This window comes from Haloarcula sebkhae (assembly GCF_014647415.1).
In the GTDB taxonomy this organism is placed as follows: Archaea; Halobacteriota; Halobacteria; order Halobacteriales; family Haloarculaceae; genus Haloarcula; species Haloarcula sebkhae.
In genome coordinates this window covers 778,037-1,122,188 of the sequence record NZ_BMPD01000001.1, presented here as the reverse complement: position 1 = coordinate 1,122,188, position 344,152 = coordinate 778,037, and the positions used below count along the sequence as shown (strand labels likewise).

Annotated in this window: 365 protein-coding genes, 3 tRNA genes, 1 rRNA gene and 2 pseudogenes (2 of these 371 cut by a window edge); 192 read left to right on the top strand and 179 right to left on the bottom strand. The window is 63.9% G+C overall.

Translation table 11 applies throughout. The annotated features are described in order from the left end of the window. Nucleotides 1-371, bottom strand: a 16S ribosomal RNA gene (locus IEY38_RS05885); it reaches 1,097 nt to the left of the window's first position. 746 nt (nt 372-1,117) lie between these two features. Continuing rightward, nucleotides 1,118-1,426: a non-histone chromosomal MC1 family protein gene (locus IEY38_RS05880; protein WP_004516406.1), complete on the bottom strand. Its 309-nt coding sequence runs from the start codon at nt 1,424-1,426 to the stop codon at nt 1,118-1,120. A 248-nt stretch (nt 1,427-1,674) separates the two neighbouring features. Between IEY38_RS05880 and IEY38_RS05875 the strand changes: the two genes are divergently transcribed. The 3 genes and pseudogenes from IEY38_RS05875 to IEY38_RS05865 all read left to right on the top strand — a co-directional run bounded on the left by IEY38_RS05875 (nt 1,675) and on the right by IEY38_RS05865 (nt 3,548). Further along, the gene (locus IEY38_RS05875; protein ID WP_004516407.1) at nt 1,675-1,872 is read left to right on the top strand and encodes a hypothetical protein; all 198 of its coding nucleotides are present in this window, start codon (nt 1,675-1,677) and stop codon (nt 1,870-1,872) included. 104 nt (nt 1,873-1,976) lie between these two features. Beyond that, nucleotides 1,977-3,029, top strand: coding sequence for a quinone-dependent dihydroorotate dehydrogenase (locus tag IEY38_RS05870; RefSeq protein ID WP_188976087.1), 1,053 nt, complete (start codon nt 1,977-1,979; stop codon nt 3,027-3,029). A 39-nt stretch (nt 3,030-3,068) separates the two neighbouring features. Then, a pseudogene (locus IEY38_RS05865) lies at nt 3,069-3,548 on the top strand (RDD family protein). Nucleotides 3,549-3,581: 33 nt separating this feature from the next. On the opposite strand, the gene pheT reads toward IEY38_RS05865, so the two are convergent. The 5 genes from pheT to IEY38_RS05840 all read right to left on the bottom strand — a co-directional run bounded on the left by pheT (nt 3,582) and on the right by IEY38_RS05840 (nt 10,713). Continuing rightward, nucleotides 3,582-5,324, bottom strand: coding sequence for a phenylalanine--tRNA ligase subunit beta (gene pheT, locus IEY38_RS05860; protein ID WP_188976084.1), 1,743 nt, complete (start codon nt 5,322-5,324; stop codon nt 3,582-3,584). Further along, nucleotides 5,324-6,835, bottom strand: coding sequence for a phenylalanine--tRNA ligase subunit alpha (pheS, locus tag IEY38_RS05855; protein WP_188976082.1), 1,512 nt, complete (start codon nt 6,833-6,835; stop codon nt 5,324-5,326). The genes pheT and pheS overlap by 1 nt, the downstream gene beginning before the upstream one ends. 276 nt (nt 6,836-7,111) lie before the next feature. Then, nucleotides 7,112-8,761, bottom strand: coding sequence for a tryptophan--tRNA ligase (locus tag IEY38_RS05850; protein ID WP_188976080.1), 1,650 nt, complete (start codon nt 8,759-8,761; stop codon nt 7,112-7,114). Between the two features lie 131 nt (nt 8,762-8,892). Then, on the bottom strand, nt 8,893-9,903 hold the full coding sequence (gene endA, locus IEY38_RS05845; RefSeq protein WP_188976078.1) for a tRNA-intron lyase: 1,011 nt from the start codon (nt 9,901-9,903) through the stop codon (nt 8,893-8,895). Nucleotides 9,904-9,990: 87 nt separating this feature from the next. Beyond that, entirely contained in the window at nt 9,991-10,713 is a 723-nt protein-coding gene (locus tag IEY38_RS05840; protein WP_188976076.1) for a PDDEXK family nuclease, read from the bottom strand. Nucleotides 10,714-10,827: 114 nt separating this feature from the next. Between IEY38_RS05840 and IEY38_RS05835 the strand changes: the two genes are divergently transcribed. Continuing rightward, entirely contained in the window at nt 10,828-11,484 is a 657-nt protein-coding gene (locus IEY38_RS05835) for an HAD family hydrolase (RefSeq protein ID WP_188976074.1), read from the top strand. 207 nt (nt 11,485-11,691) lie between these two features. Here the strand turns inward: IEY38_RS05835 and IEY38_RS05830 are convergent, their stop codons facing one another. Both IEY38_RS05830 and IEY38_RS05825 read right to left on the bottom strand, forming a co-directional pair. Beyond that, a complete protein-coding gene (locus IEY38_RS05830; RefSeq protein ID WP_229775227.1) occupies nt 11,692-11,931 on the bottom strand; it encodes a hypothetical protein in 240 nt (79 codons plus the stop codon). Between the two features lie 205 nt (nt 11,932-12,136). After that, nucleotides 12,137-14,536 carry a DEAD/DEAH box helicase gene (locus IEY38_RS05825; protein WP_188976072.1) on the bottom strand — a complete coding sequence of 800 codons (2,400 nt, stop codon included), beginning with the start codon at nt 14,534-14,536 and terminating at the stop codon, nt 12,137-12,139. 158 nt (nt 14,537-14,694) lie between these two features. Here IEY38_RS05825 and IEY38_RS05820 point away from each other — a divergent pair, with 158 nt between their 5' ends. The 12 genes from IEY38_RS05820 to IEY38_RS05765 all read left to right on the top strand — a co-directional run bounded on the left by IEY38_RS05820 (nt 14,695) and on the right by IEY38_RS05765 (nt 25,987). Continuing rightward, nucleotides 14,695-15,528 carry a class I SAM-dependent methyltransferase gene (locus tag IEY38_RS05820; RefSeq protein WP_188976070.1) on the top strand — a complete coding sequence of 278 codons (834 nt, stop codon included), beginning with the start codon at nt 14,695-14,697 and terminating at the stop codon, nt 15,526-15,528. A 155-nt stretch (nt 15,529-15,683) separates the two neighbouring features. Continuing rightward, nucleotides 15,684-16,613: a lipoyl synthase gene (gene lipA, locus IEY38_RS05815; protein ID WP_188976068.1), complete on the top strand. Its 930-nt coding sequence runs from the start codon at nt 15,684-15,686 to the stop codon at nt 16,611-16,613. A gap of 172 nt (nt 16,614-16,785) precedes the next feature. Next, complete coding sequence (pdhA, locus tag IEY38_RS05810; RefSeq protein WP_188976066.1) at nt 16,786-17,892, top strand: pyruvate dehydrogenase (acetyl-transferring) E1 component subunit alpha; 1,107 nt, start codon at nt 16,786-16,788, stop codon at nt 17,890-17,892. Next, entirely contained in the window at nt 17,889-18,887 is a 999-nt protein-coding gene (locus tag IEY38_RS05805) for an alpha-ketoacid dehydrogenase subunit beta (protein ID WP_188976064.1), read from the top strand. Before pdhA ends, IEY38_RS05805 begins: the two co-directional genes overlap by 4 nt. Before the next feature lie 3 nt (nt 18,888-18,890). After that, nucleotides 18,891-20,534 carry a dihydrolipoamide acetyltransferase family protein gene (locus tag IEY38_RS05800; protein ID WP_188976062.1) on the top strand — a complete coding sequence of 548 codons (1,644 nt, stop codon included), beginning with the start codon at nt 18,891-18,893 and terminating at the stop codon, nt 20,532-20,534. 145 nt (nt 20,535-20,679) lie between these two features. After that, nucleotides 20,680-20,988 carry a hypothetical protein gene (locus IEY38_RS05795; protein WP_005536512.1) on the top strand — a complete coding sequence of 103 codons (309 nt, stop codon included), beginning with the start codon at nt 20,680-20,682 and terminating at the stop codon, nt 20,986-20,988. Nucleotides 20,989-21,027: 39 nt separating this feature from the next. Then, nucleotides 21,028-22,446, top strand: coding sequence for a dihydrolipoyl dehydrogenase (gene lpdA / locus IEY38_RS05790; protein WP_188976060.1), 1,419 nt, complete (start codon nt 21,028-21,030; stop codon nt 22,444-22,446). A gap of 141 nt (nt 22,447-22,587) precedes the next feature. Next, nucleotides 22,588-23,217, top strand: a complete 630-nt coding sequence (locus IEY38_RS05785; RefSeq protein WP_188976058.1) for a hypothetical protein — start codon at nt 22,588-22,590, stop codon at nt 23,215-23,217. 85 nt (nt 23,218-23,302) lie between these two features. Next, nucleotides 23,303-24,142, top strand: a complete 840-nt coding sequence (locus IEY38_RS05780) for an aldo/keto reductase (protein ID WP_188976056.1) — start codon at nt 23,303-23,305, stop codon at nt 24,140-24,142. 104 nt (nt 24,143-24,246) lie between these two features. Next, nucleotides 24,247-25,062 (top strand): prephenate dehydratase, encoded by an 816-nt coding sequence (gene pheA, locus IEY38_RS05775; protein WP_188976054.1) that lies wholly within the window; start codon nt 24,247-24,249, stop codon nt 25,060-25,062. Nucleotides 25,063-25,124: 62 nt separating this feature from the next. After that, on the top strand, nt 25,125-25,532 hold the full coding sequence (locus IEY38_RS05770; protein ID WP_188976052.1) for an Hsp20/alpha crystallin family protein: 408 nt from the start codon (nt 25,125-25,127) through the stop codon (nt 25,530-25,532). Nucleotides 25,533-25,534: 2 nt separating this feature from the next. Continuing rightward, nucleotides 25,535-25,987 carry a peroxiredoxin gene (locus tag IEY38_RS05765; RefSeq protein ID WP_188976050.1) on the top strand — a complete coding sequence of 151 codons (453 nt, stop codon included), beginning with the start codon at nt 25,535-25,537 and terminating at the stop codon, nt 25,985-25,987. A 32-nt stretch (nt 25,988-26,019) separates the two neighbouring features. On the opposite strand, the gene leuS (IEY38_RS05760) is transcribed toward IEY38_RS05765, so the two are convergent. Both leuS (IEY38_RS05760) and IEY38_RS05755 read right to left on the bottom strand, forming a co-directional pair. Further along, nucleotides 26,020-28,695, bottom strand: a complete 2,676-nt coding sequence (leuS, locus tag IEY38_RS05760) for a leucine--tRNA ligase (protein ID WP_188976048.1) — start codon at nt 28,693-28,695, stop codon at nt 26,020-26,022. A 153-nt stretch (nt 28,696-28,848) separates the two neighbouring features. Next, nucleotides 28,849-30,240 carry a sensor histidine kinase gene (locus IEY38_RS05755; protein ID WP_188976046.1) on the bottom strand — a complete coding sequence of 464 codons (1,392 nt, stop codon included), beginning with the start codon at nt 30,238-30,240 and terminating at the stop codon, nt 28,849-28,851. A 145-nt stretch (nt 30,241-30,385) separates the two neighbouring features. Here IEY38_RS05755 and IEY38_RS05750 point away from each other — a divergent pair, with 145 nt between their 5' ends. Genes IEY38_RS05750 through IEY38_RS05740 form a run of 3 tightly spaced genes read left to right on the top strand, consistent with a single transcriptional unit; the run spans nt 30,386 to nt 31,003 of the window. Next, nucleotides 30,386-30,571, top strand: coding sequence for a hypothetical protein (locus IEY38_RS05750; protein WP_005536530.1), 186 nt, complete (start codon nt 30,386-30,388; stop codon nt 30,569-30,571). Beyond that, nucleotides 30,571-30,738, top strand: coding sequence for a hypothetical protein (locus tag IEY38_RS05745; RefSeq protein WP_005536532.1), 168 nt, complete (start codon nt 30,571-30,573; stop codon nt 30,736-30,738). The genes IEY38_RS05750 and IEY38_RS05745 overlap by 1 nt, the downstream gene beginning before the upstream one ends. 43 nt (nt 30,739-30,781) lie before the next feature. Then, nucleotides 30,782-31,003, top strand: coding sequence for a DUF7535 family protein (locus tag IEY38_RS05740; protein ID WP_188976044.1), 222 nt, complete (start codon nt 30,782-30,784; stop codon nt 31,001-31,003). Here IEY38_RS05740 and IEY38_RS05735 read toward each other — a convergent pair whose 3' ends face one another. Beyond that, on the bottom strand, nt 31,004-31,999 hold the full coding sequence (locus tag IEY38_RS05735) for an ornithine cyclodeaminase family protein (RefSeq protein WP_188976042.1): 996 nt from the start codon (nt 31,997-31,999) through the stop codon (nt 31,004-31,006). Between the two features lie 76 nt (nt 32,000-32,075). Between IEY38_RS05735 and IEY38_RS05730 the strand changes: the two genes are divergently transcribed. Next, nucleotides 32,076-32,939, top strand: a complete 864-nt coding sequence (locus IEY38_RS05730; protein WP_188976040.1) for a hypothetical protein — start codon at nt 32,076-32,078, stop codon at nt 32,937-32,939. 353 nt (nt 32,940-33,292) lie between these two features. On the opposite strand, the gene thsB is transcribed toward IEY38_RS05730, so the two are convergent. Both thsB and IEY38_RS05720 read right to left on the bottom strand, forming a co-directional pair. Continuing rightward, nucleotides 33,293-34,972, bottom strand: a complete 1,680-nt coding sequence (gene thsB / locus IEY38_RS05725; RefSeq protein WP_188976038.1) for a thermosome subunit beta — start codon at nt 34,970-34,972, stop codon at nt 33,293-33,295. Between the two features lie 174 nt (nt 34,973-35,146). Further along, entirely contained in the window at nt 35,147-35,536 is a 390-nt protein-coding gene (locus IEY38_RS05720; protein ID WP_188852210.1) for a DUF7383 domain-containing protein, read from the bottom strand. 117 nt (nt 35,537-35,653) lie between these two features. Between IEY38_RS05720 and mutS the strand changes: the two genes are divergently transcribed. Beyond that, on the top strand, nt 35,654-38,464 hold the full coding sequence (gene mutS / locus IEY38_RS05715; protein ID WP_188976036.1) for a DNA mismatch repair protein MutS: 2,811 nt from the start codon (nt 35,654-35,656) through the stop codon (nt 38,462-38,464). A gap of 9 nt (nt 38,465-38,473) precedes the next feature. On the opposite strand, the gene IEY38_RS05710 is transcribed toward mutS, so the two are convergent. Then, nucleotides 38,474-39,190, bottom strand: a complete 717-nt coding sequence (locus IEY38_RS05710) for a helix-turn-helix domain-containing protein (protein WP_188976034.1) — start codon at nt 39,188-39,190, stop codon at nt 38,474-38,476. A gap of 120 nt (nt 39,191-39,310) precedes the next feature. Here IEY38_RS05710 and IEY38_RS05705 point away from each other — a divergent pair, with 120 nt between their 5' ends. Continuing rightward, nucleotides 39,311-39,559, top strand: a complete 249-nt coding sequence (locus tag IEY38_RS05705; RefSeq protein ID WP_049944030.1) for a HalOD1 output domain-containing protein — start codon at nt 39,311-39,313, stop codon at nt 39,557-39,559. Between the two features lie 78 nt (nt 39,560-39,637). On the opposite strand, the gene nucS is transcribed toward IEY38_RS05705, so the two are convergent. Together nucS and IEY38_RS05695 are read right to left on the bottom strand one after the other, a co-directional pair. Further along, nucleotides 39,638-40,357: an endonuclease NucS gene (gene nucS / locus IEY38_RS05700; RefSeq protein ID WP_188976032.1), complete on the bottom strand. Its 720-nt coding sequence runs from the start codon at nt 40,355-40,357 to the stop codon at nt 39,638-39,640. Nucleotides 40,358-40,366: 9 nt separating this feature from the next. After that, nucleotides 40,367-40,804, bottom strand: a complete 438-nt coding sequence (locus tag IEY38_RS05695) for a DUF6735 family protein (RefSeq protein ID WP_188976029.1) — start codon at nt 40,802-40,804, stop codon at nt 40,367-40,369. 186 nt (nt 40,805-40,990) lie between these two features. Here IEY38_RS05695 and IEY38_RS05690 point away from each other — a divergent pair, with 186 nt between their 5' ends. The 7 genes from IEY38_RS05690 (at nt 40,991) to IEY38_RS05660 (ending at nt 45,900) form a co-directional block, all read left to right on the top strand. Then, complete coding sequence (locus IEY38_RS05690; protein WP_188976027.1) at nt 40,991-41,278, top strand: DUF7577 domain-containing protein; 288 nt, start codon at nt 40,991-40,993, stop codon at nt 41,276-41,278. A gap of 109 nt (nt 41,279-41,387) precedes the next feature. Beyond that, nucleotides 41,388-42,683 (top strand): hypothetical protein, encoded by a 1,296-nt coding sequence (locus IEY38_RS05685; RefSeq protein ID WP_188976026.1) that lies wholly within the window; start codon nt 41,388-41,390, stop codon nt 42,681-42,683. Between the two features lie 30 nt (nt 42,684-42,713). Next, a complete protein-coding gene (locus IEY38_RS05680) occupies nt 42,714-43,697 on the top strand; it encodes a Gfo/Idh/MocA family protein (protein WP_188976024.1) in 984 nt (327 codons plus the stop codon). 117 nt (nt 43,698-43,814) lie between these two features. After that, on the top strand, nt 43,815-44,609 hold the full coding sequence (locus IEY38_RS05675; RefSeq protein WP_188976151.1) for an aldo/keto reductase: 795 nt from the start codon (nt 43,815-43,817) through the stop codon (nt 44,607-44,609). A gap of 6 nt (nt 44,610-44,615) precedes the next feature. After that, nucleotides 44,616-44,801 (top strand): hypothetical protein, encoded by a 186-nt coding sequence (locus IEY38_RS05670; RefSeq protein WP_188976022.1) that lies wholly within the window; start codon nt 44,616-44,618, stop codon nt 44,799-44,801. Between the two features lie 74 nt (nt 44,802-44,875). Next, a complete protein-coding gene (locus IEY38_RS05665; RefSeq protein ID WP_004516449.1) occupies nt 44,876-45,013 on the top strand; it encodes a hypothetical protein in 138 nt (45 codons plus the stop codon). Between the two features lie 170 nt (nt 45,014-45,183). Next, on the top strand, nt 45,184-45,900 hold the full coding sequence (locus tag IEY38_RS05660; RefSeq protein WP_188976020.1) for a type 1 glutamine amidotransferase: 717 nt from the start codon (nt 45,184-45,186) through the stop codon (nt 45,898-45,900). A 23-nt stretch (nt 45,901-45,923) separates the two neighbouring features. Here IEY38_RS05660 and IEY38_RS05655 read toward each other — a convergent pair whose 3' ends face one another. From IEY38_RS05655 to IEY38_RS05645, 3 genes are all read right to left on the bottom strand, one after another. After that, a complete protein-coding gene (locus tag IEY38_RS05655) occupies nt 45,924-46,391 on the bottom strand; it encodes a cupin domain-containing protein (protein WP_170096432.1) in 468 nt (155 codons plus the stop codon). Nucleotides 46,392-46,492: 101 nt separating this feature from the next. Next, nucleotides 46,493-46,657: a DUF6757 family protein gene (locus tag IEY38_RS05650; RefSeq protein WP_004516452.1), complete on the bottom strand. Its 165-nt coding sequence runs from the start codon at nt 46,655-46,657 to the stop codon at nt 46,493-46,495. Between the two features lie 54 nt (nt 46,658-46,711). Continuing rightward, nucleotides 46,712-47,488, bottom strand: coding sequence for a PHP domain-containing protein (locus IEY38_RS05645; RefSeq protein WP_188976018.1), 777 nt, complete (start codon nt 47,486-47,488; stop codon nt 46,712-46,714). Nucleotides 47,489-47,634: 146 nt separating this feature from the next. Between IEY38_RS05645 and IEY38_RS05640 the strand changes: the two genes are divergently transcribed. Further along, complete coding sequence (locus IEY38_RS05640) at nt 47,635-47,922, top strand: DUF5789 family protein (RefSeq protein WP_004516454.1); 288 nt, start codon at nt 47,635-47,637, stop codon at nt 47,920-47,922. 114 nt (nt 47,923-48,036) lie between these two features. Here the strand turns inward: IEY38_RS05640 and IEY38_RS05635 are convergent, their stop codons facing one another. From IEY38_RS05635 to IEY38_RS05620, 4 genes are all read right to left on the bottom strand, one after another. Next, nucleotides 48,037-48,447 (bottom strand): hypothetical protein, encoded by a 411-nt coding sequence (locus tag IEY38_RS05635; RefSeq protein ID WP_188976017.1) that lies wholly within the window; start codon nt 48,445-48,447, stop codon nt 48,037-48,039. Further along, entirely contained in the window at nt 48,444-49,130 is a 687-nt protein-coding gene (locus IEY38_RS05630; RefSeq protein WP_170096435.1) for an RAD55 family ATPase, read from the bottom strand. Before IEY38_RS05630 ends, IEY38_RS05635 begins: the two co-directional genes overlap by 4 nt. Before the next feature lie 73 nt (nt 49,131-49,203). Continuing rightward, entirely contained in the window at nt 49,204-49,911 is a 708-nt protein-coding gene (locus tag IEY38_RS05625; RefSeq protein WP_188976015.1) for an Nmad3 family putative nucleotide modification protein, read from the bottom strand. Between the two features lie 50 nt (nt 49,912-49,961). Then, on the bottom strand, nt 49,962-50,867 hold the full coding sequence (locus IEY38_RS05620) for an acyltransferase (RefSeq protein WP_188976013.1): 906 nt from the start codon (nt 50,865-50,867) through the stop codon (nt 49,962-49,964). A gap of 138 nt (nt 50,868-51,005) precedes the next feature. On the opposite strand from IEY38_RS05620, the gene IEY38_RS05615 reads away from it, so the two are divergent. Both IEY38_RS05615 and IEY38_RS05610 read left to right on the top strand, forming a co-directional pair. After that, complete coding sequence (locus tag IEY38_RS05615) at nt 51,006-52,019, top strand: CPBP family intramembrane glutamic endopeptidase (RefSeq protein ID WP_188976011.1); 1,014 nt, start codon at nt 51,006-51,008, stop codon at nt 52,017-52,019. A gap of 24 nt (nt 52,020-52,043) precedes the next feature. After that, on the top strand, nt 52,044-53,096 hold the full coding sequence (locus IEY38_RS05610) for an aldo/keto reductase (RefSeq protein WP_188976009.1): 1,053 nt from the start codon (nt 52,044-52,046) through the stop codon (nt 53,094-53,096). A 423-nt stretch (nt 53,097-53,519) separates the two neighbouring features. Here the strand turns inward: IEY38_RS05610 and radA are convergent, their stop codons facing one another. From radA to htpX, 4 genes are all read right to left on the bottom strand, one after another. Continuing rightward, nucleotides 53,520-54,569: a DNA repair and recombination protein RadA gene (gene radA, locus IEY38_RS05605; RefSeq protein WP_170096441.1), complete on the bottom strand. Its 1,050-nt coding sequence runs from the start codon at nt 54,567-54,569 to the stop codon at nt 53,520-53,522. Between the two features lie 141 nt (nt 54,570-54,710). Continuing rightward, nucleotides 54,711-55,169: a hypothetical protein gene (locus tag IEY38_RS05600; RefSeq protein WP_188976007.1), complete on the bottom strand. Its 459-nt coding sequence runs from the start codon at nt 55,167-55,169 to the stop codon at nt 54,711-54,713. Between the two features lies 1 nt (nt 55,170). Beyond that, entirely contained in the window at nt 55,171-55,788 is a 618-nt protein-coding gene (pspAB, locus tag IEY38_RS05595) for a PspA-associated protein PspAB (protein ID WP_188976005.1), read from the bottom strand. Between the two features lie 316 nt (nt 55,789-56,104). Next, on the bottom strand, nt 56,105-56,983 hold the full coding sequence (htpX, locus tag IEY38_RS05590) for a zinc metalloprotease HtpX (protein WP_170096444.1): 879 nt from the start codon (nt 56,981-56,983) through the stop codon (nt 56,105-56,107). A gap of 128 nt (nt 56,984-57,111) precedes the next feature. Here htpX and IEY38_RS05585 point away from each other — a divergent pair, with 128 nt between their 5' ends. The 3 genes from IEY38_RS05585 (at nt 57,112) to IEY38_RS05575 (ending at nt 60,267) form a co-directional block, all read left to right on the top strand. Next, nucleotides 57,112-58,005, top strand: coding sequence for an NAD-dependent epimerase/dehydratase family protein (locus IEY38_RS05585; RefSeq protein ID WP_188976003.1), 894 nt, complete (start codon nt 57,112-57,114; stop codon nt 58,003-58,005). Between the two features lie 83 nt (nt 58,006-58,088). Beyond that, nucleotides 58,089-59,234, top strand: a complete 1,146-nt coding sequence (locus IEY38_RS05580) for a 60S ribosomal export protein NMD3 (RefSeq protein ID WP_188976001.1) — start codon at nt 58,089-58,091, stop codon at nt 59,232-59,234. Beyond that, entirely contained in the window at nt 59,227-60,267 is a 1,041-nt protein-coding gene (locus tag IEY38_RS05575; protein ID WP_188975999.1) for a class I SAM-dependent methyltransferase, read from the top strand. The genes IEY38_RS05580 and IEY38_RS05575 overlap by 8 nt, the downstream gene beginning before the upstream one ends. 182 nt (nt 60,268-60,449) lie before the next feature. On the opposite strand, the gene IEY38_RS05570 is transcribed toward IEY38_RS05575, so the two are convergent. Next, nucleotides 60,450-62,177, bottom strand: coding sequence for an ATP-dependent DNA helicase (locus IEY38_RS05570; RefSeq protein WP_188975997.1), 1,728 nt, complete (start codon nt 62,175-62,177; stop codon nt 60,450-60,452). Nucleotides 62,178-62,337: 160 nt separating this feature from the next. On the opposite strand from IEY38_RS05570, the gene IEY38_RS05565 reads away from it, so the two are divergent. Then, nucleotides 62,338-62,532, top strand: a complete 195-nt coding sequence (locus IEY38_RS05565) for a cold-shock protein (protein ID WP_004516469.1) — start codon at nt 62,338-62,340, stop codon at nt 62,530-62,532. A gap of 57 nt (nt 62,533-62,589) precedes the next feature. Here IEY38_RS05565 and IEY38_RS05560 read toward each other — a convergent pair whose 3' ends face one another. Genes IEY38_RS05560 through IEY38_RS05550 form a run of 3 tightly spaced genes read right to left on the bottom strand, consistent with a single transcriptional unit; the run spans nt 62,590 to nt 63,555 of the window. After that, nucleotides 62,590-62,883, bottom strand: a complete 294-nt coding sequence (locus IEY38_RS05560) for a DUF7521 family protein (RefSeq protein WP_188975995.1) — start codon at nt 62,881-62,883, stop codon at nt 62,590-62,592. Beyond that, nucleotides 62,880-63,209: a hypothetical protein gene (locus IEY38_RS05555; protein WP_188975993.1), complete on the bottom strand. Its 330-nt coding sequence runs from the start codon at nt 63,207-63,209 to the stop codon at nt 62,880-62,882. The genes IEY38_RS05560 and IEY38_RS05555 overlap by 4 nt, the downstream gene beginning before the upstream one ends. Before the next feature lies 1 nt (nt 63,210). After that, nucleotides 63,211-63,555 carry a winged helix-turn-helix domain-containing protein gene (locus IEY38_RS05550; protein WP_188975992.1) on the bottom strand — a complete coding sequence of 115 codons (345 nt, stop codon included), beginning with the start codon at nt 63,553-63,555 and terminating at the stop codon, nt 63,211-63,213. Nucleotides 63,556-63,654: 99 nt separating this feature from the next. On the opposite strand from IEY38_RS05550, the gene IEY38_RS05545 reads away from it, so the two are divergent. Next, nucleotides 63,655-64,638 carry a CPBP family intramembrane glutamic endopeptidase gene (locus tag IEY38_RS05545; protein WP_188975990.1) on the top strand — a complete coding sequence of 328 codons (984 nt, stop codon included), beginning with the start codon at nt 63,655-63,657 and terminating at the stop codon, nt 64,636-64,638. 5 nt (nt 64,639-64,643) lie between these two features. Here IEY38_RS05545 and IEY38_RS05540 read toward each other — a convergent pair whose 3' ends face one another. Further along, nucleotides 64,644-64,859, bottom strand: coding sequence for a DUF7561 family protein (locus tag IEY38_RS05540; RefSeq protein ID WP_188975988.1), 216 nt, complete (start codon nt 64,857-64,859; stop codon nt 64,644-64,646). 110 nt (nt 64,860-64,969) lie between these two features. On the opposite strand from IEY38_RS05540, the gene IEY38_RS05535 reads away from it, so the two are divergent. From IEY38_RS05535 to IEY38_RS05525, 3 genes are read left to right on the top strand one after another with little or no spacing between them, the layout of a single operon-like run. Beyond that, a complete protein-coding gene (locus IEY38_RS05535; RefSeq protein ID WP_188975986.1) occupies nt 64,970-65,956 on the top strand; it encodes an NAD-dependent epimerase/dehydratase family protein in 987 nt (328 codons plus the stop codon). Nucleotides 65,957-66,010: 54 nt separating this feature from the next. Next, nucleotides 66,011-66,949: an NAD(P)H-binding protein gene (locus IEY38_RS05530; protein WP_188975984.1), complete on the top strand. Its 939-nt coding sequence runs from the start codon at nt 66,011-66,013 to the stop codon at nt 66,947-66,949. Beyond that, nucleotides 66,946-67,680: a DUF7530 family protein gene (locus IEY38_RS05525; protein ID WP_170096453.1), complete on the top strand. Its 735-nt coding sequence runs from the start codon at nt 66,946-66,948 to the stop codon at nt 67,678-67,680. Before IEY38_RS05530 ends, IEY38_RS05525 begins: the two co-directional genes overlap by 4 nt. On the opposite strand, the gene IEY38_RS05520 is transcribed toward IEY38_RS05525, so the two are convergent. Further along, nucleotides 67,667-67,840 (bottom strand): DUF5786 family protein, encoded by a 174-nt coding sequence (locus IEY38_RS05520; protein ID WP_004960301.1) that lies wholly within the window; start codon nt 67,838-67,840, stop codon nt 67,667-67,669. The two genes, IEY38_RS05525 and IEY38_RS05520, sit on opposite strands and share 14 nt — an antisense overlap. Nucleotides 67,841-67,994: 154 nt before the next feature. Between IEY38_RS05520 and IEY38_RS05515 the strand changes: the two genes are divergently transcribed. The 4 genes from IEY38_RS05515 to IEY38_RS05500 all read left to right on the top strand — a co-directional run bounded on the left by IEY38_RS05515 (nt 67,995) and on the right by IEY38_RS05500 (nt 72,516). After that, nucleotides 67,995-68,969, top strand: a complete 975-nt coding sequence (locus tag IEY38_RS05515) for a DUF5784 family protein (protein ID WP_188975982.1) — start codon at nt 67,995-67,997, stop codon at nt 68,967-68,969. Between the two features lie 141 nt (nt 68,970-69,110). Further along, nucleotides 69,111-70,106 (top strand): AAA family ATPase, encoded by a 996-nt coding sequence (locus IEY38_RS05510; RefSeq protein WP_170097392.1) that lies wholly within the window; start codon nt 69,111-69,113, stop codon nt 70,104-70,106. Between the two features lie 146 nt (nt 70,107-70,252). Continuing rightward, a complete protein-coding gene (thsA, locus tag IEY38_RS05505; protein ID WP_188976149.1) occupies nt 70,253-71,923 on the top strand; it encodes a thermosome subunit alpha in 1,671 nt (556 codons plus the stop codon). A 368-nt stretch (nt 71,924-72,291) separates the two neighbouring features. Beyond that, nucleotides 72,292-72,516 (top strand): hypothetical protein, encoded by a 225-nt coding sequence (locus IEY38_RS05500; protein WP_188975980.1) that lies wholly within the window; start codon nt 72,292-72,294, stop codon nt 72,514-72,516. Between the two features lie 8 nt (nt 72,517-72,524). Here IEY38_RS05500 and IEY38_RS05495 read toward each other — a convergent pair whose 3' ends face one another. Genes IEY38_RS05495 through IEY38_RS05475 form a run of 5 tightly spaced genes read right to left on the bottom strand, consistent with a single transcriptional unit; the run spans nt 72,525 to nt 75,914 of the window. Continuing rightward, nucleotides 72,525-72,986, bottom strand: coding sequence for a TIGR00725 family protein (locus tag IEY38_RS05495; RefSeq protein ID WP_188975978.1), 462 nt, complete (start codon nt 72,984-72,986; stop codon nt 72,525-72,527). Nucleotides 72,987-73,025: 39 nt separating this feature from the next. Further along, nucleotides 73,026-74,459: a poly(3-hydroxyalkanoate) polymerase subunit PhaC gene (phaC, locus tag IEY38_RS05490; RefSeq protein ID WP_188975977.1), complete on the bottom strand. Its 1,434-nt coding sequence runs from the start codon at nt 74,457-74,459 to the stop codon at nt 73,026-73,028. A gap of 2 nt (nt 74,460-74,461) precedes the next feature. Next, entirely contained in the window at nt 74,462-75,007 is a 546-nt protein-coding gene (locus IEY38_RS05485; RefSeq protein ID WP_005536593.1) for a poly(R)-hydroxyalkanoic acid synthase subunit PhaE, read from the bottom strand. A 45-nt stretch (nt 75,008-75,052) separates the two neighbouring features. Next, on the bottom strand, nt 75,053-75,610 hold the full coding sequence (locus IEY38_RS05480) for a hypothetical protein (protein WP_188975975.1): 558 nt from the start codon (nt 75,608-75,610) through the stop codon (nt 75,053-75,055). Nucleotides 75,611-75,617: 7 nt separating this feature from the next. Next, complete coding sequence (locus IEY38_RS05475) at nt 75,618-75,914, bottom strand: AbrB/MazE/SpoVT family DNA-binding domain-containing protein (protein ID WP_188975973.1); 297 nt, start codon at nt 75,912-75,914, stop codon at nt 75,618-75,620. 300 nt (nt 75,915-76,214) lie between these two features. On the opposite strand from IEY38_RS05475, the gene IEY38_RS05470 reads away from it, so the two are divergent. Further along, complete coding sequence (locus tag IEY38_RS05470) at nt 76,215-76,760, top strand: MaoC family dehydratase (RefSeq protein ID WP_170097393.1); 546 nt, start codon at nt 76,215-76,217, stop codon at nt 76,758-76,760. Between the two features lies 1 nt (nt 76,761). On the opposite strand, the gene IEY38_RS05465 is transcribed toward IEY38_RS05470, so the two are convergent. The 5 genes from IEY38_RS05465 to IEY38_RS05445 form a co-directional block, all read right to left on the bottom strand. Then, complete coding sequence (locus IEY38_RS05465; protein ID WP_188975971.1) at nt 76,762-77,604, bottom strand: alpha/beta fold hydrolase; 843 nt, start codon at nt 77,602-77,604, stop codon at nt 76,762-76,764. A gap of 76 nt (nt 77,605-77,680) precedes the next feature. Then, nucleotides 77,681-78,985 carry an oxidoreductase gene (locus tag IEY38_RS05460; protein ID WP_188975969.1) on the bottom strand — a complete coding sequence of 435 codons (1,305 nt, stop codon included), beginning with the start codon at nt 78,983-78,985 and terminating at the stop codon, nt 77,681-77,683. Beyond that, nucleotides 78,982-79,269 (bottom strand): hypothetical protein, encoded by a 288-nt coding sequence (locus IEY38_RS05455; protein WP_188975967.1) that lies wholly within the window; start codon nt 79,267-79,269, stop codon nt 78,982-78,984. The genes IEY38_RS05460 and IEY38_RS05455 overlap by 4 nt, the downstream gene beginning before the upstream one ends. A 38-nt stretch (nt 79,270-79,307) precedes the next feature. Further along, nucleotides 79,308-79,835, bottom strand: coding sequence for a KEOPS complex subunit Cgi121 (gene cgi121, locus IEY38_RS05450; protein ID WP_188975965.1), 528 nt, complete (start codon nt 79,833-79,835; stop codon nt 79,308-79,310). Then, nucleotides 79,835-82,237, bottom strand: coding sequence for an ATP-dependent DNA helicase (locus IEY38_RS05445; protein ID WP_188975963.1), 2,403 nt, complete (start codon nt 82,235-82,237; stop codon nt 79,835-79,837). The genes cgi121 and IEY38_RS05445 overlap by 1 nt, the downstream gene beginning before the upstream one ends. 115 nt (nt 82,238-82,352) lie before the next feature. On the opposite strand from IEY38_RS05445, the gene IEY38_RS05440 reads away from it, so the two are divergent. Next, entirely contained in the window at nt 82,353-82,598 is a 246-nt protein-coding gene (locus IEY38_RS05440; RefSeq protein ID WP_005536607.1) for a ferredoxin, read from the top strand. On the opposite strand, the gene IEY38_RS05435 is transcribed toward IEY38_RS05440, so the two are convergent. Beyond that, the gene (locus tag IEY38_RS05435; RefSeq protein ID WP_188975962.1) at nt 82,588-83,034 is read right to left on the bottom strand and encodes a MaoC/PaaZ C-terminal domain-containing protein; all 447 of its coding nucleotides are present in this window, start codon (nt 83,032-83,034) and stop codon (nt 82,588-82,590) included. The genes IEY38_RS05440 and IEY38_RS05435 overlap by 11 nt on opposite strands. Nucleotides 83,035-83,118: 84 nt before the next feature. On the opposite strand from IEY38_RS05435, the gene IEY38_RS05430 reads away from it, so the two are divergent. Further along, nucleotides 83,119-84,588: an MATE family efflux transporter gene (locus IEY38_RS05430; RefSeq protein ID WP_188975960.1), complete on the top strand. Its 1,470-nt coding sequence runs from the start codon at nt 83,119-83,121 to the stop codon at nt 84,586-84,588. A gap of 41 nt (nt 84,589-84,629) precedes the next feature. Here IEY38_RS05430 and IEY38_RS05425 read toward each other — a convergent pair whose 3' ends face one another. After that, nucleotides 84,630-85,016 carry a RidA family protein gene (locus IEY38_RS05425; protein WP_188975958.1) on the bottom strand — a complete coding sequence of 129 codons (387 nt, stop codon included), beginning with the start codon at nt 85,014-85,016 and terminating at the stop codon, nt 84,630-84,632. A gap of 71 nt (nt 85,017-85,087) precedes the next feature. On the opposite strand from IEY38_RS05425, the gene IEY38_RS21925 reads away from it, so the two are divergent. Together IEY38_RS21925 and IEY38_RS05420 are read left to right on the top strand one after the other, a co-directional pair. After that, entirely contained in the window at nt 85,088-85,183 is a 96-nt protein-coding gene (locus IEY38_RS21925; RefSeq protein WP_004960365.1) for a hypothetical protein, read from the top strand. Further along, on the top strand, nt 85,184-85,969 hold the full coding sequence (locus IEY38_RS05420; protein WP_188975956.1) for a DUF7089 family protein: 786 nt from the start codon (nt 85,184-85,186) through the stop codon (nt 85,967-85,969). 47 nt (nt 85,970-86,016) lie between these two features. Here IEY38_RS05420 and IEY38_RS05415 read toward each other — a convergent pair whose 3' ends face one another. Both IEY38_RS05415 and IEY38_RS05410 read right to left on the bottom strand, forming a co-directional pair. Next, complete coding sequence (locus tag IEY38_RS05415; protein WP_188975954.1) at nt 86,017-87,144, bottom strand: ORC1-type DNA replication protein; 1,128 nt, start codon at nt 87,142-87,144, stop codon at nt 86,017-86,019. Between the two features lie 83 nt (nt 87,145-87,227). Beyond that, nucleotides 87,228-89,306 carry a helix-hairpin-helix domain-containing protein gene (locus tag IEY38_RS05410; RefSeq protein WP_188975951.1) on the bottom strand — a complete coding sequence of 693 codons (2,079 nt, stop codon included), beginning with the start codon at nt 89,304-89,306 and terminating at the stop codon, nt 87,228-87,230. 140 nt (nt 89,307-89,446) lie between these two features. On the opposite strand from IEY38_RS05410, the gene larE reads away from it, so the two are divergent. After that, nucleotides 89,447-90,328: an ATP-dependent sacrificial sulfur transferase LarE gene (gene larE / locus IEY38_RS05405; protein ID WP_188975950.1), complete on the top strand. Its 882-nt coding sequence runs from the start codon at nt 89,447-89,449 to the stop codon at nt 90,326-90,328. Nucleotides 90,329-90,376: 48 nt separating this feature from the next. Here larE and IEY38_RS05400 read toward each other — a convergent pair whose 3' ends face one another. Beyond that, the gene (locus IEY38_RS05400; protein ID WP_188975948.1) at nt 90,377-91,006 is read right to left on the bottom strand and encodes a histidine phosphatase family protein; all 630 of its coding nucleotides are present in this window, start codon (nt 91,004-91,006) and stop codon (nt 90,377-90,379) included. Between the two features lies 1 nt (nt 91,007). Continuing rightward, entirely contained in the window at nt 91,008-92,627 is a 1,620-nt protein-coding gene (gene tatC / locus IEY38_RS05395; RefSeq protein ID WP_188975946.1) for a twin-arginine translocase subunit TatC, read from the bottom strand. Between the two features lie 104 nt (nt 92,628-92,731). Between tatC and IEY38_RS05390 the strand changes: the two genes are divergently transcribed. The 3 genes from IEY38_RS05390 (at nt 92,732) to IEY38_RS05380 (ending at nt 96,069) form a co-directional block, all read left to right on the top strand. Continuing rightward, nucleotides 92,732-94,930 carry a twin-arginine translocase subunit TatC gene (locus IEY38_RS05390; RefSeq protein WP_188975944.1) on the top strand — a complete coding sequence of 733 codons (2,199 nt, stop codon included), beginning with the start codon at nt 92,732-92,734 and terminating at the stop codon, nt 94,928-94,930. Between the two features lie 271 nt (nt 94,931-95,201). After that, nucleotides 95,202-95,378 (top strand): ribbon-helix-helix domain-containing protein, encoded by a 177-nt coding sequence (locus tag IEY38_RS05385; RefSeq protein ID WP_004516031.1) that lies wholly within the window; start codon nt 95,202-95,204, stop codon nt 95,376-95,378. Beyond that, a complete protein-coding gene (locus tag IEY38_RS05380) occupies nt 95,368-96,069 on the top strand; it encodes a queuosine precursor transporter (protein ID WP_188975943.1) in 702 nt (233 codons plus the stop codon). Before IEY38_RS05385 ends, IEY38_RS05380 begins: the two co-directional genes overlap by 11 nt. Before the next feature lie 17 nt (nt 96,070-96,086). On the opposite strand, the gene IEY38_RS05375 is transcribed toward IEY38_RS05380, so the two are convergent. Further along, on the bottom strand, nt 96,087-96,878 hold the full coding sequence (locus IEY38_RS05375; RefSeq protein WP_170096485.1) for a 23S rRNA (uridine(2552)-2'-O)-methyltransferase: 792 nt from the start codon (nt 96,876-96,878) through the stop codon (nt 96,087-96,089). A 298-nt stretch (nt 96,879-97,176) separates the two neighbouring features. Here IEY38_RS05375 and nirK point away from each other — a divergent pair, with 298 nt between their 5' ends. From nirK to IEY38_RS05355, 4 genes are all read left to right on the top strand, one after another. Continuing rightward, a complete protein-coding gene (nirK, locus tag IEY38_RS05370; RefSeq protein WP_188975941.1) occupies nt 97,177-98,262 on the top strand; it encodes a copper-containing nitrite reductase in 1,086 nt (361 codons plus the stop codon). 156 nt (nt 98,263-98,418) lie between these two features. Next, nucleotides 98,419-99,162 carry a DNA polymerase sliding clamp gene (locus IEY38_RS05365; RefSeq protein WP_004516027.1) on the top strand — a complete coding sequence of 248 codons (744 nt, stop codon included), beginning with the start codon at nt 98,419-98,421 and terminating at the stop codon, nt 99,160-99,162. Between the two features lie 6 nt (nt 99,163-99,168). Continuing rightward, nucleotides 99,169-100,065 (top strand): alpha/beta fold hydrolase, encoded by an 897-nt coding sequence (locus IEY38_RS05360; RefSeq protein ID WP_188975939.1) that lies wholly within the window; start codon nt 99,169-99,171, stop codon nt 100,063-100,065. Between the two features lie 36 nt (nt 100,066-100,101). After that, nucleotides 100,102-100,713: a DUF7139 domain-containing protein gene (locus tag IEY38_RS05355; protein ID WP_188975937.1), complete on the top strand. Its 612-nt coding sequence runs from the start codon at nt 100,102-100,104 to the stop codon at nt 100,711-100,713. A gap of 3 nt (nt 100,714-100,716) precedes the next feature. On the opposite strand, the gene IEY38_RS05350 is transcribed toward IEY38_RS05355, so the two are convergent. Continuing rightward, nucleotides 100,717-101,670 (bottom strand): DUF4382 domain-containing protein, encoded by a 954-nt coding sequence (locus IEY38_RS05350; protein WP_188975935.1) that lies wholly within the window; start codon nt 101,668-101,670, stop codon nt 100,717-100,719. Nucleotides 101,671-101,862: 192 nt separating this feature from the next. Here IEY38_RS05350 and hjc point away from each other — a divergent pair, with 192 nt between their 5' ends. Beyond that, the gene (gene hjc / locus IEY38_RS05345; RefSeq protein WP_188975934.1) at nt 101,863-102,381 is read left to right on the top strand and encodes a Holliday junction resolvase Hjc; all 519 of its coding nucleotides are present in this window, start codon (nt 101,863-101,865) and stop codon (nt 102,379-102,381) included. Between the two features lie 17 nt (nt 102,382-102,398). Here hjc and IEY38_RS05340 read toward each other — a convergent pair whose 3' ends face one another. Beyond that, nucleotides 102,399-103,046 (bottom strand): SWIM zinc finger family protein, encoded by a 648-nt coding sequence (locus tag IEY38_RS05340; protein WP_188975932.1) that lies wholly within the window; start codon nt 103,044-103,046, stop codon nt 102,399-102,401. Nucleotides 103,047-103,175: 129 nt separating this feature from the next. On the opposite strand from IEY38_RS05340, the gene IEY38_RS05335 reads away from it, so the two are divergent. Further along, nucleotides 103,176-103,385, top strand: coding sequence for a DUF7472 family protein (locus tag IEY38_RS05335; protein WP_004590143.1), 210 nt, complete (start codon nt 103,176-103,178; stop codon nt 103,383-103,385). On the opposite strand, the gene priL is transcribed toward IEY38_RS05335, so the two are convergent. After that, complete coding sequence (gene priL / locus IEY38_RS05330) at nt 103,382-104,458, bottom strand: DNA primase regulatory subunit PriL (RefSeq protein WP_188975930.1); 1,077 nt, start codon at nt 104,456-104,458, stop codon at nt 103,382-103,384. The two genes, IEY38_RS05335 and priL, sit on opposite strands and share 4 nt — an antisense overlap. 281 nt (nt 104,459-104,739) lie before the next feature. Between priL and IEY38_RS05325 the strand changes: the two genes are divergently transcribed. Beyond that, nucleotides 104,740-104,892 (top strand): hypothetical protein, encoded by a 153-nt coding sequence (locus IEY38_RS05325; RefSeq protein ID WP_167321080.1) that lies wholly within the window; start codon nt 104,740-104,742, stop codon nt 104,890-104,892. A gap of 134 nt (nt 104,893-105,026) precedes the next feature. Here the strand turns inward: IEY38_RS05325 and IEY38_RS05320 are convergent, their stop codons facing one another. The 4 genes from IEY38_RS05320 to IEY38_RS05305 form a co-directional block, all read right to left on the bottom strand. Further along, a complete protein-coding gene (locus IEY38_RS05320) occupies nt 105,027-105,482 on the bottom strand; it encodes an acyltransferase (RefSeq protein ID WP_188975928.1) in 456 nt (151 codons plus the stop codon). A 347-nt stretch (nt 105,483-105,829) separates the two neighbouring features. Beyond that, complete coding sequence (locus IEY38_RS05315; protein WP_188975926.1) at nt 105,830-107,107, bottom strand: adenosylhomocysteinase; 1,278 nt, start codon at nt 107,105-107,107, stop codon at nt 105,830-105,832. Nucleotides 107,108-107,151: 44 nt separating this feature from the next. Further along, on the bottom strand, nt 107,152-108,159 hold the full coding sequence (locus tag IEY38_RS05310; protein ID WP_188975924.1) for an ICP22 family protein: 1,008 nt from the start codon (nt 108,157-108,159) through the stop codon (nt 107,152-107,154). 138 nt (nt 108,160-108,297) lie between these two features. After that, nucleotides 108,298-109,596: an amidohydrolase gene (locus IEY38_RS05305; protein ID WP_188975922.1), complete on the bottom strand. Its 1,299-nt coding sequence runs from the start codon at nt 109,594-109,596 to the stop codon at nt 108,298-108,300. Between the two features lie 213 nt (nt 109,597-109,809). Between IEY38_RS05305 and IEY38_RS05300 the strand changes: the two genes are divergently transcribed. Next, on the top strand, nt 109,810-110,952 hold the full coding sequence (locus IEY38_RS05300; protein WP_188975920.1) for an MFS transporter: 1,143 nt from the start codon (nt 109,810-109,812) through the stop codon (nt 110,950-110,952). Nucleotides 110,953-111,020: 68 nt separating this feature from the next. Beyond that, entirely contained in the window at nt 111,021-111,869 is an 849-nt protein-coding gene (hisG, locus tag IEY38_RS05295; protein ID WP_188975918.1) for an ATP phosphoribosyltransferase, read from the top strand. A 111-nt stretch (nt 111,870-111,980) separates the two neighbouring features. On the opposite strand, the gene IEY38_RS05290 is transcribed toward hisG, so the two are convergent. Both IEY38_RS05290 and IEY38_RS05285 read right to left on the bottom strand, forming a co-directional pair. Further along, nucleotides 111,981-112,682 carry a CPBP family intramembrane glutamic endopeptidase gene (locus IEY38_RS05290; protein ID WP_188975916.1) on the bottom strand — a complete coding sequence of 234 codons (702 nt, stop codon included), beginning with the start codon at nt 112,680-112,682 and terminating at the stop codon, nt 111,981-111,983. A gap of 199 nt (nt 112,683-112,881) precedes the next feature. Beyond that, nucleotides 112,882-113,271 (bottom strand): DUF7473 family protein, encoded by a 390-nt coding sequence (locus IEY38_RS05285; protein ID WP_188975914.1) that lies wholly within the window; start codon nt 113,269-113,271, stop codon nt 112,882-112,884. A gap of 87 nt (nt 113,272-113,358) precedes the next feature. Here IEY38_RS05285 and IEY38_RS05280 point away from each other — a divergent pair, with 87 nt between their 5' ends. Beyond that, a complete protein-coding gene (locus IEY38_RS05280; RefSeq protein WP_188975912.1) occupies nt 113,359-114,390 on the top strand; it encodes a TIGR01177 family methyltransferase in 1,032 nt (343 codons plus the stop codon). Nucleotides 114,391-114,479: 89 nt separating this feature from the next. Next, nucleotides 114,480-114,635, top strand: coding sequence for a rubrerythrin-like domain-containing protein (locus tag IEY38_RS05275; RefSeq protein WP_121512028.1), 156 nt, complete (start codon nt 114,480-114,482; stop codon nt 114,633-114,635). 21 nt (nt 114,636-114,656) lie between these two features. Here IEY38_RS05275 and IEY38_RS05270 read toward each other — a convergent pair whose 3' ends face one another. Genes IEY38_RS05270 through IEY38_RS05250 form a run of 5 tightly spaced genes read right to left on the bottom strand, consistent with a single transcriptional unit; the run spans nt 114,657 to nt 117,583 of the window. Next, nucleotides 114,657-115,196 (bottom strand): GTP-dependent dephospho-CoA kinase family protein, encoded by a 540-nt coding sequence (locus IEY38_RS05270; protein ID WP_188975910.1) that lies wholly within the window; start codon nt 115,194-115,196, stop codon nt 114,657-114,659. A 1-nt stretch (nt 115,197) separates the two neighbouring features. Continuing rightward, on the bottom strand, nt 115,198-115,395 hold the full coding sequence (gene spt4 / locus IEY38_RS05265) for a transcription elongation factor subunit Spt4 (protein WP_004516008.1): 198 nt from the start codon (nt 115,393-115,395) through the stop codon (nt 115,198-115,200). Next, nucleotides 115,395-115,973: a DNA-directed RNA polymerase gene (locus tag IEY38_RS05260; RefSeq protein WP_004516007.1), complete on the bottom strand. Its 579-nt coding sequence runs from the start codon at nt 115,971-115,973 to the stop codon at nt 115,395-115,397. Before IEY38_RS05260 ends, spt4 begins: the two co-directional genes overlap by 1 nt. Before the next feature lie 3 nt (nt 115,974-115,976). Beyond that, nucleotides 115,977-116,354, bottom strand: a complete 378-nt coding sequence (locus tag IEY38_RS05255; RefSeq protein ID WP_188975908.1) for a DUF188 domain-containing protein — start codon at nt 116,352-116,354, stop codon at nt 115,977-115,979. After that, entirely contained in the window at nt 116,354-117,583 is a 1,230-nt protein-coding gene (locus IEY38_RS05250; RefSeq protein ID WP_005536660.1) for a translation initiation factor IF-2 subunit gamma, read from the bottom strand. The genes IEY38_RS05255 and IEY38_RS05250 overlap by 1 nt, the downstream gene beginning before the upstream one ends. A gap of 387 nt (nt 117,584-117,970) precedes the next feature. On the opposite strand from IEY38_RS05250, the gene IEY38_RS05245 reads away from it, so the two are divergent. The 3 genes from IEY38_RS05245 (at nt 117,971) to IEY38_RS05235 (ending at nt 120,160) form a co-directional block, all read left to right on the top strand. Further along, nucleotides 117,971-118,858, top strand: a complete 888-nt coding sequence (locus IEY38_RS05245) for a DUF7351 domain-containing protein (RefSeq protein ID WP_188975906.1) — start codon at nt 117,971-117,973, stop codon at nt 118,856-118,858. A 138-nt stretch (nt 118,859-118,996) separates the two neighbouring features. Then, nucleotides 118,997-119,167: a hypothetical protein gene (locus IEY38_RS05240; protein ID WP_188975904.1), complete on the top strand. Its 171-nt coding sequence runs from the start codon at nt 118,997-118,999 to the stop codon at nt 119,165-119,167. Nucleotides 119,168-119,209: 42 nt separating this feature from the next. Continuing rightward, complete coding sequence (locus IEY38_RS05235) at nt 119,210-120,160, top strand: DUF5787 family protein (RefSeq protein WP_188975902.1); 951 nt, start codon at nt 119,210-119,212, stop codon at nt 120,158-120,160. A gap of 19 nt (nt 120,161-120,179) precedes the next feature. Here IEY38_RS05235 and IEY38_RS05230 read toward each other — a convergent pair whose 3' ends face one another. The 4 genes from IEY38_RS05230 to IEY38_RS05215 form a co-directional block, all read right to left on the bottom strand. After that, on the bottom strand, nt 120,180-120,476 hold the full coding sequence (locus IEY38_RS05230) for a hypothetical protein (protein WP_170096508.1): 297 nt from the start codon (nt 120,474-120,476) through the stop codon (nt 120,180-120,182). A 61-nt stretch (nt 120,477-120,537) separates the two neighbouring features. After that, nucleotides 120,538-121,413 carry an MBL fold metallo-hydrolase gene (locus IEY38_RS05225; RefSeq protein WP_188975900.1) on the bottom strand — a complete coding sequence of 292 codons (876 nt, stop codon included), beginning with the start codon at nt 121,411-121,413 and terminating at the stop codon, nt 120,538-120,540. A 44-nt stretch (nt 121,414-121,457) separates the two neighbouring features. Further along, a complete protein-coding gene (locus IEY38_RS05220) occupies nt 121,458-121,733 on the bottom strand; it encodes a hypothetical protein (protein ID WP_188975898.1) in 276 nt (91 codons plus the stop codon). Nucleotides 121,734-121,815: 82 nt separating this feature from the next. Next, a complete protein-coding gene (locus IEY38_RS05215) occupies nt 121,816-123,165 on the bottom strand; it encodes an ATP-binding protein (RefSeq protein WP_188975896.1) in 1,350 nt (449 codons plus the stop codon). 118 nt (nt 123,166-123,283) lie between these two features. Here IEY38_RS05215 and IEY38_RS05210 point away from each other — a divergent pair, with 118 nt between their 5' ends. From IEY38_RS05210 to IEY38_RS05200, 3 genes are all read left to right on the top strand, one after another. Beyond that, entirely contained in the window at nt 123,284-124,885 is a 1,602-nt protein-coding gene (locus tag IEY38_RS05210; protein WP_188976147.1) for an HVO_2922 family protein, read from the top strand. An 86-nt stretch (nt 124,886-124,971) separates the two neighbouring features. Then, complete coding sequence (locus IEY38_RS05205; RefSeq protein ID WP_188975894.1) at nt 124,972-125,442, top strand: pyridoxamine 5'-phosphate oxidase family protein; 471 nt, start codon at nt 124,972-124,974, stop codon at nt 125,440-125,442. A gap of 100 nt (nt 125,443-125,542) precedes the next feature. Next, nucleotides 125,543-126,676: a thiolase family protein gene (locus IEY38_RS05200; protein WP_188975892.1), complete on the top strand. Its 1,134-nt coding sequence runs from the start codon at nt 125,543-125,545 to the stop codon at nt 126,674-126,676. Between the two features lie 140 nt (nt 126,677-126,816). Here the strand turns inward: IEY38_RS05200 and IEY38_RS05195 are convergent, their stop codons facing one another. Next, nucleotides 126,817-127,284, bottom strand: coding sequence for an NUDIX hydrolase (locus tag IEY38_RS05195; protein WP_170096513.1), 468 nt, complete (start codon nt 127,282-127,284; stop codon nt 126,817-126,819). A 262-nt stretch (nt 127,285-127,546) separates the two neighbouring features. Between IEY38_RS05195 and IEY38_RS05190 the strand changes: the two genes are divergently transcribed. Together IEY38_RS05190 and IEY38_RS05185 are read left to right on the top strand one after the other, a co-directional pair. Then, nucleotides 127,547-127,693, top strand: coding sequence for a hypothetical protein (locus IEY38_RS05190; protein ID WP_005536678.1), 147 nt, complete (start codon nt 127,547-127,549; stop codon nt 127,691-127,693). Between the two features lie 88 nt (nt 127,694-127,781). Further along, nucleotides 127,782-128,234: a PaaI family thioesterase gene (locus tag IEY38_RS05185; RefSeq protein ID WP_188975891.1), complete on the top strand. Its 453-nt coding sequence runs from the start codon at nt 127,782-127,784 to the stop codon at nt 128,232-128,234. On the opposite strand, the gene IEY38_RS05180 is transcribed toward IEY38_RS05185, so the two are convergent. From IEY38_RS05180 to IEY38_RS05170, 3 genes are all read right to left on the bottom strand, one after another. After that, nucleotides 128,231-130,135 (bottom strand): cation:proton antiporter domain-containing protein, encoded by a 1,905-nt coding sequence (locus IEY38_RS05180; RefSeq protein ID WP_188975889.1) that lies wholly within the window; start codon nt 130,133-130,135, stop codon nt 128,231-128,233. The two genes, IEY38_RS05185 and IEY38_RS05180, sit on opposite strands and share 4 nt — an antisense overlap. Before the next feature lie 113 nt (nt 130,136-130,248). Continuing rightward, complete coding sequence (locus IEY38_RS05175; protein WP_188975887.1) at nt 130,249-131,196, bottom strand: mechanosensitive ion channel family protein; 948 nt, start codon at nt 131,194-131,196, stop codon at nt 130,249-130,251. Nucleotides 131,197-131,231: 35 nt separating this feature from the next. Further along, complete coding sequence (locus tag IEY38_RS05170; RefSeq protein WP_188975885.1) at nt 131,232-132,140, bottom strand: MBL fold metallo-hydrolase; 909 nt, start codon at nt 132,138-132,140, stop codon at nt 131,232-131,234. A gap of 107 nt (nt 132,141-132,247) precedes the next feature. Between IEY38_RS05170 and IEY38_RS05165 the strand changes: the two genes are divergently transcribed. The 3 genes from IEY38_RS05165 (at nt 132,248) to IEY38_RS05155 (ending at nt 134,975) form a co-directional block, all read left to right on the top strand. Next, nucleotides 132,248-132,691 (top strand): universal stress protein, encoded by a 444-nt coding sequence (locus IEY38_RS05165; RefSeq protein ID WP_188975884.1) that lies wholly within the window; start codon nt 132,248-132,250, stop codon nt 132,689-132,691. A gap of 79 nt (nt 132,692-132,770) precedes the next feature. Further along, nucleotides 132,771-134,153 carry a serine--tRNA ligase gene (serS, locus tag IEY38_RS05160; protein ID WP_188975882.1) on the top strand — a complete coding sequence of 461 codons (1,383 nt, stop codon included), beginning with the start codon at nt 132,771-132,773 and terminating at the stop codon, nt 134,151-134,153. Nucleotides 134,154-134,264: 111 nt separating this feature from the next. Continuing rightward, the gene (locus IEY38_RS05155) at nt 134,265-134,975 is read left to right on the top strand and encodes a class I SAM-dependent DNA methyltransferase (protein WP_188975880.1); all 711 of its coding nucleotides are present in this window, start codon (nt 134,265-134,267) and stop codon (nt 134,973-134,975) included. Between the two features lie 27 nt (nt 134,976-135,002). Here the strand turns inward: IEY38_RS05155 and IEY38_RS05150 are convergent, their stop codons facing one another. Both IEY38_RS05150 and IEY38_RS05145 read right to left on the bottom strand, forming a co-directional pair. Further along, entirely contained in the window at nt 135,003-135,383 is a 381-nt protein-coding gene (locus IEY38_RS05150; protein WP_188975878.1) for a nuclear transport factor 2 family protein, read from the bottom strand. Continuing rightward, the gene (locus IEY38_RS05145; RefSeq protein WP_188975876.1) at nt 135,380-137,056 is read right to left on the bottom strand and encodes a redoxin domain-containing protein; all 1,677 of its coding nucleotides are present in this window, start codon (nt 137,054-137,056) and stop codon (nt 135,380-135,382) included. Before IEY38_RS05145 ends, IEY38_RS05150 begins: the two co-directional genes overlap by 4 nt. 87 nt (nt 137,057-137,143) lie before the next feature. Here IEY38_RS05145 and IEY38_RS05140 point away from each other — a divergent pair, with 87 nt between their 5' ends. Next, nucleotides 137,144-137,659 (top strand): DUF367 family protein, encoded by a 516-nt coding sequence (locus tag IEY38_RS05140; RefSeq protein WP_188975874.1) that lies wholly within the window; start codon nt 137,144-137,146, stop codon nt 137,657-137,659. Between the two features lie 169 nt (nt 137,660-137,828). On the opposite strand, the gene IEY38_RS05135 is transcribed toward IEY38_RS05140, so the two are convergent. Then, nucleotides 137,829-138,902 (bottom strand): enolase-like domain-containing protein, encoded by a 1,074-nt coding sequence (locus tag IEY38_RS05135; RefSeq protein WP_188975872.1) that lies wholly within the window; start codon nt 138,900-138,902, stop codon nt 137,829-137,831. A 304-nt stretch (nt 138,903-139,206) separates the two neighbouring features. On the opposite strand from IEY38_RS05135, the gene IEY38_RS05130 reads away from it, so the two are divergent. After that, entirely contained in the window at nt 139,207-139,356 is a 150-nt protein-coding gene (locus IEY38_RS05130) for a 50S ribosomal protein L40e (RefSeq protein ID WP_004515982.1), read from the top strand. Nucleotides 139,357-139,406: 50 nt separating this feature from the next. Here the strand turns inward: IEY38_RS05130 and IEY38_RS05125 are convergent, their stop codons facing one another. Then, on the bottom strand, nt 139,407-140,312 hold the full coding sequence (locus IEY38_RS05125) for a hypothetical protein (RefSeq protein WP_188975869.1): 906 nt from the start codon (nt 140,310-140,312) through the stop codon (nt 139,407-139,409). A 50-nt stretch (nt 140,313-140,362) separates the two neighbouring features. Beyond that, on the bottom strand, nt 140,363-140,974 hold the full coding sequence (locus IEY38_RS05120) for an MBL fold metallo-hydrolase (RefSeq protein ID WP_188975867.1): 612 nt from the start codon (nt 140,972-140,974) through the stop codon (nt 140,363-140,365). A 164-nt stretch (nt 140,975-141,138) separates the two neighbouring features. Between IEY38_RS05120 and IEY38_RS05115 the strand changes: the two genes are divergently transcribed. The 4 genes from IEY38_RS05115 to IEY38_RS05100 all read left to right on the top strand — a co-directional run bounded on the left by IEY38_RS05115 (nt 141,139) and on the right by IEY38_RS05100 (nt 143,239). After that, nucleotides 141,139-141,324, top strand: a complete 186-nt coding sequence (locus IEY38_RS05115) for a DUF5786 family protein (RefSeq protein ID WP_004515979.1) — start codon at nt 141,139-141,141, stop codon at nt 141,322-141,324. Continuing rightward, nucleotides 141,321-141,872 (top strand): endonuclease dU, encoded by a 552-nt coding sequence (locus IEY38_RS05110; RefSeq protein WP_188975865.1) that lies wholly within the window; start codon nt 141,321-141,323, stop codon nt 141,870-141,872. The genes IEY38_RS05115 and IEY38_RS05110 overlap by 4 nt, the downstream gene beginning before the upstream one ends. A gap of 223 nt (nt 141,873-142,095) precedes the next feature. Next, nucleotides 142,096-142,539, top strand: coding sequence for a RidA family protein (locus IEY38_RS05105; protein ID WP_188975863.1), 444 nt, complete (start codon nt 142,096-142,098; stop codon nt 142,537-142,539). Between the two features lie 112 nt (nt 142,540-142,651). Continuing rightward, nucleotides 142,652-143,239: a uracil-DNA glycosylase gene (locus IEY38_RS05100; RefSeq protein ID WP_188975861.1), complete on the top strand. Its 588-nt coding sequence runs from the start codon at nt 142,652-142,654 to the stop codon at nt 143,237-143,239. A 27-nt stretch (nt 143,240-143,266) separates the two neighbouring features. Here the strand turns inward: IEY38_RS05100 and IEY38_RS05095 are convergent, their stop codons facing one another. Continuing rightward, the gene (locus tag IEY38_RS05095) at nt 143,267-143,632 is read right to left on the bottom strand and encodes a hypothetical protein (protein WP_188975859.1); all 366 of its coding nucleotides are present in this window, start codon (nt 143,630-143,632) and stop codon (nt 143,267-143,269) included. A 170-nt stretch (nt 143,633-143,802) separates the two neighbouring features. Between IEY38_RS05095 and hisH the strand changes: the two genes are divergently transcribed. The 3 genes from hisH to IEY38_RS05080 are packed head-to-tail and all read left to right on the top strand — an operon-like array spanning nt 143,803 to nt 146,054. Further along, on the top strand, nt 143,803-144,450 hold the full coding sequence (hisH, locus tag IEY38_RS05090) for an imidazole glycerol phosphate synthase subunit HisH (RefSeq protein ID WP_005536701.1): 648 nt from the start codon (nt 143,803-143,805) through the stop codon (nt 144,448-144,450). Between the two features lie 24 nt (nt 144,451-144,474). Then, nucleotides 144,475-145,323, top strand: a complete 849-nt coding sequence (locus tag IEY38_RS05085) for an SDR family oxidoreductase (protein WP_188975857.1) — start codon at nt 144,475-144,477, stop codon at nt 145,321-145,323. Continuing rightward, nucleotides 145,311-146,054 (top strand): acetoacetate decarboxylase family protein, encoded by a 744-nt coding sequence (locus IEY38_RS05080; RefSeq protein ID WP_390182260.1) that lies wholly within the window; start codon nt 145,311-145,313, stop codon nt 146,052-146,054. Before IEY38_RS05085 ends, IEY38_RS05080 begins: the two co-directional genes overlap by 13 nt. 223 nt (nt 146,055-146,277) lie before the next feature. On the opposite strand, the gene IEY38_RS05075 is transcribed toward IEY38_RS05080, so the two are convergent. Then, complete coding sequence (locus tag IEY38_RS05075) at nt 146,278-146,625, bottom strand: hypothetical protein (protein WP_188975853.1); 348 nt, start codon at nt 146,623-146,625, stop codon at nt 146,278-146,280. 138 nt (nt 146,626-146,763) lie between these two features. Here IEY38_RS05075 and IEY38_RS05070 point away from each other — a divergent pair, with 138 nt between their 5' ends. Further along, the gene (locus IEY38_RS05070; RefSeq protein ID WP_188975852.1) at nt 146,764-148,446 is read left to right on the top strand and encodes a histidine kinase N-terminal 7TM domain-containing protein; all 1,683 of its coding nucleotides are present in this window, start codon (nt 146,764-146,766) and stop codon (nt 148,444-148,446) included. A 342-nt stretch (nt 148,447-148,788) separates the two neighbouring features. On the opposite strand, the gene IEY38_RS05065 is transcribed toward IEY38_RS05070, so the two are convergent. After that, a complete protein-coding gene (locus IEY38_RS05065; protein ID WP_188975850.1) occupies nt 148,789-149,268 on the bottom strand; it encodes a hypothetical protein in 480 nt (159 codons plus the stop codon). A 201-nt stretch (nt 149,269-149,469) separates the two neighbouring features. Here IEY38_RS05065 and IEY38_RS05060 point away from each other — a divergent pair, with 201 nt between their 5' ends. Next, nucleotides 149,470-150,573, top strand: coding sequence for a tRNA (guanine(26)-N(2))-dimethyltransferase (locus IEY38_RS05060; protein WP_188975848.1), 1,104 nt, complete (start codon nt 149,470-149,472; stop codon nt 150,571-150,573). Between the two features lie 56 nt (nt 150,574-150,629). On the opposite strand, the gene IEY38_RS05055 is transcribed toward IEY38_RS05060, so the two are convergent. Then, entirely contained in the window at nt 150,630-151,046 is a 417-nt protein-coding gene (locus IEY38_RS05055; RefSeq protein WP_188975846.1) for a hypothetical protein, read from the bottom strand. A gap of 94 nt (nt 151,047-151,140) precedes the next feature. Between IEY38_RS05055 and IEY38_RS05050 the strand changes: the two genes are divergently transcribed. From IEY38_RS05050 to IEY38_RS05040, 3 genes are all read left to right on the top strand, one after another. Further along, a complete protein-coding gene (locus IEY38_RS05050) occupies nt 151,141-152,577 on the top strand; it encodes an MATE family efflux transporter (protein ID WP_188975844.1) in 1,437 nt (478 codons plus the stop codon). Nucleotides 152,578-152,647: 70 nt separating this feature from the next. After that, on the top strand, nt 152,648-153,874 hold the full coding sequence (locus IEY38_RS05045; protein ID WP_188975842.1) for a YihY/virulence factor BrkB family protein: 1,227 nt from the start codon (nt 152,648-152,650) through the stop codon (nt 153,872-153,874). Next, complete coding sequence (locus tag IEY38_RS05040) at nt 153,871-154,764, top strand: phosphatase PAP2 family protein (protein WP_188975840.1); 894 nt, start codon at nt 153,871-153,873, stop codon at nt 154,762-154,764. The genes IEY38_RS05045 and IEY38_RS05040 overlap by 4 nt, the downstream gene beginning before the upstream one ends. A 10-nt stretch (nt 154,765-154,774) precedes the next feature. On the opposite strand, the gene glnA is transcribed toward IEY38_RS05040, so the two are convergent. Then, nucleotides 154,775-156,130, bottom strand: coding sequence for a type I glutamate--ammonia ligase (gene glnA / locus IEY38_RS05035; protein ID WP_188975838.1), 1,356 nt, complete (start codon nt 156,128-156,130; stop codon nt 154,775-154,777). A gap of 126 nt (nt 156,131-156,256) precedes the next feature. Between glnA and lrp (IEY38_RS05030) the strand changes: the two genes are divergently transcribed. From lrp (IEY38_RS05030) to IEY38_RS05020, 3 genes are all read left to right on the top strand, one after another. Next, the gene (lrp, locus tag IEY38_RS05030; protein ID WP_005536716.1) at nt 156,257-156,715 is read left to right on the top strand and encodes an HTH-type transcriptional regulator Lrp; all 459 of its coding nucleotides are present in this window, start codon (nt 156,257-156,259) and stop codon (nt 156,713-156,715) included. Between the two features lie 139 nt (nt 156,716-156,854). Beyond that, nucleotides 156,855-157,451, top strand: coding sequence for a TetR/AcrR family transcriptional regulator (locus IEY38_RS05025; RefSeq protein ID WP_188975836.1), 597 nt, complete (start codon nt 156,855-156,857; stop codon nt 157,449-157,451). Further along, the gene (locus tag IEY38_RS05020; protein WP_188975834.1) at nt 157,448-158,935 is read left to right on the top strand and encodes an MATE family efflux transporter; all 1,488 of its coding nucleotides are present in this window, start codon (nt 157,448-157,450) and stop codon (nt 158,933-158,935) included. The genes IEY38_RS05025 and IEY38_RS05020 overlap by 4 nt, the downstream gene beginning before the upstream one ends. A gap of 38 nt (nt 158,936-158,973) precedes the next feature. Here IEY38_RS05020 and IEY38_RS05015 read toward each other — a convergent pair whose 3' ends face one another. After that, nucleotides 158,974-159,516 carry a Rieske (2Fe-2S) protein gene (locus IEY38_RS05015; RefSeq protein WP_188975832.1) on the bottom strand — a complete coding sequence of 181 codons (543 nt, stop codon included), beginning with the start codon at nt 159,514-159,516 and terminating at the stop codon, nt 158,974-158,976. A gap of 97 nt (nt 159,517-159,613) precedes the next feature. Between IEY38_RS05015 and IEY38_RS05010 the strand changes: the two genes are divergently transcribed. Together IEY38_RS05010 and IEY38_RS05005 are read left to right on the top strand one after the other, a co-directional pair. Then, entirely contained in the window at nt 159,614-159,907 is a 294-nt protein-coding gene (locus IEY38_RS05010) for a hypothetical protein (protein ID WP_188975830.1), read from the top strand. Between the two features lie 270 nt (nt 159,908-160,177). After that, on the top strand, nt 160,178-160,762 hold the full coding sequence (locus IEY38_RS05005; RefSeq protein ID WP_188975827.1) for an NADPH-dependent FMN reductase: 585 nt from the start codon (nt 160,178-160,180) through the stop codon (nt 160,760-160,762). Nucleotides 160,763-160,764: 2 nt separating this feature from the next. Here the strand turns inward: IEY38_RS05005 and IEY38_RS05000 are convergent, their stop codons facing one another. Together IEY38_RS05000 and IEY38_RS04995 are read right to left on the bottom strand one after the other, a co-directional pair. Next, the gene (locus IEY38_RS05000) at nt 160,765-162,285 is read right to left on the bottom strand and encodes a hypothetical protein (RefSeq protein ID WP_188975825.1); all 1,521 of its coding nucleotides are present in this window, start codon (nt 162,283-162,285) and stop codon (nt 160,765-160,767) included. A gap of 131 nt (nt 162,286-162,416) precedes the next feature. Next, nucleotides 162,417-162,911 (bottom strand): DUF7858 family protein, encoded by a 495-nt coding sequence (locus IEY38_RS04995; protein ID WP_188975823.1) that lies wholly within the window; start codon nt 162,909-162,911, stop codon nt 162,417-162,419. 170 nt (nt 162,912-163,081) lie between these two features. On the opposite strand from IEY38_RS04995, the gene IEY38_RS04990 reads away from it, so the two are divergent. Then, nucleotides 163,082-163,942 carry a transcription initiation factor IIB gene (locus IEY38_RS04990; protein WP_188975821.1) on the top strand — a complete coding sequence of 287 codons (861 nt, stop codon included), beginning with the start codon at nt 163,082-163,084 and terminating at the stop codon, nt 163,940-163,942. Here IEY38_RS04990 and IEY38_RS04985 read toward each other — a convergent pair. The 6 genes from IEY38_RS04985 to IEY38_RS04960 all read right to left on the bottom strand — a co-directional run bounded on the left by IEY38_RS04985 (nt 163,921) and on the right by IEY38_RS04960 (nt 169,109). Continuing rightward, nucleotides 163,921-164,631 (bottom strand): MinD/ParA family ATP-binding protein, encoded by a 711-nt coding sequence (locus IEY38_RS04985; RefSeq protein ID WP_188975819.1) that lies wholly within the window; start codon nt 164,629-164,631, stop codon nt 163,921-163,923. The two genes, IEY38_RS04990 and IEY38_RS04985, sit on opposite strands and share 22 nt — an antisense overlap. Continuing rightward, on the bottom strand, nt 164,628-165,395 hold the full coding sequence (locus IEY38_RS04980) for a DUF7857 domain-containing protein (protein WP_188975817.1): 768 nt from the start codon (nt 165,393-165,395) through the stop codon (nt 164,628-164,630). The genes IEY38_RS04985 and IEY38_RS04980 overlap by 4 nt, the downstream gene beginning before the upstream one ends. A gap of 32 nt (nt 165,396-165,427) precedes the next feature. Beyond that, entirely contained in the window at nt 165,428-166,237 is an 810-nt protein-coding gene (locus tag IEY38_RS04975; protein WP_188975815.1) for a DUF7856 family protein, read from the bottom strand. Continuing rightward, complete coding sequence (locus tag IEY38_RS04970; RefSeq protein ID WP_188975813.1) at nt 166,234-166,569, bottom strand: DUF7855 family protein; 336 nt, start codon at nt 166,567-166,569, stop codon at nt 166,234-166,236. The genes IEY38_RS04975 and IEY38_RS04970 overlap by 4 nt, the downstream gene beginning before the upstream one ends. 169 nt (nt 166,570-166,738) lie before the next feature. After that, the gene (locus IEY38_RS04965; RefSeq protein ID WP_188975811.1) at nt 166,739-167,011 is read right to left on the bottom strand and encodes a DUF7854 family protein; all 273 of its coding nucleotides are present in this window, start codon (nt 167,009-167,011) and stop codon (nt 166,739-166,741) included. Between the two features lies 1 nt (nt 167,012). Continuing rightward, nucleotides 167,013-169,109: a minichromosome maintenance protein MCM gene (locus IEY38_RS04960; RefSeq protein WP_005536734.1), complete on the bottom strand. Its 2,097-nt coding sequence runs from the start codon at nt 169,107-169,109 to the stop codon at nt 167,013-167,015. Between the two features lie 154 nt (nt 169,110-169,263). On the opposite strand from IEY38_RS04960, the gene IEY38_RS04955 reads away from it, so the two are divergent. Both IEY38_RS04955 and IEY38_RS04950 read left to right on the top strand, forming a co-directional pair. Continuing rightward, nucleotides 169,264-170,415, top strand: coding sequence for a BMP family lipoprotein (locus tag IEY38_RS04955; RefSeq protein ID WP_188975809.1), 1,152 nt, complete (start codon nt 169,264-169,266; stop codon nt 170,413-170,415). Then, the gene (locus IEY38_RS04950) at nt 170,415-172,745 is read left to right on the top strand and encodes a methyl-accepting chemotaxis protein (RefSeq protein WP_188975807.1); all 2,331 of its coding nucleotides are present in this window, start codon (nt 170,415-170,417) and stop codon (nt 172,743-172,745) included. Before IEY38_RS04955 ends, IEY38_RS04950 begins: the two co-directional genes overlap by 1 nt. Nucleotides 172,746-172,967: 222 nt before the next feature. Here IEY38_RS04950 and IEY38_RS04945 read toward each other — a convergent pair. Together IEY38_RS04945 and IEY38_RS04940 are read right to left on the bottom strand one after the other, a co-directional pair. Further along, a tRNA-Pro gene (locus IEY38_RS04945) sits at nt 172,968-173,040 on the bottom strand. 55 nt (nt 173,041-173,095) lie between these two features. Beyond that, nucleotides 173,096-174,970, bottom strand: a complete 1,875-nt coding sequence (locus IEY38_RS04940; protein WP_188976145.1) for an SLC13 family permease — start codon at nt 174,968-174,970, stop codon at nt 173,096-173,098. Between the two features lie 142 nt (nt 174,971-175,112). Here IEY38_RS04940 and IEY38_RS04935 point away from each other — a divergent pair, with 142 nt between their 5' ends. Next, on the top strand, nt 175,113-175,286 hold the full coding sequence (locus tag IEY38_RS04935; RefSeq protein ID WP_005536738.1) for a glycyl radical enzyme family protein: 174 nt from the start codon (nt 175,113-175,115) through the stop codon (nt 175,284-175,286). A 33-nt stretch (nt 175,287-175,319) separates the two neighbouring features. Here the strand turns inward: IEY38_RS04935 and IEY38_RS04930 are convergent, their stop codons facing one another. Both IEY38_RS04930 and IEY38_RS04925 read right to left on the bottom strand, forming a co-directional pair. Then, a complete protein-coding gene (locus IEY38_RS04930; protein ID WP_188975805.1) occupies nt 175,320-177,512 on the bottom strand; it encodes a midas domain-containing protein in 2,193 nt (730 codons plus the stop codon). A 79-nt stretch (nt 177,513-177,591) separates the two neighbouring features. Further along, on the bottom strand, nt 177,592-179,637 hold the full coding sequence (locus tag IEY38_RS04925; protein ID WP_188975803.1) for a DEAD/DEAH box helicase: 2,046 nt from the start codon (nt 179,635-179,637) through the stop codon (nt 177,592-177,594). Between the two features lie 286 nt (nt 179,638-179,923). Here IEY38_RS04925 and IEY38_RS04920 point away from each other — a divergent pair, with 286 nt between their 5' ends. Then, entirely contained in the window at nt 179,924-180,346 is a 423-nt protein-coding gene (locus tag IEY38_RS04920) for a hypothetical protein (RefSeq protein WP_170096557.1), read from the top strand. A gap of 129 nt (nt 180,347-180,475) precedes the next feature. Here the strand turns inward: IEY38_RS04920 and IEY38_RS04915 are convergent, their stop codons facing one another. After that, on the bottom strand, nt 180,476-180,841 hold the full coding sequence (locus tag IEY38_RS04915) for a cupin domain-containing protein (protein WP_188975801.1): 366 nt from the start codon (nt 180,839-180,841) through the stop codon (nt 180,476-180,478). A 100-nt stretch (nt 180,842-180,941) separates the two neighbouring features. Here IEY38_RS04915 and IEY38_RS04910 point away from each other — a divergent pair, with 100 nt between their 5' ends. Then, complete coding sequence (locus IEY38_RS04910) at nt 180,942-182,147, top strand: CBS domain-containing protein (protein ID WP_188975799.1); 1,206 nt, start codon at nt 180,942-180,944, stop codon at nt 182,145-182,147. A 1-nt stretch (nt 182,148) separates the two neighbouring features. Here IEY38_RS04910 and IEY38_RS04905 read toward each other — a convergent pair whose 3' ends face one another. The 4 genes from IEY38_RS04905 to IEY38_RS04890 form a co-directional block, all read right to left on the bottom strand. Further along, nucleotides 182,149-182,796, bottom strand: a complete 648-nt coding sequence (locus tag IEY38_RS04905; RefSeq protein ID WP_188975797.1) for a phosphoribosyltransferase — start codon at nt 182,794-182,796, stop codon at nt 182,149-182,151. Nucleotides 182,797-182,885: 89 nt separating this feature from the next. Next, on the bottom strand, nt 182,886-183,164 hold the full coding sequence (locus IEY38_RS04900) for a hypothetical protein (RefSeq protein WP_005536747.1): 279 nt from the start codon (nt 183,162-183,164) through the stop codon (nt 182,886-182,888). Nucleotides 183,165-183,207: 43 nt separating this feature from the next. After that, nucleotides 183,208-184,056 (bottom strand): HNH endonuclease, encoded by an 849-nt coding sequence (locus tag IEY38_RS04895; RefSeq protein WP_188975795.1) that lies wholly within the window; start codon nt 184,054-184,056, stop codon nt 183,208-183,210. Nucleotides 184,057-184,160: 104 nt separating this feature from the next. Continuing rightward, nucleotides 184,161-184,231, bottom strand: a tRNA-His gene (locus IEY38_RS04890). A 169-nt stretch (nt 184,232-184,400) separates the two neighbouring features. Here IEY38_RS04890 and IEY38_RS04885 point away from each other — a divergent pair. Beyond that, nucleotides 184,401-184,853, top strand: coding sequence for a DUF5814 domain-containing protein (locus IEY38_RS04885; RefSeq protein ID WP_005536751.1), 453 nt, complete (start codon nt 184,401-184,403; stop codon nt 184,851-184,853). Here the strand turns inward: IEY38_RS04885 and IEY38_RS04880 are convergent. Then, nucleotides 184,845-185,279 carry a CopG family transcriptional regulator gene (locus IEY38_RS04880; protein WP_004515935.1) on the bottom strand — a complete coding sequence of 145 codons (435 nt, stop codon included), beginning with the start codon at nt 185,277-185,279 and terminating at the stop codon, nt 184,845-184,847. The genes IEY38_RS04885 and IEY38_RS04880 overlap by 9 nt on opposite strands. Nucleotides 185,280-185,412: 133 nt before the next feature. Between IEY38_RS04880 and IEY38_RS04875 the strand changes: the two genes are divergently transcribed. After that, on the top strand, nt 185,413-185,841 hold the full coding sequence (locus tag IEY38_RS04875; RefSeq protein WP_188975793.1) for a VOC family protein: 429 nt from the start codon (nt 185,413-185,415) through the stop codon (nt 185,839-185,841). Between the two features lie 46 nt (nt 185,842-185,887). Here IEY38_RS04875 and IEY38_RS04870 read toward each other — a convergent pair whose 3' ends face one another. Both IEY38_RS04870 and IEY38_RS04865 read right to left on the bottom strand, forming a co-directional pair. Next, a complete protein-coding gene (locus IEY38_RS04870; protein ID WP_004590293.1) occupies nt 185,888-186,502 on the bottom strand; it encodes an RPA family protein in 615 nt (204 codons plus the stop codon). Beyond that, nucleotides 186,503-187,447: a replication factor A gene (locus tag IEY38_RS04865; protein WP_188975791.1), complete on the bottom strand. Its 945-nt coding sequence runs from the start codon at nt 187,445-187,447 to the stop codon at nt 186,503-186,505. Between the two features lie 178 nt (nt 187,448-187,625). Here IEY38_RS04865 and IEY38_RS04860 point away from each other — a divergent pair, with 178 nt between their 5' ends. Continuing rightward, nucleotides 187,626-187,910, top strand: a complete 285-nt coding sequence (locus IEY38_RS04860) for a DUF7091 family protein (RefSeq protein ID WP_188975789.1) — start codon at nt 187,626-187,628, stop codon at nt 187,908-187,910. An 82-nt stretch (nt 187,911-187,992) separates the two neighbouring features. Continuing rightward, on the top strand, nt 187,993-188,988 hold the full coding sequence (locus IEY38_RS04855; RefSeq protein WP_188975787.1) for a mannose-1-phosphate guanylyltransferase: 996 nt from the start codon (nt 187,993-187,995) through the stop codon (nt 188,986-188,988). Nucleotides 188,989-189,009: 21 nt separating this feature from the next. Here the strand turns inward: IEY38_RS04855 and IEY38_RS04850 are convergent, their stop codons facing one another. Beyond that, the gene (locus IEY38_RS04850; RefSeq protein WP_188975785.1) at nt 189,010-189,792 is read right to left on the bottom strand and encodes an SDR family oxidoreductase; all 783 of its coding nucleotides are present in this window, start codon (nt 189,790-189,792) and stop codon (nt 189,010-189,012) included. Nucleotides 189,793-189,860: 68 nt separating this feature from the next. Next, entirely contained in the window at nt 189,861-190,313 is a 453-nt protein-coding gene (locus IEY38_RS04845; RefSeq protein ID WP_005536760.1) for a TRAM domain-containing protein, read from the bottom strand. Nucleotides 190,314-190,458: 145 nt separating this feature from the next. Between IEY38_RS04845 and IEY38_RS04840 the strand changes: the two genes are divergently transcribed. Together IEY38_RS04840 and IEY38_RS04835 are read left to right on the top strand one after the other, a co-directional pair. Continuing rightward, a complete protein-coding gene (locus IEY38_RS04840) occupies nt 190,459-191,913 on the top strand; it encodes a M61 metallopeptidase family protein (protein WP_188975783.1) in 1,455 nt (484 codons plus the stop codon). A gap of 132 nt (nt 191,914-192,045) precedes the next feature. Then, nucleotides 192,046-192,408, top strand: a complete 363-nt coding sequence (locus IEY38_RS04835) for a group I truncated hemoglobin (protein ID WP_005536762.1) — start codon at nt 192,046-192,048, stop codon at nt 192,406-192,408. Between the two features lie 419 nt (nt 192,409-192,827). Here the strand turns inward: IEY38_RS04835 and IEY38_RS04830 are convergent, their stop codons facing one another. The 5 genes from IEY38_RS04830 to IEY38_RS04810 all read right to left on the bottom strand — a co-directional run bounded on the left by IEY38_RS04830 (nt 192,828) and on the right by IEY38_RS04810 (nt 195,742). Then, nucleotides 192,828-193,307, bottom strand: coding sequence for a type IV pilin (locus IEY38_RS04830; protein WP_188975781.1), 480 nt, complete (start codon nt 193,305-193,307; stop codon nt 192,828-192,830). A 337-nt stretch (nt 193,308-193,644) separates the two neighbouring features. Continuing rightward, nucleotides 193,645-193,749, bottom strand: a tRNA-Arg gene (locus IEY38_RS04825). A 54-nt stretch (nt 193,750-193,803) separates the two neighbouring features. Beyond that, nucleotides 193,804-194,100, bottom strand: coding sequence for a hypothetical protein (locus IEY38_RS04820; RefSeq protein ID WP_188975779.1), 297 nt, complete (start codon nt 194,098-194,100; stop codon nt 193,804-193,806). Next, nucleotides 194,100-195,197 carry a DUF373 family protein gene (locus tag IEY38_RS04815; protein ID WP_188975777.1) on the bottom strand — a complete coding sequence of 366 codons (1,098 nt, stop codon included), beginning with the start codon at nt 195,195-195,197 and terminating at the stop codon, nt 194,100-194,102. Before IEY38_RS04815 ends, IEY38_RS04820 begins: the two co-directional genes overlap by 1 nt. A gap of 44 nt (nt 195,198-195,241) precedes the next feature. After that, on the bottom strand, nt 195,242-195,742 hold the full coding sequence (locus tag IEY38_RS04810; RefSeq protein WP_151102706.1) for a phosphate-starvation-inducible PsiE family protein: 501 nt from the start codon (nt 195,740-195,742) through the stop codon (nt 195,242-195,244). 126 nt (nt 195,743-195,868) lie between these two features. On the opposite strand from IEY38_RS04810, the gene IEY38_RS04805 reads away from it, so the two are divergent. Further along, nucleotides 195,869-196,897 (top strand): radical SAM protein, encoded by a 1,029-nt coding sequence (locus IEY38_RS04805; protein ID WP_005536768.1) that lies wholly within the window; start codon nt 195,869-195,871, stop codon nt 196,895-196,897. A 101-nt stretch (nt 196,898-196,998) separates the two neighbouring features. Next, the gene (locus IEY38_RS04800; protein WP_188975775.1) at nt 196,999-197,835 is read left to right on the top strand and encodes a DUF1109 domain-containing protein; all 837 of its coding nucleotides are present in this window, start codon (nt 196,999-197,001) and stop codon (nt 197,833-197,835) included. On the opposite strand, the gene IEY38_RS04795 is transcribed toward IEY38_RS04800, so the two are convergent. Beyond that, the gene (locus tag IEY38_RS04795) at nt 197,827-198,156 is read right to left on the bottom strand and encodes a DUF7577 domain-containing protein (protein ID WP_188975772.1); all 330 of its coding nucleotides are present in this window, start codon (nt 198,154-198,156) and stop codon (nt 197,827-197,829) included. The genes IEY38_RS04800 and IEY38_RS04795 overlap by 9 nt on opposite strands. 107 nt (nt 198,157-198,263) lie before the next feature. Here IEY38_RS04795 and IEY38_RS04790 point away from each other — a divergent pair, with 107 nt between their 5' ends. Continuing rightward, nucleotides 198,264-198,779, top strand: coding sequence for a CNNM domain-containing protein (locus tag IEY38_RS04790; protein ID WP_188975771.1), 516 nt, complete (start codon nt 198,264-198,266; stop codon nt 198,777-198,779). Between the two features lie 3 nt (nt 198,780-198,782). Here the strand turns inward: IEY38_RS04790 and IEY38_RS04785 are convergent, their stop codons facing one another. The 3 genes from IEY38_RS04785 to IEY38_RS21620 all read right to left on the bottom strand — a co-directional run bounded on the left by IEY38_RS04785 (nt 198,783) and on the right by IEY38_RS21620 (nt 200,577). Next, entirely contained in the window at nt 198,783-199,157 is a 375-nt protein-coding gene (locus IEY38_RS04785; RefSeq protein ID WP_188975769.1) for a YccF domain-containing protein, read from the bottom strand. 159 nt (nt 199,158-199,316) lie between these two features. Next, entirely contained in the window at nt 199,317-200,408 is a 1,092-nt protein-coding gene (locus tag IEY38_RS04780) for an aminopeptidase (protein ID WP_188975767.1), read from the bottom strand. 43 nt (nt 200,409-200,451) lie between these two features. Then, nucleotides 200,452-200,577 (bottom strand): DUF7859 family protein, encoded by a 126-nt coding sequence (locus IEY38_RS21620; RefSeq protein ID WP_004590316.1) that lies wholly within the window; start codon nt 200,575-200,577, stop codon nt 200,452-200,454. A gap of 159 nt (nt 200,578-200,736) precedes the next feature. Between IEY38_RS21620 and IEY38_RS04775 the strand changes: the two genes are divergently transcribed. Continuing rightward, nucleotides 200,737-201,420: an ArsR/SmtB family transcription factor gene (locus tag IEY38_RS04775; protein WP_188975765.1), complete on the top strand. Its 684-nt coding sequence runs from the start codon at nt 200,737-200,739 to the stop codon at nt 201,418-201,420. Nucleotides 201,421-201,473: 53 nt separating this feature from the next. On the opposite strand, the gene IEY38_RS04770 is transcribed toward IEY38_RS04775, so the two are convergent. Next, nucleotides 201,474-201,983, bottom strand: a complete 510-nt coding sequence (locus tag IEY38_RS04770) for a metallophosphoesterase (protein WP_188975763.1) — start codon at nt 201,981-201,983, stop codon at nt 201,474-201,476. A 66-nt stretch (nt 201,984-202,049) separates the two neighbouring features. On the opposite strand from IEY38_RS04770, the gene IEY38_RS04765 reads away from it, so the two are divergent. Further along, nucleotides 202,050-203,021: a cation diffusion facilitator family transporter gene (locus tag IEY38_RS04765; RefSeq protein ID WP_188975761.1), complete on the top strand. Its 972-nt coding sequence runs from the start codon at nt 202,050-202,052 to the stop codon at nt 203,019-203,021. Here the strand turns inward: IEY38_RS04765 and IEY38_RS04760 are convergent. Then, complete coding sequence (locus IEY38_RS04760) at nt 203,000-203,752, bottom strand: hypothetical protein (protein WP_188975759.1); 753 nt, start codon at nt 203,750-203,752, stop codon at nt 203,000-203,002. The two genes, IEY38_RS04765 and IEY38_RS04760, sit on opposite strands and share 22 nt — an antisense overlap. Nucleotides 203,753-203,828: 76 nt before the next feature. Between IEY38_RS04760 and IEY38_RS04755 the strand changes: the two genes are divergently transcribed. The 3 genes from IEY38_RS04755 (at nt 203,829) to IEY38_RS04745 (ending at nt 207,168) form a co-directional block, all read left to right on the top strand. Continuing rightward, a complete protein-coding gene (locus tag IEY38_RS04755; protein ID WP_188975756.1) occupies nt 203,829-206,006 on the top strand; it encodes an ATP-dependent DNA helicase in 2,178 nt (725 codons plus the stop codon). 152 nt (nt 206,007-206,158) lie between these two features. Beyond that, the gene (locus IEY38_RS04750; RefSeq protein ID WP_188975754.1) at nt 206,159-206,782 is read left to right on the top strand and encodes a hypothetical protein; all 624 of its coding nucleotides are present in this window, start codon (nt 206,159-206,161) and stop codon (nt 206,780-206,782) included. A gap of 236 nt (nt 206,783-207,018) precedes the next feature. Further along, on the top strand, nt 207,019-207,168 hold the full coding sequence (locus tag IEY38_RS04745; RefSeq protein ID WP_188975752.1) for a hypothetical protein: 150 nt from the start codon (nt 207,019-207,021) through the stop codon (nt 207,166-207,168). On the opposite strand, the gene IEY38_RS04740 is transcribed toward IEY38_RS04745, so the two are convergent. Continuing rightward, a complete protein-coding gene (locus IEY38_RS04740; RefSeq protein ID WP_188975751.1) occupies nt 207,165-207,644 on the bottom strand; it encodes a cupin domain-containing protein in 480 nt (159 codons plus the stop codon). The two genes, IEY38_RS04745 and IEY38_RS04740, sit on opposite strands and share 4 nt — an antisense overlap. Nucleotides 207,645-207,709: 65 nt before the next feature. Here IEY38_RS04740 and serB point away from each other — a divergent pair, with 65 nt between their 5' ends. Then, nucleotides 207,710-208,372 carry a phosphoserine phosphatase SerB gene (gene serB / locus IEY38_RS04735; protein WP_268238741.1) on the top strand — a complete coding sequence of 221 codons (663 nt, stop codon included), beginning with the start codon at nt 207,710-207,712 and terminating at the stop codon, nt 208,370-208,372. 272 nt (nt 208,373-208,644) lie between these two features. Here the strand turns inward: serB and IEY38_RS04730 are convergent, their stop codons facing one another. Together IEY38_RS04730 and IEY38_RS04725 are read right to left on the bottom strand one after the other, a co-directional pair. Next, nucleotides 208,645-209,943 carry an O-acetylhomoserine aminocarboxypropyltransferase/cysteine synthase family protein gene (locus IEY38_RS04730; protein ID WP_188975747.1) on the bottom strand — a complete coding sequence of 433 codons (1,299 nt, stop codon included), beginning with the start codon at nt 209,941-209,943 and terminating at the stop codon, nt 208,645-208,647. Between the two features lie 376 nt (nt 209,944-210,319). Continuing rightward, complete coding sequence (locus IEY38_RS04725; RefSeq protein ID WP_188975745.1) at nt 210,320-211,888, bottom strand: DNA-directed DNA polymerase II small subunit; 1,569 nt, start codon at nt 211,886-211,888, stop codon at nt 210,320-210,322. Between the two features lie 88 nt (nt 211,889-211,976). Here IEY38_RS04725 and IEY38_RS04720 point away from each other — a divergent pair, with 88 nt between their 5' ends. Together IEY38_RS04720 and IEY38_RS04715 are read left to right on the top strand one after the other, a co-directional pair. Further along, a complete protein-coding gene (locus IEY38_RS04720; RefSeq protein ID WP_188975743.1) occupies nt 211,977-212,687 on the top strand; it encodes a S24/S26 family peptidase in 711 nt (236 codons plus the stop codon). 128 nt (nt 212,688-212,815) lie between these two features. After that, the gene (locus IEY38_RS04715) at nt 212,816-213,469 is read left to right on the top strand and encodes a S24/S26 family peptidase (RefSeq protein ID WP_188976143.1); all 654 of its coding nucleotides are present in this window, start codon (nt 212,816-212,818) and stop codon (nt 213,467-213,469) included. Nucleotides 213,470-213,540: 71 nt separating this feature from the next. Here the strand turns inward: IEY38_RS04715 and IEY38_RS04710 are convergent, their stop codons facing one another. Next, on the bottom strand, nt 213,541-215,115 hold the full coding sequence (locus IEY38_RS04710; protein WP_188975741.1) for a Cdc6/Cdc18 family protein: 1,575 nt from the start codon (nt 215,113-215,115) through the stop codon (nt 213,541-213,543). A gap of 929 nt (nt 215,116-216,044) precedes the next feature. On the opposite strand from IEY38_RS04710, the gene IEY38_RS04705 reads away from it, so the two are divergent. From IEY38_RS04705 to IEY38_RS21615, 4 genes are all read left to right on the top strand, one after another. Further along, complete coding sequence (locus IEY38_RS04705; protein ID WP_004590329.1) at nt 216,045-216,686, top strand: Era-like GTP-binding protein; 642 nt, start codon at nt 216,045-216,047, stop codon at nt 216,684-216,686. A gap of 4 nt (nt 216,687-216,690) precedes the next feature. After that, complete coding sequence (locus IEY38_RS04700; protein WP_004517591.1) at nt 216,691-217,074, top strand: DUF2073 domain-containing protein; 384 nt, start codon at nt 216,691-216,693, stop codon at nt 217,072-217,074. After that, nucleotides 217,074-217,760, top strand: a complete 687-nt coding sequence (locus IEY38_RS04695) for an OapC/ArvC family zinc-ribbon domain-containing protein (protein ID WP_188975739.1) — start codon at nt 217,074-217,076, stop codon at nt 217,758-217,760. The genes IEY38_RS04700 and IEY38_RS04695 overlap by 1 nt, the downstream gene beginning before the upstream one ends. Nucleotides 217,761-217,894: 134 nt before the next feature. Then, nucleotides 217,895-218,020 (top strand): hypothetical protein, encoded by a 126-nt coding sequence (locus IEY38_RS21615; RefSeq protein ID WP_268238740.1) that lies wholly within the window; start codon nt 217,895-217,897, stop codon nt 218,018-218,020. Between the two features lie 122 nt (nt 218,021-218,142). Here the strand turns inward: IEY38_RS21615 and mdh are convergent, their stop codons facing one another. Continuing rightward, nucleotides 218,143-219,057, bottom strand: a complete 915-nt coding sequence (gene mdh, locus IEY38_RS04690) for a malate dehydrogenase (protein ID WP_005536799.1) — start codon at nt 219,055-219,057, stop codon at nt 218,143-218,145. Between the two features lie 127 nt (nt 219,058-219,184). Here mdh and IEY38_RS04685 point away from each other — a divergent pair, with 127 nt between their 5' ends. Next, on the top strand, nt 219,185-219,997 hold the full coding sequence (locus IEY38_RS04685) for an Sjogren's syndrome/scleroderma autoantigen 1 family protein (protein WP_188975737.1): 813 nt from the start codon (nt 219,185-219,187) through the stop codon (nt 219,995-219,997). Here the strand turns inward: IEY38_RS04685 and IEY38_RS04680 are convergent. The 4 genes from IEY38_RS04680 to IEY38_RS04665 all read right to left on the bottom strand — a co-directional run bounded on the left by IEY38_RS04680 (nt 219,994) and on the right by IEY38_RS04665 (nt 225,737). Next, nucleotides 219,994-222,492 (bottom strand): DEAD/DEAH box helicase, encoded by a 2,499-nt coding sequence (locus IEY38_RS04680; RefSeq protein ID WP_188975735.1) that lies wholly within the window; start codon nt 222,490-222,492, stop codon nt 219,994-219,996. The two genes, IEY38_RS04685 and IEY38_RS04680, sit on opposite strands and share 4 nt — an antisense overlap. 66 nt (nt 222,493-222,558) lie before the next feature. After that, nucleotides 222,559-223,158, bottom strand: a complete 600-nt coding sequence (locus IEY38_RS04675) for a diacylglycerol/polyprenol kinase family protein (protein ID WP_188975732.1) — start codon at nt 223,156-223,158, stop codon at nt 222,559-222,561. Then, nucleotides 223,159-224,895 (bottom strand): glycine--tRNA ligase, encoded by a 1,737-nt coding sequence (gene glyS, locus IEY38_RS04670; RefSeq protein WP_188975730.1) that lies wholly within the window; start codon nt 224,893-224,895, stop codon nt 223,159-223,161. Beyond that, nucleotides 224,892-225,737 (bottom strand): CBS domain-containing protein, encoded by an 846-nt coding sequence (locus tag IEY38_RS04665; protein ID WP_005536806.1) that lies wholly within the window; start codon nt 225,735-225,737, stop codon nt 224,892-224,894. Before IEY38_RS04665 ends, glyS begins: the two co-directional genes overlap by 4 nt. Before the next feature lie 373 nt (nt 225,738-226,110). Here IEY38_RS04665 and IEY38_RS04660 point away from each other — a divergent pair, with 373 nt between their 5' ends. Beyond that, on the top strand, nt 226,111-226,278 hold the full coding sequence (locus IEY38_RS04660; RefSeq protein WP_188975728.1) for a DUF7556 family protein: 168 nt from the start codon (nt 226,111-226,113) through the stop codon (nt 226,276-226,278). 148 nt (nt 226,279-226,426) lie between these two features. Next, entirely contained in the window at nt 226,427-228,013 is a 1,587-nt protein-coding gene (serA, locus tag IEY38_RS04655; RefSeq protein ID WP_188975727.1) for a phosphoglycerate dehydrogenase, read from the top strand. A gap of 32 nt (nt 228,014-228,045) precedes the next feature. On the opposite strand, the gene IEY38_RS04650 is transcribed toward serA, so the two are convergent. The 5 genes from IEY38_RS04650 to IEY38_RS04630 all read right to left on the bottom strand — a co-directional run bounded on the left by IEY38_RS04650 (nt 228,046) and on the right by IEY38_RS04630 (nt 233,892). Further along, nucleotides 228,046-228,261 (bottom strand): hypothetical protein, encoded by a 216-nt coding sequence (locus IEY38_RS04650; protein ID WP_005536811.1) that lies wholly within the window; start codon nt 228,259-228,261, stop codon nt 228,046-228,048. Between the two features lie 92 nt (nt 228,262-228,353). Then, nucleotides 228,354-232,541 carry a DNA-directed DNA polymerase II large subunit gene (locus IEY38_RS04645; protein ID WP_188975725.1) on the bottom strand — a complete coding sequence of 1,396 codons (4,188 nt, stop codon included), beginning with the start codon at nt 232,539-232,541 and terminating at the stop codon, nt 228,354-228,356. Between the two features lies 1 nt (nt 232,542). After that, nucleotides 232,543-232,965, bottom strand: coding sequence for a PPC domain-containing DNA-binding protein (locus IEY38_RS04640; RefSeq protein WP_188975723.1), 423 nt, complete (start codon nt 232,963-232,965; stop codon nt 232,543-232,545). Between the two features lie 188 nt (nt 232,966-233,153). Next, complete coding sequence (locus tag IEY38_RS04635) at nt 233,154-233,663, bottom strand: 2'-5' RNA ligase family protein (RefSeq protein ID WP_229775223.1); 510 nt, start codon at nt 233,661-233,663, stop codon at nt 233,154-233,156. Between the two features lie 40 nt (nt 233,664-233,703). Continuing rightward, nucleotides 233,704-233,892, bottom strand: coding sequence for a DUF7554 family protein (locus IEY38_RS04630; protein WP_005536815.1), 189 nt, complete (start codon nt 233,890-233,892; stop codon nt 233,704-233,706). A 158-nt stretch (nt 233,893-234,050) separates the two neighbouring features. Between IEY38_RS04630 and IEY38_RS04625 the strand changes: the two genes are divergently transcribed. The 11 genes from IEY38_RS04625 to argF all read left to right on the top strand — a co-directional run bounded on the left by IEY38_RS04625 (nt 234,051) and on the right by argF (nt 245,536). After that, nucleotides 234,051-235,145, top strand: a complete 1,095-nt coding sequence (locus tag IEY38_RS04625; RefSeq protein ID WP_188975719.1) for a helix-turn-helix transcriptional regulator — start codon at nt 234,051-234,053, stop codon at nt 235,143-235,145. Nucleotides 235,146-235,282: 137 nt separating this feature from the next. Beyond that, nucleotides 235,283-236,068 carry a hypothetical protein gene (locus tag IEY38_RS04620; RefSeq protein WP_188976141.1) on the top strand — a complete coding sequence of 262 codons (786 nt, stop codon included), beginning with the start codon at nt 235,283-235,285 and terminating at the stop codon, nt 236,066-236,068. A 397-nt stretch (nt 236,069-236,465) separates the two neighbouring features. Beyond that, nucleotides 236,466-237,728, top strand: a complete 1,263-nt coding sequence (locus tag IEY38_RS04615) for an argininosuccinate synthase (RefSeq protein WP_188975717.1) — start codon at nt 236,466-236,468, stop codon at nt 237,726-237,728. A 4-nt stretch (nt 237,729-237,732) separates the two neighbouring features. Continuing rightward, a complete protein-coding gene (gene argH / locus IEY38_RS04610; protein WP_188975715.1) occupies nt 237,733-239,232 on the top strand; it encodes an argininosuccinate lyase in 1,500 nt (499 codons plus the stop codon). A 165-nt stretch (nt 239,233-239,397) separates the two neighbouring features. Then, on the top strand, nt 239,398-239,562 hold the full coding sequence (lysW, locus tag IEY38_RS04605) for a lysine biosynthesis protein LysW (protein WP_004590364.1): 165 nt from the start codon (nt 239,398-239,400) through the stop codon (nt 239,560-239,562). Nucleotides 239,563-239,646: 84 nt separating this feature from the next. Next, entirely contained in the window at nt 239,647-240,543 is an 897-nt protein-coding gene (gene lysX, locus IEY38_RS04600) for a lysine biosynthesis protein LysX (protein ID WP_188975713.1), read from the top strand. Continuing rightward, nucleotides 240,540-241,577 (top strand): N-acetyl-gamma-glutamyl-phosphate reductase, encoded by a 1,038-nt coding sequence (gene argC / locus IEY38_RS04595; RefSeq protein WP_188975711.1) that lies wholly within the window; start codon nt 240,540-240,542, stop codon nt 241,575-241,577. The genes lysX and argC overlap by 4 nt, the downstream gene beginning before the upstream one ends. 18 nt (nt 241,578-241,595) lie before the next feature. Beyond that, the gene (locus IEY38_RS04590) at nt 241,596-242,456 is read left to right on the top strand and encodes an acetylglutamate/acetylaminoadipate kinase (RefSeq protein WP_188975708.1); all 861 of its coding nucleotides are present in this window, start codon (nt 241,596-241,598) and stop codon (nt 242,454-242,456) included. Further along, entirely contained in the window at nt 242,453-243,580 is a 1,128-nt protein-coding gene (locus tag IEY38_RS04585) for an aspartate aminotransferase family protein (protein WP_188975707.1), read from the top strand. The genes IEY38_RS04590 and IEY38_RS04585 overlap by 4 nt, the downstream gene beginning before the upstream one ends. Continuing rightward, on the top strand, nt 243,577-244,638 hold the full coding sequence (locus IEY38_RS04580; RefSeq protein WP_188975705.1) for a [LysW]-lysine hydrolase: 1,062 nt from the start codon (nt 243,577-243,579) through the stop codon (nt 244,636-244,638). The genes IEY38_RS04585 and IEY38_RS04580 overlap by 4 nt, the downstream gene beginning before the upstream one ends. Nucleotide 244,639: 1 nt before the next feature. Further along, the gene (argF, locus tag IEY38_RS04575) at nt 244,640-245,536 is read left to right on the top strand and encodes an ornithine carbamoyltransferase (protein WP_188975703.1); all 897 of its coding nucleotides are present in this window, start codon (nt 244,640-244,642) and stop codon (nt 245,534-245,536) included. A 197-nt stretch (nt 245,537-245,733) separates the two neighbouring features. Here argF and IEY38_RS04570 read toward each other — a convergent pair whose 3' ends face one another. Both IEY38_RS04570 and IEY38_RS04565 read right to left on the bottom strand, forming a co-directional pair. After that, a complete protein-coding gene (locus IEY38_RS04570) occupies nt 245,734-246,477 on the bottom strand; it encodes an SDR family oxidoreductase (protein ID WP_188975700.1) in 744 nt (247 codons plus the stop codon). A gap of 77 nt (nt 246,478-246,554) precedes the next feature. Continuing rightward, a complete protein-coding gene (locus IEY38_RS04565; protein ID WP_188975698.1) occupies nt 246,555-247,532 on the bottom strand; it encodes an orotate phosphoribosyltransferase in 978 nt (325 codons plus the stop codon). Nucleotides 247,533-247,972: 440 nt separating this feature from the next. Between IEY38_RS04565 and IEY38_RS04560 the strand changes: the two genes are divergently transcribed. The 4 genes from IEY38_RS04560 (at nt 247,973) to IEY38_RS04545 (ending at nt 251,683) form a co-directional block, all read left to right on the top strand. Further along, nucleotides 247,973-248,362, top strand: a complete 390-nt coding sequence (locus IEY38_RS04560) for a helix-turn-helix domain-containing protein (protein WP_188975696.1) — start codon at nt 247,973-247,975, stop codon at nt 248,360-248,362. 65 nt (nt 248,363-248,427) lie between these two features. Further along, nucleotides 248,428-249,819: a threonine synthase gene (gene thrC / locus IEY38_RS04555; RefSeq protein WP_188975694.1), complete on the top strand. Its 1,392-nt coding sequence runs from the start codon at nt 248,428-248,430 to the stop codon at nt 249,817-249,819. 218 nt (nt 249,820-250,037) lie between these two features. Continuing rightward, nucleotides 250,038-250,712, top strand: coding sequence for a DUF4166 domain-containing protein (locus IEY38_RS04550; RefSeq protein WP_188975692.1), 675 nt, complete (start codon nt 250,038-250,040; stop codon nt 250,710-250,712). Further along, nucleotides 250,709-251,683 (top strand): YndJ family protein, encoded by a 975-nt coding sequence (locus IEY38_RS04545; RefSeq protein ID WP_188975690.1) that lies wholly within the window; start codon nt 250,709-250,711, stop codon nt 251,681-251,683. The genes IEY38_RS04550 and IEY38_RS04545 overlap by 4 nt, the downstream gene beginning before the upstream one ends. 6 nt (nt 251,684-251,689) lie before the next feature. On the opposite strand, the gene IEY38_RS04540 is transcribed toward IEY38_RS04545, so the two are convergent. Beyond that, nucleotides 251,690-252,088: a GNAT family N-acetyltransferase gene (locus tag IEY38_RS04540; protein WP_188975688.1), complete on the bottom strand. Its 399-nt coding sequence runs from the start codon at nt 252,086-252,088 to the stop codon at nt 251,690-251,692. 201 nt (nt 252,089-252,289) lie between these two features. Between IEY38_RS04540 and IEY38_RS04535 the strand changes: the two genes are divergently transcribed. Then, nucleotides 252,290-253,465: an aspartate kinase gene (locus IEY38_RS04535; RefSeq protein ID WP_188975686.1), complete on the top strand. Its 1,176-nt coding sequence runs from the start codon at nt 252,290-252,292 to the stop codon at nt 253,463-253,465. A gap of 14 nt (nt 253,466-253,479) precedes the next feature. On the opposite strand, the gene fer is transcribed toward IEY38_RS04535, so the two are convergent. The 3 genes from fer to IEY38_RS04520 form a co-directional block, all read right to left on the bottom strand. Beyond that, on the bottom strand, nt 253,480-254,148 hold the full coding sequence (fer, locus tag IEY38_RS04530) for a ferredoxin Fer (protein ID WP_188975684.1): 669 nt from the start codon (nt 254,146-254,148) through the stop codon (nt 253,480-253,482). 90 nt (nt 254,149-254,238) lie between these two features. Continuing rightward, the gene (locus tag IEY38_RS04525) at nt 254,239-254,937 is read right to left on the bottom strand and encodes a metallophosphoesterase family protein (RefSeq protein ID WP_188975682.1); all 699 of its coding nucleotides are present in this window, start codon (nt 254,935-254,937) and stop codon (nt 254,239-254,241) included. Nucleotides 254,938-255,019: 82 nt separating this feature from the next. After that, nucleotides 255,020-255,628, bottom strand: a complete 609-nt coding sequence (locus tag IEY38_RS04520) for an IMP cyclohydrolase (protein ID WP_188975680.1) — start codon at nt 255,626-255,628, stop codon at nt 255,020-255,022. A 423-nt stretch (nt 255,629-256,051) separates the two neighbouring features. Here IEY38_RS04520 and IEY38_RS04515 point away from each other — a divergent pair, with 423 nt between their 5' ends. Beyond that, the gene (locus tag IEY38_RS04515) at nt 256,052-256,483 is read left to right on the top strand and encodes a universal stress protein (protein ID WP_188975678.1); all 432 of its coding nucleotides are present in this window, start codon (nt 256,052-256,054) and stop codon (nt 256,481-256,483) included. Nucleotides 256,484-256,509: 26 nt separating this feature from the next. Here the strand turns inward: IEY38_RS04515 and IEY38_RS04510 are convergent, their stop codons facing one another. Next, a complete protein-coding gene (locus IEY38_RS04510; RefSeq protein ID WP_188975677.1) occupies nt 256,510-257,703 on the bottom strand; it encodes an inorganic phosphate transporter in 1,194 nt (397 codons plus the stop codon). A 157-nt stretch (nt 257,704-257,860) separates the two neighbouring features. Here IEY38_RS04510 and IEY38_RS04505 point away from each other — a divergent pair, with 157 nt between their 5' ends. The 4 genes from IEY38_RS04505 (at nt 257,861) to IEY38_RS04490 (ending at nt 263,086) form a co-directional block, all read left to right on the top strand. Next, entirely contained in the window at nt 257,861-259,024 is a 1,164-nt protein-coding gene (locus IEY38_RS04505; protein WP_188975674.1) for a BMP family lipoprotein, read from the top strand. Between the two features lie 171 nt (nt 259,025-259,195). Continuing rightward, nucleotides 259,196-260,752, top strand: coding sequence for an ABC transporter ATP-binding protein (locus IEY38_RS04500; protein WP_188975672.1), 1,557 nt, complete (start codon nt 259,196-259,198; stop codon nt 260,750-260,752). Continuing rightward, nucleotides 260,749-262,029, top strand: a complete 1,281-nt coding sequence (locus tag IEY38_RS04495) for an ABC transporter permease (RefSeq protein WP_188975670.1) — start codon at nt 260,749-260,751, stop codon at nt 262,027-262,029. Before IEY38_RS04500 ends, IEY38_RS04495 begins: the two co-directional genes overlap by 4 nt. 10 nt (nt 262,030-262,039) lie before the next feature. Next, complete coding sequence (locus IEY38_RS04490; protein ID WP_188976139.1) at nt 262,040-263,086, top strand: ABC transporter permease; 1,047 nt, start codon at nt 262,040-262,042, stop codon at nt 263,084-263,086. Between the two features lie 33 nt (nt 263,087-263,119). Here IEY38_RS04490 and IEY38_RS21225 read toward each other — a convergent pair whose 3' ends face one another. After that, the gene (locus IEY38_RS21225; RefSeq protein WP_229775221.1) at nt 263,120-263,527 is read right to left on the bottom strand and encodes an immunoglobulin-like domain-containing protein; all 408 of its coding nucleotides are present in this window, start codon (nt 263,525-263,527) and stop codon (nt 263,120-263,122) included. A gap of 362 nt (nt 263,528-263,889) precedes the next feature. Between IEY38_RS21225 and leuS (IEY38_RS04480) the strand changes: the two genes are divergently transcribed. Continuing rightward, nucleotides 263,890-266,568, top strand: coding sequence for a leucine--tRNA ligase (leuS, locus tag IEY38_RS04480; protein ID WP_188975666.1), 2,679 nt, complete (start codon nt 263,890-263,892; stop codon nt 266,566-266,568). Here leuS (IEY38_RS04480) and IEY38_RS04475 read toward each other — a convergent pair whose 3' ends face one another. Then, nucleotides 266,569-267,018: a GIY-YIG nuclease family protein gene (locus IEY38_RS04475; RefSeq protein ID WP_188975664.1), complete on the bottom strand. Its 450-nt coding sequence runs from the start codon at nt 267,016-267,018 to the stop codon at nt 266,569-266,571. Between the two features lie 8 nt (nt 267,019-267,026). Next, complete coding sequence (locus IEY38_RS04470; protein WP_188975662.1) at nt 267,027-267,317, bottom strand: hypothetical protein; 291 nt, start codon at nt 267,315-267,317, stop codon at nt 267,027-267,029. A gap of 92 nt (nt 267,318-267,409) precedes the next feature. On the opposite strand from IEY38_RS04470, the gene IEY38_RS04465 reads away from it, so the two are divergent. The 5 genes from IEY38_RS04465 to IEY38_RS04450 all read left to right on the top strand — a co-directional run bounded on the left by IEY38_RS04465 (nt 267,410) and on the right by IEY38_RS04450 (nt 270,553). Then, nucleotides 267,410-268,042, top strand: coding sequence for a rhomboid family intramembrane serine protease (locus IEY38_RS04465; protein ID WP_188975660.1), 633 nt, complete (start codon nt 267,410-267,412; stop codon nt 268,040-268,042). Nucleotides 268,043-268,140: 98 nt separating this feature from the next. Next, a complete protein-coding gene (locus IEY38_RS04460) occupies nt 268,141-269,589 on the top strand; it encodes a lamin tail domain-containing protein (protein ID WP_188975658.1) in 1,449 nt (482 codons plus the stop codon). Beyond that, the gene (locus IEY38_RS04455; protein WP_188975656.1) at nt 269,589-269,870 is read left to right on the top strand and encodes a DUF3006 domain-containing protein; all 282 of its coding nucleotides are present in this window, start codon (nt 269,589-269,591) and stop codon (nt 269,868-269,870) included. Before IEY38_RS04460 ends, IEY38_RS04455 begins: the two co-directional genes overlap by 1 nt. A 60-nt stretch (nt 269,871-269,930) precedes the next feature. Continuing rightward, nucleotides 269,931-270,098 carry a DUF7837 family putative zinc-binding protein gene (locus IEY38_RS21220; protein WP_229775220.1) on the top strand — a complete coding sequence of 56 codons (168 nt, stop codon included), beginning with the start codon at nt 269,931-269,933 and terminating at the stop codon, nt 270,096-270,098. A 149-nt stretch (nt 270,099-270,247) separates the two neighbouring features. After that, on the top strand, nt 270,248-270,553 hold the full coding sequence (locus IEY38_RS04450; RefSeq protein WP_229775219.1) for a hypothetical protein: 306 nt from the start codon (nt 270,248-270,250) through the stop codon (nt 270,551-270,553). Nucleotides 270,554-270,653: 100 nt separating this feature from the next. Here the strand turns inward: IEY38_RS04450 and IEY38_RS04445 are convergent, their stop codons facing one another. Then, the gene (locus IEY38_RS04445) at nt 270,654-271,391 is read right to left on the bottom strand and encodes a ribonuclease H-like domain-containing protein (RefSeq protein WP_188975652.1); all 738 of its coding nucleotides are present in this window, start codon (nt 271,389-271,391) and stop codon (nt 270,654-270,656) included. A gap of 386 nt (nt 271,392-271,777) precedes the next feature. Here IEY38_RS04445 and IEY38_RS04440 point away from each other — a divergent pair, with 386 nt between their 5' ends. Next, nucleotides 271,778-272,152 (top strand): universal stress protein, encoded by a 375-nt coding sequence (locus tag IEY38_RS04440; protein WP_188975650.1) that lies wholly within the window; start codon nt 271,778-271,780, stop codon nt 272,150-272,152. Here IEY38_RS04440 and IEY38_RS04435 read toward each other — a convergent pair. The 3 genes from IEY38_RS04435 to IEY38_RS04425 are packed head-to-tail and all read right to left on the bottom strand — an operon-like array spanning nt 272,149 to nt 274,006. Continuing rightward, nucleotides 272,149-272,877, bottom strand: a complete 729-nt coding sequence (locus IEY38_RS04435; protein WP_188975647.1) for a ParA family protein — start codon at nt 272,875-272,877, stop codon at nt 272,149-272,151. The two genes, IEY38_RS04440 and IEY38_RS04435, sit on opposite strands and share 4 nt — an antisense overlap. A gap of 42 nt (nt 272,878-272,919) precedes the next feature. Beyond that, a complete protein-coding gene (locus IEY38_RS04430; RefSeq protein WP_188975645.1) occupies nt 272,920-273,348 on the bottom strand; it encodes an HIT family protein in 429 nt (142 codons plus the stop codon). A 34-nt stretch (nt 273,349-273,382) separates the two neighbouring features. Next, entirely contained in the window at nt 273,383-274,006 is a 624-nt protein-coding gene (locus IEY38_RS04425; protein WP_188975643.1) for a uracil-DNA glycosylase, read from the bottom strand. A gap of 102 nt (nt 274,007-274,108) precedes the next feature. Between IEY38_RS04425 and IEY38_RS04420 the strand changes: the two genes are divergently transcribed. From IEY38_RS04420 to IEY38_RS04405, 4 genes are all read left to right on the top strand, one after another. Beyond that, on the top strand, nt 274,109-274,300 hold the full coding sequence (locus IEY38_RS04420; protein WP_049944667.1) for a hypothetical protein: 192 nt from the start codon (nt 274,109-274,111) through the stop codon (nt 274,298-274,300). Nucleotides 274,301-274,352: 52 nt separating this feature from the next. Next, nucleotides 274,353-277,556, top strand: coding sequence for an isoleucine--tRNA ligase (gene ileS / locus IEY38_RS04415; RefSeq protein ID WP_188975641.1), 3,204 nt, complete (start codon nt 274,353-274,355; stop codon nt 277,554-277,556). An 86-nt stretch (nt 277,557-277,642) separates the two neighbouring features. Further along, nucleotides 277,643-277,894 carry a DUF5915 domain-containing protein gene (locus IEY38_RS04410; protein WP_188975639.1) on the top strand — a complete coding sequence of 84 codons (252 nt, stop codon included), beginning with the start codon at nt 277,643-277,645 and terminating at the stop codon, nt 277,892-277,894. 230 nt (nt 277,895-278,124) lie between these two features. Beyond that, nucleotides 278,125-279,528, top strand: coding sequence for a methyl-accepting chemotaxis protein (locus IEY38_RS04405; RefSeq protein ID WP_268238739.1), 1,404 nt, complete (start codon nt 278,125-278,127; stop codon nt 279,526-279,528). A gap of 122 nt (nt 279,529-279,650) precedes the next feature. On the opposite strand, the gene IEY38_RS04400 is transcribed toward IEY38_RS04405, so the two are convergent. From IEY38_RS04400 to IEY38_RS04390, 3 genes and pseudogenes are all read right to left on the bottom strand, one after another. After that, nucleotides 279,651-281,060, bottom strand: coding sequence for an SLC13 family permease (locus tag IEY38_RS04400; protein ID WP_188975635.1), 1,410 nt, complete (start codon nt 281,058-281,060; stop codon nt 279,651-279,653). Nucleotides 281,061-281,194: 134 nt separating this feature from the next. Next, nucleotides 281,195-282,694: pseudogene (locus tag IEY38_RS04395) on the bottom strand (aldehyde dehydrogenase family protein). Nucleotides 282,695-282,853: 159 nt separating this feature from the next. After that, the gene (locus IEY38_RS04390) at nt 282,854-283,708 is read right to left on the bottom strand and encodes a ribose-phosphate diphosphokinase (RefSeq protein WP_188975633.1); all 855 of its coding nucleotides are present in this window, start codon (nt 283,706-283,708) and stop codon (nt 282,854-282,856) included. Nucleotides 283,709-283,940: 232 nt separating this feature from the next. Between IEY38_RS04390 and IEY38_RS04385 the strand changes: the two genes are divergently transcribed. Continuing rightward, nucleotides 283,941-285,050, top strand: a complete 1,110-nt coding sequence (locus IEY38_RS04385; protein ID WP_188975631.1) for a PAS domain-containing response regulator — start codon at nt 283,941-283,943, stop codon at nt 285,048-285,050. Between the two features lie 47 nt (nt 285,051-285,097). Here the strand turns inward: IEY38_RS04385 and IEY38_RS04380 are convergent, their stop codons facing one another. Beyond that, nucleotides 285,098-285,901 (bottom strand): HVO_0234 family beta-propeller protein, encoded by an 804-nt coding sequence (locus tag IEY38_RS04380; RefSeq protein WP_188975630.1) that lies wholly within the window; start codon nt 285,899-285,901, stop codon nt 285,098-285,100. Between the two features lies 1 nt (nt 285,902). After that, entirely contained in the window at nt 285,903-287,240 is a 1,338-nt protein-coding gene (gene hemL, locus IEY38_RS04375; RefSeq protein WP_188975628.1) for a glutamate-1-semialdehyde 2,1-aminomutase, read from the bottom strand. A gap of 276 nt (nt 287,241-287,516) precedes the next feature. Between hemL and nasA the strand changes: the two genes are divergently transcribed. From nasA to IEY38_RS04360, 3 genes are all read left to right on the top strand, one after another. Beyond that, nucleotides 287,517-289,523, top strand: a complete 2,007-nt coding sequence (nasA, locus tag IEY38_RS04370; protein ID WP_390182259.1) for an assimilatory nitrate reductase NasA — start codon at nt 287,517-287,519, stop codon at nt 289,521-289,523. A gap of 320 nt (nt 289,524-289,843) precedes the next feature. After that, nucleotides 289,844-291,166: an MFS transporter gene (locus IEY38_RS04365; protein ID WP_188975624.1), complete on the top strand. Its 1,323-nt coding sequence runs from the start codon at nt 289,844-289,846 to the stop codon at nt 291,164-291,166. Between the two features lie 510 nt (nt 291,167-291,676). Further along, complete coding sequence (locus tag IEY38_RS04360; protein ID WP_188975622.1) at nt 291,677-293,443, top strand: nitrite/sulfite reductase; 1,767 nt, start codon at nt 291,677-291,679, stop codon at nt 293,441-293,443. A gap of 265 nt (nt 293,444-293,708) precedes the next feature. Here the strand turns inward: IEY38_RS04360 and IEY38_RS04355 are convergent, their stop codons facing one another. From IEY38_RS04355 to IEY38_RS04330, 6 genes are all read right to left on the bottom strand, one after another. Further along, nucleotides 293,709-295,064, bottom strand: coding sequence for a substrate-binding protein (locus tag IEY38_RS04355; protein WP_188975620.1), 1,356 nt, complete (start codon nt 295,062-295,064; stop codon nt 293,709-293,711). Nucleotides 295,065-295,234: 170 nt separating this feature from the next. Continuing rightward, nucleotides 295,235-295,879, bottom strand: a complete 645-nt coding sequence (locus IEY38_RS04350; RefSeq protein ID WP_005536887.1) for a chemotaxis protein CheC — start codon at nt 295,877-295,879, stop codon at nt 295,235-295,237. 40 nt (nt 295,880-295,919) lie between these two features. Continuing rightward, nucleotides 295,920-297,278 carry a substrate-binding protein gene (locus IEY38_RS04345; RefSeq protein ID WP_188975618.1) on the bottom strand — a complete coding sequence of 453 codons (1,359 nt, stop codon included), beginning with the start codon at nt 297,276-297,278 and terminating at the stop codon, nt 295,920-295,922. A 120-nt stretch (nt 297,279-297,398) separates the two neighbouring features. Next, complete coding sequence (gene lrp / locus IEY38_RS04340) at nt 297,399-297,857, bottom strand: HTH-type transcriptional regulator Lrp (protein ID WP_188975616.1); 459 nt, start codon at nt 297,855-297,857, stop codon at nt 297,399-297,401. Nucleotides 297,858-297,866: 9 nt separating this feature from the next. Beyond that, a complete protein-coding gene (locus tag IEY38_RS04335) occupies nt 297,867-298,232 on the bottom strand; it encodes a P-II family nitrogen regulator (RefSeq protein ID WP_170096649.1) in 366 nt (121 codons plus the stop codon). After that, on the bottom strand, nt 298,225-299,553 hold the full coding sequence (locus IEY38_RS04330; protein ID WP_188975613.1) for an ammonium transporter: 1,329 nt from the start codon (nt 299,551-299,553) through the stop codon (nt 298,225-298,227). Before IEY38_RS04330 ends, IEY38_RS04335 begins: the two co-directional genes overlap by 8 nt. A gap of 465 nt (nt 299,554-300,018) precedes the next feature. On the opposite strand from IEY38_RS04330, the gene IEY38_RS04325 reads away from it, so the two are divergent. Both IEY38_RS04325 and IEY38_RS04320 read left to right on the top strand, forming a co-directional pair. Next, the gene (locus IEY38_RS04325) at nt 300,019-301,629 is read left to right on the top strand and encodes a methyl-accepting chemotaxis protein (RefSeq protein WP_188975611.1); all 1,611 of its coding nucleotides are present in this window, start codon (nt 300,019-300,021) and stop codon (nt 301,627-301,629) included. Then, nucleotides 301,629-302,978, top strand: a complete 1,350-nt coding sequence (locus IEY38_RS04320) for an ATP-binding protein (RefSeq protein ID WP_188975609.1) — start codon at nt 301,629-301,631, stop codon at nt 302,976-302,978. The genes IEY38_RS04325 and IEY38_RS04320 overlap by 1 nt, the downstream gene beginning before the upstream one ends. A gap of 71 nt (nt 302,979-303,049) precedes the next feature. Here the strand turns inward: IEY38_RS04320 and IEY38_RS04315 are convergent, their stop codons facing one another. From IEY38_RS04315 to IEY38_RS04290, 6 genes are all read right to left on the bottom strand, one after another. Next, a complete protein-coding gene (locus IEY38_RS04315) occupies nt 303,050-303,532 on the bottom strand; it encodes a DUF7519 family protein (RefSeq protein ID WP_188975607.1) in 483 nt (160 codons plus the stop codon). Then, nucleotides 303,529-304,785: a DUF58 domain-containing protein gene (locus IEY38_RS04310; RefSeq protein WP_188975605.1), complete on the bottom strand. Its 1,257-nt coding sequence runs from the start codon at nt 304,783-304,785 to the stop codon at nt 303,529-303,531. The genes IEY38_RS04315 and IEY38_RS04310 overlap by 4 nt, the downstream gene beginning before the upstream one ends. Then, nucleotides 304,782-305,309 (bottom strand): DUF7269 family protein, encoded by a 528-nt coding sequence (locus tag IEY38_RS04305; protein ID WP_188975603.1) that lies wholly within the window; start codon nt 305,307-305,309, stop codon nt 304,782-304,784. Before IEY38_RS04305 ends, IEY38_RS04310 begins: the two co-directional genes overlap by 4 nt. Further along, nucleotides 305,306-306,001 (bottom strand): DUF4129 domain-containing protein, encoded by a 696-nt coding sequence (locus tag IEY38_RS04300; RefSeq protein WP_188975601.1) that lies wholly within the window; start codon nt 305,999-306,001, stop codon nt 305,306-305,308. The genes IEY38_RS04305 and IEY38_RS04300 overlap by 4 nt, the downstream gene beginning before the upstream one ends. A gap of 103 nt (nt 306,002-306,104) precedes the next feature. Next, nucleotides 306,105-307,085 (bottom strand): porphobilinogen synthase, encoded by a 981-nt coding sequence (gene hemB / locus IEY38_RS04295; RefSeq protein ID WP_188975599.1) that lies wholly within the window; start codon nt 307,083-307,085, stop codon nt 306,105-306,107. Nucleotides 307,086-307,131: 46 nt separating this feature from the next. Beyond that, nucleotides 307,132-307,860, bottom strand: coding sequence for a competence/damage-inducible protein A (locus IEY38_RS04290; RefSeq protein ID WP_170096658.1), 729 nt, complete (start codon nt 307,858-307,860; stop codon nt 307,132-307,134). A 178-nt stretch (nt 307,861-308,038) separates the two neighbouring features. Between IEY38_RS04290 and IEY38_RS04285 the strand changes: the two genes are divergently transcribed. Then, nucleotides 308,039-308,176, top strand: coding sequence for a hypothetical protein (locus IEY38_RS04285; protein ID WP_188975597.1), 138 nt, complete (start codon nt 308,039-308,041; stop codon nt 308,174-308,176). 72 nt (nt 308,177-308,248) lie between these two features. After that, nucleotides 308,249-308,998 carry a potassium channel family protein gene (locus IEY38_RS04280; RefSeq protein WP_188975595.1) on the top strand — a complete coding sequence of 250 codons (750 nt, stop codon included), beginning with the start codon at nt 308,249-308,251 and terminating at the stop codon, nt 308,996-308,998. Between the two features lie 110 nt (nt 308,999-309,108). On the opposite strand, the gene IEY38_RS04275 is transcribed toward IEY38_RS04280, so the two are convergent. Together IEY38_RS04275 and IEY38_RS04270 are read right to left on the bottom strand one after the other, a co-directional pair. Continuing rightward, entirely contained in the window at nt 309,109-309,312 is a 204-nt protein-coding gene (locus IEY38_RS04275) for a hypothetical protein (protein WP_188975593.1), read from the bottom strand. 46 nt (nt 309,313-309,358) lie between these two features. After that, on the bottom strand, nt 309,359-311,446 hold the full coding sequence (locus tag IEY38_RS04270) for a (Fe-S)-binding protein (RefSeq protein WP_188975591.1): 2,088 nt from the start codon (nt 311,444-311,446) through the stop codon (nt 309,359-309,361). A 143-nt stretch (nt 311,447-311,589) separates the two neighbouring features. Here IEY38_RS04270 and IEY38_RS04265 point away from each other — a divergent pair, with 143 nt between their 5' ends. Then, nucleotides 311,590-312,210, top strand: a complete 621-nt coding sequence (locus IEY38_RS04265; RefSeq protein ID WP_170096663.1) for a conditioned medium-induced protein 4 — start codon at nt 311,590-311,592, stop codon at nt 312,208-312,210. Nucleotides 312,211-312,328: 118 nt separating this feature from the next. After that, a complete protein-coding gene (locus IEY38_RS04260; protein WP_188975589.1) occupies nt 312,329-312,991 on the top strand; it encodes a CRISPR-associated protein Cas4 in 663 nt (220 codons plus the stop codon). A gap of 30 nt (nt 312,992-313,021) precedes the next feature. Here IEY38_RS04260 and IEY38_RS04255 read toward each other — a convergent pair whose 3' ends face one another. From IEY38_RS04255 to IEY38_RS04245, 3 genes are read right to left on the bottom strand one after another with little or no spacing between them, the layout of a single operon-like run. Next, entirely contained in the window at nt 313,022-313,606 is a 585-nt protein-coding gene (locus tag IEY38_RS04255) for an L-threonylcarbamoyladenylate synthase (RefSeq protein WP_188975587.1), read from the bottom strand. 2 nt (nt 313,607-313,608) lie between these two features. Beyond that, on the bottom strand, nt 313,609-314,118 hold the full coding sequence (locus IEY38_RS04250) for a redoxin domain-containing protein (RefSeq protein ID WP_188975585.1): 510 nt from the start codon (nt 314,116-314,118) through the stop codon (nt 313,609-313,611). Next, entirely contained in the window at nt 314,118-314,396 is a 279-nt protein-coding gene (locus tag IEY38_RS04245; protein ID WP_129755778.1) for a glutathione S-transferase N-terminal domain-containing protein, read from the bottom strand. Before IEY38_RS04245 ends, IEY38_RS04250 begins: the two co-directional genes overlap by 1 nt. Nucleotides 314,397-314,494: 98 nt before the next feature. Here IEY38_RS04245 and IEY38_RS04240 point away from each other — a divergent pair, with 98 nt between their 5' ends. Further along, nucleotides 314,495-315,883, top strand: coding sequence for a hemolysin family protein (locus tag IEY38_RS04240; RefSeq protein ID WP_188975583.1), 1,389 nt, complete (start codon nt 314,495-314,497; stop codon nt 315,881-315,883). 50 nt (nt 315,884-315,933) lie between these two features. Further along, nucleotides 315,934-316,305, top strand: a complete 372-nt coding sequence (locus IEY38_RS04235; RefSeq protein ID WP_188975582.1) for a cupin domain-containing protein — start codon at nt 315,934-315,936, stop codon at nt 316,303-316,305. 54 nt (nt 316,306-316,359) lie between these two features. Here the strand turns inward: IEY38_RS04235 and IEY38_RS04230 are convergent, their stop codons facing one another. Then, the gene (locus IEY38_RS04230; protein WP_050037233.1) at nt 316,360-316,572 is read right to left on the bottom strand and encodes a hypothetical protein; all 213 of its coding nucleotides are present in this window, start codon (nt 316,570-316,572) and stop codon (nt 316,360-316,362) included. A 123-nt stretch (nt 316,573-316,695) separates the two neighbouring features. Between IEY38_RS04230 and IEY38_RS04225 the strand changes: the two genes are divergently transcribed. The 3 genes from IEY38_RS04225 to IEY38_RS04215 all read left to right on the top strand — a co-directional run bounded on the left by IEY38_RS04225 (nt 316,696) and on the right by IEY38_RS04215 (nt 317,761). Continuing rightward, nucleotides 316,696-317,010 carry a hypothetical protein gene (locus IEY38_RS04225; RefSeq protein ID WP_188975580.1) on the top strand — a complete coding sequence of 105 codons (315 nt, stop codon included), beginning with the start codon at nt 316,696-316,698 and terminating at the stop codon, nt 317,008-317,010. A 30-nt stretch (nt 317,011-317,040) separates the two neighbouring features. Then, the gene (locus IEY38_RS04220; protein ID WP_188975577.1) at nt 317,041-317,454 is read left to right on the top strand and encodes an SRPBCC family protein; all 414 of its coding nucleotides are present in this window, start codon (nt 317,041-317,043) and stop codon (nt 317,452-317,454) included. Nucleotides 317,455-317,554: 100 nt separating this feature from the next. Further along, nucleotides 317,555-317,761: a hypothetical protein gene (locus IEY38_RS04215; protein ID WP_170096672.1), complete on the top strand. Its 207-nt coding sequence runs from the start codon at nt 317,555-317,557 to the stop codon at nt 317,759-317,761. Here the strand turns inward: IEY38_RS04215 and IEY38_RS04210 are convergent. After that, a complete protein-coding gene (locus IEY38_RS04210; RefSeq protein WP_188975576.1) occupies nt 317,758-319,014 on the bottom strand; it encodes a CobW family GTP-binding protein in 1,257 nt (418 codons plus the stop codon). The two genes, IEY38_RS04215 and IEY38_RS04210, sit on opposite strands and share 4 nt — an antisense overlap. Nucleotides 319,015-319,159: 145 nt before the next feature. Here IEY38_RS04210 and IEY38_RS04205 point away from each other — a divergent pair, with 145 nt between their 5' ends. The 3 genes from IEY38_RS04205 (at nt 319,160) to IEY38_RS04195 (ending at nt 322,500) form a co-directional block, all read left to right on the top strand. Next, nucleotides 319,160-319,456: a hypothetical protein gene (locus tag IEY38_RS04205; RefSeq protein ID WP_004959670.1), complete on the top strand. Its 297-nt coding sequence runs from the start codon at nt 319,160-319,162 to the stop codon at nt 319,454-319,456. Beyond that, nucleotides 319,456-320,430, top strand: coding sequence for an ArsA family ATPase (locus tag IEY38_RS04200; RefSeq protein ID WP_188975574.1), 975 nt, complete (start codon nt 319,456-319,458; stop codon nt 320,428-320,430). Before IEY38_RS04205 ends, IEY38_RS04200 begins: the two co-directional genes overlap by 1 nt. A gap of 174 nt (nt 320,431-320,604) precedes the next feature. Beyond that, nucleotides 320,605-322,500, top strand: a complete 1,896-nt coding sequence (locus IEY38_RS04195; RefSeq protein WP_188975572.1) for a carbon starvation CstA family protein — start codon at nt 320,605-320,607, stop codon at nt 322,498-322,500. A 40-nt stretch (nt 322,501-322,540) separates the two neighbouring features. On the opposite strand, the gene IEY38_RS04190 is transcribed toward IEY38_RS04195, so the two are convergent. Together IEY38_RS04190 and IEY38_RS04185 are read right to left on the bottom strand one after the other, a co-directional pair. Further along, entirely contained in the window at nt 322,541-323,140 is a 600-nt protein-coding gene (locus IEY38_RS04190) for a hypothetical protein (RefSeq protein WP_188975570.1), read from the bottom strand. After that, on the bottom strand, nt 323,137-323,820 hold the full coding sequence (locus IEY38_RS04185; RefSeq protein WP_188975568.1) for a hypothetical protein: 684 nt from the start codon (nt 323,818-323,820) through the stop codon (nt 323,137-323,139). The genes IEY38_RS04190 and IEY38_RS04185 overlap by 4 nt, the downstream gene beginning before the upstream one ends. Nucleotides 323,821-323,996: 176 nt before the next feature. Here IEY38_RS04185 and IEY38_RS04180 point away from each other — a divergent pair, with 176 nt between their 5' ends. Beyond that, the gene (locus IEY38_RS04180) at nt 323,997-324,212 is read left to right on the top strand and encodes a hypothetical protein (protein ID WP_188975566.1); all 216 of its coding nucleotides are present in this window, start codon (nt 323,997-323,999) and stop codon (nt 324,210-324,212) included. A gap of 4 nt (nt 324,213-324,216) precedes the next feature. Here the strand turns inward: IEY38_RS04180 and IEY38_RS04175 are convergent, their stop codons facing one another. Beyond that, complete coding sequence (locus tag IEY38_RS04175; protein ID WP_188975564.1) at nt 324,217-325,416, bottom strand: inorganic phosphate transporter; 1,200 nt, start codon at nt 325,414-325,416, stop codon at nt 324,217-324,219. Nucleotides 325,417-325,541: 125 nt separating this feature from the next. On the opposite strand from IEY38_RS04175, the gene IEY38_RS04170 reads away from it, so the two are divergent. Next, nucleotides 325,542-325,823 (top strand): hypothetical protein, encoded by a 282-nt coding sequence (locus IEY38_RS04170; RefSeq protein ID WP_188975562.1) that lies wholly within the window; start codon nt 325,542-325,544, stop codon nt 325,821-325,823. Nucleotides 325,824-326,017: 194 nt separating this feature from the next. On the opposite strand, the gene IEY38_RS04165 is transcribed toward IEY38_RS04170, so the two are convergent. Continuing rightward, complete coding sequence (locus tag IEY38_RS04165; RefSeq protein WP_188975560.1) at nt 326,018-326,716, bottom strand: DUF5828 family protein; 699 nt, start codon at nt 326,714-326,716, stop codon at nt 326,018-326,020. Nucleotides 326,717-326,974: 258 nt separating this feature from the next. On the opposite strand from IEY38_RS04165, the gene IEY38_RS04160 reads away from it, so the two are divergent. The 8 genes from IEY38_RS04160 to IEY38_RS21920 all read left to right on the top strand — a co-directional run bounded on the left by IEY38_RS04160 (nt 326,975) and on the right by IEY38_RS21920 (nt 334,663). Then, on the top strand, nt 326,975-327,667 hold the full coding sequence (locus IEY38_RS04160) for a type 1 glutamine amidotransferase domain-containing protein (protein ID WP_188975559.1): 693 nt from the start codon (nt 326,975-326,977) through the stop codon (nt 327,665-327,667). A 199-nt stretch (nt 327,668-327,866) separates the two neighbouring features. After that, nucleotides 327,867-328,901 carry a TAXI family TRAP transporter solute-binding subunit gene (locus IEY38_RS04155; RefSeq protein ID WP_188975557.1) on the top strand — a complete coding sequence of 345 codons (1,035 nt, stop codon included), beginning with the start codon at nt 327,867-327,869 and terminating at the stop codon, nt 328,899-328,901. A gap of 61 nt (nt 328,902-328,962) precedes the next feature. Beyond that, nucleotides 328,963-329,451 (top strand): DUF1850 domain-containing protein, encoded by a 489-nt coding sequence (locus IEY38_RS04150; protein ID WP_188975555.1) that lies wholly within the window; start codon nt 328,963-328,965, stop codon nt 329,449-329,451. Next, complete coding sequence (locus IEY38_RS04145) at nt 329,448-332,249, top strand: TRAP transporter permease (protein WP_188975553.1); 2,802 nt, start codon at nt 329,448-329,450, stop codon at nt 332,247-332,249. Before IEY38_RS04150 ends, IEY38_RS04145 begins: the two co-directional genes overlap by 4 nt. Nucleotides 332,250-332,289: 40 nt before the next feature. Beyond that, nucleotides 332,290-332,967, top strand: a complete 678-nt coding sequence (upp, locus tag IEY38_RS04140) for a uracil phosphoribosyltransferase (protein ID WP_188975551.1) — start codon at nt 332,290-332,292, stop codon at nt 332,965-332,967. Between the two features lie 262 nt (nt 332,968-333,229). Beyond that, nucleotides 333,230-333,667, top strand: a complete 438-nt coding sequence (locus tag IEY38_RS04135) for a DUF2391 family protein (protein ID WP_188975549.1) — start codon at nt 333,230-333,232, stop codon at nt 333,665-333,667. A gap of 46 nt (nt 333,668-333,713) precedes the next feature. After that, nucleotides 333,714-334,298, top strand: a complete 585-nt coding sequence (locus IEY38_RS04130; RefSeq protein WP_188975548.1) for a DUF7090 family protein — start codon at nt 333,714-333,716, stop codon at nt 334,296-334,298. A 206-nt stretch (nt 334,299-334,504) separates the two neighbouring features. Continuing rightward, nucleotides 334,505-334,663: a DUF7563 family protein gene (locus tag IEY38_RS21920; RefSeq protein WP_044952319.1), complete on the top strand. Its 159-nt coding sequence runs from the start codon at nt 334,505-334,507 to the stop codon at nt 334,661-334,663. Between the two features lie 104 nt (nt 334,664-334,767). Here the strand turns inward: IEY38_RS21920 and glmM are convergent, their stop codons facing one another. Further along, complete coding sequence (gene glmM, locus IEY38_RS04125; RefSeq protein ID WP_188975546.1) at nt 334,768-336,084, bottom strand: phosphoglucosamine mutase; 1,317 nt, start codon at nt 336,082-336,084, stop codon at nt 334,768-334,770. An 82-nt stretch (nt 336,085-336,166) separates the two neighbouring features. Further along, nucleotides 336,167-336,343, bottom strand: coding sequence for a hypothetical protein (locus IEY38_RS04120; RefSeq protein ID WP_229727287.1), 177 nt, complete (start codon nt 336,341-336,343; stop codon nt 336,167-336,169). A gap of 58 nt (nt 336,344-336,401) precedes the next feature. Here IEY38_RS04120 and rpiA point away from each other — a divergent pair, with 58 nt between their 5' ends. Further along, nucleotides 336,402-337,088 (top strand): ribose-5-phosphate isomerase RpiA, encoded by a 687-nt coding sequence (rpiA, locus tag IEY38_RS04115; RefSeq protein WP_188975544.1) that lies wholly within the window; start codon nt 336,402-336,404, stop codon nt 337,086-337,088. 48 nt (nt 337,089-337,136) lie between these two features. Here rpiA and IEY38_RS04110 read toward each other — a convergent pair whose 3' ends face one another. Beyond that, nucleotides 337,137-337,304 (bottom strand): hypothetical protein, encoded by a 168-nt coding sequence (locus IEY38_RS04110; protein WP_004517708.1) that lies wholly within the window; start codon nt 337,302-337,304, stop codon nt 337,137-337,139. Nucleotides 337,305-337,593: 289 nt separating this feature from the next. On the opposite strand from IEY38_RS04110, the gene larB reads away from it, so the two are divergent. The 4 genes from larB to IEY38_RS04095 all read left to right on the top strand — a co-directional run bounded on the left by larB (nt 337,594) and on the right by IEY38_RS04095 (nt 340,411). Then, nucleotides 337,594-338,358, top strand: a complete 765-nt coding sequence (larB, locus tag IEY38_RS04105) for a nickel pincer cofactor biosynthesis protein LarB (RefSeq protein ID WP_188975542.1) — start codon at nt 337,594-337,596, stop codon at nt 338,356-338,358. Between the two features lie 102 nt (nt 338,359-338,460). Beyond that, nucleotides 338,461-338,610 (top strand): DUF7563 family protein, encoded by a 150-nt coding sequence (locus IEY38_RS21915; protein ID WP_420182198.1) that lies wholly within the window; start codon nt 338,461-338,463, stop codon nt 338,608-338,610. A 27-nt stretch (nt 338,611-338,637) separates the two neighbouring features. Beyond that, nucleotides 338,638-338,922 carry a GIY-YIG nuclease family protein gene (locus IEY38_RS04100; RefSeq protein WP_188975540.1) on the top strand — a complete coding sequence of 95 codons (285 nt, stop codon included), beginning with the start codon at nt 338,638-338,640 and terminating at the stop codon, nt 338,920-338,922. A gap of 91 nt (nt 338,923-339,013) precedes the next feature. Continuing rightward, nucleotides 339,014-340,411, top strand: coding sequence for a phosphohexomutase domain-containing protein (locus IEY38_RS04095; RefSeq protein WP_188975538.1), 1,398 nt, complete (start codon nt 339,014-339,016; stop codon nt 340,409-340,411). Nucleotides 340,412-340,413: 2 nt separating this feature from the next. Here the strand turns inward: IEY38_RS04095 and IEY38_RS04090 are convergent, their stop codons facing one another. The 3 genes from IEY38_RS04090 to samp2 form a co-directional block, all read right to left on the bottom strand. Then, a complete protein-coding gene (locus tag IEY38_RS04090; protein WP_188975536.1) occupies nt 340,414-340,989 on the bottom strand; it encodes an RDD family protein in 576 nt (191 codons plus the stop codon). A gap of 84 nt (nt 340,990-341,073) precedes the next feature. Next, nucleotides 341,074-341,454 (bottom strand): GNAT family N-acetyltransferase, encoded by a 381-nt coding sequence (locus IEY38_RS04085; protein ID WP_188975534.1) that lies wholly within the window; start codon nt 341,452-341,454, stop codon nt 341,074-341,076. 29 nt (nt 341,455-341,483) lie between these two features. After that, nucleotides 341,484-341,684 carry a ubiquitin-like small modifier protein SAMP2 gene (samp2, locus tag IEY38_RS04080; RefSeq protein ID WP_188975532.1) on the bottom strand — a complete coding sequence of 67 codons (201 nt, stop codon included), beginning with the start codon at nt 341,682-341,684 and terminating at the stop codon, nt 341,484-341,486. Between the two features lie 79 nt (nt 341,685-341,763). Between samp2 and IEY38_RS04075 the strand changes: the two genes are divergently transcribed. The 3 genes from IEY38_RS04075 to alaS form a co-directional block, all read left to right on the top strand. Next, nucleotides 341,764-342,741 carry a replication factor C small subunit gene (locus IEY38_RS04075; protein WP_005536969.1) on the top strand — a complete coding sequence of 326 codons (978 nt, stop codon included), beginning with the start codon at nt 341,764-341,766 and terminating at the stop codon, nt 342,739-342,741. Between the two features lie 92 nt (nt 342,742-342,833). Beyond that, nucleotides 342,834-343,466: an archaellin/type IV pilin N-terminal domain-containing protein gene (locus IEY38_RS04070; protein WP_188975530.1), complete on the top strand. Its 633-nt coding sequence runs from the start codon at nt 342,834-342,836 to the stop codon at nt 343,464-343,466. A gap of 64 nt (nt 343,467-343,530) precedes the next feature. Then, nucleotides 343,531-344,152, top strand: the 5' portion of a protein-coding gene (gene alaS, locus IEY38_RS04065) for an alanine--tRNA ligase (protein WP_188975528.1). Its footprint extends 2,162 nt past the window's final position; only the first 622 of its 2,784 coding nucleotides appear in the window; the start codon lies at nt 343,531-343,533; its stop codon lies beyond the right edge, outside the window.

The window sequence follows — 344,152 nt, the reverse complement described above, 5'->3', positions numbered from 1 at the left end:
CTATCGCACTGTCGTGCAGTGTAAAGGTTTCGCGCCTGCTGCGCCCCGTAGGGCCCGGTATCTTGTCTCAGATACCGTCTCCGGGTTCTTGCTCTCACAACCCGTACCGATTATCGGCATGGTGGGCCATTACCCCACCATCTACCTAATCGGCCGCAGCCACATCCTACAGCGCCGGAACGTTTCTAACTCTCGGCACTCCAGCCTGAGAGTTATATCCGCTATTGGCCTCAGTTTCCCGAGGTTATTGCGGTCTGTAGGGTAGTTTGGCCACGTGTTACTGAGCTATATGCCACGGGTCTAAGCCCGTGCGACTAGCATGGCTAAATCGGACTCCGATAGCAATGGCCTCCGGCAGGATCAACCGGAATGTATCCCGGCACAAGGCCGGGGGTTAGGCGGGATCACACCCATATAATGGGTGTGGTCGCTATCGAAGGGTGTTCGAGGACACCCGTCGACCGAGTGTCACCGAACTATCAGGGCTAACATCAGATCCCATCTTGACGGCGGACCGCAGGGGTGGAATCCTCATTTCTTCGGACCTGATTGTTGTCTCGAAGCCACCATAAAGGCTTCGAGTTTCGTTGGCGAGCCAATCCCGCCTGGTCCGTGTCGGCAGGGATTCGATGTCCCAGACCGAACGTCGTTCGCGTTCATTCCGAACGCCCTGTTACACTTAAGGGCGTCGGATCGGGCTCGCGTCGAACCGCACGACGCGAGCGACCTTCGCGTTCATTCCGAACACCCTGTTACACTTAAGGGCGTCGGATCGGGCTCGCGTCGAACCGCACGACGCGAGCGACCTTCGCGTTCATTCCGAACGCCCTGTTACACTTAAGGGCAGCGGAACGAGTGCGTTCGTTCGGGGGCGTCGGCCCCTGACCACGTTCGCATTTCATTTCGATGGGTGAGCCACACTTAACCCCGTCGAAGGAGATCGTCTGCGGGCCGCGATTACACGGGTGTGAGTGTCCCACACGTGTATGAACAGGGAGTATGGATTAAGGAACAGATAGCTGTGACAGATGCTCCCCCTACAGTCTCCTCGCGCACACGTGGACGCGTAGGTCAAGGCGTCAACTTCGAAGGCCAGCAAAAATGTCGGGAATTCGACCTAGATTTCGTCTAGGTGTTCGACGCCCTGCTTCGAGACGTTTCCTTTCGTGATATCTCCGGGCATCCAGTCGGGTTTGTCGTCGGGTGCCTCCTCGACCCATGCCCACGCTTCGTAGATGTGAACTTTGTGGGTTCCCTTCTCCCGTAGTCGTATCTCCTCAGGATCGGCCTGATCTTCACCATCGGCCGGTTCGAGTCGACGTGCTGCCTTCAGTGCAGCTTGTCGAGGTGTTCCGCCCGAGAAGACGCTCGATTCGTCACCGTCTTCGCGCAGTGCGAAGTTGCGCTTGTCACTGTCGGGTGCCATGGATTTCACCGCTCCATGCCAATTCAGCACATGGCAGAACATAAATATACTCCCCAATCCGCCCTCCGTCGGGGGATGCTTTTATACAGTGGTGCCGCTGCGTACCAGTTCGAACCTGCAAACCGGCTGGCTCAAGCCAGATATTCGGGCCGAAATCGTCACGCGCGTCCACAAAACCGCCAGCCAGCGACCGGCGGCACGGTAGACTTAAGTGTATCCTGCGGTGAAGTGCGGAGTAGGATAGCGCGATGGTGCGAAAGAAGAAGCTCAGCCCGAGTGGCGCCAAAGATGAGGACGGCGAGTACCACAACGTACATATCAACATTCACGAAGACGAGCTAGCCGTCGCCGGGATGGAAATCGGTGACGAAGTGTTCGTCCGCGTCCGCGACAACAAAATTATTATCCAGAAAGCCGACCCGGAAGAGGTCGAACACGACTTTTGAGGCACCATCGACGGTGACACAGTGCCACTGGGCGGGGCTGTTGGGCCGACGCCCGAAATCGGTCGGTCACCACCGTTCTTCGAGCTAACCCGAACACCCACACAATGAGACCCTACGATATCGCGAAACCACTCCTGTTTTCGCTGCCAGCAGAAACCGCTAACCGGAGCGTCCATCGACTGTTAGAGGCAGTTGATGGAACCCGAATCGCCGACGCGATGGCCGACCGCTACACCGTCACTGACGACCGGCTCGCAGTGGAGGCGTTCGGTTACACGTTCGACAACCCCGTCGGAGTCGCTGCCGGTTTCGACAAGAACGCCACCATCCCTAGTGCGCTGGCGTCACTGGGCTTCGGCTTCGCCGAAGTCGGCGGTGTCACGGCTGAGCCACAGACCGGGAACGCCCGCCCGCGGATGTTCCGGCTCAGAGAGGACGAGGCGATAATCAACCGGATGGGACTGAACAACGACGGGGCCATCGTCATCGGCGAGCGACTGAAGAACGTCGACGCCCCGTTCCCGGTCGGCGTCAACATCGCCAAGACGGAACACGTCGGGACAGATGAGGCCCCAGAAGACTACCGAACCACGTATGAACACGTCGCCGAAGGTGGGGACTTCTTCGTCATCAACGTCTCCTGTCCCAACTCAGAGGGGTTCGAGGAACTCCAGAACCGCGACGCGATGGAGGCGATCCTCGGCGAGCTACGGGACGCGGGCGCGGCCCCGCTACTCGTGAAGCTCTCACCGGACCTTCCCGAACCGGCAGTCGAGGACGCGCTGGATATAGTGACCGAGCTAGATCTAGATGGCGTCGTCGCAACGAATACCACGACGGACCGGCCCGCCAGCCTGCGCTCGCCGAACGCGGTCGAGACAGGCGGCCTCTCAGGGAAACCAATAGAGAACGAGGCGACCGAGATGGTTCGGTTCGTTGCCGAGCGTGTCGACGTGCCCGTTGTCGGCGTCGGTGGCATCTCGACGACAGAGGGCGCATACCGGAAGATCCGCGCCGGGGCCTCGCTCGTCCAGTTGTACACCGGCCTGGTCTACCGCGGTCCGTCCACCGCACGCGAAATCAATTCTGGACTCCTCGACTTGCTCGCGGAGGACGGCTTCGACTCGGTCGAGGACGCCGTCGGCGCGGACCTGTAGCTGGCAAATCTTGAAGTACAGTTGCAGCGAACCGGCGACATGGCCGACACCCGCCGCACGCTGCATATCGCATCCTGAGACGACCGCTTTTTCGCGTGGCTTCTCGACATCCTGCTCGTCGGTGTCGTCCTCTCCGCACTGGGCGAGGTCGCAGGCGTGTTCGCTCTCCTGACCGGCGGCCTCTCGGATCCCACTCCGTTCACCGGCCTGAACGGGCTCGGCCTCTTCGTGTACTGGACGGTCTTGGAAGGCCGGCAGGGGCAGTCGGTCGGGAAAATAGTGATGAACATCGCCGTCACGGACGAACGCGGCGAGGCCATCGACTACGTGACAGCGGCCATCGAGAGCTTCGGCAAGGCGTTCCTGCTGCCCCTCGATATCCTCGTCGGCTGGCTGGCATACGAGAAGGAGGGGCTGCGGCTGTTCAACAAGCTCTCTTCGACCATCGTCATCGAAACCGACGAAGAGGAAACCGGGAAGCCGAGGGAGGTAGAGTACGTGTATCCGAGCGACAGATAGAGCCGAGGGAGCGCTGCGCCGGCTCAGCCAGACTTACTCCAGTGCATCCAGACGGAACTCGAATGCGGCAACCGGCAGTTCCAGATCGTGCTCGACGAGCACCTTCGGATGAATCTCACCGATGACACCGACCGACTCGCCGTCGAGGACGACCTCGGCGGCGCGGCCGCCGATGAACGACGGATGCGTGGTTGGTGGCGTTTCGAGGTTCTTGTCGAAGGCGTCGGCGAGCGCCTGCAGACGAGCCTTCGCGTCCTCGTACGAGGCGTCCGTGCGCGCGAGCGCGGCGGCGACGGTACGGTGTTCGGCGACGCCGGTATTCTCCGAGTCGTCGAGACCGGCGGCCAGCCCAATTTCGGCGAGGTCCTGCGGGTAGCTCCGGTGTGTGTTGTTCTCCAACACCATCATGATAGAGGGGAGCGCCCACGTTCGGAGGATGGTGTAGTCCTCGCTGTAGGGCTCTTGGATGGTGACGGGGTCGGTCTGACCGACGACATCCCCGCCCGTGGTGTCGGGGCCCAACCCCATCCGCTCGAAGTTCTCGACCTCGTTTGTCATATGGAAGTTCAGCAGGTCCTCGAAGCCCAGTCCGACGAGCGCGTCGCGGGCGGCGTCCTCCAGCCTGGACCGCTCGTGGCGGCCGCCGACCGTCGACACGTCGGGGTAGGTCGGTTCGAGGCTGTTGAACCCGAGCGCCCGGCCGATGTCGTCAATGATGTCCAGCGGGTGGATGACATCGACGCGGTACGGCGGAACCTCGACTTCGTAGGCCATGCCGTCATCGGATTCGGTTTCGGTGGCGTCGAGGCCGGCCCGCTCGGCGTAGTCGATGACCTCGCGGCTATCGAGTGAGACGCCGAGGATGGACTCGATGCGGTCGTGGGTAACCGTCTTCGTCCGCACCGAGAAGTCCGGCCGTTCCAGCGTCTTGCCAGCATACTCCCCAGGCGCGTCATCAGCGTAGGACACGTCGACCTTCTCGACCTGTCCGCCGCGGGCAGCGAGCGCGTAGCAGACGATGTTGCACATGTGGTCGATGGTCCACTGGTCGGTCCCGGTCATCTCGATGAACAGATCCCGGGAGTCGACACTGACCTCGGTCCGGCGTCCGTTGATGACCGGCGGGAACGAGAACAGCCCGATGGCGTCGTAGATAGCCGGCACACGGTCGAAATCGGCCACGAGATCGCCGTAGGTCTGGCCGGTCTCGTGGGACGCCATGACCTCACTGGGGGTCATCTCCGCGTCGGCGTCCAGCGGAACGAACGTCGCCTCGTCGGGGTCGGCGCTGGTGTAGGTGATGGACTTGCCCGTCTCGTCCGTGACCGAGTTGCCTTTCAGCATCGTGAGGTCGTGGACGCCGATAGCACCTTTTGCCCGCTTGCGCCCCATCGTCGCGTGGAGCTTCTCCTGAAGCTGGATGAGCGATTCCAGTGCAGCCTCGTCCATATCCAGGCCGCGGACGATAGCGCCGGTGACGTACGGGCGCTCGTCAGGCTGGTCCTCGACCTCAATCGTCCAGTCGGCGCTGTTCGTGTTGGGGATATCCACGCCGCGGTCGTCGCCGTAGTGGTAGCGAAGCGACCGCGCGACCCCCTCGACGGAGAGGCGGTCCAGTCGGTCCGGCGCGAACTCCAGCTGGAACTCGTCGTCCTCGGTCCAGCCCTCGAATTCGAGGCCGAGGTTGAACAGGTCAGATTTGAGTTCGTCGTCGTCTTTCTCGTCGTGCCCGGTCAGATACCGCAGTTCATCAGGGTCGACATCGACGACCGGCATCAGCGGATCACCTCCGTCTCCCGCAGCAGTTCAAGATCACACAGCGTCCCGTGCACGTCGCGGATGTCCTCGAAGCCGTACATGAGCATGAGTAGTCGTTCAAGCGAGAGGCCCCACGCCATCACGTCACAATCGACACCAAGCGGCGTGAGCACCTCGTCGCGGAAGATTCCGGAGTTGCCGACCTCGACCACCTCACCGGTCTCGGGGTGGGTGCCGAACAGTTCGAAGCTCGGCTCGGTGTAAGGGTTGTAGTGGGGCTTGAACTCCAGATCGGTGATGCCGAACTGCTCGTAGAACTCCGTGAACGTCCCCATCAGGTCCCGCACGGAAAGGTCCTCGGCCATCACCCAGCCCTCGATCTGGAAGAACTCCAGCAGATGCGTCGGGTCGAGCGTGTCGTTTCGGTACACCTTCTCGACGCTGAAGTAGCGCTCGGGCGGGTCGAGTTCGCCGACCTGATGGCCCGAGAGGTAGCGCATCGACAGCGAGGTGGTGTGGCCGCGCAGGTCCATCCCGCGGGCGATGTCCTCGGTCCACGGCGAGTGGTACCCCTCGCTGTCGGGGCCGACGCCCTCCTTGTGGGCCGAGCGGACCCGTTCGACGAGGTCCGGAGGGAGGTGACCGATCTCTTCGGGCTCCTCTAGGGCGAACTGATCCCAGTGGGTCCGGGCCGGGTGGTCCTGTGGCATGAACAGGCAGTCGTTGATCCAGAACTGAGCGTCGGCATGAGGGCCTTCCATCTCGGAGAAGCCCATGCCGACGAGCGTGTCCTTCACGCGGTTTGCCGTCTGGCGGAGGATGTGCTCCTTGCCGTGGCTCACGTCCTCGGCGTCGGCCTCGACGTTGTACTCGGTGAAGGCCACGTCCTCCCACTCGCCGCTGGTGAGCATCTCTGGAGTAAGCTGGTCGACCGTCTCGGCGGCTTCGACACCTTCCATCAGCGCGGTGACACCGTCGTCAGTGAGCTGGACCGAGCGGACGGTTTCCTCACGCACATCGAGGTGTCCACGCCGTTCCAGCTGGTCGAGCGCGTCCGTGTCAGCGTCCTCGACGCGCCTGTCTGCGACAGCCTCCAGCGCCAGCATCTCGGGGTCGGACCCGGGATCGGCGTCTTGGTTGGCCGTGATCTCGCCGCTGTCGATGCTGCCGTAGGCCTTGCGGGCGTAGTTCGAGAGCGCGATGTCGACCGCGCCGCCTTCGAGGCCGGACGCGCCGATGACTTGCCCCATCTGGACCGGGCCATCGGCCGCGCCGGCGTCGATAGCGGCCTCGTAGAGGTCCTGTTCTGGCAGACTCTCCCGGACGTACCGGTCGCCTTCGTCGGTGAGTTCGTAGTGTTCGAGCGTCTCCTCGGAGACGGACACCAGCCCGTCAGCTTCGAGTTCGAACGCCGCTCTGGTGGCCGCTTCCGGCTTGAGGTCAGCCTCTGCAGCCACGTCGTCGATACGCCTGTCTTTCTGTGCGTCGGCGGCCTGCAGGACGGCCACCTGTGCCTGTGGTCGTTTCATACGGGTGTCTCGGTCTTGTGGGGATAACCGCGGGTCGCTCAGTTAACGGTTCTCACTTCCTGCTCGCGGTTTCGTCCGACCACGCCTCTCGACGCCGTCAGAGTCCGCACGCGGTCAGGCAGCAAAAAAGAAGCCGAACCCCGGACTGTCAGATAGCTGGCAAGCGACGCCGGCACGGTGGGATTCGGGTGCCATGTCTGAGCGGTTGTGACTTGCAGATATAAACGTTGTGCGTATGCTCGTCTCGACACGAAACGAGCGGTGGGGGGCCGGTTCTCAGTCCGCGCTTGTCGGCGCGCGGTCGGAGTCGAGGTCGATGTCGAGTTCCTCGAGCCTGTCTTCCCACTCAGCGCGTTTCTCCTGATGCTCTTCGAGGAACTGTTCCATCAGTTCAGCGGCCTGCTCCTTGCAGCCGCCACAGAGGCGTTCGCCGCCGACGCACTCGTCATACACTTCTTTCGCGAACTCGTCGTCATCGCCCGAGAGCAAGTAGGCGTACAGCTCGTACACCGGGCATTCGTCGGCTTTGCCGCCTTTCTCACGCTGTTCCTCGGCTGTTGAGCGACCGCCGGTAGTCGCCGATTTCACCTTGTCGTAGCCGTCCTCCGGGTCGTCCAGCAGCGAGATGTGCGAGGCTGGAATCGACGAGGACATCTTGCCGCCGGTGAGGCCGGTCATGAACCGGTGGTAGATCGAGGACGGCGGCTGGAAGCCGTAGCCGCCGTTGTCGAGTTCGACCTGCCGGGCCAGTTCCTCGGCCTCGGCGTGGTCCAAGTCGAACGTATCGATGTGCTCGTCGTACACCCGCTTCTCGCCGTCGATAGCCTCGATGAGCGCCTCGAAAGCCTCGTCTGTGGCGTTGCGGTCGAGGAATCGGATCCGCGGTCGGAGCGGTTCCTTCCCGGCCTCGTCGAGTTTCGCGACGACGGACTCACGGGCGTCGGCGGGCGCTGGCTGGTGCTCGCGCAGCCAGTCGGCGGCCTCGCCACACCGAGGTCGGTCGGCGTCCTCGGCGTAGTCCTCGCGGGCGTCGTAAGCCTGCCGGAGCAGTGTCCGCTCGACCCCGTCGGCCTCGAAACTAGCGAAGGCTTCCGTCACGCCGAAGTACCGCATCCGTGCGGCGAGGTCCCGTGCCAGTCGCATGTGCGGGTCCTGATCCGGGCCGACAGGGATGACCGTCGGCTTTGGCTCATCCAGTTGCGGATAGAGGATATCGGCCATCTGCGTGACGACCGATTGCATGTGCGAGACATCCGTCTCGCCGTCGAAGTCGTAGATGGCCTGCAGCTCCGAGAAGTTCGCCTCCGCGCCGAGTTCAAAGGCGAGGTCCTGCACCTCACGGTTGTCGGACTGGCGGTACAGCGTGCCCTCGTCGGGGTCGAACCCGAGCGCGAGCAGCGACAACAGGTAGTTCGTCGCGTGCTCGTCGATTTCGTCCCACGACAGCCCGCGGGCGCTGTGGGCTTCGAGGTCCGCGATAAGTGCGTAGGCGTCCCCGCCCTGCTGTTGATGCCAGATGATCTCGTCGAAGACGAGCTTATGACCGATGTGGGGGTCGCCGGTCGGCATGAACCCCGACAGCGCGGCGAAGGGGTCGTCGTTGCGCATCGCCTCGGCGACCGGTCGGTAGTCCCGGTGGCCGAAGATGACGCCCCGCCGCATCAAGTAGTGAGGGTTGGGGACTTCGGGGAGCACCTCGTCGAACTCCTCGATGCCGAACTGCTCGAACAGCTTACGGTAGTCGGCGATGGTCGAGGAGCCCCATGGGTCAAGCGTTGCCTCGTCAGCCCCTTCGGCCTCAGTGCCGCCGTCCGGTAGCACCGGGTCGCCGCCGGAGCGGGTGTCAGGCTCCCGCCACGCTCCGCCCGACTGGCGGCGGTCCTCGTCGGGCGATGCGTCGTCGTGGTGGGAGTCGTCCGTTGTCATGGGTGTGGTCGGCTCGCGGTGAGCCACGTTACAGGTGCTTTGGTTCCGGTCGGCGCAAAAAGGGTTCGTTTCGGTGCGCCGACCGGACCGGCGGACAGACACCAACCGGCCGACCACGGCGCTTGGTCAACTCAGGGGGTCAATCGCTCGACGGCGATCCACTCGATGTCGCCGCCACCGTCGTCCGTCGTGAGCGCGAACACCATCGTCTTCCGGACGCCGTGGGCGAGCCGCACGTCCAGCGCGAGGTCCCGCGGCTCGAAGCGGTGGTCGGCCGGCAGCACCCGCACCAGTAGCTCCGAGTGCCCGAGGTTCTCGGCACTCTCGACGTCGGCGTAGGTCCGGAAGTCCGCGCCGAACTTGAAGCCGGTCTTCGGCGCGACACCGCTCGCTCGCAGCGCCGCGTAGACGGCCAGCCGGCGGTCGAAGCGGTCGCCCTCGACCTCGCGGCCCCGCTCGACGACGGCGTCGGCCCCGCCGTCGACGGTGAGCAGGCCCTCCTGTGCGAGATACGCGGCCTCGACAAGCGAGAGCTGGACCGCGCCGTCGTCGCCGAGTCGCTGGCCGTAGAACGCCTGGTCGTACAGTTCTGCCGGCGGTTCCCAGCACACCACCCGCTCGGCGAGCAGTTCCCCTTCCGTCGCCGGGACGGCAGCGTCACTGGTTCCCTCGACATCTCGCCGGTCGGTATCGAGATAGGTGACTTCGCTCTCCTCATCGACGACCGCTAGCACGCAGTCGCCCAGCGCCGCGGCGTTGACGGTGTCGCGCTCGCCGATAACCCGGATGCGGTAGGCCACCTCGTTGTCCCATGGCCCCTTCCCGCGCGGGTAGACCACGAAGTCTGTGCCTGCGGCGTCATCGACCCACCCCTCGCGGGCCGGCGTGAGGTAAAAACCGCGATCACGGAGGTCTTTGTAGACGGCAAAGTCGACCTCAGAGACGGCCGCCGACCCGAGGAACGCCCGGAAATCCATGCCGTCGATGCTCTCGATATCCCCGCGGTAGAGGAGGTGTGCGGCTTCCACCGGGGCCAGATCGATGTCGCCGTTGCGGACCTTCCCGTACCCGCGCGAGTCGTAGAACCGCTCGCGCGCCTCGTAGCCGGCCCGCACGACATCGCCCTCAAGCGTCAGTTCCATGCTCTGACGTGACCCCCGCGGCGACAAAGCCCCTACGGGTCCGAGCCGTCAGCGAAACTGGATGGTACAGGTGTGGAGGCCCAGCCTTCACCCCCGTTCTTCGCAGGAACTGTCCAAACAGCGCGTGCCGCCAGCGGTTTCGAACAGCGGCAGGCCGCAGTCACAGTCGCCGACGACCACGCCGGACGGCATCGAGAAGCCGGTGTCACAGTCGGGATAGTGCTCACAGCCGGCGAGCAGACCGCCACGGCGGAGAATCAGCAGGTCGCGATCACAGTTGGGACAGTCCCACTCGCGGTCGAAGGCCGCGGTGACGGCGTCGTCCAGTGAGTCACACTCCCGGTCGAGGCACAGTTCGAAGGCTCGGCCGCGTTCCACCCGAAGCGTCGGGAGTCCGCAGTCGTCACAGCGGCCGCCAGTGACCGCGGCATCGCTCGGAATCCCGTAGGCGGCGTCACAGCCGGTACAGGTGACCTCGCTTCGGGCACGGACCAGCGTCCCGGCACAGTCGGGGCAGTCACGTACCGGAACGCCGGCGTTCGAGGCCGGGTAGCGGGCGCTACCGTGTTCCTCGTGAGTAACCACCCGGAGGAGTTCGTCGCCGTCGCGGGCAGTCACCGCTCCGTTGTCGATGGTGACGCTTTCGGCGCGCGTGAGCCACGCAACCGGCTGATACCCTTCGGCATCGTGAACGAGAACAGTGTTGTCCGGTTTGACGACGACGAGCACGTCGCCGCGCTGCTCCCGCTCGCGCGGTCCCTCGAAGACGGTCGTACACTCGCCAGCTATCACACGGGTTCCGTCGTGCATGGACCGTCCTGCCCGGGTTCCGGTACTTAAACCCTCAGTCGGTGGGGCTTCGTAGAGTGGGCGTCACTGCCGGAGTCGCAACAGCCAAAGCCGTCGCCGGGCGACAGGGAGGCAATGAGCGAACCACCGGCCGCGGTCTGTTTCGATATGGACGGCGTGCTCGTCCAGTCCGAAGATCACTGGGTCCGCGCCCAGCACGAGGATATCCTCCCGACGGCCGCACCGAACGACGATATTCCTCTGTCCGCGATTACCGGTCGAAACTACCGAGAAGTGTATCCGGACCTCGACGCCGAGTACGACCTCGAAATCAGCCGGGAGGCATTCGAGAGACTGTTCGAGGAGCACGGCGAGCGGATTTACAGCGAAGAAGCAACCTTCCTCGACGGGGCACACGAACTGCTCGACGACCTGCGGGACGCCGGCGTGGCGCTAGCGCTGACGACCTCCGCACCGTGGGCCTGGATCGACGTGACCGACGGGCGCTTCGACCTCCTCTCGAAGTTCGACGTCGCCATCAGCGCCGGCGACATCGACGGCCCCGGCAAGCCGGAGCCGGATATCTACGAGCGCGGTGCGGCGGAACTGGGCGTCACGCCTGAGGACTGCTGGGCCGTCGAAGATTCCACCGCGGGCGCACGTGCCGCCGTCGCCGCTGGGATGACGACTGTCGGGTTCCGCGGCGACGGTGACGAGACTGACCTGTCGATGGTCCACGAGATCGCGGACGACACCGCGTCGCTGCGACAGGTGCTGTTAGGCGGTGTGTAACAGCCGAGTAGAGTGTCTTTGAGGCAGTGTTTGAGAAATGCCAGAAGCCAGATGCGGTGGGAAATAGCGAACCGATACAGAACTGAACCAGAGACCGAGGGACAATACCGGGCAGGTGTTAGTACGGTGGGCAGAGATTCAAGGGCACGAAACCAGAAAGCTGCGTGCCGGAAATGCCAGCATGGAGGGGAGGAAGTCCCGGCCAGGTCAGGCGGGATCACCGTATCCTCGGCCCGCCAGCAGGCCGAAGACGTTGAGGGCAACGACACCCACGAAGATGAGGAAGCTCTGACTGTCCAGTCCGCCCAGCAGCAGCGGCGGGTACGCCAGTGGCGTGACGATCGCCAGCCAGAACGCGATGAATTGCAGGGGACGAGTGAGTGATCGGAGGGCGGCGCTACTGGGGGCGGCTTCCATCGGGGAACGGAAGGGCGATGCACTGGACATGGTGGGCTTCCTCAGTTCTTCGTAAGAACCCATACCCCCATATAAACGCCAGACCCTTGGGGAGAATTCGAACTCTTTTCGGAATATTAACTGGATTTCAACACCTTTCAGCGATCTTTCACCGGGAAGAATAACGCTTCGAAAAGTGTTTATAAATTTTATTCGGGGTTCTGAGCGCGTTTCAGAGCAACGGTCAAAACGGCGGTTATCGGACGAGCACTGATCGGGTTTCGGTAATCGTCGGGAGCGGCAGCGCGGGGAACGCGACTTCAACGGTGAAAGTCAGTTCGTCGGCATCAGCGCCGAAGACAGCAACCGGAAGCGTGGCTTCACCGAGATACGACGGCTTGGCAGTCATCTCGCGCCCGTTAACTGTGACCCGCAGGCCCGCGCGGGCACTCCCACCAGTATTTTCGACCGTCACCTCCCGCATGTCGTTGTCGCCGGGGGAGATCGTCTCGGGGAAATCGCCCCAGTCGATGGAGACAACGGGGAGGTCTCGGGCGTTAGCAAGCACTTGCTCGGCGACGCCTTCCGAGAGGCCGGCACGGACGAGGCCGTCTTCACCGGCTTCGACCACATCAGCGGGCGACGTGAGGCCCGCCGCAGCGAGTTTACCCGCGCGGCCGCTGGCGACACCGTCGATGGCTGTCAGCCCCACCGCGTCGGCGCTGATGCCGTGTTCGACGCGAGCTTCGACCCGACACGCGAGGTTGGCGTAGCGGGCCGGGCCGAGCGTGTCGACGAACTCCCGCATCGCTGCGAGCAGGCGCAGGGCGTTCTGGCGGATGACCCACGCGTCGCTTTTCAGTTCCGTCGGCGTCGTCCCGGTCATGCCCGAGCGGAGGATGGCCAGCACCTTGCGCTGGCCGGCGTCGAGGCTGTCGTCGACGCTGTCTCCCAGCACTGCGTGGACGGCGTCTTCCTCGTCGGAGCGGGCGCTGACACTGTCGAACTCGGTTGCGCCGGCCACCGCGGTCAGCAGGTCGTCCGCGTCGACGGAGACAGCAGAATCCGGGTCGGCGGCGTCCTGACACCGTTCGGCGACATCCGCGAACCGACGGGCGGTCGACAGCCGGAGGTAGAACTTCGATGCTAGCTGGCCGAGCCGGGTCGGTTCGACGTTGAGGCCGTCCTGCTCGACGAAGCCCTCGTCGACGAGCGCTGAGAGCGTGTCGCTGACCCGCTGTCGGAGATCGCTGCCGGCGTCGTACTCGTCGGGGGCCGACTGCGAGCGGGCGTAGTAAAACGTGGTCGCGAGCCAGTCCATCACGTCGTCCACGTCGTCGATGGTCCCGAGTGCGATTTCGGCGTTCAGGTGGGCATCGAGTTCGGCCGCCAACCGTGACTCGATCTCCTTGCCGTCCCGGAGGAGGCGGCGGTACTTGTCGGCGTCCGAGCGGTCACAGACGACCCAGGCGTAGCCCATGTCGTCGTAGCCGGGCCGGCCCGCGCGGCCGAGCATCTGGAGCACGTCAAGCGGGCTCATGTCGACCTCGCCTTCGAGCGGATCGTGCAGTTTGGTGTCGCGGATGACGACACAGCGGGCGGGGAGGTTCACGCCCCAGGCCAGCGTCGATGTCGAGAAGAGGAGCTGAATCTTGCCCTCCTTGAACCACTGCTCGACTCTGTTCTTGTCCTCACGCGCGAGGCCGGCGTGGTGAAAGCCCACGCCGTCCAGTACGGACTGGCGGAGCGTGTCGTTCGAGAGATCGGCGGCGTCGTTGTGGAAGTCGTAGTCCCCGCGTGCGCCCATGGGGATGTCGCGTTCGGTAATCTCGTCGCGGGCCTTCTTTGCGGCCTGCACCGTGTCCTGGCGCGAGGAGACGAACACAAGCGCCTGCCCCTCCTCACGGATGTGTGGCTCGGCGAGGTCGAGTGCCCGGTAGAGCCGCCGGTACTTGTCGGCGAAGGCGTTCTCACCGTGGGAGTAGGTCTTCACGTCGGCGTTGAGTGGGACCGGACGGTACTTCTCGCCGAAGGCGAACGTGGTTTCATCGGGCGCGTCGAGCCAGTCGGCCACGTCGTCGATGTTCGGCATCGTCGCCGACAACGCCACGACGCGCGGGTCACAGAGCCGGCGGAGCCGCGAGACGGTGACTTCGAGCACTGCGCCCCGACGGTCCGAGTCCAACAGGTGGACCTCGTCGATGACACAGCAGTCCACGTCAGTAATAAAGGAGTAGCGGCTGGTCTCGTGTTTCCGGGTGGCCGAGTCGGCTTTCTCCGGCGTCATCACGAGAATGTCGGCCCGCTCGGCGCGGCGGGGGTTCAGATCCCGCTCGCCGGTGACGACGTAGACGGAGTAGCCCAAGTCTTCGAACCGCTCCCACTCGCTTTCTTTCTCGTTCGTGAGCGCACGAAGCGGCGCGAGAAAGAGCGCGGTCCCGTCCTCGGCGAGCGTCTTGGAGATAGCCAGTTCCGCCAGCGCGGTCTTCCCGCTGGCCGTCGGCGCGCTGACGACGACGTTGTCGTCGCGGTTCAGCAGGGCCGCCAGGGCCGCCGACTGCATCCGGTTGAACTCCTCGAACGGGAAGGCGTCGGCAAACTCGGGGAGCACCTCCGCGACCGCTACAGTCGGCTCGCTGTCGGTTCTGGATGACACGTCACAGTCGCAGTTCCGCGACGGCAAAGGCGTTTCTATGGGGGAGCGAACGTGTGCGAAGAGCGGGCACATTCGCTGGTTTCGAAACATGGCCCCTCGATGCGAGCATCCCACACGGCTGCCCAAAAATTAACTCAGCCGGCTGATAGTGCGCAGGTATGCCTATCAGCGACCCCGAGAGCTATTACGACGAGAACGACGAGAGCGAGTGGGACCGCCTGACAGCCACGCTACACGGGCAGTTGGAGTGGTCGGGGACCGTTGCACAGCTCGAAGCAAACCTCCCCGACACGGGACACATTCTCGACGTGGGCGGCGGTGCTGGTCGGTACGCCGTCTGGCTGGCCGAACAGGGGTACGACGTCACGCTCGTCGACCCCAGCAAAGGCCAGCGAGCTATTGCACAGGAGAAAATCGCCGAGCATGGGTACGAAGAGCGGGTGGCCGTCGAGGCGGGCGACGTGCGCGACCTCGGGTTTGACCAGGACGTATTCGACGCAACGCTGTGTCTGGGTGGGCCGCTGTCACATGTACTCGACGCCGACGAACGGGTGGCCGCCGTGCGGGAGCTTCACCGGGTGACAAAAGCCGGGAGTCCGGTGTTCGCCTCCGTCATGGGGCGGCTCAACTGGCTTATGCTCTCGCTGGTCGGCAGGTCGGAACACCTCGTCCACGCGGACGAACTCGCCGAAACGGGTGATTACGACCGTTCATTCGTGGCGCAACTCGATCACGATGCGGCGTTCACCGAGACCCATTTTTTCCGCGCCGACGAGTTCAAGGCGCTGTTAGAGGCGGGCGGAGTAACCGTCGAGACGCTGGTCGGACTGGAGGGGTTGGCGTCAGTACTCGCCGCTCCATCGCTCCGAGAGACCGCTGACGAACTGTCAGCACACGAGTTGGCCGGTGTTCAGGCGCTCGTAGACGAACTCCGGACGGACCGGACTGTCGTGGATATGTCCGCACATATGCTTGCGGTCTGCCGTGCCTGAGGTGGGCACGCGGGCAGTAGCGTTGATGTCCCTGAGTACGCAGGTGGCAGTCGGTTCGGCTGAGCCGCCTGACCGCCCGACTGGTCTTCAACAAGGGGTGTGACAGAGGACAGGACCCCCGCACGTTTTTGACCGACCCAACCTAACTGCTGGTAATGAGTCGTTCGCGCAAGCCTGACTGGCTGAAGATGCGGCCACCGTCGGGCGAGCGGTTCACCGATATCAAGCAGACGCTCCGGGATCGAAACCTCAACACGGTCTGTGAGGAAGCCAACTGCCCCAACCTCGGGGAGTGCTGGAGCGGACGCGACGGACCGGGGACAGCGACGTTCATGCTGATGGGCGACCGCTGTTCGCGGGGCTGTAACTTCTGTGACGTGGAGACGGGCGGGATGGACTCGCTGGACTCCGACGAGCCACAGCAGGTGGCCGACGCCGTCGCGGAGATCGGACTGGACTACGTGGTGCTGACCAGCGTCGACCGCGACGACCTGCCCGACCAGGGCGCGGGCCACTTCGCCGAGACGATCCGGGCCATCAAAGAGCGTGACCCGTCGATTCTGGTCGAGTGTCTCATCCCCGATTTTCAGGGCGAGCCGGAACTGGTTCGGAAGATCATCGACGCCGACCCGGACGTCATCGCCCACAACATCGAGACGGTCGACCGCCTCCAGTGGCCGGTCCGGGACCGCCGGGCGGGCTACGAGCAGTCCCTCTCGGTGCTTCGGCAGGTCAACCGCGAAAGCGACTGTTACAGCAAGACCAGCCTGATGCTGGGTGTCGGCGAGTACGCCCACGAGGTGTACCAGACGCTGACGGATCTCCGGCAGGCCGGCGTCGACGTGGTGACGTTCGGCCAGTACCTCCAGCCCTCCCGCTCGCATCTGGAGGTCTCGGAGTACGTCCATCCGGACGCCTTCGACACCTGGCAGCGGGTCGCCGAGGAGGAGTTCGACTTCCTGTACTGTGCCTCGGGTCCGATGGTCCGGTCGTCCTACCGTGCCGGCGAACTGTTCGTGGAGAGCGTCATGCGCGAGGGACGAACTGTCGACGAGGCCCGGGCAGAAGTCCGTGCCGACAACTGATACACCGGAGTTATCAGTGATAAATTGGGCAGAATTAAAACCGGCGTAGCGCCGCTAAAACATCTATATGATCAGTAATACCCACGTCGGATATATTTTTCAGCGCCGCGAAAGCTCTAAAGGTAGTGCGAGTGAACAGTCGTCGTATGCCACTTCGAGGGAGGCGGTTTCTATGAGTGTCCTCCAGCGCGACCCAGCGGACAAGGTACAGATTCTCGATGAAGACGGGACAGTGGTCGACGGCGCAACGATACCGGACCTCTCGGACGACGAACTGGTGGAGATGTACCGGTATCTCAAACTCGGCCGGCACTTCGACCAGCGGGCGGTGAGTTTGCAACGACAGGGCCGGATGGGGACCTACCCCCCGATGTCGGGACAGGAGGCCTCGCAGGTCGGCAGCGCCTACGCGCTGCGAGACGGCGACTGGGCGTTCCCGAGCTACCGGGAACATCTCGCGATGTACGTCAAGGGATGGCCCCTGTCGGACGACCTGTTGTACTGGATGGGGTCGGAGTCGGGTAATTCGCCGCCGGAGGACGTCCAGGCGTTCTCGTTTGCGGTCCCAATCGCGACACAGATTCCGCACGCGACCGGGGCCGCGTGGGCATCGAAACTCAAGGGCGATGACACCGCTGCCCTCGTGTACTTCGGTGACGGCGCGACCTCCGAAGGCGACTTTCACGAAGGCCTGAACTTCGCGGGTGTGTTCGACGTGCCAGCGGTGTTTTTCTGTAACAACAATCAGTGGGCGATCTCGGTACCACGGGAGCGCCAGACGGCCAGCGAAACGCTTGCCCAGAAGGCTAACGCCTACGGCTTCGACGGCGTCCAGGTCGACGGGATGGACCCGCTGGCAGTGTATCAGGTGACCCGCGAGGCCGTCGACAAGGCACACGACCCACCAGAGGGTGAACTCCGCCCGACGATGATCGAAGCGGTGCAGTACCGCTTTGGCGCACATACGACTGCTGACGACCCATCGGTGTACCGCGACGACAGCGAAGTCGAGCGCTGGAAGCAAAAAGACCCAATCCCGCGGATGGAGGCGTTCCTCCGGGACCAGGGCCTGCTCGACGACGAGCGGGTCGACGCCATCGACGAATCGGTTCAGGACGAGGTAGCCACGGCCATCGACGAGGCTGAGGCGACCGAGCGGCCGAAACCGGAGGAGATGTTCGCGGACGTGTACGCGGAGATGCCACAGCGACTCGAACAGCAACTGGACTACCTCGAAGACCTACGCGAGCGACACGGCGACGAGGTGCTACTGGAATGAGTACACAGGACGCAGACACACAAAATTTGACGCTCGTACAGGCCGTCCGTGACGGGCTCTACGGCGAGATGGAGCGGAACGAAGATGTGGTCGTGATGGGTGAAGACGTCGGGAAAAACGGCGGCGTCTTCCGGGCGACACAGGGGCTCCACGAGGAGTTTGGTGACGACCGGGTCATCGACACGCCGCTCGCTGAGGCCGGCATCGTCGGGACAGCCATCGGCATGGCCGCCTACGGGCTCCGGCCGGTGCCGGAGATGCAGTTCTCCGGGTTCATGTACCCCGCATTCGACCAGATTGTCAGTCACGCCGCTCGGCTTCGGAACAGGAGCCGCGGCCGATACAACTGCCCGCTGACTGTTCGCGCACCATACGGCGGCGGCATCCGTGCGCCGGAACACCACTCCGAGTCCAAGGAGGCGTTTTACGTCCACGAGGCGGGATTGAAGGTTGTCGTCCCGTCGACGCCAAAGGAGACGAAGGGGCTGTTGACGGCGGCTATCCGCGACCCGGACCCCGTTATCTTCCTCGAACCGAAGCTCATCTATCGATCGTTCCGCGAGGAGGTCCCCGACGACCCGTACACGGTCGAGTTGGGTGAAGCGAAGACCCGCCGTGAAGGAAGCGACGTGTCCGTGTTCACCTGGGGTGCGATGACCCGGCCGACGGTCGAAGCCGCCGAGGAACTGGCCGAGGAGGGCATCGACGCCGAAGTGATCGACCTGCGAACGCTGTCGCCAATGGACACCGACGCCATCGTCGAGTCGTTCAAAAAGACCGGGCGAGCGACCGTCGTCCACGAAGCGCCCAAAACCGGCGGGCTGGCCGGCGAAATCATCGCCACCATTCAGGAGGAGGTCCTGCTGTACCAGGAGGCCCCCGTTACCCGAGTGACGGGCTTCGATGTGCCGTACCCGCTGTACGCGTTAGAGGACTACTACCTCCCAGAACCCGCCCGCATCAAAGACGGTATCAGAGAGGCAGTGGAGTTCTGACGCATGTTCGAGTTCAATCTCCCAGACCTCGGTGAAGGGGTCGCAGAGGGTGAGGTGCTCACCTGGCGCGTCTCGCCGGGCGACGCCGTCACCGAGGATCAGGTCCTCGCGGAGGTGGAAACCGACAAGGCCGCCGTCGACGTCCCGTCGCCGGTCAACGGCATCGTACGGGAACTACATGCCGAAGTCGGTGAGATGGTACAGACCGGCGAGGTACTCATCACCATTGAGGAAGAGGGCGATGCCGAAGCGGCTGATGCGGCGACTGATAGTACAGACGAAGCCGAATCGGCAGGAGCCGACACAGAGGAGGCAGACAGCGCTGCGAGCGAAGCCGCAGCGGCTGACACATCGGAACAGTCGGAGGCAAGCACAAGCACGGCCGACGGCCGTGTGTTCGCCTCGCCGAGCGTACGCCGACTCGCCCGTGAGAAGGGGGTCGATATCGCGGCCGTCGACGGGAGCGGACCGGGCGGCCGCGTCACCGAAGGGGATGTCGAGGCGGCCACAGCGTCAGCCGGCGAGACGGCTGACAGTGACGACGGCCCCACATCTGTCGTTTCGAAGGCGTCCGACGACGGGGACGGCCCGACCACAGCAGTTTCGCAGGCCGACGATGCGGACACAGACGACGGAACCGCTGTCAAGGCAGCCGTCAGAAGTGTCTCCGGCGACGGACAGGAAGCCGCCAGTCGCGACCAGACGCTGGCGACGCCGGCCACCAGAAAGGCCGCCCGTGAACTCGACGTGAACATCGACGCCGTTCCGACCGACCAGACGCGGAACGGCCAGCCCTACGTCGACGAGTCGGCCGTGCGGACGTACGCGGAGGCCCAGCAGGCCGCGCAGGCGGCTGATGCCGAAGCCGTCAGCGCCGGAGGTGGCGCAGCGGGAACGACAGCCGAAGCGGGCGGCGCTGGGACCGAAGCGACGGCCGTCGAGACAGGCGACGGCGAGCGCCGCGAACCGTACCGTGGCGTCCGTCGGTCAATCGGTGAGCAGATGGCCCGTTCCCGGCGAGAGGTGCCCCACGCGACCCACCACGACCAGGTAGTCGTGTCCGGCCTCGTCGAGGCCCGTGAGCGACTCGAACCACTCGCCGAGGAGCGCGATGTCACGCTGACGTACACACCGTTTGTGGTGAAATGCGTCGCCGCGGCGCTGGACCAGCACCCGGTTCTCAACACGGCTCTGGATACTGAAAACGAGGAAATCGTCTACAGAGACGTCCACAACATCGGCGTGGCGGCAGCGACCGACCATGGCCTTGTCGTGCCGGTCGTCAACGACGTCGACGGGAAAGGGCTAGTCGAGCTCGCCGACGAGATCAACGACCTCGTCGGGCGGGCCCGAGAGCGGGACATCGAGCGATCGGAGATGCAAGGCGGGACGTTCACCGTCACGAACTTCGGCGCTATCGGTGGCGAGTACGCCAGTCCGATCATCAACGTCCCCGAGACGGCGATTCTCGGGATCGGGGCGCTGAAAGAGCGGCCGGTGGCCGAAGACGGCGAAGTCGTCGCAAAACCCACGCTCCCGGTCTCGCTGGCAATCGACCACCGCGTCATCGACGGGGCCGACGCCGCGCGCTTCGTCAACACGCTCAAGGAATATCTGGCGGACCCGACGCGACTCCTGCTGGAGTAACTGTTCGGGTTCACAATCGAAACCGAAACAGGTCACTGGAACGACAGGGTTGGTGATGCCCTCCACGAGAGACACATGGATCTGGTACGGATTAGCCGCGCTGTTCGTCCTGCCGCCGGGGTGTATGGCTCTCTCCCGGCTGTCAATGGAACTGTTCGTGTCGTCAGCATCGGCCGGAGAGGGGAGTCTCGGAACGTTCCTCGGCGCGTTTGCCCTGACTGTCCTCGCCAGTTGGGCGGGTATGCTGTTCAGCCTGCTTCTCACGGTCGGGCTCTTTCTCGACAGTCGACAGCTCAGGCGGACCGACGGGGACTGGACCCCGACACCGCTGTATGCGCTTGGCGGCATCGTCCACGGGGTGGGGACGACGCTGCTTGCAGCGTTTGCGGTGTCGGTGCCAGTCATCGGGTACTACCTGTATCGGCGGCGCACGCGAGACACGACAGCGAAGTGAAGGGCGATAGCTTTTCACGGACCCGGACGAGGCACCGCTATGGTCGTCGGAGATGTCACTACGGGAACGGAACTGCTTGTTATCGGCGGCGGTCCGGGCGGCTACGTCGCCGCGATCCGGGGCGCGCAATTAGGGCTGGATACGACGCTCGTCGAGCGGGACGCCTACGGCGGGACCTGTCTGAACCACGGCTGTATCCCCTCGAAAGCACTCATCTCGGCCTCGGACGTGGCCCACGACGCCCGGCAGGCCGAGTCGATGGGCGTATTCGCGGACCCGGCCGTCGACATGGCCGGGATGACAGAGTGGAAAGACGGCGTCGTCACACGGCTGACACGGGGCGTCGAATCGCTGTGTAAGAACGCCGGCGTCAATCTGGTGGAAGGGACAGCCGAGTTCGTCGATGACGGGACGGTCCGGGTCGCCCACGGCGGCGAGGGACAGGGCTCGGAATCGCTGTCGTTCGAACACGCCATCGTCGCCACGGGGAGCCGACCGATGACGGTCCCGGACTTCGAATTCGACGGCGAACACATCCTCCCTTCGAAGGACGCGCTCGCGCTCGAATCGGTCCCCGAGAAGCTGCTCGTCGTCGGTGCGGGCTACATCGGCATGGAGCTCTCGACGGTGTTCGCGAAACTTGGCGCGGAGGTCACCGTCGTCGAGATGCTCGATGACGTGTTGCCCGGCTACGAGGACGACATCGCAGCGGTCGTCCGCGACCGCGCCGAGGAGCTGGGGATCGATTTCAACTTCGGGGAGGCGGCCGACGACTGGAACGAGACGGACGAGGGCATTCGCGTCCAGACCGTTGATGAGGACGATACGGTCACCGAGTACAACGCCGAGAAGTGTCTCGTCGCGGTCGGGCGCGAACCGGTCACGGAGACGCTCGCGCTGGAGAACATCGACCTCCAGACGGACGAGAACGGCGTCATTCCGACCGATGACCAGTGCCGAACGGCCTTCGAGTCGGTGTTCGCAGTCGGCGACGTGGCCGGCGAACCGATGCTGGCCCACAAGGCGATGGCCGAGGGCGAGGTCGCTGCGAGAGCCGCCGCCGGCGAACCGGCCGCGTTCGACCATCAGGCGATTCCCGCCGCGGTGTTCACCGACCCCGAAATCGCGACCGTCGGAATGACTGAGAGCGAGGCCGAGGCGGCGGGCTTCGACCCGGTCATCGGACAGATGCCGATACGGGCCAACGGCCGTGCACTCACTGTCAACGAGAAAGAGGGATTCGTCCGCGTCGTCGCCGACGCCGACGAGGAGTTCCTGCTCGGGGCACAGATCGTCGGCCCGGAAGCGTCGGAGCTTATCGCCGAACTCGGGCTGGGTATCGAGATGGGCGCGCGGCTTGAGGACATCGCTGGGACGATCCACACGCACCCGACGCTTTCCGAGGCAGTCCACGAGGCGGCCGCGGCGGCACGCGGCGAAGCGGTTCACACGCGCTGAGAACGCGCCAGGCCGGTTCGCAAAGGCCCAGTTAAAAACAACTCTGTGGGCGTTTACTGTCAGAGCGGCAGAGTTTTGCGCCGTGCAAAAGGGTTATATGATGGATTGAGTAAACTGTCGGTGAATAGGAACCGGTAAGATATGTCTACTGATTCACAGCCCGACGATACCATCGCCCAGGCGATCATTTCGGGGTCGACGTACGAGCGACTCCGCTACGAACGCCACTCGTATCTCAGACAGACCGTCCCGCGGACGCTCGCGCTCCAGAGCGCCCTGCTTGGTGCGCTGGCGCTGTTACTACCTATCTACGGTCTGTATCCGGACAGCACCGCGGCGTTTTTGCCGTCGATCGACCCTGCCATCGCCTCGCCGAAAGTGCTGTTACTCGGACTGTTCGGCGGGGCCTTGCAGTTGTTCGGTGCGACGTTGCTCGTCGGGTCAGTCCTCTACCGGGTCCGGCTCGCCCCGCTGACCGAGCGACAGGCGCACGCGGCGCTCAACGCCGAGGACTTCGCCCGCTACGTCGGTCTCGGAACCGGCGGCCTGGCAATCGTGCTCTCGCTTTGCCTGTTCGCCGTGGGTCTGGGCGGTGGTGACGCAGTGTCCGCATACGTCGCGTTCACGGGTCGGAACCCGTTCGTCGACTCCGGGTTCGGCCTGTCGGTCGGGGCCGTGTCGCTGTTCGCCTTCGTCGCCAGCGTGACGGTTTTTTACGCCTCGCGATATCTCCTCGTTCACCTCGCGCTGTTCCACCGCAACAGCGAGTGAGCGGTCACCGTGGGGTATCGAACCGGTTGCGGTGACGACCTGAGTCGGCGGGGCTGTTTTCAGGCGTGCGGTCAACCGTGTTTATATGGTCACAAACGAGAGTGAGACGTTCGATATCGGTGGGGAACTCACAGTCCACCGGCTCGGCTTCGGTGCAATGCGGCTCACCGGCGAGGATATCATCGGCGAACCGGACGACGAGGCACACGCTCACAGCGTGCTGGAGCGAGCGGTCGAACTCGGCGTGGATTTCATCGATACGGCGGACTCGTACGGCCCGGGTGTCTCGGAGCGACTCATCGGCGAGGCGCTCGATACTGAACGTGAAGACCTCGTCATCGCGACGAAAGGCGGTCTGCTCCGCAACACCGACGCCGACTGGCTGGCCCATGGCGACCCGGATTATCTGCGCAACGCCCAGTTGTGCTCGCGGGACCGCCTGCGGATGGACCCCATCGACTTGTACCAGCACCACCGGCCAGACCCCGACACGCCGTTCGAGGACTCGATTCACGCGCTCGCCGAGATGAAAGACGAGGGGCTGATCCGCCACGTCGGCGTCTCGAACGTCTCCGTCGACCAACTGGACCGGGCCCGCGACATCGTCGACATCGCGACGGTCCAGAACCAGTACAACGTCGCCCACCGCGACGACGAGGACGTGTTAGAGGCGTGCGAGAACTACGGTATCGGGTTCATTCCGTGGTTCCCGCTCGGCGCTGGCGACCTCGGCGACATCGACGGCATCGGGGAGATAGCGCAGCGCCACGACGCCACACCCTACCAGATCGCACTGGCGTGGCTGCTGGGGCATTCGGACGTGACACTCCCGATTCCCGGCACAAGCAGCCTCGACCATCTTGAACAGAACGTCGCCGCGAGCGCCATCGACCTCACTGCCGAGGAACTCGCCCAGTTGTCCTGAAAGCGGCAGACGCCACCGGCATGGCGTCCGACGACCGCGACTGCGGCGGGACAGCGCTTGTCGATGACCACGGTTCTTTTGGTTCCTACCGCTGTACCCCGGGTATGACCACTGTTACCCTGGGTCCTGAGGGGACCTACTCCCACCGCGCCGCACAGGCAGTCACCGACGACGAGATCTCCTTCTCCGAGTCAGTGACCGCCATCGTCGAGGCCGTCGCCGACGGCGAGGCCGAACGTGGCGTGGTCCCCGTCGAGAACAGCATCGAAGGCTCCGTCACGGAATCGCTCGACGCCTTCGCGGAGTACGACGTTGCCGTCGTCGAGGAGATCATCACGCCGATCCGCCACGCCCTGCTCGCACAGGACGACTCATTCTCGCTGGTGGCCAGCCACGCCCAGGCGCTGGCTCAGTGTCGCGGCTGGCTCGACGAGCACTACCCCGGCGTCAATGTCGAGGCGGTCGCATCGACGGCCCGCGGCGTCGAGCGCGCCCGCGGTGACGCTGATATCGCCGCTATCGGCCACCCAGAGAACGCGACCAACGGCACCGAACTGAAAGTGCTCGCAGAGGACATTCAGGACCGGTCCTCGAACGCCACCCGCTTCGTCGTCGTCGCCCCCAAAAGCGAGCGCAGCGAGGCCGGCGGCAAGAGTTCCTTCATCGTCTACCCCGATGTCGATTACCCCGGTCTGTTGCTCGAACTGCTGCAGCCGTTCGCCGACCGCGATATCAACCTCACCCGCGTCGAGTCCCGGCCAAGCGGGGAGCGGTTGGGCGACTACGTCTTCCACATCGACATCTCGGCCGGCCTCTACGAGCAGCGAACGCAGGACGCCCTCGCCGACATCGAGGACATCGCCGAGAAGGGCTGGGTCCGCCGGCTGGGATCGTACGACTCCAGGACGGTCGTCAACTGAACCGGCGAGACACCGCCGGCCCTGCTTCAAGCGTTAAGTCCCGGGCCCGTGTACCCTCGTGTATGTCAGACCGCGATCCGTTCAGCGAGATCGAGCGCGCGTTCGATATGCTGGGAGAGCAGTTCGGCGTCGACATGGGCGCTATCCCGGTCGACGTCGTCGACGAGGGCGACACCTTCGTCGTCCACGCGGACCTCCCCGGCTACGACAGCGATGACATCGACGTTCAACTCGTCGAGGATCGGAAGCTCACAATCAGCGCCACGTCGAGCCAAGAGCGGGAATCGACCGACGGCCAGTACATCCAGCGCGAGCGTCGGCAGCAGTCGCTGAGCCGGTCGGTCCGCCTCCCCGAGGCCGTCGACGAAGCGGAGACCACCGCGAGCTACGACAACGGCGTCCTCACGGTACGGCTGTCGAAGGTCGTCCACAGCGAGGACGACGACGGGACGAATATCCCCGTCAACTGACGATGGTACTTGAACCCGGTACCGACGTGCCAACGATCAGAGCGACGAACCAGCACGGCGACGCGGTCCAGCCCGCCTTCGAGCAGCCGACGGTGCTGTACTTCTATCCGGCGGACGACACACCCGGCTGTACGACAGAGGCAGAACAGTTCGAGGAGTACACACAGCAGTTCCAAGACGCCGGCGTCTCGGTGTACGGCGTCTCGACAGACGGCGTGGAGAGCCACCGCGACTTCGCCGAAGCGAACAGCCTCAGCTTCGACCTGTTGGCCGACCCCGAGGGACGGCTATGCGAGGCGTTCGACGTGCCGCTCGTCGACGGCCGGGGCCAGCGGACGACGTACGTCATCGCGAAGGAACGCGTCGTCGCCGTCTACGAGCGGGTCGGCCCCGACGGCCACGCGGCGAGCGTCTTCGAGGACCTCGTCGATACTGGGCTGGTCAGCGCCGAGTAGGCCGAGACAGGCGAAAATCGGACGACTGCGAGCTATTCTTCGATGTCGATGGCCGGGCGGCCGGGACCGGCTTTGCCGACGAGGTCGGGGTCTGCTTCCTCGGGACTCTGAACAATCACGTCAGCGCCGAACTCGCGTTCGACGAGCCACGCGGCCCGTTCGAGCGCCGCCTGCTCGCGCTCGGGCGGCAGTTGCTCGTCCAGCGATTGCGCGCGGCCGGCCAGTTCCTTGGCGAAGTCCGCGGCCGCCTCGCCCTGCTCGCGCAGTTCCTCGTCCTGCATGACGGTGCCGACAACGTTGCCGTCAGCGTTCCGGGCGAGGTCGAGGACGCGGTGCTTCCACTCCGGTGCGACCGCGAGTGTGATGGTCTGTGGGTTCTCGATGCCGACCGTGTCGACGATGTCGCGGATGTCCTCGCGGGTGTTCTCGACCAGCCGGCGCTCCATCCCGTAGTCGGCGGGCGCCTCGGCGGCCGGCCACTCGGCCTCCGCGATAAGGTCGTCGTGGCCCAGTTCGGCCCACATCTCCTCGGCAGCGTGGGGGGCGACCGGAGCGAGCAGTTTCGCCGCCGTCGCCAGCCCGCGCTCGAAGGTGTCGGCGTCGGGAGTGGTCGCCTCCTGATACCGGCGCAGCAACGACACCAGTTCCCGCACGGCCTGGAGCGCGTGGTTGAACCGGAAGTCCTCGAACTCCGCCGTCGCGTTGGCGGCGGTGGCGTCGATTTCGCGGTCGACGTAGGCCGCGATGTCGTCGGCGTCACCGGTGTCAACCTCACCCTCAGCATACTCCGAAACCAGCGTGTAGACGTTCTGGAGGAAGCTGTGGGCGGACTGCACACCTTCGGGACTCCAGGCGAACTCCTTCTCAGGCTGGGCGGCCTCCATGATGAACAGTCGGGCCGTATCGGCCCCGTATTCCTCGATGATGGTCTGAGGTGAGACGCCGTTTCCAAGGCTCTTGGACATCTTGTTGCCGTCCTCGCCCAGCACCATTCCCTGGTTCGTGAGGTTCGTGAAGGGCTCGCGGACGCCATCGACGATGTCGAGGTCGTCCAGCACTTTCGTGAAGAAGCGGGCGTACAGCAGGTGCATCACGGCGTGTTCGATGCCGCCGACGTACTGGTCGACCGGCATCCAGTCGCTGGCCCGCTCGGCGTCGAAGGGGGCCTCCTCCATCTCCGGCGAGGTGTACCGCATGAAGTACCACGAGGAGTCGACGAAGGTGTCCATCGTGTCCGTCTCCCGCACCGCGTCGGCCCCGCAGTCGGGGCAGGTCGTCTGCTTCCACTCCTCGGCGGCGTCGAGTGGATTCCCGGTAGTGTGGACGAACTCCGGCAGTTCGACCGGGAGGTCCTCGTCGGGGACCTCGACGTAGCCACAGTCGTCGCAGTGGATCATCGGAATCGGCGTGCCCCAGTAGCGCTGGCGGGAAATGCCCCAGTCCCGGAGGTTGTACTCCGTGCGGTGCTCGCCGTCGAACTCCTCGACGAAGCGGTCGCGGGCCTCGGCGCTCGCCAGCCCGTCGAACTCGCCGCTGTTGACCAGCAGGCCGTCTTCGGGATAGGCCGCTTCTTGCACGTCGATGTCCTCGGGGTCGGCGTCCGCATCGTCGGTCGGTTCGACGACCTGCACGATATCGATGTCGTGGGCCTCCGCAAACTCATGATCGCGCTCGTCGTGGGCCGGCACGGCGTACAGCGCGCCGGTCCCCACGTCGGTCAGCACGTAGTCGGCGACGTAGACAGGGATCTCTTCGCCGGTGGCGGGATTGGTCGCGTACTCGCCGGTGAACACGCCGGAGGTCACGTCCAGTTCGTCCTCGTCGGCTTCCTCGGCCATCTCGATGTACTCGGCGACTTCGTCGTTATCCTCGGCGATCTCCTGCGCGACGGGATGGCCGGGGGCCAGCGAGAAGAACGTAGCCCCGTGGATGGTGTCCAGACGGGTCGTGAAGATGTCGACCGCGCCGTGGTCGCCGACCTCGAAGGCGACGCTCGCGCCCGCTTGCTTGCCGATCCAGTTGCGCTGCATCTCCCGGACGTTGTTCGGCCAGCCGTCGAGGTCGTCAAGCGATTCCAGCAGTTCCTCGGCGTAGTCGGTGATGGTGAAGAACCACTGGTCCATCTCGCGGGCCTCGATGGGCGTGTCACACCGCCAGCAGAGCTCTTCTTCCCCTTCGACCTGCTCGTCCGCGAGGACGGTCTCACAGGAGGGACACCAGTTCAGCTCGGCGGCCTGGCGCTCGACCAGCCCTTCCTCGCGGAACTGCTTGAACAGCCACTGGTTCCACTGGTAGTACTCCGGCTCACAGGTCGCGAGTTCGCGGTCCCAGTCGTAGCCAAAGCCCATCTCCGTGAGCTGGTCGCGCATCGAGTCGATGCACTGCATCGTCCAGTCCCGCGGGTTGGTGTCCCGTTCCTCGGCGGCGTTCTCGGCGGGCAGACCGAAGGAGTCCCAGCCCATCGGGTGGAGGACGCTCTCGCCGCGCATCCGCTCGAAGCGGGCGTAGGCGTCCGTGATAGTGTAGTTCCGGACATGGCCCATGTGGAGGCTTCCGGACGTGTAGGGGAACATCGCCAGAACGTACTCCGGGTCGGTCTCGTCGTCGTCGATCCGGAACACGTCGGCCTCGTCCCACGTGCGCTGCCACCGGGGCTCGATCTCCGTGTGATCGAACCCCCGCTCGCGTTCCTCACCGGTCGTGGTCATGATATCGGAACATCCGGCAGCGACCGTGCTATACCTTTCCCTTCGGGAGGCTATCAGGGTCCGCCACACGAGCGCACAGGCCGAGCGGGTGTGAATCCGGGGAACTGGCTTACCACAGAGCGGTACCGTCGCCGCAGGTCGACCAGCCGCCCGCTATCCGGGACAGTCGACGTTTCTGATGTCGAATCGAGCGCCGCCCGACTCGCTCTCCGACATCGAGATCGTCCAGCCCTGATCCGAGGCGACCCGGCGAGCGACGTAGAGTCCGAATCCGGTGTTCTCCGGGACGGCGGTGTGGCCCGCGTCGAACACACGCTCCAGCGGTTCGACATCGATGCCCGGACCGTCATCGGCGACGAAGAAGCCGTCGGCCGTCGTGCCGACGGTGACGGTGACCGACGGTCCAGCGTGTTCGAGCGCGTTCTGGAACAGGATCTGGAGCAACAGCCCGGCGGACTCCTGATCGGCGACGATACGGGTGTCCCCGTCGAATGCCAGGCACGCCTCGCTGTCGGCGAGCGTGTCCCACACCTCCCGACTGAGACGGGAGAGCCAGACGTGTTTTCGCTTCGGAATCTGTTCGATCTCGTCGTGCTGGATAGACCCACTCGGGTCGCTCGTGGAGAGTTCGACCACGGTATCGATAATCGCAGAGATCTGTGAGAGCGACTCCTCGATGTCGGCGGTCGGCCCGTCGCAGTCGGCCAGCTCTTCGAGTCGCCCGTAGGCGATCTGGAGTTCGTTTCGGAGCTCGTGAGACGCCACAAGTGCGACTTTCACCATCCGTTCGTTCTGGCGGCGAAACGCGTGCTCGCGGAGCTTTCGTTCGGTGATATCCTGCGTGTGTCCGACGATTCCCCGAACGTCCCCGTCGGAATCGTACCACGGCATCTTGCGGGTGCGGACGTACGACGCGTCGAGATCGAGGAATTCCTCTACTTCGATCTGGTCCGTTTCTTCCTCGATGACGTCCATTTCATCACGCAGGGCCGCTTTCGCGTGCTCATCAGCCAGTTCCGGAACTTCGACGTCGGTGAGGCCGAGTCGGTCGGTCGGCTCGTTGAACCCCCGGCCCAGCAGGACGTGCCGGGCCTGCTCGTCTTTCGCGTACAGGTGATCCGGGATCTCGTTGAACAGGGAGAGCAACAGCGTCTCCATCGGGGACGGTGGCCGTCCGGCGACAGTCGGCGGCTCGGCGTCGAGGCTGTCCCGAACAGCCTCGGCGACGGCGTCTTCGAGATGTGCCGACGGCTCAACGACCGTCACGTCGAGGGCAGCCGGGACCGCCGCCGGGTCTTCGCCTACGACGATCACCGGTAGGTCGGGAAACAGCTTCCTGACGCCGTACGCGATATCGGTTCCCGACTGGTCGTCGACTGTTTCGGGGAGAACAAGCGCATGGAACGCCGAATGGGTGAGCGTGTCAAAGAGGGCCGTGAGATCCGACAGTTGTGTGATCGACGCCGGCGTCTCGGCGAGGGCGGATTCGAGAGCCGCTGTATCCAGCCCGTCGGTCGTGACGACTAAAACAGGTTTGCTACCCATGGTGCGTTCCCGGTAAGCGTACTGTTGCGTGTGGCGGATTGTCACTGTTTCGGGCGTGTCGAACCGGCAGCGTCGCCGGGACGCCGTCCGAGAGAGCGGCACCCCACACAAGATTTTTGCCGGACTCGCCAAGTGTCAGGGATGTATGGTACACTGCCCTGATTGTGAGACCTCGCTCGAAACGGCCGACGATATCGATTTCGTCGAAGTGGACGCCGTCACCGGCTTCATCAAAGCCTCCAAGCGCTTTTACACCGCCAACTGCGCAGCCTGCGGTGTGACTATCGGCAGCGGTGTCGCCGGCGCGAAGTCCAACGGAGGTGCGGCCTGATGGTTCACTGTCCCGAATGCGATGCGGAGATGAACGCCCAGGAGGACGTGGAGTTCCTCGATATGGAGTCGACGACGGGCTTCTTTACGGCCTCGAAACGGTTCTACCTCGTTGCCTGTGACAACTGCGGGGCTGCCATCGGCAGCGGCGTCGCCGGTGCCATGTAGCCGCCGGGCCTAGGCTTATACACGCCTCAATGCAAGAGAAGGTATGGCAAAATCACCTGACGACGACACGAAGGACAGCGGACGACTGCCGGCACCACTCCAGTCGGTCACGCCGGGGACCGGTAGCCGTCGCAACGAGGAGATGGACGTGTTCGGCTGGGGGATGCTCCTCGGCCTGCTCGTCCTATTGATGCCGCTCCTGCCGTTTATCGTCATCGTCTGGGGCATCTCGAAAGTGACCGATATGCTCACGCCCTCATCGTAATCAGGTCGTATCGGTATCGACGAGCGAGAACGCCGTCCCGTCACCGTCGGCACTCGCGTTCTCGTAAACGACGTGTGCAGTCGCCACGTCTTGAATCGCCAGTCCCGTCGAGTCAAAGAGCGTGATGCCGTCGTCGTCGGTCCGTCCCGAGAGCGTGCCCGCGACGATGTCGCCGAGTTCCCCGTGAAGGTCGGCATCGGTCAGGACTCCCTCGCCCCACGGGACGTTGATCTCGCCGGAGTGAGTACACTGCTCGTAGTTGTCGATGACGAGTTTCGCGTCGAGCAGCGTGCGTTCGTCGTGTTCCTGCTTGCCGGCAGCGTCGGCCCCGATGGCGTTGATGTGTGTGCGTTCGCCAAGCCACTCCCGGTCCACGATGGGGGACTCGACGGGCGTAATCGTCGACAGTACGTCACAGCCGGCGGCGTCCTCGATGGTACCCGCCCGCACGTCAAATCGGTCAGTGAACGTGTCGACGAACGCCTGCTGTTTCTCCGTGTCCCGGTCGGCGACGACCACCGTCTCGATATCCCGGACCGACGAGATGGCCGCCAGTTGCGTGTACGCCTGCGTGCCGGCCCCGACCAGACCAAGTGAGTCTGCATCGGCGACGGCGAGGTGGTCGGTGGCGACGGCGGCCGCCGCCCCGGTCCGCAGGCGCGTCAGGACGGTGCCGTCCATCACGGCCAGCGGGAACGCCGTCTCGGGGTCCGAGTAGATGAGCGTCCCGAGGACGGTCGGCAGGTCGTGATCCCGGGGGTTGTCCAGATGGACGTTGACCCACTTGATCGCGGCGGCGTCCCACGTCTCAGCGTTGACGTAGGCCGGCATCGACCTGAAGTCGCCATTGTACTGCGGCAGGTCGATGTAGGACTTGGCCGGCATGATGGTGTTCCCCCTAGCATCGGCGGCGAAGGCCGCGGCGACCGCGTCGATAACTGCCGGCATCGTCGCGTGGTCCTCGACCGCGTCCGCGCCGAGAAGCAGCGTCTGCATATGGTATGTTGACACTCGACGATATTTAGCCCTCCGCCGTCACAGGGGTTATGTCGCCACACAGCCAGTCACGAGTATGCGTCGCCGGGCGGCGATTGCCGTGCTCTGTCTCTGTCTGCTGAGCGCCGGGTGTGCCGGGCTGTTCGGAGACGACACGGCCGCCAGGGAGACGGTGACACCAGCACCGGTCCCGACTGCAGATGCACCGACATCTCCAGCACAGCGTGCCCCGGGCGTCGTCGGCGACCGCGTCGTCAACGCCACCACGCTCGGCCGCGCCCACGTCAGCCACCTCTCGAACACCGCCTATCGAGTCCACCACACCAGAACCGTCATGAACGGCAGCGGCCTGCGCAAGCGAGTCCGAACCCGTGCCAGTATCGGCGCGGGTTACGAGTCGTACACGGCCACCCGAACGGTCACCGGCCAGGGCGTGACACCGCGTGAGATTCACAGCACCTGGCGGGACGGCCGTGCGCTCAGACGGACGACAGTCAACGGGTCGACATCGACAGAGGTGGTCGCGGACAGCCGTGGTATCGGTGGCCCGCCGCGCTCACCTCGGGCCGCACTGTTCTTCGAACCCACGTTCAATGGGCGTCTCATAGCCTTGTTTTCCGCCACCAACATCACGTCTATCCGCCCCGGCGACGAAGTCATCAAGCAGCTGTACGGGGTTTCGCTGTATCGCATCAAGGGAACCGGGTCGACCGACGACAGCGCGATTGCCACCCGCCCCGTCGACCGTGTGACCAACGTCTCCTTCTCGGCAACCGTGACGCCGAGCGGCATCGTCCGGAGCTACGCGCTCCAGTACACGATCAACAACGGAACAGATACCCGCCGAGTAACCGAGATCCTCCGCTACAGTGACCTCGGGACGACAGACGTGGTGTTCGACGACCGACGCCGTCAAAACCGAACAACACAGCCCGACTGATGCGAGCGACGGCTGGACGCTGTCGAAGTGTCCAAAACGGAGAGCAGCCCCCACCCGCTGTCACCAGCCCGTCCCACCAAACGGACCGGGACAGTCGATACTTCGCAGTAAGATACCTAACTGTGTCTCCAGTTTCACGTCTCGATATCGGCGATGTCACAGCGTCGCCGTAGTTGGAAGCTGACTGTAATCGATGAAACGATCGTTTGCAGGTCGGTTCGAAAGCGACGCACGCCCAGCGGAGCTGCGTGGGCGTTCGTTCAGAAAGTCTGCGTCCGATCAGCTACGTTGCTCGCGGGTCACTGCGTTCGCCGCTCACTATTCGAGGGCCCTCACTTCGTTCGGCCCCTCGCTTACATCATGCCGCCCATACCGCCGCCCATGCCGCCCATACCGCCAGGAGCGCCACCGGGGCCGCCGGGGCCGCCTTCGTCGCCGCCGGAGGTCGAGAGCTCGCCGGCAGCGATGATGTCGTCGATCTTGAGGACTAGGTTCGCGGCCTCTGCAGCCGAGGAAATCGCCTGTCGCTTGGCGTGGGCTGGCTCGACGACGCCGGTGTCGAGCGTGTTCTCGACGTCACCGGAGAAAACGTTCAGGCCGGCGCTGACATCGCCGTCCTCGTGGGCGGCGCGCAGGTCGACCAGCGTGTCGATGCTGTCGAGACCGGCGTTCTCGGCGAGCGTGCGCGGGATAATCTCCAGCGCGTCGGCGAAGGACTCGATAGCGAGCTGTTCGCGGCCTTCGACGCTGTCGGCGTAGTCGCGGAGCCGGCGGGCGACTTCGACTTCGGGTGCGCCGCCGCCGCCGAGGACGCTGCCGTTGGCGACGGTGGACGCGACGACGTCCAGCGCGTCCGTGACACCGCGTTCGAGTTCGTCGACGACATGGTCGGTCGAGCCACGGAGCAGGAGCGTGACGCCGTGGGCACCGTCGCTGCTGCCTTCGACGTAGAACAGACCTTCGGCGTCGTCACGGGTGACGGAGCCGTGACCCAGGTCTTCCGCGGTCGCGGAGTCGAGGTCGGAGACGATGCGGGCACCCAGAACCTCTTTGAGGAACTCGATGTCGGACTTCTTTGCGCGACGGACGGCCAGAATACCCTTCTCGGCGAGGTAGTGCTGGGCCATGTCGTCGATGCCCTTCTGGCAGAAGACGACATCAGCGCCGGTGTCCGCGATCTGGTCGACCATCTGCTTGAGCTGCTCTTCTTCCTTGTCGAGGAAGTTCTGGAGCTGGCTCGGGTCGTCGACGGAAAGCTGGGCGTCGACTTCGGTCTCGTCGAGTTCGATGGCCGTGTCGACGAGGAGGACGTCGGCGTCGTCGACTTCGGTCGGCATCTCCTCGTGGACCGGGTCCTTGTCGATGACTGCGCCTTCCAGCAGCTCGGAGTTGCCGGCGGAGCTGCCAGTCTGGGTCTCGATGTTGAGGTATTCGAGGTCGGCGACGACGGAGCCGTCGTCGGCCTCGACGGTCACGGCGTTGACCGCGTCGACGATGATCTGGGCGAGCAGCTCCTTGTTGAGCTCCGCACCCTTGCCCGTCATCGAGGTCTCGGCGACCTTCTTCAGGAGTTCCTCGTCGTCAGGATCGACTTCGGTGGCGATGTCGTCGAGTTCGTCCTTTGCCTGCGTGGCGGCCATGTTGAACCCTTTGATGATCGCCGTCGGGTGGATGTCCTGTTCGAGGAGGTCCTCGGCGTTCTTGAGGAGTTCGCCTGCGATGGCGACGGCGGAGGTGGTGCCGTCACCGGCCTCGTCTTCCTGTGTTTCGGCAACCTCGACAATCATCGAGGCTGTCGGGTTGTCGATGTCCATCTCCGAGAGGATGGTGACGCCGTCGTTCGTGACGGTGACATCACCCATCGAGGAGACGAGCATCTTGTCCATCCCCTTCGGGCCGAGCGTCGAGCGTACTGACTCGGCGACCGCGCGAGCGGCCGAGATGTTGTGTTCCTGCGCAGACTTGTCCTTCATCCGCTGGGAGTCCTCTCCCAGGATGATCATCGGCTGGCCCTGCATCTGGCGTTGGCTCATAATCAAGCGAAGATTGCATGTGGTTCTATATAAAAGTAAGGGTTATAGGGCGCTCGACGGCCACCTGTTGACGCGGCCAGAACAGGTGAAATCACCCGACAGAGGTGGTACTGGCTGCTAGTAGTGGTAGCTGTTGGCACGCCACATCAGAACGACGGCGACCTGTTTATATATTCACTCGATTGGTTCCGTCCAGTGGACCGTGACCGACCCAACGACGAATGCGTCCTTCGAGTCGGTGTCCCGCCGGAACTGAATCGTGTTCTCTCCGAGGTGCAGTTGCTCGGGCGCGATCGTGTCCATCCAGAGCTGCCACCCCTCACCCGGCGCGATGTCGAACCCCGATAGCGGTTCACCGTTGACGACGATTTCGTGGTCGAAATCCTCGACATCGTAGACCTGCATCTCGACGTACGGGTCCGCCGCCGACGAGGTGGGGATATCGAAGGAAACCGGATCGGTCGAATCACCGGTGTATTCCGCCCACGGAACGTCGAGCGAGTCCGCCGACGGACCGAGGTGCTGCTGGAACTGACAGAGCGCGTAGTTGGCGCGACGTGACATACAAGCTACGTCTCCCGGGCAGCATAAAAATCAGTGGCCGGTCGCGCTCTACTCCGCGCAATCGCGGCACGGGCAGGAGAGCGGAGCGCCTATGAGTGGCCGGCTGTTGCCTCCGGTATGGACGCTGCGCTTGGCCCGCCCGAGAAGATGGCCGAGCTCGAGGAGGACCTGACGCCGATGATGGCACAGTACTACGAGCTGTGCCGGCAGTACGACGACGCCCTGGTCCTCTTTCAGGTCGGGGACTTCTACGAGGCCTTCTGTGCGGCCGCGAAACGGGTCGCCCGGCTGTGTGAGATCGCGCTGACCCAGCGCGAGGACTCGACCGGGAAGTATCCGATGGCCGGCATCCCTATCGACAACGCCGAGTCGTACGTCGAGACGCTGCTGGACGCGGGCTACCGGGTCGCCATCGCCGATCAGGTCGAAGACCCCGACGAGGTCAGCGGCGTGGTCGAACGGGCAGTAACGCGAATCGTCACCCCCGGCACGCTCACGGAGAGCGAACTGCTGGGCGGGGCAGACAACAACTACGTCGCCGCCCTGACCGCCGGTGAGCGGTACGGGCTGGCGCTACTGGATATCTCGACCGGCGACTGCTACGCGACCAGTGTCGGCTCCGAAAGCGCCGTCGCCGACGAACTCAGCCGGTTCGGTCCCGCCGAAGCCATCGTTGGGCCGGACATCGACGTGGATCGGGACGCCGTCTTCGGGCCGGCCTGTCTGGTGACGCGCTACGACGCGGACGCCTTCGCCCGGGACCGCGCCGAGGACCGCGTGGGGCAGTACTTCGGCCCGCCGGAGCGCCTGCTCGCCGGCGACGCGGAGATCCGTGCCTGTGGCGGTCTGCTGGCCTACGCGGAGTACACCCGCGGCAGCAGCGGCGCAGTCGGCCCGGACGGCGAGCCGGTCGACCCGGACGTGGACCCCGCCGGCACGCTCGACTACCTCAATCACCTCACGCGGTACGACCCGCGAGAGTACATGCTGCTCGACGCCGTGGCCGTCGAGAGCCTCGAACTGTTCGAGCGGCGCTCGGTCCGAGGCCACGAGAACCGCACGCTCGTGGACACGGTCGACGAGACGGCGTGTGCGCTGGGGCGGCGGAAACTGACCGACTGGCTCCGCCGGCCGTTGCTCGACGCGGACCGCATCGAGGCCCGCCACGGCGCGGTCGCGGAACTCCAGCGCGACCCCGCCACCAGAGAGGCGCTCTCGGACCTGCTCGCGGAGGTGTACGACCTCGAACGACTCATTTCACGTGTCTCGCGTGGCCGGGCGAACGCCCGTGACCTCCGGTCGCTGGCGGCAACGTTGTCCGTCGTCCCCGAAATTCGCGACCAGCTCGCCGACGCCGACGCCCGCCTGCTTGCGGACCTGCACGCGACGCTCGATCCGCTGACCGAGACCCGCGAGGAAATTGAGGCGGCGATTCGCCCGGACCCGCCACAGCAAGTGACCGAAGGGGGCGTCGTCCGGGAGGGCTACGACGAGGAACTGGACCGGCTCCGCTCGACCGAGCAGTCCGGCAAGGCGTGGATCGACGAACTGGAAGCGAGCGAGCGCGAGCGGACCGGCATCGACTCGCTGAAGGTCGGTCACAACTCCGTTCACGGCTACTACATCGAGGTGACGAACGCCAACCTCGATGCCGTCCCCGAGGACTACCAGCGCCGCCAGACGCTGAAAAACAGCGAGCGCTACTACACGCCGGAGCTCAAGGAGCGCGAAGAGGAGATCCTACGCGCCGAGAGCGCGGCCGACGATCTGGAGTACGACCTGTTCTGTGCCGTCCGGGACGAGGTGGCCGACGAGGCCGAGCGCGTACAGGCGCTTGCCGACCGTCTTGCCCGCCTCGACGTGCTGGTCTCGTTCGCCGAGGTCGCGGCGCAATACGACTACTGCCGGCCGACTGTCGGCGGCGACGGTATCGACATCACCGCCGGCCGCCACCCGGTCGTCGAGCGGACCGAGGACGCCTTCGTCCCCAACGACACGCATCTGGGGAGCGGTCCGCTTCGGGAAAGCGGCGACTCGGAGCCGGACGAGGGTGACACGGCAACCGACGAACAGGGCGAGGGTGAAGCCCCTGACATCCAAGACCCGTTCCTCGCCGTCGTTACGGGACCGAACATGAGCGGGAAATCGACGTATATGCGGCAGGTCGCACTCATTTGCTTGCTCGCACAGGCGGGCGGCTTCGTTCCCGCGAAGGCGGCCGACCTCCCGATTCTCGACCGCGTGTTTACCCGCGTTGGAGCCAGCGATGACATCGCCGGTGGCCGCTCGACGTTCATGATCGAGATGACCGAACTGGCGACGATTCTCGACGCGGCGACCGCCGACTCGCTGGTGCTGCTGGACGAAGTCGGCCGCGGCACGTCGACGGCCGACGGGCTGGCTATCGCCCGCGCCGTCACGGAACATCTCCACGAGGAAGTCGGCGCGTACACGCTGTTTGCGACCCACCACCACGACCTAACTGCCGTCGCCGCGGCGCTGCCCGGCGCGACCAACCGCCACTTCGAGACCAGCCGCGAGGACGACGACGTTCGCTTCGACCACGAACTCGCGCCCGGTCCCGCGGCGGCCTCCTACGGCGTCGAGGTGGCGAGCATGGCCGGCGTGCCCGAATCCGTCGTCGAACGGTCGCGGGACCTTCTGGTGGATGCCGAGGCGGCTGACTCCGACGCGGATTCCGCCGCCACGGAGACGACTGGCCCGACAGGGAACGGAACAGCGTCGGCCTCGACCAGAGAGGGTGGAGCGGACGGCCACACGCAGGAGACGCTTCGGACGAACGGGGCCGCCGTCGAGGAGGACTTCCCGGAATCAGTGGTACAGCAGTTGGCCTCGCTCGATGTCGCGACGATGACGCCGATAGAAGCGATGAACGCGCTCGCCGAGCTACAGGACCGACTCGAATAACAGCAGCAGTCAGCTATCTCCGTCAGCGACCCGTTCCTCGTGCGGGCAGGCGAACATGGTCGCGACGAGTTTCTGTTCGGCAGCCCGCAGATGCTTGTGGAGCGTTGGCTCCGAGATGTCAAGGATTTCAGCCAGGTCCGCGGCCGTCGCCTCGCGGGGCCAGCTGTAGTACCCCGCTTCGTGGGCCGTCGAGAGAACCTCCTGCTGGCGGTCAGTCAGTGACTCGATGTGGGACGCGTAGTTCTGGAACCCGAACAGCGGGACGATAGACTCACGCTGTTTCTTCGCCGCGAGTTCGGCCTCCGGATGGGCCGTCAGGAACGAATCGATAACCGACCCCGTCTCGATTTGACCCGGGACATCAGCTACGACAGTCCCTTCACCATCGACACTCCGGACGGTCTGTGGTACCGCCCCGACATCCGCAAGCGAGACAACGGGACAGTTATTTCGCACGTCGATTTCGACGAGCCCACCGTCGCTAGTGCGTTCAAGCACCCGCGCCTCACCGCCATTGGCGTCTTCGATGCGCTCGACAAGCCGGCTGGGGCGAGCACCCTCGACTGAAAAAAACTCCGCGTACATGTCGTCCGTCTGCGGAAGGCATTTTTCAAGAATCACTGCACACGATTCGGTTTTAGACACCGACACAAAGGGATACGACCCATCAGAGAGGGCAAACTCCACACGGGTTACCGCCCGGCTGTCGCCAAGCTGTCGGGACATACACAGGTGTAGCCGGCATCGCGTGAAGAATGTTGGCATACATCGTGGTTCGGCGTTTACTATGCTAGCCACACTGAACTTTACATCTGCAGAATAAATTCGACATGAGGTCAGCGAACCGTGTCTGGAAGATCACCAACTGTTATAGAAGTCCACGGCACCGATCAGTCTATCATCACCGCAGTCGTTCGTGCCGTGGCAACCGCGGAGAGACAGCCGGTCGAAACGCTCCCGCCACTGGCTGACACTATCAATCCGGATGCACTGACGGCGTGCATCACCGATTCGAACACCAGCGGGCACGTGGCGTTCGACTACAGTGGCTACCGCGTGGTCGTCGATACCGATGGAACAGTCACTGTAGAGTAGTCCGCCATCCGACTGTGTGGCGACTGCGGCAGTCAGTACAGTTGCAGGACGGACGCGCGGGCCAAAATCGAATGTCAGTTACGGTGGCTCCAGCGAGACGAACTCCAGTCCTTTCTCGGCGAGCAGCTGACGCGCCCGGTCAGTCACCGACGGAGCCACGAGGATACCCCGGACTTCAGTGTCGGCGTGCAGGTCGCGTTCTAACGCATCGACGTACCGGCCCAGCTGGCCGACGGCGTCGGGACCCACACGCCGGCGCTTGAGTTCGAGTATTGTCGTCCGGCCGTCGGCGTCCTCGCCATAGATGTCGACCGCACCGGCGGGTGTCTCGCGTTCGGTCGCAAGCGGCGTAAAGCCCGACTCGACCAGCGCCGGTTCGTCGAGGATACGGTCTTTGAGGTCGGCTTCCGTCCCCGTGAGCGCGAGGTCTTTGGAGTCGGTTACGTCGAAGGCGGCAGCGTGGGCGACTGTCTCGAAGGTCACTTCGAGCAACTCCTCGGGGGACGACCGCGTGGAGCGGACGACCAGCGAACCGTCGTCGACGCTGATACTGTGCTCACAGCCCGGCGGCTGCCAGTTCACCGGCTGTTGGCCCTCGTCGGTGTGGACCAGCGCGGCCCCGTCGGGCTTGAGCATCACGTGGCGGTCGCCAGGTCCCAGCGAACTGGCCGCTCGTCCTTCGTATTCGACCGTACAGGTACCGACGAGCGTCACCAGCGCGCCGCGGTCGGCGTTGCGCGACGCGAGGTCTAGCGCGTCGGCGGGGTCGGGGTAGGTCAGCGTCTCGACGGCAGTCACGGATGGCGATTAGCGGTCCCCGTGTAAAAAGGACGCGTCGTCGGGGCAGTGCACGGACGAAGCGCGGTCTCGGAGCGACGCGAGTAGGGCACGCCGGACGGCTGCCGGGTCACAGCCGTCGCTGTCGAGGGCGCGACAGGCCTCGTCCTTGCGGTCGACCCACCACCGCCGGAACGTATCGGGGTCGGCAGTACGGGCGAGGACGATGTCGTCGAGGTCCGATAGCGTCGGATCGAGCCAGCAGACGGTGTAGGTCCGAACCGACCCGTCGAGCACGACCAACTGCTCGTAGGTAGCATCGATGGCAGCGAGGACGGCAGCGGGCGTCCAATCGTTCCCGAGCGGTCGAGACTGTGCAATGGGGTCGGCGTCGACCCCCCAGTGTGCACTTCGGCAGTCGTAACGGCCGTCGGGACGGGCGACAGCCACGAGTGTGCGATGGCCCATCAGGGACCACCGAGCGTGTGAACGGGCATGAGTTCCCGTGGCTGCGTGGTCGTATTTGAACGCTAGCCCACAGCGTACCCGTCTACTCGCCAAGTAGTCACAGGGGATGATTCCGAACTCGCCGAAATTGCCGTCCATTGGTAACTCGGCACAACCCTCAAGTAGTACGTTCACGTATCGTTACATATGATGGTGAGCGAGTGGCTCTACGGCGCAATCGCGCTTCTCGTGGGGCTCCACGTCCTGACTATGCTGTACGCGTACCGGCACCGGGGTGACCCAGCCGGTGCGACCGGTCAGGGCGATACTGAACCGCGCCGTGGCAGCGCCACCGACGACAGCACTGAATCCATCGACTGTCCCCACTGCGGGGCGAAGAACGAGCAGGACTACCAGTTCTGCCGGCAGTGCACCGCGGACCTGACGAGCGGGAGCCCGCAGCGTCAGCCGACGGACCGAAGCCAGCCGTACTGACACCGTCGCAAGGCTGGGGTCGAACCAGCCGGCTTGAGCGCTGTTGTCGGCCAAAGAATTTATTTCTCCGACGAGATATTTGAATATACTGTCACGAACGGGGTCAACTGTGGAAACTGTTATCGACGTACGTTCCTCGGGTCGACCGGAGAGATTCGACCGGGCGAACGCCGACGGGCTGTTCGGGCGCAAGCGCCGTCTTCAGCAGCCGCTGGGGCAGTACTTAGAGGGGACAGAGACACCGCAGTATCTCGCGTACAACGATCGGTCCGGCGTCGTCGCTGCCCAGGGGAACAACGAATCGCTCACGCCGACTGACGACTACCGCGCGTATCTGCTCGCAACCAACGTCCGTGTCATGTTCGTCGTCGGCGACGACGACGGTGACCGGACCGTCTCGCTCCCCTACGAAGACATCGTGGCCGTACGCTGTACGTCGGAACTCCGCACATCGACGCTCGAAATCGTCACCGTCGACGAAGACCACTGGGCGTTCGAGTGCAAGGGCGACCTGACGCCGGTTCGGGAGTTCGTCGACGAAGCCACACAGGTCTGGACACGCACGCTAACCGAGCTTGATCGGGCAGAGTCCCAGGTCGAGGCTGCTGTGACAGCACTGGATGCGACAGACTTCGATACAGCAGCCACGCATATCACGACCGCACAGGAAGCGCTCGACAACGGGCGAGAGCGAGTCGAAGCACTAGGGGAGGGGGCGGCAGCGAGTATCGAAGAACGTTGCCAGTCAACGCAGGCACAGATCGATACGTGCCAGCGGCGACGCCACGTCAGCGCGGGCGACGAGTACCGTGACACGGCCCGGCGCGCATGGGAGAACCGGGCGTACGAGCGAGCCGCGGATGCGTACGCACGGGCCAAGGCCGAGTACGAACGAGCGCTGGCCGTACCGGCATCGGAACCGCCCACAGAAGTCATTACGGACGCTCGGAACGCGGTCGAAGCGGAGTACACTGAACTCCTGTCGGCCCCGGTCGACGCGGCACAGGTGGCTGCGAGCGCGGCCAGAGCCGCAACAGAGCCGGCAACGCAGGCCACACACTGGGAAGACGCCCTCGACCGCTACCGGACGGCGTACGAACTGGACTGGGGTCGTGACCGCCGCTTCGACGGTGACCGGGCGTCGCTCCGACAGGCGCTCGCGGACATCGCCGTCAAACTGGTCGATGCACACCGTGAAGCGGGGCGACAGGCGCTACGGGAGGTCGACGACGAGTCAAAGCAAGACGGTTCCGGGCCCGCGTGTGATAGTGCAGCAGCCCACTTCGAGCGCGCACGCGAGGTTGCCACCGAACTCGTGCCCGGCAGACGCGAGCCGGCGGCGGACAAACTGGCCGCCGCGTCCGAACAGGGAGTCAGCGTTGAGACAGAGCCGAAAGGTCGGTAATTGTTTATCAGCGGGGCGTCGGGTATCGGTATGCGCTTTGGGATTATTTCAACGGCAAAAATAGCACGCGAGGACGTGATTCCGGGCATTCAGAAATCGGACCACACAGTCGCGGCAATCAGCTCCAGAACGCGGGACCGTGCCAGTGCGGTAGCCGACGACCTCGGTATCGACAGTGCCTTCGGCGACTACGAGACGATGTTCGCCGAGGCGGACATCGACGCGGTGTACAACCCGCTTCCGAACGCGCTCCACGCCGAATGGAGTCAGCGGGCCGCCGACCACGGGCTCGACGTCCTCTGTGAGAAGCCACTGGCCGTCGACACCGCCGAGGCAGTGGACCTCTTCGACTACTGTGCCGAACAGGGCGTCACGCTGATGGAAGCGTTCATGTATCAGTTCCACCCGCGGACCCAGCGGGCCAGGGAGATCGTCGAAAACGAACTGGGCGAGGTACACACCGTCGACGCGTCGTTCAAGTTCTCGCTCTCGGACCCCGAGGACATCCGGCTGGACCCGGAGCTGGCTGGTGGGAGCCTGATGGACGTGGGCTGTTACGCCGTCAGCGCGGCCCGGGGCTTCCTCGGCGAGCCGGACCGGGCGTTTGCGCATGCCCGGGACTCCCGGGACAGCGGCGTTGACACGAACCTCAGCGGTGTCCTCTCGTACGACGACGGACGGGCCGCCTCGATTTCCTGTGGGTTCGACGGGCCGAGACGGGAGCACTACCGGGTCGAAGCTGACGACGGCTGGCTCGAAGCGCCGAACTGCTTCGGCCCGGACCACGACCAGTCCGTCTCGCTGACGTACAGCGTCGACGGCCGCGAGGTCACAGAGACGTTCGAGCCGGTCGACCACTACCAGTTGCAGGTCGAGGCGTTCGCGGACGCCATCGAGAACGGCGAAACGCCGCCCATCAACCAAGCTGAGACACTGGGGAACATGCGCGCCATGGACGCGCTGGCCCGGAGTGCAGACACCGGCGAACCAGTTGAGGTCGCCAGTCCCGAGTGAGAGACGACCGGATGTGTGCCGTCCCGCGACGAGCGCGAAACGGTTTTGACTGCCGCGAGTGAGACACGTACTGTGACACCCCCAACAGCGACACTCCCGAGTGGCGACGAACTGCCGATGGTCGGCGTCGGGACGTGGGACATCGACGGCGATACCGTTCAGGAGTCCGTTCGGGCCGGACTCGACGCGGGCTACGCCCACGTCGACACCGCCGAGGGCTACAAGAACGAGGGCGAAATCGGCGAGGCCCTCGCCGACTACGACCGCGAGGACGTGTTCCTCACCTCCAAGGTACTGCCGAAACACCTCGACTACGAGTCGGTCATCGAGGCCTGTGAGGCGTCGCTCGACCGTCTCGGGACCGACTATCTCGACCTGTATCTCGTTCACTGGCCTAACCCCGCGACCTCCATCCGTGAGACGATGAACGCGATGGCGACGCTCCACGATCAAGGAAAGATCCGCAACGTCGGCGTCTCGAACTTCAGCGCGTACCAGCTCGGGGCCGCCCAGCACGTCGCCGATGTGCCCATCGCCGTCAACCAGATCGAGTACCACCCATGGAACACACAGGACCAGGTCGTCGAGTTCTGCCGCGACACCGACACTGTCGTCGAGGCGGCCGCGCCGCTGGGTCGGACCGAGGTGTTCGCCGACGACGTCATTCAGGACCTGGCAGCGAAATACGACAAGTCACCGGCCCAAATTATCCTGAAGTGGGCAGTCGAGAACGACGTGGTGGTGCTACCGAAGTCGTCCTCGCCCGAACACGTCCGGCAGAATTTTGACCTGTTCGACTGGGACCTCGACACCGCCGACCGCGAGCGTATCGACGCCATTGAGCGCGAGCAGGCGGTCTACGACACCGGCATCAACGACTGGGACAACGACACCTACGGCATCTCGCAGTAACCCCTGATGGTCGAACCGCCCGCACTGGACCGCTGGGACGCCGCCGCGGCGGCAAGCATCGCCGCTTTGCTTGTCGTGGCGTACGTTCTGGTTCCGGACCCGACGGTCCAGTACGGGACGTGGCTGGTCGTCTTTTGCATCTGGATGGTCTGGTTCGTCTCTTTCGGTGCCAAATGGTTATACGGCCCCTAGAGAGGTGCATTGAAGCTTTTACTCGATTCCGTGTCAGCGGAGATTTATTTACTCCCGCTCTCTATACACACTCGATGCCCCGTATCGAAGTCTCGGAAAACCTGTACCGGCAGATCGAGAGCGAAGCCAACAACGACGACTTCAACGACACGCTGTGGAAGATGGTGGGCTCCTATCGGCGGACGAACAACCCGGAAGCGGACCAGACGTAACACGTATCCCAGTCGTCGACGACCCGTAGCGAGACAGTTCTGAATGGCCAGTCCTTTCCGATAGCCGCCGTTCCAGCGATCGCATCGTCGCCGGCGTCCCCGTCACTGCGAGCGGCAATCACTGCCGTCGGTACGTACGTTTTTACGATTCGAACCGCTCCGTACTGGTAATGAGGCCACGAATCGCCCTGCTGAACGCGGCCCACGACGGCGACGACAATCGTCGGAACTTCCGGCGGGAACTCGACGCCGACCTCGTGGAATACGACGTGACCGAGCGCGAACTGCCCGACACATTCGCGTTCGACGGCTGTCTGGTCACGGGCAGTCGCGCGTCCGTCTACTGGGACGAACCCTGGATCCGGGACCTCGAATCCTGGGTCACGAACGCAGTCGACCGCGACATCGCGTTCCTGGGCGTCTGTTTCGGCCACCAGCTGCTCGCACACGCACTCGGCGGCACCGTCGAACCGATGGACGAGTATGAGATCGGCTATCGGACGGTCGAACACGACGGCGAGAACGAGTTGCTCGCCGGCGTCGACGAGTCCTTCACCGTCTTCACCACGCATTCGGACCGCGTCGCCGAGGTGCCGCCGGGCGCGAACACGTTCGCCGAGAACGACTACGGCGTCCACGGGTTCCGGAAAGAGAACGTCTTCTCGGTGCAGTTCCACCCCGAGTACGATCCCGAGACGGCGGAGACGGTGACGAAAGGCAAAGACGAGCAACTCACCGACGAGCGTATCGAAGCGGTGCTGGACGGCGTCACCGAAGAGAACTACCGCGCCGCCTGTGAGGCCAAGCAACTGTTCGACAACTTCACTGAGTTCGCTGCGCGTCACACGGATGACGGGACCGGTGCTGCCGCCGCTGCCGACGACTAGCTCATCGACGTAGCTGTCGACGGTCAGGTGAACCGGCCGGTCTCGGCGTCACATTCTGCACAGCGTGTCACGAGCGCGTCGCGGTCGTCCGTCATCTCGACGTAGTTGTGCGTGCGACCGCCACAGTCGTCACAGTGCCGGAGCATATCTGTGTCGCCCATTTCCTGTGGTGCGCCGAGCGCGAGCGCGACGACACGCTCGTCGCCCTCGTTGCGACCGCGTTGCCACTCACCGGGCGCAAAGCGGATGGCCTCACCGGCTCCGACGTGCACGTCGCCGTCCTCCGTCTCGAACGTCGCTGTACCCGACTGGACGAGAAACACCTCCTCCTGATTCGGGTGGCGGTGGTAGCCGAAGCCGAAGGACTCGCCCGGTGCCAGTTCGTAGTAGTTCAGCGCGATGTCGTCGGTGCCGAGCGGTCCAGCGAGCGCTCGCTTGACCGACGCCGGCCCCATCCGCGATTCGACGGCGTCAAGACTGACTTTCTCCATAGTTGCCATGTACGGCGGACAGTCCTTAACGGTTAGTCAGGCCGGGTCACAGCGGTGACACGGAGGACACCCACAGTAGGAGTAGAGAAACGGAGCGTCGGTCACTCACGTCGGTCTATATCGAGTTCCTCGTCGAGATCTTCAAGCCAGTCGGCGTCTTCCAGTTCCGCCATCTGTTCACGGAAGTGTGTCTTGCAGACACCGACCTTGACACCGTCGTTCTCGACGGCGATGTCAGCTTCACGGTCGCAGTAGTGACACTGCATACCTGAATTATATACCCGGACGACATTGAACCCTCGGGTTCCGTCTGCCGGTTGTCAGACGTTGAGCGCCGTTTCGACTCGGTCCCAGGCGGCGGCGTCCAGACCGGAGTCACCCAGCGTCTCGCCGTGAGCATCGCTGCCGCCCGTCGGGACGAGGTCGTACCGCTCGATAGCGTCGTCCACGAGGCTGTCGTCGACCGCCCGGCCGTACGGGTACCACCGTTCGACGGCATCGAGCGACGCACACTTGGACAGCGCGGCCCCCGTATCGGGATATCTGAATGGGTGCGCGAGGCCGACCAGCCCGCACGCGTCTGAGAGGACAGCACAGCCACGCTCGAAGGACGGGACCTCCCGTGGGACGTAACAGGGGCAGTCGTCGCCGATGAGTTCGTCAAACGCGGACTGAAAGGTGTAGTCCGACACCTCGGCGATCCCGCGGGCGATGTGGGGCCGACCGAGGCCGTCGCGCGGCTCGACGGGTAGCGAGACGCCTAGGCGGTCCTCGACGCACTCGATGATGCGCGCCCCGCGCTCGCGACGGTTCCGCTGGATGCGTGCACACTCGGCCCGGAGTTCCTCGGTCGGGTCGACGCCGTAGCCCAGCAGATCCAGTCGCTGGGTCCCGGTCTCAACGCGGAGTTCGATACCGTGGAGAAGCGTCACACCGTCGCGCTCGGTGACAGGGCCATCGATTTCAGGCTGGAGATGGTCGTGGTCCGTGACGGCGACGACCTCGACGCCCGCTTGTCTCGCGGCGGCCGGGACCGCATCGAGCGTGAGCGTCCCGTCGGAGCGGGTCGTGTGTACATGCAAGTCAGCGACGACCATACCACTTCCACATCTCCCAGCAGAAAGCCGCTTCTGGTCAGGTCATGAGTCGTGGACACACGGAACGTGGGTTCCTTATACGCATTAAGGGATATTATGATTATCTATAGTGAAGGTTTATTAGGAACCATGAACTTTCGATAGACATGCGAATGCTAAGCAACGCAACGGACGCCTTCCAATCGTACGACTACCCGGTTTCCGCCGAAGAAATCATCGAGGGCGACGGGGACATGGAACTCGAACTGCCAAACGGCACCGAGCGGCTGGGCGATGCACTCAGTCGGTCGGCCCCGGAAACGTTCGAAAGCGCGGAAGACGCCGAGTTCGCAGCGTTCTCAGGTGTGTCGAGCAAGGCCATCGGCCGGAAGGGCTACTCCGACCGCGACCCGATCTGCATGGGCGAAGACGGGCCGGACCAAGTTTCCTTCTAACGGCCCAATACGGCCTGCAGTCACCCCAGCTCTGGACGGGTTTCCCGTCTCCATCGTTTTTTACACAGGCGAGCAACAGCGCTATCGCTGTCGGTGAGTGCACACTTAGAGTGACTACCTGTCGAGGAAGTCCGGCCTGTCGACAGCGTCGGTGCTGTCGACTGACTGCCTGTCCAACAGCTCCGAGGAATCGAGCGCCGAGGGCAGGCCGTCACGGCCCCCAGTCGGCACGTCGTCTTCGTCGATGTACGTCTTCTCGCCGTTGATCAGGTCTGCCCAGAGGGCGTCCTGGTCAGCGCTGGTTGTCTCCGCCGCTTCCTTCGCTTCGTTGCGCCCTTCGTCGTACGCGAGTTCGACCATGCTCTTGTGGTACGCCGAGTTCATCTCGGCGTAGATGGCTTCGAGTTCCTCGCGGTTGAACTCCCCGAGGCGCTTGGCGACACCGATGGCGTAGGCCCGGTCGGTGGCCTCGTCCTTGTCGAGAGTGTCCCAGTCGGTGCCGAACTCACGCTCGTAGCGGCTCATGTCTCCACTTTCCGGTCAGTATGGACCTGCAGTCCGGCGTCAGAGAAAGAGATCTCACGGATGTCACAGTCAATGGCGGTGCCCCGCATCTTGATAACCTGAACGCCGCGGGTCATGCTGCCGTTTTCGAGGAAGTTGTGGAAGAAGACGACGCCGTGGGCAAGGTAGTGTTCGTCGCTGTAGGAGGACGGGTCGGTCATCTCAGAGATGAGCAGCGTCGTCGCGTCCGTCTGTTTCAGCGCGGAGAGAAAGCCCGTGATTTCGTCTTCGACGTCGTTCATGAAGTGCTGCAACAGCATCGTCGAGTCGATGACGACCCGCTGGATGTCGTTCTGTCTGATGTAGGCGACGAGCCGGTTCGTCAGGCCGCCCTCGCTGCCGAACTGCGTGATAGTTCGCTTCCCGCTCTCGGTGACAAGGTTGAGGAACTGGATGGCATCAGACTGCATAGCCCGGTCGAACCCGAACTCGTAGCCGGCCATGTCCTGCATCAACTCCGTCTTGGTCTCGTGCATCGTCACGTACAGGCACGTCTCGCCCTCTTTGACGCCCTGTGTAATGAACTGTGAGCAGAACGTAGTCTTCCCGCTACCCGGCGGGCCGCTGACCACATAAAGGCGATTCGGGAGTAACCCCCCCTCGATGAGTTCGTCGAAGCCGGGGACCCCACTAGAGAGACGCATATCAGCTACCTGAGTCCGTCTGGACATATGCTTTCACATTCTATTTTCACCGGTGATAACTTATTCGGCTGCGTCAGTGTTCGATAGCGCTGGGGTGGCTATCGGCCAATTCAAGCAGTCGCTCCGTACCGGCCTCGTCGAACCGCATCGGCCGTCGCCACCACGGCCCCTTCCCCGAGTCGGACGACAGGTCGGTTACCAGTTCGTTCGCATCGGTGCCGCCGCTCGGTGTCGACAGCGGGACGACTGTGTCGTACAGTCGTGACTCCTCAGCGTTGCCGCGAATGAGAACGCGAGCGTCGAAGGGGTCGCGTTTCACGTGGGCGTTCGAGGCGAACTGGGCCTGCTCCTTGGACGGGAGTTCCCGGTACTCGTCACCGGTCACCGCGTCGCGGGCGAGTCGGAAGTGGCCGATGACGTGCGCCCCCCACTCCGGCGAGGCCCAGGCCGGGCACTCGCCAGCCACCGATAGCGTCGCGTAGAAAAACAGGTAGTCACCGGCCGACAGATCCGACAGCGGGCCCGCTTTCACGCCGTGTTCGTCGCCATACGTGTAGCGTTCGCCGCCGGCCTCCGGGAACTCCGGGTCGAAGTGGACCGGCTGGTCGGCCACCGCGGAAACGTCGGTCCCCAAGTCGAGGTCACCGTAGGTCGGTACGGGCTCGCTGGTTGGTTTCGATTCGGGGATCGGGATGTACTCGAACGAGCCGTCGGGAAACAGCGGGCCGCGGAAGCCGGGCTCGTTCGTGTTTGCTCCGATGTTGATGGCGACACTTCGCATATGTGACCGTCGGCGGGTGCAACAAAAGGGGTGACGACGCGCGCCGACGACTACTCGCGGTCCGGCGGCGAGAGGTCGCGCTGGAACTCGTCGAACTGATCGAGGTCGTCAGGGAGGTCGTACGACAGCTGCCGCTCGGCGCGGCGGTCGACGTTCGCCCCCTCAATCGGCTCTGCGACGGACTCCCAGCCGTCCTTGACGGTCAGAGACTTCGCCGGCGTGCCGGCGGCGATGTGGTGGGCGGGGATGTCCTTGCCGGCGATGGACTTCGCCGCGAGAATGGCGTTTTCCCCGACCTTCACGCCCGCTCGAACCATCGAATCGTAGGTTAGGCGAACGTCGTCTTCGATGATAGTGTGGTAGAGATCTACGTGAGTCTGGTCGACGGCGTCGTGGTCGTGACTGTAGACGTGAGTGTCGTCGGAGATGGAGACGCGGTCGCCGATCGTCAACTTCCCGCGGTCGTCGAGGTGGACATCGTCGTGAACGACGACGTTGTCACCGATCTCGATGTTGTGGCCGTACGTAAACGAGATGCCCTTGAAGAAGCGACAGCCCTCGCCACAGGACTCGAAGAGGTGGTCGGCGAGCATCCGTCGGAACCGGAGCGCGAACTCGACGTTGTCCGCCATCGGCGTCGCGTCGAACTGCCGCCAGAGCCACTGGAGATGCTTCGAGCGTTTGAACCGCTCCTCGTCTTTCTCGGCGTAGTACTCGCTTTCGAGGGTCGTGTTACAGGGGTCATAGCCCTGAAGCCGGACCCGCTCGGCCGGGGAGATATCCGCGCCGTCCTGCCAGCGCTCGTAGGCGTCCCGGTCGCCGTGGAGATCGACCAGCACGTCAGTGACAACATCGCAGGTGTCCTCGTCGCCGGAGAGGCGTTCGTCGACCTCGTCGATGAACGCCCTGAGCCCCTCCTCGGCGAGCGGTGGCAGCGACACGTGACGCTTCGTCATGTCGAGTACGTGGCTTCGCGGGCAGATAGGGGTTTCCGTTACCCGAGCCCTACCCAGTAACACCTGTGTCATGACACCAAACAGCACATACTTCGGCGAGCAAGTCACAGTTAAGACGCCGCCGTTCCAGACGACGACATGGTCAGGTCGGACTTCATCATGGAGATACGGCGCTACATTGTCAATCCCGGGGAGCGCCGGCTGCGGGCGCCGTGGCGGGTCACGCTCTGGGTATTTCTTGCCGGGTTCGGCCTCGTCCTCCTCTCGGGGGTGATCGCAGTGGCATCGTCGGTAGTGCGCATGACGCCGACGGTCGCTGTCGTGCGCCAGATCGCGATTTTTGCTTCCGGAACCGTCGTCGCCGTCGGGATCGGCTATCTGCTCGATCGGCGGACGCTCCCGGATTACGGACTGGGATTCGACCGCCAGTGGTGGCGCGATGCGGCCTTCGGTCTCGTGCTCGGGGTGGGGCTTCCCACGCTCGTCCTGCTTGTCGAGGTGGCAATCGGGTTCGTCAAGGTCAGCGTCGCCCTCGTAACCATCGATAGCGGGCCGCTCCCGCTGACCGCGTTCGGACCGCCGGTCGCCGTCCTCCTTCTGGGAGCGTTCTTCCTCGTCCAGGCAACTACCGAGGAGGTACTCGTCCGTGGGTATCTCCTGACGAACACGGCTGAGGGGCTCGCCGGGTGGGTCGGCAAGCGGGGCGCGGTCATCACTGCAACGGGACTGACAGGCGCACTGTTCGGTGTCCTCCACTGGACGAATCCCAGCGCATCCCTGCTCAGTGTGGCCAACATCACCCTTTATGGGCTCCTGCTCGGTGCGTGTTACGTCCTGACCGGGCGACTCGGGGTCGCCAGCGGTTTCCACGTCGCCTGGAACTACACGCTGGCACTGCTTGGCTTCCCCGTCAGCGGCCTCCGGATGGGTGTCGCCTTGCTCTCTACTGATGCGACTGGTCCCACGGTGGTGACCGGCGGCGAGTTCGGCCCTGAAGGAGGGCTCGTCGCCCTTCCGCTGCTCGCCGTCGGCGGAGCCGCGCTGTACTGGTGGGTCCGCCGCGAGTACGGCGCAGTGGCACTGCTGGAGGACATCGCCATCCCCGACCTCCGCGTCCGGACGCGGTCCGACACCACAAACCAAGACGGCTAAGTGGACAGCGCCGCTAAATCGGGTATGGAATACGCGACACTCGGAAACTCCGGCGTCGAGGTCTCGGAAGTCGGATTCGGTGCCTGGGTCGTCGGCACGGACTGGTGGGGCGACCGTACTCACGACGATGCTATCGACATGGTCCAGCACGCGCTCGACCAGGACGTGACGTTCTTCGACACCGGCGACGTGTATGGCCACGGCGACAGCGAGGAGATCATCGGCGAGGCGCTAGCGGAACACCGCGACGAAGTTACCGTCTCGACGAAAATCGGCTACGACTTCTACAACAACCCACAGGCCGGCCACGGCGAACTCCCGAAGAAGGTCACGCCCGAGTGGGTCCACACCGCCTTCGACCGCTCACTCGACCGTCTCGGCATGGACCACGTCGAACTCCTGATGCTCCACAACGCCAACGTCGACGAGGTCGATGAGGACGTGTTGGAAGCGCTTGATGAACTCCGCGAAGAGGGGAAAGTCGACGCCATCGGCTGGGCGCTCGGCCCGTCGATCGGCTGGCTCGCTGAGGGCGACGCCGCGGTCGCAAACGAGTTCGACGCACTCCAGACCGTCTTCAACCTCTTCGAACAGACTCCCGGCCAGCACTTCATCGACACCATCCGCGAGCAAAACGCCGACACGTCGGTGCTCGCTCGCGTCCCACATTCCTCGGGCCTGCTGAACGAGCAGGTGACGCCGGAGACGGAACTCGGTAAAGGCGACCACCGCTCGCACCGACCGACCGAGTGGTACGAGACCGGCTGGGAGAAGGTCGAAGAAATCCGGTTCTTAGAGCGTGACGGAGCACGAACGATGGGCCAGGCCGCCATCCAGTGGCTCCTCTACAACGACGAGGTGGCGTCGGTCACTCCGACGTTCCGGACGAACGCCGATATCGACGAGTGGGCCGGCGCACCCGACACGCCGCCGCTCAGCGACGAGGAGTACGACCGCGTGCAGGAACTGTACCGGGACAACTTCGGTATCGACCGCGACGACGGAATGGACGCCCTGCGCTCGTCGGTCGGCGGTGCGGACCTCGAAGACACCGGGATGAAATCTGCTGGGGACTGACAGCGAGGCGTTGGAGCGCCGACGCACAGACCAAGCAGGCGACTGATTCTACCGCCGCTCACTTGATTTTCGCACCGTCCAAACAACGACGGTTTGGCACTGAAATCTCCAGTCGACAGTTTACCCCCGAAGGACATCGACAACCAGACAGCCGTCTGTCGGTTCTCGGCTGCCACCCCCTTGTTTCAACAGGAGATGTCCCGCCGTCTTGCGATTGGGGTGGCGGAGTTTCACATTCACCACGGTGCGTCTGACGGGCGCAAGACGCCAGACGGGAGTCGGTTCGAGATGAAACGAAGGGGTTCGAGGCGCGGGAGCAGCCCACATACCAGTCCGGATGACAGCCGTAGCAAGTGTCAGAGACTGCCCGAAAAATAGTCTGCAGTCGTGGGTCGACGATAAGCGCTACTGCTAACGTCCGGGCTACTCGTTCAGCAGGCCGTCCTCTTCGACACGCATGACACCCTCGCCGTCCGGAAGGTTTGGCGCGTCAACGAGCTTGACGATGCGCTTGTTCCCCTTAGACTTGCGGAGGTACATCCGGAACGTGGAGGTGTGACCGAGGATGTTGCCACCGATGGGCTGGGTCGGGTCGCCGAAGAAGGAGTCCGGGTTCGATGCGACCTGGTTCGTAACGACGACGGCGGTGTTGTTGAGGTCGCCGACCCGCATCAGGTCATGAAGGTGCTTGTTGAGCTTCTGCTGGCGGTCGGCGAGTTCGCCACGGCCGACGTACTCGGCGCGGAAGTGAGCGGTCAGCGAGTCGACGGCGAGCAGGCGAACGGGGAACTCCTCTTCCTGACTCTCGCTGGCGATCTCCTGTGCCTTCTCGGCTAGCAGGATCTGGTGATTGGAGTTGAACGCCTTCGCGACGTGGATCTTCTCCAGCACGGAGGCGACGAGGTCATCGAGCAGGTCCTCGTCGGTGGGGTCCGCGTCGGCCTCTTCCTCGACGATGCCGTGGAGGACCATCGTATCCGACAGTACCTCGTCGTCGAGGCCCTTGACCATCTGTTCGATACGCTCGGGTCGGAACGTATCCTCCGAGTCGACGAAGATAGCGCTGCCTTCCAGCCCGCCGTGTTCGGCCGGAAGCTGGACGTTGACCGCGAGCTGGTGCGTTACCTGGGACTTCCCGGCTCCGAACTCGCCGTACACCTCGGTGATGGACTGGGTTTCGACGCCGCCGCCGAGCAGGTCGTCGACCTCGTCGACGCCCCAGGAGAGCTTCCCGATCTGCTCACGGCGTTCGAGCACCGTCGATCCGGTTTCGAACCCACCGATATCGGCCGCTTCGCGGGCGGCCTGAATAATGTCGGCTGCCGACGACTCGCCGATGTCGGCCGTGTTCGACAGTTCACCGGGCGAGGCGACCGCAATCCCTTGGTAGGAGTCGTAGCCGTTGTCTTCGAGTTTCTCTGCTGTCGCCGGACCGACACCCGGCAGCTCTTCGAGGTCCTCACTTGCGGACATGGACGTGCCTTGTGCGTCCGGGGGTATAAAGCCTCGTTAACACCAGAGTGAAAGTGAAAGTGTGGGACGGAAGCGGGACGGTTCGGAACGGAATCGGGAGTTTTAGATGGGGAGGCGAGTCCCAGTGCGGTCGTAACGGACTCAGGCCGGACCCGCCCGACCGAGGGAGAAGAGCAGCAGCGCCCCCAGCAAAAAGAACCCAGTCAGCACCGTCTCTGACACTGGCAGAATCCATTCGCCGAACGCGCCGACAAGGAGGAGGGTAATGGCAGCTGTGCCGGGAAGCGGTCTAGTGCGGATCGAGCGCCAGAGCAGCCACAGCGACCACCGGAGACCGTCAAGCTGTGAGATAGCGTGTGTGACCAGTGAGCGGTTCGCGTCCGGGTTCTTGGCGGACTCGAACGCAGCGAGGGCTTCGAGAGCGACGGTCACCACCTCGCCGGTGTGGACCCGATGGCCGGCCGCGTCCCCGACTAACAACAGCGTCACGGAATCATCGTCCGCACCGACGACGCGGTAGATACCGTCGGGAACCCGGCTTTCGCGGCCGACCTCGGCCGGCCGGACGTGGTCACCGACAGCGACGCCGCCATCGACCATCTCACTCCCAAGGGTGGTACCCGGGGCGGTCCGGCCACAGCGGATACCAGTACTCCTTGTCGTCCTCGACGGTGATTTCGTCGCTGAGGTTACTGTCCAGTTTGAACTCCGCGGAGGTGTTGCGCTCGTGGCTGTCGTGGGGGTCCGGCGCGAACGGGTAGTACGCGCCACGGCGGAAGGAGTACACCCAGTAGACGGTCTGGTCGCTGCGCACGTCCTCAAACGAGAACAGCGCCGCGAGCAAGCGCGACCCGTAGCGCCGTTCGACGAGCGTGTCCGCCGCGAAGTGAATCGACGTGAGCAGGTCCTCGAAGTCGTTGTCGTGGAGCACGACCCACTGATAGCCGTGGTCGTCGGTCTCGAAGGTCGCCCGCGTGCCCGTCTCGACCATCCCGGCGTCGAGAATGGATTCGACCTCGTCGATAGCGTCCTGAAAATCCGTACTGTCGACATCGGCGAAACACAGCGCCGCCTCGCCGGTCGGTTCGTACCCCAGATCGGCCTCCATCGTGATGTAGGCGGTACTCATCCCGAACAGATCGTCGGGGTCGGCGTCCCGCGTCGCGTCGGCCTCGGCTTTCACCCCGAGAACGCTCTTGAGTCCGTCGAGCAATCCCATATGTGAACCCCTACGGGCCGGAGACCAAGGTGGTTTGCGTCTCGGCTAGTTGATGTGGTTGTGTCCGAAGACAAGGACAACTATTCTAACAGCCGGAAAGCCCCACCCAGCCTGGATTGACCAACCGCTTACGGGCGGGACTGAAAGGGGCGAGACACTGGGCGTTCGAGGCGAAGCAAGCACTGGAGCGAGTGAAATGAGCGAAGGGCGCAGCGAGTCGCAGGAGCCCAGCGTCTCGGGGCTTTCTGGCTCTATACAGTAGCTACTGCGAGACGGCACACTCCCTCATACCTGTAAGTCAAAAAGCCAACTATTGCTAGCGGCTTTCGAGTTCGCGTTCGAGGTCCTGCAGGCGGTCAATGCGCTTCTCTGTCGTGGGGTGGGTGCTGAACAGTCGGCCGATCCAGCCGACGTTAATCGGGATGATGAAGAAGGCGTTCATCTCAGCCTGGTCGCGCATATCCTCCTTGGGGACCTTGTCCATCCGGCCGTCGATTTTCATCAGTGCGTTCGCGAGGGCGGCGGGCTTGCCGGTAATCATCGCGCCGCCGCGGTCGGCGGCGTACTCGCGGTAGCGGCTGAGCGTCCGGATCAGGAGGAACGAGATGACCCAGACGACCAGCGAGATGAGGATGGCGACGATGACGGGCACCTGCTGGCCACCGCGCTCGCGGCCGCCGCTGAACAGCCAACCCCACCGGACGATGAGGAAGGCAATCGTCGAGAGGAACGACGCAATAGTCATCACCATCACGTCGCGGTTCTTGATGTGAGCCAGTTCATGGGCGATGACGCCCTCCAGTTCGTCCTGCTCCAGCGTGTCCATGATGCCAGTCGTCACGCAGACAGCCGAGCTATCTTTCGACCGGCCGGTGGCGAAGGCGTTGGGCACTCGAGAGTCAGCGACGGCGACCTTCGGCTTCGGGAGGTCGGCCTGCTGGGCCAGGCGGTCGACGGTCCGGTGGAGTTCCGGATACTCCTCCGGTTCGACCGTCCGGGCCCCCATCGAGTACAGGGCGAGCTTGTCGCTGAAGAAGAACTGCGCACCGAGGAACAGTCCCATGACGACCACGATAAGGGCGAGATTACTGAAATACAGCGTGAGCGCTCCAAGAAAGACGATGTACAGCGCGAACAGCAGGAACATCGTCAGGGCCATCCGGCCACGGAGCCCCCAGTCTGTTTGCCACTCCATACGCAGTGATAGGCGGTCGACACTCTAAAACCTCGCTATCGTGGGAAAGCACCACACGGCAGAGCCAGAGGAGCCGTCAACAGGACAGCTGTCCACACGCATTTACTCTCCGGACAACAATCGGGTACATGACCGACACAGTCGTCGTCACTGGCGGGCGCGGACGCTCCGGGCGCTGGATCTGTGACCACCTCGCCGGCGAGTACCACGTTGTCTGCGTGGACCTAGACCACCCCGGCTGGGAGATTCCGACGCGGGAGCACATTGAATTCAAGGCTGTCGATGTGACCGAGGGGGTCGAGGTCCGGGACCTGTTCAGCGAGGTCGACCCGGACGCCGTCGTCCACTGGGCCGCGTTGCCAGCGCCGGAGCGGCACGCGGGCACGCGAGTGTTCGGTACTAACATTTCGGCGACGTACAACGTCATCGACGCTGCAGGTCGCGCCGGCGCGGACGTCGTCTGGGCGTCCTCTGAGAGCGCCTACGGACTGGCCTTCGCCGAGGAGACGCCGCTCCCGGCGTATCTCCCGATGGACGAATCCCATCCGACCGCGCCGGAGGACCCGTACGGCACGTCGAAGGTCGCCGGCGAAGAGGTGGCGAAGATGGTCGTCCGGCGTGATGGCATCGACGTGGCCTCGATACGGCCGTCATGGATTCAGTACCCCGGTGAGTACAACTGTCGGGATGTGGCCACGGGCGACCTCGCCGGCGGCACCGGTAACTGCTGGTCCTACGTCGACGTGCGCGACGTGGCGACGGCCGTCGCGGCGGCGCTCGATGCCGACCTCGGCGGGCACGAAGCGTTCAACGTCGCCGCCGCCGAGAACTACGTCGGCCGGCCGACGGCTGAACTCGTCGAAGAACAGTGGAATGAGCGTCCCACGGAGTGTAAGCTGGACGGCGACCAGTCAGCGCTCTCGACGGCGAAAGCACAGGGGCTGTTGGACTGGGAGCCCGAACACAGTTGGCGCGAGGCCGCCGACGCCGACATTGCAGCACCGACACTCACGGGTGAGTAATCGGAGGTCGTACTGGCCCATTTGCGGAGTAGTCGCGGTGGCGGAACACACGGCTTAAACGGTTCAGTACAGTAGGACCGGTAATGAGCCGGTCGGGAGAGTTCTGTCCACGCTGCGGTGACGAGATACCGGAGGGCACTGACGAGCGCCCGGAGCTTGCGGGTGCTGGCGGCCAGCGCAACTCCGAGCACGTCCTCTGTGACGCCTGTTACTTCGAGGAGTTCGATCTTGTGGACGCCCCCGACACTATTCAGGTACGGGTCTGTTCGCGGTGTGGCGCGGTCCACAAGGGGAACCGCTGGGTCGACATCGGCGCGGAGGACTACACCGACATCGCCGTCGAGCAGGTCAGCGAAGCACTGGGTATCCACGTCGACGCCCAGTCAGTCGCCTGGCAGGTCGCTCCCGAGCAACTCGACAAGAACAACATCCGGATGCACGCGGAGTTCTCCGGGGTCATCCGCGGGACGCCGGTCACCGAGGAGGTCACCGTCCCCGTCCGCATCTCCCGGCAGACGTGCAAGCGCTGCGGGAAGATCGCCGGCGGTTCCTTCGCCAGCATCGTGCAGGTGCGAGCCGACGGCCGCGATCCGACCGACGACGAGCGCGAGCGCGCCGAGGAGATCGCGGAGGAGTACATCGCCGCTCGTGAGGAAACGGGCGACCGCAACGCATTCATTACCGAGACCAAGTCCGTCGACGACGGGCTGGACATGAAAATCTCGACGAACCAGATGGGGCAGGGAATCGCCAAGCGCATCACCGCCCAACTCGGGGGCTCCTACTCCGACTCACGGCGTCTCATCTCCGAGGACGAAGACGGGCAAGAGCTGTACCGGATGACCTACGCGGTCCGCCTGCCCCGCTACCGCCAGGGCGAGGTCATCGACCCGGAGGACGGCGACGGGCCGGTACTGGTCCGCTCGGTCCAGGGGAACCTTAAGGGCGTCCGCCTGGCGACCGGCGAGGACTACGAAGCCAGTTTCGAGGACGGCGAGACCCCCGACGCCCGGCGGCTGGGGTTCCGCGAGGACGCCCAGACGACCACGCTCGTCGCCGTCGAGGACGACAACGCCGTTCAGGTGCTTGATCCCGAGACCTTCGAGAGCAAGACCGTCCCGCGACCGGACTACCTCGACACCGACGCCGACGAGGTGCCGGTGCTGAAGAGCCACGCCGGGTTGCACATCCTCCCAACCAAGGGAGACGACACAGAGACCGATGAGTGATGGTTCAGGGGCGCAAGACGACCAGCAGCTAGCCGTCGTCGTCGCCAAACCCCGCTCGCAGGTCGCTATCGAATCCCTGCAGGCCGAGGGCGTCTACGACGATACCAGAAGCGTCACCGAGTGGACCGCGGACAGCGTCGCCGTCCCGGTGACTGCCCCGCCACAGGAGACGCAGTTCCGAGAGGTCGTCCGGCAAGTCGGCGAGCGCCGCCTCCGAACGCTCGACGACCACCTCCGGGAACGCGGCTGGACCGAGGCTGAAATCGATGCCGCCCCCAGTTCCTGGGCCGTCCTTGGCTCCGTCGTACTCATCGACATCGGCGACAGCCCCCGACCCGCGGAAGTCGGCGAGGCGCTGCTGGCGCTCCACGGCGAGGCCGGAACGGTGCTGGCCCGCCACGGTATCTCCGGCGAGCACCGCGAACCCAGCGTCGAGGTCATCGCCGGCGACGGCGACACCGAGACGGTCCACACCGAACACGGCACGCGCTACGCGATGGACCTCGCGGAGGTGATGTTCTCCCCCGGCAACAAAGCCGAGCGGGCGCAGATGGGTGACACTGTTGACCCTGATGAGCGCGTCCTGGACATGTTCGCCGGCATCGGCTACTTTACCCTCCCGATGGCCCGCGCCGGCGCGCACGTCACCGCCGTTGAACGCAACCCAGCGTCGTTTCGCTTCCTGGTCGAGAACGTCATGCTGAACGACGTGGACGAGCGCGTACACCCGTACCGGGCCGATTGTCGGGAAGTCGTACCGGGCTTTGCCAGCGAGGGTCGCGCCGACCGAGTAGTGATGGGCTACTACGAGGCACACGAGTACCTCGACAGCGCGCTTGACGCACTCGCGCCCGGCGGCGTCCTCCACATGCACGAAGCGACACCGGACGCGCTCGTGTTTGACCGCCCAATCGAGCGACTGGAGGCGGCCGCTGCCGAAGCCGACCGGGGTGTAGAAGTGCTAGACACTCGGCGCGTCAAGGAGTACAGCGAGGGTGTCGCCCACGTCGTCGTGGACGCTCGGGTGCAGTAGGGCGTCTTTAGCCAAGCAGTCCAGGATAGAGAGGAAGTAACACACGACGAACAAACGGTCGTAACGCCTAATTAGCCGAGTGGCCAAGAGGACGCCATGGATAGACAGCAGATAGTCGCCGTCATTCTCGTCGGCCTGATGGTCGGGTCCTCAGTGGTCTACGGGTTAGCCTTCGCCTTCTTCTAGTCCCACACGTCCGAAAGCGGGTGATTTCCGTTCCCGGACCGCGACCGCGAGCGGTCGTGCCGGCGTTTCGTACCCGAACTGAGCGCCGAAAGCGCCTGATCCGGCGCGAACCGGGGCAAGTCGGGCTGGGAGAGGCGGTCGACCTGAGCACGGAACCAGTCGGGCATATCGTGTTCGGCGCGGTCAAACAGATCAAGCAGCGACGAGTCCGCAAGGTAGGTCGCGCCGTAGTCATCGGGCGCGCGGACGACGCGGCCACAGGCCTGGATGACCGTCCGCAGTGCAGTCCGGTAGTACCATCCCCACTGGTCGTCTTCGAGCCGTCGGGCGACGCGGGAGTCGCGAGTGTTGGGGTAGGGAGCCTTGCACAGCACCTGCCAGCGACAGAGGTCGCCTTCGAGGTCGAGAGCCTCCTCCATCTTCACCGAAAGGAACACGTCGGGGTTGTCGCTGCGCTTCCAGGCGGACAGCGCACCGTCTCGACCTTCTTTGTCGTGGGTACGGACGCGAGCGCCGACGCCGAAGTCGTCAAGCAACTCCTTCAGTTGCTCCTGAATGGCATACGAGTGGCAGTGAATCAGTCCCTTCTCGTCCGTGTGCCGGGCCATGATACGCACGATAGTGCGAGCGATGTCCGGTAGCGTGTCGTCGCGGTGCTCGTAGGTCATTTTCCCCTGAGCGACGTCGTACAGCGGCCGGTTCTCGACGGGGAACGTGTGGCCGACTTCCACGAGTGCGACGTTGCTGGGGTCGAGGCCGACGTTAGCACAGAACGCTTCCTTGTTGAGGATAGTCGCCGAGAGCAAGGCAAAGCGGTTGCCACGATCCCAGACGGTGTGTTTGAGATAGCGCTCCGGATTCATCGGCTTGATCGTCACCGGTGCGTGCTCGCTGTCGGCCTGGTCGACGACCCAGGTGGTCGCGCTCTCGGTGTCGGTGTAGTCCTCGCGGAACCAGCCGAGGTCCTGCCGGAGTGTGTTCAGGGAGTCCCGCTCGGCCACCTCCTCGCCGGTTAGTTCCGCCTTCTGTCGTAGTTCCTTCACCCGGCGCTCGGCGAGGTGTTCGACGCGCTCGGTGAAGGCGACGGCCTCGTCCAAGCCGTCGATGTCCGGTACGTCGATATCGTTCCACATCGGTATCGACTGCGGCGAGAGGTCGATAGTGGCGTACATCTCCGCCCACTCGCCCAGGCCGTGGGCCTCGTCGATGACGACCACGTCGCGCTTGCCGAACACGTCGCTGCCGGCGGTCTGCATGAAATACGCCAGCGTCATCGCGGCGATGCGCCGGTTCGAGGCGATGGCACGGTCCGAGAAGTACGGACAGCGGTGTTTGACCTGACAGTCGAATTTCCGTTCGCGCACGCACGGGGCCTGGTTCACCGGCGTGTCAGTCTCGCCGGGAAGGATGCAGTCGTAGTTGTTCTTCCCGCGGATAACACAGAGGTCCTCGAGTAGAGCGTCTTCGGCCACGTCGTCCAGTTGCGAGACCTGTGGCGTTGTGTAGTAGGCATCGATGACCTGCTCTGCGGCGGCCTCGCCGGCAGTTCGGGCACACCCGGCGATTGACCGAGCGAGCAGCGACTTGCCGCTGCCGGTCGGCGCGCGGACGAGGACCACGTCCTTACCACGCTCGAAGGCCGCACGGATGTCAGCCAGAGCCTGCTTCTGGTTGCCCCGGTAGGATGGGGCCGGAAACTCGTCGGTAATCCGTGCGGGGTACACGCGAGAAGGCAACGGACGAGGCGGCCTAAACCTTTCCTGTCGTCGGATGTGCGTCAGTAGTCAGCCGAGATGTCGGAATGGGTCGTGTTCACATGCACGCGGTCGTGGTACTTGTACCCTCGGAATGCTTATACATATACCCCCTGTACGTATATTTGCAATGGCAAACGGTAAGGTTGATTTCTTCAACGACACAGGCGGTTACGGTTTCATCTCGACTGAGGACGCGGACGATGACGTTTTCTTCCACATGGAAGACGTTGGCGGCCCTGACCTCGAAGAAGGCGAGGAAATCGAATTCGACATCGAACAGGCCGACAAGGGCCCCCGCGCGACGAACGTCGTCCGCAACTAAGGCAGATTTCCGGTCGCCTCCGGGCGACCACATCTGACACTTGTTCTTATCCGACGCTCACTCGACGAGCAACGCGTATAGCACGGCACAGAGCCCTACGACGGTCACGAGACCCCTGACGAGTAACACGCCCCCATCTCCGGCACCCGCCCAGTCAACGACAGTGACGGCGGCGTAGACGCCGGCAGTCAGCGACGCGATACCGACGGCGAGCCACCGCATTTTCGGCGCGTCGTTGCGCCGGTAGCCGCGGTAGGCCAGCGACGCGACGAACAGTCCGACGGCGGCCGTTAGGGCTCGCGAGAGTTCCGCGACGAGATCCGGCGCGAGTAAGTCGAGGACCACCGTCACGACGACTCACCGCCGTAGACCGTCCAGAGAATCGTTCCCAGTCCGAACAGTTCGCAGGCGCTCACGAGAACTGAGCGCCCGACGGCACCGACAGCAGTGGCCGTGGGGAGCACGATACGGAGGATTTCCGGGACAGTCGTGAGTAGGAGAAGCCCGACAGCGAGGGTCAGCATGCCGGTCCGGCCGGGGCCGCGACGGTAGCCACGAATCAAGACGATGGCGATGGCGGCCGAGAGTGCAACTGTGACGAGCGAGAGCGCGATAACGGCCAGGGCAATCCCCGGGTCGGTCCAGCCCGTGCGTATCTGCAGTAGTGTCGCGAGCATCTCAGGACAGCCCCTCAAACAGGTCGGTGAATCGGTCCGCCGGGTCCTGCGAGGATCGCGTGACGGCGATGTCGTATGTCCCGTCGACGAACGTGACTGTCACGTCCTCGACGGTCGCGACGTAGCGCTTGTAGTGGTGGCCGTCTGGGTCGACGGCCTGCCGTTCGGCGACAAGGTCGGCAGCCACCAGTCGGTCGAGGCGGCGGTACGCCGTCGGATCAGACATCTCGCAGGCCGTACAGAGTTCAGAGACAGACATCGGTCCAGTAGTGAGTTCAGCGATGATGGCCCGCGCGTACTCGTCTTCGAGTAGCGCGAGCAGTTCGTCGTCGCCGACCGCGTCCATAGTCGCTCCAGCGAGCGGAGTATAATAAAAAGTCTCACCGGCTTCCACCCCGGAAGCGGTGCCCGCGGTGATACGTCGGCTCCGGCCGGCCGTCCATGTGTGTCACCGAACCCACCGGAGCAAAGGGACAGACAGACGACCACGAGCGTGGTCGAGCGGGCTGCCTCGGGACTCCGCTGGCCGGTCTGGAACAGTGCAGACAGGAGGGTCAGAGCGCCGCTGCGCGCGGTGCTTCCAGCGGTGTTGTCGTTTCTGGTCCTCGCGGCGCTACAGTCTGTCGTTCGATCACGGTTCACACATCCGGTCCGAGAACCGATCGAAGCGGCCGGGATCGGGGCAATTCTCGTCGCCACTGTGTTCGTCAGTGCTCGTCTCCTCGACCGCCGCTCCGTCGGCGAGTACGGGCTGTCGCTCGACCGCCGCTGGTGGCGATCGTTCGCCGTCGGCGGCGCGATAGCGACCGTCATCAACGCCGGCGCGCTCGCCGTCGCTGTCGGTGCGGGCTGGGCCACGGTTGTCGGGGTCGCGGAGGGGGCCGGCGACCTCCCGTTCCTCCCGGCGATGGTCGTCGTCTTCGCCTACATCGCCCTCGCAGCGGCTTGGGAAGAGGTCGTCTTCCGCGGCGCGATGCTGAAGAACCTCGCCGAGGGGGCGGATGGACTGATTCCGCAGTGGGCGGCGGTTGGGCTCGCGGTGCTCCTGAGTGCGCTCGTCTTCGCCTTCCTGCACGGCGGGAAGATCGATCACCTGAGCCAGTACGGCTACTACCTACTCGCCGGACTCGTCTTGAGCGGTGCGTACGTACTCACCGGTGACCTCGCGCTCCCGATCGGCTTTCACGTCTGGTACAACTTTACCCAAAGCGCGGTGTTCGGTCTCGGTCACTCACAGCAGACCCCCGAACTGCTCGCCGTCGAAATCGTCGGCCCACCTCGATGGGTCGGCGAGGAAGGGGTCGTCTTCACTGTCTTTGCTGTCATCGGGGGGCTTCTGATATTGGCATACGTTCGCTGGCGCGACGGGCGGTTAGGACTCGACAAGCGCGTGAGCCGGTGGACGCCGGTATCCGAGCGGGATACCTGAGAATATCAGGACGGATCGCCGAGCGCGGCCACGTCGGCCGCCGTCACTTCCTGATCGTCGGGTAGCCGGTCGATACAGTCATAACAGAGAAAGTGCTCCGTGTCGTCGCCGAGTTCGAGGACGATGCCCTCAGTCGGTCTGGACTCCTGCGACCAGATGTTAGCGATGCCGCCGGCTATCGAAACGTTCGTATCGCACCCGTCGCAGGCTCTGGAGGCCATTACCCGATATTTATACGCTGTATACACTTCAAGGTAGCTGGCCCCTTCGAACAGGTCGGCGTGATTAACTCTCGACATACTTTTGTCGTCCGGTGGGCACCATCCAGATAATGCAAATACTGGTCACAGGGGGTGCCGGGTTCATCGGCGGTCACCTGGCACAGCGATTCGCCGCCGACAGCCACGATGTCGTCGTGCTCGACAACCGCGACCCGTTCTACGATCTGGATATCAAGCATCATAACGTCGAAGCGGGACGGGAGGCCGCCCGGAACAGCGGCGGAAGCTACGAGTTCGTCGAGGGCGACGTGCGTGACGCAGAGCTGGTGACGGACCTCGTCGCCGACGCCGACTACGTCTATCATCAGGCCGCCCAGGCTGGCGTCCGACCGAGCGTCAAGAACCCGCGCAAGTATGACGAGGTCAATGTCGACGGCACGCTGAACCTCCTCGACGCCTGCCGCGACGAAGGTATCGAGCGGTTTGTGATGGCATCCTCTTCCTCTGTCTACGGGAAGCCACAGTACCTGCCCTACGACGAGCAACATCCAACGACGCCCGTTTCGCCCTACGGCGCGTCGAAGCTCGCCGCCGAGCGGTACGCCTGCGCTTACAGCGAGGTGTACGACCTCTCTACCGTAGCTCTTCGCTATTTCACCGTCTACGGCCCCCGGATGCGCCCGAACATGGCCATCTCGAACTTCGTCTCCCGGTGTCACAACGGCGAGCCGCCGGTCATCTACGGCGACGGGACGCAGACACGCGATTTCACCTACATCGAGGACGTCATCGACGCGAACATGACGCTGCTGCACGAGGACGCCGCCGACGGGCAGGCGATCAACACCGGGTCGACAGACAACATCGAGATCAAGACGCTCGCGACGGAGATCCGCGACCAGATCAACCCGGACCTCGATCTAGTCTACGAGGAACGCCACGACGCCGACGCCGAACACACCCACGCCGCGACCGACCGGGCCGAGGAACTGCTCGGCTACGACCCGGACCACACTATCCGGGAGGGTGTCTCGAAGTTCATCGACTGGTACCGCGACAACCGCGACTGGTACGAGCCGCTCGTTCGACAGTCCTGAGAGGCGACACGAACAGACCACGGTTTTAACCTCGTCCCGTCCTGCAAGAAGGGTATGCACGTGCTCGTGACCGGTGCGACGGGGTTTGTCGGGAGCCATCTCGTCCCGGCGCTCCTCGCGGCCGGTCACAGCGTTCGCGCCCTTGTTCGCGACCCGAGCGGGTACGACTCACCCGACGGCGTCGACGTGGTGACAGGTGACCTGCTCGATGCAGGCAGTTTCGACGCCGGTCTCGACGGCGTCGACGCCGCGTACTATCTGGTCCATTCGATGCGTGCCGGAAGCGACTACGCCGAGCGGGACCGGCGGGCGGTGCGGAACTTCCGTCGAGCCGCTGACGAGGCCGGCGTCGACCGGGTCGTCTACCTCGGCGGCCTCGGCGAGGACGACGAGACGCTGTCGGAACACCTCCGGTCGCGCCGTGAGGTCGAATTCATTCTCCGGGACGGCGAATACGACCTGACGACGTTCCGGGCGGCTATCATCATCGGCGCGGGCTCGGCGAGCTTCCGGATGATACGCGAGCTAACGACGCGACTGCCCGTGATGCTGACGCCGCGCTGGGTGCGAACAGACTGTCATCCGATCGCTATCGACGACGTCATTTCGTATCTGGTCGATGTGATCGATAAGCCGGAAACGGCCGGCGAAACCTATGAGATCGGCGGGCCAGAGGTACTGACATACGCTGAGATCCTGAAACGGACGGGCCGGCTCATGGGGACCGGTGAGCCGACAATCGTGCCGATACCGGTGTTGACACCGAAGCTGTCGGCGTACTGGGTCGCCCTCATGACCGACGTGCCATCGAGCGTCGCCCGCCCGCTCATCCACGGCCTGAAGACGCCGGTGGTCGCAGACACCGAAGCGGCTCAGACAGAGTTCACCGTTGACCCGACATCGTTCGCAGATGCGGTCAGGCTGGCCCTCAGCGAACCGCGGAGTCGAGATGCGGCACAGGCGGCCGCGGCCACGGGTGGTGCCGGCAGATGAGCGGTGATAGCGCTCGACCCGAGTACGGCGAGACGTGGGTGTACGAAAGCATCATCGGCGCATTGCCGGGGATTCGGCTCCCGACGTGGGCCGCGATGGCGATTCAACTGCTCGTCTTCGAGGTTGCCATCGTCGCCCTGTCGTGGTACTACGAGGTCTGGAGCGCCGCAATCGCCGGAACGGTCGTCGTGTTCGTCGCGACCATCGGAAGCGCGGAGATGCTCCGTATCAGCACGCTCATCCGCCGTATCGACGTGCCACCGACTTACCGTGCGCTGCTGTTCGCCTCGAACGTGGAAGTCGTGTTGTCCGTCCTCGCGTACATCGCCCTGCTCACACATCTGTTCGTGTTCGACCCGCAGGTCAGCTCGATGCCACTGCTCAACCGACTGTTCGGGTCGGAGCCGCCGGTACTGGTCGTATACCTGACGCTACTCATACTCTGGGACGTGAGTTACCGCATCGGGACGGGGTGGTGGGCCAGCGTCACGGGCCTGTGGCGGTCGGCTCGCTACCGGTTCGATCCCGAGACAGCGCGGGTGTTCATGCGGGCCGATCTAGAGATATGGGGCTTTGGCGTCCTCCAGCTCGTGCTCGTGCCGTTCGTGCTCGACCAGCCGGTGCTGCTCGCGGCGCTAGTCGGCCATGTGTTAGCCGTCACAGCGGTGACGGCCGTCTCTGTCGGACTATTGCGCTACCGGTCGAGAACGGCCGCAGTCAGTCAGAGTTGATCTGCTTGAACTGATCGAGCAACTCTTCTGTCGACTCGTCACCGTCGTAGTCGACGCTCCCGTGGTATGTACTCCGGTCGTCGTCTTCCGACAGTTCGACCTCGCTGTTCTTGCGTTCACGGCGTTCGTGTTCGTCGTCGTCGTACGCTCCCATCGACATAGGTTACCACGGTGAAACTTGGCTGGTAGTGACTATCAATGTAACGGTGGTCACAGAAACCGTACCACACGGGCAACAGAGCAGTCGAACGGTCCAAAAGGGGATGTTTCGACAGGGCGGAACGCCCAAGACCACTGACCATCTACACGACCCTGTGGCTGGTCCCTTACGTCTGCGACAGTCGAACGAGCGATGGAGTGAAAAGCGAGTCCGAACGGACCTGCTGACACCGTTACAGAACACCTTCGGTGCGACGATGAACGGACCGTGGTTCGCCCCGCCGGAGGGCTGGGCCGCCCGCCGACTGGAGATGGACAACGGCGATCTGGCGCTGTTTTGCTGGAACGGCCAGCGGGCGTACTGGGTCGGAAATACGGAGACACCGGAGACGCTGTGGCGGACGGAGAAGTACACGTTCGACGAGGTGCCCGACGAGATTAGCGAGTGGGTCCAGCGCGAACTATTCGCCCAGCTAGAGGTGGAAGACCCGTGGCTCACCGAGTACGAGACGCTGGCGCACTTTTTCCTACCCGTGTTTCTCTCGAAGGACGGCCGGGAGTCGACACGGACGTTCTTCCGGGACCACGCCGGCGGCTTCCCGGACGCCGACCGAGCGGACGGACTGGCGTTCTACGACGACTTCCTGGCGACCGGCGCACTGGACGACTATCGCTACACGATGGCGAGCAAACTCGGGACCAGCGAGGGCTTTGACCTCTCGCGGATGCGGGCGACGATGGGCGAGTTCAACGTCGCCAAACTGCTCGTCGACGCGGGCAACGACATCACCCCCGAAGTCGAACTGGACTCGGGCCACTCCGTCGACTTCCGGGTCGAAGACACACTCGTCGAGGTCACGCGTCCCCGGCCGCCGTCCCGACGGCAGGTCGACACTGCCGTCGGCGCGGTGAAGGCGTCCGGCGACGCGAAGACACGCGACCAGCTAGCAGCCCACCCCGGTGCGGTCCTCGTGGTCGACTGCAGTTCGTTCCCAGACGACGACTGGCGGCGAGTCTACGGCGAACAGCCGGATGTGGGGTACTCACCGACTATCGTGTTCCGTGCTCGCCCGGACGGCAGCATGGAAGGGTACGCCTACGGCTCGGTTCCGTTCCCGCTGCCGTTCTAATACAGCAGAGCACGTTATCTTCCTCGAAATCCGGGGCGTAACATATAACGCGCCGGACCGGCAAGGCTGAGAGAGATAGCTGTGGTGGACGACACAGAACAACCGAAGACCAGCGGTACGGGGCAGTCGGTCTCGGAGGTGATGGACCGGCTCGAATCGCTCCGGTCCGAAGAGGAAGACCGTGCCGAGAGCGCCACCGCCGGCGTCCTGCTGGACCAGTTGGAGGAGGTCGAACAGCGGCTGCTGGCCTTCGGCGAGGCGCTGGGCGGCACCGCCGACACCGTGACAGACCTCCCGTTTACCGAGGAAGCCGGGCTGGACCACATGCCCGAGCCGCTATACGTCCGCCACGACACCGAGATGCTGAATCAGGTCACATCGTGGCTCCTCCAGGACCAGCACATCGGACTGGTGAGCCCCTACGGCACCGGAAAGACGGCCTTCCGTGAAATCGTGCTGCGGGACCTCTCGAAACACGAGGGTTTTGTCATCACGCATCTGGACAACCCACGCGAGACGACGCCCCGAAAACTGTACCAGACGGTGCTGACAGCCGCCTACGCCGCGGGCTACTCCATCGACCAGCGCAACTACTCGCAGGTCCGCGACGGGATTCCGTGGGCGACCGCTGAAGCGAAAGACGCCGTCCACGAGATCGTCCGTCGCGTGCGCGAGGACGAGAAAACGCTCCTGCTGGTCGTCGACGAGATCGAGGTTCTTGAGGCGGACCTGCTGTCGCCGCTGCAGGTGGCTGGCGACGCCGGCGTTCGGCTGTTCCTCACCGGGACACCGGAGGGGAAACGGCGCGTCGCCGAGATCCGCGGAACGCTCGACTCCCGGCTGCGATACTACGAGGGTATCGACCCGTTCTCGCCGGACGACGTAGCCGAGTACGCCGCCCGCTCGCTGGCGTACTTCCGAGACGAACCGTACGAGGGGCAGGCCCCGGATCTGTTCACCCGGGCCGCAATCGAAGATATCCACGAGCGGACCGATGGCAATCCCCGGGAAGTCCGCATCGAGTGTCGCGAACTGTTCACAAGGGCGGCGTTCGTCTGGTACCGGACCGGACAGGACATCTCCCGCATCCAGATTACGCCGGAGTTGCGCCACCGGCGGTTCGGAATGGGCCGCTGAGCGTTCCTGAGTGGGTATATAAACCACCCACGTTAGGTAGTATCACACCGTCGAGTGTGGCATGCAGTAAGGCGATATGGCGGCTGTGACCACAGCATTTATATAGAATCACATTCAATCATCGTTTGACTATGGCTCAACAGCAGATGGGCAACCAGCCCATGATTGTACTTTCCGAGGAGTCCCAGCGGACATCCGGAAAGGACGCGCAGTCGATGAACATCACGGCCGGGACGGCCGTCGCCGAGGCCGTTCGGACGACACTGGGTCCGAAGGGCATGGACAAGATGCTCGTCGACAACTCGGGCTCGGTCGTCGTCACGAACGACGGCGTCACCATCCTCGACGAGATGGACATCGAGCACCCCGCCGCTAACATGATCGTCGAGGTCGCCCAGACCCAGGAAGACGAAGTGGGCGACGGCACGACCACGGCGGTCGTCATGGCCGGCGAACTCCTCTCGAAGGCCGAGGAACTCCTCGACCAGGACATCCACGCTAGCATCCTGGCTCAGGGGTACCGCCAGGCCGCCGAGAAGGCCAAGGAAATCCTCGAAAACAACGCCATCGACGTCGACGCCGACGACACGGAGACCCTCGAAAAGGTCGCCGCGACCGCGATGACCGGCAAGGGCGCGGAGTCCTCCAAGGACGTCCTCGCCGAGCTCGTCGTCCGCGCCGCACAGTCCGTCGTCGACGATGACGGCAGCGTCGACACCGACAACATCCAGATCGAAACCGTCGTCGGCGGCGCAACCGACGAGTCCGAACTCGTCGAAGGCGTCATCGTCGACAAGGAACGCGTCCACGACAACATGCCGTTCGCCGTCGAGGACGCCGACGTTGCCCTGCTCGACACGGCCATCGAAGTTCCGGAAACGGAGCTCGACACCGAAGTCAACGTCACCGACCCCGACCAGCTCCAGCAGTTCCTCGACCAGGAAGAGGAACAGCTCAAGGAGATGGTCGACAAGCTCAAAGAAGCCGGTGCTGACGTCGTCTTCTGCCAGAAGGGCATCGACGACATGGCTCAGCACTACCTCGCCCAGGGAGGTATTCTCGCTGTTCGCCGCGCCAAGAAGTCCGACATCGAGGCCCTTTCGCGCTCGACCGGCGCGCGCATCATCTCGAACATCGACGACATCGAAGCCGACGACCTCGGCTTCGCCGGCTCCGTTGCCCAGAAGGACATCGCTGGCGACGAGCGCATCTTCGTCGAGGACGTCGAGGACGCCCGCGCTGTCACGATGATCCTCCGCGGCGGCACCGAACACGTCGTCGACGAAGTCGAGCGCGCCATCGAGGACTCGCTCGGCGTCGTCGCCGCCACGCTGGAGGACGGGAAGGTCCTGCCCGGCGGCGGTGCCCCCGAGACGCAGCTCGCACTCGGCCTGCGCGACCACGCCGACTCCGTTGGTGGGCGCGAACAGCTCGCCGTCGAAGCCTTCGCCGACGCCATCGACGTCATCCCGCGCACCCTTGCGGAGAACGCCGGTCTCGACCCGATCGACTCGCTGGTCGACCTCCGCAGCAAGCACGACGGTGGCGCAGTCACCTCCGGGCTTGACGCCTACACCGGTGAGGTCGTCGACATGGAAGAGGACGGCGTCGTTGAGCCCCTCCGTGTCAAGACCCAGGCCGTCGAAAGCGCAACCGAAGCAGCCGTCATGATCCTCCGCATCGATGACGTCATCGCCGCTGGCGACCTCAAGGGTGGCCAGGGCGACGACGACGAGGACGAAGGCGGACCTGGCGGCCCAGGCGGCGCGCCCGGCGGAATGGGCGGCGGCATGGGCGGTATGGGCGGCATGATGTAAGCGAGGTTTCGAAGAAACCTCGGTAAGCCGAGCGGGGAACAGAGCGGGACCGAAGGTCCCGCAGGCAGTCGGGCGGCACTGCCGCCCGACGACGAAGTGACCCGCGAGGCAAACCACACATGCGAAACCTGCAGCCCCCTGTCGCGCCGCTTCGCGGCGCGGTAGTCACTCGCTGCGATTGAACCGGCGCGCTTCGCGCGCCGGATGCTTGCCCTACTCGTCGATTCGAGCGACAACCACTGCGGTTCTATATTTTCTATCCTCAGACCGGGTAGTGATGACGCTGCGTCGTTTTTCAAACGGTATCGCAAAATTCACCTTTCGGAAGCAGTCGCCACGGTCAAACCGACGTACACCTTTGAATCGGTATGGACCTAACACGGACCGAACGGCGGCTGCTATGGACTGGAACGGCGTTGGCTGGCGTGCTTCATCTGCTTGTTCCGGGGCTGTTACTGTCGCTGGCGCGGCTGGGCTATCGCTGGGCACTGTCGGTGGAGTTCACGCCGCAGGACGGGGCCCGTCGCCGGGTCAGGCTGCTTGGCGTTGGGAACCTCGTTGTTGCGGCGGTGCTGAGACGGCTACTCGACTGAAACGGCGGCTACTGCACGGCTGACTCGACGTGTTCGACGGCCTCAGCAGGGGTGTCGACGTGTTCGATGGCGTCGCCGCCGGCCACGCTGTCGAGGCGGTGTGTTCCGAGCCCGGCGACCGGTCGGTCTATGTCGAGGGCGTGGCCGAGTTCCGAGAGCGTCCCGGTGCCGCCGTCGATAGCGATGACGGCCGCGCCGTTCATCACGACGAGGACGTTGCGAGCGTTTCCGAGTCCCGTCGCAATGGCGGTCTGGACGTAGTCGTTTGCAGCGGCCCGGCGCTCACCAGGGAGGATACCGACAGTGTGACCGCCGGCCTCGCTCGCACCCCGACAGGCCGCCTCCATCACGCCAGTGAGGCCGCCACAGACGACATCGTGGCCATGCTCACCGAGTCGCCGCCCGACCTCCCGTGCCTGCTGGTACTGTTCGTCGGTAACTGTCGAGCCGCCGATGACGGAAACGCGCATAGCTACTCGTGCAGCGGGAAACAGAAAAACAGCGCCGGATTACAGCTGGTCGAGCCAGTCCTGCGCGCGGGATTCGGTGGTCTCGGCGATGTCAGCCAGTTCAGCCGCGTCGTAGTCAGCCAGGTCCGCAACGCTGTGGATGCCGGCGTCGTGCAGACGGTCGGCGTAGGTCGGGCCGATACCGGAGACGCTATCGACATCGGCAGGTCCGTCGGTCGCGTCGTCTTCGTTCTCAGTAGCGTCGGCATCGACATCGTCAGTCGCGTCGACGTCGATCTCAGTGGGTTCCGACTGGTCTACCGCGTCGTCTGCAGCCGCTTCGGGGGATTCGACCTCGATGTCGACTTCCTCGCCCCCTTTGCTGCGCTCCGAGTACCACTCGGCGACTTCGGGCCAGAGGTCGGCGTGCGTCGACGACGAGACGGAGAGCCCGATGTGGCCCGTCGAGAACTCGATGGTACGCGTGTCGTCGCTGGCGATGACGTCGTTGAACGGCTTGGAGGCCTCCGGCGGAATGAGGTGGTCGTATTCACCCATGAGCTGGAGGACGGGCATGTCGATGTTGTCCAGGTCGACGTGCTTGCCGTCGAGTTCCAGTTCGTTCCGATAGAGCTTGTTGTCCTGGTACACGTCTTCGAGGAACTGAACGTAAGCCTCGCCGGCTACGTCGATACCATCGCCGAGCCACTTCTCCATCCGGCCGAAGTTCTCGACGAAGCCTTCGTTCTCCATGTTCTCCGAGAACCGGATGTACTTCGTGACGTAGTTCTCGACGGGATCCATCAGCGCGAAGCCGATGTCAAGCATATCGGAGGGGACGTTACCGAACGTGTCGACGACGTCCTGCGGGGAGTAGTACTCCTCGGAGCCCCACTCTTCGAGGACGCCGCCGGTGTGGTCGAAGCACAGCCCAGCGGCCATCAGGCCCAGAGTATTGACCTTCTCTTTGTGGAGCGCGGTGTACATTACCGACATCGTCCCGCCCATACAGTAGCCGAGGATGTTGATCGCGTCCTGCCCGGAGCGCTCGCGGACCACGTCGACGCAGTTGTCCATATAGCGGTTGACGTAGTCGTCGAGGGTGAGGTGCTGGTCGAGCCGCGAGGGCTCGTTCCAGTCGATGAGGTACACGTCGTGGCCCGCCTCAAGCAGGCGTCGGACGACCGACCGCTCCTCTTGCAGGTCAAGGATGTACGGCCGGTTGATGAGGGCGTAGACGATGAGGATCGGCACGTCCTCCCTCTCCTCTTCGGGTACCTCGATGCCGGCAGCCTCGGCGTCGTAATGGAGGAGTTCGAGCTTGTTCTCCTCGTACACGACGTTACTCGGCGTCTGGCCGACTTCGACGGACTCCAGCAGTTCCAGTCGCTCGTCGGCGATCTGACTGGTCTCGGCAGCGTCAGTCATGTTCTCCAGTGTCTTGCGCTGCCAGTTGAGGGCGGCTTCGAACGGATTGAAAGGGTTGCTTGACATGATTACTCTTCTAAGTGTTCGAGCACGCGGTCGAGTTTCTGTTCGACCGCATGCTGGCGGCGCTCAAGCTCGATGAGTCGCTCGCCGATCTCGTCGACATCGTCTCGCGTCGGGAAGCCGAGCTGTTCCAGCGTGTCCTGGCTCAGGTCGTCTGCTTCCTGTTGCATCTCCATCATCGACTCGACGAGCTGACCGTTCGCGGCCGCGAAGGCCGAGGTGCCCATAACGTGTTTGAACGCCTCGTTGGCGGACTGCAGCCAGATGTCACGGAATTCGGCGGGGTCGACGTCTTCGCCCCGAGCGGCGTCGGTCGAGCGTTCGACCATCTGCTCGGCGGCGTCCATCCACTCCTCGTAGGCGCGGTTGTACCCGTCCATCCCGTCAGCAAGGTCCTCCTGCTCCGGGATCGTATCTTCGACGGCATCGGCCCACGACTCCACGAAGGCTGCCTGAGCCTTCATGTTCTGCTCCATCGAGTCAGCGACCGCGTTGTTCATCTCCTCAACCATCTCCGTCCATTCCTCCTGAATGTCGTTTGTGTTACTCATAATAGTACCTCGGCGGCGGGCGCACAAAAAAACCGACTGTCGTTCTTACGCTTCGACGTCGACAGCGTCGGCAGCTTCGGCCTGCACTTCCTCGACCTGCTCCTGAATCTCCTCGACCTGCTCCTGCACTTCTTCGAGTTGCTCGCCGAACTGCTCGGCGGCCTCGACGGACTGCGCTTCGAGTTCCTCGTGGGCCTCGACGAGCATGTCGACCTGGTCGTTGACGGCGGCGACGTACTCGTCAGTCATCTCGTCGTAGGTGTCGACGCCCTCTTCGAGCTCCGTTTCCATGTTGTCGAACAGTTCGGCGTGGTTCTCGAGCAGGAAGTCGAACTGCTCGTCGACGGTCTCGCGGATCTGCTCGACAGTTTCGGTCATGCCGGGCATCGTCGACGCCATCGCGTCGAGGTAGCTGTGGAACGCGGTCTGCTGGAGCTCGACACCGCGGCGCTGTGCCGACTCCTGTGTGTCGAGGCTGTCAATAACCGCGTTGTTGACGTTCTGCTGGAGGGAAACGCTCTGTTCGAGCGCCTTCTGGCTCTGCTCGATCGTCGCACGCTGCATCTCGAACGCTGTCGTGACGGGGGTTGTGTAGTCTACCATTGTTGGATTACTCGCTGTTGTTAGTGACCGGGAGGACGACGGCTTGAACGATATCGCCTTCGTCGATGCCCAGCGCCTCTCGCTCCGCATCGGGGATGCTGATCCGACCCCCGCTTTGTACGCGGGTCTTGAACGTCGCCATCTGGCTCATGGCACCGAGTTGATTCATATCGAAACTCGGCATGCCACCGTTGGCGAACATCTGTTTCATCAGCTGCTGTTGCTGTTCCATCGCGTTCTCGCTCGCCTGTTGCATCCCCTTGAACATCGGAGGCCACATCAGGCCATCATCCTCGTCGGCCATCGGTCAACTACATGTACTCTCCTCAACAGTATAAAGCTTCCGCCAAAAACCATTGAGTACCATTGAATGGTAGAGGATGGTATTAGCGGTTCAGGAGCGTCGAGGAACGTGCTACGCCCTGCAGCATCGGTAACCGGAACCCCAAATGCGCGTCTGACGCCCGTTAGACGGCGTTTACCGACAGCTGAGGCGAAACCAACACCAAGGTTTAATACTCCGACCAATAAACTACCAGAACAGATGAGTTCTGAATCGCCACGGAACCCGCTGTTAGACACATGGACTGAAACATCGTCACATATGTTCAACAGCGTCGTCGCAGCTAACCGGGCAGCGTTCGCCGCGTTCGGCGTCCAGCAGGAGGACGAAGACGGCGTAACGCCCGCAGACCGTATCGAACCGGACGAAGACCTCCCCGAATGGCACGTCTCGATCTCCGAAGACCACCCGGGCCGCCTCGGCGTCGGCGACCACGTCGATTTCACGAAGACGATCTCGGAAAACGACGTGCGACAGTTCGCTGCCGCGAGCGGCGACACGAACCCGCTTCACTTGGACGACGAGTTCGCAGAGCAGACACGCTTCCGCGGCCGTATCGCCCACGGGACGCTCGTGGGGAGTCTCATCAGCGCGGCGCTGGCACGGCTGCCGGGACTGACTATCTATCTCTCGCAAGATCTGGAGTTCCACAACCCGGTCCGTATCGGCGACCGGCTCACTGCCGAATGTGAAATCGTCGAGGACCTCGGGGACGAACAGTACCGGCTGACCACACGCGTCCTCGTTGACGACGAAGTCGTCATCGACGGCGAAGCGGTCGTCCTCATCGACGAACTGCCGGAATAACTCAGCAGAACGCTCGCACCGCTCGGTTGAAACGGTCGGGGTGTTCCCGCGGCGGACAGTGCCCGCAGTTCTCGAAGATTTTCAGCGTGCTATCGGTAACCGTTCCAGCCGCCTGCTCGGACCACCGACGGGGGAGCAGTGGATCGACGGCCCCGTGAATCAGCATCGTCGGCACGTCTATCTCAGCTAACCGGTCGGAGTAATCAGTTCGGAAGCCACACCACCGGAACTCGCTGCGCTGCCAGCGCCGCATCGCCCGGACGGTCTGTCGGTCGACGGCGCTGTCGACATCCTCGACCAGTTGCTGGGGCGGCTCTCCGGGACCCATGCTTCGGAGACTGCTTCTGATCGCCGACTGGGATGATCCGACGCCCTGCCAGAGCATATTGCCGAGTATCGGCGTCTGCAAGACGCTGCTGGCTGCCGTGCGCCAGTAGGCGTCGGCTCCCAGGCCGTAACTGTCGACCAATACCAGCCGCTCGACGGGGCCACCATCGAGCGCGTGGCCGAGTGCGATTGCACCGCCCATCGAGAGGCCGGCCAGCGCGGGCTCCTCGATGCCGAGCGCATCGATGAACGCGGACAGCGTCTCGAGATAGTAGTCGGTCGTGTACGCGCGGTCGGGCTTATCGCTGTCGCCGTGGCCCGGTAAATCGAGCGCATACACCGTTCGTTCTGGCGCGAGTGCGGGTAGTGCGTGTCGCCACGAGACGGTCGCGGCGTCAAGCCCGATACCGTGGAGAAACACCATCGGCGGCCCCTCGCCGCCGGTCCGGTAGTGAATATCGATGTCCTCGCCGTCGACGGACAGCTCGACGCGTTCGGACGAAATCCCTGTAGTCATCGGCGTTCGTTCGGGACCGAGCGCGTATGAGCCTTTGTATCTGCCCAATTACCACGGTGGCAGTATCCGAGTGCAGTCACTCGGTTCGCTCATAGGCACCGTCCCGCCGGAGCCGGGCCTGCTTGCGGACAATAGCCGGCGTCCGGCAGCGGCCCGGTTCGCCGGTGACTTGCGGCACGGTACAGTTGTTACAGCTCTCACACAGCGCGTCCGCACCATCGAGCAGGCGCGCACCGAGCCGCGGCTCCGCGTAGAAGGGGCGGGCCATCCCGACCGCATCGGCGGCGGGCACGGCCCCGGTCGCGCCGAGATACCGGTCGCAATCGGCACGCGTTCGCAGCCCGCCCTCCAGCAGGACCGGCACATCCACGCGCTCGCGGACTGCCCGACAGAAGTCAGCGTTCCAGCCCGGGTCGCGGCTGAACCGACGGGCTTGCAGTCGATTGAGCAACCGGACAGCACGCGCTCGTAGTCGGCTACCGAAGACCGTCGCGTAGTCGTCCTGCAGGTCGCTCGCGTCCCAGGCTCGTTCCGGGAACGCGCCGCGGACGATGCTCATGTCCCAGAACGGGGACACCTCGACCGGAACGAGGCCGTCGTAGCCGATGGCCGCCGCACGCTCAGCGATGGCCAGACCGTCCGCCCAGGAAAGGTACCTTCGAACGAAACTCGGCGCAGCGGTCTCGGCTGGGACCTTCGTGACTAGTGGCACGTTGCCAGCGTGTGCTCGGACGGCGTCGTGGATCGCTTCGAGGAACCGGACGCCGTCGCCGAACTCGTCGTTCCGACGGTTGTAGAACGGCGAGAGGAACTGCTGGATCAGGCTCATGTTCGCCGCCGAGAGGTGGATGCCGTCGTAGCCCGCGTCGACGGCGTAGCCGGCACAGCGCCCGAACTGCTCGGCCAATTCCCACACCTCGCTCGTCGAGAGCACGTCGGGCTGGAGCGAAATCAGCCCGGCCCGGTCCAGCGCCCGGAGCTGCCACGGCGGACGGCTGACGGCAAGCTGGCGCTGGTCCGGGTGGGCTTCGCGGTATCCGGCGTGCCACGTCGCCATGCTCCGGAGGCCGCCGTGGGCCAGTTGGAGAAAGACCCGGCCGCCGTGGTCGTGAATCGCCCCAGTGAGCCGTTCGAGTCGCTCGACGAAGGCCGGGTCGTGGACCCGCGTCATGTTCGGCGCGGCACAGCCGCCACGGTCGGTGACGATGCTCGCGCCCTGAAACATGAGGCCGACACCTGAGGCTGCTGTCGGTTCAAGTTCGTCGATGAGTGTGTCGACAGCGGCCTCGCCGTTGCCCGCACACTCCAGTACCGGTGCGCGATACAGCCGGTTGGGGACCTCGACACCGCCGATCTGCAGCGGCGTCTCCAGCGCGGTCACGACTGCTCGCGCTCGTCGACCATTGCCTCAGTACGGGCGCTGTCCTGCGGTGTCACCTGCTGGATGGCCGCCCGGACCTCCGTCGGCGAGTCGAACGCCCCGTCGGTGCTGCGCTCGATTGCGGCGGAGAGGTCCTCGGCGGGCGGGTCGGCGCTGCCGTACTCGTCTGCTAGTTCCTCCACGCGGACCGGGTACGCGGCCCCACCGGTGGTGCGGTCGACCGTCGCCTCAACCCGGCGGGCACGCTCGCTGGCCCGCTGCCGTGCCGTCCGCTGTGGATCCATGTGTGAAGATAACATACTCGTCGTCAAAAATTCTATCGCTACTTCTCAACCGGGAGCAACGCGACACGCTCCCGAACGGCGTCGGGAAGGTTGCCGGCTGTCGCAGCGAGTTCGGTGTCCGTCACGTCGAAAAACGACCGGACTCGGTCGGCGTCGTACTCGCCCAGGGTGGGTGCAGCCGTAAGCTGCTCGCGAACGTCGTCTTTAGCTGCCTCAATACCGTTCTGTTCGCTTTTTCCTACGTGAGCATCCGTCCGGTCGTGGTCGACGATGACCGCGACGACGGGACAGAACCCCTCGCTGACACCCATCGTCAGCGCGCGGTTGATCTGCCGGCGGCCGGCCGCGTACAGCAGGATTTCGACGCCGAAGTCCTCGGCGATGGCGTCGCCCCGGTCGTGAGCCCGTGTTGCGAGGTCGACGGCCAATGCGAGATGGGCGCGGTCCACGACGTAGCGGGCGTCGAACGCCTGCACCGTGACGCCGTGGCGGTCACCGATTGCACTGAGCGTTTCCACGAACGTCCTCACGTCGTCGATTTCGGCGGTGCCTTCGACGACCTCCATTAGAAATCACCCAGACTTGACTGGTCGTCGTTAGCGGTCGATCCAGCGTTTGTGTCCCCGTCTGTACCGTCGTCGAGGTCGACGGATACGTCTGGTGCGGGCTCGACGCCCTCCATCGACGGGTCCCGGTGCCCGGCGTTCTCCAGCACGTTCTCGGCCGTCTTCCGGCGGCCCCGCAACGCTGCCAGCACGACGGCTTTGTCCGCGTCCCGGAGCTGTGCACGGTCGGTAATGCCGGCCTGAAACAGCCGCCGAGCGCGCTTGCGACCGACGCCGCGGACGCCGGCCAGATCGACTAGCTCCTCGCGGACGCCATGTTCGACGCGGATGCGGGCCTCGCTGATGGCCCGGGCGGCATCCAGATCGACCTCGCTGGCCAGCGATTCGGCGGCCCCAAGCAGCCACTGGGCCGTCTCGACCTTCCCGCGGATGTCGCCCGGGCCGACGCCGTACCGCTCCGTGATGGTCGCCTCGTCGACCTCCGTGGCCCAGTCTTCGAGCAGACGGGCAGTCTTCAGCGCCGAGAGCCAGTCCTCGAAGCGGCCCTCCTCGAACTCCGAGGGCGTGGGGCCAAGCAGTTCGTCTTCGCGCTCGAACAATTCCATCTCGTACTCCTCGCGGTCGCCCGAGCGGAGATACAGCTGGTACATATCCGGCGTCCGCGAGACGAGGTGGTACAGGCCCAGCGCGGAGATGTCGTCCGGGTCCGCGTCGGCGTCGTCGGTCTCGTCAACATCCTCAGCCAGTTCGTTAGCGGTCGTAAAGCCGCTGTCAGCCGGCGGTTCCGCGGGCGTCTCAGCCGGCGACCCGCTTGCCGATGTGCTGTCGCTGGCTCCTCGCTCCCAGTCGCGCAAGCCGTCGACGATTTCCGCGGCGCTCATCGGGTCCAGATAGAGCCGCGAGACGGTGTGGCCCAGCGATGTGGCATCCAGCTCGCCGTCCTCTATTTCAAGGAAGTCGTTGCGCTGGAGGTACGTGAGCACGTCGTCGACGACGCGTTCGAGCTGCCCGCCCTCGTCGGTCTGGCTGGCGTACAGCGTCTGTTCGAGGAACTCAAGCAGTCCCTCTCGCGAGCGGGCGAAGCCAGAGGCGACGGTCGCGAGGATATGGGTCCGCAGGGCCGGTTCGGCCGCGAGTTTCGACCTGACCGGTTCCGGGTCGGCCCAGACGTAGCGCTCGAACAGTTCGTCCACTTCATCGTGGCTGGAGGCGATGAGAACCGCCTCGCCGTAGGGGTCGAGTCCCGGGCGGCCGGCCCGCCCCATCATCTGGTGGACTTCGAGCACCGAGAGCGGGGCCATCCCGCCGGCCGAGCCGTCGTAGCGCCGCCAGTCGCGGACGACGACGCGTCGCGAGGGCGTGTTGACGCCGGCGGCGAGCGTCGGCGTCGCACAGACGACCTTCACCAGCCGGTCCCGGAAGGCGTCCTCGACGAGTTCGCGGTGGCCCCGGGAGAGACCGGCGTGGTGGAACGCCGCCCCATCCGCGACGGCGTCCGCGAGGTCGTCGCTCGTCTCCGTGTCGCTCACGTCGCGGATCTCCTCGGCGATGTCGGCCAGCTGCTCTTGCTCCTCAGCTGTGAGGTGAGGCCGGACGGTGTTGGCCAGCCGGCCTGCCGCCGCCTCGGCGTTGCGCCGGGAGTTGACGAACACCAGCGTCGAGCCGTCGTCCTCCAGCGTGTCGCGGACGATAGCCGCCGTCTGCTTCTCGTTGTTCTGTACCGAGAGGCGTTGCTGGCTCCCGTCTTCAAGATGCAGCGCCTGCCCGTAGTGGACCCCCTTCTGGAGGTCGATGGGTCGCCAATCAGAGTCGACGAGCCCCGCATCGAGCCACGTCGCCAGCGCCTCCGCGTTGCCGATGGTCGCCGACAGTGCGACGGTCTGCAAATCGGGATTGAGCCGGCGGAGTTTCGCCAGCGTCACTTCCAGTGTCGGCCCCCGCTCGCCGTCGTCGACGAGGTGGACCTCGTCGGTGACGACACAGGTGAGGTCCTCGATCCAGGGCGCGTCGTTCCGGACCAGCGAGTCCACTTTCTCGCTGGTCGCGACGACGATGTCCTTGTCCGCGAGCCACCCGCCCTCAGACTCGTAGTTCCCCGTCGAGACGCCGATATCGAGGCCGTACTGCTCGAATTCCTCGAAGTCGGCCTGCTTCTCGCTGGCCAGCGCTCGCAGTGGAACGATGTACAGCGCTTTGCCGCCGCGGGCGACCGAGGAGAGCATCGCTAGCTCGGCGATGAGGGTCTTTCCGCTTGCTGTCGGAATCGATGCGACCAGATTCTCCCCCTCGGTGACGCCGGCCTCAACGGCTTCGGCCTGTGGCGGGTACAGCTCTTCGATGCCGTCATCGCGCAGGTGGTCCGGGAGCCACTCGGGCACGCCCGGCAGGTCCGCAACGTCCATTACACCCCGCTTGGGTCCTGCCCCGATTTAAACTGTCGCACTGCAACCGCGTTGACCCGCTGACGCATCGAGCACCGAGGGGAACGCCTTTGGACACGAGTAGCCAACACGAGGTATGCGAGTCGAGTACGACTACGACACCTGTATCGGGATGTTCCAGTGTGTCGCGGAGTGGGACGCCTTCGAGCGCGACGAGGACGCCGGCAAAGCAGTGCTGGCGGACAGCGAGGAACAAGAAGAAGACGTGTTTGTCCGGGAGGTTCCCGACGACGCCGAACTGGACGCGAAGTTCGCTGCCCGGTCCTGTCCGGTTGACGCTATCACACTTTACGACGACGACGGCGAACAGCTCATTCCCTGATTAGTCCCTCGACGGTCGCTTCAAGCACGACGGTTCCGGCGGTGTGGCCGTCAGCCTGCTTCGCCGCGGCTGTGTCGGCCTGACCGGGGTCATCGCCGCAATTGACGCGCCGGACAGCCACATCGCCGATAAGAGCGACGCCATCGTCGGCATCCGAGTCAGCGTCCACGATTGTCAGTTCACAGACTAGCGTCTCGCCGGTGTACACCGGGCGCTGGAACTGCAGGTCCATCCGCGAGGCAAGCACTTCCAGATCACCGCCGATGCTGGTCAGCAGTGACGCGGTGAGCAACCCCTGGACCATCCGCCGGCCGTCTCCATCAGGCACCGTGTGGCGGGGCTGGTCGTCTCCGGAAAGGGCGGCGAACTGGTCGACGTCTTCGGGCTGAAACGTCCGGGTTTCGGTGAATGTCTCACCGACTTCGACGGGAGGCATATGCTGGGTTGTCGGCACTTTGGGGCAAAAAGCCCCGGCCTCGTCCCGAAACCCACAGGGGGCTGGGCTCCTCAAATAAGGGCGATGTCGAATGGTGGTCCCCTCCGCCGCTTGCTGACTGCGTTCCCCGCATTGCTGGCCAGTGCAGGCCTCGTCGACCGCGAGAAGGCGACGGCCGCGACCGACCTCGCCGCGCCGGTGATGGTGACGGGCGGCCTCCGTATCCTCCTGCGCCTCGCCGATTTTCTGATGGTCGGTCTGGCGCTCGGTGACGCGGCCATCGCCGGCCTCGAACTCGGCTTCCAGTACTACTTCGTCGGGTTCGGGCTCTCGCTCGCGGTCTCCTCCGGGACGATCAGCGTCGTCTCGCGGTTGCAGGGGGCCGATCAGCCTGAACGGGCGAACCTCGCAGTCAAGCAGTCGCTATGGCTCGCGTTGCTCGTCTCCCTGCCGCTGTCGGCGCTGTGTTGGCGCTATCCGGAGCTACTGGTAGGGATTCTCACCGACGACGCGGCGACGATCCGGTTCGGCGCGACGTATCTCGCCATCGTGATGCTGTCGCTGGCCCCGCGGTTCTGGAGCATGGTCGCCGCCCGGGCGCTGGCGGGCAGCGCCGATACCCGAACGCCGATGTACGTCCGCCTGCTTACGCTGCCGACGAACGTCGCACTCAACGCCGTCCTCATCTTCGGCGTCGGCCCGTTCCCCGAACTCGGCATCGCCGGTGCGGCGTGGGGGACAGTCATCGCGAACACGCTCGCGGCAGTGATTTTCCTCGGACTGTTGCTGTCCGGGCGCTACGTCGTCACGCTCCGACCCGGCGGGACGCAGTTCAGCGTCGGCCTGATGCGCGAAATCGTCCGCGTTGCCCTACCATTGTCCGGAATGCGGCTACTGCAGACGTTCGCCCGCTTCCCGTTCCTGTTCATCCTAGGCGTGCTGGGGACGCCAACGCTCGCGGCCTACGCAATCGGCCGCCGAGTCATGCTACTCGCGCTGATGCCGGCGTGGGGGTACGCCACCGCCGCGTCAACCCTGGTCGGGCAGTCACTGGGGGCCGGTGACGAAGGGGAGGCGACCGCCTACGGCTGGCAGACGCTTCGCGTAGCGCTCGCCGTCCAGCTCGTCGCGGCGGTCCTGCTCGTGGTGTTTGCCCGCCCCATCGTCGCCCTGTTCGGGACCGCCTACCCCGACCTGGCGGCGGCGTTCGTCCGGGTGTTCGGCCTGCTCGTCGCCGGCTTCTCCGTCTCCCGAACGATGCGGGGGAGCCTGCGGGGCGCTGGCGACACCCGCTGGCCGCTGTACGGGACGGTTCTGGGCGGCTATTGCTACCGGCTCCCGGTAGCTGCCCTCGCCCTGCCGCCGTCGTTCGTCGTAACCGTTCCGGTCCTCGGCATCGCTGTCTCGCCGGGCCTTGGGCTCGGGCTGCCGGCGATATTCGCTGCACTCGTCGGCGATTTTTACCTGAAGGCCGCGGTCAACGCGGGCCGGTTCTGGTCCGGCAGGTGGCGCGCCGTGGCCAAGCGGTCGGGCGTCGGTGCGACCGACGACTGACGTCGGAGGCTATCAGCCACACCGGCCCGCTGTCGACCGCTTCACTCGACCTGCGCGACGGCTTCGACCTCAACGACGGCCTCGGGTGTTGCCAGCCCATTCACTTCGACCATCGTCGCAACGGGGCGAACGTCGTCGAAGAACTCGCTGTGGGCCTCGCCGACCTGTTCCTGATCGTCGATGTCGGTGACGTACATCCTGGTCTGTACGACGTCCTCAATGGCGGCGTCGAGGGCTGTCAGTGCGTCCGAGACGATACCGAAGGCGTGTTTCGTCTGTTCGTAGGGGTCGCCCGGCGCGACAACTTCGCCATCGTCGTCCGTGGCGATGGTGCCGGCGACACGGACGGTATCGCCAGTGCGTATCGCTCGCGAGTAGCCAACCTGCTGTTCCCAGGCAGTCCCCGTCGAAGTGCGTTCGCGACGCATACTCGATACTCGCTTCGGACCCCGAAAATCGTTTCTCAAGTTTTAATGTCCGGCCCGAGATACTCATTGGCATGAGCAAGGCCACAAAAATTGTCCTCGGAACAATCGGCGTGTCGGCACTACTGTCGGTCGGCATCATCATCAACCTCGTCCTGTTCTCGGCGTAGATGTTCACCGAGCGCTCACTGGCCGGCGAGCTGCCGGCCGTACGTGACGCCTACGCCCCAAAGGCGCTCGTATTGAACTGCGACCGTGACTTCGAGACGCTGGACCCCGCAGTCGCCGAGGAACTCCTGCTGGTGACCGACAGCCTCGATCAGATTTCTTACGACGGTGCGTGGCTCCCGACCACAGCGCCAGAAGTGCTACAGGAGTACATCGGGAACAGCCTCACCATCGGGATGCCCGGCGACGGCGGCGTCGCCTGGACACGACAGACGGTCCCACCCTGCGTGTTCGTCAAGCCGCGACTGGAAACGTCGCCAGACGACTTCGTCTCGTTTCTCGTCGCCGAGGCGCTCGTCGAGGTCAGCCTCGACGAACCCGAGCATTTTCTGGGTTTCTTCGGCGAGCGCTATCCGGATTTCGTGGCCGCCACCGAGGACCACCTCGATTCGAACGCCCGGTACCAACTCGCAGCGGCGGTGTACACGGCGTATCTGGGCCTGCAGACCCGCGCGGAGTTCACCGACTGGGCCGACGACTATCCGGATCTGTACGCGGCGTGGGACGACGCCGGCGAACGCCTGCAACCCCGCCTCGACGACCTCCCCAGCGAGATTGCACAGGGCCAGACGGAGTTCGCCGCGGCCGCCGAACTCGCCTGTAGCGGCATCAAGCACGGACTCGACCTGCCCGCACCGTTTGCCGCGCTCGACACGGACGCCTATCTGGAATACGGCGCTGACTACGCCGTCCAGTGGGCCGAGACGACGTTCGAGAAGATGGAGTAACGGAGTGCCGTGTCGGTGCTCCAGTAAATACAGTTTAATACGACGTATTACAGCCGTTCCAGCACCGCGTCGGCGTCGTAGTTGAGCGTCAGTTCCCGCGAGCGGCCCCGGCCCTCGACATTTGTGTAGTCGGCGTCGATGATGTCGAGCTGGTCGAGCTTGTTGATTATTTCCGAGTAGCGCGTGTACCCCAGGTCCGTCTGCTCGGAGAAGGCGTCGTAGATGTCGCCGGCCTGCTGGCCGTCGTGGGCGGCGATGACCTCCACGAGCGCGGTCTCCGAGTCCGATAGCTCCCGCAACCGGCGAGAGAGGTGGACGTATTTGGACTTGTCGTAGGCCGCCTCGACATCCTCGGTTTCGACGGAGCGGGAGGCGCGCCGCTCGGCGTTCATCCCGGCCCGACGCAGGAGGTCGATGCCGACCCGGAGGTCGCCGCCCTGCTCCTCAGTCAGTTCGGCGACGCGGTCAAGCACTGTGGGCCCGACGACACCTTCGTTGAACCCCCGGTCGGCGCGCTCGCCCAGAATATCTGCGATTTCGGCCTGTCCGTACGGGTTGAAATACACCTCCTCCGGGCGAAATACGGACTGGACGCGTGTATCGAGGGCGTCGATGACATCGAGTTCAAGATCCGAGGAGACGCAGATGACACCGATTTTCGCGCCGGAGTGGGCCTCGTGGGCGCGCAGCAGAGAGTACAGCGTGTCGCTGGCCTCGCTCTCGTAGAACAGATAGTTCACGTCGTCGAGAGCGACGACGAGTACCTCGTCCTCCTCGACTAGTTTATCGGTAATCTGGGAAAACAGCTTCTTGAAAGAGATGCCCGAGGAGGGCGGTTCGTAGTCGAATATCTCGGCGAATAGCCGCGAAAAGACGGCATAGCGCGTCGAGTCCATCTGGCAGTTCACCCGGACGGTTTTGACATCCGTCTGTGCGGTGAGTTCGTCGAACAGGATCTGGGCGGCAGTCGTCTTCCCTGTACCGGGCGGCCCGCGGGCGATGACGTTGAGCGGGCGCGACCCCCGGACGGCCGGCCGGAGCGCGTACTTCAGCGTCTCCATCTGGGTGTCCCGGTGTTTGAACGTCTCCGGGAGCCAGTCGATTTCAAAGACGTGTTCGTCCCGAAAGACGGACTCGTCCCAGCCGAGCATCCGGTCCTCGGGGTCGTCGCTCATCACTTTCACCGAGCTTCGCGGCCCACTTAACCATTTGCCACAGCTTCACCCACAGTGACAGGTCGGTGCGTCTCAGGCGGTCACTACTCGAACTTTCCGAGCAAATCACTGTAGAATCCATCGGCATCGTCGGTCCCGTCGTCGGCGAGCTTCTCGACGATGAGTTCCGGCGTCGAGCGGGCGAGCTTTCCCTTGACCGGCGAGCGCTCGACGCGCAGTTCGCCGTTTTCCAGCCCCTTGGCCTCGATACCGTCGATGCTGATGTCGGTCTCGGCGGCCTCGCTGATGTCGCGTGCGAGGTGGGAGACAAAAATCGCCGTGGCCTGGCGCTCGCCCAGCGCTTCGAGGATGCCGGCCATGATCTTCGCGCTGGCCCCCGGCTCGGTTATCGATTCGAGTTCGTCGACGAGCACCATCACTGGGCGGTCGTCGGTCCCACCCGCCGGCCCGTCGCCGTCCGCGGTTGCATCGTCGCCAGCCGCTGTCCCGTCCCCATCCGCTGCCGTCGGCGACCGGTGGTCCACGTCCGCGACGAGATCTCCGAACTCCCGGAGCGTGGCCTCGAACGCGCCGGCGTCCAGCGTCCCCTGGGTTTTGGCGTGGTAGTGGAGTTCGGAGATCCGCCCGATGCGGGCCGACTCGGCCGGAACGGGCAGGCCCATATGTGCCAGCGTCGTCACCAGCGCCACGAGGTCCAGCGTCGAGGTCTTGCCACCGCTGTTGACCCCCGAGAGGACCGTCACGCCCTCGACGGCGTAGTCGACGGGCTCGACCTCGTCGAAGAGAACATCGAGCAGCGGGGAGCGCCCGCCCTCAATGGCGACCCCCTCAGACTCGGTAACGTCCGGCATCGTACAGTCGAAATCATCGGCGAAGCGGGCGATCGCCAGTTCCACGTCGAGTTCCAGCGCCGCATCGACCAGCGCCGCGGCGTCGTCGCGCATCTCGGCGAGGTCGTCGGCGAGTTCCCGCTTTCGGCGGGTGGCACGCTGGTCGCGCGCCGCGGTGAGTTCCTCGCGGAGCCGGGCGACGACGTCTTCGCTGTGTTCGACGGGATAGGCGGGCTCGTCGGGAAACGCCCGGCGCGCCGTCGCTTCCATGTCCCGGAGCGCCAGCGCGTCGACGAGGTGGTCGCGGGCCTTCTCGACAGCCGCGGCGTACTCGTCGGCCAGTTCCCGCTGGAGCAACGAGTCGACGCCCGCGCCGCGTTCGACCAGCGACAGCAGGTCCGTCCCTTCGATGGTCACGTCCTGCTCCTCGATGGCCTCACGGAGGTGGTCGTTGGCGACGCTTTCTGCGGTTGAGACCGCCGCGTCGAGATCGTCGACAGCGGTGGCGAGCCGGTCGAGTTCCTCGTCGCCGCTGACGCCCCCGTCCTCGTCGAGCTGATCGAGCGCCGACAGGAGCGTCTCCAGATCACACGGCGCGTCAAGGTCGGCGACGCGGTGAACCTCAGCGGCGGCCCGTATCCGGTCGCGGTTGCGGGCGAAGAAGGTGAGTACGCGTTCCGGAACGACCGATTCGGGTTCTTCGAGCGCGTTCGGTTCTACCCGTACGTCGCCCTCGATGTCGACGCCGGCGAAGGCTTCGTCCAGCGCGACGACCGTCGAGTACGAGCGAGCGAGTTCGGCCAGCTGACGGGCGTCGTCGACGACTTCGACGCTGACCTCCGGGATCGCAGCCTGCGCGTCGGCGTAGCGCTCGGCGTCGCGGGTCGCCAGACAGCGGTCACGGACCCGCACGTCGCCGGGTTCGGCCAGGGGTTCGACGGCCGAGAGGGCATCGAGTACTGCCGGGTCAGGCTCGCGGGTCATCGCCGACTCGGCGAACGAGCGGACCTCCTCGATGCGGCTACGGACGCCACTGGGGTAGATCGTTTCCAATCGCTTCGCGGCGTAGTCGGTTACCGTCCGGTCGGTCAGCAGCGCCAGTGCGTCCTCGTGGATCTCGCGGGCGCGTTTCGTCGCGGTGAACCCACCGGGGTCGTCGTGTTCGGCCCGGATCGCGCCGCGAGCGATGCGGGCGGCCCGACCCTCGCTGATACCCGGTGCGCGTGCGAGCGACGCCACGTCGCCGTCCCGGAGTGCCGCCTCCGGGTCGTCTAGTTCCCGGAGCGCCGCGGCTGTCTTCGCCCCGACGCCCGGAACCGATTCGAGCTCCATCTGCCCGCCCATTCGACGCCAGCGAGAAAAAACCCGTTGCCAGCGGTTCCGGCGCAGCGGAGCGGTCAATACCGCTCCGGCTCGGTCAGTCAAACACCGAACGCGAAGGCGTTTTTGCGCTCCACCGAGAAAGACGTTCCATGTCTGCTGTTTCGGAGAAGCTAGCGGCCGCCCGCGAAGACCTCAAGTCGCGAGACGGCGTGCTGATCGCCTTCTCCGGTGGGGTCGATTCGAGTGTTGTCGCCGCACTGGCGTACGACGCCCTCGGCGACGACGCCATCGCCTGTACTGCCAAGTCTGAGACGCTCCCCGCCGCCGAGCTTACGGACGCCACCCGCGTCGCTGAGGAGATCGGCATCCGCCACGAGATCGTGGAGTTCTCCGAACTCGACAGCGAGGAGTTCATCCAGAACGACGACATGCGGTGTTACCACTGCCGGTCGATGCGACTGGGCGCGATGTACGACCGCGCCCGTGAACTCGACATCGACGTGGTGTGTGACGGGACGAACGCCTCCGACGTGGGCGAGGGCCACCGCCCTGGCCTTCGCGCCGTCGAGGAACTGGACGCCTACTCGCCGTTGCTGGAACACGGCATCGAGAAATCCGAGGTCCGTGAAATCGCTCACGAGTACGACCTTTCGGTCGCCGACAAGCCCTCGATGGCGTGTCTCTCCTCGCGGATTCCGACCGGCCTCGAAGTGACCGAAGAACGACTCTCCCGCGTTGAGAAGGCCGAGCGCCTCCTCCGGACGTGGGGCTTCGAGCAGTTCCGCGTGCGCGACCACGACGGCCTCGCCCGGATTGAGGTCGGTGAGGAAGAACTCGAAACCGCGCTCGATCCCGACTTCGTTCGCACCGCCCGCGACCACATTGAGGACTGCGGCTTCGACCACGTCACGCTCGACCTCCACGGGTACGAAACCGGCAGTGTGAGCCCAGAAACGGAGGAACCAGCCGAAGAAGAGGCAGAGGACGTGGTCAGCAACGTTTTCGACGCCGACTATCCGTCCGTCGACTAAGAAGTTCACGCTCGTCCGGCAGGGCTATTTCTCAGCGGCGACTATCGTTCAGTCCAGCAGCGTCCGCCAGCCGGTCATCTCCTCGCTGACCAGTGCAGGACCGTCCTCGTCCAGTCGGATTTCGTTGACCGCGCAGTTCGGCTGTGAACTCTTCGCCAGCGCCGCGTCCGGGTCGTTGTCAGTGAGTTTCGCCAGCAGGACCTTGATGACGCCGCCGTGGGTGACCACGAGCGTCGTTTCGCCGGCGTCGGTGGTCGCAATCGCCCGGTCCCACCCGGATTCGACCCGCCCGCGGAAGGCCGGGATGCCCTCGCCGCCCTCCGGGGCCGCATCGAACGAGATGACACTCGCGTCTTGGTCGTGGTCGGGAAACTCATCGAGCAGTTCCTCGGCGTACAGGCCCTGCACGATGCCGAACCCGCGCTCGCGCCAGTCGGTGTCGAACTCGGGGTCGGGTAACCCACCGTAGCCGTCGTTGGCTGCGGCGGCCGTTTCGCGGGTCCGCCGGAGGTCCGACGCGAAGACCCGGTCGACGCCGTAGCGCTCGTCGAGCCACGTTCCGAGCGCTGTGGCCTGCTTCTGTCCCTGTTCGGTCAGCCGACTCGGGGCCCATCCCTGGATGCGCCCGTCGCGGTTCCACGTCGTCTCGCCGTGTCGGGCGACAAGTAGGGTTCCCATCTTATTCACCCCGGTTTCGCCAGCGTGCGACGGCGATGGTCCCCTCATAGAGGAGGACGAGGCCGGCAGCGACGGCGATTGCGGCATTTCTCGGGAGGCTGAACTGGTTGATGAGGCGGAACAGCGTTGGGTCGGGGCTGCCGAGGTAGCCGACGACGATGGCGACGGCCCACACCGGCAGGCGGGCAGCCCGGAACCCGCGCCAGAGTTTGACCGAGCCGTAGTAGTTCTTGTTCACGTACGCCAGCGCCTCGAACAGGACGATCATCCCACCGCCGACGAGCATCGGCGTGGCGTTCCCGAGGCCGACGGCCGCCAGCGTCTCAGTGACTGTGGCTGGCAATTGCTCGTAATAGCCTGTCGGGACTGGTGCGGGGCTGAGGACGTAGCCGGCAATACCGGCGGTCAGCCACGCGACCGGACGGCGCGCGGCGAGGTCGTCCGCCGTCGGGACCGGCGACGTGCTGCCGGTCCAGCGAAGGAGCAGCAGGGTACCCTCGAACAGCCCGATCATCGTCACAGCGACCATGAGCGGGGCCATCCCAGTCGGGTCCGGGCTGAACAGGAACGCCACGGCGGCGAAGCCACCCCAGAAGTACAGCCGCCGGTCCTGCAGCCACTGGCGCGTCGTCACGCCCATCATCACCGCAAGCATCACGAACAGCGGGATCTGGAAGATGAGCGCGAACAGCCCGAGCATCAGAATGATGAGGTTGAACGTCTCGCTCAGGCCGAACGCGAGGTCGGCTGCGCGGTCGGAGTAGGTAATGAAGTAATCGAACATCGCCCGAAGCACGGCGAAGTACGCGAAGCCGACGCCGACAGCTGCGAGCACGAGGCTCGTCGGAACCGCGGCCAGGTAGTAGCGTCGCTCGCGGGGGTACAGCCCCGGTCGCATGAACAGGTACGTCTCGTAGACGAACACCGGCAAGGCAACGATAAAGCCGACTAGCGAAGATACCTTGAGACGCGCCAGAATGAGCGCGAGCGGGTTGTACACGTTCGGACAGTCAGCGCCCTCGACGACACTGCCGTCGATGTTCGTGGCGACCTGCCCACAGGCCTCGGCCGGCCCGTCGAGGAACGAGTACCACAGGAAATTGATGAGTTCGTCGGAGTACGGGAGGGCGATGACGGCAACGACGGCCATCACGCCGACGACGACGAACAGCCGCATCGCCATCTCCTCGACGTGGTCGGCCAGAGGCATCTCCTCGTCGTCGGGTGCGCCCTCGTCGACGATGTCGTCGTCGGGGTCGTAGCTCGGCGCATTGCCGCCGCCAGTCGTCGGCGCAGCACCACCGGCACCAGCCGGTGACGGTGTCGACTTGCCCCAGTCGGTCGGAACGTCAGCCGGCACAGCGGCGGCAATGTCGGACGCCTCGCGGTCGAACAGTCCGTCGCTGGATTCGGCTTCAGTCGGCGCGGCGTGTGAGCCAACAGTATTCTCATCGCCGCCGGCCGGTGCGGGTCCGGGACCCGTCACGTCATCTGTCTCCCGATTGGCATCGGCCGCAGCCACGGGGTCGGTAGGGAGTGACGAATCGTCGGACTCGTCGTCGGACGGTAGTGACGGCTCATCGGGCCCGCGCCGCTCGTCGTCTGCGTCACCGTCCTCCATCTGTCCCCGGCTTAGACGGTGGGTGTTGTAAACTTTCTTTTCGAGCAGTGGCCGTCACCGGGATGAATAAATTGATAACGCCCACTGGGCTAGGCACAGAGAAGATGGCGAGTGCTATCGACGAGGACACCGTCCAGACGGTCCAGAGTGGGCGCGCCACGCTCGGCGCGATGCTCCGCTCAGCGCAGGTGCACCTCCAGAAGGTGTTCATCGTCTTCGTCATCGGGATGATCGGCACGATCATGGGACTGCAGTACGGCGTCTGGGACACGCTGCGTGCCGATCTCCTGTACTCGCAGATGGACCTCACCACACAGGAGGCCACGAGCATTGTCGCGGTCACGCCGTTCGACGTTATCCTCCTGCAGGTGAAAATCGGAGCGGTCATCGGAATTCTCATGTCGCTGCCGCTGTTGATCTACTTCGGCCGCGACGGGCTCCGCCAGCGCGGCTGGTGGCCAGCCGAACACATCCCGACCTGGAAGGGCGCGCTGTTCGTCAGCATAAGCCTGGGCCTGTTTTTCGGCGGTGTCGCCTACGCCTACGAACTGTTCTTCCCGCTGATGTTCAACTTCCTCGCCGGGGACGCGTTCAAGGCCGGCTTCACGCCGCAGTACTCCATCGTCAAGTGGTTCCAGTTCGTCTTCCTGCTGGCCGTCTCCTTCGGACTCGCCGCCCAGTTGCCGCTGGTGATGACGGTGCTTTCCTACACCGAAATCGTTCCCTACGAGACGTTCCGTGACAAGTGGCGCTACGCGGTGATGGGGATTTTCGCCTTCGGTGCGCTGTTCTCGCCGCCGGACCCCTTTACGCAGATCATGTGGGCCGCTCCGCTGTGTGGCCTCTACGGGATCAGCCTCGCACTGGCGAAGCTTGCGATGCTGGTCAGGCGCTCCGGTGACCTCGTCAGTACCAGTACCGTCGCCCGTGAGCACTGGAACACGATTCTCGGCGGTGCAGTGCTGAGCGGCGGTGTGGTGTACTACGTCCTGGCGACACCGGCGTTCCAGTACATCCAGCAGTTCGCCGAGATATTCCCGTCCGACCGGCTCACTGGCGACATTCAGCCGCCGGCGCTGTTCGGGCTCCCCGTCGAAAGTACGGCACTGCTCATTGCTGCCGGCTTCGGTGTCATCGGTGCTGTCGTCGTCCTGTACTACCACGTTCTGACCGCACTGTCAGAGAAAGCCGGTCCCGGTCAGGTCGGTGACCCGACGGCCATCGACATTGGCGAACTCAACGCCTCGGCCGTCGAGGTCGCGCCCCCCGAGGTGTTCGAGGAGATGACCGAGGACGAGGCACTTGCCCACGCCGACCGCGCTCTTGCGGACGACAACAAGGAGAAAGCACAGGCCGTCCTCGACCGCTGGGACATGGCCCACGAGGACGACCCGGAGGACGAGGGTGACGCCGCAGAGGGAGTGGACGGGACCGCCGAAGCGGACGAGGAAGACGCAGGCGTGTTCACCTCGACGACCGCCGGCATGGTCGACGCCTTCACCGAGGACGAGACCACTGAAGACGAGATCGGCGGCTACTACTACGACATCCAGTTCATCCTCAGCGCGCTGGCCTCCCGGGCGTTCGTGATTCTTGGCATCTTCGGTGCGGTGCTCTCCGCCGCGTTCCTGTTCCTCTATCAGGGCGGTATCGGGTCGATACAGCGGACGTTCGTCAGCCGGCTCCCGCCGGAGATGGCCGCCGACGTGAGCATCGTCACACTCCACCCCGTGGAGCACCTCGTGTTCATCGTCAAGTTCTCGACGATACTCGGAGCCGTCTCCATCATCCCCGTGGTGCTGTACTTCGCATGGCCGGCGATGCGCGAGCGCGGCCTCGTCATCGGGAACCGCAATATCCTCGGCGTCTGGGGCGGGACGCTGTTCGCCGCACTCATCGGCGGAAGCCTGCTCGGGTTCCTCTACGTGGCCCCGATGACCATCTCCTGGATCGCCTACGACCAGCTGAACTCGAACATGGTCATCGCCTACCGAGTAAGCAAGTTCGGCTGGCTCGTGTTCTTCCTTACCGTCGGGATCGGCCTGCTGGCGGAAATCCCGGTGACGATGTTCCTGTTCCACAAGGGCGGAATCATCCCGTTCCGCCTGATGTACGAGCGCTGGCGGGAGGTCGTCATCGCTATCGTCGCCCTCTCGGCGATTCTCTCGCCCAGCGGCATCTTCACGATGTTCATCGTCGGCATCCCGACGGCACTGGCGTACATGCTCGGCCTCGGCATCCTCTGGGTGTACACGCTCGGCGGCCGGCGGACGACGAACCGGCGCAGCGAACCGGCTGACTGATAGCTGTTCGCGGAGACGAGTCGGGGAGTGTTATTCGACGATGATCGCGCCACCGTCCCGGTCGTGGAACGCGCAGTGATACTCATAACAACCTGAAACCCCGATAGCAGTCCCGCGAGACGCTCCTCTACTGGCCGAAATCTGGGATTTTCCTCCATCCGGCCTGTCGTGAGTGCAGTAGCTCTTGTGATGCCCGGAGACCGCCTGCGAGCCGATACGTCCGGTCGGCAAACCGCAGTGGCTAAGCATATGCTCGACATATTCCCCAGATATGCCCAAGATAAGCGTCGAAGTCCCGGCCGAACTACTGAACGACATCGACAAGCACGTCGGCGAGGACGGGAAGTTCGTCAACCGAAGCGAGGCCATCCGCGCCTCAGTACGAAAGACGCTTGACATGCTCGACGACATCGATGAACGGCAGGGACGACTCGACGATGAGCAGTGAGCGGTCGGAGGCGGTACGCGTCGGCCTTGTCGCGCTGTTCGTAACGGCACTGGTCACCTCGCAAGTGACCGCTTCGAAGCTGCTCGCGTTCTCGCTGCCGTTTTCGCTCCCGCTTGCCGGGTCGACACTCGTCCTGCCCGGGGCCGCGCTGGCCTACGCGCTGACGTTCTTCGCCTCCGACTGCTACGCAGAGCTGTACGGCCGTCGGGCCGCAACGGTCGTCGTCAACGTTGGCTTCGTCATGAACTTCATTCTGCTGGCGCTGATCTGGAGCACGATTCTCGCCCCCGGACTCCCGCAGGCGAATCAGCCGGTCGACCTTGCGGCTTTCCAGAACGTGCTCGGGGCCAGCACGGCCATCGTCGTCGCCAGCCTGTCGGCCTACGTCGTGAGTCAGAACTGGGACGTGTTCGTCTTCCACTGGCTCAGGGACCGAACGGACGGTGAGAAGCTCTGGCTCCGCAATATCGGCTCGACAGCCACCAGCCAGCTCATCGATACGATCATCTTCGTCGGCGTCGGCTTCGTCCTGTTTCAGGGCGTCCCGCCGGCCGAGGCGCTGGTGCTCATCGTGGGCCAGTACCTGCTGAAACTCGCTATCGCCGTCGTGGATACGCCCTTTGTTTACGCCGTCGTCGGCTTCGCCCGACGAAACGACATCGGCGGCCCGACCCCAGCGCGAGCCGACTGAGAAGGGGCCTCAGCGATTTACTCGACCGGTTCGGCGAACGCGTACCGGGGTTTCACGTCGTCGATTCGGACCTCGACGGTCTGGCCGTCTTCGACGCCGCTGACGAACACGGTGAAGTTCTCGACCTTTGCGATACCGTCGCCCTCCTCGCCGATGTCGTCGATAGTGACTTCGACGATGTCACCCTCGCGAACCGGCCCAGTCAGGCGGTGTTTCGCCACCAGATACAGCTCCGAGGAAGAGTCCCGCGAGGCGTCGGGACGGACCTCGCGGACGTACTCGAACTCCGGTTCGATGTCGGCGATGAGGTCGTCGAGGTCCTGTCCGTCGAACACCTTCGCACAGAAGTCCCCGCCGGCGTCGAGCAGGTCCGTCGCCACGTCGAAGGCCTGTCGGACCAGATGAACCGACCGGGCGTGATCGAGATCGTACTGGCCGGTCATGTTCGGGGCCATGTCGGAGATCACAACGTCGACCGGACCCCCGCTGCCGTCGCTCTCACCGACGATTTCGCGGATCTCGTCTTTCGTGCTGTCTTCGGTCATGTCGCCACGGACGTACTCGACGGTCGGCTCGGGATCTTCTAGGTCATCGATTGTCTGGCGGTCGACACCGACGAGCGTGCCGCGTTCGCCGATGCGCTCGGCCGCGACCTGCATCCAGCCGCCGGGTGCCGCGCCGAGGTCGACGACGGTCCGTCCCTCGCCGAGGAGGCCAGCCGTGTCATCCAGCTGCTGGAGCTTGTAGGCCGACCGCGCGCGATACCCCTCCTGCTTCGCTCTGTTGTAGTAGTCGTCTTTGCCCGACATAGTTACCACACACCGCGTACGTCTCGACCGCCGAAATATGGCGAAATCGTAGTCATAGTGAGAGGAAGGCGGTCAGCGCTGAAATGGATGCCGACTCGGAGTTTCCGGTCACCACTGCATGACGGCCGCTGTCAGTTGTTCCGATGGATATCGACAGTTTCCGGGACTACATTACCACCGGCCCGAACACGTTCAGTGCCGTTCTTACCGCGCAAGAACGCGTCTCAGCGGCTGAGATTTGCCGGCCCCCTATATACAGGTCACGCGCTGAGTCCCATCTGTAGGAAGTGACCTCCCAATGTCAACCATTCCGACGGCGACGCGGAGGCGGGTGTTAGAAGCCCTGGGCGTCGGCACGGCCGCACTTGCGGGCTGTGCCAGCGCACCGGGCGCAAAAGAGCAAGCGACCGAAGCGGAGACGACCCCACAGGAGCCAGCTATGAACGGCGCACAACAGACTGACGTCGACCGTATCGCCGCGGACCCGACCGCGATCCCGGACCCCATCGACCGGTCGGAACCAAAGACCGTGTCGGTCGAGATGACCACCAAAGAGCAGGTCGCCGAGGTCGAGCCGGGCGTCACCTACACGTACATGACCTTTGGCGGCCAGATTCCCGGCCCGATGATCCGGGTTCGCCGGGGCGACACAGTCGAACTCACCATCACGAACGAGAAGGGGAACTCGATGCCCCACAACATCGATCTCCACGCCGTCCGCGGCCCCGGGGGCGGTGCCGAGGCGTCGATGGTCACGCCGGGCCAGACCAAGACGTTCCGCTTCAAGGCCACCTACCCCGGCGCGTTCATCTACCACTGTGCCGTCCCGAACCTCGATATGCACATCTCCTCGGGGATGTTCGGGATGATACTCGTCGAGCCGAAGGAGGGGCTCCCCGAAGTGGATCACGAGTTCTACTTCGGGCAGCACGAGCTGTACACCACCGGCGAGGCGGGCGAGAAGGGCCACCACGACTTCGACATGGAGGCGATGGCAGCCGAGGACCCGACCTACGTCCTGATGAACGGCGAGAAGTACGCCATCACGCCGGACCGATACGGCTCGCCGAGGATCTCGGTCGGCGATACCGCCCGCGTGTTCTTCGTGACCGGGGGACCGAACCTCGACTCCAGTTTCCACCCCATCGGGTCCGTCTGGGACGAGGTCTGGCAGCAGGGTGCTATCGCCGGACCGCCGAACAAGTACGTCCAGACCACGCCGGTCAAGCCGGGGTCCTGTGCCATCACGACGCTCCACGCCGAAGTGCCCGGCCCGATCAAACTAGTCGACCACGCGCTCTCCCGGGTCGCCCGCAAGGGCATGATGGCGATCATCAACCGCGAAGGATCGGCAAACCCCGACGTGTTCGAGCCGGAGGCCTGACCGCTTCGCCGGAGTAACGCTGTGCACTGCCGCTTCGTGTTCTGATCGGTCACTCGATAGAGTCCGCTCACGAGCGCCGTCCCACCCGCGGTCGCTCGCGCGCACGCGGTTTCAATGAGGGACTTTTTAATGGATGGGGGCATAGTCCGGTCCAAGATGTTCAACGCCATCGTGAGCGCAGACACGCTCCAGGCGACTCTCGACTCTGTGAGCGTGCTGGTGGACGAGTGCAAGATCCACCTCGAAGAAGACGGGCTGGAAATCCGGGCAGTCGACCCGGCAAACGTTGGAATGGTCGACCTGCGGCTCGACGCGGCGGCGTTCGAGTCCTACGAGACTGACGGTGGGCTCATCGGCGTCAATCTCTCCCGCCTCGAAGACATCGCCGGCATGGCCGACGCCGGCCAGCTCGTCCACCTCGATCTCGACGAGGAGACGCGGAAACTCCACATCTCTATCGACGGCCTCGAATACACCCTCGCGCTGATCGACCCCGACTCCATCCGTCAGGAGCCCGACCTCCCGGATCTGGACCTCTCGGCGAATATCGTCATCGAGGGGAAAGACATCGACCGGTCGGTCACCGCGGCGGACATGGTCAGCGACCACATCGCACTGGGCGTCGACGCCACCGAGGAGTTGTTCTACGTCGACGCCGAGGGCGACACAGACGATGTCCACCTCGAACTCACCCGCGACGACCTCATCGACCTCACCCCCGGGGACGCCCACTCGCTGTTCTCGCTGGATTACCTGAAGAACATGAACAAGGCCATCCCGAAAGACGCCGAAGTCGAGATGGAACTCGGCGAGGAGTTCCCGGTCAAGATGCACTTCAGCTTCGCCGAGGGGCAGGGCAGAGTCACGTACATGCTCGCGCCGCGCATCCAGAGCGAATAACGACAGATGCCGTCCGCGCCGCCGGTTCCGGCCACCGACTGGCTGCCAGACGACTCCGAGACGGAGACGCTCTCGCTCCCAGACGGTCGGCGGCTGGCGTACGCCACCTACGGCGACGCCGACGGCTATCCAGTTCTTTTCTGTCACGGTACCCCCGGATCACACGTCATCGCACGACTGCTCGCCGCACCGGCTCGCAACCGCGGCATCAACCTCATCGCCCCGGACCGGCCGGGCATCGGAAACTCGGAAGACGCTTCCGTCACGCTCGAAGACTGGCCGGACGACGCCGCGCAGCTTCTGTCCCATCTTGATATCAACGCAGCCGGTGCCGTCGGCTTCTCCGGCGGCGGCCCGTTCGCGCTGGCCTGTCACCGACTGCCGGAGATAGAGCGAATCGCGCTGTTGGGTAGCAGCGGCCCGCCGTCAGTCGGCACGACGGGGCGCGTCCAGCAGTTCGTCGGGGCACTCTCCCGACACGCTCCGTGGGCGCTCGGGCGACTCTTCCGACTGCAGCGATGGTTTGCTGTCCGCAGGGACCCGTCCTACGCTGTCGGGTTCGTTGCCGAGGAGACACCGGAGACAGACACCCTGGCAGCCGGCGAGGTGGCGCGAATCGTCCGCGCCGATATGCTCACGTCGATGGCACGCGGCCCGAGCGGGATCATCCGCGAGCAGCGACTTCTCTCACAACCATGGCCGTTTGCCCTCGAAGACATTTCAGTGCCGGTTAGCGTGTTTCAGGGGCAAAACGACGCTAACGTTGCCCCGTCCACGGGGCGCGCTCTCGCACAGCGGCTTCCGGACGCTTCATTTGAAGCCGTCGACAGCGACCATCTCGGTACGCTGACAGCTGCTGGCAGCGATGCGCTGGCCGCCGTACAGCGTCGCACGCGCGTCTGACGTAGCGTTTTGTGGGTCGGGTGCCAACGGGCCGGTATGGAGAACCTCGGGGACGCGTACAGCGACCGGCGGTGGGAGGGCCGTGACCCTCGCCGCGTCGTTGCCGGCGCGACCCTGGGTGGTGTCGGCGCGCTGACGGTGGTCGTCGCGATACTGCTGGTGACGACGCCGCTGTCGGCAGTCGTCGGCGCAACTGAACCCCACGCCGCCGAGAAACTCGGCGGGACGCTGGGCGGCCTTGGTATTCCCGCGATGTTCCTGAGCGTCGTCGCTGTCCTCCCTTCAAGCCGCCGCGAGCAGGGCGGTGTCGGCGTCGGCGCGTTCCTCTGTCTGGTCGGTGTGGGGCTGTTTCAAACGGCGTATCCCTACAACTGGACCGTCGGTGCGCAGACGCTGGCGTTCGAGACAACGATGGCGTACTTCATCGGGACGTGTGTGGCGTTCTGGTTCGTCTTCACTGCCATGGCGAGCTTCCGACGACGGAACAACCCCCATGGCACGGTGAAAATCGAGATTTCACACAAAGGAGAAACCAAGACCGTCGAAGTGTCTCCGAAGGAATACAGGCGCTACACGCAGGCGGTTCGCGGCGACGGCGGCACGACCGACGAGGTCATTCAGGAACTGGAGTCACGAATCGAAGACTGAGCGCTACTCGGCAGCCGTTGTTTCGTTGCCGCGCTGGTCCGACTCCGTCAGCGAGTCGCGCTCGGTTGTCTCGGTTTTCGTCGTCCCGGTTTCGGTCTCCTCGTCGTCGCTCTCGTTGCTGTCCTCCTCCGCATCGTCAGTCTCGTCTTCCCCACCGTCGCTGCCGACCTCCTCCACAGCAACGTCCTTGCCAGCGACCCCGCTTTCCGAAATGACCGGCAGGAGGTTGTAGCCGCCGTTGCCCTTCTTGACGACGTTGATGTCGAAGACGAAGTCGACCGATTCGCCAGCGACGACTTCGAACGGCTTGGTGAGCTGGAGCTTCTCGCTCGGGATCTTCACGTCGACCGATTCGCCGTTGACGACCCCGTCAACGGATTCGGCGTACAGTTCGATCTTACTGTAGCGGCCCGCTTCGAGTTCGCCATCGAGGACGCCGATGGGCTTGTCACCGAGGACTTTGGTGAGGTCGACGGTTGCGCCGTCGAGGTCACGAACCTCGAAGCCGCTGTCGCCTCCGTCGGCTTTCTCATTCTCTTCCTCGTCCTCGTCTTCCTCCTCATCCGCAGTGTCGTCATCGTCCGCTGTCGCGGTCGGCTCGGCTGTGTCCGTCTCAGTTGCGTCGGCCGTGACCGTTTCCGTCGATCCGGTTTCGGTCGCGTCGTCGCTTTCGTCCGTCTCCCCGCTGTCTTTCGCGTGGAAGATGCGAGCCTTCGAGAACGATACGTCGAGCGAGTCGAAGTCACCGATAGCCGCGGGCTGGTCGCTGATCAGTAGCCGGAACGTCCCGACGGTTCTGCCGTCGTTCGTCATCGTGTCCGCATCGGTGGAGCCGCCGTCACTGGTTTCGCCGCCGCTGGTTCCGTCAGATTCGCCAGAATCGCTCGATCCGGCGCAGCCGGCGAGGAGACCGACGCTGACGCCAGCGCCTGTCGCGATGAACCGTCGCCGTCTCATTGGCCCCACCCCGCGCCGTGGGTCGCCATCGCTACTGTCGCTGCTGGTGTGTACGTAGTCATTCCATGACGTGGGATGGTGTTCGCCCGTATATGCCCCGCGATAGGTCAAATCGATGTACGCCTGTTTGAACGGAATGAACGGTCTGGCTGTATCTGAACGGTTTTACCCCCGTCGCTCCACGTCCTGATAATGGCAAACTCGAACGCGAAGGGCGACCGCCGCGAGCGCGAACTGGTCAACGCACTCGACGAGGCGGGCTTTGCAGTGATGCGCGCGCCGGCAAGCGGCAGCGCGACCGAGCGGGAACTGCCGGACGTGCTCTCGGGCGACGGCGAGACCTTCTACGCTATCGAGGCGAAGTCCAGCGCCGGTGACCCCATCTATCTCACCGGTGAGGAGGTCGAGGCGCTGCTGTTTTTCGCCCGGAACTTCGGCGCGAAACCGCGTATCGGCGTCCGGTTCGACCGCGAGGACTGGTACTTCTTTCACCCGGCGGACCTCCACACGACCGACGGCGGCAACTACCGCGTCAAAAAGGAGAAGGCACTCTCCGATGGGACTGACTTCGATGAGTTCGTGGGTAACTCCGAGAAGGTCACGCTGGACGAGGTGGGCGACGACGGCCCCGACCAGAGCGTGCTGGACGTCCTGTCGGCCTTCGAGCGCGGTGACCTCGGCAAGGAGGAAGCTGCGGCAATGCTAGAGTAGGGGTTCGCAGGCGCCGATTACTGACTCTTACCGTCGACGAGTTCGGCGTCCTCGACGCGACGGAGTCGCGACAGGGGAAAGGCGTATTCTCGCGGCTCGGTCACGCTGACGGCATCCGAGAGATACGTCGCCAGCACCACGAGGTCATTCGCCGGGTAACCGTCGTTGGTGTCATAGTCGGCGACTGTCTCGCCCGTCGCCTCAATGGTCCAGTCGTCGGCCGACGTGTCTGTGACAGCCGTAACGACGAGTCTGTCGCCCGTCTCGCGGTCCCGCACGATGTCGCCGGTTTCCAGTCGGCAGTGCCCACAGAGGTGTGGCGTCCGTGCGTCCGCGGCAACGAAGGTGACGGTCCCACAGGCGTCACAGGTCGCCCGATCCTTGCCCGGTGGTGCGATCCGCTTGGCAGTGATTTCGATGGCGACACGCCGGAGGTGTTTGCAGTGCTCGCCGCGGATGCGGTTGTCGGGACAGGAGCAGGCGTGCTGTGCGATGTCGACGAGGTACGTGCTCTCGCTCTCCGTTGTCACGGCGTACGTGCTGCCCGCTCGCGGGCGAACGGCCATGCGCTCGGTCCAAGCGCGGGCGGCCCGGGCCGGGAGGGAACGGAGGTCCGGTGCAAGTGCGGTACTCTGCCGGTCGGCTGTTGGCTCGATGAGCGTCATAGGTGCGGACGCGGCTGTATTTTCCAATGCGTCCAGTTGAAACGTAGGTGCTACACGGTCCTAAATGGCTCGGCCAGCGGGCTCCAGCGCTTCGATACCCTTTTTGCCGGCCCTGTGAAATCGCAGAGCATGGATATCGAGCGGGAGACGCTCCTGCAAATCGTCATCTCGGCGGTCGCCGTCGTGCTGTTCGTCGGCGCAACTGTTACGGCCTCACAGATGTATCTGAGTGGGTCAACCGTAGAGGCAACGGGCGGCTATGCACTCATCGGCGCAATCGGGCTGTTCGTCGTCTTCATGACCGCTGCCGGCCTCTGGCTCGAACGCCAGCAGTTCTAGGCGTCGGCCTCTTCGTCGCCCTCGTCCTCGCGCCAGTCGACCAGTTCCTCCTCGTCGGTGTCGTCTAACTTCTGCTCGTAGTAGCCCATTGGGTGAGAAATCGTCTCACAGAGGTCGTCCATGTTGACACAGTCGCCGTAGGACTGCATGGTCGAACACGCCGGCGTCGAGTACTCCGTCGGGCTGGTATCCCCGCGGATGTGGTCGACCTGATACCGGGTGGCTTCCTCGCCGAAGCCGGGGTTGACCTGGAACAGGTCGACGATCTCGTCCGTCGTCATCCCGATACCGACGAGGAAGGTCGCGATGGCAAACCGGGAGTGGTGTTCGAGGTGTTCGCCTTTCTGCACCTGGTCAAGAAGCGACTTCATGCAGGGCGGGAACAGTTCCGGAACGACAGTGTCGATCTCGCGGGTGAGTTCCAATTCCGAGAGCACTTCCTCCAAGCGGTCGACCTCCTCCGTCAGTTCGTCGGCGATAGCGTCGGGGACAGTGAACGGCAGGCCGTCAGTGACCCGATGGCGAATCGCCTGTTTCAACAGAACGTTCAGTTCCTCGGCGGTGACCCTGACCTCGCCGTCGGCCAGTGGCCGATTGACCAGCCGCCAAGAATCGCCCCGCTGATCGGCCGCCAGATCGAGATACGCGCCGACCTCGACGCGGTATCCGTCGCCGGCGTCGCTAACAGCACTCGCGAGGTCGAATTCCGCAAGCAGTTCCGTGCGATCCAGCGTCTCGCGCTGGGTCGATTTCAGCTCCGTCGTCGTTTCGAACTCCTCGGTGAACCGGTCGTATGCTGCCTCGGCCTCCGCCTGCGCGTACTTCCGGGTGCAGATGTGCACGTCGACGAGCGACACCAGCACGCGGGCGACCGGGTACGAAAGCAGTTCGACGCGAGTCCGTCGGTGTGGCTCCCCGACAGTCCCGTCCGTGATTGCCGATTCGACCCGCTCCAGCGCGCGCGCCGTGACCGTCTCGTCCGTGGCGACGATTTCGCCCAAGTCCACCGCCGCGGCTTCGACGGCCTCCCGCGACCGCGCCAGAAAGGGGTAGCGTGCGTGGAGCGGTTCCATTGCCACCACCTTTCGGATGGGAGCGAATAAAATTGCCGTCACCGGGACGATCGGTGTCGGATTCCCGACAACGAGAGCGGCCAGACTGTGGGGCTATACATATAGAGGTGGCCCGGCGACGGGTGAATACAGCTAGTAGACAGACGGATGCCCGCCACTCGCTATTGGTGAAGTGTGGTAAGGACGCGCGGGTCGGCGACGGCACCCGGTCCGGTCGGGCAACTGGACCAGTGCAGTCATTCGCGACGAGGGAACTGCCAAACGACACACGGAACACACCGATGACGCACGAGCACGACACCGATTCACAAGAGGGCATCAGAGCGACGTTCGAAGAGTACGATGTTGGCGTGGATACGGTCGCCCACATCGGCGACCCGGAGAACCCGTCTGCGTGGATTCAGTCGACAGTTTTCGTCGACGTAAACGAGTAGGACTAATCGACGGTCGGCGACACCAACGAAGCACGCGGTTCTGTGTCTGTGTGAAACGAGTACCCCCGCCCGGCCGATCGGTCGCGGTGGGCAACCCGTTCACCGGGAAATGGAGACCAGTGTTTTGTCCCGGCTCATAGGGAGCGCTGTACCGTTTCCGTGGCGCTCCGGACCACAGTCTCGGACGGGACATCTTCGGTTACAGTAGTTCCAGCCCCGACAACGGCGTTTTCGCCGACCGTGACGCCCGGGAGGACTACCGCGCCAGCGCCGACGAAAGCCCCGTTCTCGATGACTGTCTCGTCGAACGTGTCGTTCTGGAACTCCATGCCGGCGTCGGTGAGGTCGTGGGTCACGCCGACGATGGAGGCGTTGGGGCCGATCTGGACGGACTCGCCGACCGTTGCGTTCTCGACGTAGGCGTTTGCGTTGATATCGGTCGGGCCGTGGATGGTTGCCTTCTTGATCGAGGCCCCCTCGTAAATCTGGACGCCGTCATCTATCTCGGCGTCGTGGATTGTCACGAATTCTCGAATCTCGACGGCTCCCAGCGTCGCATTCTCGATCTGCGCGGTCTCGTGGACAGCCATACGCAGACATCAGCGCCGATGGTAATTATCGTGGTGTCGCAAACCGATGTTGACACCCCGACTCACGACAGGAGCCCGCTCGGTTATTCCGTGTCAATTCCGTCGGTCGCCGCCCGCAGTTTGGCGACCTCTCGCTACGCTCGGGGGCCACCCTACGTCTCACGGCTTCGCCGTTCGACCTGTTAGTGGTTCTCGCTCCGTTCGACCCACTCTATGTCCGCCACGGGTCGCTTCGCTCCCCGTTCCGGTTCGATATCCTCGCTCCGCTCGGATATCGCTACTGCTCGCGGTTCCCTTCGGTCACCGCTGCGCGTCTGGCGGGCCACTTCCTGCGGTCGCGCCCCGCCCTACGTCCCGTGCTGCCAGGAATCCATGTACTCGGCCTGCGTATCGGTCAGCGAATCGAATTCGACGCCCTCGGCGTCGAGTTTGATCTCCGCGACCTCCTTGTCGAGTCGGTCAGGAACAGCGTGGACACCGGCCTCGTAGTCGTCACCGTTCTCGACCAGTTCACGGACGCAGACGGCCTGCACGCCGAAGCTCTGGTCCATCACCTCGACGGGGTGGCCCAGTGCGATTGGCGTCGCAAGGTTGACCAGACGGCCCTCGGCCAGCACGTTCAGGCGGCGGCCGTCGGCCATCTCGTAGGTCTGGACGCCGTCGCGGGCCTCGTAGGTGTCGACGGCGAGGTCCGACAGTGCGTCGAGGTCGACCTCCACGTCGAAGTGGCCGGCGTTGGCGAGCAGGACGCCGTCCTGCATCGCCTCGAAGTGCTCCTCGACGATGACATCGCGGTTGCCGGTCGTCGTGATGAACACGTCGCCTTCGGCGGCGGCTTCGGCCATCGGCTTGACCTCGTAGCCTTCCATGTGCGCTTCGAGCGCGCGACGGGGCTCGACTTCGGTGACTATCACGTCGGCGTTCTGGCCGCTGGCTTTCTTCGCGACACCTTTGCCGCAGTCACCGTACCCGGAGACGACGACGGTCTTGCCGGCCCACGAGAGGTTCGTCGTCATCGCAATCGAGGCCAGTGAGGATTCGCCGGTGCCGTGGACGTTATCGAACAGGCGTTTCATCGGCGTGTCGTTGACCGCGAAGACGGGGTAGTCGAGTTCGCCGTCATCGTCCATCGCGCGCAGTCGGTGGACACCGGTCGTCGTCTCCTCCGCCCCGCCGATGATGGTGTCGATGAGTTCCGGATAGTCCTCGTGGATGGCCGCGACGAGGTCCATCCCGTCGTCGACGGTGATGGTCGGCTTGTGGCCGATGACAGCCTCGATAGCCTCGTAGTACTCCTCGTCGTCGACGCCGCGCTCGGCGTAGGAGGTGATACCATCGACGGCGTCGAGTGCAGCACTCACATCGTCGTGGGTCGAGAGCGGATTACAGCCGGTGATGGCGACTTCCGCACCACCGACCGCGAGGATTTCCGCGAGGACGGCGGTCTTGGCTTCGACGTGCATCGCCATGCCAATGCGTTCGCCAGCGAAGGGCTGCTCGGTCTCGAACTCCTCGCGGAGCGCGCCGCAGATGGGCATGTGCTGGATGGCCCAGTCCATCTTCCGGCGGCCGGAGTCGCGAGCCTCGTCGAGGTCGTCAAGTCGCTCGGAAATAGGCGTCGTCATGCCACGATAGAGGAAGAGAGTTCCTAAAACGCTACCGAAGCCGCTCAGTTACCGCGGTCGTCCGGCGGACCAGCGTCGTCCGGTCGGCCACGGTCACCGTCGTCATCGTCGTCGCTGTCGTTGCCGTCGTCAGCATCGTCGTCCTCATCTTGCTCTTCGGTCTCGTCTTCTACCGCGTCTTCCGTCTCGTCTTCCGGTTCCTCGGTTTCGTTCTCGTCGTCTTCAGTCTCGTTCTCCACGTCGTCGTCATCGCGGTCCTCGGGCGGCCCAGCGTCTTCGGGCGGACCACGACGGTCGTCGTCCGTCTCGTTTTTGTCATCAGTTTCGTTCTCCGCGTCATCGCTGTCCGGACCGCGGTTTTCGGGCGGTCCGGCGTCCTCTGGCGGGCCGCGGCGGTCGTCTGTCTCGTTTTCAGTCTCGTTCTCGTCGTCACCGAAGATGTCCGCCGGCGGACCCTGTCGTTCGCTGGGGTGGGTCTCGTTGTCCTCGGACTCGTTCTCACCAGTGACGTGTGCGGGCGGGCCGGCGTGGTCCGGCGCGTTGCCGGGGTTGTTCGCCGTCACGAAGCTGGCGACGGCCGGGCCGATACCGCCAGTCCGGTTCTCGTCGCTCAACAGGTCGTTCACGTAGGCCGATACTTCGAGTCCGAAGGTGTCGAACTCGGTCACGTTGGTGACGTTCGTCGGCGCGACGGTCAGGTCCGCCGTCGTCGTTGCGGTGTGATTGTCGGCCGTCGCCGTCACGTCGACCGTCACGTTCTGCTCGGGGGCGGGCAGTCCAACCGTCCCATTGCTGTCGGTGGTGTAGTTGCCGGTTCCGGCGTAGGAGGTATTGTCAGCCGTCGCCACGGCAACTGAGGCGTTCTCAACGCCCGTCTCGTTCTGTGTGACTGATACCGTCGCGCTGCCGTCGTCAGCCTGTGCGACACCGACCGCGAGGGTGTTCCCCGCGCCAGTGTTGCCGGCCGAGTCCGCAGCGGCCGCCAGTCCCGGACCGACGGCCAGCAAGGTCAGTCCGACAGCGGCGTACAGTGCAAAGAGTTTGGTGCGCATCGTAGCCAATTGGTTCGCCGAGAGAGCGATAAACACCCCCTCCCGTTCATCCCGTTCAGGCCGTTTGCGCGTTCAAAAATACCGGCTGAGACGAATTTATACCGTTTAAAACTCCCTATCAGCGTTTATTCCGTCTGTTCAGTCGCCGGCTCGTTCGACCAGTGCGGCCGCGTGCTCGCTCGCCCGTTCGCGGACGGCTCCCTCGTCGAACACCTCGACAGTGCGGTCCCGCATGAGGACCTCGCCGTCACAGACCGTGTGGCACACGTCGCTCCCGTGGACGGCGTAGGCAAGGTGCGAGACGAGGTCGTGGGCCGGCGTCAGGTGCGGGGCGTCGAGGTCGATGACCGCTAGGTCGGCGTTCGCGCCGGCTTCGATGCGGCCGCTGTCGAAGCCAAGCAGGGCCGCGCCGTTCGCCGTCGCCATCTCGACGACGGTGCCAGCGTCGACCGCGCTGGCGTCGTCGGCCGCGAGCTTGCCGATCATCGCCGCGTCGCGCATCTCGTCGAACATGTCGAGGTCGTTGTTCGAGGCCGCGCCGTCGGTTCCGATACCCACGGTGACGCCAGCGTCCAGCAGGTCCTGCACCGGGGCCATCCCGCTGGCGAGTTTCATGTTCGAGGCCGGACAGTGAGCAACGCCGGTGCCAGTCTCGGCCAGCAGGTCGATTTCGCTGTCGTCGACGTAGACGCCGTGGGCCACGTACGTGTCGCCGTCGAGCAGGCCGATATCGTCGGCGTAGGCGAGCGGGCGCTGTCCGTGTTCGTCGACGATAGGCGTCACCTCGTCGCGCGTCTCGTTGGCGTGCAAGTGGATCGATAGGTCGTCGTCGAGGGCCTGCGGGACGAACTCACTGAGGTACTCCTCGCCGACGGTCGTGAGCGAGTGCGGCTGGAACGTCGTCCGAACCCGTCCATCAGCCGCACCCTCAAGTTTCCGCGCCACGTCGAGGCTCTCTTGGAGGTCAGACCGCGCGGCCTCGTCGTCCTTGCCGACGGTGACTGCGGTGAAACCCAGCACTGCTCGCATCCCAGCTTGGTCGACTGCGTCTGCGATCTCCTCGACCTCGAAGTACATGTCCGACAGTGCTGTCGTCCCCGACCGGATCATTTCGACCAGCCCGAGTTCCGCCCCGGCGCGGATGTCGTCGGCAGTCAGTTCCGCTTCGACGGGCCAGACATCCTCCTGTAGCCAGGTGTTGAGGGGCTTGTCGTCCGCAAGACCGCGAAGCAGTGTCATCGCGACGTGGGTGTGGGCGTTGACCAGACCGGGGATGACTAAGCCGTCGTTGGCGTCGAGTTCGTCGTCGCCGTCCAGTGCCCCCGGCTCGTCAACCGCCACAATATCGCCGCTGTCCTGTGAAACCAGTACGTCCGCGCGCTCGACGGTCATGTCCGGCCGAAGGACCTGCCCGCCGGTAACGAGAAGTTCGCTCATGCCGGTTGCTTCGCAACCGCGGGCCTTAGTTCGCCGGGTCCACAGCGCTGCTGTGTGGCGTGTTGGCACGTCTTTCTGCGGTGTCGCAGTGACAGCAGTGCCTGTTCCGCAGGGGTCTTTCGGCTCCGGCGCGTTCAGGTCGGCTAGAGAATGGCGGCGGCAGAGCAACTCCGACAACGGGTCAACGCTATGCGGCACGGAAGCCCAGGCCGAATGCTGCTTGCCGTCGCTGCCGGCTGGTTCCTCGTCCTCGGGATGCGGTTTGTGGTTCCTGCGGTGCTGCCGACGATACGCGAGGAGTTCGTCATCTCGAACGCACAGGCAGGGCTCGCGGTCACGGTGCTCTGGCTCACGTACGCGGCAGTGCAGTTCCCGGCCGGGGTGTTGATCGACCGGATCGGCGAGCGGACGCTGCTGGTGGCGGCAGCGTTGCTGTCGGGCGTCGGGCTGCTGGGCTACTTCTTCGCGCCGGTGTTCTCGCTGTTCCTCATTGCAACGGGTGCGTTCGGGTTCGGGACGGGGCTATACGGCCCGACCCGCGGGACCGCTCTCTCACGGACATTCGACGCCCGCGAGGGGACCGCCTTCGGTGTCGTAATGGCTGCCGGCTCCCTCGGGGCGGCCGCACTGCCCGCCGTCGCCGCGTTCGTCACGACCCGGTACGGCTGGCGGCTGGCGCTTGCCAGCGCCGCTCCCCTGTTCATGCTCGTCGCCGGCGCGCTCTGGCTCTCGGTCTCGGACCGTCCGACCGGCGAGTCCGAGCGGAGCCTCCGGCGGGACCTCCGAACAGCCCTCACCGGCTTTCGGAACCGCCGGCTCGTGCTGTCGGTTTCGGGCAAAACACTGATGCTGTTCGCCTTCCAGGCCGTGACAGCGTTTCTCACTACGTATCTGGTCACGGTTCGGGGCCTCTCACAGGGGACCGCCGGGGCACTTCTCTCGGTGCTGTTCGTCGGTGGCGCGCTCTCACAGACGATCACCGGCCGGCTCGCCGACCGATACGGAACGCCCAGGGTTCTGACCGCTGTCGCCCTCGTCAGTACCGTTCCACTCGCGCTCATTCCGTCCGTCCGCGGCCTAGTGCCGCTGGCCATCGTCTCCGCCGTCATCGGGGTTCGGATGAGCGTCGGTCCGCTGGCCAACGCCTACATTGTCGACACGCTGCCTGATGCCGCCGAAGGAACCGGCTGGGGCCTGCTCCGGACCGGCTTCTTCGCGATCAGTTCGCTGGGCTCGACAGCCGTCGGCCTGCTCGCCGACCGCGGCCTGTTTGCCGTCGCGTTCTACGGTCTCGCTGGCCTGACGCTGCTGGCTGCGGCTACATTCGTTGTCCTCCCCCGCCGGGACCGCCTGTGACAGTTCCGCCCACAGGCCCGGCCAGCCTGAGGGGAAAGACAGTTGCCCCGCGGCCTGCCAGTAGGCGTATGCGAATCGCCGTCCCCAACAAGGGCCGCCTGCACGAACCAAGCGAGGAACTGCTCGAACGGGCCGGCCTCCATCTGGTCGACGGGGCCGACCGCCAGCTGCACGCCGACACAGTCGACCCGGACGTGACCGTCCTGTACGCCCGCGCCGCCGACATCCCCGAGTACGTCGCGGACGGCGCTGCCGACGTGGGTATCACCGGCCTCGACCAGGTTCGAGAGTCCGACGCCGACGACCTCGTTGAACTCCGTGACCTCGATTTCGGCCGCTGTCGCCTCGTCCTCGCCGCACCGGAAGAGAGCGATATCGAGACTGTCTACGACTTCGAGGACGGCCGCATCGCTACGGAGTTCCCCAAGATCACCCGCCGGTACTTCGACCGGGTCGACGTCGACGTTGACGTGACCGAGGTGTCCGGCGCAACGGAACTGACCCCCCACGTCGACATCGCCGACGGTATCGTCGACATCACCTCGACGGGGACCACGCTCCGGATGAACCGGCTGGCCGTCGTCGACGAGGTGCTCGAAAGCTCCGTCCGCCTGTTCGCTCGCGAGGACACCGCTGCCGACGAGAAGGTCCAGCAGGTCGACACCGCGCTTGGCTCCGTCCTTGCCGCCGAAGACAAACGCTATCTGATGATGAACGCCCCCGAGGACGCCCTCGATGATGTGGAAGACGTGCTTCCGGGCATGGGTGGTCCGACTGTGATGGACATCGCCGGCTCCGACCAGCTCGCCGTCCACGCCGTCGTCGAAGAGCGCGCCGTCTTCGAGACGATTAGCTCGCTCAAGGACGTGGGCGCGAGCGATATCCTCGTGACGGAGATAGAGCGGCTGGTGGAATAGTACCAGTTTGCTGTGAATTGGTCGCGGAGCAGGAGTCCAATTCAGTAGACGATATGCAACGGAATGGCTTTTTTCATGGTTTTATTGATAGTGTGGACTACAATCTGGGATTCAAACGTAGTAGAGAACTGCAGGTGATATCCAGTATAGAGCGTGTCCAAGGCTCAGTATAACCAAGTTATTGGTCCGATGGTATACCGTACCAAATACTCCCCCCATGGCAAAGGTGACAAGTCCTGTAGAGAGAGGGGTTCCACCATTGTGCGTTATTGCAAATAAAAAGTGCATGAGTCCGAATAATCCAGCGGCGACCAGAATTCCCACGGGGGCTCGAAACTGTTCGGTCAGTTGTGTCTGAATAATTCCCCGAAACAGGAGTTCCTCTACAGGGGCAGCTACCAGAAACCAGACGACGAAAACCACAGCCCATAGTAGCGGCGTGGTTTGGAGGGACTCGGTCAACCACCAGTCACCCTTTGCTGCACTCGTTACCGGAATCAACGCGAGAAGGCCAAGCAGCCAGCCCACGTCGCCAACTGATGGGACACGAATCTGTACGAATCGAGACGACGCTGGTCTGATGGCAAGATAACCCAAAGCAACGACAAGGAATCCGGCTTGCGCTTGTTTGTTCAGAAATACCTGAAGTAATGCCGATGCGCTGATATGCAACTCCACCACGACAATTCGAACTATGCTCTCGATAGCAAGCGCTGCGAGTACGCTAGCGACAGTCAACCCAAGAGAAATCCCTGCTATCTGCCATTTTGAGTTATCTGGGAAGTCATTCCGCATCACCTCTGCATTCTCCACCTAACCTTCATATAACTTTCTTTTGATATTTTATCCGCCGATAATGGGATGCATTGGACAGTTAGGAACTAACACAAAGTTCACTTCGGTACCGAGCAACACTAGCTAACTCTATTTCCTCGGCGATAGCGCCCTCGTTGACTCGTCGCGACGACACATCGACTGTCCGAACTGGCCGGCCACCCATGCCAGGTGCCGCTTACACCAGCCCGAAGATGTTGCTGATAGCGAACCCGAGCACCGCCGCAAACGCCAGATGCAGCGCCACGAGCGGGGCCGTCGAGCGGGTCGACAGCCGATAGGAGAGGCTGATGGCGATGCCGTCGGCGACGAGGGTGAGCAACAGGACGACTGCGACGCCGAGGTCAGCCGAGACGACGCCGGACTCGACGCCCCAGCGCTGGAGGATGAGCGAGACGATTGCCGGCGCGAGGGCGGCTTTGGCGGCGAGTTGGCTCGGCACGTCGCCGATAAAAAACGTCGCAGCCAGGTGGAGCGTCAGAGCGTAGAAGAGCCAGGTGACGAGGACGGTCACGAGGACCGCGAGGATACCACCGCCGGTGAGGCTGGAGAACCCGGACTGGAGCATACTCGGGATTCGGCGGCCGCTCGCTTGTGCGTTTTGTTCCCGAGCGCGACCGGCACGCTCATAGCCGCTCGCCCACACCGCTCGGGCGTGTACGTCCTCGAACTCGGCGGGCAGGACGACGCGTTCGCGCAGCGGGAAGCCGCAAGCGCCGCGAGCGCCGTCGACGCCCTCGCCCCTGGACTGGCGACAGCACGTGGTATCAGCGACCGCGTTCGCCACCTCGCGTTCACCCACCGGGCCTGTGACCTACTCGGAACCTCGGACCCGGACATCGAAAGCGCCGCCGCGTTGCTGTCGGCCGCGACCATCGACCGCGAGGGAAGTGTCGCCGTGCGTGCGGTCGACATGCGAGCGAGCACCGGCATCGACACCCAACAGGCCGAACGGACGCTTGGCGGCGTGCTCACCGACCGCGGCTTCGCCGTCGACCTCGACGATCCGGACCAGGTCCTCTACGCCTACTTTTCGGACCCGGCTGGCGACGAGGAGGGCGGGACCGGCGATGCCTGCTGCGTGCTGGGCTGGCTCGCTGTCGAAAGCGTCCGTGATTTCGGCCAACGGCAGCCGACGGACCGACCGTTCTTCCAGCCCGGCAGCATGGACCCGCTCGAAGCCCGGGCGCTGGTCAACATCGCCGGAGCCGGCCCGGACGCAACGATACTGGACCCGATGTGTGGCACCGGCGGCCTTCTGCTGGAAGCGGGCCTGATCGGGGCCGACGTGGTCGGCGGCGACGCACAGGAAAAGATGGTCTCGGGGACGCGCAAGAACCTCCGATACGCGCTCGACGACGACGGCCATCCCAGCAGGGACGCCTATCCCGAACCGGGCGAGTGGGGGGTGTTCCGGTCTGACGCGTCCGCGCTTCCGGTGGCCGACGATGCCATCGACGCCGCCGTCTTCGACGCCCCCTACGGCCGGCAGTCCCGCATCGAGGGCGAACTGGCACCCCTCGTTTCCGATGCGCTCAGCGAAGCCGCCCGCGTCGCAGGGCGGTGCGTCCTCGTCGCCGACCGCGACTGGCGCGAGGCCGCGACCGGCGCGGGCTGGGCCGTCACTGATTACTTCAAGCGGCGCGTTCACCGCTCGCTGGTCAGGCACGTCCACGTTCTTGAGTGACCATACGTCCACTTTCTCTGGACGAGTGTTGTCTTTTATTTCGGTATGAGCAAAGTTTATCCCGTGACAAATGCTAATTAGTCACAAGTATGCCAACGTGGTCAGACCCCGCCCCATGCGACGACGACGAACAGCTGTTTGAATGCCCAGACTGCGGGAAGCGCCTCTGTAGCGACCGCTCGACGGTCAGCTGTGACCGGTGTGAGACAGAAATGCAGAACCTCAGCGTCCCACGGCCAGAATAAAACCGTCCGCGTTTTTGCCAGCTAGTTCGACACGAGTGCAATCGCTCGCTCGGGGTCGCCGTCCATCCGCTTCAGCAGCGATCGGACCCGGTCCCGGGCTGTGTCGTCGCAATCGGCCAGCACCATCCCCTCGTCCGGTTGGCCGTAGACAACACTGGCTCCGGCGGGCGCGGCGAGTACTGCAGGGAGCGTAGCGAGGTCCTCCTCGCCGTCGACATCGAGAAGTGTCGTCCCGTCACTATCGAGACCATCACGAAGCGCAGCAAGCAGTTCAGCGGTGAGCGTTGCGGCTGGGTTGTCGACCGAGAGCGTCCGGTCGAAGCCATCGATCGCCGCTGCCACGTCCGCGTCGACGGCCGAGCGTTTGGTCCGTTCGTCGACCAGCGCGAGATCGGGCGTCCGCCCGGCCTCGATGAGGTGGTACGTGACCATGTCGCCGACGGCGATGATTGGGTCACCGGCGTCGGCCAGCAGCGCCGCTGTATCAGTATAAATCCGTCCGAGCGGCTCTTTCAGCTCGTGCCGCAAGTCACTCGGGAGTTCGAGAACGACGTCGGACACGTTAGCGGACTTTCAGCGCGTACTTGCCCGGCTCGGTCACTTCCATCTCTTCGGCGATGTCGGAGCGCTCCGGATGCGCGATGACGACGTAGCCGGCCCAGTCCTCGGTCAGTGCGGTGCCGCCGCAGGCCTCACACTGGCTTTCGATCTCCGCGCCCTGGACGCGGTGACAGTCGCGACAGACGAGTCGGTCCGCCATCAGCTATCACCGGCTTCCGCCGTGCCTTCGCGGCGCTCGCGCTCCTCCTGGAGCCAGCCGTGCTTGCCCAAGCCAACCTGTTTCGCCGTCAGGCCGATCTTGGAGTCACGCGGGTTTCGCTCGTCGATGCTCTTGGTGACGATACGCGCCCGGACGGCGTCACCGACGGTGAGCGTCCGGTTGGACTCCCGTGAGGCGAGTTGCTGGTTCTCCTCGTCGTAGGCCAGATACTCGTCGGATATCTGGGAGACGTGGAGCAGGCCGTCGACCGGCCCGATGCCGATGAAGGCCCCGAAGTTGACGACCTCAACGACCTCTCCGTCGACCACTTCCTGCATCTGTGGGTCGAACGTGAGAGCGTCGAACTCCGCCTCGTAGTAGACGCCGGGCTTGTTCGGCAGCACGGCACCGGTACCGATGTCGTGGACCTCGATGACGGAGACGACGCTGCCGACGTCCTCGTCCATTCGTCCTTCGAGCTTCTCTTGCAGGAGCCGTTTGACCAGCCCCGGACTGACCTCCGCCAGAAAGCGTGGCGGGACTTCGACCGTATCGCGTAGGCGTACCCGTTTATACATGTGTTATGGTTGAGTGATACCCAGTTTGTTCCGGCCCCTTAAACTAATTACTGGAACGCCCGCGTCCAGCAGGCGTCGTTTGAGGGGGTTGTCGTTCGTGACCGCGTGTGTCGCATCATCTGCCTGTGCCAGTTCGAGGACGGCATCGTCCGCGTAGTCCGCCGTCGTCTCCCGAACCGTACACCGGTCGAGCAGGTCCTGCCCGACGGATGCGGCGGTCGCTTCCGCGCCGGCACCGTCGGCCAGTTTCGCCAGTTCGTCGCGGACGGCAGCGGGCGCGACGTAGTCCGTCGCATCCGGCAACAGTCTGTCGAGTTCCTCGAACAGGCGTACGTTGCATTCGACCGGCATCATCAGCGCGTTCGTATCCAGCACGATCATCACCGCAGCGTGCCGACACCGATGAGCCGCCACCGAGCGCCGACACGGCGGTTGATGGCGATCTTCGAGCCCGACGCCGCACAGACCGGGCGCTTGAGCGCGACTTCACATTCGTCGTCTCGCGCGCTCGTGACTGAACCGACCGTGGTGGCGGTGCCGATAGTCAGCATGAGCGGTTCGCCGGTCGAGATCTCGTCGACCTCGCCGCCGTCGTCACCGACGATGCGTTCCAGCAGGTCCACGTCCATCGTGAACGTCTCGTGGACCGGCGGGAGGCTCCCGGGCGGCCCGGCGACCTGACCGGCGAGCGCGTCGCCTTTCGTGATCGCGGGGTCAAGTCCGGTCCCGACGCCGAGCAGGCCGCCCGGCGTGACCGTGTCCACGAAGTCGCCGCCGGACTGGAGCGAGCGGACCGTCGTCGTCACGGGCTGCCACTCCGTCTTGCCGCCTTCCTCGACCTCGCGGCCGGGGCGGAGTTCGATCTCGTCGTCGACGTCCAGTTGGCCGCCAACGAGCGAGCCACCGAGCACGCCGCCCATCAGGTCGTCCCAAGTCGTACCGGGGCGGTTGATGTCGAACGAGCGTGCGACCATCATACGGGCATCCTCGTCGGGGTCCCGTTCCGGCGTCGGAATCTCGGACTGGACGGCCTCAATGAGCAGGTCGATGTTGGCCTCCTGGCCCGCGCTGATTGGGACAACCGGTGCGCCTTCGGCGACGGTTCCCTCGACGAACTCCTGAATCTGCTCGTAGTTCTGCATCGCCCGCTCCTCGTCGACGAGGTCGACCTTGTTCTGGGCGATGACGATGTTGTCGATGCCGATGATGTCGAGCGCGCTCAGGTGCTCTTCGGTCTGGGCCTGCGGGACGGGCTCAGTCGCCGAGATGACGAGGACGGCCCCGTCCATGATGGCCGCGCCGGAGAGCATGGTGGCCATCAGCGTCTCGTGGCCGGGCGCGTCCACGAACGACACCGTCCGGAGGTGGTCGGTGTCGACGTCGTGGTCGTCGCAGTGCTCGTCGACGGTAAAGGCCTCCGGCTCCTCGGCCTCCGGGCAGCGACGGAACGTCGCGTCGGCGTAGCCGAGTCGGATAGAGATACCGCGCTTCATCTCCTCGGAGTGCTGGTCGGTCCATTCGCCGGACAGCGCCTGTACGAGCGTCGTCTTTCCGTGGTCGACGTGCCCGACGAGTCCGATGTTCACCTCCGGTTGTTTGTTCGATGTCATTTCGAGAGTAATCTTGGTGGAGTTTCGCCGCGTGCAACTGATAAACCTACTGTTTGCGCCCCGCCGACCCCGGTTCAATCGCCGATTTGATCCCTGCTGACGGCGGCAAAGTCACCGAATTACCCGATATTGGCCCCGATATAGCGACGCGACCTCCGTCACCGAGCGCGAGTAGCGGACTGTGCGACTTAAATGCCACACCGGATCGCCGTTGAGAGATTGGAGTCATCAATCAGTCATTCCACCATCCGTGACGAACCGGTCGAACCCTACTCGGTGGTGGGACAGGAATCCTGAAGCGTAGATCGTGGCCAGTTCTTGTCGGTACTGTTACGTAACTGTGTTTCTGTGAACGCTTTTGTTTATGCGGGAACAGATTCATGTACGATGCGAGTCGAGGAGTCCCCCGAAACGGATGCCGACATCGATCCGGCGACAGCGTTCTCGGTCATCGCGAGCGAGACGCGCCTGGACATTCTGGAGGCACTGTGGCGCGCAGATGACCGACCGGTTCGCTTCTCGGAGTTGTTCGACGCCGTAGAACTGGCCGACAGCGGGCAGTTCAACTATCACCTACAGGAACTCACCGGCCAGTTCGTCAGCCAAGGGCCGGACGGGTACGACCTCCGGTACGCCGGATCGCAGGTCATCCGCGCGGTGCGGGCAGGAACGTTCACGCGGACGCCCGATATCGACCCGTTCCCGGTGACCGGGGCCTGCACACGGTGTGGCGGCGGTTTACTGGCAGAGTACGCCGATGAGCAGTTCGCCATCGACTGCGAGGACTGTGGGAAGGCCCACGGCGAGTACCCGTTCCCGCCGGGCGGCCTGGTCGATCGGACGCCAGCGGAAGTCGCGACGGCCTTCGCCGAGCGGGTGCGACACCTCCACTGTCTGGCTGCTGACGGCGTCTGCCCCGACTGTGCCGGCCGGATGGGAACAGAGATCTCTCGTGATGGCGACTGCTGTCTCGACGTGTCGGTCCGCGCCGAGTTCGTCTGCAAACAGTGTCGCCACGAACTCTGTTCGCCTGTCGGGCTGACGCTACTTGACAACTCCCGCGTCGCGGCGTTTTACGACGACCACGGCGTCGACCTGTCGAGTCGACCCTACTGGACGCTGCCCTGGTGTGTCGACGACCAGTACACCAGCGTCGAAGACACGGACCCGTGGCGGCTTGCGGTCCGGATTCCGCTGGCCGAGGCGGAACTGACCGCCTATCTGGACGGCGACCTCCAGCCGGTCGAGTTTGAGCGACAGGACTGCGGGCGCTGAGCCGGGCTATCGGTACTGCGGCGGCGAACTGTTTTCCCACTGACCGAAATCGTCTTCAGGAGAGTCTCAGTCCGCGTCTGTTACATAAATATCATTCAGATTATACTTATCGGCGTTCGGGACCATCGTTTCACTGTAATGTACCAACCCGCACCCTACGCCGAACTGTACAGGCCGACGTATCCACCGCTGACCGTTCGGTCCCTCCTCGGCGTTCTGACGGTCTACCTCGGCTTGCTGACGATACTCTCGCAGAGTCCGGTTCTCGCACTGGCGACACTGACCTGTTTCTTTGTCGCTACCCGGTAACCGGGCGCGGGGCTTTTGCCCGTCCCAGCCCTGCCTCCGGTCGTGCGGGAGTTCGACTTCGAACTGGCGCTGTGTGCCCATCTTGAGCGCGAGGGGCGCCTGGTGAGCCGTCAGCTCGGCGGCGCTGTCCACGGCCGGCGCGTCCTCGATACCGTCGTTGTCGAACCGGGGCCCGAGTTCGACGAGCGAGCGGCCATCACTCCCGAACGGCTGCCGACGGCGGCCATCGAAAGCAGTGTCGGGCCGGGCCGCGCCCGGTACTGGAAGGACGCCTTCGACTGCCATCCTGACCGTGCCGAGCGCGCCGTCGAGCTGGCCGTCGAGCGGGGCTTCTTCGAGCGCGAGCGCCGCGGCGGCCGGACATACGTCCGGCAGACGACGCGGTACCCAGACTGGGTCGGCGACATCGTCGCCATCGAGAACAAGCCAGATCTGGACCGCCCCGGCGACCTAGAATCACAGTTGCGGACCGACGTGTCGCTCGGGCTCGCCGACCGCGTCGTGCTGGCGACGGCCTCCTACGTTACCGGGGCGCACCTCAACCGGATTCCGGATGAAGTCGGCGTCTGGCGGTTCGACGCCGACAGAGAAACGATAGACGTCCGTCGGGAGGCGACACCGCTGCCGACAGACGATGCCGGCGTCGAACTCATCGAGGAGCGACCGGTCCGGACAGACATGCGGATAGTCAGCGCTTCGGAGAAGGCCCGCGCGCGCCGGCGACTGGCCGAGCGGGCCTACGGCAAGGGGTGGCGGAGTTTCGACTACCCGGCGTGTGATCGCTGTTCACCCGACAGTGACGGGATTCCGTACTGTCAGTGGAAGGACCGCGCTGTCCGCGAGAGCGACGACTGCGGTCCGGACTGCGGCGGGTACGAGGCAGCCGACCCACCGGCCGTCGACGGCGACTCGCTCCGGGCCGAGCGGACACCGTGGCGGGCAGACCCCGACGGGCGCAAGCGTCGCCAGTCGGGACTAGATCGGTTCGGATAGCCGCGAGAAGCCGTCACCGCTACCGGTCATCGTCACCTGAACGCGCGTCATCAGGCGGGACACCGCCGTCACCGGCGGTCGGGCGGCCGTGCTGTTCGTAGTTGTCTTCGGTCACCGCCGGTGCTTCAGTGGCGACCTGCGCCGCGTGTTTCGTTCTAGCCTGGTAGTTCGCTGCCGCCGCTATCCCGACACAGGCCACCAGTCCCACCACCAGCACCCAGTCGATACCGCCCACGATGACCTGCTGGACGGCGATTGCGAGGACGCCGCCAGCCAGCGACAGCCCACCGACCTCCGCGATGCCGCGCCTGTCCATACAACGACATTAGCTGCCATGGCCTATAATCTACGGTCCGTTTCACCCAGCCGAATCCGGGTCAGAGCGTGAACCGCTCGCCGTCGAGTCCGATGTCGTCGGCGAAGGCCCTGTCCGCGGGGACGTAGTGCCCAGTGTGGACGATACGGTAGTCGTCGGCCGCAATGTCTTTGGCGAAGTCCCGCGCGCCGAGAAGGGTCATGTGTTTCGTGCCGAAGGTCCGCGGCACGCCGTCCTTGTCGTGGTGCGTGCCGCCTTTCGGGTGGTATTCGCAGGCCTCCGGGTGAACGATGCCCTCGACGAGTGCGAGGTCGGCCCCGGTCAGCACGGATTTCGAGCGGTCGGGCACGTCGTAACAGGTGTCCCCGGAAATCGACAGCACTGCGCCAGTCTGTGGTTCCTCGATTCGCAGGCCGTAGCACAGCAGCGGCGGGTGGGTGACCGGGACGAGCGTCACCTCGAAGCCGGCGACGGTGAACGGCTCGAACGGCGTCTGTGCATGGACCGAGACCGTATCGAGATAGTCGTAGCGGCTCCGGACGCCCTGTGCAACACTTTCACCGGTCACCGGATCGGTCTCGTCGGCGGCGTGGACCGGCAGCTCGTCGAACAGACGGTAGGCGTTGCCGAGGCCATCGAGGTGGTCGAAGTGAACGTGTGTGATGATCGCCGCGTCCGGCAGCGGGACCGACTCGCGGAGGAACTGGTGACGGAAGTCCGGACTCAGGTCGATCAGCAGGAACTCCCCAGTGTCGTCGTTCGACACGGCAACGGAGAAGCGCGACCGCTCGACGCCCCCGGTCGGGTCGATGCCGCGCTCACGGACGCGGGCCCGGAGTTCCTCGTCGGGGTCGCGCGCCCGTTCGCACGTGTCACAGTCGCACTGGACAGTCGGTGTCCCCGTCGTGTCGCCGGTCCCAAGCAGCGTGACCTCCATTACTGTCCCTTCAGGAGGCGACTCGCCTAAGCCCCTCGCTTTCGTTACTGGGTGTCGGCCAGATCCGCCAGGTCGACCCCCTGTCGCTCCATCGTCGCCGCCAGCAGGGACTGGGCGCGCTCGTCGGAGAGGTCGTCAAACAGGCAGTCGAGAAACCCGTCGAGCAGCGCCGGTCGGATGCGCAGGTCGACGTACTCGACTTGCTTCTCGGCGATGACCACGTCTACGTCCCACTCGCCTTCATCGGGATCAGTCATCCGAACGTCAACCCACGACTCAGCCGGCTCGTCTGTCTCGGTGAACACGTCGTTGTCAGCCATGGCTACCGAATGGTTCCTGCATTGATAAGTAAATCGCTCATACCGACAGCCAGAACGGGTCCCTGAGCGGGTAAGCCGTCGCTCAGTGGTCGTGATCGTGGTCGTGGTCGCTGCCGCCGTCGCCGGAGAAGCCGCCGCTCCCGGCAACTAGGGCGTCGGCGTCGCCGTCCATCATGTCCATGTTCTTGAGGTTGTCCCGCTCCTCGAAGTCGATGATAGCGTCTTCAAGGTCCTGCTGGGTGAGCGTTGTCCGCTCCTCGGTCAGGGCATTGAGGACTGCTTCACGAAGGACAAGCCGGAGGTCGCTCCCGGTCAGCCCCTCGGTCAGCTCCGCCAGTGTCTCCGGGTCGAAGTCGTCGATTTCCATCTGCTGGGTGACGATACGAAGGATGTCTGCGCGCATGCCGCTATCCGGCTTCGGGAAGTTGACGATCTCGTCGAAGCGCCGCCAGGCGGCGGCGTCGAGCTGGTCGGGGTGGTTCGTCGCGCCGATGAGCAACACCTCGTCCTGAATCAGGGATATCTCGTCGATGCTCTTGAGCAAGGTGTTGACAGCACGCTTGATGGCGGCGTGTTCGTCGGAGGAGCGCGTCTTGGCGACGAAGTCGAACTCGTCCATGAAGAGGATACACGGCGAGAGCCGCTTTGCGACCTCGAACACCTTCTCGACGTTCTTGGCCGTCTCGCCGAGGTACTGGCTGGTGATCATCGACAGTTTCACCTCGACAAAGGGGAGGTCGAGGTCGTGAGCGAGCGCGCGGGCGACGCTGGTCTTGCCGGTCCCCGGCGGACCAACAAAGAGGAGTTTCCCGATCTCCCGCAGGCCGATGCGGGCGAGGTAGTCGCGGTGTTCGATGGCCTTGACGATCTTCTGTATCTCGTCTTCCTGATCGGTGGTCAACACCAGGTCGGCCAGTGTCATCTCGACCTCCTCGGGGGCGCGCACGTCGACGAGGTCAAGCATCTCCTCGTCGTCCTCGTCGTCAGTGTCGAACGCCTCCTCCAGTTTGGCATCGATAAACGCACGGTCGGCCCGTGACGGCCGGTTCTGTTCGCGGGCACGCTCGTAATCAGCGCCCTCGACCTTATCCTCGAAGGCCTTCGCAAGAACCGGGTTATCTTCGAGATCCACGGCGTCAACCCGCTCGAGGAACCACTCCTCGGCGAGGTCGCGGTCCGTCATGGAGATGCTCCCCGAGAAATCATCGCGGTCAGTGAACATCAGACCGGAGATGGCTGCCCACGGCCGCTCGATGCCGGTGGCCTCGCTCGCAGTCGTGTTGGTGATCGACAGGGGCCGTTCGATCTCGCCGTCGCTCCAGAAGACCGACCGATACGAAGCCGGCAGGTCGTCCGGTTCGAGGTCCCGCCGCTCGCTGTAGATAGTGGCCGTCAGCAGAAACTCAACGACATCCAGTTCCGGATTGCTCATTCCCACTGATGTTACCACGCGACCGGTATAAGTCACTCGAAGCCCCGGTGACCGACACCAACGTAATATATCACCTCCGTGTACTCTCAGTGTGACAACTGATAACGCATTAGTTTCGGTGTATCGGAACCGCATCGGCGACCCGACGACCGACGACGAGGTCTACGGGTACTGGCTGTTCGTCATCGGCATCGTGCTCGGTATCGTCGGCCTCCTCCTGTTTTATTTGACAGCGTCGCGGAGCACGCCCCGGCAGTTCGGCTATCTCCTCGGTGCGATCGGCCTCATCTCGCTGTTTGCGGGACCGACAATCAGACTGCCGCTGACACGGCGTGGCCTGATACTCACGTACCTCGGGGCCGTGGTCGGGCTGGTCGCGATGGTGTGGTTCACCACGTTCTACCCCTCGAACTGGACCGGGCCCGAGGGGAACCCGGCGGTGACGCTGTACATCGCCGGCCTCGGCCTGATGGCGGTCGGTGCCGTCGTCTCCCCGCTGCTGACCGGCCGGAAGGAAGCGTACGACGAGGCCGTGCGGACGGCGCAGGAAGCGACGGAGTCCGCCAAACGGTCCTCAAATGAGGCAGAGCGAGCGTCCCAAGAGGCCGAACAGGCCACTCAGACGGCTAGCCAGCAGACACAGGTCGCCGAGCGGGCGACCCGCGAGCGCAACAGGTTGGCCGAGAAGTTGGCGACCAGCGAGGCCGCGCGCGAGGAGATGGCGACGGTCACAGAGGCTACCAAGGCGGAACTCGCCGCGGCCCACGCCACCATCGCGGCTGCGATGGACAGCAAGGCGACGTTTGAACTGTACGAAGACTCGGCGGGCAAGTACCGCTGGCGGCTCCGCCACCGGAATTCGAACATCATCGCCGACAGCGCACAGGGTTATTCGTCGCGCCAGAAGGCGATGCAGGGGCTCCGCAGTGTGCAGTCCAACGCCGCCGGTGGGGCCGTCGTCTTCTTCGAGGACGCGACCGAGGACAACACCGCCGAGGACGTGCCGGTCGTACCGGCCCCCGAAAGCGACGCCGCGTTCGAACTGTTCGAGGACTCGGCCGGGGAGTTCCGCTGGCGCTTGCGCCACGACAACGGCAACATCCTCGCCGACAGCGGCGAGGGGTACGCCTCGAAGTCGAATGTCCGACGGGCGCTACAGAGCGTCCGTGCGTACGTCCCCGGTGCGGCGTATCTCAAGATCGATCCCGTGGCATACGAGGTGTACGCCGACGCCGCCGGTCAGTTCCGCTGGCGCTTGCTCCACCGCAACGGCAACATCCTCGCCGATAGCGGTGAGGGGTACAGCTCCCGGTCGAACGCTCGGCGAGCGGCCCGTCGGGTCAGCGAACTCGCACCCGACTCCGCGGTCGATGACCGTTTCGAGGTGTACGAGGACAAGGGCGAGGAGTGGCGCTGGCGGCTGCGGGCCGACAACGGCGAACTCGTCGCCGACTCCGGCGAGGGGTACGCAAATCGGTCGAAAGCCATGGATGCCGTCGAGCGGGTCCAGTCATACTCGGCCGACGCCGACCTGCTGGCGATCGGGAGCGCGGCGTTCGAAGTGTACGAGGACAGGGGCGAGGAGTGGCGCTGGCGGCTCCGACACCGCAACGGCGAGATCATCGCCGACTCCGGCGAGGGGTACGCCGAGCGCAACAAAGCCGTGGCTGCCATCGAGCGGATCAAGCGCCACGCCCCCGGTGCAACACAGGAGGAGTAGCGGCGACCGAACGCCCTGGCGGGCAATTCTCCGTCGCGAGGAATAGCCGAATTAATTAAACAGGTTTCCGTCGAAGTTACACCCATATGACAATAGATACCCTCGAAGCGGCCGGACTCACGCGCATGGACGACAGCAACATCGCGGCGTTTCTGTCGAACCAGCGGGTCGGCGTGCTGGGCCTGCCAACTGAGAACGGACCGTACATGATTCCCCTGTCGTTCGGGTACGATGGTGACCGCTCGCTGTATTTCACCTTTATCGGTGGATCGGCAAGTCGCAAACAACAGTTGACCGAGGCGGCGGAGAATGCAGCCGTACTCGTATACAAAGTCGAGTCGATGTTCCACTGGGAGAGCGTCCTGTTACAGGGCGGTATCGAGGCCGTTCCCGAGTCCGAGTGGGACGACCCCGCGGACGTGCTCGAGACGGCGTGGCGGCCGGAACTGTTCGAGGACGCTATCGAGGACGGCGACATCGCAGTCTATCGGTTCCGTATCGACGAGAAGGAAGGGCTCAGACACGCCGGTCTGCCGCCCGGGTTCGAACAGGAGTGACCCCCCTGCCCGACTGTTGCGGGGAGCGGTCGGAGACAACGGTTCCCCCACTGTGTAGAGTTTGTCAGGTTTTAACATAGGCCGAGACGTTCCGTTGTCCATGCCCACACCTGTCATCGTGGACGCAGTCAGAACGCCACAGGGAAAGGAGGACGGCGCACTCGCCGGCGTCCGGAGCGAAGACCTCTCGGTGCCGCTTATCAACCAGTTGCTCGCGTCGACCGGCGTCGAGTCCGACGAGGTCGACGACTTGCTGTGGGGGTGTGCCCAGCAGCGCGGGGAACAGGGCAACAACATGGCCCGAGTCATCGCGCTGTTGTCGGACCTCGGCGAGAGCGTCCCCGCATCGACGATCAACCGCTGGTGTGCGTCCTCCGCCGAAGCGCTGATGCGGGCGGCCGATGCCATCGCGGCTGGCCAGCGCGACGTACTCATCGCCGGTGGCGTGGAGTCGATGTCCCGCGTGCAGATGGACGAAAACACCCACAACGTCCACCCGCGGCTGGCCGAACACTACAACATCGGCGAACTCCAGATGGGAATGACCGCCGAGAAGGTCGCCAGCGAGATGGAGGTCGCCCGGCAGGAACAGGACGAGTACGCGCTCCGGAGTCACCAGCGCGCCGCCGACGCGACGGAATCCGGTCGCTTCGACGACGAGATCGTCCCGATCGATACCGATGACGGTCAGCTCGACGCGGACGAGGGTATCCGCCCCGACACCACGCTGGAAAAGCTGTCTCAGCTACCGACAGTGTTCAAGTCGGACGGGTCAGTCACACCCGGCAACGCCTCGCAGGTTTCCGACGGCGCGGCGGGGCTGATGGTCACCTCCCGCGAGTTCGCTGAGGACCGCGGACTCGACATCCTGGCGGAGATTGGCTCCCACGAAGTCGCCGGCGTCGACCCGACTGTGATGGGTATCGGCCCAGTGCCCGCCGTCCGCAAACTCACTGAACGGACGGACCGTGAGACGGACGACTACGACCTCGTGGAACTCAACGAAGCCTTCGCCTCCCAGTGTCTGTACTGCCAGCGCGAACTCGGCTTCGACGACGACATCTACAACGTCAACGGCGGCGCAATCGCCATCGGCCATCCGCTCGGGGCCTCCGGCGCGCGCCTTCCGGTGACGCTCGTCCACGAGATGAACCGACGCGATGCGGAACTGGGCCTGGCGACGGAGTGTGTCGGCTTCGGTCAGGGCGCGGCTATCGAGTTCCGACTGCCCTGAGCAGCCGCTGTCAGCGCGGTTTCAGTATTCTGCTCCAGCACGTCGTTTGCGAATCCGTCGGTTTCGAGTCTGTTGCTTATGAATCCGTCATTTGCGACCGCTGTGGCGCTTGCACGAGCGATATTTGAGAGAAGAAGTCGTTAATCGGCAGCCACATCGCCGGCTGTCGTCGCCTCAGCGGGACTCGTCAGGGAATGGAGATAGTCGTCGAGATCGAGTGCGAAGGTGGCGTCGGTCGGGAGGTCGACCCACGAGAACTCGAACTCCGCGCCGCGTTCCTCGCCCGTGCCAGTGACGGTGTGGACCCAGTGATCCCGGGACTCGTGGACGGGGAGGTGGTAGAACGACCGCACGTACCGCTTCGGGGGTGACTGGCGGCGCGTCCAGACGTCGGTTGCGATGTGTTGCAGGCGCTCGAAGGAGGCAAGACCACTCTCCTCGACAGCCTCTCGCTGTACGGCGACCCGCGGTTTTTCTCCGGCCTCTACGGTTCCCTTCGGTATCTGTAGCCCGTCATGACCCGGCCCGTCGAACACCAGAAGCTCCGACCCGTTTCTGGTGATGTAGGCACAGGCTTTCTTTACGTACGTTGCCCGCTGTGGTTGCATAGGATCTGGTAGCGACGGCCAACATATAGTAGTACCCACATATCTGCCTAAAATCATATTAGGTCAACAGGGGGCAAAGAAGGGTGGCGAGTGGACGCAGGACGCTAGAAGCCAGACCGACACAGTACACCGGTTGTCTCAGTCTCGGTGGCAAATGAGTACGGCGATAGTAGCAGCCCAGGATAGTAGATACTTAGGCACTATGAATTAATTTTGTGTTTTATTACAAGGATTAAAATGCTGTCAATCGCACATACTGTGTATGGACGGTCACATCACACCCGAGGAGTGGGAGCGAATCGAAGCATTCGCACAGAAACCAAGCTACCTGCGTCGCCCGGAGCATCTGCTCCCGGAAGAAGCCACGGAGGGCGACGAGGCTGCAGACGGAGCAGTAGCAGGCGACTGACGAGAGTCGTGTCCTGAAGAACGACCACACCTGACCCGTTGTTATCTGTTCTCGGAGGCTTATCAGACTCGATTCCGTGGAGATAGACATGAGTGTTAAGTCGATGTTCAACGACATCCCGTTTGTCAAGCAGTTAGGGATGGAGATCACGGCCGTCGATGACGGCTATGCGGCAGGCGAGCTCCCGCTAGAGGACGGCCACTCCTCGAACCCGGAATCGATAATCGCACACGGTGGCGTCACGTACTCGCTCGTCGACACCGTCGGCGGGGCGGCCGTCATCTCGCAATCCGGCACCGTCTCGCCAACAGTGGATATGCGGATCGATTACCTCGCGCCGGCAACCGCTGATTTACGGACTGAGGCGGAGGTGATCCGGAGCGGCGGAAGCGTCTCAGTCGTCGACGCGGAGGTGTACGACACTGATGGCCATCACATCGCGAGCGCTCGCGGGACGTACAAAACTGATGGCGACCGTGGTGAGTCGCCGTGGACAGAAGGTGTCGACGAGTCAGACGTCACACAGCTTACCGACGACTAGTCGCCACTGACCATCTTCATCCCGTCGCGCACGGACTCCCGACGGCCAAGCAGCGTCACCATATCGCCCTCTTCGAGGATGTAGTCTGCTGTGGGTACTTCGGCGTTCTCGTGGAGTTCGCCGCTGACGAGCGCGACCAGACAGGCGTCGGGCAGCATCGGCCCGACATCGCGGATCGACTTCCCGATGAGTTCCGGATTGGTGACCTCGACTTCCTGAACATCCCCACTGCGACCGACATCGGTCATCCAGTGGGCGATAGCCGGGCGCTCGATCTGGTTGTCGATGGCCCAGGCCGTCGCCATCGCCGAGGAAATGGTTCGAACGCCGAGGTCCTCGAAGGCCTCGACGTTGTCCGGGTTGTTCGCGCGGGCGATGACCCGGTCGACGCCGAACTTCGAACTCGCCAGCTGTGACACCAGCAGGTTCGCGTCGTCGTCACCGGTCGCCGCGACGACGGTCTTGGCGTTTTCAGCCCCGGCCGACCGCAACACGTCGGTATCGGTTCCGTCGCCGATTTCGACGGCGTAGCCGTCGTTGCGGGCTCGTTCGACGATCTCTTCCTCCTCCTCGATGATGACGACGTTTTCGCCCCGGTCTTCGAGGCGTGCGGCGAGCGCTCGGCCCACCTGTCCGCCGCCAACGATGATGACTCGCATTGGTATCACATCCAGTTTTTCCGCGATATATCGCGCCAGTCCGCCCTCGAACAGGGCGGTCGCAAAGATAACGAGAAAGACAGTGCCAAGCAGGATATCCGCCTGCGTCCCCAGCAGTTCAGCCTGCGCCCCGGTGACCTCCTCGGCCGCGGCGTTCAGTTCGACGGCAAACAGCGTCGCGACGGACGCCGGAATAATACCGCGCGGCCCGACGAAGCTGACAAATAGCTTCTCGTTGGTGGTAAATCGGTCACCAACGGCCGAGACGAACACCAGCAGCGGTCGGATAATCAGGGCGACCGCGAGGACGACGATGATCCCCGCTAGCCCGACGTCGATGAGCGAGGCGAGTTCCAGTTGCGCCGCCAGTGCGATGAACACGAACGAAAGCACCAACAGCGTGATGTCGCCTTTGAACTCCTCGATGTCTTCCTCGTACGGGTGGTCGACGTTCCCGAGCGCCATCCCCGCTGTGGCAGCGGCGGCGACGCCGGCCTCGGTCGCTATCGTGTTCGCGCCAGCGTAGGCGATGAGCGCCCCGGCGAGCACGAGCAGCCGGGAGTTTCGCGGTGCGTCACCGGGCGAGAGGTCGACATACTGGAGAAGGTAGTACACCACGCCGGCGACGATGAGGCCGACGAGTAGCCCCGTCCCCAGTCGAAGCGCAAATCCTCGTAGCAGGCTCTCACTGGCAACGGCTGGGTTGACTGTCTCGAAGATGACGACAGCGATGATAGCCGCGGTCACATCGTTGACAATCCCTTCCGTCTCCAGCGCGGCGGCGACGCGGTCTCGAACGGGGACGACATCGAGGATCGGCGTGATAACCGTCGGGCCGGTCGCGACCAGCAGTGCACCGATCAGGAACGCGAGGTTCCAGGAAACGGCCGCGGAGCTGAACGCGAACTTGACGGCGATAGCGGTGCCCACGAGCGCGATAGCCGCACCGACGGTAACGAGCCGGAACGTCGCGGCCGGAGCCTCGCGTAGACGGTCGAATCGGAGGTGATAGGCCCCCTCGAAAACGATGATTGCGACCGCTAAGCCGACGATTGCCGACAGCGCCCCGCCGAAGGTACCGTCACCGATGATGCCCAGTCCGGGCTGGCCGATGATGACACCCACCAGCAGGTAGAAGATGATGCTGGGCACGCGCAGGCGTGCAGCGAGGACTTGTGCAAGAACGCCGAGTCCGATGATGCCGGCGACGAGCGGAATCAGTAGCCCCGAACTACCAGCCACAGTTGGCCTCCATCTGTCCAGCCTATCGTATCGCCACCGTATAAGGGCATTCACTCACCGGCACACGAAGGGTCGATCAGAAGCCACTCGACCGATGTGAACCACGCCTGAGTTCACCGGTTCCGGCTCACCGGGAACTTCACGCGGTCGGGATGCTTGTTGAACCGCTCCAGAATATCCTCGTACAGCGCGTTCCGCATCCGGGTGCCGCGGCGCGGGTGGACGAGATACCGGAGTCGAAGCTCCACCCACGACTCGCCCTGTGTGACGTTGACCGTCGGCTGTTCGTTCACGTCGAGTTCGACCGGCGTCTCGGCGAGGCGATCGCGATACTCACGGACCTGTTCAGCCATCTCGTCGCCGAGGTGGTCGGTCGCCACGTCGGTCATTAGCTCGGAGGCGAACTGCAGGTCGGTCTCGTAGGCGACCTGTATCGAGAGTTCGTTCCAGACGTACTGGACACCCTCGCCGTAGAAGTTGACGACGCGCGAGGACAGTACCGTGCTGTTAGGCACGGTGACGATGCGACCTGACGGCTGGTTCGAGGAGACGAGGTCGCCGTCGATCTCCCACACCTCCGTCACGAAGAAATCGACCGCGACGACGTCGCCGCGCATCTCCTCGATAGCGATGCGGTCGCCCACCTGATAGGGCCGTTTGATCACGATGTACAGCCAGCCGATGAGCGAGAACAGCGGTTGCTGGAGCGCGAACGTGACCGCGAACCCGAGGACGCCGAGGGAGAACAGCACGCTCACCCACTCCCGAGTGACGACGCCGAACATCGCAATCATCCCGAGAATGCCGAAGGTCAGCCGGAGGACGTTCCGCACGTCGTGTCGGCGGCGTTTGTTCTGCGTGTGGGCGAGGAGGTACGACTGGCAGATAGTGTAGCTCCCGTAGAACGCGAGGAAAAGCGATGCCAACGTCAGGCCCAGCAGCGTGAGCGGTTCGAGCTCCACCCCGAACAGTCGCTCGTCGAAGCCGAACCGGCGGACGAACCGCGATCCGGCGTACAGAACAACCGCACAGAGCAGCGACACGGAGCCAGTTCGACGCATACCACGACACTGTGGCCCGTCCGTGAGAAAGCCTCCTATTCTTCCCGGTTATCGAGGGCTACGAGGACGCCGCGGACGTTCAGACGCATCTCGGCGCGGCCCTTGCGCTCGCCCCAGGTGTCGGTGTCGGCCCGCTCGACGAAGTAGTCGATGACTGCCTCGTCGTCGTCCAGTTCCTCGCGTTTGCGTTCGACTTCGGCGACCCATTCAGGTAGTATCTCGGTGTATACCTCCAGTTTGTCGCCGGTTTCGGCGGCACCGAAGTGGCCGAACATGAGGATCTCGGGATCGAGGTCCTGTAACATCGCCACGTCGTCGAGCGCCTGATCGAGGGTGAAGTTGACCGGCGGGGTCGTGACGTGCATCTCGTCGGTCGACGGCGAGTAGATACCGGCGGCGTCGGCGGTAAACACACCGTCGACGACGGGGTCATAGAAGACGACCTGATGTGGGGCATGGCCCGGTGCGTGCAGGACTTCGAGGGAGTGGTCGCCCAGGTCGATCACATCGCCGTCGGTTAGCGTCTCGATACGGTCTTCGGCGACCGGGATCGGCTTCCCGTAGAACTCGATCTGGTCGCCAACGGCGTTTTTCGTCCCCTCCCAGAGCCGCTCGGGGTCGACGAGGTGGCGCTTGCCGAACTCGTGGACGTACACCGTCGCGTTCGGGCAGTCCTCGGCGAGGTAGCCGGCCCCGCCGGCGTGGTCCAGATGGACGTGAGTCGCCGCGATAACTTCCAGATCCTCGGGCGCGATCCCGACCGACTCCATCGCCGAGAGGATGGTTTCGTGTCGCGCGCCGGTACCGGTGTCGACCAGCGCCGGTCGCTCGGCGTCGATGATGTAGACGGGCCCGTACTCGGCCACACCGTACATCCCGACGTCGACGTAGTGGACATCTGTGCAGTCCCCGACCGTCACCTCGTAAACGTCACCGATTCCCATACACTCTCTCGTGACCGGCGGGGGCAAAACCGTTGTGCCATGGCTATCGTGACAACCAGTCGTGAGGAAGGGCAAAGCCATTTACCCGCACTCAGAAACACCACTGTATGTACGACGCCGTACTCGTTCCGACCGACGGCTCAGAGGGGTCCGCAACCGCGGCCGAGCACGCTATCGACCTCGCACAGCGCCACGACGCGAGTCTGCATGCGCTACACGTCCTCGAAACCGAGCAGGTCGTCGATCAGATTCCCGATTTCGAGGACAGCAGCATCTTCGATCGCCTCGCCGACGCTGGCCAGCAGGCTGTCGACGACCTGCAGGCGCAGGCCGAAGACGCCGATGTCGACACGGTGACCACGGCAGTTGAGCAGGGCGTCCCCCACGAAGAAGTCGTGGAGTACGTTGAGCGCCACGACATCGATGTCATCGTGATGGCGACAGAGGGACGGACCGGCCCCTCCCGGGAACTCATCGGCAGCGTCACCGAGTCGGTAATTCGGGCCTCGCCAGTCCCGGTACTTGCGGTCAAGGTTGGCGGCGAAGCATAGCAGGACGACAGGTCGACTGCCGGGGTAGCCCTGCCGCAGGACCGACACGACTAATTTCTGCCGTCGAGAACCGTCGGCCATGTTATCGAGACAGTTCGTCCGGGAGCACCCCGAGACGGTCCGTGACGCTATCGAGCGGAAGGGCGTCACGGGCGTCGACCTCGACGAAATCCTCGAAATCGACGAGGAGTGGCGGGAACTGAAGGCCGAAGGCGACGGCCTCCGGCAGGAGCGAAACGAAGTGTCGAGCAAGATCGGCCAGCTCAAACAGGAGGGCAAAGAGGAGGAGGCACAGGAGGCCATCGACCGCTCGCAGGAACTCAAAGACGAGCTGCAGGACGTCGAGGAGCGCGCCGACGAACTGGAATCCCAGCTGGAAGACGCCCTGCTCGAACTACCGAACATCCCCCACGATTCGGTCCCGACCGGCGAGGGCGAGGCCGACAACGTCGAACGCTACCGCGAGGGATTCGACGACCTGCGGGACCTGCCCGACGAGGTCGTCCCGCATTACGACCTCGGCGAGGATCTGGACCTGCTCGATTTCGAGCGCGGCGCGAAGGTGTCCGGCGGCGGCTACCAGTTCGTCAAGGGCGAGGGGGCGCGCCTAGAGCACGCCCTCATCCAGTTCATGCTCGATGTCCACCGCGAACAGGAGTACGTCGACGTGCTCCCGCCGATCCCCGTCAACTCCGATTCGATGGAAGGGACCGGCCAGCTCCCGAAGTTCGACGAGGACGCCTACCGCGTTGGAGCCAGACAGGACGACGACTACGACAGCGACGACCTGTGGCTGCTCCCGACGGCGGAGGTGCCGGTCACCAACATGTACCGCGGCGAGATTCTGCTTGACGACGACCTGCCGGTCAAACATCAGGCGTTCTCGCCGAACTTCCGCCGCGAGGCCGGCGAGCACGGGACCGAAACGCGGGGGTACGTCCGCGTCCACCAGTTCCACAAGGTCGAACTCGTCAACTTCGTCCGGCCCGAGAACAGCTACGACCGGCTTGAGAGCCTGCTGGACGAGGCCGCCGAGGTGCTCGACCGCCTCGAACTGCCCTACCGCGTACTCGACATGTGTACCGGCGACATGGGCTTTACCCAGGCCAAGAAGTACGACATCGAGGTGTGGGCTCCCGGCGACGACATGGAGGACGGCCCGGACCGCGGCGGCCGCTGGCTCGAAGTCTCCTCTGTGTCGAACTTCGAGGACTTTCAGGCCCGGCGGGCTGGCCTGCGCTACCGGCCCGAACGGCACGAATCCGCCGACTACCTCCACACGCTGAACGGCTCCGGACTCGCCGTCCCGCGCGTCCTCGTGGCGGTTATGGAGTACTACCAGAACGACGACGGGACCATCACCGTGCCCGAACCGCTCCGTCCGTACATGGGCGGCCAGGAAGTCATCGAAGGCTCCGAGAAAATCGGCGAGAGCGCCGTCGGCGCGGGCGAGAAAGAGTAGGCCGCTGCGGTCCGCTGTGTTCGGCCAGCGTTCCGACTTCCTGTATGCGGTGTGTTACTCGAAATCATATTTCACTACACTATTACATTCATTCGTCAGCACCGTCGAGATATGGCTGACGACGCCTTCGGCCGGATGGTACTGGACTTTCACCGCGACGACCTCGTCGAGCAGCCCCGCTACCGCCGCGACGACGACGATTTGACCGAGGCGCATCTGGCGGGCTACTTCGAGCCGCCATCGGCGTGGCATGCCATCGAGCAGGACCTGTTCCCGGCGGTGACGGGCCGTGTCCTCGATGCCGGCTGTGGCGTCGGCCGGCACACGCTTCCACTGCAAGAGCGCGGCCATAGCGTGCTGGCCGTCGACCGGAGTCCGGGAGCCATCACGGTCGCCCGCGAGCGCGGCGTCGCACGTCCCGTGGTCGGTGACCTCCGACGACCACCGGGCGACGGGTTCGAGACGATCGTTGCTCTTGGCAAGCAGCTCGGCCTCGGCAGTTCGCTGGCCGACCTCCGGACGACGCTCACCGAACTGGCGGCAGTGACGCGGCCGGGTGGCCGACTCGTCGCCGACATGGACACGCTCGACCGGGCAGACCCGGAGACTGACGCGGCCCACCGCACCCAGCCCGGTGTCGCTTACCGGACCTTCCGCGTCGAGTACGACGGGCTCGCCGGCCCGTGGACCGACCTGTTGCTGGTCACGCCGTCACGGTTCCGTGACGCGGTCAGCGGGACGCCGTGGACCGTGGGTGCGCTCGTCGGGACCGAAGCCGACGGGTCGATGTACGGCGTTCGGCTGTCGCTGCCAGAACAGTAACACAGCAACTCCGCAAGCGGGCAGGATTCAGCGCGTGTACGTCTCTATGCGCTCGATATCGTCCCCGGCGAACGTGAACACATCAACGAAGCCAACGATGCACTCGCCGTCGGCATCGAGCAGGCGGCCGCGGGCGATGACTTCCGCCGTCGCCGTGTCGTCACCGTTTGTTGACTTCCCCGCACTGTCTTTCTGGCGACAGTAGAGGCCGTCGAGCGGATGCGTGGTGTCTGTCTGGGGCCGTTCCTCGCGCATGAACTGTACGAACCGGTCCCGGCCGTCGATGGTCCTGTCGGGACGGTCGTGGACGAACGACGGGGCGAGCAGCGATGCCAACTGGTCGTAGTCGTCGCCGTCGATGGCGTCATAGTAGGCCCGAGTCCGTTGGCGGAGCGCAGGTCGCGTCACGGGTCTGATTCGGGTTCGTCAGACGTGTCTCTGTCGCTCTCCCCGTCAGATGGCTCGTCAGCGGCGTCCGGGTTCGAATCGGCAGCTCGCTCGGGTTCGGCTGATTCTCCCGCATCCCCATCGTCGGCGGCCGTCGGGTCGGCCAGATCCAGTTCGACTTCGTCGTCGGTCTCCGTCTCGGAGGCCCCGTCCGATGTCGCGTCGGCGGTCGACTGCTCGCCGTCCGGTGCGTCCTGTGCGGAAGCGTCGTCGTCGGCGCTGCCGACCGTGTCGGGCGGCGCTTCGACCATCGCGGTCGGAGTCTCTTCCAACGGGTCCGTCGGCTCGTTCTCGGCTTCGCTAGCGGCCAGTTCGGCCTGAATTTCCTCGATATCGGTGTCGTCGACATCCGAAAGCTCACCGTCGCCGTCAGGTGTCGGTGCTGACTCTGGTGGGGCGTCGTCAGCCGACGAGGCATCGGGTTCCGCCGCTGTCGACTGGGCCGCGTGAGCAGTCGCGTCGTTGGTTTCGGTCGGCGCATTCGTCGACTGGTCAGCTGTCCCCGCCGTCGTCTCCCCGTCTGAGTCTGCTGTCGGCTCGTCGGCTGTGTTTCGCATTTCGTCAGCCGCATCGGCGGCGTCAGGCGACGGTGTCGAATCCAGCGTTGACTCGGTAGCCGACGACGCCGTCTCCGACAGTTCGCCGGCCGTCCGTTCGACTTCTTCGTCGATGTCTACGTCAAGCGATGTATCCACCGCTGTCTCGTCCTGTGTGAGGAACGCCGGTCGGTCGTCGTCCGTGTCCTTTTCCAGCGTCTCCATATCCGGTGGCCACGGACCGTCGGGGTCGGGGGGTTCCTCGTACCCACGGGCGGTTTCAAGCGGCCGCTCTGCGTCGTCGCGGAGTTGCTGGCCCTCGGCACCGTTCCCGCTAGAGTAGGCGCGGGCGGCCTGCGTGAGCCAGTCGCTGGCCTGCCACAGCGAGTTCGCCTTCGTCTTTGCGTCCTCGTAGATCGGTTTCAGGGACTCGTCGTCGACGAACCGGACAGCCGTGTCGAAGTGGTCTTCGGCGTCGGCGAACTCGTCGCGTGCCTGCTGGAAGTCGCCCTGTGCGACCATCCACTCCGACTCGCCGAGGGCGCTCATCGCCGACGTGAACGCGCGCCGCCCCTCCGTGTAGTGGGCGTGGCCAACGCGGTAGCGGGCGAACGCGGTGTCGTCGCCACCGGTGTCGGCGATAGCGTCCTTGATCTCTCCGACACGAGGAAGTGCCTGAAGGTCGTCGGTACTCCAAGCGTACTGTACGTCGCCGTCGTGGTCGATGACGACGACAGCACGCTCGATGAGCTGCTGGCCGATATCGTCGATAAAGTCGAGTCCGTACTCGCGGGCCACATCGTGGTCGGTGTCGGACAGCAGCGGGATTTTCAGGCCGTAGCGGTCGGCGAAGGCCCGGTGGCTGTACACCGAATCCGGGCTGATGCCCAGAATCGTCACGTCCTTCTGCATGGTAAAGAGGTCGAGTTCGTCCAGGTCACAGGACGTCTCGTCACAGGCCGGGTTGAAATCCGCCGGATAGAATGCGAGAATGACGACATCCTCGCCGAGATAGTCGGATAGTTCGACTCGCTGGCAGTCGCCATCGACGAGCGCCGGCAGTTCGAACAGTGGTGCCGCCGTCCCCTCTGAAAGCACACGTTATACAACCGAGTCCGGCTATAACAGTGTTTGCACAGTGTCACCGAACGAGTCGCTTTTATTCGCCAGCGTAGTAGCGCTAGTGTGGAACTGCACGTCCGGTACGAGGGCGACGACGACCCCGACAAATGTAGCGCGCGGAGGCTGGCCCGGATGGACGAGGCCGAACTCCACCGCGCGACGCGGTCGACGCCGCCCGGCATCGTGCTCAATCCCTTTGCAGAGCAGGCGCTGTCTCCGGCGGACCGTCCGACCCCCGGCGACGGCGCTCGCCACAGCCGGCTGGTCGCGCTCGATTGCTCCTGGGAAACTGCCGAACGGGAAGCGTTCGACCTCGAAGGGGTGCACCGCTCGCTCCCCTTTCTCGTCGCCGGCAATCCGGTCAACTACGGAACGGCCTTTCAGCTCAATACCGTCGAAGCCTTCGCTGGCGCGCTCGCCATTCTCGGGGAGCGCGACCACGCCGAGCGGCTCCTCTCGACGTTCTCCTGGGGCCACACCTTCTTGGAACTGAACGAGGAACCGCTGGAACGGTACGCGAACTGCGAGGATTCGAGCGACATCATCGACGTACAGGACGACTACCTCGCCGAGGAGTAGTCACTGGGGCGTTGCTGGCTTTTCGAGGAGCGGCGCATCACAGTGTGGACAGGCCTGGCGCGCGTGTGCCTCCAGTACGTCGTCGATGCGTTCTCCACAGGCTTGACACCACATGACAATAGTTAGTACCCGGACAATAATGTAGCTTCGGCTTCATTTCTAAGGCCGCTTACCAGAAGCCGGTCCCGATTCCGGTCGGCGCGTCAGGTGGGCTGAGCGGGCTCGTCGGCAGGTCCGCGTCCGGGTCGGGGTCGTTGTACCCGCCGGGCGCGACGTCATTCGGCCCAGCAGGATAGCACAGCGACGCCAGCGCCTGAATGTGGTCTCGGCCGACGCCGAGTTCGAACTGGCCGCCGCCGTACAGGTCGATGCCCCGTTCCTCGCAGTAGTCGATGGTCGCAAGTACGGACTCGACGGTCCCACACCGCGAGGGCTTCATATTGAGCCACGACGGCTCGAACGGCAGCGCCTCGATGCTCTCGACGCCAGTGATGGGTACGTCCCAGGTGACGCGTGCTTCTCGGCCGTCGAAAACCGGCCGAGTTGCGTCGGTCAAGTCGGGGTCCTCGACCAGCGCGTCCGGGAGGCCGTCGACGACACGGCGGTAGAACTCGGGGTCGGCCTCGACATCGACGTCCGTCCCCTCGTACAACCCTTTCAGATCCAACACTCGAACGTCGTAGTCCGTCAGCTCGTCGACGAGGGTATCGCTCCAGGTCGGTGTGGGGTCGAGTTTGAACGACAGGTCGCCGTAGCGCTCACGCAGCATCGCCAGTCTGTCAGCCGTCGGCGGCGTGTCGTCGTCAGCGTTCGAGAGCCGCGTCGAGACGACGAAATTCACTGGGTCGTACTGCCGGTTGAGGGCGGTTCCGAGGTCCGTGTCGGCCTGTTTCAGCGCGAGGTCAAGCGCCGCGCTCTCGAATCCCCAGCGCCGGTAGTGACGGAACCGCTCCTCGTCCGGTGGTTCGGGCCACAGGTCAGCCGCGTCCAGCGCCGCCGAAAACGAATCGACAGTGTACTCGCCGGCAAGCGGGGAATCTTCGCCCGGCAACGCATCGCTGTCCTGCAGCGCGTCGTGGGCCTCGGCCGTGTACGTCACGTCCTCGCCGCTGCCGGCCTCACCCGCACCGGAAAGGTGGATGACCGTCGTCACCCGGTCGAATCCGCTGGAGGTCGCCCGTTCTCGACGCTCGAACGCACAGCTCTCGACAGTGACCGGGAGGTCTGCGACCTGATCGTACATACTCCGGCTTCGCCGCTCGGGCATCTAAAGCCGGCGACGGCTGGCGGTGTATTCCTATTTTAAAACCAGAAAGCCCCGTCGCCGTTTAGCCAGCCGACACGGGTGGGACTGAAACGGGCCGACGCGCTACGGGAACCCCGGCGAAGCAAGCACCACAGGGAGCGGAACGACCGAGGAACACAGCGAGCCGCGGGACCGTAGCGCGTCGGGGGCTTTCTGGCTACTGCTAGTCAGAGGTGGTTCGCGAGACACAGACCCAGGCCGAAACTCAAAGCTTAAACGCGCGCATCGGGAATGACCGCGCATGGCTAGCTTCGAGACAGCGTCCGACCGACTCCTCAACAAGCAGATCTGCATGCGGTGTAACGCTCGGAACCCAGAGCGCGCCCAACAGTGCCGGAAGTGCGGCTACGGCAACCTGCGTCCGAAGGCGAAAGAAACCCGCAGCGCCTGATTTTCGGGTCAGTTGCCGCCGGCATCCGGTGGCAGTTCGTCACTAATCCACTACTGCCCAGTGGGTTCTTTGTCCGCTGACTGGCGGTCGAGCGTCGCCATCCGAACCGACGCGTGTGAGACGATGAGTTCCAGCAGCTTCTGATCTTCTTCCCCGACAGTCGTCTCGTCCGTCGTGACCGAGATGACGACTGTCGTCGTGGCCTCGTCGTCCAGAACCACCGCCGACACGCAATCGGTGACTGACTCGGGGATGTCGACGGGGAACGGTCGGTCGTGAACGGTGACCGCTCCCTGTTCCTGTGTCCGGACTTCCTGTGCGAGCGAGCCGACGACGTCGGCCGGCACGGTTCGAATGGTGTTCGCCAGCGCCACCGCATCGCCGTCCCTGAGTCGGATGACGGCCGTCTCCTCCATACCGGTCATCGTGCCGAAGGCCTCGACGACGAAGGCAGCGACGCCGTCGACGCTGGGGGCGCTGGCGATGGCGCGTCCGTAGTTGTTCACGTCGGCCGCCTTCCCGGCGAAAGCCTCGACGCGGTCGCGTTCGGCCGCCAGTTCGCGGAGCCGACTGCGGCTCCGGGCATCGTACAGGCCGACCAGAACGCCCGCCAGCGCGCCGACAGTAACGAGATCCACCGTCAGGTACGACGCTCTGGCGAGGGAGCCAGAAGTCACACGCTGGCTGAACAACAGGAGCGCCGCCACGGCAGCGAACGTCACTGTTCCGCCGGCGGCCCACGCGGCCACTCGGGATGTGGCCCCCTCGAATGCCGTGTCACGGGCGAGCCAGACGCCCGCGTACGCTATCGCCAGCCCCATCGCCGCAAAGGGGAGCACGTCGACCGCGACCGCAACGGGTATCTGCGTCTGCTGGATTCCGTGGAGTCCCTGGATAGCGGCCAGTACGATGCCGGAGAGCGCCAGAGCCGTCCCCGTCAGAAGTCGCTGGTTCATAGCGTCGAATGTCAGCCCTGTCACTAGAGCGTTGCGCCGGTTTCGAGTGGTCAGTCGTCGGGATACTTCGGCTCGCGGCGCTCGGCCCGTTCGAGGGCGCGCTCGACGACCTCACGAACGTCACCGTGGAAGGCGTCGCCGTGACCCGAGTACATGTGTTCGACGCCTGCCGGCATCCGGTCGAGAATGCGCCCGATGCTCTCGATGAGGCGCTCACGGGACTGGCCGGGGCGGTCCGTGCGGCCGAAGGAGCCGTCGTCGAACGCGCCGTCGTCGTGGACGACCACATCGCCGGAGAACAGGGCCGATTCGGAGACGAGCGAGACGTGGTCGTCGGCGTGGCCCGGCGTGTACACGACCTCACACTCCTCGTCGCCGACGGTGAGCGTGTCGCCGTCGGCGAGTGCGTGGTCCCGGCGCGGGTGGGACCCGTAGGCGTACAGCGGCGCGTCGAAGGCGTCGAGGACGGCATCGAGTCGCTGGACGTGGTCGCCGTGCTGGTGGGTCAACACGACGGCGTCGAGCGTGTCAGTATGCTCGCGGATGACATCGACGACGCCACGCATCGCGCCGGCGTCGACCAGCGTCGTCTGCTCGCCGGTTGCGAGATAGGCGTTACAAGTGAACGTCTCGGCTTCGGCGGTGACGTTGTGAACGTCCATGCACGAAGCCTGTGGCGCGGCCCGCTTGAGTGTACTGTCCGAACCAGACTGCCAGTCGTCTCAACGCTTCCGGAAGTGAGATCGACAAAAGTCGTATTGTTGAGATGTCATTTTTGCGCCGGCGAGTGATTTTTTACTGTGAACGTCATAGTTGTACACGTACCATGGGGTTCGGGAGCTACGACGAATCGGAACAAGACAATCAGGAGTACGACACAGACTTCGAGGACGAGGACGGCCTCGATGCTGAAGAAAACGCCCACGAGGGCGACATCGAATACGAGTTCACCGCGTCGAACGACGAACTACTCGACAGACTGGAAGACATCAAAGACAACCAGAACACGTGAAAGCAGGGGCACGGGCCCTCGGCGTGGCGGAGTCGTACCGAGCGGAAACCAGTCAGTTCGCTGGCGCTGTCGTCCGCGCCAGTAGAGTCGCCGACGGCTTTGTTTTCAGTACTGCCACGGTCGGCGGGAGCGACGCAACCGGGACAGTGTGTGCGATGGTCGACCGACTGGACCGCGAGGACATCCGCTACCTGCTGGTGGCGGGTATCGCACCGGCGTGGTTCAACGTCCTCGACCTCCAGCGGATTCACGACCACACCGACCTGCCGGTCCTCTCGGTCACCTTCGAGTCCTCGCCAGGGCTCGAAGGGGCCATCCGCGAGGCGTTCGACGACCCCGATACCGTACAGGACCGACTGGCGACCTACCGTGCTCAGCCGGAGCGCCGACCGGTGTCGGTGAACGACGAGACAGTGTACGTTCGGAGTGTCGGTATCGACGACAGCGCCGCCGCAGATGTCGTCCGGGCGTTCACGCCGGAGGGTGGCCGTCCGGAACCCCTCCGGGTGGCCCGACTGGCGGCGCGGGGACTAGTCGAAATGGAGTGAGGCGGACGGCGGTAGCGGCCGACCGGCGACATATGACACAGTCCACGAAGAGAGTTGAGCAGACCAGAGTCGATTCTGTCTGGTGCCACAGCGAAAGTTATCTATTGCTAAGCTAGATCTGTGGCCGAAAACATCTCGCTAGCTATTACTGCCTCATCATTGCCTACAGTTAGTAATAGCTAAACATACCCTGATTAGCTGGCACTGTGTTTGTATGCATACAATGGCAGAGAGCAAGGCGCAGGCGAGGAATGCTGTAGAGCCCGCAGAAACGAACGAACAGACGAACATCGACAGTAATGTGACCCGGTACGAAGGCGACCAACCGACAGAGCACAGCGTGTACGGCAAGCGCCAGCAGGACAGCCAGCTCCTGTTCTTCGACGGACAGGTTCCGGACGCGGACACGGCTCGCAACGGCGATGTGCAGGAACAGACGCTGGCCGCACTCGACCAGATTCGTGCGATAGCTGCCGACTCCGGTCTCGAACCGCATGATCTGCTGCGGACGACGGTGTACCTCACGGAGATGGACCAGCTACCAGCGGTCAAGCAGGCGTACGCGGCTTTTTTCGACGGACAGCGACCGTCACGAAGCGTCGTCGGCGTTGCAAGCCTGCCGAACGACGCGGCGGTGCAGATCGAAGCAACCGGTGTAAAGCGGTAATCGGTGACGAATCTGGGCGCTGTTGTCGCTGAACCCAGCGGAACCAGAGTTCGGGCCAGCAGCCCGACCGCGGACCGCTGCGTTTGAGAGCCCCGGGCGCAAACGACGGTGCATGGAGCAGATGGACGGCCTCGACGTCGTCGGCTGTGAGCGCTGTGACGACCTCTGTGGCTCGCGCTCGCGCATCGTCAACGGCGTCGGTCCCGCGGACGCGGACCTGCTGTTCGTCGGGGAAGCCCCCGGCGCGAACGAGGACGAACAGGGCGAACCGTTCGTCGGGCGGAGCGGCGACGTGCTCGACGAGGCGTTGCGCGAGGCCGGTCTCGACCGCGGCGACGTGCGCATCACCAACTGCGTGCGCTGTCGCCCGCCGGACAACCGCGATCCGCGAAAGGGAGAGCTCACGAACTGCCGCAACTATCTGGAGACAGAAATCGACCGCGTCGACCCGGAAGTGGTCGTCACGCTCGGAAAAGTCCCGGCCGAGCACCTGCTGGAGCGTGACGTCGCCGTCACCGGCGAAGCGGGCGACGTGTTCGACGTGGCTATCGCCGGCCAGCCACGCCGGGTGCTCGTCTCCGTCCACCCGGCAGCGACGCTGTACGACCCCAGCCAGGGGGAGACGTTCGAGGCCGCACTGACGACTGCCGCGGAGTTTACCGACGCCCAGAGCGGTCAGTCGCGGCTCGGCGAGTTTTAAAACAGTCAGATAGTGCGCTCGAAAGCGCTAGTTCGCTGCGATGTCCATCGCCTCTGCCTTCGTGTCGACCAGCGAAATGTCGACACCCGAGATTTCGCCGACCCGGCTCTTGAGCGCCATCTTCTTGATCCCCTCGGAGACGATGACCCAGTTCGTGATACCGAACTCCTTGCCTGCCTCAGCGGCCTCCTGTGCTCGCGTGAATACGTCGTCGTTCAGTGACGCCTCCATCTGGAGATTTGAGATGTGCGTGTCGACCACCGGCTGTGAGGCGAGTTCCTCAAACCGTTCATTGACTTTTGCGAATGTCTCGTCTGTCATCTCCATTTCTTCGGGGAATTCAGCGATGAGAACGTTACCGTCGACGTACAGGACTTCTGTAAGATCAATCATCAGCGGCTGTATGCGGTAGGTGAATAAAACTGGCCCGACTTATTCTCATTGTTGATACTCGTTCAGGACCGGGCGTGTGGACAGGGTCGGGACCGCCCGCCTGATAGTGGCTGTGCCGAAGGCTTGTTCGAACAGGAAGTCACTTAGCCCCTGTTCGCCTACAACCTCGCATGAGTGTCAGACAGACGACCGCGGACGTGGTCGTCGTCGATTACGGACTGGGGAACCTCCGGAGCGTCACGCGCGGGCTCGAACGCGCCGGCGCGGACGTTTCGCTCTCGGAGGACCCGGCGGAGTTCGACGCGGCCGACGGCATCGTCCTGCCCGGCGTCGGGGCGTTCTCCGAAGGGATGGACAACGCCGGGCCGTTCCGCGAGGCGCTGGTCGAACAGGCCGAAGCCGGCAAGCCCCTGTTCGGGATCTGTCTCGGGATGCAGATGCTCCTGACGACGAGCGAGGAGGCCGACCACGAAGGTCAAGGCGATGCCGAGGGGCTGGACCTCATTCCGGGCAAGAACGTCCGGTTCAGCCGCGACCAGACCGTGCCACATATGGGCTGGAACGAGCTTGACGTGACGCGGGACCACCCGCTTGTCGAGGGCGTCGATGGCGAACACGCCTACTTTGTCCACTCCTACTACGCCGTTCCCGACGACGAGAGCGCGACGGTGGCGACGACGGACTACGGGGCGGACTTCGCCTCGATTGTCGCCAACGACGCCGGCAACGTCTTCGGCACGCAGTTCCACCCGGAGAAGTCTGGTGAGACCGGGCTGCGCATCCTCCGGAACTACGTCGACTACTGCCTCGACCACTGAGTTCTGGGCTCGGGATTGGTTCGTATGTCTACAGGGGATTCTGTCGTCCTGCTCACCGGGGCAGCATCGGGTATCGGGGCGGCGACGGCGCGGGCGTTCGCTGATAACGGCTGGACCGTCTACGCGACGGACATCGAAAGCGAGTTTCCCGACGATATCGGCGAGCGCTGTCGGTGTCTCGAACTCGACGTGACCGACGAGGCACAGATAGCGGCTGTCGTTGATCAAATCATCACAGAGACCGGCCGCCTCGACTGTCTGGTGAACAACGCCGGGTACGGGGTCGCTGGCCCAGTCGAGGACGTGTCGCCCGACGCCGCCCGCAAGCAGTTCGACGTGCTGGTCCAGGGCCCACACCGACTCGCACAGGCAGTGCTCCCCGAGATGCGCGCCCACGGCGGGCGCATCGTCACCGTCTCCAGCGTGCTGGGCCACACCGCCTCGCCCGGACTCGGCGCGTATTCGGCCGGCAAAGCCGCCGTCGAGTCGCTGACCGACGCACTACGGATAGAGGTGGCCGGCGCGGACGACGTCCACGTCTCGCTCGTCGAGCCAGCGTGGGTCGAGACCGGGTTCGCCGACGGCGCGCTGGGGAGCCTGCCCGACGAGGATCGGACGCCGACCTACGACGGGACGTACGACGCGCTGGAGGACGGCTGGGTTCTCACCGGCGGGCCACTGACGACGACGCCGGAGGCCGTCGCCGCGACGGTGCTCGCCGCAGCGACCGACACCCAGCCGAAAGCCCGCTATCCGGTCGGAGCCTTCGCTACGTTTGTCCGGTGGACCCACTGGCTCCCGGCGCGGTTGCAGGACCCGATTCACCGCGGGTTCGGTCGTGCGAGCGCGTTTCTGGGACGGTGGCTGCGGTGACAAAACTGGCTGACTGCGACCGGGTTCGGCTGTCGACCGGCCACGAAGTGACGCTTCCGCTGGTCACCGAGGCGACGGTCGCGGGCGCAGTACTCCCAGCGCGATACGGCGTTGCCGAGTCACTGCTGCCCGACGGGCTGATGCCGGTCCGGGCGACAGCGCGGCGGGCTGTGGTCGTCCTTCTCTGTGTCGAGTACCACCGTATCGGCGACGACGTAATGCCCCCCTACGACGAGTTCGCGGTGATAGTCGCGGCGACACCGGACGGGCAGCGGCCACCGCTGCTTCCACTGCTGACCCGCGATATCGGTGGCTACATCTGGTCGCTCCCGGTGACGACCGAGCCCGCTCGCGCCCTCGGCGATGAGATCTGGGGCTATCCGAAGACAGTCGCCGACATCAGCCACCACGACAACGCGACCCGCCGCGAGACAACAGTCGTCGAGGACGGCGACCGCGTGGCGACGGTCAGCATCGACTGGCCCCGGACCTGGGAGGGTCGGGAGCGGATAGAGAGTTACGCAGTTCGAGAGGGACGACTCGAACGGACACCGGTCGAATTCCAAGGGAAACTGGGGGCCGCACCGCTGAGCGGGCGCGTCGACGTTGACCTAGGCGACCACGACCGGGCCGACACGCTCCGGTCGCTCGACCTCGGCTCCCGGTCAGTCCTTCGGTTCTCACTGGAAGGATGGATCACGTATGGGGCCGGGCGGTCGGTAGAGCGGTAGCGGGGCGATGCAGTAAGAGGAGAAGCGGAGGCGATGACAGTGTCACGGGATGACAATAGCTGAGCGATACGGATACTGCGAGGCAAGCATACCGCTCGCCAGCAGCGAGCGGTTTCCCCGGACGCGAACGAAGTGAGCGTCCGGCCTTTTTCGCCCACGTTTTTGCGCGGGGGTTGAGCGCTTGCCGTTGGCGAGCGCGATGCCCCCGTCGAAAAAGGTGGGTCTACAGAAACTCCCGAACCTCCGAGTACCACATATCGTGCTCGTCAACGGCGTCGATAGCCTCGGCGATGCGAACGGCAATAGCGTGCCAGCAGAGCTGGTCAGGGTCGTCAGCGTCGAGGTTGTACTCGCTGTCGGCGCAGGTACAGCCGCCGTCCTCGACGATGTACTCGTCGTCGTGGCCGACGACGACCGTGAAATCACGGTACTGCTTGACGCGGCTCTCGCCGACAGCTTCGATGGCCTGGTGGCCGCGGTCACCGTGAGCGTCGACGATAGCCGACACTGCGTCGGGGGTCAGTTCCCCGGCGGCTTCGAGGTCGGCCACCCACTCCTCGACTCCGGTCACAGCTATGCTACGGAAAGGGGTGACAAAACGGCGTCGGCTTCAGGAGCCGAGTCCCGGCTGCCTGGCAGGCGACGGGGGAGTTATCAATGCTTGTACTGTGCCCAGAAGCATAAACACGGAGTACAGATTTGTTCCGGCATGAACCTCGGCCTCCCGTGGCTGGCGCTGGGCTCGTTTGCCTCGGGGATCGGGTCGCTGTATCTGCTGGCACACCTCCGGACACACTGGGACAAGCCCGGTGCGCGGTGGTTCGTCGCGACCATCGTCACGCAGACGGTCTGGTGTTTCAGCTACGGCGTGGCGCTGCTGGTGTTCGACCCGACACTGCACCTCGCCCTGGAGATGGTGTCCTGGCTGGGCATCATCTGGATCGGCTTCTGTTTCCTCTCGTTCGCGCTGGGATACACGGGCCGGACGAACGTTCTCGAAAGCGGCTGGTACCGTGGCGTGGCGGTACTGCCGCTGGTCGAAACGGCGCTCGTCGTCACGAACCCGCTCCACACTGTGGTCTGGCAGGGCTTCCGGGTCGTACCGGCTGCCGGCGGCGCAGGAGCCGAGTACGCCGTCTTGCCGGTGGGACTGCTCACGATCATCGTCGCAATGCTGTTCGTCAGCTTCGGGACCCTACTGGTGTTCGATACGGTCGTCAGCTACGGCCCGCTGTACCGGCGCGAGGCGCTGGCGGTCGGCCTGAGTCCGATACCGCCCGGAGCCGCGGTGTTGCTGTGGGCCGGCGGGGTCGGGCCGATTCCGGCAGTGAACCTGACGACGCTCCTGTTCCTTCCCCACGTCGCGCTGGATCTGTACGCGTTCGTTCGCAGCGATATGTTCGAGTTCCACCCGGCGACACGGCGAGCCGGTGAGCGGGCAGCCATCCACGACATCGCCACGCCCGTCGCCATCGTCGACGAGCAGGGCCGGGTCGTGAACCTCAATCCCGCCGCCGAGGGGATGCTGGCCGTCGACAAGCACGAGGCACTGACGCAGGCGCTGAACGATTTTCTGGGCGACGACGATATCGCGACAGACGGCGGGAGTTCGCGGGTGTCCATCGAGGCCGGTGGTCGACACCGGGAGTACAAGATCCGACAGACGGCGCTCCGCGATGAGGCGGGCACGCAACTGGGGTACACAGTCGTCTTTCAGGACATCACCGACGAGATCCGCCGCGAGCGCCGCCTCGAAGTGCTCAATCGTTTTCTCAGACACAACGTCCGCAACGAGAGCGTCGTCATCCAGGCCCGGGCGGAGCTGCTGGCGGGAGAACTCGACGGCGACCACGCCGACTACGCGGCGACTATCGAGCAGTCGGTCGGTCGGCTGGTCGACTCCGGCCAGAAGGCCCGGACCCTCGCCGAATCGGGGGCCGGGGACGCGGCCCTCGAATCCGTCGCGCTGGCCGACCTCGCCGCCGAAGTCGTTGACGACGCCCGCGACGAGTACGATGGTTCGGTCACGGTCGAGATACCCGAGACGCTCCAACTGACGACCCAACCCGCCCTGCTAGAAATCCTGCTCACCAATCTCGTCGAGAACGCCCTTCAGCACGTGCCGGACGCCACCGTCACTGTCAGCGCCACAGCCGAGGGCGACGATGTCGTGCTGACCGTCAGCGACAACGGACCCGGGGTCCCCGAACACGAACTCGGCGTGCTAGAGCGGGGCCGCGAGACGGACCTGAACCACGGCAGCGGCATCGGCCTCTGGCTCGTCCGCTGGACCGCGACGACGCTTGAGGGCGAGCTCGACTTCGACACGAGCGACGGGACGATGGTGACCGTTCGACTGCCCACGGAGCGGACGGCGGCAGAAGCAGGGTGAGTGTGGCATCGGGGTAGACAGCCGAAACAACCGACCGAGCCGCCTGCGATTACACGGCCGACCAGACGCAGTGCCATTGCACAGCCGATATCGGGTGGGACTGAAAGGTGCCGGGCGCTCGACATGCGAGACGACGCAAGCACTGGAGCGAGCGACGCGAGTGAAGGGCGCAGCGAGTCGCAGCAGTCGAGCGCCCGGGGGCTTTCTGGCCGTTCGCAGTAAGTCAGGTACCGCCAGAGAGGGAGTCATACAACGGCTCACATGGCCGTTCTTCGCTACCCGATTCGCTCAATGCAAGGGATCTACTTATCGCGCGCCAAATACGCCCAGATATCAGGCTCCCTACTCCTGACTGGATGAGTTGTCTTCAGACGGCAGTTTGAGTAGAGAGTGTATGCGTTGGCGGACCCGGTTTCGGATCTTTCTTCCGTAGTTCGTGAATACGAGGGTCGCTGCCAGGGCAATCGACGTGGTATGGAGGCCGACTTCCATCCAGGGCGTCAACTTGCGGCTGAACACGAGGTTGAAGGCGAGGAGTAGGAGGATATTGAGGGCTGTTTCAGCGACGAAGTAGCCAGCACTGGCTGGAAGTGACGGGTGCCAGCCGGCAGACCAGAGCAGGACAATGACAATTGTACCAAACAACAGCCCAGCACCCATTCGTGAGAGGGGGATGGCAGCCGGAACTGCATCGACCAAGGCGAATCCGAGGGTCCGGAACGACGACCCGACAAGAAACCAGACCAGTAGTAGGTGGCCAAACGAGGGCTTCTCTTCGGAGGTGGGGCTGGCTTCCCGTAGCTCCTCAATGGACTGTCCCATTACGCCACCGTCAACACGACTTTGAAAGAGTATTTGGCTTATCGGGTACACTCCCCGCTCAATACGGACGCTCGATTGTGCGGTCAATTCAGGCTACATTACCTGAAATCAATACCTTGTGAAGAGCTGTATGACATCCTGACAGCCAGATCCAACAGGCAGGTTCGAACGACTTAACGGCGACCGCACGGACCGGAGAGTATGCGCGTCAGTGAGGGCCGGGTGACGGTCACGGTGCCGGAACAGCCGGAGGCGGGAAAGGGTGCGGACGTGTTCTTCAACCCCGTGCAGGAGCTGAACCGCGACATCACCGTGGCGGCGCTGCGGGCCTACCGAGAGCGAACCCCCCGCGTGTCGACGTATCTGGACGCCACCGCCGCCAGTGGCATCCGCGGCGTCCGTGCGGCGGCCAACGACTGGGAGACGACGCTGTGTGATATCGACGACGACGCGACGGCGCTGTGTGAGCAGAACCTCGAACGCAACGACCTCGCGGCCTCGGTCCGGCGGTCAGACGCGAACGTGCTCATGCACTCCGAGGCCTTCGACGTGGTTGACGTGGACCCCTTCGGCACGCCGATTCCGTTCGCCGACGCAGCGGTGCAGGGGACCAAGCACCTCCTCTGTGTGACGGCCACCGACACCGCGCCGCTATGTGGGGCCCACTTCGAGAGCGGCGTCCGCTCGTACGGCGCAGTCCCACGGAACACTGAGTTCCACGCCGAGATGGGGATGCGCGTCCTCCTGTCGGCGATGGTCCGGACGGCGGCCCGCTACGACATCGCCGCCCGGCCGATTCTCAGCCACGCGACCAAGCATTACGCCCGGACCTATCTGGAGTTCGACCACGGCGCAAAGGTCGCCAACGACTGCATCGACGAACTCGGCTACGTCCACCACTGCCAGCACTGCCTCTGGCGCGACCACGACTACGGCCTCATCGCCGACGCGCCCGAGGACTGTCCGGTCTGTGACGAACACCTGCAGACAGCCGGTCCCATCTGGCTCGGTCGGACCTGTGACCCCGAGTTCGTCAGCGGCGTTTCAGAGCAGGTGACCGAAGAGATGGGCACCGCCGACGAAGCCAAAGAACTGCTGGCGACGCTCAGAGACGAAATCGACACGCCGACACACTACGACCAGCACCGCCTCTGCAAGCGCTGGGGGCGCGGCGCAGAGGCCATGGACGAGTTCATCGAGAAGCTCCGCGACGCTGGCTACGCGGCCTCCCGAACGCACTACGGCGGCACGACGTTCAAGACGGACGCCGACGTGGTGGAGATCCGCGAAGCGACGGCGGAATAACGGACTACGGGAGTCCAGACAGGGCCGAGGATTGCGAACAGAGTGCGAGCTGATTCTTACCGACCGTTCGCCCGGCCGACGCTCTCTCGAACCGCGGAGACGAGGTCGTAGCACAGCAGGTACACCGGGCGCAGGAAGTAGTTCGCCATCCCCGCGAGACCGAGCAGCCCGCCGATAGCCTGCATCTCACCGGGCGTGGCCGACAGGCGGACGAGCAGCGGCAGCGCCGTGATGAGCGGCGCGAGCCACAGCGACTGGACAATGCCGTCCATATCGACACCAGCGACGGGACCGAATCGGTCCTCGTCCGGACGGGCAACGAATAGAACAGCCGCCAGTACCAGCAGGCCAACGACAATTGGCAGGGACGCGCCGACCCCGGCGACACCGAAGCCGATAGCTAGTGCGGCCGCGACGAGCAACAGGACGGTCACCTGCATTGTCCCGTGCCGGATGGCCGCTTCCGTATCCATATCCGGTCGTTGCAGCGGCGCTGTATAAACCCTGTGAGGGCGGCTCCCCTTTCTTAACACCTTTCGGGTTCGACCGCAAAGCAGTGGCGAACACGTGCCCTCCACGTACAATCCGGTCCGTGGCGTCCTGCTGCTCGTCGGCAGCCTGCTTGCGCGGTTCGGCCTCGTCAAGCGCGAGCGGGTCCGCCGAGCGACGGACCTGTCCTGGCCCCGCATCGTCACCGGACTCGCGCGGATGTCGAAGTCGACGGTCGACGTGGCGATGGTCGGGCTAGCGCTCGGACCGACCGCCATCGCCGGCGTGGGCTTCGCCGCGCCGTTCTGGGAACTGGTGTTCGCGCTGGGCGGCGGCGTCGCCGGCGGGACTATCGGCATGGTGTCCCAGCGCTACGGGGCCGATGCCGACGAGGAACTGGCGGTCACCGTCACGACTAGTGCCGCTGTCGTACTCGGGCTGACACTTCCGCTAGCGGCGGCGTACTGGGTCGTCCCCGGACTGCTCGTCGACCTTGTCGGAACGGGGTCCGAAGCCGTCGGATACGGGGTCCAGTACCTGCGCGTCGCCGCCCTCGGTGTCCCCTTCGCCGCACTGAATCTCATCGCCAGTCGGACGCTCGTGGGAGCCGACGACGCTTGGACGCCGATGCTGTTGCGGGCCGGCGGCGCGGTCGTCAACATCGCGTTGAACGCCGTCTTCATCTTCGGGTTCGGCCTCGGCGTCGTTGGTGCGGCCCTGGGCACGGTCATTGCGAACGTGCTGGTCACGGCTGGGTTCGCCGTCGGACTGCCTCGCGGTGGCCTTCCGATAATCGGCGCGTTCCCGGTCCGGGTTCCGGTGTCGCGACCGTTACTCGACCGGAGACTGGGGCGAGACCTCGCAGAAACCGGGACACCGCTGGTGGGGGCCAACCTCGCGCGGACCGGGGCGCAGTTCCCCCGGCTGTTCATCGTCGGCCTGTTCGGACCCGGCGTCGTCTCGGCGTACGTCGTGGCGCTCCGTGTCCGGGCGCTGCTCGACACGCCGAACTGGGGGCTGAGCCTCGCTTCAAGCAGCCTCGTCGGACAGGCCCTAGGCGACGATGACGAGGCCGAGGCAACCGTCTGGGCGCAGACGGTACTCCGGCTGAGTATCGGCGTGTACATCGTCGTCGCAGCGACACTGCTCCCGTTCTCGCGGGGCATCGCCCGCCTGTTCGTCTCGGACCCCACAGTCCTCCCGCTGGTGACAGTGTTCGTCGCCGTCGCGTGTGGCAGTGTCGTGTTCCGAGGTGTCGACGGCGGCTCGACCGGGCCGCTCCGGGCCAGCGGCGACACGCGCTGGCCGTTTTACTCCCAGCTGGCCGGGATGTACCTGTTCGCCCTCCCACTGGCGTATCTCGGCTACGCCACGCCGCTCGGCGAACTCGCGCTGTACGCCTCACTCGTCGTCGAGACGGCGGTTCCCGCGGCGGTGACCTACTATCGGTTCCGGTCGGGGACGTGGCGGGTCGTGAGCCGATCGTACCGGCCCGACGCGGCGCTAGACGACTGAGATGGCGTCGATGGCCGACTGACATCAGCCAGTCGACAGTATATTTGTGGCTCCACTCTGACGTGCTCGCGTGGACCGCACACGCGCTGTCTCTGTCGGTCGGGCTGTCATCCGTACCGTTCAGGAGGAGGAGGTCTCCTTTCTCGCGGCCGGCATCGCCTACTACATGTTCGTCTCCCTGCTGCCGCTGTTGTTGCTGACGCTGGTCGTCGGCACGCTTGCGGGCGGGGAGGCCTTCGCCGAGCGAGTCGTCAGCGCCGCCGGTGACGTACTCACACCGGCGGCGTCGACACTGCTCGAAGACGCGCTGACCAGCGGAGCCGGTCGCGGGGGCGCAACCGTGCTCGGTGTCGGCGTGACGCTGTGGAGCGCGCTCAAGGTGTTCCGCGGACTGGATACGGCCTTCAGTCGCGTCTACGGGACGGACGGCCCCGACTCAATCGTCGGCGAAGTCATCGACGGGCTGGCCGCGCTGGGCGGCATCGGTATCGCACTGGTCGGGCTCGGTATCATCGGCGCGTTCGGGACAGTGCTGGGCGTGCAGGTCGCGCTCGGCGGGCTCGCGCTCGTGCCCGTGCTGGCAGTCGCCTTCCTCCCGCTGTACTACCTGTTTCCCGACCAAGAGATCACACTGCGGGAGGCCGTTCCCGGCGCGGTGTTTGCCGGTGTCGGGTGGACGCTGCTCGGGACGGGATTCAACGTCTACGCGGCACAGGCCGACTCCTATCAGGTGTACGGCGTCATCGGCGGGGTCCTGTTGCTCGTGACGTGGTTTTACTTCGCCGGACAGGTGCTCCTCGTGGGGGCAGCAGTCAACGCGGCGCTCGCGGACCGGCAACTACAACAGGTATCGCGCCGACGGTCCGGCAAAGCGATGAGTGAGGACGCTGACGAGACCGACACGCCCCCGCCAGCCGGAACCGGACGAGACGCCGACGAGTTGACAGATGAGGAACTACAGGAACTCCGCGAGGAGTTCGAGTCGTTCCGCGAGGACATCGAGGGCCGGACGCTCCACCGTGACGAGGTGCGGTCGGACCTCAAGCAGTACGTCCGCCGTCGGATGCGCCGCGGCCACGCCCGCCAGTGGGGCCCCTACATCGTCTTGCTGTACGGCACGATCATGACGCTCGGCGCGTTCTACTACCTGCGAGGACTCTGGGCCGTCCTGGCGATGCTGGTCATCTGGTTGTCGACGCTCGGCCTCTACGCCGTGATGATTGCAGTCGGTGTGACGCTTACTGCCACCGGACTCCCCGGACGGCTCGTCGACCGCGTGCGTGACTGGCGACAGTGATGCGGGGTGTCGGGGTCACCGAGGTGCTGTCAGCGCTGCCCGGTGCAGTCGTCGTGCTGTTCGCCCTAATCACCCAGCTGGGGGATTTCTGGTTTACCTTCCTAGCCTGTGGCCTGCTGTACTGGCTCGGCCCGTGGACGCCGAAACTCGGTCGTGGCCTCACTCGCGACCGGACGGCGATGCTGGTGGCGCTGCTCGCCGTCGCCGTCGCGCTCGTCATCTCGCTGAAAGGTGTGTTCGCGCTACCGCGGCCGCCCGGCGCGGGCACAGCCACCCACGCCGAACTGCTTCCAGTGGCGCTTCGGGGCGTCTACGAGTCGATGGCGACCGGAGAAGGGTTCGGCTTCCCTAGCGGTCATGCCACCATCTCCCTGCTCGTCTGGGGCGGCATCGCGTGGGCGCTCCGGGTCGGCACGCGTCGACAGCGCACCGCTGTCGCCGCGACAATCATTGCACTCATCGGACTCTCCCGGCTGGTACTCGGCGTCCACTACCTCGCCGACATCGTCGCGGGCTTTGCCATCGCCGGGACAGCCCTCGCACTCGCCCTCGGCGCGCTCAAAACGCCCGAGCGGGTATTCGGGCTCGCGGCCGTCATCGCTGTGGCGGGGCTGCTCGTCACCGGTGTCTCCCGTGATTCGGCCGGGGCGGTGGGCGTCGCCGTCGCGGGGACCGTGGTCTGGTCGCTACTGGGAGATGCGATCCCGGAGCCGACCCGGCACGGTGTCGGTATCACGGCGCTACTGGGCGTTGTCGTTGTCGGGACGTTTCTCGGCGTGACCTTCGGGTTAAATCCGACGCCGGGCGTCGTCACGCTGCTTGCGGGGCTTGGGACTGGAGCGCTGCTAACGCTACCGCTGGCCGGTGAGCGCCTCGCGAAAAAAGTGTAAATAGCAGCCGTTAGAACTTCTCGAGGTAGCGGTCGAGTTCCCAGTCGGAGACGTCGACCAGGTACTCCTTGTGTTCCTGGCGCTTCGCCTCGACGAAGTTCTCGAAGACGTGCTCGCCGAGTGCGTCGCTGATGACCTCGTCGTTTTCGAGTTCGTCGACGGCTTCGCCGAGGTTCTCCGGCAGCGTGGTGATGCCGTACTCCTCGCGCTTGGCTTCGTCGAAGTCGTAGATGTTCTCGCGGACCGGGTCCTCACACTCGAGCTCGCGCTCGACACCGTCGAGCCCGGCGTGGATGAGCGCCGCGAAGGCGAGGTACGGGTTACACGACGGGTCGGGGAAGCGAGCCTCGATACGGCTGGCGGCCGGGGTGCGGGCAGCCGGCTTGCGGATGAGCGCCGAGCGGTTGCGGTCGGACCAGGCGACGTAGACGGGGGCCTCGTAGCCCGGAACCAGACGCTTGTAGGAGTTCACGGTCGGGTTGGTGACCGCGGTGATGGCCGGTGCGTGTTCGAGGATCCCGGCGGTGAAGCTCTTGGCCGTGTCGGAGAGGTTGAACTCGTCGTCCTCGTCGTGGAACGCGTTCTCGCCGTCCTCGGTGAACAGCGAGATGTGCGTGTGCATCCCGGAGCCGTTGATCTTCGGGATGGGCTTCGGCATGAACGTCGCGTGCAGGTCGTGTTCGGCCGCGATGGCGCGAACGACGGACCGGAAGGTCGCGACGTTGTCAGCCGTGGTCAGAGCGTCGTCGTAGGTGAAGTTGATCTCGTGCTGACCCTGTGCGACCTCGTGGTGGGAGGCTTCGATGTCGAAGCCCATGTCTTCGAGGCCGTAGATGATGTCACGGCGCACGTCGGAGGCGAGGTCCTTCGGCGCGAGGTCGAAGTAGCCGCCGGCGTCGTTGGTGTTGGTCGTCGCACGACCCTCTTCGTCTTCTTCGAACAGGAAGAACTCGGGCTCGGGGGCGGCATTGACCGTATAGCCCATGTCCTCGGCGCGCTCGATAGCACGCTTCAGGACGCCACGCGGGTCGCCGGAGAACGGCTTGCCGGTCGAGGTGTCGATGACATCACAGATGAGACGGGCACTGGAACCGCCTTCGACGTTCTCTCTCCACGGGAGCACGGAGAACGTCGATGGGTCCGGGTCCAGACGCATGTCGGACTCCTGAATCCGGACGAAGCCGTTGATGGAGGAACCGTCGAAGTAGATCCCCTCTGTGAACGCTTTCTCTGCCTGATCGGCTGTGATCGAGACGTTCTTGATCGTGCCGAGGATATCGGTGAACTGGAGTCGAAGGAAGTCGACGTTCTTCTCTTCGATCTCGTCGAGTACCTCCTCTGCCGCCTCTGAAAGTTCGCTTGTCATCTTTGGACACCCGATAGGAGCAGTGCTACTACTAAAACCCTGCTGATTTGCGCAAAGGTTTCGATGGTTTCGCTTACATTTGGACGTTCGTAAAATTCTAATCCCTGGGGGGCGTCCCCCAATGTAATGACGTACGAAAATCTCGACCGTGAGCTAGTGAATGCCCTTCTCGGGGATGGCCGTGCCAGCCTTCGGAGCCTCGGAGAAGACCTCGACGTGTCGGTAACGACCGTCTCGAACCACCTCTCCGATCTCGAGGACGAGGGAATCATCAACGGGTACACGCCCAAAGTCGACTACGACAAGCTCGGTTACGACGTGACGGCCATCATCCAACTCAAGGTGGAAGGGTCGTCGCTCCCGGCAGTCACCGAGGATCTCGAAGAGCACAAGCAGATGATCTCGGTGTACGAGGTCACCGGCGATTACGACGTCATCGCGGTCGGGAAGTTCACCGACACCGACGGCATGAACGCCCAGATAAAGGAACTCCTCACCGACCCAGACATCAGAGAATCGAACACCTCCGTCGTGCTCAACGCTGCAAGCGAACACGAGCAGTTCGACCTCGACCTGAAGGAGTAGCGATCGTCCTTCTACCGTCGTTCCGAACGCTCGCAGAGCGATAGCTCCGGGAGTCTGATCACCGGGTGACATGGCACGCGAACCCGCCCACGAATAGTACCGACGCATACTTGACTGACCAGTCAGTTAGTTACGCGTAATGAACGACGGCGACACGGCCGACGATATTATGGACGCGACCTACCGTGCGCTGTGTACGCACGGCTATGCGGATCTGACGATGCAGGACATCGCCGACGAGTCGGACAAGAGCAAAGCTGCCCTCCACTACCACTACGACAGCAAGCACGACCTCCTCTGTGCGTTCCTCGAATACCTCTATGACGGGTTCGTCGACCGGATCGAAGACCCCGACGGCGAGACCCCACACGAGCGCCTGCTGACACTCATCGATTCCGTGCTGGACAAGCCGGACGACGGGAGCGAGGAGTTCGGGACGGCGATTCTCGAAATCCGTGCCCACGCACCCTACGAACCCGGCTTTCGCGAGCGACTCACCGAATTCGACGACTACCTCGTCGACGAACTCGAAGTGATTCTCGAAGACGGCATCACTGATGGAACGTTCAAATCGGACCTCGACGCCGAGGAGACCGCCCGGTTCATCGTCACCGTCCTGACCGGGGCTGCGACCGAGCGTGTCACGACCGGTCGCCCGGTCGAGTGTACCCGACGGATGCTTGCCGAGTACGTCGAGACGCATCTCCTGGACGGACAGCAGGAGGTCACAGCGTGAGCGTCCGGCAGAAACTGGGTCGTCTGGGTGCGCGGCTCGGGAATCTATTCAAGGGCCAGGAGGAACTGGACCTGACCAGCGGCGACATCGGCAAGCCGCTGCTGTTCCTCTCGTTCCCCATCGTCATCACGAACCTGCTACAGGTGGCGTACAACCTCGCAGACACGTTCTGGCTGGGGCAGTACTCCACGACAGCGCTTGCGGCAATCAGCTTCGCGTTCCCGATGATCTTCCTGCTCATCTCGCTCGGGATGGGGCTGTCAGTGGCCGGGAGCGTACTGGTCGCCCAGCACACCGGGGCCGAGGAGCACCGCGAGGCCGAGTACGCTGCCTCCCAGACTGTGACGTTCGCGCTGCTGGCCTCCGTGCTGCTCGGCGCGACTGGCTACTTCTTCGTCGAGGACTTCCTGTCGCTGCTGGGCGCATCCAGCGAGGTACTCCCGGGCGCGACAGGCTACCTGCAGGTCGTCTCGCTCGGACTGACGGCGATGTTCGGCTTCTTCGTGTTCATTTCGCTGATGCGCGGGGCCGGCGACACCATCACGCCGATGCTAGTGATGTTCGGGACTGTCGTGCTGAACATCGTCATCGACCCGTTCCTCATCTTCGGCTGGTGGATGTTCCCCGAGATGGGCGTCGTCGGCGCGGCCGTCGCGACGATCTTCTCGCGTGCCGTAGCGCTGGTCGTCGGCATCGGTATCCTGCTGTCGGGTCGGCGCGGTGTGCGGATCCACCTCAGCGATATGGCTCCCGATCTGGAGTACCTCCGGAAACTGCTCAGGCTGGGCATCCCGGCCTCCGTTGAGGGGACTGGGCGCGCCGTGTCAGTCAACGCCATGTTGTTCATCGTCGGGACGTTCTCCGTAACTGTCGTGGCAGCCTTCGGCGTCGGCATCCGCGTGTTCTCGCTGGTGTTCATGCCGGCCATCGCGATGGACCGCGGCGTCGAGACGATGACCGGCCAGAACCTCGGTGCTGATCGGCCGGACCGCGCGGCGACGGCCAACCACTTCGCCGCAAAGGTGTCGTTCGCTATCCTCACCGTCCTCGGCGCGGTCACCATCTTCGCCGCGCCGACCGTCGTCAGCGTGTTCAGCGACGACCCCGAGGTCGTTCGCATCGGGGCCGAGTTCCTCCAGTGGGTCGCCCCGACCTTCGGGTTCATCGGCATCGTCCGGGCCTATTCCGGGGGTTTCCGGGGAGCTGGCAAGACACTCACCGCAGCGGCGCTGGCGGTTACCATGCTGGGGATCATCCGCCTGCCTGTCGCCTGGGTCGCCTCCCGCCCGGTCGCGGTCCCGGCGTGGCTCGGCCCGCAGGTCGTCGACCTCTTCGCGTACTCGCTGGCCGAACAGGGTATCTGGCTGGCCTTCGCCGTCTCGAACGTACTCGCGGCCGGCCTCGCAGCGGCCTGGTTCCTCCGGGGAACGTGGCGCGAGGCCGACCCCCGGAACAACAGCGAACCGGCCGTCGCCGACGACTGACGGTGTTGGTCGCTGAGAAAACGTTCTGAAAGCGCGTGTCAGCGCCGTTTGGCCCGTTCGAAGCGCTCGTCGGTGAGGTACACGTCGCCGTCCCGAACCGAGACCTCGATACTGTCGAGGGCGTCGCCAGCGCAGGGCCCATGCGTGCAGACGCCGCCCTCAGGTTCGAACTGTGCGCCGTGTTTGTGACACACGAGTTGGTCACCCCGCACAATCGCGCCCCGGCCCGGGTCAAGCGGGACTTCGGGCTGGTGGGGACAGGAGTTGCGCCAGGCGACGACGGCGTCGCCCGAACGGTGCAGGATGCAATTGATGCCCCGTCGACCGTCGCGCGCTTCGAACACGAGCGTACTGTCGGTGGGCACCGAATCGAGTTCGGCGATGCGGCACGGGTCCTCACCGTCGTCGTTGCCGTCGGGTGACTGCTCGTCATCGGCATCAGACTGGTCGCTGTCGCCAGTGTCGGAAAAACTGAATCGGACCGTCGCGTCGCCGGCTTCAACCTCGCCGCCGTCGTCGTGGATACGGACCGACTCCGACTCGTCGTCGGTATCGACGGTCACGTCGACGGGGTCGCTCATACCAACTTGTCTGTGACTGACGCACATAGCGATGTCGAAGTCGGTCGCGGCGTGCCGGTTGCAAAACGATGTTATGTCAGCCCCTCGGAAGGTCGGTATGGATCGAGACGACGTTTCCGTCGAAGTGGAGGTCGAGGTAGCGGTAGACACAGCGGAACTGGAAGCCGAAGTCGAAGACATGGCGGAGTTCGAGGCGGAACTGGAGAGCAAGGGAATAGAGATCGAACTGGAAGCCGAAGTCGAGTTCGCCGAGCACGAGGAGATGGGCGAACACGAGGAAACGGACGAGCGGGAAGATGAGGCGGACGGCTCCGAAGTCGATACTGAGACAGAAACCTCCGAAGCCGGCGAGATGGATGAGGCTGCGGACAGCAACGAAGAACAGGAGTAGTCGCGGGCAGCAACAGAGACGGTTCGCAGGACACTCCTGGTGATTGCGGGGGAACTGCTGTCACAATCACAGGTGCGCATCGGTCTCAGCGAGTAGTCTCGCCGGCGCTGTGGCCGAGTGGACCCGAGCAATGTTCATCGACGGCAGCCGTAGCGCCTGATTCCCGATGCCGCTACGGCCCGCTGGCCGCACAACCTTCTGTCAAAATTCGTACTGAAATAAATTTCTCAGAATTCTTACTGATAAGCCCCGGATACGAACAGGCATACGATGCACGACCCGCCACACGTTATCGGTATCAGCGGCAGTCTCCGCGACGACAGCGGAACCAGAGTCGCCGTTCAGCACACCCTCGACGCGGCGGCCGGTGCCGGTGCGACCACTGAACACATCGACCTGCGGGAGTGGGATCTTCCACTGTTTGACCCCGACACGGGTGCGGCTGGCTCCGGTGACGGGCCGGAACTCGCTGCCCGTGTCCGCGAGGCCGACGCGATGGTCCTCGGAACGCCCGTGTACCACGGCACGATCGCCTCACCGCTGAAGACGGCGCTCGACTACTGTGGTATCGACGATGTCGATGGGACGACTGTCGGCATCCTCGCAGTGGCTGGCGGTGGGTTTCCGACACCGACGCTCCAGCACCTTCGCGCCGCTGTTCTTGAGCTGAAAGGTTGGCCGCTCCCGCAGGATGTCGCCATCCCCGACTCGTGGGCCGCCTTCGAGGACGACAGTATCGCCGATGGAGAGATCGCAGAGCGCGTCGAGGACCTGGGCGCAACTGTCGTCGCGTACGCAGGTGTTGCGGACCGACACGGAGAAACGGAACAGTCAGAACTGGCGACCGGGGACTGAAATTACTCGAACCAGTCGACGAAGCTCCCTTCCAGCAGACTCTCCTCCTGATGGCGGATGTAGGTGGCCTGCATCCCCCAGATCGCTTCGGCCAGCGGGACGTTCTCCTCGACACGGCGGCGGACGTAGTCGTGTTTCCAGCGCGCGGGCGTGAGCCGGCGGTCGACGCGCTCGCGTAGCGGCCGGATGTAGCTGTGGGCCTCCTCGGCCGAGAGACCGCGCTGTTCGAGGCCAGCGCGGGCGTGCTCGAACAGTTCGCCGTATATCTCCTCGGTGCTGGTCGTCGTCGCCCCGTCGGCGGTTATCCACTCGATTTTCGCCCGGAGGCCGCTCCGTGCGGCGGCATAGAAGTTCTGCTTCGCGGTGTCCCAGTCCAGCGACCGGATGGGGTGTTCGAGCTGTGGCAGGCTCTCCATCAGGCCGGCGAAGACCGCCGTGAATCCGATTGCGTCGTCGACGGTCGGCTGTGCGGCCAGCGGGCGGAACTCGATGCGGGCGTTGGCCGCCGACCGGGTCGGCCCCTCGAACACCGGCCTGACCCACCGCCAGTACGTGCCGTGCTTGTGCCGGAAGTGGACGAAGTCGTCGTCGAAGCGGGTCCCCGACTGCAGGTCGACCGGGACGATGGTGTCGTCCTCGACGATGTCGTCGATGGCCTCCTCGACTGAGTCAAAATCCGGCGGGAAGCAGACCTTCGGCGGCGTCGGGTCGTCATCGGGTGGATTGAGCACCGACTCGAAGACACCGATACGGTTCTCCATGTTCGCTCCGGCGACGATCTCCGGGTCGGGCGCGTCGTCGTACAGGTCCGGCGGGAAAAACGGCGAGTTGACGCCAAGCGCCAGCAGCGGCGCGGCGATACGGAGTGCGTAGCTGAAATACTCCGGCAGATCCGGAGCGTGAGGAATCTGGTAGTGGGGTTGAATCGAGGTGATGAGCGATTCCGGCATCACCGTCTCGGCCTGTAGCGAGGCGTGTGGCGCGTCGATTTCGAACGCCGAGGGGTAATCCGTGTTGGCCATCGTGTGATAGCGGACGGAGTCCGACATGTTCGTCCCGATGCGGACGCCGCTCTGTTCGACGCAGTCACAGAGGTACTCCCGGGCCGTCTCGCCGGCGGGTGGAACGGTCCACATGCCGTCGGAGACCAGGCGGATGCCCTCGTTGCGCACCCGTTGCTGGGCCGGCATCAGCGACGCCTTCAGTTCGTTTCGCTGGGCCGCCAGCCCGTGGGTGTTCAGCGGCTGCGGGCTCGTCTGCATCTCGGCGTTGTGCAGGCCGAGTTCCTTTTCGAACCCGATGAGTTCGAGCAACTGACGGGGAACCCGCTGGAGCGCGTCGGTCTGCTCATCGACGGCATACAGCTCCAGTTCCATGCCGACGATCGCTTCCGTGTTGTCGAACGTTCCGTCGCGAACGGCGGATTTGAGCGCTTCGGCTTCCTTGCGGGCCCGTTCGTTGAACGACTCGCTGTCCGCTGCAAGCACCTCGGCCACCCGGTCTGCCAGTTCCGAAGCCGACATATCTCCGGGTTTGCAGCCATGGGTGTTAAGCATGCCCCAGAGAGCGGGCAAGTAGCGAGCGCGTGGATTCCACACGCACGAGGCGACCGCTGCTCACTCCCGACCTCGCCGAGAAAGCAGATCACACATCCTCACAGCAGCTCGTCGACGTCGCTCATCGTCTCTCCTAACGGATCCCGTTCCTCAGTCGTCAGCGCTCCTTCAACCGCATCGCGGGCCGCTGGCAGCGGCTCGTGCGTCTCGATGTACACAGCCAGGGCAAACTCCTGTTCAGTCACATCGGCGAGTGCGATAGCGTCGCTGCGGGAGAGGTCCCCGGCAAGCCAATCGGCGATCATCTCACGTCCCTGTGGGCCGACCGGTGACACTTGCTCGCCGACGAGATGGAGCGTCTTGGCGGCCATCACAGGCGCAACACCAGCGGCACGGCCCGCATCGCCGACGCTCTTGCCGGCTGCGTAGGCCTCGACGACGGTCGCCGCTGTCGCCGCCGAGCACGGGAGGTCGTCGGCCACCGGGGCAAGTCGCTCCGGGAGGGACGCGCCTGTCTCGTCAACGGCAGCGATGCCGCGGTCACGCTGCTGGGTCGTGACCTCGACACCGGCGGCGATATCCGACAGCGTCATTAAAATTTTCTACAACACGTCGAAATTTAATACTGTCGGTATCCCGATAGGCGCTGCTGTCAATCCCAGTGTCAACCTACCGGTAACCGGTAGGCAGTTTCGCCGAAAAGCGCCCGGAAACCCGCCTTTGCATCGGTTTTTTAACCCACCATCCGGCCGTAGGTGGAAACATGAGCACGACGGTAACGCAATGTCCGGAGTGTAACGGGTCAGTCAAACAGCAGGGCGTCGAATCGGTCTGTGGCAGTTGCGGGCTGGTCGTCGGCGAAGACGCTATCGATCCCGGACCGGAGTGGCGGTCGTTCAACGATGACGACACTGACCGGGCACGCACGGGTGCGCCGCTGACGCGGTCGCGCCACGACCGCGGGCTCTCGACGAAGATCGGGCGGTCGACGCGACTGAAAGGGCGCAAGCGCCGTCAGTTCGCTCGCCTCCGCCGCGAACACAACCGCGCCCAGATAAGCTCGAAACGGGAGCGAAACAAGGTGTACGCCTTCACCGAGATCCGCCGTATCGTCGGCTCGATGGCGCTCTCGGACGCGATCCGTGACCGGGCATGCGTGCTGTTCGAGTCCGCACAGAACGAGGCCCTGCTGCAGGGACGAACGCTAGAAGGGTTCGCGGCCGCAGCTATCTACGCCACCTGCCGGACCGAAGGCGTCGCCCGGACTGTCGACGAACTCTGTACTGTCGCCAAGGCGACCCGGGCGGAGCTCCGCGCGGCGTACGACGCCTTGAATAGGGAACTCGGATTGCCGACTGGTCCGATTGATCCCCGTGAGTACGTCCCCCGATTCGCGACGGCGCTGGACCTGCCGACGGCGGTCCGCCAGCGAGCGGAACGGCTCGTCGACGAGGCACAGGACCGTGGCCTAGTCAGCGGGCGGAACCCGGCCGGCGTCGCGGCGGCGTGTCTCTACACCGCAGCCCAAGAGCAGGACGTGGCGCTCACGCAGGCCGAGGCGGCAGAAACGGCGGACGTAACGCCGGTCACGCTCCGTGGCACCTACACCGAGCTACAGGAGTAGACGGCGTCAGCGAGTGATTCGAGCGAGTTCTCGGCCGGCGTGTCTGGCGCTGTGTTTCGGAGCGGCTGTCCATGCGCTTGTGCCGTCGCTAGCGTCTCACTCTCCGGGATAGCGACGGCTGGCGCACCGAACCGGTCCGCGACGGCCCCGGTCACAGGGTTCGAACCGGCACGGTTGAGGACGACCCGACAGAGTCCGGCGTCGAGTTCGCGAGCCAGCGCCCGGACCCGGAGCGCGTCAGCGAGCGCCGCGCCTTCCGGCGTCGTGACGAGTACCGCAGCGTCGGCGGCTGCGAGTGGGAGCCCCACGTCGGCGTGCATCCCCGCCGGCGAGTCGACGATGACCCAGCGATAGGTCCGCTCCAGCGCGGCGAACACGTCTGTGAGGCCCTGCAAGTCGGCACTTCGAGCGCCGGCCAGCGTTCGTCCGCATGGGACCAGAGTCACGGGGCCGTCCTCTCGGACAGCCTCGTGCGGGTCGGCGCGGTCGGCAAGAACGTCGTGTAGGTCAGGGCCGTGACTGGACGGAAGGTCCGCCATCCCGAGGTCGCCGTCGACGACGATGCTGCCCGCGTTTGCGAACGAGTCCCCGCTGTCAGTCCGCTCGAGCGCATTGAGTTCCGCCGCGAGATTGTACGCAATAGTAGACTTGCCGACGCCGCCCTTACCGCCGGTGACTGCCACGATCATGCCAAGCTGGACAGGGTCTCGGTCGGCACCGTAGCAGCCGCTCGTCGGTCGGCGAGCCGCTCAGCCCGCCGAGCCAGCGACCGGAGCATTTGCTCGTCAGTGTCGCCGCGGGCCGCAACTGTCCGGACGCCGGACAGCCCGTCCGCCGCACGAACTGCGGCTGTCGCTGCCGACAGCGAGTCCGCCTCGGCCAGCCGCTCGGCACGGTCGACCCGTCGAGCAACGGTTTCGAGCCACTGCGAGACAGCGTCTGGAAGGTGCTGATCCGGTCGCTGGCCGATCGAAGTCCTCGACTCGGCTGACGGTTGGCGTCCCTCTGGCTGCGGTTCGATGTCCCGCTCGGATGCAGGGCTGGCCGGCCCAGCGCTCGCGGTCTCGGCCGCTCGTACCGACTCGGCTGTTGGGACAGCGTCAGCAGGTGGTGACGGATCGCCCAGTTCCCTGAGGACGGCATCTGCGGAGTCGAGTCGCTCGTCCGCTGAGGTCGTATCGGATGCCGGATCGGCGCGCACCAGCTCCGCCGGCTGGTCAGACGGTGGAGCCGGCGTCGCGTACCCAAGCGCGTGTGTCCCCGGCCTGACGACCCCTTCAAACCCGCCCTCCGACCAGCCGGCCTCGGGAACGCCCTGCGTTCTCGGCGGCCAGAGCGGGCCATCAAGACGGTTCCGGACAGTAATTCGAGTCAGTTCGGGGATATCGCCGACAGTGGCCGTGACGAGCGTCACGCCGTCGACTCGCTCGGCGCGACAGTCGAAGGTAACCATAGAGGCGGTGGCCTGACCTTCTGATTTAAAACTCAGCAACGGACGACAGGGGCGTCGAGACAGTCAGATGCAGCCGTCGGCGATCTGAACCGATCCGTTTCGAGGACGACCGGTGCGGGCGTTCTGGCGACTCGGAGTACACCCAGCGCGGCCGGTACTGGATCAGCGTCGAGCGGGCTGTCCGGAACTGGCCCCGGAACGGCTTCGATGGCCTGAGCGAACGTCTCGGTGCATCGGTCGACGAGGGTCGCCCGTGCGCGCCGCCGGAGGTTGGCCAGTTCGTCGGCAAGTCGGCGTTGTTTCTCAAGCGTGTCCCGGTAGGCGCGTGCCCGCTCCCGGCGGAGTTCGCGAGTCTCTCTGGCGGCAGTCCGTCGAGTCTCCCGTTCGCTCAATTCCGTCGCCGCGTCCCGGAGAGCGGCCCGTGCCGCTTCGTCGTCCGCACCGACCGCCTGCCGAGCGGTGAGACGACCGCGGTGGGTCGCGACCGCTTCCTGCAGGCCGTCGATGGTCGACTCCGGGACGGGGTCGACAGGGTCCGGTAGCTCCGGCGGCGGGGGTTCAAGCTCGGCCAGTTGAGCGCGGCGGTCCGCGATAGCGTCGTCCTGCGGGGTTTCGTATCCCCGTGACCGGGCGGCAGCCGCGAGTGCAGTCCGCGTTCGGAGTCCCATCGACGGGTGGACGTGTCCGACGTACGCGTACACGGCCGGTGGCTCCGGGCAGGACACGACCGGAAAACGCCGCTGTCCACGGATGCTTGCGGCGATGGTTCGACCGCCGACGTTTCGGGTTCGGAGGTCGACGACAGCGCCCGTGTACGTGGTTCCAGCGACGCGGAGCTTCACAGATCGACGCCTCGGAGTTGGTCCGGTTCCGGGAGGTCACGTCCCGACGCGAACCGCTCGTAGGGCGTTGCCGGTTCCTCGCGTGCCTCGTACCGCTTGGCCGCCTCGCGGACGTGCTTCGGGACATCTGTCGGTTCGAACGGCTCGACGTGCTCGATCTGAACGTCGAGCCTGTGTTTCTCATGCAGCCGGAGCGCCTGAAAGGCCCCGAACTCGGTTCCGGAGAACAACGCTGCTCTCCCGAACTGCCGAACGACACAGTCTTCGTGGGCACGACAGACGTTCCGCAGGTCTCTACGTGCTGCCCGAGAGTACGTGACGACGAGTAGCACTGGGTAGACATTGTTATAATTACTATAAAATTTTACTGAATTGAATGTGTTTTAGCCTGAATACATATGGGAATCGGAAAGAAAGATAGGGGAGACAATCGCGTTCGAGAGTCAGCACTGGCACGAGATATGTGCTACACCGACAGCGGCTACGGTGCTGGAAAATTCCTTACTCGACGACTGTAACGGTAAATTCGCCGGCATCCGCGACGAGGTCACGAACCCGCTCGCGAGCCGCTGTCTCGGATGGCGCAAGGACGACGAGTCCGTCCACGGCGGCCCCGCCGCTTGCTCGGTAGGCCTGCAGGTCGCCCTCGAACTCAGTCGCGTAGGTCCGGAGCGTCCCGCGAACGTCCCGTTCGAGGTCACTGAGCGACCGCGACCCGGCCTCGAACTCGGCCAGCGCCTCCTCGATATTGCGGAGTGCGGAGATACGGTCCATATCAGGTCGTCCGAAGGTGATCCGTCCGGGGCTCGTACACCTCGCCTTTCTGTTTCAGCTTGTCAATTTCGTGTTCGGCCTTCGACTCGTCGATACCGACCTCTTCGGCGCGTTCGATGACTACGTCGGCGGGTGCGCCCTCATCGTACTCGTCCTCGATGTCGGAGATGATGCCTTTGATGTTCTGGATGCGGTCGCGCTGGGTCTTCGACTGGCCGGTCTCGACCACGTCGGCGTCGAACTCGCCGGTCTCGGGATCGACACCGATCTCCTTCAGGCAGTAGTGGGCGATGTCGACTGCCCGGTCGGCGTCGGCTTCGTCGACGGTGTCAGAGAGACGTATGCGTGCAGAGGCTTCAGCAAGCCGGACCAGCGCCTCCAGCTTCCGGGCAGTAACGGGTACCGGTGCGTCCTCGTCCTGCCCCTTCATCCGCAGATCGACGTAGAAATCTTCGATACGGCTCTTTGCCTCCTCGGTCATCGTCGGGAAGCAGTTTCGCTTGGCGTAGGCGACGTACTTCCGGAGGAGGTCCGGTTCGATTGTCGGTGCGACCTCCTCAGTGACGGTGCCGACCTCCTCCTCGCTGAAGTTCGAGGTCGGGTTCTCCGTCCGATGGGTGTGAAGTTCGCCGGCGTAGTTGGTCTGGATGATGTGCTCGGCGAGGTTGCGGTCCTTCTCCTCGTCGGGCTTGTCCGTCACGGTGAAGATGAGGTCGAACCGCGAGATGAGCGCCGGTTCGAGGTCTATCTGCTCACCGATGGGTTCGTACTGGTCGAAGCGGCCGTACTTGGGGTTGGCCGCGCCCAGCAGCGAACAGCGGGATTTGAGTGTCGCGTTAATACCGGCCTTGGAGACGCTGATACGCTGCTGTTCCAGCGCCTCGTGCATTGCCGAACGATCTTCGGGAGACATCTTATCGAGTTCGTCGATAGCGGCGATACCCTGATCAGCGAGCACGAGCGCGCCCGCTTCCAGCGTCCACTGCTGGCCGTCGCCGAAGTCGTCGCGAACGGCGGCCGCGGTAAGCCCCGCGCTCGATGACCCTTTGCCGGAGGTGTAGACAGAGCGGGGCGCAATATTCTCGATATATGATAGCATCTGGCTCTTCCCTGTTCCCGGGTCTCCTATCAGCAACATATGGAGGTCCCCACGTATTCGAGAGCCGTCAGGTAGCTCCTTCGTCACGCCGGAGAAGAGCTGGAGCATCATCGCGAGCTTCTCTTTCTCGTAGCCGTAGATAGAGGGGGCAATGGCCCCGACCATCTTGTCGTAGATATCGGATTCGTTGGAGAGTTCGACGATCTCCTTCTTGTCGGCATCGGTGATCTCCATGTCCTCGAACTGCTCGTCCTCGATTTCGACGCTGACGCCCTCCATGTAGATGTCGAACATCGGGGACTTCTCGTTGTCGTTGCCCCGCTGGTCGAGTTTGAGGATGCCGGTCACGCGGACGTGGTCACCGGCGGTGACGTGGCCCGTGATGTCGTCCTCGATGTTGATGTCGATTGACTGGGGCGTCTCCCCGCCACGCAGTCCCTCAGGAGATTCCTGCACTCGGAGCTTCTGCGCGTCGATGAACTGGGACTGGTCGGTGTTGAGCCGGAACGGCCCTTGCCGTTCACAGCCCTGGCAGTCGTGCGGTTCCTGAAAGTCGCCGGCGGTCTGTGGAATACGCGTGAGCGTCCCACAGCGCTGGCACTCGAAGGCTGCCTCGATGACTTTCGGACGCACATCGGTCGCTTTCCGGATGATCCCACGGACGGCGACGAGGTTCCCGTGGTGTTCGTGGCGCAGGTCGCGGATGTCCTCGGATTCGGGGAGGTTCCGGACGCGGACGTGGGCCTGTCCAAGCGAGACATCGACCGGAAGATCGTACAGTCGAAGCGCCTCCTCGGCGTACTCCTGAATCTGCTCGGGCTTGGTTCGGTAGTCGTCGGCCAGATCCGGGTCGAAGCGATAGAGATCGTCCCAGTCGATATACAGCGATTTCTGGTCGTTGGGGTATTTCTGGGCGAGCTCACCGATCTCGTTGCGGTAGTAGTTGCGGTAGAACTCCTCGAAGCGGTCGATGAGTTCGGTGTTCTCGGCGGTCGCCATTTGAGTGGACAGTGGTTATGCCCACTGGCCTAAGAAGGTTCGCAAACCGGGGTGGAACTGAAATGAGGAGGGACGGAGGGATATCAGTATCAGTGTCGAGAATTGGGTCCAGTGATTTTTGCTGGTATGTTGGTTTACTCGGAATAGAATACCCGTGCGCGAGCAAAATATCACAAGACGTCGGCTTCTCGCCAGCGGCGGCGCGGCCGCGACCGCGGCACTCGCCGGTTGTGCAGGCCGCTTCGAGAATTTCGTTGGGAGCGGAGAAGGAGATGAGGGTCCGAGCGATAGCCAGCAAGCGACCGCTAGCGGCATCGACGAGAGCGATGCCGCGGCGACTGTCGGGATGGTGTATGCGCTGGGCGGGCTCGATGACCGCTCATTCAACGATGCAGCGAATCGTGGCATTCAGCGCGCACGCCTCGATGACGGGGTCGAGTACACGAACCATGAGCCAAAGAGTGTCCCCGGATTCGCCGAGGTACAGGCCGAACTAGCGAGTTCGACGAATCCGTCGTACGACCTAGTCTGTTGTATCGGATTCCTGCAGGCGGAGGGGCTGTCTGAGGTCGCATCGGAGTACACGGACCAGCAGTTCATGATCGTCGATTCCGTCGTGGACGACGACAACGTGGCGAGTTACGTGTTCCGCGAGCACGAAGGGTCGTTTCAGGCCGGGAACCTCGCCGGGCTGCTCACGACCAGAGACGTCAACCTCGGTGCGGGTGCGACGAACCCGAAAGAGACGACTGTCGGGTTCGTCGGTGGTGTCGACCAGCCGCTCATCCACAAATTCGAGGCCGGCTTCAAGACCGGTGTCGCACACGCGAACGCGGACGTCGATGTCCTCACGGAGTACCTCGGGAACTTCGACGACGTGCAAGGTGCCCGCGACATCGCAGCCGGGATGTACGACGACGGAGCAGACATCGTCTACCACGCGGCGGGTGGCGCAGGTGTTGGCATCTTCCAGGCCGCACAGGCCCACGGGCGATACGCTATTGGGGTAGACTCGGACCAGTCCCGGAGTAACCCCCGGTACGCGGACGTCGTGCTCGCGAGCATGGTCAAGCGAGTAAACGTCGCAGTCTACGACGCGGCAACAGCGACGGTCGCGGACAGCCTTCCCACTGGTGAGGTGGTCTCTCTCGGGCTGGACAGTGACGGCGTCGGCATCGTCTATGGCACCTCTCTCGAGCCGGCGATTCCCGACGACGTCAGGGAGGCGCTGTCGACGTCACGGGAGCAGATCGCCGCCGGCGACATCGTCGTTCCCACTGAGCGCTCCAGCACGGGTGGTGCCTGATGGCGGGCGGTCCACTCGACGGACTGGCGAGTGCACTTGATCGGGTCGCCCCCGAGTTCGTCCGGCAGCGGTTCGCTGCGAAGTTCGCTGTTGCGTTCCTCGCCGTGTCGCTCGTCATCGCGGGCGCTGGCGCGTTCACGTTTCAGGCGACATCCACGGCAGTCGAACAACAGACGACCGAACAGCTCGCCGAGACCAGTCAGCTGGAGGGGGACTCTATCGGCTCGTGGGTTGAACAGCAACGCACGCACACACGATCCATTTCGCAAGGTGAACCGCTCCGGAGCGACCGGCGCGCTGCGGCGTATATCCTGCTGCAGGACCAGCTACTGCCTGACGATGTTGTCAGTATGCATCTCGTAAACGACACGCGTGGCGAGGTGGTCGCCAGCACGGAACTCCCACTTGAGGGGCGGTCGCTGTCCGAACTTGACGCCCCGTGGACGAACGCGGAAGTGCCGGAGGGACCCGGGAACAACACACAGGTCTGGTCGAGTAGTCGGTCGTACCGCTCACCGGTCCTCAACGACGAACCCGTGATGGCGTTCGCTAGCTCGGTCCCGAAGCGCGACGGCTCGCACCTCGTCGTCGTCACACGCATCCAGAGTCAGGTCGACCGGCTCAGCGATACAAATTCGACGAAGGAAACCACGATTCTGAACACCAACGACGAGACGGTACTGAACATCGACCGCGAGTTCGATGCTGACACCCACAGCGGGAGCCTCGCGGCGATCCGCGATGCGAACGGTACTGCAGCGCCGGTGACAGCGGTGTCCGATGGTCGCGTGTACGCGTTCGCGCCCGTCCCGACCACCAACTGGGTCACGGTGACGAGCCTGGACACGGCACAGGCGTTCAGTGTCCGTGACACGGTCGGACAGACGGTCGGACTGCTTGTCCTGCTGGCGCTCGTTTCGTTGTCGGCTGTCGGCCTCGTACTCGGGAAACGCACGGTCGATCCGCTGAAGCAGTTGCGGGACCGTGCTGAACGCATCGAGGCCGGCGACTTCGATGTCGACCTCTCGACGAACCGCGCCGACGAAATCGGCCGCCTCTACGGGACGTTCGACGATATGCGGATCTCTCTCCAGAACCGCATTCAGGAAGCGGAGGAGGCAGTCGAGGAAGCGAAGGCGGCGCGGTCGGAAGCCGAAGAACTGCGTACGGAAGCGGAGGACGCACGAGCAGAGGCAGAGGAAGCCAGCCAGCGCCTGCAGGAGCGCGCCGCCGAGTACAGTGCGGTGATGCAAGAGATCGCTGACGGTGACCTCACGAAGCGACTCGATGAGGACGCGGAGGAGACGGCGATGCGAGAAGTCGCAGTCGAGTTCAACGCGATGCTCGACGGGCTCGAAGCCACCGTCAGCGAAGTCGCGGCGTTCGCCGATGAAGTCGCGAATGCCACGATCGAGGTCGCGACTGGGGCCGAAGAAATCGAGACGACGAGCCAGACCGTCAGCGACCGCATACAGGAGATCGCGGACGGCGCTATCAGACAGCACGACGATCTCGAGGAGGCCGCCGCCGAGATGGACGAGCTATCGGCGAGCATCGAGGAGGTCGCAGCGTCGTCGACGACAGTCGCAGAGACGGCCAGAGAAGCTGTCGACCGTGGCGAAACGGGCCGGGAGGCCGCCGAGTCGGCCATTGACGACATGGCGGAAATCGAGTCCCGGTCGGCAGACGCGGTCGACCAGATTCTCGCGCTGCAGGAGCGCATGGACGACATCGGCGAGATCGTCGACTTCATCTCGGATATCGCCGAGCAGACGAACATGCTCGCCCTGAACGCCAACATCGAGGCCGCCCGCGCAGACAAGGACGGCGAGGGCTTCGCTGTTGTCGCCGACGAGGTCAAGAGCCTCGCAGAGGAGACGAAACAGGCGGCAGCAGAGATAGAAGCCGAAATCGCCGCCGTACAGACGGAGACCGACGAGACTGTCACGGACATCCGCGCGACCAGCGACCACATCGACACCGGTGTCGAGACTGTCCGCGAGGCTGCCGACGCGATCGAGGATACCGTCGACGCGATCGAGAACGCCAACGACGGTATTCAGGAGATTGCGGACGCGACCGAGGACCAAGCCGACGCGACGCAGAGCGTTGTCCACCGCGTTGACGGAGTGTCCGAGATCAGTCAGAACGTGACGGAGGACGCCGAGCAGGTATCGGCAGCCGCCGAGGAGCAGTCCGCGTCCGTCGCTGAAATCGCTCAGAGCGCGGACGAACTCCGTGATCGTGCCGACTCGCTGGCCGAGACTGTCGATCAGTTCGACACCAGCGGCAGCGCAGACGACCACAGCGATACCGACAGCCAGCGATAAACACACCGCGCGTTCGCCCCTGATCGGACTGGCGACTAGCGCGATGCGATTTCGTGATGGATTCTTTTCGCAGTGTCGCCCGGGGATTCGCTACGGAGATGGTGGCGAGGCCTGGCCGTGGCTACGAGTATGAGCAGCGATGGCAGTAAGGGACTGCCAGAACAGGGCGCTGGAAAGTTAGCGGTAAAGGCGACAAAAAGGTCGCTTTCGGTATCGCAGGTATGGGATCGCCCAGATTTGAACTAGGGGCGCGGGCACCCAAGGCCCGAAGGTTACCAAGCTACCCCACGATCCCGTACTACCTTCTCGACTCGACAGCGTGTAAAGCGTTTCGTTGCAAGGCGGCCGTGTCATGCGGGAGCGAGGCCCCAGAAATACGCGATGCCGAGCGTCGTCGCGACAGCAAATACGGCCTGTAGCGGCGCACCGACCTTCAGATAGTCGGTGAATCGGTACCCACCGGGGCCGTAGACGAGGAGGTTCGTCTGGTAGCCGACCGGCGTCATGAACGCCGTCGATGCGGCGAACGTAACGGCGAGGACGAAGGCGAAGGCGTTGGCGTTCAGTTGCTGGGCAGTTTCGATAGCCACCGGGATCATCAGGACGACGGAAGCGTTGTTCGAGATGATGTTCGTCAGCAGCGCCGTGACGAGATACATCAGACCGAGGACGACGGCGAGGCCGCCCCCGGCGGTGAGGATGCTGCCGGCACCCATGACGAACAGCTCCGCGAGCAGATCAGCGCCGCCGGTCTCCTGCAAGGCGACACCCAGCGGGATGACGCCGGCGAGCAGGAAGACGACGTCCCACTGGACAGCGTCGTACAGCTCTGGCGGGCGGAGACAGCCGGTGAGGACCATCGCCAGCGCACCCCCGAGCGCCGAAATGACGATGTGAATCGGGGTCAGCGCCGCGACACCGACGACGGCGGCGACGATGCCGATTGCGACAGGGATCTTCGACTGGCGGAAGTCCGGTCGTTCGACCTCCTGAGCGACGATGAAGTCGTTGTTGCGGTTGAGGCGGTCGATGCTGTCGGGGGTGGCCTGCACCAGAAGCGTATCGCCGATGCGGAGTTTGACGTGGTCCATCCGCTGGCGGTACAGTTCCTGCCCGTGGCGAAGTGCCAGCACGGTCGCGTCGTAGCGCTGGCGGAAGTTGGTGGAGACGAGCGTCTCGCCGATGAGCGAGGAGCCGGGAGCGACGACGACCTCGACGAGGTTCTTTCGCTCGGTTGCGGTTTCCAGTTCCGCGTCGTCGACCTCGACCTCGGGAATCACGTCCAGCCCTTCGACATCGAGGAGATCGACGAGCGTGTCCCGGCCCGTCCGAACGGCGAAGACGTCACCGGCTCGGATCGCTTTCTGGCCGAACGGTTCGAGGAACGTGCGTTTCTCGCGGACCAGCTGGACGATGTCCACGTCGAACTCCGAGACTCTGAGCGCCTCCTCGACAGTCTGGCCGATCAGCGGAGAGTCTTCGCGGACGACAACTTCGGTCAGGTACTCACCCATCTCGAACTCCTCAGTGAGATCCTCCTCAGCCGGGATACGCGACGGGATCAGATAGCGCCCGACGGTAAGGAGATAAACCGTTCCGATGACGGTCACAATGATGCCGAGCTGGGTGAACTCGAACATGCTGAACGGGTGGCCGATCAGTTCCGCCGAGAGTTGCGAGGCGAGGATGTTTGTCGAGGTGCCGATGAGCGTCAACATCCCGCCGAACATCGAGGCATAGGACAGCGGCAGCAGTAGTTTCGATGGTGAGAGTTTCCCCTTGTGCGCGATATCGGTGACCATCGGCAGGAGGATAGCGACGGCAGCGGTGTTGTTGATGAACCCGGAGATAGGCGCGACCAGCCCGACGGTCGCACCGAGCTGTTTCGTTTCGCTATCCCCGGTCAGGGAGGCGATTTTCGCGCCGAGGATCTGGACGATGCCGGTCCGCTGGACGCCGTCGGAGAGAATGAACATCGCCAGCACGGTTATCGTCGCTGTCGAGGCAAAGCCCGAGAGCCCGCGATCCAGCGGCGAAATCCCATCGCCGGCCTGATGTAACACGTACACCGGTTCGGCGAGCAGCCCGGCATCGGCCGCAAATACCGTCACCGGCTCGGCCAGCATCAGCGCGACCATGACGGCGATAGCGGTCACGTCGACTGGCAGCGCCTCCGTCGCAAACAGCACCAACGCGGCGACGATGACCGCGAACACGAACAACATCCCCGGCGTGACAGGTGGCAGCGACACGTCTGTCCCCTGCGGAGCCAGTGACAAAAGGATGGGTCGTTTGCGAGCGTGGGCGTCCGCTCACACCCTGCTCCGGCGGCCGACGTTTATCCCTGTCCGGGCCGAATTGGTCACAATGAGCCTTTTCAACGATCTCGGTCGAAAAGTCGAGGAGCTGAAACAGGAGGTCGGAAACGCGACCGACGACGAAGCCACCCACCGGTGTATCGAGTGTGATACGCTCCTCTACACAGACCACGACGAGTGTCCCGAATGTGGGAGCACGTCGGTCATACCCCTGTCTGACTAGCAACAGCGAGGAACCCGGCCGGAGTCGCGTCGCTCACCGCGTCGGGCCGTCACGACCCAGGTCTTCGAGCAGGGCGTCGTAGCTCCGTCCGAACACCGCCTGTTTTCTGAGCGAGGTTATCGCGACCTGGAAAACGGGGACGGCGAACTGCCCGGCCGGTCCGCCGACGACGACGGCCGCTTCGTGGTCCGTTTCATCGCTCCATTCGCCGTCGAGTTGCCGAACGAGTACCTCGCCGAAGTAGCCGCCGAGTTCCCGCACGACACTGGTGAACGCGCGGTCGTCGAACGACGCGTCGCTCCCGAACGTCGTTTCGGCGAAGCGCTCGTCGTCCCACTCCGCGTCGACCAAGTCGTCGAGGCGTGACAGCGAGGTCGGCGAGAAATCGAGGTCGTGTTCGCCCCAGAAGTCGGCGAACTCGACAGCGGTATCGGCGTGCTCCGCGCGGACCGTGCCGGGGTCCCACGAGCGGGCCGTCGAGCCAGCGGTCGGGTCGCTGTCAGTGGAAGCGGACAGTTCACTCTCGTTGGTGGCCGCTGTCGCAGCCGTCTCGTCAGTGGTCACGTCCTGTGACGGTGCATTACCAGTGGCACCAGACGCCTCGACATCCTCGGCAGGGGCCGATGTGTCACTGTCATCAAACAGTTCCCTAGCGTCGGATTCTGCACCGGCTGCCGGCTCGTCATCGACCGTCTCGGCATCAGCTGCGTCTGCAAGTGGCTCGTCGACCGCGGTTTCGGAACCCGCCGCGTCTGAATCGTCGTCTGCCGACGCATCCGGCGAGCTATCGGGATTCGATTCACTGTCCGTCGATTCATCGAGATCCTCGGCGTCGGCCGTGTCCGTCGCTGCTTCGTCGGCGGATGTGTCAGTTGCTGCCCCCGTGGGCGTGTTGTCGCCGGTTCCGTCTTCGTCGCGGGAGTCGGCAGCCGAGTCTTCGGCCGGAGTCTCGGCCGCTGGCGCATCGTTCGAAGGGTCCGCTGTGGCACTGTCGACCGTTGGCTCCGCCTCGTCGATGTAAGCGGCCGCTTCGTCGGCCGTAATCGTATCATCGCCCGTCATCTCTTCATCAGCCGTGACCGCATCATCGCCCGTCGTCTCGCCAGCAGCAGTCGTGTCGGCAGTCGATCCATCCGCAGAGGCGTCGAGCGGTGGCTCCGTCACCGGTGTTTCAGCCGTTGTTTGATCAGCAGCGATGTCATCCGCCGGCTGCTCGACGGCGGTGTCGGTGGTCGACCCCGCGTCGGTTGCGCCGATAGTCGATTCGTCGCCGGCGGTTTCAGCGGCCGGCGGCTCGCTGTCGGCATCATCTGTCGCTGAATCGGTCGTATCGGGAACTGCGTTCCCGCCGATATCGGCAGTCGAGCCGTCAGCTTCGTTGTCCGATGGAGCCTCGTGCTCTGGCTCGTCAGTACCCCCACTGACGACAGGCGTGGGGTCAGTGTCGTCCGACCGGTCGCCCGTTTCCGACTCGGATTCGATCCGCCGGACGATTCGGGTCGGCTCCGTCTCGATAGCCTGGGACGAATCGGAGCCAGCGGTATCGGCGGCAGTTGTCTCACCCCGCTCGTCTGTCGCCGCCGGTTCGGGAGACGCGCCGCGCTCGTCAGTCTGTCCGTCGTCGACGCGGCTAACGACCCGCGTCGGTTCGGAGACGGCGCTGTCGGTGTCGGTTTCGTCCGCCCCCAGGTCTGCCGGTCCGTCGCCTTCGGGACTCCGGATGCCACCCAGTGCCAGTTCGGATTCCAGCCGCGTCACGACAGCCGCAAACACCGGCTCGTCGCCGAACGAGCGGGCGGCCACGTCGAACACCGCGACCGCCACCTCGTCGTCCGGCCCGGTAACGGCGACGCCCCACCGACCGTCGGACTGGACCCACTCGCCGTCGTAGGCTCGCACGAGGAGTTCACCGAGATAGCTCCCGAACCGAACCGTGTTCTCAGTGTAGGTCGTCACACTCGCGTCATCGCCCGCGGTTCTGCCGTCGTAGCTCTCCTCAATGGCCGTATCGAGGCGCGCGAGCGCGTCGGGGTCGAACGTCAGCGGGTCCGCGCCGCCGACGACGTGCTCGGCGTACTCCCGGAACGTCGTCGGGTCGAGCGTCGCCGTATCCAAGAGTCCCGGCCCATCATCGGACGGCGGGTCGCCCCCGGCCGCCTGCTCGTCCCCGTCGGTCGACGAGTCATCGCCACCGACGGCGCGACGGATCGTATCGAACAGGCCCATGGACACCGGAAGTGCGTGCCGCTACAAGAATGTACGCCGAAAGGATACTCGGCCGACAGGTCTGCGGGGCAAAAGCGACTCAGTGCTCGTCGCGCAGTTCCATGTCGGCGACGATCTCGTAGGGGTGCTGGCCCTTACGGATGCCGTCGAGCAACTGGAACGCCTCGTTGGGTGCGAGGAAGTGCCGCGTCACAGCCCGGCCGAGCGGCGTCGGCGAGAGGCCGTCGATGAACTCGTATTCGAGCAGTTTCCCCAGCGCGTGCTTCGTCGGCACCTCGCCGACCATCCGGTCGTTGAGCCGCTTGGCTTGCTTGCCGGCGACAGTGACGTTCGCCAGCGTCTCCTCGACGGCCGCGCCCTCGTCGTAGCGGGTGATGACCGGCTCCATCTCGCCTTTCAGGAGCTTGAACGCCACCTCGTCCTCGGTCATCTCCATGCTGTTGTGGTACGAACAGTCAGGCTCGACCAGCATGTAGACGGTCCCCTTGTCGTGGTAGTCCGGGCGGCCGGCACGGCCGAGCATCTGGCTGAACTCCTGCACGGTGAGCCACTCGATCCCCATCGCCAGCGAGTCGAAGATGACCTGCGAGGCGGGGAAGTCGACCCCAGCAGCCAGCGCCGCCGTCGTCACGACCGCCGCGAGGTCCTGATCGGCGAACTGCCGCTCGACCCGCTGGCGCTTCCGGTTGTCCAGCCCGGCGTGATACGGCGCAGAACTGTACTCCAGTTTCCGTGAGATCTGGTGACAGCGCCGTCGGGAGTTGGTGAAGATGATGGTCTGGCCGCGATACCCCTTGCTGGATTTGTTGTCGAACGCTCGCTTGACGAGCTTCTTTTCGGTCTCGATCTTCTCGCGGCCGTCGGCGAACGTGACGTGGCGCTCGATTGGAACCGGCCGCTCCTCAAACTCGATGAGCGTCGCTCGAAGCTGGTCGGCCAGCTGGCCGGGGTTGCCGACCGTCGCCGAGAGATAGATCCACTGCGTGTCGCCGCTGTCGGGCGCGCCACCGGACTCGCAGTAGTATTTGAGTCTGGAAATCAGTCCGTCGAGCCGGTGGCCCCGCTCGTCCTCGCCGAGCGTGTGGACCTCGTCGATGACGACTGTGCCGACAGTGCCGAGATCCTTGCCGGTCCGGAGCGCGTGGTCGATCCCCTCATAGGTCCCAACGATGACATCAGCTTCGGGGTCGAAGCGCCCGCCTTCGTCAGCAATGCGGCTCGCGCCAACGCGCAGCGACACGTCGACCATGTCGCCGTAGCGGTCCTGAAACTGCTCGTATTTCTGGTTCGCGAGCGCGACCAGCGGGACGAGAAACAGCATCGTCCCCTTGTTGTTCAGGACGCGGTCGATGCCGGCCATCTCACCGATGAGCGTCTTCCCCGTCGCCGTTGCGCTCACGACCAACTGGTCGCGGCCCTCTGTGGCCCCGTGCTCGACGGCGAGGCTCTGGACCGGCAGCAGTGTATCGAACCGCGATTCGAGGTGCTGTTGCATCCCGGGATGGAGGTCAAGCGAGTCGACGCGAACGGGGTCGACCTCGTCGACGGTCGCCGAGATCTCGTCGAACTTCGTCAGGTCCGGGTCCAGCTGGCCCGACAGAAGGTTCGTCACCCGATCGAGGTCCTGCACTTCCAGCAGCAGTTCTTCGAGGCGGTCACGGGCGTCGCCGCTGATACTTCCTTTGAATGCGAGTTCCCTATCAAGCTGCTGGCGAGCACACTCGGGACAGATGGTCTCGTCGTCGGTCTCGATGGCTGTCTCACTGGTAATCGGCGAGTAGCGCCCGTCGGAGGCACACAACCGACAGGTCCGGACAACCTTAGCCTCGATCTGGTACGCGTCGAGCATCTCGCGGATGCGCTCGCGCGCAAGCGGGGCGGTCTGCTCTGAAATTCGAATGCGGGCCGCACGGCGGGCGAGGTCAACGAACTGGTCGGGCGAGCGAAGCTCCTCGCTGGTCCCGTCCTTGACGCGGAGGCGACGCGGGCGGGGACCAGCGTCGGTCTCCTTGAGTTCGAGGATGCCGTGGAAGAGCCGCTCGCCGTCCCGGTGGGCGGCGACGCGGAACTCCTCGCCGTGTTCGTGGAGGAACAGCGTCTCTACCTGTGCGGCCTGCTGTGACACAGTCGTCTAGAGGCGACTGCGCTACTTGAGCGGTTCGGACTTGTTTCGAGGGAGCGTACCAGTGATTTCAGAATGTTGGCGACTATTGCATCAGTCCGCCGCAGTTGTGCCGGACTCTGCTCGCACACACTGTGTACGGTTCGTCGCTACCGAGTATCCTTTTGAGCGGCGCGCTATCGAATTACTAATAGAATTAATTCTCTCAAATTTTATCTTTCAAATTATAAAATGAGTTGGTTTTTCATTTCCGTAAGTCTAAGTAACTGTATTCTTCAATCGTGTATAGATGGAAAAATACGACAATGAAAGCATGAGTCCGCATGAACAACGTGGTCGGAAGAAGCCGGCGTATCGGTGGCATATGTATCACACACTGATTGTGTGGGTCGTAGCGCCAGTAGCCGGACTTATCGTAAAGCTGGGTGGACTGAAACTGCCCGTCCTCAGAGAAGCTACAATTATTTTCTTGCTGACTGTCTCGTTTGCGGCGCTCCTGACCGCCATCGGTTCAATAAAGGCGTTCTACGACGATGCTCAGTCGCTGAAAGGAGCCAACGCATACTATCAGCCGCTATGGCCGCTATGGGTCATCGGGTCGGTTATTATTAGCACTGTGTTCACCGCGCCGCTGTACTTGATTCTGCGCCGCGTCCGAATGGGGCCAGCCGATTATTCTCAGACATATCTGACCAAGGTCTTTGAAGAGTAATTGATCGAATTCGGTTATTTTGTTACAAGGCGTTCACCGGGACGTATGCTTGTGGAGCAAGTGCCCCATTAGCAATGTATCTGACCTCAGGTGCCTTACGGCGCTAAGATGCGACGCCACTACTACAAATTAGCCTTGTAGCGTAATTTCGTCGTCGCCGGTGGGAACCGCACAGAGGAACGCGCCCGGTTCGTCACCGTCGTTACGGTACCAGTGGACAGCACCGGCGGGGATGTGGAGGCTGTCGCCCGCCTCGACGTCGTACTCCTCGCCCTCGATGCCGACGGTGTACCGTCCGGAAAGGACATACTGCTCGTGTTCGATGCCGTTGGTGTGTTTCGGCACGCTACCGCCGGGGGCGAGGGTGAAACGACGGATGGCAAGATTGCCGCCGCCGTTCTCCTCGCCGATGAGAACGCCCTTTTCCAGTCCGTCAGCGGCGTCGACGGGCTCGTACTCGATGTCCTCGGTCCGCCGAATCAGTGGGTCGCTCATGTGCGGTCCATCGCGGGCGCACCGCAAAGGCGTACCGACGGCGGTGACTGCGACAGTCCCGCCAAGGGGGCTTAAGACCGTCCCGCGTCAACTCCTCGATATGCGACGGTTTCGTATCGGAAGCGCATTCGGAATCCCCATCCAGTTGGATCTGACGTTTCTCCTCGTGTTGCCGCTGTTCGCCTGGATTATCGGGACACAGATCGAACAGACGACCGAGCTGTTGAATGGGACACTGAACGCCGGGCTGGATGCAGCCGTCCTCACAGACGGCGCGCTCGTCTGGGTCCTCGGCATCGGTGCGGCCGTCGGCCTGTTCACCGGCGTCGTCCTCCACGAACTCGGCCACTCCCTCGTGGCCATCCGCTATGGCTTCCCCATTGACTCCATCACGCTCTGGCTGTTCGGCGGCATCGCCCAGCTCAGCGAGATGCCCGAAGACTGGAAACAGGAGCTGGTCATCGCCATCGCCGGCCCCATCGTCAGTATCGCCGTCGGCGGTGTCTGTTTTGTCGTGTTCCAGATTCTCCCGAGCGGCGCGGCGACGTCGATCGAATCGGTCCGGTTCATCCTCGGCTATCTCGCGTTGATGAATATCGCGCTGGCGGCGTTCAACATGCTCCCCGGGTTCCCGATGGACGGCGGTCGCGTTCTGCGTGCACTGCTCGCCCGCCGGCGATCCTACGCCCGAGCGACGACACTCGCCGCCGAGGTCGGGAAGATATTCGCCGTCTTCCTCGGCCTGTTTGGAATCTTCGTCCTCGGAAATATCTTCCTCGCCGGCCTGGCCTTCTTCATCTACATCGGCGCAGCGGGCGAGTCCCGCCAGACCTCGATGCGGGCCGCGTTCGAGGGCGTCACCGTCGCGGACGTGATGACGCCGGCAGACCACGTGACGTCGGTCCCCGAAGACATGTCTGTCCGTGAGCTCATCCAGACGATGTTCAAGGAGCGCCACACCGGTTACCCGGTCGAACGTGGCGGCGAGGTCGTCGGCCTCGTGACGCTCGAAGACGCCCGCGCCGTTCAGGAGGTCGAGCGCGATGCCTACACCGTCGGCGACGTGATGACGACGGAGATCATCACGATCAGCCCGGACACCGACGTGATGGACGCGCTGACTTCACTTCAGCAGAACTCCGTCGGTCGCTTGCTCGTCACTGACGAGGACGACTCCTTCGAGGGGCTGCTCACCCGGACAGATATCATGACGGCGCTCTCGATTATCAAGTCCAGTGGCGACTTTACCCCCATCGGCGAGACGGAAACCGAAACCGTCCGACCCGAATCCAGAATAGAGCGCTGAATCACTCCTCGGCCAGATACGACATCGCAGCCTCGTCGGAGACCTGCTCGAACTGCTCGTAGTACTGGCCGACGGCGCGGAACTCCGACGGAACCTCCAGACAGATCACCTCGTCGACCAGCGCTTCGAGGTCCGACATCGCCCGCGGCGAGGCGACCGGTACCGCGAGCACCAGTCGTTCGGGGTCGGCCTGTCGGCTCTGCTCGATGCAGGCCCGCGCCGTCGCACCCGTCGCCACGCCATCGTCGACGAGGCACACCCGCTTGCCCGTAAGCGACGGCGATGCCTCCGGGTCACGGTAGCGCTGGGCTTTCTGCTTGGCGGCGTCGGCCATCTCCGCTCGCGTGTTCGCAACGTAGTCACGAGGAATCTCTCGTCGATCAATGACATCGGTATTGAGCCACACGGTCCCATCGGCGGCGACAGCGCCGATGGCGTACTCAGGGTTGTTCGGTGCGCCAATCTTCTTTGCGACCGCGATGTCCAGCGGGACACCGAGCGCGTCGGCAACGGGACGACCCACCGGCAGTCCACCACGTGGAATTGCGAGAACGATGTCGACTTCGATATCCCGCTCGCACAACGCCTCTCCCAGCCGTTTCCCAGCCGCCTGCCTGTTCTCGAACGTCGGGGAGCGGTTGCGTCTCATACTAGTTAGTTCGCTGTCGAGACGCAAATATTTCCGCATGCTGCCAGCTTCGGGGTAGTCAAACGAGCCAGTACCAGCGAAGCCCTGCGTTACTTCTCAGCCAGCGCCGCGGCAACCGCTTCGAGTTCCCCCTTCCGGAAGGGCTGCTCCGCGTCCGCCGGGTCGTCGTCCTCCCGTTCTCCAATTTTCCAGAGGATCCCCGCCCGCATCTGCGGTTTTGACGGCAGCCGATCCGTGTCGATGTCGTATCCGACGGCCTCGCAGATCGCCGCCAGCGCTTCCTTGGTAAAAGCAGTCGAGACCGGGCGTTCGTACCGGCCGACAGCCTCGCGAATCTCGTTCCGCAGTTCGTCGACAGTCGGTGACATACGCATACTGGCGGCGGGACTTGTTGTGTAAATTCCGGTCCGACTACACCGTCACACCACCGACAGCAGATGTGTCCCGCCGCCGGATGCCAGCCCGCCAGCGCAATTCTGCCCGCGAGACGTGACCGAACTCTGCCTGACGGTGACAGCCCGGACACAGCGAGACGACGTTGTCCAGCGTATGCGCATCCCGGACAGCAAGGGCTGGCATCGCGGCGAACAGTCGGACCGGCACGATGTGGTGTACGTCCGGGTTCCGCCCCAGTTCGTCTGCATCAGTGCCACAGAGTACACAGGCGTGGTCGTCCCGCTCCAGCGCCTGCTTGCGGACTGCCCGCCATCCCGGTCCGTAGTCGCCGACGCCACCGCCGCGCCAGTTCGGATGGCCGTCGCCGGTGAACGCCGCCGAGAGCCACTCGGCGTGGCAGTTGCGGCTACAAAGGACGACTTCGCCCCGAATCTGGCTCGGATACCGCTCGATACGGGCGTCGCAAACGTCACAAGAGACCGATAGTTTGCCACCGGACCAGGAGTGATGCGCAACCCCGGTTCTCTGTGGTGGATCGCGCCACGCCGCAGTCTCGACGCAATCGAGGCAATACACGCCGTCTTTTTGTGAGGGATAGTACTCGAATGTCGCATTGCAGATATCGCAGTTCGTCTGTTCTTTCGCATCCGAAAAGTTCGGGTTCGCTTCTCCCTCGTACGATACGGCGGCGTCGTGGCATGCTTCCGAACAGTAGGCACGGGCAGATTCGGCGTAGAATTCAGTTCCGCAGCGGTCACACTCTCTGTTTGGGAGTCGCTCATCGTGGACGCGACTGTGATGTACCCCGAGACCGCGGCGACTGTCAAACGCCCGGCCACACGTAGGGCAGTCATATTCTGTCACATTATAGACAGGCTCGTGGGAGGTAATAAATCCGAGCCGAGTAGGGTGAAAGTGAATCTAAATGTACTGAATTTCGCCGGCGAATATGTGAGAAAATTTATACAGTCCGGGTGCGGGAATTGAACCCACGTCTCAGCCACCACAAGGCTGAAGGATACCACTACCCCAACCCGGACACGCTTGCTGAAGCATCCATAGATATTCCGCTGGAACAGAAATACGTTACGAATCTGGAAACCAATGGGTCGTGAGAGCGCGTGACAGCGGTGGTATATCGGATGCTGTCCAGTCCATCGGCCGCTTCGGGATGTTTTTACACTGCCGACGCATACAGATAAGCACGCGTGGCCATCACGGACAAGATCTACGTCAAGAACCACCAGCAACTCGCCTCCCAGCTAGAGACGAGTTTCCCGAAGGGAGCGTTCAAGGGCGCGACGCTGGATATCCTCTTTCAGGGCGAGGGGCTGGCAAAACTCGACGAAGCCTCCAGAGAGCGAGTCCTCGATTTCGCTGAGGACTTTCTGGACTGTGACTGTGAGGCCAACCCCCACTGTGGCTGTGCCGAACGGAAGTTCATCTCGTACCTGCTGGAACTGCGCGAGCAAGGGATGGGGCCCGACGCCGTCGTGGACGTGATGAGCGACGACTACATGCTGTATGCGTATCCGGGCGACGTCCTGTCCTTCCTCGATAACTCCGTCAGAACATTAGAAGCCGTCGAAACCCTGGCCGACGTCGATGGGCGCGACGACGTGGCCGAAGACGTACAGCAGAAACGCCAGCGATTACTCTAGGTCGTCGAAACTGCCGATGCGGTAGGAGGCGTCTTCCTCTTCGCCCTGGTCGAGATCTTCGAGATGAATGACCTCGTCCTGATCCATCTCGTCGAGTTGCTGGCGGAGCTTGGTGACGTAGCGCTTGTGTTCTTCCAGTTGTTCGCGGAGGTGCTCAGCTTCGAGTTCGAGCCGTTCGTGTTCGCGGACGAAGCTCTTCGGGACTTCGACCTTCGGCGGGAAGCTCTCGGTGCTGGTCTCGGTCGCGTCGTCCTCGAACTCGTGTTCCGGCGCGACCTTCACCTGACCGTCGTGGGAAACGAGCGTGTCGACGTAGTCACGAAAGACTGCGGACAGCGAGATATCGCGCTCCTCGGCGATTTCGCGGAGGGTTTCGAATTTGTCCTCGCTGACGCGAAAGGAGATAGTCTTGTTTTTGTTGCCCATAGTTACATACTGTTTTAGCAGCAACGTATTTAATCGTTTGTCAGACGCTACCGGACCTGTTCCTCGATGGCCGTCGCTGGCAGCAGTCGAACCGCTGTGATTTAACAGTCGGACGACCTCGGTTCCGGCAGAGATGGCGACAGACATCGACGCAACTGGCCACCACTTCGGCATCATCGTCAGCGACCTGGACCGCGCCGTCAAGTTCTACCGCGACGTGCTGGGGCTTGACGTATTGACCCGGTTTTCCGTCGGTGACGAGGCGTTCGGAACCGCTGTCGACATCGAGGGGGCCAGCGCCGAACTGGTCCACCTCGACGCCGGCAACGTGCGTCTGGAACTGGCGACATACGAGCCGGAGGGCGAGGCAATGCCCGATCCCAATCTCAATCGGCCGGGGGCGACCCATCCCGGGCTGGAAGTCGACGACCTCAACGCCGTCGCCGAACGACTGCCCGACGATGTCGAGACGCTCAGCGGGCCCCAGACGACCGAGAGCGGGACGACTATCATGTTCGTTGTCGATCCTGAGGGGAACCGCATCGAGCTACTGGAGCCGTAGCGACGGAAACGTCACCACCAGCAAAAAGTCGGGGACAGCGCCGGAGTCAGTCGGCGCTGGCTTCGGCCTGCTCGTCCTGCAGGCTCTCCAGCGCACCGACGACCGACTGCCGGTAGTTCTCGATGGATAGCTGTTCGTATTCCTCGTCGGCCATCGCGATGTACTCGTCGGTGGCCGGGTCCTCCAGGTCGGCTTCCTTGTACCGCTTGACCCGGTCGAGCGTTCGCTCGGCCGTCTCGACGACCCAGCGGTCCCGGGTCGCCTCGTCGACCTCCGAGATGGACTCGGGGCGGATCGAGACGTTCACCTCGCCCTCGTCGGTCTCGTAGGTGCGTGGCTTGCCGACGACGGCGACGTAGGCCGGCGGTTCCAGTTCGCGCAGCATCGACGCCGCGTCGGGCTGGTACTGCCCGGCGTACATGAAGAACGTGTCGCCGTTGGGGTCGACGACCCGGCCCTGCCAGTACTCGCTGTCCTCACCGACGTCCTCGGTCTCGGTGAGGGTGCCGACTAGGAACACGCGGTTAGCGCGCTGGCCGGTCGGCAAGAGGACGTACACCGGCGCGCGGTCGTCGTCGGATTCCTTGAACGTGTAGCTCGCGTCGTTGAACTCGCGTGCGAAGACGCGCCGTGCGACCTCGCGGGTGGGTGTACTCGCCATTTAGATCGACCTCGCTTTGATGAGAATCTCGTCTGCATCCACGGCCCCGGTCAGTCGCTCCTGCTCGTCGGCGAGCAAGTAACGACCGAACGTCGGACCCTGGACGCGGTAGTACCGGCCGAGGATTTTCTGTCGCATCTCGTCGGCGACGACGGTGGTATCGAGCGCATCCATCGCCATCTCCTTCGCTTCTTCGAGGGTGATACCGGTCAGTTCCTCGGTCGCGTCCTCGTCGAAGATGACCTCGGTGACCTCCTTGCCGTCGTCGAGGACGCCCTTGATTCGGAGGTCGAACTCGCCTTCGACCTCGCCGTGTTCGTTGCAGCGGCCGTTCTGGAGGACGCGCGTGCAATCGTCCTCCGGACAGCGTTTGATGAGCCCGGAACCGGACTGGATGTCGACCAGTGCGCCCTCGGCTTCGACACTGTCATCGCCGACCTCGATTTCCTCGTCGAGTTCCTCGATGGTGGTCGTTCGGTTGAGCTTCACGGAGAAGCGACCCTGATACTCGTCGGTGACGACGTTGCGCAGGGCGTAGGACTTGCCTTCTTCGAGCGACGGAAGGTCGGATTTCGACCACTTCGTGAACTTGATCGTGCCCGTCTCGTCGCCCAGCAAGCCGACCTGGGCCACGGCGTCGGCGCGCGGGTCCCAAAGTTCGACGACCGTCGCGCGGACGTCGACCCACTCCTCGGGGGCGTCGACGTCGGCGACGTTTACCTGCTCGTTGCCGCCGCCGTCGCCGCCACCTAGCTGGTCGCGGTCCATACCGGCCTCGTCAAGGTACGTGTTGACGACGCTCCGCCGGGCCTCGCTGATGGGGACCTGATAATCGTTCACCAGCGTATCGAGACGTTCGACGACGTCGTCGACGTCTATCTCTAGCTGGTCGGAAAACTGCTCGTGTATCTCTGTCGCGTGGGTACGCAAATCTGACTCAGTCATTGGCTTTCACTGTCTCCGCCTGGTTTTCGTTGGGAGACAATCGACAGTTGGTCCCCTTCGGATATAAATACTCGCCCAGCGGAGTGGAAGTGAAACTGGCTCTGGGTTTCGGACTCCCAAAGTCGGGGTGTGAGAGTCACGCGAGAAGATTGATTTGTGGCCGGGTACAACAGTCAGTATGGCCGATGACGACCGACTCGCACGGTTCATTCGGGATACCCTGCGGTCGGCCGAGCAGCAACTCTCCGACGCGAAGAAGGCCTACAAGAACGGCAAGCGGTCGGCAGAAGCGGGCCTGCCCAGAGACGAGGAAGGGCGGGCCCGAATCGTCTGTCGCCGCCACGCCGAGTACCGCGCAGTGGCGATGGACGAGCAGCGGCGGCCAGTCTGTTACGACGCGGAGAACCCGGACTGTCAGGGCTGCGTCGAGGACATCAGAGGCGGTACGATAGAGACGTGGTAAGTGGCTGACGGCAGTTGGTCCGACTGACCCATACCTCGGTCGCCAGTACAACACTTTAGCACTGGCTGGGCAAAGCCCGAGTATGGATCGACCAATCGTCGCGCTCGTTCTGGCCGGAGGCACTGGCACGCGTCTGTATCCGGCGAGTCGGAGCGACCGCCCCAAACAGTTTCTCCCCTTCGGAGAAGACGAGTCACTACTCGCCGAGACTGTCAGCCGGGTGGGGTTCGCCGACGAGACCTACGTGCTGACCCGGGACTCGTTCGCCGACGGGGTCAGGGAGCGCGTCCCGAATGCAGCAGTGTTGACCGAACCGGAACCGAATGACACTGGGCCGGCGCTGGCGTACGCGGCCCACCGCATTCGCGAGCAGGTCGGCGACTGTGTGTTGCTGTGTCTACCGAGCGACCACCGGATTTCCGGGCCGTTCGAGACGGTCGCACGGACGGCCGCGCGAGTCGCAGTGGAAACGGAGGGGCTCGTCACTGTCGGCATCGAACCGGACCGGCCGGCAACCGGCTACGGCTACATCAAGCCCGGGCCGTCCGAGAACGGCTTTGCGCCGGTCGAGACGTTCCACGAGAAACCCGACCAGGAGACCGCGACGGAGTACGTCCGGGACGGGTTCTACTGGAACGCCGGCCTGTTCGCGTGGACGCCGACTGCTCTCCTGTCTGCCGCGGCGTCGTCACCGCTTGCACCCATGGTCGAGCGTCTCGACGACGGAGACCACGACGCCGCCTTTGCCGCTGTTGACCCGGTGAGCATCGATTACGCTGTGCTCGAAGACGCCGAAAACGCCTTCGTCGTTCCGGCGGCGCTAGACTGGGACGACCTGGGGTCGTGGGATGCCTTCGAGCGCGTCCTCGACAGCCAGGACGGAAACGCGGTGCTGGGCGACGCGGTTACCATCGACGCTGACGGGAACGTGCTGGCGAGCGACGGCCACGTGAGCGCCGTCGGCGTCGAAGACCTCGTCGTGGCATCGTTCGACGACCGGACGCTAGTCGTCTCAAAAGACGAGGCCCAGCGGGTCCGAGAAGTGGTCGCAGAGTTGCGGGACGACGGGCAGTTCTGAACGAACCGCTGGCCGGGGCCGTTAGCTCCGCATCGCCCCGCCGTCGACGGGCAGGGCCGTCCCGGTGACGTAGGAGGAGCGGGCCGAGGAGAGGAACGCCACCACGTCGCCGAGTTCCTCCGGCTGGCCGACACGCTGTAGCGGGGCGTCGGCCCAGGATTCGATACCGTCCTCGTAGGAGTCGTACTCACCACGCTCGACGGCCGCTTCGACGAGTTCCTCGATGCGTGGCGTCTCGTGTGCGCCGGGGAGGACGGCGTTGACGCGGACTTCCGGCGCGAACTCGCTAGCCTGTGTCTTCATCAGGCCGATGACGGCGCGGCGGACGGCGTTTGAGAGCACCAGGTCGTCGATGACCTCCCGGACGGAGCGGGAAGTAATGTTGACGATCGTACCGGCCTCGGAATCCCGGAGGAAGGGGTAGGCGGTCCGAGTGGTCCAGACGACGCTCATCACGAGCAGGTCGTAGGCGCTGTACCACTCTCGCTCGGTCGTCTCCATGAACGGTCCGGGAGCCGGACCGCCGGCGCTGGTGACGACGTGGTCGAGGCCGCCGAAGCTATCGACGGTCTCCTCGACGAGCGCCTCTATTTGATCCGGGTCGGTGATGTCGGCCTCGACAGCCAGTACGTCGCCGTCGCCGATCGATTCGAGCCGGTCCCGTGCCTCGTCGACGTGTTCCGGCGTCCGGCCACAGACCGCTACGTTGGCACCGTCCGCAGCGAGGGCTTCGGCGCTTGCAAGTCCGAGTCCGCTCGTCGCGGCGGTACACAGCGCTGCGTTCCCATCGAGTTCGAGGTCCATATCCACAGGAAGGACCGACTGGCTCAAAGAAGTCCCGCTCGCAAACTGTCCAACCGTTATAGGCTGTTCTAGCTGCCCCAGAAGTTGTCCCGACTCCCGAGCCGCCGGTCGTCATCGTCAGCATCGTCGTCCGTCTCGTCGGTGTCGCCGTCGTTCGCTTCGCTCTCGGACTCAGAGAGATCCTCGTCCATCTCCAGTCGCTCGACCTCCTCAGCCCGGGCGTGGTTCGAGTGGACGTTCGTCACCTTGACCAGCGAGCGGGCCGGTGGGAGGACGCCGTCGACCATGATGATGAAGCCGTCCTCGGTCCGACCGACACCGGCACCGCTCTCGTGGATGTCCTCGACGTCGACAGTGACTTCCTCGCCCATTTTGACCGGCTGGCTCTTGAGTTCCGAGATCGGCTGGTTGTAGTGATTGCACCACTCGGCGCCGCCACGGTTGCCGTAGTGGGTACAGCCCATCCCCTGAATTCGTTCGGTGAATTCGGGACAGTCGTCTGCGAGCGGACAATCGGCCATATCAGGGGATAACGTGGCCGCTGGCAAAACGCTTGCGACCCCGTTTCCGAGGCATACAGCCTGTTATTACGTTTGAGATTTTCACCGGCACACACTTTACCGCCACTCGCTGGTTGTTGCGTAGCATTCGGCAGCACCCAGAGCTATGAGAACGCAGATGTCGGCAGGACTGGTTTGCCTCCTTCTGGTTTGTACGTCTCCGGTCGCCCTCGGTGTCGAATCGGGGCCACCAGCACAGGGCAGTGTCGACCACGACAGGTCGATTGCTGTTCAGTACACACTCGACAGAGAGCAGAACCAGACCGGGCACGTCCGGGTAACCGCGACGATCGAGCGACCACGGCACGTCACCGGATTGTCGGTACGGACGCCGGCGGGGACGACAGTCCACCGAGCCGACGGCCTCCAGTCCGATGGCGATCGCTGGCGTCTCAGCGGTGATGCCAGGACAGCACAGTTGACCTACACTGTGCCGGTCGGGCTCTCGACGACGTTCGGCCAGCGGACCGCTGACACACACAACTGGACGCTGCTTGCCCGACAGGAAGTGTCACTGCGTGCTCGCTGGCGCTGGCACGTCGGGCCGCGGCCCACGTGGAACGAGTCGCTCGCACTCGCGCCCGGGCAAAGCGGTGTCGCCGGTCGTACGGCCGCCTACATCGGTCCCCACGAGACAGAAACCAGAACGGTCAATGGCGACCGAATCACGCTCATCGTCCCAACAGCTTCGGACCTGCGACCCAACCGAACTGCCGTCTTGGACTCTATCAGCCACGCGAAGCGTGCCTCGACCGCCGGCACAGAGCACGACCACATCCGCGTGTTTGTCGCGCCGAACGAACTCGCGTCGGGCGGGTACACCCCGTCGAACGGCGCGTCGGATGTCATCGTCAACGCCGGCGAGCCCGTCCGGTCCCCGGTCAACGTCTGGGTCCACGAGTACCGCCACACCCGGCAGACGTTCGAGACGACACCGGCGATGGACTGGCTCAGTGAGGGGAGCGCGGACTATCACACCGCAGCGCTCACGTACAGTGCAGGCGGCATCGGTGAAGACCAGTTCCGTGACAGGATTACGACCGAGTACCACGAAACCGCGGATCTGACACAGCCCGATAGCTGGGACGGGCCAGGCGCGCAATACCACAAGGGAACGCGTGTCGTCGCAGCCATCGACGCCCGTGTCCGGCAGGCGACCGACGGTAACCAAACGTTCGAAGCGATCCTCGACAGGCTGACCCGGCGAGGCGAACGAATTACACTCAGGCTGTTCGCCGAGACGGTGTCGGCTGTCGCCGGGGACGACGTTGACGTGTTCGTTCGACAGGCTGTCACTGGCACCGCGCCGTCAGTCCAGACTGACACACTCAGTGACCGCGACCTGCGGCGAAGCGGCACAGCGGATACGGCCGACCGGCGCGCAAACGCCGCACTGTCGGTCGATAACAGCCCGGCCACAGCGACTAGCGCCGACGACGAGGGCAGGCACGGTACCGCACGGCCCGTCACCGACCGCCACGGGGAGTGGACCATACTCGGGACGCTCGGCATACTGTCGGTGGTACTGGTCGATCGGCAGCGACGGCGCAAACGGCTGTAGCGTTTCGATAATCGCTTCGCCTGCTTTGAGAGTGCCGCTGACCGAGCATCGTGTCCGAGTGCCAGCGCGGCGTTCTGTGCCGAATATGTTTTTCCACAACTGTCATGCCGGCCGCTTACCTGTCACGCAACAATGGCATCACAGTCCATCTTCGAGCGGATCGGCGGTCGCGACGCGGTCGACGCGGTGGTCTCGGACTTCTACGACCGAGTACTCGACGACCCAGTGCTCGAACCGTACTTCGAAGCGACCGACATGGACCAGCTCCGCAGCCACCAGGCGCAGTTCATCAGTGCCGTCGCCGGCGGGCCGGTCGACTACGACGGCGATGACATGCAGACCGCCCACGAGGGCATGGGAATCACCGAAGACGCGTTCGCCAACGTCGCGACCCATCTCGAAGCCGCGCTCCGGGAAAACGGCGTCCCCGACGACGACGTCGAAGCGATTCTCACTGAGGTCGCTGCCATGGAAGACGACATCGTAGAGGCGTAGCCGGCCACCGTGAGTCAGACAACCACCCACCGCAATACCGGAGCCGGGGCTGAAACTGATTATGCAGCGAAACGGTGTCGCTATCGCCCCGCCCCAGCAAATCTAAACCATGAAATTTCAGGCAATTCACCCAGATGTTCAAAACAGCAGCTAGGTGTGAAAATGTCGCGATTACATGCGTGTTGCCGGTGAACCCATGCGTGTGAAGGGGACGAGACAGGTACCATCCCCCCAAGTCGGGTTGCCGTGCCTCTGACAGGTCATGCAAGCCGACGCGGTACTGGTAGTAGTGTTCCCTTCACTGTAATACTGCAAGGGTGGTCTCGGAGGCAATGGAATAGACCAGTCCGGTGGGTGGGTTGAGATATATCTACTGGAGGGGTATATCATTTCTTCATAAAAAAGGCCGAAGCGCTCAGTTACGCTTGAGGCGCGTCGTAGCTGGACAGCGTTGCGGTGTTGTCGCCACCCTCATTCGTATAGATGAGGCTGAGTTCGTCGTCGTTTTCTATTACTGCGGTTGTCGTCGTCCCTGCCGTAATCTCAGAGTCAGAATCGTACGGATTGCCATCAAATTGCAGGGTATCTTCCCCGTCAGTCAGTGATAGCCGGCCTGCTTCGATTGTATCACCGCCATCATGCGTAATTGTTACCTGTCCATCATTACTATCTTGCGCGAGTTCCTTACCCCAGTCACCACCGTCAGTCGTACCTGCATCGTAGTCCCACGAGAAGCTAGCCTGCGGCGTTGCCTGCTGTGCCTGGTCACCGAGACCGAGCACGAAAGATGCGATTACTGCTGCGAGGATAACCGTGATTGCGACCATCAGAATGACGCCGATCACCGGCGATACAGCGTCATCGTCGGTAAGCAATTCCTTCAGGTTTGTTAGATCCATACGAATCACTCCATGAAAGACAATGGTATAAACCACTCAGACCGTTCAATCCAAATCCAACGTTACAAGCTTTCACTGTAGGTTTTCAAGGCAGTATTGTAGCCTGCAAGCTCGGCTTGAACAGCAATTATCAGCAAAACGCATGGATATCAGGGGGCTATCCAAGCCCGGAACACCAATGCGAAGGCGGTGTTCCTGTCTCCCGTTTTCAGCGAGACAAATCACTGTCTCGCAGTTACTTCTCTAGACTTGCAGGGTACAAAATTACGGATGCACTTACAAATTGAATCTCCCGCGCGCTGCAGTTCAGCATACCTCGCGTTGCCTGAGGATGTCACGGGCACGGTGGGATTTGAACCCACGACCGTCGGATGTCTTCCCCCGATGGCAGCGCCAGCGGAGATAGAAGTCCGACGCTCTATCCGGGCTGAGCTACGTGCCCTCGCTATCGTATATTTCCGGTGGTGACAAAAGAAGTGCGGAACACGGTCGCCGCTCAACCATCGCGGTCGAGGTCTTCCTCGACATCGTCAGCCGTCGTGATGGCGTTCACGTTGCCGGTCTGAATCGCCGTCAGCCCGTCCAGTTCACAGAGGGCGTCGATTTCGTCCTGTGTGGTCGAGACCAGCAGATCGTCGAACTGGAGGTGGCGCTCGACGGTCGCGCCGGCGGCCTCCGCGGCCGCGGCGACACGCTCGGGGGCAGCATCGTCGGCCGTTTCGAGAACCAGGTCGACGGGCTCACCTTCGATAGGGTCCGCGCGAAGACTCTCGACGGCACGGGAGACGTACATCACTCGGAGGAGGGACCGCCGGGGCCTTGATTGTGCTGTTCGGGGTGGTCGAAGCGGGCCTCCGCGACGGCGAAGGCCAGCGTACTGACCAGACCGAGCAGGGTCCCGCCGGTGAGCATCACCGCTAGGTACTCCAACTCGTGGATACCGATGAAGAACGCGCTGACAGCGTGCAGGACAGCGGCGATCGAGAGGACGTAAAACGGGGCGTTGAGATACCGCCAGCGGAAGCTCCCGTCGAGATACTCGTCGGTCACGCGGCCGAGGCTGGAGGTAATGCCCGCGGCGGCAAACCACTGAATCGCACCGTAGACCAGCGACGCGATGACTTTCAGCGCGTCCGGGTCCGTTCGGCGTTCGAGTTCCTGGACACCGCTAACGCCGCCGATAACGAGCAGTGCGGCCGCGACGACGTAGGTGATGATCGTCACGCGGCCGGCGTACAGCCCTGAGGTCGTCCGCTCGACCGCTTCGTCCAGTATCTTCTCAGCGCCGAGGCCCCGGGCGAGGATATAGAGGCCGAGCAGGCCGGAGATGACACCCAGCGCGGAGCCGGGGTAGCCCAGTGCTTCGATGGCGATCGTCAGCGGGTAAATCAGCAGGAGGATACCCAGCGGAACTAGTATCGTCCCGCGGGTCTCCGGGTCGTCGAGCACCTGCTTGATCGTGTAGTACATCGATTCGAGGTTCTGGGCCTGCCGGACGACGACGCGGCGGACGCCGTCGATGCGGACCCGAGAGCGGATGACGGGGACCACCGACTCGTCCTGTGCGCCGTCGGTGACGATGAGCGCCCGTACGTCCTCGCTGGCCGCCAGCGATGCGAGAACGGTATCGACCTCCTCGCCGACCGCTCGGTTGGCAGCGACATCGCTCCCGTCAACGCCGGTGACGGCGGCGACTTCGACCGGTTCGTCGGTGATGTCGTCGTAGATGTGGACGCCCTCGAACAGGACGTTCACGTCGGAGTCCTCCGGGTCGTTGGAAGCCAGCGCCACCGCTGCGTCTACGACGGCATCGCGCCCGATGACGGGGGTGTCGATGCCGGTCTTGCGGCCGAGGTCGTCGTCGAGGTCGATACACAGCACCAGCAGCATCTACCGGCGCTACGCCGTCTGTGTTTAACTTCTTTCGGGACCGTTTACCCCGATTCCGGCAGCGTCCCGCGGGTCCGGCGCTCGACGAGCAGCAGCGCCGCGAGCCCGAGAATGATGAGCGTGTAGGCTGCGGCAGCGGTGAGCGCGGCCTGTTCGGAGCTGTACTCGCCGGTGCGGAAGATGATGGCCTTCCGGACCATCGCGATGACGCCCGTGTAGATGACCAGGCGGACGATGCGACGCGTCTCGCTTTCCTGCGTGTACGCGACCACGGTCTGGTACACCTCGACGATGATGAAGAGGAGGAGGGCCGTGTCGATGAAGCCGACAACGACCAGCGGGTCGGTGATATCGCCACGAAGCGCGCTCTGGAATATCTGGAGGGTCAGATCGAAGACACCGATAGCAAAGAGGAGAACCAGTACGAGCGCCGCGATGACCTCGACGTACCGGATGAGCGACTCGCTGACCCCCAGCACTCTATCGTCGAACGACTCCGCTTCCGGCAGTGGCCCGCCGACGGGGTCGGCGTCCTCGTCATCCATACGCATAGAACGGACGCCAGCCCATTCAAAGCGGTCCCTATCTGGCGTGGCCCATCCCATGCCGTCCTATCCCACGCCGGGTCAGATGCGCACGCTTTTTCCCGCTGGGAGCGGTGGCTAGAGACAATGATTTCCGAGGGCTGCGAACAGTGCGCCAAAGGCGGCAAGATGGTGCTGTTCGTCTACGGCTACTGCGATCAGCGAGACTGCTTCTACTGTCCCCTCGGGGAAAACCGCAAGAACGTCACCCAGATGTACGCCAACGAGCGTCCCATCGAGGACGACTCGGACGTTATCGAGGAAGCCAAGCGCATGAGCGCGCTGGGCACCTCAATCACGGGTGGCGAACCCCAGGAAGTCCTCGACCGGACCTGTCACTATTTGGAACTGCTGAAAGACGAGTTCGGCGAGGATCACCACACGCACCTATACACCGGAATCCCCGGCGGCCGCGAGAACATGCGCCGACTCTCGGAAGCCGGCCTCGACGAGATCCGCTTCCACCCGCCGCTGGAGCAGTGGGGCGACCTCCACGGCACCGAGTGGGAGGACATCCTCTACATCGCCCGCGAAGAAGGACTGACGCCGGCCTTCGAGATCCCCGGCATCCGCGCCGAGGAGGAGTTCCTCGAATTCCTCGACGAGGGCGCAGCCGACTTCTGTAACATCAACGAGTTCGAGATGTCCGACGGGAACTACCGCCGGATGCAGGAGGAGGGCTTCGAGCTGAAAGAGGACCACATGAGCGCAGTCGAGGGCTCCCACGACATCCTGGAGACGATGGGCGACCACGAGAAGGTGTACTTCTGTACGAGCGTGTTCAAGGACGCCGCCCAGCACCGCTCGCGGCTCAAGCGGATGGCTCGTAACATCCGCCGCCCGTTCGACGACGTGACCGACGACGGGACGCTCGTCTACGGGAAGGCGTGGACCTCCGAGGCCCGACTCGAAACCCTCGGCGTTCCCGAAGAGTACTACACCGTCAAATCCGACCACGTCGAACTCGCCTGGTGGCTGCTCGAAGAGATGGTCGAGGAGGGCGACGTGGAGAAGGGCGAAATCGTCGAGCAGTACCCGACCTACGACGGGACAGTCGTTGAACGGACACCGCTGTCGAACGGTGCTGACGCCGGCCGAGCGACGGCCGACGACTAGCGCCCCAGTTCGGTTTGTCTTCTCGATTGCCACAATTCGCGGGCCTGTACTGTCCGGCCGTGGCTTTATGTCTCACCTCAGAGAAATGTCGGTGACCCTCCATGCGCCTTGCCATCGACAGCGGCAAACTCCTGTATGCACTTGGTGTCCTGTTCGCTGCGGCGGCGCTCCTGTATTTCGTCCGTGATGTCGTGTTCGACCTCTCGATAACGGTGAAAGCGGCGCTGCTGTTGCTTGGCTTTGTTGTGCTGTTCGTTGCAGGTGTGGCCCTCGAACGGGACGTGCTCGACGTCGTCGCCTTCGCTCTCAGCGGCGTGACCTACGTCGTGTTCGTCGGCTACGTCGTCGTTCGGTATTCGCCCGGCGAGACGGGCACGTTCCTGTTGCTCGCCATATCTGCGGGGCTGTTCGTCGGGCTCGGCTACGCGCTCCGGGCAGGGATTCCGACACCGTCGCGGCGAACGGCGGCAGCCGCCCTCGGCGGTCTCCTCATCGTGAGCGCCGTTCTCGTGGGAGCCGACGCGCTCAGCGGGGGAGTGACATACGACGTGCAGACAAACGAGTCGGTCACCGTGTCGGTCCCGGAGCCGGAGAACCCGGACAGGTACCCGTACATCGAGGCAGAGATCGGGGCCGTTACCGCGTCGAACCCGTCGCCGTTCCTGCGAGCGCTAGACCTCCCCTCGCTTTCAGGCTGTCTGGTCGGACCGACAGACCACCCGGAGGACAGCGTGTACGTCGACACCGATATCGAGTGGGACGAGGACACCATCGGCGCTTCGACGACGAAGTCCTACGCCGTCACCGCTGAGTTACCGATCGACCCGAACCGGACGGAGCCGAAAACGTACGCCGTCGAGCGAGACATCGACTGCAGCGCGGAGCGCTCCGAGCCGACGATAGCGATCCAGGTCGACGGGAGCGACACGTTAGACTGACTGCTCCAGTTCTGTGAGACATTCCTGACAGTAGGTGGCGTCTTGCATGTTCGGCGTGCCGCAGGTGCCACAGGTCACGACCGACATATTGGTTTCAGACAGCAGTGACACCCTGTCGTCGGTGAGGGCGTCGGCCGGCCAGTCGGGGCCGGTCGGCGACTGCTCCCGCATCTCGGTGCGCTGGTGGGCCTGCTGGATGAGTTCGTCGTCACGCATCGCTTCGAGGCCGCGCCACAGCCCCAGAAACAGCAGCGTCGGTGCGACGATGACGAACAGGCCGGCGATGACGCGTAACGCCAGTTCCACCTGGCCAAGTGGCATACGATAACAATGGGCTGGAGCGTCGAGTATCCTTCGCCGCATCCGTTGGCTCGCAAGCAGACAGGCCGCGTCGCCGCCTTCTTCCTTCGTCTCGCTGAAGGCAGGGTATGAGTGGCCCTATCGTAGCAGTCGGTGGCAGACTCGCGGTGGTCGTGCTTCTCGGATTGAGTGCGTTCTTTTCCAGTTCGGAGATAGCGGTGTTTTCGCTACAGAAAGACTGGATCGCACAGCAGGCGGCGACGGGGGAGCGACGGGCGCAGGTGCTGCAGGAACTGTACGACAATCCACACCGCCTGCTGGTGACGCTGCTGGTCGGCAACAACATCGTCAACATCGCGATTTCGAGCATCATCACCGTCCTCGTCGCGAGCTATCTCTCTCCGGGGCCGGCGGTCGTTGCAACCACGGTCGTGACGAGCTTCCTCATCCTGATTTTCGGCGAGATCGTGCCGAAGGCGTTCGGCCTCGGCAATGCACAAGCGTGGGCACTGACCGTCGCATCGCCGGTCCGAATCATCGAGCGCGTCCTCTCTCCGCTTATCACGTTGTTCGACGGGATCACCAGTCGCATAAACGCCCTCATTCCCGTCGAAACCGACATCGAGAAGCCGTATCTGGACTGATCGTCAGTACTGGTACAGCGAAACGACGAAGGGGAGTCTATTGTACATCCAGATCGCCAGCGGCAGGCCGACGATTGTTAGAGAAAGCGCGTACGCGACGCCGGTCCAGACGCCACTGGCCCACCAGCCGACGAAGACGAACCAGACCGCGCGGACGAGCAGTGAGTGCTGCGAGCCGCCGTCACTCTCCGTGACGAGCCGGTCACGTCGCTTGAGCGTCAGCACCAGCGGGACCCTGTTTATCATCTTGATGCCGAACGGGAGGCCGATGATTGTGACGTTCAGGAACCACGCGACCGAGAGCCAGATACCGGTCACCCACCAGCCGACGAGCAGGAACCACACCGCCCGAATGAGGAGGGACCGCTGTTCACTCATACCTGAACCTACCCCGGCCGGCATGATAAGCTTCCTGTCCGGGGTGTGAGGACAGAAATCGAGCCAGCCACACAGTGTGGGTCCGGCGTTACGCTTCGAACCCGTCCTCGAAAAACGTCGGCGAAAAGGCCGACCACTCACTCCGTTCGCAGTCGGTACTCAGTCCTCGAACCCGTCTTCGAAGACGAACGTCCCGTTCCGCTGGACGACTTCGCCGTCGACTTCGATGAACGAGTCCTCGCTCATGTCGACGATCATGTCGACGTGGACGGCCGACTCGTTTTGCTCGTTGTCCTCGCCGACAGTCTCGTCGTAGGCTCGCCCTACTGCCATATGAACGGTGTCGCCCATCTTTTCATCGAACAGCATATTGTAGGAGAACTGGTCGATATCGCGGTTCATCCCGATACCCAGTTCGCCGAGTCGGCTCGCACCGTCATCAGTCGACAGGACTTCCGTCAGGAGGTCCTCGTTCTTGGCGGCGCTGTGCTCGACGACTTCGCCGTCCTCGAAGCGGAGGAAGACATCAGTCACTTCCCGGCCTTGGTGGTACAGCGGCTTGTCGAACAGCACCTCGCCCTCGACGCTGTCGGGGACTGGCGCAGTGAACACCTCGCCACCGGGGAGGTTCTTTTTGCCGTAGTCGTTGAGCGTCTCGTTACCAGCGACAGACATCGTCACGTCCGTCGTCTCCCCGGAGACGATGCGGACCTCCTCCGCGGGGTCCAGAATCTCAACCATCTGCGACTGGTGCTCGCGGACGGCGTCCCAGTCTTTGAGGACGGCGTCCCAGACGAAGTTCTCGTACCCCTCCGTGGAGATTTGGGCGAGCTGGGCGTTCGCGGGCGCAGGGTACTGTGTGAGACACCAGGTCTTCGAGAGTCGTTCGTTCAGGAGCGGCTGCTGGGACTGCTGATAGGCGGCCGTCGTTTCGGGGTCGACGTCGCTGGTCTCGGTGACGTTGTCGCTGCCCTTGATGGCGATGTACGCGTCCATCTCCTCGTACAGTGCCTCGATGTGGCTGGGCGTCTCGAACTCGTCCCGGTTGCGGAGGTAGGCGCGGCGGAACCGCTCGCCGAGGCGATCCTGCACGACAAGCGGATTTGCGCCGCGGTCGGCAGCGAACTCATGTAGCGCGGTCACGAGATCCGCAGCCTGCGGGTGGGCGTCGATAACGAGGTTGTCGCCTTCGCTCAGGTCGATAGAATGATCAACAATGACTTCCGCGTGTTCCCGGATACGTGGGTCCATACAGATAGGCACCACCGACGGCCCCTAATCGTTACCCTCCCGGCTACTTCTTCTTGCTCTGCTGGAGCCCTTCTTTGAATCCTTGGAAGGTCCGCCGGAGCATCAGATACATGAAAAAGAAAAACAGGAGCACAGCAGCGAGGAGCGCGTACGTGAGCAGGTCAGCCATACCGGCGGTTGTCGAGCCGCCATCAAAGTCCTTTCGGGAGTCGCGCCTTCGGGCGTCTACTGGACGATATTGGAGGGTAAAATACGGGTTTGACCGATAGCTACAACGACCACTGTGCTTTGGCAAAGACTCATAATCCCATAGAACATACAGATAGTCATGTCGTTGCTGCCCTCTTGGGACCCGGCGACCCCGGACGCCGAACCCCGAGTTATTGGTGTCGACAGTGATGACGCGGACGACGTGCTGTCGGCACTCTCGGCAGAGACAGCGCGTAACTTACTGTCAGAGCTAAACAAGGAGCCAGCACCGCCGTCAGAGCTAGCCGACCGGGTGGATACGTCGCTACAAAACGCCCAGTACCACCTGAAGAAACTCAAGAACGCCGGTGCGGTCGAGGTCGTCGACACGGCGTACTCCGAGAAGGGCCGTGAGATGGACGTGTTCGCGCCGGCCAACCAGCCACTCGTTATCTGTGCCGGTGACGAACAGGAGACGTCGGGACTGCGGGCAGCGCTGGCGAACATAATCGGCGGTCTCGCGATCATCGGCTTTGCCAGCCTGCTGGTCCAGCAGATATTCGGGAGCGGGCTTGGGTCGCTGTTCGGCGGCCCGGCAGTGTCGACCGGGAGTGCGGACACTGGAGCCCGGGACCCGAGTTTCTACGCCGAGAACGCGACTGTGACCGACGGCGGCTTCGAGGCTACTGCGGGCGCACTCGATACTGCCGCACAGGGCGGTGCCGAAGCCGCCGCCGCTGTGATTCCGCCGGGGTTAGCGTTCTTCGCTGGCGGTGCATTTGTCATCGCTGGCATGGCGGCGCTGTGGTATATGCGCCAGTAGCCGCGGCGATTCACTGTGACGTGGTTTTTGACGGAAATTACTGTGTTACTGTCTTACCGCTCGACGATAGCCGTCGAAATCGGTGTCCCGTCCGGGGAGCGGAGACGGACGCGAACGTCACCAGCCATCACGTCCAGTTCCGCGTGGGCCGGCTGGTAGCGCCGCGGGTCGGCGTAGCTCCCCGGGTTGACCAGCGTCCAGCCGCCGAAGTCGGTCAACGTGGGGTTGTGTGAGTGGCCGACGACCACGATATCGGCCTCTTCCTGTCGAGCCAGCATCCCAAGGGCGGTTTCGGTGTGCTCATGCCCGTGAACGATGACGATGGTGAGTCCTTCCCAGGAGACGGTCGCAACGTCCGGGAGTCGGTCACGAACTGCCGGTCTGTCGTTGTTCCCAATAACGCCCGTCAGTTCGTTGCATTCAGCTCCGATGGCATCGAGGACTCGCTCGGTCGTGAAATCACCCGCGTGAAGAACGTGGTCGGCTTCCCGCACGGCATCGAGCGTCCGACCTGTTAGCCGATGGTCGTCGGTCCCGTGCGTGTCCGAGATAGCAGTGAGCATACCGGCAGTAGTGGAGCCAGATATAAATCCAGAAGCATTTTGCGTCACGGTCGTGACGGAAAAATAATGGCAGGGAGCAAATCAGTCGTCATCGCCGCACTGATAGCCAACGGCGCGATTGCGATCCTGAAGTTCTTCGGCTTCCTCCTGACAGGGAGTGCTGCGATGCTGTCGGAGACGTACCACAGCATCTCAGACACCGGAAATCAGGTGTTTCTGCTTATCGGGATTCGGTTCAGCGAGCGGGAGCGGGACCGTCAACATCCCTTCGGGTACGGGAAGGCACAGTTCTTCTACAGTTTTCTTGTCTCCGTATTCCTGTTCGGGATTGCCGGGTGGGAGAGCGCGAAACACGGCTGGAACGAGCTCATGGCCGGTGGCCACGGCGGCGGTGGACACGCCGGTGAGGCGGTCGAGTTCCTGTTTTTTTCCTTCCAGCCCCCGGCCTGGCTTGACCCGCTGTGGGTCAACTACACCGTCCTTCTCGGCGCGTTCGCCTTCGAGACGTACGCGTTCGTCAAGGCCCGTGCGGAGATAAAAAAACAGATCGACCGAAACGACTGGTCGGGCTACCGCGAGGCGTTCCGCAAGACCAGCGACGTGACCACGCTAACTGCGCTGACAGAGGACACCATCGCGCTCACAGGGATCGTCATCGCACTGGTTGGGCTGTTCCTCGAGCAACAAACCGGCAACCCCTTCTTCGACCGGATCTCCGCCCTGCTCATCGGGATTATGCTGATGGGCTTCGCCCTGGCGCTTGCCTGGGAGAACAAGCGCCTCCTGCTGGGGGAGAGTCTCCCGGCGGACGAGGAACAGCGCCTCTGTGATGTCGTCATGCAGAACGAACACGTAGACGAGATCATCGGCTTCCGGACGGTCTACTTCGGCCCGAACGAGGTCGTCGTCTTCGCGGACCTGCAGTTCGACCCGGCGCTGGACACGGAGTCGATAGACGACGAGATAACGGCGCTGGAATCGGCGATGCATGACGCCAACGGCAACATCAGGAAGATCTACGTCGAGCCGGAACTGTAGGGGTCGTTATCTTCGAGCCACCACGGAATCGGGACGCGGTCGATGTCAGTTGTTACCGTCATCGTCGTGTCGATATCCGGCCGCTCCGGGCGCTGTTCAGTGTGTTCGACGTGTCTAATTATCCCCTGTCGGTCGACGTACAGCCGTGACCGCCCGACTCTGGATTCGTTCTCGGCCGTCGGCGTCTCGACCGTATCTGTGGCGGCTAGAACAGCGACAGGCCGGCCGCGCCACCTGGCCGAGTCTACCTTTCGATACGCAGTATTCGACAGGAGTTGGCGAAGCAGGTCAACTCCGGCCGGCGAGGCGACCAGCGACGTGTTCTCCGTTGCCGGCGTGGTAGCGTATGGCGTATCAGGGTCGTCGCGGACGTTCGTGTACACCGTCCCGTCAGCGAAGACCACATCGTCCGATATCGGACCGAACCGTCGCTGGACACGCTGGACGCCGCGCTGACGGTCGATCCAGACATCGAGCGTGTTCTGTGGCCCGGCCTGTTCGACATGGCGGTGGAAGCTGCGGGTCGCCAACGCCTGCTCATGACGCTCAAGCAGTCGGTCCACGTCGACCCTGCCGTCGCTGGTCGGAACCGGTACCGTCTCGTCCGGCGAGTCAGTGGGGACGGGCGCTGGCGTCACCGGGTCGCTGCCGTCCGTCGTCGAGCCGGCCGGAAAGACGCCGGAACAGCCCGCGAGAAGCGCGATACCGACGGCGAGCGTGACGCGCCACATATAGTTCTGGAAGGGCGCTCGTGGCAAGTAGCTGTGGGGGCGAACCCTTTTGCCGGTGAACGGCCAATCGGGGCACGTGGCAACGACGGACGACGGCTATATGCGGTTTTTCCCCTTCGAGGAGCCGTACGACCATCAGCAGGAGGCGATGGGAACGATATACGACGCCCTCGACGAGGGCCGCGACGTGCTGTTCGAAGGGGCTTGCGGGACCGGAAAGACGCTCGCGTCGCTGGTCCCCGCGCTGGAACACGCCCGCGAGACGGGCAAGACCGTCGTCATCACGACGAACGTCCACCAGCAGATGCGGCAGTTCGTCGAGGACGCCAGAGCGATTACCGATCAGGAACGCCTGCGAGCGGTCGTCTTCCGGGGCAAGGGGTCGATGTGTCACATCGACGTGGACTACGAGGAGTGTCAGGCACTGCGGGACACGACCCGTGATCTGGTCGAAGTCGAGAGCGATATTGCCGAACTCGAGCAGCGCGAGGGAGAACTCCTTTCTGACGGCCAGGCTGGCAGCAGCGAGGCGATGGAGGCGCGCAACGCCGTCGTCGAGGAACTCCGGGACCTGCAGGACGAGCGCGAGGAAATCGAAACCGAACGGTCGACCTGTGACCACTACTACCGGAACCTCACTGTCGACACCAGCGAGTTCTATTCCTGGCTGTTCGACGACGTTCGGACGCCCGACGACGTGTACGAGTACGCTCACCAGCAGGGGCTGTGTGGCTACGAACTGCTGAAAGAGGGGATGGACGGCGTCGACCTCGTGGTGTGTAACTACCACCACCTGCTCGACCCGACGATCCGCGAGCAGTTCTTCCACTGGATCGGCCGCGACCCCGAAGACATTATCGCCGTCTTCGACGAGGCCCACAACGTCGAGTCGGCCGCCCGCGACCACGCCCGGCGGACGCTGACCGAGAACACGCTCGACCAGGCACTCGACGAACTTGACGGCGAGGACGACGCCCGGACCGACGCCGCGGCCAACGTCATCGAGACGTTCCGGGACGCCCTCGTCGAAGCATACGAGGGTTCCTTCGAGTTCGGGGCTCGGGCGGCCGTCGACGAGCACTGGGACGACGTCACCATCGCCAACGACGACCGGAAGGACGACCTGACGCTTGCCTTCCTGCAGGGGTACACCGGCCCCGGCTTCCACGAGGAACTGGACCACGCACTGGACCTCGGGCGGGACCTCGACGCCCGCTATCAAGAGGCGTTCAAAGAAGGGGACCTAGACACCAGAAAGGAGTGTCAGACGCTGCAGGCCGCCGGCTTCATCTCCGACTGGCTCGACGAGACGGACGAGACTGGCCAGTACCCCGTCGTCAGCGTCCGCCGGGACGAATCGACCGACGACGTGTACGGCCGCGCGGAGTTGTACACCTGCATCCCCGAACAGGTGACCCGCGATCTGTTCGAGGACCTGCACGCGGCGGTGCTGATGAGCGCCACGCTCCGCCCCTTCGACGTGACCGAGAACGTCGTCGGCGTCGAGGACCCCGTGACGATGGCCTACGGCGCGCAGTTCCCCGAGGACCGACGCCGGACCTACGCCGTCGACGGCCCGGCGCTGTTTTCCAGCGAGCGGGATGACCCACAGACCCAGCAGCGCATCGCGCGCACACTCGAAGACATTGTCCGCTTCACGCCCGGGAACACGCTCGTGTTCTGCCCGTCCTACAGCGAGGCCGAGCGCTACCACGACATGACCGCTGTGAGCGCGACCCGGTATCTGGACAAGCCGGGCACGCAGGCACGTGACCTCCGGGAGGCCTTTACCGACGGCGACGACGGCGTTCTCTACACCTCGCTGTGGGGGACACTGGGGGAGGGCGTGAGCTACGACGGCGACGACGCCCGGACCGTCGTGGTCGTGGGCGTCCCCTACCCGCACCTCGACGACCGCATGGACGCCGTGCAGGACGCCTACGACGTGGCCTTCGGCGATAGTGAGGGCGACGCGGGCTGGCGCTACGCCGTCGAAATTCCGACAGTACGGAAAACGAGACAGGCCCTCGGCCGCGTGGTCCGCTCGCCGGACGACTTCGGCGCACGCATCCTACTCGACAAGCGCTACACGGAGGCCGCCGAGATGGAGATGCATGACTACGCCGTCCGCGGGACCTTCCCCCCGGAGGAACGCCGCGAGATGGTCGACATCGGCCCCGAGAAGCTCAAGTTCGCGATGCTGAACTTCTATCAGGACATGGACGCTTACGACGGGCCGCCGCCCAAGCCCTGATCTTCAGACCGCCCAGAGGTAGCTTGTCCCAGAGGTACAGGATAATCTGCTATGGTGTCAGCGTAACTGCAAAGTCATCTGTCTATCGGTAGTCGATATTGGAATAGATTTTAATACAAGTCCTATATTTGATAAAATATAGGAGAGTATAAATGGTATTTGGGCTTATCGGACTGCTGTTCAACATCGTCACGTTTCCAGGCATACTCGTGAACGGTATCATCCAAGACGTATTCAACCAGGAGTACAGGGTCCCATCAGCAAGGTTAGCGGTCGACGAGAACGTAAATCTAGACGAGATCGAAAAGACTGAGGAGGCAATGGCGCGAGTATCACGGGTCCTCGCTAACGGGGAGGAGCCCGGTGAAGGCGAACGATTAGAAGAGTTCAGCAACTATCATGCGGTCACGGAATACCGGACACTGTTCGGTGTCATCCTTGGCCCGTTTGTTGCCACATCGATCCTGGCGCTAGTCTTGTTCACCGGTGCAGTCGGGCTGGAGATGATGGGTGCTGTCAGTGATGACAGTGGATTGCTCTGGTTCGCATCCGTATACCCCGGGTTCGTGGTAGCCGCCCACGCTTTCCCGAACCAAGATCCGACAAACGCACTATGGGATCGGTCTCGCGAAACCGGCAGCCTGCTACGACTCGTCGGCTACCCACTGGCGTTGGTATCAATGCTGTTTAGCCTGCTTGAATTCCTGTGGATCGACGCACTGTACGCGCTCTTGCTGTACTGGGTCGTCGGGATGCCACTCGGTGTTGTTGGCTGATCAGCCGAAACCAGATAGTCTGAAATCCGGCACACTAAATTCGGAGGAATAGTAGTTGTTTTCACTTTTCGCGGCTCCCGTTCCACTTCGGAGATGACAGTCCTGCTGGGGCCCTATGTACACGGCTGATAACATATCTGACAGCACCGAGTGTGCGGTGAACAACGAAAGTACGCTGGGATGAAGGTGTACCTCTACGTCGTCTGTGGTACTTTCGGCTGGAGGAACGCCGCGAGATGGTCGACATCGGCCCTGAGAAGCTCAATTTCGCGATGCTGAACTTCTATCAGGATGTGGATGCCTACGACGGCCCGCCACCGAACCCTTGTGTCCGGGTGGCACCGACTGTTGCAGTTCGGTCCTGTCGCCCGGGTACGACCGTCTAGAGGTCCGGTTCGAGTTCGGTACCACAGTCAGGACAGACCAGCAGGAAGCCGTCGTCGGCCGGTTCCAGCGCGAGGACATCGCTGTCACAGTCAGGGCAAGGCTGTGCAACGCGGCTCTCGGTCGAATTCCTAGGCGCACCGAGTGCCAGCGCGACCACCCGGTCGCCGCTTTCGTTCCGGCCCTGCTGGTACTCTCCGGGCGCGAACCGGACGACTTCGTGTGGACCGACGGTGACCGTCTCGCTCTCGCCGGCAGGGTCGGTCCGGTGTTCGAAAGTGGCTGTGCCCTCGACGACGTAGAACACCTCTTCTTGATCGAGGTGTGCATGTAATCCGCCCGAGAAGGCCTCGCCAGGGTCCAGCACATATCGGTTGATTGCGACATCGGTCGTGCCCAGCGGGTCCGCAAGCCCGCGCCGGTCAACGTCGCCACCCATCGCCTGTGGTTCGATTTCGTCGACGGAGACGTGCTCCATAAAGGGACAGTAGCAGGGGAGACACAAAAATAGAGAGCCGATCGTTCGACTGGAAACCGGATGTTTTGAAACCCTCCACACGAAACTCGCGGGCAATGCTAGTCGCCTTCGACTTCGACGGGACGCTCTCCGATTCGGAGATGACGGTCCTGCTGGGAAGCCAGAACGGGACGGCCGAGGACATGGCCGACATCACCGAGCGGGCAATGAACGACGAGATCGAGTACGCTGAGAGTCTCCGGCAGCGGTGTGCGCTGCTGGAAGACCTCCCCGACGAGAAGGCCCAGGCGGCCTTCGACGAGGTCACCCTTCGTCCGGGTGCGGCTGAGGTCATCAAGGCGCTGCGGGACGCCGGCGTCTACGTCGCCATCCTCACTGGCGGGTTCGAGCGCGGCGTCGAGGCTGCACTCGAAACGGAGGGGGTCGAGGTCGACGCCATCGTCGCCAACCGACTGCCCGTGGAAGATGGAACGCTGACCGGCGAGGTCCGCGGGCCGCTCATCTCCGGGACGAAAGACGACGCGATGGAGGTCGTGACCGCCGTTACTGGGGAAGACCGGGACACGACCGTCGCCGTCGGCGACGGGGCCAACGATCTGCCGATGCTCGAAGTCGCGAATCTGGCTATCGGCTTCGACCCGAAACCGGCCGTTGCCCCATCGTGTGACACGTCGGTCGAGACGATGGACGAACTGCACGAACTGCTGGAAGCCGAGGAAATCCTGTAGCGACGTCTTCGTTTTTGTCGTTCACTGGTCCGGTCTGTACGCTGCACTGTAGACGGAGAACAAACGGGGAGTGGCACGCTCCCCACGGATGCGAGCAATCGTTGTCGGACCAATGACAGAGTATGGTTGAGCGTGAACCGACGCGTGCTCGCAATCAGCGACGGTTCGTTTAACACATAAACTCCTACCGTAATAACTTTGGCGAACGGGTGAATTATTACACCCTTCCAGCGCGTGTGTCCACAGAAACCCGATAGAATACTACGTATCAGTTAGTGAGTGGCCTGCCCGATTGCCTGGTCAAGGTCGGCCTTGATGTCCTCGACGGACTCGGTGCCGACAGAGAGGCGAACCATGTCGTCGGTGACGCCGGCAGCGGCCTTTTCCTCGTCCGTGAGTTGCTGGTGAGTGGTCGAAGCCGGGTGGATGATGAGCGTCTTCGCGTCGCCGACGTTTGCCAGTAGCGAAGCGATTTCCGTCGATTCGACGGTTGTCCGGGCGGCGTCGTAGCCCGCGTCGAGTCCGAACGTTATCATGCCGCCGTAGCCACCGTCGAGGTACTTGCTGGCGGTGTCGTGCGTTTCGTGATCTTCGAGGCCGGGATAGGTGACCCACGAGACTTCGGGGTGGTCGTCGAGGAACTCGGCGACGCCCATCGCGTTGTCGCAGTGACGGTCCATCCGCGCGGGGAGCGTCTCCAGCCCCTGCATCGTCTGCCAAGCGTCGAAGGGAGACTGCTGGCAGCCCAGATCACGGAGGCCGCGGGCGATGGCGGCGTAGGTGAAGGCCGCGTCCTCGAATCGCTCTCGGAAGTTGACGCCGTGGTACGCGGGATTGTCGCCGGCGATTTCGGGGTACTTGTCGGCGTGTTCCTCCCACGGGAAGGAGCCGCCGTCGACGAGAATGCCGCCAACGGTGGTGCCGTGGCCGTGGATCCACTTCGTCGTGGAGTTCCAGACGAGGTCGGCCCCATGTTCGATTGGGTTGCAGAGGTACGGTGTTGCGAACGTGTTGTCGACGAAGAAGGGGACGCCATGGTCGTGGGCGATCTCGGCGAGGCGCTCGAAGTCGGGCGTGACGAGCGACGGATTCCCGATGGTCTCACAGTGGACGTAGGCCGTGTTTTCGTCGATGGCCTCGGCGTAGGCGTCGTAGTCGAGCGTGTCGACGAACCGCGTCTCGACGCCGTTGCGCGGCGCAGTGTGGGTGTAGTAGGTGTAGGTGCCGCCGTACAGCGACGACGCTGTGACGACGTTGTCACCGACGTCCGCGAGCAGGAACGTCGCGAGGTTCAGGGACGCCATCCCGGAGGCGGTGGCGACCGCGCCGACGCCGCCCTCCAGCGCAGCCAGCCGCTCCTGGAGCATCCCGACGGTAGGGTTCATCAGCCGCGAGTAGATGTGTCCCGGCTTCTCCAGCGCAAACTGCTTTGCGGCGTCCTCGGCGTCCTCGAAGACGTACGAAGTGGTCTGGTACAGCGGCGGCGCACGCGAGCGAGCCTCAGCGTCCGGCTCTTCCTGCCCGACGTGCAGCGCGTCGGTTTCGAATCCGTGATCTTGGTCGTCACTCATACTCTCTCCTTTTACCGGATGGGTCTTAATTGCGCCTCAATCGGTGAGGCCCGCCACTGCTACGAGATACCGGTGATTCTTCGCGCTGTTCTCGGGCAGATTCGGGGTAGAAGGCCAAGTAGCGCAGTTATTTTGCTTCTGGAAGAACAGGTAGACAAGTCTTCCGGCCGGGAGCGAGTGGTGCGACGACCGTCGCGCCCGAGCGACCCGGGGAAGGGCAGGCCTGCGTCAGTGGCAGCTAGGCGCAACTGACTAGCATACCGCTCGCCTGTGGCGAGCGGTTTCACGCGAATCGCCCGCGGGCGATTCGCGCCTTTTTCACCCACGTTTTTGCGCCGAGTGGTGCGCTCTGCGCACCCGAGGCGGAAAAAGGTGGTTAGCTGAACTTCCGGACCGTCATATCCAGCGTATCGAGGTCCAGAATCGGCGCGAAGCCGGCATCCGGGTCGATGTTGACGCTCTTCTGGAACGCGGTCTGTTCCTGCCAGCAGCCGGAGTTCAGCGCAACGACATTGTGGTACTCGCCCCAGCCGAGCTTGTGGACGTGGCCGGTGTGGAACACGTCGGGGACCTCCTCCATCACCAGATAGTCGCGGTCCTCAGGGGCCAGTCGGGTGTGGCCACCGTACTGCGGCGCGACGTGGCGCTTCTTCAGGAGCTGGTACATCGCCTTGTGTGGCTCCTCGTAGCTGGCTTCCTCGTCCGGGAGTTCGGCGATGACTTCGTCGAGCGAGACGCCGTGGTACATCAACACCGTGACGCCCTCAACAGTGACCAGCGAGGGATTGGAGTGGACCTGCGCGTCGTGGGCGCTCATGATGTCTCGGAGCTCCTCGTCGAAGCCGGGCTGGGGCTCGGCCAGCCGGACGGCGTCGTGGTTGCCCGGGATCATCCGGATCTCCATGTCAGCCGGCACTTCCTTGAGATACTCCGAGAACGCGCGGTACTGGTCGTAGATGTCGATGATGTCCAGCTCCTCGTCCTGCTCGGGATAGATGCCGACGCCCTCGACCATATCGCCGGCGATAAGCAGGTATTCGACGGTCTCGGCTTCGGCGGTGTGGAGCCAGTCGGTAAAGCGATGCCAGGCGTCTTCCATGAACTCCTGGCTCCCGACGTGGACATCCGAGATGAGTGCCGCTTGAACGTGACGGTCAGCGGTCGAGGGGCTGTGCGTTCGGGGCACGTCCGGGAAGTACAGCGAGTCCACGAACAGGATGCCGGCGTCGTCGGCCAGCGTCCCCTCGACAGCGATGACCTCGTCCATGAGCAACTGCTGGACGAGATCGGCGATGGGGCGGTCTTTCATTACCAGACAGGGGAAGGTCCCGTTCGTGTCTTCCAGTTCGACGAGCCAGTGCCCGCTGGCAGTCGAGCGGATGTCCGAGACCATCCCGATTAGCGCCGCGTCGCTGCCGCCGCCCATGTTCTCGATTGCGTCGGTCGGCCGGTGGTTCACTCTGCCGCGGAGTTTGGTCGCCAGTTTCTCGTAGCGGTCCCGGAACACCGAGACGAAGTCTGAGTACTCCCCAGTCCCAGTTGACTGGCCGGTCATGTCGTTCGCGACCTCGATTGCCCGGAGGGATGTGTCCACGTCCCGTGACCCCCCCGTTTCAGGTGGAGCGGACGTACCCGGTTCGGTCGGCGTGGGTGCGTCTGTTCCAGTTGAAACGGAGGGGTGTGGCTGTGTCGGAGCGCCGGAGGTTTCGTTTTTCGGATCTGGGTCAGTATTCGACTCGCTCTCGGTACTTTCTGTCGCTTCAACGACAGACTCCACGTGGTCGGTCGTCAGCTTCAGTGCTTCGTCGGGGAGTGTTTCGAGTGCGCGTTCCAGCGTCACCGAAGGATCTCGGGTGTCGGCGATGCGAGTCACCGCCTCGCGCTCCGCGTTGTAGCCGCGGCTCGCGAGTTCGCTGACGATGCGTGCCGGCGTCTCCAGAGGCACGTTCCACACTCAGTGTCTGCGGGCAAAAGGATAGCGGACCGACGGTCGTCACAAGATTGATACGCCACTATGGGCAATCCGAGATAGAATGGGCCGGGACGAATCGTCGCGTAGCACGCCACCAGACGAGACAGAGGAGTCTGTGGACGCCAGCCCGACGTTTCGCCTCGGCCTGTACGTCCGTGACATCGGTACGAGCGTCGGGGCGGTCATGCTCGTCGGGGCGCTCCTGTTTGCCGTCAGCGGGGTGTGGCCGCCGCTTGTCGCCATCGAAAGCGGGAGCATGGAGCCACACATCGACACCGGGGATATGGTGTTTGTCATGGACGCAGAGCGCTTTTCCGGACAGGAGGCCCGTCACGGCGTTGTAACGGCAGCGGAGGGGTCAAAGACCGGGTATCGGACCTTTCAGCAGCCCGGGGATGTCATCATCTTCGAACCCGACGGTAACGAGCAGCGGACGCCGATCATCCACCGGTCGATGCTATGGGTCGATGCCGGCGAGAACTGGTACGACCGGGCAAACCAGACGTACATCGGGAACGCAGACAGTTGCGACGAACTTCGGAACTGTCCAGCCCCCCACGCCGGGTTTATTACGAAAGGTGACAATAAGGTGACCAACACCAGATACGATCAGGTCACCGGAGCGAGTACCGTTGTCCGGCCGGAGTGGGTCATCGGAACCGGGACCTTCCGAATCCCACGTCTCGGGTACGTTCGGGTCCAGCCATCCCAGCTATGGCACACCTCAGTGTCGATGCCGGTGGGAGAAGCTTCAGTACCGGCGGCGAGCTGAGCAAACCGGACGGGAGCGTTCGGTCCAACAACAGAAAGTTGATTGGCCGCCTCCGAGTATTCGTGGTACGAATGGCCGGGTTAGACCGTCGGTCGTCGGACGGAGACGAAACCGAGGGACCGGGAGGGATGATGTACGTGGCCGATATCGTCAGTAGCGCCGGCTCAGTCCTGCTTGTCGGGGTGTTGCTGTTCGCCGTCAGCGGTGTGTGGCCCCCGCTCGTCGCTATCGAAAGTCCGAGCATGGACCCCCATATCAAGGAAGGCGACCTCGTGTTCGTGATGGAAGAGGAGCGGTTCTCCGGCCCGGACGATCACGGGGGCGTCGTCACCGCAGCGAACGACGACAGCTATCGGACATTCCAGCAACCGGGCGACGTTATCGTGTACGAGCCTGACGGCAACAGTCGACAGACCCCGATCATCCATCGAGCGATGCTGTGGGTCGAGGAGGGCGAGAACTGGTACGACCGGGCGAACAAGGACTACATCGGCAGTGCGGACAGCTGTGACGAGCTCAGCTCCTGTCCGGCCGACCACGCCGGCTTCGTCACCAAAGGCGATAATAACGGCCGGTATGACCAGGTCGGCTCCAACCCCATCAGCGAACCGGTCAAACCCGGCTGGGTCGTCGGGACCGCAGAGATGCGGGTCCCGTTGCTGGGACAGGTCCGACTCCAGTGGAACAAGGCCGGAGCAACTGATGTGGTAACGGACGAGGCGGGGCCGACGGTGACGAACGGGACAGGACCCACAGCGGCGAACGGAACCGCAGCCGGATAGCTCGTCTCTCTCGAAGGGGATCGTTTCACCTGGAACGACGGAGGCTGTCGAGCGCGAATACAGTTCGCAGGTCAGTTGTCGAACCGGGCCTGAACGAACGGCTGGACGTCGTCGATATCGCCGAGTCGTGAATCAGACAGAAGCACCGCCTCCGTCTCTTCGGTTGGAACGGACAGGGAGATCTCTTTCGTCCGCCCGTACCGGCCCTTCGAGACGACGACGGCGTTGACGATACCGAGCATATCTAGTTCCGAGATGAGATCAGTGACGCGGCGCTGGGTCAGGATATCGGCGTCGATCTCCTCACAGAGGTTCTTGTAGATGTTGAACACCTCGCCGGTGTTGATGTTGTGGACGCCGTTCTTTTCCAAGAGAATGATCGCAAAGAGGACAATTTTCGACTGCGTGGGCAGTGTCCGAACGACTTCCACAACACGATCGAGTTCGATCTTCTCCTGAGCCTGCCGAACGTGGTCTTCGAGGACGTTGTCCGTCTGGTCACGCTCGGCGAGTTCGCCAGCAGTCCGGAGGAGGTCGAGCGCCCGACGTGCGTCCCCATGTTCCTGTGCGGCGAAGGCCGCACACAGCGGGATGACGTCCTCGGTGAGCGCGTCGCCTTTGAACGCCACGTCCGAGCGTGCCTGCAGGATGTCCCGGAGCTGATTCGCGTCGTAGGGCGGGAAGACGATCTCCTCCTCGCCGAGGCTGGATTTGACCCGAGGGTCGAGGAAATCAGTGAACTTCAGATCGTTCGAGATACCCATAATCGAGACTCGGGAGTTCTCCAGTTCGGAGTTCATCCGGGAGAGGTTGTACAGGGTATCGTCGCCGCTTTTCTCGACGAGCTTGTCGATCTCGTCGAGCATGATGACGACCACGCGCTCGTGGTAGTCGACAGCATCGAAAAAAGAACTGTAGACTCGATCTGTTGGCCACCCCGTCATCGGTACCTCCTCGAACTCCGCCTTATCGGCTTCCAGCGAACTGATTTCGGTTTCGATGTCGTCGAGGGAATCGAACGCCGTCTCTTCGAGTGCAGCCGCATTGTCGCGCGCACGTGACCGGAGGTCTTCAAGTTCGGCGATGCGGTCGTCGATGAGCTGGGCGTTCTTGTCGATGAACTTGTTCGCGAGCTGGGCTAGCACGCGGTACTGGGTGTCGGTCACCTCGCAGTTGATATACTCGACCTCACAGGGGACCTCGTACTTCTGTGAAGTCGTTTCGAGTTCCTCGCTAACGAACTTCGCGGACGCGGTTTTCCCCGTTCCCGTCTTGCCATAGATGAGGATGTTCGACGGCGTATCACCGCGTAAGGCGGTGACGAGAATCGTCGCCATGTTGTTGATCTGCTCCTCGCGGTGGGGGAGTTTGTGCGGCGTGTACGAGGGGCGGAGGACCTCCTTGTTCTCGAAAATGGGTTCCCCTTCGAGAAGGTCGTCAAACAGGCCACGAGACGCCTCATCAGAGGGATCGTCCGACCCGGCATCAAGGTTGTCGAGGATAACGTCGTCGAGATCGGACGGCCCGGTCGATGTTCCGGAGTCCGTTTCGACGTCGAGTTGCCCATCGGACCCGTCGGCGTCGTTCGACGTCTCTGCCGTCGACGGGTCGGATGCCGGGGCCGAGTTGTCGCTTTCGTCAGTCATAGTCGAGAGGGTCCCCTTCGTTTCGTGTGGAGAGAGTGGGAGACACCGGAACAGAGGGAGCGAGGAGTGCGTTAGTACCGTTGTTAGTGAGCATCAGCGCTCTCCGGTGCGTCCAGTTGAACCACATGAACCGTACCGTGATTCGATATTAAATATTTCGGTACACTACCCATGAAACATATATGTTTACAATTTTATAATTATACCGCATGAGGACTGTTGTCCTAAAGAGGACTATAGCTTCAGTCTCACTGGGGCCGGACGGACATGGAACGGCAGGACAGTGAGTGGGGGCGAAAGGGAGTCATGGGGTGGTTCCGAGTGCTGGTATGCTATGTGAACATGAGTGATACTACGGAGGAACGGACTTGCAAGACAAAGTGCCGGTAACGGGCCAACCCCCCCACCCCTTCGTTTCCAGTGGAACGGGAAACAGGCCCGGGGGGAGGGGGTGAGGGGACCGAGAATATCCTCTAGCGAAGGGAAAAGATTTAATATACTACCTCAAAAACCAAACCCGCACTAGGTTAAACAAATTTCTAAGAGGGGTTAGTATACAGTTTTCTACTGTCTAGACCGTTCTAACTAGTAGTATCACGAGTCGCGCCGATCTGAATAGTTGGTCCGCTCCCGATTTGACCGGTAATTCTCCAACCCCTCCCCAGGGGTGTACGTCGTTCCACTTGAAACGAAGGGGTGGGGGGCAGGGATGGTACACCCCGATCCGAATCGTTTGGTTTCGGATGACCGGACTCCACCCGAACAGCCCCCTTCTTGATCACATCCGCGGAAGCGCCCACACGCTGATCTATGCTATGCTTCACCATGTCAGAAAAAAGACTAATGTCTGACGTAGGCTTAAGTGAATTCGCCTATCTTTTACGGGCAGAGCCGCCATACCGGACGACTCCGGGCGGCGGGAGGATAGGATGGGATTGTTAACAAACCTCAAAGATAGTATCTCACGCGCGGCATCGACGCTGTTCTCCGAAGAGGATCCAAAGCGAATCGGCATCTACGGCCCGCCGAACGCCGGCAAGACGACGCTGGCAAATCGCATCGCACGGGACTGGACTGGCGACGCTGTCGGTCCGGAGAGTCACGTTCCACACGAGACTCGTCGTGCGCGCCGAAAGGAGAACGTCGAAATCGAACGCGACGGGAAGAAAGTGACAATCGACATCGTCGACACCCCGGGCGTGACGACGAAGGTCGACTACACCGAATTCCTTGAACATGACATGGAGAAAGACGACGCCGTCCGTCGCTCCCGCGAAGCGACCGAGGGTGTCGCCGAAGCGATGCACTGGCTCCGCGAGGACGTCGACGGCGTTATCTACGTCCTTGACTCCGCGACTGATCCGTTCACGCAGGTCAACACCATGCTCATCGGCATCATCGAGAGTCAGGACCTTCCTGTGTTGATCCTCGCGAACAAGATCGATCTGGAGGAATCCTCTGTCCAGCGCATCCGAAACGCCTACCCTCAGCACGAGACGATTCCGCTGTCGGCGCTTGAGGGAGACAACATGGACGAAGTCTACGACAAAATCGCGGAGTACTTCGGGTGATATAATGGCAGAAGTCAAAGACCCAGACGACGGCGTCCAGATCGACCTCATCAGCGGCGAACGCATGGCCGGACTGGCCTCAATGGAGAAGATACGGATGATCCTCGACGGGGTTCGTGACGGCAACATCGTCATCCTCGAAGAGGGGCTCTCACCCGACGAGGAATCCCGCCTGATCGAAGTGACGATGACGGAGATTAGCCCCGACGAGTTCAACGGCATCGAAATCGAGACCTACCCCAAGTCCGAGGCTGCCGACGCTAGCATCCTCGACCGGCTGATGGGCAAACAGTCAACCCAGAAGCTGACAGTCATCGGGCCGGCGAACCAGATAGAGACGCTCCACAAGGACGAAACGCTCATCAGCGCCCTCGTCTCCCGGAAATAATGCCCCACCAGTGTACGGAGTGTGGCCGTGGCTTCGACGACGGGTCGAAGGAGATGCTCTCGGGCTGTCCCAACTGCGGCGGGAACAAGTTCCAGTATCAGCCCGAGGGGGCCGACATCTCCGAGACACCGGACGCAGAGCCACCGGAACCACCGGGACCTGACAGCACTGTCGCTCGTACCGTCGGCAAGACCGCCGCTTCGGTACGTGACTTCGTCAGTGGCTCCGCTGCGGACGGCGACCGTCCCGCGGAGCAGTCCCACCTTGACGCCGACCGGGCCGCTGACTCACAGCCGAGTGACCCATCCCACACGTCCGGCTCGCCGTCGACCGAACCCGACCGCACGTCGCCGACTGAGGATTCGGCCCAGGCCAGTGCCCGCGGCGATATTGTCGAGCCGGACGAACTCCCATCCGACGTGCCGTCCGCGTCCGAATCTGAACACCAGTTCCGCCCTGTCGGTGCAGACCCCGACCCACCAGCGGAACCAGACCGGGAGGACCGTCCCGATCTGGAGGAACTGCGCGCTGAACTCAACGACCAGTTCGAGTCGATCAAGGTACTGGAACCCGGTCAGTACGAACTGAATCTGATGGAACTGTACGACCGCGAAGAGTACATCATCGCGCTGCAGGAAGACGGCCACTACTCGATTCAGGTCCCGGAAACCATCCGCTCTGAGTGAATCAGTGCGGACTCCTCGCCGCTGTTATTGATTCGCCAGTCCCGAATTACACCGTAGAACCGCTGCATACACCATTGCGTATCAACGTGGGCACAACCATTATATAATATGCCGTGGATGCTTCCGGTAACGCCATGGGCCACCGAGAACTCTCGACATCGGAGTCACACCTCGAAGAGTGGGCGTCACTCCTCGGTGCTGATATCGACGACGACGGGCGCGACAGCGATTTGCTTGACGACCAGGACGAACCCGCGTAACGTCGTGGTTCGTCGGGGAGTGCGACTCGCAGTTACAGCTACGTCTCTCACGCCGATAGTGGAGCGAAAAGACAGTTCGGGACGGATGCCGTCCCGAAACTTCGCAGTACCGATCGACCGGGTTACGAGATCTTGTCGTACTGGTCGGAGAGCTTCTCGGCGGCGTCGGCCATCAGATCCTGTTCGTAGTCGTCGAGGTCCCACTCGACGATTTCCTCGACGCCGTTGCTCCCGAGACGGACTGGGACACCGAAGGCAGTATCCTCGTGCCCGAACTCGCCCTCTAGCTTGACCGAGGCCGGCAGCACTTCGCCGGTATCGTGGAGGATGGCTTCGACCATGTGTGCGACGCCGCGGGCCGGGCCCCACTCGGTCGCGCCCTTGCGCTCGATGACGTCCATCGCCGATTCCTGCAGGTCGCCGAGCAGCTGCTCTTTCTCGTCGTCGCTGAATTCGGGGTCGGTGCCGTCGACGCGGACCTTCGAGAACACGGGGACCTGTGCGTCGCCGTGTTCCCCGAGGATCGTTCCTTCGACGTTCTGAACCGGCGCGTCGAACTCCTCGCTCAGGACGTAGCGGAACCGCGCGGAGTCCAGCCGGCCGCCGAAGCCGATGACCTGCTCGCGCGAGCGGTCGCCGGCCTCGTAGAGGTGGCGGTTGAGCAGGTCGACGGGGTTCGAGGTGGTCAGCGAAATGTAGTCGTCGTTGTGTTCGTCCAGCGAGGACTGGATGTCCTCCATGATAGGTGCGTTGTCGCCGGCGAGGTCGATACGTGTCTGGCCCGGCTGGCGGGGAATCCCGGCCGTGATGACGACCACGTCCGAGCCGGCGGTGTCCTCGTAGCCGCCCTGACGGACGCGTGTGTTCGAATCGTAGGCGATGCCGTGGTTCGTGTCAGCGGCCTGCCCGACTGTGTCGTCTTCCTTGTCCGGGATGTCAACGAAGACAACCTCGTCAGCGATGTCACGGAGCGCGATGTTGTACCCTGCGGCTGCGCCGACCGTTCCGGCTGCGCCGACTACGCTTACCTTTGTCATACCATTCGAAAAGGCTCGGGCGCGAACGTTAAACGTGTCGAAACCCCGATTCCGACGCTCATCGTTCAGATAGCACCGACGTCTCGCACCCGTAAACTGTTTTCAGCCCCGTGGCGTTGTGACACGTATGAGCGACTTCGACAAGGAAGCCGAACGCGAGAAACTCCGCGAGAAGTTCGAGAAAGAGGAGGACAACCGGGCGGCGACCGAGCAGATGAGCGAACTCCTGTTGAAGGGCGCGACGATGACGAACGCCCACTGCAGCGACTGTGGCGACCCCATCTTCCGCTACGACGGCCAGGAGTTCTGCCCGACCTGCCAGAAGCCGGTCGCTCGCGACACGCAGGAAAACGGCGCTGATTCGTCGGCTACCGACGAACAAGGGGGCCAGGCCGAAGACGGTGACCAGATCGAGGTTGCCGACCCCAGCGACGAGGCCCGCGTTCAGTTCGGCGATGCTGAGGAGGAGACAGCCGAGAGTGCGGCGGACGCGACGAACGAACCCGCCCAGCAAGAGACTGCACACTCCCAGGCCGACACCGCTTCACAGTCTCCCTCCGAAGCGGCGGCGTCGACACCCGACTCGGCCGTTCCACCTGAAGCGGGGGGTGACCAGTCTACCCAGCCGTCCGATCACTCGGAACCAGCGCCACAGACTGCTCGAACAGGTGCTTCATCGGAATCTAGCGGCCGAACTGCAGACGACCAGCCGTGTGGGACACCGACACAGAACCCCCCTGTTTCCGCTCGACAGACTCAGTCGACCGATAGTCACACGGACGATATCTCGGCGAACATGGATGCGGCATCGGCGTCACTGGCCGAAACCGCTCGCCGCTTTGCCGAACGCGCTGCGGCGACCGAGAACCCACGCGAGGCTCGCGAACATCTGCAGGCAGCACGAGAAGCGGCGGAAGCGCTCGATGCGGCGCGGTTCTAAGGCTCGTAGTCGCTGGCGATGACTTCTCGAATCCGGTCGGCGGTCACGTCGCCGATGCCGGACACCTCAAGCAGGTCGTCTTTCTCGGCGGTCATCACTGCCTCGACGCTGCCGAAGGCTTCCAGCAGCGTGCGGGCGGTTACCGGTCCGACTTCGGCAATGGAGGCGACGACGTACTCCTGTTGCTCGGGGAGTGTCTTCGACTGTTTCTCGCCGTGGACACTCACTTCGCGGTCGGCCACCTCCTGTTCCCGTCCGGCGATGACTTCCAGCAGATCGGCGGTCTCGTCCTCGTCGCTGGTCCGGAGGACGCTCGCGCCGAAATCGACCGCCAGCGACGCGAGCGCCCCTTGAATCGCCTTGTGATGGACGTTTCGTGCGCCGAAGAGGTCATCGCCCTCGATGATGACGACAGGCCGGCCGTAGTTGCGCGTGGCATCACCGACCTGCTCGAACATCGACCGGTCGCCGCCAGTCAGTGTATCCATGAAATCAGCGACGGTCTTGCGCTCGACGACGACACGGTCCGAGAGGACGTAATCGCCGACGGCCAGCGTTTCGAGTCGGGTCTCGATTCCGTCCCGCGTCGAGAGGTCTCGGGCGATGTTCGAGTCGAGTTCCCGCTGGTCGGCGACGATTTCGACGGGGTCATCTTCACTGTCGCGGCCGGCGCTGGCGACCGTTCCTTCGTCGTTGGTCGCCTCGTCCTGCCCCTCGCCGTCAGCCCCTTCGTCGTCCGACGCAGACGACTCCGCCGCGAAGGCGTCCAGCCCGGCCTGGCCGTCTCTGTTGTCGCTCCCATCGGCAGACTTGTTATCTGTGCTACCCCTCCCGTTTCCAGTGGAGTCCGACTGCCGTGTGGCGGTTTCCGCTTCGTCGGTTCCACTCGAAGCGGTCCCCTCGGCGTCCTCGTACTCGTCGAGACCGGTCTGGTCGAGGCGGGCCTCCAGTTCGCCAGCGACGCTTTTGAGTTCGTTCAGCTCGCGTTTCATCCGCTTCTGGTCGTTGCGGGCCTTCCAGAAATACGCCTCGTCGCGGGTGTCCTCGGCCAGAAGGACAACGACGCGGCCCTCGGCCTGTCGTCCGGTCCGCCCCTTCCGCTGGATGGCTCGAATCGCGGTCGGGACCGGTTCGTAGAACAGTACGAGGTCGACCTCGGGCACGTCTAGCCCTTCCTCGGCAACGGATGTCGAGACGAGCACCTCGAACTCGCCGTTGCGGAACCGGTCCAGCGTTTCCTGTTGCTGGGTCTGTGTCATCCCCTCGCTGCCATCGGTGTCGCTCTGGCCGACGAACTTCTGTGTCGTGAAGTGGTCCGAGAGGAAGTCGACAAGCGTTTCGGCGGTGTCTCGCGATTCGGTGAACACGATGACACGCTCGCCGTTCTCGATACCGAGCGTCTCCGCGAGCAACATCCGTGTCTGGCGGAACTTCGGGTGCAGGTCGTCGTAGGACTCAGCTTTCCGCATCGCCTCGCGGACCTTCGGCTCGCTGACGAGGCGCTGGTCGGCCTTCGACGCTCCGGAGGAGCGAGCGGCCTCCTTCAGGCGCTCGAAGTACCGCCGCAGAGACTCGACGCTCTGGGTCTCGACGTACGTGACGGCGGTACGGAGCTTCCGGACCTCTGCGAGGAGGCTCATCCCCTGGTATCCCTCGCTCTGGTCGTTGTTCATCAGGTCCTGGAGCTGGCCCTGAACCTGCTGGATCTCGCGCTCGGAGATGTCCGCCGAGGACTTGTTCGTGACGCCGAGTTCCCGTAGCTGGTCCAGTCGGTCCTCTATGACTTCGTTGATGGCATCGCGGATCTCGACGACGACTTCCGGGAGTTCGATGCGGTTCCAGTCGACGCTGGTGTCGTGGGTGTACTCGGCCACGTCCGCGTCGTTTTCGGTCATCACCGCAACCTCCGCAAGGCCGAGGTTTTCACACACTTCGAGGATGGCTTCCTCGTCGTCACCGGGGGACGCGCTCATTCCCGTCACCAGCGGGTTCTCGGCGTCGGCGTGGTAGCGGTCGGCGATGTAGTTGTAGGCGTAGTCGCCGGTCGCCCGGTGGCACTCGTCGAAGGTGCAGTGGGTTACGTCGGCGAGGGAGATGCGGTTGCCCACGAGGTCGTTCTCGACGACCTGCGGCGTTGCGATGACGATGCGAGCGTCCTCCCAGAGTGCAGCCCGGTCGTCGGGCCGGACCTCGCCGGTGAACACGACGACGTCCTCGTCGTCCAGTTCGAGTGCTTCACGGTAGAACTCTGCGTGTTGCTGCACCAGCGGCTTCGTCGGGGCCAGCATGAGCGATTTCCCGCCGACGGCGTTCAGCCGCTCAGCGGTCACCAGCAGCGAGACGGTCGTCTTGCCCAGTCCGGTCGGGAGACAGACGAGCGTGTGGCCGGCGCTCGCCGTCTCCGCCAGTTCGGTCTGGTAGCGGCGGTTCTCCAGAAACTCCGGCGTCACCAGCGGGCGTTCGACGTGCTCGCCACCGGCGTCGGTGGTCGCCATTACCCACGCGTTTGTCCTGCCGGTGGTTAAGCGTTCAGATACCGCGGTGAAAGTGAACAGCGGGAGTTACAGGCCGATCCCGGGCAGGTACTGGACGCCGACCCACATCGCCAGTGCGCCAAGCACCGGAATCGAGAAGTTGTCGTCGACGACGTAGCCGGCGATACGTGGCTTGACGCCGTCGGCGAACGTCGCCGCGATACCGCCGAGGACGGCGGCGCCAGGGGGCACGAACGGCGCGGCGAGCAGCGTGCAGACGCCGAACATCACCAGCAGGACCCAGGCCTGTTTGACGTTGCTGGCGTCACTGGATCCCAGCAGGCCGCTGATAGGGTCGCCGATGGCGAGCATCAACATTGCCGGGACGGCGACCGTCACGCTCATACTCGGGAGTTCGACGGCGAAGGCGACGATGGCTATCCCGACGATGTACAGCGCGTAACCGGCGGGGTTGTCCTGCTCGTACTCGCGGGTGAGCCGGTCGTACACGACCCAGTCCAGTCCGGTCGTCAGCCGCACCGCTTCGAGCACACACACGACGACCAGCGCCACGGCCAGGAATCCCTGGACGACGCGCCACGTAATCAGCTCCGGCCGGAGCAGGTGCGCGAGCGGGACCGCCGCCCCGGTGACGTGGACGAGCCGCCGGGATACCTCGTCGGCCATCTACAGGTCGTCGAAGGTTAGTTCGCCGCTTGCGAGCTGTCCGAGTCGGTCGGCGAGGCCGTCGATGGGGAGGCGTTTCTGCTCGGTCGTGTCCCGTTCGCGCACTGTGACCTCGCCGTCCTCTAGGCTTTCGTAATCCACAGTCACGCAGTAGGGAGTGCCGACCTCGTCCTGTCGGCGGTAACGGCGGCCGATAGCCCCGGAATCGTCGTAGGTGACTGAGAGGCCGGCGGCCCGGAGGTCGTCGGCGATGTCCGTCGCGAGGTCGGCCATTCCGTCCTTGTCCATCAGCGGGAAGACGCCGACCGTCGTCGGGGCCTGCTCCGGCGGGAGGTCGAGGTAGGTCCGCTCCTCGCCGTCGACCTCGTCGGTCTCGTAGGAATGTGCAAGGACGGTGTAGATAATCCGGCTCACGCCGAACGACGGCTCGACGACGTGTGGGCGGATGTGTTCGCCGTTCTCGGTGACTTCGTCGACGCTGAAGTTCGTTTTCTCGACGGGGACGGTGTGGGACTCGCCGTCGACCTCGACGGTGACTTCGTCGTCGTCGAAGGCGTCCGGGTTCCGCTCGGCCAGCGCTTCGAGTGCGTCGGCGACCGCGCCGGCCGAGCCGCCGAACTCCGGCCCGAGATAGCTCATGTCGGGGTCGACAGTCGCACGCTCGACGGTAATCGGCTCGTCGTACTGCTTGAAGACGGTGTAGTCCTCGCCGGAGTGCTTGGCGTGTTTCGAGAGGTCGTAGTCGCCCCGGTAGGCGAAGCCCGTAATCTCGATCCAGTCACCGTCGACCTCACTCTCTGCGTCCCAACAGTCAGAGGCGTAGTGAGCGCGCTCGCCCGCCAGATGCTGGCGGTACCGGAAGCGCTCCATGTCGACGCCGATGCGCTCGTACCACTCTTTGGAGACGCCGAGGTAGTAGGCGACCCACTCGCTCTCGACGACCCCTTCGTCGACGGCCTCGCGGACCGTGAGTTCGCGCTGACCGCCGTCCTCGGCCTGTTGTTCGGCGGCGGAGTACAGCGGCAGCGTCACGTCCGCCACCTCAGCAAGCGGCGGCTCGTCTTCCTCGGGGTCGATGAAGTGTTCGAGTTCGGCCTGGGTGAACTCCCGGACGCGGACAAGCGATTTCCGCGGGGAGATCTCGTTCCGGTAGGCCTTCCCGATCTGGGCGACGCCGAAGGGAAGCTGATTCCGGGCGTACTCGGAGAGCTGCGGGAACTCCACGAAGATGCCCTGTGCGGTCTCCGGCCGGAGATACCCCGGTGACGACGACCCCGGGCCGATGTTGGTCTCGAACATCAGGTTGAAGTTGTCGACCGGCTGGTCGGCCAGGGATGTCTGACAGGACGGACACTCGATGCCGTGGTCGGCGATGAGGTCCATCACCTCCTCGTTGGGGAGTGATTCGGCCTCCTCGATATCTGTATTGTCCTCGACGAGGTGGTCGGCGCGATGGGTCGCGCCACACTCGCCGCACTCGACGATCATGTCGTCAAAGCCGTCGAGATGCCCAGATGCTTCGAAGACGGGTTCGGGCATCACGTCGGGCGCGGAGATCTCCTGGTGGCCCTCCTTGACGACGTAACGGTCCCGCCAGGCGTCTTCGATGTTCGATTTCAGCGCAGCGCCCTGTGGCCCGTAGGTCCAGAAGCCCGCCGCCCCGCCGTAGGCGCTCGAAGAGGGGAAGTAGAAGCCGCGACGCTTGGCCAGCTCGGTAAGTCGTTCGCCTTCGCTCATAGGCCTCGCAGCAGATCGATGTCCCGTACGATGCCGGTGAGTTCGTCACCGGACAGCAGCGGGATCTGTTCGATGTCGTGCTCGATCATTAGCTGGGCCGCCTCCTCGGCGGTGCGGCGCTTGTTCACCGTCACGACGTCACTGGTCATGAACTCGCGGACGGGCTCGGCCGGAAGCTCGACGTTGCGGGTAGGCATGTACCGACCGCCGACGGCTTTGATGCCTTCCCAGGCCCAGTCGTCGTCCTGGTTGGCGATGGAGTCGCCGGTGTCGTCCTCGCCCTCGACGACGCGGGCGACCGCGATGATGTCGACCTCAGTGAGCATCCCCGACATGTCGCCGTCGTCGCCGAGGACGACGCCGTACGGGACGTTCGCGTGGGAGAGTTCCCGTTCGGCAACGGTCAGCGGCGTGCCTTCGTACACGCAGTTGATGTCGCGGTTGGCGAGTTCGTCGACGACCTTGTCACCATCGACGTCGCCGTTGGCGATGGACCGGATCACGTCGGTCACTGTGATGATCCCTTTGAGCTGGCCGTCGACGATGGGGAGGCGTCGCTCGCCGTCCTCGACCATCACCTGTGCGGCAGCCTCGATAGACGTGTCCCCGCTGATCGCCGGGACTTCCTCAACGAGCAGGGCTAGCTGGTCCTCGTCGGGGCTCTCGATAAGCGCATCGCGTGAAATAATCCCTCTGAACTCCTCGCCATCGTCGGTTTCCTTGATAACCGGGACCGACGAGAAAGCCTGCTCCTGGAGGTACTCCAGTGCGTCATCACGGGTACCCGGAATAGTAACCGTGACGACCTCCGAGCGTGGCGTCATAGCGTCTGCGACGTTCATACTGCCAGAACTTCCTGCCCGCATCTACTAAGTCCTTAACATCCGTCCGTTTTCGACATTCAGGTCGCACGCCGGGCGACCAGCGGCTATCGCCGACGACCGTGCAGACACTATCTCGGAGACCCAGGGACCGTGCCGCCTCGGAAACAACTACGTCTTCTGCCATATCGAACTCTCGTATCTGAGTTTGAATAGAAACCCGGATACAGGTACTGATGGTTGAAATATAAGGCTCTATGCGTACTGTCCTACGGACCACTCTGTCCCAGTATTGACAGGAGCGGAACTATTGTCAGACGGCTGGCGCAGCGCAATACCCCTCCCCTCTATCGGTTTCGCTAAGTTTTTATATGGTTGTTACATATTATCATGCATGGAGTCGGAACCTGTTGCTCCGGTCGAGATGGCCGCGGATGGAGACATCATGGCGTCCGTCGAAGAGGGTCAAACGGACCAGTTTATCGTCGCTGACGTGACCCGAGACGACGCCTATCTCACAACCCCGCTCGCGGACGCTGCCTCGCTCCCGGCCTGGCGATAGGTCGCTATCTGTCGGTTCATTTTTTGCTGACGGTCCCATCACTCAGGGTCCCTCATTAGCGGCGCGGTCACCCCGCCCAGAGTATCCGAACGCAGTCGTCCGGACCGAGAAAACAAGCGTTATGCCGTCCCAGTAAGTTCGATTCGGTATGAAGGTACTCGTTACGGACCCTATCGCTGATGCCGGTCTCACGCGACTCCGTGAGGCGGGCCACGACGTCGAAACTGCCTACGAGGTCGAGGGCGACGCGCTCCTCGACGCAGTGGCCGACGCGAACGCGCTCATCGTCCGCTCGGGCACCGAGGTCACCGAGGAAGTGTTCGCGGCCGCGCCCGACCTCATCATCGTCGGTCGGGCCGGTATCGGTGTCGACAACATCGACATCGACGCCGCCACGGATCACGGCGTCATCGTCGCCAACGCCCCCGAAGGCAACGTCCGAGCCGCCGCCGAACACTCCGTCGCGATGGCGTTTGCAACCGCTCGCTCCATCCCACAGGCCCACGACCGCCTCAAGAACGGCGAGTGGGCCAAAGGCGAGTTCCTCGGCACGGAAGTCAACAACAAGACGCTGGGCGTCGTCGGCTTCGGCCGCGTCGGCCAGCAGGTCGCCAAGCGCCTCGGCAGCCTCGGCATGGACATCGTCACGTTCGACCCCTACATCAGTCAGGAGCGCGCCGACCAGTTCGGCGCGGAGCTGGTCGATGACCTCGACGACTGCCTCGCCAAGTCCGACTTCATCACGATCCACACGCCGCTGACCCCCGAGACCGAGAACATGATCGGCGAGGACGAACTCGCCGAACTCGAAGGCGGCTACGTCGTCAACTGTGCCCGCGGCGGCATCATCGACGAGCCGGCCCTTGCCGAAGCGGTCGAAGACGGTGTCCTGAAGGGCGCGGCGCTCGACGTGTTCGGCGAGGAACCCCTGCCCGAGGACAGCCCGCTCCTTGATGTCGACGACATCATCGTCACGCCCCACCTGGGCGCGTCAACGGAGGCGGCACAGGAGAACGTCGCTACCTCCACGGCCGACCAGATCATCGCCGCGGCCAACGGCCAGCCCGTTGCCAACGCCCTGAACGCGCCGTCGCTTGACGAGGCGACGTTCAAACAGGTCGGGCCGTATCTCGACCTCGCCGACACCGCCGGCCGCATTGCGGTCCAGCTGTTCGGCGGCCACATGTCCGAAGTGCAGGTCACCTACGCTGGTGACATCGCCGAGGAGGACGTAGAGTACGTCACCGCCAGCGCACTGAAGGGTGTGTTCGCGCCCTCGGACCTACAGGTCAACGCCGTCAACGCTCCGCAGATAGCAAAGGACCGTGGCATCGACGTAACTGAGTCCAAGACCCGAACCTCTGAAGACTACCAGAGCCTCATCACCGTCACCGTCTCAGACGGCGAGGAATCCGTCTCCGTCTGTGGGACCCAGTTCGGCGGCGAGGAGCCCCGTATCGTCCGCATCGACGACCACCGCATCGAGGCGGTGCCCCACGGGCACATGCTGGTCGTCCGCAACCGCGACGAGCCCGGCACTATCGGGTTCATCGGGACCGTGCTGGGCGAGGCCGACATCAACATCGCCGGGATGTTCAACGGCCGCGAGACCATCGGCGGGGAGGCCCTGTCCGTCTACAACCTTGACGAACAGCCGCCACAGGACATCATCGAGCGGCTTAACGGTGACAGCCGCATCATCGAAACGACCTACGTCGAACTCGGCGACGAGTAACACAGCAGAATTTTCCGACAGCCGGGTACGGGTTATTCCCCGTGGAGAAGGCGCTCGTACCGGTCGACGACGGCCTGCCGATGTTCGCGCTCCTGTTCGAGCGCGGTTTCCAGCGTGGCTACCTGTGAGCGCAACAGCGCGATCTGTATCTGATAGATCGTACTTGGTGTCTGCCGGGGCGATGGTGACGGGGAACCCGACCGGTCCCCGGAGTCGAACGACGGCGCTGAATCGCGGGACGAGGCCATACCCGTGACAGGACCGCCACGGACAAAAATACCCGTCGGACGGCTGTCACGCGCCCGTCTGTCACCTTGAGAAGTCCGGGTGGCGTTGTCGATCACATGAAGTCCGCAATACCTGACTGCTTGTTGTGATCGTTCTCGAACACCGACTCGATTTTCCGTTCCAGTATCTTGAGCCGCTGTTTCGTGTAGTCCCGTGCGCCGAACTCGTCGGCGACGCGGATGGCCGTGTCGATGTACTTGTTGACCGACCCCTCGTGGACGGTGAGGTTGACGCGGCCGCCACACTCCCGGCAGTCGCCGGTCAGGGGCGCACGGCGGAACGATTCCCCGCAGTCCAGACAGCGGACCTCCTGTCTGGAGAACGCCCGGAGGTTCCCGATGAGGTCCGGGAGGAAGTGGTACTCGATGATGCGCTCGGCCACGTCGCTCTCGACGACGGCCCGGAGCTTCCGGGAGATCTCAAGCTGGGCGTCCATCTTGTCCTCCATCGAGCCGAGCGTCTTGTACGCCGAGAGATCCGGCCCGGCGGCGATGTTGGTCGTGTCGTGCGTGTGGCGGAACTCGGTGTACTCGCGGTCGGTCCCCAGCGTCTCCTCGGCGATCTTCATCACGTCCTCGACCTCGGTCGGGTCTTTCATCTCCCGCGTGGCCTCGTAGAACTCGCGCGGATAGGTCTCCATGATGTCCATATTGTGGGCCTCGTCGTCGATTTCGCTAGGGTCGATACGGGAGGACATCACCAGTGGAGCGTCCATCTGGCCGCCACGCTGGTTCGGGAGATACGACTTCGAGAAGTTCAGCAGGCCGTCCATCAGGAGCATCACGCAGTCCTCGTCGCCGTCGCACTGCCCGACGTAGGTGCCTTCGACGGCCACCCGGTGCGTGTCAGCCACCGTGAGACAGTAGACGTGGTCCACGTCACTCTCGACGTACTCGACGGCCTCGACGGTATCTGTTGGGGCTGCGCCGTCGGTGGCTGCCGTCGAGGCTTCGCCGCGTGCCGTCATCGTCGTCGTCTCGCCGCCGTCGTAGGCAGGGAGGTCGTCGCCGGCGGCTAAATCGCTGGCCGGAACCTCTTCGATTCCATCGGAGCCAGCCCGGAGCATCGTGTGGTCGGGCGTCACCCGGAGTGTTCGGTCGCCGACGGTTACTTCGACGAGGTGGTCCGGCGCGGGGTGTTTCGAGACGGCGTCGACGGGCTGGCGACAGGGGCCATTCTCGCCAAGCGACGACACGGTAAGATCGCCGTCTAGTTCCTGCACGAGCGTTCCGAAGTCGTCCTCTTCGGGGTCGTCCAGTCGGCTTTCGACCAGTTCCTCGATGGTACCGTATTCCCAGTTGCCGCCCTCATCCTCGTACCACAGCCGGGTGTCCGGATGGAAGCAGTTCCGGCGCTTGGCGGCGTGGAAGTACGGGTGCGCGTAGCCGACGGCGGCGGAGGTGAAACCGACCACGCGGCCGATCGTCGCCGCGCTGGTGTGAGGGGCCATCCCGAACACGAGTTCGCCGACGAGGTCCTCGCGGTCGTCGAACTCGTAGAACCGCTCTAGCCCGTAGTACTGCTCTAAGAGGTCGTCGACGAAGCGGGCGGTCTGGAGCATGTGTTCGGCCGCGCCGTCGGAGAGGACGATATCCTGAACCTTCAGTTCGACCAGCTGGTCCTCGTGGGTCAGCGGGTCGCCGTGGATGTCTTCTTCGTAACCCAGCCCCCGGAGTCGCTCGGCAGACACATCCAGTTCCGAGGCTCGGACCGCCGTCACCGGCAGGTCCGTCATATCATAGCGGACCGTGCCGTCCTTGAACGCCGACACGTCGTGTTTCGCCCGGAGGATGCCCTTCTCCATCGGCTCCGGGACCTTCTCCTCGGAGGTGAGTCCCTTGACTGCTTTCAGCTGTTCGAAGGCCGTCTCGCGCTCGCCGACGTTCTGTAGGGCGTCCCGATACGCTTCCTGCAGGTCGAGCACCTTGTACTGGGTCGGCGAGGCGAGCGTCTCACACCGGGAACACTCCGCCCGGCCGGACTCGTCGCGCTCGACCTCGGCTTCGCAGTCGGGACAGACGTACACCGGTTCGGTGGTCCCGCCGCATTCGGCACAGTTCGCCTGGTGGGTCTCGGTCCCGCAGTCGGGACAGCGCTGCCGGGCGATTTCCACCTCGACTTGGCCCGGCGTATCGCTCATCCCGTCGGCGTGTTTCGTCGCCTTAGCCACGTCCCGCTGTGCCCCGCCAGCCTCGCCGATGGGGCTGAGCGTGTGGACGGCCGGCGAGAGGTCCCGCCGCTCGGATTTTTCGGGGCGACCCATCCGGTTGCCGATGCGGGTCGGGGCGCGCTCCCGAACCTGGAACGGTGCGATTTCGTTGACCGCTTTGATGGCGTTCTGACCGTCTTCTTGCTCGGCATCCTCGGCAACGCCGATTGCGTCGAGCGACTCGCTGTCGCCGTAGGTTCGGGCGTGCTCGGAGAGGTCCGACGGTGTCCAGTCCCGCTCTAGCGACCGGGAGAACCCCAGCGTCCGAACCAGCGGCACCCAGTCGGTGACCGTAATCGTGTCCTCGTCTTGGGTGTGCTCGACGAGCAGGTGTTCCAGCGTCTGCTGGACGCTGTCGCTCCGTGGCAGTACGAGTGCCCCGTCGTCACTGTGCGCGTCGCTTGCTGTGCCGTCCATCTCCGGGTCGGCGTACGCACCGTCGGCCTTCGCGATCTGTGCGTCCTCGACGGCGTCGGCGAGGGCACACAGCTGGTCGACGCTCACGTCGTGCCAGAGGTAGGTGTATTTCGGGTGCAGCGGGGCGTCGTAGTCGGTCGCCCACTCGATGGCTTCCTCAGCGCTCGGGTCGGCGAGGTCGATGTGGGGCGAGTCCTGCATCGCCTGCACGTCCGCGCCGGCGGCCGCGAGGTCCTGCTCCCACCATTCGACGGTGTAGGAGGCCGGTGCGAGCGGATGGTTGTTCTCGACGAACTCGCCGTAGTTGACCAGATACTCGCCGAGGTCGAGTATCTTCTCGACGCCGTTGCGGACTGCCAGCGCCTCCTCGGCGTCGTCGATGCGGCGCACGTCCCCGTTGGCCAGGCGCACGGTCGGCCCCTCGATGGTGTCGACCGGCACGACGCCGGCGGCTTTCCCCGGCCGCTCGGTCTTGATCTGGGTCCCGGTCGCGAGGAAGTCGTCGACGAGATGCATCGTTGCCGGGTGGACGCCGGCGGTAGCGAAGCCGTGGTTGCGTGACCGGCCGTAGCGAAGCCGGAACCCGCCCGCTTTTGATGGGTGGGAGAACACCGGGCGGCCGGCGATGAGGTCCCGGAGGTATTTGTCGGCGGGTTCGACCCGCGGCGGTCCCGCCTGCCCGTCAGCGTCGTCCGCACCGTCGTCGTCCGCGCTATCGCCACCGTCCTCGCCGTTCGCGTCTTCTGCGTCGTCTTCTTGCCCGTCTTCGTCCTTGCCGATGGTCCCGTCGATGAGGTCCTGTAGCCACGGCCAGTCGACCTCGTCCAGATTCCGGGTGTAGCGCTGGATCTTCGGGGCTTTCAGCGCGATCCCTTCGGCCAGTACCAGGCACATCCCGCCCCGCGGGGAGTTCGAGTCGACGCGTTCGAGGTCCCGGTAGCCAGACACCTCCTCGTCGCCGGTCGCCTCGCCGTCGAGCATGATGGGCATGTGCTCGGCGATGAACTTCGTCTCCTTCTCCTTTGGCGAGTACTGGAGGCCAGTGTCCTTGTCGTAGAGGTCGATCTCCTCGGCGTAGCGACCGATTTCCTCTTCGCGGGCCTTGTACTGGTCGATGCCTAGCAGCGCACGAGCGTAGTCGGCGACCAGCACCGAGAGGGCCTGTGCAGTCCCGCCGGCAGAGCGAATCGGACCGGCGTAGTAGACGTTGATGAACTCCGTGCCATCATCGTTTTCCAGCAGTTCCACGCGGTCGATCCCCTCGATCGGGGCGGCGACGACACCCTCAGTCAGCAGGGCGACGGCAGTCCGGACCGCGCCCTCGACTTTCCCTTCGCGGCTGTCATAGTCGCCGACAGTCCCCTCGACGAAGTCCTCGACCAGTTCCAGCGCGGCCTCCTCGCGGGACATCTGCCCCTCCAGTTCCCGCACCCGCTCGGCGACGCCGTCGATGCCGAGGATGTTTTCGACCCGGTCGGCCATGTCACGGGCGGTCGGAATCTCGACTTCCGGCTTCGGGTCGCCACCGCGTTCTTTAGCCCGCTCGGCGACGTTGAAGGCGGCTTCGAGCTGGGTTTCGAGCGTTTCGAAGTACCGTTCGTCGGCCTCCCGCATCTTAGATATTCCAGAGGTCCAGGTCGGTCGGTTCGTCGTGCTCCCGCCGGAGTTCCGTATCGAACCCGCGGACGTACAGTTCACCCGCCCAGACGGTGCCAGCGCTCAGGTGGCCGGCGACCGCCTCGCCGTCGGGCCGTGAGAGAACGGCGTGGGTATGAGCGAACCGCTCCCCGTCGAGACGCGAGATGTTACCCATGCAGGCGGCGACTTCCAGTGGTTCGTCAAAGGTCAACGAGTCGTATTCGGTTCGGTCCTGGTCGTAGAACATGAGCTCCGCGTCCTGCACTGCCCCAAGCCCGTAAAAAAAGCCGGCGTCGATGCCCTGTTCGTCCGCGAAGGCCTCGATCTGCGCGCGCCAGTCCCCACCGTGTTCCAGTCGGCAGACGAACTCGGACGTACTGTCGACTTCGCGGTAATCCATATCTGTAGTGGATGGCAGGCCGCTCCAAAAGCGTTGCTTTCGGCCCAACGGTTTATATCCGAAGCCGAGACCACGGCCGCTGTGACGTAGCTACGGTCCGGCGCGTACAGCGGTTGTGCGGCACACCGCGCCGGGACCGACGCGTGCCGCCTGTTCGCCATTGCACCGGGACAGACGACCGAACAGCGCTACGCTGGCAGCGACACCCGGCTAACCGGCTGGTTTCGGTCGGCGTCGTAGAAGGTGAGCTCGTCGACGGTCCACCGGATCGGTTCGATGTCCCGTTCGACCAGCCGTGCAGCCGCGTCCCGGTCCCCGCCGCGGGCGACGGTTACGTGCGGGATGTACTCCGCCCCTTCCATCTCGTCGACCGGGTCGAACCGATCACAGAGCCGCTCATGCAGGTCGACCAGTCCGGGGCTCTCGACGGCGAGATACACCACTGGCGAGGGACCAGTCACGGCCGTTTCGAACTGCTCGACACCCCCTATTTTCGCCTCGAACGCCGGCTGGCCGCGAAGCGCCTCGCGCCCCTGCGCTTCCAGTCGCGCGTAGGCTGCGTGGTCGCCGTCGCCCAGCCGCTTGGCGACCAGCGTGTGCTCGCCCCGTCCCCGTCGCTGTGCGAGCGGCAGGTCCGTCGCGAGGTCGGCCGCTAGCGACGTGACTGCTGACGGAAGCGGGGCGTTGATGCTGTACACACTGAGCGGGTCGCTCGCTGCGGGCAAAAAGAGCGCGGTCCTACAGCCGGTCGACCAGCCACAGGACGATGAGAACGACCAGAATCACGCCGAGGAACGGCTGAAGTATGCCGAGCAGGCCGGTCAACAGTCCGAGTGCCGTATCGAGTACCTCGAGCACCAACCAGACGACAATGAGAACGAGGACAATCTTCAGCAGGGTGTCCACGTCGAGTTTCGCTCTGTCCATGGTCAACCGGACTCCCTCACGGGGCAAACCCCTTGTGGCCACAGCGACCGGTGATTCAGGCCCCGGCAGAGATGCGGCATGTGATGTAAGGTCGCAGCGTATCAGTTCACACAATCGGCAATAAACGATATACCTGCTGAGAAGGTAGCCGCGGTAGGATGGGCCGGAGCGCTGGAACGCTGGTAGTCGTATTCGTCGCAATAGCACTGCTTGTCCCGACAGCGACCGGCGTCGGGTTCGGTAGCCTCGGCCAGCAGTCCGTCGACGCGGACGTGGTCGTCATGACCGCTGACGTAGACACTGACGGGACCGCTGACTGGACGGTTGCCTACCGTATCCGACTGGACGACGACAACGCCACGCAGGCCTTCGAGGACCTGCGTGCCGATATCCAGACAAACCCCGCAGCGTACACGGACCGGTTTAAGAACCGGATGCAACGCACTGCCGGGGCCGCGGAGAACGCGACTGGCCGCGAGATGGCTATCGAGAACGTCACCGTGAATGCACGCGAGGAGACGTTTGGCCAGACGTACGGCGTCATCACCTACCGGTTCCAGTGGACGAACTTCGCTGGCGTCTCCAGTGACCGCCTCGAAATCGGCGACGCACTTTCGGGTCTGTTTCTGGACAGCGAGACCTCACTGACTGTCCGCTGGCCAGCAGGCTACCAGGCTGACTCCGTCGCGCCACAGGCCGACGAACGGGAGAACGCCTCTGCCACCTGGCGCGGCCAACAGACGTTCGGGGAAAGCGAGCCGCGAGTGGTCGTCAGCCCAGAGGACAGCGCCGGTAGTGACAGCGGATCGAACGGCCTCCTCGTCGGTGGATTCCTCGCACTGGTCGGCATCATTGCCGGGGCATACGCCCTTCGACGATACGGCATCCTCGGCGGCGGTGCGCCGGCCGAGCCGCCGGCGTCGATGGTCGACTCAGACGATTCAGAAGCGGAAGCCGCTGCCGGCACCGATCCCGACGCTGGCACGCCGCCGGCTGAACTCCTGAGCAACGAGGAGCAGGTCCTGCAACTGCTCGAATCGAACGGCGGACGGCTCAAACAACAGCAGGTGGCCGGCGAACTCGACTGGACCGACGCCAAGACGAGTCAGGTCATCGGCGGCTTGCGCGACGAGGACAAGGTCGAGACGTTCCGTATCGGCCGAGAAAACGTGGTGACGCTGCCGGACACTGACGTGACTGGTGGCGACAGCGGCGGGGGCGACGGAACCGACAGCGGTGACGAAACACAGTAATAAAGGCACCGACCGTTCACCGGAACCTGTCAGTTGGTTCGATCGCAGTATTGCGGTTTTAATCCGGCTTAATCGGCGCTAATCCGGAATCACTGACGCCTATTTATAGGGCGTTCGGTGGTCAAGTAATGGATATAATGAGACGAGCCACTCCGGTATTGCTGGCGCTGCTGCTCGTGGCGAGCACGCTCGCTGCGGTACCCGCCGCCACGATGGCACAGGAAACGGAAGCGGTGACTGAACAGGCCGAGGAGACTGTGACGCCTCCCGGCGCACAGCTGGCGGGCGTGGTCAGCGTGCAGGAGGCTGAACTGGACGGCGAGGTCCAGTCTCGGACGTTCGGTATCCGCGTCGCGAAGGCGAACACTGACGCTGCGAAGGCGTCCGTTGTCGCCGAGCAGGTGAACGATTCCGAGGCGCGGCTGGAAGAACTCCGACAGCGCAAGCAGGCGCTCAACGAGGCCCGCGAGAACGGGACGATGAGCGAGGGCGAGTACCGGGCGAAGGCCGCACAGCTCCACGCCGAAATGAAGAACGTCCAGCGACTGGCCAAGGAGACGAACGAAACCGCCAGCCAGCTCCCTGCCGAAGCTCTAGAGAAGAAGGGTATCGACGCGACGGCGATCAAGACCCTCTCACAGCGCGCGAGCGAACTGAGCGGTCCGGAAGTCGCCGCTATCGCACAGGGTATCGCCGGGCCGAACGTCGGGCAGCAGGCTCGACCTGACGTTGCCGGTGACCGCGGCGGCGATGCGGCGAACCGAACCGAAGCGGGTGACCGTCCGGGGGCCGGGCCGGAGCGGACCCCAGCAGGTGAACGGACGGACGTTGCCGACGCTACGCCAGCCAACGAGACGGCCACCAATAGCGAGGAAACCGAGTCACCGGGTGGCGGGTCCGACACTGTCGATGCTGGCCAATAGCCAGAGCGAAGACGAATACACCGTTTAAACCTCATCACACGCCAGTTTGTTGCCGGTGCTGGTCGCTATGGGCGACGCGATGGCTGCTGATGTCCGGTGTTTGTTGTCTATACACACGCCACTGTGAACACGGAAACTATTAGTACCCGAGTCACACAGCAGGAAGTACATGACGCGGACCCCTCTCTCCACGATGCTCGCTGCGGACAGCGAGGGGTCCCTCCGTTTCTCCCCACGACGACGACCGGGCCGTTTCTAGGCCCACTACTACTTACTCTTCACTCGACAGGTTCGTTTCGTCGCTAGACGCCGTCGTCGTCGGTTCGATGGGATACTCGATCTGTTGTTCGATCGAGAAACCGACAGGCACACCACGGAACCAATTCAGAACACATCCATGCCAGAAGGAAACGGAACCGTCGCGCTCGCTTTCTCGGGCGGGCTCGACACGACAGTCTGCGTATCGCTGCTGAAAGAAGAGTACGGCTACGACGAAGTCATCGGCGTCACCGTTGATGTCGGCCAGCCCGATTACGAGTTCGAGGAGGCCGAGGAGACTGCCGAAGCGCTGGGCGTCGAACAGCACGTCGTCGACGCGACCGAGGAGTTCGCGGACCTCTGTATGGAGGCCGTCAAGGCAAACGCCGACTATCAGGGCTACCCGCTCGGGACCGCCCTCGCGCGCCCGGTCATCGCCAAAGCTATTCTCTCGGTCGCCGAAGAGGAGGGCTGCTCGGCCGTCGCACACGGCTGTACCGGCAAGGGTAACGATCAGCTCCGCTTCGAGGCCGTCTGGCGCGACTCCGACCTCGATGTCATCGCGCCGGTGCGCGAACTCGGCCTGACCCGCGAGTGGGAAAACGAGTACGCCGCAGAGAAGGGCCTGCCCGTCGAGGGCGGCGACGGCGGTCGCTACTCAATCGACACAAACCTCTGGAGTCGCTCCATCGAGGGCTCCGAACTCGAAGACCCGAGCACCATCCCAGCCGACGACATCTACAAGTGGACTGAGAACCCCTCCGACAAGGATGCCGAACTCGTCGAGGTCGAATTTGAGGAGGGCGTTCCCGTTGCCGTCGACGGCGAGGAACTCGGCGGGGTCGAACTCATCGAACAACTCAACGAGCAGGCGGGGGCCCACGGCATCGGCCGCACGGACATGATGGAAGACCGTATGCTCGGGCTGAAGGTCCGCGAAAACTACGAGCACCCCGCGGCCACCGTCCTGCTGACGGCCCACGAGGCGCTGGAGGGGCTCGTCCTCACGCAGGAAGAGCGCCAGTTCAAGGCTCAGGTCGACCAGGAGTGGTCCCAGAAGGCGTATCAGGGCCTCGTCGACGCGCCGCTGACGGGGGCGCTCGAAGCGTTCATCGACGACACCAACGAGCGCGTCACCGGGACCGTGACGGTTAAACTCGAAGGCGGCCACTGCCGCCCAGTCTCGCGCGAGTCTGACTACGCCGTCTACAGCGAGTCGGCGGCCTCGTTCAACGAAGAGGACGTCTCCGGCGGCATCACCCAGCAGGACGCGACCGGCGTCGCGAAGTACCACGGCTTCCAGTCCCGTCTGGCGAACAAGATTCTGGACGACGCAAAGAAAGGGGCCGCCGTGACAGACGGCAGCGGCGACCACGCCGCGAGCGAGGACACGGAGGAGTAAGCGAATGAGCGACGGCGAGGACCACGAGGCCGCGGATGCGACCGACGACAGTGAAACGGTCGTCCGCCGGGACCGCTTCGCGGGCGGGCCCGCCCGGTCGTTCCTCTCCTCGCTGTCCGACGACCAGCGAATCTTCGCGGCCGACCTCGCGGTCGACCGCGCCCACGTCGTGATGCTGGCCGAACAGGAGATCATCGACCGCGAGACGGCCGGCGAGGTGCTGGCCGCGCTTGCGGACGTGGAAGACGCGGGTCACGGTGCACTACCCGACGGCGAGGACGTGCACGAGGCCATCGAAAGCGCCGTCATCGACCGCGTTGGCCCGGACGGCGGGAAGATGCACACCGCCCGCTCGCGCAACGACGAGGTGGCGGCCTGTATCCGCTACCGCCTTCGCGAAGACATACTGGACCTTGTCGAGACTGTCACCGGTGCCCGCGAGCAACTCATCGAGGTGGCCCGCGCCGAGCGCGAGACGGTGATGCCGGGCTACACACATCTTCAGCCCGCCCAGCCGACCACGGTCGCCCACTGGGTGCTGTCCTACGAGCAGGCGCTCCAGCGCGACACCGCGCGGCTGCTCGATGCCTACGAGCGTGTCAACCAGAACCCGCTGGGGTCGGCCGCGTTTGCCGGGACCCCCTTCGACGTGGACCGCGAGCGCACGGCCGAACTGCTCGGGTTCGAGGACGTCGCGGAGAACTCGATGGACGCCTCGGCGACCCGTGACTTCCTCGTCGAGACGACCAGCACCGTCGCCACGCTGGCGACGAATCTGTCGGGGCTGGCCGAAGATGTCGTCGTGATGGCGAGCAAGGGCCACGTCGACCTCGACGACGACTACGCCTCAACGTCGTCGATCATGCCCCAGAAGAAGAACCCCGACACGCTGGAACTGGTCCGTGGACGCACCGGCGACGCCGTCGGTGGGCTAAACGGCCTGCTGACTAACTTGAAGGGCCAGCCCCGGGCGTACAACCGCGACCTGCAGCGCGCGGGGCGCCACGCTTGGGACGCGATCGACAGCGTCACCGAGAGTGTGGCAGTCGCCGCCGGTGCGGTCGCGACGGCCGACTGGCCTGCCGAGACGTTAGCGGAAGCGGCCACAGATGGGTTTGCGACGGCGACCGGCGTGGCGGATCTGCTGGCGATGGCCGGCGTCCCCTTCAGGACAGCCCACGAGGTTGTCGCCGAGGCCGCCGCGAGCCTGGGTCCCGAGGAAGATGCACCCGACTACGAGGCGCTATCGGCCGTCGCCGAGGACGTGCTGGGCGAGCCCCTGTCGACCTACGTCGACCGCGAGGCGCTGGCGGCCGCACTCGACCCGACGGAAAGTGTTGCCATGCGGGACTCCCGCGGTGGCCCGGCCCCCGACGCCGTCGCTGAGCAGGTGTCGGTAGCGGAAGACGCACTCGCCACCGACAGTGAGGCACTGACTGCCCGCCGGCAGGCGGTTTCACAGGCGGCTGACCGCCGCCAGACGGAGGTGGACCGATATGTCTGAGCGACCACCGTCCCCTCGTGGGACAATTATACCATACTTCTGATACACGACTCGGAAACGTGGCGGATTTAGAGCTTTGATACGATTAGAGCGCGGTATGTCTTGTTAAACTATTCTGATATGTTCGAAGGCTTTAAGTGGATCCCTGTCACAGGATGAACTACAATGGCAGAATGCATCGAGTGTGGGGCGGACGTGTCCCTGCACGACAACCTCGAAGTCGGAGAGATCGTTGACTGTACCACCTGCGGTGCCGAGCTGGAAGTCGTCGGCGCAGACCCTGTCGAGCTCGACAGCGCACCCGAGCTCGAAGAGGACTGGGGTGAGTGAGGTGTTCGCGGTGGCGCGGCGTTCGACGCCGTACGTGACCGTGGCGCTCGACGCTGCGAGCCGCGAACCCACGGAGGACTCAGTATGAAAGTCGGACTCCTCTACTCGCGCATCCGCCGGGACGAGAAGCTGCTCCTGTCGGAACTGCGCGAGCGCGACCACGAGATCGAGAAGATAGACGTTCGCAAACAGCAGTTCAATATCCACGAGGCACCCGAGGCCTTCGAGGATCTGGACATCGTCGTCGACCGCTGTCTGGCGACCAGCCGCAGCGTGTACGCGACGAAGTTCGCGGAGGCCTACGGGGTCCCGGTCGTCAACGGCCCTGAGGTCGCCGACACCTGCGCGGACAAGGTCAACAACAGCCTCGCGCTAGAGGCCGCGGGCGTGCCGACGCCCAACACCGACGTGGCGTTCACGAAGGACGCCGCGCTGGAATCCATCGAGAAGTTCGGCTACCCCTGCGTCCTCAAACCCGTTGTCGGCTCCTGGGGTCGCCTGATGGCGAAGATCGACTCCCGCTCGGCCGCCGAGGCCATCCTCGAACACAAGGAGACGCTTGGCCACTACGAGCACAAGATCTTCTACGTCCAGGAGTTCGTGGACAAGCCCGGCCGTGACATGCGCGTGCTGGCCGTCGATGGCGAGCCTATCGCGGCGATGGTTCGCTCCTCGGACCACTGGCTCACCAACGCCGCCAAGGGCGCAGAGACCAACGAGTTCGAACTCGACGACCGCGCGCTGGAACTGGTCGAGAAGGCCTCCGACGCGGTCGGTGGCGGGCTGCTCGGTATCGACCTGATGGAAGTCGGTATCGATGAGGAAAGCGGCGAGTTCGAGGACTATACGGTTCACGAGGTCAATCACACCGTCGAGTTCAAGGCGCTGAACGAGGTCACCGACGTGGACGTGCCCGCGAAGGTCGTCGACTGGCTCGAACAGAAGGCAGCGACGGAGGCCGACGCCGAGGTGACAGCATGACGTACACCGCAAGCGTCGTCGGCGGCTCCGGCTTTACCGGCGGGGAACTGCTTCGTATCCTCGACGGCCACCCCGAGTTCGAACTGGCACAGGCCACCAGCCGCTCGAAGGAGAACAAGACTATCGGGCACTCGCACCCGAACCTTCGCCACTCGGACTTGCGGTTTTCCTCGCCGTCCGACTTGGAGTCGGTCGACGTGCTGTTCGCCGCGACGCCCCACGGCGTCTCGATGGAGCAGATCGACGCGTTTCAGGAGGCCGCCGGCACGGTCGTCGACCTCTCGGCGGACTTCCGCCTCGATAGCGAGGCCCAGTACGACGAGTGGTACGACGGGCACTCCCGGCCCGAACTCCTCGAACAGAGCGAGTACGCCCTGCCGGAACTCAACCGCGACAACCTCGCAGGCGCGGACCTCATCGCCTCGGGCGGCTGTAACGCCACGGCGACCATTCTGGGCCTGCTCCCGCTGTTCGAGGCCGACATCCTCTCCGGCGACGAGCAGGTCGTCGTCGACGTGAAGGTCGGCTCCAGCGAGGGCGGGGCCGGCGGCGGCGAAGCGTCCAGCCACCCAGAACGCTCGGGCGTTGTCCGCCCGTACGCGCCGACGGGCCACCGCCACGAGGCCGAAATCCAGCAGTTCCTCGGCATTGACGTGTCCTTTACTGTCCACGCGGTGGACATGATCCGCGGCGCGAGCGCGACCTGCCACGTTTTCCCCGAAGGGCCGGTTTCGAAGGGCGACCTCTGGGGGGCCTACCGCGGCGAGTACGAGGACGAACCCTTCGTCGAACTCGTCGCCGGCGGCGGTGGCGTCTACCGCTACCCCGAACCGAAGTCGGTCGCGGGGACGAACCGCGCCGAGGTCGGCTTCGAACTCGACCCCGGCAGCAAGCGGCTAGTCGTGTTTTCGGCCATCGACAACATGATGAAGGGGTCGGCGGGGCAGGCTGTCCACGCGGCCAACATCGCCCTCGGTATCGAAGAGACGGCGGGCTTGGAGTTCCAGGGGCTCCACCCCGTCGGCGCACCGTAACCTCTGGAGTGATTTTCTATGACAGTCGTTATCAAAGTCGGTGGCGCTCGCGCGGTCGACCCCGCGGGGGCGCTTGCGGACGTGGCATCGTTAGTGGCCGATGGTGAGCAAGTCGTCGTGGTTCACGGCGGCTCCACCAAAGTCGACGAGACGCTCGAACGGCTCGGCGTCGAGCCTGAATACGTCGAAACCCCATCAGGCGTCGTCGGCCGGTTCACCGACGAGATCACGATGGAGGTGTTCGAGATGGCCTTCGGGCATCTCAACACCCAGCTCGTCGCCGGCCTCCAGAGCGAGGGCGTCGACGCGGTCGGTCTCACCGGCGTCGACGGCAAACTGCTCTACGGACCGCGGAAGTCCGCAGTGCGGGTCGTCGAGGACGGGAAAAAGAAGATTCGCCGCGGCGACCACTCGGGCACGATCAAGCAGGTCAACGGTGACCTGCTGGAATCGCTGCTCGACGATGGCTACACGCCGGTTGCGGCACCACCGATGGCTGGGGACGATGACGGTGACGTAATTCCGGTCAATACCGACGCCGACCGCTCGGCGGCGGCCATCGCCGGCGAACTTGACGCCCAGTTGGTGCTCCTCACTGATGTCGAAGGCGTCTACGCGGACCCCGACGATCCGTCGACGCTCATTGAATCGGTCGAGACAGCAAGCGACTGGGACGCCCTCGAAGACGCCGCGGAAGGCTTCATGGGCCGGAAAATCATGGCCGCCGAGGAGGCGCTCGACGGCGGCGCATCCGAGGTCGTGGTGGCCGATGCCAACGCCGAGTCACCGATTCTCTCGGCGCTTGACGGCGGCGGGACCCACGTTCACGCGAGCGCACTCGAACAGGACACAGACCAGACAGCGACGGAGGAACAATGAGCGGATTCGTCTTCAACGAGAAACCCATCCAGATCGAACGTGGCGACGGTGCCTACGTCTACGACGACGGCGGCACAGAGTACTTAGACATGGGCGCGTCCTACGCCTGTGTCCCGCTGGGCCACAAACACCCGGCGGTCCAGAGCGCTGTCAGCGAGCAGCTAGAGAAGATCACGTACGTCCAGGCGTCGTACCCGAACGCCCAGCGGACGGCGCTGTACGACCTACTCGCCGAAACTGCCCCGGACCCGATCGACAAGATCTGGCTCTGTAACTCCGGGACCGAGGCCAACGAGGCCGCGCTGAAGTTCGCCCGGTCGGCGACGGGCAACTCCAAGATCGTCGCGACGATGCAGGGCTTCCACGGCCGGACGATGGGCGCGCTGGCGACCACGTGGAAGAACAAGTACAAGAAACCCTACGAGCCGCTCATCGGCGATGTGGAGTTCGTCCCCTACGACGACAGCGAGGCGCTTGACGAGGCCGTCGACGAGGACACCGCCGCGTTCATCGTCGAACCGGTGCAGGGCGAGGGCGGCATCAATCCCACCTCGGACGGCTACCTCGAAGACGCTCGTGAGATTACCGAGGAAGCCGGTGCAGCACTCATTTTCGATGAGGTCCAGACCGGGATGGGACGGACCGGTGCGCTGTGGAACTCCCAGCGCGCCGCCGTCGCACCGGACATGATAACCGCGGCGAAGGGGCTTGGCAACGGCCTCCCCATCGGCGCGACGCTGTGCCGGGACTGGATCGCCGAGGACTACGGCTCCCACGCCTCGACGTTCTCCGGCGGGCCGGTCATCTCAGCGGCCGCCGGTGCAACAGTCTCGACCATCATCGAGGACTCGGTGCCCGGCAACGCCGCTGTTATCGGCGATTACCTCCTGACTGAACTGGAAGCAGCTATCGGCGACGACGTGCGGGACATCCGCGGCGAGGGGCTGATGATCGGTGTCGAGGTCGGCCGCGGGGCGAACGCGGCGCTGAAAAAGCTCGCGTTGAACCATCAGGTGCTCGCGCTGCCGGCCGGCCGCACGGTTATCCGCCTCCTCCCGCCACTGACCATTGACAAGGACCACGCCGACGCCGTCGTTGACGCGATGGCGGAGGTGGTGGGATGAGCGAAGCCGCGACGCCCGAGGCTGACACCGAGGCACGTGACCTGCTCGAAGCTGTCGTCCGCATCCCGTCTGTCTCGCGGAATGAGACGGAGGCCGCCGAACGGTTAGTCGAGTTCTTCGAGGCCCACGGCCGCGAGGCGTGGCTCGACGACGTCGGTAACGTCCGCGCCCCGGCGGATGACGGTGTCCTGCTCACCTCCCACATCGACACCGTCCCGGGCGATATCCCGGTCCGTGTCGAGGAGACTGATGAGGGCGACGTGCTCTGGGGCCGCGGCAGTGTCGACGCGAAGGGGCCGCTGTGTGCGATGGCCACTGCGGCCGTCCGCACCGGAGCCTCGTTCGTCGGCGTTGTCGGCGAGGAGGTCGACTCGAAGGGCGCTCGATTCCTCGTCGAGGACCGCGAGTCGGTACCCGGTGCCGTCATCAACGGCGAACCCTCCGGCTGGGAGGGCATCACGCTGGGCTACCGCGGCCTGCTGGCCGGGACCTACGTCGCGACCAGCGAGTCCGGCCACTCCTCGCGCCCGGAGAACAACGCCATTCAGGACGCTATCGACTGGTGGTCGTCGGTTGACGACGAGTTCGCCACCGATGAGTGGCACCCCGTCTTCGAGCGTGTCACCTGCAAACCCGTCGACTTCAAGGGCGGGACGTCGACCGATGGGCTCTCCGTCGAAGCGACGATGGACGTGCAACTGCGGGTCCCGCCGGAGTACAGCACCGATGAGATCCGAGAAATCGCCGATGGGTTCCTGGAGAACGGCACGGTCAACTGGGACGACAAGGTCGAGCCAGTGATGCAGAGCCCCCGAACCAGCGCCGCCCGGGCGTTCCGGGCCGCGATTCGACAACAGGACGGCGAGCCCACGCTGCTTCGCAAGACTGGCACCAGCGACATGAACGTCTACGCGAAGGCGTGGGATTGCCCGATGGTGACCTACGGTCCCGGCGACTCGGACCTCGACCACGCACCGAACGAGCACCTCCCGCTCGACGAGTACGACCGCTCCGTTGCGGTGCTCGAAACCGCGACCGAACGCCTGCTGGAGGACTGACATGGACATACTCGACGTCGACGACCTCACGACCGACGAACTGACGACCGTCCTCGACCGCGCCGCGGCCATCAAGGCCGACCACGGCGAGGGGAGCGCGAGTGACCTGCTCGATCAGCAGACGCTCGGCATGATATTCGAGAAACCGTCGACGCGAACCCGAGTCTCCTTCGAAACGGGGATGACGCAACTGGGCGGCCACGCCGTGTTCCTCGGCCCCGACGATATCCACCTGGGCCACGGCGAACCGGTCAAGGACACCGCCCGCGCGCTCGGCCGGTACGTCGATTTCATCATGGCCCGCGTGTTCGACCATGCCGACGCGGAGGAGCTGGCCGAATACGCTGAAGTCCCGGTCATCAACGGCCTGACCGACGACGCCCACCCCTGCCAGACGCTCGCCGACCTGCTGACCATCCGTGAGCGGTTCGGCGGCTTCGAGGATGTCTCAGTGGCGTGGGTCGGCGACGGCAACAATGTTTGCCAGTCGTTCGTCATCGGCGCGGCGATGGTCGGCCTCGACCTCACCGTCGCCACGCCGGAGGGCTATGGCATCGCCGACGACGTGGCCGACCGCGCCGCCGCCTTCGGCAACGCGCCCGAGACGACCCACGACCCCGAAGCCGCCGTGGCCGACGCCGACGTGGTGTACTCTGACGTGTGGGTCAGCATGGGGCAGGAGGACCAGCGCAGCCAGAAACTCGAAGACTTTGAGGGCTTCCAGATCACGACGGATCTCCTCGGCGACCGGCCGTTCATGCACTGCCTCCCCGCCCACCGCGGCGAGGAGGTCACCGACGACGCCATCGAATCGGAGAACGCCGTTGTCTGGGACCAAGCGGAGAACCGCCTGCACGCCCAGAAAGGGCTGCTCGTGTGGCTGTCCGAGCAGGCGTAGCAACTGGTCGGTAAATTTCGTGTGGCTGGTCAAGCGAGAGCGGTCTGGGGCGAGGCCACTGTACCGCGCGCCGACGGCGCGCGGTTTCCCCGGACGCGAACGAAGTGAGCGTCCGGCCTTTTTCGCCCACGTTTTTCAAGGAGGGGTTCGAGCGCGCTCGGAGAGCGCGACTCGAACCCGACGCCGAAAAAGGTGGTTTAGAAGTGGCTAAATTTGTCCCGGCGGAACACGTCGATGCTGTTGATGGTGGTCGGTGGCTCCTGTTGCATAGCGAAGGCGATAGCGTCGGCTACTTCTTCGGGCTCGGTCACCTCGCCCAGCTCGAACCGCTCGTTGAACGCCGTTCCGTCCTCGGAGTTGAACTCCGACCGGACCTCTGAAGGATTGACAACCGTGATGCCGATGTCGTCGTCACCGACCTGGCCGGCGAGGCTGTGGGCGAAGCCACGGAGCCACCACTTCGTGGCAGCGTAGACGGGGTTGAACGGCCGTGGATACTGCCCGGCGAAGCTACCGACGAACACGAGCGAGCCGGCCCCCTCTCGGAGATGCGGCAGTGACTCGCGGGCGGTGTAGAACGCGCCGTTGACGTTGACATTCATCATCGCCCGGTACTGCTCGTCGGACAGCGTCTCAACGTCCGAGCCGCGGCCGACGCCGGCGTTGACGACGACGCCGTCGAGCGAGCCGAGTGTGTCGACGGTGGACTCGACGGCGGCCGTGACCTGTGCCGGGTCGCTGACATCGGCCGGCACGACGTGGGTGTCAACGGCGTGCTCGGCGGCGATTTCGTCGGCCAGTTCGGTGAGGCGATCTTCCCGGCGGGCGACCAGTGCCACATCGGCCCCGTCACGTGCCAGCTTTCTGACGGTCGCCGCGCCGATACCCGAACTCGCTCCGGTGACAAGCACGGCTGTCTCTGAGAGTGGTCCCGAATCCATGGTCGGACCTACGGGCATCTCGTGGTTAGCGTTTGGGCCGAGCGTGTAACGCCGTGGTGGTGGGCGACCACCGCGAGTCAGAGGAAGACCGACGAGGCCCGCTTGACGAAGTCGACGGGGTCTGACCTGAGCTGATCGACGTACCTGAGTGGGTCGGATTTGACGGCCTCGATGGACATCCGACCGTTTCTGGCGACGCGGTTCAGATACCCTTGCTGGAGCATCCGGTTTTGCTCCTTGCTGTAGACGGGTTTGCTCGTCTGCATGGCGATCGTCCGCGCTTGGGAGTGGGAGCTTTCGATGAACAGCTTGGCGTCCGAGGACTGGTACACCTCGGCCTTGTACTGGCCGTGGTTACCCGCAGCGACTCGCGTGGCCTTGTCTGGGTACTGCATCATCACCAGTTCGTCGTACTCGATCCCGTGTTCGTCAAGCCAGGCGACAGTCTCGCTACGGTACTTCTCCAGCCGACAAGTAACGATCTTCCCGATCTCCACCGAGGGAACACAGATCGGATCGACAGTCGAAATAAACTCCCGGTATTTCGGCCCGTCGTCGTTCTCTTCCGGCGTCGGGTCGCGACAGAGGATACCGTCTAGGTCAACACAGGAATCCACGAGGAAGTCGTGATGCATCATGTTCCATTCGAACACTCTCGGGAACGCCAGGGTCTGGGCGTACGTATCGACGAACCGCTCGGAACCCTCGTCAACGTACACAGCGCCGTAGTACACGTCCGCGGACAGATCCAGGCTGTCGATCGTCGACTGCGCGGTGGTCATTTCGCTGCCGGTGTAGACGGTGTCGTCGACGACGAGTATCGTCGAGGACTCCGAGAGGTCGAACTCACCGTCGTACCGTTCACCCGTCTGTAGGAGTCTGCCCTCCCGCAATCCGTCGATATCCGTCATCGGGAGGTTGAGATGCAGCGAAAGTAAGTTTGACACTAGCATTCCGCTTCTGGGTATTCCGACGATCAGATCCAAGTCGTCTGGTAGATCGACGATCCACTCCTGCGTATCAGCACTGAGGTGGTCGAAACTCCTGTAGTTCATTGGTTTCTGGGATCGGGAAGTAGTAGTATCCTCATCGTAGCTCGGACACCACGAGGAGAAACACGCTTACTTCTTTTTAAATGACACTAGTCAGCGAGTATTAATGCTTTTGATCTGTAACTCGTTGAGATATTATTTTAGAAGAGAACGTCTGTTCGGTGAGTTTCATTCCGTTCCGGGGCTATTTCCACCCGAAACAGTGCCCTTTTCGATGGGGTTGGCAATATCTCTCACAATACCCGCCATCGTCGGGGCTTGAGAGCTGGCGCTTCCGGCTGAAAAAGTGGACTTTTTGATACATCCAGGAGCGGTTTTCATAATCAGCCTTTCGGGCCACCGTCGGCGGTTCGGAATCGGATGGACGCGGACAGTGACGACTCCGTCGCGGTGAGGTTGAGGTAACGACCCAGTTTATCCGGGTCGGAATAATACAGAGGGGTATGTCTGTCAACCCGTCTCCGGACCAGTTTCACGACCTGATGGTGGACGACGAACCGACCCTCTCGGACGTGATGGCCTGTGTTTTCGGCGTTCAAGAACACGAGGTACGGACGTATCAGACATTGCTTGAGACTCCTGCAAGCACTGTCGAGGAACTCGCTGACGAACTCGGTCGGGATCGCTCGAACATCAACCGATCGCTGTCGACGCTCCGCGAGAAAGGGCTCGCGACGCGCAAACGGCGACTCCTCGACGGTGGCGGCCACGTCTACCAGTACACTGCGACACCGCTGTCGGAGGCCCGGGAACTGATGCACGAAACCCTCGACGAGTGGACTGCGGTGGTCCATCACCGTATCGACGAGTTCGACGCCAGCCACGGTGAGTGATAGCCGCCGCACTGTGTGCGCCGCCGGTATAGACGGCAACCGTCCGACTTTTGCCCACTGGGGGCATGGTCCCGACAATGGCTGACCTGCAACTCACCGATGACGTGCCGCCGGTTGCCGACGACGGCGTCTGGCTGGCCTGCATCGAGTGTGGTGAGACGTTCGCTCCCTTCGACGAGATTCGCTACACCTGCGACCATTGCGACGGCCTGCTTGAGGTCCGCTACGACGACCTGCCGACCTTCGACGAGTTCGAGGGGTCGGGTGTCTGGCGATACAACGCTGCCCTGCCCTTCGAGAAGGGCGTCACGCTCCCCGAGGGCGACACGCCGCTGCACGAGGTTCCGCGCCTGAAGGAGGACATCGGCGTCGACGCGCTCCGCGTGAAACACGAGGGGATGAACCCTACCGGCTCGTTCAAGGACCGCGGCATGACCGTCGGTGTCCGGGTCGCCCAAGAGGTCGGCGTCGACCGACTGGCCTGTGCCTCGACGGGCAACACGTCTGCGGCACTGGCGGCTTACGGCGCTCGCGGCGGGATGGAGACGCTTGTCCTCCTGCCGGCCGGGAAGGTCGCGGCTGGCAAAATTGCTCAGGCGAGCCTCCACCGCGCGCGCATCCTCGAAGTCGACGGCAACTTCGACGAGTGTCTCGATATCGTGCAGGACCTCGCCGCCCGCGGCGAGGCCTACCTCCTCAATTCGCTGAACCCCTTCCGTCTAGAGGGCCAGAAGACCATCGGGCTGGAGATCATGGAGGAGTTCTACGCCGACAACGGCGAGTACCCGGACCGGATCGTCCTGCCGGTCGGCAACGCCGGCAACACTGCGGCGCTGTACAAGTGCTTCCGCGAACTCGTCAAGGCCGGCGCAATCACCGAGGAGCAGGTGCCCAAACTCACCGGTGTGCAGGCAGAGGGCGCCGCTCCGATGGTCGAAGCCATCGAGAACGGCTACGAGGACACCCGCCGCTGGGAGGACGTCGAGACCCGCGCGACCGCCATCCGAATCGGCAATCCGGTCAACGCGCCGAAGGCGTTGCCGGGCATCCGGGAGACCGGCGGCACCGCCGTCGCTGTCTCCGACGAGGAAATCACCGAAGCGCAGCGCGACATCGCCGGGGAAGGCGTCGGCGTCGAACCGGCCTCCGCCGCCTCCGTCGCCGGCCTCCGGAAGCTCCGCCGCGAAGGCGAGGTCGATAGCGACGAGTCGGTCGTCTGCCTGACGACGGGCCACTTGCTCAAAGATCCCGAAGCAGCCGCCGAGGCCGGGAACGAACCGGAGCCAGTCGCAAACAGCACCGAGGCCGTGCTGGACCTCATCGAAGAACCGTCGTCAGTCACTGGGACGATTCGGCGACAGGCGTCGAAGGCCGCCGACGCGCCGCTGGTCCCGGCGCTGGTCGCCAGCGGCCTCGGTGTCGCGTATCTCTACCGCAAATTCCGCTCGAAGGAGTAACGGTAGCGAACGGGCCGCCAACGGCGAGGCCCTGCCCGACTTTCTGGTCGAAAACTGACTGCGCTGGCTCTTTACTCAGTATTTTCTGTCTTCTATCCAGTAGAAATATCCAGCTTCCCCGGGAACAGGCAACCAATGGACGCACAGACGCGAAGTGCGGTACGACTGAGCGCTGCCATCGAACCGTCGATTGCGTTGCGGATGCCACGGGTGGGGCTGTGACGGGCGTCTACGAGCGGGCGCTGGGCGAGGCCGCGGCCGACCTCCATCCGAAGGTCCGCGACCGGTACAGCCTCGCTCCCGACGATGGAACGGTCTGCGTCGGTCGCGGCGAGATGAATATCACCCGTGGAACGCCGGTTTTGCCGGCGCTGTACGCGATGACGACCCAGAACATGCTGTTTCCCGAAGCCGGCGAGGACGTGCCGTTCTCGGTGACGACGGTGGCCTACACGACGGACGGGGGTCACGAGGCGATGACGACTCGCCGCGCCTTCGACTTCGGCGACACCACTCGCCTGTTCGACTCGCTGACCGTCTGGGACGCCGAGGCCGAGCGACTGCTGGACTTTCTCGGAACACACGGCCGGGTCGCCAGCGAACTCCACCCGCGGGTCGAGGACGGCGCGCTCGTGGTCGCTGGCGGCCGGCAGTGGGCTCGTCTGGGAGACCGCTACGTTCCCCTGCCGGGGCCGCTGGCCGCCGATGTCGAGGTACGTGACCGCTACGACGAAACCGACGACCGCTACCACGTCACCGCGACCGTCGAGAACGACCTCGTGGGCCACATGCTCGGCTATCGCGGAACGTTCACGCAGAAACAGACGGCTGGCGATGGGACGCCCGACGACCTCCGAATCGTCCGCGGACTCGACCGGCTCCCGCCGCGATGAGCGACCGCGCCGCCGGGTCCCGGCAGCCAGCACTCGCCACCGTCGCCAAGCCGTCTATCCGGGGCATCGCCGTCGCGGACCTGAGCGCGGTGCTTGGTGCGGTGGTCTGGCTGGCGATGACGGCCACTGGCGAACTGGACGCTATCGAACGGGCGCTCGCCCTCGCGCCGCTCGTGCTGGTCCCGCTCGCCCTCCGAACGGCGGTGACCGGAGCGTTCGAGGCGCTTGCCAGTCGGTTCACGACCGCTGCCATCTGGCTCCAGCCGGTCGGCGCGCTCCTGCTCGCGGTCTCGCTGGTCGTCCCGTCACCAGCACCGCTGGCCGCCGCGCTCGCAACGCCGTGGCTGGCTGTCACTGGCCTCCTCGGACTCGCGGCGTTCGTTCGGACTCGGGCTCGGGGCGGCCTAGTGTTCCCAGAGACCGCTATCGACGCTGGCTTCGCCTACGTCTCGGTTGGCGCGGTCGCACTCCTGCTGGCTCATCTCGACCTGACGCTCTGGTTCGACCGCGTTATTATTCGACTGACAGCGGTCCACTTCCACTACGCCGGGTTCGTCCTCCCAGTCGCAGCAGGACTGACCGGCCGATACCTCGGTGACCACTCGCGGGGATTCCGAACCGTTGTCGGTGTCATCCTCGTCGGGCCGGCACTCATCGCGGCCGGAATCGCCTTCTCGCCGCTGGTGGAGGTCGTCGCAGTGACCCTTTTCACCGCCGCCGTTGCGGCCTTCGGCGTTGTGGTCCTCCGTCGTGTCGTCCCGGTCTGTCCTCGACTACAGGGGCTCGTGCTCGGCATCGCGGCGGTCGCACTGCCGGTTTCAATGGCGCTCGCGCTCGGTTACGGCGTCTCGACGTTCGCCGGCCAATCGCTGGGGCTGACGATTTCGACGATGGTTGCGCTCCACGGCTCGCTCAACGCCTTCGGGTTCGGGCTGTGTGCGACGCTCGGCTGGCGGCTTTCGGTCCCCTGACGGTGGTCAGTGTTCTGCTCGCTCCGGTTCTAACCGGTAGCGTGTCGTCTCCTGTCCGTCGAACCGGGGACCGTTTCCGGTGGAGGTGAACCCGACCGCCTCGACAGCGGCCTTGACTTGCGATTCGTCTTCCGGGAGCAGTAGTTCGACGGTCATGTGTTCCCGGCGTGCGAACTCGATCGGGTCAGTCAGGAGTTCTTTGCAGGCGTCGCTCGACCCGGCCAGTTGCGTCACGTGGACGGTCCCACGCTCGGCGTCGAAACTCACGAACCCCACAATGGTGTCGTCTTCCTCGGCCACGCGGACGGTACGGTCGTGGACGAGGTTTCGCATCACGTCCGGCGGCCCGTCAGCGAGGGCGGCCAGTCGCTCGGCATCGTCTTCGATAGCGTCGCGGATATCCATACATGTGCGTGGGAACCCCACGCAAATAAACGGTGTGTCGGACGCTCCGGACTGCGTCCACCTTCGCGGCAACAGGGCTTCGCACGACGGAATCTCCCGGTCGCTGCCGACAGTGAGACGCGGTCACAGATGAACACAGTTATCCCGAGCGACGGATAACGCGAGGGCAATGGTTCACGTACACACGGGCACGGTGGTAGCATGCGCGTAGTCGCCAAATTCGGCGGGACGAGCCTCGGTAGCGGCGACCGCATCAACCGGGCTGCGGACTCGATTGCCGCTGCTGTCCAGCAGGGCCACGAGGTCGCGGTCGTCGCCTCGGCGATGGGCAACACGACCGACGAACTGCTCGACGAGATCAACTACGACGCCGACTCCGCGGACCGCGCCGAAATCGTCTCGATGGGCGAACGGACCTCCGTTCGGATGCTCAAGGGCGCACTCGCCGCCCGCGGTATCGAGGCCGTCTTCCTCGAACCCGGCAGCGAGGACTGGCCGATCATCACCGACGAGTACGGCGAGGTCGACGTCGAGGAGACACAGAAGCGCGCCCACGCGCTGGCCGGCCAGCTCAAGGACGTCGTCCCGGTCATCACAGGCTTCCTCGCGGAGGACTACCAGGGCAACGTGACGACGCTCGGTCGTGGTGGCTCCGACACGAGCGCCGTGATGATGGGCGACTACATGGACGCCGACGAAGTCGTCATCGTCACCGACGTCGAGGGCGTCATGACCGGCGACCCCCGCGTCGTCGAAGGTGCTCGGAACGTCGGCAAAATCTCCGTCGACGAACTCCGTTCGCTGTCGTTCCGCGGGGCCGAGGTGGTCGCGCCGTCAGCGCTGTCGTACAAGAGCGACGACCTCGGCGTTCGGGTCGTCCACTACCAGCACGGCGACTTGCTCTCCGGTGGCACCTCTATCGAGGGTGAGTTCCAGAACCTCATCGATCTGCAGGAACAGCCGATCGCCTGTGTGACCGTCGCCGGCCGGGCCATCCGGAACAGCCCGGGCATCCTCGCGGACCTGTCGGGCGCTATCGCGGACGAGGACATCAACATCGAGGCCAACTCCTCGGGGATGGACTCGCTGACGTTCTACGTCGACGAAGACGACGCCGAGGAAGCCGAGGCGCTGCTGCACGCCCGCATCGTCGACGACGAGACGCTCTCGTCGGTCACCGTCGAGGACGAAATCGCCGTCATCCGCGTCACCGGTGGCGACCCGAGCCAGTCGGCGCTCGCGCATCAGGTCGTCGAACCGCTGGCCGACGCCCACATCCACCTCTACGACGTGATTACGTCCGCCACGTCGGTCTCCGTGTTCGTCCCGTGGGAGGACCGCGAACAGGCCCTCTCGCTCGTGCAGGACGTGTTCTGAACGCTGGGTTCTTTTTAGTCGGTCGAGGAGGCCTGCTCGAACCGGCTCGCGGGCAGCAGGAGTTCGCTGACTTCGGGAAGGTGTTTCAGGTTGTAGACGATCTTCGCGTCGTCAGACACCGGTGCGGCGATACACGACAGGCGAATGCCTTTCTCTGTGAGTTCAGGCGGCAGGATGTGGCTCGCCGGCGACGGCATCTCGCCCTCGACGACCGCCACCGCGCAGTTCGTACACGCGCCGCCGCGGCAAGCGAAGGGCCACGCAAAGCCGTTTTTTTCCGCCGCTTCCAGCAGCGTGTCGTTCGGGTCGACGTAGAACCGTCCGAAATCAGTCGATTGCAGGTTCGCGTCCGCGGCTTTCGCGAACAGCTCCTCGTCTTCGAGCGCCCAGCCGTGGTCCTCCAGCACCTCGAAGTTGAGAAACTCCACCAGCGGATCGTCCGGTTCTGGCGGGGCTTCCTCGGTCTCGGACCTGGATTCGGCCGTCGGTGACTCGTCCGGCAGCGGGTCCCCGGGCTCGTAGCCGTTCTGCAGTCGCTCGTAGGCGTCTTTGACCGTCTGGAACTCGGCCGTCGAGCCGCCCTGATCCGGGTGGGCTTCCTTCACCCGCTTGCGGTACGCGTCGACGATCTCCCCGTCGTCCGCGTCCGGCGGAATTCCGAGGACCTCGAATGGGGACTCCACACGACACAGTAGCGGTCACGGACATAAATTCCCTCCTCCCGCTGCAGTTTCTGCAGGCTGCCGGCGACAGGCGACGCGCAGTTCCTATGGCTACCGGCCCTGCGTCAGCCGGAAGCCGATCTGCCGCGGCAAGTCGGCGTCCTCTACCGCGTCGATGACCGCGCTCGTGTCGTAGGCCACGCGGTGTTCCTCGACAGTCAAATCATCGAGGTCGAGCACCGCGTACGCAGCCCGGTGGTCCCTGTCGCGGGGCTGGCCCACGCTGCCGGGGTTCATGACGACGCCGTCCCCGTATACCTCGTGGTGTTGATGGTGCGTGTGGCCCATCACGAGCACGTCCTCGTCGTCCAGCAGATCCGGCCCGAACTCCTCGGGGTAGGTGTAGTGGTCCGGATCGTCTGGGTGGCCGTGGACGAGTTTCACCCGACCGTCACAGACGCGGCGCTCGTCGGGCAGCGCCGCCAACCACTCGATCTGCTCGTCGGACAACTGTTCCGTGGCGTGTTCGACGCCGGCCTGCGCCATCCCGTTGAACGCGAACGGTGTCTCGGCGGCGACCGCCCGGTCGTGGTTGCCCATCACTGTCGGGACTTCGTCGGTCGGCCAGGGACCGTCCGCGGGGAGCGCGTCGGTGTGCCCGCGCGTCGCGTCGACACAATCGGCGTGCCAGGGGTTGTAGCCGACCACGTCGCCGGCACAGACCAGTCCGTCAACCGACGGCATATCCGCAAGCACTGCCGCGAGCGCCACCCGATTGCCATGAATATCAGAGAGTACACCGAGTTTCATTGCTAGTGTCTACCTCCTGTGGGGTCTTGAGTGTCGGTCCTGGCTCAGTATCTGTGTCCGTGGTGCGTTTGCTGCCATCCGCTCACTCCCCGTTGTGCACTGCCACGTCGAACTCGCCCGCCGACCCCGCGACGCCGGCCGAACAGACAGCGTGCTCGTACTCGTGGTCGTACACCTCGCGGGCTACCTCGCTGGCGTCAGTCGCGGCCAGGTCGAACGCCGTCGGGCTGTTCTCCTCGTAGGTCGCCACAAGCGTCGGCTCGGTGACCTCCTCGACGAGCAGCGCGTCCCGACGGACGGTCCCGATGACCGCACCCGGCCCGTCGGCGTTGGTCGTCGGGTCCGCCGCGTCGACACCGACGATACCGGCGACCCGCGGCGTGTCGTAGTCGTCCTTCTCGAAGTCGAGCGAGAGGAGCGGCTCAGCAAGGGCGTCCCGCGCCGGATAGCCCAGTTCGAGCTTTTCGGCGATGGGGTCAACGTGGGAGCCGTTGCCGACGACTGCGCCGCGCTCGGTGACGCGGACGCCGTTGTAGGAGATGTATGGGTTGTCCGTCTCCGGCGCGTCCGGCGTCGGCTCGACGGTCACCGTCCCGTCGCGCTGGACTGCCTGGCGGTTGGGGAACGAGCGCGAAGAGACGCGGTACGCACCGACCTCGGGACTGACGACGACGAATCGTCCAACGTACATACGCGAGTGTGCACAGCACCCCGAAAAAGCGCTGTCGATGTCTGGCCGTCTGGCGTAGCCATGACGCTATTGTTCTCCTGGCGGTGTTGTGTGGGCTGCTGACACGCTTCATGTCCGACCGAATCGCGCAACGCTTACAAAGGGGCACCCGATACTATAGAGTACGCACAGTCCATTGGGGTAGAGGCCAATCCTGAAGCCTTCTGGGGGCTTCGACCCTGGTTCGAATCCAGGATGGACTATTTCTGTGGCGAGCAAACTCGCGAGCCACGAAATCGTAGTTACTGATTCGGACCCTGGAAGACGAGCGAAGCGAGTCTTCATCTGGTTCGAATCCAGAATTGCGTATTTTCTGGCGACCACGTGAACAGCGACGCGTCGCTCGCACCCCGGATACTTGTAGCTCGCCCCGAGAGTACGTGTATGGCTCCCACGCACGTCCTCGTCCCGCTGGACGGGTCACCGCTGGCCGACGAGGCGCTGACGTACGCACTGGAGACGTTCGACTGTCGGATTACGGTCTTGAACGTCGTTGCGCCGCTCGATACCGGGATGAGCGAAGGTGGGATGCTCGAACCGGACGCGGATCGCCGGGCGGCGGCCGATGAGCGGGCCAAGACGCTCGTCGACCGGGCGTCACAGCAGGCCAAAGAGGCCGGCCAACAGGTCGAGACGGCCGTCGAGACCGGTGACCCGGCCGAAACGATTCTGGACTACGTCGAGGAGGTCGACGTGGATCAGGTGGTGATGGGTGGCCACGGCGGGACGCGAAACGAGATTGCCCGGCGGTTGCTGGGGACCGTGGCGACGGCGGTCGTCAGCGAAGCGCCGGTGACGGTCACGGTCGTCCGCTAGCGCGTGGCTGGCCGACCACGCTCTTCTCAGACCTGGCTCCCGAGGGCCGCTTCCAACACCTGATACACGCCGAAGCCGATCACGACGCTGGTGACGAGCGTGATGAGCCAGAATCCGACAGTCACACCTATTTTCCGGCGAGAGACGCCGGCAGAACCGCCGGCCAGGCCGCCGCCGATGACGCCGGAGATGATGATGTTGTTGAACGAGATGGGGATGCCCAGCGCGATGGCGGCCTGCGCGATGATGAAGCCGGGGACCAGCGCGGCGATTGAGCGGCGGACGCCGAGTTGCGCGTATTCGCGGGAGGTCGCCTGTAGCAGGCGGGGCGCGCCCATCCACGCGCCGCCGAGGATACCAACTGCGCCGAGCGCCAGCAACACGATCCCGGGGAGACCGAGTTCGGTCCCGTAGAGGTTTTCCAGTGGCCCGGTCGCGAGGCCGACCTGACTGCCGCCACTGGAGAAGGCAACGACGCTGCCGAGCACGACGAGGAAGGTCTTGATGCCCTTGTCGACGGAGGCCTGCGTCTGCCGGCGGATGTAGTAGAAGCTCCCGGCGGCGACCAGCAGCGTGGCGACGACGGCGGCGACCTCCGTCCCGGTGGCCATCGCGGCGAAGCCGGCCAGCGAGCCCTGGTCGGTGCCGGCGGGCGACGGGATGATGCTCAACTGGACGTTGGCAACGATACCACCGACGACGCCGGCGAGTAACGGGACGCCGACCGTTTCGGGGATGTCGTCCCGACGCAACACAGTCGCGGTGAGGTAGGCCAGGCTCCCCGACACAGGTGGGACAAGCAGCCAGAAAACGGCGATGCGGCGGTAGGTGTCGAACACCGGATCACCGCCGAGTGAGAGGCCGACGCCGACCATCGCGCCCGTCGTCGCGAACGCCGCTGGAACGGGATAGCCTGAGTAGATACCAAAGGCCATGAATCCGGTCGCAGTCAACAGCCCGGCGACGGCTGCGAGCGAGGTGATCGCGACGCCATCGATGAGGCCAGCGCCGACCGTTTCCGAGATACTGCCCCCCTGAGTCAGTGCGCCCATTGCGGCGAGAATTCCGATAAGGAAGGCGGCGCGCATCGTCGAGATAGCGTTCGCACCGATAGCCGGGGCGAACGGCGGTGAGTTGCTGTTCGCACCGAGTGTCCAGGCTGTCACCAGCCCAGTAACCGTCGCGAGGGCGACCAGCGCCCAGAAGACGACGGTGGTCACCGCGTGTTGGGTCCCGTCAGGGCCTGCCAGTTGCTGCTGTGTGAACGCGACCAGACTGTCATTGCCAGCCGTTCACACCCAGTACATAAAATGCCCGCGGCGTCGGTATCGAAAGTCGATCGGCCCGCCTTGCCGTGATTTGTCGCCGATGTGGCGAATGTGCGACACCGAAGTCTTTAACGCCTATCGACACCGCTGGTGGGACATGTCACAGCGCAGACGCACGTTCATCAGTAGTGTTGGTACCGCAACTGCAATCGGGTTAGCCGGATGCCTCGGTGGCGATGGCGGCGATGGCAGCGGCGGTGACGGTGGGGACACCGACAGCGATGGTGGCGACGGCGACAGCGGTCCGGCCGCCCGTGTCGGAATGGTGTACGCGACGGGCGGACTCGGTGACGGGTCGTTCAACGACCAGGCCCAGACCGGCGCTATCCGATCAGCGGACGAGCTAAACATCGAATACGACGAGTCTCAGCCGGAAGCAGTACAGGACTTCGGCAGCCTCCAACAGCAGTACGCGCAGTCCTCGAACCCGGACTACGACCTCGTCTGTTGTATCGGCTTCCTGCAGGCGGACGCCCTCACGGAGACCGCCAGCCAATACCCCGAGCAGGACTTCATGATCGTTGACTCCGTCGTCGAGGCGGACAACGTCGGCTCCTACGTGTTCGGTGAGCATCAGGGCTCGTTCCTCATTGGATTGATGGCCGCGAAGCTGACCAGTCAGGACTTCTCGGCTGGCACCGGCTCCACGCAAAGTGACTCCACGAGCGTCGGCTTCGTCGGCGGCGTCGAGGGCGACCTCATCGGCCGCTTCGAAGCCGGCTACAAAGCTGGCGTCAAGCACGCGGAGGAAGACGTTGATGTCCAGACAGCCTACGTTGGCGATTTCAACGACCCCTCCGGCGGCCAGGAGGCGGCCCTCTCGATGTACAACTCCGGTGCGGACATCGTCTACCACGCGGCGGGTAACACCGGGACTGGCGTGTTCCGTGCGGCTCAGGAGGCGGAGCGCTTCGCAGTCGGCGTCGACCGCGACCAGTCGGTCACGAAATCGGACTTCAGCGATGTCATCCTCGCGAGTATGGTCAAACGCGTCGACAACGCGGTGTACACGTCGGTCGAATCGGTCGTCAACGATAACTTCGATGGCGGCGCTGTGAACACGCTCGGCCTCGAACAGAACGGTGTCGAAGCAGTGTACGGCCAGCAGCTCGGCTCGGAGATCCCACAGGGTGTCAAAGACGAGGTGTCCGAGGTCCGCCAGAGCATCATCGACGGCGACATCAGCGTGCCGACTGACCCCGATAACGCCTGAGACCGGCTGTTAGAGCGATTTGCCGTCTGTTCCGCCCCAGCGGTCGGAACTACCGAAAATAATATCAACAATCCGTCTGAGTCACCGCGACCACACACGCAGTTGCCGCATATTTTTGCCAGACATGTGGAACCGTGAAGTTAAAACACCGGGACGGTAACGGCTCAGAGTATGGAACAGGCCGTCCACCTCGATGGTATTACAAAGCGGTTTCCGGGGGTAGTCGCGAATGACGACGTCGATTTGGCGGTCGAGAAGGGGACGGTTCACGCACTGCTCGGCGAGAACGGTGCGGGCAAAACCACCCTGATGAACGTCCTCTACGGGCTCTACCAGCCCACCGAGGGGACGGTCAACGTGCACGGCGAGACACAGCAGTTCGACTCGCCGCGCGACGCCATCGACGAGGGTGTCGGTATGATCCACCAGCACTTCATGCTGGTCGATCCGATGACCGTCACCGAAAACATCACGCTTGGGAACGAGCCCCGCAAGTGGCTTGGACTCACGGTCGACAGCGAACAGTCCCGAAAACAGGTCCGTGAACTGTCCGAGCGGTACGGGTTCGACGTGGACCCCGACGCCCGCATCGAAGACGTCGGTGTCGGCGTCCAGCAGCGCGTCGAAATCCTCAAAGCGCTCTACCGCGGCGCAGACATCCTGATTCTGGACGAACCGACGGCAGTGCTCACGCCACAGGAAGTCGAGGACCTATTTCGCGTCCTCGAAGAGCTGACCGACCAGGGCAAGACGATTATCTTCATCACGCACAAGCTCGGCGAGGCGATGGAAGCTGCCGACGAAATCACGGTCCTGCGCGAGGGTAAAAACGTCGGGACGGTGCCGGCCGACGACATCACTCGGGAAGAACTGGCCGAGATGATGGTCGGCCGGGAGGTGCTGCTGGACCTCGACCGGGACCCCGCCGAGCCAGGCCGATCTATCCTTGACGTCGAGGACCTCGTCGTGGAGGACGACCGGGGCGTCCGCGCGGTCGACGGGATTTCGCTCGAGGTCCGGGCCGGCGAGGTGCTCGGTATCGCTGGCGTCGATGGGAACGGACAGTCGGAACTGGTCGAGGCAATTACCGGGCTCCAGATGCCTGACGAGGGAACGATCACGTACGACGATGTCGACCGGACCACCGACAGCCGCCGGGAACGCATCGAGGCCGGGCTGGCCTACATCCCGGAAGACCGACAGGAGCGGGGACTGGTGATGGACTTCGACCTCGTCGAGAACGGCCTGCTGGGGAGCCAGCACGCGGCCGACTACACCTCGAAGGGGCGTATCGACTGGAACCACACGCGCGACCACGCGGAAGAGATAATCGAAGAGTACGACGTTCGGCCGCCGGATGCCGACGCCCACGCCAAGTCCCTCTCCGGGGGGAACCAGCAGAAGTTCGTCGTCGGCCGGGAGTTCGCCCGGGACCCGCGTCTTGTCGTCGCCTCCCACCCCACCCGCGGCGTGGACGTCGGGTCGATGGAGTTCATCCACGATCAGATCAACGCGCTCCGCGAAGCGGGCCGGGCCGTGTTGCTCATCTCCTCGAACCTCGACGAGGTCCAGTCGCTCTCTGACCGCCTCGCTGTCGTCTACGAGGGCGAGATCGTCGACATCGTCGACCCCGAGCGCGTGACCGAGGAACAGCTCGGACTGCTGATGGCCGGGCAGCAACCTGACGCCGTTCCGACCATTGCGGCGGACGGGGAGGGGAACCGATGAGCGATAGCGGCCCGCCGCGGAACGGCGACGACCCGTCGACACCGGACTCGGACGACCGGTGGTCACAGTACCGACAGCGCCTCATCAGGCTCGGCAAGACCTCAGTCGGCGAGCGGATTCTCATCGCCGTCTCAGCGCTGTTGCTCTCTCTTGTCGTCGGAACGGTCATCGTCACCGCCGCGGGACTGATGGCGACGTGTCGGTCGCCGGCCCTCACGTTCGGCTCCACAACGCTGTGTTACGACCCGTTTTACGTGTTCAACCGGCTGTTCCTTGGCGCGCTGGGCGATCCCTTCGCCGGCGGCTGGTCGCCGCTGAACGCGCAGTTCGCGGCGACGCTACGCGAGACGACGATACTCGTGTTCACCGGCCTCTCAGTTGCTCTGGCGTTCCGTGCAGGTATCTTCAACATCGGGACACAGGGCCAGCTCATCATCGGTGCGCTGGCGGCCGCACTGACAGTGCTATGGGCCGGCTCGCTCGTCTCTGGGACGATCGCACTCGTCCTGTTTATCCCGCTCGGGCTGCTCGCTGGCGCGATCGGCGGCGGCCTCTACGGTGCGATACCCGGTGCGTTGAAAGCCTACGCCGACGCGAACGAGGTAATTACCACTATCATGCTCAACTTCGTCGCTGTCCGGGTAACGCTGTATCTCGTCCGGAACCACTTCGCCGACCCGACGAGTCAGGCGACACAGACCCGGACACTGCCCGTCGAGGGGCAGTTCCCCTCGATACTGTTCGACCCGCGGACGGACTTCTCCCTGCTCGCGCTCCTGATTGCGCTCGTGTTCGTCGGCGGTGTCTACTACCTGCTCGAACACACGGCCTTCGGCTACGACCTGCGGACCGCCGGCATCCAGCCCGCGGCCGCGGAGTACGGCGGTGTCGACTCCGCCCGGACCATCCTGAAGTCGCTGACGCTGTCGGGCGCGCTCGGCGGTATCGGCGGGGCTGTGTTCGTGATGATGACGCTCGGGAAGTTCCAGACCGGTATCCCGAGCTACGGCTTCGACGGGATCACCGTCTCTATCCTCGCCGGCAACAACCCCATCGGGGCCGTCTTCGCCGCGCTCCTCTTTGGCGTCCTCAAGTCCGGCTCGAACGTGGTGGCGTTCGCGACCAACGTGCCGCCACAGCTGGTCGGCGTCCTCCGTGGCCTGATCATTCTGTTCGTCGCGATGCCGGAGTTCTTCCGTATCATCGGCCGGCGGCTCGCAGCACGCGAGCCCGACAGTCCGGCCGCCGCGACCGCGGGAGGTGGTGCTGATGACTAACGACAGCGCTATGGATCGACTCTTATCGGCGTCAGGCCGGCTGTTCATCGCCGCCGCGGCGTTTCTCACACTGGCCGTGCTTGCCGGATTCGGACTTCTCGCACCGGCATCGACCCCCGGACAGATATTCTGGGTGCTGGCCTCGAAATCGACGCTGTCCTCGACGCTGCGGCTCTCGGTCCCGATTGTGCTGGCCGCGCTGGGCGGCATCTTCGCCGAGAAGAGCGGGATCATCAATATCGGGCTCGAAGGGCTGCTCATCATCTCGGCCTTCGCAGCCATCTTCGGAGCCGACGCCACCGGTTCGCTGTGGCTCGGGTTCCTCATCGGCATCGTTGCCTCGACGCTGCTCGCTGCCGTGTTTGCCGTCGTCTGTATCGAGTTCCGCGCCGACCAGATCATCGCCGGTCTGGCCGTCTGGCTCATCGCGCTTGGCCTCGCACCGTTCGCCTCGCAGGTGTTCTACGGCGGGCCAAACACCAGTAACGTCGGCACCTTCGATACGATAACGGTCCCGGCGCTGGCCGACATCCCGTTCTTCGGCGCGCTGTTCGACGCCTCGCCCGCGGTGTACATCATGTTCCTCGCCGTGGCAGCGTCGTGGTACGTGCTGAACCGCACGACCTTCGGCCGCTGGGTCCGGGCCGCCGGCGAGAACCCGAAGGCGCTGGATACCGCCGGCGTCGACGTGTCCCGCGTCCGCTACGCAGCCGTGCTCCTCTCCGGTGTTCTCTCGGGGATGGGTGGGGCCGCGCTGGCGATCAACATCGGCCAGTTCACCGGCAACGGGCCGACGATGGTCAACGGCAAGGGGTTCATCGCCATCGTCGCCTACCTGTTCGGCAACTACAACCCGGTCGGTGCGCTGCTGTCGACCACGCTGTTTGCCGGCCTCGACGCCGTCCAGTTGCGCCTCCAGACGGCCGATGTCATCGCTGTCCCCGATTCGCTGGTCCAGACGATTCCGTTCGTCGCCGTCATTGTCGTCCTCGCGCTGGTGGGGAAGACCCGCCTGCCCGAAGCCGCTGGCGATCACTACGAGTCCGGCGAGGAATGACCGCCCACTGAGAGCGGTATCAGTGGGACCGGCCTACCGCGTGAGGTCGAATGCGACCGCGACCGGCGCATCCACAGTCCAGTACACGAACCGATAGCGCCCGGAGACGAGTTCTGGACAGACAGTAAACTCCTTGTCCCCAGCAACGAGACCCGCTTCAGTCAGACGGAGCGACCATTCATAAATCACCCCTGGTGCTGGCTCACTCCCCATGTCCACGTACTGGATTTCATCTCCCCCAGTTTTCCCACGGACATCTTGCCAGCCGTCGTCAGTGAAGCGCTCAATCTGGTACGTCTGCTTCAGTCCTGTGGAGATCCTGCTATCAGTCGTGTTCGTCAACGTAATCTGGGCCGTATCACCGTACTCAAACGTCGTCTGGTCAATGCGTAACGAGACGGTTCCGGTATCGCCCCATTTGATCCGGTCTGGATCGTACATCGGCGGGTGACGGACAAAGTCGCGCTTATCGCACGTGAACGCTTTTGACGGAGGACTGGGGCTTTCAGTCGGTCGAACTTGACCACTGACAGTTACCTGCTCGCCGGTAGCTTCAGTCGCCCTTTCGTCGCCAGTCTCTGTTTTCGTCTCTGCGCTCTCAGTCGGATTTCTGCCACATCCGGAAAACGCGATGAGGCTGGAGGTACTTAGGAGGAGGTGTCGGCGGCGCATCTATTTTAGCCGTAGTTGTTCTTTCAGATATACTTCAGTGTACTGTCTCGTCTGGGTCAGCGTCCGTCGATTTCCAGTGGCTTCGATAGGCGAACACTGATGAGGGCGGCAGGCACAGAAAAATGTAGCAAATGTCGCGCCGATATGACCACGCTCGGGTTCAGGAGTACTGGCAGCAGGCCTGGGAGCGGGACGGCGTTTTCGAGTGCCCGACTGACGCCGAGGACCCGACGTACGTGCTGGGGATGTTCCCATACACGTCCGGCTCGTTGCATATGGGACACATCCGGAACTACGCCATCACAGACGCGTATGCTCGGTACCGGCGGATGGCGGGCGACGACGTGCTCCACCCGATGGGGTGGGATGCCTTCGGCCTGCCGGCGGAGAACGCGGCCTACGAGCGGGACACGGACCCCGAGTCCTGGACCCGGACGTGTATCGACCAGATGAAAGACGACCTCCGGGAGATGGGCTTTGGGTACGACTGGTCCCGGGAAATCACCACCTGTGACCCCGAATACTATCAGTGGAACCAGTGGCTGTTCACCCAGTTCTACGACGAGGGACTGGTCGACTACGGCGCGGCGACGGTGAACTGGTGTCCGGACTGCGAGACGGTGCTTGCCGACGCGCAGGTCGAAACGCCGCCGGAAGCCGACGACGGCGGGACGACCGCCAACACCGGCCACAGCCACACCCACGGCAGCGGCGTCTGCTGGCGCTGTGGAACGGCTGTCGAGCAGCGCGACCTCGACCAGTGGTTTTTCGCCATCACCGACTACGCCGAGGAGCTGTATCACGGGCTGGACGAGCTGGAGGGGTGGCCCGACGGCGTCCGGGACAGCCAGCGCAACTGGATCGGCCGTCAGGAGGGCGCTCGGGTCTCGTTTACCGTCGGCCACGACGACCACGAGGCCGTCGAGGCGTTCACGACCCGGCTCGATACGGTGTACGGCGCGACGTATCTGGCGCTGTCGCCGGGCCACGACCTCGCGCGAGCGCTGGCCGAGACGGACGACGATATCGCCGAGTACGTGGAATCCGTAGCAAATACAGACGACGCCGGGATGAGCGGCGTCGAGACGGATCTGACTGCGACTCACCCGTACACCGGCGAGGAACTCCCGGTGTACGTCGCCGCGTACGTCCTTGACGATGTTGGCACGGGCGCAGTCATGGGCGTCCCCGCCCACAACGAACAGGACCACGACTTCGCCGACAAGCACGACCTGCCCGTCGAGCAGGCTGTCGAACCGGTCGACGGCAGCGGGACGGACTTGCCACACGCGCCCTACACCGGCGACGGGATGCTCACGAGCAGCGGCGAGTACGACGGTCTCGCCAGCTCCGCCGCCCGCGAGCGCCTGCGTGAGGACGAGGCCGCCGAGTCCACGGTGACCTACCGCCTGCGGGACTGGCTCATCTCGCGACAGCGCTACTGGGGGACGCCCATCCCGATCGTCCACTGTGACGACTGTGGCCACGTCCCGGTTCCGGAAGAAGACCTGCCGGTGGAACTGCCCGACTACGTCCAGACGACCGGAAATCCACTCGATGCGGCTGAGGAGTGGAAGCAGACCCCCTGTCCTGACTGTGGGGCCGATGCGGTGCGAGAGACGGACACGATGGATACCTTCGTCGACTCCTCGTGGTACTTCCTCAGGTATCTCTCTCCGCACTTCGAATCAGCGCCCTTCGACCAGGCGACTGCCGACGAGTGGCTCCCGGTGGACGTGTACGTCGGCGGCGAGGAACACGCCGTCCTCCACCTGCTGTACATCCGCTTTTTTGCCCGGGCGCTCTCGGATATCGGTCTGCTTGACCGCGAAGAACCGGTCGAGCGGCTCATCAATCAGGGCACGGTGCTCCACGGTGGCGAGAAGATGTCCAAGTCGAAGGGCAACGACATCGCGCCCCACGAGTACGGGGCCGAGACGACGCGGCTGTTCGTCCTCTCAGCGGCCCACCCCTCGCAGGACTTCGAGTGGACCGTGAAGGATGTCTCGACGGCCTACGACTTCCAGCAGACACTGTATCGCCTTGTCACGGAGTATACCGACCGAACGGAGACACGGACCGAGAGCACCGACCACGACGCGTACTTGGAGCGGGAAATCGACCGGACAATCGCGGCTGTCACCGAGGAGTACGACCGCTTCCGTTTCCACCGCGTCATCGGCGAGATACAGCGCTTCGCCCGGCTACTGGGGCGCTACGCGGGTTACGACCGCCCGTATCAGTTCGCCTACGGCCGGGGTCTGCGGGTGCTCGCCGGCTTAGTCGCACCTATCGCACCGTTCCTCGCCGAGGAGATGTGGCAACTGCTCGACGAGGATGGCCTCGTCGCCGAGAGCCGGTGGCCGGAGCCGCTCCGGGACGTGGACGACTACCGCATCGAGCGGCAGGTAGTCCGGCGGACGCTCGACGACGTGCGTGAGATCACGGAGGTCGTCGACATCGACGAACCGAACGAGATCGAACTCGTCGTCGCCGCCGACTGGAAGTACCGGGCCTACGAGATCGCCCGCGAATCGGACCCTGACGACGCCATCGTCGGTGAAATCATGGCCGACGAAGAGATCAAACAGCACGGCGACACAGCCGCCGAGTTCGCCGACCGACTGGCCGGCCGTGGGGCAGGGCTCGAACCGATTATTGACGGCGAGCGCGAACTCGACACGCTCCAGCAGGCCGCGTGGCTGTTCGAAGACGAGTTCGGCTGTGACGTCGTCGTCCGGCGGGCCACGCCCGACGACGACCTCGCGGCCAAAGCGCGACCGAACAAGCCCGCGATTCACATCTCCTGACTACTCGGTCGCGGCTACTGTCCCCTCTTGGGCAGCCTCGTGGGCGTCGGTCACCGCGCCGATCAGTTTCTCCTGCTGCTTGTGGTGTATTAGGTGCGAACGACAGTCACAATCAGAACAGCCGAAGGCGTCGATACCCTCGAACCCCGCCGCTGTCGGACCGTCGAGTCGCTTGGCGACGGCGCATTCGATGTCGGCCTCGGTCGTCACGACTTGTTCGACGGTCGTCGCCGCGTCACCGAGCAGGTAGTCGATGTGCCAGTGCCGGGTGTCGTTGTCGCCGGCGGCGACCGCGCGGTGGCGGTCGATGCGGCCGAAGCCGCCGCTACCCAGCGCGCTCCCGGTGTAGGCGTACCAGCCTGCCGGGAACGTGATTTCACCAAGCGCGCCGACTGCAATCGACCCGCTGGTGCCCCGTTCGAGTACCAGCGTGTAGGTGCCGCCAGGCATGCACCCGATCAGGTCCCGATGTCCGGGTCGGCGGCGAGTTCGCCGAACCCGTCGATACGGAACGCTCGGGAGTCGGTGCAGTCCTCGTTCTCGGCGGCGAGTTCGCCGACGATCCAGTTGAACCGGCGCTGAAATCCATCGTAGGGCGCGGCCGCGAGCAGGTCAGTGACGCGGTCGCTCGTCAGGTCCTCATCGTACTCCTCGGCAAAGTCGGCGATGTTCTCGGCGGCTGCCTGTGCGATTTCGTCGTCGGTCTCGTCGGCGAACGCCGCAGTGAGGGCGTCGGTCAGTTCGGACATATGCGACGTAACGCCACGCTGCCACGTATGCGTTCTGCAACGGTTCGGGGTGTCCGAGCGTTTCTTGTATCGAGGGCGACAATATCGGCACGATGAAGCCGCTGCGACAAAGCCCGACCGTGGTCACGCTGGCCGTCATCGTTGCTGTGTTCCTCGCACAGCAGGCCGTCGGCGTGGTGACTGCCCCGCGGAGCCTGTTCGCCCTCTCCCCGCCGCTGTTCAGTCGCCCCTGGACGCTCGTCACCAGTGTGTACGCACACGCCGGCCTGTCGCATCTTCTTGCAAATGCTGTCGGATTGGCGCTCGCCGGTGTCGTCCTCGAACGCCAGACCTCGCCGCTCCGGTTCCACGCCTTCTTCGTTTCGACCGGCGCACTCGCCGGGGTTTCGCAGGTCTCGATAGCCAGTCTCGTCGGCCCGTTCGTTCCCGGAATGGTCAGCCACGTTTCCGTCCTCGGGGCCAGCGGCGCGGTGTTTGGCCTCTTTGGCTATCTGCTCGCCGCCAATCGCCTGACTGACACCGTCATCGGGGGTTTCGAACTCGCGCCGCGCGTCCAGTTAGCGCTGGCCGGCGTCGTCGCCGCCGCGATCACGTTCGCCACTGCCAACCCCGGTGTCGCGCTTATCGCACACTTCACCGGCCTCTTGCTCGGGTTCCTTGCCGGCCGCGTCCACCTGCTGCGGCCGACGGACACGCCGCAGTCACCCGAGATCGCGAACTACTGAACAGCGTACGGTCGTTCGGAGATAGCGACAACACGCCCTGTCCCGTGGTACGTAGTTGGTAGGTGATACCAAATAACTCGGCCACGTACATAGACGGAATGGTACAGAGTCGCGGGGTTGCCTCCCTGATCGTCGCAGTACTGCTGGTGCTTGCTGGCTGTGGCGGGTTCGTGGCCAACGGGGTGGACGGTAGCACGAACTCGCCGACTGCGACCGAGACGGCGACGCCGGATGCCTCCTTGCCGGCCGCGGCGAACGGGACGCTAGAGGTCCACTTCATCAACGTCGGCCAGTCGGTGGCGACCCTGCTGGTCAGCCCCGACAACGAAACGATGCTCATCGACTCCGGGGACTTCACCGACGACGGCGAGTACGTCCTGCAGTATCTCGACCGACAGGGCATCGACCGCATCGACCACTTCGTCGTCTCGCACAACGATGCCGACCACATCGGCGGTAACGCGGCCGTCATCAGGCACTACGAGACCGAGAAAAACGGCGTCGGCGTGGTGTACGACCCCGGTATCGCCGCGAGCACGCAGACCTACGAGCGGTACCTCGACGCCGTCGAAGCCCACAACGTGACGCTGTACGAGACGCGCGAGGGCGACCGGATCAGGTTCTCCGGCGTCGAGACGACGGTACTCGGCCCGCCGAACCCCTATCTCGAAAACGGAGCCCGAAACGAGAACAGCATCGTCATCCGGATCGAGCACGGCAAGACGAGCTTCCTCTTTACCGGCGATGCGGAGGACGACCAGGAGGCGTATCTCGTCGATACCTACGGAGCGACACTCGGGTCCACTGTATTAAAAGCCGGTCACCACGGCAGCGCGTCAAGCACTGACGGGCCGCTGCTGGACGCCGCCAGCCCCCGGACGGTCGTGGTATCGAGCGCCTACGACTCGCAGTACGGACACCCGGACAACGAGACCCTCCAGCGGCTTTCGGCGCGCTCGGTTCCGACGTACTGGACCGCCACCCACGGGGATACCGTCCTGACCAGCAACGGGACCGCCGTGACCGTCAGCACGCAGCGGGCAGCGCCGACGGACCCGCTGTCACTGCGATCCGGGGACCCGATTTCGCCGGGTACGACCGAACCGGTTACCCAGCGAGCGACCTACCTGCCCCGCTCGTCCCCACGGACTGATACGCCGGCCGCGACCGACACGCCAGCCGTGACCGACGGTGGAACGCCTACTGAGAACACGAGTGGCGACCTGATCATCGACCGGGTCCACGCCGATGCGGCGGGCGACGACCGGGACAACCTCAACGACGAGTACGTCGTGTTCCGGAACGCTGGCGCGGAGCCGCTTGACATGGGCGGCTGGACGGTCAGTGACGAAGCCGACCACACCTACATCGTCCCCGACGGATTCACGCTCGGCCCGGACGAGACCGTGACCCTCCACACCGGCAGCGGTACCGACACGGACACCGATCTTTACTGGGGGTCGGAGCGTCCGATATGGAACAATGGCGGCGACACTGTGACTGTGACCGACGCCGACAACGAGACCGTACTGGAACGGAGTTACTGATGCTACCTGACGGAACCTACACCGCCATTGTCGACCGAATCGAGAACGGCATCGCCACGCTGGAAGTAGACACCGAGGATGGACTGTCCGCTCTCGACATTGAGGCGACCGCACTGCCGGCCGATGCGCGGACGGCCGACGTGGTTCTGGAGATCACCGTTGCGGACTCGGCGCTCGCGGATGTAAGCCCTGAACCGGAGGAAACCGCCGACCGGGCGAGCGAGGCCCAGCGTCGGTTTGACCGGTTATCGAAGCGGCCGCCGCAGGACGACGACACCTAAGACTGCCGTACACTCCGTAGGTGGCTGGTAACAATATGTCCTGAGTGCGTAGCTCTGTGTATGTGGAACAGTGACATAGAAACGGCAGACCCACCACTGGGGAGGTGTCCGGCCTGTGACGTGACGATTCCCGCGGCGAATCTCGTCATCGCGTACGACACGGCCGGCGACTGGCCGCGGATGCTCGCCACGTGTCCGGATTGTGAGGGCGCCGTGAATCCAGTGTAATTCCTTTCCGAACAGACATGACTGCCATACGAGTGGTGAATACACATAGACACGCTGGCGCAGTCACCTATCTGTGTAGTGACCACGGATTAGGTGCGGTATACTGTTGATTCAACCAATGATACCGAGGCCAGACAGGGGGAGTGACGGTGGGGTCATCGAGCGGCGATAGCCCTCCGCTTCCGCACCAGAGCGACGCTGACAGACTGCGACCGACGGACCGCAGTCCATATCTCGATACGCTCGCGTTTGCGGTTCGCGGGGCTTGGACTGTGACGCTCACCAGTGTCCGACCGTTTGCGTTCTGGGCAGCGGTCATGTTGCCGCTGCTGTATCTCCCCTTGCTCTACGGCGTTGGAACAGGGCAGGATACGGCGCTGTTCCTCGAACTTGTCGCTTGGCATATGGCTTCTATCGTCCTCGGACACGGGCACACGCCATTCTGGAGTCGATAACTCGACACGCTCGGCCTCATTAGGGCGCTACGGAACACTGTCACACTTTCCCACTCCACTCGAAACAAAGGGGGTGTAGTGACGGCTCTCGTCCCTGAAATCAACCAACAAAAATCCGCTCATCAAGCCGCTCGGTAGCGGTCTCGGCCAGCGTCTTGAGGTTCACTGTGTCCTCTCGGTTGTACGACACCAGCGTTTCGAGTGCACCGTCTCGGCCCTGTTCGTGTTCCCGCCAGAGCCGTACCGCGTCCCGACCGGAAATATCCGGTCGGTCCCGCTCGATACCGATGTCCTGTTCGACCTGTTTGAGCCCGCCGGAGAGTCCGATCTTCTTGCAGGTGTACATCAGGTCCAGATGCGGGCGGTCGAGGTCGACGTCGAAGTTCGCTTCGAGGAAGGGCACGTCGAAGCGCTTGCCGTTGAACGTCACCAGCAGATCCGCGCCGTCGAAGGCGGCCCGGAGGTTCTCGGCGGTCAGGTCGTCGCCGGCGATGAGCGTCTGTGTGTCGCCGCCCTGATGGAGACTCACTGTTGTCACCTGATTGCGGTCCTGGTCGAGTCCGGTCGTCTCGATGTCGAAGAAACAGGCCCGCTCGCGGAAGGTCTCGTACAACCGCCAGCGCTCGCTGCTGGGAAACGCATGGTCGAAGTAGGTAACGTCGGTCTCGGCGATCCGGTCCCGACCCTCGTCGATGAACTGCTGGATCCGGTCGCCGCGCTGGCCGCCGACGACGGACGGTTCGAATTCGTCCCAGTGAGTGACGCCCTGCTCCCAGATGGACTGCTCGGTCTTCTCCCCGACGCCGTCGGTACCGATGAAACTGTTCTCGACGCGCACGCTCTCGGGTACAGGTTGGGCTGTATGTAAGCCCGTCGGTGCGCGTGACAGACGACCGGAACGTCATGTCTCACCCGGCCTAATGTCCACACATCGGAAGGATGCTGTCGTACACTGATTGACTTTCCACGGAGACGACGACTGTGCTATCGCAGCTATCACACACTGATCGGGGCCGGTCGAACGTCCGTTCACAGAACGGACAGACGAACCGTACCGGGTCCGGGGTTTCGGATAGGGTCATGGCTTCGCAAGGAGTCCCGTATATGAGTAGCCACTCACTATGTGTATGCTACGCCCGCGATTCTGTTGCTACCTGTATAGTTGTCGTTGGTGTGTTGCTGACGAACGAAAGCCCGAAGCCGAGCGACGCCACAGAGTCGTCCATGACGACGTTTCTGCTCGCCACAAGCTCGGTTCACGTCACCGCGGCCGCCGCTGACTACCTCCAGCACCGGCTCGACCCGGCAGGTGACGACGACATCGTCGTGGTCGCGGTCCGCGACCCCGATGCTCCATCACGTGACGCGGGTGACGCCGTCAACGTCGCCCGCTCGCGGCTCGCGTCGTTTATGCCCGCAACGGAGACGCGGGAAGGCGAGCCCGTGACGGAAATACTGGCGGCTGTCGACGAGCACGACCCGGACGAACTCCTCATCGGCCCACATCGTGGTTCCGACGACAGCGACGGAATCGGGTCGACGGCCCGAAACCTCCTCGCCCGTGTTGACCGCCCCGTCATCGTCCTCCCGCTTCCCTAACGGGAGAACAGACTGTCGTCCTCGAATGTCAGACCGAGGTCGACATCGAGCAGGTCCTCAGTCATCGCGGCGACGGTCGGGGCGACATCGGTGTCTGAGACCGTTACAAGCGGCCTATGCGCATCTGGTTCGATGTGTGGGACCGTATGTGCTGCATCCTCGACGGATTCGTCGGTATCGCGGTGGACGCGGGTCGCAATGACGGCTGATGCCGGCGCCCCGATGTCACGGAGGCGGCCCTGTTGTCGCGGGAGCAGGTCGCTGCCGCGCTGGCTAGCCGGGAGCACAAGCGCCCGCCGTTGTGCGGTCGTGGCAGCGGCGACGGCCTGATTCGACGCAATTGGTGGCACATCGAGCAGGACGTGGTCGAACCGGCCGGCTAGCTCCTCGAGAGCCTGTTCGAGCCTCTGTGCGCTCTCGGCTGACTTCGCGCGAGCGAGGCGCTCGAACGGCGCGTGGGCTGGACAGAGCGCGACCCGCCCGTCGGCGTCGATATCCCACTTGAATAGCGCGTCGTCGACCGGTACGTCGCCGACGGCCACCGCAGTCACGTCGGCGTCGAGTCGCCCGTCGACGTACGTTGCCAGCCCCTGCGTGCCGAAGGCCGCGTCGACGACGGCGACGGACCGCCCGCCCCGGGCCAGCGTCGCCGCCGTCTCGACTGTCAATCGTGTCGTTCCAGCCCCACCGGTACACCCCACGAACGCGAGCGTCGAAACCCCCATGCGTCGCTGTTGGCGTATCTTTCGATAAAAGGATACGGAATGTTACGCCTGTTCGGCCACGATATCCGACTCGATGGCGTCCAGTTCGTCGTCAGAGAGGTCGGGACGGTCGGTGACAAGCGCGTGAATCGGGCGGCCGCCGTCGTCCTCGAAGCGCGGGACGATGTGGCCGTGGACGTGGGGGACTTCCTGGCCGGCTTCCTCGCCGTTGTTGAACGCGACCGTGCTGGCGGGGGCGTCGACGGCCGCCTCGACGGCGGGGACGAGTTCGTGTAGGGTCGACATGACCTCCCCCGCTACGTCGGCGGGCGTGTCGTTCAGCCGCTCGTGGTGGGCCTTCGGGATGACCAGCGTATGGCCCGGCGAGAGGGGGTTGGCGTCCAGAAACGCCAGCACGGTGTCGTCCTCGTAGACGGTGCGGCCGGGGATGTCGCCGGCGACGATCTGACAGAAAATGCAGTTCTCGCTCATAGTCGTCCCTGCGTCCGGCGGTCACAAGAAGGTTCTAGGTGTCGCTGATACCGGCGACCGCGTCTGTGATAGCGTCGACGTACCCCTCGTGGTCGTAGTCCAGCCGTGAGAGCCAGACCTCCTGATACGACGGGTGGAGGAGCGGAACCACGGGAACGCCGAGCGCGTCGCTCCGACGGGGGTCGAGCACGCTATTGAGGAAACCGTCGAGGGTTGCATCGTCCAGCGCCAGTACGGTCTTCGTCGCGTGTTTCCCGGTCGTCACGACCGCTGTCGGCTCGACCGCCTCGACTTCTCTGACGAGGTATGGCCGGCAGTTCGCTAGTTCCGCATCGGTCGGGTCGCGGTTCCCCGGCGGGTGGCACTTCACGGCGTTGGTGTAGTAGCAGTCGTCGTGACCGAACCCGGCGTCGGCGAGCACTCCCCGGATTTTCCGGCCGGAGTGCCGCGAGGTGTAGGCCATGCCGGTCAGGTTGCCGCCCCGCCACTTCTCGGCCTCGGGGTCGCCCTCGGCTGGGGCCTCGCCGACCACCACGAGGTCGGCGTCCAGCGGACCGTTGCCCCACGAGATACAGGCCCGACTGTCGGCGAGTTCGGGGCAGCGGCGACAGTCCTCTGTGAGGGTGTTTCGCTCCGCTCCGTCCGGAAACGTTGGCACATACGATGTGAGGGCTGTGCGTGGCAAATCGGTGGCGGTACCGACGTACTGTATGCTTGCCACCACAAGACGTTTATCGCCGGTGGCCGCTCCAGAATCTGTATGCCCTCCTACGAGTACCGCACTATTGAGGTCGACAGTGATGTCATGATCGCCGGACTCGGCGGCGAGGTCACGCCGCCGGTCGAACAACTGAACGAACTCGGAGCAGAGGGGTGGCATGTCGCCGCTCCGCTCACGGACAAGACCGGCGAGACGGTCAGCTTGCTCCTCCAGCGTGAGCGCGAGCGCTGAACTGCACACATACAACCGATTGTCCTTTATTGGAGGCGGCGAATGTGCCGGTATGGAACGTTTCGCCGCTGTCGACGACCAGTACGACCCCGACGCCGTCGAGGAGGGCGTCTTCGAGTACTGGGACGATGTCGACGCCTACGAGCAGACGAAGGCCCACCGGGCCGACGGCGAGGATTACTTCTTTGTCGATGGACCGCCCTACACCTCCGGCGCGGCCCACATGGGAACGACGTGGAACAAGACCCTGAAGGACTGTTACATCCGCTACCTGCGGATGCAGGGCTACGACGTCACCGACCGGCCGGGCTATGACATGCACGGCCTTCCCATCGAGACGAAAGTCGAGGAGCGTCTGGACTTCGAGAACAAGAAAGACATCGAGCAGTTCGGCGAGGAGAACTTCATCGAGGAGTGCAAAGACTTCGCCGAGGAGCAGTTAGAGGGTCTCCAGTCGGACTTTCAGGACTTCGGCGTCTGGATGGACTGGGACGACCCGTACAAAACGGTTAATCCCGAGTACATGGAGGCCGCCTGGTGGGGCTTCCAGCAGGCTCACGAGCGCGACCTCGTCGAGCAGGGCCAGCGCTCCATCAACCAGTGTCCACGGTGTGAGACCGGCATCGCCAACAACGAGGTCGAGTACCACGATGTCGGCAAGCCGTCGATTTACGTGAAATTCCCTCTGGCGGAGCAAAAGGGTAGTCTGGTTATCTGGACGACGACCCCGTGGACTATCGTCGCCAACACCTTCGTCGCTGCTGACGGCGACCTCGAATACGTGGGCGTCGACGCCGAGAAAGACGGCGACACCGAACGGCTCTATCTCGCCGAGGCCTGCGTCGAGGACGTGCTGAAGGCCGGCCGGTACGACGACTACGAGGTCGTCGAGCAACTGTCCGGCGAGGAGATGGTCGGCTGGGCGTACGACCACCCGCTGGCCGAGGAAGTGCCGGACCACGCACAGGGCGAGGGCTCCGGGCAGGTGTACACCGCCGACTACGTCGAGGCCGACCGCACCGGTCTCGTCCACTCCGCGCCCGGCCACGGTGAGGAGGACTTCGAGCGCGGACAGGAACTCGATCTCGAAATCTTCTGTCCGGTCGGGTCCGACGGCGTCTATACCAACGATGCGGGCAAGTACGCTGGGACGTTCGTCCGCGACGCAAACGACGAGGTCATCGACGACCTCGACGACAAGGACTTCCTGCTGTCCAGCGAGGAAGGCCACACCGTCCGCGAAGGGCAGTGCTGGCGCTGTGACACCGACATCGTTCGCATCGTCACTGACCAGTGGTTCATCACAGTGACCGACATCAAGGATGAACTGCTGGCGAACATCGAGGACAGCGAGTGGTACCCGCAGTGGGCCCGCGACAACCGCTTCCGTGACTTCGTCGAAGACGCGCCGGACTGGAACGTCTCGCGGCAGCGCTACTGGGGCATTCCGATCCCGATTTGGCTCCCCGAGGACTGGTCCGGCAATATGGACGACGCCATCGTCGTCGGCGACCGCGAGGAGCTCGCCGAGCGGGTCGATCAGGACATCGACCCCGAGAGCGTGGATCTCCACAAGGGCACGGTCGACGACCTCACTATCACCGAGGACGGCACGACCTACACCCGCGTCGGCGACGTGTTCGACGTGTGGCTTGACTCCTCCGTTGCGACGTGGGGGACCGTCAACTACCCCGAGCAGACCGAGGACTTCGAGGAGCTGTGGCCTGCCGATCTCATCATGGAAGCCCACGACCAGACTCGCGGGTGGTTCTGGTCCCAGCTGGGTATGAGCACCGCCGCGACCGGCGAAATCCCGTACAAGCAGGTACTGATGCACGGCTACGCCAACATGCCCGACGGCCGCGGGATGTCCAAGTCCAAGGGCGTCCTCATCGACCCTCACGAGGTCATCGAGAAACACGGCCGCGACCCGATGCGGCTGTTCCTGCTGTCGGTGACCGCCCAGGGCGAGGACATGAACTTCTCGTGGGAGGAGACCGCCGAGATGCAGCGCCGACTGAACATCCTCTGGAATGTCGCCCGGTTCCCGCTGCCGTATATGCGGGCCGACGACTTCGACCCCGAGGAAACGACGGTCGAGGACGTCCGCGACGATCTCGAACTCGTCGACGAGTGGGTGCTTTCCAGACTCCAGAGCGTGACCGAGGCGATGACCGACTCGATGGACGACTTCGAGAACGACAAAGCGGTCGACGAACTGCTTGAGTTCGTCGTCGAGGACGTCTCCCGCTTCTACATTCAGGTCGTCCGCGAGCGGATGTGGGAGGAGGAAGACAGCGCCTCGAAGCAGGCCGCCTACGCCACGCTCTACCGCGTGCTTGAATCCGTGGCCGCGCTGTTTGCCCCGTTCACGCCGTTCGTCGCAGAGCAGGTCTACAGCGCGCTCACCGGCGACGCCGGCCACCCGACGGTCCACATGTGCGACTGGCCCGAGGTCGACGCTGACCTGCACGACCCGGCGCTCGAACGCGAGATCGAAGTCGTCCGTGAGGTCGAGGAAGCGGGTTCGAACGCCCGCCAGCAGGCCGAACGCAAGCTCCGCTGGCCCGTCACCCGCGTCGTCGTCGACGTGGACAGCGACGACGTGGCCGACGCCGTTCGCGCTCAGGAAGCAATTATCGCCGACCGACTCAACGCCCGCGCCGTCGAGGTTGTCGGCGCTGACAACGAGTGGGGCGAACTCCAGTACTCCGCCGAGGCCGACATGAGCGAACTCGGTCCGGCCTTCGGCGACGACGCCGGCCGCGTGATGAACGCACTCAACGACGCCCGCGTCGCCGAGCAGTCACTCGATACCCTCGAAGGCACAGTGAGTGACGCACTCGGTGAGGAGATCAACCTCACCGAGGAGATGGTCGAGTTCCGCCGCGAGACGCCCGAGGGCGTCACCGGAACGGAGTTCGCCGCGCTCGACGGCGGCGGCGTCGTCTACGTCGACACGGCGCTCACCGAGGACATCGAGAGTGAGGGGTACGCCCGCGAGGTCATCCGCCGGGTTCAGGAGATGCGCAAGGACCTCGAACTAGACATCGAGGCCCGCATTGTCGTAGACCTCGACATAGATGATGAGGGGGTCTCCGAACTAGTGCGGCGACATGAAGACCTCATCAAAGAGGAGGTGCGTGCTGACGAGTTAGATGGCGTCGAAGATGGCCATCGCAAAACCTGGGAGGTTGAGGGTGTAAAGATGGATATTGCGATTGCACCGGTGGCTGCTGCCGAAGCGTCTGATTAGGACAGCACGCGACCAACGGGAGCGTGCTGCTTTTTCGCCCACGTTTTTCGAGGAGTGGTTCGCGAGTATCGCGAGCGGACCCGACGATGAAAAAGGTGGCAGCCGAGATGCGCAAGGACCTCGAACTGGACATCGAGGAGCGGATTGTCGTGGATCTGGCTATCGACGACGAGCGCGTCGATTCGCTGGTCCGCGAGCACGAGGCCCTGATCAAGGAGGAGGTCCGGGCTGATGAACTCGCCGGCGTCGAGGGCGGCCACCGCAAAACGTGGGACGTCGAAGGTGTAGAGATGGAAATCGCAATTGCGCCCGTGGCGGCTGCTGAGGTGGTGGACTAGCCCCGTCATTGAATGGCATTTTCACGATTTGTAATGTCGTCTCTGCTGTCATACTCAAGACCTATCTCAAAACCAGATCGGGTCAGACCTGTGCCTACTTTTGCTCGTACTGGCCGCTATCGATTAATGATAGTGTAAGCGCTCGCCGTGACGGTGCGTACATTCCAAAAAAATTCGTGTGAAACAGCGAAAAACGTTACCAGAGTGGTCTCAGAATATCGTATATTGAAATGATACGCTGTGATTTATATCACAGCGTACAATACGCCCTGACAGTGCAGCGTAGTACGTCTCACTCTGACGATTACAGGCTCGAGCCGTCTCTCTCTGAAGGCGCAACCGAAAAAGAGCGGTTGCGCGCGGAACGTGACCACTGGAAGCACCTGTTCGACCAGCTTGTTGAACAGTTTCCGGAACCCGCTCTGGCTGTGGATAATGATGGAGTATTGACGCACTGGAACGACGTGCAGGCGGAATTTCACGGTGTTGACTCTGAGACGGCGAAAGGAACAGTCGCACACGAGATTATCGGAACCGAAGACGTGACTGAGACACTTGCCGAGGAAGTCACACGGACTGGTGAGTCGATACGAGAGACCGATATCCGATCCGGAACCCATAACGACGGAACCGATTGGCATGTTCGAGCGACCGCTGTGCCGCTCGTTTCACACTCCGGCGATGTCGTCGGTTCGTTTGAGTACGTTAGCCGTGTGACGGACCTCGTTGAGCAGCGGAAATCGATGCGTGCGGTACAGGAACGGGTGCAGGGCGAACTCGAAACGACAGTCTCGGATCTGGAGTCGGCGGCTGAACAGGTCACAACGAACGCAGAAGAGATCGCAGATATTGCCGACGAAGAGGCTGAACACATAGATGAGGTCGACGAGGAGGTACAGACTCTCAGTGCGACAATTGAAGAGGTAGCATCCAGTGTCGAAACCATCAGTACGCAAGGCAAAGAAACAGAAACGCTTGCCGAGGCCTCGGAGGCTGCAACCGACGAGCTTCTGGAGACACTCAGTACGGTTACCACGGCTGGCGAACAGATGGCAGTGGACGCGAACAGCCTCGAATCCCATGTTGACGAAATCGACTCAGTGGTCGCGAGCATCAACGACTTGGCTGAGCAGACGAACATGCTGGCGCTAAATGCGTCAATAGAGGCCGCTAGAGTCGGGAAGGAGGGTGACGGCTTTGCAGTCGTCGCAGATGAGGTAAAGGCCCTTGCCACGGAAGCACAGGCCGAAGCAGAACGCGTCGATGAGTTAATTGCGGATGTCGCGGAGATTGCGTCGAAAACCGCCAATAGTGTCCAGCGAACGACCGGACACATCGACGACATAGAACAGCAGGCCCGAGACGTCTCTCGGAATCAACAACGCATACAGTCGGCAATCTCCGATGTCGCTAGCCAGTTGAACCAGATCGCCGATGCGACGGATGACCAGGCGGACAGCGCCGAGGAAATCGCTGCGTTACTGGACACGACTGTCGACGGCGTCCAGCAAGTGGCGACTGAGGTCGCAGAGCTCGCGACAGCAAACAAGCGACAGACTGCACAGGTTACACAGATCCGAGAGAGCGTTGCGTCGCTAGAAGAGAACCTCACTGACGTTATTAACGACCGCTGATACTGCCGGACGGCTTTCGAGAATCCCGCCACCACTGGATAACGAATATTTTCTCTCAATTGGAGGCAACAGTCGGAGGAGTCTCTCGGCTACTATCGTAGTGTCCCCATCTCTTGTACCGCTCAAAACAGGAGTGTGAAGACCGCCACCTGTATCGGAACGAGTACCCCAAGCGTTGCGAGCGAGCAGATACTTGCCATCCGTGTGAGCTCCACTGAATCGACCATCCCACTCCCGAGGACGGCGACAAGGACCGCTGACTGGTACGGAAAGAAATAGGTGTTGAGTGCAACGGCTTCCATCATCGCTATGGGAACAAGCGGAAGGCCGGCGTTTCCGGCAAAGGTAACCAGTACCGGTGTCAAGACGCTGGCGACCGCAAGCCCTTCCATGAGTAGCGTGAGTACGAGCGCAGACACAACAACTGCGACGAGTACCAGTGGCAGCGACGGGTCAGACGGGAGCACGGATAGCAATGTGGTGGCTGCAGCGTCCGTGAAACCGGTCTGTCGAAGCCCTTCGGCGATAGCAAAGATCGCTCCAAGGAAAAATATGATAGAGAAATCCGCATCGCCAACGCTCTCTGGCGCGGCAACACCGACCCGTGGCATAAACGCCAACAGCACGACAGCAACCGCACCGAACAGCGGGTGCAAGCCGTGGACGAAGTCCGTTGCCCATATCACGGTTCCGACCACCAGAAAGAGGAGCATGCGCCACTCGCGCGAACTGACCGATAGCTCTTCTGCTACCTCGGGCGTTTCGACGCTGTGACGGCTTGTTGGCCGATACAGAACGTACGCAATGCCGACAACGAGGACCGTTCGCCCGAGGCTCATTACCGGCCCGAGCCACCGTGCCCACTCGCCCCATGCGATAGCGAGGCCACCACCCGACTCCACTAACCCTGTAATGATAATATTCGCCAGCGACCCGGTAAGTATCCCTGACGCCCCGTAGAAGGTGACAAACAGCGGCCCGAGGAAGATGCCGACTTTCACCCGTCGCTCGCTGAAGAGGTCGCCGAGTGACGTGAGGATCGGTGCGAGAATGAGCACGCGGACCAGCGACGACGGAATGAGCACTGCAAGCAGCAAGCTCCCGAGCGAAAGCGTAACAAGCAGGTATCGATACACCGCTACAGCATCCCCGGCGGTCTCTGCCGGGAGCAGATACAGCGCTGTGCGCTCAACGAGGTCGGCGAGGCCGCTCTTTCGTGCGGCCTCTCCGATTAGGATTCCAGCGACGACCAACCACGTCGCCGGCGACTGAAACCCAGTTAGCGCTAACTCCGTAGAAAAGCTAACACCGATGAGTCCGACGCATAGCAATGCAGTAAACCACGGCTTGACAGGCGACCCCACCCATAGCGCGACACAGAACAGCGTAATCGCCAACATCCGGGTCGCGCCAGTTGAGATTGGTGCCACCTGGAAAACGGCTCCGGCGGCTAGTAATCCTGCTGGTACTGCCAGCCATGACGCATCAATATCACTGAAAGACAGCGACGTGCCCCCGTTCAACCCTGACATCGTACGTAGTTATCTCCGAAGTGTATGCAGCTTTTAGCCTGTCGATAGCCCAGTGTCGAATAGTATGGGACAGTGACACGTCGGACCAGTGCCGACATAACCTGGGCTCTCATACAATCCACGCTACCGCGGAGTTAGAAGGGGAATTCGCGTTTCTCGTGTTGCAGTGATATCCACTTCTTCTCGGTGACCTCGGCGAGGAAGTCATCACTGTTGTACCCGCCGACGCCCGACGCGCCAGTGCCGCTGAACGGGACGTGTGCCTCGTCGTTAATCGGCTGGTCGTTAACATGGACCATCCCGGTCTCCATCCGCTGTGCGATGCGCTTACCAGCGCCGACGTCGCCAGCATGCACTGAGCCGGACAGCCCAAGTGGCGTATCGTTCGCAAGCGCAACAGCCTCGTCGACATCTGCGGCGGGAATAATCGGAACAACCGGGCCGAAGTGTTCGTTGCAAGCGGCGGCCATCTCGTTTGTCACGTCTGAAAGCACCGTCGGCGCTACCACTAGTGAGTCACCGACGCCGTCGAGTTCGACAATATCGCCACCTGTTTCGAGCGTAGCGCCGGCTTCGATAGTCTGCTGTATGTACGTCAGTATCTCATCACGCTGTGACTCGTCGATAATTGGCCCAATAACGACATCGTCGTGCGCACTCCCAGCAGGCAGGTTCTCAACGCGGGCAGTCAGCTTCTTGACGTACTCGTCGTAGACACCCGCTTCCACGATATGGCGATTGATCGAGATACAGACCTGACCCTGGTGGGTAAAGGACCCGAACAACCCGGCATCGACCGCTGCATCGACGTCCGCATCGGCTGTCACAATATGTGCGTTGTTGCCGCCCAGTTCCATTGCAGCCTCGGAGAGGTTTTCCCCGGCTGTGGCGGCAACCCGGCGGCCAACCTCGCTCGACCCGGTGAACGCCACGACATCGCTATGTTCGTGACCCGCGACAGCGTCACCGATTTCGGAGCCTCGCCCAGTCACAATATTCAGTACACCATCTGGGAACCCGATTTCCTCGAACAGCCGAGCAAACAGGAGTCCACCAGTGATGGGTGTATTTGTCGCGGGTTTCAGCACAACCGTGTTCCCGGCGGCAATAGCCGGCGCCAGTGCCCGGACAGAGAGATTCAGTGGGAAGTTCCATGGTGAGATTACGGTCACCACGCCCTGTGGCTCACGCTCGATGATGTGCTCTTTGCCGGGAATGTTCGACACGGCGTGTTCGCCTTTCATCCGTCGAGGTACGGTGGCGGCTTCGGCGACCTGGTCCGTCGTCAGGTCCACAGACGTGTGGCCTACCGCCGGTACCTGCCCGGCTTCGGCTGCAAGGAGCGCGACAATCTATTCGCGGTGCTGTTCGATCGCCTGTAGCAGGTTCTGTGTCAGCTTTTCGTGCTGTGCGGGCGGCGTCTGTGCCCATGTGTTCTGGGCGTGTTCGGCGGCGTTATACGCCGCGTTGACATCTGCCTCGTTCCCACGGGGGACCTGTGAAACTATCTCTCTTGTCGACGGATTCTCAACAGTGAGACTGTCGCCCGAATCAGATTCACACCAGCCACCGTCGATATAGAGCTGGTCCCACTCCTCCTCAACGCTGTACTGCGGTCCATTCTCCGGAGCCATATTGGTGTACCACGCTCGGCTGGGAATCAACCTTGTGACGCATTATTAGAATTGGCACTGGTATGTACCCGCGGCTGACATTTCTTCTCTCGAGATTTGAGCCACCATGTCAGTTGTCCGCTGGCTGCCAGTCGTACAAACAGCGCAGCGCTCCAACGATTACAGGTTCGCCGCGACAACGGGCGCGGCGCTGACCTCGCTGACCGCGCGTTCGAGCGTGTCCGTCCCGTAGACGGCCTCGACGCCGGCGCTGTTCAGTTTCGTCAGGGCGTTGCTGGCGAGCATCGGGTGGACGCAACTGACGAATACACGCTGGGCGTCGCGGTCGTCGAGGACGCCGACGGACTCGCTCATCGTCGATCCGGTGGCGATGATGTCGTCGACAAGCACCACGTCCCGGCCCTTGACCGGCGCGTCGCTGGGGCTGATCTCGATGTCGCCGGTGTCATAGTCCCGGTCCTTCTCGAAGAAGTCCGTCTCGCCCTCGCCGTATGCGTCCCGGACCGTCTCAGCGAGGTTGATTGCGCCTTCGTCGGGCGAGAGAAAGAGCGGGTCGTCGAGCGTGTCCGGCAGCGGGTCTGCGAGGACCCTCGCGGCGTCGACGTTGGTAGCTGGCACCTCGAAGAAGTCGCAGACGGCCGGCTCGTGGGGATTCACGGTCAGCACCCGGTCGGTTCCCGTCGAGATGGCGCGGGCCATCGCCCGCGAGGACACCGGTTCGCCGGGCTTGAACGCCTCGTCCTGGCGGGCGTAACCCATGTACGGGATGACGGTGACGACTTCGCTCGCACCGCTTTCGCGGGCCGCGTCCTGCAACTGGAGCAACTGGAGGTGCGCGTCGCTGTCGACGGTCGACGCGACGACGATCGCCCGCTCGCCGGCGACCGCGTCGGGGACCCGGACGACGTGTTCACCGTCGGGGAACCGTTCGTACTCGACCCGTCCCAGCCGCTCGCCGGTCGCCTCGGCGAGGGTCACCGCGAACGCCTGCGTGTCCGCCCCGGGGATAATCATGTGCGGTGGGTGGCTGTCCGGGCTAAACCTCTTTTCGATTCCCCGACATCGTGGGTGATGCGTACACTCGGCTGGAGTGTTTTGCTACCGTATTGTCACTGGTAAGTAGATCTCTTGCATTCTTTGCGTAAATTATGACTATTCAATATATTTTTATCACTGAATTTAACGTTACCTAATATATTTATCCCCTCTCAGTTCAAATTGCTCGGCATAGTAATCCTACACGATAATGATAATATTGCATGTCGATGACGAGCCTGATTTTGCGGATTTAACCGCCGAGTTCCTCGAAAAAGAGGACGACCGGCTCGAAGTTCTGACGGCGACAAGTGGAGCCGATGCGCTCAAGACGCTTCAACGGGAGGACATCGACTGTATTGTTTCGGATTATGAGATGCCCACAATGGACGGGTTAGAACTTCTTGCGACGGTTCGCGAAGAGTTCCCCGACCTGCCGTTCATCCTTTTTACCGGCAAAGGGAGCGAAGAGATCGCGAGCGAAGCCATTACCGCTGGCGTGACGGAGTACATCCAGAAGGAGAACGGAACTGACCAGTACGCTATTTTGGCAAATCGAATCACGAATCTGATCGAACGGTACCGTGCCGTCCGCACCATCGACCGCAGCTACAGGGCGATGAAGACCGCCAGCGAAGGCATTAGCCTCATTGACCCGGACGGGACGTTTTCGTACGTGAACCCTGCCTTCGCGGATTTATTTGGATACGAGCAGGAGGAGCTGACAGGCGATCACTGGAACGTCCTGTACCACGACAACGAAGCGGACCGGCTGGAAAATGACATTATCCCAGCGGTCAAGAAGAACGAACACTGGTCGGGTGAGACGGTTCGGCTAATGAAGGACGGAGACAGACTTATCACGAAGCATCGTCTGGCTCACGCCGCCGACGGGGTAATCGTGTGTACAGCACGGGATATCACACCGGAGCGGACACAGTTGATGGAAGAGAGCACTCAGTTCGACGTTCTCACCGACGCTATGACCGACCGCGCCTTCTTCACCCTTGACCACGAAGGCTACATTACGCGCTGGAACGACGGTGCTCGACGGTTTACGGGGTACGATGTGGAAGAAATCCTTGGAGCGCATGTTTCGACGCTCTTCGAGGGGTCAGACTCGGCGAATGACCTCACAGAGCAACTCCTCGATACAGCGAAAACCTCGGGGTCTGCCTCCCACGACGGACTACAGATCCGACAGAACGGCACCCACTGCTGGGCAGACATGACGCTCTCTGCGAGTTTTGATGAGTCCGGGGCGCTCCGAGGGTATGGAATTATTTTGAAAGAAACCAACGAACAGCATGTACCGCAGTAAGAAAGCATGATCACCGGTCAACGTAGGGGGTCTACTGTGAAGCCATATCAGGCCACGGCGACACCGACGACGTCGGGGACGCCCAGCGAGCGCTGTCGCCAGCCGCCCTGTCCGTCGGCGGTCGCCTCGGCGGCGGTCGCGACGAGGAAGGTCCCGTTCTCGGTGATGGCGTAAGTGTCGTCGCCGTACGTCACGTCGACGACGCGTTCGGTGGCCGGCAACGAACAGGGCTCCCACGCACCCTTTGCCAGTTCGTACAAGCCGTCCGCCGCGGCAGCGTGGACGCGTTCGCCGTCGCTTGCAACCGCCAGATGGTGGCCCGACCGGACCTCGGTCCACTCGCCGCTCTCGCCTTCGTAGTGGTACAGCCCGCTCTCGGTTGCGGCGTAGTCGCCCGCCACGTCGGCCACGTCCACGAGGCCGAGTCGGTCGAGTGACGGGAGGGCGTACACGCCCTCGGCCGCAGCGAGGCGGTCGCCGTCGATGGCACGGACGTCTGCGACCGCGCCGATATCCCGCCACTCACCGTCGTACCGAGCGACGTGGCCGTCGCCGGCTGCGAGCAGTCCGTCGCCGTCGTAGCCGACCGCGGTGGCCGGCCCGAACCCGGTCGGGACGAAACCGTCGTCGGTCAACACGAGTACGTCCTCGTCGGTGGCGACCGCGACTTCGCCGCTCGCGCCGGCCACGTCACGGGCGTTGCACCGCTCGCTCAGGCTGAACCGGCCGATCTGGCCACCGGCTGTCTCGACGCGGGTGACGCCCAGTCCTGACGCGACGTACGCGTGGGTCTCCGGTCGTTTCGCCCCGTACATCCGCTTCTCGGACAGTGCGATGTCGTCGTCGCTCACCTCATATCGCCTCTTTGTATGCTTCGAGCGCATTCTCTATGTCCTCACCTGTGTGGGCATCACAGATGAACTGTGACTCGAACTGGTTCGCCGTGAGGAACACGCCCTGGTCTTTCATCGCGGGCCAGAACAGCCGCTCCCACCGCTCGGTTTCGGCCTGTGTCACGTCGTGGCCGGTCTTCGGACAGTAGTCGAACCGCGGACAGGACTCCTGTTGCTGGCAGCCAGCCTCGCAGTGGCCGTCGAAGGAATCAGGGCCGTCGCGGGTGAAGATGACCTTGAACATCGAGTCGCGACCGACGACGGTGTATTCGGGAGCCTGATCTTCGAGGATGTCCTGCAGGCCCGCTCGGAGACGCTCGCCGAGGTCGTTGACATGGTCGTATACGTCGTGTTCAGCTGCATACCGTAGCGTCTCCAGGCCGGCCGCCATCGTCACGGGGTGGCCCGAGAACGTCCCGGACTGGAACACGTCGCCGGCGGGTGTAAACTGCTCGATAATCTCGCTTTTGCCGCCGATGGCCCCGACCGGGAAGCCGCCGCCGACGATCTTCCCGAAGGTGGTGATGTCGGGGTCGATGTCGAACGCGCCCTGCGCACACTGCAGACCGCCGATTCGGAAGCCGGTGATGACCTCGTCGAAGATCAGCAGGGAGCCGTGGTCGTCACAGAGTTCCCGGAGTGTGTCGTGGTAGCCTTCGACCGGGTGGACGATGCCGTAGTTCCCGAGGATGGGTTCGGTGAGGACGGCCGCGATATCGTCGCCGTGTTCCTCGAACACTTCGTGGGCGGCTTCTTCGTCGTTGAACGGGACAGTCAGCGTGTGTTCAGCGAAGCTTTCGGGGATGCCGGGGCTGGACGGGGCCGTGTGGTCCCCCTCGCCCTCGACCAGCGTGGACTCCTGTGCGCCGTGGTAGCCGCTCTGCATCACGACGATCTTGTCCCGTCCCGTGTAGCCACGAGCCAGTCGGACCGCCGAGACCGTTGCCTCGGTCCCGCTGTTGACAAACCGGAGCATCTCGACGCTGGGGACGTGCCGGGTGACGAACTCGGCCAGTTCGACCTCGACTTCAGTGGGTGCGCCGTACATCGGCCCCTCGGCGGCGTGTTGCTGGATGGCCGACTGGACCTGTTCGGGCAGACTGTGGCCCAGCAGCAGCGGACCATAGCCCATGACGAAGTCGATGTATCGGTTCCCGTCGGCGTCGATGACGTGCCCGCCGTCCCCCTTGTCGACGAAGAACGGATAGGGCCGCGTCGCTCGCACGGAGGAGTTGACGCCGCCCGACAGCACCGACAGGGCGCGGTCGTACAGCGCTCGTGACTGCTCGTGGTTCATACGCTGCCGTTTGACCGCTGCCAGAAAGAAACTGTTGTTACCTGGCGGTGCAATCGACTTGGTGGACGTACGTCACGGACTTACCGTTGAAATAAGTATTTCGTAAAGAGTCACTGTTATACAGTGTGTGTTCATCTACGTAAGTACGAGAATGCTATCCGAACGTACTGAAATATCATATCACAGTGGACAGACGGGCGTCGGAACGGCGCGTGAGGGGCTGTGAGCGACTGGGTGCCGACGACATGTATGCGGTGTGCGGTGGGCTGTGGGCATATGCATCAGGGCGCTGACGAGGGGTACGGCATCGACGCCGTCCGCGGAGACGCCGCCCACCCGGTCAGCCAGGGACTCGCCTGTGCGCGTGGCCTCCGGGAGAGCAAGGCCCCCGACGGGGAGTGGCTCACCCGGCCGATGGTCCGAAGCGGCGGCGAACTCCGCCAGACCCAGTGGGACGTGGCGCTGGCCCGCGCCGTTGAGGGCCTTCAGGCCGCCCACCAGCAGGACCCCGACTCCGTCGCCGTGCTGGGCAGCGGCCAGCAGACAAACGAGGCCGCCTACGCGCTGGGGAAGGTCGCCCGCGGTGGCTTCGGCACGACGAACTACGACGCCAACACGACGCTGTGCATGGCCAGCGCCGTCACCGCCTACTACCAGGCCTTCGGCAGCGACGCGCCGCCGTGTACGTACGCCGACATCAGCGATGCCGACCGTCACGTCGTCTGGGGGGCGAACCCGGCAGTCGCCCATCCTGTCATGTTCCGCTGGATTCAGCAGTCCGCTGACGAGGACGGCGTCGAAATCATCGTCGTCGACCCCGTCCGCTCCGAGACGGCGGAGAACTCCGACCACCACGTCGCGCCTGCCCCGGGCAAGGATCTCGCGCTGGCTCGGGCTGTCCTCGCCCGAATCGTTGAAACAGGGCGTGTCGATCGCGAGTTCGTCGACGAAGCGACCGACGGGTTCGAGGATTTGCTCGCGACCCTGCCCGACGCTGCCGACGCCGCCGACGAGGCCGGCGTCGAGATGGCCGACGTGGACCTGCTTGCAGACGCGATGGACCAGCGGGCGCTCGTCTACTGGGGCATGGGCATCAATCAGCACGTCCAGGGGACCGAGACCGCCCGGGCGCTCATCGACCTGACGCTGGCGACAGGGAACCTCCGGCCCGGCGGCGGCCCGTTCTCGCTGACCGGCCAGGCCAACTCCATGGGGACCCGTATCTGCTCCTCGAAGGGCTCCTGGCCCGGCCAGCGGGCTTTCGAGGACCCGGACCACCGTCGTACCGTCGCCGACCACTGGGATGTGCCGGTGGACCGCCTCCCCGACGACACCGGTCCCGGTCCGGTCGGGATGCTCGAAGGCGAACCCGAAGCTGTCTGGGCTGTCGCCACCAATCCCGTCGCCGGCATGCCCGAGGCCGAGAGCGTCCGCGAGACACTGGAAGACGCCTTCGTCGTCGTGCAGGACGCCTTCCACACCGAAACGACCGAGATTGCCGACGTGATTCTGCCCGCCGCGACGTGGGGCGAAAGCGACGGGACGACGACGAACATGGAGCGGACCATCTCCCGGGTCCGGTCGGCGACCGACGTACCAAGCGGCGTCAGGCCGGATCTGGACATCATCGCCACCATCAGCTCACGGCTGTTCCCCGGGCTGTTCGGGAGCACATCGCCAGACCCGTCGGCCGTGTTCGACGAGTTCACCGCGCTCACCGAGGGGACGGTCGCCGACTGCTCAGGCATCACCTACGAGCGACTGGACGAGGTTCACGCTGTCCGGTGGCCCTCGCCCGACGAGGAAAGCGCCGGTGGCTACCGCTACTACGACGACGAGTCGTGGTCGTTCCCGACCACCTCCGGCCGCGCGCAGTTCTCGACCGGCCGTCAGGGGTCGCTCCCAGAGCCGACTGACGACGACTACCCGCTGACCCTGACGACCGCCCGCGAGGCCGACGGGTACAACACCGGCGTCCGGTCCCGTGGGGGCGAGGCTGGGCCGCTGGTGGCCCGAACCCACCCCGAAACGGTCGCGGAACACAGCGAACAACTCTCCGACGGGACGCTGACCGTCGAAACGCGCCGCGGCTCCGCGACGGTCGACATCGACCGCGATGAGGGCGTCCCCCGCGGGATGGTGTGGCTCCCGATTCACCATCCGGCGACGAACCGGCTGACGCTTTCGGATCGGGACCCCCAGTCCGACGAGCCGAACTTCAAGCAGTGTGCTGCTCGCCTCGTCGCCCCAGAGGCCGAACTACCGCCGGCCACGGCCGACTGAGCGTCTGTCGGGCGCAGCCCTGACGGGCGACCAACACACAGCTCTCGGAACTCGCTCGAATCACTCCAAATATGTCCAGTTATTCCCTGATCCGCTGGGCGTTCAATGTCCTTAAACAGGGGATATCCGATGATATATTTGCGGTCTATCCACTCAAGCAGACTGGAATAGCCGTTCTGTAAAGGGTTACTGTTATTAAATGGTGGGACTTTCGGACTTCACGTACTGATGTGGTCACACATCCAAAATAAAATCGGATTGGTGGACAAAGACTCGTTAATAATTGTGGATGATGGTCAGTCCGTAACCGAGGTGTCGGCATGGGACTGATCAAGATGACGAAGTACCGGACGCTGCTGCTGGCGACTATCGGGTTCAATTTCTCGTTTCTCATCTGGTTCTCCTTTGCGCCGTTTACCGGTCCGATGGCCGAGGAGTTCGGGCTCACGACTGCAGAGATCGGAATTCTGGCGAGTTCGGCTATCTGGATGGCCCCGTTCGGACGGATGCTCACCGGCTGGCTCTCCGATAAATTCGGTGCGCCGGCCATCTTCGCCATCGTGCTGGCGTACGTCGGCGTGTTCTCGATCGGGAGTGCTTTCGCACAGGACTACTCCGTGTTCTTCGTGTTGCGCCTCATCGTGGCGACGGCCGGCATCACGTTCGTCATCGGCATCCAGCACGTCGCCGAGTGGTTCGAGGAAGAGAACCTCGGCCTCGCGGAGGGCATCTACGCCGGCGTCGGGAACGCCGGTGCCGCCGGTGGCGCATTGATTCTCCCCCGCGTGTTCGGCTCCGACTGGAGCGGCCCGCTGTTCTCGACTAACTGGCGAGCCGCGTTCTTTTACACCGGTATCGTCTCCATCCTCCTCGCAATCGCCTACTACACGCTCGGCGAGGCCGCGAAGACCGAGGCGAAACGTCAGGCGACCAAGGAGGATACCAACTTCAAAGGCTGGCTGCACACGGCCACGCGATACGGCACTGTCGTCCTCGCCGCCGCGTACATCATGTCCTTTGGCCTGGAACTGTCGATGAACGGGTGGCTCGCCACCTACTACCGCGAGGCGTTCAATCAGGACAACCTCGTCATCGCGAGCACCTTCGCGGCGACGTTTTCGATTGCCGCGGGACTGCTCCGGCCGTTCGGCGGCTACGGCAGCGACCTGTTGGCCCGCAAGGAGAAGAACATCCTGCCCTTTTTCGAGGGCCAGTACCGCGAACAGTGGACGTTCCTCGGGCTCTGTTTCATCGTGCTGATGATGTTCGCCATGACGCTGGCCGGCCTTTCCGGGGTGTTACTGAACGCCGTCGTGATCGGCTTCTTGGTGGGCACGGGCTGTGCGTGGGCCGAAGGCGCAATATTCGCGCAGGTACCTGCGATGTTCCCCGACGACTCGGGCTCGGTCGCGGGCGTCGTCGGCGGCGTCGGCACTGTCGGCGGGATCGTCTACCCGCTGTTTTACTCCGCGCCGTGGCTGGCGAACCTTCACATCGGGTACTCCGTGGCTGCCGTTACCATGATTCCGATTGTGTTGCTGTCCGCCTGGGTGTTCCAGCCGGAAATCGCGAAAGTCGCTAACACGGCCGGCTTCGTCGGAAGCACGCAAGAAGGCACCACCGTCGCCTCCGGCGACGACTGACTCCCCTGTCTGTAACTTCGGACGGTCGTGGCCGTCAGATGGCAGCCACGACCGTCGGTTTCTCACGCGGACTCTGTATCGGGGGCTGTGATACGACTCCTGTGGGAATCGGCTTGTCGAACCGCTCGACTGACCCTCGACAGCCGATGTCTCGGGGCGCACAAACGCTGCTCTGGTGCGCGCTGCTGACACCGCAAAACCGCAGCCGCCGTCCCAGCAGCCGAATCACGGTCCCACACCACAACTAGGTCACAGCCCTGTCGTCTGCCGACGTATCACGTCGCCTGCTTGCGATTTTCGCGTCTCGCCGCCCTGCTGTATTACCTCCTTAAACACCTCTCAGACGGTATAATTCTGGACAGCTGTTGTCGAAAGCGATATACCTCTTTATTTCTTTAACGAATAGGGTTATAAGGAATCAACATCAGTATTCAGACGTGAATTAGCGGACGTTCGGATAACTATGAGCGAGAAAATAGCACATCCATTAAGAACTGAGGATGACTGACGATGGCACATAAGAAAGAGGAGTACAAGGCGGAGCTGTATGGTGATGAAGTACGGGAGAAACTAGAGGAGTTTGCCGAGAAGGGGTGGGATTCCATCCCTGAAGACGAGCGCGAGAAGTGGTTCTCGCGGTTCAAATTCTGGGGGGTGTTCCACCACCGCGGCGGGCAGGAGTCGTATTTCATGATGCGGCTGACCAACTGCGGCGGCGTCTTGGAGCCCGACCAGCTCCGGGCCATTGCAGAGGTCGCTCGCGACTACGCGAAGGGACCGGCCGAGAACCCCGAGTTCGGGAACGGCTGGATCGACCTCACGACGCGCCAGTCCATCCAACTCCACTGGCTCAAGCTCGAGGACATCCCGGAGATCTGGGAGAAACTCGAAGCCGTCGGCGTCTCCTCGCGCTCGGCCGGCGGGGACACGATGCGGAACATCTCCGGCTGTCCGGTCGCCGGCAAGGCCGAGGAGTACGTCGCGTCCCGCCCGATTCTCGACGAGATTCAGGAGACCATCCGCGACGACAACGACCTCTCCAATATGCCCCGGAAATTCAACATCTCGGTGACGGGGTGCAAGCAGGGGTGTGCCCAGGACAGCATCAACGACATCGGGCTGGAGCCGGCCCACAAGATCATTGATGGCGAGGAAGTCGAGGGGTTCAACGTCCGTGTCGGTGGCGGCCTCGGCGGCCGCGAACCCCGCGAGGCCCGTCCGCTCGACCTGTTCATTCGGCCCGAACACGCCGTCGAGACGGTCCGGGCGTTCGTCGAGTACTACCACGAGGAAGGCAACCGCCAGAACCGCTCGAAGAACCGCGCGCGCTTTTTCGTCGACGAACACGGCACCGACGCTATCCGGGAGGAACTCGACGGACGGCTGGACTTCGAACTCGAAACCGCCGGCACCGACTTCCGCGGGGCGTACACGTACAACGCTGGCAAGTCGGCCGAACACGGCGCCCACGACCACGTCGGCGTGTACGACCAGAAAGACGACAAGAACTACGTCGGGCTTTCAGTGCCGGTCGGCCGCATCGCCGCCGAGGACGCCATCGAACTCGCGGACCTCGCTGACGCCTACGGCTCCGGCGAGGTGCGACTGACCCGCCGGCAGAACCCGATCATCATGGACGTACCGGACGGGAACCTCTCGAACCTGCTCAACGAGCCGCTGCTGGAGAAGCACTCACCCGAGCCGAACCCGTTCGTCCAGGGCGCGATGGCCTGTACGGGGACGGAGTTCTGCTCGCTGGCACTCACGGAGACGAAAGCGCGCATGGCCCGCCTGCTCCGCTGGCTCGGAGACAACGTTGACGTGCCCGACGACGTGGACCGCATCAAGATGCATTTCTCGGGCTGTACGGCCGACTGCGGGCAGGCGATGACGGCCGACATCGGCTTGCAGGGGATGCGCGCCCGGAAGGACGGCCAGATGGTCGAAGCCGTCGACGTGGGCGTCGGCGGCGGCATCGGCGAGGAGCCGACGTTCATCGAGTGGGTCCGCCAGCGCGTCCCCGCCGACGAGGTACCGGGCATGATCGCCAATATCGTCGAGGCCTACGCCGCGTTGCGCTCCGAGGGCCAGACGTTCCGGGAGTGGGTCGATGCCACCGGCCACGAGACCATCGTCGAACTGGCCGAACCCCACGAGGTCGAGGGGTACACCGACCCGTGCTTGGCCGACGGCAAGCAGTCGTGGTATCCCTTCGACGACGGCGACAGCCCAGCCCCGACCGACGCCGAGGGCCAGCCGATTTCGGCGGATGACTGACCATGGCTGAGACAGACCGTCAGACCGGCCACGGCGGGGATGACTCGTCGGAATCCGCGGTTGCGGGGGTGGCATACGACGCGGCACCGGAGCTACTGGAGTAACGCGGCCCCGGCTCCGAACAGCCGGATGCGGCGACGTGATGCGCCTCTCTCAGGGCGTGTCCGTCTGCCTCTGACAGACGGGGACTGCTCGTGTCCATGTCCCCGCTCGGTTCTCTGTTTGCTGTATTTTTCGGGTGTATAGTTGTCGCCGAGCTCCGGCTCTAGTCCCCGTAGTCTCCGAGTTCGCACTCGGCGGCCGGGCCGCCGTCACAGTCGTACCCGACCGCTTTCGTGACACTGAGCAGGTCGTAGAACCGACCGAGGGACTGCTCGGACTCGGGAAGCCCTTCGACCACCGGCACGCCACGCTGGGCCTGATGGTCACAGCGCCGCATCGTCTGGCTGCCCAGCCCAACCGAGTATTCGTGGTCTTCCAGCGCTCGGATAACCGCCGGCGGGTAGAACGTGCCGGCGCGCTCGACAGCCGCGGCGTACTGGAGCGTCTGTGCGTAGGCCAGATGGGCTACGCCGGAGGGCCGCTGTGCGTTCCCGTACTCGGCGGTGAAGGCGTTCTTGAACTCGTTCGAGAGGTCGGACGAGGCGCTGGTGTCCCATGCAACCGTCCCGACGACACCGTCGAGCGCCGTTGAGGCGTTCTGTGCCACGATGCGGTTGTACAGCGGCACCACAATCCCCACCTCGTCAGGGAGAATTTCCTGCGCCGTTGTCAGTGAGTTCGCGGCGTCGAGTCCGTAGTGGTCGAGGAAGACGACCTCCGCACCGGCGTCCCTGGCCTGTTTGAGTGGCTCCTCGTAGTCCGTCGTCCCGAGACGCGTCGGGATGCTCGTGAGTTCGACCCAGCCACTCGACGTGAAGAAGTCACGGATCGACGATTCCATCGTTTGCCCCCAGTTGTAGTCCGCGTAGATCTGGACGTACTGAGCCTCCCGGCCGAACCGTTCTTTGAGCACCGGAATCAGCGCCTGTGCGGTCATGTACGCGTTGAACATCTCCCGGAAGCTGTACCGGACACAGTCCGTTCCCGTCGTATCGTTCGAGTGGGTCAGACAGCACATGTACGGGACCTTCTGGGCCTGTGCGACCTCCTGCTGAGCGATGGCGACGGAACTGGACGAGCCGCCGGAGAACATGACGACGTCGTCCTGCTTGATCATCTCCTCGGCGTTGTCCGTCGCGACATCCGGCTTCGTCTCCGTGTCTGCAGTGACGTACTCGACAGTCTTTCCGAGTACGCCGTCGCCGCTGAGTACGTCAAAGGAGCCCTGGCCGACCCAGCCACCGCCCTCGTTGAGATGTTTGACGGCGAGCTCATATCCCCGAAGTTCGTCGCGCCCTTCGGCAGCGTAGGTCCCGGATTGTGGCACGTTGAAGCCGAGCGTAACCGCGTCGCCGCCGACCGGATAGTTCCCGAGCGGTGGGTGTTCCGGTGTGTTTTCGGCCCTCGAATTCCCGCCCTGGCACCCCGCCAGCCCGGCGAGCCCCGCGGTACCGACCCCACCGGCAAGCTGTAGTAGCGACCGCCTGTCAACTGCCACGCCCCCTCTTTCCAATCCCATACCGCTTCTTTTGATGGTAAATATATATAATACTTTTTCAAGTATAATAGGAGCTAATTGGAACAGACTATGACAGTAGCTGGTAATAACGAGCCTCTGATCGGTTTCTCGGCGATTACAGCACCGCTGGCCGTACGATAGAACGAGATAGCAGAGACAGCGTATCGCTGTCAGTCAAGAATGTCGCTGGCTTCGGTGTCTACCGCTACGTCGGTGTCGAGGTCGATATCCTGAATAAGCGCGACGAGATCCTCCAGTTCGGGGAACGTGTACACGGTCATCCCGAGGTCGCCGTCGTCGACGGTGATACGCGAGTCGACGACGAACACCAGATCCGAGTCCGGCCAGCCGCCCATCTCGTCGATGATACCGTCAGCCGGCCCGAACACGAAGTTCGGGGTCCCCATATCGATGGTCGTCTCCAGCACGTTGGCCCACCCGTCGATAAACGCGGAGGTCATGATGTTACCGATCTCCTGCATCGCCGACCGTTCCATGTCGGAGAACCCTTCACCCTCGCTCGGTTCGCCCATCCCGCCCATCATCGCGCTGGCCATCTGCTTGCTGTCCTCTGGTTCGAGCAGGAACAGGACGTAGCCGTAGGGCGGTTCGTTCAGTTCGACGTAGATGCCGACGCCCTTGTCGTCGCCGATGTGTGTCTTGACGTCCTCGATGTCGAGAAAATTGATCTGTGAGGTCCGAACTGTCGCGTCGAGCCCGGTCAACTGACCGAGGTTCTCCGCGACTGTCCCGGACCCCTCCTTCGCCATCTGGTTGAAAAGGTCCAGCTTCCGCACGTCGACTTTCAAGCCCATATCTTCTGGAGCGGCGCAAGCGGCTTAACGCCACCGCCGTTCAACTGTCGGCCGTCTCGGGTTCGTACGGTCCCAGGTCGGTACACTCGCTTGCCGGATACTCCTCGCAGCCGTACGCGATGTCAGTCGAAATCTGGATGACGTCGAGTACCTCGGGGCCCTGACTGGATCCTTCGACGACGGGAACGGGTCCCATAGACTGGTGATCGCATGCCCGTAACGTCGCCTCGCCGCGTCCAGCCCGGTACGTGGTGCCTTCGAGTTCACGGATGACGGCCGGCGGTTCGAACGTCCCGGCCCGCTCGACAGCCGCGGCGTACTGGAGCGTCTGCGCGTAGGCCAGTCGGGCCTGGTCCGATGGGACCCGGACCTCGTCGGCGGCATACGCCGCATCGAACGCTTCGGTAAACGCCGTTGAAAGCGGTGTATCGATGCTGTAATCCCACGAAATGGTACCGACGATTCCGGCCATGTCAGCGCCGACATCGCGGGCCAGTTGCCGACTCACGATCGGCATGACGATGTCCATCTCTTCCGGGACTATGTCCGTCGCTTGGTTCAGCGCGGTGACTGCGTCACGCCCGCGGTAGGACAACACGATGGCGTCGACGTCAGCGTCCACGGCCTCCCCCAATTGCGGCCTGAAGTTCTCCGTTCCGACCCGCGTCTTCGTCGCGCCCATCTCGCTCCAGTTCTCCGACTGGAACCGGCGCTTGAACTGCTCGGACTGCGTGAAGCCGAAATCGGAACTGGCGTGCAACTGGTAGAACTCCGTTCGTCCTTCGAACCGCTCGGTCAACACCGGGACCAGCGCGTTGGCAGCCATCCGACCGTTGTGCATCTCCTGAAATCCGTATCGAGAGCAGTCGATCCCCGTGACGTTCGTCCCCGGAGCGAACCCGAGCATATGGACCACGCCGCGGGTCGGACAGTACTTGAGTAACTCCCGGGCTGTGTTTGTCGACCCGCCACCGGCGATCATCACGGCCCCGTCCTGTTCGACCAGCGTCTCCGCCACGTCCCGGGCCGTTTCCGAACTGGACTCCGTGTCAGCTATGACGCTCTCGACCGTCCGGCCGAGAATGCCGTCCCCGGACAGCGCCTGCCACGCGTCGGTGTCGACCCAGCCACCGCCCTCGTTAAGGTGGTCGATGGCCAGTTCGAATCCACGCTGTTGGCCGGTACCAAGTGGCGAGAACGATCCCGATTGCGGGATCGTGAGGCCAAGCGTCACTTGGTCGTCGTCGACCGGTTGATTCGCGTACCCTGTCGCATTGCTTGTCGGTGTCGCGGCACGGTTGCTCCCGCCACAGCCGGCGAGTCCGGCGAGCGAACTCGCTCCGACGGCTGCGAGTAGCTCCCGTCGCGTCACTGTCGACCCCCGAGCATCCCAATCCATGATGAAAAATATATTATTACTGCTGTAATTAAGCCTTGCTTCATCGCTCAATAGGTCTCCAAACCGAGACGAGACGCTACTCACTGCTGTGATTGCCAGTCGGAAAAACAGACGCCGTCCTCAGGTGTCAGCTCCGTCGACCGGGAACTGCTCGTGTTCGCACACCGTATTCAGTACGACTGACGTTGAGGCGGATCGGATATCCTCGTCGGTCAGCAGCGTCTTTATCCGCTCGTTCATCGACTTCGTGTCGGTGAACTTCCCGACGGCCACGATGTCGTGGTCGCCAGTCACTTCGTAAACTGCGACCATTTCGCGTCGATCACGTAACTGGTCCACCACCCGTCCGAGCCCGTCGCCCTCGACGGAGAGCTGGAACACAGCGGTCACGTCGTAGCCCAGCGCCCCGTAATCGATGTCGACGGTGTATTCGTCGATCACACCGGTCGCCTCCAGGTCGTCTATCCGGCGCGACACCGTGGTCGCCGCGATACCGGTCGCGGCGGCGACGTCACGGGCGCTGGCCCGGCCGTCCTGGAGCAGTGCGTTCACTACCTGTCTGTCGGTATCATCGACCATTTCGTCGGCTCAGACTGCCTCTGGGCCTTCTTTGCCGGTTCGGACCTGATAGGCGTTGTCCACGGGGAGGACGAATATCTTGCCGTCACCTTTCTCGCCGGTGTGGGCACCGTCGGCGATGGCGTCGACGACATCCGCTGCGGGGATGTCCGCGACCACTGTCTCGACTTTGACCTTCTGGTGCAGGTCGACGACGTACTCCTCGCCGCGCCACTGCCCCTTCTTTGCGGGCTGTGAGCCGCGGCCGGAGACGTTCGTCACCGTCAGCGAGGGTGCGCCGACCTCAGCCAGCGCCTTCTTCACGTCGCCGAGTTTGTCCGGTCGAACCATTGCGACCACCATCTTGATTTCAGAGTCATCATTTTCGTCAGTCATCCTTGGAACCTCCGTCGGTACGCATGTTCGTACTCATTTTACCACCATCGGCGACAACGCTTTCGCCGCCACCGAACTCGGGGTAGGTCTCGACGCCGTGTTCGCTGACATCCAGCCCTTCCTGCTCGTGCTCGGGCGTGACCCGGGCCTGACCGGCCAGTTTGAGCGCGTACCAGACGACCCCGGTTGCGACAATCGTCCAGCCCGCGATGGCGACGACGCCGATCAGCTGTGCGATGAAGGCGTTAGCGACCGACCCGACCGTGCCGGGCGTGGCGACAAACGGGAACAGCAGCGTGCCGAGCACACCGGCGCTACCGTGGACCGGGAAGACGGCACAGACGTCGTCGATTTTCATCCGGTTCTCGATGAAGCTGAACACGACCGGCAGCTGTCCGCCTGCGAGAGCACCGACGATGATTGCGCCCCACCACGTCGTGGTGTCGGGGATCGCCGTGATACCGACCAGCCCGGCCAGCAGCCCGTTTGCCACGTACAGGGTGTCGACCTTGCCGGTCTTCAGCCAGGCGACCAGTCCGGCACCCATCGCACCACAGGCCATCGCGATAGTCGTCGTCATCGCGACACGGCCGACCGTCGCGAACGCGCCGAGGGCAAGCGATCCGTCCTCGACGACGAAGACAGTCGCCGCCGTGCCGACGTTGAAGCCGTACCAGCCGAACGCGAGGATGAGCGTTCCCAGAACGGCAAAGGTCAGGGAGTGGCCGGGAATGACGTTCGCGGAGCCGTCCTCGTTGTACCGACCCATGCGTGGGCCGAGGACGTACGCCGCCGTGAGGCCCGCGATGCCGCCCATCCCGTGGACGATCATCCCGCCGGCGAAGTCGTGGAACGCCTCGCCGCCGAAGCTGATGTACGCGCCGGCCCACGTGATGCCAGTGACGACGGGGTAGATGACCGCCGCCAGCAGGAACGTGTACGTGATGTACGCGCGGAGCTTGGCTCGTCCGGCGACCGCACCGGAGACGATGGTCGCTGCCGTCATCGCGAAGACGGCACCGAACAGCCAGCCGACGTAGTCGTTTGCGGCCCCGGCACCGAAGGCGGGCGAGAAGCCGCTGCCGCCGACCAGCGCACTGATTCCTGAGCCGATCAGGAAGAACACCGTCACACCGACCGACCAGGTCAGGAGGTTCTTGGTCAGCTGGTTCGCGACGTTCTTCGAGCGCACCTGGCCCGCCTCAAGCATGGCGAAGCCCGCGTGCATGAAGAAGATCAGGAACGATACCACCAGGACCCACAGCAGGTTAACCCCCTCTGCGAGTACGGTCGGATCTACTTGTAGTGCAGTGTAGCTCATTTTCTAGTTCACCTGTTTCGTTTTGTTATCGACTGCCGTCTGCATGTCCAACTTTCCCCCATTCTGGCTCAACTTCTTCAACTCTTTCACGAGAAAGGCTCTGGTAACAGCACTACATAAGGTTTGCCTTTATGAATACGGAAATTAGAGGGGATGTGGTAGACGACCGTCCAGATTAGGGTATGATATTATGGATATAAGGTTGTTCTCCGTAAAGAAAGTCCGTATATGCACACTGGAATTTTGGACGTTTGTCGACCCCAGTTCCGGCCACAGGGGGCCAAATAGGCCGTTTTTGCTTGCGCGCGCTCTCGGCTGGCGGGTGTTGCCAGCGACAACAGGGTTATACCTCACGACCACAGATTCGGATTTAGTATAAATGTCCGGAAAACAGTGGGGAGACGTGGCACAATGTGCCGATAAACTGTACAAGTCGATTATACTTCGGAGGGTTCATAGCTGATTATGGCTTCGGACCATTATCCCTCCGTTCCGGACCAGTCGACGGCCGTGACAGAAGAACGCGCAGTCGCGAACGCACAGGGCGCACTCGATGTCGTTCAGGCGGCGTCGGTGACCGTCGGCGAGCAGCTTGCGGCGATTGACGACCGTGCAACGGCACAGGCAACCGACGCACAGTGGATCGCCGACGAGGTGTCGTCGCTTTCAGCCACAATCGAGGAGATCGCTGCGACCGCAACCGAGGTCAGCGAGCAGAGCCAGCGGGCGACGGACGCGGCAAACGACGGGCGGGAAGCGGCGGCTGACGCCATCGAGTCGATGGACGAGGTCCGCGAACTGGGCCAGGCAGTCGCTACGGAGGTGGCCGCCCTGCAGGACCAGGTCGACCGTATCGCCGATGCGCTGGCCGGCATCGACCACATCGCTGACCAGACGAATATGCTCGCCCTGAACGCCTCGATAGAGGCGGCGCGGGCGGGCGACACCGCTGATACGGACGGGTTTGCCGTCGTTGCAGACGAAATCAAGGGGCTCGCCGAGGAGTCCCAGCAGCAAGCTGAGGAGATCGAAACGACGCTGGCTGCGGTTCGGGACGCCACCAACGACACCGTTGCCCAGCTCGACGAAGCTATCGACGGTATCGACACCGGAGCCGAGCAGGTCACCACGGCAATGGCGCGGCTCGACGACGTGGCCGACACTGTCGCGGAAACGGCCGACGGCATCGCGTCCGTCTCGGCGGCGACCGACGAGCAGGCGACGACGAGCGAAGCGGTCGCCCAGCGGTGTGAGACGGTGTCAGACCGCGCCGCTGCTATCGAAGACGACCTCTCCGAGATACGTGCCGCCCGCTCCGAACAGACTGCGATGCTGGACGAGATCGACGACGTGCTCGCCGCTGCCGAGGCCGACCGGCAGGAACGACTAGCGGACGCGCCGACGGTCCCGACCGGCATCGACGGCCTCGACGACCTCTGTGGCGGTGGCCTCGTCATGGGCGGTCAGGCTGTCTTCCGATACGCTGACGGGACCCAGGTCGACGGGGTCGTTGCGCAACTGTGCGCGACGGCTGTCGCCGCCGGACGGGCGGTGTCGCTGACGCCGCCGCCGTCACTGGACCGGTCGACGCTGGCCGCCGCGTTCGCGGCGACCGACCACTCGCTCGAAGACGCGCTCGACGACGACGCCCTGTTCATCCTCGACATGTTCGGGCACTGGGACGCCAGATACAACGTGTTCGACCTCGAACGGACCTCGCTCGCCACCGCCAACGAGACGACGGCGAACAGACGGGACGCCCCGCTGGTCATCGTGGGCAACATTCAGGGAGAGATACGGATGATGGGCGAACAGGCCGCCAGAGAAGCCCGGTACGAGAACGACGACGGCGTCTTCGAACCCCACGACACCGTGGTCAACGTCATCGACGACGACGCGGTCCCGGCCACGCTTGCGGCGTTCTACTCGGGTGCTGCCGATCAGGAACTCACGCTGACACAGACTGACGGCCGCGAGTACCTGACGCTCACGGCCTCGCCGCGTGGCACTGTGGGGACGAAACAGTCGGTTTCACGGCTGTCGAGCCCACCGTTCCTCCGGCTCAGAGACAACTGATGTTCGGTATCGACGACACCGGTCGGATCACGTTTGCGACGGAGGAGTTCGCTGCACTGCTCGACCGAACACCTGCCGAACTTGTCGGCACACCCGTCGACACGCTGGTGGCAGCCGAGGATCGCGAGACACTGGCCGAAGCCAGACAGGCCGTCAGCAGTGCTTCAGACCGGCTGACACGGACCTGCCGGGTCACACTGCGCCAGAGCGACCGCTCTCGCCCGGTTACGATTGAACTCACGACCGCAGACGACGGGTCCGTGGTCGGCTCGCGCTGCCGAACGGCCGAAACGGCCGACCCGTTTCAGCACCTGTTCGACCTCATCCAGGACGCGGTCGTCGGCTTCGAAATCGTCAATTTCGTCCCGATTGTGCGAACGGTCAACCCCGCGTTCGTCGAGACGTTCGGGTACGACCGGGACGAGATCGTCGGTGAACCGCTCAACGAGTACATCGTTCCCGGCGACCGCGTCGAAGAGGCAGTCAACTACGACGAGCGAACGGCCGCCGGGGAAGTCAACTACGCCGTCGTCTCCCGGAAAACAGCCGACGGCTGCCGCGAGTTCATCTATCGCGGCGTCCCGTACGATACGGCCGACGGCCGCCGCTGTGGGTTCGCAATGTACACGGATGTGACGGACAGCCGGCGACAAAAGCGACGGCTCCGCGTTCTCCACCGGGTCCTGCGGCACAACCTTCGGAACGAGCTTTCTGTCGTGTTCGGAACGTCCGAATACGTCCGTGCCCACGCAGCCGACTCGTCCGTCTCGCTGGCCGCGTCCCGCGCCCTCGACGCGGCTGACCGCCTCGCCGCCGTCAGCGAGAAGGCCCGGAGCGTCGAAACCGCGCTCGACGGGGACGCCGACCAGTCGGTCGACGCGGCGGCACTGGCCCGGTCTGTGGCCGACAGTTACCGTCCCGACACGCCGGTCGAAACGGCACTTCCGAGTACACTCCCTGTCACCGGCGGGACGGCGGTCTACGACGCCATCGACAATCTCGTCGAGAACGCAGTCGAACACACACTGCCGGGTACGGCCGTCCGAATCACAGCCGAACAGGCCAACGGCGACGCGTTCGTCCGTGTTCTCGATGACGGCCCCGGTATTCCCGCCGCTGAGCGAGCCGTCGTGTTCGAGGACGCGGACATCACGAACCTCCAGCACGGGAGCGGCCTCGGTATCTGGCTCGCCCGGTGGGTTGCCGAGACCGCTGGCGGCGGCATCGAGTACGACCGGACCGACGGATGGACGACCGTCTCGCTCCGGTTCCCACTGTCCGACGCCGATACCGAGGACGTGCTTACGGTGCTCGATGCCCCGGAATCCGCGGCCGAGCCGACGCGGTAGTCGCTGCGGTGGTCCCGGAAGTAGCCTGTCCCAGTAGCCACAGCCGGCCGAGGCCGACACAGCCCGGGACGTTATCGCCTGAGCGCCGCGGTGAGTGCGATTGCGCCCAGCACGACGCTTGCCAGCGCCAGCGGCGACAGCGGTGGCACGTCAATCTGGAAGAGCAGCGTCGTCACCACGACGCTCCCCCCGACTAGCCCCGTCGTCCCCGCGACGTGGGTGAGTTCGACGGGCGTCCCGGGTGCTGTTCCGAGGTCCGCGTACAGGTCGATAGCTGCATGGGCAAACGTCCAGGCCAGCACCGTTGCGCCGCCGGAGACCAGTACCGTCGTCGTAGTTGCCCCCTGAAGGGCGGCCACCAGCAGCGCCAGAAACAGCGACGCGCTGGCGAGGTCGACCAGCCGGCCGGACTGAATCAGTTGCCCGCCAGCAAGCAGGACGACGCCGACGAGGGCGGCGGCAGTCGAGACGGCGCTGATACCGGCGACGAACAGCGTCACGACGCCCGCCGCCAGCGCCGCACCGCCGCAGACGGCTCCAGTTCGCGTAATCATTGGCCACCCCGCTGGACCCGTTCGGTGACTCGTTCCAGCGGCTCCGCTGCGGGCCAGTCGTGGACGGCGATGCCGGCGGCTCGTAGCCGACGGAGCCGTTCGCGGCGTTCGAGCCGCGCCAGCCGGTGGCCCGCCGTATCCGTCGCAGTCGGGTCGGGGCTCAGGACCGTCACCGGGTGGCCGGTGGCGGCGAGTCGGCGGACCAGCGCCTCGCTGTCGTCGTCGCATAGCGGGCCGAGAAAGACAATGTTCGCCGCCGTCGGCAACTGCGCGATGAGCTTCGTCGTATCCGGTGTTCGGGTGACTGATGTCGCGGCGAACGCACGGTCGGTCCTGAGCAGGTCGCGGGCCTGTTGCTGGTGGGCAGCGCTCGTGCCCGGTGCGAGCCATGCTCCGTGTGGCGAATACGCTGTGACGCCGACCTCGTGGCCATCCTCAGGGAGCCCCTCGACGAGCGCGACGGCGGCCATCGTGGACCGCTCGATTGCCGTCTCGGCGTCCGGACGCGGCGCGAGTGCGGCGGCCGATCTGGCGTCGACGACGACTACGACCGTCGCCGACTGTTCGCGGCGGAACTCGACGGTTCGCAGGTCGCCGGTGCGGGCGTACTGGTTCCAGTCGACGCGCGAGAGCGGGTCGTTCGAGCGGTGCTCCCTGACCGCGTAGAAGGAAACTCCCTCGCCACCCTCATCGACGGGCACCGTCCCGGGCCGGCGAGCCACCGCTGGGACCAGCGGCAATAGCGCTGAACTGGCCGGCTGCTCCCAAGTGACGGTGTCAGGTTCGGCCGTGACGGACGTGCGTCGGGCGACGACGCCGACCACGTCCCTGACGACGACCGTCGCCGGGTCGAACACGCAGCGGTCCGTTCCGCCGGTAATCTCGTAGGTGATCGTCGTCGACGCGCCGGGGCGCAGCGCCGTCCCCAGCGACGCCGACCCCTCGACGACACGGACGGAATCCGGGACGCCGTCGGCGAGCCGCAGGTCCGGAATCGTCCGCGACCCGTCGTTGCGGACCGTGAGCGCGACAGTCACTCGCTCACCGAGCGCTGGCTCGGTCGGTGTGATCGACCGCTGTATCGACACGTCCGCCGCCGGTGGGACGGCGACCCGATCGTACGCGCTCAGCGTGACCCCGAGCCCGCCCAGCAACACGAGCGCGGGGACCTGCCCCACGAGCCCGACGCCGACGGCGACCAGCGCGGCCCCGGCCAGTCCGAACCAGCGGCCGGTGCGATGGACCTCGCTCATCGCTCCTCGTCGCGCTGCCGGAGTTCGGCCGTCGCGTGGGCGACACGCTGCTGGAACGGGCGGACGCCCGAGAGCCACCCGGACAGCCGCGCACGGAGGGAAATCGGCGTCCCGTCGAACAGCTCCCGGGCCGGCTCCCTGTCCGTCCATGCGCCGGACCGGAGCGCATCCGTTGCCTCCTCCGGCGAGAGGCCGCCACGCTGGAGGACGGTGACCGCGACCCCCTCGACACGTTGTCGGATAGCTTCCTGTCCAGCCCCAGCAGCAAGCGCTTGGTCGATGTCGTCGCCGGGGACGGTGACGTACTGGCTGTCAGTGTCCGGCAGCGCCATCCCGCGTTCGCTGTCGAGAGAGCGAACGAGGAGCGCCAGCAGCGCGACACCGCCGGCGAAGACGGCGGCGGCGAGTATCGGGAGGTCCGAGACAGCGCCGGCCGGCAACAGCGGCGCACCGAGAGCGGCGAGGCCGACGCCGACGGCTGTCGCGACGAGACCGAGCGCCAGCGGAACCCGACGCAGTGTCACGTCTCGGCCTCCGTTCCGGACTCGTCGCCCACATCGTCGGGATTCGCTGCGATGTCGTCCGCGTCATCGGTCGCCCGTTCCAGCGCCTCGCGGGCCTGTGATTCCAGATCTGCGTCCGGCTGGTCACGGCCGTAGCGGACCCGCTCGAACACCGACCGTAGCGAGGCGACGGCGTCGGGGTCGGCCCCGACTCCCGTTGCTGCTGTCTCGATGTCCTGTGGCGTGGAGGAACTGCGGTCCGGGGCTACTGCGTGTTCGAGGGCGGCCCACGCGCGGTACACGTCGTTTGTGAGCGGGATATCGATCTCGGCAGCGCTATGCGACGGGCTGCTGGCGGACTCCGCCGTTGCGACGGCCGGCGTCTCGCCGCCTGTTTCGTCGATCGTCCGGCTCTGGCCGGCCAGTCGCCACAGAACCGCGAGCCCGACCGCGAGGCCGACGGCGAGCGCACCGACTGCCGGGGCGGGGACACTCGGCAGCAACGCGCGGGCACCGTTCTCGCTCTCGGGCGGATCGATGCTACCTGGCGGGTCGCTGAGGCCCTGTCCGTCGGGGTTGTCTATCTCGCTGTCGTCCCGGGTCATTTCCGCCTGATCGGACCCGGTGGCAGCGTCGAGGCTCGCGGCGCCGACGCTGAACGACAGCAGCGCAATCGCGGCGACAACCGCCACGAGGAGGGACTGTCGCTGCATACAGCCACTCCGCCCCTGGCACATGAATAGGTTAGGGACCTGTCGCTCGCTGGACCGCTCCACGGGCGCGGTTCGAACGGGTACACACGGGGACTGGTCCCGCTCAGAGGTCGTCTGCGAGGTCCTCGGCGAAGTAGGTCAGAATCAGGTCTGCGCCGGCGCGCTTGATGGACAGCAGCGACTCGTAGGCGACTGCTTCGAGGTCGAGCCATCCTTTCTCGGCGGCGGCATGTAACATTGCGTACTCGCCGGAGACGTTGTAGGCGGCAACTGGGTGGTCGTAGGACTCCCGGACCTCCTTGACGATGTCCAGATACGGCAGGGCGGGTTTGACCATCAGTACGTCCGCGCCCTGCTCGACGTCGAGGTCGACCTCGCGGCGGGCCTCGCGTGCGTTCGCGGGGTCCATCTGGTAGTGCCGCCGGTCACCGAAGGCCGGTGCGCCGTCGGCGGCGTCCCGGAACGGGCCGTAGAAGGCCGACTCGTACTTGGCGGCGTAGCTCATGATTGGCACGTCGGTGTCACCCTGTGCGTCCAGTGCTTCCCGGATCGCGCCGACCATGCCGTCGATCATCCCCGACGGCGCGACCATGTCGGCTCCGGCCGCGGCGTGGCTCGCGGCGATTTTCCCCAGCAGGTCGAGCGTCTCGTCGTTGCGCACCGTCAGCCGCGGGTCCTCGGCCGCATCGTCTTCGAGAACGCCACAGTGGCCGTGGTCGGTGTACTCACAGAGGCACACATCTGTAATGACGTAGGCGTCTGTTTCGCCGGTAATTCGGCGCGTGGCCTCCTGCACGACGCCGTCCTCAGCCCAGGCACGGCTCCCGCGTTCGTCTTTCGACTCGGGGACGCCGAACAGCATCACCGCTTCGACGCCGGTTTCGAGAACTTCTTCGACGCGATCAACGGCGTCCGAAACGGGGACCCGTTCGTGGCCCGGCATCGTCTCGATGGGGACGCGCTCGTCGGTCGTTGCGTCGACGAATACCGGCGCGATGAGGTCCGACGCTGTGAGATCCGTTTCACGCACCAGCGATCGCACGCCGTCGGTTCGCAGGCGACGCGGGCGCTGTGTCAGGTTCATACTGCCTTTTCAGTCCGTGGCCGGCATGAACCCACCGCTTACCGACTTACTCTGTCTCGATTCGCTCGCGGAGCCAGGCCGCCGCGTCGGCGACGGTCGCCGGGTCGTCGCCGGTAATCTTCACCCGCCCCGGCGCGTCGTCCTTGCGCGGATAGCTCCCGACAGCAACCGCGAACTGCTCGCGGGCCGCCGTAATGTGGGTGACGAGCGCACCTTCGGGTGCAGGTGTGTGGATCGTCTCTGTCGTCCGGTCACCGTCGAACTCGTCGGCGATGGTCTCGTACATCGCCTTCAGTTCCTCGGGGATACCCGGCAGGACGTAGACGCGGTCGATGACACAGCCGGCGGCGAAGCTCTCGTCGGTCAGTAGTGCCTGCCCACCCTCGGGGACCGACGCCCACGCATCGAGGTCAAGATCCATGTCGTACCGGTCCACCATCTCGGGGTTGTCTTCGGCGAACTGCTCGGCTTTCGCTTCGAGGTGCGCCCGCACGTCGTCGGGAACGACGAGGTCGCGGTCGAACGCTCGTGCTACGGCGGCCTTCGTGATGTCGTCGGGCGTTCCGCCGATGCCGCCGGTGACGATGACCGCGTCGAAGGCGTCGTGATACCGGGCCACGGCGTCGGCGATGACCGCCTCCTCGTCGGGAACAGTCAGGACGCGGGTGACGGTGGCTCCCGCGGCCGTGAGCTGGCGGCCCAGCCACGACGCGTTCGTGTTCTCCGTGTCGCCAGCGAGCAGTTCGTCACCGACAGTGAGCAGTGCGACCTCCATTATTTCGCTGTGGGTGTCTGGCGGCGTTAAGGGTTTGGCTGGCAAGCAGCGACGAATCGGGTAGTCGACGCGACCGCCAGCCTGAACCTGGATACATATTAATGGTATATTATGCCATTAATTTTGGTCTAGCCATATTCCGGCAACATACATATGCTAGCTCTCCTGACCACGAAGTATGGTACTTGTCACCAATTGTGCTGACTGTGTCAAACGGGTCTACCCGGACCGGAACCGCGTGCCGAACACGGACCGCGGCGACGCCGCGCTCGCCGAGGTGCAACACACATCCCCCGCCGAGACACTGACAGACTGAGATCGGCGGCGAACCACGTCAGCGCCGGTTTTGGCGGCGCTGTGTCGCGACCTTCGATAGACAGCTACAGCAATGGAACGCAGCGACAGCAGTACAGACACGGACCGGTCGTTGCTCCGGCAACTCTCGAAACCGGTTCTCGCGTTCGTCGCGCTCGTTGTTGCCGGCGTGGTCGGTTTCGTCACGTTCGGCGGGGTTGGCGTCATCAACGCGCTGTTCTGGCTGCTCGACCCCACGAGCATCGAACTCCACTTTCAGAGCCACGACGGGCCTGCGAGGCTGGTCAAGGGCTACGCCATCGTAGTGCTGACCGGTCTCGTCGTCGCCGGTCTGTGGACTGGTGAGACAGCGCTGTCGGCGGCCTTCGGTGGCCAGATTCAGACGGAACTCACACGCATGCAAATCGCTCAACGAATCGAGGACCTGAACGATCACGTCGTCGTCTGTGGCTACGGGACGTTCGGACAGACCGTCGCGGAGCAGATCGGCGATACGGATACCCGGGTGGTCGTCATCGAACAGCAGTCGGAACAGTACGAGCGAGCGCTCGACGACGGCCATCTCGCGCTGGAGGCCGACGCGAGCCGCGAGGACGCGCTGACAGATGCGGGTGTCAAGCGAGCTGACACGGTCATCGGCGCAATCGACGACACGAACGCGAACATCCAGATAGCGGTGCTGGCGAGCCAGCTCGCGCCCACTGTCCGGCTCATCGTTCGAGCCGGCGATCAGCAGGACGAGACCGTAGCCCGCCGCGTTGGGGCGGACGAGGTGATAATCCCGGAGGTGGTGAGCGGGAAACAGGTCTGCGAACGGCTGTGAGCCGGGCCCTGTTGGCCGCTTGTGTCAGCAGTTCGGTCACGCCGATGGCATCAGTTCGACGTTCGTATCTATCTCAGGAAGTCAACAAACGGAAGATATCGGGTCAGTTGTTACTCATCGGATAGCTCGGATTCGAGCCTCTCGACTTGGCCTTCGAGTTCGGAAATACGCTTCTCGTAGCCGCGTTTGCCGTCGAGAAAGTTGTAGATGAGTATCATGCCGGCGGCTGGCAGTCCGACGTACATCGCTAGTACCATCACCATGACGATGAGTTCCGTTGCGCCGGGTAATCCGATGAGGAGGAGGAGGGCCATAGTGGTCCTTTTCGTTTCAGCTACTTGGAAATTTATATCCGGCCGATCAGACTCTCTCTTCGCTGACCGCTTCAGCGAGCAACTCCGTCACACCGACGATTTCGATGTCGTCCTCGTACCCGCCGGTCTTGCGCCCGTCTTCGTACATCGTCATGCACATCGGGCAGGCGACGACGAACTTCTCGACGGCCGCGCCCGCGTCAGTGTCTTCGAGGGCCTCGCGCAGACGCTCCTCGCTGGGTTTCGACTCCTCTTCGAGGTCCATCCAGAGGCCGCCACCGCCCCCGCCACAGCAGAATGAGTCGTCCCTGTTGCGCGGCATCTCGTGGAGGTCAGCCCCGGTCGCGCGGATGAGGTCCCGCGGGGCCTCGAACTCGCCGTTGTACCGCCCGAGGTGGCACGGGTCGTGATAGGTGACAGTGTAGTCCAGTTCGGTCCCGGCGAGGCCGAGCGCGCCGGCACTGGCGAGATCGGCGACGACCTGCGTGTAGTGGAACACGTCGTCTTCGCCCCACTCACAGGCCTCGAACTCGGGGTACTCGTTCATGAACGTGTTGTAGGCGTGGGGGTCCGTCGTGACGATGGACTCGAACTCACAGTCCAGAATCGCTTCGGCGTTGTCCTCGACGAGCATCTCGTAGAGGCCCTCCTCGCCGACGCGGCGCACGTCGTTGCCGTCGGTCTGTTCGGCCTCGTAGAGGATGCCGTAATCGACATCGGCGGCCTCGAAGACGCGAGCCAGCGCGCGTGCTATCTTCTGATTGCGCTCGTCGTAGCTGGGGTAGTCGCCGACGTACCAGAGGTATTCCACCGATTCGTCACGAGCGTCCGGAACTTCGAAATCGAGGTCGTCGGTCCAGTCCGGCCGGGCGCGCTCGGGGTCGCCGAAGGTGTTGCCGTGCTGGAACACGTTCATCATCGCGTCCTGCACGTGTTCGTCCATCTCGCCGGCCTCGGTCAGACGACGGTTCATCTCGGTGAACTGCGTGACGTGTTCGATGTCGACCGGGCAGGCGTCCATGCAGGCCATACAGGACATGCAAGACTCCATTGTGTGGGCGTCGATGACCGAGGTACCGCCGTCGGCGACGATGGGCACGTCTTCGCCGCCGGCGTCGCGATCTTCGCGGTAGCGTTTCAGGTCCAGAATGACGTTCCGCGGGTCCAGCGGCCGCCCGGATGCCTTCGCCGGACAGACGGACGAACACCGGCCACACTTAGTGCAGGCGTCGTGGTCGAGCAACTGTTTCCACGAGAAGTCGTCGATCTCGCTAGGGCCGATCTCGTCGGGACTCGCGTCGCTTGGCACGCCGGGTAGTCGCACCCCGGCCTTCTCGTCACGGGCGATAAGGTTGGCAAACGACGAGAGCATGTGGAACGGCTTCGCGTAGGGGATCCAGGCGACGAACCACAGTGCGACGAGCGAGTGGCTCCACCAGATAAAGGGGTACGCGCCCGCTGCCATCTCCGGTGTCATCCCAGCCGTGACGAGTACTTCCTTGACCGACCAGCCGACGAAGCTCACCGTCTCGAAGGAGACATCCCGGACCGTCGAGGTGCCGAGAATCCGAATGCCTTCGGTGAGGTAGCCGCCGACGCCCAGCACGAACAGCGCGCCCAGAAACAGGTCGTCCTCGCGGGAGGTGTGGCGGTCGTGGAGGCGGTCGAGTTTGCGGCCGTAGCGTCGCCACAGCGCGACACCGACGCCGACGACGAACAGCAGCCCCATCGCGTCCATGACAAACGAATAGGAGAGGTAGAACTGGCCGACGAAGAAGGATTCACCGGTCAACGGTCGATAGAGGTCGATGTCGATACCTAGAATCGTCGTTCCGATGAGCAGCGTCAGAAAGCCCCAGACGACAAACGCGTGCATCACGCCAGCGACGGTGTCGCGGTCCAACTGCTTCCGATTTGACAGCGCTAACCGTGCCGCTGCAACCGTCCGCTGGGGCAGTTCGTCCAGGCGCTCGAAAGGGTCCTCGCTGCCCTGGGCATAGCGGGTGACACGGTTGTACACACCGTACAGAAAGACGATGACGGCGAGCGCTGCCAGATAGTAGAACAGCACTTTCCCCACGTCGCCGATACGCCAGAACGTCGGGCGCGTGGTCGTCTGGAGTATAGATGACATACGCTAACACGTGCTGCGTGTCCGCTTAAATCTTGCCACGCCCCGTCGCGGTCTTGCGAGAATTTGGCAACTGTTGAAAGTTTCCTCGCGTTACGTTACCCATCCGACAGATATATGACTCCCGAGAAGTAGTTTCATGTTCGATGGACGAGAAGACCGAAGAACTCCGTGACATCTTCATGGACGTCTCCGACGAGGAGGCTGTGACGGAGTCTCAGGAGGCGTCGAGAGGGTCCCTGGCCGATACTGACGAGACCGGTGTCGCGGACCGACTCGGTGATGTCATCGCGCGGATGCGCGAGCAATACGAGTTCCGGACTGACCTCGACGACGAATCCCTGGTAACAGTGGTCCGACTGTTCTACGAGGGCGGCGACGACGGAACTATCGCAGCCGAAATCGGCGTGGACGGGTCCGACGTGGTCGAGGCGCGACTGGACTTGCATCTCCTCCGCGAGGCGGACACAGAGGCACCGTTTGACCTGCCCGAGTTCCGCCGTCGCGTCGCTGCCGACGACCCGTCGGTCGCCGAACTCGCGGCCGAGTTCGATATCGATGAGTCCTGGGCCGCCCACTACCGGCGCGTCGTCGCCGCACAGGACGCCGCCCGCCGTGTCTCCCACCGGTTTCAGAGCCAGTTCGAGGACGTACTGACCGACGCCGGGCTGTCGACACAGCACGCCGCCAGCCTCCGCGACGACGGCCTCGACGAGGCCACTGAAGACATCGATTCGCTTGACTCCGGCGCTGACGTGTCGATGTGACCCTCGGATACCTTTTGTAGTCGTCTCCAGTCGTGGCAGGGGTAGCCAATTGCGCAGTTGTTTCAACAGCCAGCGGCGCGCCGAACCTTCTTGTAGTGGAACACGACCACGCAAAGCCATGCCGACCCACACGTTCAGGGAACTGGAAACGGCTGCCTACTGCCCGCGGAAGCTCTACTACCGCCGCCGTGACAGGGCGAGCGAGATTCCCGACGAAATCGAGTCGGTTCGCCGGCTCGCCCGTGAGTACGAGCGCCTGCTGACCGATGATGCCGCCCTGCTGGCAGCCCCCATCGAAGTGGCACCGGACGAGTATCGCGACCGCCTCAGAGGGCTTCGAGAGCGGCTGGCTGACTGGGATGCGCTGGTCGCCCCGACGGCGACCGACGCGTATCTCGAAGGGAAGGATGCCCGCGGGATCGCACACAAGATCGTCGCCGGACAGGACGGTCCCGCGCCGTCGCTCGTGTTCGCCGGTCGACCGCCGGAGGAGGGGGTCTGGGAGCCCCAAACCGTTCGGCTTGTCGCCGCCGCGAAGGCGCTCTCTTGGGAGCGCGAGCGTGACATCGACATCGCCTACGCCGAGTATCCGGCGTACGGCGTGATCCGACGCATCGAGGTGAACACGCGGCGAGCAGGTATGTACCGTCGCGCGGTCAGAACCGCCGAAAGCATCGATGGGCCGCCGGGGCGGGTTCGAAATGACGCCAAGTGCAAGCCCTGTGAGTTCAGCGACGACTGCGGGGTGAAAACGCGGTCGCTACGGTCAATGCTACGCTAAGGCGGACAGCCACCCGGACAGCGACAGGTGTCAGTCCCGGTCGTCGAGCCACGACTCGACGGCGTCAGCGCGTGCGCCGCGGCGATGAACCGTCCCGCTGTCGACGTTCACGACCGTCGACCCGGTCCCGCCGTCGGTCTCTCCGGCATCGAGGACGACGGCAGCACGCTCGCGGATCGCGTCGAGGTTGTCGACGGAGCGCGCGCTCGGGTTCCCGGAGATGTTAGCGCTCGTGGCCGTGAGTGGCCCGGTTTCGGTGAGCAGTTCGAGCGCGAGGTCGTGGTCGGGGATGCGGACCCCGACGCGGTCTCGACCAGCGACCAGCACGTCCGGAACCGCGTCGCGGCGTTCGACGACGACAGTGACCGGTCCGGGGAGGAACTCCCGCATGAACGCCAGTTCACGGTCGCTCAGGCGCGTGTATTCGCGGGCGGACTCGACGTCGGGAACGGCCATCGACACCGGTTTGTCGCGCTCGCGGCCCTTCGCCTCGAACACCCGCTCGACGGCAGCAGCGTCGAGCGCGTCCGCGCCGAGACCATACACTGTCTCCGTGGGATAGACGACAAGCTCTCCGTCGCGGACTGCCGCCGCGGCGTCGTCGACTGTCGTCATCGTTAGAGCTGGGCTTCGACTTCGTCGTAGTCCGGGAAGTCGGGCCATTCCTGCGCCACCCACGCGTACTCGATAGTCCGGTCGCTATCGAGGACGAACACCGACGGACGCGGCTCCTCGATACCGGCCATTCCGTCGAGGTCCATGTCGATGCTGTACTGCTGTGCGACGCCGTTGGCGGGGTCCGAGAACAGCCGGTAGTCACCCTCGATTTCCCGCTCTTCGAGCAACTGCTTGTGTTCGTACGGCGTCGAGATTGAGACGCCCACGACGGTGGCCTGCTCGTGCCACGTGCGGTCGCGGATCTCGTTCCAGATGTACGTCGCCGGGAACGCGCCATCCATCGCGTGGAACACGAGGACGACCCGGTCGCTGTCGGCACAGACCGACGCGAGCGATTCGTCTTCCCAGAACTCGTCGTTGACGAGCGGGCGTGTGAAATCCGGCGCGGTGTCGCCTTCTTCGGGATGCTCGACCGGGTCGAGATCGACGATATCGAAGTCGAGGTCCATCAGGCCACACCCCCTGCGGTCTCCTCACCCTCGCCGTAGGTCCGTTCCAGATACGCGACGATGTTCGCGCTCTCGGACATCGTGACGCCGGTGTTCTCGTCGACGATGGCCGGGACGGTCCGCTTGCCGGACAGTCGCTTGACTACGTCGCGGTCGGCGTGCATCGGCTCGACGAACCGCGACTGGTAGTCGAGACCGTATTCGTGCAGCTTCCGGACGACGCGCTCACAGAACGGACACGCCTGCAGCCGATACAGCGTGATGTCGGACTCGCTCATACTCTATGCGGCGATACGCGTGAAAGCCGGGTAAGGGCTTCGCTGGCAACCCCTCCATGACAAGCCTTAATCCTCGCCCATTACAATTTCGACCGTTGATGGCCCTGGATCCACCTGCGCCGCTTGAGCTGTCTACAGCGATGCTGCAGGGCGTCGAAATCGTCGGCGTCCCAATACCAAAAGACGCGGTGCTCGTCGCTGGTATTGTCACGCTCGTCGCACTGGTTGTCCTCTCAGCGTTCTTCTCGTCCTCAGAAATTGCGATGTTCTCGCTGCCTGCACACCGGACGGAGGCGCTCGTCGAGGACGCCGTCCCGGGTGCGAAGACGCTCAAACAACTCAAATCAGACCCCCACCGCCTGCTTGTGACGATTCTCGTCGGCAACAACCTCGTCAACATCGCGATGTCGTCCATCGCTACTGGACTCCTTGCGATGTACGTTGAGAGCCAGGGGCTGGCTGTCGCTATCGCGACGTTCGGGGTCACTGCCATCGTGCTGCTGTTCGGCGAGAGCGCGCCAAAGAGCTACGCGGTGGAGAACACCGAGTCGTGGGCGCTGCGCATCTCCAAGCCGCTCAAGGCTGCCGAGAGGGTGTTGCTCCCGCTTATTCTGCTGTTTGATTACCTCACTCGCGTCGTCAACAAGATCACCGGGGGCCGTTCCGCCATCGAGACCTCCTATGTCACCCGCGAAGAGATACAAGACATCATCGAGACAGGTGAGCGCGAGGGCGTCCTCGATGAGGACGAACGCGAGATGCTCCAGCGTACGCTCCGGTTCAACGACACCATCGCCAAGGAAGTGATGACGCCGCGGCTGGACATGACCGCCGTCGCCAAGGAGTCATCCGTCGAGGAAGCCCTTGAGACGTGTATCCAGAGCGGTCACGCCCGTATTCCGGTCTACGAGGGAAGTCTGGACAACGTCATCGGCGTCATCCACATCCGCGACCTCGTTCGGGACCTCAACTACGGCGAGGCGCTGGCCCGCGATATGGAGCTTGAGGACCTCATTGAGCCGACCCTGCACGTCCCCGAGTCAAAGAACGTCGACGACTTGCTGACCGAGATGCGGGCCGAGCGCCTCCACATGGTCATCGTCATCGACGAGTTCGGGACCACCGAGGGGCTGGTGACGATGGAGGACCTGACCGAGGAGATCGTCGGCGAGATACTCGAAGGCGAGGAGGAAGAGCCGATCGAGTACGTCGACGACGACACGGTCACGGTCAAAGGCGAGGTCAACATCGAGGAGGTCAACGAGGCGCTGGATCTGGACCTGCCCGAAGGCGAGGAGTTCGAGACCATCGCTGGCTTCATCTTCAACCGCGCCGGCCGACTGGTCGAGGAAGGCGAGACCATCACCTACGACGGCGTCGAGATCCGCGTCGAACAGGTCGAGAACACCCGTATCATGAAAGCTCGCGTCGTCCGCCTCGAAACCGGCGAAACGGAACCGGTCGATGCGGAAGAAGCCTCGGACTGAGTACTCGCGGGAGCAGTTGTTTTAGGTCGGTCGCTGTCGACAGGGATGACATGGGTTATCACCACCTCGCGGTCGACGACATCGAACCGACACCGGACCGTCCGAGTATCCAGCGGTCGATAAGTGACGCAGCCGACCTCGAAAATGCGGCCGTGAACCTTTACGAGGTCGCCCCCGGCGAGGACATTCCGCTCGCGTACCACTATCACGACGACCAGGAAGAACTGTTCTACGTCCTTTCCGGAACGCTGGCTGTCGAGACGCCCGAGAAGACCTACGAGGTCGAGGAAGACGAGGCGTTCGTCGTCGAGCCGGACAGCCCCCAGCGGGCGCACAACCCCGAGTCGGCGACCGAACCAGTGCGGACGCTCGTCGTCGGCGCGCCCGCGGTGGATGATGTCCATCCGTACGACCCCGAGTGAGCCGAGTGTCGCAGTCGCGCTGTCGAACCGCCACAGGAGCGTGACGCCGGACCGCTACTGGAGGGTGATGGCGTAGGTCAGCGCGAACAGGAGTATTGCGCCGGTCGCGACGTTGATCGCCGTGAGTTCCGCTGCGCCGATGACACTCAGCCCCCAGACGATCGTGGCTGCGAATACCGTCGAGAGTACGACGTTCATCGCGATGAGTACCCGCGGGTCGCCCTGTGACCCGCTTGCCCCCTCCTCGAACCCGTTCGCGTCGCTCATGCCCACGAACACGGACGGGACGGCCCTTAGCTCTTTGGCAGTGTTCGGTGGGTTCGACTCGCTCGCCATGGCTGGGCGCGGCCAAGTCGCGCAACTAAACACATTCGGAGCCCAACACAACGTATGAACGTTCCAAATCGTCATGGGGATCCGGTCGACCCGGTCCCGTTTCTCGTCTGCACTGCGATGGCGGTGATGCTGCTGTTTTCGGTCGGCCCGCTATACGGCCTTGCCTACGGGCTTCCCATCTGGGCCGGTCTGATCGTTTCGACAGCCGGGACCGTCGCTGTCGCCGCCGTTTCGTATCACCGACTGGTCTGGACTGCGCCGCCGCCCTCGGTACAGATCGCCCCGGAGCTTCGCTTTCAGCGCCTCATCTACATCGGTGTCGGCTTCGCCGTTTTGCTGGTCGGCATCTCGGCTCCGCTGGCCCTGTGATTTACCACCCCGGTGCGCATGTGGACTGGTATGCGCGAGGTCGAACGCTCTCGGTTCGTGATGGCGCGGCCGCCAGCTGTCCACCGCACGCTCTCGCCGGAAGCGGTCGTCGCGGCGGAAGGGACGTTCACAGTAACGGCCGTCGAAGAGACTGATACGGGAACGCTCGTCACCGCCGCTGGCCCGGGAATGTCTGTCCCGCTTCGTTTCGAATCCCGGGACGATGGGCTCCGGTACACCGCCGAGGGCGAGGTCGGCCCGTTCGACCATCTGGAGACGCAGATTACCGTAACCCCGGAAGAGAACGGGTCCCGGCTCACGATGCGGTCGACCGTCTCGCTGAACCTGCCACTCCCCTTCGCTGACCGCATCGCCGCCTGGAAGCGCGGCAACGAGCTAGAGCGAGCTATCGAAGATCTGGCGGCCGACGTGCCAGGGGGCTGACCCGGTCGATAGCTCGACCGTTCGGCTGATTCGTCGATGCCCGTGAGACGACTGCGCACAACCACGATACGTTTAGTAGCTGTAATCTCAATATACGATCATGAGCATCCTCGACAGCGTCAAGGAGGCACTCACCTCACAGCCGGAGACGAAGTCCCGCCCCGACGATGGGTCGAAAGGGGCGTACTGGTGTGACGACTGTGGCGTTCGCATCAGAGACGTCGAACTGGAGGGTGAGCCGGTCTGTCCGGACTGTGGCGAGGAGATGCGCTTCGAGCGCGCGGCCGGTCGTGACTGCGCCTGCTAGGGGCTCCGTATCACCGTCTCCTCGCCCTGTTCCGCCGGGAACGGTCCGGTGAGCGACTCGCTGTCCGTCCATTCTTCGTCTGTGACGAGCGCGTCGTCGAGCGCCGTCCGAAGGGATTCCTCGTCGTAATCGGTTCCGATGAACACCAGTTCCGTCCGTCGGTCGCCGTGTTCGTCGTGCCAGTCGAGGTCCGGCCGGTTCGAGCGGTACATATCCCGCTCGACTTCGGGCAGACTCGCAATCCAAGGCCCCTGTGCTTCCGCCCGTATCGAGGGGCCGGCCTGCCCGATGACGACCCGTAGCTCTGCACCCGCCAGCCAGACGGTCCCTTTCGAACGAACGACTCCCGACGGCAGACCCCGCAGCACGTCGGCGAGTCGATCGGGGTGGAACGGCTGACGGCGGCGATACGTGAAGGAGGTGACGCCGTACACCTCTTCGGGATGGTGGTGGTGGTCGTCGTGTCCGTGGCCAGTGCCGTCTGTATCGTCCTTGGCATCGTGGTCGTGACTATGCCCACTTTCGGCCAGTGCTCGCTTCCAGCCCGGTAGGTCGTTGATTTCGTTCTGGTCGAACAGCGCGCGGTCGAACAGCTGGTCGGGGTCGACCTGTGAGAAGGTCGTTCGGATGGTCTCGGCGTCGGGCTGGAGCGCCCCCACCAGTTCCTCGGCTTCGTCCAGTTCCTCGTCCGTACAGAGGTCCGTCTTGTTCAGCACGACGAGGTTCGAGAGTTCGACCTGTTCGACCATGAGGTCCGACAGCGGGCGGTCGGCGTCGCTGTCTCCATCGGCGTTCGCTTCCACAGTCCCTCGGCGCTCGGGCGTCTCGCCAGCGAACGAGTCGAGAAACAGCCGGGTATCCAGCACCGTCACAAGCGTATCGACGCGATAGAGCGCCGCCACGCGCGATTCAGTTGTGAACAGCCGCGCGACGGGCGCTGGCTCGGAGATACCAGAGGACTCGACAACGAGCGCGTCGAAGTCACGGTCGTCCGCCAGCCGGACGACTGCGGTTTCGAGGTCGTCCTGCAGTTCACAGCAGATACAGCCGTTCGATAGCTCCGCGACGCCGTCGTCCACGTCGAGTTCGGACCCCTCGGCGATGAGTTCCGCGTCGACGTTGACGGTTCCCATGTCGTTGACGAGGACGGCGATGTCGCGGTCGCCGGCCTCTGTCAACAGGTGATTCAGTAGCGTCGTCTTCCCGGCCCCGAGGCTTCCGGAAAGAATCGTGACGGGAATGGTGTCGCGCATACCCCTCGTTGTGGGCCGGCTCCCTTCAAATCGCGCCTCGTTTCCGGCAGCCGAACACGACCGCTGTCCCGGCACGGCGGCTGGGTACTGTCGACGGGTAACTGCGACAGCTTTTACTCTGTGCCTCTCGCACACATGACCCACGATGGAACTGGCCGACCGAATCGAGCGCTTTCGCCGGACGCTACGGGAGTGGGCCCGCGGACTGTACCACGGTATGATAACGCACCCGGCCTACGAGAAAATCGAGAAGGAGGCCGAGGACATCGAGGACGCGTTCATGCTGGCCTGTTTCCCCGACGCCTTCGGCATCCCGTCGCCGGTGTCGTACTACACCGCCGAACTGCTGCCGTACCTCGAAGACACCTTCGAGGCTTGGGAGCGGCGGCTGTGGGACCGGGGGTCGTACATCGAACGCAAGGGTCAGCAGTACCACTTCTGATGGAGCCGTTCGTCTTCTTCGGCGGCAAGGGCGGTGTCGGCAAGACCACTGTCTCCTGTGCCTACGGCGTCAAATCAGCGCGAGCCGGCCTCGACACGCTCGTCGTCTCGACGGACCCGGCCCACTCCGTCACGGACGTGTTCGACCAGTCGTTCAGCGACGATCCGGAATCCGTCGAGAGCATCGACGGCCTCGATGCGATGGAGATCGACCCCGAAACCGAGACCCAGCGCCACCTCAACGGCATCCGTAACGACCTCTCCGAGCAGGTGTCGGCGGCGATGGTCAACGAAATCAACCAGCAGCTAGAGATGGCCCACCAGACGCCAGGGGCCTACGAGTCGGCGCTGTTCGACCGCTTCGTCGACGTGATGCGCAACGCCGACCCGTACGACCGGGTCGTCTTCGACACGTCGCCGACCGGCAGCACGCTCCGACTGCTCGGCCTGCCGGAGTTCCTCGAAGGGTGGATCGACCGGCTGATGCACAAACGCGAGAAGAGCATCGACCTCTTCGAGAAGGCCGCTATCGGCAACAACGAACCCCGGCGCGTGATGGACGGCGACCCGGTGCTGGCCCGCCTGCAAGACCGCAAGGAGTTCTTCGAGTTCGCCGGCGGCGCGCTTCAGGCCGACGCCGCCTTCTTCCTCGTGCTCAACCCCGACCAGCTCTCGGTCAACGAGACGCGGCGCGCTATCGCCGAGATGCGGGAGCGCGACCTCTCGGTTCGGGGCCTCGTCGCGAACAAGCTCACGCCCGAACCGGACCCCGACGAGAACGGCCGTGGGGCTCGCTATCTCCGAGACCGCGTCGCCACCGAGAACGAACGGCTACAGGAGGTCCGTGAGACGCTCGACCCGCCGCTAGTCGCGGAAATCACGACCCGTACGGCGGAGGTGAAAGGCGACCTGCTCGACGATGTCGCAGCCGAACTCGACGTCGAGACGGCCGCTGAGGTGCCGACGTTCGTCTGAGCCGGCGGCCAGCCGCTCATGTGTGGGCCGCGCATAACCGATAAGTAATCAGATATTAGATTTTCGTTGATAGTCGAAGCCGTGTGACCGAGCGTATTCTGACGGACTTAATATATGTAGGAAATATATAATAACTATTAATAGCTTGATGTTGGTTACCATTCATGCATATACATGACACAGGTAATCTGGATCGTCCTGGCAGTACTGGTGACGTTCAGCGTGGGGTATCTGGGGTATTCGAAGTACCTCGCGCGGTTCCTCGAACTCGACAACGACAACGAGACACCGGCACACAAGTACGAAGACGGGCAGGAATACGTGCCATCGAAGAAACCGGTGTTGCTGGGTCACCACTACTCAAGTATCGCGGGTGGGGCACCGATTGTCGGACCGATTACTGCGGGGGCCATCTGGGGATGGGTTCCCGCACTGCTGTGGATCGCCATCGGCAACCCGCTGATGGGCAGCGTCCACGACTTCGTCTCACTGTCGGGGTCGCTCCGACACGAGGGGAAGTCCATCGGCTACATCGTCGGTGAGTACGTCGGCGAGGGTGGGAAGAACATGCTACTGTGGTTCGCGTTCCTGACGATTATCCTCGTTGTCGGAGTGTTCGCGCTGGTGGTCGCCATTGTGTTCGATGCGTACCCACAGGTGACGACTGCGAGCACCGTCTACATTGTACTGGCCCTGCTACTGGGTGTGTACCTCTATCAACTGAACGGGCCGTTCCTGCCCGGAACCATCGTGTTCGTGACGCTGGTGTTTGCCGGAGTGTACGCAGGCATTCAGTACCCGTTCGCGCTGTTCCCGGCCGTCGGCGACGCGAGCTACCCCGCAGGCACGCTTGTGCTCGCGGACGTTCTGGGTCTGGGCAGCGGGCAGTGGATACCTGGGGCATCTGCGACGAATCCCAACAGTGCGGCGTGGGTGCCGATAATCATGGTGTACGCGGGCATTGCGAGCGCGCTCCCGGTGTGGGTACTGCTCCAGCCGCGTGACTACCTGTCGTCATTCCTGCTGTACGCTGGCGTTGGCGGCTCGCTGGTCGCTGTCATCGTGGGCACGATTTTCGGCACGGCTGCCACCGAGACCGGCTCGCTGGTCATCGCGGACTCGATGGGTGCGTTCAACGGCTTCTGGGGTATCGAGGGCGCTGGCCTCGCACCGCTGTTCCCGCTGCTGTTCATTACAATCGCCTGTGGGACGATCAGTGGCTTCCACTCGCTGGTGTCCTCCGGAACGACAGCCAAGCAGTTGAACAAAGAGACCGACGCCCGCCTTATCGGATACGGTGGGATGCTCGGTGAGGGACTGCTGGCCGCCGTCGCACTGTCAACGCTCGCCGTGGCCGGCTTCGCCGAATCTGCCGCTGGCGGCGGTATCGGGAACGCGCTGCCAAACTTCGCGACGGGTGGTGGCATCATCTTCACCAGCCTCGGTATCCCTCAGAGCTTCGGCGCGCCGTTCATGGCGCTCGTGCTGGTGAGCTTCCTGCTGACCTCCACGGACACGGCCGTCCGACTCGGTCGGTACATGATGGAGGAGATTGTCGGCCTCCAGGCGGGTGAGACGTCTTCCGGTTTCAACGTCGGTGGTGGCATCCGTTCGACCCTCGGCGAAATCGGACGCGGCCGCTACACGAACCCGCTCGTGCAGGCCATCCCGGCCTATCTGATGGTCATCTCCGGCGAGTGGCTCACGTTGTGGGCCCTGTTCGGCGGTGCGAACCAGCTGCTCGCGGCACTGGCGCTGCTGACCGCGACTGTCTGGCTCGCGAACTGGGACGACAGCAAGCAGCTGTACTCCACAGGTGTCCCGATGGCCATCATGACAACTATCACTATATTGGGGCTGTCCTGGCTGGCGTTCTACAGCAACCTCTACCAGAACCTCATTCAGGGCGGTGCAGAGAGTACTGCAGCCATCGCTTCCTCAGTAGTCCAGATAGTACTGGCCTTAGTCCTCATCGGCCTCGCTCTGGCGCTGGTCAAGAAGGGATACGACAACATCAGCACCGTCCGCGAGAGCTACGGCGGCGGTGCCGTCGAACCGAGCGACGACTGACAGCGGTTCCTTCTCCGTTTTCCACCGTCGGAAGCGCAAGCTACGCGTCCCGCGTGACTGCGCCAAACGGCGGTACGGTGTCGTCCGGGGCAGCCGCTATCGCCGTCACCGAGTCCTCATCGGCACGGACACGAACCCGAGCGATGTCCCGCTCGCTGCCGTCGACCGTTGCTGTCGCTGTCATCAGTGTCGTTTCGGTCCCCAGAAGCGTTGCCGAGTCGCTTTCGCGCCACTCCGAAACGGTGTCCACATCGGCATCCATCGCAAGCGAAACGACCCGGACGCTGTCCACCGCCGTCAACGGGTCACGGACGACCTCGGGCTGGTCGACGACCTGGACGGCCGGGGCCGTCAGGAGGCCGAACCGCTCCCCGCCCGCTGACTCGTAGACGCGCCGGAACACGGTCGCAATCACGTTCTGGTGCGAGGTCAACTGCACGTCACCCGAGAAGTCGACCGTCACTGTCGTCTCAATGGTGGGGCTGTCCTCGATAACGAGCGAGTAGTCGCTGGATTCGGGGAGCTCCGCCGGTGAGGTCGCACTGGCTTCGATCGGCTCGCTCTCTTCTGGCAGGATGCCACAACCGGCCAGCGTGGCCGTACAGGCGACGACAAAACCGCGGCGTGTCGGGGGCGTCATTTCCAGAACCGCTTGGCAAGCCGCGACAGCACTCCTTCCTCGGGCTGGGTCACGTCTTCCCAGAGGACGAACGCTTCGACCACGTCGGCGGCTTCGCCGGCGACAGCCTCCTGCTTGTCCGGAACGACGACGCCCAGATTGACCTCGTAGTGACCGTAGTAGCCGTATTTCAGTAGCGTGCGCTCGCGCTGGCTCTCAACGAACGACCGAACCTCGTCGGGTAACTCGTCGGCGACGAGGACGAACGTGAAGTCAGTTCGGTAGTGCTCTTCGTTCGGCGTGACCCGCTTGTCGGCCAGGTCGTGGCCGAGTTCGACCAGCCGCTTCAGTTCGCCAACTGTCGGCCGGTCGACGCGGCGGGCGTAGAGGTACTCCTCGGACTCGTGGTCGCCGTAGGACAGCGCCGGGTGGAAGAACTGCTTCTGGTTGAGGACCCGCATCTCGCCGTAGAGGTCCCAGCGCTCGCCCCGGAGCTGGTGATCCCGCTCCAGCGTGTAGTTGTACATCAGGCGGTCGCTCACCCGGTCGAAGTACGGGTCGTCTGTCCAGTGTGGCACCTCCTCGATAATTTCGTCGGGCAGCTCAGATTTCGGGACCGCCCCAGTGACGGGGTCCTCCCAGTCATCCGCGCCGTAGTCCGGCGGCTCCTCGCCCGACGTGGACTTGGATTCCTCGCTCATCGTCGTGCGTTCCGTGGGCGTTCAGTTCGTACTGCTCGCCTGCCGCGGTAAGTCATATCATGGCGATGCCGTGTCGGCGTCTTAAGCCCGTCGGTCAGCCGACGGTCGTTCACGGGCCGTACACGACCGCCGCGGCAGGTTTTTGATGCTGGCCTTTCAATTACTCACTAACAATCATGGTGAAAGGCACCGAAGCCTGCGGCCGCTGCTCGATGACCGTCGTCGTCGATGCCGTCGACGAAACCGAGGGCGAGAAACCTCACGACCCGTTCGGCGATGATCGCATCGAGGTCGACCAGCACGACATCGAGCGCGTCTCGCCCGAGGCCTGGATGGGCCATCTTTCGACCAGAATGAACGAGGTCGTCAGTCGCTACGTCTGGGGTCGCTGACCGATCAGAGCACCGCGTCGATAACCCAGAACAGCCCGTAGCTCAGCCCGAACGCCAGTGCGAGCGACCCGACCCAGGCCAGCACTGTCTTGCCCATCTTCTCCCGGCTGACTTCGCCGCCGCCGGCGGCCGCGCCAGAGCCGACGATAGCAGAGACGATAATCTCGTTGAACGACACCGGGATGCCGAAGAAGACAGCCGCCTGTGCGATGATGAAGCTCGGAATCAGCGCGCCGATGGAGCGCCGCGGCCCGAGCGAGGAGTAGTCCTGTGCCAGCGCTTTGATCATCCGCGGTGCGCCCGTCCAGGACCCAATGAGGAGGCCGAGGCCGCCGAACAACAGAACCCCAGTGATGGGGATGGCTGCCGTCGGCCCCTCGCCGAGCAGGGGCACCAGCGGCCCCAGCGCCAGCCCGACCTGACTCCCCCCGGCGGAGAAGGCCACGAGCCCGCCCATCACTAGCAGGAAGTGCCGCTGCCCGGCGGCCGCGTCCGCCCTGATATCTAGGTACAGCAGTCCCCCCGCGAGCACCCCGATGAGGAGCGTTGCGGCGACCATCGAGGGGAGTATCGGCGTCCCAACAGCCCGCGCGATGGCACGGGCGACCGACGCCTGCTCACTGCCCGGTGCCAGCAGCACGAACTCGATATTCGCCAGAATCACACCGACCAGCCCCCCCAGCAGTGGCACGAGCCGTTCCTCGGTCGTGGCTTCGTGCCGGAGCGACCATGCTGTCACGAAGGCGACCAACCCGCCGAAGAAGGGAGTCAGGACCCACAGCGAGACGATTTCGATGTACTTGGCCGTCGCCGGCTGGCCGCCAATCGCCAGTCCGACGCCGACCACCGCACCGGTGACCGTGAACGCCGTCGCGATGGGGTAGCCAGTGAAAATCCCCACGGCGACCAGCACCGCTGCGGTGAGGAGGGCGACGATAGCGGCGATAGCCGAGAGGCCGCCGCCGCTCGGGAACAGAACGAGTTCGCTCCCGACGGCCTCTGTGACGTTGGCCCCCTGCAAGACCGCGCCAGCCAGCCCGAGGATACCGACGAAGAACCCGGCCCGCATCACCGAGATTGCGTTCGCCCCGACGGCCGGCGCGAACGGTGTGGACCCGGACGACCCGGCACCGATGGCCCAGGCCATGAACAGACTCGCGGCTGACGCGACAACAAGCGTCACAATCGTACTCGTCGCGACCATCTGTCACGGCGTTTGCCCCGCCCTGCAATGAGCCTACCGTTCGCGCGCCCGCCACGAGCGACTGCCGACACTGACGCGGGCGTCACGGGCAAACGTTCAGGTGCCAGTGCGTAGTTCAATCCCGTATGTCCGCCACTGAAGAAACTGTCCGCGTCTGGCTGGTTGAACGAACCTACTCCGACGACGAACAGAACCTCATCATCCTCACGTACGCGACGCCCGACGGCGAACAGTACTTCCGCAAGGAGCGGGCCCTGACCTCGTTTTCCGATGTGCGGGAGACGACGGCCGCCGTCGACGCCGACCCGGCCAACCTCGGGTTAGTCGACGACCCGGACCTGCAGACGCAGTACGCGACCGAAGCGACGCGGATGGCCGAGAAACACGATCCCGACGACGCTATCTAACCGTCTGCACGGCCACGCTCGCGCTTCGTTCGTCTTCGCCTCTTGGACGCAAAACCGATGCCGGCGGCAGAGACGCCGCCTTAGTTCGTCTTTGCGTCGACGATGCTGGAAGCCGATGCCGCTCGCCCGGCGGCGAGCTTAGTTCGTCTTCGCCTCTCGGACGCAAAACCGATGCCGGCGACAGGGACGCCGCCTTAGTTCGTTTTCGCGTCCGTCTCGTCCCCCGTCTCGACCGCATCAACACCCTCAGCGGCCTCGGCGGCCTCGGTGACCTTCTCGGTGTCGACGTGCCAGCGGTCGACGGCTTGCTCGAAGTCGGCGAGCTTGTTCGAGACGCGCATCTTCAGGTCGTCGTCGTTGACGTTGACCTCGAAAACGTACTCGGGGCGGTCGCCGTCACCGACGCGGCGGAGGTTCGCGCTGATGAGGTCGTTGTCGAAGTAGTACGGGGCGATCTGGGTCATCACGTTGCGGTAGACGGTGTCCTCGACCTTCCGCAGGGCCTTCCGGCTGGCGGAGTCAGCCGCGCGGGCGACATAGTCGACGGACTCGCTCCAGCGTTCCATCGCCTCGTCCGGTTCGTCGAGGTTCTCGTAGGACTCGCTGAGCTTCTCGCCAGCGGTCTGGAGGTCCTCGTCCGGCCCTTTACCGGCCTGTTCTCCCTTACCCTCGTCGACGCTCGCCTGATCGGCGGTCTTCTCGTTGACGTCCTCGTCCAGTCGCTCGTGGCTCTTGGGTCGCCACTCGTCGAACTCACTGAGGGCGTCCTCGTCGACGGCTTCGCCCGAAGCGATGTCTTTCAGCGCTTGTGTGATGCGCTCGCCGTGCTCGACGATGTCGACCCAGCCGCCTTTCGTCTTGAATCCTGAAACGCTCTCTTCGATGTCTGCCATGGTATAATAGATCGGTCTATGACAGCCGCGGGATCTGCTGCAGTGGGCTGTCCATCTGTACACAGCGGATTGCTGCTCAGTGGGGTTAAACGTTTCCGCCATGACGACAGACGTGATACTCTCCCGCCGTATTCCTCCCCAGTCCTCAATATCGAGACGAAGACGACGTATTTCTACTGCAGAGCCGCCTGCCTGTTGACCCTACTTCGCTCAGCACCGAACGGCCGTTTATAAGGATTGCACGCGAACGTACTTGTGATGACATCCGCACTATTCGTCGTAAGCGAGCACGGCTATTGGGGCGAGGAATGTATCGAGCCGCTGACAACTCTCACAGACGCCGGTCTAGATATCACGGTGGCGACACCGACCGGCGAGCCGCCGGTCCTTGACGAACGCTCCGTCGACCCAGAAGAAGTCGGCGAAGACCTCTCGGAGCACGTTCGAGAGGTCCACGAGACCGACGAGCGCCTGAACAACCCGATCCCACTGGCACAGGCCGACGCTGAGGACTACGACACCGTCGTATTCCCCGGCGGCCACGGCGCGGAGTGGGATGTCACGCAGGATGTCCACGCCCGTGAACTGCTGCGCGAGAGCGTCGCCGGCGACGACGGCAAGGCGCTCGTCGTCTGTCACACAGTCGGGATTCTGGCCTTCACCCGCAATAGGGACGGCGAGTTCCTCGCCGACGGCCGCTCGGTCACCGGTTTCCCGAACGCCTGGGAAGAAGGCATCGTCGACGAGAACGACCTGCTCCCCGACGGCCGGAAGCTCCCGTACTGGGTCGAAGACGAAGTGAAGGCCGTCGGTGCGGATTGGGACGCCGAACTCGATGCCGACACCAGCGTCACGGTCGACGGTGACCTCATCACGGCTCGTGGCCCGCCGTCGTCGGCTGCGGCCGCCCGGACGCTGCTGGACGAACTCGGTATCGAGACGTCGGCGTGATGATCGGACGCCCGCCGATCACCGCAACCCATCAATTCAGCTGAATTTCTCGGAAGCGAGTACGTCCGGCCTGGGTGCGTTTTCCCACGCAGTCGCCGTCCCGGAGAATACAGTGGCATACGCTATCGCACGATATAGTCAAATAACGACTGTGTACTAGCTAACCTTCTTGAAGCCCCCGTGCAACGTAGACATACGTATGACTAACAACTCCACACGCAGGCGGTTCCTCAAAACAGCAGGCGTTGCAGGTGTCGCAGCTCTCGCCGGTTGTGGCGGCGGCGACGGTGGCGATGGCGGCGACGGCGAGATGACTGAAGGCGACGGCGAAATGACCGAAGGAGAGATGACCGAAGGGGAGATGACTGAAGGCGAGACGGAGACCCGCCTCTCCTGGCACGCTGGCGGCACCGGTGGCACCTACTTCCCGCTCTCGAACGAGTTCAAGACGGTCGTAGAGGACAACACGGACTTCACGCTGAACGTCCAGTCGACCGGTGCGAGCGTCGAAAACGTTGGCAACCTCGCCAGCGGCGACGCCGACTTCGCGCTCATCCAGAACGACATCGCCTCGTTCGCGAAGAACGGCGAGGGGATCGATGCGTTCCAGGACAACGCCATCGAGAACCTCCGCGGCGTTGCGACCCTGTACCCGGAGACGATCACAGTCGTCACCCTCGCGGACACGGGTATCACACAGCTCTCTGACCTCGAAGGGGCGACGATCAACACCGGCGACCTCGGGAGCGGGACCCAGGTCAACGCGCTCCAGATTCTGGAGTCGGTTGGCGTCTCCGATTACACCGAGCAGAACGCCTCGTTCTCCCAGGCTGCCGACCAGCTCCGGAACGGCGACATCGACGCCGCGTTCGTCGTCGGCGGCTGGCCCGTCGGCGCTATCGAGGACCTCGCGAACACCAACGACCTCGTCATCGTCCCGATCTCCGGTGACAACCGCGAAGCGGCCAAGGAAGACGCCTCCTGGTTCGCTAACGACACTATCCCTGCCGGCACCTACACCGGCGTTGACGAGGCTGTCGAAACAATCGCCGTTCAAGCGATGATTGCGACGAACGCCGAACAGCCCGAAGGGACGGTCGAATCGGTTACTGCCGCTATCTTCGACAACGTCGACGACCTCTCTATCAAGACGGACTTCATCAGCAAGGACTCCGCACAGGACGGGATGTCCATCGAACTCCACCCCGGCGCAGCGGCATACTTCGACGCATAACGCTGTCGGCTGACGCTATCCGTATCGTTAACTAACCACCTTCTATTACTCATCAACTGGAATGAGACGACAATACGTCGCTATCGCGGTGTTCGTCGCCCTCCTCGTCATCGGGACAGTAGCAGCGCTCCCCGGTGGACGTGCATTGGTCGTTGAAGACGTCGAGACCGGTGAGCAGTATCTAACGGCTCCGGTCGAAGACGGCACGATCGTCGCGCTGGAATACATGCACAGTGTCGAAAAAACACGAGTCTACGACGAGTACACAGTCCGTGGCGACCATCTCGAGATGACCCGCATGGAGTTCGAGTCGTTCGGCTGGGGGCTCCCGAGTCGGGCCAACGTCACTTTGGAGGACGGGATGTATGTCTTCGACCCGCCGGGCAACTACACGCGTGTGACAGTCTCTCCCGGTGATGTTGCAGGACATAAACTTCACGTCGGAGCCGAAACCTACGACTTGGTAGCCCGCACCAACGGCCGCTCGGTCCACCTCTACGTGACCCAGCGCTCGGCGTTCGGTGCCGCGACAGACCAGCTCAACACATGACTGAAAACGCACAATCTGACGACGGCGGGGAGGCCGTATCGGACGAGGAAGTTGATGAAGTACTGCAGGAGATTGAGCGGAAACGCTCGCTCACAGGCTGGGCAGTTGTCCTCGTCGCGCTCATCGGCATCTCGTTTTCAGTGTTTCAGATGTGGATCGCGGCGAAAGGATTTGTCCTCTCGCTCTCGCTCCCCGGTGTCGGTGATGTCGTGTTCGCGTCACTGCAAGACCTCCAGATCCGTGCCGTTCACGTCGCCTTCGGCCTCATTTTGACATTCTTGATGTATCCTAGCAGCACCGGCGATGGCCCGCTTTCCCGGCGTTGCATTGTGCTCGGGTCGCTGGTGGATCAAAAACTCGGTGAGGAGCATCCGGTGTCTCGTGTCGTTCACGCTATCGGGAATGCTCTCGCCTGGGCGTTCCTCGACGCCGAGATGGACCGTGTGACGCCTTCGGATTTCGTTTTCATGATCCTGTCGACGCTGTCGGCCGCGTACTTCATCACTGACTTCGACGAGATCCGTCGAATGCGCGCACTGGGCCTTGAGAGCGGCCGTCCCATTCAGGAAGTGTTCACTTTCTTGGAGCCGATAGCGGGCCTGCTCGGACCACTCGCTGACACCTCCTACGCATTCGTACTGGGTGTGGTCGGCATCTTGCTTGTCCTTGAAGCAACCCGTCGGGCGATCAGCCTCTGGCTGATGTTTATCGTCGCCGCCTTCGTTGTCTACGCCCGTTTCGGTGTCCTCATCCCGCAGGACGCCGCCTACGTCGGCGTACTTTCCATCCCGGAACTGTCCTGGCCCTCTATCATCCAGAACCTCTGGTACAACACGGAAAACGGGGTGTTCGGGGTTCCGGTCAGCGTCTCCGTGCAGTTCATCTACATCTTCATCCTGTTTGGCGCGTTCCTCGAAATGTCCGGCGCGGGGCAGTGGTTCATTGACCTCGCGTACGGCGCGACGGGCACGCGGAAGGGTGGCCCGGCGAAGGCGTCCATCCTCGCCAGCGGATTTATGGGGACCATCTCCGGGTCCTCCATCGCGAACACGGTGACGACGGGCGCGTTCACGATTCCGCTGATGAAGCGGTCGGGCTACTCGCCTGAGTTCTCCGGCGGTGTCGAGGCATCTGCCTCCTCGGGCGGTCAGATTCTCCCACCGGTGATGGGGGCCGCTGCGTTCCTCATCGTCCAGTACACGGGGACGTCGTTCGCTGACGTCATCGTTGCCGCGACGATTCCCGCTATTGTGTTCTTCTTCGGCGTCTGGGTGATGGTCCACTTCGAGGCGGTCAAGGAGAACATCGGTGGTCTTGACCCCTCCGAACTGGTCGACATCCGCAGCCACTTCAAAAGCGGGTGGTTCTACCTCGTCCCGCTGGGCCTCCTGCTGTACTATCTCATCATCGAGCGACTGTCTGTCTCCCGCTCGGCGTGGTTTACGCTTATCGCAATCGGGGCGCTCATCGCACTTGTGGCGGCCTACAGCGACGAGACGCGTGCCCGACTCGGAGTTACATTTGCGACCCTCTTCGGGCTCACGACGCTCATGCAGTACTTCACTGGCGAAGGTCTCTTCGGATACCTGTTCAATCGGTTCGTACAGGCTACCACAGCGTTCCCGGCGCTGTTCGACCGTATTGATGGCCTTGTCGCCGCAGACCTGACAGCAGAGGGTGCGCTTGCACTGCCCGGCCCACAACCACTTGGCTCCGCGTTCTCGGCCGCAGTTGGCAACGTCGGCACGCTGATCATCCTCGCCGGCGTCCTCACCCTGATTACCCGTCCCCGGCTCGACTCACCGTTGCTGTCGTTCGACAGTGCCGTCGACGACACCGCCAAAACGACCGCTGACGCCGTTGGCCGGCCAGACCTGGCCTCGAACGGGCTGTACAGGCTCGGCGTTTTCGTCGGGAAATCTATGGAGAGCGGGGCCAGAACCGCGGTCCCGGTCGTCATCGCCGTCGCCGCCGCCGGCATCATTCCGGGCGTCATCAGCGTCTCCGGCCTCGGCCCGAACCTCGTCTCGCTTATCACGACCGTCGCCGGCGGCTCGCTGGTCCTGCTGTTGCTCGTCACCGCGTTCTCCTCGATCATCCTCGGAATGGGGATGCCGACGACGGTAACCTACATCATCCTCGTCTCACTGCTCGCGCCGGCGCTGACCGAGTTCGGCGTCCCACTGCTCGCGGCGCACCTGTTTATCCTCTACTTCGGCGTCATCGCCGACATCACGCCGCCGGTCGCAGTGGCTGCCTACGCCGCCTCCGGCGTCGCGAAGTCCGACGCCTTCGAGACTGGTATCGAGGCGTTCTCACTGTCGCTCAACAAGGCCATCGTGCCGTTCGCGTTCATCGTCACGCCGGGCATCATTCTGCTCCGGCGCAACCCTGACGCTGCCAGCCTCGACATTGGGGACAAATACCACGTCGTCGGAGTCGCGGACCTCCTCGATATCGGCTACGCAATTCCCGAGATCCTGATCCCCGTCATCGGCGTCTTCCTTGGCGTCGTCGCGCTGGCCGCGACGGTTATTGGGTTCGCGTACGCGCCGGTCTCCCGAAGCGAGCGCGCGGCGTTTGCGTTCAGTTCGCTACTCCTGATGGCTCCCGGTCTTGCGGTGTCCGGTGTGTACGACCTCCTCGGACTCGTCGGTATCGCCGGTGGTGAGGTGACGGTGCTGCTCGACGTTGTGCTCCGTGGTGTCGGCCTGGCTTTGTTCCTCTTCCTCATGGCCAAGAACCGCCAGCGCGGCGGTGACCCTGCGGTACGGTCAAGCACGGCTGAGCCGGCGTGAGTGAGAACCGTTTAATCCATCGGGGGTCAACGGGCACGATATGCCAATCGAGCAGCGCGGCGACGCCTCCGTCGTCACGCACGCGCTGGCGCGAGACGAACTGACACGCATACGAAACGTCGAGACTGAACAGGTCGCGTTCCGGAAGGGGCTGGTCCGCCTCGGCCGTATCTGTGGCTACGAGATCATCGACGGCCGGATGGAGACCGAATATACGGAAATCCAGACGCCGCTGACCACGACGATGGGCGAGCGCGTCAAAGGACTCGAAGACGTGGTCATCGTCAACGTCCTTCGCGCTGCGACGCCGTTTGTCGAGGGACTGCTCAAAGCGTTCCCCCGCGCCAGACAGGGCGTCATCTCCGCAAGCCGCGACGAGGACGCCGGGATGAACGACGACGGCGAGTTCCCGATCTCGGTCGAGTACGTCAAACTGCCCGAAATCACCGAGGACGACACCGTCATCATCGCGGACCCGATGCTTGCAACTGGGTCAACGATGGCCACGGTACTGGACTACATCACCTCAGAGAAGACAGAGCCGGAGAACCTGCTCGTCCTAGCCGCGGTTTCCGCACCCGAGGGGATCGTCCGCGTTTCGGAGGCGCAACCGGACGCTGACATCATCAGCGTCGCTATCGACGACGAACTCGATGATGACGGATTCATCGTTCCGGGGCTCGGCGACGCCGGTGACCGCGCCTTCCGGACGACGTAAGCCGTCCCGGCCCGCTCGACCTGTCGACGGAGAGAGGAAATATTTTTATATCCGGGCCGAATCAGCCGATGATGTCGCGATTTTCCATCCTTCCACAGCTACTGTACCCCCTTACTTCGCCTGGAAACCGAGGGACGGCAGCATATTTTCCGTCCAGTTGAAACGAGAACGACGGCCGTGAACCGCCCTGCGGGACTGGACGTGGTCCTGCTGGGCAGTGGCGGACCGGGAGGCTTTCCTGCTGACGGGACAGCAACCCAGTATGGTTCGACGCCGATACCGGGTCGCGGACACCGCCCAGCAACTCGTCGGCGGGTTCCTGCTCGCGGGACCGTTCGTCGTGACCGAGGAGGTGTGGGTGCTGGCCGAGAACATGTCCTGGTATCACGCGGTTCTCCTCGTGGGTATCGTGTTCGCTATCGGTTACGGGGCGCTGTACAAGGCTGACGCGGGCCGGGACGTGGACACCGAGGCGGAGGTGGCCGGTATCCCGATCCGGTTCGTCTCGCTGATGGGTGTCGCGTTCGGGTCGGTCGCCATCCTCGCGGTGGCGCTGACCGCCCCTGACACGTTCCTCGTCAACGGTGGCATTCTCCCGGACCCGACGCCGATGGCCGTCTTCCTGACGACACTGAAGGCCATCACTGTCGGTGCTATCTTCAGCGTCGTCGGGGCTGCGACGGCAGACAGCGTATTCTGACCGTGACCCGCACACTTAATTGGGTGCCACCCCCCTTGATGTGCATATGGAGTACACGCTGGCTATCGACAACGCGCCGGAGACTGTTCCGGGTGGCACAGGGATACTGCTCCTGCACCCGAGTACCGGCGAGACGGACCGACTGGACACGGATTTCCTTGCGACCGACACGGACTCGATGCTCGTCATCTCGACCCGGACCACTGCCCGGGAGGTCAAGCAGAAACTGGAGTACTACGAAGTCGACGAGTCGAAAGCGACCATCCTCGACACGCTGTCGGTCGAGCGCGGCTACACCCGTCGCCAGTCCGAAAGCGTCCGATACGTTTCCGCGCCCGACGACCTCTCCGGGATTGTCTCGGAGGCCGAGACGTTCCTGCAGGAACGCGACGGGAAACTCCGTGTGACCTTCGACTCGCTGACGGAACTCATCTACTACGCTGACGAGGACGGCGCGCTGTCGGCCGTCGAAGATATCCTCGACCTGCTGGACGAGTACGACGCCGTCGGGATGTTCCACCTCGCCGACGAGGTCCACGACGAGGAGACGGTCGCGGCGTTCCGGGAACTCTTCGACGGTGTCATCGAACTGTCTGAGGACGGAACCATCACCAGTACCTTCGAGGCGTAGCCCGACACACTCTGTCCGGAATCCACCGCCCCTTCGACCGATTTGTGGCAGCTGACCGACACTACTTCCCTAATCGAGTACACTGATGGCATTTCGCTCTTTCGAACGAAATGGCGTTTTCACCCGGTAGCGACGCCAACGCCCCGTATGCGAACTCTTACCAAACCAATAACAATTAAGAGGGTATAACCCACATACAGGGTTGTATGCCGGAATGCCAGAACTGCGGTAATTTTGTAACGGCTGACTACGCGCGTGTGTTCACGCCGAACGGGGTCGAAAAGCCCAGAGTCTGTCCGCAGTGCGAAGACAAGATTCGCGACGGGGCAGACGTCCGTGAGGCCCGGTCCACACGTCGCGGATAGAACCGGTCAGGAACTGCCGCCCTGTGACCTGACGGTTGCGGGGACGTTTTCCTCGCCGGCTACACTCGCTACCAACCGCTGTTTTCCCGGTATTCTCGTTTCATCTATACCAGCGCGTCCGTGAGGCGTGTGCGTGCCTCCTCGAACACCGCATCAGCACGGTCTGGGTCGCGGGCTTCGGCGGTAATCCGAACGAGCGGCTGTGTGCCGCTGGCCCGCAAGAGGAACCACGCGTCGCCGAGGTCGACACGGACGCCATCGAGTGTCGTCACGTCGTCGTAGGCATCGGTCACTGTCTCCCGAACGCGGTCCATCACCGCTTCCTTCTCGTCGGTTTCGACGCTGTCCCGGCGGATGGGGTACTCCGGTACGTCGGCGGCGCGGTCGCCTAGCGGGCGCTCGCTGTCCAGTGCCGCGGCGGTACAGGCCGCCAGCGGACCGTCCGGGCACAGCGTTCGCTCGGGCCAGATCCACGCACCGCTTGGTTCGCCGCCGAAGGCGACACCCTCGGCGCTTGCGGCCTCGGCGACGTACACGTCCCCGACCGGGGTGTACTCGACAGAGACGTCGATGTCGTTGAGGTAGTCTTCGACCGCGAGGCTCGTATCGACCGGGACGGCGACCCGCTCGCCCGGCGACGCCGCGGTACGGGCGAACACGGCCAGCAACACGTCGCCGGAGAGAAAGGTCCCGTCGGCCGCAACCGCCCGCATCCGGTCGGCGTCGCCGTCGTGGGCGATGCCGAGGTCGGCGTCGGACTCGGCCACCAGCGTCGAAAGCGACTCGCAGTGCTCGGCTTTCGGTTCCGAGGGGCGACCGGGGAACGCACCGTCGGGCTGGCCGTTGAGCGTCTCGACGGCACAGCCCAGCTCGGTGAGGGCGTCGACGCTGACCCGGCCCGCGCCGTTGCCGAGGTCCACGACGACGTGGCTGTCGAGGTTCGTCTCATCGACTTCCGTGACCAGCGCGTCGACGTGGCGCTGGCTGGCATCCCAGGATTCGATATCGCCGCCGTCGTCCCAGGCTGCTGGCTCGAACGCATCCTCGGCTAGTCGCTGCTCAATCGTCGCCCGCAGGTCTGAATCGAAGGCTTGTCCGCTGGGCTGCCAGAGCTTGATGCCGTTGTCTTCCGGGGGGTTGTGACTCGCCGTCACTGCGACGCCGGCGTCGGCGTCCTGCCACGTCACTGCTCGTCCAATGGTGGGCGTCGCCGCGCCGCCGAGGTCGACCACGTCGACGCCGCTCTCCCGGAGCCCGGCCACTAGCGCCGCCTGCAGGTACTCGCCGCTCGCTCGCGGGTCCCGGCCGACGACGACTCGCTCGCGGTCGATGCCAAGCGCCCGGCCCACCGAGAGCGCCAACTCGGCCGTGACCGTCTCACCGACGGGGCCCCGAATCCCGCTCGTTCCGAACTGTGTCATTACTGGTTTCTGGTCGGGCCGCCCCTAAAACCCATCTGGCATCGGACAGGTGTTGTGGGCCGATGGTTCCGACACCGCGCCGCTACCCCGTCGGCGACCACTCACAGGCCGTCCCGGTCGTCAGGTCTGCATCGTCGATGTGCGCTGACAGGCAGCCGTAGTTGCAGAACTGCGCCGTCGGTTTCCCGTCCGGCGTCTCGCTGAGGAAAACGGGCTCGTGGGCCTCTACCGGACAGCCGCAGTACGTGCACTCTGCCATACGGACGCTTGCGGCCGGGAGAACAAACGTTTTGTCCGCGTCTGTCGACCCACCGCACATGAAACAGGGTGGCTCCGACGCGGCGAAACAGGCAGCGGGTGAATCGGCGGCCGAAGCAGTCGAGGATGGTATGGTCGTCGGCCTCGGCACGGGGTCGACGGCGGCTCATGCTATCCGCGCTATCGGCCAGGCGGTCGACGCCGGACTCGATGTCGTCGGCGTCCCCACGTCGTTTCAGTCCCGTCAGCTGGCCCGGGACTGTGGCATCCCGCTGGCGGATCTAGACGATGTGTCGGTCGACCTCGCCATCGACGGGGCCGACGAAGTGGCTGGTGGCAATCTCATCAAAGGTGGCGGCGCGGCGCACGCCCGGGAGAAGATCGTCGACGCGAGTGCCGACCGCTTCCTCGTCGTCGCCGACCCGACGAAGGAGGCGGACGTGCTCTCACACCCTGTCCCCATCGAAGTGCTTTCGATGGCCCGCTCGACGGTCGCCGCATCAGTCGAGAGTCTGGGCGGCGATCCGGCACTCCGCCGTGCAGAGCGCAAGGACGGCCCCGTCGTCACCGACAACGGGAACCTCGTGCTCGACTGTAACTTCGGGCCTATCGACGACCCCGCCGCGCTCGCCAGCGATCTCGCCGCACTCCCCGGTGTCGTCGAGCACGGGTTGTTCGTCGACATGGCCGACGAAATCCACGTCGGCACTCCTGACGGCGTCACCGTTCGACCGCTGTCGGAATAGCTGTCGCTAGCCGGCTTGCGTCAAAAAAATATGCTGCCTGAAACGACCTTACAGGTCGCGCGGCTGGACCGTCTTCCGGTCGTTCTCGTCAGCTCGTCGGGCTGCGTCCTGAAGCAGCTCCTCGACTTCCTCGTCGAGTGCGTCGTAGAAGTCGGACGCTACGTTCATGTCGTTGAGCTCTTCCTTAACGGCGGCTTTGACGATTAGGTCTGCCATACAGACGAGGTATCGACGGGGGTTACTTATATACTTTCTCCAATTAGTTCGCTCTAGACCCTATTACCGGCAGTTTGAGGCATTATACGACACATAACCCCTTATAAATCGCCGATAGTGTCCGACTGAATCCATCAGAATACGTCCTTTGGCCTGCCCCAGACGGCTATTGTCGCGTTACGCCGGCCGAGCGTCGCTCACGCGCGCTCCGACAGGACCGACCCTGATTTGGGCACTACGCCTGTCCCGGACCGACGGATAGGAGTGGTCGTATCCCTGAATGAGTCCTATGCGCGATATACTCGATTCGGTTGCGGCGGGCGACCTCTCTCCGGCGGAGGCCGAGGCGGCGCTTGCGGGCTATGCGACCAGCGGGGCCGGTCGGTTCGACGCTGCTCGGGAGGACCGCGCCGGCGTTCCCGAAGCCGTCCTCGCGGACGGGAAGACCCCGGCGGAAGTAGCGGATCTGGCGGCGACAGCTATCGAAACGACAGACCGGGCTATCGTGACGCGGCTCGACACGTCCACTGCAACGGCCATTCGGGAGCAACTGGACGAGACCGCCCCGGATGCGACAGTTCGCTGGGACGACCGCTCGAACTGGCTGGTGGCGACGACACCCGCGTTCGAACGTCCGTCGCTGGACGCGTCAGTGGGTATCGTCACCGCCGGGACATCCGACGCCGTCCCAGCCGGTGAGGCCGCGCTCATCGTCGAGGAGATGGGCGCGACCGTGACCCGTATCGACGACGTTGGCGTTGCGAGCCTCGCCCGGACGATAGACGCGGTCGATGGCTTCCGAGACCAGGATGTACTCATCGTCGCAGCGGGTCGCGAAGGGGCGCTCCCGACGGTCGTCGCCGGTCTCGTGGACGTGCCAGTCATCGGTCTGCCCGTCTCGACCGGCTACGGCCACGGCGGCGAGGGCGAAGCGGCCCTTTCGGGGCTGCTCCAGTCCTGCACTGCCCTCTCCGTCGTGAACATCGACGCCGGCTTCACTGCCGGAACGCAGGCCGGCCTAATCGCCAGACAGCTCGACAATGCACGGTCGTAGGAACTCTCCCGAACCGCAGCCATACCCAAGTATTTGGGTAAAGAGCTATGGGAACAACGCGCGTACGCGTATACGTCGGCGGTGGTGTCGCCGACGAACACGATGCCTGAATGTGATCATTGCGGCGCGCACGTCTCAGACCAGTTCGCCCGAGTGTTCGCGGATGAACGTGGACACATCCGGGCGTGTCCCAACTGCTCGGCAAACGCTGGCATTGCCGAGGTATCGAGAGAGCGCGCCCAACAAGTGTGAGGCCCACTGGGCCACCAGCATCGTGCGATGACTACCGCGCGGAGCCCTTACCACGTGTACGTCCTCCGTTGTAGCGACAACACGTTTTACACTGGCTACACGACCGATGTGGAACGCCGCGTCCGCGAGCACGACGCCGGCGACGGCGCGAAGTACACGCGCGGCCGAACCCCGGTCGAACTCATCCACGTCGAGTCATTCGATTCACAGTCCGACGCGATGAGCCGTGAGTACGAGATCAAGCAGTACTCCAGAGCGGAGAAGGAACGGCTCGTCGAATCTAGCGACGCCGAAGCGGAGTTCGATATCTGAACTGCTGCTTGCCGCTCGCCGTTGATGCCGGCAACATGACAGCTTGCCGATGAGGCGTGACTTTTTGTCTGGGGGCCGAGAACCGCGAGATATGGACAACGACGCGGATGTCGACGCAAGTGCAATCGCCTTCGGGACGGACGGCTGGCGGGCAACGCTGGACGTGTTCACGAAGCCGCGGGTCCGGATGGTCGGCCAGGCCGTCGCCACGACGCTCGCCGAGCGCGGGGCGACCGGGACCGTCGCTATCGGGTACGACGCCCGCGAGACATCGCCCGGGTTCGCCGACGAACTCGCACACGTCCTGCGCGTGAACGGGTTCGACGTACTCTTGCCGGACCGGGACACGCCAACACCGATCCTCGCCTGGACAGTAAAAGACCGCGGGCTGGCTGGCGCGCTCCAGATCACAGCCAGCCATAATCCGCCGGAGTACAACGGTGTGAAGTTCATCCCTGGCGACGGGTCGCCGGCGCTGCCCGACTGGACGGCCGCCTTCGAGGAGAACCTCGCCGTCCTCGACCCGCTGCCCGAAGACGAGTGGGGCGACCGGATGGAGGACGACCTCATCAGCCCGTTCCACGACCACGCGCTGGATTTCGTCGACACCGACCTCGATGGCCTGCCGGTCGCCTACGACGCGCTGTACGGCAGCGGCCGCGGCGTCACCGACGCCCTGCTCGAAGCAGCCGGAGCCGAGGTGACCCGCCTCAACTGCGTACAGGACCCCGAGTTCGGGGGCGGGTCGCCCGAGCCGTCGGCGGAGAACGCTGAGGGGCTCGTCGGCGAAGTCAGCGAGGGCGATGCCGCACTCGGGATTATCAACGACGGTGACGCCGACCGTATCGGCGTCGTCACGCCCGACCGCGGCTATCTGGACCCCAATCTGTTCTTTGCCGCGATGTACGACTTCCTGCTGGAGGACGAGGCGGGCGATGTCGTTCGGACAGTCTCGACCTCTAGCATCGTCGACCGGGTCGCCGAGGCTCACGGCCGGGATGTCCACGAGGTCGCCGTCGGCTTCAAGTGGGTCGCCGAGGCGATGGCCGAGCACGACGCGCTGTTCGGTGGCGAGGAATCGGGCGGGTTCGGCCTGCCGGACCACCTGCGGAACAAGGACGGCGTGCTGGTGGCGCTGGTCGCCGCCGCTGCCGAGCGCGAGGAACCGCTTGACGCTCGTGTCGACCGACTGCTGGACGAACACGGCGAAATCCATCAGGACCGGATCAGCGTCGACTGTCCGGACGACCGAAAGGAGCCGGTCCTCGACGATCTCGAAACCGCACTGCCAGACGCGCTGGCGGGGGTCGCCGTCGACGGTATCAACACGGTCGACGGGTTCAAAATCCGACTCGAAGACGGGACGTGGGTGCTGGTCCGCCCCTCGGGCACGGAGCCGAAGCTCCGCGTCTACGCCGAAGCGTCGAGTGCGGAACGCGTCGAGGAACTACTGGAAGCGGGTCGGGATCTGGTCGAACCGCTGGTCTGACCTCACTTGGTTGCGCTGACGACGTACGTGCCAGCCACGCGGTCACCGAGGCGCTGTGCGTCGTCGCTCACGAACATGACGGCCGCTTCGACGAGGAGCCAACCGGCCATGAGAACGAGCGCGAAAATGAACCCGAACCCGCCGAGAATACCACCGAGCAGGAGCATGATCGGGAACGGGGCGAGCAGCACTGCCGTTCGGAGCAGGCGGTCCCGTTGGGACGGCGGCGTGCCGTTCTCGTCGACGACTGCGACGTTCTGTGACCGTTTCCCGACCGTCTCGTTGGTCTCGGCGTAGTAGCCGAAGTAGTAGACGAGCATCGCACCGATGGCGAGCCACAGGACGAAATTGATGACGATCCCCAGGAGCCCCGCAGCCAGCATTGATCCACCGCCCATTGCACCCGGATCCCCGGGCGAGGTGGCGGCCATCGCGCCGACCGAGAGAACCGTGTTGAGAACGAACGTGACAAGCCACAGGCCGAACGCAACGGCGCTCAGGATGGCGAAATCGATGAGGTATGCGACGACCCGGTCGCCCCTCGCTTCGACTGCGTCTTCAGCGACAGTTGCTGCCATTGTCTTAAAATCGTTCTCGAAACCATCTAAAAAATGTTACGACGCTATGAGAACAGTTCCGGTCTCTCTGCGGAGTTGCCATTCCTACTCACGCTCGCCACGATAGCGGCCTGGGTCGTCCAGTGGCTTGGTGTCGAATCCAAGCCCCTCGTAGAACGGCCGCACGTCCGCGTCAAACTCCGCGGTGAGTTGGTCCCGACGGTCGAGTGCCGCCTCGACGAGCGCTGTCCCGATGCCCTGGCCGCGGCGACGCCGACGGACAGCGACGGCCTCGATGTGGGTCCCGTCGAGTACGAGTGCACCGAGAACGCGCCCACCCGTCTCGTTGTCACCGGACATTGCGACGAGCGTGCTACCGTCTTCAGCACCCGCTCGCACGATTTCTACGGCTATCGAGAGGACCGCCCCGTCGAGGACGTTCATTACGGCAGGTACTTCGTTGGCCTTCGCTGTACGGACGTGCATGGCTGTGTTAGAGGGGGCTGCTCGGCGGTTCAGCCGCCTTTGATGAGCCTGACGACCCGAACGTGGTCGTGCTCGACGGGCTGGTCTGTCGGCACGTGCTCGCCGTCGACGAGGACTGACACCTCGTGGGGACTCAGGTCGACCGGTGCGAGCAGGTCGCCGTAGGTCGCGTCCGCCTCCACCTCCAGTCCGTGGGTGTCTTCGCCAGCAATCTCGACGGTGACGTGCATGCCCGGCCGTACTCCGCCGACGCACCTGAGACTGTCGACTCTCGCGGGGTTTAAGACCGGCCCACGCCTCCCATCGTCCATGAGTGAGGCCGAGTCCGAGTCGCGGGCGGGACGCGAGGAGGTCTGGATCGAGAAGTACCGCCCGCAGACGCTCGACGACGTGATGGGCCACGAGAACATCGTCGGGCGGCTCAAGAGCTACGTCTCGCGCAACGACCTAAGTCACATGCTGTTTTCCGGGCCGGCGGGGACGGGGAAGACGACGTGTGCGACGGCTATCGCCCGCGAACTGTACGGCGACGACTGGCGCGAACACTTCCTCGAACTGAACGCCTCCGACGAACGCGGTATCGACGTGGTCCGGGACCGCATCAAGAACTTCGCCCGGACGAGCTTCGGCGGCGTCGAGTACCGTATCATCTTCCTCGACGAGGCCGATGCCCTGACAAGCGACGCCCAGTCAGCGCTGCGCCGGACAATGGAGCAGTTCTCGAACAACGTCCGCTTTATTCTCTCGTGTAACTACTCCAGCCAGATCATCGATCCGATTCAGTCCCGCTGTGCGGTCTTCCGGTTCTCACCGCTGGCAGACGACGCCGTTGCCGAGGAAATCAGAAACATCGCCGCCGAAGAGGACATCGAACTGACCGAAGACGGACTCGACGCACTCGTTTACGCCGCCGACGGGGACATGCGGAAAGCCATCAACGGCCTGCAAGCCGCATCGGTCAGCGGCGACACGGTCGACGAGTCAGCGGTGTATGCGATCACTTCGACGGCCCGCCCGGAAGAGATTCGGACGATGGTTCAGTCGGCGCTGGACGGCGACTTCACCGCCTCGCGGGCGACCCTCGATAGACTGCTGACTGAGGAAGGCATCGCTGGCGGTGACATCATCGACCAACTGCACCGCTCAATCTGGGAATTCGATATCGGCGACGATGCGGCCGTCCGGGTACTCGAACGCATCGGCGAAACCGATTATCGGATCACCCGCGGCGCGAACGAGCGCGTCCAACTGGAAGCGATGCTGGCCTCGCTCGCACAGGACGAGTAAGGCTCTCATACCACGCCGCCTCAATTTTTCACGCCTGATAACTGGCAGGTGAGGTTTATGATGAAAGCGTTCTAAGAATATCAACAACTGAAATGCAACGTTTACGACCATCTACGGAGGGGACGGGCGAGGACCGCGGACAGGTCGGGATCGGGACACTCATCGTGTTTATCGCGATGGTGCTGGTCGCGGCAATCGCAGCGGGCGTGCTCATCAACACTGCGGGGTTCCTGCAGAGTTCCGCGCAGGCGACGGGCCAGCAGTCCAGCGATTCGACGACGAACCGAATTCAGGTCGTCAGCATGACCGGTGACCATTTCACGGGCAACAGCGAGGTCGGCGTAGTGAATGTCACGGTCAAGCGAGCACCGGGTGCCGGAAACGTGGACTTGGGTAAGACGACTGTCCAATGGATCGGCCCGAGCGGATCGTACTATCAGCTCGCGGTTGGCGGCGCCGACGGTAACCCCGATGGCCGGTTCGTTGTCTCGACCGTCCAAGACAAAGATGACTCTCAGCCGGTGTTAAACAGCGTTGAAGACCGACTCACCATCTCTCTTGACCTCGGTGAGAGTCGGGAGGTCACTGGTGCCACCACGTTCGGCAAACCCCTGCCAGAAGGCGAAACTGCCACGCTACGAATCTCCTCGCCAGCGGGCGCGATGACTACCGAAGAAGTCGTTGTGCCGAAGACCATCTCTGGGGAATCCTCAGTCATGCTCTGACCGTCGGGGATACCGCCGGCCCCTTCGGAACAGTTTTAGGCGAACGTGGGCCAACTGAACACCAATGAGCGACCTCGACGAGGCCTACCAACTCGACTACTTCGAAGAGGAAGGCTTCCACAGACAGGAGTGTGTCTCCTGTGGCGACATGTTCTGGTCCCGCGTTGAGCGCGAGACCTGCGGCGAACCGCCGTGTGCGGAGTACGACTTCATCGACAACCCCGGCTTCGACGAGTCCCACTCGCTGACGGAGATGCGTGAGGCGTTCCTCTCCTTTTTCGAGGAGCGCGACCACGACCGCATCGATCCGTATCCGGTCGCAGCGAACCGCTGGCGCGACGACGTGCTGTTGACCCAGGCGTCGATTTATGACTTCCAACCGTTGGTCACCTCGGGGACGACGCCGCCGCCGGCGAACCCGCTGTGTATTAGCCAGCCCTGCATCCGGATGCAGGACATCGATAACGTCGGGAAGACTGGTCGGCACACGATGGCCTTCGAGATGATGGCCCACCACGCGTTCAACGCGCGTGAGGACATCGAAGACCCCGAGCAGTACGCCTACGAGGGCGAGGTGTACTGGAAGAACGAGACGGTCCAGTACTGTGACGAACTGTTCGAGGAGATGGGGGCGAACTTGGACGAGATCGTCTACATCGAGGACCCGTGGGTGGGCGGCGGCAACG

What these genes read in the sequence shown, in the direction of transcription:
- IEY38_RS05880 (WP_004516406.1), bottom strand. Translation starts at nt 1,426, where the DNA reads ATGGCACCCGACAGTGACAAGCGCAACTTCGCACTGCGCGAAGACGGT.
- IEY38_RS05875 (WP_004516407.1), top strand. Translation starts at nt 1,675, where the DNA reads ATGGTGCGAAAGAAGAAGCTCAGCCCGAGTGGCGCCAAAGATGAGGAC.
- IEY38_RS05870 (WP_188976087.1), top strand. Translation starts at nt 1,977, where the DNA reads ATGAGACCCTACGATATCGCGAAACCACTCCTGTTTTCGCTGCCAGCA.
- pheT (WP_188976084.1), bottom strand. Translation starts at nt 5,324, where the DNA reads ATGCCGGTCGTCGATGTCGACCCTGATGAACTGCGGTATCTGACCGGG.
- pheS (WP_188976082.1), bottom strand. Translation starts at nt 6,835, where the DNA reads ATGAAACGACCACAGGCACAGGTGGCCGTCCTGCAGGCCGCCGACGCA.
- IEY38_RS05850 (WP_188976080.1), bottom strand. Translation starts at nt 8,761, where the DNA reads ATGACAACGGACGACTCCCACCACGACGACGCATCGCCCGACGAGGAC.
- endA (WP_188976078.1), bottom strand. Translation starts at nt 9,903, where the DNA reads ATGGAACTGACGCTTGAGGGCGATGTCGTGCGGGCCGGCTACGAGGCG.
- IEY38_RS05840 (WP_188976076.1), bottom strand. Translation starts at nt 10,713, where the DNA reads ATGCACGACGGAACCCGTGTGATAGCTGGCGAGTGTACGACCGTCTTC.
- IEY38_RS05835 (WP_188976074.1), top strand. Translation starts at nt 10,828, where the DNA reads ATGAGCGAACCACCGGCCGCGGTCTGTTTCGATATGGACGGCGTGCTC.
- IEY38_RS05830 (WP_229775227.1), bottom strand. Translation starts at nt 11,931, where the DNA reads ATGTCCAGTGCATCGCCCTTCCGTTCCCCGATGGAAGCCGCCCCCAGT.
- IEY38_RS05820 (WP_188976070.1), top strand. Translation starts at nt 14,695, where the DNA reads ATGCCTATCAGCGACCCCGAGAGCTATTACGACGAGAACGACGAGAGC.
- lipA (WP_188976068.1), top strand. Translation starts at nt 15,684, where the DNA reads ATGAGTCGTTCGCGCAAGCCTGACTGGCTGAAGATGCGGCCACCGTCG.
- pdhA (WP_188976066.1), top strand. Translation starts at nt 16,786, where the DNA reads ATGAGTGTCCTCCAGCGCGACCCAGCGGACAAGGTACAGATTCTCGAT.
- IEY38_RS05805 (WP_188976064.1), top strand. Translation starts at nt 17,889, where the DNA reads ATGAGTACACAGGACGCAGACACACAAAATTTGACGCTCGTACAGGCC.
- IEY38_RS05800 (WP_188976062.1), top strand. Translation starts at nt 18,891, where the DNA reads ATGTTCGAGTTCAATCTCCCAGACCTCGGTGAAGGGGTCGCAGAGGGT.
- IEY38_RS05795 (WP_005536512.1), top strand. Translation starts at nt 20,680, where the DNA reads ATGGAACTGTTCGTGTCGTCAGCATCGGCCGGAGAGGGGAGTCTCGGA.
- lpdA (WP_188976060.1), top strand. Translation starts at nt 21,028, where the DNA reads ATGGTCGTCGGAGATGTCACTACGGGAACGGAACTGCTTGTTATCGGC.
- IEY38_RS05785 (WP_188976058.1), top strand. Translation starts at nt 22,588, where the DNA reads ATGTCTACTGATTCACAGCCCGACGATACCATCGCCCAGGCGATCATT.
- IEY38_RS05780 (WP_188976056.1), top strand. Translation starts at nt 23,303, where the DNA reads ATGGTCACAAACGAGAGTGAGACGTTCGATATCGGTGGGGAACTCACA.
- pheA (WP_188976054.1), top strand. Translation starts at nt 24,247, where the DNA reads ATGACCACTGTTACCCTGGGTCCTGAGGGGACCTACTCCCACCGCGCC.
- IEY38_RS05770 (WP_188976052.1), top strand. Translation starts at nt 25,125, where the DNA reads ATGTCAGACCGCGATCCGTTCAGCGAGATCGAGCGCGCGTTCGATATG.
- IEY38_RS05765 (WP_188976050.1), top strand. Translation starts at nt 25,535, where the DNA reads ATGGTACTTGAACCCGGTACCGACGTGCCAACGATCAGAGCGACGAAC.
- leuS (WP_188976048.1), bottom strand. Translation starts at nt 28,695, where the DNA reads ATGACCACGACCGGTGAGGAACGCGAGCGGGGGTTCGATCACACGGAG.
- IEY38_RS05755 (WP_188976046.1), bottom strand. Translation starts at nt 30,240, where the DNA reads ATGGGTAGCAAACCTGTTTTAGTCGTCACGACCGACGGGCTGGATACA.
- IEY38_RS05750 (WP_005536530.1), top strand. Translation starts at nt 30,386, where the DNA reads ATGGTACACTGCCCTGATTGTGAGACCTCGCTCGAAACGGCCGACGAT.
- IEY38_RS05745 (WP_005536532.1), top strand. Translation starts at nt 30,571, where the DNA reads ATGGTTCACTGTCCCGAATGCGATGCGGAGATGAACGCCCAGGAGGAC.
- IEY38_RS05740 (WP_188976044.1), top strand. Translation starts at nt 30,782, where the DNA reads ATGGCAAAATCACCTGACGACGACACGAAGGACAGCGGACGACTGCCG.
- IEY38_RS05735 (WP_188976042.1), bottom strand. Translation starts at nt 31,999, where the DNA reads ATGCAGACGCTGCTTCTCGGCGCGGACGCGGTCGAGGACCACGCGACG.
- IEY38_RS05730 (WP_188976040.1), top strand. Translation starts at nt 32,076, where the DNA reads ATGCGTCGCCGGGCGGCGATTGCCGTGCTCTGTCTCTGTCTGCTGAGC.
- thsB (WP_188976038.1), bottom strand. Translation starts at nt 34,972, where the DNA reads ATGAGCCAACGCCAGATGCAGGGCCAGCCGATGATCATCCTGGGAGAG.
- IEY38_RS05720 (WP_188852210.1), bottom strand. Translation starts at nt 35,536, where the DNA reads ATGTCACGTCGCGCCAACTACGCGCTCTGTCAGTTCCAGCAGCACCTC.
- mutS (WP_188976036.1), top strand. Translation starts at nt 35,654, where the DNA reads ATGGACGCTGCGCTTGGCCCGCCCGAGAAGATGGCCGAGCTCGAGGAG.
- IEY38_RS05710 (WP_188976034.1), bottom strand. Translation starts at nt 39,190, where the DNA reads ATGTCCCGACAGCTTGGCGACAGCCGGGCGGTAACCCGTGTGGAGTTT.
- IEY38_RS05695 (WP_188976029.1), bottom strand. Translation starts at nt 40,804, where the DNA reads ATGGGCCATCGCACACTCGTGGCTGTCGCCCGTCCCGACGGCCGTTAC.
- IEY38_RS05690 (WP_188976027.1), top strand. Translation starts at nt 40,991, where the DNA reads ATGATGGTGAGCGAGTGGCTCTACGGCGCAATCGCGCTTCTCGTGGGG.
- IEY38_RS05680 (WP_188976024.1), top strand. Translation starts at nt 42,714, where the DNA reads ATGCGCTTTGGGATTATTTCAACGGCAAAAATAGCACGCGAGGACGTG.
- IEY38_RS05675 (WP_188976151.1), top strand. Translation starts at nt 43,815, where the DNA reads ATGGTCGGCGTCGGGACGTGGGACATCGACGGCGATACCGTTCAGGAG.
- IEY38_RS05670 (WP_188976022.1), top strand. Translation starts at nt 44,616, where the DNA reads ATGGTCGAACCGCCCGCACTGGACCGCTGGGACGCCGCCGCGGCGGCA.
- IEY38_RS05665 (WP_004516449.1), top strand. Translation starts at nt 44,876, where the DNA reads ATGCCCCGTATCGAAGTCTCGGAAAACCTGTACCGGCAGATCGAGAGC.
- IEY38_RS05660 (WP_188976020.1), top strand. Translation starts at nt 45,184, where the DNA reads ATGAGGCCACGAATCGCCCTGCTGAACGCGGCCCACGACGGCGACGAC.
- IEY38_RS05655 (WP_170096432.1), bottom strand. Translation starts at nt 46,391, where the DNA reads ATGGAGAAAGTCAGTCTTGACGCCGTCGAATCGCGGATGGGGCCGGCG.
- IEY38_RS05650 (WP_004516452.1), bottom strand. Translation starts at nt 46,657, where the DNA reads ATGCAGTGTCACTACTGCGACCGTGAAGCTGACATCGCCGTCGAGAAC.
- IEY38_RS05645 (WP_188976018.1), bottom strand. Translation starts at nt 47,488, where the DNA reads ATGGTCGTCGCTGACTTGCATGTACACACGACCCGCTCCGACGGGACG.
- IEY38_RS05640 (WP_004516454.1), top strand. Translation starts at nt 47,635, where the DNA reads ATGCGAATGCTAAGCAACGCAACGGACGCCTTCCAATCGTACGACTAC.
- IEY38_RS05635 (WP_188976017.1), bottom strand. Translation starts at nt 48,447, where the DNA reads ATGAGCCGCTACGAGCGTGAGTTCGGCACCGACTGGGACACTCTCGAC.
- IEY38_RS05630 (WP_170096435.1), bottom strand. Translation starts at nt 49,130, where the DNA reads ATGCGTCTCTCTAGTGGGGTCCCCGGCTTCGACGAACTCATCGAGGGG.
- IEY38_RS05625 (WP_188976015.1), bottom strand. Translation starts at nt 49,911, where the DNA reads ATGCGAAGTGTCGCCATCAACATCGGAGCAAACACGAACGAGCCCGGC.
- IEY38_RS05620 (WP_188976013.1), bottom strand. Translation starts at nt 50,867, where the DNA reads ATGACGAAGCGTCACGTGTCGCTGCCACCGCTCGCCGAGGAGGGGCTC.
- IEY38_RS05615 (WP_188976011.1), top strand. Translation starts at nt 51,006, where the DNA reads ATGGTCAGGTCGGACTTCATCATGGAGATACGGCGCTACATTGTCAAT.
- IEY38_RS05610 (WP_188976009.1), top strand. Translation starts at nt 52,044, where the DNA reads ATGGAATACGCGACACTCGGAAACTCCGGCGTCGAGGTCTCGGAAGTC.
- radA (WP_170096441.1), bottom strand. Translation starts at nt 54,569, where the DNA reads ATGTCCGCAAGTGAGGACCTCGAAGAGCTGCCGGGTGTCGGTCCGGCG.
- IEY38_RS05600 (WP_188976007.1), bottom strand. Translation starts at nt 55,169, where the DNA reads ATGGTCGATGGCGGCGTCGCTGTCGGTGACCACGTCCGGCCGGCCGAG.
- pspAB (WP_188976005.1), bottom strand. Translation starts at nt 55,788, where the DNA reads ATGGGATTGCTCGACGGACTCAAGAGCGTTCTCGGGGTGAAAGCCGAG.
- htpX (WP_170096444.1), bottom strand. Translation starts at nt 56,983, where the DNA reads ATGGAGTGGCAAACAGACTGGGGGCTCCGTGGCCGGATGGCCCTGACG.
- IEY38_RS05585 (WP_188976003.1), top strand. Translation starts at nt 57,112, where the DNA reads ATGACCGACACAGTCGTCGTCACTGGCGGGCGCGGACGCTCCGGGCGC.
- IEY38_RS05580 (WP_188976001.1), top strand. Translation starts at nt 58,089, where the DNA reads ATGAGCCGGTCGGGAGAGTTCTGTCCACGCTGCGGTGACGAGATACCG.
- IEY38_RS05575 (WP_188975999.1), top strand. Translation starts at nt 59,227, where the DNA reads ATGAGTGATGGTTCAGGGGCGCAAGACGACCAGCAGCTAGCCGTCGTC.
- IEY38_RS05565 (WP_004516469.1), top strand. Translation starts at nt 62,338, where the DNA reads ATGGCAAACGGTAAGGTTGATTTCTTCAACGACACAGGCGGTTACGGT.
- IEY38_RS05555 (WP_188975993.1), bottom strand. Translation starts at nt 63,209, where the DNA reads ATGCTCGCGACACTACTGCAGATACGCACGGGCTGGACCGACCCGGGG.
- IEY38_RS05550 (WP_188975992.1), bottom strand. Translation starts at nt 63,555, where the DNA reads ATGGACGCGGTCGGCGACGACGAACTGCTCGCGCTACTCGAAGACGAG.
- IEY38_RS05540 (WP_188975988.1), bottom strand. Translation starts at nt 64,859, where the DNA reads ATGGCCTCCAGAGCCTGCGACGGGTGCGATACGAACGTTTCGATAGCC.
- IEY38_RS05535 (WP_188975986.1), top strand. Translation starts at nt 64,970, where the DNA reads ATGCAAATACTGGTCACAGGGGGTGCCGGGTTCATCGGCGGTCACCTG.
- IEY38_RS05530 (WP_188975984.1), top strand. Translation starts at nt 66,011, where the DNA reads ATGCACGTGCTCGTGACCGGTGCGACGGGGTTTGTCGGGAGCCATCTC.
- IEY38_RS05525 (WP_170096453.1), top strand. Translation starts at nt 66,946, where the DNA reads ATGAGCGGTGATAGCGCTCGACCCGAGTACGGCGAGACGTGGGTGTAC.
- IEY38_RS05520 (WP_004960301.1), bottom strand. Translation starts at nt 67,840, where the DNA reads ATGTCGATGGGAGCGTACGACGACGACGAACACGAACGCCGTGAACGC.
- IEY38_RS05510 (WP_170097392.1), top strand. Translation starts at nt 69,111, where the DNA reads ATGGACCGGCTCGAATCGCTCCGGTCCGAAGAGGAAGACCGTGCCGAG.
- thsA (WP_188976149.1), top strand. Translation starts at nt 70,253, where the DNA reads ATGGGCAACCAGCCCATGATTGTACTTTCCGAGGAGTCCCAGCGGACA.
- IEY38_RS05500 (WP_188975980.1), top strand. Translation starts at nt 72,292, where the DNA reads ATGGACCTAACACGGACCGAACGGCGGCTGCTATGGACTGGAACGGCG.
- IEY38_RS05495 (WP_188975978.1), bottom strand. Translation starts at nt 72,986, where the DNA reads ATGCGCGTTTCCGTCATCGGCGGCTCGACAGTTACCGACGAACAGTAC.
- phaC (WP_188975977.1), bottom strand. Translation starts at nt 74,459, where the DNA reads ATGTCAAGCAACCCTTTCAATCCGTTCGAAGCCGCCCTCAACTGGCAG.
- IEY38_RS05485 (WP_005536593.1), bottom strand. Translation starts at nt 75,007, where the DNA reads ATGAGTAACACAAACGACATTCAGGAGGAATGGACGGAGATGGTTGAG.
- IEY38_RS05480 (WP_188975975.1), bottom strand. Translation starts at nt 75,610, where the DNA reads ATGGTAGACTACACAACCCCCGTCACGACAGCGTTCGAGATGCAGCGT.
- IEY38_RS05475 (WP_188975973.1), bottom strand. Translation starts at nt 75,914, where the DNA reads ATGGCCGACGAGGATGATGGCCTGATGTGGCCTCCGATGTTCAAGGGG.
- IEY38_RS05470 (WP_170097393.1), top strand. Translation starts at nt 76,215, where the DNA reads ATGTTCAACAGCGTCGTCGCAGCTAACCGGGCAGCGTTCGCCGCGTTC.
- IEY38_RS05465 (WP_188975971.1), bottom strand. Translation starts at nt 77,604, where the DNA reads ATGACTACAGGGATTTCGTCCGAACGCGTCGAGCTGTCCGTCGACGGC.
- IEY38_RS05455 (WP_188975967.1), bottom strand. Translation starts at nt 79,269, where the DNA reads ATGGATCCACAGCGGACGGCACGGCAGCGGGCCAGCGAGCGTGCCCGC.
- cgi121 (WP_188975965.1), bottom strand. Translation starts at nt 79,835, where the DNA reads ATGGAGGTCGTCGAAGGCACCGCCGAAATCGACGACGTGAGGACGTTC.
- IEY38_RS05445 (WP_188975963.1), bottom strand. Translation starts at nt 82,237, where the DNA reads ATGGACGTTGCGGACCTGCCGGGCGTGCCCGAGTGGCTCCCGGACCAC.
- IEY38_RS05440 (WP_005536607.1), top strand. Translation starts at nt 82,353, where the DNA reads ATGCGAGTCGAGTACGACTACGACACCTGTATCGGGATGTTCCAGTGT.
- IEY38_RS05435 (WP_188975962.1), bottom strand. Translation starts at nt 83,034, where the DNA reads ATGCCTCCCGTCGAAGTCGGTGAGACATTCACCGAAACCCGGACGTTT.
- IEY38_RS05430 (WP_188975960.1), top strand. Translation starts at nt 83,119, where the DNA reads ATGTCGAATGGTGGTCCCCTCCGCCGCTTGCTGACTGCGTTCCCCGCA.
- IEY38_RS05425 (WP_188975958.1), bottom strand. Translation starts at nt 85,016, where the DNA reads ATGCGTCGCGAACGCACTTCGACGGGGACTGCCTGGGAACAGCAGGTT.
- IEY38_RS21925 (WP_004960365.1), top strand. Translation starts at nt 85,088, where the DNA reads ATGAGCAAGGCCACAAAAATTGTCCTCGGAACAATCGGCGTGTCGGCA.
- IEY38_RS05420 (WP_188975956.1), top strand. Translation starts at nt 85,184, where the DNA reads ATGTTCACCGAGCGCTCACTGGCCGGCGAGCTGCCGGCCGTACGTGAC.
- IEY38_RS05415 (WP_188975954.1), bottom strand. Translation starts at nt 87,144, where the DNA reads ATGAGCGACGACCCCGAGGACCGGATGCTCGGCTGGGACGAGTCCGTC.
- IEY38_RS05410 (WP_188975951.1), bottom strand. Translation starts at nt 89,306, where the DNA reads ATGGAGCTCGAATCGGTTCCGGGCGTCGGGGCGAAGACAGCCGCGGCG.
- larE (WP_188975950.1), top strand. Translation starts at nt 89,447, where the DNA reads ATGTCTGCTGTTTCGGAGAAGCTAGCGGCCGCCCGCGAAGACCTCAAG.
- IEY38_RS05400 (WP_188975948.1), bottom strand. Translation starts at nt 91,006, where the DNA reads ATGGGAACCCTACTTGTCGCCCGACACGGCGAGACGACGTGGAACCGC.
- tatC (WP_188975946.1), bottom strand. Translation starts at nt 92,627, where the DNA reads ATGGAGGACGGTGACGCAGACGACGAGCGGCGCGGGCCCGATGAGCCG.
- IEY38_RS05390 (WP_188975944.1), top strand. Translation starts at nt 92,732, where the DNA reads ATGGCGAGTGCTATCGACGAGGACACCGTCCAGACGGTCCAGAGTGGG.
- IEY38_RS05385 (WP_004516031.1), top strand. Translation starts at nt 95,202, where the DNA reads ATGCCCAAGATAAGCGTCGAAGTCCCGGCCGAACTACTGAACGACATC.
- IEY38_RS05380 (WP_188975943.1), top strand. Translation starts at nt 95,368, where the DNA reads ATGAGCAGTGAGCGGTCGGAGGCGGTACGCGTCGGCCTTGTCGCGCTG.
- IEY38_RS05375 (WP_170096485.1), bottom strand. Translation starts at nt 96,878, where the DNA reads ATGTCGGGCAAAGACGACTACTACAACAGAGCGAAGCAGGAGGGGTAT.
- nirK (WP_188975941.1), top strand. Translation starts at nt 97,177, where the DNA reads ATGTCAACCATTCCGACGGCGACGCGGAGGCGGGTGTTAGAAGCCCTG.
- IEY38_RS05365 (WP_004516027.1), top strand. Translation starts at nt 98,419, where the DNA reads ATGTTCAACGCCATCGTGAGCGCAGACACGCTCCAGGCGACTCTCGAC.
- IEY38_RS05360 (WP_188975939.1), top strand. Translation starts at nt 99,169, where the DNA reads ATGCCGTCCGCGCCGCCGGTTCCGGCCACCGACTGGCTGCCAGACGAC.
- IEY38_RS05355 (WP_188975937.1), top strand. Translation starts at nt 100,102, where the DNA reads ATGGAGAACCTCGGGGACGCGTACAGCGACCGGCGGTGGGAGGGCCGT.
- IEY38_RS05350 (WP_188975935.1), bottom strand. Translation starts at nt 101,670, where the DNA reads ATGAGACGGCGACGGTTCATCGCGACAGGCGCTGGCGTCAGCGTCGGT.
- hjc (WP_188975934.1), top strand. Translation starts at nt 101,863, where the DNA reads ATGGCAAACTCGAACGCGAAGGGCGACCGCCGCGAGCGCGAACTGGTC.
- IEY38_RS05340 (WP_188975932.1), bottom strand. Translation starts at nt 103,046, where the DNA reads ATGACGCTCATCGAGCCAACAGCCGACCGGCAGAGTACCGCACTTGCA.
- IEY38_RS05335 (WP_004590143.1), top strand. Translation starts at nt 103,176, where the DNA reads ATGGATATCGAGCGGGAGACGCTCCTGCAAATCGTCATCTCGGCGGTC.
- priL (WP_188975930.1), bottom strand. Translation starts at nt 104,458, where the DNA reads ATGGAACCGCTCCACGCACGCTACCCCTTTCTGGCGCGGTCGCGGGAG.
- IEY38_RS05325 (WP_167321080.1), top strand. Translation starts at nt 104,740, where the DNA reads ATGACGCACGAGCACGACACCGATTCACAAGAGGGCATCAGAGCGACG.
- IEY38_RS05320 (WP_188975928.1), bottom strand. Translation starts at nt 105,482, where the DNA reads ATGGCTGTCCACGAGACCGCGCAGATCGAGAATGCGACGCTGGGAGCC.
- IEY38_RS05315 (WP_188975926.1), bottom strand. Translation starts at nt 107,107, where the DNA reads ATGACGACGCCTATTTCCGAGCGACTTGACGACCTCGACGAGGCTCGC.
- IEY38_RS05310 (WP_188975924.1), bottom strand. Translation starts at nt 108,159, where the DNA reads ATGCGCACCAAACTCTTTGCACTGTACGCCGCTGTCGGACTGACCTTG.
- IEY38_RS05305 (WP_188975922.1), bottom strand. Translation starts at nt 109,596, where the DNA reads ATGAGCGAACTTCTCGTTACCGGCGGGCAGGTCCTTCGGCCGGACATG.
- IEY38_RS05300 (WP_188975920.1), top strand. Translation starts at nt 109,810, where the DNA reads ATGCTGCTTGCCGTCGCTGCCGGCTGGTTCCTCGTCCTCGGGATGCGG.
- hisG (WP_188975918.1), top strand. Translation starts at nt 111,021, where the DNA reads ATGCGAATCGCCGTCCCCAACAAGGGCCGCCTGCACGAACCAAGCGAG.
- IEY38_RS05285 (WP_188975914.1), bottom strand. Translation starts at nt 113,271, where the DNA reads ATGCTCCAGTCCGGGTTCTCCAGCCTCACCGGCGGTGGTATCCTCGCG.
- IEY38_RS05275 (WP_121512028.1), top strand. Translation starts at nt 114,480, where the DNA reads ATGCCAACGTGGTCAGACCCCGCCCCATGCGACGACGACGAACAGCTG.
- spt4 (WP_004516008.1), bottom strand. Translation starts at nt 115,395, where the DNA reads ATGGCGGACCGACTCGTCTGTCGCGACTGTCACCGCGTCCAGGGCGCG.
- IEY38_RS05260 (WP_004516007.1), bottom strand. Translation starts at nt 115,973, where the DNA reads ATGTATAAACGGGTACGCCTACGCGATACGGTCGAAGTCCCGCCACGC.
- IEY38_RS05255 (WP_188975908.1), bottom strand. Translation starts at nt 116,354, where the DNA reads ATGATCGTGCTGGATACGAACGCGCTGATGATGCCGGTCGAATGCAAC.
- IEY38_RS05250 (WP_005536660.1), bottom strand. Translation starts at nt 117,583, where the DNA reads ATGACATCGAACAAACAACCGGAGGTGAACATCGGACTCGTCGGGCAC.
- IEY38_RS05245 (WP_188975906.1), top strand. Translation starts at nt 117,971, where the DNA reads ATGCGAGTCGAGGAGTCCCCCGAAACGGATGCCGACATCGATCCGGCG.
- IEY38_RS05240 (WP_188975904.1), top strand. Translation starts at nt 118,997, where the DNA reads ATGTACCAACCCGCACCCTACGCCGAACTGTACAGGCCGACGTATCCA.
- IEY38_RS05230 (WP_170096508.1), bottom strand. Translation starts at nt 120,476, where the DNA reads ATGGACAGGCGCGGCATCGCGGAGGTCGGTGGGCTGTCGCTGGCTGGC.
- IEY38_RS05225 (WP_188975900.1), bottom strand. Translation starts at nt 121,413, where the DNA reads ATGGAGGTCACGCTGCTTGGGACCGGCGACACGACGGGGACACCGACT.
- IEY38_RS05220 (WP_188975898.1), bottom strand. Translation starts at nt 121,733, where the DNA reads ATGGCTGACAACGACGTGTTCACCGAGACAGACGAGCCGGCTGAGTCG.
- IEY38_RS05215 (WP_188975896.1), bottom strand. Translation starts at nt 123,165, where the DNA reads ATGAGCAATCCGGAACTGGATGTCGTTGAGTTTCTGCTGACGGCCACT.
- IEY38_RS05205 (WP_188975894.1), top strand. Translation starts at nt 124,972, where the DNA reads ATGACAATAGATACCCTCGAAGCGGCCGGACTCACGCGCATGGACGAC.
- IEY38_RS05200 (WP_188975892.1), top strand. Translation starts at nt 125,543, where the DNA reads ATGCCCACACCTGTCATCGTGGACGCAGTCAGAACGCCACAGGGAAAG.
- IEY38_RS05195 (WP_170096513.1), bottom strand. Translation starts at nt 127,284, where the DNA reads ATGCAACCACAGCGGGCAACGTACGTAAAGAAAGCCTGTGCCTACATC.
- IEY38_RS05190 (WP_005536678.1), top strand. Translation starts at nt 127,547, where the DNA reads ATGGACGGTCACATCACACCCGAGGAGTGGGAGCGAATCGAAGCATTC.
- IEY38_RS05185 (WP_188975891.1), top strand. Translation starts at nt 127,782, where the DNA reads ATGAGTGTTAAGTCGATGTTCAACGACATCCCGTTTGTCAAGCAGTTA.
- IEY38_RS05175 (WP_188975887.1), bottom strand. Translation starts at nt 131,196, where the DNA reads ATGCGTCGAACTGGCTCCGTGTCGCTGCTCTGTGCGGTTGTTCTGTAC.
- IEY38_RS05170 (WP_188975885.1), bottom strand. Translation starts at nt 132,140, where the DNA reads ATGGGAATCGGTGACGTTTACGAGGTGACGGTCGGGGACTGCACAGAT.
- IEY38_RS05165 (WP_188975884.1), top strand. Translation starts at nt 132,248, where the DNA reads ATGTACGACGCCGTACTCGTTCCGACCGACGGCTCAGAGGGGTCCGCA.
- serS (WP_188975882.1), top strand. Translation starts at nt 132,771, where the DNA reads ATGTTATCGAGACAGTTCGTCCGGGAGCACCCCGAGACGGTCCGTGAC.
- IEY38_RS05155 (WP_188975880.1), top strand. Translation starts at nt 134,265, where the DNA reads ATGGCTGACGACGCCTTCGGCCGGATGGTACTGGACTTTCACCGCGAC.
- IEY38_RS05135 (WP_188975872.1), bottom strand. Translation starts at nt 138,902, where the DNA reads ATGTACGATCAGGTCGCAGACCTCCCGGTCACTGTCGAGAGCTGTGCG.
- IEY38_RS05130 (WP_004515982.1), top strand. Translation starts at nt 139,207, where the DNA reads ATGGCTAGCTTCGAGACAGCGTCCGACCGACTCCTCAACAAGCAGATC.
- IEY38_RS05125 (WP_188975869.1), bottom strand. Translation starts at nt 140,312, where the DNA reads ATGAACCAGCGACTTCTGACGGGGACGGCTCTGGCGCTCTCCGGCATC.
- IEY38_RS05120 (WP_188975867.1), bottom strand. Translation starts at nt 140,974, where the DNA reads ATGGACGTTCACAACGTCACCGCCGAAGCCGAGACGTTCACTTGTAAC.
- IEY38_RS05115 (WP_004515979.1), top strand. Translation starts at nt 141,139, where the DNA reads ATGGGGTTCGGGAGCTACGACGAATCGGAACAAGACAATCAGGAGTAC.
- IEY38_RS05105 (WP_188975863.1), top strand. Translation starts at nt 142,096, where the DNA reads ATGGCAGAGAGCAAGGCGCAGGCGAGGAATGCTGTAGAGCCCGCAGAA.
- IEY38_RS05100 (WP_188975861.1), top strand. Translation starts at nt 142,652, where the DNA reads ATGGAGCAGATGGACGGCCTCGACGTCGTCGGCTGTGAGCGCTGTGAC.
- IEY38_RS05095 (WP_188975859.1), bottom strand. Translation starts at nt 143,632, where the DNA reads ATGATTGATCTTACAGAAGTCCTGTACGTCGACGGTAACGTTCTCATC.
- hisH (WP_005536701.1), top strand. Translation starts at nt 143,803, where the DNA reads ATGAGTGTCAGACAGACGACCGCGGACGTGGTCGTCGTCGATTACGGA.
- IEY38_RS05085 (WP_188975857.1), top strand. Translation starts at nt 144,475, where the DNA reads ATGTCTACAGGGGATTCTGTCGTCCTGCTCACCGGGGCAGCATCGGGT.
- IEY38_RS05070 (WP_188975852.1), top strand. Translation starts at nt 146,764, where the DNA reads ATGAACCTCGGCCTCCCGTGGCTGGCGCTGGGCTCGTTTGCCTCGGGG.
- IEY38_RS05065 (WP_188975850.1), bottom strand. Translation starts at nt 149,268, where the DNA reads ATGGGACAGTCCATTGAGGAGCTACGGGAAGCCAGCCCCACCTCCGAA.
- IEY38_RS05060 (WP_188975848.1), top strand. Translation starts at nt 149,470, where the DNA reads ATGCGCGTCAGTGAGGGCCGGGTGACGGTCACGGTGCCGGAACAGCCG.
- IEY38_RS05055 (WP_188975846.1), bottom strand. Translation starts at nt 151,046, where the DNA reads ATGGATACGGAAGCGGCCATCCGGCACGGGACAATGCAGGTGACCGTC.
- glnA (WP_188975838.1), bottom strand. Translation starts at nt 156,130, where the DNA reads ATGACAAGCGAACTTTCAGAGGCGGCAGAGGAGGTACTCGACGAGATC.
- lrp (WP_005536716.1), top strand. Translation starts at nt 156,257, where the DNA reads ATGACGTACGAAAATCTCGACCGTGAGCTAGTGAATGCCCTTCTCGGG.
- IEY38_RS05025 (WP_188975836.1), top strand. Translation starts at nt 156,855, where the DNA reads ATGAACGACGGCGACACGGCCGACGATATTATGGACGCGACCTACCGT.
- IEY38_RS05015 (WP_188975832.1), bottom strand. Translation starts at nt 159,516, where the DNA reads ATGAGCGACCCCGTCGACGTGACCGTCGATACCGACGACGAGTCGGAG.
- IEY38_RS05010 (WP_188975830.1), top strand. Translation starts at nt 159,614, where the DNA reads ATGGATCGAGACGACGTTTCCGTCGAAGTGGAGGTCGAGGTAGCGGTA.
- IEY38_RS05005 (WP_188975827.1), top strand. Translation starts at nt 160,178, where the DNA reads ATGCACGACCCGCCACACGTTATCGGTATCAGCGGCAGTCTCCGCGAC.
- IEY38_RS05000 (WP_188975825.1), bottom strand. Translation starts at nt 162,285, where the DNA reads ATGTCGGCTTCGGAACTGGCAGACCGGGTGGCCGAGGTGCTTGCAGCG.
- IEY38_RS04995 (WP_188975823.1), bottom strand. Translation starts at nt 162,911, where the DNA reads ATGACGCTGTCGGATATCGCCGCCGGTGTCGAGGTCACGACCCAGCAG.
- IEY38_RS04990 (WP_188975821.1), top strand. Translation starts at nt 163,082, where the DNA reads ATGAGCACGACGGTAACGCAATGTCCGGAGTGTAACGGGTCAGTCAAA.
- IEY38_RS04985 (WP_188975819.1), bottom strand. Translation starts at nt 164,631, where the DNA reads ATGATCGTGGCAGTCACCGGCGGTAAGGGCGGCGTCGGCAAGTCTACT.
- IEY38_RS04980 (WP_188975817.1), bottom strand. Translation starts at nt 165,395, where the DNA reads ATGGTTACCTTCGACTGTCGCGCCGAGCGAGTCGACGGCGTGACGCTC.
- IEY38_RS04965 (WP_188975811.1), bottom strand. Translation starts at nt 167,011, where the DNA reads ATGGACCGTATCTCCGCACTCCGCAATATCGAGGAGGCGCTGGCCGAG.
- IEY38_RS04960 (WP_005536734.1), bottom strand. Translation starts at nt 169,109, where the DNA reads ATGGCGACCGCCGAGAACACCGAACTCATCGACCGCTTCGAGGAGTTC.
- IEY38_RS04950 (WP_188975807.1), top strand. Translation starts at nt 170,415, where the DNA reads ATGGCGGGCGGTCCACTCGACGGACTGGCGAGTGCACTTGATCGGGTC.
- IEY38_RS04940 (WP_188976145.1), bottom strand. Translation starts at nt 174,970, where the DNA reads ATGTTGTTCGTGTTCGCGGTCATCGTCGCCGCGTTGGTGCTGTTTGCG.
- IEY38_RS04935 (WP_005536738.1), top strand. Translation starts at nt 175,113, where the DNA reads ATGAGCCTTTTCAACGATCTCGGTCGAAAAGTCGAGGAGCTGAAACAG.
- IEY38_RS04930 (WP_188975805.1), bottom strand. Translation starts at nt 177,512, where the DNA reads ATGGGCCTGTTCGATACGATCCGTCGCGCCGTCGGTGGCGATGACTCG.
- IEY38_RS04920 (WP_170096557.1), top strand. Translation starts at nt 179,924, where the DNA reads ATGGAAAAATACGACAATGAAAGCATGAGTCCGCATGAACAACGTGGT.
- IEY38_RS04915 (WP_188975801.1), bottom strand. Translation starts at nt 180,841, where the DNA reads ATGAGCGACCCACTGATTCGGCGGACCGAGGACATCGAGTACGAGCCC.
- IEY38_RS04910 (WP_188975799.1), top strand. Translation starts at nt 180,942, where the DNA reads ATGCGACGGTTTCGTATCGGAAGCGCATTCGGAATCCCCATCCAGTTG.
- IEY38_RS04905 (WP_188975797.1), bottom strand. Translation starts at nt 182,796, where the DNA reads ATGAGACGCAACCGCTCCCCGACGTTCGAGAACAGGCAGGCGGCTGGG.
- IEY38_RS04900 (WP_005536747.1), bottom strand. Translation starts at nt 183,164, where the DNA reads ATGTCACCGACTGTCGACGAACTGCGGAACGAGATTCGCGAGGCTGTC.
- IEY38_RS04880 (WP_004515935.1), bottom strand. Translation starts at nt 185,279, where the DNA reads ATGGGCAACAAAAACAAGACTATCTCCTTTCGCGTCAGCGAGGACAAA.
- IEY38_RS04875 (WP_188975793.1), top strand. Translation starts at nt 185,413, where the DNA reads ATGGCGACAGACATCGACGCAACTGGCCACCACTTCGGCATCATCGTC.
- IEY38_RS04870 (WP_004590293.1), bottom strand. Translation starts at nt 186,502, where the DNA reads ATGGCGAGTACACCCACCCGCGAGGTCGCACGGCGCGTCTTCGCACGC.
- IEY38_RS04865 (WP_188975791.1), bottom strand. Translation starts at nt 187,447, where the DNA reads ATGACTGAGTCAGATTTGCGTACCCACGCGACAGAGATACACGAGCAG.
- IEY38_RS04860 (WP_188975789.1), top strand. Translation starts at nt 187,626, where the DNA reads ATGGCCGATGACGACCGACTCGCACGGTTCATTCGGGATACCCTGCGG.
- IEY38_RS04855 (WP_188975787.1), top strand. Translation starts at nt 187,993, where the DNA reads ATGGATCGACCAATCGTCGCGCTCGTTCTGGCCGGAGGCACTGGCACG.
- IEY38_RS04850 (WP_188975785.1), bottom strand. Translation starts at nt 189,792, where the DNA reads ATGGACCTCGAACTCGATGGGAACGCAGCGCTGTGTACCGCCGCGACG.
- IEY38_RS04845 (WP_005536760.1), bottom strand. Translation starts at nt 190,313, where the DNA reads ATGGCCGATTGTCCGCTCGCAGACGACTGTCCCGAATTCACCGAACGA.
- IEY38_RS04840 (WP_188975783.1), top strand. Translation starts at nt 190,459, where the DNA reads ATGAGAACGCAGATGTCGGCAGGACTGGTTTGCCTCCTTCTGGTTTGT.
- IEY38_RS04835 (WP_005536762.1), top strand. Translation starts at nt 192,046, where the DNA reads ATGGCATCACAGTCCATCTTCGAGCGGATCGGCGGTCGCGACGCGGTC.
- IEY38_RS04830 (WP_188975781.1), bottom strand. Translation starts at nt 193,307, where the DNA reads ATGGATCTAACAAACCTGAAGGAATTGCTTACCGACGATGACGCTGTA.
- IEY38_RS04820 (WP_188975779.1), bottom strand. Translation starts at nt 194,100, where the DNA reads ATGTACGTCTCCCGTGCCGTCGAGAGTCTTCGCGCGGACCCTATCGAA.
- IEY38_RS04815 (WP_188975777.1), bottom strand. Translation starts at nt 195,197, where the DNA reads ATGCTGCTGGTGCTGTGTATCGACCTCGACGACGACCTCGGCCGCAAG.
- IEY38_RS04810 (WP_151102706.1), bottom strand. Translation starts at nt 195,742, where the DNA reads ATGGATGACGAGGACGCCGACCCCGTCGGCGGGCCACTGCCGGAAGCG.
- IEY38_RS04805 (WP_005536768.1), top strand. Translation starts at nt 195,869, where the DNA reads ATGATTTCCGAGGGCTGCGAACAGTGCGCCAAAGGCGGCAAGATGGTG.
- IEY38_RS04800 (WP_188975775.1), top strand. Translation starts at nt 196,999, where the DNA reads ATGCGCCTTGCCATCGACAGCGGCAAACTCCTGTATGCACTTGGTGTC.
- IEY38_RS04795 (WP_188975772.1), bottom strand. Translation starts at nt 198,156, where the DNA reads ATGCCACTTGGCCAGGTGGAACTGGCGTTACGCGTCATCGCCGGCCTG.
- IEY38_RS04790 (WP_188975771.1), top strand. Translation starts at nt 198,264, where the DNA reads ATGAGTGGCCCTATCGTAGCAGTCGGTGGCAGACTCGCGGTGGTCGTG.
- IEY38_RS04785 (WP_188975769.1), bottom strand. Translation starts at nt 199,157, where the DNA reads ATGAGTGAACAGCGGTCCCTCCTCATTCGGGCGGTGTGGTTCCTGCTC.
- IEY38_RS04780 (WP_188975767.1), bottom strand. Translation starts at nt 200,408, where the DNA reads ATGGACCCACGTATCCGGGAACACGCGGAAGTCATTGTTGATCATTCT.
- IEY38_RS21620 (WP_004590316.1), bottom strand. Translation starts at nt 200,577, where the DNA reads ATGGCTGACCTGCTCACGTACGCGCTCCTCGCTGCTGTGCTCCTGTTT.
- IEY38_RS04775 (WP_188975765.1), top strand. Translation starts at nt 200,737, where the DNA reads ATGTCGTTGCTGCCCTCTTGGGACCCGGCGACCCCGGACGCCGAACCC.
- IEY38_RS04770 (WP_188975763.1), bottom strand. Translation starts at nt 201,983, where the DNA reads ATGCTCACTGCTATCTCGGACACGCACGGGACCGACGACCATCGGCTA.
- IEY38_RS04765 (WP_188975761.1), top strand. Translation starts at nt 202,050, where the DNA reads ATGGCAGGGAGCAAATCAGTCGTCATCGCCGCACTGATAGCCAACGGC.
- IEY38_RS04760 (WP_188975759.1), bottom strand. Translation starts at nt 203,752, where the DNA reads ATGTGGCGCGTCACGCTCGCCGTCGGTATCGCGCTTCTCGCGGGCTGT.
- IEY38_RS04750 (WP_188975754.1), top strand. Translation starts at nt 206,159, where the DNA reads ATGGTATTTGGGCTTATCGGACTGCTGTTCAACATCGTCACGTTTCCA.
- IEY38_RS04745 (WP_188975752.1), top strand. Translation starts at nt 207,019, where the DNA reads ATGGTCGACATCGGCCCTGAGAAGCTCAATTTCGCGATGCTGAACTTC.
- IEY38_RS04740 (WP_188975751.1), bottom strand. Translation starts at nt 207,644, where the DNA reads ATGGAGCACGTCTCCGTCGACGAAATCGAACCACAGGCGATGGGTGGC.
- IEY38_RS04730 (WP_188975747.1), bottom strand. Translation starts at nt 209,943, where the DNA reads ATGAGTGACGACCAAGATCACGGATTCGAAACCGACGCGCTGCACGTC.
- IEY38_RS04720 (WP_188975743.1), top strand. Translation starts at nt 211,977, where the DNA reads ATGGGCCGGGACGAATCGTCGCGTAGCACGCCACCAGACGAGACAGAG.
- IEY38_RS04715 (WP_188976143.1), top strand. Translation starts at nt 212,816, where the DNA reads ATGATGTACGTGGCCGATATCGTCAGTAGCGCCGGCTCAGTCCTGCTT.
- IEY38_RS04710 (WP_188975741.1), bottom strand. Translation starts at nt 215,115, where the DNA reads ATGACTGACGAAAGCGACAACTCGGCCCCGGCATCCGACCCGTCGACG.
- IEY38_RS04705 (WP_004590329.1), top strand. Translation starts at nt 216,045, where the DNA reads ATGGGATTGTTAACAAACCTCAAAGATAGTATCTCACGCGCGGCATCG.
- IEY38_RS04700 (WP_004517591.1), top strand. Translation starts at nt 216,691, where the DNA reads ATGGCAGAAGTCAAAGACCCAGACGACGGCGTCCAGATCGACCTCATC.
- IEY38_RS04695 (WP_188975739.1), top strand. Translation starts at nt 217,074, where the DNA reads ATGCCCCACCAGTGTACGGAGTGTGGCCGTGGCTTCGACGACGGGTCG.
- IEY38_RS21615 (WP_268238740.1), top strand. Translation starts at nt 217,895, where the DNA reads ATGGGCCACCGAGAACTCTCGACATCGGAGTCACACCTCGAAGAGTGG.
- mdh (WP_005536799.1), bottom strand. Translation starts at nt 219,057, where the DNA reads ATGACAAAGGTAAGCGTAGTCGGCGCAGCCGGAACGGTCGGCGCAGCC.
- IEY38_RS04685 (WP_188975737.1), top strand. Translation starts at nt 219,185, where the DNA reads ATGAGCGACTTCGACAAGGAAGCCGAACGCGAGAAACTCCGCGAGAAG.
- IEY38_RS04680 (WP_188975735.1), bottom strand. Translation starts at nt 222,492, where the DNA reads ATGGCGACCACCGACGCCGGTGGCGAGCACGTCGAACGCCCGCTGGTG.
- IEY38_RS04675 (WP_188975732.1), bottom strand. Translation starts at nt 223,158, where the DNA reads ATGGCCGACGAGGTATCCCGGCGGCTCGTCCACGTCACCGGGGCGGCG.
- glyS (WP_188975730.1), bottom strand. Translation starts at nt 224,895, where the DNA reads ATGAGCGAAGGCGAACGACTTACCGAGCTGGCCAAGCGTCGCGGCTTC.
- IEY38_RS04665 (WP_005536806.1), bottom strand. Translation starts at nt 225,737, where the DNA reads ATGAACGTCGCAGACGCTATGACGCCACGCTCGGAGGTCGTCACGGTT.
- IEY38_RS04660 (WP_188975728.1), top strand. Translation starts at nt 226,111, where the DNA reads ATGGAGTCGGAACCTGTTGCTCCGGTCGAGATGGCCGCGGATGGAGAC.
- serA (WP_188975727.1), top strand. Translation starts at nt 226,427, where the DNA reads ATGAAGGTACTCGTTACGGACCCTATCGCTGATGCCGGTCTCACGCGA.
- IEY38_RS04650 (WP_005536811.1), bottom strand. Translation starts at nt 228,261, where the DNA reads ATGGCCTCGTCCCGCGATTCAGCGCCGTCGTTCGACTCCGGGGACCGG.
- IEY38_RS04645 (WP_188975725.1), bottom strand. Translation starts at nt 232,541, where the DNA reads ATGCGGGAGGCCGACGAACGGTACTTCGAAACGCTCGAAACCCAGCTC.
- IEY38_RS04640 (WP_188975723.1), bottom strand. Translation starts at nt 232,965, where the DNA reads ATGGATTACCGCGAAGTCGACAGTACGTCCGAGTTCGTCTGCCGACTG.
- IEY38_RS04630 (WP_005536815.1), bottom strand. Translation starts at nt 233,892, where the DNA reads ATGGACAGAGCGAAACTCGACGTGGACACCCTGCTGAAGATTGTCCTC.
- IEY38_RS04625 (WP_188975719.1), top strand. Translation starts at nt 234,051, where the DNA reads ATGGGCCGGAGCGCTGGAACGCTGGTAGTCGTATTCGTCGCAATAGCA.
- IEY38_RS04620 (WP_188976141.1), top strand. Translation starts at nt 235,283, where the DNA reads ATGAGACGAGCCACTCCGGTATTGCTGGCGCTGCTGCTCGTGGCGAGC.
- IEY38_RS04615 (WP_188975717.1), top strand. Translation starts at nt 236,466, where the DNA reads ATGCCAGAAGGAAACGGAACCGTCGCGCTCGCTTTCTCGGGCGGGCTC.
- argH (WP_188975715.1), top strand. Translation starts at nt 237,733, where the DNA reads ATGAGCGACGGCGAGGACCACGAGGCCGCGGATGCGACCGACGACAGT.
- lysW (WP_004590364.1), top strand. Translation starts at nt 239,398, where the DNA reads ATGGCAGAATGCATCGAGTGTGGGGCGGACGTGTCCCTGCACGACAAC.
- lysX (WP_188975713.1), top strand. Translation starts at nt 239,647, where the DNA reads ATGAAAGTCGGACTCCTCTACTCGCGCATCCGCCGGGACGAGAAGCTG.
- argC (WP_188975711.1), top strand. Translation starts at nt 240,540, where the DNA reads ATGACGTACACCGCAAGCGTCGTCGGCGGCTCCGGCTTTACCGGCGGG.
- IEY38_RS04590 (WP_188975708.1), top strand. Translation starts at nt 241,596, where the DNA reads ATGACAGTCGTTATCAAAGTCGGTGGCGCTCGCGCGGTCGACCCCGCG.
- IEY38_RS04585 (WP_188975707.1), top strand. Translation starts at nt 242,453, where the DNA reads ATGAGCGGATTCGTCTTCAACGAGAAACCCATCCAGATCGAACGTGGC.
- IEY38_RS04580 (WP_188975705.1), top strand. Translation starts at nt 243,577, where the DNA reads ATGAGCGAAGCCGCGACGCCCGAGGCTGACACCGAGGCACGTGACCTG.
- argF (WP_188975703.1), top strand. Translation starts at nt 244,640, where the DNA reads ATGGACATACTCGACGTCGACGACCTCACGACCGACGAACTGACGACC.
- IEY38_RS04570 (WP_188975700.1), bottom strand. Translation starts at nt 246,477, where the DNA reads ATGGATTCGGGACCACTCTCAGAGACAGCCGTGCTTGTCACCGGAGCG.
- IEY38_RS04565 (WP_188975698.1), bottom strand. Translation starts at nt 247,532, where the DNA reads ATGAACTACAGGAGTTTCGACCACCTCAGTGCTGATACGCAGGAGTGG.
- IEY38_RS04560 (WP_188975696.1), top strand. Translation starts at nt 247,973, where the DNA reads ATGTCTGTCAACCCGTCTCCGGACCAGTTTCACGACCTGATGGTGGAC.
- thrC (WP_188975694.1), top strand. Translation starts at nt 248,428, where the DNA reads ATGGTCCCGACAATGGCTGACCTGCAACTCACCGATGACGTGCCGCCG.
- IEY38_RS04545 (WP_188975690.1), top strand. Translation starts at nt 250,709, where the DNA reads ATGAGCGACCGCGCCGCCGGGTCCCGGCAGCCAGCACTCGCCACCGTC.
- IEY38_RS04540 (WP_188975688.1), bottom strand. Translation starts at nt 252,088, where the DNA reads ATGGATATCCGCGACGCTATCGAAGACGATGCCGAGCGACTGGCCGCC.
- IEY38_RS04535 (WP_188975686.1), top strand. Translation starts at nt 252,290, where the DNA reads ATGCGCGTAGTCGCCAAATTCGGCGGGACGAGCCTCGGTAGCGGCGAC.
- IEY38_RS04525 (WP_188975682.1), bottom strand. Translation starts at nt 254,937, where the DNA reads ATGAAACTCGGTGTACTCTCTGATATTCATGGCAATCGGGTGGCGCTC.
- IEY38_RS04520 (WP_188975680.1), bottom strand. Translation starts at nt 255,628, where the DNA reads ATGTACGTTGGACGATTCGTCGTCGTCAGTCCCGAGGTCGGTGCGTAC.
- IEY38_RS04515 (WP_188975678.1), top strand. Translation starts at nt 256,052, where the DNA reads ATGGCTCCCACGCACGTCCTCGTCCCGCTGGACGGGTCACCGCTGGCC.
- IEY38_RS04505 (WP_188975674.1), top strand. Translation starts at nt 257,861, where the DNA reads ATGTGCGACACCGAAGTCTTTAACGCCTATCGACACCGCTGGTGGGAC.
- IEY38_RS04500 (WP_188975672.1), top strand. Translation starts at nt 259,196, where the DNA reads ATGGAACAGGCCGTCCACCTCGATGGTATTACAAAGCGGTTTCCGGGG.
- IEY38_RS04495 (WP_188975670.1), top strand. Translation starts at nt 260,749, where the DNA reads ATGAGCGATAGCGGCCCGCCGCGGAACGGCGACGACCCGTCGACACCG.
- IEY38_RS04490 (WP_188976139.1), top strand. Translation starts at nt 262,040, where the DNA reads ATGGATCGACTCTTATCGGCGTCAGGCCGGCTGTTCATCGCCGCCGCG.
- IEY38_RS21225 (WP_229775221.1), bottom strand. Translation starts at nt 263,527, where the DNA reads ATGTACGATCCAGACCGGATCAAATGGGGCGATACCGGAACCGTCTCG.
- leuS (WP_188975666.1), top strand. Translation starts at nt 263,890, where the DNA reads ATGTCGCGCCGATATGACCACGCTCGGGTTCAGGAGTACTGGCAGCAG.
- IEY38_RS04475 (WP_188975664.1), bottom strand. Translation starts at nt 267,018, where the DNA reads ATGCCTGGCGGCACCTACACGCTGGTACTCGAACGGGGCACCAGCGGG.
- IEY38_RS04470 (WP_188975662.1), bottom strand. Translation starts at nt 267,317, where the DNA reads ATGTCCGAACTGACCGACGCCCTCACTGCGGCGTTCGCCGACGAGACC.
- IEY38_RS04465 (WP_188975660.1), top strand. Translation starts at nt 267,410, where the DNA reads ATGAAGCCGCTGCGACAAAGCCCGACCGTGGTCACGCTGGCCGTCATC.
- IEY38_RS04460 (WP_188975658.1), top strand. Translation starts at nt 268,141, where the DNA reads ATGGTACAGAGTCGCGGGGTTGCCTCCCTGATCGTCGCAGTACTGCTG.
- IEY38_RS04455 (WP_188975656.1), top strand. Translation starts at nt 269,589, where the DNA reads ATGCTACCTGACGGAACCTACACCGCCATTGTCGACCGAATCGAGAAC.
- IEY38_RS21220 (WP_229775220.1), top strand. Translation starts at nt 269,931, where the DNA reads ATGTGGAACAGTGACATAGAAACGGCAGACCCACCACTGGGGAGGTGT.
- IEY38_RS04440 (WP_188975650.1), top strand. Translation starts at nt 271,778, where the DNA reads ATGACGACGTTTCTGCTCGCCACAAGCTCGGTTCACGTCACCGCGGCC.
- IEY38_RS04435 (WP_188975647.1), bottom strand. Translation starts at nt 272,877, where the DNA reads ATGGGGGTTTCGACGCTCGCGTTCGTGGGGTGTACCGGTGGGGCTGGA.
- IEY38_RS04430 (WP_188975645.1), bottom strand. Translation starts at nt 273,348, where the DNA reads ATGAGCGAGAACTGCATTTTCTGTCAGATCGTCGCCGGCGACATCCCC.
- IEY38_RS04420 (WP_049944667.1), top strand. Translation starts at nt 274,109, where the DNA reads ATGCCCTCCTACGAGTACCGCACTATTGAGGTCGACAGTGATGTCATG.
- ileS (WP_188975641.1), top strand. Translation starts at nt 274,353, where the DNA reads ATGGAACGTTTCGCCGCTGTCGACGACCAGTACGACCCCGACGCCGTC.
- IEY38_RS04410 (WP_188975639.1), top strand. Translation starts at nt 277,643, where the DNA reads ATGAAAAAGGTGGCAGCCGAGATGCGCAAGGACCTCGAACTGGACATC.
- IEY38_RS04405 (WP_268238739.1), top strand. Translation starts at nt 278,125, where the DNA reads ATGATACGCTGTGATTTATATCACAGCGTACAATACGCCCTGACAGTG.
- IEY38_RS04400 (WP_188975635.1), bottom strand. Translation starts at nt 281,060, where the DNA reads ATGTCAGGGTTGAACGGGGGCACGTCGCTGTCTTTCAGTGATATTGAT.
- IEY38_RS04390 (WP_188975633.1), bottom strand. Translation starts at nt 283,708, where the DNA reads ATGATTATCCCCGGGGCGGACACGCAGGCGTTCGCGGTGACCCTCGCC.
- IEY38_RS04385 (WP_188975631.1), top strand. Translation starts at nt 283,941, where the DNA reads ATGATAATATTGCATGTCGATGACGAGCCTGATTTTGCGGATTTAACC.
- hemL (WP_188975628.1), bottom strand. Translation starts at nt 287,240, where the DNA reads ATGAACCACGAGCAGTCACGAGCGCTGTACGACCGCGCCCTGTCGGTG.
- nasA (WP_390182259.1), top strand. Translation starts at nt 287,517, where the DNA reads ATGCATCAGGGCGCTGACGAGGGGTACGGCATCGACGCCGTCCGCGGA.
- IEY38_RS04365 (WP_188975624.1), top strand. Translation starts at nt 289,844, where the DNA reads ATGGGACTGATCAAGATGACGAAGTACCGGACGCTGCTGCTGGCGACT.
- IEY38_RS04360 (WP_188975622.1), top strand. Translation starts at nt 291,677, where the DNA reads ATGGCACATAAGAAAGAGGAGTACAAGGCGGAGCTGTATGGTGATGAA.
- IEY38_RS04355 (WP_188975620.1), bottom strand. Translation starts at nt 295,064, where the DNA reads ATGGGATTGGAAAGAGGGGGCGTGGCAGTTGACAGGCGGTCGCTACTA.
- IEY38_RS04350 (WP_005536887.1), bottom strand. Translation starts at nt 295,879, where the DNA reads ATGGGCTTGAAAGTCGACGTGCGGAAGCTGGACCTTTTCAACCAGATG.
- IEY38_RS04345 (WP_188975618.1), bottom strand. Translation starts at nt 297,278, where the DNA reads ATGGATTGGGATGCTCGGGGGTCGACAGTGACGCGACGGGAGCTACTC.
- lrp (WP_188975616.1), bottom strand. Translation starts at nt 297,857, where the DNA reads ATGGTCGATGATACCGACAGACAGGTAGTGAACGCACTGCTCCAGGAC.
- IEY38_RS04335 (WP_170096649.1), bottom strand. Translation starts at nt 298,232, where the DNA reads ATGACTGACGAAAATGATGACTCTGAAATCAAGATGGTGGTCGCAATG.
- IEY38_RS04330 (WP_188975613.1), bottom strand. Translation starts at nt 299,553, where the DNA reads ATGAGCTACACTGCACTACAAGTAGATCCGACCGTACTCGCAGAGGGG.
- IEY38_RS04325 (WP_188975611.1), top strand. Translation starts at nt 300,019, where the DNA reads ATGGCTTCGGACCATTATCCCTCCGTTCCGGACCAGTCGACGGCCGTG.
- IEY38_RS04320 (WP_188975609.1), top strand. Translation starts at nt 301,629, where the DNA reads ATGTTCGGTATCGACGACACCGGTCGGATCACGTTTGCGACGGAGGAG.
- IEY38_RS04315 (WP_188975607.1), bottom strand. Translation starts at nt 303,532, where the DNA reads ATGATTACGCGAACTGGAGCCGTCTGCGGCGGTGCGGCGCTGGCGGCG.
- IEY38_RS04310 (WP_188975605.1), bottom strand. Translation starts at nt 304,785, where the DNA reads ATGAGCGAGGTCCATCGCACCGGCCGCTGGTTCGGACTGGCCGGGGCC.
- IEY38_RS04300 (WP_188975601.1), bottom strand. Translation starts at nt 306,001, where the DNA reads ATGCAGCGACAGTCCCTCCTCGTGGCGGTTGTCGCCGCGATTGCGCTG.
- hemB (WP_188975599.1), bottom strand. Translation starts at nt 307,085, where the DNA reads ATGAACCTGACACAGCGCCCGCGTCGCCTGCGAACCGACGGCGTGCGA.
- IEY38_RS04290 (WP_170096658.1), bottom strand. Translation starts at nt 307,860, where the DNA reads ATGGAGGTCGCACTGCTCACTGTCGGTGACGAACTGCTCGCTGGCGAC.
- IEY38_RS04285 (WP_188975597.1), top strand. Translation starts at nt 308,039, where the DNA reads ATGGTACTTGTCACCAATTGTGCTGACTGTGTCAAACGGGTCTACCCG.
- IEY38_RS04280 (WP_188975595.1), top strand. Translation starts at nt 308,249, where the DNA reads ATGGAACGCAGCGACAGCAGTACAGACACGGACCGGTCGTTGCTCCGG.
- IEY38_RS04275 (WP_188975593.1), bottom strand. Translation starts at nt 309,312, where the DNA reads ATGGCCCTCCTCCTCCTCATCGGATTACCCGGCGCAACGGAACTCATC.
- IEY38_RS04270 (WP_188975591.1), bottom strand. Translation starts at nt 311,446, where the DNA reads ATGTCATCTATACTCCAGACGACCACGCGCCCGACGTTCTGGCGTATC.
- IEY38_RS04265 (WP_170096663.1), top strand. Translation starts at nt 311,590, where the DNA reads ATGGACGAGAAGACCGAAGAACTCCGTGACATCTTCATGGACGTCTCC.
- IEY38_RS04260 (WP_188975589.1), top strand. Translation starts at nt 312,329, where the DNA reads ATGCCGACCCACACGTTCAGGGAACTGGAAACGGCTGCCTACTGCCCG.
- IEY38_RS04255 (WP_188975587.1), bottom strand. Translation starts at nt 313,606, where the DNA reads ATGACGACAGTCGACGACGCCGCGGCGGCAGTCCGCGACGGAGAGCTT.
- IEY38_RS04250 (WP_188975585.1), bottom strand. Translation starts at nt 314,118, where the DNA reads ATGGACCTCGACTTCGATATCGTCGATCTCGACCCGGTCGAGCATCCC.
- IEY38_RS04245 (WP_129755778.1), bottom strand. Translation starts at nt 314,396, where the DNA reads ATGAGCGAGTCCGACATCACGCTGTATCGGCTGCAGGCGTGTCCGTTC.
- IEY38_RS04240 (WP_188975583.1), top strand. Translation starts at nt 314,495, where the DNA reads ATGGCCCTGGATCCACCTGCGCCGCTTGAGCTGTCTACAGCGATGCTG.
- IEY38_RS04235 (WP_188975582.1), top strand. Translation starts at nt 315,934, where the DNA reads ATGGGTTATCACCACCTCGCGGTCGACGACATCGAACCGACACCGGAC.
- IEY38_RS04230 (WP_050037233.1), bottom strand. Translation starts at nt 316,572, where the DNA reads ATGAGCGACGCGAACGGGTTCGAGGAGGGGGCAAGCGGGTCACAGGGC.
- IEY38_RS04225 (WP_188975580.1), top strand. Translation starts at nt 316,696, where the DNA reads ATGAACGTTCCAAATCGTCATGGGGATCCGGTCGACCCGGTCCCGTTT.
- IEY38_RS04220 (WP_188975577.1), top strand. Translation starts at nt 317,041, where the DNA reads ATGCGCGAGGTCGAACGCTCTCGGTTCGTGATGGCGCGGCCGCCAGCT.
- IEY38_RS04215 (WP_170096672.1), top strand. Translation starts at nt 317,555, where the DNA reads ATGAGCATCCTCGACAGCGTCAAGGAGGCACTCACCTCACAGCCGGAG.
- IEY38_RS04210 (WP_188975576.1), bottom strand. Translation starts at nt 319,014, where the DNA reads ATGCGCGACACCATTCCCGTCACGATTCTTTCCGGAAGCCTCGGGGCC.
- IEY38_RS04205 (WP_004959670.1), top strand. Translation starts at nt 319,160, where the DNA reads ATGGAACTGGCCGACCGAATCGAGCGCTTTCGCCGGACGCTACGGGAG.
- IEY38_RS04200 (WP_188975574.1), top strand. Translation starts at nt 319,456, where the DNA reads ATGGAGCCGTTCGTCTTCTTCGGCGGCAAGGGCGGTGTCGGCAAGACC.
- IEY38_RS04195 (WP_188975572.1), top strand. Translation starts at nt 320,605, where the DNA reads ATGACACAGGTAATCTGGATCGTCCTGGCAGTACTGGTGACGTTCAGC.
- IEY38_RS04190 (WP_188975570.1), bottom strand. Translation starts at nt 323,140, where the DNA reads ATGACGCCCCCGACACGCCGCGGTTTTGTCGTCGCCTGTACGGCCACG.
- IEY38_RS04185 (WP_188975568.1), bottom strand. Translation starts at nt 323,820, where the DNA reads ATGAGCGAGGAATCCAAGTCCACGTCGGGCGAGGAGCCGCCGGACTAC.
- IEY38_RS04180 (WP_188975566.1), top strand. Translation starts at nt 323,997, where the DNA reads ATGGTGAAAGGCACCGAAGCCTGCGGCCGCTGCTCGATGACCGTCGTC.
- IEY38_RS04175 (WP_188975564.1), bottom strand. Translation starts at nt 325,416, where the DNA reads ATGGTCGCGACGAGTACGATTGTGACGCTTGTTGTCGCGTCAGCCGCG.
- IEY38_RS04170 (WP_188975562.1), top strand. Translation starts at nt 325,542, where the DNA reads ATGTCCGCCACTGAAGAAACTGTCCGCGTCTGGCTGGTTGAACGAACC.
- IEY38_RS04165 (WP_188975560.1), bottom strand. Translation starts at nt 326,716, where the DNA reads ATGGCAGACATCGAAGAGAGCGTTTCAGGATTCAAGACGAAAGGCGGC.
- IEY38_RS04160 (WP_188975559.1), top strand. Translation starts at nt 326,975, where the DNA reads ATGACATCCGCACTATTCGTCGTAAGCGAGCACGGCTATTGGGGCGAG.
- IEY38_RS04155 (WP_188975557.1), top strand. Translation starts at nt 327,867, where the DNA reads ATGACTAACAACTCCACACGCAGGCGGTTCCTCAAAACAGCAGGCGTT.
- IEY38_RS04150 (WP_188975555.1), top strand. Translation starts at nt 328,963, where the DNA reads ATGAGACGACAATACGTCGCTATCGCGGTGTTCGTCGCCCTCCTCGTC.
- IEY38_RS04145 (WP_188975553.1), top strand. Translation starts at nt 329,448, where the DNA reads ATGACTGAAAACGCACAATCTGACGACGGCGGGGAGGCCGTATCGGAC.
- upp (WP_188975551.1), top strand. Translation starts at nt 332,290, where the DNA reads ATGCCAATCGAGCAGCGCGGCGACGCCTCCGTCGTCACGCACGCGCTG.
- IEY38_RS04135 (WP_188975549.1), top strand. Translation starts at nt 333,230, where the DNA reads ATGGTTCGACGCCGATACCGGGTCGCGGACACCGCCCAGCAACTCGTC.
- IEY38_RS04130 (WP_188975548.1), top strand. Translation starts at nt 333,714, where the DNA reads ATGGAGTACACGCTGGCTATCGACAACGCGCCGGAGACTGTTCCGGGT.
- IEY38_RS21920 (WP_044952319.1), top strand. Translation starts at nt 334,505, where the DNA reads ATGCCGGAATGCCAGAACTGCGGTAATTTTGTAACGGCTGACTACGCG.
- glmM (WP_188975546.1), bottom strand. Translation starts at nt 336,084, where the DNA reads ATGACACAGTTCGGAACGAGCGGGATTCGGGGCCCCGTCGGTGAGACG.
- IEY38_RS04120 (WP_229727287.1), bottom strand. Translation starts at nt 336,343, where the DNA reads ATGGCAGAGTGCACGTACTGCGGCTGTCCGGTAGAGGCCCACGAGCCC.
- rpiA (WP_188975544.1), top strand. Translation starts at nt 336,402, where the DNA reads ATGAAACAGGGTGGCTCCGACGCGGCGAAACAGGCAGCGGGTGAATCG.
- IEY38_RS04110 (WP_004517708.1), bottom strand. Translation starts at nt 337,304, where the DNA reads ATGGCAGACCTAATCGTCAAAGCCGCCGTTAAGGAAGAGCTCAACGAC.
- larB (WP_188975542.1), top strand. Translation starts at nt 337,594, where the DNA reads ATGCGCGATATACTCGATTCGGTTGCGGCGGGCGACCTCTCTCCGGCG.
- IEY38_RS21915 (WP_420182198.1), top strand. Translation starts at nt 338,461, where the DNA reads ATGCCTGAATGTGATCATTGCGGCGCGCACGTCTCAGACCAGTTCGCC.
- IEY38_RS04100 (WP_188975540.1), top strand. Translation starts at nt 338,638, where the DNA reads ATGACTACCGCGCGGAGCCCTTACCACGTGTACGTCCTCCGTTGTAGC.
- IEY38_RS04095 (WP_188975538.1), top strand. Translation starts at nt 339,014, where the DNA reads ATGGACAACGACGCGGATGTCGACGCAAGTGCAATCGCCTTCGGGACG.
- IEY38_RS04090 (WP_188975536.1), bottom strand. Translation starts at nt 340,989, where the DNA reads ATGGCAGCAACTGTCGCTGAAGACGCAGTCGAAGCGAGGGGCGACCGG.
- IEY38_RS04085 (WP_188975534.1), bottom strand. Translation starts at nt 341,454, where the DNA reads ATGCACGTCCGTACAGCGAAGGCCAACGAAGTACCTGCCGTAATGAAC.
- samp2 (WP_188975532.1), bottom strand. Translation starts at nt 341,684, where the DNA reads ATGCACGTCACCGTCGAGATTGCTGGCGAAGACACCCACGGACTGGAG.
- IEY38_RS04075 (WP_005536969.1), top strand. Translation starts at nt 341,764, where the DNA reads ATGAGTGAGGCCGAGTCCGAGTCGCGGGCGGGACGCGAGGAGGTCTGG.
- IEY38_RS04070 (WP_188975530.1), top strand. Translation starts at nt 342,834, where the DNA reads ATGCAACGTTTACGACCATCTACGGAGGGGACGGGCGAGGACCGCGGA.